The sequence below is a fragment of the Pseudarthrobacter sp. SORGH_AS 212 genome, assembly GCF_030818145.1.
In the GTDB taxonomy this organism is placed as follows: Bacteria; Actinomycetota; Actinomycetes; order Actinomycetales; family Micrococcaceae; genus Arthrobacter.
Genome location: NZ_JAUTAA010000001.1, coordinates 286,741 through 748,113, shown reverse-complemented (window position 1 = coordinate 748,113; position 461,373 = coordinate 286,741). Strand labels below are relative to the sequence as shown.

The 461,373-nt window shown below is 66.7% G+C and carries 384 protein-coding genes, 6 tRNA genes, 3 rRNA genes, 13 pseudogenes and 2 riboswitches (1 of these 408 only partly in view); of the genes and pseudogenes, 271 read left to right on the top strand and 135 right to left on the bottom strand.

Features of this window, described 5'->3' with window-relative positions; genetic code table 11:
* The 5 genes from QE394_RS03285 to QE394_RS03265 all read right to left on the bottom strand — a co-directional run.
* A protein-coding gene (locus QE394_RS03285) for a hypothetical protein (protein WP_349033695.1) crosses the window boundary here: on the bottom strand, positions 1 to 570 show its 5' portion. It extends 513 nt beyond the left edge of the window; 570 of the gene's 1,083 nt are visible here — the first part of the coding sequence; it begins with the start codon at positions 568 to 570; the stop codon falls past the left edge of the window.
* A 90-nt stretch (positions 571 to 660) separates the two neighbouring features.
* The gene (locus QE394_RS03280) at positions 661 to 1,671 is read right to left on the bottom strand and encodes a hypothetical protein (protein ID WP_349033694.1); all 1,011 of its coding nucleotides are present in this window, start codon (positions 1,669 to 1,671) and stop codon (positions 661 to 663) included.
* 183 nt (positions 1,672 to 1,854) lie between these two features.
* Positions 1,855 to 2,928 carry a Gfo/Idh/MocA family oxidoreductase gene (locus QE394_RS03275; RefSeq protein ID WP_261620771.1) on the bottom strand — a complete coding sequence of 358 codons (1,074 nt, stop codon included), beginning with the start codon at positions 2,926 to 2,928 and terminating at the stop codon, positions 1,855 to 1,857.
* Between the two features lie 98 nt (positions 2,929 to 3,026).
* Complete coding sequence (locus QE394_RS03270) at positions 3,027 to 3,734, bottom strand: ABC transporter ATP-binding protein (RefSeq protein WP_349033693.1); 708 nt, start codon at positions 3,732 to 3,734, stop codon at positions 3,027 to 3,029.
* 2 nt (positions 3,735 to 3,736) lie between these two features.
* On the bottom strand, positions 3,737 to 5,197 hold the full coding sequence (locus QE394_RS03265; protein WP_349033692.1) for an FtsX-like permease family protein: 1,461 nt from the start codon (positions 5,195 to 5,197) through the stop codon (positions 3,737 to 3,739).
* Positions 5,198 to 5,440: 243 nt separating this feature from the next.
* Between QE394_RS03265 and QE394_RS03260 the strand changes: the two genes are divergently transcribed.
* Entirely contained in the window at positions 5,441 to 6,931 is a 1,491-nt protein-coding gene (locus QE394_RS03260) for a polysaccharide lyase family 1 protein (RefSeq protein ID WP_261620768.1), read from the top strand.
* A gap of 79 nt (positions 6,932 to 7,010) precedes the next feature.
* Here the strand turns inward: QE394_RS03260 and QE394_RS03255 are convergent, their stop codons facing one another.
* From QE394_RS03255 to QE394_RS03240, 4 genes are all read right to left on the bottom strand, one after another.
* The gene (locus QE394_RS03255) at positions 7,011 to 8,108 is read right to left on the bottom strand and encodes a sugar-binding protein (protein WP_056082098.1); all 1,098 of its coding nucleotides are present in this window, start codon (positions 8,106 to 8,108) and stop codon (positions 7,011 to 7,013) included.
* Positions 8,109 to 8,159: 51 nt separating this feature from the next.
* Positions 8,160 to 9,443: a multiple monosaccharide ABC transporter permease gene (gene mmsB / locus QE394_RS03250; protein WP_261620767.1), complete on the bottom strand. Its 1,284-nt coding sequence runs from the start codon at positions 9,441 to 9,443 to the stop codon at positions 8,160 to 8,162.
* Positions 9,444 to 9,486: 43 nt separating this feature from the next.
* Entirely contained in the window at positions 9,487 to 11,049 is a 1,563-nt protein-coding gene (gene mmsA / locus QE394_RS03245) for a multiple monosaccharide ABC transporter ATP-binding protein (protein ID WP_261620766.1), read from the bottom strand.
* Positions 11,050 to 11,181: 132 nt separating this feature from the next.
* A complete protein-coding gene (locus QE394_RS03240) occupies positions 11,182 to 12,372 on the bottom strand; it encodes an ROK family transcriptional regulator (protein WP_056082089.1) in 1,191 nt (396 codons plus the stop codon).
* A gap of 169 nt (positions 12,373 to 12,541) precedes the next feature.
* Between QE394_RS03240 and QE394_RS03235 the strand changes: the two genes are divergently transcribed.
* Positions 12,542 to 13,372, top strand: coding sequence for a nitrilase-related carbon-nitrogen hydrolase (locus tag QE394_RS03235; RefSeq protein ID WP_056082085.1), 831 nt, complete (start codon positions 12,542 to 12,544; stop codon positions 13,370 to 13,372).
* Positions 13,373 to 13,396: 24 nt separating this feature from the next.
* On the opposite strand, the gene QE394_RS03230 is transcribed toward QE394_RS03235, so the two are convergent.
* Positions 13,397 to 15,064 (bottom strand): PucR family transcriptional regulator, encoded by a 1,668-nt coding sequence (locus QE394_RS03230; protein WP_349033691.1) that lies wholly within the window; start codon positions 15,062 to 15,064, stop codon positions 13,397 to 13,399.
* Between the two features lie 104 nt (positions 15,065 to 15,168).
* Here QE394_RS03230 and QE394_RS03225 point away from each other — a divergent pair, with 104 nt between their 5' ends.
* Both QE394_RS03225 and QE394_RS03220 read left to right on the top strand, forming a co-directional pair.
* Entirely contained in the window at positions 15,169 to 16,671 is a 1,503-nt protein-coding gene (locus QE394_RS03225; RefSeq protein WP_349033690.1) for an amino acid permease, read from the top strand.
* A 71-nt stretch (positions 16,672 to 16,742) separates the two neighbouring features.
* A complete protein-coding gene (locus tag QE394_RS03220) occupies positions 16,743 to 18,476 on the top strand; it encodes an NAD(P)/FAD-dependent oxidoreductase (protein WP_261620762.1) in 1,734 nt (577 codons plus the stop codon).
* On the opposite strand, the gene QE394_RS03215 is transcribed toward QE394_RS03220, so the two are convergent.
* Positions 18,473 to 18,991 (bottom strand): gamma carbonic anhydrase family protein, encoded by a 519-nt coding sequence (locus QE394_RS03215; RefSeq protein WP_056082076.1) that lies wholly within the window; start codon positions 18,989 to 18,991, stop codon positions 18,473 to 18,475. The two genes, QE394_RS03220 and QE394_RS03215, sit on opposite strands and share 4 nt — an antisense overlap.
* Positions 18,992 to 19,073: 82 nt before the next feature.
* Complete coding sequence (gene purU / locus QE394_RS03210) at positions 19,074 to 19,934, bottom strand: formyltetrahydrofolate deformylase (protein WP_056082074.1); 861 nt, start codon at positions 19,932 to 19,934, stop codon at positions 19,074 to 19,076.
* Positions 19,935 to 20,209: 275 nt separating this feature from the next.
* On the opposite strand from purU, the gene glyA reads away from it, so the two are divergent.
* The 11 genes from glyA (at position 20,210) to QE394_RS03155 (ending at position 30,816) form a co-directional block, all read left to right on the top strand.
* Entirely contained in the window at positions 20,210 to 21,508 is a 1,299-nt protein-coding gene (gene glyA / locus QE394_RS03205) for a serine hydroxymethyltransferase (protein ID WP_056082071.1), read from the top strand.
* 3 nt (positions 21,509 to 21,511) lie between these two features.
* Positions 21,512 to 22,414 (top strand): bifunctional methylenetetrahydrofolate dehydrogenase/methenyltetrahydrofolate cyclohydrolase, encoded by a 903-nt coding sequence (locus QE394_RS03200; protein WP_349033689.1) that lies wholly within the window; start codon positions 21,512 to 21,514, stop codon positions 22,412 to 22,414.
* Between the two features lie 129 nt (positions 22,415 to 22,543).
* Entirely contained in the window at positions 22,544 to 23,521 is a 978-nt protein-coding gene (locus tag QE394_RS03195) for an ABC transporter ATP-binding protein (RefSeq protein WP_056082066.1), read from the top strand.
* Complete coding sequence (locus QE394_RS03190) at positions 23,514 to 24,365, top strand: ABC transporter permease (RefSeq protein ID WP_056082063.1); 852 nt, start codon at positions 23,514 to 23,516, stop codon at positions 24,363 to 24,365. Before QE394_RS03195 ends, QE394_RS03190 begins: the two co-directional genes overlap by 8 nt.
* A gap of 8 nt (positions 24,366 to 24,373) precedes the next feature.
* On the top strand, positions 24,374 to 25,207 hold the full coding sequence (locus QE394_RS03185) for an ABC transporter permease (protein ID WP_056082385.1): 834 nt from the start codon (positions 24,374 to 24,376) through the stop codon (positions 25,205 to 25,207).
* Between the two features lie 126 nt (positions 25,208 to 25,333).
* Entirely contained in the window at positions 25,334 to 25,894 is a 561-nt protein-coding gene (locus QE394_RS03180) for a hypothetical protein (RefSeq protein WP_056082062.1), read from the top strand.
* Positions 25,895 to 25,904: 10 nt separating this feature from the next.
* Positions 25,905 to 26,738, top strand: coding sequence for an exodeoxyribonuclease III (locus tag QE394_RS03175; protein WP_056082380.1), 834 nt, complete (start codon positions 25,905 to 25,907; stop codon positions 26,736 to 26,738).
* A gap of 18 nt (positions 26,739 to 26,756) precedes the next feature.
* Entirely contained in the window at positions 26,757 to 27,800 is a 1,044-nt protein-coding gene (gene trpS, locus QE394_RS03170) for a tryptophan--tRNA ligase (RefSeq protein ID WP_349033688.1), read from the top strand.
* Positions 27,801 to 27,804: 4 nt separating this feature from the next.
* Positions 27,805 to 28,398 carry a 2'-5' RNA ligase family protein gene (locus QE394_RS03165; protein WP_261620757.1) on the top strand — a complete coding sequence of 198 codons (594 nt, stop codon included), beginning with the start codon at positions 27,805 to 27,807 and terminating at the stop codon, positions 28,396 to 28,398.
* A gap of 37 nt (positions 28,399 to 28,435) precedes the next feature.
* Positions 28,436 to 29,410 (top strand): YihY/virulence factor BrkB family protein, encoded by a 975-nt coding sequence (locus tag QE394_RS03160; RefSeq protein WP_349033687.1) that lies wholly within the window; start codon positions 28,436 to 28,438, stop codon positions 29,408 to 29,410.
* Between the two features lie 107 nt (positions 29,411 to 29,517).
* Complete coding sequence (locus tag QE394_RS03155; protein ID WP_349033686.1) at positions 29,518 to 30,816, top strand: extracellular solute-binding protein; 1,299 nt, start codon at positions 29,518 to 29,520, stop codon at positions 30,814 to 30,816.
* Positions 30,817 to 30,855: 39 nt separating this feature from the next.
* Here the strand turns inward: QE394_RS03155 and QE394_RS03150 are convergent, their stop codons facing one another.
* From QE394_RS03150 to sdhC, 5 genes are all read right to left on the bottom strand, one after another.
* Entirely contained in the window at positions 30,856 to 31,626 is a 771-nt protein-coding gene (locus QE394_RS03150) for an alpha/beta hydrolase (protein WP_056082052.1), read from the bottom strand.
* Between the two features lie 93 nt (positions 31,627 to 31,719).
* Entirely contained in the window at positions 31,720 to 32,502 is a 783-nt protein-coding gene (locus QE394_RS03145) for a succinate dehydrogenase iron-sulfur subunit (RefSeq protein WP_015936415.1), read from the bottom strand.
* Between the two features lies 1 nt (position 32,503).
* Positions 32,504 to 34,303: a succinate dehydrogenase flavoprotein subunit gene (sdhA, locus tag QE394_RS03140; RefSeq protein WP_349033685.1), complete on the bottom strand. Its 1,800-nt coding sequence runs from the start codon at positions 34,301 to 34,303 to the stop codon at positions 32,504 to 32,506.
* A 110-nt stretch (positions 34,304 to 34,413) separates the two neighbouring features.
* The gene (locus tag QE394_RS03135; RefSeq protein ID WP_056082046.1) at positions 34,414 to 34,875 is read right to left on the bottom strand and encodes a succinate dehydrogenase hydrophobic membrane anchor subunit; all 462 of its coding nucleotides are present in this window, start codon (positions 34,873 to 34,875) and stop codon (positions 34,414 to 34,416) included.
* Between the two features lie 3 nt (positions 34,876 to 34,878).
* Complete coding sequence (sdhC, locus tag QE394_RS03130; RefSeq protein WP_082178227.1) at positions 34,879 to 35,259, bottom strand: succinate dehydrogenase, cytochrome b556 subunit; 381 nt, start codon at positions 35,257 to 35,259, stop codon at positions 34,879 to 34,881.
* A 281-nt stretch (positions 35,260 to 35,540) separates the two neighbouring features.
* Here sdhC and QE394_RS03125 point away from each other — a divergent pair, with 281 nt between their 5' ends.
* From QE394_RS03125 to QE394_RS03010, 24 genes and pseudogenes are all read left to right on the top strand, one after another.
* Complete coding sequence (locus QE394_RS03125; protein WP_056082043.1) at positions 35,541 to 36,674, top strand: mannose-1-phosphate guanylyltransferase; 1,134 nt, start codon at positions 35,541 to 35,543, stop codon at positions 36,672 to 36,674.
* A 97-nt stretch (positions 36,675 to 36,771) separates the two neighbouring features.
* Positions 36,772 to 37,971 (top strand): amidohydrolase, encoded by a 1,200-nt coding sequence (locus tag QE394_RS03120; RefSeq protein WP_349033684.1) that lies wholly within the window; start codon positions 36,772 to 36,774, stop codon positions 37,969 to 37,971.
* A gap of 178 nt (positions 37,972 to 38,149) precedes the next feature.
* On the top strand, positions 38,150 to 38,584 hold the full coding sequence (locus QE394_RS03115; protein WP_056082373.1) for a MarR family transcriptional regulator: 435 nt from the start codon (positions 38,150 to 38,152) through the stop codon (positions 38,582 to 38,584).
* A gap of 76 nt (positions 38,585 to 38,660) precedes the next feature.
* Entirely contained in the window at positions 38,661 to 39,092 is a 432-nt protein-coding gene (locus QE394_RS03110) for an organic hydroperoxide resistance protein (RefSeq protein ID WP_056082037.1), read from the top strand.
* Positions 39,089 to 40,108, top strand: coding sequence for an NADP-dependent oxidoreductase (locus QE394_RS03105; RefSeq protein WP_349033683.1), 1,020 nt, complete (start codon positions 39,089 to 39,091; stop codon positions 40,106 to 40,108). Before QE394_RS03110 ends, QE394_RS03105 begins: the two co-directional genes overlap by 4 nt.
* A gap of 257 nt (positions 40,109 to 40,365) precedes the next feature.
* Positions 40,366 to 41,472 carry a BMP family ABC transporter substrate-binding protein gene (locus tag QE394_RS03100; RefSeq protein ID WP_349033682.1) on the top strand — a complete coding sequence of 369 codons (1,107 nt, stop codon included), beginning with the start codon at positions 40,366 to 40,368 and terminating at the stop codon, positions 41,470 to 41,472.
* 177 nt (positions 41,473 to 41,649) lie between these two features.
* Complete coding sequence (locus QE394_RS03095; RefSeq protein ID WP_261620620.1) at positions 41,650 to 43,224, top strand: ABC transporter ATP-binding protein; 1,575 nt, start codon at positions 41,650 to 41,652, stop codon at positions 43,222 to 43,224.
* A complete protein-coding gene (locus tag QE394_RS03090; RefSeq protein ID WP_261620619.1) occupies positions 43,217 to 44,605 on the top strand; it encodes an ABC transporter permease in 1,389 nt (462 codons plus the stop codon). The genes QE394_RS03095 and QE394_RS03090 overlap by 8 nt, the downstream gene beginning before the upstream one ends.
* The gene (locus QE394_RS03085; RefSeq protein ID WP_056082023.1) at positions 44,602 to 45,924 is read left to right on the top strand and encodes an ABC transporter permease; all 1,323 of its coding nucleotides are present in this window, start codon (positions 44,602 to 44,604) and stop codon (positions 45,922 to 45,924) included. Before QE394_RS03090 ends, QE394_RS03085 begins: the two co-directional genes overlap by 4 nt.
* 5 nt (positions 45,925 to 45,929) lie before the next feature.
* Positions 45,930 to 46,331, top strand: coding sequence for a cytidine deaminase (locus QE394_RS03080; protein WP_349033681.1), 402 nt, complete (start codon positions 45,930 to 45,932; stop codon positions 46,329 to 46,331).
* Positions 46,328 to 47,659, top strand: coding sequence for a thymidine phosphorylase (locus QE394_RS03075; RefSeq protein ID WP_056082020.1), 1,332 nt, complete (start codon positions 46,328 to 46,330; stop codon positions 47,657 to 47,659). The genes QE394_RS03080 and QE394_RS03075 overlap by 4 nt, the downstream gene beginning before the upstream one ends.
* A 6-nt stretch (positions 47,660 to 47,665) precedes the next feature.
* Entirely contained in the window at positions 47,666 to 48,295 is a 630-nt protein-coding gene (locus QE394_RS03070) for a DedA family protein (RefSeq protein ID WP_349033680.1), read from the top strand.
* A gap of 240 nt (positions 48,296 to 48,535) precedes the next feature.
* Complete coding sequence (locus tag QE394_RS03065) at positions 48,536 to 49,264, top strand: DedA family protein (RefSeq protein WP_261620615.1); 729 nt, start codon at positions 48,536 to 48,538, stop codon at positions 49,262 to 49,264.
* 39 nt (positions 49,265 to 49,303) lie between these two features.
* Entirely contained in the window at positions 49,304 to 50,446 is a 1,143-nt protein-coding gene (locus tag QE394_RS03060; RefSeq protein WP_261620614.1) for an adenosine deaminase, read from the top strand.
* 88 nt (positions 50,447 to 50,534) lie between these two features.
* Positions 50,535 to 51,140, top strand: a complete 606-nt coding sequence (locus QE394_RS03055) for a MazG nucleotide pyrophosphohydrolase domain-containing protein (RefSeq protein ID WP_261620624.1) — start codon at positions 50,535 to 50,537, stop codon at positions 51,138 to 51,140.
* 118 nt (positions 51,141 to 51,258) lie between these two features.
* Positions 51,259 to 52,539 carry a phosphopyruvate hydratase gene (gene eno, locus QE394_RS03050; protein ID WP_056082005.1) on the top strand — a complete coding sequence of 427 codons (1,281 nt, stop codon included), beginning with the start codon at positions 51,259 to 51,261 and terminating at the stop codon, positions 52,537 to 52,539.
* Between the two features lie 180 nt (positions 52,540 to 52,719).
* Positions 52,720 to 53,436, top strand: coding sequence for a septum formation initiator family protein (locus tag QE394_RS03045; protein ID WP_349033679.1), 717 nt, complete (start codon positions 52,720 to 52,722; stop codon positions 53,434 to 53,436).
* Between the two features lie 27 nt (positions 53,437 to 53,463).
* A pseudogene (locus QE394_RS03040) lies at positions 53,464 to 53,898 on the top strand (DUF501 domain-containing protein); the annotation flags it as partial.
* Between the two features lie 234 nt (positions 53,899 to 54,132).
* Positions 54,133 to 55,080, top strand: a complete 948-nt coding sequence (locus QE394_RS03035; protein WP_261620612.1) for a Ppx/GppA phosphatase family protein — start codon at positions 54,133 to 54,135, stop codon at positions 55,078 to 55,080.
* A gap of 4 nt (positions 55,081 to 55,084) precedes the next feature.
* Complete coding sequence (locus QE394_RS03030; protein ID WP_349033678.1) at positions 55,085 to 56,461, top strand: S8 family serine peptidase; 1,377 nt, start codon at positions 55,085 to 55,087, stop codon at positions 56,459 to 56,461.
* 60 nt (positions 56,462 to 56,521) lie between these two features.
* Positions 56,522 to 57,982, top strand: a complete 1,461-nt coding sequence (locus tag QE394_RS03025) for an FAD-dependent oxidoreductase (RefSeq protein WP_056082368.1) — start codon at positions 56,522 to 56,524, stop codon at positions 57,980 to 57,982.
* Between the two features lie 101 nt (positions 57,983 to 58,083).
* A complete protein-coding gene (locus QE394_RS03020) occupies positions 58,084 to 59,028 on the top strand; it encodes an N-acetyltransferase (protein WP_349033677.1) in 945 nt (314 codons plus the stop codon).
* Between the two features lie 20 nt (positions 59,029 to 59,048).
* A tRNA-Leu gene (locus QE394_RS03015) sits at positions 59,049 to 59,122 on the top strand.
* Positions 59,123 to 59,341: 219 nt separating this feature from the next.
* A complete protein-coding gene (locus QE394_RS03010; protein WP_056081990.1) occupies positions 59,342 to 60,697 on the top strand; it encodes an ABC transporter substrate-binding protein in 1,356 nt (451 codons plus the stop codon).
* A 66-nt stretch (positions 60,698 to 60,763) separates the two neighbouring features.
* Here QE394_RS03010 and QE394_RS03005 read toward each other — a convergent pair whose 3' ends face one another.
* The 4 genes from QE394_RS03005 to QE394_RS02990 are packed head-to-tail and all read right to left on the bottom strand — an operon-like array spanning position 60,764 to position 64,907.
* The gene (locus QE394_RS03005) at positions 60,764 to 61,537 is read right to left on the bottom strand and encodes an ABC transporter ATP-binding protein (protein ID WP_056081985.1); all 774 of its coding nucleotides are present in this window, start codon (positions 61,535 to 61,537) and stop codon (positions 60,764 to 60,766) included.
* Complete coding sequence (locus QE394_RS03000) at positions 61,534 to 62,631, bottom strand: ABC transporter ATP-binding protein (protein ID WP_056081982.1); 1,098 nt, start codon at positions 62,629 to 62,631, stop codon at positions 61,534 to 61,536. Before QE394_RS03000 ends, QE394_RS03005 begins: the two co-directional genes overlap by 4 nt.
* Before the next feature lie 2 nt (positions 62,632 to 62,633).
* A complete protein-coding gene (locus tag QE394_RS02995) occupies positions 62,634 to 63,602 on the bottom strand; it encodes a branched-chain amino acid ABC transporter permease (RefSeq protein WP_268158588.1) in 969 nt (322 codons plus the stop codon).
* A gap of 9 nt (positions 63,603 to 63,611) precedes the next feature.
* Complete coding sequence (locus QE394_RS02990; RefSeq protein WP_235501543.1) at positions 63,612 to 64,907, bottom strand: branched-chain amino acid ABC transporter permease; 1,296 nt, start codon at positions 64,905 to 64,907, stop codon at positions 63,612 to 63,614.
* Between the two features lie 448 nt (positions 64,908 to 65,355).
* On the opposite strand from QE394_RS02990, the gene QE394_RS02985 reads away from it, so the two are divergent.
* Entirely contained in the window at positions 65,356 to 66,270 is a 915-nt protein-coding gene (locus tag QE394_RS02985) for a Bax inhibitor-1/YccA family protein (protein WP_268158584.1), read from the top strand.
* 112 nt (positions 66,271 to 66,382) lie between these two features.
* Here the strand turns inward: QE394_RS02985 and galK are convergent, their stop codons facing one another.
* The gene (gene galK / locus QE394_RS02980) at positions 66,383 to 67,570 is read right to left on the bottom strand and encodes a galactokinase (protein ID WP_268158582.1); all 1,188 of its coding nucleotides are present in this window, start codon (positions 67,568 to 67,570) and stop codon (positions 66,383 to 66,385) included.
* Positions 67,567 to 68,715, bottom strand: coding sequence for a galactose-1-phosphate uridylyltransferase (gene galT, locus QE394_RS02975; protein WP_349033676.1), 1,149 nt, complete (start codon positions 68,713 to 68,715; stop codon positions 67,567 to 67,569). The genes galK and galT overlap by 4 nt, the downstream gene beginning before the upstream one ends.
* A 100-nt stretch (positions 68,716 to 68,815) precedes the next feature.
* Between galT and QE394_RS02970 the strand changes: the two genes are divergently transcribed.
* From QE394_RS02970 to QE394_RS02955, 4 genes are read left to right on the top strand one after another with little or no spacing between them, the layout of a single operon-like run.
* The gene (locus tag QE394_RS02970) at positions 68,816 to 69,775 is read left to right on the top strand and encodes an aldose 1-epimerase family protein (RefSeq protein ID WP_268158578.1); all 960 of its coding nucleotides are present in this window, start codon (positions 68,816 to 68,818) and stop codon (positions 69,773 to 69,775) included.
* Positions 69,776 to 69,784: 9 nt separating this feature from the next.
* The gene (locus QE394_RS02965; RefSeq protein WP_349033675.1) at positions 69,785 to 71,110 is read left to right on the top strand and encodes an AI-2E family transporter; all 1,326 of its coding nucleotides are present in this window, start codon (positions 69,785 to 69,787) and stop codon (positions 71,108 to 71,110) included.
* 3 nt (positions 71,111 to 71,113) lie between these two features.
* Entirely contained in the window at positions 71,114 to 72,352 is a 1,239-nt protein-coding gene (ilvA, locus tag QE394_RS02960) for a threonine ammonia-lyase (RefSeq protein WP_056081962.1), read from the top strand.
* Positions 72,353 to 72,372: 20 nt separating this feature from the next.
* Positions 72,373 to 72,996 carry a rhomboid family intramembrane serine protease gene (locus QE394_RS02955; RefSeq protein ID WP_349035364.1) on the top strand — a complete coding sequence of 208 codons (624 nt, stop codon included), beginning with the start codon at positions 72,373 to 72,375 and terminating at the stop codon, positions 72,994 to 72,996.
* Between the two features lie 76 nt (positions 72,997 to 73,072).
* On the opposite strand, the gene greA is transcribed toward QE394_RS02955, so the two are convergent.
* Both greA and QE394_RS02945 read right to left on the bottom strand, forming a co-directional pair.
* Complete coding sequence (greA, locus tag QE394_RS02950) at positions 73,073 to 73,567, bottom strand: transcription elongation factor GreA (protein WP_056081957.1); 495 nt, start codon at positions 73,565 to 73,567, stop codon at positions 73,073 to 73,075.
* A 142-nt stretch (positions 73,568 to 73,709) separates the two neighbouring features.
* Positions 73,710 to 74,186, bottom strand: a complete 477-nt coding sequence (locus tag QE394_RS02945; RefSeq protein ID WP_349033674.1) for a DUF4307 domain-containing protein — start codon at positions 74,184 to 74,186, stop codon at positions 73,710 to 73,712.
* A 126-nt stretch (positions 74,187 to 74,312) separates the two neighbouring features.
* Between QE394_RS02945 and mca the strand changes: the two genes are divergently transcribed.
* Both mca and QE394_RS02935 read left to right on the top strand, forming a co-directional pair.
* Entirely contained in the window at positions 74,313 to 75,218 is a 906-nt protein-coding gene (mca, locus tag QE394_RS02940) for a mycothiol conjugate amidase Mca (protein ID WP_261620607.1), read from the top strand.
* Between the two features lie 97 nt (positions 75,219 to 75,315).
* Complete coding sequence (locus QE394_RS02935) at positions 75,316 to 75,651, top strand: hypothetical protein (protein ID WP_349033673.1); 336 nt, start codon at positions 75,316 to 75,318, stop codon at positions 75,649 to 75,651.
* A 34-nt stretch (positions 75,652 to 75,685) separates the two neighbouring features.
* On the opposite strand, the gene QE394_RS02930 is transcribed toward QE394_RS02935, so the two are convergent.
* Positions 75,686 to 76,348 (bottom strand): hemolysin III family protein, encoded by a 663-nt coding sequence (locus QE394_RS02930; RefSeq protein ID WP_349035363.1) that lies wholly within the window; start codon positions 76,346 to 76,348, stop codon positions 75,686 to 75,688.
* 227 nt (positions 76,349 to 76,575) lie between these two features.
* On the opposite strand from QE394_RS02930, the gene QE394_RS02925 reads away from it, so the two are divergent.
* The gene (locus QE394_RS02925; RefSeq protein WP_156368420.1) at positions 76,576 to 77,337 is read left to right on the top strand and encodes an isoprenyl transferase; all 762 of its coding nucleotides are present in this window, start codon (positions 76,576 to 76,578) and stop codon (positions 77,335 to 77,337) included.
* A gap of 238 nt (positions 77,338 to 77,575) precedes the next feature.
* Positions 77,576 to 78,994 carry a PhoH family protein gene (locus QE394_RS02920; RefSeq protein ID WP_056081945.1) on the top strand — a complete coding sequence of 473 codons (1,419 nt, stop codon included), beginning with the start codon at positions 77,576 to 77,578 and terminating at the stop codon, positions 78,992 to 78,994.
* A 229-nt stretch (positions 78,995 to 79,223) separates the two neighbouring features.
* Here the strand turns inward: QE394_RS02920 and QE394_RS02915 are convergent, their stop codons facing one another.
* Both QE394_RS02915 and QE394_RS02910 read right to left on the bottom strand, forming a co-directional pair.
* The gene (locus QE394_RS02915) at positions 79,224 to 79,871 is read right to left on the bottom strand and encodes a GNAT family protein (RefSeq protein ID WP_349033672.1); all 648 of its coding nucleotides are present in this window, start codon (positions 79,869 to 79,871) and stop codon (positions 79,224 to 79,226) included.
* A 41-nt stretch (positions 79,872 to 79,912) separates the two neighbouring features.
* Positions 79,913 to 80,707, bottom strand: coding sequence for a hypothetical protein (locus QE394_RS02910; protein ID WP_200937844.1), 795 nt, complete (start codon positions 80,705 to 80,707; stop codon positions 79,913 to 79,915).
* Positions 80,708 to 80,766: 59 nt separating this feature from the next.
* Between QE394_RS02910 and QE394_RS02905 the strand changes: the two genes are divergently transcribed.
* Together QE394_RS02905 and QE394_RS02900 are read left to right on the top strand one after the other, a co-directional pair.
* Positions 80,767 to 81,327 carry an A24 family peptidase gene (locus QE394_RS02905; protein WP_349033671.1) on the top strand — a complete coding sequence of 187 codons (561 nt, stop codon included), beginning with the start codon at positions 80,767 to 80,769 and terminating at the stop codon, positions 81,325 to 81,327.
* A 47-nt stretch (positions 81,328 to 81,374) separates the two neighbouring features.
* A complete protein-coding gene (locus QE394_RS02900) occupies positions 81,375 to 81,845 on the top strand; it encodes an NUDIX domain-containing protein (RefSeq protein WP_261620604.1) in 471 nt (156 codons plus the stop codon).
* 130 nt (positions 81,846 to 81,975) lie between these two features.
* Here QE394_RS02900 and QE394_RS02895 read toward each other — a convergent pair whose 3' ends face one another.
* From QE394_RS02895 to QE394_RS02875, 5 genes are all read right to left on the bottom strand, one after another.
* The gene (locus QE394_RS02895) at positions 81,976 to 83,679 is read right to left on the bottom strand and encodes an MDR family MFS transporter (RefSeq protein ID WP_349033670.1); all 1,704 of its coding nucleotides are present in this window, start codon (positions 83,677 to 83,679) and stop codon (positions 81,976 to 81,978) included.
* Positions 83,676 to 84,347 (bottom strand): TetR/AcrR family transcriptional regulator, encoded by a 672-nt coding sequence (locus QE394_RS02890; protein WP_261620602.1) that lies wholly within the window; start codon positions 84,345 to 84,347, stop codon positions 83,676 to 83,678. Before QE394_RS02890 ends, QE394_RS02895 begins: the two co-directional genes overlap by 4 nt.
* Before the next feature lie 131 nt (positions 84,348 to 84,478).
* Positions 84,479 to 85,906, bottom strand: a complete 1,428-nt coding sequence (locus tag QE394_RS02885) for a class II fumarate hydratase (protein WP_015936466.1) — start codon at positions 85,904 to 85,906, stop codon at positions 84,479 to 84,481.
* 107 nt (positions 85,907 to 86,013) lie between these two features.
* Positions 86,014 to 86,628, bottom strand: a complete 615-nt coding sequence (locus tag QE394_RS02880) for a carbonic anhydrase (protein ID WP_015936467.1) — start codon at positions 86,626 to 86,628, stop codon at positions 86,014 to 86,016.
* 10 nt (positions 86,629 to 86,638) lie between these two features.
* The gene (locus QE394_RS02875) at positions 86,639 to 87,319 is read right to left on the bottom strand and encodes a DUF4245 domain-containing protein (protein ID WP_235501549.1); all 681 of its coding nucleotides are present in this window, start codon (positions 87,317 to 87,319) and stop codon (positions 86,639 to 86,641) included.
* Between the two features lie 226 nt (positions 87,320 to 87,545).
* Between QE394_RS02875 and glpX the strand changes: the two are divergent.
* Positions 87,546 to 88,569: pseudogene (gene glpX, locus QE394_RS02870) on the top strand (class II fructose-bisphosphatase).
* Positions 88,570 to 88,648: 79 nt separating this feature from the next.
* The gene (locus QE394_RS02865; protein WP_349033669.1) at positions 88,649 to 89,692 is read left to right on the top strand and encodes a peptidoglycan bridge formation glycyltransferase FemA/FemB family protein; all 1,044 of its coding nucleotides are present in this window, start codon (positions 88,649 to 88,651) and stop codon (positions 89,690 to 89,692) included.
* Here the strand turns inward: QE394_RS02865 and manA are convergent.
* The 4 genes and pseudogenes from manA to QE394_RS02845 form a co-directional block, all read right to left on the bottom strand.
* Positions 89,689 to 90,966 carry a mannose-6-phosphate isomerase, class I gene (gene manA / locus QE394_RS02860; protein WP_349033668.1) on the bottom strand — a complete coding sequence of 426 codons (1,278 nt, stop codon included), beginning with the start codon at positions 90,964 to 90,966 and terminating at the stop codon, positions 89,689 to 89,691. The genes QE394_RS02865 and manA overlap by 4 nt on opposite strands.
* 51 nt (positions 90,967 to 91,017) lie before the next feature.
* A pseudogene (locus tag QE394_RS02855) lies at positions 91,018 to 92,668 on the bottom strand (LCP family protein).
* A 10-nt stretch (positions 92,669 to 92,678) separates the two neighbouring features.
* The gene (gene purE, locus QE394_RS02850; protein ID WP_261620945.1) at positions 92,679 to 93,263 is read right to left on the bottom strand and encodes a 5-(carboxyamino)imidazole ribonucleotide mutase; all 585 of its coding nucleotides are present in this window, start codon (positions 93,261 to 93,263) and stop codon (positions 92,679 to 92,681) included.
* Positions 93,260 to 94,456: a 5-(carboxyamino)imidazole ribonucleotide synthase gene (locus QE394_RS02845; RefSeq protein ID WP_261620944.1), complete on the bottom strand. Its 1,197-nt coding sequence runs from the start codon at positions 94,454 to 94,456 to the stop codon at positions 93,260 to 93,262. The genes purE and QE394_RS02845 overlap by 4 nt, the downstream gene beginning before the upstream one ends.
* Before the next feature lie 175 nt (positions 94,457 to 94,631).
* Between QE394_RS02845 and QE394_RS02840 the strand changes: the two genes are divergently transcribed.
* Positions 94,632 to 95,189 (top strand): GtrA family protein, encoded by a 558-nt coding sequence (locus tag QE394_RS02840; RefSeq protein ID WP_056081900.1) that lies wholly within the window; start codon positions 94,632 to 94,634, stop codon positions 95,187 to 95,189.
* A 57-nt stretch (positions 95,190 to 95,246) separates the two neighbouring features.
* On the opposite strand, the gene QE394_RS02835 is transcribed toward QE394_RS02840, so the two are convergent.
* Entirely contained in the window at positions 95,247 to 95,975 is a 729-nt protein-coding gene (locus QE394_RS02835) for a TIGR03089 family protein (RefSeq protein ID WP_056081899.1), read from the bottom strand.
* A gap of 395 nt (positions 95,976 to 96,370) precedes the next feature.
* Between QE394_RS02835 and QE394_RS02830 the strand changes: the two genes are divergently transcribed.
* From QE394_RS02830 to QE394_RS02820, 3 genes are read left to right on the top strand one after another with little or no spacing between them, the layout of a single operon-like run.
* The gene (locus tag QE394_RS02830) at positions 96,371 to 96,904 is read left to right on the top strand and encodes a WhiB family transcriptional regulator (protein WP_082497433.1); all 534 of its coding nucleotides are present in this window, start codon (positions 96,371 to 96,373) and stop codon (positions 96,902 to 96,904) included.
* Positions 96,904 to 100,272, top strand: coding sequence for a glycosyltransferase (locus QE394_RS02825; protein ID WP_349035362.1), 3,369 nt, complete (start codon positions 96,904 to 96,906; stop codon positions 100,270 to 100,272). Before QE394_RS02830 ends, QE394_RS02825 begins: the two co-directional genes overlap by 1 nt.
* The gene (locus tag QE394_RS02820; RefSeq protein ID WP_349033667.1) at positions 100,265 to 101,941 is read left to right on the top strand and encodes a DUF5719 family protein; all 1,677 of its coding nucleotides are present in this window, start codon (positions 100,265 to 100,267) and stop codon (positions 101,939 to 101,941) included. The genes QE394_RS02825 and QE394_RS02820 overlap by 8 nt, the downstream gene beginning before the upstream one ends.
* 13 nt (positions 101,942 to 101,954) lie before the next feature.
* Here QE394_RS02820 and QE394_RS02815 read toward each other — a convergent pair whose 3' ends face one another.
* Positions 101,955 to 102,467 carry a metallopeptidase family protein gene (locus QE394_RS02815; protein ID WP_056081888.1) on the bottom strand — a complete coding sequence of 171 codons (513 nt, stop codon included), beginning with the start codon at positions 102,465 to 102,467 and terminating at the stop codon, positions 101,955 to 101,957.
* 119 nt (positions 102,468 to 102,586) lie between these two features.
* Here QE394_RS02815 and QE394_RS02810 point away from each other — a divergent pair, with 119 nt between their 5' ends.
* From QE394_RS02810 to QE394_RS02795, 4 genes and pseudogenes are all read left to right on the top strand, one after another.
* Positions 102,587 to 102,976 (top strand): DUF3499 domain-containing protein, encoded by a 390-nt coding sequence (locus tag QE394_RS02810; RefSeq protein WP_056081883.1) that lies wholly within the window; start codon positions 102,587 to 102,589, stop codon positions 102,974 to 102,976.
* An 80-nt stretch (positions 102,977 to 103,056) separates the two neighbouring features.
* A complete protein-coding gene (locus QE394_RS02805; protein ID WP_056081880.1) occupies positions 103,057 to 103,293 on the top strand; it encodes a hypothetical protein in 237 nt (78 codons plus the stop codon).
* A 130-nt stretch (positions 103,294 to 103,423) separates the two neighbouring features.
* A pseudogene (ahcY, locus tag QE394_RS02800) lies at positions 103,424 to 104,903 on the top strand (adenosylhomocysteinase).
* A 90-nt stretch (positions 104,904 to 104,993) separates the two neighbouring features.
* The gene (locus QE394_RS02795; protein WP_056081875.1) at positions 104,994 to 106,232 is read left to right on the top strand and encodes an Ig-like domain-containing protein; all 1,239 of its coding nucleotides are present in this window, start codon (positions 104,994 to 104,996) and stop codon (positions 106,230 to 106,232) included.
* Between the two features lie 2 nt (positions 106,233 to 106,234).
* Here the strand turns inward: QE394_RS02795 and QE394_RS02790 are convergent, their stop codons facing one another.
* On the bottom strand, positions 106,235 to 107,035 hold the full coding sequence (locus tag QE394_RS02790) for an RDD family protein (protein WP_349033666.1): 801 nt from the start codon (positions 107,033 to 107,035) through the stop codon (positions 106,235 to 106,237).
* A 72-nt stretch (positions 107,036 to 107,107) separates the two neighbouring features.
* Between QE394_RS02790 and QE394_RS02785 the strand changes: the two genes are divergently transcribed.
* Together QE394_RS02785 and QE394_RS02780 are read left to right on the top strand one after the other, a co-directional pair.
* Entirely contained in the window at positions 107,108 to 108,100 is a 993-nt protein-coding gene (locus tag QE394_RS02785; protein ID WP_268158530.1) for a stage II sporulation protein M, read from the top strand.
* 126 nt (positions 108,101 to 108,226) lie between these two features.
* A complete protein-coding gene (locus tag QE394_RS02780) occupies positions 108,227 to 109,489 on the top strand; it encodes a TIGR01906 family membrane protein (protein ID WP_349033665.1) in 1,263 nt (420 codons plus the stop codon).
* Here QE394_RS02780 and QE394_RS02775 read toward each other — a convergent pair.
* Positions 109,480 to 111,309, bottom strand: coding sequence for an AMP-dependent synthetase/ligase (locus QE394_RS02775; protein ID WP_349033664.1), 1,830 nt, complete (start codon positions 111,307 to 111,309; stop codon positions 109,480 to 109,482). The genes QE394_RS02780 and QE394_RS02775 overlap by 10 nt on opposite strands.
* 66 nt (positions 111,310 to 111,375) lie before the next feature.
* Positions 111,376 to 113,115, bottom strand: a complete 1,740-nt coding sequence (locus QE394_RS02770; protein ID WP_349033663.1) for a phospholipid carrier-dependent glycosyltransferase — start codon at positions 113,113 to 113,115, stop codon at positions 111,376 to 111,378.
* Positions 113,116 to 113,161: 46 nt separating this feature from the next.
* On the opposite strand from QE394_RS02770, the gene rsmI reads away from it, so the two are divergent.
* Both rsmI and QE394_RS02760 read left to right on the top strand, forming a co-directional pair.
* Positions 113,162 to 114,037: a 16S rRNA (cytidine(1402)-2'-O)-methyltransferase gene (gene rsmI, locus QE394_RS02765; RefSeq protein WP_056081857.1), complete on the top strand. Its 876-nt coding sequence runs from the start codon at positions 113,162 to 113,164 to the stop codon at positions 114,035 to 114,037.
* A 194-nt stretch (positions 114,038 to 114,231) separates the two neighbouring features.
* On the top strand, positions 114,232 to 115,731 hold the full coding sequence (locus QE394_RS02760) for an NAD-dependent succinate-semialdehyde dehydrogenase (protein WP_261620935.1): 1,500 nt from the start codon (positions 114,232 to 114,234) through the stop codon (positions 115,729 to 115,731).
* 43 nt (positions 115,732 to 115,774) lie between these two features.
* On the opposite strand, the gene QE394_RS02755 is transcribed toward QE394_RS02760, so the two are convergent.
* From QE394_RS02755 to QE394_RS02745, 3 genes are read right to left on the bottom strand one after another with little or no spacing between them, the layout of a single operon-like run.
* Entirely contained in the window at positions 115,775 to 118,330 is a 2,556-nt protein-coding gene (locus QE394_RS02755) for a DUF3488 and transglutaminase-like domain-containing protein (RefSeq protein WP_349033662.1), read from the bottom strand.
* The gene (locus tag QE394_RS02750) at positions 118,327 to 119,793 is read right to left on the bottom strand and encodes a DUF58 domain-containing protein (protein ID WP_349033661.1); all 1,467 of its coding nucleotides are present in this window, start codon (positions 119,791 to 119,793) and stop codon (positions 118,327 to 118,329) included. The genes QE394_RS02755 and QE394_RS02750 overlap by 4 nt, the downstream gene beginning before the upstream one ends.
* Positions 119,794 to 119,803: 10 nt before the next feature.
* Positions 119,804 to 120,955 carry an AAA family ATPase gene (locus tag QE394_RS02745; RefSeq protein ID WP_349033660.1) on the bottom strand — a complete coding sequence of 384 codons (1,152 nt, stop codon included), beginning with the start codon at positions 120,953 to 120,955 and terminating at the stop codon, positions 119,804 to 119,806.
* A 162-nt stretch (positions 120,956 to 121,117) separates the two neighbouring features.
* On the opposite strand from QE394_RS02745, the gene QE394_RS02740 reads away from it, so the two are divergent.
* The 5 genes from QE394_RS02740 to QE394_RS02720 all read left to right on the top strand — a co-directional run bounded on the left by QE394_RS02740 (position 121,118) and on the right by QE394_RS02720 (position 127,305).
* A complete protein-coding gene (locus tag QE394_RS02740; protein ID WP_349033659.1) occupies positions 121,118 to 122,023 on the top strand; it encodes a TatD family hydrolase in 906 nt (301 codons plus the stop codon).
* 257 nt (positions 122,024 to 122,280) lie between these two features.
* Complete coding sequence (locus tag QE394_RS02735; protein WP_349033658.1) at positions 122,281 to 123,474, top strand: transglycosylase family protein; 1,194 nt, start codon at positions 122,281 to 122,283, stop codon at positions 123,472 to 123,474.
* Positions 123,475 to 123,607: 133 nt separating this feature from the next.
* Positions 123,608 to 124,480: a 16S rRNA (adenine(1518)-N(6)/adenine(1519)-N(6))-dimethyltransferase RsmA gene (gene rsmA, locus QE394_RS02730; RefSeq protein WP_261620504.1), complete on the top strand. Its 873-nt coding sequence runs from the start codon at positions 123,608 to 123,610 to the stop codon at positions 124,478 to 124,480.
* Complete coding sequence (locus tag QE394_RS02725) at positions 124,477 to 125,439, top strand: 4-(cytidine 5'-diphospho)-2-C-methyl-D-erythritol kinase (protein WP_082497432.1); 963 nt, start codon at positions 124,477 to 124,479, stop codon at positions 125,437 to 125,439. Before rsmA ends, QE394_RS02725 begins: the two co-directional genes overlap by 4 nt.
* 39 nt (positions 125,440 to 125,478) lie before the next feature.
* Positions 125,479 to 127,305: an ABC-F family ATP-binding cassette domain-containing protein gene (locus tag QE394_RS02720; protein WP_056081831.1), complete on the top strand. Its 1,827-nt coding sequence runs from the start codon at positions 125,479 to 125,481 to the stop codon at positions 127,303 to 127,305.
* Between the two features lie 224 nt (positions 127,306 to 127,529).
* On the opposite strand, the gene QE394_RS02715 is transcribed toward QE394_RS02720, so the two are convergent.
* Positions 127,530 to 128,156, bottom strand: coding sequence for a TetR/AcrR family transcriptional regulator (locus QE394_RS02715; protein WP_056081829.1), 627 nt, complete (start codon positions 128,154 to 128,156; stop codon positions 127,530 to 127,532).
* A 144-nt stretch (positions 128,157 to 128,300) separates the two neighbouring features.
* Between QE394_RS02715 and QE394_RS02710 the strand changes: the two genes are divergently transcribed.
* From QE394_RS02710 to sufU, 10 genes are all read left to right on the top strand, one after another.
* Positions 128,301 to 128,372: transfer RNA gene (locus QE394_RS02710), tRNA-Gln, on the top strand.
* Positions 128,373 to 128,474: 102 nt separating this feature from the next.
* Positions 128,475 to 129,953: a bifunctional UDP-N-acetylglucosamine diphosphorylase/glucosamine-1-phosphate N-acetyltransferase GlmU gene (gene glmU / locus QE394_RS02705; RefSeq protein ID WP_056081826.1), complete on the top strand. Its 1,479-nt coding sequence runs from the start codon at positions 128,475 to 128,477 to the stop codon at positions 129,951 to 129,953.
* A gap of 2 nt (positions 129,954 to 129,955) precedes the next feature.
* Positions 129,956 to 130,936 (top strand): ribose-phosphate diphosphokinase, encoded by a 981-nt coding sequence (locus tag QE394_RS02700; protein WP_056081823.1) that lies wholly within the window; start codon positions 129,956 to 129,958, stop codon positions 130,934 to 130,936.
* Positions 130,937 to 131,187: 251 nt separating this feature from the next.
* The gene (locus QE394_RS02695) at positions 131,188 to 131,802 is read left to right on the top strand and encodes a 50S ribosomal protein L25/general stress protein Ctc (protein ID WP_056081820.1); all 615 of its coding nucleotides are present in this window, start codon (positions 131,188 to 131,190) and stop codon (positions 131,800 to 131,802) included.
* Between the two features lie 97 nt (positions 131,803 to 131,899).
* Positions 131,900 to 132,490: an aminoacyl-tRNA hydrolase gene (gene pth, locus QE394_RS02690; protein WP_261620501.1), complete on the top strand. Its 591-nt coding sequence runs from the start codon at positions 131,900 to 131,902 to the stop codon at positions 132,488 to 132,490.
* A 134-nt stretch (positions 132,491 to 132,624) separates the two neighbouring features.
* A complete protein-coding gene (locus QE394_RS02685) occupies positions 132,625 to 133,821 on the top strand; it encodes a hypothetical protein (RefSeq protein WP_349033657.1) in 1,197 nt (398 codons plus the stop codon).
* A complete protein-coding gene (locus QE394_RS02680; protein WP_349033656.1) occupies positions 133,712 to 135,364 on the top strand; it encodes a LuxR C-terminal-related transcriptional regulator in 1,653 nt (550 codons plus the stop codon). The genes QE394_RS02685 and QE394_RS02680 overlap by 110 nt, the downstream gene beginning before the upstream one ends.
* The gene (locus tag QE394_RS02675; protein ID WP_349035361.1) at positions 135,351 to 138,005 is read left to right on the top strand and encodes a LuxR family transcriptional regulator; all 2,655 of its coding nucleotides are present in this window, start codon (positions 135,351 to 135,353) and stop codon (positions 138,003 to 138,005) included. The genes QE394_RS02680 and QE394_RS02675 overlap by 14 nt, the downstream gene beginning before the upstream one ends.
* 536 nt (positions 138,006 to 138,541) lie before the next feature.
* Positions 138,542 to 139,867, top strand: a complete 1,326-nt coding sequence (locus QE394_RS02670) for a SufS family cysteine desulfurase (RefSeq protein WP_268158504.1) — start codon at positions 138,542 to 138,544, stop codon at positions 139,865 to 139,867.
* 22 nt (positions 139,868 to 139,889) lie between these two features.
* The gene (gene sufU / locus QE394_RS02665; RefSeq protein WP_261620497.1) at positions 139,890 to 140,339 is read left to right on the top strand and encodes a Fe-S cluster assembly sulfur transfer protein SufU; all 450 of its coding nucleotides are present in this window, start codon (positions 139,890 to 139,892) and stop codon (positions 140,337 to 140,339) included.
* A 95-nt stretch (positions 140,340 to 140,434) separates the two neighbouring features.
* Here sufU and QE394_RS02660 read toward each other — a convergent pair whose 3' ends face one another.
* From QE394_RS02660 to QE394_RS02650, 3 genes are read right to left on the bottom strand one after another with little or no spacing between them, the layout of a single operon-like run.
* The gene (locus tag QE394_RS02660) at positions 140,435 to 140,656 is read right to left on the bottom strand and encodes a hypothetical protein (RefSeq protein ID WP_349033655.1); all 222 of its coding nucleotides are present in this window, start codon (positions 140,654 to 140,656) and stop codon (positions 140,435 to 140,437) included.
* 3 nt (positions 140,657 to 140,659) lie between these two features.
* Positions 140,660 to 141,157 (bottom strand): DUF2505 domain-containing protein, encoded by a 498-nt coding sequence (locus QE394_RS02655; protein ID WP_261620496.1) that lies wholly within the window; start codon positions 141,155 to 141,157, stop codon positions 140,660 to 140,662.
* A 43-nt stretch (positions 141,158 to 141,200) separates the two neighbouring features.
* Positions 141,201 to 142,736: an SDR family oxidoreductase gene (locus QE394_RS02650; protein WP_349033654.1), complete on the bottom strand. Its 1,536-nt coding sequence runs from the start codon at positions 142,734 to 142,736 to the stop codon at positions 141,201 to 141,203.
* Between the two features lie 266 nt (positions 142,737 to 143,002).
* Between QE394_RS02650 and mfd the strand changes: the two genes are divergently transcribed.
* Together mfd and QE394_RS02640 are read left to right on the top strand one after the other, a co-directional pair.
* On the top strand, positions 143,003 to 146,677 hold the full coding sequence (mfd, locus tag QE394_RS02645) for a transcription-repair coupling factor (RefSeq protein ID WP_056081800.1): 3,675 nt from the start codon (positions 143,003 to 143,005) through the stop codon (positions 146,675 to 146,677).
* Between the two features lie 3 nt (positions 146,678 to 146,680).
* Entirely contained in the window at positions 146,681 to 147,499 is an 819-nt protein-coding gene (locus tag QE394_RS02640; protein WP_200937841.1) for a metal-dependent hydrolase, read from the top strand.
* A gap of 72 nt (positions 147,500 to 147,571) precedes the next feature.
* Here the strand turns inward: QE394_RS02640 and QE394_RS02635 are convergent, their stop codons facing one another.
* The 6 genes from QE394_RS02635 to nirB all read right to left on the bottom strand — a co-directional run bounded on the left by QE394_RS02635 (position 147,572) and on the right by nirB (position 154,727).
* Positions 147,572 to 147,832 carry a hypothetical protein gene (locus tag QE394_RS02635; protein WP_056081798.1) on the bottom strand — a complete coding sequence of 87 codons (261 nt, stop codon included), beginning with the start codon at positions 147,830 to 147,832 and terminating at the stop codon, positions 147,572 to 147,574.
* A gap of 50 nt (positions 147,833 to 147,882) precedes the next feature.
* Positions 147,883 to 148,599, bottom strand: coding sequence for a deoxyribose-phosphate aldolase (gene deoC / locus QE394_RS02630; RefSeq protein ID WP_056081796.1), 717 nt, complete (start codon positions 148,597 to 148,599; stop codon positions 147,883 to 147,885).
* Positions 148,600 to 148,712: 113 nt separating this feature from the next.
* Entirely contained in the window at positions 148,713 to 149,627 is a 915-nt protein-coding gene (locus tag QE394_RS02625) for an FAD-dependent oxidoreductase (protein WP_349033653.1), read from the bottom strand.
* 236 nt (positions 149,628 to 149,863) lie between these two features.
* Positions 149,864 to 151,027, bottom strand: a complete 1,164-nt coding sequence (locus QE394_RS02620) for a uroporphyrinogen-III synthase (protein ID WP_056081793.1) — start codon at positions 151,025 to 151,027, stop codon at positions 149,864 to 149,866.
* 14 nt (positions 151,028 to 151,041) lie between these two features.
* Positions 151,042 to 152,067, bottom strand: coding sequence for a uroporphyrinogen-III C-methyltransferase (cobA, locus tag QE394_RS02615; RefSeq protein WP_056081791.1), 1,026 nt, complete (start codon positions 152,065 to 152,067; stop codon positions 151,042 to 151,044).
* Between the two features lie 2 nt (positions 152,068 to 152,069).
* Positions 152,070 to 154,727 (bottom strand): nitrite reductase large subunit NirB, encoded by a 2,658-nt coding sequence (nirB, locus tag QE394_RS02610; protein ID WP_349033652.1) that lies wholly within the window; start codon positions 154,725 to 154,727, stop codon positions 152,070 to 152,072.
* A 278-nt stretch (positions 154,728 to 155,005) separates the two neighbouring features.
* Between nirB and nirD the strand changes: the two genes are divergently transcribed.
* Positions 155,006 to 155,380 (top strand): nitrite reductase small subunit NirD, encoded by a 375-nt coding sequence (nirD, locus tag QE394_RS02605; protein WP_349033651.1) that lies wholly within the window; start codon positions 155,006 to 155,008, stop codon positions 155,378 to 155,380.
* Positions 155,381 to 155,438: 58 nt separating this feature from the next.
* Here nirD and QE394_RS02600 read toward each other — a convergent pair whose 3' ends face one another.
* A complete protein-coding gene (locus QE394_RS02600) occupies positions 155,439 to 157,190 on the bottom strand; it encodes a phospho-sugar mutase (protein ID WP_261620489.1) in 1,752 nt (583 codons plus the stop codon).
* A gap of 67 nt (positions 157,191 to 157,257) precedes the next feature.
* Entirely contained in the window at positions 157,258 to 158,076 is an 819-nt protein-coding gene (locus tag QE394_RS02595) for a purine-nucleoside phosphorylase (RefSeq protein WP_056081779.1), read from the bottom strand.
* 106 nt (positions 158,077 to 158,182) lie between these two features.
* Between QE394_RS02595 and QE394_RS02590 the strand changes: the two genes are divergently transcribed.
* Positions 158,183 to 159,598 (top strand): NAD(P)H-quinone dehydrogenase, encoded by a 1,416-nt coding sequence (locus tag QE394_RS02590; RefSeq protein ID WP_056081776.1) that lies wholly within the window; start codon positions 158,183 to 158,185, stop codon positions 159,596 to 159,598.
* Position 159,599: 1 nt separating this feature from the next.
* On the opposite strand, the gene QE394_RS02585 is transcribed toward QE394_RS02590, so the two are convergent.
* From QE394_RS02585 to QE394_RS02575, 3 genes are read right to left on the bottom strand one after another with little or no spacing between them, the layout of a single operon-like run.
* Entirely contained in the window at positions 159,600 to 161,159 is a 1,560-nt protein-coding gene (locus tag QE394_RS02585) for an FAD-dependent oxidoreductase (protein WP_056081773.1), read from the bottom strand.
* The gene (locus QE394_RS02580) at positions 161,156 to 163,372 is read right to left on the bottom strand and encodes a molybdopterin oxidoreductase family protein (RefSeq protein ID WP_056081770.1); all 2,217 of its coding nucleotides are present in this window, start codon (positions 163,370 to 163,372) and stop codon (positions 161,156 to 161,158) included. The genes QE394_RS02585 and QE394_RS02580 overlap by 4 nt, the downstream gene beginning before the upstream one ends.
* A 2-nt stretch (positions 163,373 to 163,374) precedes the next feature.
* Positions 163,375 to 164,850, bottom strand: coding sequence for an MFS transporter (locus tag QE394_RS02575; protein WP_056081767.1), 1,476 nt, complete (start codon positions 164,848 to 164,850; stop codon positions 163,375 to 163,377).
* 276 nt (positions 164,851 to 165,126) lie between these two features.
* Between QE394_RS02575 and QE394_RS02570 the strand changes: the two genes are divergently transcribed.
* Positions 165,127 to 166,539 carry an MFS transporter gene (locus tag QE394_RS02570; protein WP_056081763.1) on the top strand — a complete coding sequence of 471 codons (1,413 nt, stop codon included), beginning with the start codon at positions 165,127 to 165,129 and terminating at the stop codon, positions 166,537 to 166,539.
* Positions 166,540 to 167,048: 509 nt separating this feature from the next.
* Complete coding sequence (locus QE394_RS02565) at positions 167,049 to 168,425, top strand: HNH endonuclease (protein ID WP_349033650.1); 1,377 nt, start codon at positions 167,049 to 167,051, stop codon at positions 168,423 to 168,425.
* Between the two features lie 177 nt (positions 168,426 to 168,602).
* Here the strand turns inward: QE394_RS02565 and QE394_RS02560 are convergent, their stop codons facing one another.
* The 6 genes and pseudogenes from QE394_RS02560 to QE394_RS02535 all read right to left on the bottom strand — a co-directional run bounded on the left by QE394_RS02560 (position 168,603) and on the right by QE394_RS02535 (position 175,742).
* The gene (locus QE394_RS02560; RefSeq protein ID WP_056080063.1) at positions 168,603 to 169,334 is read right to left on the bottom strand and encodes a glutamine amidotransferase; all 732 of its coding nucleotides are present in this window, start codon (positions 169,332 to 169,334) and stop codon (positions 168,603 to 168,605) included.
* Between the two features lie 149 nt (positions 169,335 to 169,483).
* Positions 169,484 to 169,924, bottom strand: a complete 441-nt coding sequence (locus QE394_RS02555) for a nuclear transport factor 2 family protein (protein ID WP_261621135.1) — start codon at positions 169,922 to 169,924, stop codon at positions 169,484 to 169,486.
* Positions 169,925 to 169,940: 16 nt separating this feature from the next.
* Positions 169,941 to 171,738: pseudogene (locus QE394_RS02550) on the bottom strand (biotin carboxylase N-terminal domain-containing protein).
* 141 nt (positions 171,739 to 171,879) lie between these two features.
* Positions 171,880 to 172,530, bottom strand: a complete 651-nt coding sequence (locus tag QE394_RS02545) for a nucleoside triphosphate pyrophosphatase (protein ID WP_349033649.1) — start codon at positions 172,528 to 172,530, stop codon at positions 171,880 to 171,882.
* Positions 172,531 to 172,539: 9 nt separating this feature from the next.
* The gene (locus QE394_RS02540) at positions 172,540 to 175,062 is read right to left on the bottom strand and encodes an MMPL family transporter (protein ID WP_268158474.1); all 2,523 of its coding nucleotides are present in this window, start codon (positions 175,060 to 175,062) and stop codon (positions 172,540 to 172,542) included.
* A gap of 17 nt (positions 175,063 to 175,079) precedes the next feature.
* A complete protein-coding gene (locus QE394_RS02535; protein WP_056080078.1) occupies positions 175,080 to 175,742 on the bottom strand; it encodes a TetR/AcrR family transcriptional regulator in 663 nt (220 codons plus the stop codon).
* A gap of 163 nt (positions 175,743 to 175,905) precedes the next feature.
* Here QE394_RS02535 and QE394_RS02530 point away from each other — a divergent pair, with 163 nt between their 5' ends.
* Entirely contained in the window at positions 175,906 to 176,475 is a 570-nt protein-coding gene (locus tag QE394_RS02530) for a hypothetical protein (RefSeq protein ID WP_349033648.1), read from the top strand.
* 134 nt (positions 176,476 to 176,609) lie between these two features.
* Here the strand turns inward: QE394_RS02530 and QE394_RS02525 are convergent, their stop codons facing one another.
* The 4 genes from QE394_RS02525 to QE394_RS02510 all read right to left on the bottom strand — a co-directional run bounded on the left by QE394_RS02525 (position 176,610) and on the right by QE394_RS02510 (position 181,853).
* The gene (locus QE394_RS02525) at positions 176,610 to 178,049 is read right to left on the bottom strand and encodes a dicarboxylate/amino acid:cation symporter (RefSeq protein WP_349033647.1); all 1,440 of its coding nucleotides are present in this window, start codon (positions 178,047 to 178,049) and stop codon (positions 176,610 to 176,612) included.
* Between the two features lie 254 nt (positions 178,050 to 178,303).
* Positions 178,304 to 179,986, bottom strand: a complete 1,683-nt coding sequence (locus QE394_RS02520; RefSeq protein ID WP_349033646.1) for a DUF885 domain-containing protein — start codon at positions 179,984 to 179,986, stop codon at positions 178,304 to 178,306.
* Between the two features lie 50 nt (positions 179,987 to 180,036).
* Entirely contained in the window at positions 180,037 to 180,273 is a 237-nt protein-coding gene (locus QE394_RS02515) for an acyl-CoA carboxylase subunit epsilon (RefSeq protein WP_261621142.1), read from the bottom strand.
* Positions 180,270 to 181,853 carry an acyl-CoA carboxylase subunit beta gene (locus tag QE394_RS02510; RefSeq protein WP_056080090.1) on the bottom strand — a complete coding sequence of 528 codons (1,584 nt, stop codon included), beginning with the start codon at positions 181,851 to 181,853 and terminating at the stop codon, positions 180,270 to 180,272. Before QE394_RS02510 ends, QE394_RS02515 begins: the two co-directional genes overlap by 4 nt.
* 225 nt (positions 181,854 to 182,078) lie before the next feature.
* Here QE394_RS02510 and QE394_RS02505 point away from each other — a divergent pair, with 225 nt between their 5' ends.
* From QE394_RS02505 to QE394_RS02405, 21 genes and pseudogenes are all read left to right on the top strand, one after another.
* Positions 182,079 to 182,966, top strand: coding sequence for an NAD(P)-dependent oxidoreductase (locus QE394_RS02505; RefSeq protein ID WP_056080092.1), 888 nt, complete (start codon positions 182,079 to 182,081; stop codon positions 182,964 to 182,966).
* A gap of 56 nt (positions 182,967 to 183,022) precedes the next feature.
* Complete coding sequence (locus tag QE394_RS02500; protein WP_349033645.1) at positions 183,023 to 183,964, top strand: biotin--[acetyl-CoA-carboxylase] ligase; 942 nt, start codon at positions 183,023 to 183,025, stop codon at positions 183,962 to 183,964.
* Positions 183,957 to 184,553, top strand: a complete 597-nt coding sequence (locus QE394_RS02495; protein WP_349033644.1) for a PH domain-containing protein — start codon at positions 183,957 to 183,959, stop codon at positions 184,551 to 184,553. Before QE394_RS02500 ends, QE394_RS02495 begins: the two co-directional genes overlap by 8 nt.
* Positions 184,543 to 185,668, top strand: a pseudogene (locus tag QE394_RS02490) (adenylate/guanylate cyclase domain-containing protein). The gene QE394_RS02495 and the pseudogene QE394_RS02490 overlap by 11 nt, the downstream one beginning before the upstream one ends.
* A 222-nt stretch (positions 185,669 to 185,890) precedes the next feature.
* Positions 185,891 to 191,971 (top strand): Ig-like domain-containing protein, encoded by a 6,081-nt coding sequence (locus tag QE394_RS02485; RefSeq protein WP_349033643.1) that lies wholly within the window; start codon positions 185,891 to 185,893, stop codon positions 191,969 to 191,971.
* Between the two features lie 163 nt (positions 191,972 to 192,134).
* Positions 192,135 to 198,257, top strand: coding sequence for an Ig-like domain-containing protein (locus QE394_RS02480; RefSeq protein WP_349033642.1), 6,123 nt, complete (start codon positions 192,135 to 192,137; stop codon positions 198,255 to 198,257).
* Positions 198,258 to 198,352: 95 nt separating this feature from the next.
* Entirely contained in the window at positions 198,353 to 199,324 is a 972-nt protein-coding gene (locus QE394_RS02475; protein WP_015936545.1) for a MoxR family ATPase, read from the top strand.
* Positions 199,325 to 199,374: 50 nt separating this feature from the next.
* Positions 199,375 to 200,706 (top strand): DUF58 domain-containing protein, encoded by a 1,332-nt coding sequence (locus QE394_RS02470; protein ID WP_056083642.1) that lies wholly within the window; start codon positions 199,375 to 199,377, stop codon positions 200,704 to 200,706.
* Complete coding sequence (locus QE394_RS02465) at positions 200,703 to 203,249, top strand: transglutaminase-like domain-containing protein (protein ID WP_349033641.1); 2,547 nt, start codon at positions 200,703 to 200,705, stop codon at positions 203,247 to 203,249. The genes QE394_RS02470 and QE394_RS02465 overlap by 4 nt, the downstream gene beginning before the upstream one ends.
* A 30-nt stretch (positions 203,250 to 203,279) precedes the next feature.
* A pseudogene (locus QE394_RS02460) lies at positions 203,280 to 203,360 on the top strand (zinc-ribbon domain-containing protein); the annotation flags it as partial.
* A 288-nt stretch (positions 203,361 to 203,648) separates the two neighbouring features.
* Entirely contained in the window at positions 203,649 to 204,962 is a 1,314-nt protein-coding gene (locus QE394_RS02455) for an RDD family protein (RefSeq protein WP_261620930.1), read from the top strand.
* Positions 204,959 to 205,930, top strand: coding sequence for a protein phosphatase 2C domain-containing protein (locus tag QE394_RS02450; RefSeq protein ID WP_349033640.1), 972 nt, complete (start codon positions 204,959 to 204,961; stop codon positions 205,928 to 205,930). The genes QE394_RS02455 and QE394_RS02450 overlap by 4 nt, the downstream gene beginning before the upstream one ends.
* Positions 205,927 to 207,882 (top strand): FHA domain-containing protein, encoded by a 1,956-nt coding sequence (locus tag QE394_RS02445; protein ID WP_349033639.1) that lies wholly within the window; start codon positions 205,927 to 205,929, stop codon positions 207,880 to 207,882. The genes QE394_RS02450 and QE394_RS02445 overlap by 4 nt, the downstream gene beginning before the upstream one ends.
* A complete protein-coding gene (locus QE394_RS02440) occupies positions 207,879 to 209,693 on the top strand; it encodes a protein kinase (protein ID WP_349033638.1) in 1,815 nt (604 codons plus the stop codon). The genes QE394_RS02445 and QE394_RS02440 overlap by 4 nt, the downstream gene beginning before the upstream one ends.
* A gap of 85 nt (positions 209,694 to 209,778) precedes the next feature.
* Positions 209,779 to 210,483, top strand: coding sequence for a hypothetical protein (locus QE394_RS02435; protein WP_015936552.1), 705 nt, complete (start codon positions 209,779 to 209,781; stop codon positions 210,481 to 210,483).
* Positions 210,480 to 214,925 (top strand): FtsK/SpoIIIE domain-containing protein, encoded by a 4,446-nt coding sequence (locus QE394_RS02430; protein ID WP_349033637.1) that lies wholly within the window; start codon positions 210,480 to 210,482, stop codon positions 214,923 to 214,925. Before QE394_RS02435 ends, QE394_RS02430 begins: the two co-directional genes overlap by 4 nt.
* 118 nt (positions 214,926 to 215,043) lie before the next feature.
* Complete coding sequence (locus QE394_RS02425; RefSeq protein WP_349033636.1) at positions 215,044 to 215,700, top strand: hypothetical protein; 657 nt, start codon at positions 215,044 to 215,046, stop codon at positions 215,698 to 215,700.
* Positions 215,701 to 215,738: 38 nt separating this feature from the next.
* Positions 215,739 to 218,051 (top strand): NAD-dependent DNA ligase LigA, encoded by a 2,313-nt coding sequence (gene ligA / locus QE394_RS02420; protein WP_349033635.1) that lies wholly within the window; start codon positions 215,739 to 215,741, stop codon positions 218,049 to 218,051.
* A complete protein-coding gene (locus QE394_RS02415; protein WP_056083611.1) occupies positions 218,048 to 218,857 on the top strand; it encodes an inositol monophosphatase family protein in 810 nt (269 codons plus the stop codon). The genes ligA and QE394_RS02415 overlap by 4 nt, the downstream gene beginning before the upstream one ends.
* A gap of 98 nt (positions 218,858 to 218,955) precedes the next feature.
* Positions 218,956 to 219,459 (top strand): GNAT family N-acetyltransferase, encoded by a 504-nt coding sequence (locus tag QE394_RS02410; RefSeq protein WP_056083608.1) that lies wholly within the window; start codon positions 218,956 to 218,958, stop codon positions 219,457 to 219,459.
* 49 nt (positions 219,460 to 219,508) lie between these two features.
* On the top strand, positions 219,509 to 219,889 hold the full coding sequence (locus QE394_RS02405) for a RidA family protein (protein WP_349033634.1): 381 nt from the start codon (positions 219,509 to 219,511) through the stop codon (positions 219,887 to 219,889).
* A 44-nt stretch (positions 219,890 to 219,933) separates the two neighbouring features.
* Here the strand turns inward: QE394_RS02405 and QE394_RS02400 are convergent, their stop codons facing one another.
* Both QE394_RS02400 and QE394_RS02395 read right to left on the bottom strand, forming a co-directional pair.
* Positions 219,934 to 220,596 carry a response regulator gene (locus QE394_RS02400; RefSeq protein ID WP_056083601.1) on the bottom strand — a complete coding sequence of 221 codons (663 nt, stop codon included), beginning with the start codon at positions 220,594 to 220,596 and terminating at the stop codon, positions 219,934 to 219,936.
* Positions 220,572 to 222,317 carry an ATP-binding protein gene (locus QE394_RS02395; protein ID WP_349033633.1) on the bottom strand — a complete coding sequence of 582 codons (1,746 nt, stop codon included), beginning with the start codon at positions 222,315 to 222,317 and terminating at the stop codon, positions 220,572 to 220,574. Before QE394_RS02395 ends, QE394_RS02400 begins: the two co-directional genes overlap by 25 nt.
* Before the next feature lie 218 nt (positions 222,318 to 222,535).
* Here QE394_RS02395 and QE394_RS02390 point away from each other — a divergent pair, with 218 nt between their 5' ends.
* The 5 genes from QE394_RS02390 (at position 222,536) to QE394_RS02370 (ending at position 228,313) form a co-directional block, all read left to right on the top strand.
* Positions 222,536 to 223,999 carry a CitMHS family transporter gene (locus tag QE394_RS02390; protein WP_056083598.1) on the top strand — a complete coding sequence of 488 codons (1,464 nt, stop codon included), beginning with the start codon at positions 222,536 to 222,538 and terminating at the stop codon, positions 223,997 to 223,999.
* Between the two features lie 148 nt (positions 224,000 to 224,147).
* Positions 224,148 to 224,444, top strand: coding sequence for an Asp-tRNA(Asn)/Glu-tRNA(Gln) amidotransferase subunit GatC (gene gatC / locus QE394_RS02385; protein ID WP_056083596.1), 297 nt, complete (start codon positions 224,148 to 224,150; stop codon positions 224,442 to 224,444).
* A gap of 3 nt (positions 224,445 to 224,447) precedes the next feature.
* Positions 224,448 to 226,022 (top strand): Asp-tRNA(Asn)/Glu-tRNA(Gln) amidotransferase subunit GatA, encoded by a 1,575-nt coding sequence (gatA, locus tag QE394_RS02380; protein WP_349033632.1) that lies wholly within the window; start codon positions 224,448 to 224,450, stop codon positions 226,020 to 226,022.
* The gene (gene gatB, locus QE394_RS02375; protein ID WP_056083590.1) at positions 226,022 to 227,533 is read left to right on the top strand and encodes an Asp-tRNA(Asn)/Glu-tRNA(Gln) amidotransferase subunit GatB; all 1,512 of its coding nucleotides are present in this window, start codon (positions 226,022 to 226,024) and stop codon (positions 227,531 to 227,533) included. Before gatA ends, gatB begins: the two co-directional genes overlap by 1 nt.
* A gap of 192 nt (positions 227,534 to 227,725) precedes the next feature.
* Complete coding sequence (locus QE394_RS02370) at positions 227,726 to 228,313, top strand: DUF5666 domain-containing protein (protein ID WP_349033631.1); 588 nt, start codon at positions 227,726 to 227,728, stop codon at positions 228,311 to 228,313.
* A gap of 18 nt (positions 228,314 to 228,331) precedes the next feature.
* Here the strand turns inward: QE394_RS02370 and QE394_RS02365 are convergent, their stop codons facing one another.
* The gene (locus tag QE394_RS02365; RefSeq protein WP_349033630.1) at positions 228,332 to 229,243 is read right to left on the bottom strand and encodes a LysR family transcriptional regulator; all 912 of its coding nucleotides are present in this window, start codon (positions 229,241 to 229,243) and stop codon (positions 228,332 to 228,334) included.
* Positions 229,244 to 229,375: 132 nt separating this feature from the next.
* Here QE394_RS02365 and tdh point away from each other — a divergent pair, with 132 nt between their 5' ends.
* The 6 genes from tdh to QE394_RS02335 all read left to right on the top strand — a co-directional run bounded on the left by tdh (position 229,376) and on the right by QE394_RS02335 (position 235,743).
* A complete protein-coding gene (gene tdh / locus QE394_RS02360; RefSeq protein ID WP_349033629.1) occupies positions 229,376 to 230,422 on the top strand; it encodes an L-threonine 3-dehydrogenase in 1,047 nt (348 codons plus the stop codon).
* A gap of 8 nt (positions 230,423 to 230,430) precedes the next feature.
* The gene (locus QE394_RS02355; RefSeq protein WP_349033628.1) at positions 230,431 to 231,627 is read left to right on the top strand and encodes a glycine C-acetyltransferase; all 1,197 of its coding nucleotides are present in this window, start codon (positions 230,431 to 230,433) and stop codon (positions 231,625 to 231,627) included.
* A gap of 54 nt (positions 231,628 to 231,681) precedes the next feature.
* Positions 231,682 to 232,791 (top strand): FAD-dependent oxidoreductase, encoded by a 1,110-nt coding sequence (locus QE394_RS02350; protein ID WP_056083580.1) that lies wholly within the window; start codon positions 231,682 to 231,684, stop codon positions 232,789 to 232,791.
* Positions 232,792 to 232,802: 11 nt separating this feature from the next.
* Complete coding sequence (locus QE394_RS02345) at positions 232,803 to 234,014, top strand: amidohydrolase family protein (protein ID WP_349033627.1); 1,212 nt, start codon at positions 232,803 to 232,805, stop codon at positions 234,012 to 234,014.
* 104 nt (positions 234,015 to 234,118) lie between these two features.
* A complete protein-coding gene (locus QE394_RS02340; RefSeq protein ID WP_056083574.1) occupies positions 234,119 to 234,910 on the top strand; it encodes a DeoR/GlpR family DNA-binding transcription regulator in 792 nt (263 codons plus the stop codon).
* 50 nt (positions 234,911 to 234,960) lie between these two features.
* Positions 234,961 to 235,743, top strand: a complete 783-nt coding sequence (locus QE394_RS02335; RefSeq protein WP_349033626.1) for a CPBP family intramembrane glutamic endopeptidase — start codon at positions 234,961 to 234,963, stop codon at positions 235,741 to 235,743.
* Between the two features lie 143 nt (positions 235,744 to 235,886).
* Here QE394_RS02335 and QE394_RS02330 read toward each other — a convergent pair whose 3' ends face one another.
* Positions 235,887 to 236,519: a VOC family protein gene (locus QE394_RS02330; protein WP_139187678.1), complete on the bottom strand. Its 633-nt coding sequence runs from the start codon at positions 236,517 to 236,519 to the stop codon at positions 235,887 to 235,889.
* 168 nt (positions 236,520 to 236,687) lie between these two features.
* Positions 236,688 to 236,803: riboswitch (SAM riboswitch) on the top strand.
* 43 nt (positions 236,804 to 236,846) lie between these two features.
* On the opposite strand from QE394_RS02330, the gene QE394_RS02325 reads away from it, so the two are divergent.
* Positions 236,847 to 238,169: a bifunctional o-acetylhomoserine/o-acetylserine sulfhydrylase gene (locus QE394_RS02325; RefSeq protein ID WP_349033625.1), complete on the top strand. Its 1,323-nt coding sequence runs from the start codon at positions 236,847 to 236,849 to the stop codon at positions 238,167 to 238,169.
* Between the two features lie 147 nt (positions 238,170 to 238,316).
* Positions 238,317 to 238,431: riboswitch (SAM riboswitch) on the top strand.
* A 12-nt stretch (positions 238,432 to 238,443) separates the two neighbouring features.
* Entirely contained in the window at positions 238,444 to 239,559 is a 1,116-nt protein-coding gene (locus tag QE394_RS02320; protein WP_056083563.1) for a homoserine O-acetyltransferase, read from the top strand.
* Positions 239,560 to 239,701: 142 nt separating this feature from the next.
* On the opposite strand, the gene QE394_RS02315 is transcribed toward QE394_RS02320, so the two are convergent.
* Positions 239,702 to 240,289 carry a hypothetical protein gene (locus tag QE394_RS02315; RefSeq protein WP_056083556.1) on the bottom strand — a complete coding sequence of 196 codons (588 nt, stop codon included), beginning with the start codon at positions 240,287 to 240,289 and terminating at the stop codon, positions 239,702 to 239,704.
* Positions 240,290 to 240,420: 131 nt separating this feature from the next.
* Positions 240,421 to 241,290 (bottom strand): SGNH/GDSL hydrolase family protein, encoded by an 870-nt coding sequence (locus QE394_RS02310; RefSeq protein ID WP_056083553.1) that lies wholly within the window; start codon positions 241,288 to 241,290, stop codon positions 240,421 to 240,423.
* Positions 241,291 to 241,368: 78 nt separating this feature from the next.
* Here QE394_RS02310 and QE394_RS02305 point away from each other — a divergent pair, with 78 nt between their 5' ends.
* Positions 241,369 to 242,019 carry a phospholipase gene (locus tag QE394_RS02305; protein WP_056083550.1) on the top strand — a complete coding sequence of 217 codons (651 nt, stop codon included), beginning with the start codon at positions 241,369 to 241,371 and terminating at the stop codon, positions 242,017 to 242,019.
* 105 nt (positions 242,020 to 242,124) lie between these two features.
* Here the strand turns inward: QE394_RS02305 and QE394_RS02300 are convergent, their stop codons facing one another.
* Complete coding sequence (locus tag QE394_RS02300; RefSeq protein ID WP_045730958.1) at positions 242,125 to 242,355, bottom strand: RNA-binding S4 domain-containing protein; 231 nt, start codon at positions 242,353 to 242,355, stop codon at positions 242,125 to 242,127.
* 32 nt (positions 242,356 to 242,387) lie between these two features.
* Here QE394_RS02300 and QE394_RS02295 point away from each other — a divergent pair, with 32 nt between their 5' ends.
* From QE394_RS02295 to QE394_RS02285, 3 genes are all read left to right on the top strand, one after another.
* On the top strand, positions 242,388 to 243,389 hold the full coding sequence (locus QE394_RS02295; RefSeq protein ID WP_056083547.1) for a DMT family transporter: 1,002 nt from the start codon (positions 242,388 to 242,390) through the stop codon (positions 243,387 to 243,389).
* A gap of 129 nt (positions 243,390 to 243,518) precedes the next feature.
* The gene (locus QE394_RS02290; RefSeq protein WP_056083544.1) at positions 243,519 to 244,904 is read left to right on the top strand and encodes a glycine--tRNA ligase; all 1,386 of its coding nucleotides are present in this window, start codon (positions 243,519 to 243,521) and stop codon (positions 244,902 to 244,904) included.
* Positions 244,905 to 244,906: 2 nt separating this feature from the next.
* Complete coding sequence (locus QE394_RS02285; protein WP_349033624.1) at positions 244,907 to 245,959, top strand: GNAT family N-acetyltransferase; 1,053 nt, start codon at positions 244,907 to 244,909, stop codon at positions 245,957 to 245,959.
* Positions 245,960 to 246,033: 74 nt separating this feature from the next.
* On the opposite strand, the gene QE394_RS02280 is transcribed toward QE394_RS02285, so the two are convergent.
* Together QE394_RS02280 and QE394_RS02275 are read right to left on the bottom strand one after the other, a co-directional pair.
* A complete protein-coding gene (locus tag QE394_RS02280) occupies positions 246,034 to 246,855 on the bottom strand; it encodes a lysophospholipid acyltransferase family protein (RefSeq protein WP_349033623.1) in 822 nt (273 codons plus the stop codon).
* Positions 246,856 to 246,930: 75 nt separating this feature from the next.
* Complete coding sequence (locus QE394_RS02275) at positions 246,931 to 247,674, bottom strand: alpha/beta fold hydrolase (RefSeq protein WP_056083691.1); 744 nt, start codon at positions 247,672 to 247,674, stop codon at positions 246,931 to 246,933.
* Between the two features lie 98 nt (positions 247,675 to 247,772).
* On the opposite strand from QE394_RS02275, the gene QE394_RS02270 reads away from it, so the two are divergent.
* Entirely contained in the window at positions 247,773 to 249,335 is a 1,563-nt protein-coding gene (locus QE394_RS02270) for a YibE/F family protein (protein ID WP_349033622.1), read from the top strand.
* 6 nt (positions 249,336 to 249,341) lie between these two features.
* Here the strand turns inward: QE394_RS02270 and QE394_RS02265 are convergent, their stop codons facing one another.
* Positions 249,342 to 250,559, bottom strand: coding sequence for a globin domain-containing protein (locus QE394_RS02265; protein ID WP_349033621.1), 1,218 nt, complete (start codon positions 250,557 to 250,559; stop codon positions 249,342 to 249,344).
* A gap of 133 nt (positions 250,560 to 250,692) precedes the next feature.
* On the opposite strand from QE394_RS02265, the gene dusB reads away from it, so the two are divergent.
* The 5 genes from dusB (at position 250,693) to QE394_RS02240 (ending at position 255,536) form a co-directional block, all read left to right on the top strand.
* On the top strand, positions 250,693 to 251,871 hold the full coding sequence (dusB, locus tag QE394_RS02260) for a tRNA dihydrouridine synthase DusB (RefSeq protein ID WP_056083529.1): 1,179 nt from the start codon (positions 250,693 to 250,695) through the stop codon (positions 251,869 to 251,871).
* 7 nt (positions 251,872 to 251,878) lie between these two features.
* Positions 251,879 to 253,174 (top strand): deoxyguanosinetriphosphate triphosphohydrolase, encoded by a 1,296-nt coding sequence (locus QE394_RS02255; RefSeq protein WP_235501570.1) that lies wholly within the window; start codon positions 251,879 to 251,881, stop codon positions 253,172 to 253,174.
* A 52-nt stretch (positions 253,175 to 253,226) separates the two neighbouring features.
* Positions 253,227 to 255,161 (top strand): DNA primase, encoded by a 1,935-nt coding sequence (gene dnaG, locus QE394_RS02250; protein WP_261619602.1) that lies wholly within the window; start codon positions 253,227 to 253,229, stop codon positions 255,159 to 255,161.
* A 93-nt stretch (positions 255,162 to 255,254) separates the two neighbouring features.
* Positions 255,255 to 255,327 (top strand) — tRNA-Asn (locus tag QE394_RS02245).
* Positions 255,328 to 255,463: 136 nt separating this feature from the next.
* Positions 255,464 to 255,536, top strand: a tRNA-Asn gene (locus QE394_RS02240).
* 53 nt (positions 255,537 to 255,589) lie between these two features.
* Here QE394_RS02240 and QE394_RS02235 read toward each other — a convergent pair.
* The 3 genes from QE394_RS02235 to QE394_RS02225 all read right to left on the bottom strand — a co-directional run bounded on the left by QE394_RS02235 (position 255,590) and on the right by QE394_RS02225 (position 257,499).
* Positions 255,590 to 255,997 carry a hypothetical protein gene (locus QE394_RS02235; protein ID WP_056083688.1) on the bottom strand — a complete coding sequence of 136 codons (408 nt, stop codon included), beginning with the start codon at positions 255,995 to 255,997 and terminating at the stop codon, positions 255,590 to 255,592.
* Between the two features lie 89 nt (positions 255,998 to 256,086).
* Positions 256,087 to 256,266, bottom strand: a complete 180-nt coding sequence (locus QE394_RS02230) for a hypothetical protein (RefSeq protein WP_056083519.1) — start codon at positions 256,264 to 256,266, stop codon at positions 256,087 to 256,089.
* A 12-nt stretch (positions 256,267 to 256,278) separates the two neighbouring features.
* Positions 256,279 to 257,499, bottom strand: coding sequence for a multidrug effflux MFS transporter (locus tag QE394_RS02225; RefSeq protein WP_056083515.1), 1,221 nt, complete (start codon positions 257,497 to 257,499; stop codon positions 256,279 to 256,281).
* A 178-nt stretch (positions 257,500 to 257,677) separates the two neighbouring features.
* Here QE394_RS02225 and QE394_RS02220 point away from each other — a divergent pair, with 178 nt between their 5' ends.
* From QE394_RS02220 to QE394_RS02195, 6 genes are all read left to right on the top strand, one after another.
* Positions 257,678 to 258,532: a phage holin family protein gene (locus tag QE394_RS02220; RefSeq protein WP_056083512.1), complete on the top strand. Its 855-nt coding sequence runs from the start codon at positions 257,678 to 257,680 to the stop codon at positions 258,530 to 258,532.
* Positions 258,533 to 258,673: 141 nt separating this feature from the next.
* Positions 258,674 to 259,297: a CDP-alcohol phosphatidyltransferase family protein gene (locus QE394_RS02215; RefSeq protein WP_349033620.1), complete on the top strand. Its 624-nt coding sequence runs from the start codon at positions 258,674 to 258,676 to the stop codon at positions 259,295 to 259,297.
* The gene (locus QE394_RS02210; RefSeq protein WP_056083506.1) at positions 259,297 to 260,205 is read left to right on the top strand and encodes a DMT family transporter; all 909 of its coding nucleotides are present in this window, start codon (positions 259,297 to 259,299) and stop codon (positions 260,203 to 260,205) included. Before QE394_RS02215 ends, QE394_RS02210 begins: the two co-directional genes overlap by 1 nt.
* Before the next feature lie 112 nt (positions 260,206 to 260,317).
* Entirely contained in the window at positions 260,318 to 261,511 is a 1,194-nt protein-coding gene (locus tag QE394_RS02205) for a glycosyltransferase (protein WP_056083504.1), read from the top strand.
* 72 nt (positions 261,512 to 261,583) lie between these two features.
* Positions 261,584 to 261,657 (top strand) — tRNA-Ile (locus QE394_RS02200).
* A 239-nt stretch (positions 261,658 to 261,896) separates the two neighbouring features.
* The gene (locus tag QE394_RS02195) at positions 261,897 to 263,087 is read left to right on the top strand and encodes an acyl-CoA dehydrogenase family protein (protein WP_056083501.1); all 1,191 of its coding nucleotides are present in this window, start codon (positions 261,897 to 261,899) and stop codon (positions 263,085 to 263,087) included.
* On the opposite strand, the gene QE394_RS02190 is transcribed toward QE394_RS02195, so the two are convergent.
* Positions 263,084 to 263,665, bottom strand: a complete 582-nt coding sequence (locus QE394_RS02190; protein WP_349033619.1) for a peptidoglycan DD-metalloendopeptidase family protein — start codon at positions 263,663 to 263,665, stop codon at positions 263,084 to 263,086. The two genes, QE394_RS02195 and QE394_RS02190, sit on opposite strands and share 4 nt — an antisense overlap.
* Before the next feature lie 446 nt (positions 263,666 to 264,111).
* On the opposite strand from QE394_RS02190, the gene rpsB reads away from it, so the two are divergent.
* The 6 genes from rpsB to QE394_RS02160 all read left to right on the top strand — a co-directional run bounded on the left by rpsB (position 264,112) and on the right by QE394_RS02160 (position 269,157).
* Positions 264,112 to 265,002, top strand: coding sequence for a 30S ribosomal protein S2 (gene rpsB / locus QE394_RS02185; RefSeq protein ID WP_261619607.1), 891 nt, complete (start codon positions 264,112 to 264,114; stop codon positions 265,000 to 265,002).
* Between the two features lie 128 nt (positions 265,003 to 265,130).
* A complete protein-coding gene (gene tsf / locus QE394_RS02180; RefSeq protein ID WP_056083491.1) occupies positions 265,131 to 265,967 on the top strand; it encodes a translation elongation factor Ts in 837 nt (278 codons plus the stop codon).
* Between the two features lie 163 nt (positions 265,968 to 266,130).
* Positions 266,131 to 266,868: a UMP kinase gene (gene pyrH / locus QE394_RS02175; RefSeq protein ID WP_056083488.1), complete on the top strand. Its 738-nt coding sequence runs from the start codon at positions 266,131 to 266,133 to the stop codon at positions 266,866 to 266,868.
* Between the two features lie 124 nt (positions 266,869 to 266,992).
* Positions 266,993 to 267,550 carry a ribosome recycling factor gene (gene frr / locus QE394_RS02170; RefSeq protein ID WP_015936600.1) on the top strand — a complete coding sequence of 186 codons (558 nt, stop codon included), beginning with the start codon at positions 266,993 to 266,995 and terminating at the stop codon, positions 267,548 to 267,550.
* Complete coding sequence (locus QE394_RS02165) at positions 267,550 to 268,476, top strand: phosphatidate cytidylyltransferase (protein WP_268158373.1); 927 nt, start codon at positions 267,550 to 267,552, stop codon at positions 268,474 to 268,476. The genes frr and QE394_RS02165 overlap by 1 nt, the downstream gene beginning before the upstream one ends.
* Before the next feature lie 96 nt (positions 268,477 to 268,572).
* A complete protein-coding gene (locus QE394_RS02160) occupies positions 268,573 to 269,157 on the top strand; it encodes a DivIVA domain-containing protein (RefSeq protein WP_349033618.1) in 585 nt (194 codons plus the stop codon).
* 34 nt (positions 269,158 to 269,191) lie between these two features.
* On the opposite strand, the gene QE394_RS02155 is transcribed toward QE394_RS02160, so the two are convergent.
* The 5 genes from QE394_RS02155 to QE394_RS02135 are packed head-to-tail and all read right to left on the bottom strand — an operon-like array spanning position 269,192 to position 273,703.
* Positions 269,192 to 269,890: a hypothetical protein gene (locus QE394_RS02155; protein WP_261619608.1), complete on the bottom strand. Its 699-nt coding sequence runs from the start codon at positions 269,888 to 269,890 to the stop codon at positions 269,192 to 269,194.
* A 19-nt stretch (positions 269,891 to 269,909) separates the two neighbouring features.
* Entirely contained in the window at positions 269,910 to 271,376 is a 1,467-nt protein-coding gene (locus tag QE394_RS02150) for a cation acetate symporter (RefSeq protein WP_268158371.1), read from the bottom strand.
* A 33-nt stretch (positions 271,377 to 271,409) separates the two neighbouring features.
* Positions 271,410 to 271,760 carry a hypothetical protein gene (locus QE394_RS02145; protein ID WP_349033617.1) on the bottom strand — a complete coding sequence of 117 codons (351 nt, stop codon included), beginning with the start codon at positions 271,758 to 271,760 and terminating at the stop codon, positions 271,410 to 271,412.
* Complete coding sequence (locus QE394_RS02140) at positions 271,757 to 272,473, bottom strand: LytTR family DNA-binding domain-containing protein (protein WP_056083474.1); 717 nt, start codon at positions 272,471 to 272,473, stop codon at positions 271,757 to 271,759. Before QE394_RS02140 ends, QE394_RS02145 begins: the two co-directional genes overlap by 4 nt.
* Before the next feature lie 48 nt (positions 272,474 to 272,521).
* Positions 272,522 to 273,703 carry a histidine kinase gene (locus QE394_RS02135; protein WP_261619609.1) on the bottom strand — a complete coding sequence of 394 codons (1,182 nt, stop codon included), beginning with the start codon at positions 273,701 to 273,703 and terminating at the stop codon, positions 272,522 to 272,524.
* A gap of 181 nt (positions 273,704 to 273,884) precedes the next feature.
* Between QE394_RS02135 and QE394_RS02130 the strand changes: the two genes are divergently transcribed.
* Positions 273,885 to 274,265: a DUF485 domain-containing protein gene (locus QE394_RS02130; protein ID WP_045730980.1), complete on the top strand. Its 381-nt coding sequence runs from the start codon at positions 273,885 to 273,887 to the stop codon at positions 274,263 to 274,265.
* Complete coding sequence (locus QE394_RS02125) at positions 274,262 to 275,878, top strand: sodium/solute symporter (protein ID WP_056083468.1); 1,617 nt, start codon at positions 274,262 to 274,264, stop codon at positions 275,876 to 275,878. Before QE394_RS02130 ends, QE394_RS02125 begins: the two co-directional genes overlap by 4 nt.
* A gap of 80 nt (positions 275,879 to 275,958) precedes the next feature.
* Here QE394_RS02125 and QE394_RS02120 read toward each other — a convergent pair whose 3' ends face one another.
* Both QE394_RS02120 and QE394_RS02115 read right to left on the bottom strand, forming a co-directional pair.
* On the bottom strand, positions 275,959 to 276,633 hold the full coding sequence (locus QE394_RS02120) for a hypothetical protein (RefSeq protein ID WP_268158367.1): 675 nt from the start codon (positions 276,631 to 276,633) through the stop codon (positions 275,959 to 275,961).
* A 139-nt stretch (positions 276,634 to 276,772) separates the two neighbouring features.
* The gene (locus tag QE394_RS02115) at positions 276,773 to 277,246 is read right to left on the bottom strand and encodes an Lrp/AsnC family transcriptional regulator (protein WP_268158365.1); all 474 of its coding nucleotides are present in this window, start codon (positions 277,244 to 277,246) and stop codon (positions 276,773 to 276,775) included.
* 192 nt (positions 277,247 to 277,438) lie between these two features.
* Here QE394_RS02115 and pdhA point away from each other — a divergent pair, with 192 nt between their 5' ends.
* From pdhA to QE394_RS02100, 3 genes are read left to right on the top strand one after another with little or no spacing between them, the layout of a single operon-like run.
* Complete coding sequence (gene pdhA / locus QE394_RS02110; protein WP_261619611.1) at positions 277,439 to 278,626, top strand: pyruvate dehydrogenase (acetyl-transferring) E1 component subunit alpha; 1,188 nt, start codon at positions 277,439 to 277,441, stop codon at positions 278,624 to 278,626.
* A complete protein-coding gene (locus QE394_RS02105) occupies positions 278,626 to 279,636 on the top strand; it encodes an alpha-ketoacid dehydrogenase subunit beta (protein ID WP_056083458.1) in 1,011 nt (336 codons plus the stop codon). The genes pdhA and QE394_RS02105 overlap by 1 nt, the downstream gene beginning before the upstream one ends.
* An 8-nt stretch (positions 279,637 to 279,644) precedes the next feature.
* On the top strand, positions 279,645 to 281,081 hold the full coding sequence (locus QE394_RS02100; protein WP_082497468.1) for a dihydrolipoamide acetyltransferase family protein: 1,437 nt from the start codon (positions 279,645 to 279,647) through the stop codon (positions 281,079 to 281,081).
* Between the two features lie 21 nt (positions 281,082 to 281,102).
* Here QE394_RS02100 and QE394_RS02095 read toward each other — a convergent pair whose 3' ends face one another.
* A complete protein-coding gene (locus QE394_RS02095) occupies positions 281,103 to 281,765 on the bottom strand; it encodes a TetR/AcrR family transcriptional regulator (RefSeq protein WP_056083452.1) in 663 nt (220 codons plus the stop codon).
* A 183-nt stretch (positions 281,766 to 281,948) separates the two neighbouring features.
* On the opposite strand from QE394_RS02095, the gene QE394_RS02090 reads away from it, so the two are divergent.
* The 7 genes from QE394_RS02090 to QE394_RS02060 are packed head-to-tail and all read left to right on the top strand — an operon-like array spanning position 281,949 to position 289,930.
* Positions 281,949 to 283,556 (top strand): carboxyl transferase domain-containing protein, encoded by a 1,608-nt coding sequence (locus tag QE394_RS02090; protein ID WP_056083449.1) that lies wholly within the window; start codon positions 281,949 to 281,951, stop codon positions 283,554 to 283,556.
* 8 nt (positions 283,557 to 283,564) lie between these two features.
* On the top strand, positions 283,565 to 285,751 hold the full coding sequence (locus QE394_RS02085; RefSeq protein ID WP_349033616.1) for a biotin carboxylase N-terminal domain-containing protein: 2,187 nt from the start codon (positions 283,565 to 283,567) through the stop codon (positions 285,749 to 285,751).
* A gap of 1 nt (position 285,752) precedes the next feature.
* Positions 285,753 to 286,928: an acyl-CoA dehydrogenase family protein gene (locus tag QE394_RS02080; protein WP_056083441.1), complete on the top strand. Its 1,176-nt coding sequence runs from the start codon at positions 285,753 to 285,755 to the stop codon at positions 286,926 to 286,928.
* A 48-nt stretch (positions 286,929 to 286,976) separates the two neighbouring features.
* The gene (locus QE394_RS02075; RefSeq protein ID WP_349035360.1) at positions 286,977 to 287,744 is read left to right on the top strand and encodes a CoA transferase subunit A; all 768 of its coding nucleotides are present in this window, start codon (positions 286,977 to 286,979) and stop codon (positions 287,742 to 287,744) included.
* Complete coding sequence (locus tag QE394_RS02070) at positions 287,741 to 288,553, top strand: CoA transferase subunit B (protein WP_056083436.1); 813 nt, start codon at positions 287,741 to 287,743, stop codon at positions 288,551 to 288,553. The genes QE394_RS02075 and QE394_RS02070 overlap by 4 nt, the downstream gene beginning before the upstream one ends.
* A complete protein-coding gene (locus QE394_RS02065; RefSeq protein ID WP_349033615.1) occupies positions 288,550 to 289,056 on the top strand; it encodes a MaoC family dehydratase in 507 nt (168 codons plus the stop codon). The genes QE394_RS02070 and QE394_RS02065 overlap by 4 nt, the downstream gene beginning before the upstream one ends.
* Before the next feature lie 34 nt (positions 289,057 to 289,090).
* Entirely contained in the window at positions 289,091 to 289,930 is an 840-nt protein-coding gene (locus QE394_RS02060; protein ID WP_056083430.1) for a CoA ester lyase, read from the top strand.
* A 41-nt stretch (positions 289,931 to 289,971) separates the two neighbouring features.
* Here the strand turns inward: QE394_RS02060 and QE394_RS02055 are convergent, their stop codons facing one another.
* Complete coding sequence (locus QE394_RS02055; protein WP_056083679.1) at positions 289,972 to 291,435, bottom strand: lipase maturation factor family protein; 1,464 nt, start codon at positions 291,433 to 291,435, stop codon at positions 289,972 to 289,974.
* Between the two features lie 86 nt (positions 291,436 to 291,521).
* Here QE394_RS02055 and dxr point away from each other — a divergent pair, with 86 nt between their 5' ends.
* From dxr to QE394_RS02000, 11 genes are all read left to right on the top strand, one after another.
* The gene (dxr, locus tag QE394_RS02050; RefSeq protein ID WP_056083427.1) at positions 291,522 to 292,706 is read left to right on the top strand and encodes a 1-deoxy-D-xylulose-5-phosphate reductoisomerase; all 1,185 of its coding nucleotides are present in this window, start codon (positions 291,522 to 291,524) and stop codon (positions 292,704 to 292,706) included.
* Positions 292,707 to 292,724: 18 nt separating this feature from the next.
* Positions 292,725 to 294,056 carry a site-2 protease family protein gene (locus tag QE394_RS02045; protein WP_349033614.1) on the top strand — a complete coding sequence of 444 codons (1,332 nt, stop codon included), beginning with the start codon at positions 292,725 to 292,727 and terminating at the stop codon, positions 294,054 to 294,056.
* A 130-nt stretch (positions 294,057 to 294,186) separates the two neighbouring features.
* Positions 294,187 to 294,930 carry a MarR family transcriptional regulator gene (locus QE394_RS02040; protein WP_349033613.1) on the top strand — a complete coding sequence of 248 codons (744 nt, stop codon included), beginning with the start codon at positions 294,187 to 294,189 and terminating at the stop codon, positions 294,928 to 294,930.
* Positions 294,927 to 295,433, top strand: coding sequence for a hypothetical protein (locus QE394_RS02035; RefSeq protein ID WP_349033612.1), 507 nt, complete (start codon positions 294,927 to 294,929; stop codon positions 295,431 to 295,433). Before QE394_RS02040 ends, QE394_RS02035 begins: the two co-directional genes overlap by 4 nt.
* Positions 295,434 to 295,458: 25 nt before the next feature.
* A complete protein-coding gene (locus tag QE394_RS02030) occupies positions 295,459 to 295,752 on the top strand; it encodes a YciI family protein (RefSeq protein WP_015936628.1) in 294 nt (97 codons plus the stop codon).
* Between the two features lie 30 nt (positions 295,753 to 295,782).
* Positions 295,783 to 296,949, top strand: a complete 1,167-nt coding sequence (gene ispG / locus QE394_RS02025; protein WP_015936629.1) for a flavodoxin-dependent (E)-4-hydroxy-3-methylbut-2-enyl-diphosphate synthase — start codon at positions 295,783 to 295,785, stop codon at positions 296,947 to 296,949.
* A complete protein-coding gene (locus tag QE394_RS02020; protein WP_056083415.1) occupies positions 296,912 to 297,802 on the top strand; it encodes a DUF4081 domain-containing GNAT family N-acetyltransferase in 891 nt (296 codons plus the stop codon). Before ispG ends, QE394_RS02020 begins: the two co-directional genes overlap by 38 nt.
* 38 nt (positions 297,803 to 297,840) lie before the next feature.
* A complete protein-coding gene (locus QE394_RS02015) occupies positions 297,841 to 298,599 on the top strand; it encodes a hypothetical protein (RefSeq protein ID WP_349033611.1) in 759 nt (252 codons plus the stop codon).
* A 331-nt stretch (positions 298,600 to 298,930) separates the two neighbouring features.
* Positions 298,931 to 300,742, top strand: a complete 1,812-nt coding sequence (locus QE394_RS02010; protein ID WP_349033610.1) for a proline--tRNA ligase — start codon at positions 298,931 to 298,933, stop codon at positions 300,740 to 300,742.
* Positions 300,743 to 300,750: 8 nt separating this feature from the next.
* Positions 300,751 to 301,545 (top strand): TSUP family transporter, encoded by a 795-nt coding sequence (locus QE394_RS02005; protein ID WP_056083406.1) that lies wholly within the window; start codon positions 300,751 to 300,753, stop codon positions 301,543 to 301,545.
* A 78-nt stretch (positions 301,546 to 301,623) separates the two neighbouring features.
* Positions 301,624 to 303,015: a pyridoxal-dependent decarboxylase gene (locus tag QE394_RS02000; protein WP_349033609.1), complete on the top strand. Its 1,392-nt coding sequence runs from the start codon at positions 301,624 to 301,626 to the stop codon at positions 303,013 to 303,015.
* Between the two features lie 35 nt (positions 303,016 to 303,050).
* On the opposite strand, the gene QE394_RS01995 is transcribed toward QE394_RS02000, so the two are convergent.
* The gene (locus tag QE394_RS01995; protein ID WP_349033608.1) at positions 303,051 to 304,103 is read right to left on the bottom strand and encodes an aminoglycoside phosphotransferase family protein; all 1,053 of its coding nucleotides are present in this window, start codon (positions 304,101 to 304,103) and stop codon (positions 303,051 to 303,053) included.
* Positions 304,104 to 304,132: 29 nt separating this feature from the next.
* A complete protein-coding gene (locus tag QE394_RS01990; RefSeq protein ID WP_349033607.1) occupies positions 304,133 to 305,341 on the bottom strand; it encodes a DUF4439 domain-containing protein in 1,209 nt (402 codons plus the stop codon).
* A gap of 107 nt (positions 305,342 to 305,448) precedes the next feature.
* On the opposite strand from QE394_RS01990, the gene rimP reads away from it, so the two are divergent.
* The 5 genes and pseudogenes from rimP to rbfA all read left to right on the top strand — a co-directional run bounded on the left by rimP (position 305,449) and on the right by rbfA (position 311,387).
* The gene (gene rimP, locus QE394_RS01985) at positions 305,449 to 306,066 is read left to right on the top strand and encodes a ribosome maturation factor RimP (RefSeq protein WP_261619626.1); all 618 of its coding nucleotides are present in this window, start codon (positions 305,449 to 305,451) and stop codon (positions 306,064 to 306,066) included.
* Positions 306,066 to 307,047 (top strand): annotated as a pseudogene (gene nusA / locus QE394_RS01980) (transcription termination factor NusA). The gene rimP and the pseudogene nusA overlap by 1 nt, the downstream one beginning before the upstream one ends.
* 174 nt (positions 307,048 to 307,221) lie before the next feature.
* Positions 307,222 to 307,584 (top strand): YlxR family protein, encoded by a 363-nt coding sequence (locus QE394_RS01975; protein WP_261619628.1) that lies wholly within the window; start codon positions 307,222 to 307,224, stop codon positions 307,582 to 307,584.
* A 152-nt stretch (positions 307,585 to 307,736) separates the two neighbouring features.
* Positions 307,737 to 310,610, top strand: a complete 2,874-nt coding sequence (gene infB, locus QE394_RS01970) for a translation initiation factor IF-2 (protein WP_056083385.1) — start codon at positions 307,737 to 307,739, stop codon at positions 310,608 to 310,610.
* A gap of 249 nt (positions 310,611 to 310,859) precedes the next feature.
* Complete coding sequence (gene rbfA, locus QE394_RS01965; RefSeq protein ID WP_349033606.1) at positions 310,860 to 311,387, top strand: 30S ribosome-binding factor RbfA; 528 nt, start codon at positions 310,860 to 310,862, stop codon at positions 311,385 to 311,387.
* 72 nt (positions 311,388 to 311,459) lie between these two features.
* Here the strand turns inward: rbfA and QE394_RS01960 are convergent, their stop codons facing one another.
* A complete protein-coding gene (locus QE394_RS01960; protein ID WP_056083379.1) occupies positions 311,460 to 312,620 on the bottom strand; it encodes a ScyD/ScyE family protein in 1,161 nt (386 codons plus the stop codon).
* Positions 312,621 to 312,801: 181 nt separating this feature from the next.
* On the opposite strand from QE394_RS01960, the gene QE394_RS01955 reads away from it, so the two are divergent.
* Together QE394_RS01955 and trxA are read left to right on the top strand one after the other, a co-directional pair.
* Entirely contained in the window at positions 312,802 to 313,287 is a 486-nt protein-coding gene (locus QE394_RS01955; protein WP_056083375.1) for a nucleoside deaminase, read from the top strand.
* A 1-nt stretch (position 313,288) separates the two neighbouring features.
* Positions 313,289 to 313,726 carry a thioredoxin gene (gene trxA, locus QE394_RS01950; RefSeq protein WP_261619631.1) on the top strand — a complete coding sequence of 146 codons (438 nt, stop codon included), beginning with the start codon at positions 313,289 to 313,291 and terminating at the stop codon, positions 313,724 to 313,726.
* On the opposite strand, the gene QE394_RS01945 is transcribed toward trxA, so the two are convergent.
* A complete protein-coding gene (locus QE394_RS01945; protein ID WP_261619632.1) occupies positions 313,723 to 314,898 on the bottom strand; it encodes a pyridoxal phosphate-dependent aminotransferase in 1,176 nt (391 codons plus the stop codon). The two genes, trxA and QE394_RS01945, sit on opposite strands and share 4 nt — an antisense overlap.
* A 78-nt stretch (positions 314,899 to 314,976) precedes the next feature.
* On the opposite strand from QE394_RS01945, the gene truB reads away from it, so the two are divergent.
* The 10 genes from truB to QE394_RS01895 all read left to right on the top strand — a co-directional run bounded on the left by truB (position 314,977) and on the right by QE394_RS01895 (position 325,163).
* Complete coding sequence (gene truB / locus QE394_RS01940) at positions 314,977 to 315,912, top strand: tRNA pseudouridine(55) synthase TruB (protein WP_349033605.1); 936 nt, start codon at positions 314,977 to 314,979, stop codon at positions 315,910 to 315,912.
* Positions 315,913 to 316,266, top strand: coding sequence for a hypothetical protein (locus QE394_RS01935; protein ID WP_261619633.1), 354 nt, complete (start codon positions 315,913 to 315,915; stop codon positions 316,264 to 316,266).
* Between the two features lie 52 nt (positions 316,267 to 316,318).
* Positions 316,319 to 316,774, top strand: coding sequence for a hypothetical protein (locus QE394_RS01930; protein ID WP_349035359.1), 456 nt, complete (start codon positions 316,319 to 316,321; stop codon positions 316,772 to 316,774).
* 77 nt (positions 316,775 to 316,851) lie between these two features.
* Entirely contained in the window at positions 316,852 to 317,835 is a 984-nt protein-coding gene (locus QE394_RS01925) for a bifunctional riboflavin kinase/FAD synthetase (RefSeq protein WP_349033604.1), read from the top strand.
* 31 nt (positions 317,836 to 317,866) lie between these two features.
* Complete coding sequence (kynA, locus tag QE394_RS01920; RefSeq protein ID WP_349033603.1) at positions 317,867 to 318,721, top strand: tryptophan 2,3-dioxygenase; 855 nt, start codon at positions 317,867 to 317,869, stop codon at positions 318,719 to 318,721.
* A complete protein-coding gene (locus tag QE394_RS01915) occupies positions 318,718 to 319,986 on the top strand; it encodes an aminotransferase class V-fold PLP-dependent enzyme (protein ID WP_261619636.1) in 1,269 nt (422 codons plus the stop codon). The genes kynA and QE394_RS01915 overlap by 4 nt, the downstream gene beginning before the upstream one ends.
* A gap of 218 nt (positions 319,987 to 320,204) precedes the next feature.
* Entirely contained in the window at positions 320,205 to 320,474 is a 270-nt protein-coding gene (rpsO, locus tag QE394_RS01910; RefSeq protein WP_056083357.1) for a 30S ribosomal protein S15, read from the top strand.
* Positions 320,475 to 320,721: 247 nt separating this feature from the next.
* Entirely contained in the window at positions 320,722 to 322,980 is a 2,259-nt protein-coding gene (locus QE394_RS01905; RefSeq protein WP_349033602.1) for a polyribonucleotide nucleotidyltransferase, read from the top strand.
* Positions 322,981 to 323,093: 113 nt separating this feature from the next.
* Positions 323,094 to 324,437, top strand: coding sequence for a pitrilysin family protein (locus tag QE394_RS01900; protein WP_349033601.1), 1,344 nt, complete (start codon positions 323,094 to 323,096; stop codon positions 324,435 to 324,437).
* Positions 324,438 to 324,590: 153 nt separating this feature from the next.
* Positions 324,591 to 325,163 carry a DUF1579 family protein gene (locus tag QE394_RS01895; protein WP_315967724.1) on the top strand — a complete coding sequence of 191 codons (573 nt, stop codon included), beginning with the start codon at positions 324,591 to 324,593 and terminating at the stop codon, positions 325,161 to 325,163.
* 48 nt (positions 325,164 to 325,211) lie between these two features.
* Here QE394_RS01895 and QE394_RS01890 read toward each other — a convergent pair whose 3' ends face one another.
* Both QE394_RS01890 and moaA read right to left on the bottom strand, forming a co-directional pair.
* Positions 325,212 to 325,478 carry a MoaD/ThiS family protein gene (locus QE394_RS01890; protein WP_056083345.1) on the bottom strand — a complete coding sequence of 89 codons (267 nt, stop codon included), beginning with the start codon at positions 325,476 to 325,478 and terminating at the stop codon, positions 325,212 to 325,214.
* Positions 325,479 to 325,483: 5 nt separating this feature from the next.
* Positions 325,484 to 326,626 carry a GTP 3',8-cyclase MoaA gene (gene moaA / locus QE394_RS01885; RefSeq protein ID WP_200937893.1) on the bottom strand — a complete coding sequence of 381 codons (1,143 nt, stop codon included), beginning with the start codon at positions 326,624 to 326,626 and terminating at the stop codon, positions 325,484 to 325,486.
* A gap of 117 nt (positions 326,627 to 326,743) precedes the next feature.
* On the opposite strand from moaA, the gene QE394_RS01880 reads away from it, so the two are divergent.
* The 7 genes from QE394_RS01880 (at position 326,744) to QE394_RS01850 (ending at position 332,488) form a co-directional block, all read left to right on the top strand.
* Positions 326,744 to 328,360: a molybdopterin-dependent oxidoreductase gene (locus tag QE394_RS01880; protein WP_349033600.1), complete on the top strand. Its 1,617-nt coding sequence runs from the start codon at positions 326,744 to 326,746 to the stop codon at positions 328,358 to 328,360.
* Positions 328,361 to 328,383: 23 nt separating this feature from the next.
* Positions 328,384 to 329,631: a gephyrin-like molybdotransferase Glp gene (gene glp / locus QE394_RS01875; protein WP_349033599.1), complete on the top strand. Its 1,248-nt coding sequence runs from the start codon at positions 328,384 to 328,386 to the stop codon at positions 329,629 to 329,631.
* A complete protein-coding gene (gene moaC, locus QE394_RS01870; RefSeq protein WP_261619639.1) occupies positions 329,619 to 330,113 on the top strand; it encodes a cyclic pyranopterin monophosphate synthase MoaC in 495 nt (164 codons plus the stop codon). Before glp ends, moaC begins: the two co-directional genes overlap by 13 nt.
* Before the next feature lie 107 nt (positions 330,114 to 330,220).
* Positions 330,221 to 330,679, top strand: coding sequence for a MogA/MoaB family molybdenum cofactor biosynthesis protein (locus QE394_RS01865; protein WP_349035358.1), 459 nt, complete (start codon positions 330,221 to 330,223; stop codon positions 330,677 to 330,679).
* Positions 330,669 to 331,139: a molybdenum cofactor biosynthesis protein MoaE gene (locus QE394_RS01860; RefSeq protein WP_056083330.1), complete on the top strand. Its 471-nt coding sequence runs from the start codon at positions 330,669 to 330,671 to the stop codon at positions 331,137 to 331,139. The genes QE394_RS01865 and QE394_RS01860 overlap by 11 nt, the downstream gene beginning before the upstream one ends.
* 95 nt (positions 331,140 to 331,234) lie before the next feature.
* On the top strand, positions 331,235 to 332,005 hold the full coding sequence (gene dapB / locus QE394_RS01855) for a 4-hydroxy-tetrahydrodipicolinate reductase (RefSeq protein ID WP_056083327.1): 771 nt from the start codon (positions 331,235 to 331,237) through the stop codon (positions 332,003 to 332,005).
* Positions 332,006 to 332,008: 3 nt separating this feature from the next.
* On the top strand, positions 332,009 to 332,488 hold the full coding sequence (locus QE394_RS01850) for a hypothetical protein (protein WP_056083324.1): 480 nt from the start codon (positions 332,009 to 332,011) through the stop codon (positions 332,486 to 332,488).
* Between the two features lie 3 nt (positions 332,489 to 332,491).
* Here the strand turns inward: QE394_RS01850 and QE394_RS01845 are convergent, their stop codons facing one another.
* The gene (locus tag QE394_RS01845) at positions 332,492 to 333,727 is read right to left on the bottom strand and encodes a heparan-alpha-glucosaminide N-acetyltransferase domain-containing protein (protein ID WP_056083320.1); all 1,236 of its coding nucleotides are present in this window, start codon (positions 333,725 to 333,727) and stop codon (positions 332,492 to 332,494) included.
* A gap of 122 nt (positions 333,728 to 333,849) precedes the next feature.
* Here QE394_RS01845 and QE394_RS01840 point away from each other — a divergent pair, with 122 nt between their 5' ends.
* The 7 genes from QE394_RS01840 to QE394_RS01810 all read left to right on the top strand — a co-directional run bounded on the left by QE394_RS01840 (position 333,850) and on the right by QE394_RS01810 (position 341,778).
* The gene (locus QE394_RS01840) at positions 333,850 to 334,227 is read left to right on the top strand and encodes a hypothetical protein (protein WP_235501568.1); all 378 of its coding nucleotides are present in this window, start codon (positions 333,850 to 333,852) and stop codon (positions 334,225 to 334,227) included.
* Positions 334,228 to 334,306: 79 nt separating this feature from the next.
* Complete coding sequence (gene dapA / locus QE394_RS01835) at positions 334,307 to 335,215, top strand: 4-hydroxy-tetrahydrodipicolinate synthase (protein ID WP_056083317.1); 909 nt, start codon at positions 334,307 to 334,309, stop codon at positions 335,213 to 335,215.
* Between the two features lie 41 nt (positions 335,216 to 335,256).
* Positions 335,257 to 336,948, top strand: a complete 1,692-nt coding sequence (locus QE394_RS01830) for a ribonuclease J (RefSeq protein ID WP_056083314.1) — start codon at positions 335,257 to 335,259, stop codon at positions 336,946 to 336,948.
* Between the two features lie 155 nt (positions 336,949 to 337,103).
* Complete coding sequence (locus QE394_RS01825; RefSeq protein WP_268158292.1) at positions 337,104 to 339,995, top strand: DNA translocase FtsK; 2,892 nt, start codon at positions 337,104 to 337,106, stop codon at positions 339,993 to 339,995.
* A gap of 23 nt (positions 339,996 to 340,018) precedes the next feature.
* Complete coding sequence (gene pgsA / locus QE394_RS01820) at positions 340,019 to 340,663, top strand: CDP-diacylglycerol--glycerol-3-phosphate 3-phosphatidyltransferase (RefSeq protein ID WP_056083311.1); 645 nt, start codon at positions 340,019 to 340,021, stop codon at positions 340,661 to 340,663.
* Entirely contained in the window at positions 340,660 to 341,220 is a 561-nt protein-coding gene (locus QE394_RS01815) for a CinA family protein (RefSeq protein ID WP_056083306.1), read from the top strand. Before pgsA ends, QE394_RS01815 begins: the two co-directional genes overlap by 4 nt.
* Before the next feature lie 105 nt (positions 341,221 to 341,325).
* Positions 341,326 to 341,778 carry a helix-turn-helix transcriptional regulator gene (locus QE394_RS01810; RefSeq protein WP_043793869.1) on the top strand — a complete coding sequence of 151 codons (453 nt, stop codon included), beginning with the start codon at positions 341,326 to 341,328 and terminating at the stop codon, positions 341,776 to 341,778.
* An 89-nt stretch (positions 341,779 to 341,867) separates the two neighbouring features.
* Here QE394_RS01810 and QE394_RS01805 read toward each other — a convergent pair whose 3' ends face one another.
* The gene (locus tag QE394_RS01805; protein ID WP_056083304.1) at positions 341,868 to 342,392 is read right to left on the bottom strand and encodes a MarR family transcriptional regulator; all 525 of its coding nucleotides are present in this window, start codon (positions 342,390 to 342,392) and stop codon (positions 341,868 to 341,870) included.
* 40 nt (positions 342,393 to 342,432) lie between these two features.
* Here QE394_RS01805 and QE394_RS01800 point away from each other — a divergent pair, with 40 nt between their 5' ends.
* From QE394_RS01800 to dapF, 6 genes are all read left to right on the top strand, one after another.
* Positions 342,433 to 342,657: a DUF3046 domain-containing protein gene (locus tag QE394_RS01800; protein WP_349033598.1), complete on the top strand. Its 225-nt coding sequence runs from the start codon at positions 342,433 to 342,435 to the stop codon at positions 342,655 to 342,657.
* 197 nt (positions 342,658 to 342,854) lie between these two features.
* Entirely contained in the window at positions 342,855 to 343,913 is a 1,059-nt protein-coding gene (recA, locus tag QE394_RS01795) for a recombinase RecA (protein ID WP_056083303.1), read from the top strand.
* 156 nt (positions 343,914 to 344,069) lie between these two features.
* Positions 344,070 to 344,552, top strand: a complete 483-nt coding sequence (locus QE394_RS01790; RefSeq protein WP_349035357.1) for a regulatory protein RecX — start codon at positions 344,070 to 344,072, stop codon at positions 344,550 to 344,552.
* A gap of 104 nt (positions 344,553 to 344,656) precedes the next feature.
* Positions 344,657 to 346,210 carry a tRNA (N6-isopentenyl adenosine(37)-C2)-methylthiotransferase MiaB gene (gene miaB / locus QE394_RS01785; protein WP_349033597.1) on the top strand — a complete coding sequence of 518 codons (1,554 nt, stop codon included), beginning with the start codon at positions 344,657 to 344,659 and terminating at the stop codon, positions 346,208 to 346,210.
* Positions 346,211 to 346,213: 3 nt separating this feature from the next.
* Positions 346,214 to 347,113, top strand: coding sequence for a tRNA (adenosine(37)-N6)-dimethylallyltransferase MiaA (gene miaA, locus QE394_RS01780; protein WP_349033596.1), 900 nt, complete (start codon positions 346,214 to 346,216; stop codon positions 347,111 to 347,113).
* A 53-nt stretch (positions 347,114 to 347,166) separates the two neighbouring features.
* Complete coding sequence (gene dapF, locus QE394_RS01775; protein ID WP_349033595.1) at positions 347,167 to 348,111, top strand: diaminopimelate epimerase; 945 nt, start codon at positions 347,167 to 347,169, stop codon at positions 348,109 to 348,111.
* On the opposite strand, the gene QE394_RS01770 is transcribed toward dapF, so the two are convergent.
* Positions 348,083 to 348,706, bottom strand: coding sequence for a methyltransferase (locus QE394_RS01770; protein WP_349033594.1), 624 nt, complete (start codon positions 348,704 to 348,706; stop codon positions 348,083 to 348,085). The two genes, dapF and QE394_RS01770, sit on opposite strands and share 29 nt — an antisense overlap.
* Before the next feature lie 451 nt (positions 348,707 to 349,157).
* Between QE394_RS01770 and hflX the strand changes: the two genes are divergently transcribed.
* The gene (hflX, locus tag QE394_RS01765; RefSeq protein ID WP_056083287.1) at positions 349,158 to 350,729 is read left to right on the top strand and encodes a GTPase HflX; all 1,572 of its coding nucleotides are present in this window, start codon (positions 349,158 to 349,160) and stop codon (positions 350,727 to 350,729) included.
* Complete coding sequence (locus QE394_RS01760) at positions 350,722 to 352,779, top strand: ATP-dependent DNA helicase (protein ID WP_349033593.1); 2,058 nt, start codon at positions 350,722 to 350,724, stop codon at positions 352,777 to 352,779. Before hflX ends, QE394_RS01760 begins: the two co-directional genes overlap by 8 nt.
* A 96-nt stretch (positions 352,780 to 352,875) precedes the next feature.
* On the opposite strand, the gene lexA is transcribed toward QE394_RS01760, so the two are convergent.
* Positions 352,876 to 353,622, bottom strand: coding sequence for a transcriptional repressor LexA (lexA, locus tag QE394_RS01755; RefSeq protein WP_349033592.1), 747 nt, complete (start codon positions 353,620 to 353,622; stop codon positions 352,876 to 352,878).
* Positions 353,623 to 353,949: 327 nt separating this feature from the next.
* On the opposite strand from lexA, the gene QE394_RS01750 reads away from it, so the two are divergent.
* The 8 genes from QE394_RS01750 to QE394_RS01715 all read left to right on the top strand — a co-directional run bounded on the left by QE394_RS01750 (position 353,950) and on the right by QE394_RS01715 (position 360,332).
* Complete coding sequence (locus QE394_RS01750) at positions 353,950 to 354,399, top strand: LysM peptidoglycan-binding domain-containing protein (protein WP_349033591.1); 450 nt, start codon at positions 353,950 to 353,952, stop codon at positions 354,397 to 354,399.
* 136 nt (positions 354,400 to 354,535) lie between these two features.
* Positions 354,536 to 355,654, top strand: a complete 1,119-nt coding sequence (locus tag QE394_RS01745) for a histidinol-phosphate transaminase (RefSeq protein WP_349033590.1) — start codon at positions 354,536 to 354,538, stop codon at positions 355,652 to 355,654.
* A gap of 60 nt (positions 355,655 to 355,714) precedes the next feature.
* Positions 355,715 to 356,341, top strand: coding sequence for an imidazoleglycerol-phosphate dehydratase HisB (gene hisB / locus QE394_RS01740; protein WP_015936684.1), 627 nt, complete (start codon positions 355,715 to 355,717; stop codon positions 356,339 to 356,341).
* Positions 356,338 to 357,087, top strand: a complete 750-nt coding sequence (gene hisH / locus QE394_RS01735; RefSeq protein ID WP_056083274.1) for an imidazole glycerol phosphate synthase subunit HisH — start codon at positions 356,338 to 356,340, stop codon at positions 357,085 to 357,087. Before hisB ends, hisH begins: the two co-directional genes overlap by 4 nt.
* Positions 357,088 to 357,246, top strand: a complete 159-nt coding sequence (locus QE394_RS01730; RefSeq protein WP_200937892.1) for a hypothetical protein — start codon at positions 357,088 to 357,090, stop codon at positions 357,244 to 357,246.
* Between the two features lie 90 nt (positions 357,247 to 357,336).
* Complete coding sequence (priA, locus tag QE394_RS01725; RefSeq protein ID WP_045730334.1) at positions 357,337 to 358,083, top strand: bifunctional 1-(5-phosphoribosyl)-5-((5-phosphoribosylamino)methylideneamino)imidazole-4-carboxamide isomerase/phosphoribosylanthranilate isomerase PriA; 747 nt, start codon at positions 357,337 to 357,339, stop codon at positions 358,081 to 358,083.
* 19 nt (positions 358,084 to 358,102) lie between these two features.
* Positions 358,103 to 358,984: an SseB family protein gene (locus QE394_RS01720; RefSeq protein WP_349033589.1), complete on the top strand. Its 882-nt coding sequence runs from the start codon at positions 358,103 to 358,105 to the stop codon at positions 358,982 to 358,984.
* Positions 358,985 to 359,039: 55 nt separating this feature from the next.
* Complete coding sequence (locus QE394_RS01715) at positions 359,040 to 360,332, top strand: MFS transporter (RefSeq protein ID WP_056083268.1); 1,293 nt, start codon at positions 359,040 to 359,042, stop codon at positions 360,330 to 360,332.
* 164 nt (positions 360,333 to 360,496) lie between these two features.
* Here the strand turns inward: QE394_RS01715 and QE394_RS01710 are convergent, their stop codons facing one another.
* Positions 360,497 to 360,895: a DUF1844 domain-containing protein gene (locus QE394_RS01710; protein WP_261620795.1), complete on the bottom strand. Its 399-nt coding sequence runs from the start codon at positions 360,893 to 360,895 to the stop codon at positions 360,497 to 360,499.
* A gap of 275 nt (positions 360,896 to 361,170) precedes the next feature.
* Here QE394_RS01710 and infC point away from each other — a divergent pair, with 275 nt between their 5' ends.
* The 4 genes from infC (at position 361,171) to QE394_RS01690 (ending at position 364,152) form a co-directional block, all read left to right on the top strand.
* The gene (gene infC / locus QE394_RS01705; protein WP_349033588.1) at positions 361,171 to 362,298 is read left to right on the top strand and encodes a translation initiation factor IF-3; all 1,128 of its coding nucleotides are present in this window, start codon (positions 361,171 to 361,173) and stop codon (positions 362,296 to 362,298) included.
* 116 nt (positions 362,299 to 362,414) lie between these two features.
* Positions 362,415 to 362,609, top strand: a complete 195-nt coding sequence (rpmI, locus tag QE394_RS01700) for a 50S ribosomal protein L35 (RefSeq protein WP_009358635.1) — start codon at positions 362,415 to 362,417, stop codon at positions 362,607 to 362,609.
* Between the two features lie 119 nt (positions 362,610 to 362,728).
* Positions 362,729 to 363,205 carry a 50S ribosomal protein L20 gene (gene rplT, locus QE394_RS01695; RefSeq protein WP_056083259.1) on the top strand — a complete coding sequence of 159 codons (477 nt, stop codon included), beginning with the start codon at positions 362,729 to 362,731 and terminating at the stop codon, positions 363,203 to 363,205.
* Positions 363,206 to 363,258: 53 nt separating this feature from the next.
* Positions 363,259 to 364,152: an RNA methyltransferase gene (locus QE394_RS01690; protein ID WP_349033587.1), complete on the top strand. Its 894-nt coding sequence runs from the start codon at positions 363,259 to 363,261 to the stop codon at positions 364,150 to 364,152.
* A gap of 102 nt (positions 364,153 to 364,254) precedes the next feature.
* Here the strand turns inward: QE394_RS01690 and QE394_RS01685 are convergent, their stop codons facing one another.
* Positions 364,255 to 364,530: a GlsB/YeaQ/YmgE family stress response membrane protein gene (locus QE394_RS01685; RefSeq protein ID WP_015936694.1), complete on the bottom strand. Its 276-nt coding sequence runs from the start codon at positions 364,528 to 364,530 to the stop codon at positions 364,255 to 364,257.
* A 193-nt stretch (positions 364,531 to 364,723) separates the two neighbouring features.
* On the opposite strand from QE394_RS01685, the pseudogene QE394_RS01680 reads away from it, so the two are divergent.
* Positions 364,724 to 365,654: pseudogene (locus tag QE394_RS01680) on the top strand (cation diffusion facilitator family transporter).
* A gap of 42 nt (positions 365,655 to 365,696) precedes the next feature.
* Here QE394_RS01680 and QE394_RS01675 read toward each other — a convergent pair.
* A complete protein-coding gene (locus QE394_RS01675; RefSeq protein ID WP_349033586.1) occupies positions 365,697 to 366,905 on the bottom strand; it encodes an MFS transporter in 1,209 nt (402 codons plus the stop codon).
* Between the two features lie 168 nt (positions 366,906 to 367,073).
* On the opposite strand from QE394_RS01675, the gene QE394_RS01670 reads away from it, so the two are divergent.
* Entirely contained in the window at positions 367,074 to 367,517 is a 444-nt protein-coding gene (locus QE394_RS01670) for a (deoxy)nucleoside triphosphate pyrophosphohydrolase (RefSeq protein ID WP_349033585.1), read from the top strand.
* A 1-nt stretch (position 367,518) separates the two neighbouring features.
* Here QE394_RS01670 and QE394_RS01665 read toward each other — a convergent pair whose 3' ends face one another.
* From QE394_RS01665 to QE394_RS01655, 3 genes are read right to left on the bottom strand one after another with little or no spacing between them, the layout of a single operon-like run.
* Positions 367,519 to 368,625: an Rv2578c family radical SAM protein gene (locus QE394_RS01665; RefSeq protein WP_349033584.1), complete on the bottom strand. Its 1,107-nt coding sequence runs from the start codon at positions 368,623 to 368,625 to the stop codon at positions 367,519 to 367,521.
* Positions 368,626 to 368,674: 49 nt separating this feature from the next.
* A complete protein-coding gene (locus QE394_RS01660; RefSeq protein WP_349033583.1) occupies positions 368,675 to 369,313 on the bottom strand; it encodes an SIMPL domain-containing protein in 639 nt (212 codons plus the stop codon).
* A 23-nt stretch (positions 369,314 to 369,336) separates the two neighbouring features.
* Positions 369,337 to 369,756, bottom strand: coding sequence for a hypothetical protein (locus QE394_RS01655; RefSeq protein ID WP_349035356.1), 420 nt, complete (start codon positions 369,754 to 369,756; stop codon positions 369,337 to 369,339).
* Between the two features lie 308 nt (positions 369,757 to 370,064).
* Between QE394_RS01655 and pheS the strand changes: the two genes are divergently transcribed.
* The 3 genes and pseudogenes from pheS to QE394_RS01640 all read left to right on the top strand — a co-directional run bounded on the left by pheS (position 370,065) and on the right by QE394_RS01640 (position 374,396).
* On the top strand, positions 370,065 to 371,126 hold the full coding sequence (gene pheS / locus QE394_RS01650) for a phenylalanine--tRNA ligase subunit alpha (protein WP_261620790.1): 1,062 nt from the start codon (positions 370,065 to 370,067) through the stop codon (positions 371,124 to 371,126).
* Between the two features lie 2 nt (positions 371,127 to 371,128).
* A pseudogene (gene pheT, locus QE394_RS01645) lies at positions 371,129 to 373,673 on the top strand (phenylalanine--tRNA ligase subunit beta).
* A 39-nt stretch (positions 373,674 to 373,712) separates the two neighbouring features.
* The gene (locus QE394_RS01640) at positions 373,713 to 374,396 is read left to right on the top strand and encodes a 4'-phosphopantetheinyl transferase superfamily protein (protein ID WP_261620788.1); all 684 of its coding nucleotides are present in this window, start codon (positions 373,713 to 373,715) and stop codon (positions 374,394 to 374,396) included.
* A gap of 19 nt (positions 374,397 to 374,415) precedes the next feature.
* Here QE394_RS01640 and QE394_RS01635 read toward each other — a convergent pair whose 3' ends face one another.
* The 3 genes and pseudogenes from QE394_RS01635 to QE394_RS01625 all read right to left on the bottom strand — a co-directional run bounded on the left by QE394_RS01635 (position 374,416) and on the right by QE394_RS01625 (position 380,916).
* Positions 374,416 to 375,774 (bottom strand): M1 family metallopeptidase, encoded by a 1,359-nt coding sequence (locus QE394_RS01635; protein ID WP_349033582.1) that lies wholly within the window; start codon positions 375,772 to 375,774, stop codon positions 374,416 to 374,418.
* Positions 375,775 to 375,789: 15 nt separating this feature from the next.
* Positions 375,790 to 379,744: pseudogene (locus QE394_RS01630) on the bottom strand (Pls/PosA family non-ribosomal peptide synthetase).
* Between the two features lie 206 nt (positions 379,745 to 379,950).
* The gene (locus QE394_RS01625; RefSeq protein WP_056083229.1) at positions 379,951 to 380,916 is read right to left on the bottom strand and encodes a quinone oxidoreductase; all 966 of its coding nucleotides are present in this window, start codon (positions 380,914 to 380,916) and stop codon (positions 379,951 to 379,953) included.
* 142 nt (positions 380,917 to 381,058) lie between these two features.
* Between QE394_RS01625 and argC the strand changes: the two genes are divergently transcribed.
* The 10 genes from argC to QE394_RS01575 all read left to right on the top strand — a co-directional run bounded on the left by argC (position 381,059) and on the right by QE394_RS01575 (position 391,204).
* Positions 381,059 to 382,102, top strand: coding sequence for an N-acetyl-gamma-glutamyl-phosphate reductase (gene argC / locus QE394_RS01620; RefSeq protein ID WP_349033581.1), 1,044 nt, complete (start codon positions 381,059 to 381,061; stop codon positions 382,100 to 382,102).
* On the top strand, positions 382,099 to 383,265 hold the full coding sequence (argJ, locus tag QE394_RS01615) for a bifunctional glutamate N-acetyltransferase/amino-acid acetyltransferase ArgJ (RefSeq protein WP_091719379.1): 1,167 nt from the start codon (positions 382,099 to 382,101) through the stop codon (positions 383,263 to 383,265). The genes argC and argJ overlap by 4 nt, the downstream gene beginning before the upstream one ends.
* 48 nt (positions 383,266 to 383,313) lie before the next feature.
* Entirely contained in the window at positions 383,314 to 384,273 is a 960-nt protein-coding gene (gene argB / locus QE394_RS01610) for an acetylglutamate kinase (RefSeq protein ID WP_349033580.1), read from the top strand.
* Positions 384,270 to 385,523: an acetylornithine transaminase gene (locus tag QE394_RS01605; RefSeq protein ID WP_349033579.1), complete on the top strand. Its 1,254-nt coding sequence runs from the start codon at positions 384,270 to 384,272 to the stop codon at positions 385,521 to 385,523. The genes argB and QE394_RS01605 overlap by 4 nt, the downstream gene beginning before the upstream one ends.
* A complete protein-coding gene (gene argF, locus QE394_RS01600) occupies positions 385,520 to 386,524 on the top strand; it encodes an ornithine carbamoyltransferase (protein ID WP_261620782.1) in 1,005 nt (334 codons plus the stop codon). The genes QE394_RS01605 and argF overlap by 4 nt, the downstream gene beginning before the upstream one ends.
* Positions 386,524 to 387,054 (top strand): arginine repressor, encoded by a 531-nt coding sequence (locus tag QE394_RS01595; RefSeq protein WP_015936711.1) that lies wholly within the window; start codon positions 386,524 to 386,526, stop codon positions 387,052 to 387,054. The genes argF and QE394_RS01595 overlap by 1 nt, the downstream gene beginning before the upstream one ends.
* 45 nt (positions 387,055 to 387,099) lie before the next feature.
* On the top strand, positions 387,100 to 388,305 hold the full coding sequence (locus tag QE394_RS01590) for an argininosuccinate synthase (RefSeq protein ID WP_056083213.1): 1,206 nt from the start codon (positions 387,100 to 387,102) through the stop codon (positions 388,303 to 388,305).
* Between the two features lie 5 nt (positions 388,306 to 388,310).
* On the top strand, positions 388,311 to 389,738 hold the full coding sequence (argH, locus tag QE394_RS01585; RefSeq protein ID WP_261620781.1) for an argininosuccinate lyase: 1,428 nt from the start codon (positions 388,311 to 388,313) through the stop codon (positions 389,736 to 389,738).
* A gap of 145 nt (positions 389,739 to 389,883) precedes the next feature.
* Complete coding sequence (locus QE394_RS01580; protein WP_349033578.1) at positions 389,884 to 390,432, top strand: pyridoxamine 5'-phosphate oxidase family protein; 549 nt, start codon at positions 389,884 to 389,886, stop codon at positions 390,430 to 390,432.
* Positions 390,433 to 390,442: 10 nt separating this feature from the next.
* Entirely contained in the window at positions 390,443 to 391,204 is a 762-nt protein-coding gene (locus QE394_RS01575) for a maleylpyruvate isomerase family mycothiol-dependent enzyme (RefSeq protein ID WP_349033577.1), read from the top strand.
* A gap of 31 nt (positions 391,205 to 391,235) precedes the next feature.
* On the opposite strand, the gene QE394_RS01570 is transcribed toward QE394_RS01575, so the two are convergent.
* Both QE394_RS01570 and QE394_RS01565 read right to left on the bottom strand, forming a co-directional pair.
* Complete coding sequence (locus tag QE394_RS01570; protein ID WP_261620778.1) at positions 391,236 to 391,730, bottom strand: methylated-DNA--[protein]-cysteine S-methyltransferase; 495 nt, start codon at positions 391,728 to 391,730, stop codon at positions 391,236 to 391,238.
* Positions 391,727 to 393,232 carry an AlkA N-terminal domain-containing protein gene (locus QE394_RS01565; protein WP_349033576.1) on the bottom strand — a complete coding sequence of 502 codons (1,506 nt, stop codon included), beginning with the start codon at positions 393,230 to 393,232 and terminating at the stop codon, positions 391,727 to 391,729. The genes QE394_RS01570 and QE394_RS01565 overlap by 4 nt, the downstream gene beginning before the upstream one ends.
* A 115-nt stretch (positions 393,233 to 393,347) precedes the next feature.
* Between QE394_RS01565 and QE394_RS01560 the strand changes: the two genes are divergently transcribed.
* The 6 genes from QE394_RS01560 to rrf all read left to right on the top strand — a co-directional run bounded on the left by QE394_RS01560 (position 393,348) and on the right by rrf (position 403,613).
* Complete coding sequence (locus QE394_RS01560; protein ID WP_056083199.1) at positions 393,348 to 394,040, top strand: DNA-3-methyladenine glycosylase; 693 nt, start codon at positions 393,348 to 393,350, stop codon at positions 394,038 to 394,040.
* Positions 394,041 to 394,092: 52 nt separating this feature from the next.
* Positions 394,093 to 396,321 (top strand): AAA family ATPase, encoded by a 2,229-nt coding sequence (locus tag QE394_RS01555; protein ID WP_349033575.1) that lies wholly within the window; start codon positions 394,093 to 394,095, stop codon positions 396,319 to 396,321.
* Between the two features lie 33 nt (positions 396,322 to 396,354).
* The gene (tyrS, locus tag QE394_RS01550) at positions 396,355 to 397,668 is read left to right on the top strand and encodes a tyrosine--tRNA ligase (RefSeq protein WP_056083193.1); all 1,314 of its coding nucleotides are present in this window, start codon (positions 396,355 to 396,357) and stop codon (positions 397,666 to 397,668) included.
* Between the two features lie 512 nt (positions 397,669 to 398,180).
* Positions 398,181 to 399,702: ribosomal RNA gene (locus QE394_RS01545) — 16S ribosomal RNA — on the top strand.
* 502 nt (positions 399,703 to 400,204) lie between these two features.
* Positions 400,205 to 403,333: ribosomal RNA gene (locus tag QE394_RS01540) — 23S ribosomal RNA — on the top strand.
* 163 nt (positions 403,334 to 403,496) lie between these two features.
* A 5S ribosomal RNA gene (rrf, locus tag QE394_RS01535) occupies positions 403,497 to 403,613 on the top strand.
* The 16S, 23S and 5S rRNA genes sit together here, the layout of an rRNA operon.
* Positions 403,614 to 403,923: 310 nt before the next feature.
* Here the strand turns inward: rrf and QE394_RS01530 are convergent.
* Entirely contained in the window at positions 403,924 to 404,661 is a 738-nt protein-coding gene (locus QE394_RS01530; protein WP_349033574.1) for a hypothetical protein, read from the bottom strand.
* A gap of 102 nt (positions 404,662 to 404,763) precedes the next feature.
* Positions 404,764 to 404,982 (bottom strand): hypothetical protein, encoded by a 219-nt coding sequence (locus QE394_RS01525; protein WP_349033573.1) that lies wholly within the window; start codon positions 404,980 to 404,982, stop codon positions 404,764 to 404,766.
* Positions 404,983 to 405,077: 95 nt separating this feature from the next.
* On the opposite strand from QE394_RS01525, the gene QE394_RS01520 reads away from it, so the two are divergent.
* Positions 405,078 to 405,344, top strand: a complete 267-nt coding sequence (locus QE394_RS01520; RefSeq protein WP_056077703.1) for a hypothetical protein — start codon at positions 405,078 to 405,080, stop codon at positions 405,342 to 405,344.
* A 480-nt stretch (positions 405,345 to 405,824) separates the two neighbouring features.
* On the opposite strand, the gene QE394_RS01515 is transcribed toward QE394_RS01520, so the two are convergent.
* Positions 405,825 to 406,520, bottom strand: a complete 696-nt coding sequence (locus QE394_RS01515) for a hypothetical protein (protein WP_349033572.1) — start codon at positions 406,518 to 406,520, stop codon at positions 405,825 to 405,827.
* Positions 406,521 to 406,601: 81 nt separating this feature from the next.
* Here QE394_RS01515 and QE394_RS01510 point away from each other — a divergent pair, with 81 nt between their 5' ends.
* From QE394_RS01510 to xerD, 9 genes are all read left to right on the top strand, one after another.
* Entirely contained in the window at positions 406,602 to 407,540 is a 939-nt protein-coding gene (locus QE394_RS01510; RefSeq protein WP_349033571.1) for a hypothetical protein, read from the top strand.
* 5 nt (positions 407,541 to 407,545) lie between these two features.
* Positions 407,546 to 408,535, top strand: a complete 990-nt coding sequence (locus QE394_RS01505; RefSeq protein WP_056077697.1) for an HAD-IIA family hydrolase — start codon at positions 407,546 to 407,548, stop codon at positions 408,533 to 408,535.
* Positions 408,536 to 408,544: 9 nt separating this feature from the next.
* Positions 408,545 to 408,841, top strand: coding sequence for a hypothetical protein (locus tag QE394_RS01500; protein ID WP_349033570.1), 297 nt, complete (start codon positions 408,545 to 408,547; stop codon positions 408,839 to 408,841).
* On the top strand, positions 408,841 to 409,656 hold the full coding sequence (locus QE394_RS01495) for a TlyA family RNA methyltransferase (protein WP_056077691.1): 816 nt from the start codon (positions 408,841 to 408,843) through the stop codon (positions 409,654 to 409,656). The genes QE394_RS01500 and QE394_RS01495 overlap by 1 nt, the downstream gene beginning before the upstream one ends.
* Before the next feature lie 13 nt (positions 409,657 to 409,669).
* Positions 409,670 to 410,695 (top strand): NAD kinase, encoded by a 1,026-nt coding sequence (locus QE394_RS01490; protein ID WP_056077688.1) that lies wholly within the window; start codon positions 409,670 to 409,672, stop codon positions 410,693 to 410,695.
* A 4-nt stretch (positions 410,696 to 410,699) separates the two neighbouring features.
* On the top strand, positions 410,700 to 412,439 hold the full coding sequence (recN, locus tag QE394_RS01485; protein WP_349033569.1) for a DNA repair protein RecN: 1,740 nt from the start codon (positions 410,700 to 410,702) through the stop codon (positions 412,437 to 412,439).
* 125 nt (positions 412,440 to 412,564) lie between these two features.
* Positions 412,565 to 414,328: a CTP synthase gene (locus tag QE394_RS01480; RefSeq protein WP_056077681.1), complete on the top strand. Its 1,764-nt coding sequence runs from the start codon at positions 412,565 to 412,567 to the stop codon at positions 414,326 to 414,328.
* 25 nt (positions 414,329 to 414,353) lie between these two features.
* Positions 414,354 to 415,016, top strand: a complete 663-nt coding sequence (locus tag QE394_RS01475; protein WP_349033568.1) for an NUDIX hydrolase — start codon at positions 414,354 to 414,356, stop codon at positions 415,014 to 415,016.
* Positions 415,016 to 416,116, top strand: coding sequence for a site-specific tyrosine recombinase XerD (xerD, locus tag QE394_RS01470; protein ID WP_261620806.1), 1,101 nt, complete (start codon positions 415,016 to 415,018; stop codon positions 416,114 to 416,116). The genes QE394_RS01475 and xerD overlap by 1 nt, the downstream gene beginning before the upstream one ends.
* A 69-nt stretch (positions 416,117 to 416,185) precedes the next feature.
* Here the strand turns inward: xerD and QE394_RS01465 are convergent, their stop codons facing one another.
* Positions 416,186 to 416,881, bottom strand: coding sequence for a hypothetical protein (locus QE394_RS01465; protein WP_349033567.1), 696 nt, complete (start codon positions 416,879 to 416,881; stop codon positions 416,186 to 416,188).
* Between the two features lie 91 nt (positions 416,882 to 416,972).
* Between QE394_RS01465 and QE394_RS01460 the strand changes: the two genes are divergently transcribed.
* Positions 416,973 to 417,455 carry an 8-oxo-dGTP diphosphatase gene (locus QE394_RS01460; protein ID WP_261620808.1) on the top strand — a complete coding sequence of 161 codons (483 nt, stop codon included), beginning with the start codon at positions 416,973 to 416,975 and terminating at the stop codon, positions 417,453 to 417,455.
* Between the two features lie 93 nt (positions 417,456 to 417,548).
* Here QE394_RS01460 and QE394_RS01455 read toward each other — a convergent pair whose 3' ends face one another.
* The 4 genes from QE394_RS01455 to QE394_RS01440 are packed head-to-tail and all read right to left on the bottom strand — an operon-like array spanning position 417,549 to position 421,801.
* Positions 417,549 to 418,688 carry a bifunctional 2-methylcitrate synthase/citrate synthase gene (locus QE394_RS01455; RefSeq protein ID WP_349033566.1) on the bottom strand — a complete coding sequence of 380 codons (1,140 nt, stop codon included), beginning with the start codon at positions 418,686 to 418,688 and terminating at the stop codon, positions 417,549 to 417,551.
* A 35-nt stretch (positions 418,689 to 418,723) separates the two neighbouring features.
* Positions 418,724 to 419,629: a methylisocitrate lyase gene (gene prpB, locus QE394_RS01450; protein WP_056077663.1), complete on the bottom strand. Its 906-nt coding sequence runs from the start codon at positions 419,627 to 419,629 to the stop codon at positions 418,724 to 418,726.
* Complete coding sequence (locus QE394_RS01445) at positions 419,629 to 421,149, bottom strand: MmgE/PrpD family protein (protein WP_056077660.1); 1,521 nt, start codon at positions 421,147 to 421,149, stop codon at positions 419,629 to 419,631. The genes prpB and QE394_RS01445 overlap by 1 nt, the downstream gene beginning before the upstream one ends.
* Positions 421,142 to 421,801, bottom strand: coding sequence for a GntR family transcriptional regulator (locus QE394_RS01440; protein ID WP_349033565.1), 660 nt, complete (start codon positions 421,799 to 421,801; stop codon positions 421,142 to 421,144). The genes QE394_RS01445 and QE394_RS01440 overlap by 8 nt, the downstream gene beginning before the upstream one ends.
* Positions 421,802 to 421,975: 174 nt before the next feature.
* Here QE394_RS01440 and QE394_RS01435 point away from each other — a divergent pair, with 174 nt between their 5' ends.
* Positions 421,976 to 423,886: an AMP-binding protein gene (locus QE394_RS01435; protein WP_349033564.1), complete on the top strand. Its 1,911-nt coding sequence runs from the start codon at positions 421,976 to 421,978 to the stop codon at positions 423,884 to 423,886.
* An 11-nt stretch (positions 423,887 to 423,897) separates the two neighbouring features.
* Here QE394_RS01435 and QE394_RS01430 read toward each other — a convergent pair whose 3' ends face one another.
* Together QE394_RS01430 and QE394_RS01425 are read right to left on the bottom strand one after the other, a co-directional pair.
* Entirely contained in the window at positions 423,898 to 424,611 is a 714-nt protein-coding gene (locus QE394_RS01430) for a response regulator (RefSeq protein ID WP_349033563.1), read from the bottom strand.
* Between the two features lie 3 nt (positions 424,612 to 424,614).
* Positions 424,615 to 426,311: pseudogene (locus QE394_RS01425) on the bottom strand (ATP-binding protein).
* Positions 426,312 to 426,492: 181 nt separating this feature from the next.
* Here QE394_RS01425 and QE394_RS01420 point away from each other — a divergent pair.
* The 10 genes from QE394_RS01420 (at position 426,493) to QE394_RS01375 (ending at position 436,097) form a co-directional block, all read left to right on the top strand.
* Positions 426,493 to 427,836, top strand: a complete 1,344-nt coding sequence (locus QE394_RS01420; protein WP_349033562.1) for a cation:dicarboxylase symporter family transporter — start codon at positions 426,493 to 426,495, stop codon at positions 427,834 to 427,836.
* Between the two features lie 220 nt (positions 427,837 to 428,056).
* Positions 428,057 to 428,956 carry an AAA family ATPase gene (locus QE394_RS01415; protein ID WP_056077645.1) on the top strand — a complete coding sequence of 300 codons (900 nt, stop codon included), beginning with the start codon at positions 428,057 to 428,059 and terminating at the stop codon, positions 428,954 to 428,956.
* Between the two features lie 7 nt (positions 428,957 to 428,963).
* The gene (locus tag QE394_RS01410; protein WP_349033561.1) at positions 428,964 to 429,776 is read left to right on the top strand and encodes a ScpA family protein; all 813 of its coding nucleotides are present in this window, start codon (positions 428,964 to 428,966) and stop codon (positions 429,774 to 429,776) included.
* On the top strand, positions 429,773 to 430,438 hold the full coding sequence (locus QE394_RS01405) for an SMC-Scp complex subunit ScpB (protein ID WP_349033560.1): 666 nt from the start codon (positions 429,773 to 429,775) through the stop codon (positions 430,436 to 430,438). The genes QE394_RS01410 and QE394_RS01405 overlap by 4 nt, the downstream gene beginning before the upstream one ends.
* A 113-nt stretch (positions 430,439 to 430,551) precedes the next feature.
* Positions 430,552 to 431,763, top strand: coding sequence for a pseudouridine synthase (locus QE394_RS01400; protein WP_056077635.1), 1,212 nt, complete (start codon positions 430,552 to 430,554; stop codon positions 431,761 to 431,763).
* Positions 431,764 to 431,766: 3 nt separating this feature from the next.
* The gene (locus QE394_RS01395; RefSeq protein WP_349033559.1) at positions 431,767 to 432,876 is read left to right on the top strand and encodes a prephenate dehydrogenase; all 1,110 of its coding nucleotides are present in this window, start codon (positions 431,767 to 431,769) and stop codon (positions 432,874 to 432,876) included.
* On the top strand, positions 432,876 to 433,589 hold the full coding sequence (gene cmk / locus QE394_RS01390) for a (d)CMP kinase (protein WP_056077629.1): 714 nt from the start codon (positions 432,876 to 432,878) through the stop codon (positions 433,587 to 433,589). The genes QE394_RS01395 and cmk overlap by 1 nt, the downstream gene beginning before the upstream one ends.
* Positions 433,590 to 433,620: 31 nt before the next feature.
* Positions 433,621 to 434,301 carry a lysophospholipid acyltransferase family protein gene (locus QE394_RS01385; RefSeq protein WP_268160750.1) on the top strand — a complete coding sequence of 227 codons (681 nt, stop codon included), beginning with the start codon at positions 433,621 to 433,623 and terminating at the stop codon, positions 434,299 to 434,301.
* A 10-nt stretch (positions 434,302 to 434,311) separates the two neighbouring features.
* Positions 434,312 to 435,862 (top strand): ribosome biogenesis GTPase Der, encoded by a 1,551-nt coding sequence (gene der / locus QE394_RS01380; RefSeq protein WP_349033558.1) that lies wholly within the window; start codon positions 434,312 to 434,314, stop codon positions 435,860 to 435,862.
* Between the two features lie 158 nt (positions 435,863 to 436,020).
* Positions 436,021 to 436,097: transfer RNA gene (locus QE394_RS01375), tRNA-Pro, on the top strand.
* 75 nt (positions 436,098 to 436,172) lie between these two features.
* Here the strand turns inward: QE394_RS01375 and QE394_RS01370 are convergent.
* Together QE394_RS01370 and QE394_RS01365 are read right to left on the bottom strand one after the other, a co-directional pair.
* Entirely contained in the window at positions 436,173 to 436,484 is a 312-nt protein-coding gene (locus tag QE394_RS01370) for a hypothetical protein (RefSeq protein ID WP_056077622.1), read from the bottom strand.
* A gap of 564 nt (positions 436,485 to 437,048) precedes the next feature.
* Positions 437,049 to 437,918: a DNA-formamidopyrimidine glycosylase family protein gene (locus tag QE394_RS01365; RefSeq protein WP_261620820.1), complete on the bottom strand. Its 870-nt coding sequence runs from the start codon at positions 437,916 to 437,918 to the stop codon at positions 437,049 to 437,051.
* 163 nt (positions 437,919 to 438,081) lie between these two features.
* On the opposite strand from QE394_RS01365, the gene gcvH reads away from it, so the two are divergent.
* From gcvH to QE394_RS01340, 5 genes are all read left to right on the top strand, one after another.
* Positions 438,082 to 438,468, top strand: a complete 387-nt coding sequence (gene gcvH / locus QE394_RS01360) for a glycine cleavage system protein GcvH (protein ID WP_015936750.1) — start codon at positions 438,082 to 438,084, stop codon at positions 438,466 to 438,468.
* Positions 438,469 to 438,625: 157 nt separating this feature from the next.
* Positions 438,626 to 439,102: an FHA domain-containing protein gene (locus QE394_RS01355; RefSeq protein WP_015936751.1), complete on the top strand. Its 477-nt coding sequence runs from the start codon at positions 438,626 to 438,628 to the stop codon at positions 439,100 to 439,102.
* A gap of 23 nt (positions 439,103 to 439,125) precedes the next feature.
* Positions 439,126 to 439,842: a MerR family transcriptional regulator gene (locus tag QE394_RS01350; protein ID WP_015936752.1), complete on the top strand. Its 717-nt coding sequence runs from the start codon at positions 439,126 to 439,128 to the stop codon at positions 439,840 to 439,842.
* Positions 439,842 to 440,345, top strand: coding sequence for a bifunctional nuclease family protein (locus tag QE394_RS01345; protein ID WP_261620821.1), 504 nt, complete (start codon positions 439,842 to 439,844; stop codon positions 440,343 to 440,345). The genes QE394_RS01350 and QE394_RS01345 overlap by 1 nt, the downstream gene beginning before the upstream one ends.
* A 229-nt stretch (positions 440,346 to 440,574) precedes the next feature.
* Entirely contained in the window at positions 440,575 to 441,168 is a 594-nt protein-coding gene (locus QE394_RS01340) for a MerR family transcriptional regulator (RefSeq protein ID WP_045732426.1), read from the top strand.
* Between the two features lie 73 nt (positions 441,169 to 441,241).
* Here the strand turns inward: QE394_RS01340 and QE394_RS01335 are convergent, their stop codons facing one another.
* A complete protein-coding gene (locus QE394_RS01335; RefSeq protein ID WP_349033557.1) occupies positions 441,242 to 442,060 on the bottom strand; it encodes a ParA family protein in 819 nt (272 codons plus the stop codon).
* A 301-nt stretch (positions 442,061 to 442,361) separates the two neighbouring features.
* Here QE394_RS01335 and QE394_RS01330 point away from each other — a divergent pair.
* A pseudogene (locus tag QE394_RS01330) lies at positions 442,362 to 445,761 on the top strand (pyruvate carboxylase).
* Positions 445,762 to 445,846: 85 nt separating this feature from the next.
* Here QE394_RS01330 and QE394_RS01325 read toward each other — a convergent pair.
* Complete coding sequence (locus tag QE394_RS01325) at positions 445,847 to 447,655, bottom strand: AMP-dependent synthetase/ligase (protein WP_349033556.1); 1,809 nt, start codon at positions 447,653 to 447,655, stop codon at positions 445,847 to 445,849.
* Positions 447,656 to 447,837: 182 nt separating this feature from the next.
* Between QE394_RS01325 and QE394_RS01320 the strand changes: the two genes are divergently transcribed.
* Positions 447,838 to 448,929, top strand: coding sequence for an ROK family glucokinase (locus QE394_RS01320; protein WP_056077603.1), 1,092 nt, complete (start codon positions 447,838 to 447,840; stop codon positions 448,927 to 448,929).
* Between the two features lie 4 nt (positions 448,930 to 448,933).
* Here the strand turns inward: QE394_RS01320 and QE394_RS01315 are convergent, their stop codons facing one another.
* The 3 genes from QE394_RS01315 to QE394_RS01305 are packed head-to-tail and all read right to left on the bottom strand — an operon-like array spanning position 448,934 to position 451,060.
* Positions 448,934 to 449,476, bottom strand: coding sequence for a hypothetical protein (locus QE394_RS01315; protein WP_056077600.1), 543 nt, complete (start codon positions 449,474 to 449,476; stop codon positions 448,934 to 448,936).
* The gene (locus tag QE394_RS01310; RefSeq protein WP_056077597.1) at positions 449,463 to 450,275 is read right to left on the bottom strand and encodes an alpha/beta fold hydrolase; all 813 of its coding nucleotides are present in this window, start codon (positions 450,273 to 450,275) and stop codon (positions 449,463 to 449,465) included. The genes QE394_RS01315 and QE394_RS01310 overlap by 14 nt, the downstream gene beginning before the upstream one ends.
* Positions 450,272 to 451,060, bottom strand: coding sequence for an alpha/beta fold hydrolase (locus tag QE394_RS01305; RefSeq protein ID WP_056077594.1), 789 nt, complete (start codon positions 451,058 to 451,060; stop codon positions 450,272 to 450,274). Before QE394_RS01305 ends, QE394_RS01310 begins: the two co-directional genes overlap by 4 nt.
* 112 nt (positions 451,061 to 451,172) lie before the next feature.
* Here QE394_RS01305 and QE394_RS01300 point away from each other — a divergent pair, with 112 nt between their 5' ends.
* Positions 451,173 to 451,928 carry a lysophospholipid acyltransferase family protein gene (locus QE394_RS01300; protein ID WP_349033555.1) on the top strand — a complete coding sequence of 252 codons (756 nt, stop codon included), beginning with the start codon at positions 451,173 to 451,175 and terminating at the stop codon, positions 451,926 to 451,928.
* A gap of 109 nt (positions 451,929 to 452,037) precedes the next feature.
* On the top strand, positions 452,038 to 453,432 hold the full coding sequence (locus QE394_RS01295) for a 3-deoxy-7-phosphoheptulonate synthase class II (RefSeq protein ID WP_056077589.1): 1,395 nt from the start codon (positions 452,038 to 452,040) through the stop codon (positions 453,430 to 453,432).
* A gap of 87 nt (positions 453,433 to 453,519) precedes the next feature.
* Here QE394_RS01295 and QE394_RS01290 read toward each other — a convergent pair whose 3' ends face one another.
* Entirely contained in the window at positions 453,520 to 455,643 is a 2,124-nt protein-coding gene (locus QE394_RS01290) for a PASTA domain-containing protein (RefSeq protein WP_349033554.1), read from the bottom strand.
* A 101-nt stretch (positions 455,644 to 455,744) separates the two neighbouring features.
* Positions 455,745 to 457,121 carry a LysM peptidoglycan-binding domain-containing protein gene (locus tag QE394_RS01285; protein ID WP_349033553.1) on the bottom strand — a complete coding sequence of 459 codons (1,377 nt, stop codon included), beginning with the start codon at positions 457,119 to 457,121 and terminating at the stop codon, positions 455,745 to 455,747.
* Between the two features lie 241 nt (positions 457,122 to 457,362).
* On the opposite strand from QE394_RS01285, the gene QE394_RS01280 reads away from it, so the two are divergent.
* Positions 457,363 to 457,716, top strand: coding sequence for an Rv2175c family DNA-binding protein (locus QE394_RS01280; RefSeq protein WP_056077580.1), 354 nt, complete (start codon positions 457,363 to 457,365; stop codon positions 457,714 to 457,716).
* 9 nt (positions 457,717 to 457,725) lie between these two features.
* On the opposite strand, the gene QE394_RS01275 is transcribed toward QE394_RS01280, so the two are convergent.
* Positions 457,726 to 458,820 (bottom strand): polyprenyl synthetase family protein, encoded by a 1,095-nt coding sequence (locus tag QE394_RS01275; protein WP_349033552.1) that lies wholly within the window; start codon positions 458,818 to 458,820, stop codon positions 457,726 to 457,728.
* Positions 458,817 to 459,347 (bottom strand): hypothetical protein, encoded by a 531-nt coding sequence (locus tag QE394_RS01270; protein WP_056077572.1) that lies wholly within the window; start codon positions 459,345 to 459,347, stop codon positions 458,817 to 458,819. The genes QE394_RS01275 and QE394_RS01270 overlap by 4 nt, the downstream gene beginning before the upstream one ends.
* A 140-nt stretch (positions 459,348 to 459,487) precedes the next feature.
* Here QE394_RS01270 and dinB point away from each other — a divergent pair, with 140 nt between their 5' ends.
* Positions 459,488 to 460,648, top strand: coding sequence for a DNA polymerase IV (gene dinB / locus QE394_RS01265; protein ID WP_349033551.1), 1,161 nt, complete (start codon positions 459,488 to 459,490; stop codon positions 460,646 to 460,648).
* 271 nt (positions 460,649 to 460,919) lie between these two features.
* Positions 460,920 to 461,294 (top strand): DUF3040 domain-containing protein, encoded by a 375-nt coding sequence (locus QE394_RS01260; RefSeq protein ID WP_056077566.1) that lies wholly within the window; start codon positions 460,920 to 460,922, stop codon positions 461,292 to 461,294.
* Positions 461,295 to 461,373 lie beyond the last annotated feature (79 nt).

Below are 461,373 nucleotides of genomic sequence, written 5' to 3'. Positions count from 1 at the left end.
ATCTACGACAACGTCAGCGTTGGTGCCGTCGGTTCCGGCGTCGCCGAGACCGAGGTCAATGGCTGCGTCGACAACGGCGGTGAGGCCGTCGTTGGAGCCGGTGACCCCGCCAAGGTCCACGACTGCATCTGCGGCGAGAGCTACATCGGCCGCGTTGGCCGCGGGGGCCGGTTCCGCCATGGCTGAACCGGTACCCAGGCCGACGTTCACATCTGCCTGGACATCCACGTCGGCCGTCGCTGCCTCGGGAGCAGTGCTGCCGCCCCCGAGGCCCAGGCCAACTACGGCGGCCGCAGCAAGCCCGCTGCCGGCTCCGGCGGTGCTGTCTCCGGCGTTCAGCGCGACGTCCACTACGGCGGCGACGCCCGTTGAGTCTGACGGCGTTGGGCCACCCAGCAGGCCCAACGACGCCGTATCAGCGGACGCCGCCGCCGAGATCAGGGCGGATGCGGAAAGATCCGGTCCGGTGGTGTTGGTGGTGTCCGCCGCGTTCGCTGCTGTGCAGCCGAATGCCAGCAGTCCACCGGCAAAGAGGGTGCCAAGCAGCCCCCTGCGAAGGTTGGAACTCATGATGGTTTCTCCTGAAGAAGTTGATGAAGGGCGCTGATGCAGCTGCCCCATATGGCCGCGCGCTGCCGCAAAGTGGCAGCCGGGACTCAACTAGTCAGGCGAAGAACCGGGGTCGAAGGACACCGGTGCGGGGGTATGTTCACTGTCTTCCCGGGCCAGGACGGCGCGGGAGAGGAAATGATCAAAGTCGTAGGCGCTCAGCCAGGCGGCGGAACCAAAGGCGACGGAAGCAGACCCGCCACAGCCAGTGCCGGTGCCCGGAACAGCAGGGGACTGAGCCGGCTGGTGCATGGGAGCGTCAGTGGCTGGCTGGCCGGCGTCGCCGCCACCCGAGGGGTGCACAGCAGGCTCGATGCCGGAGGTTTCAGCAAGGAATGCCGCACCGTAGCCCGGGAAAACGGTCAGGGCCGGCGCCGCAACGTTCACTTCGGCTGCGGGGGCCGGTTCAGCCGGGCCGAACGACTCGGCCGGCACCGCATCGGCGGCATTCTGCATGGGCTCAACGACATTGATGCCGGCCGCGGGGACCGGTTTGGAGGCCGGCAGTTCTTCCAGCGGCAAGGTTTCGGAGAAATCGGGAAGCGGAAGCGGGGCTGAGCCGGTCACAAGATCGGACACCGGGACCAACACCGGTTCAAGCGCGGGGATGGCCTCGGCAGCCGGTGGAACTACAGCCTCAACAAGGGCCGCAGTGGTCCCGTCCGCGACGTCAACGATGGGCGTTGCAACGGCAGAAACCGTGCCCGTGGGAACCACTCGGTTCACCACGGGCACAGAGGAGATCAGGTTGTTTGCCACAGCCGAACTCTGGTTGACCACCGGCTGCAGCAGTCCTGCCGGCCGGGCGGGCACAGGAGCGGGGGCTGGCGTCGGAGCGGTAGTCGACGTCTGCGAATCCGTTGGAACAGTTCCGGCAACCTTGCCTGTCACCGCGGAAACGGACGACGTTACGGAGCTGGTGACACCGCCCAGGAGGGAAGAAGCCTCAGAAAGGGTATCGGCCGACGCAGCCGTGGATGACATCGTCAACCAGCCGATGGCCGCGGCCCCGGCAAGCAACACGGGACGCATGGCACGCCACGGCGAATGTGCATTAGCCATGAGTACCACCCCCAGTACCGCTAGAAAACGACGATGCCAAAATCCTAAGACTGCTTATCGTCGAAAGTCTAGGGTCAATAAAAAGAATGTGACAGAAAATTGATGGCGCCTGCTAAAAGGGCCCAGAATTTCCATTCAGTTTTGTCACGTCGTTGATGCTCTGATTTTACGAGCGTCGAGGCTTCAACGGTGCCCGTCATTCGGGTAGCTGACGCCCAGCTGGGCCCGTACCCCGTCAAAGAGGCGCATCGTATTCAGCGAATCTTCCAGCGGCATTACCGGACTTTCCGCAATGCCCTGCTGGATGCAGCGGGTCACTTCGCGTAGTTCGTAGGTGTAGCCCTTGCCCACGACGTCGAACGTTTCGGTCCGCCGCTCGTCCCACCCCGTGGCCACGATCAGTTGGCGGGGGTTGTTGATCGACCCGGCACTCTGGAGGAAGCCGAGGCTTCCGGCAACGGTCGCGGTGCGCGGTCCATGTGCCAAAAGCGATGAGGTCAGTTGGACCTGGGCGCCGTGGTGGTAGCCGAGCGTCAGTGCGTTCTGGGTATCGACGCCGTCGTCGTTGACATGTCCTGTGGCGCTCACGGTTTGGGGGAACCCGAGCGTTCCCAGCGCCCAGAGCAGGGGGTAGACGGTGAGATCGAGCAGCGCCCCGCCGCCATCTTGCCGTGCCCACAGCCGGGCGGTAGGGGAGTATGGTGCGGGGAAACCCAAATCGGCGGTGACCCAGTGGATTTCTCCCAGCTCACCGGACGCAGCAATGTCAAAGGCGCGCTGCATGCCGGGGAGGAAGCGGCTCCAGACGGCCTCCATCAGGAAGAGGTTGCGGCTGCGGGCAGCTTCAATCAGTTCAGCCGCTTCCCGGGCGTTGATGGTGAAGGCTTTTTCGCACAGGACGTGCTTGCCCGCCTGAAGTGCGGCCAAGACGATCTGGTGGTGCTGCGCATGGGGTGTGGCAACGTAGACGACGTCCACCGCATCATCGGCGAGCAACCGCTGGTAGCCGTGTACGCCGTCGTGGTCCCCGTACGCTTTGCCGACGCCATAGGCGGCAGCGAAAGAGTCCGCCGTCGCCTGCCCCCGGGAGCTGACGGCGTACAGTTCGGCATCTGCCAGCAGGGCCAGGTCCTGCGCCACGGATTTGGCGATTCCACCGGTGGCGATGATTCCCCAGCGGAGGGGCGCGCCGGTGGCCGAACGCGGGTCCGTGTCGGCCTGGCTGGACAACCATGGTGTGGCGATGGGGGCACTCATTCAGTCATCCTGCCACAGGACTGAAGGAGCGTTGGGGATTGGTCCCCGTGGGTGCAGGGGGTGATGGGGAGGGCACGACGCCGGCCCTCCCCATTCTGCTAGGCCGTCACCGGGAGCGGGGTCCGGTGGTGCGCCTGGTCCTCCGTCAGCTTTCCCTGCTGCAGCCGGAACCTGCGGTCGGTCTTATTGGCCAGCGCACGGTCGTGGGTAACCACCAGGATGGTGGTGTTGTGGCCGCGGCTGAGGGCGCTGAGGAGCGAGATGATGTGGTCCCCGGTCTGCTCGTCCAGGTTGCCCGTGGGTTCATCGGCCAGGATCAGCTTCGGCTCGTTGGCCAGGGCGCGGGCGATGGCGACGCGCTGCTGCTCGCCGCCGGAAAGCCGGTTGGTGCGCCTGTCGTGTTTGTCCTGGACCAGCTGGACCTGCTCCAACAGATCCTTGGCGCGCTGCCGGCGGGCCGTCTTGCGCATTCCCGCGAACTCCATGGGCAGCATCACGTTGTCCACTGCAGAGAGGTTGGGGATCAGGTTGAACTGCTGGAAGACGAAGCCGATGTCCCGCCGGCGGTATTCGGTCAGTTTGGCATCCGGCATCCCCGCCAGGCTCACGCCGTTGACCACGACGTCTCCGCTGGTGGGCTTGTCCAGCGCACCAAGGAGGGAAAGCAGTGTGCTTTTCCCGCTTCCGCTCTTTCCGACGATCGAGGCAAGGGTGCCCTGTTCGAGGACGAAGCTGACGTCATTGACCGGCTTGATGGTGCGGTCGCCCGAGTTGAAGGTGCGGACCAGGTTCTTGACTTCAATCATGGCTATTCTCCTCGCAGGACTTCGATGGGACGGATGCGTGCCGTGAGCAGCGCGGGAACCAGCGCGCCAATGATCGCGACGCCGAACACCGCCGCAATGCCGGCGGCGATGACGCCGGGGGAGGCGCTGGCAGTGACGGAGGTGAGCAACTGGGAGGCGCCGCCGAACGGATTCCCGCCCGGGAAACCAGCGCCGCCGCCCGGAAAGCCTGCTCCGCCCCCGGGAACTCCGCCGGGCATGCCACGCCCGGCGGTGGTTGCCGTCGTCGTTCCCGTGCTGTTGGTGCTGATCAGCGCGGAGGCGATGCCGCTGCTGGCAAAAGCCGCGATGATGGCGCCCGCTGTGCTGCCCAGCGCCGCCAGGACCAGGGCCTCGAGGACGAACTGCAGGCCGATGGTGCGGTTGGGCGCACCGATGGCCTTCAGGACGCCGATTTCCCGGCGGCGCTCGCGGACCAGCATGACCATAATCAACAGGATGATCAGCCCGGCGGTGCCGAGTGCAGCGACGAAGGCGATGAACGAGATGTTCTTGACGCTGCCGAGGGAGCTGACGGCTGTCTCCAGGTTTTGTCCCTGCGTGACGTCCGCCTTGTCCGTGCCGAGCGCGTCCTGCAGGGCGGTCTTGGCGGATGCGACATTGTCCAGCGAATTCACCGTGACGATCATGCTGGACAGTTCATCAGGGAGCCCGGCAAGCGCCTGGGCGGCAGGAAGCGTGAGGTAAACGGCGTTGTTGCCGAAAGTGGTTCCGGCATCGAAGAGGCCGGAAACGGTGTACGTCTGGTCGTTGATGGTGAACGTGGAGCCGACGGTGAGGTTGTTCTTTTCCGCCAGGGTGGTGCCCAGGAGGGCATTCGTGGACTCGGCGGTGTAGTCTCCCAGCCCTGCGCCTTCGGTGATGGTGAGCGCCTTGCCCGTGGTGTCCACCTCGGCGCCGATGCCCGTAGCCGTTATGGGCAGCGACCGCATGGGCTGGGTGGTTGTGGATCCGGTGGACCCCGTGGTTCCATTTGACTGCTGGTTGCGGTTGCCCAGCGTTCCCGCGTCCACTGCAGCGGTGAGGCTGGTGGTCAGCGTTGCTGCGGCCTGCCCGCCGGGTCCCCCCTGCCCGCCGGGGCCCTGGCCTCCGGTTCCGGTCTGTGCCGCGGCCTCGGTGGCGTTGCGGAGGCGCAACGACGAGGTCCCGACGACGGCGCTGACGTTGGGCACGGCCGCGGCGGTGGCTGCCAGCCCGGTGGTGAGGGGCTCGCCGCCACCTTCGAAGCCTTGGCCGCCGGCGGGGTTGACGGTCAGGACGGTGCCCACAGAGGCATTGAGCTCCTGGACTTTTGCTCCCACGGCCTGGTTGGCCACCAGCATGGCCAGGGCCAGTCCGATGGCGACAGCCAGGACCGCAACGACGGCCGCGGTCCTGACTTTGTTTCTGAAGGCGTTGCCTACGCTCCGGGCAAGGACGCTCACGTTTCTCCTATGGTTCAGGTGCCGGCCCGGGAGGCCGGCGTCGGATCCACCCTCGCCGGGCATGCTGTGCAGGAATCCGGCTGAACCTGTGTTTGCCCTGTGAAGACCCCTTGACAGTCTTGTCATGACGCGCGTAAGAATTAAGCTATTGCTCAGAAACCGCTTTCTCAGCAATGACTTCCCACCCCTCTATCCGCACCTCTCAAGGCATGTGGTTTCTGTGGCATGCCGGAAAACAGGCCGATGACGTCCAATCCCAGCAGTAAGAAACTCCTTCCTAAACGACTGCGCAGAAGATCTGCCCTGATCGCCGGGGCATCCGCCATCGCGCTCGCCGCCGGCCTGGCAGGGACCGCCCCCGCGGTGGCCGGGCCCGCACCCACCGGTGGAGGCGTCATCAAACCCGACGATGCGGCACCGACTGGTTGGGCCGCCGTCGGACGTGCCACGGACGGCGGGGCCGGCGCACCTGCTGAAAGTCGGTACGAGGTAAATAGCCTCGCGGAACTGAAGGCCGCGCTGGCCAACAACGGCCAACCCACCGCTCCCAAGATCGTCTATGTGAACGGCATTATCGACGGCAACCAAACCCCGGACGGGCGGATCCTTGCTGAGCAGGACTACGCACCGGGCTATGACATCAACCAGTACATCTCCTGCTTTGGACCTGGCGGCAAGGTCTGGAGCGACCAGACTTTCGAGTACTGCAAGAAGCAGCGCCAGCTTCGCCAGACCGGCAGCAACAACATGAAGCGGCAGATCGAAGTCAGCTTGCCCAGCAACACCACACTGGTTGGCCTCGGCGAGGACTCAGGATTCGTTGGTGCCAACATCGTGATCCTGAGTGCCACAAATGTGGTGATGCGGAACCTCAGCGTGGAAGCGCCGGTGGACTTCTTCAGCACCTGGTCACCGGATGACGGTAACGGCGCCTGGAACGCGCGGTTCGACGCCGTATCCTCGGTGACATCGGATCACCTGTGGATTGACCATGTCAGCCTCTCCGACGGCCGGTTCCCGGACAGCGAAGCTCCGAAAGGCCCTAACGGCAAACCGGCTAACCGGCACGACGGCCTCCTAGACCTGAAGGACGGCACCGACTTCGTGACCATTTCCAACAGCAGGCTCTCCAACCATGACAAGACCATGCTCCTGGGGTCCGGTGACGAGCACGTTGACAAGGACGGCGGCAAGCTGCGCGTCAGCTACATCGGCAACTACTTCGAGAACCTCCAGCAGCGTGCACCCCGTGTCCGGTTTGGCCAGGTCCATGTGGTCAATAACTACTTCGCCGGCAGCACCGACGATCCGCACTACCCGTTGGTGAGCGAGGCCCAGGGCGGCAGCAGCTATTTCCTCGGCGCCGGCTACGAGTCGCGGATCTTCTCCGAACGCAACGCCTTCGAATTCACGGGTCCCGGCGCTGACCCGTCGATCATGGTCAGCAGCTACAACGGCCACCGGTTCAGCGACACCGGCTCCTGGTACAACGGGCAGCCCACGGACCTCAACGCCATCGCCAAAGCCTCGTTTGAGCAGAACCGCGCGGAAGCACTGGCCGAGGCAGAAGCCGGCGGCGTCCCGGCTCCGGACTGGACGGGCTGGGACTTCACCACCGACGTGGGCTGGGACCCCGCCGATGTCTACAGTTACAAAGCCTTCAGCACCCCGCAGGCAGTGAAGAACCACGCGCTGAACTTCACAGGCCCCGGAGTACTCAAGGTTAAGCCGTAGAACAGGCCGCCCCAACAGCAGGCGGGAACGGAAACAGCCCGGCCCCCACAAGGGAGCCGGGCTGTTCCGGAATGAAGTGCTACTTGGTGATCGGGCCCAGTACCGGATCGTCGGCGTAGGCGGTCTTCACGTTGGCGGCGGTCACGATGACCGGCTCCAGCAGGTAGGCCGGAACGGTCTTCACGCCGTTGTTGTAGGAGTCCTTGTCGTTGATTTCCAGGTCCTTGCCGGCCTGGAGGTCCTTCACCATGGTGATGGCGTGCTCAACGAGCTTGCGGGTGTCCTTGTTGATGGTTGAGTACTGCTCTCCGGCCATGATGGACTTGACCGACTCGACCTCGGAGTCCTGGCCGGTCACCACGGGGAGCGGCTTGCCGGCTGCCTTGACGGAGGTCAGGACTGCGCGGGCCAGGGTGTCGTTCGGGGAGAGGACGCCGTCCAGGGAAGCACTGGTGTAGCTGCCGGTCAGCAGCGTGTCAGCGCGGCGCTGGGCGTTCTCGGCCTTCCAGCCCTGGGTGACAGCCTGTTCGAAGTTCGTCTGGCCGGACAGCACCTTGAGCGTGCCGTCGTCGATCTTCGGCTTCAGGACGCTCATGGCGCCGTCGAAGAAGACCTTGGCGTTGGCATCATCAGGGGAGCCGGCGAACAGTTCGACGTTGTACGGGCCATTGGGCTTCTTGGCCTTGAGTCCGTCCAGCAGGGCCTGGCCCTGCAGTTCGCCAACCTTGAAGTTGTCGTAGGCCACGTAGTAGTCCACGTTCTCGGTGTTCAGCAGCAGCCGGTCATAGGCAATGATGGTGGCGCCGGCGTCCTTGGCCTGCTTGAGCTGGGTGCCCAGCTGGGAGCCGTCGATGGCGCCCACGATGATGACTTTGGCACCCTTGGTGACCATCGCGCTGATCTGGTTCTGCTGCTCCGACACGCCGCCGTTGGCGAACTGGACGTCAGCCTTGAAGCCCGCTCCGTTGAGGCCGTCATTGAACAGCTTCTCGGCCAGGACCCAGTTCTCACTGGTCTTCTGGGGAAGCGCGACGCCGATGGAGGAGTTCTGTTCGAATCCGCCGGCGCCGCCACTCGCTCCGCCCGATGGGGTTTCCGAGCGGCCGCAGCCCGTCAGCGCCAGTGCTGCGATGGCAGCTACCGCTGCGGCCTTTCCTGCTTTACCAAACATTCGCATAGTTGGTTTTCTCTTTCTTTGTGATGGATTACCGCTATTCGGTTGCAAAGCTCAGGCTTCCCTGGCAATCGCTTCCTTGGTGGAGGTGGTTTCGTCGGGCTGGGTGGGGCTGCTGGGGCCACCGCCGGACCGGCCCATGTTCCTGGTCAGCAGGCCGATGATGGACGTCTTGCCCTGGCTCTTGTTGTAGACGTCGAAGGCGACGGCGATCAGCAGCACCAGGCCCTTGATGATCTGGGTAAGGTCGGCGCCGACGCCGAGCAGCTGGAGGCCGTTGTTCAGTACCGCCATGACCAGGCCACCGATGATGGACCCGACCACGGTGCCCACGCCGCCGGTCACCGCGGCGCCGCCGATAAAGACTGCAGCGATGGCGTCCAGTTCCCAGCCCACGCCGTCGAACGGGCCTGATGCCGTGGACCGGCCAACGAAAATCATGCCGGCCAGGCCGGCCAGGATGGACATGTTCATCATCACCAGGAAGTTGACCTTCTTGGACTGCACACCGGAGAGCTCGGCCGCGTGCCGGTTCCCGCCCACTGCGTATACGTGCCGGCCCAGGATGGTACGGGAGGAGATGAAGCCGTAGAGCAGTACCAGGACAGCCAGGATGAGGCCGGGGATGGGGAACGACGTTCCGGGCCGGCCGGTGGCGAACAGGTATGTGGCGTACAGGATGGCACCGCAGACCAGGACCAGCTTCAGGGCCGTGACCCACATTTCCGGGACCTCGGCACCCAGGGCCTTGGCGCGGGACCTGGAGCGCAGTTCTCCCCAGACCACGAACGCCGCGGCGGCGATGCCGAGGAGCAGGGTGAGGTTGTTGAACCCGGTGTTAGGGCCTACTTCCGGCAGGTAGCCGGAGCCCAGGTACTGGAAGTCATTGGGGACGGGGATGGTGTTGGACTTGCCGACGAACTGGTTGAAGCCGCGGAACAGGAGCATGCCGGCCAACGTGACGATGAAGGCGGGGATCCCCACATAGGCCGTCCACCATCCTTGCCAGGCACCGATGGCGGCGCCGAGTACGAGGCCGAGCAGCACGCCCGCCCACCAGGGGATGCCCCAGTCGCGGATGGCCAGGGCAACGGTGACACCCACGAACGCCGCAACCGAACCGACGGAAAGGTCGATGTGGCCGGCGATGATCACCAGGACCATGCCGATGGCAAGGATCAGGATGTAGGAGTTGCCGTTGAAGAGGTTGATGACGTTGCCGGGCGTCAGGGTCCGGCCTTCGGTGAAGATCTGGAAGAAGACGATCAAGGCCACCAGGGCAAAGATCATGCCGAATTGGCGGGTGTTGCCGCCAAACAGCTTTTTGAGGGCGTTCATGGTCAGTCCTTGGGTCCGGAAGTTTCTGGGGTGATCCAGGGGATCAGGCGGCTTTGCGGTTGGGGTTGGAGGTCATCAGTTTCATCAGGTTTTCCTGGCTGGCCTCGTCTTTGTCCAGGACACCGGTGACGGTGCCTTCGAAGATGGTGTAGATGCGGTCGGACAGGCCCAGGAGCTCCGGGAGTTCGGAGGAAATGACAATCACTCCCTTGCCCTGGTTCGCCAGTTGCTGGATGATGCCGTAGATCTCGTACTTGGCACCGACGTCGATGCCGCGGGTGGGTTCATCCAGGATCAGCAGGTCGGGGTCCGTGAACATCCATTTGGCCAGGACCACCTTCTGCTGGTTGCCGCCGGAGAGCTTGGCCACGCCTTCTTCCACCGACGGAGTCTTGGTGCGCAGGGACTTGCGGTACTGCTCGGCAACGGTGAATTCCTGGTTCGCATCCACCACGGAGTGGCGGCTGATTTTGCGAAGGTTGGCGGCCACCGTTGTGGTCTTGATGTCATCCAGCAGGTTCAGGCCCAGGGATTTGCGGTCCTCCGTCACATAACCCAGGCCGGCATCGATGGCCTGGCGCACGGACTTGAGCGTGACTTCCTTGCCCTCCTTATAGACGTGCCCGTCGATGAACCGCCCGTACGACCGGCCGAAGACGGACCTGGCCAGTTCGGTGCGGCCCGCGCCCATCAGCCCGGCGAAACCGACGATCTCGCCCCGGCGGACAAAGAAGCTGGAGTTCTTGCACACCAGCCTGTCCTGGACCTGAGGGTGGCCCACGGTCCAGTCCTTCACCTCGAAGAAGACCTCACCGATCTTGGGGGTGTGGTCCGGGAACCTGGACTCCAGGGTGCGGCCCACCATGCCTTTGATGATCCGGTCCTCGTCCACGCCGTCCGCTTTCACGTTCAGCGTCTCGATGGACTTGCCGTCGCGGATGATGGTGATCGAATCGGCGATCTGCTCAATCTCGTTGAGCTTGTGGGAAATGATGATGGAGGTGATGCCTTTGGCCTTCAGGCCCTTCATCAGGTCCAGCAGGTGCTGGGAATCGGACTCGTTCAGGGCCGCCGTCGGTTCGTCCAGGATGAGGATCTTCACGGACTTGTTCAGCGCCTTGGCGATTTCGACGAGCTGCTGCTTGCCGACGCCGATTTCCTTGATGGGCGTGTCCGGATCCTCGCGCAGGCCTACGCGGGCCAGCAGGTCCAGGGACCGGAGCCGGGCTTCGGCCCAGTTGATAACGCCGCGCTTGGTGGGTTCGTTGCCCAGGAAGATGTTTTCCATGATGGACAGCTCGGGAATCAGCGCCAGTTCCTGGTGGATGATCACGATGCCGGCGTGCTCGCTGGCCCGGATGTCCCGGAACTGCTGCACCTGGCCCTGGTAGACGATGTCGCCGTCGTAGCTGCCGTAGGGGTAGACGCCCGAAAGGACTTTCATCAGGGTGGACTTGCCGGCCCCATTTTCGCCGCAGATGGCGTGGATTTCCCCTGCCTTTACCCGCAGGTTCACGTTGGCCAAGGCTTTAACGCCGGGGAATTCTTTGGTGATGGACCGCATCTCAAGGATGATCGGCTCCGCTTGCGTGGTCTGGGACGTCATGTGGCCCTAACCCTCCAATGCAATGACTTCTTTGTCCGGCCGGCAAAGCGCAGGGCCGTCTGATCCAAAAGTAAACTGGATCACAGCTATTGTCGTCAAGTCTTGAACGCAATTACCGGATAACGAAACGGTCTACATTTTCCGGATGCCCGCGTGCTGGAAGACCAGTGCTGCTGCACCGAGGGCCTCTGCCCGGTCGCCCAGGGATGACATGGTGAGGGTGGTGGTTTCGCCAATGACGGGCACGGCGTGCCGGACGAGGCCCCGCCTGATGGGGTCCAGCAGCAGGTCTCCAAGGCCTGCCAGGGGCCCTCCCACCACAATGACTTCCGGGTTGATCAGGTTGGCCACATTGCCCAGGGCGCGGCCCACGGACAGTCCGGCGTCATCCACCACGCGAAGGGTGGCGGGGTCGCGGTTAAGCGCCTTACGAACGATGTCCGCAGGGTTCAGCGGGCGGTCCTCACCCCGGCTTAGGAGTTCGATCATGGTGGTGGTGGACGCAATGGTTTCCAGGCAGCCCCGGTTGCCGCAGCGGCATACCAGGCCCTGTTCGTGGATGGTGGCGTGGCCGATTTCGCCGGTGATGCCGACGTTCCCGTAATAGGGTGCGCCATTGAGGATAAGCCCGGCGCCAATGCCTGATCCGATCTTCAGGAACATGAGGTTGCTGACGCCGGTGTGCTGGCCCCAGGTGACCTCGGACCATGCCCCCAGATTGGCGTCGTTATCAATGAAGACGGGGATTTTCAGTGTGTCTTCCAAGTGCTGGAGGATGTTGATCCCCACCCATTCCGGCAGGATGGCGCCCTGCGCCACTGTGCCGGTGCGGCGGTCGATGGGGCCGGGGATCCCGACGCCGGCGCCCACCACCGAGGAGCGTTCCGTTCCGCTTTCCTCGAGGAGTTTGGCGAGGAGGGCAACCGCCGCCCGGATGCCTTCCTCGGCCTGGTGGCCCAGCGGCAGCATGACCGATTCCTCGGCAATGACGTGGTAGCTCAGGGATGCCAGCACCACCCGCAGGTGCCGCCGGCCGAAGTCAATGCCTACGGCCACCGCGCCGTTGCTGTTGAGCCGGACGTTAAGGGCCCGGCGTCCGGAGCTGGTAATGGGTTCGGTGGATGCCAGCCCCGAATCCAGCATGATTTTGACGATGTTGGACACGGTGGCAGTGGAGAGTCCGGTCTGCCTGGCGAGTTCGGCCTGGGTGGACGGTCCGCCCATGAGGCTTTCGATGATCCGCTGCTGGTTCAGTTGGCGCAGCGCGGATTGCGAGCCGGGGTTCTTGGGCTTGCTCTTCGTTGAGCGCGGGGTGGCGGACATGCTAAGAACATTGCCCTATCTGCACTCTTGTAGTCAAGAAGTTAACGCATGAGTCATCTGGTGCCTGGGCCGGAGTCGGTGGGTCAATTAGCCCGTCAAACCACAGCGGCGGTGCAGATGGTCCCGCAGGACGGCCCAGTGCGGTGGCTACGCTGGGATCAGGGTTTCCATGGTGGGCCCGTCCGGAGTAGAGAAGGTGGAAACAGTGCTGCTGGCACTCCTGCAGGCAAATGCCGATGTTCTTGATATTGACGCGAACTGCGCGGTGATTGACAGTGCGGCGCGGGACGCGGCGGCTGCGGGCGCGGCAGTCCTGGTGACCCCTGAGCTCTTTCCGGTGGGCTACGCCCCCCGCCGGGTCCGGGCTGCCCTGGATCCCGCAGAACTGCCTGGCCTCCACCGGCGGCTCGCCGGCATCGCCCGCAGCCACGGCATCGGGCTCGTTTACAGCTTGCCGCGGATCACGCAGCAGGGGGAATGGCAGATCAGTGCAACCCTGCTGGACACGGACGGCAGCACGCTGCTTGGCTACGGCAAGGTCCATCTCTTTGGCGCGGACGAACGTGCCGCTTTTGCTCCTGCCGCGGAACGGCCCGGCGTCGTAAATTTCCAGGGGATCCCCACCTCCATGGTGATCTGCTACGACGTGGAGTTCCCCGAAGCCGTGCGCGCGGCCGCCGCCGGTGGCGCTGAACTCCTCCTGGTGCCAACCGCCCTGGCGCATGGGTTCGACGACGTTCCGCAGATTTTGGTCAGGGCCCGTGCGCTGGAAAGCCAGCTGGCCATCGCCTACGCGAACCATTCCGGAGTGGAAGACGGCTGCCGTTTCCTCGGCGGGAGCGTCATCGCCGGCCCGGACGGAAAACTGCTGGCCGCGGCGGGGGAGGCGCCGGTGCTGCTGTACGCCGAACTGGACGCGGACGCTCCCCGCCGTGAGCGGGCCGGGGTGCCCTACCTGGCAGAGCGCCGCCCCGATGTGTACCGCAGCTGGGGCTCCTGACCGGTCACCGGCCTGCCGCGGCAGTCAGGTGCCAGGCGGGCTTACGGAGTCCACGAACTGAAGTGCAATCCATAGCTCGGCCCGGACAGAGGCCTGGCTGAAATCCGTGTCCAGCAGCGCGGCCAGGGCGTTGACCTGGCGCCGGACACTGTTACGGTGCAGGCCCAGGTCCTTGGCGGTTGCGTCCCAGTTGCCGTTCGCTCCCAGCCAGGCGCGCAGCAGCCCCAGCTGGCTGTCCCTGCGTTCCGGATCCAACGCCATGACCGGTGCCAGCAGCCGGCGGGCAAGCATGCTGCCGGCTCCGCCGCCGAGCAGCCCGGCCACCGTCCATGCCTGCTCCTCTTCCCGTACCGTCCGCCCGGTGGCATTGACGCGGGGGCGCAGGGCACTTGCGTTACGGTACGCGGAGGGGAGGCCGGGGAGCTCGGCTGTTCCGCCAACCACCAGGCCCCAGCCCAGGCGCTCCACCTCGGCTACCAGCTGGTCATCCACCTTCAACCGGGTGATGGCGGCGAAGCCAAAATCGGTAAGTTCCACCAGCTTCGTGTCGAAAAGCCTCCGCCACTGGAGCAGCTCCCGGACCGGCCCGTCCGCCACCGCGCCCTCGAGCCGGACACCCTGGACCACCCTGAGGGGGCCCGTCCGGGTACCTGAGACGCTTTGGGCCAGCAGGTCCCGGACGCTGTTCAGCTGCCGGGTGCTGCCGCCGGCGAGGCTCTCCGGGTGCAGCAACACCGCCGTGGCCAGCTGGCTGGGCGCCAGCGAACCGCTGGTCCGCTGCCGGACAAGAAGCTCCAGCAGCCCCACCACGGAGGAAACCACGCTGTTTTGAGCAGGCGTAAGCGGTGTGGCGGTGCCCAGGACCAGCCCGCCGAGGGTAGCGTCTTTGCTGCTGCGCAGGGGGTGGCCCACGGCCAGCACCTGGCCATTCCCGGGCAGCGCCTCGGTTTCCACCCGCGGTCCGCTGCCGGCAAGAAGCTTCCTGACCAGGGGCTGCACAGTGGAAAGTTCGACGACGGCTCCTGCCTTGGCGCGGACCTTTCCGTCCGGCCCGAAAAGGGCTGCCCATACGGGGACCTTTTGCGTGAGGGCCGCCAGCAGTTCGTGCTCCGGGCGGGCCGAGAGGACGGCCCTCATGAGGTGGCGGTTCGTTTCGGCCAGCTGGCGGAACGCCTGGGCGTTGCCCGATTCCAGCAGCTTGGAAAATTCCAGTCCAAGCGCAGCAAAGGGGATGCTGGCCGGGACTTCCACCAGCGTCAGGCCGCGGCGCCGACACGCGGCTGCCACCTCGCCGGGTACGGCATCGTAGTACGGCTCCAATCCGAATCCGAGGGCGGCCACACCCGCAGCCACCAACCGGGCAACGTAGTCATCAGCCAACGCCGGATCCACCGTTCCTGGCCCGCGCGTGCGGGCGGCGTCCCCGCGCCCCTGGCCGCCGTGCCCGCTTCCCGTCCCCGCCTGAAGGAAGGGCAACCCCGCTGTGAGGACGAACTCGCCGTCCAGGAGATACGGGGTAGGATCCCCGAGCTCACTGGGCTCCACCCAGCGGAGGGGTGCACCGCCGTTGCCGGCATCGTGGAGCACCGTGACGCCGGCGGGCAGATTTCCGAGGAATCGGCCCAGTGTTACCGCGTCCTGCTCTGGAACGGCGTCGGGCGTCCCGCCGGAAATTGGTGCAATATGTCTCATGGGCTTTCACTATAGGTCACTTTGCACCCCATTGAGATGCCGCTCACACCCCTACGCTGGGGTGGGGAATCCAACCATCCACCGACCATGAACGGACGTCAACGATGACTGTGCCCACACTTCCAGGCCAGGCGACCGACCGCACTGACGGCCGCCCCTCGCTCGGCGCGCAGCTGCTCCGCCGCAAGCCCCTCGCACTTATGGCGGCTGAAGCGGACGCCGGCACCGGCGGACCCCGGCTGGTGCGGAGCTTCGGCGTGCTGCAACTGACCATGATCTCCGTCGGCGCCACCCTCGGCACCGGCATCCTGGTGATCCTGGGCGAGTCCGTTCCCCTGGCCGGCCCGGCAATCTGGATCTCGTTTGCGATTGCGGGCCTCGCCGCGTTGCTGTCCGCCGTCTCCTATGCGGAAATGGCAGGGCTGGTGCCGGTTGCAGGCTCCAGCTACTCGTACACCTACGCCACCATGGGCGAAGGCATGGCGTGGATCTGCGGATGGTGCCTGGTACTCGAATATGCGGTCTCGGTGGCCGCCGTCGCTGTGGGCGCCGGACAGTACGTCAACGAGGCCCTGGCAGTCTTCGGGTCCGTCCTTCCGGACGCGCTCTCACAGCCCCCGGGCGACGGCGGCATGGTTAACGTTCCGGCTGTGGTGATCGTTCTCCTCGCCACGGTCCTGCTGGTCCGCGGCGCAAAGGAAAGCGCCTGGATCAACACCGCCATCGTGGCGGTCAAAGTTGGCATCCTGCTGTTCTTCTGCGCCGTGGCCTTCACCGCCTTCAACGCCGGCAACTTCGATCCCCTCCTGCCCATGGGTGCCGCGGGCGTCTCCGCGGCAGCTTCCCGGGTGTTCTTCTCCTACATAGGCTTTGACGCCGCTTCCACCGCCGGCGAGGAAGCGCGCAATCCCAAGCGCGACCTGCCCCGGGCCATCGTGCTCTCCATGCTCATCGTCACCTCGATCTATGTCCTGGTTGCCGTCGCAGCTATCGGCGCCCGGCCGTGGGGATGGTTCGACGGCACGGAGGCTGCGCTGGTGAAAATCCTCGAAGAAACTACCGGGCAGCCGTGGATCGCCCTGGTCTTCGCCGTCGGAGCCGTGCTGGCCATCGCCAGCATCGTCCTGACGGTTCTCTACGGACAGACCCGGATCCTGCTCTCGATGTCACGCGACGGCCTGGTGCCACAGGTCTTCAGCCGCGTCTCCCGCCGGACTGGGACCCCCGCTGCCGGGACCCTGATTGTCGGCACCGCCGTCGCGCTCACTGCCGGCCTGGTGCCCCTTGGCGCCCTGGCCGACGCCACCAGCATCGGCACACTGTTCGCCTTCGCCCTTGTAAATGTGGCGGTCATCTACCTCCGCCGTGCCCGGCCCGAGCTCGAACGTACCTTCCGGGTGCCGTTCTTCCCCGTGACCCCGATCCTTGGCGCCATCATGTGCATCTACCTGATGGCCAACCTCGGCGCCGACACCTGGATCACCTTTGGGGTCTGGATGCTCGTGGGGGTGGCTGCCTACTTCGGCTATGGCCGCCGGAACTCCAAAGTGGCGGCCCTCCGCGGCGGCGAACACCTGGACGTGCCAGCGGCCAGCCACCAGTCCTGAGCCACGGCTCCCCGGCGACAATCCCGGACTCATTCAAACCAGCACGCAGCAACCCTGAAGGCAGATATCCAATGACCACCGCTACCGAGCTTCCCGCCTCCGATCCGTCAAGCACATCAACGCTGACGGAGAACACTCCCCGGCATCCGGAGGAGCAAGCGGCACCCATCACCATGCTCAACCCGGACTTCCCGTTCAGCTACGACCATTACCTGGCCCACCCCGGCGGGCTGGGCTCGGTTCCGGATGAACTGCTGGGCACCGAAGTCGCCGTCATCGGGGCCGGGCTTTCCGGCCTGGTTACCGCCTACGAGCTGATGAAGCTGGGGCTGCGGCCGGTGGTCTACGAAGCGGACCAAATCGGCGGCAGGCTGCGCACCGCGGCCTTCCCCGCCGCGCCGGGCGTCGTGGCGGATTTGGGTGGCATGCGCTTCCCCGTCTCCGGCAAGGCCTTCTACCACTACGTGGACCTGCTGGGGCTGGAAACCCAGGACTTCCCCAATCCGCTGGCCGACGCAACGTCCAGCACGGTGATCGAACTCGCCGGCAAGAAGCACTACGCGGAAAAGCCTGGCGACCTGCCGCCGTTTTTCCGCGAGGTCGCAGACGCCTGGAAGGCAGCCGTCAACGACGGTGCGAAGTTCGGTGAGATGCAGGATGCCATCCGCCGGCGTGACACTGCCAGGATCAAGGAACTCTGGAACGCACTGCTCCCGCTGATGGACGAACAGACGTTCTACGGCTTTATCGCGGCCAGTGACTCCTTCAAGGCGGCAGGCTTCGCGCACCGGGAGGCTTTCGGGCAGGTGGGGTTCGGCACTGGCGGCTGGGACACCGACTTTCCCAACTCCATCCTGGAAATCCTGCGAGTGGTCTACACGGACGCGGACGACCAGCACCGCTTCATCCGCGGGGGAGCGCAACGTCTGCCCGAGGCACTGTGGCAGCACGCGCCGTCGGACCTGGTGCACTGGCCCGCCGGCACGTCCCTGGCGTCGCTGCACTCCGGCTCGCCCCGCGGCGCCGTGGGAAAGATCAGCCGGGACCCGGACGGGAACCTGCGGGTCCGCGAACGGTGGGGCCGGGAGGCCAGCTACCCGGCAGTGGTGACCACGTGCCAGTCGTGGCTGCTGTCCACCCGGATCCACACCGAGGAGGCGCTGTTCCCGGCGGAGCTGTGGACGGCCATCGAACGCTCCCATTACATGCAGTCCTCCAAGACCTTCGTCATGGTGGACCGGCCGTTCTGGAAGGACATCGATCCGGAAACCGGGAACGAGGTCCTGTCCATGACGCTGACGGACCGGCTGAACCGTGCCACGTACCTGCTGGACAACGGCCCGGACCAGCCTGCCGTCATCCTGCTGTCGTACACCTGGAACGACGACGCGCTGAAGTGGCTTGCCCTCGACGCGGATGAGCGGGTGGAGCTGATGCTGCATTCGCTGGAACAGATCTACCCCGGTGTGGACATCGCGGGCCACATCGTGGGCCAGCCCATCACCGTCTCCTGGGAGGCCGACCCCAACTTCATGGGCGCCTTCAAGGCAAACCTGCCGGGCCAGTACCGGTACCAGCAGCGGCTCTTCACGCACTTCAAGCAGGACTCATTGCCCGAGTCCCAGCGCGGCATCTTCCTGGCGGGCGACGACGTCTCCTTCACCGCGGGCTGGGCCGAAGGTGCCGTGACCACCGGCCTGAACGCGGTATGGGGTGTCATCAACCACCTGGGTGGCGGTTCTGCAAACGGCAACCCGGGCCCGGGCGACCTGCTGGACGAGCTCGGCCCGATTAGCCTCGACTAACTGTGCAATTCGCGGTGCTTCGCCGCGAGCTCCACGTACCGTGACGCGTTGGCGCGGACGCCGTCGAACTCTTCCTCCGTTAGTTCCCGGCGCACCTTGCCGGGCACCCCGGCCACCAGCGAACGGGGCGGAACCACTGTTCCTTCCAGCACCACGGCGCCGGCAGCCACCAGCGAACCGGCGCCGATCACGGCGCCGTTCAGGACGGTGGCGCCCATCCCGATGAGGCAGTCGTCCTCCACGGTGCAGCCGTGGACGACGGCGGCGTGCCCCACGCTGACCCGTTCGCCCACCGAGCAGGGGAAGCCGGGGTCGGCGTGCAGCACGACGTTGTCCTGCAGGTTGCTGCCGGCACCGACGGTTATGGCGGCAGTATCCGCGCGGACCGAGACGCCGTAGAACGCGCTGGAGTCCGCGCCCAGGGTTGCGTTGCCGATGATGGACGCCGACGGGGCAATGAACGCTGATTCGTGAACGGCGGGGGAGTGACCGCCGAAAGGGTATAGGGGAGCCATGGGTTCACCCTAAGCCACCACTGCACCCAACTGGGTAGCAGCAGATGTCGTTTTGAGGCCCCAAAACGACATCTGCTGCGACTTAGTTGAAGACCACTGTCCGGTTGCCGTCCAGCAGGACCCGGTGCTCGGCGTGCCACTGCACGGCCTGGACCAGGGTGCGGCCCTCGACGTCACGGCCCATCTGCACGAACTGCTCGGGAGTCCGGGCGTGGTCCACCCGGATGACTTCCTGTTCGATGATGGGGCCCTCATCCAGGGCGGCGGTGACGTAATGGGCGGTGGCGCCGATCAGTTTCACGCCGCGGGCGTGGGCCTGGTGGTAGGGCTTGGCACCCTTGAAGGACGGCAGGAACGAGTGGTGGATGTTGATGGCCTTGCCGGTGAGGTCGGTGCAGAGCTCATCAGAGAGGATCTGCATGTAGCGGGCCAGGACGGTCAGCTCGATGTCGTGCTCCGCAATCAGGGCGCGCAGCTTGTCCTCGGCCTGTTCCTTCGTGTCCTTCGTCACCGGTATGTAGTGGAACGGGATGCCGTAGAACTCGGCAAGCCCGGCCAGGTCCCGGTGGTTGGAGACGATGGCGGGAATCTCGATGGGCAGGGTGCCGGAGCGCTGCTGGAACAGCAGGTCGTTGAGGCAGTGGGCTGACGTGCTGGCCATCACCAGGGTTCGGACCTTGTCGCCAACGGTATTAAGGCTCCATTGCATGGAGAAGGCTGCTGCCACCGGTTCCAGGGCTGCCCGCAGTTCGGAAGCAGGAGCCGCGGTGGTGACCTCCACCCGCATGAAGAAGTTGCCGGTGGCCGGGCTGCCATACTGCTGCGAATCCATGATGTTGCTTCCCGCCACCAGCAGGGCGCCGGCCACCGCGTGGACGATTCCGGGGCGGTCCGGGCAGGACAGGGTCAGTACGTAGGCTTGGTTCAGCTGGTCTTCATTCACGCGTAATAGCCTACCCGCGCGGCAGGTGCCGGTTTTGATACGCTGGAAGCGTCGCAACTGGCGTTGGGTGGCTAACCACCAGGGAGCGGCAATCACGAAGACCACGGATCGTACGCCTGGGCCGAGGGTCATGTTTTGCCGGATTTGGGCTGCCCTGCGCCAGCGCAGCAGCACCATGCCGGGCGCTTTCACGCCCTGTCATCAAGGCGGTGCGGGAGTGCGCCAGCCGGTAGCCTGACCTTAGCAGTGCCCGTTTCCCTAGCCAGGAGTTTTTCGTGACTACTACAGCCACCTCAACCACAGCAGTCAGCAACCAGCCGCTGGCCGAGCTCGACCCCGAAATCGCGGCAGTCCTGGACCAGGAGCTTGGCCGCCAGCGCGGCACCCTGGAAATGATTGCCTCCGAGAACTTTGCCCCCCGCGCCGTCATGGAGGCCCAGGGCTCCGTCCTGACCAACAAGTACGCCGAGGGCTACCCGGGCCGCCGCTACTACGGCGGCTGTGAATACGTGGACGTCGCAGAACAGCTGGCCATCGACCGGGTTAAGGCCCTGTTCGGCGCCGAGTACGCCAACGTCCAGCCCCACTCCGGTGCGCAGGCCAACGCCGCCGCGCTGTCCGCCATGATCACCCCGGGTGACAAGATCCTCGGCCTCTCCCTGGCCCACGGCGGCCACCTCACGCACGGCATGAAGCTGAACTTCTCCGGCAAGCTCTACAACGTGGCTGCCTACCAGGTAGAGGAAGACAACTTCCGCGTCGACATGGACAAGCTCCGCGAGCAGGCCATCGCCGAGAAGCCGCAGGTCATCATCGCCGGCTGGTCCGCCTACCCGCGCCACCTCGACTTCGCAGCCTTCCGCTCCATCGCCGATGAAGTGGGCGCACTGCTCTGGACGGACATGGCACACTTTGCCGGCCTGGTGGCAGCAGGCCTGCACCCCAGTCCGGTGCCGCACTCCGACGTCGTCACCTCCACCGTGCACAAGACGCTCGCCGGTCCGCGCTCGGGTGTAATCCTGGCCAAGGAACAGTGGGCAAAGAAGCTGAACTCCAACGTTTTCCCGGGCCAGCAGGGCGGCCCGCTCATGCACGTCATCGCAGCGAAGGCCGTGGCCTTCAAGATTGCCGGTACCCAGGAATTCAAGGAGCGCCAGGAGCGCGTCCTTGAAGGCGCCAAGATCATCGCCGACCGCCTGAACCAGTCCGACGTCGCCGAAGCCGGCGTCTCCGTCCTCACCGGCGGCACCGATGTGCACCTGGTCCTCGTGGACCTGCGCAACTCCCAGCTGGACGGCCAGCAGGCCGAGGACCTCCTGCACTCCGTGGGCATCACCGTCAACCGCAACGCGGTACCGTTCGATCCCCGCCCGCCGATGGTCACCTCCGGCCTCCGCATCGGTACGCCGGCACTGGCTACCCGCGGATTCGGTGCCGCGGAGTTCACCGAGGTCGCCGAGATCATCGCCACCGCCCTCAAGGCAGGCACCGGCACCGACGTTGAAGCCCTCCAGTCCCGCGTCGACAAGCTCGCCGCCGACTTCCCGCTCTACCCCCAGCACGAGCAGTGGTAACCAATGACTGAAACCACCACCGCACAGATCCTCGACGGCAAGGCTACCGCCGCTGCCATCAAGGCCGAGCTGACCGAACGCGTGGCCGCACTCAAGGCCAAGGGCGTCACCCCCGGCATCGCAACTGTGCTTGTAGGCGCCGACCCCGCCTCGCAGCTGTACGTCTCCATGAAGCACAAGCAGTCCGTGCAGATCGGGATGAACTCGATCCAGCGCGAGCTGCCGGCTGACGCCACCCAGGCCGATGTCGAGGCCCTCATTGATGAACTCAATGCGGACCCCGCCTGCCACGGGTACATTGTGCAGCTGCCGTTGCCCAAGCACCTGGACACCGACGCCATCCTGGAGCGGATCGACCCCGCCAAGGACGCCGACGGGCTCCACCCGACCAACCTTGGCCGCCTGGTGCTCAACGTCAACGGTGAGATCACCACCCCGCTGCCGTGCACGCCCCGCGGCGTCATCGAGCTCCTGGAACGCAACGGGTACAGCCTTGCCGGCAAGCACGTGGTGGTCGTCGGCCGCGGCGTCACGATTGGGCGGTCCATTGGCCTGCTGCTCACCAGGCGGGCTGTCAACGCCACGGTAACGCTGACGCACACCGGCACCAAGAACCTGTCGGAGCTGCTCAAACAGGCGGACGTCATTGTGGGCGCCGCCGGCGTCAAGCACATCGTCAAAGCCGCGGACGTTAAGCCGGGCGCTGCCCTGCTCGACGTCGGCGTTACCCGGGAGACGGATCCGGAGACCGGCAAGAGCCGCGTCCACGGAGACATCGAGCCCGCCGCCGCCGAGGTGGCCGGCTGGGTCTCGCCGAACCCCGGCGGCGTGGGTCCCATGACGGTGGCGCTGCTGATGACCAACGTGGTCGAAGCCGCGGAACGCTCGGTCGAAGCGGCCGGCTAGCCCCGGGAAACGCGCGCACGACGGCGGCGCGGAACCTTTCAAGCGAAAGGTACCGCGCCGCCGTCGGCCGTTAAAACCAAACTGCAAGTGCCCTTCCACATCACCGGCACCTCAACTAGTGTGCGGAGGGTGCACAACGAAGCCTTCCTGCCGTCCGGCACCCGGTCCGGCAGCCCGCCGTCGCGCCCCACCGTCATCGCAGCCGGCAACCTGACCAAGAAATACGGCGACCTCGCGGCCGTCAACGGTATCTCCTTCTCGGTGCCCGCGGGGGAGTCCTTCGGGCTCCTGGGCCCCAACGGCGCCGGAAAATCGACCGCTATGAAGATGATCGGCGGGGTCACCCGGCGCACCTCAGGCACCCTGGACATCATGGGCCTGGACCCGGACACGCACGGCCCGGAGGTGCGCGCGCACCTGGGCGTAGTCCCGCAGCAGGACAACCTGGACGAGGAACTGCGGGTCAGGGACAACCTGCTGGTCTACGGCCGCTACTTCGGCCTGCCCATGAGCTACCTGAAACCCAAAGCCGATGAGCTGCTGGAATTCGCACAGCTGACCGACAAAGCCAGATCCAAGGTGGACAGCCTGTCCGGCGGCATGAAGCGGCGCCTGACCATCGCCCGGTCCCTCATCAACGAACCCCGCATCCTGCTCCTGGACGAGCCCACCACGGGGCTTGATCCGCAGGCACGGCACATCCTGTGGGACCGGCTGTTCCGGCTCAAGGAACAGGGCGTCACGCTGATCCTCACCACCCACTACATGGACGAAGCAGAGCAGTTGTGCGACAGGCTCATCGTGGTGGACAAGGGCCGGATCATGGCTGAAGGGTCACCGGCGCGGCTGATCCGTGAGCATTCCACCCGGGAGGTGGTGGAACTGCGCTTCGGCTCCGAACGGAACACCACCATCGCGGCGGAGCTGGACGGCATCGGCGAACGCCTCGAGGTGCTGCCGGACCGGGTACTGATTTACGCGGACGACGGCGAGTCAGCCCTTGAGCAGGTTGCTTACCGCGGTCTGCGGCCGCTGACCTCGCTGGTCCGGCGGTCCTCGCTGGAAGACGTTTTCCTCCGCCTGACCGGACGGAGCCTCGTTGACTGACGCACGCGGTGTACGACCGCGTGCCCTGCAGGCCCACGGACCCGAAGCCGCCGCCGCCAGGGCGCGGCGCTGGGGAGCCTTCTACTACGCGGAGCAGGTGCTGCGCGTGATGAAGGGCTACAGCTGGTCCATCGTGATGTACAGCGTGGGCCAGCCCGTGGCCTACCTGTTCGCCATGGGGGTGGGACTGGCCACGCTGGTGGACGGGCAGGGCGGCGCAGCCTTCGGAGGAGTCAGCTACCTTGCGTTCATCGCCCCCGCGCTCCTGGTGTCAGCCGGTGTGATGACCGCAGCCAACGAATTCACCTTCCCGGTAATGGACGGATTCAAGTGGCGCCGCACCTACTATGGCCCGCACGCGTCGCCGCTGACCCCCGGGCAGATCGCGGCCGGCCACATCATGGCCGTCACGCTGCGCCTGCTGCTCCAGTCCGCCATCTACTTCCTCGCCGTGGCACTATTCGGCGCTTCGCCGTCAGGCTGGGGCTGGGCAGCCATCCTGGTGGCCACCCTGACAGGACTTTCATTCGGTTTGCCGCTGATGGCCTACTCCGCCTCCATCACCGAGGACAAAGGCCAGTTCGCCCTGGTGATGCGGTTCATCGTGATGCCGCTGTTCCTGTTCTCGGGAACCTTCTTTCCCCTGGACACCCTTCCGCTGGCCGTGCGCTGGATCGGTTGGATATCGCCCATCTGGCACGGTACCGAACTGGGACGGGTCCTCAGCTACGGCTACCAGGAACCGCCGCTGCTGACGCTCCTGCACCTCGCCGTCCTCGTTGGCCTGGCGGCGCTCGGCTGGACACTGACCCGCCGCCGCTTCGCCCTGAGGATGGGACAGTGAGCACCCGCATGGACCATGGAAGCCCGGCTGGCACGGCGGCTGCGGCAGCCCGGGACCGGACCTTCGGCCCGCTGTATTCCCGCAACGCCAGGGCAGTTATCGCCCGCGGGCTGATGGCCACCAGGAGCACCAACTGGCTGGTCATGCTGTCCGGGTTCTTCGAACCGGTGCTCTTCCTGGTCTCCATGGGGGTGGGGCTGGGAGCCATCGTCGGAGCGGTTGAAGGTCCCGACGGCACCGCCATCAGCTACGCGGCCTACATTGCCCCGGCACTGCTGGCAGTCTCCGCGATGAACGGGGCGGTGTACGACTCCACGTGGAACGTGTTCTTCAAAATGAACTTCGCCAAGCTGTACCAGGGCATGCTGTACACATCGCTGGGGCCGCTGGACGTTGCCCTCGGAGAGATTTTCCTGGCCCTCCTGCGCGGCATGCTCTACGCCACCGGCTTTACGGCCGTGATGGGAATGATGGGGCTGATCACCTCGCCCTGGGCCCTGCTGATGGTCCCGGCCTCGGTGCTCATCGCCTTTGGCTTCGCGAGCCTGGGCATGGGAATCACCAGCTTCCTGAAAACCTTCCAGCAGATGGACTGGATCAATTTCATCCTGCTGCCGATGTTCCTGTTCAGCGCGACGTTCTACCCGCTGAGCGTCTACCCGGAACCCATCCAGTGGTTCATCCAGGCCATGCCCTTGTGGCACGGCGTGGAACTGCTGCGCCAGATCAGTGTCGGTGCCTTCTCCGCGGCCACTGCGGTGCATATCGGCTACTACCTGGCTATGACCGCCGCGGGCATGCTCCTGACCACCCTCCGCCTGCGGGCCCTGTTCCTGAAGTAGCTCCCAACCAAGTAGCAGCAGATGTCGTTTAGAGGGGTCTAAGGGACATCTGCTGCTACCTGCCTGGGTGTTCGCCGGGGGTGGAAGGAGGCCTGAGCATGCCGCGCCGTTTGAGAGAATAGGTGCATGCAATCTCTGGGCAACCCCAATTCAGCTCCCCACGCCGCCAAGGGCGGTTTCTCGATGTTCCGCATCAGCGGCCCCGGACTGATGGTCCTGGTGACCGCGTTCATCGTTGCCGTGATCTTCGCGGCAAACCAGAACGACGTCGTGGGCTGGGTTGTGGCCGTCATCGCCTTCTTCTGGCTGGCGCTCGCCTGCTTCGTGGTCTTCAGCATCCAGAGGGCGGCCAAGAAGGCCGGGGCGAAGCTCAGTGAGGCCCAGAATGCCTTCACCACGGCAGCCGGCCGGGGTCCGATGCAGTCAGCGGCAGACCATGGCGGAACCACCGTGGTGTCCGAACGCAGCCAGGCCGATGAGGTCCGCGACCTGAAGCTGGATCACTCCTTCAAGATCGTCCAGGTGCAGATCCGCGTTCTGGAGGAGGAGCGCGCCAAGGGTGCAGCCGCCAACCAGGACACCATTAACCGGGCCCTTGAAACGATTGAAATCACGGCCACCAACGCCCGGGACATGATCAGGTCCTCCGGCAACGGCGAGCCCGTGGCCGGAACCATCATCGACTAGAGTGGAACGGGTGAGCTCGGCATTGAAGAAGGACCACCTCCGCATCGCATCCGTTAACGTGAACGGTTTGCGGGCTGCCTACAAGAACGGCATGGCCGCCTGGCTGGAGCCGCGCGACGTGGACATCCTCTGCCTCCAGGAAGTCCGTGCGCCCGACGCCATTGTCCGGCAGCTGCTGGGCGAAGGCTGGCACATCCTTCACGCCGAAGCCGAGGCCAAGGGCCGCGCCGGCGTTGCCATCGCCTCCCGCGAAGAGCCCATCGCCACGCGCAACGGGATCGGCGATGACTACTTTGCCACCGCCGGCCGGTGGGTCGAAGCCGACTTCCGCGTTACCGATGCCTCGGGGGAGCGCGTACAGCTCACCGTGGCCAGCGCCTACGTGCACTCCGGCGAGGTGGACACCCCCAAGCAGGACGACAAGTACCGTTTCCTGGACGCCATGAGCACCAGGCTTCCGGAACTGTCCAAGCACAGCGACCATGCCCTGGTGGTGGGTGACCTCAACGTGGCCCACACGCCCCTGGACATCCGGAACTGGAAGGGAAACCTCAAGAAGGCCGGATTCCTGCCGGAAGAACGCGCCTACTTTGACCGGTTCCTGGGCGAGGAAATCGGCTGGCACGACGTCCACCGGACCATGTCCGGGGAGATGGATGGGCCGTACACCTGGTGGTCCTGGCGGGGCAAAGCCTTTGACAACGACGCCGGCTGGCGCATCGACTACCACCTGGCGACGCCGGCGCTGGCAGCCTCGGCAACCTCCGCCGTCGTGGACCGCGCGGCCACGTACGACACCCGCTTCTCCGACCACGCCCCGCTGGTAGTGGACTACCAGCTCTAAGCCCCGAAAGTCTTACGCATGACACTCCAGCCCACCCCGGCCGCCAAGAAGCGCATCCTCTCAGGTGCCAAGCCCACCGCCGATTCCCTGCACCTGGGCAACTACATCGGAGCCGTCCGCAACTGGGTGGACATGCAGGCCGAGTACGACGCCGTGTTCTTCATTCCTGACCTGCATGCCATCACCGTGCACTTCGACCCCTCGGAGCTTGCCAAGCGCACGCGGATCGTGGCTGCCCAGTACATCGCGGCCGGGATCGACCCGGACAAGAGCATCTTTTTCGTCCAGTCCCACGTGCCTGAGCACGCTCAGCTGGCCTGGGCGCTGAACTGCATCACCGGTTTCGGCGAGGCCTCCCGGATGACACAGTTCAAGGACAAGACCCAGAAGTCCGGCGCGGACACCGCTACCCTGGGGCTTTTTGCCTACCCCACGCTGATGGCGGCGGACATCCTGCTGTACCAGACGGACCTGGTGCCCGTAGGCGAGGACCAGCGGCAGCACCTCGAGCTCACCCGCAACCTCGCCCAGCGGTTCAACACGAAGTTCGGCGACACCTTCACCGTCCCTGAGGCCACCATCCTCAAGGAAAGCGCGAAGATCTACGATCTTCAGAACCCCAGCGCCAAGATGTCCAAAACCGGCGAGTCGCCCAACGGAGCCATCCAGCTCCTGGAGGACCCGAAGATTGCCGCCAAGCGCATCAAGTCCGCCGTGACCGATGCCGGCACGGAGATCAGGTTCGACCCCGAGGAGAAGCCCGGCGTTTCCAACCTGCTCACCATCTACTCATCCCTGACGGGGAAGCCGGTGGCTGATCTTGAGGCCGAGTACGAGGGCAAGATGTACGGCCACCTCAAGGTGGACCTCGCTGAAGTGGTGGTGGACTTCGTCACCCCACTGCGTAACCGGACCAATGAACTGATGGCCGATCCTGCCGAGCTGGACCGGCTGCTGGCCCTTGGCGCAGAGCGGGCGCGGGAGATTGCCTCCGTGACGATGGCCCAGGTGTACGAGCGCATGGGCTTCCTGCCGTCCCACAGCCTCGCAGGAGTCCGCTAGCACCATGTCTTCCAGCGTCGGCGTCATCCTCGGGTTCCCGCCTGACATCGCAGCAGAGCTCCAGCAATGGCGTGCGTCCTTCGGCGATCCGCTGGCCGGTGTGGTGCCTGCGCACATCACGCTGGTGACCACCACGCCAACCCATGATTGGGAGGCAACCCTGGCCCACGTCCGGGACGTGGCCCGCCGGCAGAGCCCCTTCATGGTCACCATCTCCGGGACCGGGTCCTTCCGCCCCGTATCACCAGTGGTGTTCATCAAGGTCGAGGACGGTTTCGACCAGTGCGTCGAGCTGCACGAAAAGCTCCAGCAGGGTCCGTTGCAGCGTGACCTGCCCTTCGCTTTCCATCCGCACGTCACCATTGCCCACGATGTCAGCCCGGAAAGCCTCGATGAGGCGGAAACGGTGTTGAAAAGCTACAAGGCCACCTTCCCCGTGGTTAGCATGGGACTCTACGAGCATGATGCAGACGGCATCTGGCAGCTACGGGAAGAGCTGGACTTTGGGACCGAAACTGACAACGACGCCGGCACCCGATTCGCGGACGGTGCTGCGGAAGCGGCATCCCGAACCGGCGGGGCAGCCTCTTCCCACTGAGCGCGCCAAGTTGCAGCTGGCCGTCAGCCAGAAGCGGATGGACTGGAGCAAGGCGCGGCGGTCCGGCGGCGGGGGCCTCAAATCCCTCCTGGCCATGGTCCAATGGCTGCTTGCCCGGCTGAACGCCTTCCGTCCCATGCGCGCCTTCCGGCATTACAGCCTTCAGCACGGTCCGCTGATGAGCGCCGGCATCGGCTTCAACATGTTCTTCTCCATTACCGGCCTGCTGGCCACCGGTTTCTCCGTTGCGGGGCTGGTCCTTCGCGGACAGCCTGCACTGCTGGACAGCATCGTCAGCAGCGTGGCCTCAAGTGCCCCGGGCCTGTTGAAGGTGGACGGCGGAACGGGCCTGGTGGACCCCCAGGACCTCCTGAACCCGCAGGGCCTGGGACTCACTGCCATCATCGCCGCCATCGTCACCATCATCACCTCCCTGGGCTGGATCAACGGGCTCAGGGACGGGCTTCGGGGCGTCATGGAACTGCCGCCCCTGGTGGTCAACCCCGTGGTCCTCAAGCTGCGGGACGCGGGCACCCTGCTCCTCCTCGGGGTAGCCCTCGTCATCAGCGCCGGTGCCTCACTGATTTTCGGGACGGCAGCAGGCTGGGTATCTGATTTCCTGAACCTGGACGATGCTGTGGCCGGCCCACTGACGACACTCATTAAAATCGCCGTTCCGCTGGTCCTGAGCTGGGTGACAGCCCTCATCATGTTCCGGCTGGCAGGCGGGCTCAAGCTCTCCCGCCGCGCCCTTCTGGAAGGCACCATCCTGGCAGCCATCGGCACCACGGTGCTGCAGATCTTCAGCACCGAACTGTTGGGCGGTGCCGGCCGCAATCCCATCCTGGCGCCGTTTGCCATCATCATTGGGCTGCTCATCTGGTTCAACTTCGTCAGCCAGGTGTACCTCGTATCGGCAGGCTGGTCGGCGGTCCGCGAAGCCGATCTCGCAGCGGGGGACAAGCCGCGCAAATCGATCCTCGGCGCCCGCCACACCATTCCCCAAACCTGAGTAACCCGCGCCCGGCATCCCCGGAAACCAGCAGGGCCTGTTGGCGGCCAACCGCGTTGTGATACGTTTCACGAAACCGTTTTCTGACGAGGGAAGAAGCTGACCCGATGATGCGCCTCAGTACCCACGGCCTCCGCACATCCGTCGCAATGCTTAGTGCAGCATGCCTGCTAGGACTGACCGCGGCATGCTCCGCACCGTCGGGCGGAGCCGGAGACGGCCCGGTGGAGATCCGGTTCGTCTGGTGGGGAAATGCGGGACGTGCAGAGCTCACCAACAAAGCCATTGCAGAATTCGAAGCCGCCAACCCGGACATTAAGGTGAAGCCCGAGTTCGGCGACATCGGTGGCTATTTCGACAAACTCGCCACTCAGGTTGCCGCTAACGATGCACCGGACGTCATCACCATGGGCGGCGCCTACCCGGCGGAATACGCCAACCGTGGAGCGCTGCTGGATCTCTCCAAAGTCTCAGGTCAGCTCGACCTTGCCAAGCTGGACCAGGGGGCGCTGGACAACGGCCAGGTCCAGGGCAAGCAGTACGGCATCTCCACCGGTGCCAACGCCCTCGCCATCGTGGTGAACCCCGCTGTTTTTGCGGCGGCCGGCATTCCCCTCCCGGACGACACCACCTGGAGCTGGGAGGACTTCGCCGAAACTGCGGCGAGCGTGACGGCTAAGAGCCCCAAGGGCACCTACGGGACGGCAACGGTCCTCACCCACGACTCCCTGGACGCGTTCGCCCGGCAGCGGGGGGAGTCCCTCTATACCCAGGACGGCCAGCTTGGCCTCACCAAGGAGACAGTCCAGGACTACTTCGACTTCTCCCTCAAGCTCAGTGAGTCCGGCGCCGCACCCAACGCCTCCGAGACAGTGGAAAAGCTCAGCGTCAGCACCGAACAGACGCTCATGGGCATGGGCCAGGCCGGCATGATGCTCACGTGGAGCAACTCCCTGACAGCGCTCAGCAAAGCCTCCGGCGCCGAACTGAAACTCCTCAAGCTCCCCGGCGAGAAGCCCACACCCGGCATCTGGCTCCAGTCGTCGCAGTTCTACACCATTTCCGCCCGGAGCAAGCACACCGAAGCCGCGGCCAAACTGGTGAACTTCCTGGTGAACAACCAGTCCGCCGCGAAAATCATACAGAGCGACCGCGGTGTCCCGAGCAACCCCGAAATGCGCACGGCCATCCAGGACCTCCTGACGCCGCAAGGGAAAGTGGAGGCCGCCTACATCGGCGAGATCGGCAAGATGGACTTTGCGCCCACCTACATCGGACCCACGGGTTCTACTGCGGTCTCCGAGATCACGGCGCGGATCAACACCGAGGTGCTGTTCAAACGCCTGACGCCTGAGAAGGCGGCCGAGCAATGGATCAGCGAGAGCAAGGCCGCCATCGGCAAGTAGGCAGCGCACAGGTGGCCGGCCAAGCCAGCCTCGAGCCGGTCAGTGCGCGGCGTCGAGGTACTGGTCGGCCCATGCCGCGATGATCCTGGCAGCCCGGGCGGCCTGGCCCTTGCCGGTCAGGAGGTGGTCGCTGCCTTCCAGGGAGACAAAGTTCCGTGGGTGCCGGGCGGTCTGGAAGATCGTGCTGGCGTTCTCGATCCCTACGGTGTTGTCGGTGGGGGAGTGGAGCACCATCAGCGGCTTGTGCAGCTGCCGGATGCAGTCCGTGAGGTCGGCGTTTTCCAGGTCCTCCACGAAGTGCCTGCGGATCTCCACCCGCTTGCCGCCCAGGTCCACTTCCGCGCTGCCTTCGTTCAGGATCCGGTCCAGGGCGGCGTCGAAGACGTGGGCCACATGCTTGGGCGAGAAGGGGGCGCCGACTGTTGCGACGGCGTCGAGCTCCGGGATCTCACGGGCCGCGGCCAGGACTGCCGCGCCGCCGAAGGAGTGGCCCACCAGCAGCGAAATTTCCTTGCCCTCGCTGCGCATGAACTCCGCGGCCTTGACCGTGTCGGCAACCTTGTGGCTGAAGGAACCGGCAGACCACTCGCCGGCCGAGCCGCCCAGGCCCAGGTTGTCGAACCGCAGCATGCCCACGCCGCTGTCCGCAAGGGCCTTGCACATCCGGGACGCGGACGGGCTGTCCTTGCCCAGGGTGAATCCGTGCGAGAACACACCCCAGCCCTTGACGGGGACTTCCGGAATATCGATGATCCCGGACAGCATCTCCCCGGTGGAACCGGCGAATGTGACCTTTTCTGAGCGGGACACGGTGTCCCCTTCCTGTCGAACGGCGTGGGGTTTAACGTTCGACGGCGCCACTCACCACGTGGGGTGAGTGACGCCGTCGTCCGCTGGTGATCCTTAGATCTTGCGGGACAGGATCGCCTGCTTGACCTCGGCGATCGCCTGCGTCACCTGGATGCCGCGGGGGCATGCCTCGGAGCAGTTGAAGGTGGTGCGGCAGCGCCACACGCCTTCCTTGTCGTTGAGGATCTCAAGGCGCATGTCGCCGGCGTCATCACGGGAATCGAAGATGAAGCGGTGTGCGTTCACGATGGCCGCCGGGCCGAAGTACTGGCCGTCGGTCCAGAAGACCGGGCAGGAAGACGTGCACGCAGCGCAAAGGATGCACTTGGTGGTGTCGTCGAAGCGCTCACGGTCCTCAGCGGACTGGAGGCGTTCCTTGGTGGGCTCGTGGCCCTTGTTGATCAGGAACGGCATAACCTCGCGGTAGGACTGGAAGAACGGCTCCATGTCCACGATGAGGTCCTTCTCCACCGGCAGGCCCTTGATGGGTTCCACCGTGATGGGCTTGGACGTGTCCAGGTCCTTCAGGAGGGTCTTGCAGGCGAGGCGGTTGCGGCCGTTGATGCGCATGGCATCGGAGCCGCACACGCCGTGGGCGCAGGAACGGCGGAACGACAGGCTGCCGTCCATCTCCCATTTGACCTTGTGCAGGGCGTCCAGGACGCGGTCCGTACCGTACATGGTGAGGTGGTAGTCATCCCAGGTGGCCTCTTCCGAGACCTCCGGGTTGTACCGGCGGACCCGCATGTGGACATCGAACGTGGGGATTTCGCCGCCCCCGCCGACGCCGGCAGGCAGTTCAATCTTTGAGGCTGGCTCAGCGATTTCAGCGGTCATCTTAGTACTTCCTCACCATCGGCTCGTAGCGGGTAAAGACGACCGGCTTGGTGGCCAGCCGGATCCCGGCGATTGCTTCCGCCGATCCGTCAGCCGGAGCGTGGTCATCCTTGTACGCCATGGAGTGCTTCATGAATTTCTCGTCGTCACGGTCCGGGAAGTCCTCGCGGAAGTGTCCGCCGCGGGATTCCTCGCGGTGCAGGGCAGCAACAGTCATGACCTTGGCCAGTTCCAGGAGGAAGCCCAGTTCCACGGCTTCGAGGAGGTCAAGGTTGAAGCGCTTGCCCTTGTCCTGCACGTTGATGTGCTTGTAGCGCTCCTCAAAGGAGGCGATGTCGCGCAGGACCTGGTTCAGGGTGTCCGCGGTGCGGAACACCTGCATGTTGGCGTCCATGGTGTCCTGCAGCTCCTTTCGGATCTGCGCCACCTTCTCGTCGCCGGTGCCGTTGCGGGCGATGTCCAGCAGGTCCGTGGTGTAGTCCAGCGGGTTCTCCGGCAGCTCCACGAACTGGGCAGTCTTGGCGTATTCCGCAGCGGCGACGCCGGCACGCTTGCCGAACACGTTGATGTCCAGCAGGGAGTTGGTGCCGAGGCGGTTGGAGCCGTGGACGGACACACAGGCCACCTCACCCGCGGCGTACAGGCCGGGGATCACGGTGTCGTTGTCCTGGAGGACTTCGGTTTTGATGTTCGTGGGGATGCCGCCCATGGCGTAGTGCGCGGTGGGGAACACCGGCACCGGCTCCGTGTAGGGTTCCACGCCGAGGTAGGTGCGGGCGAACTCGGTAATGTCCGGGAGCTTGGCGTCGATGTGCGCCGGTTCCAGGTGGGTCAGGTCCAGGAGGACGTAGTCCTTGTTCGGGCCGCAGCCGCGGCCTTCACGGACTTCGTTGGCCATGGAACGGGCCACGATGTCGCGGGGTGCCAGGTCCTTGATGGTGGGGGCGTACCGCTCCATGAAGCGTTCCCCCTCCGAGTTGCGCAGGATGGCGCCCTCACCGCGGGCGGCCTCGGACAGGAGGATGCCCAGGCCCGCAAGGCCTGTCGGGTGGAACTGGAAGAACTCCATGTCCTCCAGGGGGATGCCGCGGCGGAACGCAATACCCATGCCGTCACCGGTCAGGGTGTGGGCGTTGGAGGTGGTCTTGAAGACCTTGCCGGCGCCACCGGAAGCGAATACCACGGACTTGGCCTGGAATACGTGCAGTTCGCCGGTGGCGAGGTCGTAGGAAACCACGCCGGCAACGCGCTTCTGCTTGTAGGCGGTGCCGTCTTCGCGGACCGCATCCTCTTCGACAGTCAGCAGATCCAGGACGTAGTACTCGTTGTAGAACTCAACGTTGTGCTTGACGCAGTTTTGGTACAGGGTCTGCAGGATCATGTGGCCGGTACGGTCCGCTGCGTAGCACGCACGGCGGACGGGTGCCTTGCCGTGGTCGCGGGTGTGGCCGCCGAAACGGCGCTGGTCGATCCGGCCTTCGGGCGTGCGGTTGAACGGCAGGCCCATCTTTTCCAGGTCGAGCACGGCGTCGATGGCTTCTTTGGCCATGACCTCGGCGGCGTCCTGGTCCACCAGGTAGTCACCGCCCTTGACGGTGTCGAACGTGTGCCACTCCCAGTTGTCTTCCTCGACATTGGCAAGGGCTGCACACATGCCACCCTGCGCCGCACCTGTGTGCGAGCGGGTGGGGTAGAGCTTGGTCAGTACTGCTGTGCGCGCGCGCTGACCGGATTCGATCGCGGCGCGCATGCCAGCGCCACCGGCACCGACGATGACGACGTCGTACTTATGGACCTGCATACCAGACGCTCTTTCTCTCAAAATTCGCAATAAAACAAACGGGGGCGTGCTGCTGTCCCCGCACAACAGGGCCCGCGGTTTATGCCCGCGGGCCCGGGATGATGCTGGTGCTAGGCAGGGCAGAAACCGCCGGGCAGCGGAACGCCGTCCACCACGGGGCACGGATCGAAGGTGAAGATCACCAGGGTGCCCAGGACGATGATGACGACGGTGGCCGAGTAGAGGACCGTCTTCAGCCAGCGGCGGGTTGAGTCCTTCTCGGCGTAGTCGTTGATGATGGTTCGCACGCCGTTGGTCCCGTGCAGCATGGCCAGCCACAGCATGGCCAGGTCCCAGAACTGCCAGAACGGATCTGCCCACTTGCCGGCCACGAAGCCGAAGTCGATGGCGTGGATGCCCTCGCCCACCAGGAGGTTGACGAACAGGTGCCCGAAGATAAGGACCACCAGCACCACGCCGGAGAGGCGCATGAACAGCCAGGCGATCATCTCGAAGTTGCCCCGGCTTCCGCCGTTGCGGCGGTACTGGGGTGCGATCCGCCCGCTGCGGGGGCTCTCGATGGTTGCAGTCATGGCTTAGTGACCTCCGAGGGCGAGGGACAGGTGGCGGATGGAGAAGGCGACCATGGTGACAACCCAGAGGCCCAGGACTACCCAAAGCATCTGGCGCTGGTACTTGGCGCCCTTCTTCCAGAAGTCCACTGCGATGATGCGCAGGCCGTTGAAGGCGTGGAACACGATCGCAGCGACAAGGCCCGTCTCACCCAGTGCCATCAGCGGATTCTTGTAGGCGCCGATGACGGCGGTGTACGCCTCCGGGGACACACGCACCAGGCTTGTGTCCAGGACGTGGACCAACAAGAAGAAAAAGATCACTACACCGGTAATCCGGTGTCCTACCCAGGACCACATGCCTTCACGGCCGCGGTACAAGGTGCCAGCTGGTTTTGTCGGCACTGATAAACCTCCCTGCAACACAGCGGCGCTGGCATGAGATCCACGCGGGGGGAACGCCTGCTGCGAGAGCACTCGTAGCTCAGGCCTAAATCTAGGCTTCGCTCACAGCTTATTCAATTTAGGAGCATCTTGCTGCCCAGCAGTGGCGCGGTTTTCCTGAATTTTTGAGACAAACGCCACAAAGCCTTGCTCGGAAAGCGGCTCTCCTGCTTCCGGGCAGGCCACCGGGCGCAGGTCCGTCTACGCGGGCGACCGCGCCCGTTCGGCTAAAGTAGGCCTTGATGAGTACAGACAAAGTGACAAGCCCGGTATCACCTTTGGACCGCTTTTACGCGGTGATTCCGGCCGGCGGAGTGGGGACCCGCCTCTGGCCCCTGTCACGAGCCGCAGCTCCCAAGTTCCTTCACGACCTCACCGGTTCGGGCAGCACCTTGCTGCGCGCCACCTATGACCGGCTCCACCCGCTCGCGGGGGACCGGATGCTGGTGGTCACCGGAAAGGCGCACCGCGATGCCGTGTGCAGGCAGCTTCCCGAGGTCCAGGACGCCGACCTGGTGCTTGAATCAGAGCCCAAGGACTCCGGTGCCGCGATCGGACTCGCCGCCGCCATCCTTCACGAACGCGATCCCGACACCATCATGGGATCCTTCGCGGCGGACCAGGTGATCAGCCCGGACCAGCTCTTCCAGGAAGCGGTCCGCGAGGCCATCTACACCGCAGCTGCCGGGAAAATCGTCACCATCGGCATCAAGCCCACGCACCCGTCCACAGGCTTCGGTTACATCCGTTCGGGCCAGGTGCTCCATGTTGAAGGAGCGCCCAGCGCCCAGGACGTGGTGGAGTTCGTGGAAAAACCGGACGAAACGGTGGCCCAGCAGTACGTCGATAGCGGCAACTATGTCTGGAATGCCGGCATGTTCGTGGCTCCCGTCGCTCTGCTGCTCAAGCACCTGGAAGCCAACCAGCCCGAACTGTTCCAGGGGCTGCAGGAGATCGCCCGCGCCTGGGATACCCCGGAGCGCGATGAGGTCACGGCGCGGGTATGGCCCACGCTGCCGAAGATCGCCATCGACTATGCCGTGGCTGAACCCGCCGCTGAAGCCGGGGACGTCGCCGTCGTGCCCGGGACCTTCCGGTGGGACGACGTCGGAGACTTTGCCTCCGTGGGCCGGCTCAACTCCGCCAAGGAAGTGGATGACGTGACGGTGCTGGGCGAGGGTGCCCGAGTCTTCACGGAGAACTCCAGCGGCGTGGTGGTCACCGACACCAAGCGCGTCATTGCCCTGATCGGCATTGAAGACGTGGTGATCGTGGATACGCCCGATGCCCTCCTGGTCACCACCATGGCCAACTCCCAGCGGGTCAAGGCCGCCGTCGACGCCCTCAAGGCCAGCGGCGACACCGACGTCCTCTAGGACGCCGCCGTCCCCATCCCGGGCACCAGCCGTGCCCGGGATGTAACGCGGCGACCGTGATGGACGCTATTGCGGCCACGATCGCTAGAGTGAAGCAGTGCGCAATTACACTACTGAAGCCGAACCCACCGCTTTGGTGGCTCCGTGGCTGGAGCCGCTCCTGCCGGAACTGATCGAATTCCGCCGGGACCTGCACGCGCATCCGGAGCTTTCGTTCAAGGAGTACCGCACCACTGACAAACTGGCCGAGCGGCTGGAGGCTGCAGGCCTGGCGCCGCGCCGCCTGGAGGGCACGGGGCTCACCGTGGACGTTGGTGAGGGCCCCATCGCCACGGCCCTCCGCGGGGACATCGACGCCTTGCCGATCATCGAAGAAACAGGCCTGCCGTTCGCGTCGAGGAACCACGGTGTCACGCACGCCTGCGGCCACGACGTCCACACCACCACCATGCTGGGGATCGCCCTGGTCCTGCACCGCATGCACCAGGAGTCGCCCCTGGGCGGCAGCATCCGCATCATCTTCCAGCCGGCCGAGGAAACGATGCCCGGCGGTGCCCACGCGTGCATCGAGCAGGGCGTGCTGGACGGTGTTCCCCGGATCCTGGCCCTGCACTGCGACCCCCGGATCGAAGTTGGCAAGATCGGAACCCGCATCGGAGCCATCACGTCGGCTTCGGACACCATCCGGATCGAATTGTCCGGCCGCGGCGGCCACACGTCCCGTCCGCACCTCACCGAAGACCTCGTCTTCGCACTGGCCCAGATCGCCGTGAATGTGCCCGCCGTGCTGTCCCGCCGGGTTGATGTCCGCAGTGGCGTCTCCGTGGTCTGGGGCCAGATCTCCGCCGGCTCCGCCCCCAACGCCATCCCCGGGGTGGGCTACATGGCCGGCACCATGCGCTGCCTGGACCGTGAAGCCTGGCACGCCGCCGGTGAACTGCTCGATGAGGTGGTCCACCAGGTGGCGGCGCCGTACGGTGTGGACGTCCGGCTTGAACACACCAGGGGAGTGCCGCCGGTGGTGAACTCCGAGCATGAGACCGCCCTCATAGAAGCGTCCGCCCGCGCTGAAATCGGCGAGAGCGCCGTGGTGCTCACCCCGCAGTCCATGGGCGGCGAAGACTTCGCCTGGTTCCTGGCCGAACTTCCCGGCGCCATGATGCGCCTGGGAACCAAGACGCCGGGCGGCGAGGAATACGACCTGCACCGAGGGGACTACATCCTGGACGAACGGGCGCTGGGTCTCGGGATCCAGGTGCTGACGGGTGCGGCCCTGCGCACCATCCGCGACCTGTAGGCTCCGTTCCCGGCTGAGCGGCAGGGGAAGCCCCGGCCGCACCGTTCGGCCTGCACACACACGAGAAGGCGACGCCGGCACTTACAAAGTGCCGGCGTCGCGCCTTTTTGAGCGGACCGGGGGAGCTGCAAGCACATGTAAGTTGTGCACAATTGAATTGTGGACTAACGTTGTGTTTGTGACTGATGCTCCCCGCCTTGACCGGCAAGTGTGTTTCGCCCTCTATTCGGCATCCCGTGCCGCCACGGCCGTGTACCGGCCCGTGCTGGAGGAACTGGGGCTGACCTACCCCCAATACCTCGTCATGCTGGTTCTGTGGGAAAACGAGCCGCGCGGGGTCAAGGACCTAGGCCACGAGCTCGGCCTCGACTCGGGGACGCTGTCCCCGCTGCTGAAGCGGCTCGAAGCCCTGGGCCTGGTGGAACGGCGCCGCTCCGGAGATGACGAGCGCCGCGTGGCCGTCCACCTGACGCCCGCCGGGAAGGACCTGAGCAGCAAGGCCGGAGCCATTCCCCAGCGCCTGGCCGACGCCGCCGGACTCACGGCCGGAGAGCTTGAGCAGTTACGCGGAACCCTCGCTAAACTCACCGCCGCCCTCCACGGCGCGGTCTGAAGCGCCCCCCGTCACGACGCTCCCGCGAGCCTCAAAAATTTACCCAGACACCAACCATGAAAGGGCGGTCATCCACGTGAAGACCCTTTACACAGCAGAAGCACTTGCCTCCGGCGAGGGCCGGGACGGCAGCGCCCGGTCCAATGACGGCAAGCTCGAAGTGGGCCTCGCCAGCCCGGTGGAACTCGGCGGAAGCGGCCAGGGCACCAACCCTGAGCAGCTCTTCGCTGCGGGCTACGCCGCATGCTTCCATTCGGCGCTCCGCCTGGTGGGCCGCAAGGAGCGCGCCGATCTGACCGACTCCGCCGTCGCCGCGAAGGTCCACCTGGGCCAGCTGGACGATGGGGCAGGATTCGGCCTGGCCGCCGAACTGGAAATCGCCCTTCCCGCGCTCGACCTCGCAACGGCCGAGGCCCTGGTGGCCAAGGCCCACCAGGTCTGCCCTTACTCGAACGCTACCCGCGGCAACATCACCGTCGAACTCAAAGTTTTGGAGTACGCAGCATGAGCACCACCACCGTTCCCGCAGCAACCCGTGAAATCCAGCTCGCGTCCCGCCCCGTGGGCCGGCCCGTCCCGGAGAACTTCCGGCTGGCCGAATCGCCGCTTCAGGAGCTGGCCGACGGCCAGATCCTGGTCCGGAACCTGTTCATCTCCGTGGATCCCTACATGCGCGGACGCATGAACGACGTCAAGTCCTACTCGGCGCCCTTCGCGCTGGACAAAGCGCTCGACGGCGGCGCCGTGGGTGAGGTCATCGCGTCCCGTTCCGGCGCCCACAAGGAAGGCGACGTCGTGGTGCATTCCCTCGGCTGGCGCGAATACGCCGTAGTGGAAGGCAGCACGGCCTCCCCGGCCCGGACCGACCTGGCGCCCGCATCGGCGTTCCTGGGCGCGTTGGGCATGACCGGCCTTACCGCTTACGCAGGCCTCCTCAAAGTGGCCGAATTCAAGGAAGGGGACGCCGTCTTCGTTTCCGGCGCCGCCGGCGCCGTCGGTTCGCTGGTGGGCCAGATTGCCAAGGCCATGGGCGCCTCCCGCGTCATCGGCTCCGCAGGCTCACCCGCCAAGGTGGCCAGGCTCCTCGAACTCGGTTTCGATGCCGCCTTTGACTACCACGACGGCCCTGTGCGCGAGCAGCTCCAAAGGGCCGCCGGTGAACAGGGCATCGACGTCTACTTCGACAACGTGGGCGGCGAACACCTCGAAGCCGCATTGTCGGTCCTGAACGTCGGCGGCCGGGTGGCCATGTGCGGAGCCATCGCGCAGTACAACTCCACCGAGCCCACCCCCGCGCCGCACAACCTCATGCAGGCCATCGGCAAGCAGCTCACCCTCCGTGGTTTCCTGGTGGGCGGCCAGCGGCAGCACTCTGCAGAGTTCGCCGAGAAGATGGCCGGCTGGCTCTCTGATGGGACAGTCCGCTACGACGAGACAGTGGTGGACGGGCTGGAAAACGCACCGCAGGCCTTCATGGACCTCCTGGATGGAGCCAACACGGGCAAGATGCTGGTCCGCCTGTAGGGCCGAAGCCCCAACCTCACCCAGCAGTAGGGGTGCCGCGGATCCGCGTCACCCCTACTGCTTGGTAACAACTTGTAAACAATCTCCGGGAACTGGTGCCAGCGTGCTAGGGGCACGTGGCGCAGGCCACTAAAGTGATGGCATCAGTGCGCTCCGGCGCATGCTGCGGGCATCAGTGACAACAGAATTTCAGTGCAGAAACGGACACTCATTGAATTCGTGCCGTAGCGCCACTCTCGCATCCTGGAGGAATCTTGATGACATCACTGCGTGCACGCCTGAAGCGCGGTTCAATGGCCGGCCTGGCTACCGTCAGCGCCTCGGCCCTTCTTTTGACAGCCTGCGGCGCGGCCCCGGAACCCGGAAGCACCTCGTCCGCCGGTGCCAGTGACTACACCGGCTGCATCGTCTCCGACTCCGGCGGGTTCGATGACCAGTCCTTTAACCAGTCCTCCTACGAGGGCCTGAAGAAGGCGGAGAAGGACCTGGGCATCAAGGTGAACCAGGTCGAATCCAAGACCAACAACGACTTCGAACCCAACCTCCGTGCCATGGTGACCGCCGGCTGCGACCTCACCGTGACCGTCGGCTTCCTGCTCGGCGATGCCACCAAGGCGCAGGCCGCGGCCAACCCGGACAGCCACTTCGCCATCATCGACTTCGGCTACGAGACGCCCATCAGCAACGTCAAGCCGATCATCTACGACACCGCGCAGGCGGCGTTCATGGCAGGCTACCTCGCCGCAGGCACCACCAAGACGGGGACCGTGGCCACCTTCGGCGGCATCAAGATCCCCACCGTCACCATCTTCATGGACGGCTACGCGGACGGCGTGAAGTACTACAACGAAAAGAAGGGCAAGGACGTCAAGCTCCTTGGCTGGAACAAGGACGCCCAGGACGGCAGTTTCACCGGCGACTTCGAAAAGCAGGACGTCGGAAAGCAGCTCACCCGGAACTTCCTGGACCAGGGCGCCGACATCGTCATGCCGGTGGCCGGGCCCGTGGGCAAGGGTGCAGGCGCTGCCCTGCAGGAAGCCAAGAATGCCGGCAAGGACGTCAAGCTGATCTGGGTTGACTCCGACGGCTTCCTCACTGCCCCGGACTACAAGGAGATCATGCTCTCCTCGGTCATGAAGCAGATGGGCGAGGCCGTGGAAACCGTGGTGAAGGAAGACAAGGACGGCAAGTTCAGCAACACCCCCTACGTTGGCACCCTCGCCAACGACGGCGTGCAGCTGGCACCGTTCCACGACTTCGATTCCCAGGTTCCCGCGGACCTGAAGTCTGAACTGGACCAGATCAAGAAGGACATCGTGGACGGCAAACTGAAGGTCGAATCCGCCGCGAGCCCCAAGGCCTGACCCTCGCACTTGGCGCCACTGCCGGCCCGTCCCTGACTGGCCGGCAGTGGCGCTTTTTGCTGGCATCCCTTTTTCGGGCCACCGCCCGGCTCTCCGACGGCTGCACCCACTAGGCTGGAGCTGCAGCCACATATCCCGTCCGGTCGATCACCGGACGCTTCGAGATTGGTCAGAGTTTTGAAACTTGAACTCAGAGGCATCACCAAACGCTTTGGGACCCTGCTCGCCAACGACCACATCGACGTGGTGGTTGAGTCCGGCCAGATCCACTGCCTGCTGGGCGAAAACGGGGCCGGTAAATCCACCCTGATGAACGTGCTCTACGGGCTGTACGAGCCGTCCGACGGCGAAATCCTCATCGACGGCAAACCCGTCTCCTTCCGCGGCCCCGGTGACGCCATGGCGGCCGGCATCGGCATGGTGCACCAGCACTTCATGCTTGTCCCGGTATTCACCGTCGCCGAGAACGTCGCCCTGGGCGCCGAACCCACCAAAGCGGCGGGCTTCCTCAACCTGGACGAAACCAGGCGCCGGATCCGGGAAATCTCGGACCAGTACGGCTTCGACGTCGATCCAGATGCCTTGGTGGAAGACCTCCCCGTCGGCGTCCAGCAGCGGGTTGAGATCATCAAGGCGCTGGTCCGCAACGCCAAGGTCCTCATCCTTGACGAGCCCACCGCCGTCCTCACCCCGCAGGAAACCGACGAGCTCCTGGACATCATGCGGCAGCTCAAGGCCGGCGGCACCTCCATCGTCTTCATTTCCCACAAATTGCGTGAGGTCAAGGAAGTCTCGGACACCATTACCGTTATCCGGCGCGGCAAAGTCGTCGGCTCCGCGGAGCCCACGGCTTCCACCACGGACCTGGCCTCGATGATGGTAGGCCGCGCCGTCAGCCTCACCCTCGAAAAGGCCCCCGCCAAGCCGCAGGAGAAGACCTTCGAGGTCCGGGACCTGACAGTTATCGCCCACAACGGCCAGCACGTGGTGGACGGACTCAGCTTCGACATCGCCCGGGGTGAAATCCTGGCCGTCGCCGGCGTCCAGGGCAACGGCCAGACCGAACTCACCGAAGCCATCCTGGGACTCCAGGACCGGGTGTCCGGCTCCATCACCCTCGACGGCAAGGAACTCCTGGGCCGGTCCGTCAAGGAGGTCCTGAAGGCCGGCGTCGGATTCGTCCCCGAAGACCGCAAGGTGGACGGCCTGGTGGGAACCTTCTCCGTCGCCGAAAACCTGGTCCTGGACCTTTACGACAAACCTCCCTACGCCAAGGGCATCAGCATGAGCCCGGCCAGGATCCTCGAAAACGCCAAAGCCCGCATCGACGAATTCGATGTCCGCACACCCTCCGCAGCCGCGGCCGCCGGGACACTGTCCGGCGGCAACCAGCAAAAGGTGGTGATGGCCCGGGAGCTTTCCCGCCCCCTGCGCCTGTTCATCGCTTCCCAGCCCACCCGCGGCGTGGACGTCGGCTCCATCGAATTCCTGCACCGGCGCATCGTCGCCGAACGCGACCAGGGCACCCCGGTGATGATCATCAGTACTGAACTCGATGAGGTCATGGAACTCGCTGACCGCATCGCCGTGCTGTACAAGGGCAAGCTGGTGGGCATCGTTCCCGCCGGCACCGGCCGCGACGTCCTCGGTCTGATGATGGCCGGAATCCACCCGAATGAACAGGCCCAACCCCAGCCGGCCGCCAGCCGCCCGGCCCCCACCTCCGACGCTGAGGGAGGCGACCATGTCTGAGCAGCATCCCCCCAAACGAACTGCCGGCGAAGGGCAGGGTGACACCCAGCCTGCCAAACCGCACCAGGCCAGCCTTGCCGCCGAGGAAACCGCCGCCGTCGTCTCCGTGGACACAGCCGGCGGCGCCATGGGGCCCTCGGCCGTCCCTGCCAGCGCCCAAAGCGGGCAGCTGCCCGGCGGCCCTGACACGCTGCTCCGCAAGATCTTCACCGGCAGCGGCATGGTGTCGGTCCTGGCGGTGTTCCTGGCCCTCGTCATCGGCGGCCTGCTCATTGCCAGCACCGACACGCGGGTGGCCTCCACAGCCGGCTACTTCTTCGCCCGCCCCGCCGACTTCCTGACCGCCGTCTGGAACGCCGCCACCCGCTCCTATATCGCCCTGTTCCAAGGGGCCGTGTTCAACCCCCGCGGCAACAGTGTGGCAGCCCAGTTCGCTCCGTTCATGGAGACCCTCACCATCGCCACGCCGCTGATCACCGCCGGCCTGGGAGTGGCGCTTGCCTTCCGGGCAGGGCTCTTCAACATCGGCGCCCAGGGCCAAATCATTGTGGCCGGCATCCTTGCAGCCTGGGTTGGCTTCGCACTGCACCTCCCGCTGGGCCTGCACCTGCTGCTGGTCCTGGTGGCGGGCATCGTCGGCGGCGCGCTCTGGGGCGGCCTCGTCGGCGTGCTGAAGGCCCGCACGGGCGCCCATGAGGTCATCCTCACAATTATGTTCAACTACATCGCCCTCTACTTCCTGCGGTACCTGCTGAACACTCCGGCCTTCCAGCGGCCGGGGGAGTCGAACCCCATCTCACCCATCCTCGATCCGTCCGCCGTGTACCCGCAGATTTTCGGCAGCCAGTACCGGCTCCACCTTGGCTTCGTCCTCGCCATCGGTGCCACCGTCCTGGTCTGGTGGCTCCTGAACCGGTCCACGGTCGGCTTCGAGTTCCGCGCCGTGGGTGCCAACCCCAAGGCTGCCCAGACGGCCGGCATCAACGTGTCCCGCTCCACCATCCTGGTGATGGCCATCGCCGGCGGGCTGGCCGGCATGTCCGGCGTGGCCCAGGTGGCCGGCACCGAAAAAGTCCTCACGGACGGCGTGGCAGCCACCTACGGCTTCGATGCCATCACCGTCGCCCTCCTGGGACGCTCGACGCCGTGGGGCACCTTCGCAGCCGGGCTGCTGTTCGGCGCCTTCCGCGCCGGAGCCGTCCAGATGCAGATCCAGACCGGCACGCCCATCGACATCGTCCTGGTTGTCCAGTCGCTCATCGTCCTCTTCATCGCTGCGCCGCCGCTGGTGCGCGCCGTCTTCGGGCTCAACCCGCGGCGGAAGAAGCCCGCCCGCGCCGCGAAGTCCACGAAGGCAGCCACTACCGGAGGTGCAGCATGAGCACAACAGTTTCATCCCGGCCGGGCAACCCGCAGCCGGACAACGCCGCGGCGGACAGCGGAGCGGCAGCCACCTCAGCCAAGCCTGTGAGCTGGAAGACCCCCGTCCTGCTGGCCGCCTTCGGGCTGATCGCCCTCGTGTTCTTTGGACTCCTCGGCCCCAACAAGACGGCCAGCTTCGGCATCTCCACCGGAAGCGACTTCTTCCAGTTGCCCGCCCTGGAGGTCAACGCCTTCGGCGGCGGCATCGTGCTGTCGGTGCTGCTCCTGGCCCTCGCCGCCTACGCCGTCTACCTCAAGACCAAGGGACGCCCCGCCCCCGGCTGGCTCACCGTCACCTTCATCGTCCTGTTCGTGGCCGCGTTCCTGATCTGGGTGGTGGGCGGCGCCCGCACCCCCAGCATCTCGCTGGCAGGCCTGATCGCCGGCTCGGTCACCCTGGCCGTCCCGCTGGTGTTCGGTTCGCTCTCCGGCGTCCTTTGCGAACGCGTAGGCGTGGTCAACATCGCCATCGAAGGCCAGTTGCTCGGTGGCGCCTTCACCGCCGCCATCGTTGCCACCATGACGCAGAACCCCTTCATCGGCCTGGCAGCCGCGGCTGTTGCCGGCGCCGTGGTGTCCATGGTGCTGGCCCTGTTCAGCATCAAGTACCTGGTCAACCAGATCATCGTCGGCGTGGTCCTGAACGTCCTCGTCTCCGGCGTCACCGGCTTCCTCTTCAGCACCGTGATGCAGGAGGACAAAGCCCGGTTCAACTCGCCGCCGGGGCTGGACATCATCGAGATCCCCATCCTGTCCGAGGTTCCCATCATCGGACCCATCCTGTTCCGCCAGTCGCTGGTGGGGTACCTGATGTACGTGGCCGTCCTGGTGGTCTGGGTGGGCCTGTTCAAGACGCGCTGGGGGCTGCGGGTCCGCGCAGTGGGCGAGCACCCCCAGGCCGCCGACACCCTGGGCATCAACGTCAACGCCACCCGGTTCTGGAACGTCACGCTGGGCGGTGCCGTAGCCGGAATCGGAGGATCGTTCTTCACCCTGGTGGCCATCGACAGCTTCACCAAGGAGATCTCCGGCGGCCGCGGGTTCATCGCCCTGGCTGCACTCATCTTCGGCAGGTGGAACCCCATCGGAGCGTTCTTCGCAGCCCTGCTGTTCGGCTTCGCCGACAACCTGCAGAGCATCGTCACCATCATTGGCACCCCGGTTCCCAGCCAGTTCATGGCCATGCTCCCGTACCTGGTGACTGTCCTGGCCGTTGCCGGCCTGGTGGGCAGGTCCCGGGGGCCGGCGGCCAGCGGCATACCGTACGTCAAGGGCTGACCGGCGTGGGGAACACTGTTGACTGGCCTGCGCTGGAGGCGGCCGCCGTCGACGCCATGCGCAAGGCCTACGCGCCCTATTCCAAATTCCCGGTGGGGGCTGCGGCCCTCACCGGGGACGGCCGGATCGTCAGTGGCTGCAACGTGGAGAACGCCAGCTACGGCCTGACGCTCTGCGCCGAGTGCGCCCTGGTGGGCAACCTCCAGATGACCGGAGGCGGCAGCCTCCGTGCCTTCTATTGCGTGGACGGTACCGGCAACGTGCTGATGCCGTGCGGGCGTTGCCGGCAATTGCTGTACGAATTCCGTGCTGCGGACATGGAGCTCATGACCACCCAAGGAATCAAGACCATGGACCAGGTCCTTCCTGACGCCTTCGGTCCCGAACACCTGGAGGAAACCCGATGACAGAGACCCGCGCAACGGACAAAATTGCCGAAGCCTTTGACGCCGTCGACATCATCCGCGTCAAGCGGGACAAAGGCACGCTGAGCCCGGAGCAGATCGACTGGACCATCGATGCCTACACCCGCGGCGTCATCGCGGATGAGCAGATGGCCGCGCTGAACATGGCCATCCTGCTCAACGGCATGGACCGCACCGAGATTGCGCGCTGGACGGCCGCGATGATTGCATCCGGCGAACGGATGGACTTCTCCAGCCTTCGCCGCCCCGACGGCGGCCTGAAATACACGTCGGACAAGCACTCCACCGGTGGCGTGGGAGACAAGATCACCCTGCCGCTGGCCCCGCTGGTGGCGGTGTTCGGCGTCGCTGTCCCGCAGCTGTCCGGCCGCGGCCTGGGGCATACCGGCGGCACCCTGGACAAGCTGGAATCGATCCCCGGCTGGCGGGCGTCCCTGAGTAACGACGAAATACTCGCCCAGCTCCAGGACGTGGGTGCCGTCATCTGCGCCGCCGGGGCAGGCCTGGCCCCGGCAGACAAGAAGCTGTACGCGCTGCGTGACGTGACCGGCACGGTGGAGGCCATCCCGCTGATTGCCTCGTCCATCATGAGCAAGAAAATCGCCGAGGGCACCGGTTCCCTCGTGCTCGATGTGAAGGTGGGCAGCGGCGCCTTCATGAAGGACGAGGCGAAGGCCCGCGAGCTGGCGGAAACAATGGTGGCCCTCGGCCAGGACGCCGGCGTGAACACGGTGGCACTGCTCACCAACATGGGCACCCCGCTCGGCCTGACCGCCGGGAACGCGATTGAAGTTGAGGAATCGGTGGAGGTGCTGGCGGGCGGCGGCCCGGCCGACGTCGTCGAACTGACGGTCAGGCTCGCCGAGGAAATGCTCGCCTGCGCAGGAGTGCGCGACGCCGATCCGGCCGCAGCGCTCAAGGACGGGCGCGCCATGGACGTCTGGAACAGCATGATCCGGGCCCAGGGCGGGGACCCCGCCGCGAAGCTGCCGGTGGCCCGGGAGTCGGAGGTGGTCTACGCTCCCGCCGATGGCGTCCTGGTGGAACTGGATGCCCTCTCCGTGGGCGTTGCGGCTTGGCGCCTGGGCGCCGGGCGTGCCCGCAAGGAGGATGCCGTTCAGGCCGGCGCAGGGGTGCGCATGCATGCCAAGCCGGGTGCGGTGGTCCGGGCCGGCGAACCGCTGATGACCCTGCTCACGGACACCCCTGAACGTTTCGACCGGGCAAAGGAGGCGCTGGAGCACGCAGTGGTGATCGCACCGGAGGGGTCGCGGCCGGCACAGCAGTTGATCATTGACCGAATAGCATAGAAAGCTATGCAGGCCATCAATGACTTCATCCTCGCGGCAGCCGGACAACCCTGGGTACTGTTCCTCGTCCTGGCCTGCTGCGTCATTGACGGCTTCTTCCCTCCCATCCCCAGCGAATCCGTCGTGGTGGGCCTCGCGGCCGTGGCCGCCACGGCGGACGTGCCCAACCCCTACATCCTGATGGCCGTTGCTGCGCTGGGCGCGTTCGCCGGGGATAACATCGCCTACCTGATCGGCCGGAAGGTCGGCACCACCCGATGGGCCTGGATGCGTGGCCAGCGCATGCAGGGAGCGTTCCGGTGGGCCGGCGCGGAACTGCGCAAGCGGCCTGCCTCGCTGATCCTCGTGGCGAGGTTTGTCCCCATTGGCCGCGTCGCCGTCAACCTGACGGCCGGGGCGACCCACTACCACCACCTGCGCTTTGTTGGCCTTACCTGCCTGTCCGCCGTCCTGTGGGCGGCCTACTCGGTGGGTATCGGGCTGTTTTTCGGGCAGTGGTTCGAGGAGAACCACCTCCTGGGCGCCGCCATCGCCATCGTCTGCGCCGTGGCGCTGGGCATCATCGTGGACCTGATGATCAACAAGCTCCGGGGCAAGCCCAACGTCGTGGACCGGATTCGCGAACCCGAAGCCTGATCCAGGCGGCGGAAACCCGTCCCGCGGCACCCCCGTCTCCACCCGGGGGAGGAGGCCCGGACGGCGCCAAGATCAGCCGCTGGGACGACGCCTGGGCAGGTACTGCCGGGATAGCGTTGCAGTGGTGTTCCCGGGGCGGGGGCGTAGCGAACGACGCCTCTGCCGTGGGACACTTAGGAACGATTTCCGCTTTGGCTGCGTCGCTATGGCAGCGGCATTTTTGTCTAGGAGCAAGACTGCGTGGAGTTTATTAATGAGGCCGTGCTCCATGCAGCGGGCCAGTGGTGGATCTACCCGGTCCTCTTGGTGTTCTTTTTCGTGGACGGCTTCGCGATGGTGGTCCCCAGTGAGACCCTCATCGTCGCCCTGGCGGCCTTCTCCCGGCACAGCGGCGAACCCAACATGTGGATCCTTGGTGCCACCGCGCTGATCGGCGCCATGGCCGGAGACAACATGGCTTTCATGCTCGGCCGCAAAATCGGCCTGGACCGGTGGAAGTGGATGCGCAGGCCCAGGGTCCGGAAGGTCTTCAGCTGGGCGCGCTACGAACTGGATAAGCGTGGCGCGGTACTGATCTTCACCGCACGCTACATTCCCTGGGGCCGGGTGGCAGTCAACTACGTGGCGGGCAGCACCGGGTTCGGCCACCGCCGCTTCTTCGTCCTTGACGCCGTCGCCTGCCTCACCTGGGTGGGTTACTCCATCGGCATCGGCCTGCTGGCCAGCTCGTTCCCCTGGCTGCACCACAACCCGCTGCTCAGCGCCGGCATCGCCGTGGTGTTCGCCATCGTCCTGGGTGTCCTCCTGGACCACATGCTGCGCTGGTGGCACAAGCACCTGGCCCGCAAGGACGCCACGGAAGTGGACGAGTGGCTGGACGGCGGCCCCTCCGGTGCCCGGGACAGCTCAACCGGCGGTCCGGCATTCCTCGCACCGGCAGCCAAGGACGGCGGACCCACTGCCGCCTAGCGGCTGGCATTGAACCGGCACCCACCCTAAGGTGGGAACGTGACTGAGCCTATTGTTGACGAAGCCCCTGCCATCGATTTCGACCTGAAGAGCCTGCCGAAGGTGTCGCTGCACGACCATCTGGACGGCGGACTCCGTCCGGCCACCATTATCGAACTGGCGGAGGCCGTGGGCCACCAGCTCCCGTCCACCGATCCCGTGGCCCTGGGCGAATGGTTCCGCGAGTCCGCGGACTCCGGGTCCCTGGTCCGCTACCTCGAAACCTTCGACCACACGGTGGCCGTGATGCAGACGCACGAAGGCCTGGTCCGGGTAGCGAAGGAGTTCGTCGAGGATTTGGCGGACGACGGCGTGGTGTACGGCGAGGTGCGCTGGGCGCCGGAGCAGCACCTGCAGAAGGGCCTCACCCTCGACGAGGCGGTCGAAGCGGTGCAGGAGGGCCTCGAAGCCGGCGTCGAGGCAGTCAGCGACAGCGGCCGCGAAATCCAGGTGGGGCAGCTCATCACAGCGATGCGCCATGCCGACCGCGGCCAGGAGATCGCCGAACTGGCCGTCCGCCACCGCAACAAGGGCGCGGTCGGTTTCGACATCGCCGGGGCCGAGGACGGTTTCCTGCCTTCCCGCTTCCGGGACGCCTTCACCTACCTGGCGCAGCAGAACTTCCCGGCCACCGTCCACGCCGGCGAAGCGGCGGGGCTGGACAGCATCCAGTCCGCCCTCGTGGACGGCCGCGCGCTCCGCCTGGGCCACGGCGTCCGGATTGCCGAGGACGTCACGGTGGAATTCGACGAAGACTCCGAATCCGAATCCGAGGACACAGTGGGCCTGGTTACGCTGGGCGATCTGTCCAGCTGGATCCGGGACCGCGGCATCGCCCTGGAAATCTGCCCTTCATCCAACCTCCAGACCGGAGCGATCGCCGCTTTCGGCGAGGGCATCGAAAGCCACCCCCTGGACATGCTGTACCAGCTGGGCTTCAACGTCACCATCAACACCGATAACCGCCTCATGAGCGGGGTCACCCTGACGGATGAGTTCGAGCTGCTCGTGGAGACGTTCGACTACGACCTTGACGACCTGCTGGAGCTCACCCTGAACGCGGCCGAAGCCGCCTTCCTGCCGCTTGAGGAAAAGGAAGCGTTGGTGGAGTACATCAACGACGCCTACGCCAACCTTGGCTGACCAGCATCCCGGACCCGACGGCTCCCCAGCCGGGGAGCTGGGGGAGCTGCTGGGGGTCATAGCCCAGCTGCGGGAGCACTGCCCGTGGATGGGCGCCCTGACCCACGCCTCGCTCGTGGAATACCTCCTCGAGGAGGCCTACGAGGTGGCCGAGACCATTGAAGAAGGGCATCCGGACAGTGAGCTGCTTGGCGAGCTGGGCGACGTCCTGCTCCAGGTGGTCCTCCACGCCCGGCTGGCGGAGGAACGGGGCGCATTCACGTTCGACGACGTCGCGCGCGGCCTGGGTGCCAAGATGATCCGCCGCAACCCGCATGTCTTCCGCCCGGACGGCACCCTGCAGGACAGCTTTCCCGCCACCGTGGACCAGATCGTGCAGAAGTGGGACGCGGTCAAGCGGGCCGAAAAGCCGGAGCGGAAGGACCCGTTCGAAGGCATTCCGCAGGCTCTGCCTGCCCTCGCCAGGGCACAGAAGTCGCTCGACCGGGCTGCGCGGGCCGGCGTAGCCGGCCCCACCGCAATCGAAGCCGGCCCCTTTGCGACGGAGGAGGAGCTCGGAAACCAGCTCCTCGCCGTCGTCCGTTCCGCCCACGCCGGCGGATTCGACGCCGAACGCGCCCTTCGCAGGGCCGTGCGGCAGTACCAGCAGCAGGCCAGCCGGAACCCGGAAGGGCCGTACCCTGCACCATCATGACGTCCGCCGGTGGTGAGGTTTCCGTAACCTCCACCACTCTCGACTACGCTGTTTCCTGACGAGGACGTCGAGTTTTTCTGCAACATCCCCCCGTTAATCGCCCATAAGGAGCAAATTCATGGCGCTTATCGATGCCATCCACGCCCGCGAGATCCTCGATTCCCGCGGCAACCCGACCGTCGAAGTTGAGGTCCTGCTTTCTGACGGCCAGATCGGCCGCGCAGCAGTTCCGTCCGGCGCATCCACCGGCGAGCACGAGGCAGTCGAACTTCGCGACGGCGACAAGGGCCGCTACCTCGGCAAGGGCGTCCAGAAGGCCGTTGACGCCGTGATCGACCAGATCGCTCCCGCCCTCACCGGTTTCGACGCAACCGACCAGCGCAGCATCGACCAGGCCATGCTGGACCTGGACGGCACCCCGAACAAGGGCAAGCTGGGCGCCAACGCCATCCTGGGTGTTTCCCTGGCCGTCGCCAACGCTGCCGCAGCTTCTGCTGACCTGCCGCTCTACAAGTACCTGGGCGGCCCCAACGCCCACGTCCTGCCCGTGCCGCTGATGAACATCCTCAACGGTGGTTCGCACGCCGATTCCGACGTCGACATCCAGGAATTCATGATCGCCCCCATCGGCGCCGAGACCTTCTCAGAGGGCCTGCGCTGGGGCGTTGAGGTCTACCACAACCTCAAGTCCGTGCTGAAGGAGCAGGGCCTGTCCACCGGCCTTGGCGACGAAGGCGGCTTCGCGCCCAACCTGCCGTCCAACCGCGCTGCGCTGGACCTGATCCAGGAAGCCATCAAGAACGCCGGCTACACCCCGGGCAAGGACATCGCCCTGGCCCTGGACGTTGCCTCTTCCGAGTTCTACAAGGACGGCGCCTACCAGTTCGAAGGCAAGGCTTTGTCCGCCAGCGAAATGAGCGCCTACTACGCAGAGCTCGTTGCGGACTACCCGCTGGTTTCCATCGAGGATCCGCTGGACGAGAACGACTGGGAAGGCTGGAAGACCCTCACCGATGCCATCGGCGACAAGGTCCAGCTGGTGGGTGACGACCTTTTCGTCACCAACCCCGCCATTCTGCAGCGCGGCATCGACACCCGGACGGCAAACTCCCTGCTGGTCAAGGTGAACCAGATCGGCTCGCTGACTGAGACCCTGGACGCCGTCAGCCTGGCCCAGCGCGCCGGCTACACCACCATCACCTCGCACCGCTCCGGCGAGACCGAGGACACCACCATCGCCGACATCTCGGTGGCCACCAACGCCGGCCAGATCAAGACCGGCGCCCCGGCCCGCTCCGAGCGGGTCGCCAAGTACAACCAGCTGCTGCGCATCGAAGAGGAACTCGATGACGCCGCACGCTACGCCGGCCGCAGCGCGTTCCCGCGTTTCAAGGGCTAGTAGCCGCGTAATCCAACGGGCGGTGGCTATGGTTGAAAGACCATAGCCACCGCTGCTGTTTCTGCAGCAGCCCGTCCGCCCGGTTGTTGCCCGGCGCATGTTGTTGATCAACCGCGCTGTGGCAACAAAGGATCATCACAGACAGTGGCGGCCGCAGGCAGGCCGCGTTTCAGGAGTGTCATGGCCGCCCGCCGTCCCAAAGTTCCCAAGGTCGCCCCCAACCGCCCAGCCAAGGACACGTCCGACGCCGGGCACGCACAGGGTGCCGACGTCATCAGGGCGCACTTCGGTTCCGGCAAGGACGGCGCCGGGCACGCTCCGGGCGGCGCCACGGGCTCTCCGCTATCAGGCAGGAACTCCGGCAGCCCGGCTGGAACCCACAGTGGAACCGGAAGTGGACCGGCGGCGGCCAAGACCCCCGCGGCGGGCACCGCACGGAACGGCGCAGCTGCCGGAAGGACCGGCCCAAAGGGCGGCACCCCGTCCTCGGAAGCGGACCAGCAGCCCGTCCCGGCCAAGGCATTCTCGGGACGGATGCTGGCCCTGGCCGTGGTCATGATTGCCATCACCATCATGCTGGCGCCCACGGTTAAGGTTTTCTTCGACAAGAAAGCCGAAATCGACGCCCTCAACGCGGACATCGCCGCACGCCAGGCCGCCGGGGACTCCCTCCGCCAGCAGGTGTCGCGGTGGCAGGACCCCAACTACGTGAAGCAGCAGGCCCGCGACCGCATTAACATGGTTATGCCGGGCGAAACCGGCTACTGGGTATTCGGCAGCGATTTGCCGGCCGACGAAACCGGCGGCCAGCCCGGTGCCGCCGCCGCCCAAGACCCCGCAGACCTGCCGTGGGTGGATTCCCTGTGGGAGTCCATCACGCGCGCGGCGACTGAATAAACGCAACAGGAAGGACGGCCCGCGACAGTGGAAAACAGCACGGCAGCCGCCCGGGAGAACTCCCGCCAACCATCCGCACGTGACCTGGACGTATTGAGCCGGCAGCTGGGACGACCCGTCCGCGATGTGGTGGAAATCCCTGCCCGCTGCGTCTGCGGCAATCCGCTGGTGGCGGCCACTGCCCCTCGGCTGAGCAACGGCACCCCGTTCCCCACCACGTTCTACCTGACGCACCCCGTCATCACGTCCGCGGTCTCGCGGCTTGAGGCGGCCGGCGTCATGAACGAGATGAACGGCGAACTGGCCAGCGACGACCAGCTTGCTGCCGCCTACCGTTCCGCCCATGAGGCCTACCTGGCCGCCCGCGATGCCATCGGGGAGCGGTCCGGGATCGGCGCCGTCCCCGAAATCGACGGCGTCTCCGCCGGCGGTATGCCCACCCGCGTCAAGTGCCTCCACGTCCTGGTGGGCCACTCCCTGGCCGCAGGACCCGGCGTCAACCCCCTCGGTGACGAGGCGCTGGTCCGCATCCAGGAATGGTGGACCGCGGACCGCTGCTACTGCGACGGCGCCTGGGACTCCACGGGGGAGGCTCCGTCGAAGGACCTCAGCCGGCATGGACCTCAGGGCCTGCCCGGCATCGTGGGCCGGCCGGCGCCGGTGCGGAAATCCCGCCACAGCCGCGGAGGCCCCGGAATGACCCGTGTGGCCGCCATCGACTGCGGCACCAACTCCATCCGCTTGCTCATCGCCGACATTGACCGGAGCACCGGCACCCCCCGCCTCACGGACGTCGTCCGGGAAATGCGCGTGGTCCGGCTCGGGGAAGGCGTGGACGCTACTGGAGAGTTCACCCAGGGCGCACTGGAACGCACCTTCGCGGCCACCGCTGACTATGCGGCGCTCATCCGCCGGCACGGCGCCGGGACAATCCGGTTCGTGGCGACGTCCGCCAGCCGGGACGCCCGGAACCGGGACGTCTTCGTGGACGGCATCCGCGACCTGCTGGGCGTGGCCCCCGAGGTCATCTCCGGAAACGAGGAGGCCGCGCTGTCCTTCGCCGGGGCCAGCAGCGTCCTGCCCATCCTGGACGGCCATGAGGTGCTGGTAGTTGACCTCGGCGGTGGAAGCACCGAGTTTGTGCTGGGTACCGCAGCCGGCGTCACCGCGGCCCGGTCCGTGGATATCGGCTGCGTCCGCCTGACCGAGCGGCACCTGCGGGACGATCCGCCAACCCCCGAACAAATAGCCGCCGCGGAAGCCGACGTGGACGAAGCCATTGCCCTCGCCGGCCGCGAGGTGCCGCTGGAACGCGCCACCGCCGTCGTCGGCGTTGCAGGCTCCATCACCACCATCACGGCGCACGCGCTCGGGCTGACCGAGTACTCGCCGGACGCCATCCACGGCGCCGAACTGCCCATCGACAAGGTGCGGGACGCGTCGTCGGACCTCCTGGGCATGGTCCGCGCGGACCGTGCAGCGCTGCCGTACATGCATCCCGGGCGGGTGGACGTCATCGGCGCCGGGGGACTGGTGTGGCGCCGCATCCTGGAACAGGTGAACGGGCTCTCAGGCGGCCGGGTCACCACCGCAACGGCGAGTGAACACGACATCCTCGACGGCATTGCCCTGAGCATCGGCTGATTCCATGGTTTCCTCACCTGTATCCGTACTCCGGAGGTCGGGGTCGGCGGTGCTGGCCCTTGTCCTGGTGGCCTGCTGCCTCTTCGCCGGCCTCGTGGCCGCTCCGGCCGCCCACGCCGACGACTGGCGCGACAAGCAATACTGGCTTGCCGAGTCCGGCGTCACCAAGGCCTGGGAGGTGTCCAAGGGAGCCGGCGTCAAGGTGGCCGTCATCGACAGCGGCGTGGACGCCCAGCACCCGGACCTCAAAGGCGCCGTGGTGGGAGGCTATGACGCCTCCGGCGCCGGCCAGCCCGACGGGCAGAAGAGCGTCGGCTCCAAGCCGGAACACGGCACCCTTGTAGCCACTATGCTGGCCGGACGCGGCCACCAGCCTGCCACCGCCAGCCCCAAACCGTCGCCCGGTGCTGGCACCCAGGGGCCGGACGGCATCGTGGGTGTGGCCCCGGAGGCTGAGATCCTCTCCGTCTCCACCTGGCTGGGGTCAACCAACCCCTCGGGCAAGAGCGACCAGGACCAGATCCCGGAGGCTGTCCGCTGGGCCGTGGACAACGGAGCCAAGGTCATCAACATTTCCCTCGGCAGCACCACCCCGCAGTGGCCGCAGAGCTGGGACGCCGCCTTCCTCTACGCCGAACAGAAAGACGTGGTCATCGTGGCGGCTGCCGGCAACCGCGTGGGCGGCAACATCCAGGTGGGCGCGCCCGCCACCATTCCCGGTGTCCTGACGGTTGCCGGGCTGGACCGCAAGAACACGGCCAGCGTGGACGCGTCATCCCAGGGCATCAGCATCGGCGTCGCAGCCCCCGCCGAGGACCTGTTGGGCGGGCTTCCGGGGGGCGGCTACGCGGAATGGGCAGGAACGTCCGGTTCCACGCCCATCGTCTCGGGCGTGGCAGCGCTGATCCGGTCCAAATGGCCGTCCATGAGCGCCGAGCAGGTCATCAACCGCATTGTCACCACAGCCAAGGACGCCGGCGTTCCGGGGAAAGACCCGCTGTACGGCTACGGGATCCTCAACGCCGAGGCCGCGCTCAAGGACGACGTGCCCCAGGCGTCCAGCAACCCGCTGGGTTCGGTGGCCGAATGGATCCGCGTCCACCGCCGCGGCAACCTGGCCACCCCTGCGCCGCTGCCCACCGCGGACGTGCCCAGCGCGGTGCCCACGCTTCCCGAAGCGTCGGTGCCCGCGGCCGAGGCGCCCTCGCAGCGGGACAGTGCGATCAGCGCCGCCGTCGTGATCGGTTTCGGGGTTCTATTCCTCGCGATCATCGCCGCGGCCGCCGTCCAGTTGACCAGGGCGGCCAAGAACCCCGCATTGGCGCGTGACGATACCGAAACGGGAGTCCTGGACAGGGTGGATTCCGAACGGAAGCCGTAGCGTTACGGGTGGCTGACGCAGTTAGTGAAGATTTTCACAAACTGGGCTATCCTTGAAGGCATGGCAACCACCCCACAGCTCCAGGACCGTCCCAGGGTGCTCGTCGTCGGCGGCGGGTACGTCGGCCTGTACGTAGCACTCAAACTGCAGAAGAAGATCGCGAATGCAGGTGGCATCGTCACCGTCGTTGATCCGCTGCCCTACATGACTTACCAGCCGTTCCTTCCCGAGGTGGCAGGCGGCAACATCGAGGCCCGCCATGCCGTGGTGTCCCACCGCAAGCACCTCAAGCAGTCCGAACTGATCCAGGGCCGCGTCACCGCGATCGACCACGCCAACCGCACGGCCGTGGTGGCTCCGTCCGACGGTGGTGAGACCTTCGAGGTTCCCTACTTCGACGTCGTCCTGGCTGCCGGCGCCATCACCCGCACGTTCCCCATTAAGGGCCTCGCGGACAAGGGCATCGGCCTGAAGACCATCGAGGAAGCCGTTGCACTGCGCAACAAGGTCCTCGAGCGCATTGAGCTCGGCTCCACCATGACCGATCCTGCGGCCCGGGCCAAGGCACTCACCTTCGTCGTTGTCGGCGGCGGTTTCGCAGGCATCGAATGCATCACCGAGATGGAGGACATGGCCCGCGCCGCTGTCCGCAACAACCCCCGGGTAAAGCAGGAGGAAGTCCGCTTCGTCCTGGTTGAGGCCATGGGCCGCATCATGCCCGAGGTCACGGCCCCGCAGGCAGAGTGGGTTGTGGAGCACCTCCGCAGCCGCGGCATCGAGGTCCTGCTCAACACCTCGCTGGACAGCGCTGAAGGCGCCCTGAAGCTCATCAACCTCCCGGACAAGAGCCCGGCGCAGGAATTCGAAGCCGATACCCTCGTGTGGACCGCCGGCGTCCAGGCCAACCCCATGGTCCGCTCCACCGACTTCCCGCTGGAACCCCGCGGGCGCGTCCGCGTCCTCCCGGACCTGCGCATCGGCGGCGACGAAGGCATCGTCGAGAATGCCTGGGCTGCCGGCGACATCTCGGCCGTTCCGGACCTCACCGGCAAGGGCCTGCCTGACGGCACCTGCGTCCCCAACGCCCAGCATGCACTCCGCCAGGCCAAGCGCCTCGCGAAGAACCTGTGGGCCTCCCGCTGGGACAAGCCGCTGAAGGACTACAAGCACAAGAACCTTGGTGCTGTGGCCGGCTTCGGCGAATGGAAGGGCGTCGCCAACATCAACCTGCTGGGCCGCATCGGCCTGAAGGGCCCGCTGGCCTGGCTGGCACACCGCGGTTACCACGGCATGGCCATGCCCACGTTCGAGCGCAAATTCCGCGTGGTCCTGAACTGGATCATCGCCTTCTTCGCCGGCCGCGACACCACGCAGCTGCTGGACCTGGACAACCCGCGTGGCGCCTTCGTTGCTGCCGCCACCCCGGCACCCAAGCCCGCTGCGGCTCCTGCTCCTGCGGCCCCGGCCGCCGGCTCCTCCGTGGTGGAACCGAAGGAACCGGTCGCGGCCCAGGCCAAGTAACCGGCTTCGTAGCACAAGCACGACGGCGGCTGTCCCTCAACGGGGGCAGCCGCCGTTTGCGTTTGTGCTGCGCGGCCGGACCCGCATCCTAGACTGGCCTCATGACAGCCGAAAAGAACCTCCAGTCCCTGTTGGCGGGGATGCGCCCCGTACAGCGCGACGGCGAGTACGTCTACGTCCTCTGGCCCCACGGCAGGCCCCTTGAGGGCCTTATTGAGGCGGCCGTCCGCGAGGCCGAAGGGCTGACTGTGGTCCTGCCCCGCGCGGAGGCGGACCGGCTGGGCCTTCCCTACGACTTCATGGCAGCGTGGATCACGCTGGAAATCCACTCGGCACTGGAAGCCGTAGGCCTCACCGCCGCAGTGGCAAGGGCCCTGACGGACGCCGGCATCAGCTGCAATGTCCTGGCCGGGTTCCATCACGACCATCTCCTGGTCCCAGCGGCAGACGCGCAGCGGGCCCTGCAGGTGCTGGCCGATCTTTCCGCCGAAAGCCGGGAGGCGCCGCGGCCCGGCCTGCGGCTGCGCACCGAAACCCCCGCGGACCGGGACGCCATCCTGGCGCTGACCGCCGAGGCATTTGCCGTCTCCCCGGCAACCGGACTTCCTGCAGTAGGGGAGCCCGTCGAAGTGAAGATCCTGCGGGCACTGTTCGACGCTGATGAATACCTTCCGGAACTCAGCGTGGTGGCTGTGCTGGGCGACGAAGTGGTGGGCCACGTCATCAGCACCCGGGGCTGGGTGGGCAGCCATGAACTGCTCGGACTGGGCCCGATCAGCGTGACGCCCAGGCTCCAGCGCCAGGGCATCGGGTCAGCCTTGATGACGGAGAGCATCGCCAGGGCCAACGTTGCGGGGGAGAGCGGCATCGCGCTCCTCGGCAGCACCGAGTACTACCCCAGGTTCGGATTCGTGCCGGCGGCGTCCCTCGGTGTGCTGCCGCCGGATGAGGCGTGGGGCGGGCACTTCCAGCTCCTGCCGCTGGCGCTGTGGCCGGGCGGCGTGCACGGGACGTTCCGGTACGCCGAACCGTTCGAGCGCTTCTGACGGGATACCATTGATCCGGCGCCCCAGTAGCCCAATTGGCAGAGGCATCGGACTTAAAATCCGCGTGTTGTGGGTTCGAGTCCCACCTGGGGTACGGGGCAGAGGATGCCTCCAAGCGGCACCGAATCGAAGGAAGCCGCCCGCACTGCGGGCGGCTTCCTTTGTTTAATTTCGCATATGCAACGACTGTTATAAGGATGTGACCTCAGTCACTTATCTTCGCCTGCGATTTGCATTAGCTTGAAGCTAAATCAGGAACACCTGATTTTTCGCGTCAAAGGCCGTTCGCACCTTTAGATCGAGGAGCTCGTAAATGACTTTATTCCCCCAGGCGGGAACCCGCGCTGCCAAGCTGACAGCGCTTGGCATCGGCGTCGCCTTCATGGTGACAGCGTGCGGCGGTTCGTCCACACCCACGACGTCCGAGTCCGCTTCCTCCGCATCAGCCGGAGGCATCGCGTGCCCCGCACCGGAAACCGGAGGGGGTGCCGCAGCCACGCAGAGCGCGGCGCCGGCAGCTGTTCCGCCGTCCACCGGCAGCACGGAGACTCCGCTCAAGATCGGCTCGCTGCTGCCCACCACCGGATCCCTGGCCTTCCTCGGCCCGCCCGAAATCGCCGGTGTGAACCTCGGCATCAAGGAAGTCAATGACGCCGGCGGCGTGCTGGGCAAGCCGGTGGAAGTGATTCACCGCGACTCCGGTGACACCAAGACGGACATCGCCACCCAGTCCACCTCCGCATTGCTCGGCCAGGGTGTCAGCGCCGTCATTGGCGCCGCATCGTCGGGCGTATCCAAGACGGTCATCAACCAGATCACCGGTGCAGGCGTTATCCAGTTCTCGCCGGCCAACACTTCCCCGGACTTCACCACCTGGGATGACAAGGGCCTGTACTGGCGCACCGCACCGTCCGATGTCCTCCAAGGCAAGGTCCTGGGCAACTACATGGCAACGTGTGGCGCCCAGACCGTCGGCATGGTGGTCCTGAACGATGCCTACGGCACCGGCCTGGCCAAGAACATCAAGGAATCCTTCGAGGCGGCCGGCGGCCAGGTTGTTGCCGAGGAACTCTTTAATGAAGGTGACAGCCAGTTCAGCAGCCAGGTGGACAAGGTACTTGCCGCCAAGCCGGACGCCATCGCGCTGATCACCTTCGACCAGGCCAAGAGCATCGTTCCGCTGATGACCGGCAAGGGAGTCAAGCCCACCCAGATGTTCCTGGTGGACGGCAACACCTCCGACTACAGCAAGGACTTCCAGGCCGGCACCCTGAAGGGCGCCCGGGGCACCATCCCCGGCACGTTCGCGCAGGACGCCTTCAAGAAGAAGCTCCTCGCCATTGATCCGGCACTGAAGGACTACAGCTACGCCGGTGAGTCCTACGACGCCGTCAACCTGATCTCCCTGGCCGCTGAAGCTGCCAAGAGCACCAAGGGGACGGACATCGCCGCGAAGCTGAAGGAAGTTTCGGAGGGCGGCGAGAAGTGCACGTCCTACGCCGCCTGCGTCACCCTGCTCCGCGAGGGCAAGGACATCGACTACGACGGCCAGTCCGGTCCGGTGACCTTCTCCGACGCCGGTGACCCCACCGAGGCGTACATCGGTATCTACGAGTACCAGGACGACAACAAGTACACGGCAGTCAAGGAAGAGTTCGGCAAGCTCTAACCTTTCGCAGGCACAAAGAAGCCCCCGTCCATCCGGACGGGGGCTTCTTTGTGCCTGTGCTTCGAACTACTCGACGGTGTCCGCCAGGGTGCCCAGGTACAGCTGGATCACCTTGGGGTCCTTCATCAGCTCCCGGCCGGTACCGGTGTACGCGTCCCGGCCCTGGTCCAGCACATAGCCGCGGTCGCAGATCTGCAGGCAGCGGCGGGCGTTCTGTTCCACCATGATCACGGAAACGCCGGCACGGTTGATTTCATGAACGCGGAGGAAGGTCTCATCCTGCTTGACGGGGGAGAGCCCGGCTGAGGGCTCGTCCAGCAGCAGGACTGCGGGATCCATCATCAGCGCGCGGCCCATGGCCACCATCTGGCGCTCGCCGCCGGAGAGGGAACCGGCCCGCTGGGAGCGGCGCTTGCCGAGTTCCGGAAAAAGCCCGGTGACAAAGTCGAACCGCTCGGCAAAGTCCTTGGGCCGCTGGAACATGCCCATCTGGAGGTTCTCTTCGATGGTGAGGGCCGCAAAGACATTGTTGGTCTGCGGAACGAAGCCGACGCCGCGGGTCACCAGCTTGTTGGCCTTCAGCCCGGTAATGTCCTGGCCGCGGACCACCACGGTGCCGGAGTGGACCTTCACCAGGCCAAACATGGCTTTGAGGAGGGTCGACTTGCCGGCGCCGTTGGGCCCGATGATGCCGATCAGCTCGCCCTTCCGGGCTTCAATGCTGCAGCCGTTCAGGATGTTGACGCCCGGAATGTATCCGGCCACGAGGTCGGTGACCTTGACGACTGCTTCGCCGTCGTCCACGGGCTGGGCGGCCGGTGCCGCGCTGGTGCTGCTCATTGGGTGTCCCTGTCTGTGTGGTCGTTCCCATCGGTTTCGGCGTCCCTGTGCGCGCGCCTGCCGCGTTGTCCGTCACCGGGGGACGGTTCCTCCGGGCTGGCGGTGCCGGCCTCGTCCCCGACAACGTCCAGGGAGATGATCCCGGCGTTTTCGGTTCCAACAATGGACTCGTCGTCGGCCACGAGTTCGGCAGCGAGCTCCTTGATGCCCTCGGCGTCACCGAGGTCCACGTCATGGTGGGCGCCGAGGTAGGCGTCGATGACGGCGGGATTTTTCATGACGTCGCCGGGCGGGCCTTCGGCGACAACCTTGCCCTCCGCCATGACCACCACCCAGTCCGCGATGTGCCGGACCATGTGCATGTCGTGTTCAACGAACAGGACGGTCATGCCGTCGGCCTTCAGGTTCTTGATGTGGTCCAGCAGGGACTGCGTCAGTGCCGGATTGACGCCGGCCATCGGTTCGTCGAGCATCACCAGCTTGGGCCGCACCATGAGGGACCGTGCCATCTCCAGGAGCTTGCGCTGTCCGCCGGAGAGCGACGCGGCGTAGTCGTCCTTCTTGGCGTCGAGTTTGAACTTCTCCAGCAGGACGTCCGCCTGGGCCGTGATCTCCTTTTCGCGGCCGCCCCAGATGCCCTTGAACAGGGCTTTGGCGAGGCTTTCGCCGGGCTGGTTGGACGCTCCCAGACGCATGTTTTCCATGACTGTCAGTTTGCCCATTACCTTGGTGAGCTGGAACGTGCGGACCATGCCCATGCGGGCCACTTTGTAGGGCGATACCCCCGCGAGGCTGTGGCCTTCAAACTGCCACTTCCCGGTGTTGGGGGTATCAAAGCCGGTCAACAGGTTGAAGAGGGTGGTCTTGCCGGCACCATTCGGGCCGATCAGGGCGGTGATCTTGTGCCGCGGGATCTCCAGGTAGTCCACATCCACGGCGTTGATGCCGCCGAAGCTGCGGGTGACGTTCTCCGCCACCACTATCGGATCCCGCTTCTTGCAGCCCGGCCCGGTTTCACCCGCTGCGATGGGGCGGCTGTCGGTCATGTAGTCCGGCGCCGCGGCACCGGACGTTTCAGGGATTTCATTGTGCATGCTCACGCGAACGCCAGCTCCTTCTTGTTTCCGAAGACGCCCTGCGGCCTGAAGATCATCAACAGCATCAGGGCCACGCCCACCAGGATGTAGCGCAGCTGCCCGGCCTGGACGGTGTTCAGCCACGTAACGGCACCGGACTCAATGAGGCCGTAGAGGATGCCCTGTGTCAGGGAGAGGACAACCCAGAAGATCATGGCCCCGATGACCGGGCCAAGGACCGTGCCCAGGCCGCCCAGCAGGAGGCAGGTGTAGAGGAAGAACGTCAGTTCCGTGCCGTAGTTGGCAGGCTGCACGGCACCGCGGGGCAGCGTGAAGATCATGCCCGCCAAGGCACCGAGGATGCCTCCGATGACGAGGGCCTGCATCTTGTAGGCGTAGACGTTCTTGCCCAGGGACCGGACGGCGTTCTCGTCCTCGCGGATGCCCTTCAGCACCCGGCCCCAGGGGCTGCGCATCAGCAGCCACACGAGGGTGCAGCAGATGGCCACCAGGGCCCAGCCCACCACGCGGATGAAGAAGTCGCGGTTGTTCATGCCGAAGTACGAGCCCTCAGGGAACGGGTTCATGGCGTAGAAGCTGCCTTCAAACGCCGCCAGGCCGTTGGCCGAGCCGGTGACCGCAGTGAGCTGGTTGGTGGTGACGATGTAGCGCACGATTTCCGCGGCGGCGATGGTCACGATGGCCAGGTAGTCGGCCCGGAGACGGAGGGTGGGGATACCGAGCAGCAGTGCAAAGACCGCGGAGGCGGCAATGGCGATGAGCAGTCCCACGAAGAACGGGACCCCGAAGGTCAGGGTGGAGATCGCGAACCCGTATGCGCCCACGGCCATGAAGCCGGCCTGGCCGAAGTTCAGCAGGCCCGAATAGCCGAAGTGGACGGCGAGCCCGAGGGCAGCCATGGCGTAGGCGGCCGTGGTGGGGCTGAAGATCTCGCCGGCGGCGCTGGAAAGAATGAAGCCAAAATCCATGTCTGTTTCCTAACCCACGCGCTCGCGGCGGCCCAGGATGCCCTGTGGCCGGAACAAGAGGACAACGATCATGATGAACAAAGCTCCCACGTATTTGAGGTCGGCGGCGAGGCCGAACACGGTGGTCAGCTCCACGAAAATGCCGACGATGATGGAACCGATCAGGGCGCCGAAGACGGTTCCCAGGCCGCCGAGGGTCACACCGGCGAAGATGAGCAGCAGGATGGCCGAGCCCATGTCGAAAGTGACGCCCGGCCGGTAGTAGGCCCAGAGGATGCCGCCAAGGGAAGCGAGCATGCCGCCGGTGATCCACACCAGCCGGATGACAGCGTCCACGTCAATGCCTGACGCGGCAGCCAGCGCGGGGTTGTCCGCCACTGCGCGGGTGGCCTTGCCAAGCCTGGTTTTCAGCAGCACGATGCCGATCAGGGCAATGACCACCGCGCTGATGCCCAGGGACCACAGGTTGTTCGGCGAAATGGAAACCGGGCCGATCTGAACCTCGGGGCTTTGGGCGTAAGGCAGCTGCTGGGTGGCGCCGCCGAAGTAGAACTGGATCACGTAGCGGACCGCGAGGGCCAGGCCGATGCTGACGATCATCATGGGGACCAGGCCCGTGCCGCGGCGGCGCAGTGGCCGCCAAAGCCCGCGGTCCTGGGCATAACCGAACAGGCCGCCGCCCACCAGCGACAGGATCAGGGATAGCCAGAAGGGAAGCCCGATGGCGTTGAAGCCGAAAACGAGGACCGCGCCAAGGGTCACCATCTCGCCGTGGGCGAAGTTGGTGAGGCCGGTGGTGCCGAAGATCAGGGACAGGCCAACCGATGCCAGGGCGAGGAGCAGGCCAAAGCTCAGGCCCGCCACCAGCCGGTTGAGGAGGTTCTGGCCGAAGTCCTGCTGCTGCACCACGATGCCTTTGCCGAAGGCGAAGATCACCGAGAGGTTGGAGGTCTGGCTGAACGTCACGTCGCGGGGATTATCCTGGCCGTCGGCCAGCTTGATGCCCTCGGGAAGCGTGGATTCATCAAGTTCCACCGTGTAGGTGCCTTGCTCCGGCACGCCGATGTTCCAGGCACCGTTGGCCGATGACTTGGCAGTGCCGGTGAAATCACCCTTCTTTGCCGTGATGGTCACATCCGCCAGGGGTGCGCGGGTGTCGTCACGGAGGAACCCGCTGATGTTGTTCTGGAAGGTCTGATTCGACGGGGATGGTGTCGGTGACGGGGAAGCGGCCTGACTCGCCGGTCCGGCCACCAGGAGGATTGCGAAGATGGAAGCGCCAATGGCTCCCAACAGTCTCAGCAAACCGAGGCGCCTTCCGGCCCGCTGGCCTTGGGGTGTACTTCTCAAATTGATAACCTCCACTTGGGGGCGGTCTAGGCCGCGCCATTGCAGCCGCTGCGAACGGTCGCAGGGCGGGGAAAAATGCCATGACGCCCGACACCCACGAGTGTGAGTTCCGTCACCCTGCTTGGCTTATGCTACAGCGCATCAGAACCGGTGAATGCCGTGGTCCAGGCCATATTGGTAGCGATCGGATAACAACTGCGGGGCCTGCGGCTGCGATGTGGCGCGGATCGTGGGAAACAACCTTTGTTGAGTAGCGGTGTCTCCAGGCACGCAGCCTGTCCACCCGCAGGTCACGGTTGTATTGCAAGGAGGGGCGGCGGGAACTTTAGGGGAGCCGGCTACGTGGGAATTGGTAGCGTAAACCTTAAGATCCATCACACACCCAGCATGGAGGAATCCCGCAATGGCACTTGGCGGAAACCCGATCTTCAACGGAAAGAGCTTCCGTGGAGCCACCCAGGCACCGCCTGCCCCGCAGGCCTACGGCGGCGCCCCTTACGGCCAGCAGGCTTACGGCCAGCAGGCTTACGGCCAGCAGCCGTACGCCCAGGCACCCTATGGCCAGCAGTCCTGGAACACCCAGCCGCAGGGCATGACGGACAACCAGCTCCAGGACATGTACAACCAGCCGTCGGCGGGCCCGGCGGATACCGGGCGGATGACCTTCGATGACGTGATCGTCAAGACGGCGGCATGCCTCGGCGTTGTCATCCTCGGCGCGGCAGTCACCCTGACCGTCGGTTTGGGGCTCGCGTCGATGCTCATGATCGTCGGCGCCCTCGGCGGCTTCGTCCTTGCCCTCGTCAACACGTTCAAGAAGCAGCCTTCCCCTGCGTTGATCCTTGCGTACGCCGGCCTTGAGGGACTTTTCCTTGGCGGCCTGACCCGCATCCTTGATACCCAGTACCCGGGCGTTGGCCTGCAGGCAGTGGTGGGCACGCTCTCCGTGTTTGCCGTCACCCTGCTGCTGTTCAAGAGCGGCAAGGTCCGTGCGACCCCCAAGGCCATGCGTTTCTTCATGATCGCCCTTGGCGGTTACGCCCTGTTCTCGGTGGTCAACCTGGTCATGATGCTGACCGGCGTCACTCAGGAGCCGTTCGGCCTGCGCAGCGGAGTGATTGGCGTTGTTATCGGCCTGCTTGCCATTGGCCTCGCCGCTTTCTCGCTGATCATGGACTTCACCAGCATTGAAGCCGGCGTCCGCAGCGGCGCCCCGCAGCGCTTCTCCTGGACCGCGGCCTTCGGCCTGACGGTCACGCTGGTCTGGCTCTACGTGGAGATCATCCGCCTGCTGGCCATCCTCCGCGGAGACGACTAGCACCGAAGGCGGCGGCCGCCGTCGTCCAGTCCTTTAAACAGAACAGGCCCACCTTGCGGTGGGCCTGTTCTGTTTAAAGGACTAACCGTTGGCCGGCCGGCCGGTCAGGTTGTCAGGCGACGCGCATGGCGCCCGCTGCAGGGGAGACAGTGAAGATGTCCGGTGCGGCATAGCCTGCCCCGGCGAAAGCGCGGACGACGGCGGCACGCACCTTTTCTTCGGAAGCGACGGGTGTCAGTGCGATCGCCGCACCCCCGAAACCGCCCCCGGTCATCCGCGCCCCGATGGCCCCGTTGGCGCGCGAGGTGTCCACGGCGAGGTCCAACTCCGGACAGGAGATTTCAAAGTCATCCCGCATGGATGCGTGGCTGGCATCCAGCAGGGTGCCGATAGCGGCGGGCCCCTCGGCGGCCAGGCGCTCGACCGTCTGCAGTACGCGGTCGTTCTCCGTGACTACGTGGCGCACGCGCCGGAACGTCACCTCGTCCAGCAGCCCGCTGGCTTCCTCAAGGTCACCGACCTGGACGTCGCGCAGCGCCTTGACCCCCATGACCTCGGCGCCGAGTTCGCAGGATGCGCGGCGCGAGGCGTACCCGCCGTCGGCGTGAGAGTGCGAGACCTTGGTGTCGATGACCAGCAGGACCAGCCCCGCAGGTTCCGTTTCGAACGGCACCAGGGTGGCGTTTTGGTCACGGCAATCCAGGAAGACCGCGTGGCCCTTGGCGCCCCGAAGGGACGCGGACTGGTCCATGATGCCGGTGGGAGCCCCCACGAAGTCGTTTTCGGCCCGCTGCGTGGCCAGGACCATGTCTTCCGCTGCCAGGCCTGCGCCGGTGAGCTCGTTGAGGGCGGTGACCACCGCGCACTCGATCGCGTGCGACGAGGACAGGCCTGCGCCGAGCGGAACATCCGAGTCCAGCAGCAGGTCGATTCCGGGAACGTCAATGCCGCGCTCGCGGAGGGCCCACATCACGCCGAGGGGATACTTGGTCCAGCCCTTGGCCGAGCCCGGCTCCAGGGCGTTGAGCGTGGTGGAAACCATGCCCTGGTCACCGTACGTTGACAGCAGCCGCACGGTGGAGTCCGGGCGGATGCCCACCGCTACCCGGGCAGTCCGGTCGATGGCGAACGGCAGCACGAAGCCCTCGTTGTAGTCAGTGTGCTCACCGATCAGGTTGACCCTGCCCGGTGCCTGCCAGATGCCTGCCGGGGAGGCGCCGAACTCCCGGGCAAAGCGGGCAGCCAGGTCCTGTGTACCTGGGGCGGCTGAATCGGCGGTGGGGTGGGGTGCGGCGCTCAAGCGGGAACTCCTTGGGACGGAGCGGCCTCGGCGGCCGCAGTGGCAGGTGCCGGAACCGTTGCGCGCAGCCGCTCGGCCACGCTTTCCGGTGTGGTGTCGTTGATGAAGGCGCCCATGGCTGCCTCGGATCCGGCAAGGTATTTCAGCTTATCCGCAGCGCGCCGGGGTGAGGTCAGCTGAAGGTGGAGGTATCCGGAGGCGCGGAGTTCGGGCTCCAGCGGAGCCTGGTGCCAGGCGGAGATGTACGGGGTGGGCGTGGGGTACAGGGCATCCACGCGCTTCAGCAGGTCCAGGTAGACCTGGGCAAGCTCGTCCTTCTCCTCCCCGCTCAGGGCCGCCAGGTCCGGAACGTGGCGGTGGGGGACCAGGTGGATTTCAAGCGGCCAGCGGGCGGCGAAGGGGACGTAGGCGCTGAAGTTCTCGCCTTCCATGACCATCCGGCTGCCGTCCTGCCGTTCTGCTTTGAGGAGGGAACCGGTCAGGGTTTCGCGGCCATCGTGCTTCCCGTAATGGCGCAGGGCGGCTGAACCCAGCACGCCCGCCCGGGGAGTGACATAGGGGTAGGCGTAGATCTGGCCGTGCGGGTGGTGGAGGGTGACGCCAATATCTGCGCCGCGGTTCTCGAAAGGAAACACCTGCTTGATGCCCGCCAGTGAGCTGAGCGCTTCCGTGCGCTGGGCCCAGGCCTCAATCACCGTCCGGGAGCGGGTTTCGCTGAGGGTGCTGAAGGAGCCCGTGTGCTCGGGCGTGAATGACACTACTTCGCAGCGGCCATAGGCCGGGCCCTTGGTTCCCCAGGCAGCGTTTTCCGGAACCGAACCGAGTGCGGGGCCGAGGGACGGGAAACGGTTCTCGAAGACCACAACGTCGTAGTCGGCCGCAGGAATCTCGGACGGGTTGTTAGGCGTGGTGGGGCAGATGGGGCACTGGTCCGCAGGCGGAAGGTGGGTACGGGTCTGGCGGTGCGCCGCCACTGCCACCCATTCGTCCGTAAGGGCATCGAAGCGGACCTCACCGGGCTCGCCCCGGGGTGGCAGGCCGCGCTGGTCGGTGGGCCCCGTGGCCCTCGCCGCATTGGTGCCCGGGTCATCAAAATAGATCAGCTCCCGGCCGTCGGAGAGTCTGGTGCTGGTGATCGCTGTCATGGGAAATATTTTCGCATGTTCAACCAAAAAAGAATAGTTAAGAACAAAAAGCAACATTGACCGTTCGGCGCGACTGGTGGCGCGCGGTACGGTAAGGCACATGACCCAGTCTTCGTCCCAGGACGCCACCACCAGTCCGCAGTTGCGCGCCTTTGCCTCAGGTCGCCAATACGAACTTCGCCGCGGCGACGCCGTTGCCGTCATCACCGAGCTCGCCGCCGGACTCCGCTCCTACAGCCGGGGCGGCGTGCTCCTGACCGAGACCTACGGCGATGACGTCATCCCGCCCGGGGGCGCAGGAATCACCCTGGCGCCCTGGGCCAACAGGGTGGAGGACGGCGCCTGGGTCCTGGACGGCAAGAAGCAGCAGCTGGACATCACTGAGGTATCCCGGAACAACGCCAGCCACGGCCTGCTCAGAAATGTCGGTTACACCCTGGTGGACGAATCGCCATACTCCGTTTCCCTGGAAGCCACGGTCTTTCCGCAGCACGGGTACCCGTTCCTGGTGCGGCACCTCGTGCGGTACGAGCTGACCGCAGACCTGGGACTCGCAGTCCGCCAGAGCCTGACCAACCATGCCGCAGCAGCTGCGCCGTTCGTCCTCGGCGCGCACCCCTACCTGCGGCTGGGAGACGCACCGGCCGAGGAACTGGTACTGACCGTCCAGGCCGACACCCAGCTCATCGCCGATGAGCGGTTGATACCCCGCAGTTCCGCACCCGTGGACGGCGACACCGACTTCCGCGCCGGCCGCACCATCGGCGGCCTCAGCGTCGACGTCGCACTCACCGGCCTCGGGTATGAGGATGGCAAGGCCCGCCACGTGCTGGCCGGTCCGGACGGACGCAGCGTCAGCCTCTGGCAGGACGAATCCTGCCAGTACGTCCACGTCTTCGTCAGCACGGTCTACCCCGGCCGCAGCCGGGCGCTCGCCGTAGAGCCGATGACCGGTCCGGCCAACGCCTTCAACTCCGGTGACGGCCTGCGCTGGCTCGAACCCGGGGAGTCCTTCGCCATGGAGTGGGGAATCGACTACCACGCCGCCACGGGCGGTTAGAGTTTCCTTATGACGCCCAATGAGGACGACGCCACCCAGTCCAGGCCATCTCCAGCCCCCGCCGCGGCGGCACCCCTCCGCGTCCTGACGGACCGTGAGCTGGACCGGGACATCCCGTACGGTGTGCGGATTGCCGCATCCTGGTCCTGGCGCCTGGGCCTCATCCTCCTGATGGCCGGCACGCTGATCTGGCTCCTGAGCCACATCACCTTCCTGATCATCCCGGTGATGGTGGCGGCGCTCCTCGCGGGGCTGCTGAGCCCGGTCACGGTCTGGTTGAAGCGGCGCGGACTGCCCGCCGGCCTTGCCGTCGCCGTCACGGTCCTAAGCTTTATCGCCGTGATCTCCGGTGCGCTGGCCCTCGTCGGCCGGCAGTTGGTCATCGGCTTCGGTGAATTGTGGCAGCAGGCGCTCGAAGGCGTGCGGCAGGTCCAGACGTGGCTCTCCGACGGGCCGCTGCACCTGACGGCGGCCCAGATCGACCAGTACGTCAAGGAAGCCAGCGACGCACTGCAGAACAACAGCAGCAGCATCCTCAGTGGCGCCCTCTCCTTTGGCAGTACCGCCGGACACTTCGCCGCCGGATTGCTCCTGGCCCTGTTTATCCTCATTTTCTTCCTGCTCGAGGGAGACCGGATCTGGGCGTTCCTGGTGCGGCTGCTTCCGCGGCGGGCGCGGGCCGCCACCTTCGGCGCCGGACGCAAGGGCTGGGCCTCCATGGTCAGCTATGCACGTATCCAGATGTTCGTTGCCGCTGTGGATGCGATCGGCATCGGCGTGGGCGCCGCGATCATCGGTGTCCCGCTGGCTCTTCCCCTGGGCGTGCTGGTGTTCCTGGGTTCATTCATCCCGGTGGTGGGTGCCCTGGTGACCGGTGTGATTGCCGTCCTGCTGGCGCTGGTTGCCAACGGCCCCGTGAATGCGCTGATCATGCTCGCCATCGTCCTTGCGGTCCAGCAGCTGGAAGGCCACATCCTGCAGCCGCTGGTCATGGGCAAGGCCGTTTCGCTCCACCCGGTAGCCGTTATCCTCAGCGTTGCCGCCGGTTCGTACCTTGCCGGCATCCCGGGTGCACTGTTTTCCGTACCCATCCTGGCCGTAGCAAACTCGGCCATTCGCTACATCGCAGCCAGAACATGGGAACATGAACAGGTGCCGGTGATTGCCGGGAGGCCCCTGACAGCTCCGGCTGGCGGGGACAACACCATTGAAGACGTTGAACCGCCCAAGGACTTTGGCGGCGAAGGCGGCACGTCTGCCGGCACCACAGCTGAACACCGCGGTGCCCACTCCGCATCCCATCGGGGCGCCGGGGACGAACCAAGAGGAGAGTAGTACGTGAACATCCTGCAAACCCTTCCCGTCACGCTGGACGATGTCCTTGAGGCGCAGAAGCTGCTTGACGGGATTATTGCGCGCACTCCAGTGGAATCGTCCCGTGCGCTGGGCGCGCAGGTGGGCGGCGAGGTCTACTTCAAATGCGAGAACCTCCAGCGCGCAGGGTCCTTCAAGGTCCGCGGCGCCTACGTCCGCATGGCCCGCCTGTCGCCCGAAGAGAAGAAACGCGGCGTCGTGGCGGCGTCCGCAGGTAACCACGCCCAGGGCGTTGCCGTGGCAGCGAAAAGCCTGGGGATCAAGGCCCGCATTTACATGCCCCTCGGTGTTGCGCTGCCGAAGCTCGCAGCCACCCGCAGCCACGGTGCCGAAGTGATCCTGCACGGCCACAACGTGGACGAGGCGCTGGCCGAGGCCCAGCGGTACAGCAACGAAACGGGGACAGTCTTCGTCCACCCCTTCGACAACGTTGATGTGGTGGCCGGCCAGGGCACTGTTGGCCTGGAGATCCTCGAGCAGATCCCCACCGTGGACACCGTCCTGATGGGCGTTGGCGGCGGCGGTCTCCTGGCCGGGGTCGCCGTCGCCATCAAAGCCCGGGCCAAGGAACTCGGCCGGGACATCCGCATCATCGGGGTGCAGGCGGAAAACGCCGCGGCCTACCCTCCCTCCCTGGCCGCCGACGCCCTGGTTCCGCTGAAGAAGGTGTCCACCATGGCTGACGGCATCGCCGTGGGCCGGCCAGGGCAGCTGCCGTTCAGCATCATCCGCGAACTCGTGGACGACGTTGTGACGGTCAGCGAGGATTCGCTGGCCCGTGCGCTGATCTTCCTGCTGGAACGCGCCAAAATGGTCGTGGAGCCCGCCGGTGCTGTCGGCGTAGCAGCCCTGATGGACGGCAAGATCGAAAACCCGGGGACCACCGCCGTCGTACTGTCCGGCGGCAATATCGACCCCATGCTGATGCTCAAGGTCATCCAGCGCGGCCTTTCCGCAGCCGGGCGATACATGACCGTCCGCATGATGCTGGATGACCGTCCCGGCTCGCTGGCAACCATCGCCAGGATCATCGCCGAAAACGATGCCAACGTCACCGGCCTGGACCACACCCGCGTGGGTGGCTCCATCAGCATGGGCGACGTCTCCATCACCGTGAACCTCGAGACCAAGGGCCACCAGCACGGTGAGCAAGTCCTCAGCGCGCTCCGTGCCGAAGGATTCCAGCCCATCGTGGTGCACTAGGAGTACGCGTGGCTGGCCTGATGCGGAGCGGGGACTTCCGGGAGCGGCAGACGACGGCGGCGCGCGCCAAGGGCGGGCTGCTCGTCCTGGGCGGGTTCGTGGCACTCCTCTTTGTCATTGAGCTGTTCAACACGCTGACGCTGGGGTCGCTGACGCGCACGTTCGGACTGCGGCCCCGGAGCGCGGACGGGCTCCTCGACATCTTCACGTTTCCGCTGCTGCATGCCAACCTGAACCACCTGCTGTCCAACAGCCTGCCGCTCATCATCTTTGGCTTCCTGGTGTTCCTCTCCGGTCTCCGGGTTTTCCTGACTGCCCTCGCGCTCAGCTGGCTGGGATCGGGAATCACCGTCTGGCTGATCGGCGACGGCGGAATCACCGTAGGCTCCTCAGGCCTTGTCTTCGGACTCTTTGCCTTCCTCTTGGTCCGCGGCTTCTTCAACCGCAGCTGGAAACAGATCCTCCTGGCCGTGGTCCTGTTCATGGGCTATGGCAGCATCCTGTTGGGCCTGCTGCCCATCGTGTCCGGCCTCGTTTCCTGGCAGGCCCACCTTGGCGGAGCCGCCGGGGGAGTGGTTGCCGCACTGATCCTCCGCCCGCGTTCGGGCGCCGACAGGCAGCGGGACCGCGCAATTCCCCTGTAGCTGCCGCCCGATCAGCTAAAACAGAAAAGCGCCTGCCGCCCCAAGGGCGGCAGGCGCTTTGGCAGCTCAGGAAAAACTAGGCTGCGTAAGGCTTTGCGGACAGGATTTCCACCTTGATGTCCTTGCCGTTGGGCGCAACGTAGCTCAGCGTCTCGCCTTCCTTGTGGCCAAGGATGGCAGAACCCAGGGGGGACTTCTCGCTGAAGACGTCCAGGTCCGAATCGCCGGCAATCTCACGGGATCCGAGCAGGAAGGTCTCTTCGTCCCCGGCAATCCGGGCCACCACGATCATGCCGGGCTCAACGATGCCGTCATCGGCGGGAGATTCACCCACGTGGGCGTCCCGAAGCAGCACGGTCAGCTGGCGGATGCGGGCCTCGATCTTGCCCTGCTCTTCCTTGGCCGCGTGGTAACCGCCGTTTTCCTTGAGGTCACCCTCCTGGCGGGCAGCGTCGATCTTCTGGACAATATCCGCCCGGCCGGGGCCGGAAAGGTGGTCCAGCTCTGCCTTCAGGCGGTCAAAAGCTTCCTGGGTGAGCCAGGCTGCAGCTGCGCTGTTGGTGGTAGACACGGACTTCTCCTCTAGTGGTCCTACATGCAAAAGACCCCGCCACGGTGGCCACTTGTGGAACAGCAACCAGCTCAGCGGGGTGAAGGTATTGATCCATTGTAGTCAAACCCCCGGATTTATCCCAACAAGCAAGCGGTCCACATCACACCTTCTGGCCGGATCCGTTCGTGGCCCAGCAGCTGTCCACAACGCCGGACACGGACAGCGACTCCGTGCGGACCGTGACCCGCTGGGAAACCGTCCTGCCGCCGTCGGCCGTTCCCTGTGTTCCCTCAGGAGCATCGGCGGGAATGTCCACCACCTTCCAGCCAACTACCGCGTACCTGGAATCGAGGGCCTTCACGGCGCACTTGACGGGAGTGCCGGGTTCCCGGGTCACCTGGAAGTCCACCTCGGCCACCGTGGCATCGGGTGTGCTGTAACCCACGTCCTTGAAGCTGACCGCCGACAGTGAATTCGACGTGGAGACCCATGCCAGGAAACTAATACCGACGGCGAGGGCCCCGCCCGCGATGGCGCGCTTGACGCCGGGCGTCAGGCTGCGCTTTTGGCCACCATATCGATTGGCTAGGCTAGTGTCTGCGGGCGCGGATGGGGCCGGCTGGTCCGGGGAAGTCACCAGACCAGTTTAGTGCCCATCCTGTGGTGGCCAATTGCACCGGCCATGACGGCGCTGTCCGTCCGCCCGCATACCGCCACAACCCTGCACCGCCACACACCACGAAGAATGAGGAGCCGTCCTTCCATGACAGCGTCCAGCACATCCCCGGCACCGCTTCGGCTGCTCGCAGTGCATGCCCACCCGGACGACGAGTCCAGCAAGGGCGCTGCCACGATGGCCATGTACGCTGCCGCCGGCGTAGAGGTCATGGTGGCCACCTGCACCGACGGATCGCGCGGCGACATCCAGAACCCTGCCGTGGAAGGCGAGCCGCACCCCAAGCGGGACATGGCGGGCGCGCGGCGCCTGGAGATGGACCGGGCGGCAAAGATCCTTGGCATCCGGCAGCGCTGGCTGGGGTTCGTGGACTCTGGCCTGCCCGAAGGCGATCCGCTTCCGCCCCTTCCGGCAGGCTCCTTCGCCACGCTGCCGCTGCACCATGCCGCGGCACCTCTGGTGCGGCTGGTCCGGTCCTTTAAGCCGCACGTCATCCTCTCCTATGATGAGAACGGCGGCTACCCCCACCCGGACCACATCATGGCGCACAAAGTGGCAGTGGAAGCGTTCGATGCCGCCGGCGATGCCGGCAGGTACCCCGAAGCGGGGGAGCCCTGGGAGCCCGGAAAGCTGTACTACGACCGCGCGTTCAGCCCGGAACGCTTCCGTGCGTTACATTTCGCGCTCGAGGAAGCCGGGCTGCAGTCACCGTATGCGGAACGCCTCGCAGCGTGGCTGGAGTCCGATGCGGAGGGGCACACTCCGCCGCCCGCAGCACATGCCACCACCACGCAGGTGGATTGCGGAGACTTTTTCGAGGTGCGCGACGACGCCCTCCGCGCCCACCGCACGCAGGTGGACCCCCTGGGGTTCTTCTTCGCCGTGTCAGCAGACATGCAGCGGCGGACCTGGCCATGGGAGGACTACTCCCTGATCAAGTCGCGGGTCTCCTCCGAACTGCCCGAGACGGACCTGTTTGCCGGGCTAAGATAGAAACGGCAGCGATTTCTATGCCGCGTAGAAGTGAGCCTCCAGCGCTTCGGGCGTGACATATGTCCGGCTGCAACCCGATCCTTTGAAGGTATTACACGTGCAAAACTTGCTCCTCAGACTGGCCACAACCCCCACGCCGATGCCCACTCCAACCCTGCGCGACGGGATCACGGAGGACCAGGTGACGCCCGGCTTGCTGGGCTTCATCATGACTGCCTTTTTCGTTGTGGTCACGGCGCTGCTCATCGTGGACATGGTCCGGCGGATCCGGCGCGTCCGGTACCGGGCGCAGGTGGAGGAGGAGCGCATCGCTGCTGCTGCCGAAGCGGACATCGAGGCTGAGGAAGCCCGCGAAGAACCCACGGCTCCGCAGGCATCCCGGGACACCAATGGAAACGGCTCCACCCAGGGCAACTCCCTGCCACGGGATTAGGCGCTTCCCCACGGACCCTGGCGGGGCGTAACGGTCAGCCCAGTACGGCTATGGCGATGGCCGTGAAATGGGCGGCGAACGCAAAGACCGTGAAGGCGTGGAAAAGCTCGTGGAAGCCGAAGTGGTTGTAACTGAAGTTCGGCTTCTTCAGGGCGTAGAACACAGCCCCCGTGATGTAGAGCGCGCCGCCCACGCAGATGAGGACGGCTGCTGGAACGCTCGCCTGGAAAAACTGCGGCAAGTAGAACAGCGCGCCGCATCCCAGCGCAATGTAGATGGGCACGTACAGCCAGCGCGGCGCATCAGTCCACAGCAGCCGGAACAATACCCCCAGGATGGCGCCGGACCAGATGATCCAGAGCAGGAGGACGGCCTGCTGCCGTTCCAACAGGGTCCAAGCCAGGGGAGTGTAGCTGCCGGCGATGACCAGCATGATGTTGGTGTGGTCGAGCCGCTTCAGGACCCGCTTCACCACCGGTGACCAGTTGCCGCGGTGATACACGGCGCTGACGCCGAACAGCAGCACGCCAGTGGCGGCGTAGATGGCCGACGTGATTTTTCGGTCGGCGGTGGGGGCCAGGACCACCAGGACGATACCCGCGGCCAGGGCAAACGGGGCCGCTACGGTGTGGATCCAGCCGCGCCACTTCGGTTTGATCATCAGCAGCTCGGCCAGCCGGACGGCGGCATCGTCCATCGGAGTGTTTCCCGGCGGAGCGGGCTTTTCATCCTCCGGTTGCGGCGTGCGCGGGGCCTCGGAAGAGTCGCTGTTCATGAGTCCAGAATAACCTACGTTCCGGTAAGTTACTCATCGGTAACTGCGCTTGCAGCCCCGCGCGGGGCCCCTTCGGCCGGCATGCGCCGCCCGGGCGGTAGCCTAGGATGTGCAAGTACGAACAGCGAGGAAGTCAGGTGAGTGGACGCGTGGAGTTGCCCGGGTTCCTCTACGGCTATTACGAGCGGCGGCTGCTCAAGGACCTTTCCCGGGACCGCATCCCGCGGCACATCGGTGTGATGGTGGACGGGAACCGTCGCTGGGCCAAGCAGTTCAATGCACCCACAAGCCAGGGCCATCAGGCGGGCGCGGATAAGATCCATGAGTTCCTGGGCTGGTGCCAGGAGCTCGGCGTCAAAGTGGTGACGCTGTACATGCTGTCCACGGACAACATGAACAGGTCCAGTGAGGAACTGGACCTCCTCATGGGCATCATCGCCAACACCCTGGACCGGCTGGACGAGGACGAGAACATTTCCGTTCACGCCATGGGTGCGCCGGAGCTGCTTCCCGGCTACCTTGCCGAGCGCCTGAACAAACTGACGGCACGGACGCCCGTCCACGAAAAGATCCATGTCAACGTGGCCGTGGGATACGGCGGTCGCCGGGAGATCGTGGATGCAGTCCGTGAACTGCTGCATGACGCCGTGGCCAAGCGTGCCGACATCAACCAGCTTGCCGATGAACTCAGCGTGGATGACATCTCACGGTACCTCTATACCCGCGGCCAGCCTGACCCTGACCTGGTCATCCGCACCTCCGGCGAGCAGCGGCTCTCCGGGTTCCTCATGTGGCAGAGCGCCTACAGCGAGTTCTATTTCTGCGAGGCCCTCTGGCCGGCGTTCCGCAAGGTCGACTTCCTGCGGGCACTGCGGGATTACGCGGGCCGGCAACGGCGCTTCGGCTCCTGACACTCCCGGTTCACCCGGAGTTCACAACACCGCAACAGGAATCGCCGCGTAATGGTTGCGGAAATGCCGGGGGGTGGATTTACGTTATATCCATCAGCAGGCAAACCGCCGGCTGATCGGGGAGGCCAGTACATGGAGCGGAACTTCGCACCGGTTGTATGGGAGGCCGGACCCGGCCTCATGGCCGAGCCGCCTCACCAATAACAAGGCCGGGCTGGGGCCCGGGGCTGGAGTCGATGTGGCTACTTCTGAAAAACTGCATGAGGTCCTTTCAGGCCAGGCAGGAACAGCTACCTCTCGCACTGTGCGAGCCACTGAAAAAACCGGCGCAGCAACTGATGCTGCGGCCGGTTTTGCCGTCTCCGGAAGGGATTCCCTGATCCACACCTTCGTGATCGACACCTCCGTCCTCCTCTCGGACCCCCGGGCGCTGCTGCGGTTCGCAGAACACGAAGTCATCGTCCCCATCGTGGTCATCACTGAGCTCGAAGCAAAGCGCCACGACCCCGAACTGGGCTACTTCGCCCGCACGGCCCTGCGGCTCCTCGACGACCTGCGGGTCAAGCACGGCGGCCTGAACCAGCCCATCCCCATCGGGGACGACGGCGGGACCCTCACTGTGGAGCTCAACCATATCTCCGCCGAGGTGCTCCCGCTCGGGTTCCGCAGCGGCGACAACGACAGCCGCATCCTCGCCGTTGCGAAGAACCTCGCCAACGAAGGCAAGAACGTCACCGTGGTGTCCAAGGACCTGCCGATGCGCGTCAAGGCCTCAGCGATGGGGTTGACAGCGGATGAGTACCGCAACGAGCTGGTCAAGGACTCCGGCTGGACCGGGGTTGCCGAAGTCGAGGCCAACGAGGAGGAGATTTCCACCCTCTACGGCCACGAACCGGTGTTCATTCCCGCGGCCGCGGAACTGCCGGTCAACACCGGGCTGGTCCTGCTGTCCAACCGGGGTTCCGCCCTGGGCAGGGTGGGTGCCGACAAGCAGGTCCGCCTTGTCAAGGGTGACCGGGACGTGTTCGGGCTTCATGGCAGGTCCGCCGAGCAGCGGCTGGCCATCGACATGCTGATGGACCCTTCCGTCGGGATCGTCTCCATCGGCGGGCGCGCCGGCACCGGCAAGTCGGCCCTGGCCCTGTGTGCGGGCCTCGAAGCAGTCCTGGAACGCCGCGAGCACCGCAAGGTCATCGTATTCCGCCCCCTTTACGCCGTGGGCGGCCAGGAACTCGGCTACCTGCCCGGCTCCGAGTCCGAAAAGATGAACCCCTGGGCCCAGGCCGTCTTCGATACGCTGGGCGCGCTCGTCAGCCAGGAAGTGGTGGAGGAAGTCATGGACCGGGGAATGCTCGAGGTCATGCCCCTCACCCACATCCGTGGCCGTTCCCTGCACGACGCATTCGTCATCGTGGACGAGGCCCAGTCCCTCGAAAAGAACGTCCTGCTGACAGTCATGAGCCGCATCGGCCAGAACTCGAAGATCGTGCTCACCCACGACGTCGCCCAGCGGGATAACCTCCGCGTCGGCAGGCACGACGGAGTCGCCGCCGTCGTCGAAACCCTGAAAGGCCACCCGCTCTTCGGCCACATCACGCTCACCCGCTCGGAAAGGTCCCCGATCGCAGCCCTGGTAACGGAACTCCTAGAGGGGTAGCTGGGTGTCCGCGGGTGCCCCTTCCTCTGCGTGCTGGCTCGTTCCCCGCCTCTGACGCACGTTGCCGGAAGGCGCACCCGCGCACACGTCCGGTTCGAGTCCTTCGTGTAGGAGCGCACCGCGGACTAGAGCGGTGTGCAGGTCGCCCAGCGACCGAAGCAGCGCGTCGGGAGGTGTCTAAGCGACGGCGAAGGACTCGGGGCGGACGAGCCGAACCACTGGCCTGCACTCAGGTGACGTGCAGGAACTTTGCCGCTGCTTCGTGGCCTTCTACCTGGAGGGTCCAGTCGGGGCGCTTGAAGGTTTCGGGCGTGACCCGGACTTTCTGGACCGTCTCCACCTGCGTGCCCCACGCCTTCCGGGTGGTTCCGTTGGGCTCGTAGCCGAGGGCGCGGGAGACGCCGAGGGAAGCCGCGTTCCAGTCCGCGGCTTCGGATTCGGCCACGTCGGCGCCCAGCCAGTCGAAGGCCCAGAGCACGACGGCGGCACGCATCTCTGCGCCCAGGCCCCGGCCCTGCACGGACTGTTTGAGCCATGATCCGGTGGAGACGGTCTTCAACAGTGCGAAGTCCTTGGCGCCCACGTCCTGGCAGCCGATGAACTGCCCCTCATGCCAGATACCCAGGAGCAGAGTCCAGGACTCCGGGGTGCATTCGGCTCGGAGGCGCCACTGCCACTGGGCCATCCGCGGCCCCATTTCCGCCAGGGGAGCCTCTGCCCATGCCGTGCTGAAGGGGTTCCGGCCGGGTTCGTGGATGCCGCTGCGGGCGGCGTCGACGGCTGCCGGGATGTCCTGTTCAGTGACGGGCCGCAGCTCCAGCCGTGGAGTGGTCAGCTTCAGGTCGTACAGCGGCCAGACGGAGCTCATGCTAATCATCCGCGAAGCCTAGCCGATGGCGTGCACCGTTGCCCGTCACGTCAGGCGGGCACATCCCAGCTGATGTGGCGGCGGACGTCGGTGAGGTTCATCGACTCGGCGAGGAAAAGGTCGTCCAGCATGTATTCGTCAACGCCGAGGATCCGCAGCCAGTGTCCGTAGCCTGCGGTGTCGTGCTCCAGCGAACGGCTGGCCACACAGACGCCCGTGCCAAGGTCCACCCGTATCAGGGTGCGGCCGGCAAGGCACAGGGGAGCCGCCGGATCCCAGGGTTGGTATGCGGGGGTGGGAACCACCACGGCCTCCATGGCAGGCCTGCCCTCGTGGTCCAGGGTGCGCACGTCCTCCACCAGTACCGGATTGCTGCCCGGAAACTCCAGCGGCGCAGGGGCGCTGCCGGCAAGCTCCACCGGGTCCAGTGCAGCGGAGAACCGTCCGTTGCCGAACCCGGGCTCGCCGTACGCTGCCTCCGGACGCCGTTTCACCAGTCCGGCCGCGCCGTACACCGGTGAGACAAGGTGGGGCGGGAGGAGCCAGGACTTGCGGGTGGAGCTGACGTAGAGGCCGTCACGGGAATCGTTGATTCCCGTGGTGCTGTGGAGGACCAGTCCTTCGGGGCTCTCCAGCCGCAGCGCACCGGGCCGGCGCAGCCACGCCCGGACCAGGGAAGCCCCCGGAGCCGGTGCTGCGTCGAACGGCTCATCCCAGTACTCAAAGCGAAGTGACTGCCACTTCCACGGAGAGGACCGGCACAGGCTGCGGAACATGGCGGGGGGATCTGAAGGGGAGGCGCCGCCGGCGGGGTCCGGGCGCCGCCGGGAATCCCAGGCTGACATATCCACAGTTTACGCGGACCCGGTGGGGCGGGCAGGGGAATTCCAGTAGCATCCGAGGGGTGATCGGACGACTCGGCGACCTGTGGCTGGACACCCCCCTCGCGTTCTGGCTGGTGCTGGCGGCATGCCTCTATTTTGCGGTGATGGCAGTCCGCCTCACGGTGATCGACGTCCGCCACCACCTGCTGCCAAACCGGATCGTTTTCCCCTCCTATGGGGTGGCCGGGGTGCTCCTGCTCACTGCGGTGGCGACGGTCCTGGTGGCAGGGGCGGACGCTGCGGCCGTACCCGACGGCGGTGCCAGGCTTTTCGGCCTGCCCGGCGGCCGTATCCTCGCCGGGGGAGCGGTGCTGTGGCTGTTCTACTTCCTCCTCCGCTTGGTGTATCCGCCCGGCATGGGATTCGGTGACGTGAAGCTGGCCGGTGTGCTGGGCATGTACCTGGGCTACCTCGGCTGGGGGCACGTGTTCGCCGGAACGTTCGCGGCATTCCTCCTGGGCGGCGTGTGGAGCCTCGGACTGCTCGCCACCCGCCGCGGCAGCCTCAAATCCGCCATCCCGTTCGGCCCGTTCATGCTGGCCGGCACCGCCGCTGCGATGCTCCTGCTGCCTGCCGCCTGAAGCCACCGAAGGGTCTGGCCACGCCGTGCGGCGGCTAGGCTGAAGCCATGGCAGCGCCCGAATTCATCCTTAAACTCCGTGAAAAAATCGGTCACGATCCCCTGTGGATTCCTGCAGTGCGGGGAGTGGTGGTCAATGACGACGGGCACATCCTGCTGGGGCAGCGATCTGACAACGGCCGGTGGGCCCTGATTTCCGGCCTGCTGGATCCGGGGGAGCACCCGGGCCCCGGGTTGGTGCGGGAGATCTTTGAAGAGACCGCGGTGGTGGCAGAGACCGAGCGCATGGTTTCTGTTGGTGTCTCCGGCCCGGTCACCTTCCCCAACGGGGATGTGTGCGACTTCCTGGACATCGTGTTCCGGTGCCGCCATGTGTCCGGTGAGCCCCGGGTCAACGATGACGAATCCCTTGCCGTGGGCTGGTTCCCCCTCGACGGCCTGCCGGATATCCGGCCGAGGGACCGGGAGAGCATCGAACGGGCGCTGGCGCCCCATGACGCCGTCCACTACGAGCCCTGAGACCCGGGCCGCAACCCCCAGACAGGCCGCTGACAGGAACAGGGACGCCGCAACCCCCAAAGATTGCGGCGTCCCTGTTGTTCATCCGCGGCACCCGGACCAGGCGCGGCGGTGGTGCGTACGACGGCGGTCAGCGGCCCTGCGGGACCAGCTCGCCGTCGTCGTCCCGCGCCATGGCCGTGTCGCCAGCGTCCACGGCTTCCCCGGCGGGAGCATGCTGCCCTGCGGAAACGCCGGGCAGGCCGGCGGCCAGCCGCTCGGCTTCCTCGCCGCCGACGGCTTCGCCGCGGGCCACCATGCCGGCAGTATCGGACAGCGGGATCTGCTTGAGCGTGATGGCCAACAGCAGGGCAATGGCGATAAACGGCACCAGGTACCAGAACACCGGGGCCAGCGAATCAGCGTAGGCGTTGACGATCGCGTCACGCAGCTGCTCCGGGAGCTGGTTCATGGCCTGGGGGTCCAGGGTGCTGGTGGACTGCGATGCCTGCTCGGCCGATGCGCCCGCACCGGTGAAGGCACTGGTCAGCGACTCGGACAGGCGGGTGGTGAACAGGGATCCGAAGATCGCCACGCCCATGGCGGCGCCCACCTCGCGGAAGTAGTTGTTGGTGCTGGTGGCGGTACCGATCTGCTCAGCAGGGACGGAGTTCTGCACCACGAGGACCACCACCTGCATGATCAGGCCCAGGCCGGCGCCGAACACGAACAGCTGCACGCAGATCACCCAGATGGGTGTGCTCGCGGCCAGGGTGGTCATCCAGAGCATGGCGGCCATCGTGAGCGCAGCGCCCAGGATGGGGAACATCTTGTACTTGCCCGTCTTGGAAATCCGGATACCCGAGTAGATGGAGGTACCCATCAGGCCGGCCATCATGGGGAGCATGAGCAGCCCGGACTCGGCGGCGGACGTGCCGGAGGACATCTGCAGGAACGTGGGAACGAACGCGATGGCCGAGAACATGCCGAGGCCCAGGGTGAAGCCGATGGCGGTGGCGTTGATGAAGATCCGGTTGCGGAACAGGCTCAGCGGGATGATGGGGTCTCCCGCGCGGCGCTCCACGAAGACAAACGCGGCGGCGGACACCAGCAGGCCGGCGCCGAAGGCCCAGGTAAGGGGCGAATCCCAGCCCTCATCCTTCTTGCCGCCGAAGTCGGTGAAGAAGATCAGGCAGGTGGTGGCGACGGAGAGCAGCACAACGCCCAGGACATCGATCCGCTTCTCAGCCTTCTTGTTCGGCAGCGTCAGGGCGAACCAGGCGATGGCGAAGGCGGCCAGGCCAACGGGGATGTTGATGTAGAAGGCCCATTCCCAGGTGAGGTGGTCTACGAAGAAGCCGCCCAGCAGCGGGCCGGCCACGGCGGACAGGCCGAAGATGGCGCCCAGCGGGCCCATGTACTTGCCGCGGTCCTTGGCCGGCACGATGTCGGCGATGATGGCCTGGGAGAGGATCATGAGTCCGCCGCCGCCCAGCCCCTGGATGGCGCGGAAGATGACGAAGCCCCAGAAGTCCGTGGCCAGGGCGCAGCCAAGGGAGGCCAGGGTGAACAGGGCGATGGCCACCAGGAACAGGTTGCGCCGGCCCAGGATGTCACCGAATTTTCCGTAGATGGGCATCACGATGGTGGTGGCCAGCAGGTAGGCGGTGGTGATCCAGGCCTGGTGTTCCACACCGCCGAGCTTGCCGACGATGGTGGGCATCGCAGTGGAGACGATGGTCTGGTCAAGGCTGGACAGCAGCATCCCGGCGATCAGGGCCGAGAAAATGATCCAGATGCGTTTTTGGGTCAGCAGCAGGGGCCCTGCCGGCGGTGTGGCGGTTGCGGTACTCATGCGTTTCCTTCTGCTGCGGCGGGTGCCGTGCTGTCGAATGGTTGGGAGAAGAGGAGGCTCGCTGCCGAAATGTTTTCCAGCAGCAGCTCCGGGTAGCTGCGGGTATTGCCGTCGGAGAAGTAGGCCATGCTGCTTTTGCGGGCGATGGTGCCCAGCAGCACTACGGCCATCTGGACCACGGGGTGGTCCGGGGCCACCCCTTCACGCCGCGCGACGTCGCGGGCGAACTGCGCCTCGCGCTGCTCAGTTACCCCGATGATCCGCAGGATGAGCTGTGGTTCCTTCTTGACCACGGCGATCAGTTGACGGGTTTCCTCTTCGGAAGCCGACATGCCTTCGGCCAGCCGCAGGGACAGTTTCACCAGGTCCTGGAACAGCGTGGGGGAGATGTCGCCGGCGGGGGAGCCCGCGGCGCCGGCGACGAATTCTTCGATGACGTCCGCCGGAACATCGTCCTCAGCGTGGCCGATGATGGCGTCTTCCTTGGTGGGGAAGTAGTTGAAGAAGGTCCGGCGTGAAATGCCGGCCGCCTCGCAGACTTCCTCCACGGTGTAGCCATTGAGGCCCCTCGCCGAGGTCAGGGCCCTGGCGGCGGCGGTGATGGCGGTCCGGGTGGCGGCCCGTTTGCGTTCGCGCAGGCCCGGATCTGAATTTGCACTATCGGTCACAGAGTAAAGTTTTGCACTAAGCAGGCGATGGTGCAAGTTTTGCTGCGGTTGGGCGGGAGGGCCTTAAAGTACGACGGCGGCCGCCCGCCTTCGCTGGGAAGGTGGGCGGCCGCCGTCGGGCGTTAAGGTCTTTAGGCCTTGTGCGCCGGAGCCGTCATGGTGGTGACGTCCAATGCCTTGTCGAGGTCGGCCTCGGAGACCTTGCCTTCGCCTTCGCCGACGAAGCCGAGCTTCTCGGTGGCCTGGCGGATGGTCAGGCCCTCCTTGACCGCGATCTTGGCGATCTTGGCTGCGTTCTCGTAACCGATGTACTTGTTCAGCGGCGTGACGATCGAGGGGGAGGCCTCGGCCAGGAAGCGGGCACGCTCCACGTTGGCCGTGATGCCGTCAATCATCTTGTCCGCCATCACGCGGCTGGTGTTGGCCAGCAGGCGGATGGACTCGAGCAGGTTGGCGGCCATCACCGGGATGCCGACGTTGAGCTCGAAAGCGCCGTTGGTGCCGGACCAGGCGATGGCGGTGTCGTTGCCGATGACCTGGGCCGCCACCATGATGGATGCCTCGCAGATGACCGGGTTAACCTTGCCGGGCATGATGGAGGAGCCGGGCTGCAGGTCCGGGATGGCGATTTCGCCGAGGCCGGTGTTGGGGCCCGAACCCATCCAGCGGAGGTCGTTGTTGATCTTCATGAAGGAGATCGCGATGTTGCGCAGCTGGCTGGACGCCTCGATCAGGCCGTCGCGGTTGGCCTGTGCCTCAAAGTGGTCGCGGGCCTCTGTCAGAGGCAGGCCGGTGTCCGTGGCGAGCAGCTCGATAACCCGTTCCGGGAAGCCGGCGGGGGTGTTGATGCCGGTGCCCACAGCGGTGCCGCCCAGCGGAACTTCTGCGACGCGGGGGAGTGCGGCGTTGATGCGTTCGATGCCGTAGCGGACCTGTGCGGCGTAGCCGCCGAACTCCTGGCCCAGGGTCACCGGGGTGGCGTCCATCAGGTGCGTGCGGCCGGACTTGACGACGTCCTTGAACTCAACGGCCTTGCGCTCCAGCGACTCGGCCAGGTAGCCGAGGGCGGGGATGAGGTCGTTGATCAGCGCCGACGTGGCGGCCACGTGAACGGACGTGGGGAACACGTCATTCGAGGACTGCGAAGCGTTGACGTGGTCGTTGGGGTGGACCACCTTGTCGCTGCCGGCGGCCTTCAGCGCTCGCGTGGCCAGCTCTGCCAGGACCTCGTTGGTGTTCATGTTCGAGGAGGTGCCGGAACCGGTCTGGAAGACGTCGATGGGGAAGTCGCCGTCGTACTTGCCGGCTGCCACCTCATCGGCAGCGTCGGCAATCGCCTTGGCGAGCTCGCCGTCGAGCACGCCCAGTTCTGCGTTGGCCTGGGCAGCTGCCTTCTTGACCTGTGCCAGCGCCTCGATGTGGGTGCGCTCCAGGGTCTTGCCGGAGATGGGGAAATTCTCTACTGCCCGCTGCGTCTGCGCGCGGTACAGTGCGTTCACGGGGACGCGGACTTCGCCCATCGTGTCATGTTCAATGCGGAACTCTTCAGTGGAAGTCATGGGGCTAGCTTATGGCTCCCGGCCGCCCCATCGAAAACCGTGAAGCGGGCCCCGGAGCGGCCTGCCCGGCCGTCCCGGGACCCGCCTCACGGGTCCGCCACTGGTTGCTAGAGCTCGCCGATTCCGGAAACAAGGTCGGCGCGGCCCTCGGCCAGCCGGTACGAAAGGCCGATGACCGCAGTGCGGCCTTCCTCGATTGCGTCGGAAATCACACGCGAGCTGTCCACAAGGCGCTGGGACGTCTGCTTGACGTGCTCCACCACCATGTCGTTGACCTCCGGCTGGCCGTTGCGCAGCGAGGTCAGGACAGAGGGCGTGATGCGCTCCACGAGGTCGCGGATGAAGCCGGTGGGCATCTCGCCGGTCTCGACAGCCGACTTGGTGGCTGTGACCGCTCCGCAGCTGTCGTGGCCAAGGATCACGATCAGCGGCACCCCGAGCACACCGACGCTGTACTCGAGCGAGCCCAGCACGGCGTCGTCGATGACCTGGCCGGCGGTGCGCACCACGAAAACGTCGCCGAGGCCCACGTCGAAGATGATTTCCGCGGCGAGCCGGGAGTCGGAGCAGCCAAAGATGACAGCGAACGGGTGCTGGGTCTCCACCAGGGACGACCGGTGGTCGGCGTTTTGGTTCGGATGCGAGGACTCGCCGTTGACGAATCGTTCATTGCCTTCGCGCAGGCGGCGCCAGGCCAGTGCAGGAGTCAGATTAGTAGCCACGCTTACTACATTAAGGTGCGGCAGGCGCCGACGGTGAAACTGTGACGGCCGGGTTGCTGTCCATGGATTTCACGACGGCGTCGGCCAGGGTGCCGAACTCGTCCAGCTGCGCCGCGCCGGAGAGGATCACGGTGGTGCCGCGGTAATCCAGCACCATCGACTTCTCACCCTTGCCGGTGTCCCGGAGCTCCCATTCCTGGCCGCCCGCGTTGCGGGTCCCGGTCACCGGGGCGTTCCTTGTCTGCTGCAGGAGCCAGGTGGGGTTGGCCTTGTTCGTCTGCACCAGGGCGATGAAGGACTCCTTGGGGGTCAGGAAACCCACCTCCCACGTGGGAACGCCGCTGCCCGTCCCTGCCTCCCACCGCGCATAGTTGGGGCGGAACGCGTTGCCGGTATCCGGCGCCGCGGGTGTGAATCCCGCCACATCGGCAGCCCGCTGGGAGATGCCTGCGACGTCGATGTCCGGGCGGTATCCGTCACTCTTGGGCAGCGGGTTCATGAGGATGACGGGAAGGAACGCGGCGATGCTCACCGCCAGGGCGATGACCATGCCGATGACCGAAGCGTTCGCCCGCTTGGCCGCTGCTGCCGGAATGACAGGCTTTACGGGGGCGCCTGCGTCCCCGGCGCCGGCCCCGCCGCTGCCTCCGGTTCCTGCCGGGTCAGGGGTGGGGCTGGTCTTCTCCTGCATCTCATTCACCCCTCCATAGTCGCCCATGCCGGCATGGGACTTCCATTCGGCGGCTCCCGGAGGGAGTCCTGCACACTGTGTGCACATTGCGGGTGTGCGTCATCCGCCGTCCGGCACGGCCTCCCGCGACTATGATCGAAAGCAGAGGAATCACCGTCCAGCTGCTCCGGCGGGACGGGTTCAATGATCGCCACTCGAAGAAGAGGTTAACGTGTCACCAGCGTCCATGACCCAGAAGTACTCCACGATTTCACCGTCCCTTGCTGTGGGCAACGATGAGCCGGACCGCAACCTTGCCCTCGAGCTCGTCCGCGTCACCGAGGCAGCAGCCATCGCCGGCGGACACTGGGTGGGCTTCGGCGACAAGAACACGGCCGACGGTGCAGCCGTCGACGCCATGCGCTCCTTCCTGCAGACCGTCCACTTCAACGGCGTTGTGGTCATCGGCGAAGGCGAAAAAGACGAAGCCCCCATGCTGTTCAACGGTGAACGCGTCGGCGACGGCACCGGCCCCGAGTGCGACGTTGCTGTTGACCCGATCGACGGGACCCGGCTGACCGCCCTGGGCATCAACAACGCCCTGGCCGTCCTCGCCGTGGCGGAACGCGGTTCCATGTTCGACCCCTCCGCCGTCTTCTACATGGAAAAGCTCGTCACCGGGCCGGAGGCTGCTGACATGGTGGACCTGCGCCTGCCGGTCAAGCAGAACCTGCACCTGATCGCCAAGGCCAAGGGCGTGAAGGTCAACCAGCTCAACGTGATGATCCTGGACAGGGACCGCCACCGCCCCGCTGGTCGAGGAGATCCGCGAAGCCGGCGCCCGCACCAAGTTCATCATGGACGGCGACGTCGCCGGCGCCATCGCCGCAGCCCGTTCCGGCACCGGTGTTGACGCCCTGATGGGCATCGGCGGCACCCCTGAAGGCATCGTCGCTGCCTGCGCCATCAAGTCCCTCGGCGGCGTGATCCAGGGCCGCCTGTGGCCCACCAGCGACGAAGAGAAGCAGAAGGCGATCGACGCCGGCCACGACCTTGAGCGGGTCCTCTCCACCAACGACCTCGTCTCCAGCGACAACTGCTACTTTGCGGCAACCGGCATCACCGACGGCGACCTGCTGCGCGGCGTGCGTTACTCCAAGGACAAGGTCCTGACCCAGTCCATCGTGATGCGTTCCAAGTCCGGCACCATCCGCTTCGTGGACGGCGAGCACCAGGCCAGCAAGTGGGAAGGCTACGCCCGCAAGAGCTGACCGCAGTTCCCGGAAAGCCCCGGAGTGCCCAACGGCGCTCCGGGGCTTCGGCGTTCAAGGCTGGTATAGGGTTTAAGCCATGATTCCTGCCGTTGTGCCCTGTACTGACCGCGCCCTCTGGGACGAATCCGTCGACACGTTCAAGGGGCATCCGCAGCAGTTGTGGGGCTGGGGAGAGACCAAGGCCATGCATGGCTGGTCGGTGGACCGGGTGCTGCTGAAGGACGGCGAGACCACAGTCGGAGCCGCCCAGCTGCTGGTCCGCCCGCTGCCGCTGCCTTTCCGGGCACTGGTCTACATCCCCCGGGGCCCGATGTGCTCTGTTGAGGACACCCAGGCCGTCCTCAACAGCCTCGCTGACCACGCCGCCATCCGGCACCGCGGCGTGGCCCTGAGCATCGAACCCGACTGGGACAGGGACTCGGCTTACGCCGGGGCCGTGGCCGGGGCAGGCTTCCGGGAAACCACCAACACCGTGCTCATTCCCAGGACCCTGATCCTGGACCTCACCCGGACCGATGACGAGCTCATGGCCGAAATGTCCAAATCGACCCGGGCGAACATCCGGAAGGCGATGCGCAGCGAGGTCGAATTCCGCAAGATCAAGAACGAGTCCGAGCTCGAACAGGTCCTGGCCATCTACCACGAGACAGCCGAGCGCGCCGGGTTTGGCATCCACGAGGACCAGTACTACCGCGACATCTTCCGGAACCTCGGTGACGGCTCACCCGTCATTGGAGCGTTCGACGGCGAGCAGCTGCTGGCCTTCGTCTGGCTCGCCCGCAGCGGCGCCACAGCGTTCGAACTCTACGGCGGCGTCTCGGCCGAAGGACAGAAGCAGCGCGTGAACTACGGCGTCAAATGGGCCGCCCTGCAGTCAATGCGGGAGGACGGATGCTCCCGGTACGACTTCAACGGCCTGCTCAACGACGGCATCTCCGATTTCAAGAAGCAGTTCGCGAAGCACGAAAACATGCTGCTGGGAACGTGGGAAAAACCGCTCTCACCGTTCTACCCGGCCTACTCAAAAGCGATGCCGCTGGCCCGCCGCGGGCTCCAGACGGCCCGGCGGCTGGCAAAAGCCGCCGCCGGACGGGCACGGACGCTGCTGCGCCGGGGCTAAAGGCCGGTCGTCACAGCGAACGCCAGGGCCGCCTCGGCGCTGTCTGAGGCCAGGTGCACGTTCACCGGAGCCTCGGCAGCTGCGAGGAAGGCGCTGGCACCGCGGTCCAGGCGCAGGTCGCCCTTGGGTGAGTCCAGGTAGATTCCTCCGGCCACCACGATCACCACTGCTGCGCCGGACTGTGCCAGCGGCACCGGGCCGTCTCCGGGGGAGAGCTGAATCCGCTGGAGCTGGAACTCCGCGAAGGGCGGCCTGAAGAGTTCCTGGCCCAGCTCCGACCGTTCGGCGCCCAGCATGGGGACCGCCACCGGGCTGAAGTCGATGGTGCGCAGCAGTTCGGGAACATCAACGTACTTCGGCGTGAGGCCACCGCGCAGCACGTTGTCTGAGGACGCCATCACCTCCACCCCCAGGCCGTGCAGGTAGGCATGCACGTTGCCCGCGGGGAGGTATACGGCCTCGCCCGGCTGCAGCGAGAGGCGGTTCAGCAGCAGGGAAATCAGCACGCCCGGGTCGCCCGGGTACTTCTCGTTCAGGCTGATGACTGTGCCGAGTTCGGCCTCATAAGGAGCGAGGCTGCCGCCGATCAGTGCGGCAACCACCTGCGACGTGGCCGTGGCGACGGTCTCCCCGCCGGTGATGAGCCGTTCGAAGGCCCTGCGCAGGCCGGCGCCTTCATCACCACTGTGGGCTCCGTCGTCGAGATCCGAAAGCAGGGCCGCCACCAGGGCAGCGCCCTCACGCCCGGAATCCCCGGGGGACCCCGCTTCACGGGTAACCGCGTCCGCAACGTGCTGCAGGACCTCACGGGTGGCCGCTAAGGACCGGAAGCCGCAGAGGGCCTCGAACGGCGTCAGCGCCAGGATCATTTCCGGTTTGTGGTTGTCGTCGCGGTAATTCCGGTGCGGGGCGTCCGGGGCCACGCCCTCAGCGTTTTCACGGGCGAACCCGTCCTGTGCCTGCTGCAGGCTGGGGTGGACCTGGAGGGACAGCGGCTGGGCAGCGGCAAGGATCTTCGCCAGGAACGGCAGGCGCGGCCCGAAACGTGCCACGGACTCCGCCCCCAGGAAATGCTCCGGGTCCGAGGTGATCAGCGCATCCAGCGGCGTTGTGCTCCGGTCCTCCGGGACATGGGCGGTGGACGGCGAGTCAGGATGGGCGCCGATCCAGAGTTCAGCCTCGGGGGCACCGGACTCCGGCCGGCCAAGGAGGGCTGCGATGGCTGTGGTGGATCCCCACGCGTAGTCCCGGAGGACGTTGTCAATCTCGTACAAAACCGTTCCGTTTCTTGGGTAGGGCTGTCAGGACGTTTCCGGGCACGCACGCTAAAGCGGCGCGCACTGGCCGTTCGTTGCCACGAGCTGCCGGATGGCTTCCTCATTGCCTTCGCTCTTGAGCTGGTTCAGCATCTCCGCAGTGATCGGTTCGCCCTCGGGCGTGGTGGTCACCGGGGTGAAGTCCGCCGGCGCAGGGGTGGCCTGCTGCGCAGTGCTCCCGCCGGCCTGCAGCACTCCGGGGGAGCGGCTGCCGGATGCCTGGACGTGCCCGCCGCCCGCGGCTGGTACTGCCATGACGTCGTCGGCCGTTCCTGCCGACTGGGCACCGGATGCGGAGGCCAGCAACTGGTCCACCCTCTCGTGGATCTGGTCGAAGTCAGGCACGGTGGAGAACGACGCGTCAAAGTCCGGCGGGCCGAGGGTGAGGCGCTTGGCCTCCTTGCCCTTGGCTTTCATGGCGAGGTCCACGAAGCTGCCCAGCTGCGAGGAGGAGATGTTGGAGTCCACCACCTTGGTTCCGGCCTTGGCAATATCCTCGAACTTGGCGAGGAGGGTGGCCGGATCGAGCTGCTTGAGCATGGCCTGCTGCACGCACTGCTGGCGCTGGATCCGGGCGTAGTCGTCCACGTATTCGCGGGACCCGTCCGTACCACAGTGCCTGGTCGCCATTCAGGGTCTGCTCGCCGGCCGGGATCCAGCCGAGCGGCATGCCGTGCGTCTTGGTGGCTTCGTCGAAGTATCCGCTCATGGGAACCCAGCCGCCTGCCTTGATCCTGATCCCGCCCATGGCGTCAATGAGCGTGGAGAAGCCTTCCATGTCCACCAGGACGTATGCCTGGATGGGCATCCCCAGCGTTCCGGACACCGCTTCCATGGTGGCCTGGGCGCCGGGATCGGCCACTCCAGGGTAAAGGTCCGCGTACTGGTTGGTGACTTCGGTGTTGATGGCGTTGATCAGGCATTCGTCGCCGCAGTTGTAGCCGTCCGGGTAGACCGAACGCATGGGCGAGCCCTCACTGAATTGGGCGTTCTGGAAGTTGCGGGGAATGGAGATGATGGCCGTCTGCCCGGTCTTGGCATCGACGCTGAGCACCGACAGGCTGTCCGGCCGGCGGCCGGTGCGGTCATCACCGGCGTCGCCGCCCATCATGAGGAAGTTGTAGCGTCCGTCCACGGGCTCGATGGCCGGACCGGAGGAGAAGATGCTGCCAATGGCGTTGCGCCCCACGTTGAGCAGATAGGCCGCGTAGCCCAGGGATCCGCTGCTGATCACCAGTGCCAGGACAAGGGCGATGCCGACGCCCGGCCGCGCGCCGGGAACCAGCAGCACAGGCCGGATGAGGCGCAGGGTATTGATGAACAGGACAGCCCAGCCGACGGCGAGGGCCACCAGGACGAGGATGATCACCAGCGAGGCGAACTGGTTGGTGATGACGTTGATGAGCAGGGGCCGGTTGAAGAGCAGCAGCAGGAGTGCAAGGACGATTGCCGCCCAGGCGCAGAGCGTCACGCGCAGCGCCGTCCGCCCAAGTTTACGGTCGCCCGCCACGAGCTGTGCGCTGCCCGGAACGAACAGTGTCAGCAGGATCAGGACGAACGCGCGCTTGGTCCGCACCGGCGGCGACGCGCTCACCGGGTAGCGGACGGGGTCTGTCAGGGACGTGTCAGACCCGGACTGGGGGACCTTGCTGCTGGACATTTCGGCGGTCCTAACGGTTGCCCCGCAGTGTTCCGCTGCCCTCGGCAAAGACCTCGCTGACCTTCTGCCGGAGGTTGGCACCCTTGCGGGACGCCACGGCGTTGAGGTCCGCGGCGAACTCGAGCAGGTCCGCGCGGAGGGACGCGGCGAGTTCGTCGGTCCCGGAAGCCAGCATGCGCACGGCCAGCAGGCCTGCGTTGCGGGCTCCGGCAATGGATACCGTGGCTACGGGCACGCCGGCGGGCATCTGGACGATGGACAGCAGGGAGTCCATGCCGTCCAGCGTCTTCAGTGGAACAGGCACCCCGATGACCGGCAGGGGAGTGACGCTGGCCAACATACCGGGCAGGTGTGCCGCGCCGCCGGCGCCGGCGATGATGACGCGAAGCCCGCGCTCGTGGGCGGTCTGGCCGTACCGGATCATCTCCGTGGGCATCCGGTGCGCGGACACCACGTCGGCCTCGAACGGGATGCCGAACTCTGCCAGTGCTTCCGCCGCCGCTTCCATGACGGGCCAATCCGAATCGGAGCCCATAACCAGCCCCACCAGGGGGCTTGCCGCGGATCCGTTGGCCGGGGTGATGGGGGCGCTCATGCGTTCTCCTCGAATGTCATGGGCGGCTCTTCTGCCGGTGCCCGCCCGTCACGGATGATGCCGGCCACAATCCCGGCCCGGCGCCGCACTGACTCTACTTCCGTGGTGGAGGCGCCCACCAGATTGACGTGGCCGATCTTGCGTCCGGGCCGCACCGACTTGCCGTAGCAGTGCACCTTGGCCGCAGGTTCGCTGGCCAGGGCCTGCGGGAATGCCGCATACAGGTCCTGGTTGTCGCCGCCCAGAAAGTTCTTCATGACTGTTACCGGAGCCAGCGCGTCGGTAGCGCCCAGCGGAAGGTTCAGGACTGCACGCAGGTGCTGCTCAAACTGGCTGGTCACCGCGCCGTCCTGGGTCCAGTGCCCGGTGTTGTGCGGGCGCATCGCCAATTCATTGATCAGGAAGCCCGCCCCGGTCCCGGGAGTCTCAAAGAGTTCCACCGCCAGCACACCGGTCACACCAAGTTCTGCGGCGATCCGCAGCGCGGCGTCCTCGGCTGCTGCCGCAACCTCCACGGGGATGTCCTGGGCGGGGGCGATGACTTCGTCGCACACACCGTCCACCTGGATGGTGTGGACAACGGGCCAGGCGCGGGCCTCACCGTCCGGGGTCCGTGCCACCAGCGCTGAAAGCTCCCGGGTGAACTCCACCTTGGCCTCCGCCAGGAGCGGGCTCATTGCGGCGAACCAGTCGGCTGTTCCGGCCGCCTCGTCCGCCGACCCGACGATCCTGACGCCCTTGCCGTCGTAGCCGCCGCGCGGAGTCTTCAGGACCACGGGCCAGCCGGTGTCATCGCCGAAGCGCACCAGCGCATCAACGTCGTCAACGGAGGCCCACACCGGGTTGGGCAGTTCCAGCCGGTCAATGGCTGCCCGCATCACCAGTTTGTCCTGGGCGTGGATGAGGGCGTCGGGGCCTGGCTGGATGTTGACCCCGGCCTCCTGGAGTGCCCGGAGGTGGGCAGCCGGGACGTGCTCGTGGTCGAACGTCATGACGTCGAGGTCCTTGGCAAAGTCCAGGAGCGTCTGCAGGTCCTTGTAGTCCCCCACCGGGGATGTGGACACCGCGGAGACGGCAGAGACGTCCTCACCTTCCGCCAGGACTCGGAGTTCGAAGCCGAGGGCAGTCGCGGCTGGGGCCATCATTCGGGCAAGCTGGCCGCCGCCAACAACACCTATTACTGGAAAAGTCACATCTGCCAGCCTACCGAAAACCGCCCGATAACCCGGCTTCCGGCCGTGGCGGGAAGCGATATTCGAGGTAACGCGGCCCCTCCAGCGGGGATTATTGGGAGGCTGCTCCAAGGTTCGAGGCGCTAAAATGGATCTCTGGCCAAAAGGCCCACACGTTATACGGCCTTGGAGGGTCATGATTTCCGCACTTGCAGACCGCATCCGGGGCCTGGCGTCGCTGTTTTGGCGCGAGGTTGCCAAATTTGGGGCGGTGGGCGGTGTGGCCTTCGTCATTGACAACGGCCTGACGTATTACCTGATGCACGGTCCCATGACGGACAGCGAAGCGAAGGCGCGGTTCGTTGGCGCCACGGTGGCCACCGTCTTCTCGTGGATCGCCAACCGTTTCTGGACCTTCCGCCACCGCCGCCAGGACAATGTCCTGCGCGAGTTCGTCATGTTCGTCCTCATCAACGGCATAGGCATCGGCATCTCCACCGGATTCACGGCGCTGGCCAAGTACGGGCTCGGCGTCACTGATAAGAACCTGCTGTTCCTGGCCGGTGTGGTCGGCATCCTGGTGGCCACCGTGGTGCGTTTCTTCGCCTACCGCTTCCTCGTGTTCAACAAGGAACTGGACGAAGAGCCGGAGTTCTCGCATGACCACGAGCTCATTGAAGTGCACCACCACGGAGCGCCGGTGGCGGCAGACAACGAGCGCCAGCCGTCCGCGGACGGTCCGGCGAAGTCCTAGGGGGACGTTACCGCCCCCTTCCGGAATGGCAGGGGTACCGGGCGGTGCCTGACGGTGCTAGTTGCCGTGGATGCGTTCGGCGGACAGCAGCCTGTCGGTCAGCTGGACGTCCGGGTGGGTGATCACCACGGACCCGTCCTGCTTCCATGCCCCGAGGGCATTGGCAAGTGCCGCCTCCAGGCCATCCCCGGCCGGAATGTGCAGCCGAACGCCGTCGTCATGGCTGGCGGCGAATCCCTCCAGCAGGTCCTGCTGGAGGTGCTCACGGCCATCCGATCCTGAGATGGCCCGCGCCAGGGGATCGGGATCGGCATGCGCCAGGAAAACATCTCCATGCAGGCGCACTTCGGCCGCGTAGTCGAGGCAGCCGCCGGCGAGCTCACCCGGCCATCGCATCGCCAGGGCAGGAAGCGCGACGGCGATCACGGCGTCGTAGGTTCCGTCTGCCGGATCCTGCCCGGGCGTCCCGCCGTTCAGCCGGTCGGGGTCGGCAGTGACGAGGAAGTCGGCGCCCCCACCATCCAGGACGGTTTCGAGGCCCAGCTGCCACGAGGCAAGTGCCCACACCATTGTTTTCCAGTGCGCGGGAAGGGCCAGCCTGATCTTCATGCCGGGCCCGGCATCGAGCTCATCCTGCAGCAGGTTGCTGGTCTTCGCTACCCAGTTGTCCAGGACCCGGCCCGAAAGTTCCACCCGCTCGCCCTCCGGCCCGTACCACGTCAGCCGCGGTGCGGTGGAGTTGCCTGAACGGAGGCTGTTCATCAGCTGGATTGCCGGAGTAGTCATGCCTCCATCCTGCCACTGGCCGCCGTGCCGGTCATCCGGCCCGGGCGTGCCCGCAGCAGAGGCGATCGGCGCCGCATGAGATCTTTATCACATGAAGTAGTAAGCGGGCTTGCTATTTACCGCGAAGGGCGTTACTTTCGCGCGGCGACAGCGATTCCGGCCCGTTTTCCGTCCTTTTGGCCGGCGGGAGAGGGGGAAGCGGCTCCGGTGGGTAAAAATTCCCGGGCGTGGCGTGCACGTGGTTCGCCGAGGTCACTGATTATTATCCCGGCTGCGGCTTGACTCGCCTTAGTTACACACGTGTAATTAGATATCTAAAGGCAACTGCGTAAATACCGGCACACAACCGAGTGTCCACGTATCCAGGCAGTGGCTGCAACACCAGGAGGGTCGCCGTGGGGCAAGCAGAGCGTATCCAGGAAGATGCCGTCGTGGCCGGACAGGCTACGGCAAGGTACCGTGCCCGGGGGGTGCCCAGCGATTGGTACGTGGATCCCGCCGATCCCGCCGCCGCGGACCGCTACAACAGCAACACCGGCGCTGCTCTTGAAGACCAGGCCACCGCATTCCTGGCAGCCCACGAAGCCCTTCTCGATGGCGGCGCGGAACCCGAAGACGAACTTGACCCGCCCATGGAACTGGCTGCTCCGGGAACGGTGCAGCCGGTGTGGATCGGCCTGCCGCTCCAGCAGGACTTCGACGACGAAGGGGAACTGGGCTGGCAGACCGACGCCCTGTGCGCCCAAACCGATCCTGAAGCTTTCTTTCCGGAAAAGGGCGGTTCCACCCGTGATGCCAAGAAGGTCTGCGGTGCGTGCAATGTCCGCTCACAGTGCCTGGAGTACGCGTTGGCCAATGACGAACGGTTCGGCATCTGGGGAGGCCTTTCCGAGCGTGAGCGCCGACGACTGAGGAAGCGAGCGGTCTGATTCACCAGGATGTCCATGTCACTGCCGTTGTGGTTGCCCACAACGGCAGTGCCTATCTCCCCAGAACGCTTGCAGGCTTAGCGGACCAGACCCGGCCGGTCGACTACGCACTAGGCGTCGATACAGGGTCCGGCGACGACTCCCGGACCCTACTCGAAAACACATTGGGCCGAGCCCATGTCGTCTCCCATGATCACGGGAAGGGCGGCATGGGCGCCGCTGTGTCCGCAGCCCTTTCGGAACTGGCCCCGGGCGGGGCAGCCAGGCCTGACGGCAAGCCGGAGTGGATCTGGCTGCTCCACGACGACGCCGCCCCGGCCCCGGAGGCCCTGGCCGAATTGCTCGGCGCCGTGGAACGTGCGCCCTCGGTGACCGTTGCCGGCTGCAAGCAATTGGACTGGCACGAGGAACGGAAGCTCATCGACGTCGGGCTGTCCACCAGCAGGTGGGCGGAACGGCTGACGCTCATCGACGCCGACGAGCTCGACCAGGGACAGTACGACGGCCGCAGCGACACTTTTGCCGTCAACTCGGCGGGAATGCTTGTGCGGCGGGACGTGTGGGATCAGCTGGGCGGATTCGACCCCGGGCTTCCGGGCACCGGAGACGACGTCGACTTTTGCTGGCGCAACCGGCTGGCAGGGCACCGTGTTGTCGTAGTGCCGGCGGCCCGAATGTTCCATGTGGCGCACAGGCCGCATGGCCTGGGAAACCCGGCAGCAGCCAGGAAGGCCCAGGTGCACCTGCGGCTGAAACACTCGCCGCTGTGGATGGTTCCGGTGCATGCCGCAGGTGCCCTGCTCGGAAGCCTCTTCAGGCTGGTCCTGAGCGTCGTGGTGAAGGACCCGGCCCATGGAATCACGCAACTCGCTGCCACGTTCGCCGCCCTGGCACGGCCACGTGCCCTTGCCCGCGCCAGGAAGTCGGCCCGGCAGACCCGGCGCATCCGCCGGTCCGTGATCCGCAAGCTCCAGACCCCGCGACGGGAAGTCTGGAGCCACCGGCGTTCCCTCATGGAAGCCATTGGCGCGGATGACAACCCCGCGGACGAGCTTGAACAGGACCCCCTGGCGCACCAGCCCACCGGTGACTCCGCAGACGATTTCGCCGCGCTGGCGACCCGGAAACGCGGCTGGGTGGGCAACGGCGCCCTGGCCGCCTTCATCATCGCTTCCCTTGCCTCGCTGTTGGGCCTGGCGGGCCTTCTCCGTGCGGAGGCTGTGGCCGGCGGTGGCCTCATCCCCATCTCCACTGGCCTGGGGGACATCTGGCAGAACGCCTCCGGCTGGTGGATCAATCTTGGGGCGGGACTTCCCGGCCACGGAGACCCCTTCGATTACGTGCTGTGGGTCCTGGGGGTACTGGGCGGCGGCAACGCGAACGCGGCCATGGCCTGGCTTATCATCCTTGGCACGCCACTGTCCGGACTGACGGCGTGGTTCGCCGCAGGCGGGCTGACCACCCGGCGGAGACTTCGCCTGGCCGCCGCACTGTTCTGGTCGGCTGCGCCAGCGCTGCAGGTTGCCCTGAACCAAGGGCGGGCCGGAGCCCTGGTGGCGCACCTGATGGTTCCATTGGTTGTCCTGGCCCTGCTGCGGGCTACGGGTTCCGCTGTGGGCCACGGCCGGCACGCGTTACAGCAATCAGGCCCGCGCGCAGCCGAGAAACCGGCCGTCCGGCCAGGAATCAACGGAACGCCTTCCTGGACTGCCGCGGCCGCGGCGGGCCTCGCCCTGGCCGTCGCAGTTGCTGCCGCACCCTCCCTCCTGGTCCCGGCAGCCCTGGTCATCATTATCTGTGGCCTTCGGATGGGCCGGCGCGGCCGGACCGTGTGGTGGGCCCTCCTGCCGAGCGCTGCGTTGTTCATTCCGTTCGGCATTTCGGTGCTCGACAGGCCGCGTGCCCTGCTTGCCGACCCCGGCATGCCCCTGCCCTTCGAGGCTGCCCCGCTCTGGCAGCAGCTCCTGGGGCAGCCGCTGGCTTTCGACCCCGCAAAGGGGCTGGTGGGGCTGCCGCTCTTCGAAGACGGCGCGCTGCCGTGGGCCCTGGTGCTGGCGGTCCTCCTGGCAGCACCGGTACTGATCCTTGCCGTCTCGGCCCTTTTCGCCCCGGGACGCGGGTCCGGGACGGTGCGGACGCTGTGGGCAGCGGCCACTGTAGCGCTGGCCTGCGGATGGCTGGCCACCCAGGTGGCCACCGGTGCCACTGCGGACAGTCTCGTTACCCCGTTCACCGGACCGGCCGTTTCCGCCGCTGCGTTTGCCCTCCTGGGTGCCGGACTGCTCGGAGCGGAACGGCTCCTGAACGCAGCCGGCCGGGCAGCCGCAAAAGAACCGCGCCGTGCCACGGTGGCCAACGCGGCGGTAGCAGTGGGCATGGCGGTCCTTCTTGTTGGCCCGCTGGCCAGCATGGCCGCATGGTCTGCCCATAACCTGCTGCGGACCGCCCCAGCGACTGCGGCGCCCGCCGTTCCCGAAGAGTCCGGGACACCCGGGCTCGGTACCGCCAGGCTCATAGAGGCTGCCGGCACCCGCACCCTTCCAGCCACCGCAATCGACCGCGGAACCGGTGCTGAGCAGACACGGACACTGCTGATCGGTACCCGCGAGGACGGCACCTACGACGCTTCCCTGATGCGTGGTGCGGGAACCACCCTGGACAGTCTGTCCGCTATTGCCTCGGCCCGGAGCATCACTGGTGCTGCGGGAGCCGAGACCGTGCGCGGCGACGACGACGTCACAGCGTCCGTCCGCAGGGTAGTGGCCACACTGGTTGCCGGGCAGGGCGTTGACCCCCGCGAAGACCTTGAGAAGCTCGGCGCCGGATTCGTGGTCCTGCGCTCGGCAGATACCGCGGCTCAACTGACCGCAAGCCGGATGGACGCCGTCCCGGGGCTTGTGGCTGTGGGACAGACCGACGTCGGCTGGCTCTGGCGCATTACGTCCCGGAACCAGTCCGCCACACAGGCAGCGGAAGTTGCCCACCGCGTAAGGATTACGGACAGCAACGGCACCACGCTGGCTATGGTGCCATCGGGCCTGAACGACGTCGACGCATCCGTTGCCGGCGGCCCGGAAGGCCGCCTGGTTGTCCTGGCCGAACGCGCCGATCCTGGCTGGACCGCCTGGCTCGATGGCCGGAAGCTCACATCCACCACGTCAGGATGGGCGCAGGCGTTCACGCTGCCGGCGTCCGGCGGACAACTGACAGTACGCTACGAGAACCCCTGGTCCTGGTGGGTAGGAGCAGCCCAGTTCACCATCATCGGCCTGACGGTCATGCTCGCCATCCCCATGCCGGTCAACAGGCCCAGGACCGGTCTGTCACGCGACGAAGGCGCCCTGCGTAAGGAAAAGCAGAATGCATGAGCACCCCACCCGTCCCGCCGCAGCCGATGCCGCATCCGGGCAGGACCGGAACGGACTTCAAGGCCGGAAGGACTCCGGCGCGGCTGACGTCCCTGCCGGCGGGAAGCGGCGGACGACGGCCCTTGCCGGGGCCGCCACAGCCGTCCTTGTCCTGGCCTGCGCCGGAGGTGTCGTTGCCGCAGGCTCGCTGCTGCCCAACGCCGCCTCCAGCCGAAGCGTCCAGCCTGCTGCTGCCTCTGTTCCCGCCGGAACCAGCGTGGGTGTGTGCCCGGGCCCGGCGCGCCTGCTGGAGGGCACCGAAGCAGGTACCGATCCGCAGTTCAGCCCGGAGTCGGACACCGCCGCCACCAGCGTGACCGGCGCGGTATTGGGGACTGCGGGTGTAGTACCCGGAAGCCGGCTGTCGCGGCTGGACGGGGCTACCGCCGTCGAGATCGCCAAGGCTCCGGGCGCACCGGCATCCGAAGGTCCGCGGCAGGAACTGCTGGCCGGTACGGTGTCAGGCCGTGGGGTGGACTCGGTCACAGTCCTCAGCGCCGACGCCGTGGCAAACCAGAAGGCCTCCGCAGCGGGGGCCATGATCTTCAGGGCAACCGACGGTGACCTGCAGGGTTCGGCCGCGGCCAACTGCCTGCAGCCCTCCAACGACCAATGGCTTGCCGGAGCCAGTACCACCGTGGGCCGGACATCGGTGTTGGTCCTGAGCAATGCATCCGGCAGCCCGGCCACCGTCAGCCTCGAGCTGTTCGGCGGGAAGGGGCAGATCCAGGCGCCGGGAAGCCGCGGCCTGCTGGTGGCGCCGGGAACCACGCGTTCAGTGGTGCTGGCCGGGCTGGCGCCGGGCGAGGAACAGCTGAGTGTCCGTGTCCGCAGCACTGGCGGTCCCATTGCGGCGGCCATCCAGCAGAGTGTCCTGCGCGGCCTGATACCCGGGGGAGTGGACTTCATTACGCCGGGCACTGCGCCCGCTGTCCGCCAGGTGATGACCGGCGTTGACATCCAGGATGCTGCCGGCATCGCTGCGCTGACCTCTAAGCCAGGATACGCAGACGCCGCGCCCGCGCTGGAGATCACCGTCCCGGGGCCGTCCGACGCCGTGGTCGAGGTCAAGCTCTATGGACGGGACGGCCAAAAGGCACTTCCGTCCGGCGGCGTGATCACAGCCAAAGCCAATTCCATCACCGAAGTATCCCTGGCAGGGGTGCCGGCCGGAAACTACACGGTAGCGGCGTCGTCCGACGTTTCCTTTGTGGCGGCAACGCGGATCACCCGCGGGCTGCAGGCGAACCAGCCCTCGGACATCGCCTGGGCGGCATCCGGAATCCGACTGGGCAGCCAGCATGTGGTGGCCGTGCCCAAGGGCGGCACCCGTCAACTGGTATTTGGCGCCCTCGATGCCAGGGCCACCATCACCTACGCCCCGATCACCGCCGACGGCACGGTGAAGGCACCGGCCACCGCCGATATCGCCGGCGGAACGACGGCCTCCATCACCGTCCCCAATGAGGCAGACGGTGCCGGGGTTGTGGGCTACGTGGTGTCAGCATCCGGCGATGCCGCCTACGGTGCGGTCCTGGTGGGACAGGATGGCCGGAGCGACGTCTCGTCGCTGCCGTTCCAGCCTGCAGCCGCCGGGCAGGAAACGGTCCCTGTAGCCCTGGGCTACTGACCCGCCTGCGCGTTCAGTAGCGGCGCCGGTACACCGGGTCCAGGGTTTCGGGCGCCACGCCCAGCATCTCGGCAGTGTGCTCAACGACGACGTCGTGAACCATGTCCTGGAGTTCCTCCACGCCCGGGCAGGCCTGTTCCACTACGCGCCGGTAGACGGTGATCAGCGGCCCGTCATCCCCGGCTGCCGGCGTGTAGGCGCCCATGGGTGCGGGTGCGCCGGTGGCAGCCAGCAGTTCCAGCTCGGGTGGGATTTCATCAACGCCGAACCTGACGCCGTCCAGGGTCTTGCCCCATATATCGTGCAGCCGCTGGGCCGAGTCCAGCACCATGTCATCGAAGCGGTCGCCGCGCGTCCGGTAGCCGGGGTGGGTGGGCAGCATGACTTCCCCGCGCAGGCCCCGGCCGTGACGGTTCCGACGGCGCCGCATGAAGCTCCGGCCGGCGGCGGACGCCCCGGTGGTGGACTCGACATCCGGGTCAGCCAACCGGACCGTCAGGCCTGAATTCTGGTTCGATGACTGCATACATTGACTTTAAACCCGGACCGGGGATTCCGCGACAGATTCGCCCCGCAGCGAAGGCGCGTCCGGGCAGGGGCCCCAATGCGGCGTTTTGGCGTGGGTGCAGAGTAGTCTGGGATGTCGTGGGAGCTATCCGTCAGTGTTCAAGATCTGCCTGCCGCCAGTCGGCGGTGGCAACCCTGACCTATGTGTACGCGGACTCCACCGCTGTCTTGGGTCCGCTTGCCACATACGCAGAACCGCATTGCTATGACCTCTGTGAGCAACACGCCGACTCGCTGACCGTTCCCCGTGGCTGGGAGGTGTTGCGGCTGGCCATGCCCTCAACTCCGCAGCAGCCCGGCCCGGACGATCTCCTCGCGCTGGCCAACGCGGTGCGGGACGCGGCAGCAGTGCCCGCCCAGGCGCCGCAGCAACCCGCGCAGCGCAGCCAGCATTCCGCCTTGGAGGCGCCTGCCGGGGCCGAAGGGACCCGAAGGGGACACCTGCGCATTTTGCGCGAGCCGTCCTAAGCCCTTTCTGGCGGTACGCTGGAACCTGCACACCATTTCCGCTACCGGCGCGAGCGCGCCCGCCAGGGAGCCTGAACCATATGCCAAAAATCAGTTCCGAACTGTTGTCTGTCCTGCGTTGTCCCGTCACGGGCTCGCCCCTGGTGCAGGAGGGCGAGGAACTGGTGGCCACGGCCGCAGGGGCTGGCGGCGTGAAGCCCCGCTACGCCATCGAGGACGGCATTCCCCTCCTCCTGCCCCCGGAACTCCTGGCAGCCGCGACGGCCGCCGGGTCCGACCAGCACGACTCGGACCCCGCCGAAGGCGCCGTCCGCTAACCCCGCCCGGCCCCGGTGCATGACTCCCGGAGCCCCCCCTGCGGAACACCAAACAACTGCCATTTCCAGGCCCTCCGGAAACGCTGATGCGGCCTGTTCATGATTTCCCGGACACAGCAAAGGACCATCCATGACCTTCGATTACAAAGTTGCCGATATCTCCCTGGCAGAGGCCGGCAGGCACCAGATCCGCCTGGCGGAGCACGAGATGCCCGGCCTGATGTCCCTCCGCGAGGAATTCGGCGCCAGCCAGCCGCTGAAGGGCGCCCGGATCGCGGGCTCCCTGCACATGACGGTACAGACCGCTGTGCTGATCGAGACCCTCACCGCGCTCGGCGCCGACGTCCGGTGGGCGTCCTGCAACATTTTCTCCACCCAGGACGAGGCTGCCGCAGCCGTCGTCGTGGGCAAGGGAACGGTGGAGGACCCCCAGGGCGTCCCCGTCTTCGCCTGGAAGGGCGAAACGCTTGAGGAATACTGGTGGACCGCCGAACAGATCCTCACCTGGCCGGGTGCCGAGACCAACCCTGAGCTGGGCCCCAACATGATCCTCGACGACGGCGGCGACGCCACCATGCTGGTGCACAAGGGCGTGGAGTTCGAAGCAGTCGGCAACGTTCCGTCGGCAGACCCCACCGACTCCGAGGAATACGGCATCTTCCTCGACGTCCTGCGCCGTTCGCTGGCCGCCGATCCGCAGAAGTGGACCCGGACTGCCGCCACCATCAAGGGCGTCAGCGAGGAAACCACCACCGGCGTCCACCGCCTGTACCAGCTCGCCGAACAGGGCCAGCTGCTCTTCCCGGCCATCAACGTCAACGACTCCGTCACCAAGAGCAAGTTCGACAACAAGTACGGCATCCGCCACTCGCTTCCGGACGGCATCAACCGGGCAACGGACGTCCTCATGGGCGGCAAGGTCGCCGTCGTTTGCGGCTACGGCGACGTCGGAAAGGGCGCGGCAGAAGCCCTCCGCGGCCAGGGCTCGCGCGTGATCGTTACCGAAATCGACCCCATCTGCGCACTTCAGGCGGCCATGGACGGCTACCAGGTGGCCAAGCTTGAATCCGTGCTCGCCCAGGGCGACATCTTCATCACCACCACGGGCAACAAGGATGTCATCATGGCCGAGCACATGGTGGGCATGAAGAACAAAGCGATTGTTGGCAATATCGGCCACTTCGACAACGAGATCGATATCGCCGGACTGGCCAAGGTCCCCGGCGTCAACAAAGTCGAGATCAAGCCGCAGGTACACGAATGGGTCTTTGACCAGGGCACCGGCTCCGAGCGTTCCATCATCGTCCTGTCCGAGGGCGCGCCTGCTGAACCTGGGCAACGCCACCGGCCACCCCTCCTTCGTGATGAGCAACTCCTTCGCGAACCAGACCATCGCCCAGATTGAGCTGTGGACCAAGAAGGACCAGCCCGCCGACGAGCGCGAGTACGGGAACCAGGTCTACGTCTTGCCCAAGGTCCTGGACGAGAAGGTGGCCCGCCTGCACCTGGATGCCCTTGGCGTGGAACTGACCGAGCTGACCAAGGACCAGGCCGAGTACCTGGACATCGACGCCGCCGGCCCGTACAAGCCCGAGCACTACCGGTACTAGAAGCCGCCGCCAACAAGCCGTTACCAAGAAGTAAGGTGCCCGGGCGCCCTCCGCGCCCGGGCCGTTACTTCCAGCGCCTAGGATCTGATCATGGAGCCTGAAGTCCAGCCCCGCCGCCCCCGGTCCCTCAAGAAGATGCTCATCATCGCTGTGGTGTGCATCCTCGCGGCTGCCGGCGGTGTGTTCGCCGCCGTCGCCCCCGGCCTCGCCGGCGTGGATCTGGAATCCGAAGCCGGATCCGCTACCCGGACCTCTCCCGGCATCGCGTCACCGGTGGTGGCTGCGGTGAAGTCCGAGGCTTCCCCGGTCAACGGCGCCAAGCAGGTCAACCCCGCGGCTCCCGTGTCGTTGAAGGTCAGCAACGGCACCATCGAGCGCGTGACGCTGACCAGCACTGCCGGCGAAAAAGTGGATGGCAGCATCGACCCTGCCGGCACCGGATGGACCGCCACGGCGCCACTGAAGTTCAACACCGACTACAGCTATACGTTCGTGGTGAAGGACGGTGCGGGACGCGAAACGAGCACCACCCAGCAGTTCAGCACCGTCTCGAGTTCGCACGAGGCTGACGCCGCAGTGTACCCGCTGGACGGCATGAAGGTGGGCGTAGGCCAGCCGCTGCAGATCATCTTCAGCGAACCCGTGCTCAACCGGGACGCCGTGGAGAAGGCCATCAAGATCACCAGCAGCGCCGGGCAGGTGGGCGCCTTCCACTGGTACAGCGACAAGATGGTGCGGTACCGGGCGGAAAACTTCTGGGCCGCAAATTCCACGGTCACTATGGACATGCAGATGTTCGGCGTGGACCTGGGCAACGGCCAGATCGCCAATTTCGACAAAAAAGTGAAGGTCAATATCGGGGATAAGAAGGTGGCCGTGGCGGATGCCACTGCACACACCTTCACCCTCAGCGTCAACGACCAGCCGGTGAAGACGCTGCCCGTCAGCATGGGGGACAAACGGTTCCCGTCAGCCCGCGGCTTTGGCGTCCTCATGGAAAAGAACCGGTTCGACCACTTCCGCGCCTCCAGCATCGGGCTGAAACCCGGCGACCCGGCCTATTACGGTGACGTGGATGTGGAGTACACCATCAGGCTGACGCTCAGCGGGGCCTACATCCACCAGGCGCTTGAATCCGCCTTCCCGTACATCGGCAACACGAACGTCTCGCACGGCTGCATCGGGTTCGCCCCCGACGGCGCCGCCTGGGTCTTCGACAACATGGGCACCGGCGACGTGGTGAACATCATTAACACCGAGGGTGACTACGCCGCCCACGATGACGGGTACGGCGACTGGAACATCCCCTGGGCTGAGTACGACAACTGACGTCAGCTGCCGAAAGGCAGCCGCTGCAGCCGCTCGCCGACCTCCGTGTTGCGTTGGCGCTGCCTGACCAGTTTGGTGAGTTCCCGGTTCCGCCGCTCGGCCACGACGGCGGCAAGGTAGTCGTCCGGGCCGGTGCCGGGCGGCGGCCCGGGCGCCACGTGGGCCGCGAGTTCGGTGGCGATTGATGCGGCCATGCCTGCCCGGGAAAGCGGCGCCATCCTGCCGGCCTGCCGGATGAACTGGGACGCCCGGCGTGCGGTGGCATCCGGGATGCGGCCAATATCCGCCGTCCGGGCCCAGGCGTGGAGGCCTGGCGGGATGGAGACCGGAACCGGCCACTCGGCAGCGACCCGGGTGCGGACTGCGTAAGTTCCCGCCATCAGGTCGCCGAGCCGCCGTGACTTATCGTTGAAGAGTGCCACGGCAAGGGCCAGGCCGCCGAAGGTCAGGTAGACCTCCAGGAAGCCGGCCAGTCCACGGATGAGGGCGTGCCGGAAGCGGATGGCCCCGCCGTCGTCCCGCACCACCCGGAGGCCTGCGGCAAGCTTGCCCAGGGACAGGCCCCGGCTCAGTGTTTCCAGCCCCACCGGGACAACCACCAGGCAGAAGACCACGCTGCACAGGACCAGCGCGCGCATGGCGGCCTCGTCCAGGTCCCCGCCGGCGGTGGCGAGGCCGATCAGGATGACCACCAGCAGGACCATGTTGAAGAGGACGTCGAGGAACAGTCCCAGGGCGCGCGCTGCGAAGGAGGCGGGGCGCAGCTCCAGGACCACGGCCTCACCGGTGATGATCGAACCCACGTGCGTATCCGTTTCCTTGCGGCCGATGGTGCAGTCGGTCAAAGTCTAGTGCGGTGCCGCTAGGCTGGTGCCGTGGATATGGACGCCTTTTCCGCCGTCAACGCGGACAAGTGGTCGCGGCTGCACGAGCTTTCCCACAAGGGCAAGCTCAGCGGGCTGGAGGCCGATGAGTTGCTTGCCTTGTACCAGGCCACGTCCGCCCACCTGTCCCTCGTCCGTTCAGTTGCCCCGGAAAGCGGACTGTCCGCGTCCCTCTCAGCCACCCTGGCGCAGGCACGGACACGGTTCACCGGTGCACGGTCCAACCCCATGGCAGACCTGGAGCGGTTCTTCGTCCTCGCGCTGCCGGCAGCGTTCTACCGCCTGGCGTGGCTCACGCTTGCCTGTGGGGCTGCCTTCCTCGTCATTGGCGCCGCCTACGCGGTCTGGATCGGATCATCGCCCGAGGCCCTGCGCGCGGTGGCGTCGGAGGCTGCGGCCAAGCAGTACGTCGAAGAAGACTTCATTGACTACTACTCGGAGAACCCGGCTGCTTCCTTCGCCGGCGCGGTGTGGACCAACAACGCCTGGATCAGCGCCCAGGCTGTTGCCCTGGGCATCACCGGTGTATGGGTGCCCATCATCCTTTTCACCAATGCCCAAGGTGTAGGCGTGGCGGCTGGCATCTTTGCCGCCGCCGGCAAGTCGGACGTCTTTTTCAGCTACATCCTTCCGCACGGCCTCATGGAACTCACCGCCGTCTTCATTGCCTGCGCCGCTGGACTTCGGATCTTCTGGGCCATGGTGTCGCCGGGGCCAAGAACCAGGCTGCGGGCTGTGGCGGAGGAGGGCCGTTCGTTGGTCACCGTGGCGCTGGGCCTGGTCCTGGTGCTCTTCGTGTCCGGCCTCGTGGAAGGTTTCATCACGCCCAGCCCGCTTCCAGCCTGGGCGAAGATTGCCATCGGCGCCGCCGTGCTGGCCTGTTACTGGACATACACCCTGGTATGGGGCCGCCGCGCCTACCAGGCGGGGGAGCGGGGCGACCTGCGCCGCGAGGATGCAGGCTACACGGAAATCGCTGCCTGAATCGTTGTAATTGCTCCGGGGTGGTTCCTCGCCCGCGTCAAGGAGCGGGCGGTAGGCTCAACAACAGATGAAGCGCGCCAGCCTATCCCAGCGCGGCGCGGACACCCCAACGGAAGTGACGCTGTTGTGAAAGACGAGACACCGGCCCGCGCCCAAAGCGCCAAGCCGCAGCCCGAACCTTTCCTGGATACGTCAGGGGACTCGGACGAGCCCGCCTTCTCCTGGATGGCGGCTGACTCGGCCGACCGCGACACCGGCAAGGACACCACCCCCCGGGACCGGTCCCTCAATGACGGCACCGGAAAGGAATCCCCGGCACCGGCGCGCACCGCGGACGGCTCCGGAAAGGAGACCCCGATTCCGGTACGCACCGGGGATGGGACCGTCACGGAAGGCGCGGCTGTACCCCTGGACCAGCAGCCGGACAGCAGGTCTGGCCGCCGCGCCGCGGAACCCGCCGACGAACCAGCCGCCCAAAAATCTGCCACTGTGCAGGCCCCTGCAGCCGGGACGTCCGCTGCGGGATCCTCTGCTGCAGCACCATCCGCCACCGGCAAGCCTTCCGGGAAGGGCGACGGCGGGGTGTTCCGCGAACCGCTCCCCACGTCCGCGCTTTCGGTCCGCCCACCCGAGGAGGAAGTGGAGCGGCGCAATGCCGAGCGTGAGAGTGCGGCCAACGCCAAACCTGTAGCACCGAGGGTCATGCAGGTCCTTCTTGCCGTCTTCTTCCCGGTGGTCCTGCTGGTGCTCGCGGTCCGCGCAGTCACCAGCCCGCTGTTCCTGTGGATCGAATACAACCGCCCCGGCTTTCCCGGCGACGGTTACGGGTTCAGCACGGACGACAGGATGACCTACGGCTCCTACGCCGTCGACTACCTGAGTAACTGGGCAGGTCCGCGCTACCTCGGCGACCTGGTGCACCGCAGCGGCGACAAACTGTTCAAGGACGGCGAAGTCAGCCACATGGCCGACGTCAAGACCGTGATCCTTTCCACCTTCGGAGCGGGCATCCTGCTGCTGGTCCTGGGCGTCATTGCCGTCCTGTATTTGCGCAAGCGCAGCGCCGGGGGAGTCCGGCGGGGCCTCTTCGCCGGTTCCATTGTCACGCTGGTCCTCATTGTGGGACTCGGCACGCTGGCGTTCCTGGGCTGGCAGCAGTTCTTCACCGAGTTCCACCGGATCTTCTTTGCGGACGGATCCTGGACCTTCAGCCTTGATGACACCCTGATCCGGCTGTTCCCCGGCCAGTTCTGGATGGACGCCGGCATCGTGATCGGGGGCCTGGTGCTCCTCGTCTCGCTGGTGACCCTGATCCTCACCTGGCCCACGCGCCGCCGGCGCGGCGTGGCTCGGGCGGCGGAAGAGACCACGGAGCCCGCTCAGGCGTAAAGCTTGGCCACCTCGGCGTTGAAATCGCTGACGACGGCGGACCGCTTCAGTTTCAGCGACGCCGTCAGGTGGCCGGATTCCACCGTGAACTCCGTGTCCAGGAGCGTGAACCGGCGGATGGATTCGGCCTTTGAGACCGAAAGGTTGGCATGGTCCACCGCTTCCTGGACGGCCGCGAGGACCTCGGCGTCAGTGACGGCGGCCTGGCGCTCCAGCGGCTGCAGCCCGCGCTCCGACCTCCAGTCAGCCAGTCCATCCGGGTCAAGGGTGATCAGCGCTGACACGAATTTTTGGCCGTCACCCACCACCACGGCGTGGCCCACCAGCTGGTGCGCCCTGATGATGTCTTCGAGGGGCCCGGGGGCCACGTTCTTTCCGCCGGCCGTGACCAGGATGTCTTTCTTCCGGCCCGTGACTGTCAGGAAGCCGTCCGGGTCCAGTACCCCGAGGTCTCCGGTGCGGAAGAACCCATCCACGAACGCGTCGGCATTTGCCTGCGGGTTATTGTGGTAGCCCCTGAACACGCCGATGCCTTTGACCAGGATTTCGCCGTCCTGGGCCACCCGGATGGTGGTGCCCGGAATGGGAATGCCCACGGAGCCAACGCGAGTCCGGGTGGGGGTGTTGGCCGTACACGGCGCCGTGGTTTCGGTGAGGCCGTACCCCTCCAGCACCGGGATGCCTGCACCGCGGAAGAAGTGTGCGTCCTCCAGGGAAAGGTGGCTGGCTCCGGACACGGTGTAGCCCACCTGGCCGCCCAGTGCCTGGCGCAGCCGGGGATAGAGCAGCCGGTCGAATATGCCGTGCCGGACCCGCAGGACGAACCCGGGCCCGGACCCCTCCCCTCGGCTTTGCCGGTCCTGTTCGGTGGAGTAGGAGATCGCTGCTGCTGCGGCCGCCTGGAAGAGCCGGCCTTTCCCGGCCAGTACTGCCTTGTGTGCGGCGGTGGCCCGGACCTTTTCGAAGATCCGGGGGACCACCAGCAGGAAGGTGGGCCGGAACGTTCCCAGGTCCTCCAGCAGCTGCGCGGCGCCGGGGGTGTGTCCCAGGGTGGCCCCGGCGGAGAGGCAGACCACCTGCACGGCCCGGGCAAGGACGTGGGCCAGCGGCAGGAACATCAGGGTCCGGGACTGGTCCTGGACCAGGAGCTCCGGCAGGAACGCCACAATGTTCCGGGCCACCAGAGCAAAGTTGCCGTGGGTGATCTCGCACCCTTTGGGGCTGCCGGTGGTGCCCGATGTGTAAACCAGGGACGCGACGTCGTCGAGGCCCGCCGTGCTCCGCTGCCGTTCAAGTTCGGCGTCGCTGACTCCCGCGCCCGCAGCCGACAAGCTGGCGAGGTGCGGTGCTTCGCCGTCGTAATCCATCCGTATGACGTTGACCAGGCGGTCCCGGAGCGTGGCCGAGCCGGCCACCACGCCGCTGACAAGCTCCGCCGTAGCGTGGTCCTGGACAAAGACGCGGCGCGCTCCGGCATCGTGGAGGATCCAGTCCACCTGGCTTGCTGAGGATGTTTCGTAGATGGGGACTGTCACTCCGCCGGCGAACCAGATGGCGAAGTCCACCAGGGTCCACTCGTAGGAGGTGGCCGACATGACGGCTACAGTGTCGCCGGGTTCGAGCCCGCCGGCGATCAGCCCCTTGGCCAGTGCGCTGACGTCCTGCAGGAACTTCCCGGCCGGTACATCCACCCACCCGTTCGGCCCTTTGCGCCGGTACAAAGCATGCGCGGGATTGGCGGCGTTCCGTTCCAGCAACAGGTCCGTTACGTTGCTGGCGGCGTCCAGCCCGACCAACAGTTCAGTGCTTGCTTCTCTCACGACAGGTCTCCGTTCCGCAGCCAGGCCGCGGCAGCGGCGTCCATTGGGGTCTGATGCCATCCTGCCCTAGATCCATGACGGCATCCACATGCGGACCTTCCATGCGTCGTAGGGGATGACCTCCGCTGCCCACACGGGGTAGAAGAAAGCCGACAGCATGATGGCTGCCGCCACGAACAGGACCACCAGGTACAGCCCCGAGCGGCGCCGCCATGGCGGATCGGATGCCCTGCCGAGGACCAGGCCCAGGCAGTAGGCGAGGGCCAGCACCAGGAAGGGCTCGAAGGACACCGCGTAGAAATAGAACATGGTCCGGTCCGGGTACATGAACCACGGCAGGTATCCCGCGGCAACGCCGGCCAGTATGGCACCGGCGCGCCAGTCGCGCCGTCCCGCCCACCAGAAAAGCAGGACAACCAGGGAGATGGCCGCAGCCCACCAGATCAGGGGGTTGCCCACGGAGAGGATGGCCGACGTGCATTTGGCGACGTCGCAGCCGGGGGTGCCCTGCTGGGGGGATTCATAGAAGAACGACGTCGGCCGGCCCAGTACCAGCCAGCTCCAGGCGCTGGCCTCGTAAGGGTGCTCGGAACTCAGGCCCTGGTGGAAGGTGTAGGCCTCCTGGTGGTAGTGGGCGAGTGACCGCACGGCGTCTGGCAACCAGCCCCACGTTGCGGAGGGGTTGTTTTCTGCCCAGTTGCGGAAGTAGGCATTGTCGGACCGGAACCAGCCGATCCACGTCAGCGAATAAACGACGGCGGCCACCGGAACCGTGCTGAAGAAGGCGGGAAGGCCGTCCTTGATGATTCCGCCGCTGACCCAGCCCCGTATGCCCGCCACCCGCCGCGCATTCAGGTCCCAGAAGACGGTGAGCAGCCCGAACCCCGCCAGGAAGAACAGGCCGGACCACTTGGTGCCGACAGCCAGTCCAAGGCAGACACCGGCCGCGATGCGCCACCAGCGGACGCCAAGCCACGGGCCGGACAGCAGTTCTGCCACCGGCGGACGTCCGCCATTGCGTGCCGCAGCAGCGGCCAGCCGGGCAGCGAGCCTCCTCCGGCCATCGTCCCGGTCCATCAGGAGCGCCCCGAATGCCGCCAGGATCCAGAACATCAGGAAGATGTCCAGCAGCGACGTGCGTGACATGACGAGGTGGTGGCCGTCCACTGCCAGCAGCAGGCCGGCGGCTCCGGCCAGCGGAAGCGACCTGAAGAGCTTGAGGGCAATAAGGGAGACCAGCAGGACCGAGAGGGTTCCGGTCAGGGCCGCTGCGAAGCGCCAGCCGAAGGGATTGTCGGAGCCGAAGAGCGCCATACCCGCGGCGATCATCCACTTGCCTACCGGCGGATGGACAACGTATTCGGGGGCGTTCAGCAGGACATCCGGATTACCGGCGTTAAAGGAGTCGTTCGCCTTGTCCGGCCAGCTGCGCTCGTAGCCGCTGATGAGGTAGGAGTACGCGTCCTTGACGTAGTACGTCTCGTCGAAGACCAGCTTGTGCGGTGCATCCAGGCGGAAGAAGCGGAGGATTCCCGCCACCACCGCCGTGAAGACGGGCACCAGGACGAACCAGATCCGCAGCGAGGGCGGGTACTCCCGCCACGACCGGACGTTGCCCAGCAGCCGCGTCCGGAGTCCGTCAGCGCTGAAGGCCTCCGCCGGCCGGACCACCCACGGCCGGGACCTGCCGCGTACGGACCGGAGCGGACCTTGTTCACCAAGCCCAGGAAGGGTGCCTGCAGACGCCGCGGGAGCGGGTTGTCCGGCTCCCGGCCGCCGCGTCGAGGTCTGCGTCACGAGCCCCATGCTACCTTTTGCGGCTGGCAGTCCTTCCCAGCAGTAGGCTGGTGGCGTGGATTCTTCCCCCAACACCTCACCAGCCGCCGGCCCTGCGACCCCCGGGCGCATCGTCCTTGCTGCCACGCCCATCGGAAATGTCGGCGACGCCTCCGCGCGCCTGGTTGAGCTCCTGGGGACAGCGGACATTGTTGCCGCGGAGGACACCCGCCGCTTGCACCGCCTGGTCCAGAGCCTCGGCGTCACTGTGGCCGGAAGGATCATCAGCTACCACGAGCACAACGAAGCGACCCGGACCGCGGAACTCCTTGACCAGGTACGGACGGGCAGCACCCTGGTGATGGTGACCGATGCAGGCATGCCGTCGGTCTCCGATCCTGGTTTCCGGCTGGTGGAAGGTGCCGTTGCCGCCGGGCTGACGGTCACCGCCGTCCCCGGCCCGTCCGCTGTCCTGACCGCCCTGGCGCTGTCCGGCCTGCCGACTGACCGGTTCTGCTTTGAGGGTTTCCTGCCGCGGAAAGCCGGTGAACGTGCCGGCCGGCTGGCAGACCTCGCCGGTGAGCGCCGGACCATGGTGTTTTTCGAAGCGCCGCACCGGCTTGAGGTGATGCTCCGCGCGCTGCGGGAGCGTTTCGGGCCGGAGCGGCCCGTCGCTGTGTGCCGGGAGCTGACCAAGACATATGAGGAAGTGATCCGGGGGTCCCTCGACGAGCTGCTGCACTGGGCCGAAAACAACGAGGTCCGCGGCGAGATTGCCGTGGTCCTCGGTGGCGCGCCGGAGCAGGCCGCCGGAACGCCGGAGGACCACGTGGCGGCAGTGAACGAACTGGTGGCCCAGGGCATCAGGCTCAAGGAAGCCGTGGCCGCCGTCGCAGAGGACGTCAGGGTCAGTAAACGTGAGCTGTATTCGGCCGTCCTTGCCGCCCGCTGAGCCCAGCTCGAACCCGTCCGGCCCGTGGTGGAAAGTGCTGTGCAGCTGCACAGTAAACCCGTGATGGGGCAGTGCGCCGGAGCGTAGACCCCTCCTCCGTGCCCGCAGTAGTGTGACAGTTAATCGGCCTCCGACGCTCCGCCGCAACGGCAGGACACCACGGCCGCCACAACCCTACTGACGAGGGAGTCATCGTGACTGTTACTGCACAGGCCGCTGTTACCGCCGACCGTGAAAGCCGGCTTCTGGCCTCCGTTCCCACCGGTTTGCTGATCAATGGCGAGTGGCGTGATGCCGCTTCCGGCAAGACGTTCGACGTCGAGGATCCCGCCACCGGCAAGGTGCTGCTGAGCATTGCGGACGCCGGCGCCGAAGACGGTGCCGCGGCCTTGGACGCAGCGGTGGCTGCACAGGAGTCCTGGGCAAAAGTTCCGCCGCGCGAGCGTGGGGAGATCCTGCGCCGGGCTTTCGAGCTTGTGACTGAGCGTGCCGAGGACTTCGCGCTGCTGATGACCATGGAGATGGGCAAGCCCCTGGCCGAGGCCCGCGGCGAGGTCACCTACGGTGCAGAGTTCCTGCGCTGGTTCTCCGAGGAAGCTGTCCGCGCGTTCGGCCGCTACTCCGTTGCCCCGGACGGCAAGTCCCGCCTGCTGGTGACCAAGAAGCCCGTTGGCCCGTGCCTGCTGATCACGCCGTGGAACTTCCCGCTGGCCATGGCCACCCGCAAGATCGCACCGGCCGTCGCCGCCGGCTGCACCATGGTCCTGAAATCGGCCAACCTGACGCCGCTGACTTCGCAGCTGTTCGCCGCCGTGATGCAGGAAGCCGGACTGCCCGCCGGTGTCCTGAACGTCATTCCCACGTCCACGGCCGGCGCCACGACCGGTCCGCTGATCAAAGACTCCCGGCTGCGGAAGCTTTCCTTCACCGGGTCCACCGAAGTGGGCCGCCGATTGCTTGCCGATGCGTCTGAAACCGTGCTCCGGACCTCGATGGAACTCGGCGGCAACGCCCCTTTCGTCGTCTTCGAGGATGCTGACCTGGACGCGGCCGTCGCCGGTGCAATGCTGGCCAAGCTGCGCAACATGGGTGAGGCCTGCACCGCTGCCAACCGGTTCATCGTGCACGAGTCCGTCGCCACCGAATTTGCGGAGAAGTTCGCCGCGAAGATGAAGGAGATGACCACTGCCCGCGGCACCGAGCCCGAGTCCAAGGTGGGCCCGCTGATCGATGCCAAGAGCCGGGACAAGGTCCACGAACTGGTTTCCGACGCCGTTGCCTCCGGCGCGAAGGCTGTACTGGGCGGCGCGCCGGTGGACGGCCCGGGCTACTTTTACCAGCCGACCATCCTCTCGGGAGTCAGCGAAGGCACCCGGATCCTGTCGGAGGAGATCTTCGGCCCGGTGGCCCCCATCATCACGTTCTCCAGCGAGGACGACGCCGTACGCCTGGCCAACAACACCGAATATGGCCTGGTGGCGTACGTCTTCACCAAGGACCTCAACCGGGGTATCCGGATGGGTGAACGCCTCGAAACCGGCATGCTCGGCCTGAACGCCGGGGTCATTTCCAACGCCGCGGCGCCGTTCGGCGGCGTCAAGCAATCCGGCCTGGGACGTGAAGGTGGGCTCGAAGGCATCGAGGAGTACCTGTACACCCAGTACATCGGCATCGCCGACCCCTACGCGGGCTGATCTCTGCGCCGGCAGGAGGGCCGGCGAACGTGGCGGGATCGCCTTAGTCAGTTGCCTTCCTGCTCGTGGAAGCCGCCGTGCGCAGTCCGGCCCGGCCCGGCCCGGCCGGGCGGGCGCGCACGGCGGCTTCTGCGCTGGTCTCTGCGCGCCGCGTCCACGCCTGGCCAGCGAGCCTGAATGGAGCCGTGGCGAGCCTGCCCAGGCGGCCCATGACGGAGGGCGGCAGCCACCTGGCCCGCCACCGCTGCAGCAGTGTTGCGTTGGCCCGCAGCGAATCCTCGAGCGGCCCCAACTGTCCAGGCGCTGTGGCGGCGCCATGCGAATCCGCAACGCGCCCGGTGCCGGACGAACCGGCGTCGGGTTCCGCAGGACCGTCATCCTGCTCCGGCGGCCGGCCGTACCTGCGCCGTTCGAAGGCCGCCGTGACGGCGGCAACCGCACGGTGCGCCGCCTCATCCATGCCGTCCGGCTCGCCCAGCAGCGAAGTCCGCAGGCGCGACGCGTAGGCGCGCGGTGATTCACTGGAGCCGGCCGGGAGCCCGTAGTCCCGGCCAAGGTCCAGCATCTCGCTCCATGCCAGCGGAACTGCATCAGCGGCGTTTCTTGGCCGGAGGCGCCGCGAACGGATTCCGGTGCGCACCAGCCGCGGTGACGCCGCGAGCAGGAGCACGCCCAGCACGCCACCCGTTCCCAGCAGCCATGGCAGCACCTGCGCGCCGGCATCAGTGCTTCCGCCGCCAACGCCGGGGGCCGGTACCGGGGTGGCACTGGGAACCGGGGTCGGAGCCGGGGCGGGATCGGGGACGAGGTCATCATTGTTCTCAACAGAGCCCGGCGCGGCAGGGGACGCGGTTTCGCTGGCGTAGTCCGGCACCACGCCACGGGACGGCGTGGGCTCGAACGGCACCCAGCCCAGCCCCTGGAAGTACAGCTCCGGCCAGGCGTGCGCGTCCCGCGCGTCCACCTCGTACTCCGAAAGCTCGCCCTGGCCGGCCACAGTTACCGTGGCACCGGTCAGCCTCCCCGGCGCATACCCCACCGCGATCCGGCTGGGGATCCCCTCCAACCGCGCCATTACCGCCATTGCCGAGGCGTAGTGGATGCAGTATCCGCTCTTCTGCTCCAAAAAGTCGGACAGGACTGACAGGCCGTTGCCGTCATAGCCGCCCTGCACGGGCGACTGCAGGGAATACGTGAACTCCGATGAGCGCAGGTAGCGCTGGATGGCCATGGCTTTCTCATATGGCGTGGCGCCCGCACCGGCCACGCGCCCGGCGGTGGTCCGGACGATTTCCGGCACGTTCCCGGGGATCCGCGTGAAGTCGTCCGGAACGTCCCGCACTGGAGCGGAAGACTGCTCCAGCAACGCGGCCGTCAGGTTGGGCACCGACGATGTCACCACGTACTCCTGGCGCCGGGAGGCTGTGGCGTCGGAGCCTTTGATGCTCAGTGTCGCGGGGTCCCAGGTCCACCGGCCGTTGAGGCCGCGGACGGTTTCCGGGGCGTAGGGGGCCGGAAGGTACGGGCTGCTGAACGTGCCGGTGTCAATGGCCGTAACCTGCTGCTGTTCGTCGGCGAGGACCGCATAGCCGGGATCGATCGGTCCGCCCAGCGGCAGCCGCGATGCGGTGCGGTCGTCAGGGCCCCATGATTCGCCGTCGAAATGGTCCACCGTGACGGACCTCAAGTACAGGGGAGCGGTGGCGCTGGTGGCGTAGGTGATCCGGCCGCTGCCGTCCGGTGTCCTCAGGCTGTTTCCCAGGGTGATCATGGGATTCAGGCCGGTTCCGGTTCCCCACGGATTGAGCCGGGAGCCTTGCGGGAAGGTGCCCTGGTCGAAGCCGGGGACAGCCAGCGGTACCACCAGGGTGGCGGCCAGCGCCACGGCTCCGGTGAGAACGGCCCGGCGAAGCTGCCCCGGGTTCCGTGCAGCCCCGCCCTGGCTGCGGAAGTCGGGGGCAAACCATTGGCTGCAGGCCAGGATCATCAGGTAGCCGGCCACCGTTGCAACGAATCCCCAGAAGCCGACGCTTTGCGGCTTAATCATTGCCGGCACCACCAGGATGGCCAGCAGCCCCACGCCGGTGGCCGCCGGCATTCCGAGCGGGACGGCCAGGGCATCCACCAGGATCACTGCCAGTCCAAGGACGGCGCAGATCACCATGACGATGCCCACGTTGGGTGCAACGGGGGCCGTCTCTGACAGGACGGTTTCGCTGGCACGGCGGATCAGCTGGCTGACGTCGGAAAACGTTGCGGCGCTGGGAATCACGCCCAGAATGCTTGACGCGCGGAAGAAGGTCAGGGTGAGGATGGCCCCCAGCGAGAGGAAGCCGCCCGCGGTGACCAGCAGCGGTGCTGCGCGCAGTGCCCGAAGCCCGGCGAGGGTAAAGCCCACCGCGCCCACGGTGGTTGCCGCCGGCCAATACCAGGCCCAGCCGCGCAGGACCCCATTCAGGGACAGGGCAGCCCCGCAGACTGCCAGCACGATGGCTGCGGCCATGGCCCAGGGGTAGGCGCCCACGCGGGCGGGCCTTGCCCCGTCAGTCGGTGGGCCCTGGGTACCCGTTCCCGGGGTCCGGGCCGGCGCCATGGTCACCGGACCACCCCCGCCCCGCGGCTGGCGTCGCTGGAGGGCGCGGGCAACGGCACGTCCTGGTCGAACGATCCCCAGGCGGCAGCGGTGCCCACGGATGCCGGGACGGCCACGGCGCGCCATCCGCCCTGTCGCAGGGTCTCCAGCGCGGGCGAGAAGTCTTCGGGTTTCTCAGCCACGATGACGGCAAAGGCGTTGGTTCCGTAACTGGCTGCGGGTGCCAGGGCGGTTGCCTCCTCGGGCGAGATGCGGCCCAGGACCGCAATCAGTGGCCCGCGCATGCGGTGTGCGGCCAGCTTGTCCATGAGCCGGTCGTCGAATGCGGCCGGTCCCGCATCCTGGCCATTGCGGCTGCGGGGGCGCAGCAGCGCTGCAGCGGAACCCGGGCCGGAGGACGGCCGGAACCTGCCACTGGTCCGAGCGTGGTGCGGCCCCGTGAGCTGGATGGCAGCGAGGCTCTCTGCGATGGACTGGAGCCCTGACGCGCCGCCGTATTCCTCTGACTCCGGTTCCGGCGCCGAGGGCGAATGCAGGAAGGCGGGCTCGCCTCGGACGTCCAGGAAGCGCAGGCCGTAGTTCCGCTCGGCGAGGTGTGCGCTGATGGACATGGCCGCCACCACCGACCATTCGAACGTCCGGCTGGTCATCATGGTGTGCCCGTCCTGGCTGGCTTGGCCGGCCTGGCCGGCGGATGCGGTGGAACCGCTGGAGAATGCTCCGTACCGGTGGTCCAGGATAATCGTGGCCTCCGGCGTCGTGACGGATTCTTCCTGGCGGACCATCAGCGAGCCATGCCGGGCGGTGGCCGCCCAGTGGACCCTACGCATGGGGTCGCCGTGACGGTATTCGCGCGTCATGACGTCGTCGTCGCTGGGGTTGGCGCGGGTCCTGGTTGCCGTCACGCCGTCGTTCCCGCGCGCGCCGGCCAGGCCGGTAGCGGGGAGCACGACGGCGGCAGGCGTCACGGTGAGCGTGTCGCCGTCGTCGATGGACTGGCGGTGAAGCGACAGCCCGAAGGGGTCCGTGAACTCGGCGGTGACCGGCCCAATGCGGAATTGGCCGCGCTGCTCCGAACGCAGATGGTATTCATACCGGCTGGTACCGCCGGAGGCCGTACGCGAGGGAAACCGGAACGCGGGCGAAGAACCGAACCGCGGCGGCAGGCGTTCCTCCATGCTGGCCCGGCCGCTGCCTGCACCGGACCGCGCCACGGCAAGGCGCACGGTGGTGGGGGAGGACGTCTCCACCGGCGAAGGATGGAACTCCCGGTACACCCGGAAGCGGGGCTTCACTAACCGGATACCGGCCAGCGAAACCAAAGGGAGGACCAGCAGCAGGATGCTGAGGGTCAGGAGGTCCCTGCGTCCCATGATCTGGGCGGCGGCCAGGGTGAAGCCCCCGGCAGCAAGCATGCCCCACCCCCGCGCGGTGAAGAGGTGCTGGGGCAGTCTGTCCAGGAGGGCCATGGCGTACCGCTTAGCGGTTCCTGCCCGAACCTGCCACGGACGCGGCATTCCGGGCGGCCTGGCTCCGGGTTCCGGCGGCTGTGCCCGCACCCGCCGTGTTGCCGGCCCCTGCGGGTGCCTGCGGGACCGGGAGCCGCGACAGGATGCCCTGCAGCACGGTGTGTGCCGTTTCGCCGGCCCCGGCCGCCTTGCGGTCCAGGATGATCCGGTGCGCCAGGACAGCCTCGGCCACCTGGACCACGTCGTCGGGGAGGACGAAGTCGCGGGCGTCCAGGGCGGCGGTTGCCTTCGCCGCGCGAAGCAACTGCAGCATGGATCGCGGACTGGCCCCCAACCGCAGGAGTGGGCTTTCCCTGGTGGCCCTGCCGACGGACACGGTGTATTCCTTCACGGCCTGCGAGACGTACACCTGCTGGACGGTGGTGATCATGGCCGCTACCTCCACAGCGGTGACCACGGCCGAGACCTTGGCCAGCGGGGAGGCCGCCTGATGGGTTTCGAGCATCTCGATTTCGGCGTCCTTGTCCGGGTAGCCCATGGAGATCCTTGCCATGAACCTGTCCCGCTGGGCCTCGGGCAGCGGGTAAGTGCCTTCCATCTCGATGGGGTTCTGGGTGGCAACCACCATGAACGGTTCGTCGAGCCGGTAGGAAGTGCCGTCCACCGTCACCTGGTGCTCTTCCATGCATTCGAGGAGGGCGGACTGGGTTTTCGCTGACGCCCGGTTGATCTCGTCGCCGATGACGATATTGGCAAAAACCGCACCCGGACGGAACTCGAAGAGCCGGGATGACTGGTTGTAGATGGACACGCCGGTCACGTCGGAAGGGAGCAGGTCCGGCGTGAACTGGATACGGCTGACGGTGCAGTCAATGGTTTTAGCAAGCGTTTTGGCCAACAGGGTTTTGCCGACGCCTGGAACGTCTTCCAGCAGCAGGTGGCCCTGGGCGAGCAGGACGGTCAACGCAAGCTCCGCGGCGTCGGACTTCCCGTCGATCACCGTGTTGACAGTACTGAGGATCCGCTGGCTGGCGTCGTGGAACGAGTCCGCAGCCATGGCGGCGGCACGGTGCCCGTTCAGGTGGCTGACGGGATCGGAAACGCCCGCCAGGTTGCGGTTCGCAGCGCTCACATCGTTGGCAGTGCGTCGGTAGGATTCCATCGGCAACCTTTCAGCCCGGGTTTCACCTGGACGGGACAGCAAGCCTGCCTTCGCCCGTCGGTGGGCGTTCTCATGTGCTCCCACCAGACTACTAACACAACTGCCTGGCTTGGCATAGAGTTCCGGCGAAATCGTGGTGCCATCCGCCGTTAGGCTGGAGTGATGTGCAGTCCGCAGACCCCCGATGCCTACCGCGAACCCTCAACGGGCGGTTCCCAGAGTGCCGCGGCGTCCCCCAAACGCGAATATCCGCCAGCGCCCGAACCGCTGCCGGTACCCGTGATGGATAACCACACGCACCTGGATTTTCCTGATGGGAAAGGGCCGGTGGGAATAACCGCGGCCCTGGATGCCGCTGCCGCCGTCGGTGTCCAGGGGGCAGTCCAGGTGGGCTGCGACCTGGAATCGTCGCGGTTCACCCTTCAGGCGGTGCAGCAGGACGACCGGTTGCTGGGCGCTGTGGCGCTGCACCCCAATGATGCTCCGGAATATGCCGCCCGCGGCGAACTCGAAGACGCCCTCGCCGAGATAGAGCAGTTGGCAGCCCACCCGCGGATCCGTGCCATTGGCGAGACAGGCCTCGACTTCTTCCGCACGGAAGGCGAGGGGCTGGCCCACCAGCGGTACTCGTTCCGGCGGCACATTGACATCGCCAAACGGCTGGACCTCACCCTCCAGATCCATGACCGGGACGCACATGCCGACGTGGTGCAGGTTCTGGCGGAAGAGGGCGCTCCGGACCGGGTGGTATTCCATTGCTTTTCCGGCGATGAGGAGCTTGCCGCCACCTGCAACCGCGAGGGCTGGTATATGTCGTTCGCCGGAACACTGACCTTCCGGAACGCGGCCAACCTGCGGTCCGCGCTCGCGGTCGCAGACCCGGAACTTGTCCTGGTGGAAACGGATGCCCCGTTCCTGACCCCGCATCCGCACCGGGGCCGGCCCAACGCCAGCTATATGGTGCCTTACACCGTCCGGGCCATGGCCGAATTGACAGGCACGGACCTCGCGGAACTGTGCACCCGGATCAGCTCTAATACGGTGCGGGCATACGGATCCTGGGGCTGAGAAGGGTCACATTGAGGAACCTTTAAGGCATACGTGGTATGCAAATTTGTTGGTCCGTTTATAACGCTACGGTTACAGTGGAAAACTATTAGCCGGGGTCGGGGAAGGCCAACGGGTAATTTCGCTTCCTTTTCAGCATCACATGCCGGGACCCCGTTCCGACATGGCCGCTGTCCGGAAGCAGGCGGCGCAAAGGTGCCCGGACTGCTGTTCAAAGGCGGTGCCGGGCATTTTACTGCGCAAATCCCCGTGCCCGGATGGACCTAAAGTTACGGGCAATCGTGGTCAAGTTCTTCACATCGGATGGCAAGATCAGCTTTTTCAAGGTTGGAGCCCAGCTGCTGGTGCTGTGCACCCTGGTAGCGGGGCTCGTAGCCTTCGTCGGCAATAACAAAACCATCACGCTCAACGTTGATGGCAAGGTCTCTTCCGTCCAGACCTTCGGCGGCACCGTAGGCCAGGTCGTCAAGGGCGCCAACATCGAACTGAAGCCCGCAGACAGGGTTTCCCCAGCCATCGACGCCTCGGTCCACAACGGAACCGTCATCAACGTCAACCAGGCCAAGGAAGTCAAGGTCAGCCTCGACGGAGCAGAAAAAACGGTCAGTACCACCGCGCAGGACGTCGCAGGCCTGGTCACCGAACTCGGCGTGGCCAGCACCTCATCGCTGTCCGTCCCCAAGGACGCGCAGCTCGCACTTGCCGGCTCCTTCGTGTCCATCTCCACCCCCAAGTCCGTCAGCATCGTCGCCGATGGCAAGGTGAACACCACCACCACCACCGCGGCCACTGTAGGCGACGTGCTCCAGGGCGCCGGGCTGACCATCGGCGCCAACGACAGGACCTCCCAGCCCGCCAACGCGCACGTCGTCAACAACATGGTGATCAAAGTGTCCCGCGTTGATAACGGCCAGACGGCGAAAACCACCGAGGACGTCCCCTTCGAGACCGTGACCACCGAAGACGCCGAGATGCTCAAGGGCGAGAAGGAAGTCACCCAGGCAGGCGCTGCGGGCAAGCTGGAGAAGACCTTCAAGCTGGTCCTCGTGGACGGCCGTGAAGCCTCCCGCACCCTCGTCTCTGAAGCCGTAGCCGTCCAGCCTGTCGCTGAGAAGGTCACGGTCGGCACCAAGGCAAAGCCCGTCGCCCAGGCCGCTGCGGCCCCGGCCGCCGGCAGCAACACCGGCTCTGCTGCTCCGGCCATGATGAACGAAGCCATGTGGGACAAGATCGCCCAGTGCGAGTCCACCGGAAACTGGAGCATCAACAGCGGCAACGGCTACTACGGCGGCCTGCAGTTCGACATCCGGACGTGGATCGGCGCCGGTGGCGGGGCCTACGCCCCCAACGCCAGCCTGGCCACCAAGGCACAGCAGATCGACATCGCGAACCGCGTGTACGCGCAGCGCGGCCTGCAGCCGTGGGGCTGCGGCTGGGCAGCCAGCAGCTAGCTGATCCGCTGCCAGCCCGTACTGGCATGGTCCACGCGCCGAAGCCGGGCCCGGTATTTTCCGGGCCCGGCTTCGGCCGTTAACACGGCCTGCCCGGCGGAAACGGCCCGGCCGCGCGGGATAGGATACCTAGGTGACTGAACCCAACCCCGCCGCGCCCGCACCGCTTTTCGGTGCCTCCGACATTCGCCGGCTGGCAGGGGAGATCGGTGTCAGGCCCACGAAGACCCTCGGCCAGAACTTCGTCATTGACGGCAACACCATCCGCAGGATCGTGTCCGCAGCAGGAATCGGGGCCAATGAGACGGTCCTGGAAGTCGGCCCAGGCCTCGGCTCACTGACGCTGGGCCTGCTGGACGCCGCCGCGGCCGTCGTGGCAGTGGAGATCGATCCCGTCCTCGCCGCCAAGCTTCCGGCCACTGTGGCTGAATGGCGGCCGGCCGCCGTCGGGAATTTCCACCTCGTCGAGGCTGACGCCATGAAGGTCACGGACCTCCCCGTCGAACCAACATCGCTGGTAGCCAACCTGCCCTACAACGTGGCGGTCCCTGTGGTTCTGCACCTCCTGGAGCATTTCCCGAGCCTGCAGCATGGCCTGGTCATGGTCCAGGACGAGGTAGCCGACCGGCTGGCCGCCGGTCCGGGCTCGAAGACCTATGGCGTTCCGTCGGTCAAGGCGGCCTGGTACAGCCAGATGCGCAAAGCCGGAGTGATCGGCATGAACGTGTTCTGGCCCGCGCCCAAGATCCACAGCGGACTGGTCGCCTTCACCCGACGCGAGCCGCCTGCCACCAGCGCCACCCGCCAACAGGTCTTTGCCGTGATTGACGCAGCCTTCGCCCAACGGCGGAAGACCTTGCGTGCAGCGCTCAGCGGCTGGGCCGGGGGAGGGGCGGAAGCCGAACGCTGCCTGCTGGCGGCCGGCGTCGACCCCACCGCACGCGGTGAGGTCATCGACATCGCCGCATTCGCCAGGATCGCCGAAGCCAAGGAAGCGGGCGCGTGAACACGCCCGCCGTCCGGTTCGCCGCGCGGACGGTCCGGGTCAAGGCGCCCGGGAAGATCAACGTCTCGCTGGACGTCGGCCCGCTCCGGCCGGATGGCTACCATTCCGTGGCCAGCGTCTACCTGGCCGTCTCCCTCTATGAAGAAGTCGCCGCCACCAGCACGGAAACGCCCGGCATCACGGTGAGCCTGAGCCCGGGCAGCACCCTTGACCTTGACGCCGTCGACATCCCCCTCGACGCCAGCAACCTGGCCTACAGGGCCGCCGCCATCATGGCCGACGTTTCCGAGCACGCCACAGGGGTCCACCTGGAAATCACCAAGCGGGTGCCCGTGGCCGGCGGGATGGGCGGGGGATCGGCTGACGCCGCCGCTACGCTCCTGGCCTGCGATGCCTTGTGGAACAGCGGCCTCTCACGGGAGGAACTCGCGCACCTTGCTGCCGAACTCGGAGCCGACGTTCCGTTCTCCCTGCTCGGCGGAACGGCGGTAGGGCTCGGGGTTGGTGACCAGCTGTCACCGGCACTCGCCAAGGCAAAGACCCACTGGGTCCTGGTTACGGCCGATTTCGGGCTGTCCACCCCGGAAGTCTTCCGGACCTTGGACAGGCTGCGGGAAGCGGAGGGTGTGCACGCGGACGAGCCCACCGGCGTCGACCCGCACATCCTGGCCGCCCTGCGCGGCGGCGACGCAGACGCCCTCAGCCGCATCCTGGTCAACGACCTCCAGCGGGCCTCCATTGAACTGGCCCCGTCACTGCGCGATACGCTGGGCATCGGCGAATCGCACGGCGCCATCGCCGGCATCGTGTCCGGCTCCGGGCCCACCGTGGCCCTGCTCGCGGATGACTCCGTGGCAGCGGAAGCACTGGCGGAAGACCTGCAGCACCAAGGCCTGTCCGCCCTTGCCGTCCACGGTCCCGTTCCCGGTGCCCGCATCATCTCCGACACCCTTCTCTAGCAGCGCAATGCCCATCCGGGCAGCAGAAAGCAGTTCTTTTTGGCACACCTTCTTGGCGGCGAAAACCTCACGGTCTCCTTCGCGACCCGCACAGTCCTGGACGGCGTCACGCTCGGACTGGAGGAGGGCGACCGCATCGGCATGGTGGGCCGGAACGGCGACGGCAAGTCCACCCTGATGCGGCTGCTCGCCCTGCGCTCCACCCCGGATTCCGGCCGCGTTACCAAGCGCGGCGACGTCAACGTCGGCTACCTGGACCAGAGTGACGTGCTCGACGGCGACCTGACAGTGGGCGTCGCGATCGTCGGCGACCAGGCCGACTACGAGTGGGCGCGCAACCCGCAAATCCGTGAAGTCATGGGCGGCCTGGTGTCCGACGTTGACTGGCACGCCAACGTCCATGCGCTGTCCGGCGGGCAGAAGCGGCGGGTGGCCCTGGCCAAGCTGCTGATCGAGGACCACGACGTCATCATGCTCGACGAGCCCACCAACCACCTTGACGTCGAAGGTGTTGCCTGGCTGGCCCGCCACCTGAAATCGCGCTGGCGCGCCAACCAGGGCGCCTTCCTGGTGGTCACCCACGACCGCTGGTTCCTCGACGAAATCTGCACGAAGACGTGGGAGGTGCACGACGGCATCGTGGACCCCTTCGAGGGCGGCTACGCTGCATACGTGCTTGCCCGCGCCGAGCGGGACCGGATGGCCTCCGTGGTGGAAGGCAAGCGCCAGCAACTGGTCAAGAAGGAGCTGGCCTGGCTGCGCCGTGGAGCCCCTGCCCGTACCGCCAAGCCGAAGTTCCGGATCGAGGCGGCCAACGCGCTCATCGCCGATGTTCCCGCGCCGCGTGATTCCATGGCGTTGAGCAAGATGGCCACCGCGCGCCAGGGCAAGGATGTCCTGGACCTGGAACACGTCTCGCTGAACTTCCAGGGCGACGACGCCGGGAAGAAGCTCTTCGACAACATCACCCTCCGCCTGGCCCCGGGTGAGCGGCTGGGACTGGTGGGCGTCAACGGCGCCGGCAAGACCACGCTCCTGAAGCTCCTGAACGGCGAGATCGCCCCCGATGCCGGGAAGCTGAAGCGCGGCAAGACGGTGGTCACCGCGGTGCTCACCCAGGAAGTCAAGGAGCTCGACGACGTCGCTGACCTGCGCGTGATCGAGGTCATTGAGCGTGAGAAGCGTTCCTTCAACGTCGGTGGCAAGGAATTCACCGCCGGCCAGCTGGTGGAGCAGCTCGGGTTCACCAACCAGAAGCAGTGGACACCGGTCCGGGACCTCTCCGGTGGTGAGCGCCGCCGCCTGCAGCTGCTGCGGCTGCTGGTGGGCGAACCCAACGTGCTGATGCTCGACGAGCCCACCAACGACCTCGACACCGACACCCTCGCCGCCGTCGAGGACGTCCTGGACGGCTGGCCCGGAACCCTGGTGGTGGTCAGCCACGACCGCTACCTGCTCGAACGCGTCACCGACCACCAGATGGCGCTCCTTGGCGACGGCAAGCTCCGCGGCCTGCCCGGCGGCGTGGACCAGTACCTTGAACTCCGCGAGGCCGCGCTGGCCGGATCCACCGTGACCGGCGGCGGAAACCCCGTCACCAGCGCCGGCGCCGCGTCTTCGGCAACCGGGACAGGACCCTCCGAAGCCGAAAAGCGTGAGGCCCGCAAGGCCCTCAACCGGATCGAGCGGCAGATCAAGAAGCTCGACCAGCAGGAAAAGAAACTGCACGACGACATGGTGAAGAGCACCGAGAAGTCGGACTTCGACGCCCTTGCCAAACAGAACAGCGAACTGAAGAACCTGGCCGACGAAAAGGACACCCTGGAGCTCGAGTGGCTCGAGGCCTCAGAACTCCTCGGCGACTAGGTCACCTTGGGTGCCGGAGGCCGCCTTTCGCCGTCGCTTAGACCCGACGCATAGGGCACCTGCGGTCGCTGAGCGACCTCCGGCACCCGATGCGCCGCGATGCGCGACTTTCCGAAGGGCCGCCTCCGGCGTCGCCGACGTGGGCACGCTGCCCGGCAGCGCGCGTCAATGCGAAGGAGCAGCACGCAGGGGACAGGTGCCGCGCTCGCGAAGGTGACCAGCGCCTAGAGCTCTGACTGCAGCTCCGGGTCCTTCTTAAGGCCGGTGAGGCCGTTCCAGGCGAGGTTGACCAGGTGCGCCGCAACGGTGTTCTTGTCGGGTTGGCGGCTGTCCTGCCACCACTGGCCGGTCATGGCCACCATGCCCACCAGCATCTGCGCGTACATGGCACCGTCCTGGCCGCTGAAGCCGCGCCGGGAGAACTCGTCGGACAGGATGTGCTCCACCCTGGCGGTGACGTGGGACAGCAGGGTGGAGAAGGCTCCTTCGGGCTGGGACGGGGGAGCGTCGCGCATGAGGATCCGGAAGCCCTCAGTGCGGTCCTCGATGTACGTGAGCAGGGCGAGGGCGGCGCGTTCAACCAGGACGCGCGGCTTGGCTTCGTCGGCCAGTGCGGTGTTGATGGCGTCCAGGAGGATGTGGAACTCGAAGTCCACCACCTGGGTGTAGAGGCCTTCCTTGGAGCCGAAGTGCTCGTAGATCACCGGTTTCGAGACGCCGGCGCAGGCAGCGATTTCTTCGATGGTGGTGCCGTCCAGTCCGCGGACTGCGAACAGGCCACGCCCCACGTCGATCAGCTGGTTCCGCCGCTGAAGGCCGGTCATCCGTGTCCGCGGGGGGTTGTTGCTCACATTTCCATCATGCCCTACCCCGGCGGGCCCGTTTTCCCGCTTCCGGAAGGCGCCGGCTCCCGGCCGGCAGGGGCTGTGTCGCGCGCTGCCCCGAACCCGTGGCAAAATAGGGACTTGTGCCCGGGCCTTGTGCCGGAGGCATGGTCCGCCCTGGTGTAACGGCAGCACCCCGGCCTTTGGAGCCGTGGAGTATAGGTTCGAATCCTATGGGCGGAACTGCTGTGCGGGGAGTTCAGCAGGTAACTCCCGGTGCCGGGCCGGCAGAGGTTGGCCGGACACCATGAAGCGCCAGCGCAACAAAGCGAGGAGAATCCGTACGTGATCCCTGAAAACACCGGTCCGGCCGCAGTCATCGTATTGGCAGCAGGTGCCGGTACCCGGATGAAGTCACGTACCCCCAAGATCCTCCACGAAATCGGTGGACGCTCGATGGTGGGCCACGCACTCCTGGCCGCCCGCAGCATTGAACCCCGCCAGCTCGCCATCGTGGTCCGCCACGAACGCGACCTTGTGGCAGGGCACGTGGCAGAACTCGACCCGTCCGCGGCCATCGTGGACCAGGACGAGGTTCCCGGCACCGGCCGTGCCGTGGAGGTCGCGCTGCAGGCGCTGGACACCAAGGAAGAGCTCACCGGCACCGTGGTGGTGACCTACGGTGACGTCCCGCTGCTTTCGGGCGGCCTGCTGGCCGAACTCGTTGCCACCCACGAACGGGAAGCCAACGCGGTCACCGTGCTCACCGCAGTCCTGGAAGACGCCACAGGCTACGGCCGGATCCTCCGCGGAGAGGACGGCACCGTGACCGGCATCCGCGAACACAAAGACTCTACCGACGCCGAGCGCCTGATCCGCGAGGTCAACTCCGGGATCTACGCCTTCGACGCCGCCGTGCTGCGCGAAGCACTTGGCAAGGTCACCACTGACAACGCCCAGGGCGAGAAGTACCTCACCGACGTGCTGGGGCTGGCCCGCGAGGCAGGCGGCCGCGTTGCCGCCGTCGTCACCGCTGACCGCTGGCAGGTGGAGGGCGCCAACGACCGCGTCCAGCTGGCCGCCCTCGGTGCGGAGCTGAACCGGCGCACCGTGGAGGCCTGGATGCGCGCCGGCGTAACAGTGGTGGACCCTTCCACCACCTGGATCGATTCCTCCGTCACCCTGGACGAGGACGTCCGCCTGCTGCCCAACACGCAACTGCACGGCACCACCTCGGTGGCGCGGGACGCCGTGGTTGGGCCGGACACCACCCTCACCGACGTTGAGGTGGGCGAGGGCGCAACGGTGATCCGCACCCACGGTTCCGGTTCAGTGATCGGCCCGCGCGCCGCCGTCGGACCCTTCACCTACCTGCGCCCGGGCACCGTCCTTGGCGAAAAGGGCAAAATCGGCGCCTTCTACGAAACCAAGAACGTCACCATCGGACGCGGCTCCAAGCTGTCCCACCTGGGCTACGCCGGCGACGCTGAAATCGGCGAGGACACGAACATCGGCTGCGGCAACATCACCGCCAATTACGACGGCGAGAAGAAGCACCGCACCGTCATCGGCTCAGGCGTCAGGACAGGTTCGAATACGGTCTTCGTTGCGCCGGTCACCGTGGGGGACGGCGCCTATAGCGGCGCCGGCGCGGTGATCCGCAAGGACGTCCCGGCAGGTGCGCTTGCGCTGAGCATCGCCGCCCAGCGCAACACCGAAGGGTGGGTCCCGGCCAACCGTCCCGGCAGCCGATCCGCCGAATTGGCCCAGGCGGCCATCAACAACTCCTCAAGTACCCCGGCATCTACAGAAGAGGGCAAGTAACAATGAGCGAAATTACGGCGCACGGCGAGAAGAAGCTGGTGCTCGCCACCGGGCGGGCACATCCGGAGCTGGCCCGGGAGATCGCCAAGGAGCTCGGCACCGACCTCCTCCCGGTGGACGCCTATGACTTCGCCAACGGTGAGATCTACGTCCGCGCCGGTGAAAGCGTCCGCGGCACGGATGCCTTCGTGATCCAGGCCCACCCCGCCCCGCTGAACAACCACCTCATGGAACAGCTGATCATGATTGATTCGCTGAAGCGTGCCTCCGCCAAGCGGATCACCGTGGTGTCGCCGTTCTACCCGTATGCCCGGCAGGACAAGAAGGGCCGCGGCCGCGAACCCATCTCCGCCCGCCTGGTGGCCGATCTCTACAAGACCGCCGGTGCGGACCGCATCATGAGCGTGGACCTGCACACCTCCCAGATCCAGGGCTTCTTCGACGGCCCCGTTGACCACCTGATGGCCATCCCGCTGTTGGCCGATTACATCCGCACCCGCGTTGATGCCGAGAACATCACCGTGGTTTCCCCGGATACCGGCCGGGTCCGCGTTGCCGAACAGTGGGCCGAGCGCCTGGGTGGCGCACCCCTGGCCTTCGTTCACAAGAGCCGCGACCTGACCGTCCCCAACCAGGCCGTGTCCAAGACCGTGGTGGGCCAGATCGAGGGACGCACCTGCGTCCTGATCGACGACATGATCGATACGGGCGGAACCATCTCCGGCGCCGTCCAGGTGCTGAAGAACGCCGGTGCCAAGGACGTCATCATCGCGGCCACGCACGCCGTCTTCTCCGAACCGGCGGCACAGCGCCTGTCCGAGTCCGGTGCGCGTGAAGTGGTGGTCACCAATACCCTGCCGCTGAACCCGTCGCAGCGCTTCCCGCAGCTGACGGTGCTTTCCATCGCGCCGCTCATCGCCCGCGCCGTCCGTGAAGTGTTCGACGACGGTTCGGTCACCAGCCTGTTCGACGGCAACGCCTAGCACCCGCCTGAGTGCCAGTGCCGGTACCGTTTTCAGTAAACGGTGCCGGCACTGGTAGGCTGTAGCCCGAAACCTTGGCGAGGGAGTGCGGCCGTTTCGACGGCCCGCAGATCTCCGTGATCGACTGGGTCTGACCTGTCCTTCAGATGAAGAACAGCCTTCTTGGATTGGGCCGCCCCGGCCGCCCGGCGTTGAAGGTCATCCCAGACCTCCGCCCTCGCTGAACACCGTTTAGCCTTCAAGGAGATTCCATGTCTGAGCAGAAGCTCGCAGCAGAACTGCGCACCGAATTCGGCAAGGGCTACGCCCGCCGTGCACGGATGGCCAACCTGATCCCCGCCGTCATCTACGGCCACGGCGCAGAGCCCATCCACATCACCCTTCCCGCCAAGGCCACTACCCTGGCCGTCCGCACCGCCAACGCCCTGCTGTCCCTGGACATCAACGGCGAAGGCCACCTGGCCCTGGTCAAGGACATCCAGCGCGACCCCATCAAGCAGATCATCGAGCACATCGACCTCCTGACCGTCCGCCAGGGCGAGAAGGTCACGGTTGACGTCGCCGTTCACGTTGCAGGCGAGTCCGCGCCCGGCACCGTCCACAACCTCGAGCTGACCAGCGTGTCCCTCGAAGCCGAGGCAACCCACGTTCCCACCGCCGTCGAGGTCAGCATCGAAGGCCGCGCCGCCGGCGAGCACATCCACGCATCCGACCTCGTGCTGCCCAAGGGCGTCGTCCTGCTGACCGACGCCGAGGCACTGGTTGTGAACATCTCTGAGGAAGTCGAAATCGCCGAGGAAGAGGGCGAGCAGGCCGAGGCTTCCGCCGGCGAAGCTGCAGCCACCGAAGCAGCAGCCGCCGAGTAGCCAACTCGCACGCTGTGGCAATGGCCGGATCCCGCACGGGGTCCGGCCATTGCCATTCCCCACCATTGCACCGCCACACCCACCTTAGGATTAACCCATGACTGATACCTGGCTGATCGTAGGCCTTGGAAACCCGGGAGCCCAGTATCAAGGGAACAGGCACAACATCGGCCAGATGGTCCTGGACGAACTGGCGGGGCGGATAGGTGCCGGGTTCAAGAGCCACAAGGCACGCGCCCAAGTGGTCGAAGGGCGGCTGGGCATCGGCGGTCCGCGCGTGGTGCTGGCCAAACCCATGACGTACATGAACGTCTCCGGCGGACCTGTGTCCTCGCTAACAAACTTCTACGGAATCACACCCGACCACGTGGTGGCGGTCCACGATGAGATCGACATCCCCTTTAATACTGTGAAACTGAAGATCGGTGGCGGCGAGGGGGGTCACAACGGCCTGCGCGACATCTCCAAGGCTCTTGCCACCAAGGATTACGTTCGCGTCAGGGTGGGGGTAGGCCGTCCGCCCGGCCGTATGGACACTGCCGACTACGTGCTCCGTGATTTCGGTACTGCAGAGCTGAAGGAACTGCCGTTCCTGCTGGACGAGGCGGCCGACGCCGTCGAGCTGCTCCTGCGGGATGGCCTCACGGCGGCGCAGCAGAAGTTCCATCCGGCCAAGACCGCCGGATAGCTGGCCGCGCCGGGCGCCACAAAACTTAAAGTGGCTTTGACCTGTCTCGTTGTCCGCCGGGCAAGGTACTCTTCTTGCTATGCGGGGGAGCAATGGGGCTACATCCCGCTATAGCTGGATGTAGGGGAACGTTCATGTCAATCGAGCCACTTAGCTGGGGGCGTGGGTCAGCACCCCACGACACTGGTTTGCGTACTCCGGCCCAAGGTATTCCCGGGCCGCAATGGTCGGCGCCCGCCCGCAGCGGCAACCTTGAATCTGTCCGCTCAGCACTGACCGCAGATAACTCGCTGGGCGTCGTTATCACCGGCGGCCGGGGGGTCGGTAAATCATCCCTCGCACGTGCCGCCATCACGGACCTTGGTCCGGACGTCTGGTCGCTGCAGCTCCGCAGCGGACCCGCCGGCTCCACCACACCGTACGGGTGCCTGTCCTTCCTGCTTGCCCGCCTCCCGCAGGCCTACATGGGTTCGCCCACCGCCATCCTGCGTGGCATTACGTCCCTGATCCGCAGTGACGCTGCCGGCCGGCCCTGCGTGGTCACGCTGGACACCTCCGGCACCATCGATGACCTCAGCGCCGGCGTGCTCCTGAACGTGCTCCTGACCGGTACCGCCAAAATCATCGCCGTGGCACCCAAGATCAGCGACCTCCCCGCGGACTTCCATTGGCTCCTCACGGACCGGCGTCTCACCGAGGTCCGGCTCAGCAACCTCAATGAGCTCCAGACACGGCAGGTCCTCCTTTCACTGCTGGGCCACCGTGTGTCCGCCTCCCTGGTCACCACGTACCACCAGATGGTGGGAGGCAATCCGCTGCTGCTCAAGGCCCTGGTCACCGAGCAGCAATTGTCCGGCAACCTGGTGCTGTCCGACTCCGTTTGGACCCTGCGCGACAAAGTAGTCCTCGACGGCGCGGCCAGCCTCGACGACATCGTCCGTTCCCGGTGGTCGCGGGAAACCCAGGAAACCCGCGAAGTCATAGAAATGCTGTCCTGCGCCCGGAGCGTGGAGCTGTCCCGGCTGACCTCGATCTATGGCGCCGACGTCGTGGCGGACATGGAGGACGGCGGGCTCCTCGAAATCGACGATTCCGACCACCGCTGGGTATCACTGCGCGGAGAAATACATCGGCGACGTCGTGCGGACCTGGCTGAGCATCGCCCGGCGCCGCGAATTGCGTGCCGTGCTCCTGGGCGGTGTAGAGCCGGACCCGGCGGGCATGACCGTCGAGGAGCTGATGGCCTTTGCCGCCTGGACCCACGAGTGCGAGGCAGAACTGAGCCCCGCGCTGGCCCTTGCGGCAGCCGAAGCCGCCGTCCAGCTGTTTGACCCGCGGTTCGCGCTGACCTACGGCGAACTGCTTCGCCGCGGAGACCGGGAATGGGTTCCTGCCCAGCGGCAGCGGGCGGCCGCCTACCTTCAGCTGGACATGCCGGACCAGGCCCTGGCCGCCCTTGGGGACATTTCGCAGCCGGAGCTGGACGCCCTCGACGTCGAAGAGTATGCACAGGTGGTCGCGGCCAGGGCAAAGGTGATGATGGGCCTGCCCGAGCACGCGGACAATGTGCCGTCACTGCTCGACGAAGCCCGGGAGCGCCTGCTGGGAGGCATGGGGGCTGAGCGGCCATCCTGGCCCGAACCGGCAGCCGTCGCAGCCAACCGGGTGGCACTGAGCGCGTTCGAGTACCGGGCCTTCATGGGCGAATACGCCGAACTGATTCCCGATCTTGAAGCCGCCGCCGATCCCGCCCTTAACCCGGACACCGGCTACCGCATGCACGCCGCGATCCTGCTGATGACCGCGCTGGTGCTCACCGGCCGTGAGATGGACGCGCTGGGACTGATGCGCCAACTCGGCGGTCAGATCAGCGACGCCTCCCACGTGGTGGGGCTGCGGGAGCAGTACACCAAAGAGTCCTATACGGTTCTGCTGCTGGCGGGGCAGTGGCGGCGCTGCCTGGACTTCCTGGGCCCCCAGAGCACGGACGAACCGTACCGGCTGCCCTATGGGACAGCTTCCAGCGAGCTGGGCGCCGGGATAGCCTACGTCTTCTCGGGCCGTGGCGCCGCAGCCCTGGACCTGCTGATCTCCGCCGGCGCGCAGCTGGAACTCCAACCCGTCCAGACCGCGCTCCGTTACACCTATGCAGCCACCGCCCTGGCCTACGCGCAGACAGGAAACGCTCCCCAGGCCCGCAAGTACCTGGGCAAGCTGCAACGGGTCCGTGCAGCCTCCGGCTTCGCCGACGACAGCATCATCCGCTTCTGCGCACTGACGGCCGGCCGTTGGCTGAACGACGCCGACTCCGTGGCCCGGCTCAAGGAATCTGCCCGGCGGAACCTCGCCGCCGGCCTTTACACCCTTGCAGGCGTCGAACTGCTCGCGGCCACGGTCAACGGCAGCGATGCCGACTTCCGGTTGCTCGAAGACATTGCCGGCCGCCGTCAGGGTCCACTGGCCGAGGTCTCCCGGCTCATTGCCCTGGGCAGCCGTACCAAGGATGCCAAGACCCTCCTGGCCGGCGGCGAGCTGGCCGCCACCCTGGAGCTGGACGCTGTCGAGGCCCGGTGCATGGCCCTCGCGGTGGACTTCGCGCGCCAGGACGGGGACTCGATTTCAGCCCGGACGGCCCAGGCCCGCCTGGACATCCTGGCCACCACGGTTGCGAACCTCCCCATCGTGCCCAGCAGCGGCAGCCCATTGCTGACCAGCAGGGAACGGCAAATAGCGCGGCTTGCGGGCCGGGGTGCATCCAACCGCGACATTGCCCTGGAAATGGGCGTGTCAGTCCGGACTGTTGAGGGCCATCTGTACCAGGTGTTCACCAAGCTCGGCGTAACCTCCAGAGGTGATCTGACTGGACTCGTCTAACGGCCACAAGGCAGCAGCAAGCAGGGTCCTCACCGGACGCCGCGAGCCGCTGGACAGGATCTGCAACATCGTCCGGAATCGCATCAGCCAGGCGGTGTTTGTCATGGCCGGTCCCGGGATTGGAAAATCGTCCCTGGCCGAAGCCATTTCGGAACGCCTCGCAGGCGAGCTGAACATCCTGCGGATCCATGGCAGCTCCGCCCTCTCGGCGGTTCCGTTCGGTGTCCTGACGCCCTATACCGGCGACCTGACGGCCGAGGAATCCGTCTCCCCGGTGGCGGTGCTGCGGTCCATGTGGAGCTATTTCGAAAAGCTGCGGGCCGGGAACAGCGCGCCCGTGCTGATGGTGCTGGACGACGCCCACTACTTGGACGATGCGTCCGCCGGCGTGGTCGCCGAACTCATCTCGGCCGGCTGGGCCACGGTTGTGGCGGCGGCAAGACCGCGTCCGGGCTTGCCCCAGCCGCTGGACCAGCTCTGGTACGACGGGCTCGCCGAGCGCGTGGACCTGCGCCCGCTGAACAGGGAACAGATCGAAGAAGTACTCGCCCACCTGCTGGACGGAACTGTTCCCGCCGCCACCATCGAGGCTGTCTGGGCAGCTTCCGGCGGGAACCCCCGCCTCCTCGATGCGTTGCTGCACGATGCCGCCGAAGCGGGAATCCTCTCCAAACGCAACGGGATCTGGATCCTGCTTGGAGCGCTGCCCGCGGACGGACCGCGGCTGACAGCCGTGGTGGCCAAGGACCACCTGCGGCGCAACCCCGAGGAGCAGGAAGCACTGAAGCTCATCGCCCTGGCCGGCCCTGTGGGCCGCAAGGTCATCGAAGAAATTTGCGGGGCTCCGGTGGTCCGTTCGCTCCTTGACCAGCAGGTGGCCGTGGAAACGTCAGGCGTGCCTGCCGAGCTTTCCCTGTGGAACGGACTCTTTTCCGACGCCATCAGGAACACCATCTCGGTCTCCCGCAGCCTCCAGCTGCAGGAGAAGATCCGTGGCCGGCAGAACGGCACGGTGCTTAGCGGTGAGGGGCGGCTGCGGTCCGTGGAGTGGGCCATCGAATGCGGGGTCAAAGTCTCCGATGAGGACATGCTGGAGTCCGCCCGCGAAGCACTCCTGCGTTTCCGGAATGGCAGCGCCAGGTCCATCGCGGCCCGGATCCAGGACCCGGGCGCGCTGCCGCTCGCCCAGGCCATCCAGGCCCGGGCGCTTTACAACGAGGGCGCCTACGCTGACGCCGCGGCCCTCCTTGATGAGTGCTGGGCACCACTCGCTGATGATCCCCAGGGGCCGGCTGTCCTCCTGTTGCGGGTATCGGCCCATCAGGCAGCCGGGCAGTCCCTGGCAGCCGTGGCCGACGACGTGCTCAGCCAGGTTTCCCAGGCCGGGGATGCAGGTCCCGCCTTTCCAGTGCAGCTGCTGCGCCTGCTGCAGTTGGGGGCCGAAGCGGACTGGCAGGCACTGGCGGACGAGGTGGAGGGCATCAGGGTCCCGGGCCTCTCCGAGACCAAAGCGGAACCGATGGCCGCATTGGGGGAAGCATTGCTGGCGCACGCACTCGCCGCGGCAGGTCGCCCCGGCGACGGCCTTGACGCCGCACTCCGGGCCGCGTCCGAGCTGTCCCCGCTTGAGGACAGCCTGTACTTCTTTCCGGAAGTCGTCCTCGGCCGGCTGGTGAGCTGTTACCTGGCCATGGGCGAATGGGAGTCCGCGGAGCGGGAACTCAACAGCTACGCCGCCGCCCATGCTGCAGGAGTGGCCACGTTCAACGGCAGCCTGCAGGTGCTGCGCGGGTACTCACTGCTGCGCCAGGGGCGGATGGAGCGGGCCTACCAGGTGCTGCTCCCGGCCGTGGAGGCGCTGCGCCTTAATGACCCCCTGCAGCTGTTCGGCTTCGGTTCCGCACTGGGGTACTACGTTGCTGCCCGGCTGGGGGATGCCGCGCAGGCCAAGCGGCTGGAACAGGACTATGCAGACGCCATGACCGGTGGTCCCGCCGACCTCCTGGCCCGGGGCTACGCCATGGCCGCCGGAGAGTACCTTGCACACGACGGCAAGGGCCTGGCGTCGCTGCACACGCTGATGACCACTACCGAAGCCTCCGGCCGGGCCGGGCAGCTGCTCGAACTCCTCGCCATGTGCTGGGATCTGGGGGATCCCTCCGTCATTCCCATGGTGCAGGAAGCAGCAGGCGGCCTGCAGGGGCGCTGGGCCGAGGCGATGCTGACCCTTGCCACCGGATGGGAAGCCGCCGATGGCGACGCCCTGATGGTGACAGCCGCGTCGCTGGAGGAATCCGGCTTCGTCAACCTTGCCCGCGAGGCCTACGCCCGAGCCAGTGCCGTTCTTGACCAGGCGGGGGAACGCCGCCGGTCCCGCCAGGCTGTGGCGCAGCGCGAAAAGTGCGACCACGAGCTGGGGGAGCGGTTCCGCGAAGGCCGGTTCATCGCGGCGGCTCCCACCGTGCACCTCACGAGACGCGAGCAGGACATCGTGGAACTGGCCGTCCAGGGCCTCACGGACCGCGAGATAGCCCAGCGCCTTATGGTCTCCGTCCGCACGGTTGAAGGCCACCTGTACCGCACCTACGTGAAGCTGGGCGTCCGGAGCCGCGACGAACTGGAAACCGCCCTGCCCCGGTAGCTGCCGCCGTCGCACCACATGTCTTCCCTGAAGGCACCGCCCGCCCCGTCATTCACCATGGTGGGCGACGTAACTCCGCGCGCCCTCCTGCTGACTCCGCAGGCCCCCTGCCGGCTCCGCTGCCACCCGCGGTCCTGCCTTAACACCGCACACCGCAGGGCACCGGCGGCCCGGCGGGTATCGACACTCAGTGTCCCCGTAGTGGCACCTGCCGGAATTCGAGTACACCCTACTCGTGTGCGCACCGGCCCCGCGGGATTTACTTAAGGAGGCAAAGCACACGGCAGCAAAGAGCCGAACGGGATGCCGAAACACATCAAGGCCTCATTGAACTTCCGGCCCACGCGGCCGGACCGAGACGGGGCCGGCGACGTCAGAGTCTTCTGAGACCGAGACTCTCCCCCCAGCCGTCGCCGGCCCTCCGCTCCGCGGGCTGAAGCCCGGAGCGACTGTGGCGGCTGACCCCTCCGGGCGGCCGCCACAGCCGTGCTGTGGGACAATTGAGTGTCAACCGCTGGCATCTCAAGGAGCACGTCTTGGCCGTAGTATCAACGCCCGCCACCCTGGAGCGGTCCGTTCCGGTCATGGATAACGCCGAGGTGCTCCGCATCCGCAACGACTTCCCGGTCCTCAACCAGATGGTCAACGGCAAGCCTCTGGTTTACCTGGATTCCGGGGCAACTTCCCAGAACCCGCTCAGCGTGATCGAAGCCGAGCAGGAGTTCTACGAGCAACGCAACGCGGCAGTGCACCGGGGTGCCCACCACCTTGCGGTCGAAGCCACCGAGGCCTTCGAGGACGCGCGGCAGACCGTAGCGGACCTCATCGGGGCAGACTATTCCGAAACCGTATGGACCTCCAACGCCACAGAAGGCCTCAACCTCATTGCCTACGCGCTGTCCAACGCCGCGCTCTGGGCTGCCCAGGGCCGGGGGGACTCGGCACTGAAGGGCCTTGCGCTGAAACCGGGCGACGAAATAGTGGTCACCGAAATGGAGCACCACGCCAACCTCATCCCGTGGCAGGAACTGGCGTTCCGCACCGGGGCGACGCTCCGCTACCTGCCCATCGACGATGCCGGCCGGCTCAGCCTGGAGCAGGCTGCAGGGATCATCGGGAGCCGTACCAGGGTGCTGGCCTTCACGCACGCCTCCAACGTCCTCGGAACCATCAACCCGGTCCGTGAACTGGTGGCCCTGGCCCGCGCTTCCAGTGCGTTGGTGGTCCTGGACGCCTGCCAGTCCGCGCCGCACATGCCCCTGGACGTCAAAGAGCTGGACGTGGACTTCGCCGTTTTCTCCGGCCACAAGATGCTCGCACCCACAGGCATCGGCGTGCTGTACGGCAGGCAGGAGCTCCTGGATATCCTTCCACCGTTCCTCACCGGCGGCTCCATGATCACCACGGTCACCATGGAACGGGCCGAATACCTCCCCGCTCCGCAGCGTTTCGAGGCAGGAACGCAGCGCATTTCGCAGGCAGTCGCACTGGCCGCCGCCGCCAACTACCTCACGGAGACCGGCCTGGACCGGATCCACCGGTGGGAAATGGACCTTGGCCAGCGCATGGTGGCAGGCCTTGAGGCGCTCCCCGGGATCCGGGTACTGGGCCCGGCAGCGGGGGAGGAGCGCATCGGGCTGGCCGCCTTCGACGTCGAAGGCGTCCACGCGCACGACGTCGGACAGTTCCTGGACTCGATGGGCATCGCGGTCCGGGTAGGCCACCACTGCGCCCAGCCGCTGCACCGCCGGCTGGGGCTGACCGCCACCACCCGCGCCAGCGCCTACCTGTACAACACCACCGACGACGTTGACCAGTTCCTGGACGCCGTGGCCGGCGTGCGGGCCTATTTCCGCGCTTAGCCGCCAGAACCGAAGGTATGCAATGAGCCTTGACCAGCTGTACCAGCAGATTATCCTTGACCACTCCAAGGCCCGGCACGGCAGCGGCCTGGCCGAAACACCAGCGCCGAACGGTGCTTCCACCGGGCAGTCCCACCAGCTGAACCCGGTCTGCGGCGACGAGGTGACCCTGCGGCTCGCCGTTGCCGACGGCAAAGTGGCCCAGGTTTCCTGGGACGGCGCCGGCTGCTCCATCTCCATGGCCTCGGCCTCGGTCTTCAGCGACCTCGCCGAGGGCATGACCGTGGCGGAGCTGCACGAAGTGATCGACAGTTTCCGCGAGGTACTCAGGTCGCGGGGCAAGATCCCGGCCGATCCTGAACTGCTGGGGGATGCCGCCGCGTTTGAGGGCGTTGCGCGGTACGCGGCCCGCGTGAAATGCGCCATGATTTCCTGGGTAGCCGCGGAGGATGCCCTGAACCAGGCGTCCTGAACGGGCCGGGCGCAACGCCATGACTGCCCACAACTGCCAAGAGGTCCCCTTCCCGCTGGGAAGTGGACCTCCTGGGTTAAAACGGGAGCGGGTTATTATCCCAACAGCCCCAGTACGCCGATGACGGCAGTCGCCGCTCCCAGCACCATCGAGATGCTGACCAGCACCACGTGCACCGTCAGGAATTTAGTGGCCTTTCCGGCGGCATCGCGTGCGCGGGGGTCCTTTATGACCCGGCGCAGGAACTGCGGCCACACGGCGAGCGACCAAACACCGGCGATGATCAGGACCAGCGCGGCGAAGACAGGGAGCTGCATGAACTAGTGGCTTTCGAGCCAGGCCTGCGCCTGGGTGGCCTGCAGGTTCAGCGCCTTCGCCACCATGGGCTCGGCGGCGTCGGCGATCTTGCCGCCCAGGAACGGCACCGAGGACTTAACCTCGCCTTCCAGCTCCACCCGTGTTCCGCTGGCTTCGGCCACCAGGCGCTGGACAGCGGTCACGTCAACGGGCGCACCGGCAACCTTGAGGGAGATGTTGCTCTTGCGGGAGCCATCGGCGGCCGGAGCGTCCCAGGTCTCCACCTGGGTCACCTTCAGGTGCTCACCGACGAACTTCCGGGCGATCTCGGGAAGGCGGGTGGTGGGCAGCGTCCGCACCAACGTGGCGCTGAAGGCGCCGGCAATGTCACCGTCAATGGTGAACGATTCCAGGTTTCCGCCTACCAGCTGGCTGACGTGGCGCTGGAAATCCTCGTTCACCAGGACAGCGGCAACGCTGTCAACGGGGTGCGGAACGGTGGTGGTGGCGCTCAGGGCCATGGGTCCTCCTGGGACGTCGCGATCGGATGAGGCTCCAAACATCCTACGGGGTTGCAGCCGGCCGTTCCGCATTGGCCAGCTCCTGGGCAGCGGCCGTAATGTTCCGTGCCATCGCCGGGAAGATGAAGCTGTGGAAGGGGAGCACGGCCAGCCAGTACAGCCTGCCGCTGAGGCCTTTCGGGAAGAAAATGGCCCGTTGACGGTAACGGCTTCCGTCACCCTCGGGTTCCACGGAGAGCTCCAGCCAGGCCCGTCCCGGCGCCCGCATCTCGGCACGAAGGCGCAGCAGCTTGCCCCTGTCGATGCGTTCCACCCGCCACCAGTCCACAACCTCGCCCGCGTGCAGGGTGTGCGGGTGGCGGCGTCCGCGCAGCAGCCCGGCTCCGCCCGTCAGCTTGTCCAGCCAGCCGCGGACCTGCCATGCCAGGGGCAGGGAGTACCAGCCGTTGCGACCGCCGATTCCTTCGATGACCTGCCAGACGCGGCCCGGGTCCACGTTTCCATGGAATGTCCGTTCGTCGATGTAGACCTTGTGCCCGGCCCAGTCGGGGTCGCTGGGCAGGGGATCGGAGGACGCTCCGGCGTTGGCCCAGGTGGTTTCCACCTGGCCGTCCCGTTCCTTCCCGAGGGCCAGGGCTACGGCCGTCCGGTACGGGGTCAGTCCGCCGTCGGGTTGCGGAACGTAGGCGTCGATGTCGTGTTCGTCGGAAACGGCGTCGTGCTGCAGCGACTGCACCAGCGGTACGGCCATGGACAGCGGAATGGGCGTGGTCAGGGCCACCCACAGGCCCGCCAGTTTGGGGGCGGGAACGGGCAGCGCCAGTACCACCCGGTAGGGCAGCCCTGCTTCGGCCGCGTACTCTTTCATCATCCCGGCATAGGTCAGCACCTGGCGGCAGCCGATATCGAACGTGCGGTTGATGGGGCCGGTGAGGGAGGCCGCGGACACCAGGTAGTACAGGACGTCGCGCACGGCGATGGCTTCGATCCTGTTCCGGACCCAGCTGGGCGCGGGCATGAGCGGAAGGGTTTCGGAGAGATGCCGGATCATTTCAAAGGACGCTGAGCCTGATCCGATCACCACGCCGGCCTGGAACACAATGGCGTCCACCGCGCTGTCGAGGAATACCTGGCCCACCGCTTCCCGGGACCGCATATGCGTGGACAGTTCCACGCCCTTGGGGTGCAGCCCGCCCAGGTAGACAATCCTGCCGACGCCGGCGGCCACCGCGGCTTCGGCGGCGGTCCGGGCCATGGTCTGTTCCTTGGACTCAAACCCCGCCCCGGCCGCCATCGAATGGACCAGGTAGTAGAAGACGTCGACGCCGGCCAGCGCCCGGCGCAGCGCGTCGCCGTCGTCCAGGCTGCTTTGCACTACCTCCACCTGGTTCCGCCAGGGCACACCGGCGATCTTGTCCGGGGAGCGCACCAGCACCTTGACGGTGTGGCCGGCTTCGAGGAGCTTGGGCACCAGGCGGCCCCCGATGTAGCCGGTGGCCCCGGTGACCAGGACCGTTCGGGGCGCGGCTGTGCCCTCGTGCCCTGTTGCAGGCGAATCTGTGGTGCTGTCTCCGGTCATGCTGGCTCCTCGTCGTCCTCAGCGGTGTTCTGCCCTACCAGTTCGGAGCCGCCGCCGTTATGGACGGCCGCTCCCGGAAAAAGGTCCGGTCCTGCCAGCGTAGCCCTGCCGGAGTCCGGGCGCCTGCGTCAGCGCCTGCCCGGGAAAATCCGTCCAAACAGGAATGTCACCGGTGCGCGGTAGGCTGGGGTTACCCGGGATTCGCAGCGAATTTCGGGTTTTCGCGTTGCCTGCGATCTTCCGTGAATACCCCAGGAGCAGCTGTCATGAGCCTTCCCGTTACCGCCACGCACGGCCCCACGCTCGATGGGCTGCGCCGTGCATTGGCCCCGGACCAGTCTTTCGCCCGCGTCCGGGCTGAGGCCGGACGCGGGTTCGCCGTCAGGGGACAGGACTACCAGATCAGCGCGCCCGCGGGTTTGCGGCCCGTGCTGCTCGCGGAGATGGCGGATGGCCTGGCGGCCGCTGCGGCAGGGCAGGACGGCGCGGCCGATCCCGGCGTGGTGCTTGCGGTCACCGCCACCGGCCGTGAGGCCGAGGACCTGGCGGCGGCGTTGCGTGCCTACCTCCCCGCGGACTCGGTGGCCGAGTTCCCCAGCTGGGAAACCCTCCCGCATGAGCGACTCTCGCCCCGATCGGATACGGTGGGCCGCCGGCTCTCGGTCCTGCGCCGGCTGGCCCACCCGGAAAGTTCGACGGCGGAGCGGCTGCGCGTGGTGGTGGCTCCCGTCCGCGCGGTGGTCCAGCCCGTGGTGGCCGGGCTGGGAGACCTGGCCCCGGTCACGTTGAAGGTGGGCCAGGATGTTCCCTTCACCGACGTGGTGCGGAGCCTTGCCGACGCCGCGTACGCCCGCGTGGACATGGTGACCCACCGCGGTGAGTTCGCGGTCCGCGGCGGCATCATCGACGTCTTCCCGCCCACTGAGGACCACCCCATCCGCGTGGAGTTCTTCGGTGACGAGGTAGACCAGATGCGCTGGTTCGCCGTGGCGGACCAGCGCTCGCTGTCCGCCCCCGGCATCCACCACCCCACGGAACTGCATGCACCGCCCTGCAGGGAAATCCTCATCACCGCGTCAGTGATGTCCCGGGCCGCGAAGTTGAAGGCTGAACTGCCCGCCGCCGCGGACATGCTGGAAAAGATCGCCGGCGGCATCGCCGTCGAAGGCATGGAATCCCTGGCGCCGGTGCTGGTGGACGCCATGGTGCCCTTCGTGGACCAGCTGCCGGCGGAGTCCATCGCCGTAGTCATCGAACCCGAAAAGGTGCGCACCCGGGCCCACGACCTTTCAGCCACCAACGAGGAATTCCTTGAGGCAGCGTGGTCCACGGCGTCCGACGGCGGTGCCGCGCCTTTGGATCTCAGCTCGCAGGCATCCGCCGCGCTGCATTCGGCGAGCTTCCGTTCGCTCGCGGAGACCCGCGGGTCAGCGCTGGGGCACGGCGTTTCCTGGTGGTCCATCACGTCGCTGGCGCAGGACGCGGAACTCCTTCCCGAGATCGACGTCCTGAACCTGCACGCGCGTGAACCGCGCGGCTACCAGGGCGACGTGGCGGAGATGATGGCCTTCATCGGCTCGCATGTCCGCGACCAGTGGCGGATCGTGGTGGCCACGGAAGGCCCCGGCCCGGCCCAGCGCCTGGCGGAACTCTTCCACGAAAATGACATCCCCTGTGCCCGCGTGGACAGCCTTGACCACGAGCCCCAGGCGGGCATCATCGAGGTGACCACTGCCGCCGTCGGCCGCGGCTTCGTCCTGGACGGGCTGAAACTGGGCCTGCTCACCGAAGCCGACCTGCTGGGCCGCACCTCCGCAGGGTCCACCAAGGACATGCGGCGCATGCCCTCCAAGCGGCGCAACGCCGTTGACCCGTTGCAGCTCGTGGCGGGGGACCACGTGGTCCACGAACAGCACGGCATCGGCCGGTTCGTGGAGCTCCTGCAGCGCAAGGTGGCCGGCGGCAGCGACGGCGTCCGTGAATACCTGGTCCTTGAATATGCGCCGTCCAAGCGCGGTGCGCCGGGTGACCGGCTGTTCGTTCCCACGGACCAGCTGGACCAGGTGACCCGCTACGTGGGCGGCGACACTCCTGTCCTGAGCAAGATGGGCGGCGCGGACTGGGCCAGCACCAAGTCCAAGGCACGCAAGGCCGTCAAGGAGATCGCCGGTGAGCTGATCCGGCTGTACTCGGCCCGGATGGCCTCCCGCGGCCACGCCTTCGGCCCTGACACCCCCTGGCAGCGCGAGCTCGAGGAAGCCTTCCCGTACGTGGAGACGCCGGACCAGCTGACCACCATCAACGAGGTCAAAGCGGACATGGAGCGGGAGATCCCCATGGACCGCCTGGTGTCCGGCGACGTTGGCTACGGCAAGACCGAGATCGCCGTCCGTGCTGCGTTCAAGGCGGTGCAGGACGGCAAGCAGGTGGCCGTCCTGGTGCCCACCACGCTGCTGGCCCAGCAGCACTACGAGACGTTCACCGAGCGTTTCTCCGGCTTCCCCCTGCGGGTCAAACCGCTGTCCCGCTTCCAGTCCGCCAAGGAGTCCAAGGAGACCGCCGAGGGCGTGAAGAGCGGCGCGGTGGACGTGGTGATCGGCACGCACCGGCTGCTGTCCAAGGACTTTGAATTCAAGGACCTCGGCCTGGTGATCGTGGATGAGGAACAGCGGTTCGGTGTGGAGCACAAGGAAGCGCTGAAGAAAATGCGCACCAACGTCGACGTCCTGGCCATGAGCGCCACCCCCATTCCCCGTACCCTGGAGATGTCCCTGACCGGCATCCGGGAGACGTCCACCCTGGCCACTCCGCCGGAGGAGCGGCACCCTGTGCTGACCTACGTCGGCCCGTACACGGACAAGCAGACCTCTGCCGCCATCCGCCGCGAGCTGATGCGCGAAGGCCAGGTGTTCCTGGTCCACAACCGGGTGTCCACCATCGAGCGGACCGCGGCCAAGATCCGTGAACTGGTGCCCGAGGCCCGGGTGGAAGTGGCGCACGGCAAGATGTCCGAGAGCCGCCTGGAACAGATCATCGTGGACTTCTGGGAACGCCGGTTCGACGTCCTGGTGTGCACCACCATCATTGAAACCGGCCTGGACATCTCCAACGCCAACACCCTGATCGTGGACGGCGCGGACAAGTACGGGCTGTCCCAGCTGCACCAGCTCCGCGGCCGCGTGGGCCGTGGCCGTGAGCGCGCCTACGCGTACTTCCTGTACCCGTCGGAGAAACCGCTGGGCGAGGTGGCGCTGGAACGGCTCAAGGCCGTGGCGGCGCACAACGAACTGGGCGCCGGCATGCAGCTGGCCATGAAGGACCTGGAGATCCGTGGCGCCGGAAACCTGCTGGGCGGTGAGCAATCGGGCCACATCCAGGGGGTGGGCTTCGACCTGTACATCCGGCTGGTGGGCGAGGCCGTGGCAGACTTCCGCGGCGAGGCCGAGGAAAAGGCCGCCGAGATGAAGATCGAGCTGCCGGTCAACGCGCACCTGCCGCACGACTACGTGCCCGGTGAGCGGCTCCGGCTGGAGGCATACCGCAAGCTGGCCGCAGCCCTCACCAACGAGGCCATTGACGAGGTCATGGCCGAGTTGGTGGACCGTTACGGCGAGCTGCCGCTGCCCGCACAGAACCTGGTGGAGGTGGCGCGCTTCCGGGTGGGGGCCCGGGAAGCAGGGCTGTCCGACGTCGCGCTGCAGGGTAACTTCATCAAGTTCGCGCCGGCATCGCTGCCCGAGTCCAAGGTGATGCGGCTGACCCGGATGTACCCGGGGTCCCAGTCCAAGCCGGCACTTGACGCCATCCTCATCCCCAAGCCGAAGACAGCCCGGATCGGTGGCCGGGACCTCCAGGACGCCGAAATCCTGGAGTGGGCCAACGGAGTCATCCGCAACATCTTCTCCGACCAGCCGCTTTCTGTCGCCCCGTCAGCGGGCTAGGCCATGATGGGAGGTCACCACGCCGCGTCTGGAGCCGCGGCGTGGGTAGCTGTTGCGTCCACCGGCCCGTACACGCTGGGCTGGTACCCGCTGGACCCCACCGGGATCCTCATCGGCGGCATGGCCACGGCCGGCACCGCGCTGGTCTGCGACTGGGACCACCGGTCCAGCACCGTGGCCCACTCGCTGCCGCCGTTGTCCAATGCCATAGCCAGGGGCATCGAAACCGCCAGCGGGGGCCACCGCCAGGGCACCCACTCGGTCCTGGGCGCCGCCGGGTTTGTGCTCCTCGCGGGTGTGGCCGCCCAGGTGCAGATGGAAACCCCCTGGGGGTTGCTGTCCGTGGGGGCAGGACTGCTGTGCATGTTCCTGATCAACATCGCGGCCAAGGCCCTGAAACTGTTTCCGAAGAGCGGGTTCATCTCCAACTGGATCTTCGCCCTGGTGATGGCCGGGCTGGTCACTGTGTATGCGCCGCACCAGTGGACCTGGCTGCCCATGTCCATGCTCATCGGCGTGGTGGTCCACATCGTCGGAGACCTCATCACCACCGGGGGAGTGCCGCTGCTGTGGCCGCTGGTGATCCGGCCGCCGAAACTGCTGCGGAAGGTGCCGCTGCTGCGGAACGTCTGGCGGCCCAACGGGGCGCTGTCACTGCCCCTGCTGGGCCGGGCGGGGTCCAAGCGCGAGTGGCTGGTTCTGATCCCCGTCAGCGCCTACGCCATGGTGGGACTGACGGTGGCGGGGTGGGCGATTGCCCAGAACCATTGGCCGCGGGTGGTGGCAGCTGCCACCGCCTGGATCGCCCCCTGGTTTTCCTGAGGGCGTTCTCACCGGCCTGGAACAGCAAAAGACCCCCGGACGGCGTCCGGAGGTCTTTGTGCGTGGGCAGGCTTAGTGTTCGCCGGCGGAGTCCGAGCGGCCGAGGATGGTCTGCGGAATCCAGAAGGCCAGGGCGAACAGGCCCAGGCACACGGCCATGGGCCACGGGTTTCCAAGCGTCAAAAAGGACAGCGAGTACACGGCGCCGAGGAACAGGGCCATCATGATCACGAACACCACGATGGTGCCGGCAAGCTTGTTTTCGTTCTGGGGAGTGCGGACAGTGCCCGTGTTCGCTGTGCCCTCGTTGGACGCGTTGATCTTGCTGGACATTCGTTCCTCCTCGGCCCCGCGGGGCTTGATTGTGGCGCGCCCGGCGGCCGTCAGTACGCGGACGAACCCTGTTCACCCTTGACGATGGCAATTCCGGAGCTGGCGCCGATACGTGTTGCACCTGCAGCAATCATAGCCTGAGCGTCTGCCAGCGACCGCACTCCGCCCGAGGCCTTGACGCCCAGCTCGGGACCCACGGTCCTGCGCATGAGTGCCACATCCTCGGCCGTGGCGCCCCCTCCGTTGAAACCGGTGGAGGTCTTGACGAAATCGGCACCGGCCGTCACGGCTGCCTCGCAGGCGAGGACCTTCTGGTTGTCGGACAGAAGGGCGGTCTCGATGATCACCTTCAGGATGGCGCCGCTGGCGTGCACTGCCTCCGCCACGGAGGCGATGTCCTCGGCCAGGGCGCCCTTGTCCTCCGCGCGGGCGGCCGCAATATTGATGACCATATCCACTTCGTCGGCCCCGTCCAGCACCGCGCCGCGGGCTTCGAAGGTCTTCACGTCGGTGGGGGTGGCACCCAGCGGGAAGCCCACCACGGAGCAGGTCAGGACGCCGGAGCCCTTCAGCGCCTTCTTGACGGTCTTGACCCAGACCGGGTTGACGCAGACGGACTTGAAACCGTACTCGGCGGCTTCGGCGCAGACCTTGAGGACGTCAGCCTCGGAGGCTTCCGGCTTCAGCAGCGTGTGGTCGATGTAGGAAGCAATGTTCCCGGCCGCAGCGGCAGCGGGTTGAACGGAAGGGGTGGCTTCGTTGCTCATGATGGTCCTCTCGGGGCATGCCCGGGCGTCGTGGGCCCGGCGCGTCCTTGACTCGCGTTTCGGGAACCATCTTGTCACAGGTGCACACGGTGCAACCCGCCCTTAGCCGGGGGTCAGGCGGCTGCCTGGAAGGACGGTACCAGTGACGGCACTGCAGCTGCTGTTTCCCTTGATGCCTCTGGCGAGTGCGCGGCTGCCGAGGCCGCCGTGAGCAGCTGCGTGGCGCAGGCCCCCGCAGCGGAAGCCGCCGCCACCAGCAGCCCCAGCCGTACGCCGTCGAACGCTGCCGCGTCCCCGATGGCCCAGATGCCGGGAACCGAGGTCCGGAAGTCCTGGCTGATGACGATGCCTCCGGTGGCGGCCGTCCGCAGGCCCGCGCTGGCGGCCAGGCCATCGCAGGACACGCGGTCCTCGGCCAGGACCACCAGGTCGCCGGACATGCTGCTGCCGTCCTCGAAGACCACGGCGGAGGCGGCCAGGCCAAAGGTTGAGGTCCCGGGCACGACGGCGGCCGGCCGGGCAGTGGTGCGGACCGGGCGGACGCCCTTGGCACGCAGGACGGCCTCCGCCTGGCCTGCGGCCGCCCCGGTGCCCACCAGGATCCCGAGCGGACGGCGCCCCAGTTCCCGGGTGACTTCCTGCACTCGTTCCGCAATGCGTGTGGCGTCGTCGATGGTGGAGTAGCTCAGGCACTGTGCGGCGCCTTCGACGGGTGCGGCCACGGGTGCCGAACCGGTGGCGATGACCAGCTGGTCGTAGGCGAACTCCATGCCGTCAGCCGTGGCCACGGTGCGGTTATCGGCATCGATGTGGCTGGCCGGCTGTCCGAAGCGGACTGAGACCTGCGGCAGCAGGGCAAGCTCCAGCAGCTCCTCGGGGGCGTCGTCGCGGTTGCTCAGGACGGTGATGCTGCCGTCGAACCGGCCCTGGTCCAGCTGCCGGACCAGGGCGCGGGCAGCCGGACCTGCTCCGGCGATGACGATGCGGGTGGCGGCGGAGGTGGACGTGGTGGGTGCCGGAGCGGACATGTGCTGGCCCTTTCGCTGGCGGCCGGGAAACGGCCGGAAGTTCATGATGGAACCCAGCGTAGGCCTGCGCCTTTTCCGGCGTGTTTCCCGCCAGTTGCCGTTCAGGACCCCGGTGTTCGCCAGTATTTACCGGCCGGTAACAGAACCGGTGACGTGCATCTCATTGCGCCCGACTTGGACACATTCGGGCCGTTCGCCGCCGTTACCCGCACGCCGGCCCCCGCAGGCAGTGACTGCTAGACCCGGATCCGGTAGCCCCGCTTGACCACGGTTTCGATGAGCTTGCCGTCGGGCAGCGAGGACCGGAGCCGGCTGACGGTCATGTCCAGTGCGTGCACCGAGCCGCGAAGTTCCAACAGGTCGGACAACGCTTCGCGGGAGAGGACCGCCCCGCCGGCGCCGAGCAGGGCGCGGAGCAGCAGCAGGGGGGCGGGCGCCAGTTCCACGGCCTGGCCGTCGATGCGAAGGCTGCGGCCGCGGAGCTCGATGTTCCCGGACCGGGTGTCCAGCCGGCGCACATGGTTCAGCGCCAGGTGCTCGCAGACCAGCCGGATCAGCGCGCCCATCCGGAAACGCTCCGGGATCAGCGGCTTTACCCCGGCGTCCAGCAGCGGCTGGGCGGTGACAGGGCCCACCACGGCGGTGGTCACGTTGGTCTTCAGGCTCTCGATGAGCTGCTTGTAGACGCCCATTTCGTGGGCGGTGCTCCACATGGCATCGACGGCGGGTGCGCTGGTGAACGTGAGGACATCGAGGTTTCCGCTGCAGGCGGCCTCGATGAGGCGGGGGAGCCGGTCGGCACCGTCCGGCTTGACCCAGCGGTAAGGGGTGACGGTCAGGACGGTGGCACCTGACATGCGCAGCCGTTCCAGCTGGCGGACGTCCGTGTAGCCGTGCAGCTGGACTGCAACGGTCTTGCCGCGAACCCCCTCCGCCAGCAGCATGTCCACCAGCGTTGCCGTGGTTTCGTCGCTGCTGATTCCGACGTCGGCGAGGCCGGCCGCGCGGACCGCGCCACGGGCCTTGGGGCCGCGGACGAACATCCGGCAGGCGCCCAGGGTTTCAAGCAGCTGGTCGCCGATGCCGAACGTGTCCGCCGCTTCGCACCAGCGGCGCATGCCGTAGGCGGTGGTGGCGATGCACAGATCCGGTTTGGCCGCGATGATGGTGCGGGTGTCTTCGATCAGGCGGAGGTCCTCCTGCACCGGGGCGATCTTCAGGGCCGGGGCGTGGATCACCTCGGCGCCGCGGCGCTCAAGGGCGTCGATCAGGTCCTGGGAGCGCCGGTGCGAGGTCACACCGATGCGGAAGCCCTCCAACGGTGATTCGGCCGCCTGGGCCTCTGCGGCGTCGGCCGCCCCGGTGGCGTCTGCCGTTTCGGCCGGTGCAAGTGCATTCATGGGGGTCAATCCTTTCACGAACCGAGCAGCGAGGCCGCCAGCCGGTCCAGGTCGGCTGCGGCCTCAGCGTGCCCGCGGTTGGCTTCCGCCACCCGCACCACCTCGCCGATCACCAGGACTGCCGGGTTGCTGCAGCCTGCAGCAGCCGAGGCGATGGTGCCGAGGTCGGCGATGGTAGTCCGCTGGCCGGGACGGTAACCCCGTTCCACCACCGCCATGGGCATATCGGCTCGCATGCCTGCCCGGCGGAGTCCTGCAGCCAGGTGGTGCAGCGTTCCGATGCCCATCAGCACAACGATGGTGCCGCCCAGGCCGGCAAGGTGATGATGCTCCTTCTCGGTGAGCGGGGCGTGCCCGGACACCACCGTGAACATGTGGCTCACGTTGCGGTGCGTGACGGGAATACCCGCCGCGGCAGGCACGGAGATGGCGCTGGTGACACCGGATACCACCTGGACCTTCAGCCCGGCAGCCACGCAGGCGGCAACTTCCTCGCCGCCGCGGCCGAACACGTACGGATCTCCGCCTTTGAGGCGGACCACGTTGTTGCCGGCCAGGGCGCTGTCCACCATGAGCTTTTCGATGTCGGACTGGCCTACCTTGTGGTGCCCGGGCTTCTTTCCCACATCCACCAGCTCGGCGCTGGTCAGGGCGGGCAGGTCCTGGCAGGGCGCCAGCCGGTCGTAGAACACCACGTCCGCGTCCCGCAGCGCCTTGACGGCGGCAACGGTCAGGAGCTCGGTGGTGCCGGGTCCGCCGCCCACCAGGGTCACATGCCCGGCGGCGCCTGCCGCAGGTTCCGTGGCGACCGGGACGCCGGCAGCGCGGTACTGCTGGAGCAGGGGCTCCCAGCCCGGCTGTCCGTCGTCGACCGCGGCCACCAGAAACGGCTTCTGCGGGAGCAGGGCGGTGCCGTGCGGGCCGGCCAGGCGGCGGACGACGGCGCCCGCGGCTTCGTAGCGCCGTACGGCCTGCCGCGCGGCGGAGTCCGTTCCGGTCACCAGGACCTCGCGGTCCGTGAGGTCGATGCTGAGCTGCATGGTTATGACTCGTTTCCGACGGGTGCGGGCGTGCCGGGACGGACAGCGATGGAGGCTCCGAGGAGGACGGGCTGCTGGGCAGCTGCTGCCTTCTCTTCGGCCGTGGCGGGGCGCATCTGGCCACGCTCATCGGGGACGAAAGTGATCGAGTCGTCCTTCTGGTCCGGTGCGTTGACGAAGGAGCGGAACCGGCGCAGGCGCTCCGGGTCCTTCAGGGTGTCGGCCCACTCGTCGACGTAGGTGTCAACGTGTTTGGCCATGGCCGCCTCAAGATCCTCGGCGATGCCCAGGGTGTCCTTGACCACCACGTCCTCGACGTGCTTGATGCCGCCGTCGAGTTCCTCCTGCCAGCGCGCGGTGCGCTGCAGGCGGTCGGCGGTTCGGATGTAGTACATGAAGTAGCGGTCGATGTACTTGATCAGGGTTTCGTCGTCGAGGTCCTTGGCCAGCAGCTGGGCGTGCGCCGGGGTGGCACCGCCGTTGCCGCCGACGTAGAGGTTCCAGCCGTCCGCCGTGGCGATGACGCCCACGTCCTTGCCGCGGGCCTCAGCGCATTCGCGCGCGCAGCCGGAGACGCCCATCTTGAGCTTGTGCGGGCTGCGGAGTCCGCGGTACCGCAGCTCCAGCTGGATGGCCATGGCCACGGAGTCCTGGACGCCGAAACGGCACCAGGTGGAACCGACGCAGGATTTCACCGTCCGCAGGCTCTTGCCGTACGCCTGCCCGGATTCGAAGCCGGCGTCCACCAGTTCCTTCCAGATTTCCGGCAGCTCCTCCAGCCGGGCGCCGAACATGTCGATCCGCTGGCCGCCGGTGATTTTGGTGTACAGGTTGTACTTCTCCGCCACGGCGGCGATCACGCCCAGCTTCTTGGGGGTGATCTCACCGCCGGCGATGCGGGGCACCACCGAGTAGGTGCCGTCCTTCTGCATGTTGGCCAGGGCGCGGTCGTTGGTGTCCTGCAGGGTGCCGCGGCCGGCGTCGAGGACGTAGGCGCTGTTCTGGCTGGCGAGGATGTTGGCGATGGTGGGCTTGCAGATGTCGCAGCCTTCGCCGGTGCCGTACTTGGCCATGATCTCTTCGAAAGAGGTCAGTTCCAGGACACGGATGGCATCGAAGAGTTCCTGGCGGGACAGTTCGATGTGTTCGCAGAGGGCCTTGGAAACCTCGACGCCGGACTTGGTCAGCTCGGTTTCCAGCAGCTTCTTCAGCATCGGTACACAGGAACCGCACTGGGTGCCGGCCCGGGTGCAGCCCTTCAGCTCGCCGAGTTCCTGGACGGGCGCGTTGCCCTCGCAGGCGCCGCAGCCGTTGATGGTGTCCCGGATGGTCCCGGCCGTGACGTTGTTGCAGGAGCACAGGGTGGCGTCGTCCGGAAGTTCGGTTTCCGGGGCGTCACCGCCGCCGGCTGCACTGAGGAACGCGCCCGGCTCGGCGGGGAGTTCGCGGCCCAGGAGCGGGCGCAGGCTCATGTACGGTGAGGCGTCGCCCACGAAGATGCCGCCCAGCAGGGTCTTGGCGTCATCGGTGGTAACGATCTTCTGGTACACGCCGCGGGCGGGGTCGGCGTAGACGATTTCCAGGGCGTGCTCGGTCTTCGCGAAGGCGTCGCCGAAGCTGGCCACATCCACGCCGGACAGCTTGAGCTTGGTGGCGGTGTCGAAACCGGGGAAGGTGGCGTCGCCGCCATGCAGCCGGTCCGCCACGATCTCGGCCATCGTGTTGGCGGGGGCCACCAGGCCCAGGCACATGCCGCCGTAGTTGGCTACTTCGCCGATGGCCCAGATGCCCGGGATTTCGGTGGCACAGTAGTCGTTGATGACCACGCCGCCGCGGGGGCCCAGGCTGAAGACCTGTTCTTCTCCCTCGGCGGCGCGGAAGAGTTCATCACGGGGACGGACGCCGATGGCGACGATGACGATGTCGGCGTCGACGATCCGGCCGTCGGCCATGAGGACGCCGGTGACCTGGCCGTCCCCATCGGAGAGTACCTCGGAAGGATAGACGCCGCCGTGGACTTCAAAGCCCTTGGCTTTGATGAGCCGGCCCATGGCCTGGCCAGCGCCTTCGTCCAGCTGGGTGGCCATCAGCCACTGCGATCCGTCGATGACGATGGGGGTCGCGCCCAGCTGCTCGGTCCCGGCAGCGGATTCCAGGCCCAGGAGGCCGCCGCCGATGGTGACGGCGTTGACCTTGCGGCCCAGCTTTACGGTGAGTTCCGCGATGGACTTGTTGATGGCCCAGACATCTTCAAGGGTCCGGTAAACGTGGGTGAGCTCGTTGCCGGGAATGGGAAGCCGTGCGGCGTTGGAGCCGGTGGCCACCACCAGTTCGTCGTACTCGAAAACGCTGCCGGCGGCGGTTTCCACCGACTTGGCTTCTGCGTTAATACGCACCACGCGCTCGCCGGTCCTCAGGTCCAGGGAGCCGTGGTCCCACATTGACGCGGTACCCAGCGTCAGGTCGACCCCGCCGTCGGTAAGGGCCTTGGACAGTGCCACCCGGTCGTAGGGGAGGTGGGCTTCCTCGGTAAGGACCGTGACATGCCAGCCATCGAGGCCGCGGGCATGCATGGCGTCCGCAAAACGGTGGGCCGCGGGGCCGCCGCCGGCGACGACGATGCGGCGCGGAGTCTCGGTGCTTGAAGTCTGTTCGGTCACTGTGGGCCTTTCGCATGGGCCGCAGACGGTGCTCCGCGGCTTTCTCTGTCGAGCAGTCCAACCAGACTAGGGAGGGGCAGTTTCGCTTCAGTTTCCCAATTGTTTCGTCAACTTAACTTCTGCATCACGAACGCATTTCCGGCCGGGTTAGGTCTCTTTTACGCCCCGGACACATTTGGCGCATGCCGCTGAAACACCCGGCGCCTAGCGTGGAACACGGCCGCTCAGGCTGCCACCACGTGAGATCAGGACAAGCAGCGCAGGGAGAGGAGCCGGACATGACGGCAACACTGGAACTCGGGACACTCGACGCCGAAGCAGCGGACACCGCGGCAGGCTGGCACCGTGTCTGCCGCCTTGAGGACCTCGAACCGGCATGGGGAGAAGCAGCCCTGGTAGGCGGCCGGCAGGTGGCACTTTTCCGCACCTTGGCTGGCGGCGTTTTCGCAGTGGCACAGCAGGACCCGGCCACGGGTTCGCACGTGATGGCCCGCGGAATCCTCGGATCCAAGGGCTCCCGCCCCACTATTGCCTCACCGCTGCACAAAGAGGTCTACGACCTCGAAACCGGAGAGTGCTTCAGCACCCCCGGGTTGCGGATCGAGGCTTTTGGCACCCGGATCGTTGACGGCTTCGTCGAGGTGGAGCTGTAGACCGGGAGGACACGCGTATCACCCACAAGGGGTGCCCCAAGGGCGCCCCTTCAGGGCGTTAAAGCCCCAGCGCCTCGCTGACGTCGCGGAGGACCTCGTCCAGCGCTGCCCGTGCTGCCTGGCGGGCTTCGGGAAGTTCCGCGGCGGATCCCACCTGGTGGATCACCTCGAGGTAGCACTTGAGCTTGGGTTCAGTGCCGCTGGGCCGGATGATGACGCGGGTGAGGTTGCGCGTCACGTACAGCAGGCCGTCGGTGGGCGGCAGGTGGTCGGAGCCGACGGAGAGGTCGGTGGAGACCTCAACTGCCGACGAGCCAAAGGACTCCGGCGGGGAAACCCGGAGCCGGTTCATCATGGCATCCAGCAGGCCAAGGTCCGCCACCCTGATGCTCAGCTGGTCACTGGCGTGCAGGCCGTGCTGCAGGTAGAGCTCATCGAGCGTATCGAAGATGGTCTTGCCGTCGGCTTTGGCGGTGGCGGCCAGTTCGGCGATGAGGACTGCAGCGGAAATGCCGTCCTTGTCCTTGACCAGGTCCGGTGCCACACAATAGCCCAGGGCCTCCTCGTACCCGTAGACCAGGCCGGGCACGCGGGAAATCCACTTGAAGCCCGTCAGGGTTTCCTCGTGGGCGAATCCTGACGCCGCGGCGATGCGGGAGAGCAGCCGCGAGGACACAATCGAGTTGGCGAACACCCCCGGATTTTCCCCGTCAGGGGTTTCCGCGCCCGCGGCAGCATGCCGTGCGGCGACGTGCGCACCCAGGAGGGCGCCCACCTCATCGCCGCGGAGCATCCGCCACGTACCGGTGTCCGGGTCCTTGGCGGCCACGGCCGCACGGTCGGCATCCGGGTCGTTGGCCAGGACGATGTCCGCGTCGAGGCGATCGGCCGTTTCGAGGGCCAGGTCCAGCGCGCCGGGTTCCTCGGGGTTCGGGAAACTCACGGTGGGGAAGTCCGGGTCCGGTTCGGCCTGCTCCTTGACCAGGGTGACATCCCCGAAACCTGCGGCGTTCAGCACCGCGAGCGCGGTCTCCCCGCCAACGCCGTGCATAGGGGTCAGCACGATCCGCAGGTCCCTCGCCGGGAAGAGGTCCGGAAGGGCGAGTCCCGCCGTCTCGGACCGGTACCCGGCCGCGAGCGATCCATCCAGCACCGTCCAGCCGTCCGCGGCCAGCTTGATGGTGTTCAAGGCGCCCACGGCGCTGATCCGGTCAGCGATTTCGGCGTCGTACGGTGCCACGATCTGGGCACCGTTGCCGTTTTCCGCCACGGCGTGGCGTCCCAAGTACACCTTGTAGCCGTTGTCCTGGGGCGGGTTGTGGCTTGCCGTGACCATGACGCCGCCGTCGCATTCCAGGGCGCGGACGGCGTAGGCGAGCAGGGGAGTGGGCAGCGCCGCCGGCATCAGGAAGGTTTCGATCCCCGCCGCGGTGAAGATGGCCGCGGTTTCCGCTGCGAACACATCCGAGTTATGGCGGGCGTCATAGCCGACGACGGCGCGTGGCCGGGTTCCCGGGGATGCTTTCGCCACCGCGTCGGTGAGGAAGTCCGCCAGGCCGGCGGCCGCACGGCGCACCACCACGCGGTTCATCCGGTTGGGCCCGGGACCGAGGGCGGCCCGGAGCCCGGCGGTGCCGAACTGCAGCGTGCCGCGGAAGCTGTCCTGGAGTTCCTGCCGGGCCGCGGGGTCTCCTTCTACCGATGCCCGGATGAGTTCCAGGAGCGCAGCCGACGTTGCCGGATCCGGGTCTTGGGCTGCCCACTCGCGGGCATCGTTGAGCAGGCGAGCATCGGCATCGGAAGACGTCATGGGCCTAACGCTATCGTCATTGGCGCTGCCCGTGCGGCACCGCAGCCCCGGTGCCGCGCCCCATGGATCAGAGTTTGGCGATGATTCCGGCAAGCAGGGCCGAAATCCTCGGACCCGCCGCCTGGCCGGATTCCAGCACTTCCTGGTGGCTAAGCGGCTGGGGGCTGATCCCGGCGGCCAGGTTGGTGACGAGCGAAATGCCGAACACTTCCATGCCGGCGTGGCGCCCGGCGATGGCCTCCAGCGCGGTGGACATGCCGATCAGGTCGGCACCGATGCGCTTTGCGTACTGGACTTCCGCGGGAGTCTCGTAGTGCGGGCCGGGGAACTGCGCGTAGACACCTTCGTCGAGGCTGGAATCCACCTCGCGGGCCAGCCCGCGGATCCGTGCGGAGTAAAGATCTGTCAGGTCCACGAACGTGGCGCCTTCCAGCGGCGAAGCGGCGGTGAGGTTGATGTGATCCTTGATGAGCACGGGGGTGCCCGGTGCCCAGTCCTCGTTGAGGCCGCCGCAGCCGTTCGTGAGGACCAGGGTACTGCAGCCGGCGGCGGCCGCGGTGCGGATCCCGTGGACCACGGCCCGCACGCCCTTGCCTTCGTAGTAGTGCGTCCGGGCGCCGAGGACCAGTGCACGCTTGCCTTCGGTGGTCAGGATCGACCGGATGGTTCCCACGTGCCCTTCGACGGCGGGTGCATGGAACCCGGGCACCTCTTCGGCCGACAGGGTGGCAGTGGTTTCCCCGATCAGGTCAGCGGCCCCGCCCCAGCCGGAACCGAGCACCAGGGCGACGTCGTGGGAGTCCACCCCGGTTTCCTCGGCAATGTAGTCGGCAGCAGCGCGCGCGGCGGCGAAAGGGTCCGTGTTCAGGAAGTCAGTTGTACTCACTGGTACAAGGTATCCTGCCGGTCCCGCTCCGCCCACCCTCTGGTCCGCACCCCCGAGAGACCGGTTTCTTTGGTGGTCAGGCGAGGATGCGGGAGAATAATCGTTTGTGACTACGCACCCAGATTTCAGTTCACCCCGGATCGCGATCCTGGGAGGTGGTCCAGGCGGATACGAAGCCGCTATCGTGGCCGCCTCGCTGGGGGCGCAGGTCACCATCATCGAGCGCGCAGGCCTGGGCGGATCCGCGGTCCTGACCGACGTCGTCCCCTCCAAGACCCTCATCGCCACGGCCGACCTGATGACCCGCGTTGCCGAAGCGGGGGAGCTTGGCGTGAAGTTCGACGTCGACGGCGGCGACTTCGTCCCCGTGATGAGGGCCGACCTCAAGCACATCAACGACCGCCTGCTCAACCTGGCCCGCAGCCAGTCCAAGGACATCCACGACGCCCTGGCCAGCCAGAACGTCAGGATCCTCGCAGGCTCCGGCCGGCTCCTGGACAACCACACCATCGAGGTCCTGACCGCGGAAGGCACCGAAACCATCGAGGCGGACACCATCCTGCTGGCCGTCGGCGCCCATCCGCGCGAACTGGCCACAGCCCGTCCCGACGGCGAACGCATCCTCAACTGGACCCAGCTGTACAACCTTGATGAACTGCCCGAGGAACTGATCGTGGTGGGCTCCGGCGTCACCGGCGCCGAGTTCGCCTCCGCCTACAACGGACTGGGCTCCAAGGTGACGCTGGTATCCAGCCGCGACAGGGTGCTCCCGGGCTCGGACGTTGACGCCGCCGTGGTCCTGGAGGAGGTCTTCGAACGCCGCGGTGTCCGCGTGCTGTCCCGCTCACGCGCTGAATCAGTGGAGCGGACGGACGACGGCGTGGTGGTCACCCTCAGTGACGGCACCAAGGTCACCGGCAGCCACTGCCTCCTGTGCCTTGGTTCCATCCCCAACACCGACGGCATCGGCCTCGAGGAAGCCGGCGTCGCCGTCAGCGAAAGCGGCCACATCAAGGTGGACGGTGTCTCCCGCACCAGCGCCCCGAACATCTACGCCGCCGGCGACTGCACCGGCGTCCTGCCACTGGCGTCCGTGGCGGCCATGCAGGGCCGGATCGCCGTTGCCCACTTCATGGGCGACGTCGTGACTCCGCTGAAGCTGCACCAGGTGGCCTCCAACATCTTCACTTCGCCGGAAATCGCAAACGTGGGTGTTTCGGAAGCCGACATCGACTCCGGAAAGTACCAGGGCGACGTCGTGAAGCTCTCAATGCGCAGCAACGCCCGCGCCAAGATGCGCAGCGCCCGTGATGGTTTCGTGAAGATCTTCGCGCGCAAGGGATCCGGGACTGTCATCGGCGGCGTAGTGGTTGGCCCGAACGCTTCGGAGCTGATCTTCCCCATCGCCATCGCCGTGAAGCAAAAGCTCCACGTCGACGACGTTGCCAGCACCTTCACGGTGTACCCGTCGCTGACCGGCTCCATTTCCGAAGCCGCCCGGCGCCTGCACGTCCACATGTAGGTCAGGGCAAGGCTGGGGAGAAGTGCTGCTCGATCAGGCCCTTGATGTCCTCGTGGCAGCCGCCGCAGCCGGTCCCCGCGCGGGTTGCCTTGGACACCTCGGCCACCGTGGCGCAGCCTTCAGCTACGGCGCCCTGGATGACCGCTCCGCTGACCCCGGCGCAGCGGCACACGGTTCCGGCAGGATCCGCTGGGCCGCTGCCCGGCAGCTGGTCCGGGCCGTCCAGCCGCAGCAGCAGCGACCGGTCCGCCGGCAGTTCCGCATTCCGTTCGAAGAGCCCCACCAGCTCTGCCGCGGTGCGGGGCATGCCCACCGCCACGAGTCCTTCCAGCACGCCGCCGCGCGTGGTCATCTTCACGTAGCGGCCATGCTCGGGATCCGCCCACTGGGCGATCTGCAGGCGGGGCCGGCCGTTGACGGCACCGGCGGTGAGCGCTTCCTCGTCCCAGGGGTCGGCGCCGTTGTCCCCGGCAACGGCCATGTTCAGGCCCCGCGCCTTGAGCACGATGATGCCCTGCTGTTCGGCCGGCAGTTCCGGCAGGAGTTCTGCGTCCTCGATCAGGCCCGCTGCCAGGAGCGTCAGGTATTCGGCCAGCCACTCGGCCTGGCGCCAGCCCGGCCCCACCAGCCCTGACGGGCCAGAAGCGGTGCGGCAGGCAGCGCAGCCGGGGTCCGGGCAGCGCACCTCGGCGCAGTCGCCGATCGCGAAGATGTGCGGTTCGTGGTGGGCGCGCAGCCGGTGGTCCACCAGGATGCCCGTGGCCGTGGAGAGGCCGCACCCCTCCGCCAGCTCGGTGCGGGGACGCACGCCGCACGAGATGACCAGGAGGTCGCCGTCGATCGCAGAACCGTCATCGAGCAGCAAAGCCGAAAAACCGCCGTCGGGCGCGTTGTGTTCCACACCGGTGGAGCGCGCGTTGCCGGCCATCCGCACGCCGCACCGCCTCAGGCCTGCCGCCAGGACCGCGCCGCCGCCCTGGTCGATGGTGCGGCCCAGTGGGTGCGGTCCGTTGTGGACCACGGTCACGGTGGCGCCTTCCTCAGCTGCTGCGAGCGCCGTTTCCAGGCCCAGGACGCCGCCGCCGAGGACTACAACCCGCTTGCCGCCGTCCACGGCCTGCTGCAGGACGCCGGCGTCGCGGAGGTCCCGCAGCGCGGTGACGCCGGCGGGCAGGACCGGTGAGGCGGGGTCGGGATTGATTCCGGTGAGGTTGGGGATCACGGGCCGGGAACCGGTGGCGAACACCAGCCGGTCGTAGTGGACGGGCGTGCCGTCCGAGAGCAGGACCTGCTGGCGGGCGCGGTCCACGCGCCGGACGCGGGTGCCCAGCCGTACCTCCACACCGTCGGCAGCGAGGGCGCCGGCGTCCGAAAGAGCCAGGGCATCGGCAGTGGTGCGGCCAACCCCGAGGTCGGCCACCAGGACGCGGTTGTAGGCAGCTTCGGTCTCTTCACCCACCACGGTCAGTGCCACCTGGCCTGCGCGTACGGCGGGCAGCAGCTCATCAACCAGCCGGGCGGCCACCGGCCCGAATCCCACAATGACAATCTGCTCGCTCATGAGGCCTCCATCGTCTGAAGCACTTTGCTGGATACGGGCGCGGCCACCGGCCGGACCCACACCTTGTTGAATTTGAATTCGGGCATCCCGGAGATGGGGTCGGTGGCCGCCTCGGTGAGGCGGTTGGCGCTTTCCAGTTCGGGGAAGTGGAACGGCAGGAAGACCGTCTCGCTGCGGATGGCGGTGCTGAGTTCGGCCCGGCACACCACCTCGCCGCGTTCATTGGCCACGGATACGAATGATCCTTCGGTGACACCCATCGCGGCTGCCGCGGCCGGGTGGATCTGCATCCTCGCCTCAGGCTGCGCGGCCAGGAGCGCCGCGACCCGCCGCGTCTGGGCGCCGGACTGGTAGTGCTCCAGGAGGCGGCCGGTGATGAGGGTGAAGGGCTTGGCATCTGCAGCGTTCCCAGTTTCCGCAAGGGGGTTGCCAGAAGGCGTACGACGGCGGCGCGGCAGCACCGGGGTCATCACGGCTTTGCCGTCGGCGTGGGCGAAGCGCTCTTGGAAGAGCCGGGGGGTTCCGGTGCTGCCGGCGGGGTAGGGCCAGTAGGCGGCTTCCCCGCGGTCCAGCATGGCGTAGTCAATACCGGAGTAGTCTGCCAGGCCGCCGGCGGAGGCCAGCCGCAGTTCCTCGAAGACGGTTTCGGGGTCCTCGCTGTACGTGGACGGTGCCTCGAGCCGTTCGGCGAGCCTGGCCATGATCCACAGCTCGCTGCGTGCTCCTGCAGGCGGTGTGAGGGCCCGGCGGCGGCGGAGGACCCGGCCCTCGAGGTTGGTCAGCGTACCGTCCTCCTCCGCCCACTGGAGGACGGGGAGGACCAGGTCTGCCATGGCTGCCGTCTCGGACATGAAGAAGTCGCAGACCATCAGGAAGTCCAGGCTGCGGATACCCTCAATAACGGCGTTGGCGTCCGGCGAGGCGACCGCAATGTTGGAGGCGTGGACGAAGAGGCAACGGACGCCGTCGGCCTTTCCCAGCGACTTCAGCAGTTGCACCGCGGGAAGGCCCGGGCCGGGGATGAGCTCCTCGGGAACGCCCCAGACGCCGGCCACGTGGGCGCGGGCGGCGGGGTCGGTGATCTTGCGGTAACCGGGCAGCTGGTCGGCTTTCTGCCCGTGTTCCCGGCCGCCCTGGCCGTTGCCCTGGCCGGTCAGGGTGCCGTAGCCGCTGCGGGCCGAACCCGGCAGGCCGAGCAGGAGGCTGAGGTTGATGGCGGCGGTGGCGGTGTCGGTGCCGTCGACGTGCTGCTCCACGCCGCGGCCGGTGAGGATGTAGCTGCCGCCCTTGCCGGCCCCGGCGGCAAGCCTGCGGGCTGTTTCCCGGATGAGGTCCGCCGGCACACCAGTGAGGGATTGGACCCGTTCGGGCCAGAAGGAGGCGACGCTGCGGGCTACGGCGCTGTAGCCCGAGGTGCGCTCGCGGATATAGGCGGTGTCCGCCAGGTTTTCGTGGATGACCACGTGGGAGAGGCCCAGCAGCAGGGTGAGGTCCGTGCCCGGGATGGGCTGGAGGTGGAGGCCGCCACCGTCGGCCGTGAAATCTGCTGTGGCGGAACGGCGCGGATCCACCACGATCAGGCCGCCGGCGTCGCGGGCACCCTTGAGGTGCTGGACGAAGGGCGGCATGGTTTCCGCCACATTGGATCCCAGCATCAGGATGGTGCTGGCCGTGTCCAGCGCTTCGAGCGGGAAGGGCAGGCCGCGGTCCACGCCAAAGGCGCGCATTCCGGCGGCGGCCGCGGAGGACATGCAGAAACGGCCGTTGTAGTCGATCCGCGAGGTGCCCAGGGCCAGCCTGGCGAACTTGCCCAGCTGGTACGCCTTTTCGTTGGTGAGGCCGCCGCCGCCAAAGACGCCGACGGCGTCTGGACCGTAGCGGGCGCGGGCGTCCTTCACCGCTGCCGCGGCGAGGTCCAGGGCCCGGTCCCAGGAGATGGGCCGGTGGACGCCGTCCGGGCCCTTGAGCAGGGGCTCGGTGATGCGTCCGGGATGGTTGAGGAGGTTTGCGGAGGTCCAGCCCTTGCGGCACAGGCCGCCACGGTTGGTGGGGAAGTCGCGCCCCTGGACCTCGAGCGGTGCAGCAGGTGCCGTGGTGAGGGCCACGGGGACCGGCCCCGGCTGTGCAGCCGGGGCCGGTCCTGTGGAGGACGTGAGCGTCATGGCGCACTGCAGGGCGCAGTAGGGGCAGTGCGTGTCGGCGCTTGTGGTCATGGTTAGACGTGTCCCATCGCGTTTCGGTTGGCGTTGCGGATGTAGCAGGCCCAGCAGACCACCAGCATCAGGGCGTAGGCCCCTACGAAGCCATAGAAGGCCGGGGTGTAGGAGCCGCTGGCGGTGTTGGACGCGTTCAGTACCTGCGGGATGAGGAACCCGCCGTACGCACCGATTGCGGAGATCAGGCCGAGGGCCGAGGAAGCCAGCCGCTGGGTGGCCACGGAGCTGGCTCCGCTGCGTGCTGCCCGGCTGTTGGTGGCGAAGATGACCGGAATCATCCGGTAGGTTGCACCGTTGCCGAAACCGCTGGCGGTGAAGAGCATCAGGAACAGGACCAGGAAGAGCCAGAAGTTCTTCAGCGGCAGCGTCCAGATCATGGTCAGGGTGATTACGGCCATGGAAGCGAAGGCTGAAACGGTCATCCGGGCGCCGCCCATGCGGTCCGCCATGCGTCCGCCGTAAGGCCGGGCGAGCGAGCCCACCAGGGGGCCCAGGAAGGCGAGTGAGAGGGCTACGGTTCCCACGCCGATGGTGGAGAACTCGGGGAAGTAGTCCTTGATCAGCTTGGGGAACACACCGGCGAAGCCGATGAACGAGCCAAAGGTGCCGATGTACAGGAACGCCATGACCCACAGGTGCGGTTCCTTCAGCGCGGCAACGGATCCTGCCACGTCGCCCTTGGCGCTGGTGAGGTTGTTCATGTACTTGTAGGCACCGAATGCGGCCAGCAGGATGAACGGGACCCACATCAGGCCGGCCATGGGCAGGTTGACGGTGCCCGCAGCCAGAAGGGTGATCACAATGGGGACGGCGAGCTGCGCGACGGCGGCACCGAGGTTTCCGCCCGCGGCGTTCAGGCCCAGGGCCCAGCCCTTTTCGCGTGCCGGGTAGAAGAAGGTGATGTTGGCCATGGAGCTGGCGAAGTTACCGCCGCCGAAGCCGGCCAGGGCTGCCACCAGGAGCATCACACCGAACGGCGTTTCCGGGTTTGAAACGCACAGCGCGAGCCCGATGGAGGGGATCAGGAGCAGCAGGGCCGAGACTATGGTCCAGTTCCGGCCGCCGAAACGGGGAACCATGAAGGTGTAGGGAATGCGAAGGGTGGCGCCCACCAGGCTGGGCATTGAGATCAGCCAGAAGATCTCGGACGTGGTGAAGGTGAATCCTGCGGCCGGGAGCTGGACCACCACGATGGACCACAGCTGCCAGACGACGAAGCCGAGGAACTCGGCGAAGATGGACCAGTTCAGGTTGCGGCGGGCGATGGAGCGGCCGGCAGTTTCCCACTGTTCCTTGTTCTCGGCGTCCCAGTTGGCGATCCAACGGCCGGGGCGGAATTCAAGGGCTGGAGCGGTTGCGGTGCGGGTAGTGCCGGGCTGTGCGCTGGCGGATGCTGCGGCTGATTCCGGGGACGAGGCGTCATCAAGATCAACGGAATTGCCGGTGCCGGCATCTGCGGTGCGGTCAACAGTCACGGGTTACCTCCTTTGGGGGATGTTGTTCCTCAAAGGTAGGGACGGCGCGTTTCACGGACCGACGCCGGATGTTAACGGGCTGTGACATTTGCCTATCTGTGCCCGCCGGACGCCGTTAGGATGCGAAGGTGCCCAAAAAGTGAGACGCACAGCACAGGTCCAAATACTGGACCTTTCGTCCATTGACTGGACCAGCGGAACTAATATTGAACTCTAACTATTTCGCGCCGGGGCAACCCGTTGTATCCGGCCGGTTTCTCACGAAAGCGTTTACACATGTCTTCCACCGACACCTCCACGGTGCCCGGTTCACCCCAGCCGGTGAACTCCCGCGGCCGTGTGATCGTCGCCAGCCTGATCGGCACCACGGTCGAGTTCTATGATTTCTATGTCTACGCAACTGCGGCGGTCCTCGTCTTTCCGCAGCTGTTCTTCCCCGGCCAGAACGAGACCACCCAGCTCCTGAGCTCCTTCGCGGTTTTCGGCGTGGCTTTCGTCGCCCGCCCGCTGGGGTCCATCGTCTTCGGGCACTTCGGCGACAAGTTCGGCCGCAAGGGCACCCTGGTGGCCTCGCTGCTCACCATGGGAATCGCCACCTTCCTCATCGGCTGCCTGCCCACTGCGCTGGTACCGGGCTGGGAATTCTGGGCACCGGCACTGCTGGTAGTCATGCGCTTTGCACAGGGCCTGGCCCTTGGCGGCGAATGGAGCGGGGCGGCCCTGCTGGCCACCGAGAACGCACCGGCCAACAAGCGCGCCATCTACGGCACGTTCCCGCAGCTCGGCGCTCCCATCGGCTTCATCATCGCCAACGTCATTTTCCTGGTGGCCAGCTACACGCTCACACCCGCTGCCTTCCAGGCCTGGGGCTGGCGTGTTCCGTTCCTGCTCAGCGCAGTCATGGTGATCATCGGCCTCTACGTGCGGCTGAAGCTGATCGAAACCCCGGCATTCACCAAGGTGATCGAGTCCAACGAGGTTGCCAAGCTGCCCCTGGGCCGCGTCTTCAAGACCAGCTGGCGCCAGCTGATCCTGGGTACCTTCATCATGCTCGCCACCTACGTGCTCTTCTACCTGATGACCACGTTCACTCTCACCTACGGCACCCGGGCCTCCAGCCTCGACGCGGCCAGGGCGGCCGCCGAGAAGGCCGGCAAGCCGATGACCGAAGCCGCTGCAGCTGCGTTCGTCCCGGGCTTGGGCTACACCCGCAACGATTTCCTCTGGATGCTGATTGCCGGCGTCGTGTTCTTCGGCATCTTCACGCTGGTCTCCGGTCCGCTTGCTGAGAAGTACGGCCGCCGGAAAATGCTGATCGGCGTCACCGCCGGGATCTTCGCCTTCGGCCTGCTCTTCGTGCCACTGTTCAGCGGCGGGTTCGTGGGCACCATGGCGCTGCTGATCCTGGGCTTCTCACTCATGGGCCTGACCTTCGGGCCCATGGGCGCGCTCTTGCCGGAGCTGTTCCCCACGAACGTCCGCTACACGGGATCGGCCATCAGCTACAACTTCTCCAGCATCCTGGGCGCTGCAGTTGCGCCGTTCATCGCCGTGGCGCTGTGGGAACTGGCGGACGGCAGCCCGGTGCTCGTGGGTGTCTACCTGACGTCCATGGCCGTGCTGACCCTCATCGCCCTCTTCGTCAGCAAGGAAACCCGCGACCTCGACTACGAGAACAACGTAGCCTGACCCGCCAGCCTTGCAGGAATGCCCGGACAGTCCACTGGACTGTCCGGGCATTCTCTTCTAAGCAGGGTATTCTCCGCGGGCGATTCGCCGCTCCGAGGTTGCCTCGCCTTTGGACATGGAGGTACGACGGCGGTGCCTTCTTGGGCGCCGCCGTTCTGCTGTGGCGGAGGTACTTGGCCGTCGTCATCTGCCGCCCCTTTCCTTGCTGCACGTGCCTGCCTTGAGATCGTCGGGAGGTTTCCACATAGGGCTTTGGGGGCGTGGGGAATGTCAGTGGGTGCTGGAAGACTTTGGTCATGGAGACGGTTGGCGTGGCGGCAGTGGCGGCAGTGGCGGCGGGGAATGCGGCTGCCCATGTTCCTTCGCCCGCGGGGCCCCGCGCGGCTGCCGTGCAGGCCCCGATTGCCCGTGGTCCTTCTCTTGCCGGTCGCGCGGGTGTTAGTCCCCCGAGTGTTGCTGATGTGTTGAGGATGTTGGCGGTGGTGCCGGTTGCTGTTGATGGTGCGGGGATGATCGATCAGCTCCGGCAGCTTGAGGATGTGAAGGCTGTTGCGGCGGCGAGGCAGGCCGAGATCACTGTGGCTTTTGACTTGGCCCAGCGGCGGGTCCAGGCTGTTGCCGGTGTCCCGGCGGGGGAGCAGGGCGCCGGGGTCGGGGCGCAGGTGGCGCTGGCGCGGCGGGAATCCCCGGCCCGGGGCGGGCGGCTGCTGGGACTGGCGAAAACCCTGACCGGGATGCCCCACACCTTCGCCGCGTTCCGGTCCGGGCGGTTGAGTGAGTGGCGCACCACCCTGGTCGTGAGGGAAACCATCTGCCTCTCACCCGAGGACCGGGCGGGGGTGGATGAGGAACTCGCACCCGATAGCGGCGTCTTCGATGGTGCCGGGGACCGGACCATCATCTCCGCGGTCAAGGCCGCCGCGTACCGGCGGGACCCTGCGTCCGTGGCCCGGCGGGCCGCCACAGCCGTGGGGGCAAGGACGGTCAGCCTGCGCCCGGCGCCGGACACCATGGCCCGCCTGACCGCGCTGCTGCCCGTCGCCCAGGGCGTCGCCGCCTACGCGGCCCTCACCAAAGAAGCCGGCACCCTCCGTTCCTCCGGGGACGGACGGTCCAAGGGCCAGATCATGGCCGACACCCTCGTCGAGCGGGCCACCGGGACCCCGGGCGGGATCAGCGGGGTTCGGGTCCAGCTCGTCATGACCGACCGCACCCTCCTCCAGGCCGACACCGAACCCGCCCGACTGACCGGTTACGGCATCGTTCCCGCCCAATGGGCCCGCGAACTGATCACCGCAGACCAGCCCGGGTCCGGGATGGCTGTCTGGGTCCGGCGGCTCTACACCGCCCCCGGCAGCGGGGAGCTCGTCGGTTTGGACGCCAAGGCCAGGCTCTTCCCGGCAGGACTCAAACGCTTCCTCCAGGTCCGCGACGACACCTGCCGCACCCCGTACTGCGACGCACCCATCCGCCACCACGACCACATCACCCCCTGGCGCCACGGCGGCGGCACCACAGCCTCCAACGGCCAAGGACTTTGCGAAGCCTGCAACCACACCAAAGAAAGCCCCGGCTGGAGTTCAACAACCGTCCCAGTACCCTCAACGGCGCCGCTGCCGGACCGCACATGCTTCCCTGACGGACCACCCCGGGTCAGGCAGGTCACGCGCCACACCGTAAAACTCCGAACCCCCACCGGCCACACGTACCACTCCACCGCACCACCACTCCCCGGGACGCCCTTCACCCACGCCAGCAGCCCGGGCAAACGCGCAGGGCCAGCGCGAGCCCCCGCGCGAGCCCCCGCGCGGGCACCCGCCAACCAGCCACCCCCACAACCATCCGTCCAAGTCCTCGGCCGCGTCATCCAAACCGGCGTTCCCTGACACAGGAACACACTGACTGAATTTCCAGGGCGAGCCAGGGATGTCGTCACAAGAGCCCAGGTGGCAGCAGGAGTTTGAACAAGCCATATGAATGGGATGCGATTGCCGGTGGTCCGCCCCTGCCCGAATGGTCGCTCCGGGCAGCCCGGCAGCCCGGCTGCCCGGCTGCCCGGCAGCTCAGGCGGCGTAACTCGTCACGAAGTTTCGCAGGATCTTCATCGGCTCCGTCACGGTGAACTTCCGGGCGTCAGCCATCAGGTCCTCGGCGGACTCCGGAGGAAAGTAGCCGGCGTTGCGGTAGATGTCGATGCGCGTTACCAGGCCCTCCGCATCAAGTTCGGGATGGAACTGGGTGGCGTAGAGGTTTGACCGGACCCGGAACATCTGCACGGGGCAGGCCGCGGACCCTGCCAGCAGAACCGCATGGGCGGGCAGCGAACTGCAGGCTTCCTTGTGGCCGGCAAACGCGGTGAACGCCTGTGGCATTCCTTGGAGCAATGGGTCCTGGAGGCCGGCATCGGTAAGGCCGATCTCGACGGCCGCAAGGGGTTCGCCGAACGTTCGGTCGATCACGGCGCCTTGGTGCCTGCCCAGCGTCCCGACCCCGTAACACGCCCCCAGGAACGGGAAATCGCGGGCCACCAGCTGGTCCAGCAGGCCCGACAGTTCCTGTTCCACCCTGTGCTGGACCAGGCTCTTGTCTTCCGGCGGATCGCTGGAGGTGAATGGACTGCCGCCCACGATCACGCCAGAGTATTCGGAGAGGTCCAGCTCTGGCAGGGGAGCCGACTCAAGCCGGATCCGTCGCAGCTCCCGCTCCTCCAGGCCGCCGTACCTCAGGTACGCGGCGTATTCATCATCGGCGGCGGCGTCCTCGGCTCGGGAAGCCAGGAGCAGGAAAGGCAACACCTGCTAAGTGTGCCTGCACTTGCCCGCTATACGCCAGCAGCCCGAAGCGGATGGCTCCGGACTGCTGGGTAGTGTGGAACGGCTGAACTTGTAGTACTGCTTGGTCGGGCAGGACCGCTTAGCCAGGAGGCGGCGGGCGACAGGCTGGTTCAGCCGGCCGCTGCCTGGGCCAGCGACCTACGGGACTGGGGCCGCGCAGCCGGATCGGCATGGCGGTGCACCAGCTTCCAGTAGCCTTCCTCGCGGCGGAAAATGCTGGTTACCCGGAGAGCGAACTCTTCGGTGGCAGCAGCACCGTCCAGCCGGGCACGGAAGTGCTCGGTTTCCACCAGGTAGGCGGTGTCGCGCGCCGTGTACGACGTGATGGTGTCGAAGCCGAGCATCTCCCCGTCCTGGAATTGCCGGGCGGCCTGGTCCAGCCGGGCTTCAACCTGGGCCCAGCCCCGGGCGATGCCGCCGAAGGGGTTGGCCAGCGTCACGTCCTCGAGCCGGGAGTAGAGGTCCTTGACAGGACCCGTATTGCCCCGGGTGATCTCCGGAACCGCCTCGTGGTAGCGGGCCACTTCTTCCTGGAAACTGGGTGCCAGCATGGGTGCCTCCGGTCCGTCAGTCTTCGATCGTGGCGATCACGGCGCCCGCGGACACAGTCTCGCCTGCAACAGCCTTCAGGCCCGTGATGGTTCCGGAACGGTGCGCCGTGAGGGGCTGCTCCATCTTCATGGCCTCCAGCACCACTACCAGGTCACCCTCGGCGACAACGTCGCCTTCAGCCACAGCCACCTTCACGATGGTGCCCTGCATGGGGGAGGTGAGGGCGTTGCCGGTGGCGGCAGCGGGGCCGCCGGACCGTGCGCGCTTCTTCGACTTGCCGGACTTCGCTGCAGGAGCGGCGCCTGCGCCCAGGGAACCCAGGGATGCCGGGAGCACCACTTCGAGGCGTTTGCCGCCTACCTCGACAACTACGCGCTGGCGTTCTTCGGCGTCCTCGGTTTCGGCTGCGCCGTGGGGGTCCCAGGCTGGCAGGTCGTTGGTGAACTCTGTTTCGATCCACCGCGTGTGGACCTTGAAAGGGCCCTCCGCCGGAGCGAAATCGGGGTTGCTGACTACGGCGAGGTCGAACGGGATGACGGTGGGAATGCCTTCCACCACCATCTCCTCCAAGGCACGGCGCGAGCGTTGCAGGGCCTGGGTGCGGGTAGCCCCGGTGACCACCAGCTTGGACAGCATGGAGTCGAAGTTGCCGCTGATCACATCGCCCTGCTCCACGCCGGAATCAATCCGGATGCCAGGGCCAGTCGGGTTCTTCAGCGTGGCAATGGTGCCGGGGGCGGGCATAAAGTTCCGGCCCGGATCTTCACCGGTAATGCGGAACTCGATGGAGTGGCCACGGACCTCGGGGTCGCCGTAGCCCAGTTCCTCGCCGCGGGCCAGGCGGAACTGTTCGCGGACCAGGTCGATGCCGGTGACTTCCTCGGACACGCAGTGCTCCACCTGCAGGCGGGTATTGACCTCAAGGAAGGAAATGGTGCCGTCCTGGCCCACCAGGAATTCACAGGTACCGGCACCGAGGTAGCCGGCTTCCTTCAGGATGGCCTTGGAGGATTCGTACAGCCGCTGGTTCTGCTCGGGGGTGAGGAACGGGGCCGGTGCTTCTTCGACGAGCTTCTGGTTGCGGCGCTGCAGCGAGCAGTCGCGGGTGGAGACCACCACGACGTTGCCGTGGGCGTCAGCGAGGCACTGGGTTTCAACGTGCCGCGGAGCGTCCAGGAAGCGTTTCGATGAAGCATTCGCCGCGTCCGAAGGCCGCAGTGGCCTCACGGACGGCGGACTCGAACAGTTCGGGGATTTCTTCGCGGGTGCGGGCCACCTTGATGCCGCGTCCGCCGCCGCCGAAAGCAGCCTTGATGGCCACGGGCAGGCCGAACTTGTCCACGAACTCGAGGATTTCCTCGGCAGACTGTACGGGATCGGCGGTGCCGGGGACCTGGGGTGCACCCACCTTTTCGGCGATGTGCCGGGCCTGGACCTTGTCGCCCAAGGCGGAAATTGCTTCGGGGGACGGGCCGATCCAGGTGATGCCGGCGGCGATGACCTTGGCCGCAAACTCTGCATTTTCGGCCAGGAAGCCGTATCCGGGGTGGATGGCATCCGCACCCGACTGCCGGGCGGCGTCGATGATCTTGTCCATCACCAGGTACGACTCGGCGGCGGTGTTGCCGCCCAGGGCATAGGCTTCGTCAGCAAGCCGGACGTGCAGGGCGTCGCGGTCCGGGTCGGCGTAGATCGCTACGGAGGCGATGCCCTCGTCGCGGGCGGCGCGGATGATGCGCACCGCGATTTCACCGCGGTTTGCGATCAGCACCTTGGTGAGGCTCTGCTGCGTGGTACCGGCGGACTGCTCCATATTTGCTGACAAGGCGTCTCCTTCTTTCCTTCAGGGAGCCTAGCGCGGTTTTGGAGGTTCCGCCGATATTACTTGCGGAATCCGCGTGTAAACCAGCAATGCTTTGTAGGGAAGCTACAAGTCCGGGGCAATTGGCGCCTTTCAGCGCGGCGGCCAGAGATCGGTGATGCGCACGTTTGCGGCGGCCAGCAGTCCCCGGAGGGTGGATACGGACAGGCCGACGACGGCATGCGGGTCGCCGTCGACCTTCCGGATGAAGGCCCCGCCCAGGCCGTCAATGGTGAAAGACCCGGCGCAGTGCAGCGGCTCGCCGGTGGCGATGTACGCGTCGATTTCCTCCGCGTCCATGTCCAGGAAGGCGACCTCGGCTGAGGCAACGGCGCCAAGGGTGGCCCCCGATCCGGCACCGTCACGGCCGTCGTCGTCCGTGTCCGTATCCCGGCAGTCGACCAGCCAATGCCCTGTGTGCAGCACCCCTGAGCTGCCGCTCATCCGGAGCATCCGCTCCCGCGCGACGTCCGCCGTGTAGGGCTTGCCGTGTGCTTCGCCGTCGAACTCGAACACCGAGTCGCAGCCCAGCACCAGGGCGCCCTCGGAGTCCGGCAGCGCCGCCACGGCCTCGGCCTTGGCCCGGGCCAGCAGGAGGGCGGTGTCGTGCGGATCGGTCACGCCGTAGCGCGCCTGCACGGCGTCCTCGTCCACGTCGGAGACCAGCACGGTGTGCCGGATGCCGGCTTCGGCCAGGAGTTTGGTGCGGGCGGGGGACTGGGAGGCAAGTATCAGGCGGACCACGGAATCAGCCTAGTGGACCAGCTCAGCGGACGCCTTGGCGTTCTCCGGCCGGCTGAGCTTGGCGCCTTCCACGTCCACGTCCGGCAGGATGCGGTCCAGCCAGCGCGGGAGCCACCAGGACTTCTCGCCCAGCAGGTACATCACGGCGGGGACAATGGTCATCCGGACCACGAACGCATCCAGCAGCACACCGAACGCCATCGCGAAGCCCAGCGGCCGGACCATGGTGAGGTGGCTGAAGATGAAGCCCGCGAACACGCTGACCATGATGATGGCGGCGGCGGTCACCACGGCGGCGGCGTGCCGGAAGCCCACCCGCACGGCCTCCTTCGCGGTGGATCCGTGCATGTACGCCTCGCGCATGCCGGAGGCGATGAACACCTGGTAGTCCATGGCGAGGCCGAACAGCACGCCGATCAGGATGATCGGCAGGAAGCTCAGGACTGCGCCGGGGTTGGCGACGTCGAACACGTTGCCCAGCCAGCCCCACTGGTAGACGGCCACCACGGCGCCGAACGCGGCCGCCAGTGACAGGAGGAAGCCGCCGGTGGCCAGCAGCGGCACCACGATGGAGCGGAACACCAGCAGCAGCAGGATCAGGGAGAGCCCGACGACGATGGCCAGGTAGGGCGGCAGGGCGTCGCCGAGTTTGGTGGAGACGTCGATATTGCCGGCGGTCTGCCCGGTCAGGCCCATGGCTACGTCGTAGTCGGCCTTGATTTCGCCGTTCAGGCCGCGGAGTTCCGAGACGACCTTGACCGTGCTGGCGCTGGCAGGGCCTTCCTCTGGAATGACCTGGAAGACAGCGGTGCGGCGGTCCTCGCTGATGGCCACTGGAACAGCTGCCACTACGTTGTCCACTGACCGGAGCTTGTCCGCGATGTCGTACTGCAAGGTGCTGGCGGCTGCCTCGTCCAGGCCGGCGGGGAACTCGCCCACGGCAACGATGGGGCCGGTGACGCCTTCGCCGAAGCTGCGGGCAGTGATGTCGTAAGCCTGGTAGGCCTCGGAATCCACCGGTTCGGAGCCGCCGTCGGGCAGGGCGAGCTGCAGCTGGGTGGCTGGGAGGGCGAGTACGCCCAGCAGGATAACGCCGGCCACCATGGCAAGCACGGGGTGCCGGGTGACCAGGCCGCCCCAGCCATGGGTGCTTCGTTCACGGTCCTTGGCGTCGTCTTCCGCTTCGTGGCCGGGCTCTGCGTTGTGTGCGTTGGCCTTGGCCCATGCCCGCTTGGAGATGATGCGGCGGCCGATGAGGGACAGCATGGCCGGGGTGAGGGTGATGGCGACGAGGACCGCCACGGCCACCGTGCCGGCGGCTGCCAGGCCCATCACGGCCAGGAACGGCAGGCCGGGAACAACCAGGGCGGCGAGGGCGATGATGACCGTCAGGCCGGCGAACACCACAGCGTTGCCGGACGTTCCAGTGGCACGGGCCACGGATTCCTCGGTATCCATGCCTGCCAGGAGTTGGGTGCGGTGCCGGTTGACGATGAACAGTGAGTAGTCAATGCCGACGGCGAGGCCCAGCATGAGCGCCAGCATGGGGGAGATGGAGCTCATGTCGAAGAGGCCGGAGAGCGCGAAGGTGATGCCCACGCCCACACCGACGCCCATGACAGCCATCAGGAGCGGGAGGCCGGCCGCCACCAGGGTGCCGAGCATGATGATCAGCACCAGGGCTGCGACGGCGATGCCGATGATTTCCGCGATACCGAACAGCTCGGAGATGTCCTCGGTGATTTCCTTGCTGGCCAGGGCTGTGACGCCGGCGGAGGAGGTCCCGTGCGCGATGTCCTGGACCTGCTGGCGGACTTCGGGGCTCAGCCCGTTGATGGAGCCGTTGAACTGCACCTGGGCTACGGCAGCCTTGCCATCTTCGGAGACGAAGCGGATGGCCGAGGATGCTTCGGCCTGCCGCTTGCCCAGTTCCAGCTTGGCCTTGCTGGCCTCAAGTTCCTTCGCTCCGGCGTCGAATTTGGCCTGGCCTTCGGCCGCTGCGGCCTTCTGCTGGCCCAGTTGCGCCTCGATGGCCGCTGCGGGAGCACCGGCAGCCACCATTTGCTGTTCTGCAGCCTCCAGCTGTGCCTTTCCGGCATCCAGTTGCGCCTTGGAGGCATCCAGCGTGGCCTGCCCGGCAGCCAGCTGCTGCTCACCGTCGGTGATGGCCTGCCCGGCCTGGTCCACCTGGGCCTGGGTGGCGAACGGGTCCACGGTGCCGCGGACGTCCGGCAGCGTTTCGAGCTTCTTCAGGGCGTCAGTGACCGCCGCCCGGCTGGCGTCGGTGAAGCCGCCGTCGGGTGCCTCGAAAACGATCGTCGCAGTTCCGCCGGACGCGGATGGGAGGTCTTCCTTCAGCTTGTCCGCAATCCGTTGCGTTTCCGTTCCGGGGATTTGGAAGTTGTTGGACAGGGTGCCGTGGAAAGCCGCGGCGGAACCGCCGACGGCAACCAGCGCCACGAGCCACAACGAAAGGACCAGCCAGCGCCGGCGGTAGGAGAACTTGCCAAGGCGGTAGAGCAGCAGTGCCATGAGAGAAACCGATCTGGTCAGGAGGAGTGGGCGGCTGAGGGGGTGAAGCCGGAGCCCAACAGGGCCATGGCGTCAATAAGGAGTTGCCGGAGTTCGGCGAGGGATGCAGCGGACAGGTCGGGCCCGCGGCGGCTGAACCAGACCTCCATGGCGGCCTTGCCGCAGGAGATGACGGAGCCGGCCAGGGCATGGACGTACAGCTCGTCCGCCCCGTTCGGCGTGGCTGCCACCCGATCCCGTGCCACGGTGAAGACCTGGGCGCGGCAGTGGTCCCAGGCCTCGAGCTCGGTATGGGCCATCAGCTGGCTGTGCTGCGTCAGGGCGAACAGCTCGGCCAGGGGCTCCACCGTCCTGGGGTCCGCCAGGGCCATGAGGGCAGCCTGTGCCGCCTCCAGCAGCGGTTCCTCTGCTGGCCGCAGCTGCAGTTGCCGGATGACAATATCCAGGAAGCCGTGAGTCACGGAAGCCAGGGCTGCGTCGGTGCTGTTGAAGTAGTTGAAGAAGGTCCGCCGGGAGATTCCGGCCGCCTCTGCTATGTCCTCGGCCGTGAAACCGCCTGGCCCCTTTGACCGGAGCAGCGCCAGCGCGGCATCCGTAATGGCCTGCCGGGTGGCCGCCTTGTTCAGTTCGCGGCGTGAGGGAGCCGCGGGCGCGTCAGGCGGGGACGGTGGAGGATTCACGCTCTTACACTATGTGCAAGTTTGCACGGTGCGCAAGTTATATTCACAGGAGAATGAAAGGCTCCCAACAGCGTCTACAGAACCTGCGCACGGATGCTTGGTAGGACCCGGAAAGGGTGCAACCACAGCAGCCGTCTGGCGACGGCGGAGCAGGAGAAGAGAAATGTCACGCAGGAAGAAGATGGCGCTCGGCCTGTCGGCCGCGGCGCTTGCCGTTGGTGCCGGCATTGGAGTGGCGGGAGTGGCGTCAGCCACGACGACGCCGACCCCCGCACCGAGCGCCAGTTCCAGTGCCTCTGCCGATGCCGGCACCGGCACAGGCGCCGGCCATGACGGCATGGGCCGCCACGGCGGACGCGGAGGTGAACGCGGCGGCGTCCAGGCGTCAGCGCTGGCTCAGAAGCTCGGTGTGGACGAGGCAAAAGTCACGGACGCCTTAAAGGCTTTCCGCGAGGCCAACAAGCCCAGCGGACCGCCGGCAGAAGGCGAGAAGCCTGACATGGCCGTCCGCGAAGCTGCGCTGGCCAAGTCCCTGGCAGCAACGCTGGGAATTGACGAGGCCAAGGTAACGGCGGCGCTCGACGAACTCCGTACCGCGGCACAGGCAGACCAGGCGGCGGCGCTCAAGACCCGCCTGGACCAGGCCGTCACGGATGGAAAGCTGACCCAGGCCGAGGCGGACGCCGTGACCAAGGCGGTCCAGAACGGGGTGATCGGCGGCGGCGGACACTGACCACGCGCCCAAGGGCCCCGCAGGCCGGGACAGCATCCCAAGATAAAAGCCCGGGACAACAGGAAGTCCCCGGGAGAATTCCCGGGGACTTCCTGTGATTGCACCTGCGTGGCGCCTGGCGGCACCGACGTTGACTATGCCTTGGCGTCCTGCAGTTCGCGGGGCGCGGTGTCGGCAGCAGTACCGTCCGTAGCGGCACCGTTGTCGGCGGTGTCGTCGTCAACGAAAGGGGTGCCGTTGCGCGGCGCGTTGTACAGCGCTTCGTCCAGGATTCCCTGGCGCTTGGCCACGATGGTGGGGACCAGGGCCTGGCCTGCCACGTTGACGGCGGTACGGCCCATGTCCAGGATCGGGTCGATGGCAAGGAGGAGTCCGACGCCGGCGAGCGGCAGTCCCAGCGTGGACAGCGTCAGCGTCAGCATCACCACGGCGCCGGTGGTGCCGGCCGTCGCAGCGGATCCCAGGACGGAGACCAAGGCGATCAGCAGGTACTGGCTGAAGTCGAGCTGGATGCCGAAGAACTGGGCCACGAAGATGGCGGAGATGGCCGGGTAGATCGCGGCGCAGCCGTCCATCTTGGTGGTGGCGCCCAGCGGGACGGCGAAGGACGCGTACCCGCGGGGGACGCCCAGGCTGCGCTCGGTGACGCGCTGGGTGAGCGGCAGGGTCCCCACGGAGGAGCGGGAAACGAAGGCCAGCTGCACGGCCGGCCAGACGCCGGAGAAGTACTGCTTGACGGACAGTCCGTGGGTGCGGACCAGGATGGGGTACACAACGAACAGCACCAGGGCCAGGCCTGCGTAGATGGCCACAGTGAACTTGCCCAGGGAGCCGATGGTGTCCCAGCCGTAGACGGCGACGGCATTACCGATCAGGCCGACGGTGCCCAGCGGTGCGATGCGGATGATCCACCAAAGGACCTTCTGGATCACGGCGAGGGCGGAGGCGTTGAGGTTCAGGAAGGGCTCGGCTGCCTTGCCCACCTTGAGGGCGGCAACGCCGACGGCGATGGCGATCACCAGGATCTGCAGCACGTTGAAGCTGACGGAGGTGGTCACGGCGCCGGATTCGGCAACGGTGGAGCTCGCGCCCAGGCCGAGGAAGTTCTTCGGGAAGAGGCCGATCAGGAAGGACCACCAGTCGCCGGACTTACCTGCGTACTTGGCTTCTTCAGTGATTCCGGTGTTGGCGCCGGGCTGCAGCAGGACGCCCAGGCCGATGCCGATCAGCACCGCGATCAGGGACGTGATGGCGAACCACAGCAGGGTGTTCCAGGCCAGCCGGGCGGCGTTGGATACCTGACGGAGGTTGGAGATGGAGCTCACCACCGCCGTGAAGATGAGGGGTACGACGGCGGTCTGCAGCAGCGACACGTAGCTGGAGCCGATGGTCTGCAGTGTTGCGCCAAGGCCGTTGGGGTTGGTCTTGGTGCTGCCGGTGTACTTGGCCAGCAGGCCGAGGGCAAGGCCCACGATGAGTGCGGCGATGATTTGGAAGCCGAACGATCCAGCCCACTTGGGAAGCTGGAAGCCCGTCTTCCCTGCGGGGGAGGGGGTGCTTGTCTGAGTGCTCACCTGAATACGCTAGATCCGCACCACCTACCACGCCGAAACAACATTGAGAAATGTTACGCAAGCTCAGTCACCAGGAGAAACACAAAACGCTGGAAAGACAAGGTGGACGGCGGGTTTTGTTACTTATTCCCAGTGGCGGTGTGCTTAACATCTCGCAACTGGCGGCAGCGAGGGGCCTATCCGGCAGCGCGCGTCAGAGCGAGGTACGAGCAGCGCGCCGAGGATGGGCCCCTTGGGGCCGCGCACCCGTGAGGTTAAAGCAGCGCCCGCCGTAGGGTATCGAGCCCAACGGAGCCGACGTTCAGGGCCTTGGTGTGGAACTCCTTGAGGTCGAACCCTGGCCGTGCCTCAAGCTCGGCGCGGATCTGTTCCCAGAGCCGCTGTCCTACTTTGTAGGAGGGCGCCTGCCCGGGCCAGCCCAGGTAGCGGGTGAACTCGAAGTTGAGTTGTCCTTCGCTGATGGGCAGGTTGGCTTTGAGGAAGTCGTATCCCTTGTCCGGGGTCCAGGTGCCGGTGCCCCAGCGTGCGGGCACCTCCAGTTCCAGGTGGACGCCGATGTCGAAGACCACCCGGGCTGCGCGCATCCTCTGCATGTCCAGCATTCCCATGTGGTCGCCGGCGTCGTCGAGGTATCCGAGTTCCTGCATGAGCTTTTCCGCGTAAAGTGCCCAGCCTTCGCCGTGTCCGGAGGTCCAGCAGATGTTGCGCCGCCACTTGTTGAGCAGTTCGCGCCGGTAGGTTGCGGTGGCCACCTGGAGGTGGTGGCCTGGGACGCCTTCGTGGTAAACGGTGGTGGTTTCGGCCCAGGTGGTAAAAGTGTCCTCGCCGGCTGGCACGGACCACCACATGCGTCCGGGGCGGGTGAAGTCGTCGGAGGGGCCGGTGTAGTAGATGCCGCCTTCGTCGGTGGGGGCGATGAGGCATTCCAGTTTCTTCATGACGTCGGGAATGTCGAAATGGACCCCGGCCAGCTCCGCGACGGCTTTGTCGGAGAGTTCCTGCATCCAGGCCTTGAGTGCGTCGGTGCCTTTGATCTGCCGGGCAGGATCGTTGTTCAGGATTTCTTTGGCTTCGGCGATGGACGCGCCGGCCTTGATGGTGCCCGCCACCACCTCCTGTTCAGCGATCAGGCGGTCCAGTTCCTGAACCCCCCAGGCGTACGTTTCCTCCAGGTCCACGGCGGCACCCAGGAAGGACCGTGATGCCAGCGCATAACGGGCCTTACCCACCGCGTCCTTCTCCGGTGCGGCGGGCAGCAGGTCGGTGCGGAGAAAGTCGGCAAGCCGGGTGTAGGCGCGGCGGGCGGCGGCAGCCCCGGCGTCGAGCTTCTCCTGGAGGGCGCTGCCAAGTGGGCCGGTCTCGGTGGCGGCGCCGGCGGCGAGCTTGGCGAAGAATCCGTCCGCGGCGGCGTACTTAGTGGCCTGTTCGATGACGATGTTCACCTGCCGGGCTGCGGCCACCCGGCCGGCGTCGCGCGCAAGGCCCAGGGACTCGATGTAGCCATCGACGGCGGCGGGCACGTTCTGCGCCCGGCCGGCGATGTGCTCCCAGTCCTGTTCCGTGGCGGTGGGCATGAGGTCGAAGACCGCCCGGATGTCCTGCGCGGGCGAGGCAATGTTGTTCAGGTCCGCGTACTCCCACCCGGAGGCGTGGATCAGCAGCTGCAGTCCAAGCCGCTCGCGCATGGCGTCCAGCGTGACGGCGTCCACGTCGTCCTCAGGCTCCAGGTCTTCAAGGTCGGTCAGGGCCTTGCGGGCCACCTCCGCGAATTCGGCGATGCCTGCGGGGGAGAAATCCTGGTACTCGGTTTCCAGGCCCGGCAGTCCCAGGGTGGTCGCCAGCGACGGATTCAGGCGGACAAGGGTATCGGTATAGGCGTCCGCTACGGCGTCGATGCGGGTGTGCGGGCGTGCGGCGGGCGAAGTGTCGGTAGTCACCATCCGAGACTAGCCCGGCCGCGCCCACCGGGCGAGGAACGCGCCGGGGATCAGCCCTTGCTGCGCTTCCAGGCGCCTGGACCGGGCGCTGGTGCAAGGCCCAGCCGTTGCCGGCGCGCCCAGTGGCGTGCGGTTGGCGCGGCAGGCCTGGCCGCTTCCGGGCCGCCGAGGGAGAGCACGACGGCGGTGAGCGCAGCGAGTTCCTCGGCGTTCGGCTGTCCCTTGACCACAGAGAGCAGGGGAGCCGCGGCGGCTTCGGCCGGCTCCGGCGTTCCGGTGGCGCTCACAGCGGGATGTTCCCGTGCTTCTTGGCCGGGAGGCTCGCGCGCTTGTCGCGGAGGGCGCGCAGGCCCCGGACAATCTGCAGCCGGGTGTCGGACGGTGCGATGACGGCGTCAACGTAACCGAGTTCGGCTGCCTGGTAAGGGTTCAGGAGTTCTTCCTCGTACTGCCGGATGACCTCGGCGCGGCGGGCTTCGACGTCGCCGCCGTCCTCGGCGACAGCCGCGAGGTCCCGGCGGTAGAGGATGTTGACGGCGCCCTGCGCCCCCATCACGCCGATCTGCGCGGTGGGCCACGCCAGGTTGAGGTCCGCCCCGAGCTTCTTGGAGCCCATGACGATGTACGCGCCGCCGTACGCCTTGCGGGTGATGACCGTCAGCTTGGGCACCGTGGCCTCGGCATACGCGTACAGCAGCTTGGCGCCGCGGCGGATGATGCCCTGAAACTCCTGGTCCTTGCCCGGCAGGAAGCCCGGCACATCCACCAGCGTGATGATGGGGATGTTGAAGGCATCGCAGTTCCGGACGAAGCGGGCCGCTTTTTCGGAGGCGGCAATGTCCAGGGTTCCCGCGAACTGCAGCGGCTGGTTGGCCACTATTCCCACGGTGTGGCCTTCCACCCGGCCGTAGCCAATCATGACGTTCGGAGCGTACAGCGCCTGCATCTCCAGGAAGTGGCCGTCGTCGACGATCTGCTCAACGACTGCGCGCATGTCGTAGGGCTGGTTGGCCGAATCGGGGATCAGCGTGTCGAGGGCGAGGTCGTCGTCGTTGACCGCGTTTTCCTGCGCGTGCTCCAGCACGGGGGCCTCGGACAGGTTGTTGGAGGGCAGGAAGTCCAGGAGTTCGCGGACGAACTCGATCGCATCGCCTTCATCCGAGGCGAGGTACGTGGACGTGCCGGTGGTGGCGTTGTGCTGGCGGGCACCGCCGAGCGTTTCCATGTCCACGTCCTCGCCGGTGACGGTCTTGATGACGTCGGGGCCGGTAATGAACATATGGGACGTCTTGTCCACCATCACCACATAGTCGGTGAGGGCGGGGGAGTAGGCGGCGCCACCGGCGGACGGGCCCATGATGAGGGAGATCTGCGGCACCACGCCGGAAGCGTGCACGTTGTTGCGGAAGATATCGGCGAACATGGCCAGCGAGGCGACGCCTTCCTGGATGCGGGCGCCCCCGCCGTCGAGGATGCCGACCACCGGGCAGCCGTTGCGCAGGGCGAATTCCTGCACCTTGACGATTTTCTCGCCGTTGACCTGGCTCAGTGACCCGCCGTACACGCTGAAGTCCTGGCTGTAGACCGCCACCGGACGGCCGTCCACGGTGCCGTAGCCGGAGACCAGGCCGTCGCCGAGGGGCTTCTTCTTTTCCATGCCGAAGGCGGTGGAGCGGTGCACTGCGAGGGCGTCGAACTCGACGAATGAGTCCTCATCCAGCAACAGGGCGATGCGCTCGCGTGCGGTGTTTTTGCCGCGCGCATGCTGCTTTTCGACGGCCTCGGGGCCGGAGGGCTGTTCGGCACGTGCCTGGCGGTCGCGGAAATCGGCAATCTTTCCCGCTGTCGTTGTCAGATCGTGGCTCATCAAGTATCTCCGGCTCTGTTGCAGATTGGTTCAGTGTCGCTGAGTATGTTGACGGGCTGTGCTCTGGAGGCGCTTAAGTAGCTTCCACACAAAAAACGAACCCTGCTGGCAAGTCTAATGACGCTTTGAGTGCCCGCAGCTGTAGGGAACCTACAATTTTCTGCCGTGCCGTCACCCGGACCACTATGTTACTCGCCGGTAACTTATCTGCGTTACAGTGTTTCCATGACTTCGAGCAACGACGCTTTGACCGCTGCCGCCAGCCCTTACCGGGCGTCCGGTTCGCTCCGCGGAAAGACCATCCTGATGTCCGGTGGCAGCCGCGGCATCGGCCTTGCCATCGCCCTGCGGGCGGCGGCGGACGGCGCCAACATCGTGCTGATGGCCAAAACCGGCGAACCCCACCCCAAGCTCGCCGGCACGGTGTTCACCGCTGCCCAGGAACTGACCGAGGCCGGCGGGGGTGCGCTTCCCCTGGTGGGGGACGTCCGCAACGACCAGGACGTGGCCCGCGCCGTGGCCGAGGCCGTTGACCGCTTCGGCGGCATCGACGTCGTGGTGAACAACGCCTCCGCCATTGACCTGTCCACCACGGATGCCGTGGACATGAAAAAGTACGACCTGATGCAGGACATCAACGTCCGCGGGACCTTCCTGCTCTCCAAGCTCGCGCTGCCGGCGCTGCGCGCATCCGGCAATGCGCACATCCTCACGCTGTCCCCGCCCCTGAACCTGGATCCACACTGGGCCGGACGGCACCTGGCCTACACCATGGCCAAATACGGGATGAGCCTGACCACGCTGGGCCTGGCCGAGGAACTGAAAGACGACCGGATCAGCGTCAACTCGCTGTGGCCGTGCACGCTGATCGACACCGCGGCCATCAGGAACATGCCGCAGGGCGAGGCTATCGTCCAGGCCGCACGCGGACCACAGATCATGGCCGACGCCGCCCACGCCATCCTCACCGGCAGCAACCTGCCCGCCGGCGGGCAGGCCACGGGCAATTTCTACACTGACGAACAGGTGCTGGCGGCAGCAGGGGTTTCCGATTTCCGCCCCTACAGCCTGGGGGCCCCGGAGGACCGGCTGGTTCCCGACATTTTCCTGTAGCCGCCAGGGGCAGGCCGCCGGTGCGGCGGCATTCCCCGGCTCGGTAGGATTTAGCTATGGCTGAAGCGCATATCCCCGGTATCCCATTGGACAGGTCGGAGCTGGGCGATCAGCGCTTCTTGTCCGCCACCGGCATCTCCCGGCTGGACGTGGTGGACTCCACCGGCTCCACCAACGCCGACCTGCTCCGTGCAGTGACAGTGGAGCCCGCGTCCTGGCCGGACCTTTCCGTGCTGACGGCCGAATACCAGACCGCCGCACGGGGACGCCTGGAAAGGCGCTGGGAAGCACCGCCCCTGAGTTCGGTCTCCGTTTCCATTGTGCTGCGGCCCGTGAACGCCGAGGGGCGGCCGCTGCCCACGCAAAGCTACTCGTGGCTCTCACTCATCGCGGCCCTGGCGCTCCGCGAAACCCTCCTGGAGACGGCAGGCATCCCGGCCGAACTCAAATGGCCCAACGACGTCCTGGTCCGCGGCCGGAAGATTGCCGGCATCCTGGCCCAGATTGGCCCCATGGCGGACGGCACCGTCCCGCCGGTGGTGCTGGGCACCGGCCTGAACGTCACCCTCCACGAGGACGAACTGCCGGTCCCCACGGCCACCTCGGTGTTCCTCGAGGGGCCGCAGACCACCGACCGGACCCAGCTGCTGAAGAGCTATTTGTCCCACTTTGCGGTGCTCTACCGGAGTTTCTGCAACGCCGACGGCGACCCCACGGCAGGCATGGCAGGCGGCCCGTCCCTGCATAAGCGCGTCGAGGCCGTCATGGTAACGCTGGGCCGGCAGGTACGGGCGCAACTGCCGGGCGACCACGAGATTATTGGCCACGCATCCCGCCTGGACGAATACGGTTCACTGCTGGTGGTGGACAAGGATTCACGCGAGCATGTCGTCACCGCTGGGGACGTGGTTCACCTGCGGCCCTGGACCGCACCGGAAGAGCCCGGCGCTGCTGATGCCGGCACGCCGAAAGGCACCGGCCAAGGCGGTTATGCGTAAGGACCTCGTACCCGGCGAACAGGTCATCGTCACCACCCGCCCGCAACCCAGGAAGCTGGCCGGCCCTGCCGCCGCTTTCATCATCGCCCCCGCGGTGGCGGCATTCGCGTCCGCCTGGATCGTGCGGGGGGAAGCCGGGCGCCTGGTTCCGGCGCTGGAGGCACGCTGGACCCCCTGGCTGGTGACGGCCTGCGTGCTGGCTGCCGCGTGGGTGTGGCTGGGCTACTGCCTGCCGCGGCTGATGCGCTGGCACGCCACGCGCTATACCCTCACGAGCCGGCGGATGGTGGCCAGGTCCGGCATCTTCAAGCGGCGCGAACAACAGGTCAACCTCCTCTCCGTCCGCAACCTCACAGTCCACGCGGGCGTGCTTCAACGCCTCCTGCGCTCCGGGAATATATCCTTGGAAACCGGGTATGAGGGCGTGACGACATTCCGGGACGTGCCGGAGGCTGCCAGGTTCCGGGATTTTATCCTCGACGCCATCGGGGAACTGCCCGATGAGCGCCTCCCGCCCGGAGATGCAGGGGATTACCCTGCCGGGGCAGTGCCGACGGAAATGAGAGAAGGTGGACGGAATGAACGATGAGGACCAGCAGGAGCTCGTGGGTCCCGTCGCGCAGTCTCCTGCCGCCGACCCGCACCCTCCCACCGGAGCGATGTCCGCAGAGCGCCTGGCCATGAAAGCCCTTGAGGCGCGGCTGCTCGGCGGCGAACGCAAACTCCGCCGTCGCGAGGTGGCGGCGGGCGCAGGCCTGTCCCTGCTGTCCGCGCGCAAACTCTGGCGCGCGCTCGGGTTCCCGAACTTTGGTGACGAGGACGTTGCCTTCACCGAACGCGACCAGGCTGCACTGTCAACCGTGGTGGACCTCGTCCGCGGCGGAAAGCTGACCGAGGAAGCGGCCATTTCCGTCACCCGTGCCATTGGCCAGATGACGGACCGCATGGTGGTGTGGCAGATCGAAGCCCTGGTGGAGGACCTCGTCCACGAACAGGGCGTCACCGATGCTGTCGCCCGCAAGCGGCTGGTCAACGAGCTCCCGGCCCTGGTGGATGCCCTCGAGGAAGTGCTGGTCTATTCGTGGCGGCGCCAGCTCAATGCCGGCATCCAGCGGCTGGCCGTCAGGGCCGAAGCCGGACTGCAGGCCAGCGAAGAAGGCCGCGAAGGCGACGAGGACGATGCGCCGTTGCCCCTGGCGCGGGCCGTGGGCTTCGCGGACCTGGTGTCCTACACCAGCCTCTCTCGCCGGATGAACGAGAAAACACTGGCCCGCCTGGTGCAGCGGTTCGAGAACAAATGTGCCGAGATTATTTCCGTTGGCGGCGGCCGCCTGGTCAAGACCGTTGGCGACGAAGTCCTTTACATTGCCGAGACCCCCGCGGCCGGCGCCGAGATATCCCTGGCGCTGGCGCAGGCGTTCACGGAGGACGAGATCCTGCCGGAAGCCCGGGTAGCCATGGTCTGGGGCAGGATCCTGTCCCGGCTCGGCGACATCTACGGCCCCACCGTTAACCTTGCTGCCCGGCTCACCACCCTGGCGGATCCCGGAACGGTGCTGGTGGACTCCATGACCGCGTCTGCCCTCGAACATGACGAACGGTTCGTCATGTTGCCCCAACCGCCGGAAAACGTCCGCGGTTTCGGGCGAAATCAAGCCGGTCCGCCTGACCCGGGGCCTGGGCAAGGGCCTGATCGTCGACTGACCTTTCTTGCCCTGTCCCCGTCGGCAGGGAAAGGGTTTGTCCATTTGATAGCTAGACCGGCTATATTTGTTCTGCCCGGCTGCCGCATGCCGGTCATCGGCCGTTGCCGGACTTAACGGGGGGAACCGTTCCATGAAACTTCGCGGACGAGCGCGCGCAAAAGCTGCTGCTGCGCCACGGCGCCGGCCCTTCCTCCAGTCCCCCCTTTTCAGCACCTCCGCAATGGGGCTTGCCCTCGCCGCCCTGGTGGTTGGCGCCGTCGTCTATCCGGGGTTTAAGACCACTGAGGTGGAGTTGAATGACGGTGGTGTGTGGGTGGTGTCGAAGTCCAAGAATGCGGTGGGGCGGTTGAATTATCCGTCGCGTGTGTTGGATGGTGCGGTGACTCCTGCGTCGTCGACGTTTGATATTTTGCAGGATGCCGGTGAGGTGTTTGTTGATGATGAGTCTGGTTCGACGTTGAACCAGGTGTCGCCGGCGAATATGCGTTTGGGTGGGGATAAGCAGTTGCCGGGGGCTGCGGATGTGAGTTTTGGTTCGTCGGTGTTGTCGGTGACGGATGCGGCGTCGGGCAAGGTGTGGGCGGTGTCGCCGTCGACGGTGAATGGTTTTGATGAGGAAGCGTCGGAGCCGGTGTTGGTGGGGTCTGAGGGTACGGTGTCGGCGGTGGGTGCTGATGATCGTATTTATTCGGCGGATCCGAAGGCCGGGACGGTGACGGTGACCGGTGTTGATGCCAATGGTGTGGTGGTGTCTTCGGAGTCTGAGGCGTGGTCTGAGTTGAAGGGTGCGGGGGATCTGCAGATCACGGTGGTGGGGGACCGGCCGGTGGTGTTGGATGCTGCGGCGGGGAACCTGTTTTTGCCGGGTGGTAAGCGGTTGCAGTTGGCTGATGCGCGGGATGCGAAGTTGCAGCAGGGTGGTCCGGGCAGTGATTTTGTGGCGATTGCGACGCAGAAGGCGTTGTTGAAGCAGCCGTTGGATGGTGGGACGGCGAAGACGGTGTCTTTTGGTGGTGAGGGTGTTCCTGCGGCTCCGGTGCAGTTGGGTGGGTGTGTGCATGCTGCGTGGTCGGGGGCGAATAAGTATGTCCGTGATTGTGTCAATGATGCTGATGATAAGAACGTGGATGTGCCGAAGGCGAGTGCGTCGCCGTCGTATGTGTTTCGGGTGAACCGGGACCTGGTGGTCCTCAATGATGTGAATTCCGGGAATGTGTGGCTGGTGAACCAGAACATGCAGCTCGTCAACAACTGGGACGACGTTATTCCCCCCAAGGAAACCTCGGACGACGCCGACAAGGACTCTGCCGACGAAGTCCAGCAGACAGTCCTCCCGGACCGCACCAAACCCAACAGCCCACCGGTTGCCCAGCCGGACAGCTACGGCGTCCGCGCCGGCAAAACCACCATCCTCCCGGTCCTGGACAACGACACGGATCCCGACGGCGACATCCTGACAGTGCGCCAGCCCGACGACATCCGCCTGGGCACGTTGTCGACAATTTACGGCAGCACTGGCTTCCAGGTCGCTGTTCCCGCCGACAAGACAGGCAGCGAAACTTTCAAATACACGGTGGACGACGGCCGCGGGCTTTCCGCCACCGCCGAAGTTTCACTGCGCGTTGTCCCGCTGACGGAAAACAAAGCGCCGGCGCAGAAGCCGAACCGTGACACCACCATGGTGGTCCAGCAGGGCAAATCGGTCACCCGGAACATCCTTTCGGACTGGATCGACCCCGACGGCGACGACCTCTACGCCACCTCGGTTTCCAGCGCGGACCCCCTTGACCAGGTCCGCATCCGCCCCGACGGGCAGCTGTCCTTCCAGGACAGCGGCACCTCGCCGGGCCGCAAGGTCCTCACCGTGGGCATCTCCGATGGCCAGGCCACCACTGAAGGCCGGATCACCCTCGACGTCCGCCCCGCCGGGGCACTCCCGCCCATCGCCAACGCTGACCACGTAGTGGCAGTGGCCGGTGCTTCGACGGTGATCGCACCACTCAAGAACGACATCGACCCCCAAGGAGGCGCCCTCCGCCTCGCCCAGGTGACCGCGGACGAGCAGTCCAGGGCGGTCATCGGCGCCGACCAGCAGACCTTCAGCTTCACCTCCGACGTGCCGGGACCGCACTACGTGGAGTACCTGGTGACCAATGGGCCCGCCAGCGCAGTGCAGCTGGTCCGCGTCGACGTTGTTGCCGGCAACGACGCCGGAGCCCCCGTCGCCGTCCGCGACATTGCCCTGCTGCCCACCGGCGGCAGCGTCCTTGTCGATGTGCTCGGCAACGACTCCGACCCCTCCGGCGGCGTCCTGGTGGTCCAGTCGGTGACCGCCGACGGCTCGCTTCCGGTCAGTGTGTCAGTCCTGGACCACTCGGTGGTCCGGATCACGGACCTTCGCGCCGAAGGCCAGCTGACGCTGAAGTACACCATCTCCAACGGCCGGTCCTCCGCGACGGGCGAGATCGCCGTCGTGGTGGTCCCGGCACCGACAAAACTGCAGGCACCCCAGGCCAAGCCCGACGAAGCCACCGTCCGAGCCGGTGACGTAGTCTCCATCCCGGTGCTCGATAACGACACCGATCCCAACGGCGGCAAGCTGACCCTCGTGCCCGAGCTCGCCCAGGTTCCGGACGAAGCCGACGGACGGACCTTCGTGGCCGGGGACCAGCTTCGGTTCATCGCCGGGTCCGAGGCGAAAACCGTCTACGCCATCTACAAAGTCCGCAATGAGTCCGGCCAGGTGGACTCCCAACAGGTGACCATCCGTATCCTGGCCCGCGACGACGAACGGAACAGCCGCCCCGAACCGCGCAACCTCACCGGCCGCGTGGTCGCCGGCATGACCGTCAAGATTCCCGTGCCCCTGGACGGCATCGACGCCGACGGCGACTCGGTGCAGCTGATGGGAATCGACAAGGCAGCGGGCATGGGCACGGCGATCGTCCGCGACGGCTACCTCGAATACACGGCCGCAGGCGACGCCGCCGGGACGGACACCTTCACCTACCGCGTCCGCGACCGGATTGGCGCCGAGAACACCGGCACCGTCATTGTGGGCGTTGCACCGCCGGAAGCCATCAACCAGAACCCGATTGCCGTGGACGACGCCGTGGATGTCCGACCGGGCAGGAACGTCGCCGTTGACGCCCTGGCCAATGATTCGGACCCCGACGGTGATCCGATTTCCCTGCTGACCGACGGATTCGAGGCGCGGCCTGAGCTGAACGTCGAAGTGGCTGACGGCGCCAAGGTGCTGTTCACCGCACCGGCGGTGGAAGGCAACGAGAGCATCCGGTACCGCATCCAGGACGACAAGAAGGCACAGGCCAGCGCCGTGATCCGGGTGCGGGTCAGTGCGGACGCGGAACTGAAGCGTCCCATCGCCAAGGACGACAGGGTCACGCTGGCCGAAACTCTGGGTAAGACGGCCATCGACGTACCCGTCCTGAAGAACGACTCCGACCCCGACGGGGTGGCCTCCGAGCTGCAGATCAGCCTTCCGGACGGCAACCCCAATGCCCGCGTGGGCGGCTCCGGGAACGTGGTGGTCAACCTCACGCCAGAAGACCAGCTGATCCCGTATACGGTGACCGACACCGATGGCCTCACCGCAACAGCTGTGATCTGGGTGCCGGGCCAGGGAGCGCAGTACCCCACGCTGTCCAACACCGAAACGGTGGAGGTCATGGCCGGCAAGGAAATCACCCTGGACCTGGACGACTACGTCAGGGTGCGGGACGGCCGCCGGCCCAAGATCAGTGTTGCCGACTCCGTCAAGGTGCTGGGCGCCTCCCCGGACAACGTGATTGTCGGCGAGGGAGAAGGCCTCCGCTACGCGGCCCGGCCAGGCTACGCAGGGCCGGGCTCCATCACCTTCGAAGTCACCGACGGCTCCGGTCCCGACGATCCCGACGGGCTGAAATCGACCCTGGTCATCATGACCAACGTGATCCCGGACCCGGACGAAGCCAACACCCCGCCCACGTTCCGCGGCGCATCCCTGGACATTCCCAAGACGGAAACTGCCACCCTGGACCTTGGTCCCCTCGCGGCCGATGTCGACGAACGGGACCAGGGCAACCTCACGTTCTCCCTGGTTGGGTCACCGCCCCCCGGCTTCAGCGCGAAGCTAGACGGTACGGTACTGAGCGTCAGTGCGGAAAACTCCGTAGGGGTCGGCGTGACGGGTAATATCCAGGCCACCGTGACCGACGGACGCTCGCCCGCTGTGACAGCCACCATCCAGGTGCGGCACGTGGCATCCAACCGGCCCATGCCGGTAGCCAATGACGACGTGGTGGAGAAAGCCAACGCGGGCCGCGCCGAGACGGTCAACGTCCTGGCCAACGACGTCAACCCCTTCAGCGATACGCCGCTGAAAATCGTCGGCACCAGCGTCGAAACCGGTTCGGCCCAAGGCCAGCCCGCCATCAACGGCGACTCCATCACCATCACCCCGGCAGACGGATTCAAGGGCGTGATGGTGGTCCGCTACACCATCGCCGACAAGACCGGCGACCTTTCCCGCCAGGTGGACGGCCGGGTCCGCCTCACGGTGCGCAGTGAACCCGATGCGCCGTCCGCCCCCTCGGCGACGGACGTCCGCAGCCGCACCGCGGTGCTCAAGTGGGCGCCGCCGTCGGACAATGGAGCGCCCATCAGCGAGTACACGGTGGTATCCAACAACGGATTCCAGCAGAAGTGCCCCACCACCACCTGCACCCTCTCCGGCCTGACCAACAACGTGAAGTACGTCTTCACGGTCAAGGCAACCAACGAGGTGGGGGAGTCGCAGCCGTCACCGCAGTCGAACGAGATCCGGCCCGACGAGAAGCCCTCCCCGCCGGAAGCCCCCAGTGTCAAAGCCGGCGACAAGAACATGGTCATCAATTGGCCCGCTGCCCGGACGGAAGGCTCACCGGTCAAGCACTACAACCTGGAGATCTCGCCTCCGCCCGCCAACGGTGTTGCCGTCAAGAACGAGGTCGCAGGCCTCAACTACACCTGGACCGGTCTGACCAACGGCGTGAAGTACAAGGTGCGCGCCCAGGCCGTCAACGAGCTGGGGCCATCCGACTGGGGTACCTATTCCGCCGAAGACAATCCGGCCGGCGTTCCGGCAGCCCCCGCCGCACCCACCTCCGCCGTTGCATCGTCAGTGGGAACCCAGAACCAGCTGCGGGTGAACTGGGCTGAACCCAACACCAACGGGGACGCCATCAGCGCCTACTACGTCACGATGTCCGGCGGCGGCCGGCCCGACCAGACGCAGGCCATTCCAGGGACGGTACGCACCGCCAACTTCACGGCGGACAACTCCGAAGCTGCGTACACCTTCACGGTCCAGGCGGAGAATAAAGCGGGCAAGGGTGCAGTCAGCCCGCCGTCAGCTCCCCGCCGTGCCACCGGAAAGCTCGGCCAGGTTTCCGGCGTCAACGCCACTCCGGCCAACACCGGCGGTGCCGGCCGGTCGGTCACGGTCGACTTCCGGCGGCTGACGGCAGCTGAACGGAACGGCTCTGCCGAGAACGAGGTCAGTTACAGCTACAACGCCAGCAATGGTGCCAGCGGCCCCATCAGCCCGGGCCAGACCATCGGCGGCTTCGCCAACGGCGCCCAGGTGAGCATCACCGTCATTGCCAATTCCTCCGTGGCACCGAGCTCCAATGCCAGCGCCCCGGCGTCGGCGACGCCGTACGGGTCCCCGGGCACGCCGTCCGCATCGGGACAGGACGGCGGCGTCAACGACCAGTCCGTCACGCTTCGCTGGTCGTCGCCATCCACGGCAACGAACGACGTCGCGAGCACCAGGATCAGGATCAACGGCGGCGGCTGGGAGAACGTGGCAGCTTCAGGGAGCCGGACCATCAATACCGGCGGCTGGCAACAGACCCGCACCATCGAGGTCCAGACCCTGAACTCCGTGGGCACCGGAAGCGGTATCGCCAGTGCAAGGGCGACGTCCGGCAAGCAGGGATTGTGGGAAACCCGGATCAAGACTTCGGATCCCAACTTTGAGCGCAGCTGCACCTTCACCCGGGGCGGCTCGAACTACCGGCCCACCCCGTACTTCACCTGCGATGGCGTCAGCGGGAACAGCCCGCCCTGGTTCTACAAGTCCAGCCAGGACCGCATCATGGTGGCCTGCTACATCGACCAGGACGACAACTGGTCCGGTAACGGGATTGTCCGCTGGTGGCGGGTTGAGTCCGGCTCCGCACGCAACGTGGGCCGCTACGTCATCGCCGGACACACCACGCTTCCGGACCCCGCAGGGCTTGGAGCACCCCCATGCTGACCCGCCAAAACCATGAAACCGCAGGTCAGGCCGCGGGGCACCTCTACCCATCGCGGACCCTTGCACCGTTGGGTAGGCTTGCGCGGGGAACAGGGAGCCCGATACCGGGTTTTTGGGGATTTCGGCCGGGGGGCCGCCGCACAACTGAGGGAAGCAAATCGCTGTGACAAGTCTGCTGGGGAAACTTGGGCTCAAACGGCGCCACAAGAAGATCGTCACCGGTACAGCCTTCGCCGCTGCCGTGGCCGTCGTGGCGACCGGTGCCGTGCTCTATCCGGGGTTTAAGACCACTGAGGTGGAGTTGAATGACGGTGGTGTGTGGGTGGTGTCGAAGTCCAAGAATGCGGTGGGGCGGTTGAATTATCCGTCGCGTGTGTTGGATGGTGCGGTGACTCCTGCGTCGTCGACGTTTGATATTTTGCAGGATGCCGGTGAGGTGTTTGTTGATGATGAGTCTGGTTCGACGTTGAACCAGGTGTCGCCGGCGAATATGCGTTTGGGTGGGGATAAGCAGTTGCCGGGGGCTGCGGATGTGAGTTTTGGTTCGTCGGTGTTGTCGGTGACGGATGCGGCGTCGGGCAAGGTGTGGGCGGTGTCGCCGTCGACGGTGAATGGTTTTGATGAGGAAGCGTCGGAGCCGGTGTTGGTGGGGTCTGAGGGTACGGTGTCGGCGGTGGGTGCTGATGATCGTATTTATTCGGCGGATCCGAAGGCCGGGACGGTGACGGTGACCGGTGTTGATGCCAATGGTGTGGTGGTGTCTTCGGAGTCTGAGGCGTGGTCTGAGTTGAAGGGTGCGGGGGATCTGCAGATCACGGTGGTGGGGGACCGGCCGGTGGTGTTGGATGCTGCGGCGGGGAACCTGTTTTTGCCGGGTGGTAAGCGGTTGCAGTTGGCTGATGCGCGGGATGCGAAGTTGCAGCAGGGTGGTCCGGGCAGTGATTTTGTGGCGATTGCGACGCAGAAGGCGTTGTTGAAGCAGCCGTTGGATGGTGGGACGGCGAAGACGGTGTCTTTTGGTGGTGAGGGTGTTCCTGCGGCTCCGGTGCAGTTGGGTGGGTGTGTGCATGCTGCGTGGTCGGGGGCGAATAAGTATGTCCGTGATTGTGTCAATGATGCTGATGATAAGAACGTGGATGTGCCGAAGGCGAGTGCGTCGCCGTCGTATGTGTTTCGGGTGAACCGGGACCTGGTGGTCCTCAATGATGTGAATTCCGGGAATGTGTGGCTGGTGAACCAGAACATGCAGCTCGTCAACAACTGGGACGACGTTATTCCCCCCAAGAACGAATCCGACGAGCAGGACCAGGAATCCGCGGACATCAACACCATCAACGTGTTGCCGGACCGCACCAAGCCGAACCGTCCGCCGGAAACCAAGCCCGACGTCGTCGGCGTCCGTCCGGGCCGCACCACCATCCTGAGCGTCCTGGACAACGATTCCGACCCCGACGGCGACGTCCTCACCGCCGGGCTCCAGGGCAACCCGCCGAGGGCAGGGACGCTGGAGAACATTTACGGCGGCACCGCCTTCCAGATCTCCGTGCCGGCCGACGCCAGGCCGGGCACGGAAACGTTCAGCTACTCGGCGTCCGATGGGCGTGGCCTCTCCGCAGCCGGACAGGTCACCCTCAACGTGGTGGGTCCGGACGATAACAAGCCGCCGCAGTTCAAACGCGGCGAGAACACCACCATGCTGGTGGAACAGGGCAAGACCGTCAGCCAGAACATCCTTACGGACTGGGTGGATCCCGACGGCGACGACCTGGTGCTCCTTGACGCCAAGGCCGATAACGACCAGGACCAGGTGAAGGTCCGCCGCGACGGCCTGCTCACCTTCCAGGACTCCGGCGCCACCGCCGGGAAGAAGAACGTTGAGGTGACCATCTGGGACGGCCGCGACACCGTCACCGGCAAGGTGGTCATCAACGTCCAGCCACCCGGCGCCCTCGCGCCCGTGGTCAACGCTGACCATGTCACAGCCGTGGTGGGCCAGGACCTGGTGATCTCGCCGCTGAAGAATGACGTGGACCCCAACGGCGGCGCGCTCCGCCTGGCCCAGGTGGAAGCCAACGGCCCCGCGGATCTCGGCCCCGTGACCGACGGCGGAACCTTCACGTTCCGCAGCACCACCCCCGGCCCCGTCTACCTCACGTACATCGCCAGCAACGGCCCGCAGAGCAGCCAGGGCCTGATCCGCGTGGACGTCGAATCCGGTGACGACCCCGGCGACCCCGTCGCTGTCCACGACGTCGCCCTGATGCCCACCGGCGGCAGCGTCCTGCTGGACCCGCTGGCCAACGACTCCGACCCTTCCGGCGGTGTCCTGGTGCTGCAATCCGTCAAGCTTCCCGATAACGCCACCATCTCGGTCAGCGTGATCAACCACAGCGTCCTGCGCATCACGGACATCCTCGGAACCAAGGATCCGATCCTCTTCGAATACACCATGTCCAACGGCAAGAAGTCGGCCACCGGTTCGGTCTCTGTGGTCCCCGTCCCGGCCCCGGCAGTGGTGGAAGCACCCCAGCCCAAGCCGGACGAGGTCAACGTCCGCGTCAACGACGTCGTCACCATTCCCGTCCTGGACAATGACACGCACCCGCAGGGCCAGGAACTGACCGTAGACCCGGTCCTGCCGCAGGGCGTGGACCCGGTTGACGGCAAGAGTTTCGTCTCGGAGAACACCGTCCGGTTCATCGCCGGCAGCCAGCCAAAGACGGTCCGCGCCATCTACAACGCGGTGGACCCACAGGGCCAAAAGAGCGCCGCCGCCGTGACCATCCACATCCTCCCGCTGGAAGGCGCGGAGAATTCCCGCCCGCAGCCGCGCAACCTCACAGCCCGCGTGGTGGCAGCCGGCACCGTCCGCATTCCGGTGCCGCTGGACGGCATCGATCCTGACGGCGACTCGGTCCAGCTCACCGGCATCGACAGCACTCCCGCCATGGGTACGGCCACAGTGGGCAGCAACTTCATCGACTTCACGGCTGCCGGAGACGGCGCCGGGACCGATACCTTCCGGTACAAGGTGGTGGACCGGCAGGGTGCCGTCAATACCGGCACCGTCACCGTGGGCATTGCGCCGCGCGGTGAAATCAACCAGAAGCCCACTCCAGTGGATGACGAGGTGAGGGTCCGCCCCGGCCGCCAGATCGCCGTTGACGCCACCGGCAACGACACAGATCCCGACGGCGACCAGATCCGCATCCTTACCGACGGCATCGAGGCTGATCCCGTCCTCCAGGCCACCGTCAGCAAGACCAGCGGACGGGTCATCCTGACCGCTCCCAACGAGGCCGGAACCGTCAACGTCCGGTATACCGTGGCCGATGACCGGGACGCCCGGGCCCAGGCCACCATCCGCGTGGTGGTTGACCCCGAGGTTCCGCTCCAGGCACCCATCGCCCGTGACGACCGGGTCACGTCCGCCCAGACCATGGGCAAGACCGCCGTGGACGTTCCTGTCCTGAAGAACGACGAAGACCCCGACGGCGTTGGCGAGAACCTCAAGATCAGCACCGAGGCGACCACGGCCCGGCCCGGCACCGAAGGCAACATGATCGTTGACCTCACCGAGCAGCCGCAACTCATCCCGTACACCGTGGAGGACGTGGACGGGCAGAAGTCCACCGCCATCATCTGGGTGCCGGGCCTCGGCCAGCAGGTTCCCACGCTCGCCAAGGACGAGGTCCTGGAAGTGGTGGCCGGCCAGTCCGTCAACGTGGACCTGGACGAATGGGTCAAGGTCCGTGAGGGCCGCTCGCCGCGGCTGACGCAGGCAGACCGGATCAAGCTCATCGGAGCCGACGGCCGCGACCCCGTCACCGGTGACGGCACGGGGCTGAAGTACACCGCAGGCACTGATTATGTGGGTCCGGGTTCGCTGACCTTCGAAGTCACCGACGGGTCCGGACCGGACGATCCCGCCGGCCTGAAGTCGACGCTCAGCATCCGTACCAAGGTCCTTCCGGACCCCAACAAGAACAACCCGCCTGAACTCCTGGGCGCGAACGTCGAGGTGCCCATGGGCGACTCGGCGAGCATCGACCTGGGAAGGCTGACCTCGGACCCCGACGGGGACGACGTCGAGAAGATGAAATACGAACTCCTGGACGGTACGCCGGCCGGATTCAACGTGAGCGTCGACGGCAGGAATCTCAAAGTCTCCGCGGCGGACTCCAGCCGGGCCGGCACCGCCGGTGCCGTGCAGGTCAAGGCCAGGGACCCGCGGGGCCTTGAAGCCACGGCAACGTACCCGCTCTCCGTGACGGCCTCCAACCGGCCCAAACCGGTAGCAAACGACGACGTTGAACCCAACGCCGCCGCCGGCAAGCCCGTCACCATCAATGTCCTGGCCAATGACGCCAACCCGTTCCCCGAAACCGCTCTGAAGATCATTGCCGCCGCCACCGAGACCGGCAGCGGCAACGTGGAGGTCAGCGGTGATTCGGTGACGGTGACACCCGCTCCCGGCTTCACCGGGACCATGGTGGTCACCTACACGGTGGAGGACAAGACCCAGGACGCGTCGCGGCATGCCACGGCGCGGGTCCGGCTCACCGTCAAGGATGAACCGGCGGCCCCCACCACGCCGCAGGCCCAGAGCGTGGGGGACCGGACGGCACTGCTGACCTGGGCCGCTCCCGCGGACCGCGGCGCACCCATCACCAGGTACACCGTGTACGGCGAGGGCGGGTTCAAGCAAGACTGCCCGGCCAACACGTGCACGCTTAACGGACTGACCAACAACACGAAATACCACTTCCAGGTCACCGCCACCAACGAGTTCGGCGAATCGGACCGTTCACCGGCTTCGGCCGAGGTCCGGCCGGACGTCAAGCCGGACACCCCGCTGGCGCCATCGCTGAAGTTTGGCGACAAGGAACTGTCCATCAACTGGACTGCGCCGGCCAGCAAGGGTTCGCCGGTGAAGTCCTACGACCTGGAGATCTCGCCGCCGCCCGCGGGGCAGAACGCCCAGATCCAGAACCTGACCGCTGTCAGCTATGTCTGGAAGGGCCTGCAGAACGGCGTGTCCTACAAGGTGCGGGTCCTGGCCCGGAACGATGCCAAGGAACCGTCAGAGTGGAGCCCGTACTCCGCCGCTGAAGTGCCGGCAGGCGTGCCGGCCACCCCGGCAGCACCCACGGCTGCCCAGGCAGCATCCCTGGGTTCGCAGAGCCAGCTGAAGGTCAGCTGGGCCGCGCCGAACAACAACGGTGACGCCGTCTCTGCCTACACCCTCACCACCCTCCGGGGCGGTGCGGCGGTGGCCACCCAGCAGGTGGCCGGCACCACGCAAAACGTCACCGTTGACAACTCCGAAGCCAACTACACTTTCACGGTCTCCGCCACCAACAAAGCGGGAACCAGCGCCACCAGCGGACAGTCGGCGGCCATCCGAGCGGTGGGCAAGCCCGGCATCGTTGGGACTCCGACGGCGACGCTGGTGGACACCGGTGGAGCAGGCGGGAAGATCGACATCCGATTCACGCCCTTGTCTGACGCCCAGCGCAATGGCTCCACCGCGCAGGAGATCACGTACAGGTACAGCCTGACCTCTGGCGGGGGCAGCGGCAACATCGCTGCCGGCGGCGGAACCGTCGCCGCCGCAAATGGCACGCCTACCTCGGTGGTGGTCTGGGCCGTTTCCTCGCGCAGCTCCACCGCCGGTGACGCCAGCGCTCCGTCCAACCAGGTCAACCCCTATGGCCTGGCCTTTGCTCCGAACGTGAACGGCAGCAAGAGCAGCGGAGTGGGCGACAAGACTGTGTCCTGGACCTGGAACCAGCCGGACGGCAACGGCCGCGCTGTCACCGGATACCAGTACAGCGTCGACGGCGGGGGATGGCAGAACACCAACCAGCGCTCCTTCTCGAAGACGGTTGGGTACAGCGAGACAGTCACCCTCCGGGTGCGGGCCATCAGCGGCGGCCAGCCGGGCCGGGTCGGCAGCGATACGTCCCGCAGCGGCGCGGAGCCGCCACCCCCCGTGCCCACCTCGTGGAGCATCACGGCCACCCCGACCCGCAGCTGCACCGAGCCCCGCAAGGGAACGGACAGCTTCGTGGCCGGCAACCCGTCGCAGTGCAACGGGGCGGGCAAATGGCTGGACGCCGGCGCGCCGGCGGACACGGACAGGTACCAGGTCTGGTACAAGACGTCCAACAACCCGAGCGGCATCTGGTATCACCTCACCAGCGGCATGGCCGCCGGAAACTGGATCCGCTGCGATACGTCCAGCCGCGGCTGCAACCCGCCCGCCGGAATGCCCAACGGATAGCCAGCAGCAAAACCCATCAGGCGGGACCCGGACATCCGGGTCCCGCCACAGACTGAAACCCACCCGTGGAACTAAGAAGAAGGAAGAACCACCCCATGACGATGACCAGCGAGCAGGCCGCGTGGTTTGCCGATACGTTCGAAAAGCTCGTTGCCAATGTGGGGCAGGCGGTGCTGGGCAAGGAACACGTCATCCGACTGACCTTCACCGCGATGCTGGCCGAGGGCCATGTGCTGTTCGAGGACGCTCCCGGAACGGGTAAGACCTCCCTGGCCCGTGCGCTGGCGGCCACCGTGCAGGGCTCCAACAACCGCATCCAGTTCACCCCGGACCTCCTGCCCTCGGACGTTACCGGCGTGACCATCTACGACCAGAAGACGCAGAAGTTCGAGTTCCACAAGGGCCCGATCTTCAACAACATCGTCCTCGCCGACGAAATCAACCGTGCGTCGCCGAAGACCCAGTCCGCGCTTCTCGAGGTCATGGAAGAATCCAGGGTCACCGTGGACGGCGTCACCTACTCGGCGGGCCGCCCGTTCATGGTGATGGCTACGCAGAACCCGATCGAACAGGCCGGCACCTACCGCCTCCCGGAAGCACAGCTTGACCGCTTCCTGATCAAGACGTCCATCGGCTACCCGGACCACGCCTCCACGGTCCGGCTGCTGGGCGGCTCCAACCTCAAGGACCGCTCCAAGGAACTGTCCGCCGTCATCACCACGCAGGCCGTGGCGGACATGGCCGACCTTGCCGCCACCGGACACGTGGACACCGCAGTGCTTGAGTACATCTCCCGGCTGTGCGAAGAGACCCGGAGCGCCCCGGAAACCCGGCTGGGCGTCTCGGTCCGAGGCGCCCTCGCCATGGTCCGCGCCGCAAAGGTCTGGGCAGCTTCGCAGGGCCGCAACTTCGTCCTGCCGGACGACATCAAGGAACTCGCCCCGGTGGTGTGGACCCACCGCTTCGTGATGGACCCCGAAGCCGAGTTCTCCGGTGCAACGCCCGAGGCCGTGCTCGCGCGGATCCTCGCCGACGTGGCCGCCCCGCAGCAGCGCACCAACGCCTGACCCCCAGGCCCGGCAAGTCCTCCACTTCCAGCAACAACGAAGGCACACATATGTCCACCGGCACCCCGCTGACCCGGCTCACGGAGCGTCTCAAGCAACCCTTCCACCGGGACGGCAGGCCCACGCGCCTGCACCCGTCGGCGGTCTGGGCCGAGGCGAGCTCCACCGCAGGCCTCGCCCTGGAACCGGCCTGGCGCACCGTCCGGAAGGCGTGGCTCACCTATGTATGGCCGGTACTCTCCGTGGTCAGCGTCCTGGGATGGTCGGTCCTTGCGGCCAGCATCCTGCTCTGGTGGGCAGGGTCGGCCTACGGCTGGCAGGAAGCGAAGGCCGCCGCCGTGGCGGCCTTCGTCATGTTCCTCATCGCCGTGTGCTTCATCCTGGGCCGCTCCACCTACGGCGTGGTCCTGGACCTTGCCCGGACCCGCGTGGCGGTGGGGGACAGCGCAGTGGGAAGCATCGCCGTCACCAACACGTCCAGCCGGCCGCTGCTGCCCGCATCGGTCGAACTGCCCGTGGGCGGCGTCACCGCCGTCTTCCACCTGCCCCGCATGAAGCCCCAGCAGGTCCATGAAGACCTCTTCACCATCCCCACCGCCCGCCGCGCCGTCATCGTGGTGGGTCCCGTCCGTTCCGTCCGGGCAGACCCGCTGCACCTGCTGCGCCGCCAGGTCATGTGGACCGAGCCCGAGGACCTCTTCGTCCACCCGCGCACGGTGCCCCTGGCTGGTTCCGCCGCAGGGTTCATCCGCGACCTCGAAGGCATGCCCACCACCGAACTGTCCAGTGCCGACGTCTCCTTCCACGCCCTCCGCGACTACGTCCCCGGCGATGACCGGCGGCACATCCACTGGAAGACCACGGCGCGGACCAACAAGCTGATGGTCCGACAATTCGAGGAAACCCGCCGGGCACACCTTGCCATCGCGCTGTCCATCAACACCGAGGAATACGCCTCCGAAGACGAATTCGAGATGGCCATCTCGGCGGCCGCCTCGATCGGCCGCCAGGCCATCCGCGAGCAGCGCGAGCTGGACGTCCTGACGCAAAAGGGGCCGCTGCGCTGCGAAACGGGCCGCAACATGCTCGATGACATGACCCGGATCGTCGGCGCCCCGATGCGCCGCACCGCCGTCGACCTCGCCCGCACTTTGGCGGACACCGTCCCCAACGCCTCCGTGGTGTTCTTCGTGGTGGGCAGCAACGTGACAGCCACCCAGTTGCGCTCCTCCGCGGCCTCCGTCCCGCCGGGCGTCCGCAGCCTTGCCGTACGGATCGAGGCCGGGGCCGCATCCAGCAGGGCCAACATCGCAGACCTCACCGTGCTGACTGTTGGCGACCTCGCCGACCTCGGCATCGTCCTCCGAAAGGCGGCAGCATGACCTCCGCACCTGGCCTCCGCCCCAGAAGCGGATCTGCCCGGAAACCATTCAGCAGCCAAGGCAGCCCGTTCGGCAACGGGCAGCCGGCCTGGCATTTCGCCCTCGACGCCGGTGCCCTCACCGTCCTCCTGGGGCTGGGACTGCTCGGTTTCGGGCTGAGCTTCGGCGGCGACCCCTACTACCTGCTGTCCGGCTTCGGCGGCATCATCCTGGGCCTGGGCATCGGCGTGCTCAACGCGCACCTGCGCCTCGGACTGCTCGTCACCACGGCCATTGCCCTGGGCACCTACCTTGTGTTCGGCACCCTGCTGGCAGTTCCGGATGCCGCCATCGCCGGGTTCGTGCCCACGCTGGATTCGCTGCGGACGCTCCTGCTGGGTGTGGTGTTCGCCTGGAAGGACATGCTGACGGTGGGCGTGCCGGTAGGCTCCGCCAACGGCGTGCTGATCGTCCCGTTCCTGAGCTCGATGATCATGGCCATCGTGGCAGCCGTGCTGACCTGGCGCGTGCGGAGCCCCTACCTGCCGCTGATCCCGGTCCTGCTCCTCTTCGTCACGGGCATCGCGTTCAGCACCAATGCCGCCTTCCTCACGGTTGAACGCGGCATTGGCCTGACGGTGCTGGGCATCGCCTGGGCAACCTTCCGCCGCGACGCCCTCCGCAGGTCCTCCACCCGGCGGGTCTCCGTCAATAATCCGCAGGCTGATACCGCCACGGCCCGGAAAGCATCGCTGCGCCGCCTGGGCATGGCCGCCGGCGTGATCGCCGTCAGCGTGGGCGTCACCGCCCTGTCCGCGCCGCTGGTGACTGCCGGAAACGAACGCAAGGTCCTCCGCAACGTGGTGGTTCCGCCTTTCGATCCCAAGGACTACGTCACCCCGCTGGCCAGCTTCCGCACCTACGTCAAGGACAAGAAAGACGACACGCTGTTCGTCGTCAAGGGGCTTCCCCGTGACGGCAGGGTACGGCTGGGAGCCCTGGACGCCTTCAACGGGACCAACTACAACATGGACCCCAACGGCTCGGGCAACTTCAGCAAGGTGGGCGACGCCGAGTCCATCAACACCTTGGCGGACACCTCAAGCGTGGTCCCCACGAACGACTACGCCATCGACATCAGCATCGAGGACTACCAGGGATACTTCGTCCCCGGTGGCCGGAAGACCACCGGCATCAGCTTCGACCAGGGCGGCTCCCCGGCGGCATCCGGCCTGTACTTCAACTCCGGCACAGACACCGCCGTCACCACCAACGGGCTGAAGCGGGGCGACTCCTACAGCGTGCAGGTGTCAGATCCCGTGAAACTGGAGCACGGGCAGTTGACGCAGTACGACTTTGCGCAGGTTTCGCTTCCCGACCCGCTGGAAGTTCCGCCGGTGGTCGGTTCGCAGGCCAACGACCTGTCCGCCGACGCTCCGACGGCCATTGACCGGGTCCGCCAGATCGAGGCGCACTTCCAAAAGACCGGCGCGTTCAGCAACGGCCTGGTCAGCGAAGGGCAGCTCCCCAGCGTCTCCGGCCACGGCTCGGCACGCATCCGCAACCTGCTGACGGCCAAGCAGATGCTGGGTGACGACGAACAGTACGCCGTGGCGATGTCCCTGATGCTGCGCCACCTGGGCATCCCGTCCAGGGTGGTCATGGGCTTCTACCCCGACCCCACGAGCCCCGAGAATGGTGCCGGCGAGGTCAGGATCACCGGCAAGAACGTCCACGCCTGGGTGGAAGTCGCGTTTGAACGCGTTGGCTGGGTCAGCTTCGATCCCACCCCGCCCAAGGACAATGTTCCCATCCCGCCGGACCCGGAGAACAAGTCCAAGCCCAAGCCGCAGGTGCTGCAGCCCCCGCCCCCGCCGCAGGAGCCGGCGGACCTTCCGCCGGACTCCTCACCGGATGCGCTGGACGCGGACCAGAAGAAGGACAACCCCTGGCTGTTCTGGGGTGCGCTGCTCAGCGCCCTCGGTGTGGCGCTGATCCCGCTGGCCATCCTCGCGTTGCCGCTGCTGCTGGTTGCGTTGTTGAAATCACGACGCCGGAAGTCGCGTTTCAGCGCGGGTGACCCTGCCCAGCGCGTGGGCGGGGGATGGAGTGAAGTGGTCAGCCTGGCCACCGACATGGGTGCCGCCGTCGACTCGCGGGCCACGCGCCGGGAGAGCGCCGCGGTCCTGGCCGAGGCGTTCCCGGGAAGCCAGTCCGCCACCACGACTTTGGCGCGGCGCGCCGACGCCTCGATCTTCGGCGCCGGGCAACCCAGCGAGGATGAGGTGCGTGAGTACTGGACCATCGTGGACGGGTCGCTGAAGGAAATGACAGCCACGGTGGGTTTCTGGCGCCGCCAGCAGGCCCGGTTCTCACCGCGGTCGCTCCTGTCCGACGCACGCACCGCCCTGAACACGAAGGACAAGCGCCAGCAGCGGCGGACGCCGGTTCAAACTTCCGGCACTGCCGTTCGGGAAAGCCGCGGGCCGCCGTCGTCCGCCTGCCGGTCCGCCCGCGGACGGACCCGGCACGCCATCAGCCGGCACCAGCGCACCTGCCCCTGAAGAACCCCCAACGCAAGGACCCAAACCGCAGTGACCCCCAACGCCGAGCGATGCCCGCGCTGCCAGCAAAACATCCGCACGGGCGCCGCTTTCTGCACCTCATGCGGGGCGCCGCTGCCCAACCGGTCGGCACGGAGCCTCCGCAACCAGGAGCAGGCTCCCGGACCCGGTGCCGGCCCCAACCCCGGCTCCCAGACCGGCGCCGGCACCGCGCCGTACCAGGGGACGGACGTCCGGGCGGCGCCACTTGCCGCGCACCGGCCGCCGATTCCCGGTACTATCCCGGTAGTACAAATGCCCCAGGCACTTTCTGCCGCGGGCATCGCGAACGCGGCAGCGGTACAGGGGAGCAGCACGGGTCCGGCAGGGGCGGCCGCTGCGCCAGGGGGAGGAACAGGAATGGCAGGAAACCTTCAGCTTGTCCCGGCAACTGCGGGCAAGCGGCTCGGGGCTGCCGTAGTGGACTGGCTGTTCCCGCTGGCGGTCCTGGTGGTGACGTTCGCCATTGGCTTCGCAGGGATCACCCGCACCCGCAGCGGCGGCTTCATCATTTACGACACCGCGTCCCTGGTGCTGTTCGGCGGCATTGGACTGGGCATCACCCTGGTTTACGCAGCCGTGCTGGCAGGCCTGGAAGCGCGGACGGGCAAAACGCCCGGCAACCTCCTGATGGGGATCCGCAGCACCGACAATGACGGCTACGCGCCTGGCGCCGGCGGGGTGTTCGTGCGCGGCCTGCTGACCGGTGCCGGCGTCCTGCTGACACTCATTGGAGCCGTCCTGGTGGTGGTCTTCAAGTGGTTCGACGCCGCCTTCTTCATCCTGGGGCCGCTGCTCCTGGTGGCGGCCGTCTGGGCCGTTTTGGTAGTGGTTTCCAATACCTGGGACAAAGGCGGGCGCCTGCGCGGCTGGCATGACAATGCCGCCAAGACGCTCGTTTTCGACGTCAAGGCGGGCCGTGATCCGATCACCACGGGCGGCATCCAGGGCCCGTACAGCTTCGCGCCGCTGGACCTGCCGCCCGTCCAGCAGGTGCTCTCGCCCGTCGCGGGTGCCCGCGCGCCCCAGGTCATCGCCCCCCAAGCACCGGCTGCAGCACCTGCCGTCGCCCCAGCGCCGGTCCAGCCCCATCCGGCACCGGCAATCCAGCCCGACGGCCGGACCATCCCCGCACAGACCGTGTCCTACACCTCGCCCGCGTCCTTTGCACCGCCGGGCAGTCCGGCGCCGGACGCCGCTCCTGCACCATCGGCAGCATGGCAGGCCGGGCAGCAGGGCACGGGACAGCAGTTCGCCGGACAGCAGCCTCCGGGGCAGCCGCACGTGGACGACGACGTCGAACGCACCCAGGTGCGTCCTGGCACCGCCGGCCCGGCGCCTGTCGCCGTGCTGCGGATCAGGCTCGACGACGGCCGCGACTTCCAGCTTGACCGCAGCGTCCTGGTGGGCCGCAACCCCGTGGGCTCCGCAGGCGAACAGCATGCCCAGCTCCTCGCCGTCGACGACCCCGGACGGTCCATCTCGAAGACCCACCTGCACGTCCTGACAGACGGTGCGGGCATCTGGGTGACCGACCGGAACTCCACCAACGGCAGCGCCGTGACCACGCCCGACGGACTCCGCACGCCCCTTGCGGCAGGTGTCCCGACTTTCGTTTCCCCCGGTTCCAGCGTCCACTTTGGCGACCGGACCTTTTACCTAGGACAGGCATGAACCAACAGCCCGCCAGTGTTCCCTCCACCACGCAGCCGGGCCCGGGCCTGAGCCTCAACTGCGGCTACGGAACGGACCGGGGACTCCGCCGCGAGCTGAATGAGGATTCCTTCATCGCGTCGGATCCGGTCTTCGCCGTTGCCGACGGCATGGGCGGCCACGAGGCCGGCGAGATTGCCAGCGGCATCTGCGTCAGGACCCTGGCAGCGATTCCGCAGCTGTCCACGGGGGACCGGAGCGTCACGGCCGCGGTCCTGCAGCAGTACCTCCTGCGCGCCGACAACTCCATCAGGGAAGCCACGGGTGCCCGGGCGGGAACCACGCTGACCGGTGCGGTGGTGGTGGAACAGATGGGCATGCCGTACTGGCTGGTCATGAACATCGGCGACTCCCGTACCTACCGCCTCAGCCAGGGCCGGTTCGAGCAGATCAGCGTGGACCACTCGGAAGTCCAGGAACTCGTGGACGCCGGCGAAATCACGCCCCAGCAGGCCACGGTGCATCCCCGCCGCCATGTGGTCACCAGGGCCCTGGGAACAGGGGACGAAACCGAAGCGGACTACTGGCTGCTTCCGGTGGAGGAAGGGGACCGGGTGATGGTCTGCTCCGACGGCCTCACCTCCGAACTGACGGACGAGCACATCCACCGCATCCTCAGCACCGCCGGCCACCCCCAGGACGCCGTCGACGCCCTGATCCAGGCCGCGCTGCGCAGCGGCGGGCGGGACAACATCACGGTGATCGTGGTGGACGCCCGCAACGTCCTTAACGACGCCGGCGCTGCCACCACGGCTCCGCGGCGGGACCCGTCCGCTGAAGACGAGGTCACGCTGCCCCGCGGACAAGCCGTGCAGGCCACAACCCAGTCTCTTCCCCAACAGGAGGACGACGCAGCACAGCAAGACCCTGCAGGGCAGGAACACGCCGCAGGCCAGGATCCCGACGACGGTACGGAGGTCCCGCGATGACCGGCACCAGCTACATCCCCGGCACCTGGCTGGGCATCGTCCGCTCCCACACGGCGGTCATCCTCGGACCCGATACGCCGCCGGCCCTCGCCGATTCCGTGTGGAACCTCATTGCCGGGAAAACCGAAGTCTATGAAGTCCTGCAGGCCATCACCGGCAGCGCCGGCGGAAACCTGTCCCGCATTCCGCCGTTCGCCATCCTGGACTTCTCAGGACCGCTGCGGGTATTCCTTCGGGGCGGACTGGAACTCTCGGTCGAAACACCCGAAGGACCCGCAGAGCTGAACGGCCGCGACGTCACCACCTGGAGCGAACGCAGTTTCGCCGTTCCGGGCGCCTGCACCCTGATGATCCCGGGCGCAGGCGAAACCGGCCAGCCAGAGCTCCGGCTGGGGGAGGGCATGGTGCTGCTGCAGGCCATCCGACTGGGCGCTGATGCCGGGCAGGGCGCGCTGGAAGCTCCAAGTGCTGCTGCTGTTCCGGACGGTGGGGGCGTCCCCGCTGCCGATGCTGCCGGTACTGCAGCAGTCCCGGCGCCTGAGACCGCCGCGGACACTGCCGCCGATTCTGCCGTTGCGGACACTCCGGCGGCAGCTGTTGCCGTCGATTCGTCCGGGACCGCTGAAGTCCTCCCGGAAGTTTCCGTCGAGACCGTGTACGCCGTCCTTGACGAGGACGGCGAATGCGCCGAACACGGTGGCGCGCAGCATGCAGGTACGGGCGAAGCCGGCGCCGGTGACAATGATCCTGCCGCAAATGGATCGGCCGAAGACGGCGAGGCGGACAACGCCTCCGGTGAAACCGGCGGCCCGGAACCCGAAGCCACCGGGCTGGACATGGACGGCGCGGACCGTGATGCCGAAGCGGCAGTTCCCGGGGCAGCTGACCTGCCTGCGGCCATCGACCTGACCAGTTCCTATGACCACCTGTGGGAGCGGACGGTCATGCGGAACATCGAAGACGCTGCGGTCCGCGAGGAACCGGCCGAAGAGGACCACGGGTCCGCACCCGCCATCGAAGCCGAGGCCCCGCAGGCTGCCATCGAAGCCGACGCGGACGCTGCTGACCAGCGGGCCCCGGAGCCTCCGCTGCCGCACAACGGAGCCGAGGCACCGGCAGGCCAGGAGGCAGCAGGTCCTCCTCCAGCCGCGGCACCCAAGCCAGCCTCCGGCCTGCTCATCGAGTCAGTGCCCTGGCGGACAGGGGGAGCGGGGAACGCGCAAGTACCTGCCCCGGAGCCATTCACCCCGGCACCGGTTTCGAACGGGACGCCGCCGGCAGAACCACCGGCTTTCGGAGCGCCCACGCCGGCACCGCAGGTGGGAACAGCACAACCGAACAGCTACCCGGCGGCACCTGGGGCAGGGCCGTCGGCCACCGACTTCGACGATGACCATGACGGCCAGACAGTCATGAAAAGCAGCCTCCCCACCGCGCAGCCGGCATCTGCCACTTCAGGCGGCCCGGACACGGACGGCTCAGCTCCGGCCAGCGGTCCGCTGGTGTTGGCCCGGGTGTGCCCGCAGGGCCATGCCAACCCGCCCATCCGCTCGGCCTGCACCGAGTGCGGGGCGTCCCTGCCCCAGGACGCCGTGCAGGTGGGCCGCCCCCGCCTGGGCCGGATGCGCCTGTCCACCGGAGAACTGCTGGACCTTGACCAGTCCCTGGTGATCGGCCGGCAGCCATCAGTCTCCCGGGTCCAGGGCGGCGGCATGCCGCGCCTGGTCCAGGTGCCCAGCCCCGGCGGCGACATCTCGAGGTCCCACGTGGAGGTCCGGCTGGAAGGCTGGCACGTCATGCTGTGCGACCTCAAGGCAACCAACGGCACAGTCCTGGTGCGGCAGGGGCAGCCCCCGCGGCGCCTGGCCCAGAACGAGATGGCCATCCTGCTGGACGGTGACATCGCCGAGTTGGGCGACAACATCTCGCTGCGTTTTGAGGAGATTCCTTGAGTTCCAAACGGCCCGTAGCGCCGCCGCCCCGCATCCCGGGGTTCACTTACATCAGCCTGCTCGGTTCCGGCGGGTTCTCGGACGTCTACCTCTACGAGCAGGACAGGCCGCGCCGCAAAGTGGCCGTCAAGGTGCTGCTCTCGGACCTGAAGACCGAGGGCGCCCGCCGCCGCTTCGAGTCCGAAGCCAACCTGATGGCCCAGCTGTCCTCCCACCCCTACATCGTCACCATCTTCGAAGCGGAGGTGACGGATGACGGGCACTCGTACCTTGCCATGGAGTACTGCTCCCGGCCCAGCCTGGACGTGCGCTACCGCCGCCAGCGGTTCAGCGTGGACGAGGTGCTGGCCGTCGGCATCCAGGTGGCCTCCGCCGTCGAAACGGCCCACCGGGCAGGCATTGCCCACCGCGACATCAAGCCCGCCAACATCCTGGTGACGGACTACAACCGCCCGGCGCTGACCGACTTCGGCATTTCCGGCACCCTCGCCGGTGACAGCGACGACGACTCCGGCATGTCCATCCCGTGGTCCCCGCCCGATCAGTTCCGCGACGGAAGCGTGGACGGCATCATGGTGGACGTTTGGGCTCTCGGTGCCACGCTCTACACACTCCTGGCCGGCCGCTCGCCGTTCGTGATGCCTGGTGCGGACAACTCCCAGCGCGAACTGATCAACCGCATCAGCAACACCGCGCTGCCGCGCCTGGGCCGTGCGGACGTGCCCGAATCGCTGGAGCTTGCCCTGGCCACCGCCATGGCCAAGTCGCCCCAGTCACGGTATTCCTCCGCGCACGCGTTCGCCCTGGCCCTGCAGCGCATCCAGGCGGAACTGAACCTCTCCGTCACCCCCTTCGAGGTCCTCGAAGAACCGCAGCAGGAAGAGAACCACCCGGACGAGGGCACCGAGGAGACCCGGGTCCGGAGCATCGCGTCGATCGACCCGGAGCGGACCGGCAGCGCCCCCACCTTCCCGGCGCGCACGTGGCCGCAGGCTCCAGGCTCCGGGGCAGGAGGCGCCTCGACCACCGGCACCGGAAACACAACGGCGGGGCCGGGCAGCCAAACCGGCGCGCCGCCGTCGCGCTTTACCGCCCCCGTAGCCGGAACCTGGCCGCCCGCCACGGCGGAAGGACGCAACGCGGCAACGCAGGCCCGCGTTCCCGGGAGTATCTTCGGCAAGGAGGCAACGGACGGCGACGGCCCGCACGAATGGTCCCAGTCCACCGTCCTGCGCGGCAGCGGCGGCTCCCTGCCCAACTACGGGGCGACGGTCCACGGCGCCGAGGACGCACACACCAGCTCCGCCGACGCCACCGTCCACCGGCCCGCGGCAAGTGACCGGCCGGCCGAAGGGCCTGGGGAAGCGCCGGAGCAGGACCACGGCAAGCGCAACCTGTGGCTCGCCGTCGCCGGCGGCACCATCCTGGCCCTTGCTGCGGTGGTGGGCATCGTGGCGGCCAACTCCGGCGGCGGGACGCCCAAGGCGGTGGAAACCCAGCAGGTATCCAAGCCGCCCGCGGACGCCCTGGATAACGGAACCGTCCCCGACGTCGAAGGGCTGGCCGGGGCCGCCGGCAGTGACGGCAACGTGGCGTTCACCTGGAAGAACCCGCAGCCCAAGGACGGCGACAGCTACAAATGGCGCGTCTACACCATCGGCGGCGGCGGCGAGTTCCAGTCAGTGGCGCAGCCGCCGGTCCAGGTCAAGGCAAACCCCTCGGGGCAGACCTGCGTCCAGGTAATGATCGTCCGCACCGACGGCGCGTTCTCCCCGCTGGAACAGGGTTCCATCGCCTGCACCGGCTCATGACGGCAGGCACGCGTGCCTGCCAGTCCGTTGTGCCGGCAAGCACGCCGGCCGCATTAACACTTTCGCTCTTGAGGAGGCACAGAATATGGGGGATCTAGCAATAGATTTCTGTGGTGAATGGTACGAGCCCTCGGATGAGGACGTCTTCAATATCGGCCGCGAGGGCGATCTTGAAGTGGACGACAATCCGTACCTGCACCGGCAGTTCCTGCAGGTTGCCCGCTACGACGGCATCTGGTGGCTCAGCAACGTGGGCGGCATGCTGTCCGCCACGGTCGCTGACGCGTCCGGCGGGATGCAGGCCTGGCTGGCGCCGGGTGCCCGGATCCCGCTGGTCTTCAGCCACACCAACATCATTTTTACGGCCGGGCCCACCACCTACGAGTTCGCCGTCCACCTGAAGACCCCGTCCTTCCGGCAGGAAGCCAGGGACGGTGACAGCAGCGGCGACACCACCATCGGCCCGGTGGTGTTCACCGACTCCCAGAAAGCACTGATCGTGGCACTGGCGGAGCCCATGCTGCGGCGCGAGGGCACCGGCTTCAGCGCCATCCCGTCGTCGGCTGCCGCCGCGAAGACCCTTGGCTGGGCGTTGACCAGGTTCAACCGCAAACTCGACAACGTCTGCGACAAACTCGACCGCGTGGGCGTGGTGGGCCTGCGCGGCGGTGGCGGCAAGCTCGCCACCAACCGGCGCGCCCGCCTCGTGGAGCACGCCGTTACCTCCCACCTGGTGACCCCGGATGACCTGTACCTGCTGGAAAAGATGAGGGGCGTGGACGAAGGATGAGGATCCGGCTGACACTCCGCCGGGACCCGGCGGAAACCAAGGACCTGGCCGTCACCGTGGACGGCCTGGCCACCGTGGCGGACATTGCCACCGTCCTGTGGGCTGCGGACCCGGACCGAAAGGGACGCCCCGCACCGGACAACCTGTCCCTGCGCATCGACGAAGCCTTCGTTGGCGGCGGCATCAGCGGCAACGTCCTGGCACGCGAAGACAACCTCCTGGAGTCCGGCCTGCGGCCCGGCTCGGTGGTCTCGCTGGCCCAGGTCAGCGACCAGTTCCACGAGGCCGGCGCCGGACGCGGTCCCGCCGCCGCCACCCTGCGCGTGCTGTCCGGGCCCGACGTCGGCAAGGAATTTTCGCTGCCCACCGGCACCAGCTACATCGGCCGGGACCGGGACGTGGACATCCGGCTCACCGACCCCCTGACCTCCAAGCGGCATGCCCGCATCACGGTGGCCGAGGGCGTCGAAATCGTTGACACCAACTCCGCCAACGGCCTGCTCATGGATGGCCTGCCGGTGACCCGGGCCCGGCTCAACTCGTCCGACACCGTCACCCTGGGCGACACCACCGTCACGGTGGTGCCGCTGGGCCACAACCGGGCGGCAGCACCGACGTCGCCCCTGGTGGACTTCAACCGTTCGCCCCGGGTGGTTCCGCGGTTCGAGGAACCCAAGCGCGTGGTCCCGTCCGGGCCCAAGCGGCCGGAGGACCACCCGTTCCCCTACATCATGCTGATTGCGCCGCTGATGATGGGCGGGGTCATCTTCGCGGTCACCCGCAACCCGCTTTCGGTGATCTTCATGATGATGATGCCGCTGTTCATCATCGGCCACTACGTGGACCAGAAGATGCGCAACAGGAAGCAGCAGAAGGAGGGCCACAAGCACTTCCGCGCGTCGATGGCCGCCTTCCGGGAGGACATCACCGAGCTGCAGAAGGTGGAGCGTGCCGTCCGGCTGCAGGAAGCACCGTCCGTCAACGACACCGTGGACGCGATCTATAAGCTCGGCCCGCTGCTGTGGACGCACCGCCCCGAACACAAAACCTTCCTGGGGCTGCGGTTCGGGCTGGGCACCGCACCGTCCCGGGTCCGGCTCGAAGAACCGTCCAACAACGACACCGAGGTGCAGTACGCCCGCGAAATCCAGGACTGCCTGAAACAGTTCCGGGAGATCGAAGGCGTCCCCATCGTCTCGCAGCTGCGCACCTCCGGGTCCCTGGGCATCGCCGGCGCCCGCGGCCTGGTGGATGACGTGGCCCGCGGAATCGTCCTGCAGCTGGTAGGCCTCCACTCGCCCGCCGAAGTGGTCCTCACGGCCATCACCTCGGCACAGTCCCGGGAGCGCTGGGACTGGCTGCAGTGGCTGCCGCACGTCGGCTCCGGCCACAGCCCACTGTCCGGAGACCATCTCGCCGCAGGGTCCGCCGGCGGCTCATCGCTGCTGGCCCGGCTTGAAGACCTGCTCGACGCGCGGGAGGCCGCAGTAAAGCGGCAGGCACCTGAGCTGCGCCAGGAGATGGACCCCGCCAAGCACGAACTCGAAACACCCGTGCTGCCCACGGTGCTGCTGATCGTGGAGGACGACGCGCCGGTGGACCGCGGGCGCCTCACCCGGCTCGCCGAACGGGGACCGGACTCGGGCGTACACGTCATGTGGGTGGCCACCGACATCCAGGCACTCCCTGCTGCCTGCCGGGACTTCATGGTGGTGGACGGCGACCACGGCACCACCACCGGCCAGGTCCGCCTGGGCCGGCACACCTACCCGGTGAGCTGCGAAAGCGTCGACGCCGAGCTGGCCGGGCAGCTGGCCCGCATGCTCGCGCCGGTGGTCGACGTGGGCAAGCCCGTCAACGATGACTCCGACCTGCCGCGCGCCGTGTCCTACGCCACGCTGATCGGCAAGGACTTCCTGGACAACCCGCAGGCCGTGGCCGAGCGATGGTCGGAGAACAACTCCGTGCACTCCTCTGCAGTGGCCAACCGCAAGGACAACGGCACGCTCCGGGCGCTGGTGGGGTCCAAGGGCATCGAACCGCTGTACCTGGACCTGAAGAACGAAGGGCCGCACGCCCTGGTGGGCGGTACCACCGGTGCCGGCAAGTCAGAGTTCCTGCAGTCCTGGGTGATGGGCATGGCATCCGCCTACAGCCCGGACCGGGTCAGCTTCCTGTTCGTGGACTACAAGGGCGGTGCTGCGTTCGCCGACTGCATCAACCTGCCGCACACCGTCGGCCTGGTCACCGACCTGTCCCCGCACCTGGTGCGGCGGGCACTGACGTCGCTGCGCGCGGAACTCCACTACCGCGAGCAGCTGCTGAACCGGAAAAAAGCGAAGGACCTGCTGGCCCTGCAGCGCGAAGCCGATCCCGACGCGCCGCCGTACCTCATCATCATCGTGGACGAATTCGCGGCGCTCGCCAACGAAGTTCCCGAGTTCGTGGACGGCGTGGTGGATGTGGCCGCCCGCGGACGGTCGCTGGGCCTGCACCTCATCCTGGCCACCCAGCGCCCGGCCGGCGTCATCAAGGACAGCCTGCGCGCCAATACCAACCTGCGCGTGGCGCTGCGCATGGCAGACGAGGATGACGCCACGGATATCCTGGGCGTCCCGGACGCGGCGTATTTCGATCCGGGCATTCCGGGCCGCGGAGCCGCGAAGACCGGCCCGGGCAGGATCCAGGGTTTCCAGACCGGCTACGCCGGCGGCTGGACCACGGAGAAACCGCAGCGGCCGCAGATCGACATTGTGGAGATGGCCTTCGGCTCGGGCTCAAGCTGGGAGGCGCCCGCGCCGGAAAAGCCTGCAGCGGCCGAACCCGCAGGGCCCAACGACATTGCCCGGATGACAGCCAACATTGTGCGGGCGGCGGACGTCCTTGCCATCGACCCGCCCCGCAAGCCGTGGCTGGACGAGCTTGCCAAGACCTACGATTTCTCCAAGCTGCCTAACCCCCGTACGGACGAGCAACTGCTCCTTGGTGTGGCCGACGACCCCGTCCGGCAGGACCAGCCCACCGTGTTCTACGAACCGGACCGGGACGGCAACATGGCCATCTACGGCACGGGCGGCTCGGGCAAGTCCGCCGCGCTGCGCGGTATTGCCATCGCCGCGGCGGTGACGCCCCGCGGCGGCCCTGTGCACGTGTACGGCATTGACTGCGGCTCGTCAGGCCTGCGGATGCTCGAAGAGCTGCCGCACGTGGGTGAAGTAATCAACGGCGACGACGTCGAACGCGTGGGGCGGCTTTTGCGCCTGCTGCGGGACATCGCCGAACAGCGTTCCGCCCGCTTCGCCGAGGTCCGGGCGTCCACCATTGTCGAGTACCGCAGGCTGGCCAACCGGCCGGACGAAAAGCGGATCTTCGTCCTGGTGGACGGCATGTCCGCGTTCCGCGAAGCCTACGAACACAGCCGCCTGTCCGGGCTGTGGGACATCTTCCTCCAGCTGGCCACCGACGGCCGCACCCTCGGAATCCACCTGGTGGTCTCCGGCGACCGTCCCAACGCCGTCCCGGCATCGCTGCTTGCCTCCATCCAGCGGCGCCTGGTGCTGCGCATGTCCTCCGAGGACGATTACATCTCGATGGACGTTCCCCGGGACGTCCTCGGCGCCACGTCTCCGCCGGGGCGCGGGCTGCTGGACGGGCTGGAAGTCCAGCTTGCCGTGCTGGGCGGGAACTCCAACCTGGCGCTGCAGGCGCGCGAAGTCCACAAGCTCAGCGAAGCGATGCTCCGCCAGGGGCTGGACACTGCCCCCGGCATTGAGCGGCTCCCGGACCAGGTGGAGCTGGACGTCCTTCCCGCCGGCAGTCCGGAACTGCCGGTCATCGGCGTCGATGACGAAACACTCCAGCCCGCCGAGATCATGGCCTGCGGACCGCTGCTGGTGGGCGGCCCTCCGGGCGCCGGCCGGACCGTGGCGTTGGTCACCCTTGCCTACGCCCTCCGCCGCTCCAACCCGCAGGTGGAACTGATCTACATCGGTGCCCGCCGTTCCGCGGTTGCTTCACTGCCGCTGTGGAACCGCTCGGTGGTGGGTCCGGACGACCTCGCCGAAGTGGTGGAGGACCTCGTGGAGCATTCCTCCGGCAACCCGGGACGGCTGGCCATCTTCATCGAGGGCCTGACGGAGTTCACCGACACCATGGCCGAATCCGGCATGGCGCAGCTGGTCACGGCCTCCATCAAGGCTGATCAGTGGGTGGTCGGCGAGTCCGAGTCGTCCACCTGGTCCTCGGCCTGGCAGCTCGCCCAGCCGTTCAAGTCCGGCCGCCGGGGCCTGCTGCTCAACCCCGGTGACATCGAGGGTGACAGCCTGCTGAACACCTCGCTGGGACGGGTCAGCCCCGAGTTCATCCCCGGCCGCGGGTACATTGTGGGCCGCGGAAAGGCCCGGAAAATCCAGGTGGCTCTGCCGCCGGAAAACCGGGACTGAAGCCCATACCACGGGAGGGCCGCACAATCGATGGATTTGCGGCCCTTCGGCGCGTTATAGAAGACTGGAAAGGCACCAGATAGCCGCAGCGGGGGACTGCGGGCCCTGAAAGGTAACAATGCCCCCCTCTTCTCCGGCGCTCCGCGCTGTCCTCGCCACGGCGTCCGCAGCTGTCCTGGCCGCCTCGATAAGCCTCCCCGCCGGAGGCACAGCCCTGGCCGACCCGCCTGAACCCACAGGATCGGCGACCGCCACCACCGCACCCGGCTGCGGGGACGACTGCAGCCTGGAACCCACCAGCCCTGCCACCGAGCCCGTCAGGCCCACCAAGACGAAGCCGGCCGACAAGCCGGGCCCACCAACACCGTCCTCTCCCGCGCCGCAGCCGGTCCTGCCGACGTCGGCTGCCCCCACGTCCACAGGTCCCGCTGCGCCGCCGGCGACCAGCGGCCCCACCGCAACAGGTGGCCCGGGCACCGAAGGCACGAACCCGGAAAGACAGGCCTCCGCTCCGGCAACGTCCGCAGGCCCTCCCGAAGGCGTCACCAGCCCGGGCGGCGCCGCCCCCACGTCCGGTGCGCCGTCGTCGGACTCCGGCTGGGACACGCCGGTGACCACCTCCGCCAGGGCAACCCAGGCCGCTGCCGTGTCCCGTGCGGAGCTGTCCGGCCGCGGCGGCCCCGACCTTCCCGCGGTGGCCGCGGGCGTCCTGCTGGTGGGCACCGGCGGCGGGGCGTTCGCCTGGTGGATCAGGAACCGCCCGCGCACGCACTGACACGGCTGGCTGTCGTACCAGTAGGGCAAGATAGGTCTGTGAGCACAGGAGAAGGCACCGCAGAACAGACCGCCACCGGGACCGCCGCGCAGAACGGACGTGAAAGCACCCCGTCCGATGCCATCCGGGAGGAATACGAGAACCTGTTGGACCTCATCAGGAAGTACCGGTTCGCGTACTACCAGGACGACGCACCCCTGGTGTCCGACGCCGAGTTCGACACCCTGTTCCGCCGCCTGGAAGAGATCGAGGCGCTGCATCCGGAGCTGGTGGCCAATGACTCGCCCACCCAGGAAGTGGGCGGGGAAGCCTCCGCGGCCTTTGCCGCCGTCGAACACCTGCAGCGGATGTACAGCCTCGAGGACGTCTTCTCGATCGAGGAGCTTGAGGCCTGGCTCAACCGGGCCGAAGCCAGCATCGCCAAGCTGGGGGACGGCACCGCCAGGGCCGCCTGGCTGACCGAACTCAAGATCGACGGGCTCGCAGTCAACCTGCTCTACCGCGACGGGAAACTGGTCCGCGCTGCCACCCGCGGCGACGGCACCACGGGTGAGGACATCACCCACAACGTCCTTACCATCAAGGAAATCCCGCAGCAGCTGCGCGGCGAAGGCTACCCGGCCGAAGTGGAAGTCCGCGGCGAGGTGTTCATCCCCTCCAAGGCGTTTGCAGAATTCAACGAGGCACTGATCGAAGCGGGCAAGGCCCCGCTGGCCAACCCACGTAACGCCGCGGCAGGCTCGCTCCGGCAGAAGGACCCGGCGGAAACCGCCAAGCGGCCGCTGAAGATGTTCGTCCACGGCATCGGCGCCCGTGAAGGCCTCGAAGCCCGAAGCCAGTCCGAAACCTACGCCCTGCTCAAGGAATGGGGCCTGCCCGTCAGCCCCTACTTCGAAGTGCTGGAGGCCCGCGCCGACGTGCTGGGGTTTATCAGCAAGTACGGCGAGCAGCGCCACAAACTCCTCCACGAAATCGACGGCATCGTCATCAAGGTGGACGACTTCGCCACCCAGCGGGCCCTCGGCTACACCACCCGCGTGCCGCGCTGGGCTGTGGCCTACAAGTACCCGCCGGAGGAAGTGCACACGAAGCTGCTCAACATCCAGGTCAACGTGGGCCGCACCGGCAGGGTGACCCCCTTCGGCATGATGGAACCGGTCAAGGTGGCCGGCTCCACGGTGGAGATGGCTACCCTGCACAACCAGGACGTGGTCAAGGCCAAGGGCGTGAAGATCGGCGACATCGTGGTCCTTCGCAAGGCCGGCGACGTCATCCCCGAAATCGTGGGACCCGTCCTGGCCCTGCGCGACCAGCAGGATCCGCCCGTCCGCGATTTCGTGATGCCCACCGAATGCCCTGCCTGCGGCACGCCGCTGGCACCGGCCAAGGAAGGGGACGTGGACATCCGCTGCCCCAACGGGAAGTCCTGCCCGTCCCAGCTCCGCGAGCGGGTCTTCCACCTCGCCGGGCGGGGCGGGTTCGACATCGAGGCGCTGGGCTGGGAAGCCGCCATCGCGCTGACGCAGCCCGCCGAGCCGGACGTGCCGCCGCTGACATCGGAGGCCGCACTGTTCGACCTCACCCCGGAAGACCTCGCCGACGTGAAGATCCGGCGCGAGAAGCGGTCCAAGGGAGTTGCCACCGGCGAGTACGAGCTGGTGCCCTACTTCTACAGCAAGGGCACGGCAAAGTCCCCGTCGAAACCCACTGCCAGCACGGAGAAGCTGTTCAAGGAACTGGACAAGGCCAAGAGCCAACCGCTGTGGCGGGTGCTGGTGGCGTTGTCCATCCGGCACGTGGGTCCCCGCGCCTCGCGTGCACTCGCCCAGGCCTTCGGCACCATGGACGGGATCCGGGCAGCTTCCGAGGAGGAACTGGCCCACGTCGACGGGGTGGGGCCCACTATCGCTGCCGCATTGAAGGAATGGTTCACCGAGGACTGGCACCGCGAGATCGTGGACCGGTGGGCTGCCGCCGGCGTCCGGATGGAGGATGAGCGGGACGAGTCCACGCCGCGTACCCTGGAAGGGCTCACCGTGGTGGTGACCGGCTCGCTGCCCAACTTCAGCCGGGACGAAGCCAAGGAAGCCATCCTGGTCCGCGGCGGCAAGGCCTCCGGGTCCGTCTCAAAGAACACGAGTTACGTGGTGGCCGGCGAAAGCGCCGGCACCAAGCTGGACAAAGCGGAACAGCTGGGGATCCGCGTGCTGGACGAGGACGGCTTCCGGCTGCTGCTCGACGGCGGCCCGGCCGCGGTGGGGGACGCCGCGGAAACGGACGTCGAAGACACCTCGGAGGAGAGCGCCGCGTTGGAAGAAGAGAAGGCAGCAGCAGTGGAGGAGAAGGCATGACCGGGCCGGAGGAATTCCTGGACGTCGCGAAGGAGGCAGCCCGGGCCGGTGCCCGGGTCCTCTCGGGACGGAACGGCGAAGCGCTGGGCGTCAGCAACAAGGGGGCAGCCGGCGACTGGGTCACCGCCTTCGACCTGGCGGCGGAGAACGCCGTGCGGGAGGTCATCACGGCCGCCCGCCCGGGGGACAGCATCACCGGTGAAGAGCACGGGACCACGCGCCCCGCGAACCCCACCGGCTACCGCTGGTCCATCGACCCGCTGGACGGCACCACCAACTTCATCCGGAACATCGTCTACTACGCCACCTCCGTGGCAGTGGCTGATGCCGACGGCGCCTGGCTGGCCGGCGTTGTCAACGCCCCCGCCCTGGGCCGCGTCTACTACGCTGCCCGCGGCGCCGGCGCCTGGCTGGAGGAAGGCGGCCGGACCACCCGGCTGGACGGTCCGGTGCCGGGCCGGACGGGGCAGATCCTGGCCACGGGCTTCAGCTACGACCCCGCGGTCCGGTCCCAGCAGGCCGCCCAGTTCGCCGAACTGGCCGACGGCTTCGCCGACGTCCGCCGGCTCGGCTCGGCGGCGCTGGACCTGTGCATGGTGGCCGACGGGACGCACGACGCCTATGGCGAACGGGGCCTGAACGAGCACGACTTCTCGGCCGGCGCCCTCATCGCTGAGGAAGCCGGGTGCTGGGTGCGGCGTCCGCGGCTCACCAGTCCGCTGGACGGCGGCCCTTCAGACCAGGAACGGCTGGACGCCTGGACCTGTGCTGCCGGGCTGGAGCTTTCGGGCAGGTTCCCGCTCTGACGGGACGCCCGGTTCCGGTGCAACCGAAGAGTGATAGTTCAATCACGGAAAACGCTGTTTCCGTCCGCCGGCGCGCCCGGCAGCACTACCATTGACGGGTGCATCCGCAGATAACCATCCGCACCGCCGTCGAATCGGATTACGACGCCGTTGCCCGCATCACCCGCGATTCCTACCTGGCCGCCGGCTACTTCGAGGACGCCGCGCACCCCTACATGGTCAAGGTCCAGGACGTGGCGGACCGCGCCGGCCAGGCCACCATCTGGGTCGCCGAACGCGGGGGAGCGGTGGTGGGATCGGTAACCCTGGCGCTGGCCGGCGAGCCCTATGCGGACATCGCCCTGCAGGATGAGCTCGAATTCCGGATGCTGGTGGTAGACCCTGCCGTGCAGCGCAGCGGCGCCGGCCGGGCCATGGTGGAGGCCATCATCGAGCACGCCCGGTCCCTTCCCGGCATCAACGCCGTAGCCCTCACCACTGGCCAGACCTGGGAAAGCGCCCACGGCCTCTACCGCACCACAGGCTTCCGCCGGGTCCCCGAACGCGACTGGCTCGTGCCCGGAACCGACATAAAGCTGCTGGTTTACCGGCTGGACCTGTAGCCGCCCTACAGTGGTGCCGACCCGCATTCCATTGTTGAAAGGCCCCGCTATGCGCAAAACCTACGGCACCGGTTCCGTCTGGGAACAGTCCCTCGGCTACTCCCGCGCCGTCCAGGTGGACAACACCCTGTACATCTCGGCCACCGCGGCAAGCGGCGAAAACGGGATCGTGGGCGAAGACTTCTATACCCAGACGCAGTTCATCCTGCAGAAACTGGGCGATGTCCTCGCGGACGCCGGGTTCGGCTACGGGGACGTGGTCCAGTCCAAGCTCTACCTGACGGACATCATCCAGTGGGAGGACGCCGGCCGTGCCCACGGCGAGGTCTTCGGCGAAATCCGCCCCACCCTGTCCCTGGTGCACGTGCTGCCGTTCCTCGACCCCAAGATGCTGGTCGAAATCGAACTGGTGGCCCAGAAGAGCGCCTAAGCTGCCTTTGTTGCCGGACCGGCGGCAAGTGTTTCCCGGTCCAGCTAGGCCACTGGCAGGCCGTAGCGGTGCTCCGGCCTGCCGGTGGTCCCGTACCGGAGCTGGATGTCGACGGCGCCATCGTCCGCCAGCGATGACAGATACCGTTGCGCCGTGGCCCGTGAAACGCCCACCCGCGCCGCGACCTCCGCGGCGGAGTACTGCTGGCCCGGTTCCAGCGAATCCAGCACCGCAGCCTCGGTGGCGGAGCGTGGTTTGGCCGACGGCGTGACGTCCCCGGGAATGAGGGATCTCTTGGCCCGTTCCAGGGACTCCTGGTCCAGGGCCCCGGGCTGGGACAGGAGCCGCCGGTACCTGGCGTAGGACCGGAGCTGCTGTGACAACGCATCTGCCGTGAACGGCTTCAGCAGGTAACCCAGGGCGCCGCGGCGGAATGCCACCCGGACGGATGCGGTGTCTGACGCAGCGCTGAGCATCACGGTGTCCACGTCCAGCTGCTGCAGCAGGTCCAGCCCCGAAGCGTCGGGCAGGTAGACGTCCAGCAGCACCAGGTCCGGCCGGAGGCTGTGGATGGCCTGCAATGCCAGTGATGCCGTCCCCACAGGGGCCAGCGCCAGGAACCCGGCCACCGAGTCAACGTAGGCGGCGTGCAGTTTGGCGACGTGGAAGTCGTCGTCCACGATCAGCACCCGGAAATCGTCAGCCATTGTGGTCCTTTCCCCTCATCGGAAGTCTGGGCGGCAGTGCCCGCGGTGGTATGCGGCAGGGTCGCCATGAACACCGCGCCGGGCCCGCCGCTGCTGCCGCGGTCCAGCACTGTGACGTCCCCGCCCCGGCGGCGCGCCAGTTGCCGGGCGAGGGCCAGCCCGAAGCCCTGCCCGCCGCCGTTACGGTTGTTCCTGTTCAGCGCGCCCGTGGCGGTGGTGAACCCTTCAGCGAACACCGCCTCCGTGTCCGTTCCCGCGGCCAGCCCATCACCCGAGTCGGCGACCACGACGTGCAGCGTGCCGCCGTCGTCGCCCGGCTCGTCCAGCACCTCAAGCTCCACCCATTTGTCCGCTGCGGCACCGGCCACAGCCGCGTTAACCGCATTGTCGATCAGGTTGCCCAGCACGGTGGTGACGTCCTGCGCCTCGGTCACCTGGCCCCGGACCAGGGTTTCCGGACCGATCCGCAGGGACACCCCCCGCTCGTCGGCCTCCACGCCCTTGGCCCCCACGAAGGCCTGCAGGTAGGGGTCCTGGAGCAGCTCGGCCTGCTCCACGGGGAACTTCAGCGGCCCGGTGGCGGCCAGGGTGGCGAGGTAGTCGCGTGCCTGCCGGTGCTCTCCGATGCTCATGAACCCCGCCAGCGTGTGGAGCTGGTTGGCGAATTCGTGGCGCTGGGCGCGGAGCGCGGTGGACATGGTGCCCACGGCGTCCAGCTGCCGGGTAAGTTCCTGCAGTTCGGTACGGTCCCTGAGCATCACCACCCAGCCCAGGTCCTCGCGCCCGTGCAGTGCCTTGCGGGCATTGGCCACCAGCACCCGTCCGCCGGCCACCAGCTCCACAGCATCGGCGGCCGGCCGGTCCGGGCTGGTCAGGGCGGTCAGCTGGTCCGGCACCGGGGCGTCCTCCCAGCGTGTGCCGGCCAGGTCCGGCAGCCCGAGCATGCGTTGCGCCGCGGCGTTGAAGACGCTCACGCGGCCGTCGGCGGAGACGCCGATGACGCCGTCGTCCACGCCCTGGAGCACTGCCACCTGGTCGTGGACCAGCGTGCTGATCTCTTCCGGTTCCAGCCCCAGCGTCAGCCGCTGCAGCCGGCGGCGCAGCAGGAACGAGCCCAGGATGCCGGCCAGCAGGGCGCCGGCAGCGGTCAGCGCCACGGGGCCGATGTCCCGGGCCACGCTCTGGGCCACCGTCTCCATCGAGTAGCCGACGCTGACCTCGCCCACCACGGTGGAGTTGTCCGCGGCATAGACCGGGACCTTCGCTCCCGCCGATGCTCCCAGCGTTCCGGTGTTGCGGGTGGTGACTTCCTGCCCCGACAGTGCCTCGGACGGATCGGTGCTGACTTTTTCGCCGAGCCGCTGGGGGTCCGGGTGGGCCAGGCGGATGCCCTCTTCGTCGGTGATCACCACGAACAACGCCCCGGTCCGGGTGCGCGCCGCTTCGGCGGAAACCTGCAGGGGACCGGACGCCAGCTCAGACGCCGGGGGAGTCCCTTCTTCACCGCTGATGGCCAGCACGTCGGCACGCACCTCGGGGTCCGACGCGACTGTGCGTGCCAGCGTCAGGGCCTGGTTTTCCGCTTCGCTGCCCACCCGGTCATAGGTGAGCCAGGTATGGACGGCGGCGCTGAGCAGAACCACCAAAAGCACTACGCCCAGCTGCAACAGGAGCGTCTGGGTGGAGAACCGCAGCGGCGGGCGCGGCACGGAGCGCTGCATGATCCTCCTTGACTGGCATGGGCCGGACGGCTTCCTGGGTACGGCGTCATCTGCGCGGCGTCGTCAGTGCGGATACCGCGTGAGCACAATGAGCAAAATGCTCCCAATAAGCAGTATGCCAATCAATTGAGCCAAAGGCACGGCCGTGACGTCCGCCACCCTACAGTCTGTAGCACGCATCACAACGCTGTGGTGCCGTTCACAAGAAGGAGCCGGCTGTGCTGGTAATACTTGGATTCGCCATGATCGCGGTGTTCATGGTGCTGATCATGACGAAGAAGTTGACGCCAGTGCTGGCGCTGATCATCGTCCCCACCGTTTTTGGCCTTTTCGCAGGTGCCGGCCTGGGCATCGGAGACATGGTCCTGGACTCGATGAAGTCCATGACGTCCACCGCAGCCCTGCTGATGTTCGCCATCATCTACTTCGGCCTGATGATCGACGTCGGACTGTTCGACCCGCTGGTGAAGTTCATCCTCCGCAAACTGGGCAACGACCCCGCCAAGGTGGTCCTGGGCACCGCCCTGCTCGCTGCCGCTGTCTCCCTGGACGGTGACGGTTCCACCACCTTCATCCTCACCACCGCGGCCATGCTGCCGATCTACCTGCGCCTGAAGATGAGCCCCGTGGTCCTCACCTGCGTCGCCGGCCTCGCCAACGGCACCATGAACATCGTCCCCTGGGGCGGTCCCACGGCCCGCGCCGCCACCGCACTGAAGATCGACGTCAACGATGTCTTCGTGCCCATGATTCCGTCGCTGATCGGCGGCATCGTTGTGGTCCTCGTCTTCGCCTGGATCCTTGGCCTGCAGGAGCGCAACCGCCTCCGCAGCACCCAACCCGAAATCTGGGGCGTGCCCGATACCGCAGCAGAGTTCGACGGCGGTGCTCCCGCCGGCCCGGCCGCCGGTTCCGGCGCAGGCCGTGGGCACAACGGCAACACCCCCGGCGGAGCAGCCCCCGCAGGCGGTTCCGTGGCCGTGCTCGAACGCACCGAGACGCCCGTGGACGACCACGACGCCGCCATGGCGGACACCGCACTGGACCCCAACCGCAGCACGCTGCGCCCCAAGCTGTTCTGGTTCAACCTGGGCCTGACCGTGGCCGTCATGGCCATGCTGATCGCCGACCTCGTGCCGCTGCCCTACGTCTTCATGGTGGGCTCCGCCATTGCCCTGCTGGTCAACTTCCCGAAGGTCAAGGACCAGGGCGCCCAGCTCGTGGCACACTCCTCCTCGATCGTGGCCGTGGTCAGCATGGTCATGGCAGCGTCCGTCCTCACCGGCGTGCTAACCGGCACCGGCATGGTGGAAGCCATGTCCGCCTGGCTCGTCCAGATCATCCCGTCCAGCATGGGCCCGCTCATGGCAGTCATCACCGGCCTGCTCAGCATCCCCATGACGTTCTTCATGAGCAACGACGCCTTCTACTTCGGCGTCCTGCCGGTCCTGAGCGAGACAGCCGCGCACTACGGCATCGGCGCCGCCGAGATGGCCCGGGCCTCCATCACCGGCCAGCCGTTCCACATGCAGAGCCCGCTGGTCCCGGCCATCCTGCTGCTGGTGTCCCTCGCCAAGGTGGACCTCGGTGACCACCACAAGAAGGTCCTGTGGCGCGCCGCCGTGGTGTCCCTGGTCATGCTGGGAATCGGCATGCTGACCGGAGCCATCGGGATCGGTTAGTCTGTTGCTGCCTGCGGCTGGCCCTCCGGGGCCGGCCAACGGCAGCGAACGGTGCCCGTCTGACGCCCGCTGGGGGCCGTCAGACGGGCATCTGCGTTTCCCCACTAGAATGGATCGGAAACCAATCCGAACTTTGCAGGGGAGATCCATGGCTGCGATCAACCGTGACGATGTTGCGCACCTCGCGCGGCTCGCTCACATCGAGATGAGTGCCCAAGAGCTGGACAGGATGGCCGGAGAACTCGCCGTCATCGTTGATTCGGTCAAGTCCGTCAGTGAAGCCGCCGGAGACGACGTCCCGGCCACCTCGCACCCCATTCCACTGACCAACGTCTTCCGCGAGGACGTAGTGGGGCACACGTTCAGCGCCAAGCAGGCACTGTCCGGGGCTCCGGACTCGGACGACAACCGATTCAAGGTCCCGGCAATCCTGGATGAGGCATAAACCATGACTGAACAGAACACCACTGCCGCGGGCCTGATCCGCCTGTCCGCAGCAGCTCTCGCCGAGAAGCTCCGCGCCGGTGAGGTCACCGCCGTCGAAGCCACCCAGGCCCACCTGGACCGGATCGCCACAGTGGACGGCGGGGAACGCGGCGTCAACGCCTTCCTGCACGTCAACGCGGAGGAAGCGCTCGCCGTCGCCGCCGAAGTTGACGCCATCCGCGCCGCCGGCGGTGCGGAAGCCGAGGCGCTGCACTACCTGGCCGGCGTCCCCATTGCCGTCAAGGACCTGATCGTCACGGTCGGCCAGCCCACCACGGCCGGCTCGAAAATCCTTGAGGGCTGGCACAGCCCCTACGACGCCACCGTCGTGGAACGGCTGCGTGCCGCGAAGATGCCCATCCTGGGCAAGACCAACCTTGACGAGTTCGCCATGGGGTCCTCCACCGAGCACTCGGCCTACGGACCCACCCGCAACCCCTGGGACCTGGACCGGATCCCCGGCGGCTCCGGCGGCGGTTCCGCGGCCGCCGTCGCCGCCTTCGAAGCCCCGCTGGCCCTGGGCACCGACACCGGCGGGTCCATCCGCCAGCCCGGAGCCGTCACCGGAACCGTGGGCGTCAAGCCCACCTACGGCAGCGTCTCCCGCTACGGCGCCATCGCCATGGCCTCCTCGCTGGACCAGATCGGGCCGGTCACCCGGACCGTGCTGGACTCCGCACTCCTGCATCAGGTCATCGGCGGCCATGATCCCCGCGACTCCACCTCGCTGCCCGAGCCGCTGGCCGACCTCGTCGCCGCCGCCAAGACCGGCAACGTCGAAGGCCTGCGGATCGGCATCATCAAGGAGCTGCACGGCGAGGGCTACCAGGCCGGCGTCGAAAACCGCTTCAACGAATCCCTGGAGATGCTCAAGGAAGCCGGCGCGGAAATCGTCGAGGTCTCCTGCCCCAACTTCCAGTACGCGCTCGGTGCCTACTACCTGATCATGCCGTCCGAGGCCTCCTCCAACCTGGCCAAGTTCGACGGCGTCCGCTACGGCCTGCGCGTGCTCCCCGAAGAGGGGCCCATGACGATCGAACGCGTCATGGGTGCCACCCGCGCCGCAGGCTTCGGCGACGAAGTGAAGCGCCGCATCATACTGGGCACCTACGCCCTGTCTGCGGGCTACTACGACGCGTACTACGGCTCTGCGCAGAAAGTCCGCACCCTCGTGCAGCGCGACTTCGACGCCGCCTTCGCCAAGGCCGATGTCCTCATCTCGCCCACGGCACCCACCACCGCCTTCCGGCTCGGTGAAAAGCTGGACGATCCGCTGGCCATGTACCTCAACGACGTCGCCACCATCCCGGCCAACCTCGCCGGCGTCCCCGGCCTGTCCCTCCCGGGCGGCCTCGCGGACGAGGACGGGCTGCCCGTCGGTATCCAGTTGCTCGCCCCCGCACGGGAAGACGCCCGGCTTTACCGCGTGGGCGCCGTGCTGGAAGCTCTGCTAGAGGAAAAGTGGGGCGGACCGCTGCTCGCGCAGGCCCCCGAACTCGCCACGTCCGGCACCCTCGAAACCCAGGAGGCTAAATAATGAGCACCGACACCATCCTGAGCTTCGAAGAAGCCATGGAGAAGTACGATCCCGTCCTGGGGTTTGAGGTCCACGTTGAACTCAACACCAAGACCAAGATGTTCTCCTCCGCGCCCAATGTCTTCGGCGATGAGCCCAACACCAACGTCAACGAGGTGGACCTGGGCATGCCCGGCGTCCTGCCGGTGGTCAACAAGACGGCCATCGAATCGTCGATCAAGATCGGCCTGGCGCTGAACTGCAAGATCGCCGAGACCTGCCGCTTCGCCAGGAAGCAGTACTTCTACCCGGACACCCCCAAGAACTTCCAGACCTCGCAGTACGACGAGCCCATCGCCTACGACGGGTACCTTGACGTCGAACTCGAGGACGGCACCGTGTTCCGCGTGGAAATCGAACGCGCCCACATGGAAGAGGACGCCGGCAAGCTGACCCACATGGGCGGCGCCACCGGCAGGATCCAGGGCGCCGACTTCTCCCTGGTGGACTACAACCGTGCCGGTGTTCCGCTGGTGGAAATCGTCACCAAGCCGATCGAGGGCGCCGGATCCCGTGCGCCGGAACTGGCCAAGGCCTATGTGGCGGCCGTCCGCGAGATCGTCAAGAACCTCGGGGTCTCCGACGCCAAGATGGAACGCGGCAACGTCCGCTGCGACGCCAACGTCTCGCTCCGCCCGCACGGCCGCGAACGGTTCGGCATCCGCTCCGAAACCAAGAACGTGAACTCGCTGCGCGCCGTCGAACACGCCGTCCGCTACGAGATCCAGCGCCACGCAGCCGTCCTGGACTCGGGCGAACCGGTCATCCAGGAGACCCGCCACTGGCACGAGGACACGCGCACCACCACCTCCGGCCGTGCCAAGTCCGACGCTGACGACTACCGCTACTTCCCCGAGCCGGACCTGGTTCCCATGGTGGCCTCCCGCGAATGGGTGGAGGAGCTGCGCGCCACCCTGCCCGAGCCGCCGGCCGAGCGCCGCAAGCGACTGAAGGCCGACTGGGGCTACTCGGACCTCGAATTCCGCGACGTGGTGAACGCCGGGGTCCTGGACGAGATCGAGGAGACCATCGCCGCCGGTGCCAGCGCCTCTGTGGCCCGCAAATGGTGGATGGGTGAGATCGTGGGCCGCGCCAAGGCAGCCGACGTCGACCCCGGCCAGCTCGGCGTCCAGCCCGCCACCATCGTGGAGCTCGCGCAGATGGTGGAAGCCGGCAAGATCAACAACAAGATGGCAGCCCAGGTGCTGGACGGCGTCCTCGCCGGTGAAGGCACCCCGGCGGAGATCGTCGAGAAGCGCGGCCTCGCCGTCGTGTCCGACGACGGACCCCTCCTGGAAGCCATCGACGCTGCACTCGCCGCGCAGCCCGACGTCGCGGACAAGATCCGCGGCGGCAAGGTACAGGCCATCGGCGCGATCGTTGGCGGCGTCATGAAGGCCACCCGCGGCCAGGCCGACGCCGGCCGTGTCCGCGAGCTCATCCTGGAGAAACTGGGCGTCACCGCGCAGTAGCTCCCACCCCCCAACTGGGTCGCAGTTAATGTCGTTTTGAACCGTCAGAACGACATCTACTGCGACCCAGTTGGGCTTTAAGGACCCACTCGGGGCCGTTGGAAAATACCCGTACCCACTGTCGCGCCACGGTCCTACACTGGAGCCGTCGGGGCCTGCCGGTCGGCAGGCCGGCTGAAGGAAGTGGCGGACATGGGACCGAAGACCCTGAGGACTCGGAAGGCACTCCTGGCGGGGGCCGTTGGGGTGGCGCTCAGCGGGGCCGGCGCAGCGCTGGCCTGGTCCGCAGGGCCGCCCTCAGCCACGCCGTCTCCTTCCCCGTCCGCCTCACCGTCAACGCCGGGCCACGAAGGCCGCGGAGCCACACCGGACGCGTCCCAGCGCCCCCAGTTCCAGCACGGCGAGAGCGTCGTAAAAAAGGCGGACGGGACCTTCCAGACAGTGCTTGGGCAGCGCGGCACGGTGGAGGCCGTCAGCAGCACGTCGATCACCGTCAGGAGCGGGGACGGCTTCACCCAGGCCTACACGGTCAACGCGGACACCAGGGTCACCAGGAACGGCACCATCGCGGACATCGCCACCGGTGACGTGGTCCGGGTTGCGGGCGTCCGGGACGGGGACACCGCAACCGCCCAGCGGATCACCGGGGGCGGCGGAGACCACCCGGGTCCGGGCCGCGGCCACGGCCACGGGCACGGACACGGTGGGAATGGGAACGGAAATGGAAACGGCAAGGCGCACGGGCAGGGCCAGGCAAACCCATCAGGCTCCGGCGCCTGATCCGCGCCCCTGCAGCTGTCAGCTCTGCTTCACCAGCCCTGCCATGATGTCCTGCAGCGCCTCGCAGACCGTCATCACCGATCGGCGCTTCAGGTTTTCCGGGCGCGCCAGCAGATCTATCCGCCGCCGGGTGCTGATTCCCTCCAGCGGCCGCAGCACGATGTCCGGGTGCAGGACGGGGCCGGCGGTGTACCGGGGGAGCAGCCCGATCACGCCGCCGGCTGCCACCAGTGCGGCGACGGTGGAGTAGTCGTTGATGCGGTGCACGATGGTCGGTTCCCGGCTGGACACGGCCGCGACGGCGGACAGGACGTCGGCGGGGGAGTATCCGGCGTGGCTGGTCACCCAGGCCTCGCCTCCGACGTCGTCCGCTGTGACCGCTGCCTTCCCGGCGAGCGGATGCGCGGCGGGCAGGGCCACGTCCAGGGGTTCGTGCAGCAGCGGCACCACCGTCACCCGTTCCGTTGGCCAGCCCGGACTGTGGTCCATCCGGTGGGCCAGCACGAGGTCATACCGGGCGGTGAGCGCGGGAAAGTCCTGCTGCGCCACGTCCTCATCGGACAGCTCGAGCCGGGGTTGCCCCGGGCCCTCCAGGATCCGGGCCAAAGTGGCGAACACGGCCTGGCCGGCGCTGTGGAAGCCGCTGACGGTGACGCGGCCGCCGCTCGAGCCGTGGTAGCTGCCGATCGCCGCCCGGGCGTCCGCCATGGCGCTGACGACGGCGGCCCCGGCGTCCGCGAGCACCTGGCCTGCGTCCGTCAGCACCAGGTTCCGCCCCTCCTTGCGCGTGAGCGGAACATCCACGGACCGCTGCAGGAGGGCCAAGTGCTGGGAAACAGCGGAGGGGGTGACCATGAGGGTATCGGCCACTGCCTTGACGCTGCCGAGGGCTCCGAGTTCGCGCAGGATTTCAAGCTGGTGGATCTCCATTCGATCAGTTTACGCATTAGTTATTGCTACATCGTCGATTGAGAAGATTCCCATTGTGCTAAAGCTTTGCCGGCGCTGTAATGGGGAAAGGCAGGATCCTGCCGAGCACGTGAGGAAGAAGCGAGGAAGCCGATGAAGGCTCTGTACAAGGCGGGTCCGCAGGCCGGCTTCGAACTGGTTGACCGCCCGGAACCCGAAGCCGGCCCGGCCGACGTGAAGATCCGGGTGATGACCACAGGGATCTGCGGGACCGATCTCCACATCCAGTCCTGGGACGCCTGGGCACAGGGCATGATTGAGGCCCCGCTTATCGCCGGGCACGAGTTCTACGGTGAAGTGGTGGAGGTGGGCGCTGACGTCCGCGACGTCAGGGTGGGGGACAGGGTCTCCGGCGAGGGGCACATCGTCTGCGGCATCTGCCGGAACTGCCGGGCCGGCCGCCGCCAGATGTGCATCCACACCGTGAGCGTCGGCGTGCAGCGGGACGGCGCCTTCGCTGAGTACGTCGTCATACCCGAAACAAACGTCTGGGTCCACCACGATCCCTCGGTCACCCCGGAACTTGGCGCCATCTTCGACCCCTTCGGCAACGCCGTGCACACCGCGTTGAGCTTTCCGCTGGTGGGCGAGGACGTCCTCATCACCGGTGCCGGGCCCATCGGCCTGATGGCCATCGCCGTCGCCCGCCACGCCGGAGCCCGCAAGATTGCCATCACCGACGTCTCCGGGCCCCGCCTGGAACTTGCCGCCAAGCTGGGTGCGGACCTCACCATCGACGTCTCCGCCACCCGCGTCCGGGACGCCCAGCATCAACTGGGAATGCGCGAGGGGTTCGACATCGGCATGGAAATGTCCGGCCACCCTTCGGCCCTGCCCGAAATGATCGACAACATGAACCACGGCGGCCGGATCGCCATGCTGGGCCTGCCCAGCCAGGACATCACCATCGACTGGGGCAAGGTGGTCACCCACATGCTCACGCTCAAGGGTATCTACGGCCGGGAGATGTACGAGACCTGGTATGCCATGAGCGCCATGCTCTCCTCCAACCCCGCCCTGCACGCCGGCATCTCCGCCGTGGTCACGGACGCCCTCCCTGCCACAGACTGGGAGAAGGGCTTCGAGATCGCCCGCAGCGGCAGCGGCGGCAAAGTTGTCCTCGACTGGACCCGACTCTAAGGAACCCCATGTACACCTCCATCAAGGACCAGCTCCGCGACGAACTGGAAGACATCCGCACCGCCGGGCTTTTCAAGAATGAGCGCAGCATCAGCTCGCCCCAGTCCAGCCACATCACCGCAGGCAGGATCGGCGCCCCCGGCGCCGACGTCCTGAACTTCTGCGCCAACAACTACCTCGGCCTGGCGGACCACCCGGACATCATCGGCGCCGCCAAGCAGGCCATGGATGAACGCGGCTTCGGCATGGCAAGCGTGCGCTTCATCTGCGGCACCCAGGACCTGCACCTCGAGCTCGAATCCCGGGTCTCGCGGTTTCTGGGCACCGAGGACACCATCCTGTTCTCCAGCTGCTTCGACGCCAATGGCGGGGTGTTCGAATCGCTCTTCGGCCCCGAGGACGCCATCATCTCCGACGCCCTGAACCACGCATCCATCATCGACGGCATCCGCCTCTGCAAGGCGCGCCGCTACCGGTACGCCAACCAGGACATGGCCGAACTTGAGGCGCGGCTGCAGGAGGCCTCCGACGCCCGCCGCCGCATCATCGTCACCGACGGCGTGTTCTCCATGGACGGCTTCCTCGCCCCGCTGGAAGCCATCTGCGACCTCGCCGAAAAGTACGGTGCGCTGGTGATGGTGGACGATTCCCATGCCGTGGGCTTCATGGGCGGCGCCGGCGCCGGAACCCCTGAGCACGCCGGCGTCTCCCACCGGGTGGACATCTACACCGGTACGTTCGGCAAGGCGTTGGGCGGCGCGTCCGGCGGCTACGTTTCCGGCCGTTCCGAAATCGTGGCCATGCTCCGGCAGAAGGCCCGCCCCTACCTGTTCTCCAACTCCCTTGCACCGGCCATCGTCGCCGCCACCATCAAGGCACTGGACCTGGTGGAGAACTCGGCGGACCTCCGGAGCCGGCTCTTCGAGAACGCAGCGCTCTTCCGCCGCCGGATGACCGAGGAAGGCTTCGACCTCCTGCCGGGCGAGCACGCCATTGTCCCGGTCATGTTCGGCGACGCCGTCGTGGCCGCCAAGGTGGCCGACCGGATGCTGCAGCACGGCGTCTTCGTCACCGCCTTCAGCTTCCCGGTGGTGCCGCGCGGCGCCGCGCGGATCAGGGTCCAGCTCTCGGCCGCACATTCGGCGGACGACGTCGAAACGTGCGTCGGTGCGTTCGTCGCCAGCCGCGCGGAGACAGCCGCCTGAGGGCGCCTGCATCTTCCGGGCACCGGACGGCGAGATCTCTGCAAGGATGATGGCATGGCAGCTCATTACGATGTCCTGATCGTCGGCGGCGGCATTGCGGGCCTGTCCCTCGCTTCGGCGCTGGCCGGGAACTGTACCGTGGCCCTGGTGGAGGCGGAGCAGGAACTGGCGTACCACACGTCCTCCCGCTCCGCCCGCCAGCTCATCCCCAGCTATGGTCCGCCGGTGGTGCAGGAGCTGACCGCCCGGACCCTGGAGCTGATGGCCGCCCGCGATGCCGAACTCCCCGAGCCCGTCCTGACCCCGCGCAGCTTCATGCTCATCGGCACTGAGGAAGAGGTGACGGCGGAGGCCAGCGGCTCCATGCAGCCCATCTCCCACGCCGAAGCGCTGCAGCTGTGCCCGGCGCTGGTCCCCGGATCCTTTGCCGCGGCGGGGCTGGACAAAGGATCCTTTGGCAGCAATGCGCCGCTGCTGCTGGAGGATCACCGCAGGCGGGCCGTAGAGGCCGGCGCGGACATCATCACCGGAGCAAGGGTGCATTCCGCCCAGCACCTCGGCTCGGGCTGGCAGGTGGGTGCCGGTGCCGAGGGTTTCGAAGCCGGGGTGCTGGTGAACGCGGCGGGAGCCTGGGCCGATGAACTGGCCGTTATCAGCGGGGTGGAGAAGCTCGGACTCCAGCCGTACCGGCGCACTGCGGCGATTGCCGCCGTCGAACGCCCCCTCCCGGAGGGCAGCCCCATGGTGGCGGCAGCGGACAATTCCTTCTACTTCCGGCGCGAAGGTGACGGCGTCCTCATCTCCCCGTCCGAACACGTGCCCAGTGGGCCGGAAGACGCCCGGCCCCGGCCAGGGGACGTGGACCGGCTGGTGGACCTGCTGAACGCGGTAACCACCCTGGGTATTACGGGTGTCCGCAAGGCTTGGACAGGGCTCCGTACCGAGGCGGCCGACGGCGTTCCCGTAGCAGGATTCGACGCGGAGGCGCCTGGCTTCTACTGGCTGGCGGGGCAGGGCGGCTACGGCTTCCAGACGTCGGCCGCCATTGCCGAATTGGCCGCCGGCCAGATCCTGGGCAGCATGCAGGGCAGCCCGGCAGGCCCGAGTCCGGAATCCCGGACAGCGCAGGCGCTCGCGGCCACGCGCTGGTCCATCCGGCGCTGAAGAATAAAAGCATGAGCATCCTGATCACCAATATCGCCGAGTTGATGACCCAGGACCTGGAGCACCGGGTCCTGAAGGATGCGGCGGTGGTGATTGAGGGCGAACGCATCGCCTGGATCGGGCCGGCGGCCAACGCTCCCGCTGCTGACGACGCCGTCGACGCGGGGCGGCGCGCGCTGCTGCCCGGCTGGGTGGACTCCCACACGCACCTGTTGTTCGCGGGTGACCGGACAGCGGAATTCGAGGCGCGGATGGCCGGGGAATCGTACTCGGCCGGCGGGATCGCGGTGACAGTGGACGCTACCCGGGCCACCTCCGACTTCGATCTCACGCGGCTGGCCCTGGGCAGGGTGGCCGAGGCCGTTTCGCAGGGCACCACGTACCTGGAGACAAAGACCGGCTACGGCCTCGACGTGGAGCAGGAGGCGCGCAGCGCCCGGATTGCCTCCACCGCCGCGGACCAGGCCACGTACCTTGGTGCCCATCTGGTTCCCGCCGGCCAGGACGCTGACGCGTATACGGACCTGGTGTGCGGGCCGATGCTCTCGGCGGTCAGGCCGTATGTGCAGTGGGCGGACGTCTTCTGCGAGAAGGGCGCCTTCACCGAGGACCAGTCCCGCCGCGTCCTGCAGGCCTGCAGGGATGCCGGGCTGGGGCTGCGGGTGCACGGCAACCAGCTGGGCGAGGGTCCGGGCGTCCGGCTGGCAGTGGACATGGCAGCCGCCAGCGTGGACCACGTCAACTACCTCGCGGGCGCCGACATTGACGCCCTGGCCGGAACCTGGTTCGGCTGGGACCCGGCGTCCGGGTCGGGGGTGCGCGGGACTGTGGCCACCTGCCTGCCGGCGTGCGACCTGTCCACCCGCCAGCCGCTGGCCCCGGCCCGTGCCCTCCTGGATGCGGGCATCCAGGTGGCCCTCGCCTCCAACTGCAATCCGGGTACTTCCTACACCAGTTCGATGGCGTACTGCGTGGCCACGGCCGTACTGCAGATGCGGCTCAGCGTGCACGAGGCGGTCCGTGCGGCCACCTATGGCGGCGCGCTGGCGCTGCACAAGGAACGCGGCACCGATGCCGACGGCCAACGTGCCGTCGGTTCCATCGCCGTCGGACACCGGGCCGACCTGCACCTGCTGAACGCACCGTCCGCCACCCACCTCGCCTACCGCCCGGGCATGCCGTTGACGTACGCTGTGTGGCGGGCTGGTGTCCGGGAACGGTAAACAGCGGACCCGCCCTCCACATTTTGACGTTAGATGATTGTTTGAGGTCTGTTATGATCATGAAACGTCATCCGGAGTGGTGGCCGTTGTACTGAGAGGCCCGCATGACCCGCACTGACCGCCTGACCGCCATCCTCGACTTGCTTGCCAGGGCCGGCCAGGTGGAAGTGGACGAGATTGTTAACACCCTCGGGGTTTCGCCCGCCACAGCGCGCCGGGACCTGGACAGCCTGGCCAAGCGGCGGCTGCTGACCCGCACCCGCGGCGGTGCCACCACCGGGGCCCTCGCCTACGATTTGCCCGGCCGCTACAACCGGGACGACCATGCCGAGGCGAAGGAGCAGATCGCCCGGGCGGCGTCCGCCCTTATCCGGCCCGGTGCCGTCATCGGCCTGTGCGGCGGAACCACCAGCACGGCACTGGCCCAGATCCTGGCCACCCGTGAGGACCTGAACGCCCCCTCCAACCAGTCAACGCTGACGGTTGTTACCAATGCCATCAACATCGCCGGGCAACTGGCGGTGCGGCCCAACATCAAGGTGATGGTGACCGGGGGCATCCTCAACCCGCGGTCCTACGAGCTGGTAGGCCCGTATACGGACATCATCATGCAAAAGGTGGTCCTGGACATCGCTTTCATCGGCGTGAATGGCATCGACCCCGAGGTGGGTCCCACCAACACGGGGGAGGGTGAGGCATCGGTCAACGCACTCCTTGCCAGCCGGGCACGGGTGTCCTATGTCATTGCCGATTCCTCCAAGGTGGGGGTGCGTGCTTTCGCCACCATGGACGGTTATGACTTCACACGGCTGATCACGGACGCCGGCATCTCGCCGCGGGACAAGGCCGCCTTCGAGGCCAAGGGCACCGAGGTCATCGTCGCCCCCGTGCCCTGACACGGCGGGGCCATCAGCCCCGGCCCAGAAACTGCGGGCAAGATGGGTACATGCTGGTTCCCTCCCGCCGCCGCCTGGCGTTCGAAGTCTGGATTGTCCTGGGCCTGTCCCTGGGGCAGTCCGCCGTGTACTCGGTAGTGCAGCTCCTGGACAAGATGACCCGGGCGCCGCTGGCCGAGGGAACCTCGACGCTCAACCGGTCCCAGAGCACCCGCGAATACTTCGACCTGACCTATCAGCTCCTGGACATCATCTTCGCCCTCGTCCCGGTCCTGCTGGTGCTGTACTTCCTCACGGGCTCCCGGCAGGCGTCCTCCGGGGACCTCGGACCGCAGTCTGGGTCAGCTTTCACGAGACTGGGCTTCACTTTCGCCCGTCCGGGCAAGGACCTGCTGCAGGGGGTGGGGCTGGCCGCACTCATCGGCATCCCGTCGTTGGGCCTTTACGCTGCGGGCCGTGCCCTGGGGATCACCACCGCCATCATCCCCAGCGCCCTGGACGCCTACTGGTGGACCGTGCCGGTGCTGATCCTCTCCGCCATCCGGCACGGCATCGTGGAGGAAGTCATCGTGGTGGGCTACCTCCTGGACCGCTTCGGCAGGTTCGGGTGGAGCGTGCCGCTGTCGATTGCCGTCAGTTCGGTGCTGCGCGGCAGCTACCACCTGTACCAGGGCTTCGGTCCCTTCATCGGGAACGTGGTGATGGGCATTGTCTTTGCCTGGATCTACACCCGGACCAAACGCGTGACGCCGCTGGTCATCGCGCACGCGCTGCTGGACATCGTGGCGTTCGTGGGCTTCAGCCTCTTCGGAAAGGCCGTCGGCCTGGGATAGGCCAGGCAGGCCGGCAGGCCGGGAAATGGATTCGGCCGCCATGGGGTGGTGACGCCGTTGTCACCACCCCATGGCGGCCGAAGCTGGCGCGGGCAGGCGCCCGCGTCTGTGGTCCGGTGTGAAACCGGACCACAGGTGGAGGGTCAGAGGGTGACTGCTCCATTGGCGGTTTCGAAGGTGACGGACAGGATGCCGGGGGTGCCGTGCGGGGCCACCCATTCGACAGCCACGTCCTCCAGCGGCTTCTCCACCGGCTCGCCCAGCCATTCGGTGACCCGCGAAGCGGAACCGGCGATGGTCAGGCAGCTCATCTTGAGGCTGCTGTCATAGGCGTTGGAAGGGTGCAGTGAGGGGTCGCCCTCCCACTTGAGCATGTACGGAACCTGGGGATCGGCGATGAGCCCGAGGATGCCGATCTGCTTCCACACCAGTTCCCGGCCGTCCGGGAACTTGCGGTTGCCGTTGACGGCCGAGCGCCCGAGGCGCTCTTCGAACGGGGCGAGGTCGTCCACTTCGACGCACCAGCCCATCCAGCCGCCGCCCGCTGCTGAACGGGCCCGTACGGCCTGTCCGAAGGGGGCCTTGTCCGACGCGGGGTGGTCCAGGACCTCCACCACTTCGAGGTACTTGTGGCCCGCGAGCGGGATGATCATATTCCGGGTCCCGAACCGGGGATGTACCCCGCCTTTCACTGCCTCAACGCCGAGGGCAGATGCAATTCGTTCGGTCGTGGCCGCGAGGCCATCGTGTTCACAGGCGTAAGAGACGTGATCCATGCGCATGCCAACATCTTGGCACTTTGTGATCGGGCTCTCAGCTTAGGCTTGCCTTACTCGAAATTTTCATTTTCTTGGGTGTCAGTTTTCCGTCCTGCAGGCGGTCGCGGAGACCATGTTCGTCACAATCCTGTCCGCCGCCGCCAAGGTGTTCCTACACTGGGCGCAGGTCATGAGTGCCAGCGCCAAGCCCCGGCTCGCTGGCCGGCAACCCTCCATCCGCGGTGGGGTGCCCCGGGTGAGGACCTGGTTGTCCGGCAACGGCCGGGCGGCAAGCGCGGCCCGTGGTGCTCACAGCATGCCGGGCCCACGTCAAAGGAGCCTTGAATGTCCAACGGATGGTCCTTCGAAACCCGCCAGATCCATGCCGGCCAGGAGCCCGACGGCGCCACCGGCGCCCGGGCACTGCCTATCTACCAGACCACCTCGTTTGTGTTCCCCAGCGCCGAAAGCGCGGCCAACCGGTTCGCCCTGGCGGAACTGGCCCCCATCTACACCCGCATCGGCAACCCCACCCAGGAGGCCGTGGAGCAGCGGATCGCCAGCCTCGAAGGGGGACTCGGCGCCCTGCTGCTCAGCTCCGGCCAGGCCGCGGAGACCTTCGCCATCCTGAACGTCGCCGAGGCGGGCGACCACATCGTGGCCAGCCCCAGCCTGTACGGCGGAACCTACAACCTGTTCGCCCACACGCTGAAGAAGTTCGGTATCACCGTGACGTTCGTGGCGGACCCGGACAACCTGGACCAGTGGCGGGACGCCGTGCAGCCCAACACCAAGCTGTTCTTCGGCGAGGTGGTCTCCAACCCGCGCCAGGACGTCCTGGACATCGAAGGCATCTCCGCGGTGGCACACCAGGCCGGCGTGCCCCTCATTGTGGACAACACCCTCTCCACGCCCTACCTGATCCGTCCCCTGGAATGGGGGGCCGACATCGTGGTCCACTCGGCCACGAAGTACCTCGGCGGGCACGGAGCGGCAATCGCCGGCGTCATCGTCGACTCGGGCAAGTTCGACTTCAGCAAGGACCCGGAACGGTTCCCGGGCTTCAACACCCCGGATCCCACCTACAACGGCCTGGTCTACGGCCGGGACCTCGGGGAGAACGGGCTCCTCGGTGCAAACCTGTCCTACATCCTCAAGGCGCGCGTCCAGCTCCTGCGGGACCTCGGCTCGGCGGTCTCGCCGTTCAACGCCTTCCTGATCGCCCAGGGCCTGGAAACGCTGAGCCTGCGCGTGGAACGCCACGTGGCCAATGCCACCGAAGTCGCCCGCTGGCTGGAAGGGCGGGACGACGTCGAATCCGTCGCCTATGCAGGCCTGCCGTCCAGCCCGTGGTACGGGCGCGGCCGCAAGTACGGGCCGAAGGGGACGGGCGCCGTCGTCGCCTTCAACCTTGCCGGGGGAGCCGAAGCGGGGCAGCGGTTCGTCGACGCCCTGGAACTGCACTCCCACGTCGCCAACATCGGCGATGTCCGTTCCCTGGTGATCCACCCGGCCTCCACCACCCACAGCCAGCTGACCCCGGAACAGCAGGCAATAGCGGGCGTGACGCCCGGCCTGGTGCGGCTGTCCGTGGGCATCGAACACATCGATGACATCCTGGCAGACCTTGAAGCGGGCTTCCGGGCCGCGAAGGGCGCGCTCGCCTAGGCCGAAGACGTACGACGGCGGGAGGCCGGCCAGGCGGCCGGCCTCCCCTCCGCGGGGCTGCCGTCCGGGAAAAGCATCGCGGGCCGGCAAGTCACAACCAGTCACATGCTTGGCCATCAGCGGGGGGTGTTTCGTACACTCGAACCAGGTCATGAGTGCCAGTGACAGCCCCGGCTTGCTGGCCGGCAACCCTCCTTCCGCGGCGGGGTGCCCCGGGTGAAGACCTGGCCTGCCGGTAAACGACGGCGGGCAAGCGCGTAGAAGAGGTCTTGCCATGACGGTTACCGTCGCCCGTACAACCGCACCCGAACACGGAATTGTCCGCTATGCCTCCATTGGCGGGCTGCAGCTCGAAGGTGGCGGATACCTGCCGGACGTCACCCTGGCGTACGAAACGTGGGGGACGCTGAACGCGGATGGCAGCAACGCCATCCTGGTGGAGCACGCCCTGACCGGCAGCACGCACGTGACCCGCGGGGACACTGATGAGGAAGGCTGGTGGGAGCACCTGGCCGGGCCCGGCGCACCCGTCGATACGGACCGCTTCTTCGTGGTCTCCATCAACATCGTCGGCGGCTGTTACGGCTCCACCGGGCCGTCCTCGCCCGGCCCCGACGGAAAGCCCTGGGGCTCCAGGTTCCCCCTGGTGACGCTCCGGGACAGCACGGAAGCTGAAGCACGCCTGGCGGACCAGCTGGGCATCGGCAGCTGGTACGCGGTGCTGGGCGGTTCCATGGGAGGCGCCCGGGCCCTGGAATGGGCCGTCACGTTCCCCGAACGGGTAAAGCGCTGCGCCGTCATCGCAGTGGGAGCAGCCAGCACGGCCGAACAGATCGCGTTCGCCCAGGCCCAGACCCTGGCCATCCGCCAGGACCCGAACTTCAACGACGGCGACTACTACGGCGGTCCCTGCCCCGAGGACGGCCTGGCGCTCGCCCGCCGCATTGCCCACATAACGTACCGGTCCGCGGCCGAGCTGGAGCACCGCTTCGGCCGTGAAGCCCAGGCTTCGGAGTCGCCGCTGCAGGGCGGGGTCCTTGCCGGCAGGGGCCGGTACCAGGTGGAGAGCTACCTGGACCACCAGGGCAACAAGCTCGTCCGGCGCTTCGACGCGAACAGCTACATCGCCCTCACCGAGGCGCTCATGAGCCACGACGTCTGCCGTGGCCGGGGAAGCCTGGCCGATACCCTCGCCCGGACCAGCGCCCGGTTCTTCGTGGCGGCCGTGGAATCGGACCGGCTCTACTTCCCGTCCCAGTCGCACGAGCTGGCCCACGCCCTGCCCGGCGACGTTGGCGTCCACCTCATCCAGGCGCCCATCGGCCACGACGGCTTCCTGACCGAAATCGGCCAGCTGGGCGCCCAGCTCCGGTCGGACTTCCTGGCCTAGCAGCACGGCTTGCACATGAATCAGAGGCTTGTCCGCAGATCCGAACCCTCAAGGACCGGGTTGTGCGGACAGGCCCCTGATTGATGGGTCCGGGGGACTTGATGACGCCCGGGGGACGCTCAAAGGGCTTCTGCGGCCCAGGCTAGCCGTTCATGATTTCGCTGCGGCGGGCCATGTAGTCCTCCATGGACATTTCGCCGTCGCTGTACTTCTGGTCCAGTTCCGCGAGCTTCCGCGCCCGGAATCCCTGCGGAGCCGACGGCGGCGGGGGAGTGGCGGGCGCTGCCGGCTGTTCCGGCGCGGAGTACCCGGGCTGCTGCTGGCCGGGCTGTGGCTGGTTGTAGGGAGGCTGGTTGAACTGCTGCTCCCCGTACGGCGGCTGTCCAAAGGGCTGCCCGGCCTGGCCGGGAACCGGCGGCTGGCCGTACTGGTAGGGTCCGGGCTGCGGAACGTTCGGCGCCTGCTGCCCAATCTGACGGAACCCGCCCGAGTAGTAGTCCTGCTGGGTGTAGCCATCACGCGGCTGCCTGCTCTGCGGCCCGGCCGAACCGGGGAACTGGCCGCCCGGGTCCTGGCTGCCGGGATACTGGCCGGCGCCTGGGAACTGCTCGGGGTACCGACCGGAAAAGCTCTGGTCATGGTTCCGCTTGGCCACCGATTTCCGGTACATGCGCATGGCCATCGGGATCACGAATGACAGGATGATGATCCAGAAAAACAGGTTACTCACGGTGCTGCGCCTCTCGAGTGGGTCTTTCCAGCTTAACGGTCACGGACCGCATGCCGTTCCGGCGGCCACCAGCAAGCTGCCGCAGAGCAGAGCAGAGCAGAGCAGAGCAGAGCAGAGCAGAGCAGAACAGCTCAGCGCCGCGCTGCGTCGGCGGTTCCCAGCGGACCTTCCCCCGAACCCAGGGGAACGCCCGGCCCAAAGGCGGGGCCCGGCGTCGGACGCTTGGCAGTGACGCCGTCGCCGGACGACTGGTTGCGCAGGCGGCGCAGCACCCACGGCACGAAATATTCGCGCGCCCACACGAGGTCGCCGCTGCGTGCCTGGCGCCAGGTGCGAGGGGGCAGGTCCTTGGGCAGGAGAGGTTCCAGGCCATGATCCACGTTCAGGGACTCGAGCACCATGGCTGCAATGGTGTGGTGGCCCAGCGGAGAGAAGTGGAGGCGGTCCTGGTCCCACATCTGGGGGTCGCTGAGCTGCCGGAGGGACCACATGTCCGCAATCACGGCGTCGTGCCGCGCTGCGACGGTCCGCAGGTTCTCGTTGTAGATGGCCACCTTGCTGCGGATCCTGCCCAGCACCGAAGAGCCGGTGTCCGGCCCGTTGAACAGCACCACCGTGGCTCCGCCCATGGACAGGATCTGCACTACGGAGTCCAGCTTTTCGGCCAGGGCGTCGGGGTCTCCGCCGGGGCGGATCAGGTCGTTGCCGCCTGCGGACAGCGTCACCAGGTCGGGCTTGAGCTCCAGGGCGGGAGCGAGCTGCTGGTCGACGATCTGCTGGAGCAACCGGCCGCGGACGGCAAGGTTGGCGTAGGCGAAGTCGGGCAGTGTACGGCCCAGCTCTTCGGCCACGCGGTCCGCCCAGCCGCGGTAGCCGCCGGGGCTTGAGGGTTCGGGGTCGCCGATGCCCTCGGTGAAGGAGTCGCCCATGGCCACGTACCGGGTCCAGGGGTGGGATCCGGTGTCCGTGATGGGGCTTTGGAGGGGGCTTGCGTCAGTCACGGGTCCTATCCTGCCTTCCGCCTCGCTGCCTACGCGAACGTAGGTTGTTACTTTCGGGTAACTGTAAGAATGGAAACCATGACTGAAGCCGAAGTATTTCCTGCCCCCGTCGTCCTGTGGTCGCACCCTGAAGGCGAGCGGGACGGTAAACCCCTGCTGGTGCTCCTGCACGGGTACGGCGCCAACGAGCAGGACCTGCTCAGCCTCGCGGACCTCCTGCCCGGCGGGTTCGCCGTCGCCTCCGTCCGTGCCCCGATCGCCATGGGCCCGGGCTTTACCTGGTTCCCGTTGACGGCCTCGATCGACTATTCGCTGGAACGGGTCAAGAAGGCCTCGGCGTACGTCCTGGACTGGATCGACACCATCAAGGAAGGGCACCCCTCCGTCTCCCTGCTCGGCTTCTCCATGGGTATGGCCATGGCCACCACCCTCCTGCGGCAGCGGCCCGCGGACTTCGCAGCCGTCGTCGGACTTTCAGGATTCGTGGTGGACGCCGGTGACGACCCCACCTTCAAGGATGCCCAACTGGACGGCACCGTGCCCATGTTCTGGGGCAGGGACCAGCAGGATCCGGTGATCACGGAGGACAAGATCGACTTCACCATGGGCTGGGTACGCAAGCACGTCAAGCTCACCAAGGTGCTCTACACGGGAATGTGGCACGGCATCAACCAGCAGGAGATCGGCCACGTTGGCGAATTCCTCACCCACGAGGTCCTGAAGAAATAGGGCGAACGACGACGGGCGGCGGCCCGGGCGCCAAGCCCGGTTGCCGCAGGGGGCAGCAGGCAGGGCACAGCGGGGAAGGTGCAGCAGGCGGGGTGCCGGGGGTGGTCAGGCCTCCGGCGCGACCACCCGCACGGTCTGGCCGTTCACGGTGACGGTGTCGCCGTTGTGGAGCTGCCGGCCGCGGCGGTCGTCGATCTCGCCGTTGACCTTCACCAGCCCGTTCTTGATCAGCTCGGCCGCTTCCACGCCGTCCTCCACGAGGTTGGCAAGCTTCAGCAGCTGGCCCAGCCGGATCATGCTGTCGCGGATGGGGACGTCGTCAACGGGGATGCTCATAGAGCAATAATGCCTGACGTAAGGTGGATCCAATGACCTCCACCTCCCGCCTGCCCGTGCTTGCAGGCCTGCCGCTGGCGGTGGGCGCAGGCCTTGCCATTCCCGTCCAGGGCCGGATTAACGGCGCCCTGGGTGCCCGGCTGGACGACGGCATCAGCGCCGCGGTGGTGAGCTTCAGCACAGGACTGCTGGTCATGATCCTCATCTCGCTGCTGCTGCCGCGTGGCCGGGCCGGCCTTGCCCGGATCATTCCCGCCGTCCGCAGCAGGGCTTTCCCGCCCGCCTATGTCCTGGCCGGCGGAATCGGCGCACTGTTCGTGTTTGCCCAGACCTTCACTGTCGGCATCCTGGGCGTGGCGCTCTTTACGGTGGCCACCGTCACGGGCCAGACGGTCAGCGGCCTGCTGGTGGACCGGCTGGGCCTGGGCCCCGCGGGCAAGAAATCCGTCACCGGCATCCGCATTGTCGGCTGCATCCTCACCATCGCCGCTGTCGCCTGGGCCGTGTCCCCGCGATTCGCCACATCCGGCTCCGGTGCGGAATCCGACGGCGGGGCTGCCGCCCTGCTGTTGCCCCTCCTGCTGCCCGTTGCGGCGGGCTTCCTGATGAGTTTCCAGCAGGCGATGAACGGCACCGCAACCGTTCACTACGGCACCCCGATTGCCGCCACCCTGGTCAACTTCATCGCCGGCTGCCTGGTCCTTTGGACGGTGCTGGGCATCAAAGTGGTGGTGGCTGGCCCCGGAAACCCGCTGCCGGCGGAGTGGTGGTACTACCTGGGCGGTCCCATGGGCTGTGTGTTCATCGGCCTGGGTGCCCTCCTGGTCCGGACGCTCGGCGTCCTGGTCACCGGCCTGGGCATGATTGCGGGGCAGCTGATGGGTTCGCTGGCCCTGGACGTCTTCGTGCCGGCCCCGGGCAGCGTGGTGGCCCTTCCCACCGTCCTGGGCACCATCCTGACCCTGGCAGCCATCATCCTGGCAACACTGCCGTGGCCGCGGGGCGCGCTCCGTGGACGGCGGCCGGTAGGCTAGGAAACGCAGCTTTCACGCATCCCTTCATCCGCCCGCCAGGGCACCGGTCGTGTCCCACATCCGGTGCCGTGCGTGGCCTGAAAACCGCGGACCGCACCCAGCGGCCCTGTAGAAATTGGAGTTACCCCCATGGCAGCAAAATCCGTCCTCGACCAGGTCATTTCCCTCTCCAAGCGGAGGGGCTTCGTGTTCCAGGCCGGTGAAATCTACGGAGGTTCGCGTTCAGCCTGGGACTACGGGCCCCTCGGCGCCGAACTGAAGGAAAACATCAAGCGCCAGTGGTGGCAGTCCATGGTCCGCGGCCGCGAAGACGTGGTGGGCCTGGACTCCTCGGTCATCCTCCCCAAGCAGGTCTGGGAAGCGTCCGGCCACGTTGATGTCTTCTCCGACCCCCTGGTGGAGTGCCTGTCCTGCCACAAGCGGTACCGCGCGGACCACCTCGAAGAAGAGTACGAGGAAAAGAAGGGCCGCCCGGCGGAAAACGGCCTGAAGGACATCGCCTGCGCCAACTGCGGCACCCGCGGCGAATGGACCGAACCGCAGGAATTCTCCGGCCTGCTCAAGACCTACCTGGGCCCGGTTGCCAGCGAGGAGGGGCTGCACTACCTGCGCCCGGAAACCGCGCAGGGCATCTTCGTGAACTTCAACAACGTCCTCACCACCTCGCGGAAGAAGCCGCCGTTCGGCATCGGCCAGATCGGCAAGTCCTTCCGCAACGAGATCACGCCGGGCAACTTCATCTTCCGCACCCGCGAGTTCGAACAGATGGAAATGGAGTTCTTCGTCGAGCCCGGAACCGACGAAGAGTGGCACCAGTACTGGATGAAGGAGCGCATGGCCTGGTACACCGGCCTGGGCATCCGTGAGGAGAACCTGCGGTTCTTCGAGCACCCGCTGGAGAAGCTCAGCCACTACTCGAAGGGCACCACGGACATCGAGTACCGCTTCGGGTTCCAAGGCTCCGAATGGGGCGAGCTGGAAGGCGTGGCCAACCGCACGGACTTCGACCTCTCCACCCACGCCAAGGCCTCCGGCACGGACCTGAGCTACTTCAACCAGGCCACCAACGAGCGCTACACCCCGTACGTGATCGAACCTGCCGCCGGCCTGACCCGCTCCTTCATGGCGTTCCTGATCGACGCGTACACCGAGGATGAGGCACCCAACGCCAAGGGCGGCGTCGACGTCCGCACCGTGCTCAAGCTGGACCCGCGCCTGGCTCCGGTGAAGGCTGCCGTGCTGCCGCTGAGCCGCAACGAGGCCCTGTCTCCGAAGGCCAAGGACCTCGCTGCCCAGCTCCGCAAGAACTGGAACATCGACTTTGACGACGCCGGTGCCATTGGCCGCCGTTACCGCCGCCAGGATGAGATCGGCACCCCGTTCTGCATCACCGTGGACTTCGATACGCTCGAGGACCAGGCCGTGACCATCCGCGAACGCGACACCATGAGCCAGGAACGGGTCTCCCTGGACAAGGTGGAGGGCTACCTGGCCGCACGCCTGATCGGCGCCTAGCCATGGCCATCGAATACCGCGAATGGCGCGACGGTGACGACCTCGCCCTCCTGGAGATCTGGGGCGGCCCGGAAACCGCGCAGGCCCGGCAGTTCCGCAGCGCCCTTGCACCGTCCTCGAACGGGACCGGCGGATTGCCGTGGCGGCGCTGCATCGTTGCCGAAGACGTGATCGACGGCGTCGGCATCCCCGTGGCCGCCGGCGTCGTCTATGAAGCGGCGCTGCACCCGGAACGCCTGTGGAGCTACATCGAGGTGGCCCGGGACCACCGGCGTGCCGGCATCGGTGCCACGCTCCTGGCCATGCTGCGCCGCGAAGCCGCCAACGCGCCGTCGGGCGTGGCCAAGCTCCGTGCCAAAGTGGAGCCCGCCACCCCGGGTGCCGCCTTTGCCGGGGCCGCCGGCCTCGCGCCCATCCAGCGCTCACGCCTGGTGATTGTGCAGCCGGGCGCGCTGAAGCTGCCGGTCTTCCCGGACACGGACCATGGCGGCCGGCCGGTCAGCGGCGAGAACGCCGGATCCGACGTGGTGATGGACCTGGCCACCGGATCGGTTGAACTGACCGACGTGGTGGGCCGGTACTACACCGCCATCCATGACTGGGATTCGCCCGGAGTGCTGTCCGTTGGCCAGGTGCAGAAGCTGTTCCTGGACGAACTCACCGGAGCCCACGGCGCCATCGTCCTCCGGGCGCAGCCCGAATCGGCGTTCGGCCAGGGGGTGGCCCCCAGCAAGAAGGGCCGCATCCGGGCGTTCGCGGTCAGCTACGCCGCCCCGGCAACCCCGGACGCGGCGGACGCCGGTGAGGGGCCCGGGGGCCAGGATGCTGCCGCTCCGGGAGCACCCACGGACGTGTTCGTGGGCCATGACCCTGCCCTGGCAGCCGACGACGCTGCCGAGGCCGTCCGGGACATGCTGTCCCTCATTGCGTACCAGCACCCGGTCATGCTGGAACTCGACGATTCGATGGCAGCCCTGCGCGCCGCCGTCGAACCCCTGCTGGAAAGCGGAAAGGCCCGGCTGGCCGCGGCGGAGACCCTGGTGGTCTCCGACTAGGCAATCCCGGCCCGCAGCCGCACTAGGTCGCAGCAGATGTCGTTATGCGGCTCCATTCCGACATTTACTGCGACCTAGTTGGGGGGACCACGACGGCGGCCGCGGGCTTCGTCGTCTCTGTCCAGGATTTTCCGTTCGGCCTCGGTGGGGGCGCCCCCGCCCAGGCGCGCCGGCATCCACCAGGCCCGGGGCTCCGGCTGCAGCGGAAAGTCGGCGATGCACCGGTCGATCCCGTCCTGGAGCATGTCCCGCAGGGACGCCGTGGCCGCCCCGGCATCCACATCCGGCGCAAAGGTCACCGCGCTGCCCACATGGATCCGCACCGGTGCGCGCCAGGCCCGGCCCAGGGAGAATCCGTGGCCGCGGGTCAACAGGCGGTGCGCACCCCAGACGGACACGGGAATCACCGGCACTCCGGCTTCGGCCGCCATCCGGACCGCACCGGTCCTGCAGCCGCGCACTGTGAAGCTGCGGCTCACGCCAGCTTCCGGAAAGACGGCGAGGTACTCGCCGGCACGCAGCTTCGCGACGGCCTCGTCGTAGGCGCCGGCCCGGCCGGTGTACCCCACCACCACATGGCCGCTGGCGCTGACCGCCGGGCCCGCGAACCAATGGTCGGCCGCACCCTGGTGGATCAGGAACCGCAGCTGCGCCCGTGCATGCTTCCAAACCAGCAGTTCAGCGACGGCGAAGTCCAGGTATCCGAAGTGCGTGACGGCAAAAACCGCTCCGGTGCCGGGGACCACAGCGCGGGACACCCCGCTGCGCAGCCCCGCGGGAGGCAGGTGCCCGGTTCCGGTACTGATGACCCTTACCCGGAAAGCCCACCGGAGGAACAGCCCGGTGCGCACGATCAGCCGGTAGAAACGGTCATGGGGCGCCGGTCGCCAGGGCATGGCTGCCTCCTTCCGGGGGCACGCGACTGATGGCAGGGAGGCCCCGCCCTCCGGTCCCGTTGACGTTGCTGCGGCTCACAGGGTTACGTGCACTGACCCTTCGGGCAGCAGTTGGCCGAAGGCGCGGGCCGGGCGCACCGGGGCTCCGGTGCTTTCGGCAAAAGCCTGGATGACGAACCCGGTGGCCAGGATGTGCCAGATCCTGACCTTGCGAAGCATGAAGTGGCCAACGCCCTTGAGCGAGACGTACTGCATGCTGGCCGCATTTGCGCTGGCGCGGCGCGCGAACGCCAATGACTGCCGGGGGCTGGTCATGTGGTCAGTGGTCCCGTGCACGATCAGGACCTTGCGGCCCGCAACCCGCTCCGCCGGCGTTTCCGGGCTCAGCCATGGGGCCAGCGCCACTACTGCCTCCACCTGCGGGTGGTCCGCGGCGCATACGGCGGTCAAACCGCCCATGGAGTGCCCCACCAGGAAGACCGGAACCCCGGGGTGGCTTTCCTCGATCTGCTGCAGCGCCCACTTTGCATCCTGCAGCGGCGACATGTCGTTGCCGTTCCATCCGCGGACGCTGTTGCGGAGGGACCAGACGGCCAGCCCGTGCTTGCGGCCCGCGCGGTGCAGGTGCCGGGCAAAGGGAACCATCCTGGCGGGACTCAGGTGGCGGGCCTCCACGGGTTCCCGGCTGTGGGCCTTGCCGCCATGCAGCACCAAAGCCACGGCCCTCGTTGGTCCGGACGCTGCCAGGACGTTCAGTACAGGCCGGTGCAGGGGAACCACAGGCCGCTGCCCGGTCTGCACCCCGCCGTTATCCTTCATGTCACGGTTGCCCACGCCGGTACCTCCAAGTCCGAATGGTCCATTTATCAACCCTATGGTGCCCCACGTAGAGTTCAACGTATGAGGTTCAACTGCTGATGGGCGCAGGACACTCCCACGCTTCCACAGATCATTCGGAGCCGACGGCCCAGGCGATGGCTGCCCGCAGGAAGGCCAACCGTATCCTCGCCGCCATCCTGATCCCCATCACACTGCTCACCCTCGCCGGGATGGCCATGCTCTGGCCGTCCGGAAGCAAGGACGGGATCTCGCTGGCCAACCCCTACTCGACGGCTCCCGGAGTGACCTTCGATGCCGGGACCATCACGAATGTGGCAACGGAAAACTGCATGCAGGGCGTGGCCACCCAGGAGCAGGGGCAGGGCGGCCGGCCCCAGCAGGGATCGGGCCAGCAGCCCCAGGGGTCCAACTGCACTTTCGCATTCACCGAACCGGACAAGGGCGGCAGCCCCGTCAAGGTAGTCATCAACCCGGACGTTGCCACATCGCACGGCGTCAAGCCCGGCGACCGGATCCGCTACCTCAACCTCTCCAATGCCCAGGGCGCGGCTTCCACACAGGGCTCGCCGGCGTACATTTTCGTGGACTTCGTCCGGACCCTGCCCATTGTCCTGCTGGCCATCCTGTACGCCTTCGTGGTCATCGCCGTCGCCCGCTGGCGCGGACTCCGGGCCCTCATCGGCCTGGTGGGTGCCTACTTCGTGCTGGCCAGCTTCATGCTGCCCGGACTGGTGGAGGGCAAGCCGCCGCTGCTGCTGGCACTGGTGGGATCCACGGTGATCATGATCGGGGTGCTGTACTTCGCCCACGGTTTCTCGGCCCGGACCTCCACCGCATTGCTCGGCACGATGTTCGGGCTGGCGATCACGGCCCTCCTGGCCTGGTGGGCCACCAGCGCAGCGAACCTCGCCGGGGTGGGCAACCACGACGCCACCACCCTGATCAACACCTCTGCGAACATCTCCATTTCGGGGGTGATCCTGTGCGGACTGATTATCTCCGGGCTGGGCGTCCTTAACGATGTGACCATCACCCAGTCCTCAGCCGTCTGGGAACTCTACGAACTGGCGCCCAACAGCAGCGCACGCAAGCTGTTTACGTCGGCCATGCGGATCGGCCGCGACCACATCGCCTCCACCGTGTACACCATCGCGTTCGCCTACGCCGGAGCGGCCCTGCCCATCCTCATCATCGTCATGCTGTATGACCGGCCGCTGGGGGAGACCCTCACCAGCGCCGAACTCTCCGAGGAGGTCATCCGGACCCTCGTCGGGTCGATAGGCCTGGTGCTGGCCATCCCTGTGACCACCCTCATCGCCGTGCTGGTGGTCAAGGCCACCGGTATCCGGCAGGCTCCCGCCGTCGTAACCGCTGCCGGCGCCAACGCTGCGCCGGGCACTTCGCGGACCGCGCCGTCCGGATTCCGGCAGCGCGAAGCAAAGGAGTGGACGGACGACGGCGGCCGGTTGCCTTCAGAGGGCGTCGAGGACACGGGGGCGCTGGCCGCAGCGGCGCTCGAAGCACGGTCCCGCAGGGCTGCGGAACACCCGGCGAGCACCCCCGTATCAGGCGCCGACGCCGACGGCTCCGGTGATGCCACTCTTCCCACCCGCCGGGGCCGCAGGGCCGACCGCGGCTGACGGCTCCTACTGGTAGTCGGCCAGCCAGAGGTCCGGGCCGAACACTTCGTACTGGATGTCCCTGGCCGGAACGCCCAGGCCCACCAGGGCGCTGCGGACCGATTGCATGAAGGCCACCGGACCGCACAGGTAGTACTCGGCGTCGGCAGGCAGTTTCACGTCGCGGACGTTCATGAAACCCGTGTGCACGTTTGCATCGTCCCCGCCGCCGTCCCCGTTGAGGAACCACGCGTTAAGGGACGCATCCGGCAGGGCGGCGATGTCCGCCGTGACCTGGTTCCGCAGCGCAAAGGACCCGGGGGAGTCGTCGGCGTGCAGGAACGCCACCTTCCGCTGCGAGCCGGCCTTCACCAGATGGGACAGCATTCCGGCCATGGGGGTGATGCCGATGCCGGCGCTCGCCAGCACCACCGGCCGGTCCGTGTACTCCAGCACCACGTCGCCGAACGGGGCAGACAGGGTCACCTCGTCGCCCACGTTGACGTGATCGTGCAGGAGGGTGGACATCTCGCCGTCGGGTATCCCGGCGGCTGTGCCCTCCCCGCGGACGCGCTTGACCGCAAACCGCCGGTGCTGGCCGTCGTCGGCCTGGGTGAGGCTGTACTGGCGGGGCTGGAGGACGCCGTCTGGCATCTCCATCCGGATGGTGACGTACTGGCCCGGCAGTGAGGGCTTCACCTCGCGTTCGTCAGTGCGTTCCACGACGAAACTGACCACGTCGTCGGTCTCCTGGATCTTCTCGGCCACCCGCCAGGTGCGCCAGATGGTCTCCGGGCCCAGCCGGACCGCGTCGTACAGCCCTCGCTCCTTGTTGATCAGCATGTTGGCCATCAGCCAGTACACCTCGTCCCAGGCCGCCGCCACCTCGGGCGTGACGGCGTCGCCCAGGACATCCACGATGGCCCACATCAGGTTGTCATGCACCACCTGGTACTGGTCCGGAGCCAGCCCGAGCGAGACGTGCTTGTGCGAGATCCGGGACAGCAGATGGTCCGGCAGGTGCGTGGGGTCGTTCACCAGGAACCCGGCGAAAGCGGCCACGGAGCCGGCCAGTGCCTGCTGCTGCCGCCCGTCCGCCTGGTTCCCGCGGTTGAACAGGCCGTCCAGCAGCTCCGGATGCTCCTGGAACATGTGGGTGTAAAAGCGTGACGCGATCTCCCGGATGTTCTCCCCGACGACGGGCAGCGTCGCCTTGACCACCGGCAGTGAGGTGTCTGAGAGCATCGTTACTCCTCCTGGTCAGCCGGGCCCGGGCGGACCCGATCGGGGCCACGTTAACACCGCGGACAGTCCGGCAACAGGACCGATCGGCACTGGTGCGGGCACCCGATTTGGCCGGATTTGCAACAATGGAACAGTGACTGTTGCAGCAACCCCATCCACCGCCCGGCTGGAACTCCCGCCCCTGAAGCTGGGTCCCCTCACTGTGGACACGCCGGTAATCCTGGCCCCCATGGCGGGGATCACCAATTCCGCTTTCCGCCGTTTGTGCCGCGAATACGGCGGCGGCATGTACGTGGCGGAAATGGTCACGTCCCGCGCGCTGGTGGAGCGGACTCCCGAGTCCCTCCGGATCATTTCGCACGACGACGACGAGAAAGTCCGGTCCGTCCAGCTCTACGGGGTGGATCCCGGCACAGTGGGCGCGGCCGTCCGGATGCTGGTGGAAGAAAACCGCGCGGACCACATCGACCTGAACTTCGGCTGCCCCGTCCCGAAGGTCACCCGCCGCGGAGGCGGTTCCGCCCTGCCGTGGAAGATCGATCTCTTCACCGCGATCGTGCAGACCGCCGTGCGGGAAGCGTCCAAGGGCAACATCCCCCTGACCATCAAGATGCGCAAGGGCATCGACGATGACCACCTCACGTACCTCGACGCCGGCCGGATCGCCCGCGATTCCGGTGTTGCCGCCGTCGCGCTCCACGGCCGCACCGCGGCACAGTTCTACTCCGGCCAGGCGGACTGGTCGGCCATCGCCCGCCTCCGCGAGGCCCTGCCGGACATCCCGGTGCTGGGCAACGGCGACATCTGGTCCGCCGAAGACGCGGTGCGCATGGTCCGCGAAACCGGCGTGGACGGCGTGGTGGTGGGCCGCGGCTGCCAGGGCCGGCCGTGGCTCTTCGGCGACCTCCAGGCAGCGTTCGAAGGCAGCGAAGTCCGCCACCGCCCCAACCTGCGCCAGGTGGCCGAGGGCGTCTACCGGCACGCCGAACTGATGGTGGAAACCTTCGGTGACGAGGGCAAGGCGCTGCGGGAGATCCGCAAGCACATCGCCTGGTACTTCAAGGGCTATGTGGTGGGCGGGGAACTCCGCACCCGGCTGGCCCTGGTAACCAGCCTTGAAGTGCTCCGTGACACCCTCGCCGAGCTGGACCTGGACTCGCCCTACCCCGGCGGCGACGCAGAAGGCCCCCGTGGACGTGCCGGGTCACCCAAGCGGCCCGCGCTGCCCAAGGACTGGCTGGATTCCCGGGCGCTGAACGATGCACAGTCGCGGGACATCGCCGCGGCCGAACTGGACGTTTCCGGTGGCTGAGGTTCCCGTGGCTGAATCACCCGCCGGCGCCGTGGCCGGAGCGCCCTCCGGTTATGGCTCCCGGGACTCCGCCCGCTGGGTGGAGGAGCCGCCCAAGAGCACCTACCGTTCGGACTTTGAACGGGACCGCGCCCGGGTGCTGCACTCATCGGCCCTGCGCCGGCTGGGAGCGAAGACCCAGGTGGTGGCCCCGGACACGGACGACTTCGTCCGGACCCGCCTCACCCACAGTCTCGAGGTGGCCCAGGTGGGCCGCGAACTGGGCCGTGCGCTGGGCTGCGACCCGGACGTGGTGGACACCGCGTGCCTGAGCCACGATCTCGGCCACCCGCCGTTCGGCCACAACGGGGAGTCCGCCCTGAACGAGGTGGCGCATGGCATCGGAGGGTTCGAAGGCAACGCCCAGACCCTCCGGCTCCTCACCCGGCTCGAACCCAAGGTCCTCACCGCCGGGGGCCATCCCGCCGGGCTGAACCTCACCCGTGCCAGCCTGGACGCGGCGTCGAAATATCCCTGGTCCGCGCTCGACGCGCCGGTGATCCACGGCCGGCGCACCAGCAAGTTCGGTGCCTACGAGGATGACCTCCCCATCTTCAACTGGATCCGGGAGGGTGCGCCCGAGCGGCGTTCCTGCCTTGAGGCCCAGGTGATGGACCTGGCCGACGACATCTCCTACTCCGTGCACGACGTGGAGGACGCCATTGTTGCCGGCCACTTCCAGCTGCGGTGGATGGACAACCCGGACCACCGCGCCCGCGTGGTGGGCTACGCCAAGCAGTGGTACCTGCCGCACAACGACCCCGCCGCCATCGACGCCGCACTGGCCCGCCTGGAGGCAACCGACGTCTGGGTGCGGGAAGCGGACGGCAGCCGCAAGTCCATGGGCGCCCTGAAGAACATGACCAGCCAGCTCATCGGCCGGTTCTGCCAGAGCGCCCTCGAAACGACGCGCTCGGTCTACGGGCCGGGCCGGCTCACCCGCTACAGCGCCGAGCTCATGGTTCCGGACGAGACGGTCATGGAGATTGCCGTCATGAAGGGCATGGCCACCACGTTCGTCATGACCACCGAACACCGGCAGCCCATCTACGAACGCCAGCGCGAGGTCCTGCACGCCCTGGTCACCGCCCTGAGCGCCACCGGTGACCGGAACCTGGAGCCGATGTTCGCCGCCGACTGGCGCGATGCCGGGGATGACGGTGCCCGGCTGCGCGTGGTGATCGACCAGGTGGCGTCGCTGACCGACGGATCCGCCCTGGCCATGTACGAGCGCCTCGTGGGGAGCCTGCCCTCGCTGTGGTGAGCGGAATGACACGACGGGCCGGGCGGTCAGTCCACGGGACTAGGATTACTCTGTGGCTGGCCTGATCAAACGTGAAGATATCGACGAAGTACGCCAGCGCACGGACATCAAGGAAGTGGTGGACGGCTACGTCACCCTCAAGGGTGCCGGGCTGGGGACCTTCAAAGGCCTGTGCCCCTTCCACGACGAGCGCTCGCCGTCGTTCACGGTCCGCCCGCAGGTGGGCCGGTACCACTGCTTCGGCTGCGGCGAGGACGGCGACGTCATCGCCTTCGTGCAGAAGCAGGACCACAGTTCCTTCCACGAGGCAGTGGAAAAACTTGCCGCCCGCATCGGCTACGAGCTGCGTTACGAGGACGGCGGCACCGGGCCCAACCGTGAGGAAGTGGGGCGGCGCCAGCGGCTGCTGGACGCCCACAAGATCGCCGATGAATTCTTCCGGGCCCAGCTGCTGACCCCCGGCGCCGCCGAGGCACGGAACTTCCTTTTCGGCCGCGGGTTCGACCGCGCTGCCGCCGAGCACTTTGGCTGTGGTTACGCCCCGCAGGGCTGGGACGCACTCCTCAAACACCTGCGCGGCCGCGGCTTCACCGACGCGGAGCTGAAGCTCACGGGGATGTTTTCCGAGGGCAACCGGGGCATCTATGACCGCTTCCGGGGACGCCTCATTTGGCCCATCAAGGACATCGCCGGTGACACCATCGGTTTCGGCGCGCGCAAGCTCTACGAGGACGACCAAGGCCCCAAGTACCTCAACACCCCCGAGACCACGCTGTACAAGAAGTCCCAGGTCCTCTACGGCATCGACCTCGCCAAGAAAAGCATCGCCAAGGAGCGCCAGCTGGTGGTGGTGGAGGGCTACACCGACGTGATGGCCTGCCATCTTGCGGGAATTACGACGGCGGTAGCTACCTGCGGCACGGCGTTCGGCACCGAGCACATCAAGATCGCCCGGCGCCTGCTGTCCGACGACGGCACCGGGGGAGAGGTGGTCTTCTGCTTCGACGGCGACGCCGCCGGCCAGAAGGCGGCCCTGCGTGCCTTCGAGGAGGACCAGCGGTTCACTGCGCAGACCTACGTGGCCGTGGAACCCACCGGCGCCGATCCGTGCGACCTTCGGCAGACCCGCGGGGACGCAGCCGTCCAGGCCCTGATCAGCAGCCGCCGGCCGCTCTTCGAATTCGCCATCCGGGCGTCGCTGAAGCGCCACAACCTTGACACCGTGGAAGGCCGCGTCGCAGCGCTGCGCGAAGCCGCTCCGGTGGTGGCGCAGATCCGCGACGCCGGCATCAGGCCCGCCTACGCCCGCGAACTGGCGGGGTGGCTGGGCATGTCCGTCGAAGAGGCGAACAGGGCCGTGGCCGTCGCCATGAAACGTGCATCTGCGGGCCCTCAGGGAGGTGCCGGGACGGCTGCGGCGCAGCAGGGCGGCCAGGCTGCCGGAAGGCCCGCAGAAGCCGGCGGGCCCGGCGTTGCTGCCGGACGGGCGTCGGGCGCCGTCCCGTCCTATCACCGCCCGGACCCGCGGGACCCTGTGGCCTCCATGGAGCGCCAGGCGGTGGAGGTGGCGCTGCAGGAACCGGCGCTGCTCTCCGGGGCCGTCTGGGACCGCTTCGCCGCCGCCAGGTTTGCCACCCCGGCCTTCCAGGCGGTCCATGACGCCATGCGCGCCACCGGCCCGGGCATGGTGACCGATCCTGCGCGCTGGGTTGAGCATGTGATGCACGAGGTCCCGGAGCCGTTGCGGGCGCTGGTGTCCGAGCTGGCGGTGGTGCCGTTGCCGGCGAGCACGGAGGAGGGTGTCCAGAAGTACTGCCGGGACATCCTGTCCCGCCTGTTCGAGCTGCAGATCACCCGGGTCAAGGCGGACAAGATGGGCCAGCTCCAGCGGCTCGATCCCGCTGCAGATCCTGAGGCGTTCCAACGGCTCAACCGCGAGCTGATGATGCTGGAGATGGAACGCAGGTCCCTGCGCTCCGATGCCTGACCTGATGCCTGGCGTGGTGCCTGGCCTGATGCCGGTTCCGTCCGCCGATTTCGCTTCCAGCCGGGGTGTTTGCTAGGCTAATACCCGCTTCATTCCTCCTTAGCTCAATTGGCAGAGCATTCGACTGTTAATCGAAGGGTTGCTGGTTCAAGTCCAGCAGGAGGAGCTGCCAATCCCCGTTCCGGTCTTCCGGAACGGGGATTTTTTTGGCTCTTTTTCCCTTCCGGCAGGAGCTCGATGGCAGGGGATTCCGCCGATTTCACTTTTGCCGGAATCCTTTGCTAAGGTCGTACCTGCTTCATTCCTCCTTAGCTCAATTGGCAGAGCATTCGACTGTTAATCGAAGGGTTGCTGGTTCAAGTCCAGCAGGAGGAGCTTGCACTGAAAAGCCCCCGTCCTCCACTGGAGGACGGGGGCTTTTTGCCTCCTCACACGAAGTCCATTTCAACTTGCAGGAACCGCTCTGCCTCGGCTATCGCAGCCAGGAACGCTTCCTGCTCGGTGGGGGACTTGCGGGGCTGCCGGGGGCTCCATTCATGCGGGGCAGAGTGGATCCGCACGAAGCCTGCATCCGGGGGTGCATAGAAGATGCCGAACCGCTGCACGGGCCACTCGGGAGAGGTTTCGGGCGCCACCAGCAGCGCGGCTTTGAACGCGGGGTTGAACCATTGGGCGATGGGCCTGCGGCGGTCCTCGGTGAAGAGCCCGGCGGCGTACAGGGCGGCCGACTGCTCGCCCATCTGCACGCACGCCCGGTCCCACCACAGGGGCAGGATCCGGGCATCGCATCGCTGCCATGTGGCCGGTAGCTGGGGTCGATCCTGCCAACTGGGCACGGACACATTTTATCGCGCAGCCTATTGGCCCGGTACAGCCACGCGGCTACTGCCTCCGGCAATTGCTGCAGATGCCGTCCAGGCGGGATTCAGCGGCGGTTCCGCCCGCCCGGATTGACCCGGTACAGCAGCGCCGCGCCAGCCAGTGAGCCAAGGATGATTCCCATCGCCGCGTTGCCGGCGGCGCGGCCCGCGAAGTAACCCGCGACGGCGCCCAGCACCGCGCCGAGGAAGAGTCCCCGTCCATTCCTGTGCGGCCGGTGTTTCATGCCCTCATCATGTCAGGCGATGGCCGGGACCGTGCGTGGGCGGACCACCAGCCACAGGGCTGCCATGGCCAGCAGGATGCAGACTGCCTGGACCGCCCCCATGCTGGTGCTGGTGATGCCCAGCCACCCGACCACGGGTGAGATCAGCCCGGCCATCATGAAGGTGGCGGCGCCCAGCAGGGACGCGGCGGTGCCCGCCTGGGAGGCGTGGTTCGCCAACGCCAGGACCTGCACGCACGGGAACATGAACCCCGTTCCCAGGATGTAGAACCACAGCGGCACCATCACGCCCCACAGGCCGAAGCCCAGGAGGTCGAACACCACGATCAGGAGGGCCATCAGGAACATCCAGGCCGTTGCGGCGGCGAGGATCCACTGCGGCGGCACCCGCCTGATCAGCCTCGAACTGGTCTGCACGCCGGCCACGATGCCCAGCGAGTTGATACCGAAGAGCAGCCCGTACTCCTGGGCTGAGAAGCCGAACACGCCCTGGAACAGGAACGGCGAGGCCGAGAGGTAGGTGAAGAGTCCACCGAAGTTCAGGCCCGCCACCATCAGCAGGCCCACGAAGATCCGGTCGCTGAACAGGACCCGGTAGCGCTGCCGGGCCGTCATGCCGCTTTGTCCCCTCTTCTCCGGCGGCAGCGTTTCACGGACCAGGACCAGCGCTGCCACGATCACCAGGGTGCCGTAGGAGGCCAGGAACACGAAGATTCCGGGCCAGGGCATCACCAGCAGCAGTTGCGACCCGATCACCGGCGCCAGGATGGGTGCCAGGCCGTTGACCAGTGCCATCCTGGAAAACATCTTCACCATGGCGTAGCCGGAAAACAGGTCACGGACCATGGCCATCGCCACCACGCCGCCGCCCGCAGCGCCCACACCCATGAGCACGCGGAAGATCCCCAGGGTGGTGATATCCGTGGACAGCGCCGCACCGATCGACGCCGCGATATGCAGGGCGGTGGCCAGGATCAAGGGGTTCCTGCGGCCAAATTTGTCACTGAACGGACCCACCACCAGCTGGCCGAACGCAAAGCCCAGGGTGGTCCCTGCCAGGGTGAGCTGGACCTGCGCCTCCGTAACGCCAAGGCTGGCCTCCAGGGCGGGGAAAGCCGGCAGGTACAGGTCGATCGTGAAAGGCCCCAAGGCGGTCAGGGCACCGAGGAGGAAGATGTACAAAAGTCTGCGGCGGGGGCTGAGCAGGTCGCCCGGATTGGAAGCTGTGGTCACGGATGTCCATCCTAGGCCCGGCACCCCACGATTTGCAGCGTTGTAATCAGTGCCGCCCGGCAAGCCCCGAAGTCCGCCCTGAACCTGAATGGTAGTTTTGTGGCGGGGACTGTGCCTGTGCACATTTCCCGGGACAAACGATGCCGGATCGAGCACACAAACCAGTTAGGCGGAACCGATGAGCGGACGTCACAGCGGGCAGACCAGACCCGGATTGCGCATCACCGCGCTGCCCGGAACGGTCAAGCTCCTTGCAAGGTTGGCGCCCCGCCAGATCAACGACGAGATCGCGTTCGCCAAGGTCGAACTCAAGCGCAAAGGCGTGCAGGTCGGCGTCGCGGCCGCCTTCTTCGCTGTTGCCCTGGTTTTCCTGGCCTTCCTGGTGGTCGGACTGATTGTTGCGGCCATCATGGGCCTGGCCACCATCATGCCCGCCTGGCTGGCGGCACTGCTGGTCTCCGCCGCGTTCCTGCTGATCGCCCTGGTGGGAGGCCTCATCGGCATGGCCAGGTTCAAGAAGGCCATGCCCCTGCTGCCGGAAGAAACCATCCGCGGCATCAAGCACGATATCGGCGTGGCCAAGGAAGGCTCTGCCTTCAACCCGGCCGTGCTGGACCCGGCAAGCCCCGAGGCCAAGGCCGCGAAGGCTGCCAAGGAAGAGGCCGCGGCGAAGGCCAAGGCCGAGAAGGCTGCCAAGGCCGCCGAGCACGACAAGGAATTCCCGCACGCTTCGGAGCCGGAACTGTCCCGGCGCCTGAACCAGCGCCGCCAGCACCTCACCCAGGTCCGCGACAACCTGGGAACGGAACTGGACGTCAAGACCCAGGGCAGGTACCTGCTCGAGGTTGCCCAGGGAAAGGCCCGTCAGGGCCAGGCGCTGGCCGGGCGAGGGAAGGACGCGGCAGCCCACAAGCTCGCTGGCTTGTCCGAATCCTCCGGCGGGCTGCAGGACCGGTGGAAGCCGCTGGCCGCACTGGCTGCCGCGGGAACCCTCCTGGTGGTCCTGCTGCGGAAGCTGATCCGCACCTACTAGGACCAACCGGCCGGGCGGGAGCGCCTGGGCAAGCAGCTTCATCAACATTCCGGGCCACGAGTTGGCGGGCGGCACAGCTACCGCCGGCAGGCCACTGTCCGGCAGGACCACGCCGCAGGGCGGCAACAGGAAGGGGGACAGGTGAAGTTCATTGGTGCCGGTTCCCGTCCGGACCGCCCCCAGGTTGACCACGACATCGTGTTCACCATCCCCAACCTCCTCACCGTGGTGCGGTTCATGGGGGTTCCGCTCTTCATCTGGCTGGTGCTGGCGCAAAAGGAATACGGCGCCGGTGTGGTGGTCCTGGCGGTCATGGCGTGCACCGACTGGGTGGACGGCTACGTTGCCCGCCGGTTCGACCAGGCTTCCCGGCTGGGCCGGGTCCTGGACCCCATCGCGGACCGGCTGGCGCTCCTGGCCGTAGCCGTCACACTGGTGATTGCCGGCGTCGTGCATTGGCTCTACCTGGCGGCGCTGGTCGTCCCCGACGCAGTCCTGCTCGCTCTGACGCTCTCGCTCTTCCGCGGCCACCCCGACCTCCCCGTCAGCACGGTGGGGAAGGTGCGCACCGGGCTGCTGCTCCTCGGCACCCCCATGCTGGTTCTTTCCCGGCTGGACACCGGCTTCTCCCACGCACTCTTCGTGGCGGCATGGATTGTGCTGGGCCTGGGCCTGGTGGGGCACTGGATCGCCGCCTACAACTATGTCTGGGCCATGCTGCGCAAGGGCAGGACCCGGACAAAGCCCGACGGCGGGACCTCCTGATGATATGGATGGCCGTCCTCCTCGCCGTGCTGGGAGCGTTCTGCCTCGCCCTGGGAGCCCAGCGCCAGGGCAGTGCCGTGAAGGCCGATACCGGGGGACTCGCCCTGAGTTCGAACGGATTCCTGCGCCTGCTGCGGAATCCCCGCTGGGTGTTCGGCCTGCTGCTGCTGTGCGCCGGGATGGCCATGAATGCTGTGGCCCTGGTGTCGGCACCGCTGACCGTGATCCAGCCGATCGGCGCCATCGCACTGGTGATCACCACCATCGTGAACGCGCGGGACCAGGACCTCACCATCAACCGCGCCACGGTGGTGGCCATTACTGCCTGCGTGACGGGGTCGGCGCTGTTCGTCCTCCTGGCGGTCAACGTCACACAGGAAAACCATCACGTCAGCCCTGAGGACGAACTGACCATCGTGCTGCTCCTCGCCCTTGCGGTTGGCCTCTTCGGGACCCTGGCCGTGATGTTCAGGCACCGGATGAACGCCTTCATCTACATCCTTGGCGCCGGTGTCCTGTTCGGCTTCGTTGCGGTGCTGACCCGGATCATCGGCAAGCACCTGCTGGACCCCAACGGACTGTTCCTGCTGAACGTGCAGTGGTACTCCGTGGTGGCAATCATCGCCGCGGGCGGCCTGGGGTCCTGGTTCGTGCAGAGCGCGTACTCCTCGGGTCCGCCGGACCTGGTGATCGCCGGCCTGACGGTCATCGATCCCATGGTGGGAATCGCCATCGGCATCGTCATCCTGGGTGAACTGCGCCCCGACGTCCACGCCGTCATGGCCATTGCCATGGCAACCGCCGCGCTCCTTGCTATCGTTGGGGTTATCGCCCTTTCGCGGCACCATCCCGAGGTCACCAAGCGCAAGAAAGACGCACGGAAGTCCCCGGGCAGGCCGTCCCACTAGTCCCCATCGCCCACCAGCCATCCAGCCCATGAGGCCCAGCCGCGCCGACGCCGGCGGCCAGCCGTGCAGACAGTTAGCGCTGTCCGCACCGTGACCATCAGGAGCCCGCCACGTGACCACGCCAGCCGACCAGCCACTGACCATCCTGATCGCCGCGGACACCTACCCGCCCCACGTGAACGGCGCCGCGCAGTTCGGCTACCGCCTCGCCAAGGGCATGACCGGCAGGGGCCACAACGTCCATGTCCTGGCCTGCCGCGACGGCAAGGGCAAGAGCTACTCCGAGTTCCGCGACGAAGCGACCGTACACCGGCTCCGCTCGCACAGCGTGCCCACGCACGAGACGTTCCGCATCTGCCTCCCCTGGGAGATCAAGAAGGAAATCAGCCTGCTGTTCGACCGGGTCAAGCCGGACGTGGTGCATATCCAAAGCCACTACATGATTGGCGAGCACGTCCTCTACGAGGCAGTCAAGCGCGGCATTCGGATCGTCGCCACCAACCACTTCATGCCGGAGAACCTCAACCCCTTCCTGCCGTTCCCGCAGTGGTTCAAGGACATCGTGGGACGGATCTCCTGGAAGGACATGGGCAAGGTCATGGGCCAGGCGGACGTGGTCACCACGCCCACTCCGCTGGCGGCCAAGGCCATGCATGAGCACGCGTTCCTGCGCAAGGTGCTGCCGCTCTCCAACGGCATCGACTCCGCCGCCTACGAGCTGCAGCCCGGGGAAACCATTGAACCGCACGAACACCCCACGGTGCTGTTCGCGGGCCGGCTGGCTGAGGAGAAGCACGTGGACGTGCTGATTAAGGCCATCGGCAAGACCCCGCCGGAACTGAACGTGCACCTGGAAATTGTCGGCGGCGGCGAGGTACGGCCGGCGCTCGAAGAACTGGTGCAGCGCCTCGGCCTGGGGAGCCGCGTGAAGTTCCTGGGCCTCGCCAGCGACGACGACCTGCGGAAGGCCTACATCCAGGCGGACCTCTTCTGCATGCCGGGAACGGCCGAGCTGCAGTCGCTGGTGACGCTCGAGGCCATGTCCGCATCCACCCCGGTGGTCCTGGCCGACGCCATGGCACTGCCGCACCTGGTCCGGGACGGGCACAACGGCTACCTGTTCACCCCCAATGACAGCGATGACCTCGCCAAGAAGCTCACCCAGATCCTGGAGCTTCCCAAGGACCAGCAGGAAGCCATGGGCCAGGCCAGCCGCCAGATGGTGGAGCCGCACAGCATCCAGGGCACCCTGCAAACCTTCGAGGACCTGTACCGCGGCGCGCGGTACGAGGACATGGTGGTCTGACAGCACCCCGGCATTTGCTAGAGTGTTCCTGCCCTGCCGCCGCGCCCCGCGCGGAAGGCCCTGGGTATTTTTGGGGCTATAGCTCAGCTGGTTAGAGCGCGGGACTCATAATCCTAAGGTCCTCGGTTCAAGTCCGAGTAGCCCTACTGCGCCGTGAGGAACGGCGGGCAGAAACGCAGAAACCGCGGCCGACGATCAACGTTCGGCCGCGGTTTCTGCGTTAAACCCCTTTTCCCTGTGCCGGCCGGTAGGTGGTTGCCCGCGCTGAGGGACTCTGCTGTGATCATGCTTCCTTTCCCCACCGCCCGATCTGGGGTATGTTACTGACCAGTAACTTACAGCGCCCCTTCATTGGGCGCCGGCCACTGATCCCCGGAAGGCAACCATGTCCACTCCTGCTGCAGACCCCCATGACCTTCCCTACGCGGACGGCGACTTCTATGCCTTCGAACAGCTCCTGTCCGCCAAGGAGCAGGACCGCCTGGCCGAGGTCCGCGACTTCCTGGCCCGCGAGGTCCGCCCCATCGCCGCGGACTGCTGGAACAGGGGGGAGTTCCCCATGGACCTCATCCCCAAGCTCGCTGACGTAGATCTCGTCAGCCCTGTCCGGCGCCAAGGCCATTCCAACCTCTTCGCCGGTCTGGTCCACGCCGAACTGACCCGCGCCGACGCCTCCATCGCCACCTTCCTGGGGGTCCACGACGGACTCTTCACGGGGTCCATCGAAGCGCTGGCATCCCAGGAACAGCAGGAGGAGTGGCTGCCGGACATCTACGCGCTGAAGAAGATCGGCGCGTTCGGCCTCACTGAACCACTTGGGGGCAGCGATGTGGCAGGCGGTACCCGCACCACGGCCCGCCGGGACGGCGATGCCTGGATCCTCAACGGCGCCAAGCGCTGGATCGGCAACGCCACCTTCTCCGACTGGGTGGTCATTTACGCCCGCGACGTCGCTGACAACCAGGTCAAGGGCTTCCTCGTGGACACCACCCTGCCGGGTTTCAGTGCCACCAAGATCGAGAACAAGATCTCCCTCCGCACCGTGCAGAACGCCGACATTGTCCTCGAGGACGTGGTGGTGCCGGACTTCTTCAAGCTCGCCAATGCGAACAGCTTCCGCGACGTCAATAAGGTCCTGAAGGTAACGCGGCTGGCCGTCGCATGGCAGGCTGTGGGCCAGCAGCTGGCGGCCTTCGACGTCGCCAGGAGTTACGCCGTGGAGCGCAAGCAGTTCGGCCGTCCCCTGGCATCCTTCCAGCTCATCCAGAACCAGCTGGTGCAGATCCTTGGCAACGCCGTCAGCTCCATGGGGATGATGGTGCGGCTCGCCCAGCTCGAAGATGACGGACTGGCCAAGGACGAGCAGTCGGCCCTGGCCAAGGCCTTCACCACCGAACGGATGCGCGAGAGCGTGGCACTGGGGCGGGGCATCCTTGGCGGCAACGGCATCGTCACGGACTATGGCATGGCGAAGATCTTCGCCGACGCTGAGGCGATCTACTCCTACGAAGGCACGGCCGAGATCAACACCCTGGTCACCGGGCGCGCCATCACCGGAATCTCGGCCATCGTCTAGGGCGTTCCGTGCAGCGGCAGCAGGACTGAAGGCCTCAGGTCCAGGACGAACTGCAGGGGATTGACGTACTCCTCGCCCTGCCGGACGCCCCAGTGGATACAACCGGCGGCCGGGCAGTGGCCGGGGAGTGCGGTGCCGATGACCTGCCCCTGCGTCACGGTACTGCCAACCGCCAGGGTGCTGTCCACGGGCTCGAAGCTGCTCCGCAGGCCGGCACCGTGATCTATGGTGATCACCGGCCGGTCCACCACCACACCCACGAAGCTGACAGTTCCGGCCGCAGGCGACACCACTGCCGCCGCCGGACCCGCGGTTTCCAGGTCCACTCCGCGGTGGCCGCTGAGCCACGGTTTGGGCGGCGGGTCAAAGCCGCGCAGCACCGGCGGGCGGGGTGCCAGCGGCCAGTCCCACGACGGGCGGGCAACGGAGGCACCTACATCGTCCGCCGCCGTCGGAAGCGCCTGGAGCGTTGCCGGCGCAGGACCCGGCCCCCGCGGACTGTAGGACAACGGCTGCGGGATGGATGAGACCGACGCAGGAAGCAGCAGCAGCGCGGCAAGCAGGACCGGTGGTTTCATGGGCCCAGCATGCGCCCATCAAACCGGCGCGGTCACGGGCCGCCCGGGCCTATGTGGAAAAGCCCTGATGGTGCCCGCCGCACGTCCCGTGGGCGGTGGTGCCTGTAGTACTATTGACGGAGCAGTTTGCTGCGCCCTCAACGCGTCCCGCCCCGGCAGTCCACCTTTTTGGTGATGCTGCCTGTCCGGGCCGCGTCGGCACAACTCATTCAGGAGTGTGGGGGAGCAGCGGGCTGACTACGCGCATCCAGCCCTCCAAAGGCACGGCCCCGGCCGCACCATCGGAGGATCGCGCCTCCTGCGGTCCGTCCAACAGTACGGATGGGAAGCGCGGTGGATGCCAGGAGCACGGCCCAACCCGGGCCACGCTAATCAACCGTCAACAATTGGCAGGGTAAGAAGCCTCGCGGCTATCTCATGAATGACCTGCCGGAAGGAGCGTCGGCATGCCCGTCGTAACTATGCGCCAGCTGCTTGACAGCGGCGTCCACTTTGGACACCAGACCCGCCGTTGGAACCCGAAGATGAAGCGCTTCATCTTCACCGAGCGCAACGGCATCTACATCATTGACCTTCAGCAGTCGCTGTCCTACATCGACCGCGCCTACGAGTTCGTGAAGGCCACCGTTGCCCACGGCGGCACCGTACTCTTCGTCGGCACCAAGAAACAGGCCCAGGAAGCAATCGCCGAGCAGGCCACCCGCGTTGGCCAGCCCTACGTGAACCAGCGCTGGCTCGGCGGCATGCTGACCAACTTCCAGACGGTCGCCAAGCGTATCCAGCGTATGAAGGAACTCGAAGAGATCGACTTCGACGACGTCGCCGGTTCCGCTTACACCAAGAAGGAACTGCTGCTCCTCAAGCGCGAGCTCACCAAGCTCGAGTCCAACCTGGGCGGTATCCGCAACCTGACCAAGGCACCTTCCGTGCTCTGGATCGTGGACACCAAGAAGGAACACCTCGCCGTTGACGAGGCCAAGAAGCTGAACATCCCGGTTGTGGCCATCTTGGACACCAACTGCGATCCCGACGAAGTCGACTTCCCGATCCCGGGCAACGACGACGCCATCCGCTCCGTGAACCTCCTGACCCGCGTTGTTGCCGACGCCGTCGCTGAGGGCCTGATCGCCCGCAACAACCGCGGCTCGGGCACCACCGAAGCTCCCGAAGAGCCGCTGGCTGAGTGGGAGCGCGAGCTCCTCGAAGGCAGCAAGGCCGAGGAAGCCGCTGCTGCTGCTCCGGCAGAAAACGCTGACGCCCCGGCCGCTGCCGAAGCTCCGGCCGAGGCCGCTGACGCCCCGGCTGCTGCCGAGGCTCCCGCCGAAGACGCCAAGTAACACAGCTAAATCCGGATTCTCCGTGCTGTCCGCAGCCGGAGCTGCTGACAGGATGGCCGCCCGCACCGCGGGCAGCCATCCTGTCAGTCCGTACACCACAACAAATTTCGGTAGACAGAGGGGTTCACATGGCGAACTACACTGCCGCTGACATCAAGGCCCTGCGCGAGCGCACCGGCGCCGGCATGATGGACGTCAAGAAGGCTCTTGACGAAGCCAACGGTGACGCCGAAAAGGCCATCGAAATCATCCGCATCAAGGGCCTCAAGGGCGCCACCAAGCGCGAAGGCCGCTCCACCGCCGAAGGCCTCGTTGCCGCCAAGGTCAGCAACGGCGTCGGCGTCATGATCGAGGTCAACTGCGAGACCGACTTCGTTGCCAAGGCTGACAAGTTCATCCAGCTGGCCGACAAGGTCCTGGCCGTCGCCGTCGAGTCCGGTGCTGCCGACCTCGAAACCCTCCTCGCCACCGATGTGGACGGCAAGCCGCTGTCCGAGGTCGTCATCGAAGAAGGCGCTGTCCTGGGCGAAAAGGTCGTCGTCCGCCGCATTTCCCGCATCGAGGGTGCAACGGTTGATGCCTACCTGCACAAGACCTCGAAGGACCTCCCGGCCCAGGTCGGCGTCCTGTTCGCTGTCGACGGTGAAAGCGAAGCCGCTGCCACCGCCGCGCACGACGTCGCCGTCCACATCGCCGCCATGGCCCCGAACTACCTGACCCGCGAAGACGTTCCGTCCGACCTGGTCGAGTCCGAGCGCCGCATCGCCGAAGAGACCGCAAAGGCCGAGGGCAAGCCCGAGGCCGCCCTCACCAAGATCGTGGAAGGCCGCGTTACGGGCTTCTACAAGGGTGAGGTACTGGTTGACCAGGCCTTCGCCAAGGACGCCAAGAAGTCCGTGGCACAGATCCTCGAAGAGGCCGGTGTCAAGGGAACCGCGTTCGCGCGTTTCCGCGTCGGCGCCTAGTCGAACACGTAAGGGGGTGGCCACTTCGGTGGCCGCCCCTTTTGCATGCGCACGGTTTGTGCCCAGAGTTGTGCGCCGGGCGCCGGGCACCGGGCATCACTGGTTCCGGCCACCGGTTCCGGCAGGATAACCTTTTTTCGAACGTCACCAACGGGAAGGCACCATGGAAGCCGTCAATACTGTAATGCAGCAAGAGAAGAGCCGACGGCGGGTCCTCCTGAAGCTCTCCGGCGAGGTCTTCGGCGGCGGGAAGCTGGGTGTCGATCCCGAGACCGTCCGCAACGTCGCCAAGCAGATTGCCGCGGCCGTCCCGGACGTTGAAGTGGCCATCGTGGTGGGCGGCGGAAACTTCTTCCGCGGCGCCGAACTGTCCCAGAGCGGGATGGACCGCTCGCGGGCGGACTACATGGGCATGCTCGGCACGGTCATGAACTGCCTCGCCCTGCAGGATTTCCTGGAGCAGGCGGGCGTGGAGACGCGCGTGCAGAGCGCCATCACCATGGGACAGGTGGCTGAGGCCTACATCCCGCGCCGCGCCATCCGCCACATGGAGAAGGGCCGCGTCGTCATCTTCGGTGCCGGTGCCGGCCTGCCGTACTTCTCCACGGACACCGTGGCCGCCCAGCGCGCCCTTGAAGTCCACGCGGATGTTGTCCTCATGGCCAAGAGCGGCGTTGACGCCGTCTACACCGCGGACCCCAAGAAGGATCCCACCGCCGAACGGCTGGAGACCCTGAGCTACGACGACGCCCTGCGGCGCGACATCCGTGTCATGGACCAGACCGCCATGACCATGTGCAAGGACAATGACCTGTCCATGGTGGTCTTCGGCATGGAAGGCGAAGGCAACGTCACCCGCGCCATCCGTGGAGAGAAGCTGGGCACCCTGGTCTCCGCCTAGCTCCGGCTAGGATGTTTTCAGGACAGTTCCGCTGCCGCTCCCGGGCGGTGGCGGAAGCAGCGACAGAGAACCACGTGTGCATGGAACCGGCCCCCCGGACCGCACCAGAACCCCAGGAGAGACCGTGATCGAAGAAACCTTGCTCGAAGCCGAAGAGAAGATGGACAAGGCCGTAGAGGTTGCCAAGGAAGACTTCGCTTCCATCCGCACCGGCCGCGCCAACCCCGGCCTGTACAACAGGGTCCTGGTGGACTACTACGGCTCACCCACGCCCCTGCAGCAGCTCGCCTCGTTCGCCATCCCGGACGCCCGCACCATCCTGATCACACCGTTCGATAAGACCGCCCTGCGGGACATCGAACGTGCCCTGAGCGATTCCGAGGTGGGGGCCAACCCGTCCAACGACGGCAACGTCATCCGGATCACCATCCCGGAACTGACCAAGGAACGCCGCAAGGAATACGTCAAGATCGTGAAGACCAAGGGCGAGGACGCCAAGGTGTCCATCCGCAATATCCGCCGCAAGGCAAAGGAAGCCCTGGACCGCCTGGTCAAGGACGGCGAAGCCGGCGAAGACGAGGGCACCCGGGCCGAAAAGGAGCTGGACGGCCTGACCAAGGCCCACGTGGACGGCATCGATGAGCTGCTCAAGCGCAAGGAAGCAGAGCTGCTCGAAGTCTGATGGGCCAGGCAGATCAGGCCCCCGCACCACGGGCGCGCACACGGGGGAAGCAGCCCAGGAGCAACCCAACGCCCAAGGCCGGCCGGAACCTTCCGGCGGCCGTTGTGGTGGGCCTGGCCATGCTGCTCGCCGTGCTTGGCGGGCTGCTGTTCCTTCCGCTGGGTTTCGTGGCGGTCACCACCACGTTCGCCATCTTCGGTGTCTGGGAGATTTACCGTGCCCTGGAGGCCAACGGCACCAGGATGCCCATCGTTCCGGTAATGACCGGCACGGTGGCCATGCCGTTCGTGGCGTACCTCGGGGGCGTCGAAAGCCTGCTCTTCGCGATGCTCCTCAGTTCGGTGGCTGTGCTGCTCTGGAGATCCATCGACACCGCCGCAGGCTCGGCCAACAGCATTTTTGCCGGGGTTTTCACCCTGGGCTGGGTGCCGTTCTTCATCAGCTTCGCCGCGTTGCCGCTGCACGCCGCCGGGGGTGCGACGCCACTGGGCCTCTGGCCGGGAGGTGCCGTCCCGGAAGGCGCCTGGCAGATCGCCGTCATGCTGCTGCTGGTGGTGTCCAATGACACGTTCGGCTACCTGGTGGGGGCATCGCTGGGCAAGCACCCCATGGCACCAAAGATCAGCCCCAAGAAATCTTGGGAAGGCTTTGCCGGCTCAGTGGCCGGCGCCGTCCTGATCGGCGTCCTGGCCTGCCTCTTCATCCTGGACAAGCCCTGGTGGGTGGGTGTGGTCCTCGCCGTCGGCACCGTGGCGGCCTCCACAGCCGGTGACCTTGCGGAGTCCATGGTGAAGCGCGAACTTGGCGTCAAGGACATGAGCAGCATCCTGCCAGGGCATGGAGGGGTCATGGACCGGCTGGACTCCATAGTGTTTGCGTCCCCGCTGGTCTACGTCCTGTACGGGTTTGTCACCGGAAGCTGGTAGGCCCGCCTAAGCACAGTCCTGACAGGGCAGCATCATCTTGGCACCAATAGACTGGTGCCACAGCGCTACGGCTGAAGAGCATTGAAGGAACCAACAGTGGCATTGGATATTCATCGGCAGATCCCTGCGTCATTTGAGCGTGTGCGGCGCAGTGAATACGGGTACAACGCCAAGCAGGTGGACCAGTTCCTCCAGCGGGCACGGGTGTCGCTGGAGTCACCACACGACGCCGAGCAGCCCATCAACAGCTCTGACGTCCGGGCTGTCTCCTTCGATCCGGTCAAGGGTGGCTATTCCGCCGCCGTGGTGGATGCGGCCTTGGACCGGTTGGAAGACGCTTTCGCCCGCAGGGAGCGCGATGAACTGATTGCGGCCAGCGGCGAGGAAGCCTGGCTGCGCGAAATCGGCAAGCTCTCGGGGATCCTCCGCGGACGCCTCCACCGCCCGGACGGGGAACGTTTCCGCCGGCCCGCCAAGAACAAGGCCCGCAGCTACAACACCGACGATGTGGACCGGCTCTGCCATGAACTCGTGGCGTACCTGGAACATGACAAGCCGCTCAGCGTGGACAGCGTCCGCCGCGCCGTTTTCCGCCCGGAGACCGGACGCGACGGCTACGAAGAAGCCCAGGTGGACGCCTTCCTGGACCGCGTCATTGAACTGATGGCTGCCATCGACTAAGGCCGTGCTGGGGATGCCTTAGCTTCGCCTGTACTTATTCCGCCTCTACTTGATCCGCCCCTGGCGTAGAAGGGGAGAGCGGCGTGAACCGGCTCCAGACGTCCCGGTAGCTCCGGTAGCCGTTCAATGCCGAGACGGCCAGGAACGACAGCCCGCATGCACCGCCCACCAGGAGCGCCGCAACCGTTCCGGCACCCAGCAGGGTCAGAAGCAGCCCCGCCAGGATGGCAATCAGGGCGCCGTTCGCCGTCGACATGAAAATCATGCTGCTGCCGGCCACATGGCGGAAGTTGCCGCGGTTGCCGAAGAAGTAGTAGGTCTGGACGGAACCCGCCTCGTCATCGTGATGGGCCGCCATCAGGTATGGGGCGATGCCCGGATCCAGGTCCACGTAGGCTGCCCGCAACCGGTTCATGGCCGTGACGTACATCAGGTCCTCGTGGGCAATGTTCATGACCCGCAGCTGGGTCAGCAGCCCCATGGCCACGTCGATGAACAGCACCACCACGGCCAGCAGGACAAACGAATCCGAGAATCGGGTGGCCTGCCCCACCAGCGCTACGCTCACCAGGCCCGCCGAGGTGAAGGTCAGAAACATGCTGATCCTTGTCAGCACCTCACCCTGGGCCGTGCTCCGGGAAGCCAGCAGGCCCCAGTGCTCCGTGGCGAGCAGCTGCGCCCGCACGGAGGGCGGAACCGGCTCCGCTGCCGGGTTTTCGTCCCGGGTGGACATGGCGTAATTGTCCACCCAATCAGCGTCCGGTTGCCAGCGGCCTTTCCGGGGTGTGCAGCCGCGTCATGACGCGGACCAGCGTTTTTGGTACCCGGCCTGCCGTGGCCCGGGACACCAGCACCATGACGGCGAAGGCCGTGGGAACGGACCAGGCCGCGGGCTGGGCGAGCCACGCGGGTGTGCTCGCAGCCCCTGCCAGCGAGCCGGCGATCATGGCACCGCCGCACAGTACCCCGCCGGTCACCATGCCGGCGATGGCTCCGGTGTCGGTAAGTCCCCGCCACCAGATGCCCAGCAGGAGGACGGGGCAGACGGTGGAGGCGGTGAAGGCGAACACCAGTCCCACGCTGCCGGCCAACGCCAGGGAGCCCGTCATCAGGGCGAACCCCAGCGGCACGACGGCGGAGACCACCGCTGCGAGGCGGAAGCCCCCCACGCCGGCGCCCAGGACGTCCTGACTGATGACGCCGGCCAGGGACACCACCAGCCCGGACGTGGTGGACAGGAACGCGGCGAACGCGCCGGCCACCACCAGCGCCGAGAGCAGGTCCCCGGCGGGGCCGCCGATGAGTTCACGGGGCAGCAGCAGGACCATGGCGTCGGGCTGGCCCGAGCGGGCAAGGTCCGGCGCGAACATGCGGCCCACCAGGCCGTAGGCGGTGGGGAACAGGTAGAACACGGACAGCAGCCCCAGCACGATCAGCGTGGTCCGCCGCGCGGACTGTCCGTCCGGGTTGGTGTAGAACCTGACCAGGACGTGCGGCAGGCCAAGGGTCCCGAACAGCAGTGCCACGAGCAGCGAAACGTTGGTGTACCACCCCGCGGGGGCAAGGCCGGTGGGGTTTTCGGCCGGCGCGGCCAGGGCCGGCGTCCCGCTGCCGGCAAGCATGAAGACGATGAAGAGGATGGGTACCGCCAGGGCGGTCAGCTTCAGCCAGTACTGGAACGCCTGGACGAACGTGATGGACCGCATGCCGCCCGCCACCACTGTCAGACAGACAACAACCACAACGGCCACCGACCCCACCCAGGACGGCAGCCCGGTGGTGATCCGGATGGTCAGGGCTGCCCCGTGGAGCTGCGGAACGATGTACAGCCAGCCCACCAGCACCACCACCAGGCTGGTGACCTTGCGGACCGCCCGGGAGTCCAGCCTGGCTTCGGTGAAGTCCGGTATGGTGTACGCCCCGGAACGCCGAAGGGGCGCAGCGACGAAGAGCAGCAGCATCAGGTACCCGGCCGTATAACCCACAGGGAACCACAGGGCGTCCGTTCCTGAGAGCAGCAGCAGGCCGGCGACGCCCAGGAAGCTGGCGGCTGAAAGGTATTCGCCGCCGATCGCGGAGGCATTCCACCATGGCCGCACGGTCCGGGACGCCACGAAGAAATCGCCGGTGGTCCGGGAGATACGCAGGCCGTAGAACCCGATGACCGCGGTGGCCACGGACACCACGGCGAGGGCCGCGGCTGCAACACCCGGGTTCACGCCAGGCTCCGGTTCACCGTGTACCCGCGGCGATCATGGGTCACCGGCCAGGTCCCGGTAGCGGGCCTCGTTGCGGGCAGCCGTCCTGGTGTACAGCCAGGCGCTGAGGCCGATCACCGGGTAGATGCCCACGCCCAGCAGGATCCAGTCGAACGGGATACCGGCAATCGTCGTCCCGGCCAGGCCGGGGACGGCGGCCAGCAGGAGGGGAAAAGCGCCGAGGATGACCAGGAACCCGCCGGCCACCACCAGGGCCAGGCGCAGTTGCGACCTGATGAGGGACCGCACGAATACCTGGCCCACATCGGATTCCTGCGCCGCTTCCCGGGATTCCGTGACCGGATGCGCGGCCGTGGCGGGGGCCGTCACCCGTACCCTGGTCATGCGTTCGGCCTGATCCGGTTTGCCTGCAGCCGCTCCCGCACGGTGGGCAGGTGCCGGCGGCTGATGGGCAGCCCGGCGCCCGCCACGGTGACCCGCGGGCCGTCTGCCGCAAGCTTCATGGAGGAGATGTGCTTCAGGGCCACCAGGTATGAGCGGTGCGTCCTAATGAACCCGGCATCGGCCCACTGCTGTTCCAGATCCGCCAGCGGAACCCTGATCAGGTAGCTGGCGTCGGCGGTGTGGAGCCGCGCGTAGTCTCCCTGCGCCTGGACGTACGTGACGTCGTCGCGCCTGATCATCCTGGTGGTACCGCCCTGGTCCACGGTGATCATCTCCGGCGTGCCGCCGCCGTCGCGCAGTTCGCTGATCCGGCCCACGGAGCGTGCCAGCCGCTCGGCCCGGATGGGTTTGAGGAGGTAGTCGACGGCGGCCAGTTCAAAGGCCGCCAGGGCGTGGTCCTCGTCAGCGGTCACGAAGACCACCGCAGGCGGATGGCTGCCGGCGGCAATGGCTCGGGCGATTTCCAGCCCCGAGACGGCAGGCATGTGGATGTCGAGGAAGACCGCGTCCACCTGTGCGGACGCGAGGGCGCGGAGGGCTTCGCTGCCGGAGGTCGCCCGCAGGACCTTGCCGATCCGCTCGTCCCGGCCCAGCAGGAAGGCGAGTTCTTCCACGGCCGGCAGCTCATCATCAACGACGAGGACGTTAATCATGCTCCAAGGGTAGCTTTCCGCGGGCACGCAGCAGGCCAGCGCCGGGAATCAGGCATCATGGCCGGGCTGCGATTTGGGCACCTTCATGGTGATGAGGGTCCCTTCGCCCGGTGCGGTTTCGATGACCAGCCCGTGGACGTCGCCGTACACCTGCCGGAGGCGGGCATCGACGTTCCGCAGGCCCACGTGCTCGCCGTCGATATGTCCCGCGAGCATCGACTGCAGCTGCTCCGGGTCCATCCCCACGCCGTCGTCCTCGATGGTCACCTGCGCGTAGGCGCCGGCGTCGTCGGCCGTGATGGTGATGTGCCCTGGCCCCTCCTTCGCTTCGAGGCCGTGCCGGACGGCGTTCTCCACCAGCGGCTGCAGGCTGAGGAACGGGATGACGGTACTCAGGACCTCCGGCGCGACCCGGAGGCTGACCTGCACGCGCTCGCCGAAGCGGGCCCGCTCCAGCAGCAGGTACCGGTCGATACAGCGCAGTTCCTCGGCCAGGGTGGTGAAGTCGCCGTGCCGGCGGAAGGAATAGCGGGTGAAGTCGGCAAACTCCACCACCAGTTCGCGTGCCCGGGCAGGATCGGTGTTGATGAAGGACGCGATGGCGTTGAGCGAGTTGTAAATAAAATGCGGGCTGATCTGGGCGCGCAGTGCCCGCACTTCGGCTTCCATCAGCTGGGTCCGCGAGGCATCCAGCTCGGCCAACTCCACCTGCACTGCCACCCAGTCCGCCACCTCGCCGGCGGCCCGCACCAAGCCGGACCCTGCCAACGGAGCGAAGGCGGCGACGGCGCCCACCACGCGTGAGCCGGCCCGCACGGGTGCTATGACAGCCGCCAGGGCGCCGCCGGTCCCGTCCGGTCCCGGCGACAGTACGGCCGTCCGCCCGCCGGCCAGGACCTCAGCGGCCAGTTCCATCAGCCGCGGCTTCAGGTCCTCCGCCGCCCCGTCCCAGGCGAGCACACCCGAGGTATCCGTGATGGCCAGCGCGTCACAGCCAAGCAGCGTGCGCAGGTGGCGGCTTGCCTTCGAAGCGCCGGCGGGGTTGAGGCCGCGGCGCAGGTGCTGGCCCGCCTGCGAGGCCGCGTGCAGGGTGTGGTAGGTGGCGCGTTCGGCGTCCGTGCCCAGGTCGCGGAAGGATCGGAGCACCTTCAGTCCCACGCCGACGACGACGGCGATGGCCATGGCGATCACGGCCACGGCCGCGGCGGTCAGGAGGGGGGAGTCCGGCATGGGCCCAGCGTAGCTGCGGGTGCCGTTTGTCGCAGCATCCCGACCGTTGAGCGACCACAGCTGCGGTGGGGCTGGAAGTGGCTGCCGCGACGCAGCAGAGTGATTGCTGTCACACCAGCGGCGTTTCCTTATCCGGGCCTGCCGTCCAGTGTGTACCGGCATGTCTCAATGAGGAGGAACCATGGGTAACGATGCCCAAAGTCCGGACGCTGCGGCGTCCGTCGACTTTGAACAGGTCCAGTCGACCGAGCAGTTCCAGGAACTGCGCAAGCGCCACCGCAGCTTTGTTTTCCCCATGGCAGTGGCCTTCCTGCTGTGGTACTTCGCCTACGTCCTGCTCGCGGACTACGCGGTGGAATTCATGTCCACCAAAGTCTGGGGAAACATCAACATCGGCCTGATCCTGGGCCTGCTCCAGTTTGTCTCCACCTTCGCGATCACCGGATGGTATGTCAGTTATTCCAACAGGAAGCTGGACCCCATCGCCTCTGAGATCCGGAACGAGATCGAGGGCCACGAATTCGACAAGCACGGCAACCGGGTGGGTGGAGCCAACAAATGATTACTATCGCAACCGCAGTGGACGTGGCCGCGCTCAAGGACACCACCCTGCTGAACATGGGCATCTTCGGCCTGTTCGTGGCCGTCACCATGGTGATCGTGTTCCGCGCCAGCCGGAACAACAAGACTGCCGCCGACTACTACGCAGCCGGGCGCTCCTTTACGGGATCGCAGAACGGCACCGCCATCGCCGGTGACTACCTTTCCGCAGCCTCGTTCCTGGGCATTACCGGCGCCATCGCCATCAACGGGTATGACGGCTTCATGTACTCCATCGGGTTCCTGGTGGCCTGGCTGGTGGCGCTGCTCCTGGTGGCTGAACTGCTCCGCAACACCGGCAAGTTCACCATGGCCGATGTGCTGTCCTTCCGGCTCAGGCAGCGGCCCGTCCGCATTGCAGCCGCCATCTCCACCCTGGCGGTGTGCTTCTTCTACCTCCTGGCCCAGATGGCCGGTGCAGGCAGCCTGATCTCCCTGCTGCTGGGCATCAGTGACTGGGGCGGACAGGCCCTGGTCATCATCGTGGTCGGCGCCCTCATGATCATGTACGTCCTGATTGGCGGCATGAAGGGGACCACGTGGGTCCAGATCATCAAAGCCATCCTGCTGATCGCCGGTGCCGCCGTCATGACCATGTGGGTCCTGGCCATCTACGGGTTCAACCTTTCGGCCCTGCTGGGCGGTGCCGTGGAAACGGCCAACAACCCCGCGGTCCTCAACCCGGGCCTGCAGTACGGCAAGAGCGAAACCTCCAAGCTGGACTTCATGTCACTTGGCCTCGCCCTGGTGCTGGGAACGGCGGCCCTGCCGCACGTCCTGATGCGCTTCTACACGGTCCCCACCGCCAAGGAAGCCCGCAAGTCGGTGGTCTGGTCCATTTGGCTGATCGGCCTGTTCTACCTGTTCACCCTGGTCCTCGGCTACGGTGCTGCCGCGCTGGTGGGTGCCGACACCATCAAGTCCGCTCCCGGCGGCGTGAACGCGGCGGCTCCGCTGCTGGCCTTCCACCTCGGCGGCCCGCTGCTGCTGGGCTTCATCTCCGCCGTCGCCTTCGCCACCATCCTGGCAGTGGTGGCGGGCCTGACGATCACCGCCGCCGCCTCGTTCGCCCATGACATTTACGCCAACGTGATCGCCAAGGGCAAAGCGGACGCCGCAACGGAAGTCCGGGTGGCCCGCCGCACGGTGGTGGTGATCGGCATCCTCGCCATCCTGGGCGGCATCCTGGCCAACGGCCAGAACGTGGCGTTCCTCGTGGCACTGGCCTTCGCCGTGGCTGCCTCGGCCAACCTGCCCACCATCATCTACTCACTGTTCTGGCGGCGGTTCACCACCCAGGGCGCCGTGTGGAGCATGTACGGCGGACTCGGTGCAGCCATCATCCTGATCATCTTCTCGCCGGTAGTGTCCGGCGGGGCCACCTCGATGATCAAGGACGCGCACTTCGCCATCTTCCCGCTCAGCAACCCCGGCATCGTTTCCATCCCGCTGGCGTTCTTCCTGGGCTGGCTCGGTACGGTGCTCGACAAGAACCGGGAGGATCCGGCCAAGCAGGCCGAAATGGAGGTCCGGTCCCTCACCGGTGTTGGTGCCGAGAAGGCAGTAGACCACTAACGCCTTACCCGGCAACGGGCAATAAAAGGCCCCCTCCAACGTGGACAGTCCACGGGGGAGGGGGCCTTTGGGTTGTGTTGCTAGGCAGCGGGGCGCAGCTTGATGTTCGTCATCTTCAGCTCGTCCGTGCCCTCGAACCGGTAGGCCAGGTCAACCTTCTTGCCCTCGCAGGTGATGACTCCGCCCACGTCCGCCGACTTAACGCCGTTCTCGGTGGCAACCTGCATGCTGTTGTAGGCGGGCGTGCAGGTCCCGTCCATTTTCAGGCTGTCGACGCCGGAGATGAAGGCTTCCTTGGACAGCTGCTCCTTCAGTGCCGGGTCCAGGTAGTCGTCGTACGCTTTGGAGCTGTCGCCGGCAATGACGAGCTTGGTGAAACCGTCAGCCAGGTCTTTGGCGTGGTTGGTGGCACTGCCGGCCACGTTCACCAGGATGACGATGCCCACCACCACGAGCAGCAGCACTCCGCCGATGGCCGTCAGGATGATCCACAGCCTGGGCCGCTTCCTCGCCGGCGGCTCTCCGCCCGGGAGGCCGAACGGACCTGCGCCCCGGTACTGCTCCGGTTGCTGCTGGCTGTACGGGTTGGCCGTGTTTCCGGGGTTTGGGGTGACCGGATACGGGCTGCCCTGGTGCGGCTGGCCGTAAGGGGGATTCGGAGTGCCGGGGTATCCGGCGGGGGGCTGCTGCGGCGGCTGTGGCAGCTGCCCGGAGCCGGGGTGTCCGGGCTGGTACGGTTCCTGGGGATTGCTCAAAGTGGAGCCTTTCCGGATGTGGTGCCTGGCACCGCCTGGTGTGGGCCTGTTCGGGCTCCGCACGGATAACTGCCTCAAGCCTATAACCCGTGCTGCAGCCGTCGGACTTCGCCTCCGGCCGCTCCGGCCATATAACGGGTCAGCCGGGCTGCGGACCCCGCTCCAGCAGCGGCTGCACGCGGAACGGGATGAGCTCGCCCATGGCCAGCGCCGTGTCCGCCCGTTCCACGCCGTCGCACGCGAGGATCTTGCCGTTAATGCGGAAAAGGTCCTCGGCATCCTGGGCCACTACGCGCAGCAGGAGGTCTGCGGATCCGGTCAGGCCGTAGCCTTCGAGGATCTCCGGGATGGCCGCCAAATCCTGTGCCAGCCGGGTGAGCTTCTGCTGCTGGACGTGCACGGAAATGAAGGCCATCAGCGGGTAGCCCAGGGCGGCAGGGTTGATCCTGCGTTCGAAGGACAGGAAGACGTGCTTTTTCTCGAGCTGGGCCATCCGCGCCTGGACAGTGTTCCTGGACAGTCCCAGTTTCTGGGCGAGCGCCACCACGGTCCTCCTGGGATCCTGGGCCAGTGCCGAAAGCAGGCGGGTATCAGTGCCATCCAGAGCTTGCATAATGCGCAACGGTAGCACGGTGCAGACGGCAGCCACAGGGCATTCTGCTCAGTAAATGCCCCGGTGGTTGTACCCCCTGTGCATTGTGAGTAGGGTCACAGTATCCGGGCGAAGGGGCCCGGAAGGCCGCGGTTTGCGGGACCACAAGTCCCAGCTCCGCAGGTCACCGACGACAGAAGTTGCGGGGCTATCGTGTCTACAGACGAAACGGGCCAGGGCGGCGCACAAGCCCATGAGGGCGCCGGGGAATTCCAGGAGCCGGGGTTATCCGGCGTTCCGGTACAAAAGCTGGTCCAGCTGATCACTCCGGCGGGGGAGCGGGTGAGCCACCCCGAGTTCGATCTCTGGGTTCAGGACATCACGGACGAACAGCTCTGCTCGCTGTTCGAGGACATGACCGTCATCAGGCGCATCGACGTCGAGGCGACGGCCCTCCAGCGCCAGGGCGAACTTGCCCTGTGGCCCCCGCTGCTGGGGCAGGAAGCGGCACAGATAGGCTCCGGCAGGTCCCTGCGCGGCGACGACTTCGTCTTCTCCAGCTACCGTGAGAACGGTGTGGCGTACTGCCGCGGCGTGGACCTCACAGACCTCCTGCGGGTCTGGCGCGGCAACGCGTCCGGCGGCTGGGATCCGTACGCCATCAACATGGCAACGCCGCAGATCATCATCGGCGCCCAGACCCTGCACGCCACCGGCTACGCCATGGGCATCCAGAACGACGGCGCAGATTCCGTGGCCGTCACCTACTTCGGTGACGGGGCAACGAGCGAGGGCGACGTCAATGAAGCCATGGTCTTCGCTGCCAGCTTCCAGGCGCCAGTGGTGTTCTTTTGCACCAACAACCACTGGGCCATCTCGGAACCGGTCCGGCTCCAGTCGCACATCCAGCTCGCGGACCGTGCGGCCGGCTTCGGGATCCCCAGCCTGCGGGTGGACGGCAACGACGTGCTGGCCGTCATGGCAGCCACGCGCGTTGCCCTCGACCGGGCGCGGCGCGGCGGCGGCCCCACGTTCATCGAAGCCGTCACCTACCGGATGGGGCCGCATACCACCGCCGATGACCCCACCCGCTACCGTGACGCCAACGAACTCGAGGACTGGGCCGCGAAGGACCCGATCAGCCGGGTCGCGGCGCTGCTGGAACGCAAGGGGCTGCTGACCGGCGAACTGCAGGACCACGTCAGGAACAGTGCGGACACTGTGGCCCGCGAGATGCGGAAAGGCTGCACCACCATGCCGGACCCGCAGCCCATGGACGTCTTCAAGCACGTGTACAGCGCGCCGAACTCGTGGCTGGACCGCCAGCAGGACCACTACGCCCGTTACCTGGCCTCCTTCGGCGATCCCGCAGGTGCCGTTTCAGAAGAAGGTGCACGCTGATGACTTCCATGACCTTTGCCCGTGCCATCAACGCGGGGCTGCGCAAATCCCTCGACCATGACCCGAAGGTGGTCCTCCTCGGTGAGGACATCGGCGCCCTCGGCGGCGTGTTCCGGGTGACCGACGGGCTGCAGAAAGACTTCGGCAAACACCGTGTGGTGGACACGCCGCTGGCCGAATCCGCCATCGTGGGTGCCGCCGTCGGCCTTGCCTACCGCGGCTACCGCCCCGTGGTGGAAATCCAGTTCGACGGCTTCATCTACCCCGCGTTCGACCAGATCGTCAGCCAGGTGGCCAAGCTGCATTACCGCACCCGCGGCGCAGTCAAAATGCCCATCACCATCCGGGTGCCGTTCGGCGGCGGCATCGGGTCGCCTGAGCACCACTCCGAGTCGCCGGAGGCCTACTTCACGCACACCTCAGGACTGCGGGTGGTCACCGTGTCTAACCCCCAGGACGCATATACGGTCATCCAGCAGGCCATCGCCAGTGACGACCCCGTCCTCTACTTCGAGCCCAAGCGGCGGTATCACGACAAGGGCGAAGTGGATGAGGCCGCCGGGCTGGATGCCGCAGATCCCATGGGGCAGGCGAGGGTCCTGACCGACGGGACCGACGTCACCCTGGTGGCCTACGGCCCGCTGGTGAAGACCGCCCTGGACGCCGCCTCGGCCGCCGCCGACGAAGGCATTTCCATCCAGGTCATCGACCTGCGCTCGCTGGCGCCGGTGGACTACGACACCGTGGTTGCCTCGGTACGGAAGACCGGCCGCCTGGTCATCACGCACGAGGCCGGGCAGTCCGGCGGGCTGGGGGCCGAGGTGGCAGCCAGCATCACCGAAAGGTGCTTCTACCACCTGGAAGCCGCACCCGTCAGGGTTACCGGGTTCGATATCCCCTACCCCTATTCGAAACTCGAGATGCACCACCTGCCGGGCCTTGACCGGATCCTCGATGGCGTGGACCGTGCCTTGGGTCGGCCGAATTCACTGAGCGGGCTGGAAGGATGAGCGTCACCATGATCAAGGAATTCCGGCTTCCCGACCTCGGGGAAGGGCTCACCGAGTCAGAGATCCTCAGCTGGAAAGTAGCCGTGGGGGACACCGTCAGCCTGAACCAGGTCATTGCCGAGGTGGAGACGGCCAAAGCGGTGGTGGAGCTGCCGTCACCCTTCGCCGGCGTCATCAGGGAACTGCATGAGCAGCCCGGCACGGTTGTTGAGGTGGGCAAGCCCATCGTCTCCTTCGAGGTAGCGGACGACGCCGGGACGGCACCGGCCGGGCATGGCGCACTTTCCCGCGGCGTTACGCCAGCCGGCCAGCGGGCGGCGGGGGAGGAACCGGCGGCGCCGAAACGGGAACCCAACCTCGTGGGGTACGGCGCCGTCGTCGAAAGCTCCGGCCGCCCAGCGCGCCGGCCGCGGAACCTCCCGCAGGTGGCGGTGCCTGCAAACGAGGCGCCTGTCCGCATTACGCCAGCCGAAACCCGGGCTGCTGACGCCACGGCGCCGGTGGTTGAGCCTGTCGAAACCAAAGTCATCGAAGCCAGGGCCGGTGTGCCTTCAGGTGACCGGCCGCGCTCCACGCCTCCGGTCCGCAAGCTGGCAAGGGACCACGGTGTTGACCTGGCGCTGGTGCCCGGCACCGGCCCGGCAGGCCTGATCACCCGCGAGGATGTGCAGGAGTTCCTGCGGCAGGGCAGCGCCGCCCAGGCCGCAGCACCCGCCGGCCAGGCACATGCCGGGGGCGAGGGGGAACGGGAAACCCGGACGCCCATCAAGGGGGTCCGCAAGCACACAGCGGCGGCGATGGTGTCCAGCGCCTTCACCGCTCCGCATGTCACCGAGTTCCTCACCGTGGACGTCACCCCCACCATGGAGCTGCTGGCGAAACTGCGGGGCAGCCGGGCGTTCGCCGGCCTCAAGCTGACTCCGCTGACGCTCGCGGCCAAGGCCGTGCTGATCGCCCTGCGCCGCAATCCGTCGCTGAACTCACGCTGGGACGAAGTGAGCCAGGAGATCGTTACCTTCAACTATGTGAACCTGGGCATCGCGGCGGCCACTCCGCGGGGGCTGACGGTGCCGAACATTAAGGATGCCCACTCTCTGACCCTGGAGCAGTTGGCGGAGGCGCTGGCGTTGCTGGCAGACACCGCACGGTCGGGGAAAACGCCGCCGGCAGACCTGTCCGGCGGGACTGTGTCCATCACCAACATCGGCGTTTTCGGCATCGACGCCGGCACTCCCATCCTCAACCCGGGCGAAGCCGCCATCCTGGCGCTGGGTGCCGTGCGGTCCATGCCGTGGGAGTACCGCGGCGAGGTGGCCTTGCGCCAGGTGATGACCCTGAGCCTGTCCTTCGACCACCGCCTGGTGGACGGTGAACAGGGCTCCCGGTTCCTGGCCGACGTCGGAGCAATCCTGGCCGAACCGGGAATGGTCCTGACGATGGTCTGACCCCGGCCGGACACCCGGACGTCAGCGCACTTGCGGGCTGTCCACCGTCAGGGCGGCGAGCGCCATCTCCTCGAGCAGCGGCCGGGCCGCGGCCGCCATCCGGCGGCCGTGGCTCCGGACCGAGTGCGGGGTGGAGTTGATCAGCCCGAAGGTGGCGTGGGCGCGGGTCCGGAGTTCGGCGGCGTCCGTGCCGGGGTGGAGCCTGGACAGGACATCCACCCACACCTCCACGTAGCTGCGCTGCAGTGCCCGCACGGCTGACTGGTCCTGTTCGGAGAGGTTGCTGAGGTCGCGGTCCTGCACGCGGATCACCTCGGGTTTGCCGAGGGCGAAGTCCACCTGGAACTCCACGAGGCGGCGCAGTGCCAATTTGGGATCGGAGTTCTCTGCCACCACCTTCCGCCCGCCGTCCAGAAGCTCCCGGCTGACGGTAGCCAGCAGGTCCGCCAGGACGGCCTGCTTGCCGGGAAAGTGCCGGTAGACGGCGGGTCCGCTGACTCCTGCCGCCGCTCCGAGGTCTTCGAGGGAAACACTTTTGAACCCGTTGACGGCGAACAGGGATGCGGCCGCGGCGAGCAGGGCCTGGCGGCGGTCTTCCTTGGCTTTGCTGCGTTGGGTTGCGCCGGCGGGCCGGGCGGCGGGGGCATCCGCCCCGGTGCTCTTGCCTTCATCGGTTGTGGGCACATTTCCTCCTCAAACCCGCCGAGTCTAACAAGGCCCCCGCCTGTGTTGGACATCACAGTTAATAGAGACTAACCTGAATTTCAGTTATTGGGCACTAACCGAGTCTGTGGTTGAGCGGCCATGCCCACCGAATTTTGCTACCGGATCCGGCCATAGGATCCGCTGAGAGAACAGGAAGCGTCGATGGAGACCCTTGCCAGCAGGGTGGACCCCGCCAGCGGAGCTTTCGCCGCCAACAGGGATGCGCAGCTGCAACTGGTGGAGGACCTCCGGAAGCGGCTGGCGGACGCTGCCCTGGGAGGCCCGCAGAAGTCGCGTGAACGCCACGTGGCCAGGGGCAAACTCCTGCCGCGGGAGCGCATCGACCAGCTGCTGGATGACGGCAGCCCGTTCCTGGAGATCGCCCCGCTGGCAGCCAACGGGATGTACAACGACGACGCACCGGGTGCGGGCGTGATCGCCGGCATCGGACTGGTGCACGGCCGCCAGGTGCTGGTGATCTCCAACGACGCCACCGTCAAGGGCGGCACCTACTATCCCCTGACGGTCAAGAAGCACCTGCGCGCCCAGGAAATCGCCCTGGAAAACCACCTGCCGTGCATCTACCTGGTGGACTCGGGCGGAGCCTTCCTGCCCAAGCAGGACGAGGTCTTTCCGGACAAGGACCACTTCGGACGGATCTTCTACAACCAGGCACGCCTGTCCGCGGCAAAGATCCCGCAGCTCGCCGCCGTGATGGGCTCCTGTACCGCCGGGGGTGCCTACGTCCCGGCCATGAGCGACGAAACGGTGATCGTCCGGAACCAGGGCACCATCTTCCTGGGCGGGCCGCCCCTGGTGAAGGCCGCGATCGGAGAGATCGTCACCGCCGAGGAACTGGGCGGCGGTGACGTGCATTCCAGGATCTCCGGCGTGACGGACCACCTGGCCGACAATGACGAACACGCACTGCAGATCCTTCGCGACATCGTGGCCACCCTGCCGCCCGCCGCCGCGCCCGCCTGGCAGGTGGAACCCGCCGTCGAACCCGTGGTTGATGCCGGGGAGCTCTACGGGGCCGTACCTGTGGACGTCAACGCCCCGTACGATGTCCACGAAGTGATTGCACGGCTGGTGGACGCCAGCAGGTTCCACGAGTTCAAAAAGGACTACGGCACCACCTTGGTCACCGGTTTCGCCAGGATCCACGGGCACCCGGTGGGGATCGTGGCCAACAACGGTGTCCTTTTCAGCGAATCCTCGCTCAAGGGCGCACACTTCATCGAGCTGTGCGACCAGCGGGGGATTCCCCTCGTCTTCCTGCAGAACATTTCCGGCTTCATGGTGGGCCGGGACGCCGAGCAGGGCGGCATCGCCAAGAACGGCGCGAAAATGGTTACGGCGGTAGCCACCGCGCGCGTACCCAAGCTGACGGTGGTGATCGGCGGATCCTTCGGCGCCGGCAACTACTCCATGTGCGGCCGCGCATATTCCCCGCGGTTCCTCTGGATGTGGCCCGCGGCAAGGATTTCGGTGATGGGCGGAAACCAGGCCGCCAGCGTGCTGGCCACCGTCAAACGCGACCAGTACGAGGCCGCCGGGGAAGACTGGCCGGCGGAGGACGAAGAAGAGTTCAAAGCCCCCATCCGCCGGCAGTACGAGGACCAGGGCAGTCCCTACTACTCCACTGCCCGCCTCTGGGACGACGCCGTCATCGATCCCGCTGACACCCGGACCGTCCTGGGCCTCGCCCTGGACGTCGTCTCCCGCACGCCACTGCCGGAGACCTCCTTCGGCCTTTTCAGGATGTGAGCCGGACCATGACCACGCCTTCACTGACCTCCACGGCCACCAGTTCCACCGCAGGCAACCAGGCGTCCGGCCGGCCGCTCTTCGGCACCGTGCTGGTGGCGAACCGGGGAGAGATTGCCTGCCGGGTGATCCGAACCCTGCGTGCCCTGGGAATCCGCTCCGTGGCCGTCTACAGCGATGCCGACGCCGGCGCCCGGCACGTGCGCGAGGCTGACACGGCCGTGCGGATCGGCCCCGCCGCCGCCGCCGAAAGCTACCTCAACATTGGCAACATCATTGCCGCCTGCCGGCAGTCCGGCGCCGAAGCCGTGCACCCGGGCTACGGGTTCCTCAGCGAGAATGCCGACTTCGCCCGCGCGCTGGATGATGCTGGGATCGCGTTCATGGGTCCCGGGGTGGAGGCGCTCAACGTCATGGGCGACAAAATCCGCTCCAAGAACCACGTGGCCGGCTACGGCGTTCCGGTGGTGCCCGGCGTCGCCAAGCCCGGCATGACGGACACGGAACTGATCGAAGCAGCCCCCGCCGTCGGCTTCCCCCTGCTGATCAAGCCGTCCGCCGGCGGTGGCGGCAAGGGCATGCACGTGGTGGAGAAACCCGAAGACCTTCCGGCCGTCCTGGCCACCGCCCGGCGCGTGGCCGCCAGCGCCTTCGGCGACGACACCCTGTTCCTGGAACGCCTGGTCACCAGTCCGCGCCACATCGAAGTGCAGGTGCTGGCGGACACCCACGGCAACGTCATCCACCTGGGCGAGCGAGAATGCTCCCTGCAGCGCAGGCACCAGAAAGTGATCGAAGAGGCACCGTCGCCGCTGCTCGAGGGCCTGCCCCACGGGGCCGACGTGCGGGCACGCATCGGCGAAGCCGCCTGCAACGCCGCGCGCAGCGTCAACTACACCGGCGCAGGGACCGTGGAATTCCTCGTCTCCGATGACGCACCCGACGAGTTCTACTTCATGGAGATGAATACCCGGCTCCAGGTGGAGCACCCCGTCACCGAAATGGTCACCGGAACCGACCTTGTGGAATGGCAGGTACGCATCGCCGCCGGCGCGGAACTCACCGTCCGGCAGGCCGACGTCGAACTTTCCGGCCACGCGGTGGAGGCGCGCGTGTACGCCGAGGTGCCGGAGAAGAACTTCCTGCCGTCAACCGGAACCGTGTACCTGCTCGATGAGATGCCCGGGGACGCCGGCGGCCGGATCAGGGTGGATTCTTCCCTGGTGGAAGGGCTGGAGCTGTCCTCCAGCTACGATCCCATGCTGTCCAAGGTCATCGCCTGGGGAGCGGACCGGGCGGCCGCCCTGGACACCCTGGACCGGGCGCTCGCCGGCTACACGGCCCTGGGTGTTGAAACCAACGTCGAATACCTGCGGCTCCTGATCGGCGATCCCGAGGTCCGGGCCGGCCGGCTCGACACAGGACTGATCGCCCGGAAGCTGCCCGACCTTGCGTTCCGCCATGTGGGGGAGGCCGAGCTCGTGGCCGCTGCGCTCACCTCCCTGGCAGTCACTGCCGGGGCCGCCACTCAGGACGGCAACTCCAACGAAAGCCCGTGGCAGGCACGCAGCGGCTGGCGGCTGGGTGCACCGGCACCGCGCCGGGTGAGCCTGGGAAAGCCCGACGGCGGAGTGGCCACCGTAGGTGTCTACGGGGACCCCGCGTCCGGCCCGGTAGGGGTGACGGTCGACGGCGGCACGCGACACACAGCCGTGCTGCGCTTTTCCGGGCCCGGCCACGCGGAGCTGACGCTCGGCGACGCGGTCAACGACTACTCCGTGGCGGCGGTCCACTTTGGGCCGGCGGCCCCGGCACACATCTACCTCGGCACCGGGGGCTGGTCCTGCCGGCTGGAGGTCCTGACCCGGGAGGCGCGGCTGGAACGGGTCCGCGCAGCCATCCAGCGGGACGACGGCGACGCCGATCCCGCCGTGCGCTCGCCGATGCCAGGCACGGTGGTGTCCGTCCCGGTCAGGGACGGCGACGCCGTCGAGGCCGGCCAGGTCCTTGCGTCAGTCGAAGCCATGAAGATGGAGCACCAGCTGGTGGCGCCGCTGGCCGGGACCGTGCACCTGGCCGCCAAACCCGGAGACCTGGTCAAGGCGGACCAGGTCCTGGCCACCATTCATCCCGCACAGCAGCCACAGGACAACAGTACGAACGGTGAGACCACCAACGGCGAAGGAGCCCATTAACATGCCCGGTTTTGAACTCAGCGAGGAATACCAGGACCTCAGTGACACGGTCCGGGACTTCGCGGACAACGTGGTGGCGCCGGTGTCGGCCAAACACGACGAGGAACACAGCTTTCCCTACGAAGTGGTCAAGCAGATGGCGGAGATGGGACTGTTCGGCCTGCCCTTCCCGGAGGAGTACGGCGGAATGGGCGGAGACTACTTCGCCCTCGCCCTGGCCCTGGAACAGCTGGGCCGGGTGGACCAGTCCGTGGCCATCACCCTGGAAGCAGGCGTCTCCCTCGGCGCCATGCCCATCTACCGGTTCGGGACCGAAGAGCAGAAACAGCAATGGCTGCCCCAGCTGGCCTCGGGACAGGCGCTCGCCGGCTTCGGCCTGACCGAACCCGAGGCAGGTTCGGACGCCGGCGGCACCAAGACGCACGCCCATCGGGAGGCCGTCGGAGACAAGACCGAGTGGGTGATCAACGGCAACAAGGAATTCATCACCAACTCCGGTACGGACCTCACCAGGCTGGTCACCGTCACCGCGGTCACCGGGCAGCATGACCGCGGGGACGGCACTGTCCGGAAGGAAATCTCCACCATCCTGGTGCCCACCGACACGCCCGGCTTCAAGGCTGAAAAGGCATACAACAAGGTGGGCTGGAACGCATCGGACACCCACCCGCTGACGCTGAAGGACGTCCGGGTCCCGGAAGCGAACCTGCTGGGGGAGGAAGGCCGGGGCTACGCCAACTTCCTGTCCATCCTTGATGAAGGCCGCATTGCGATCGCTGCCCTCGCCACCGGAGCAGCCCAAGGCTGCGTTGACCTTTCCGTCCGGTACGCCAGGGAACGCAAGGCGTTCGGCCAGGAAATCGGCAAGTACCAGGCCATCTCGTTCAAGATCGCCCGCATGGAGGCGAGGGCCCACACGGCACGCCTTGCCTACTACGACGCGGCCGCCAGGATGCTCGCCGGCAAGCCGTTCAAGACCCAGGCGGCCATCGCTAAGATGGTCGCAGGCGAGGCGGCCATGGACAACGCGCGGGATGCCACCCAGGTATTCGGCGGCTATGGCTTCATCAACGAGTTCACCGTGGCACGCCACTACCGCGACTCCAAGATCCTTGAAGTGGGGGAGGGCACCACGGAGGTCCAGCTGATGCTGATCGCCCGCGAACTGGGCCTGTAGCGGCCAGCCGCCGCACCCCGGACTGTAGCTGGCCTGAAAGGATCGATGATGATTGACAAGGTTGTTGCAAGCGCCGACGAAGCTGTGGCGGACATTCCGGACGGCTCCTCGCTTGCCGTGGGCGGGTTCGGCCTCTGCGGCATACCGGTCACCCTCATTGATGCCCTGCACAGGGCCGGCACGTCAGGGTTGGAAACCGTCAGCAACAACTGCGGGGTGGACGACTGGGGGCTGGGAATCCTGCTCCGCGACGGCAGGATCCGTCGCACCATCAGCTCCTATGTGGGCGAGAACAAGGAGTTCGCCCGGCAGTACCTCGCCGGCGAACTGGAAGTGGTGCTGACCCCGCAGGGCACCCTGGCCGAGAAGCTCCGGGCCGGCGGCGCCGGCATCCCCGCCTTCTACACCAAGGCGGGGGTCGGCACCCAGGTGTCCGACGGCGGCCTGCCGCAGAAATACGACGCCGACGGCGGCATCGCGGTCGCCTCAGCCCCCAAGGAGGTCCGCCCGTTCGGCGGGGTGGACTACGTGCTGGAGGAAGCTCTCACCCCGGACTTCGGCCTCGTCCACGCCTGGAAAGGCGACCGGCACGGCAACCTGGTGTTCCACGCCACGGCCATGAACTTCAACCCGCTCTGCGCCATGGCCGGAAGGATCACCATCGCCGAGGTGGAGGAACTCGTGGATCCCGGTGAACTGGACCCCGAACACATCCACACCCCCGGTATCTTCGTGCAGCGGGTGGTGCTGGCCCCGGACGCGGAAAAGCGCATCGAAAAGCGGACCGTTGCCATCAGCCGGCAGGCAGGAGCATGAACGTGCAGGAAAACCGGGCACAGAGCACCGGCACGGACCCGAACAGCCCCGACGCGCCGCGGCCCGAAGCCGTCCGCCACGAGTACCGACGCTCGGCTTCCCAACCGCACGCGGGAGCCGCCGGTTCCACGGCACCGGCGGACAGCAAGGGATGGACGCGCAACGAGCTGGCAGCCCGGGTGGCCAAAGAGCTCCATAACGGCCAATACGTGAACCTCGGCATCGGCATGCCCACGCTGATCCCCAACTACATTCCGGACGGCGTGGAAGTGGTGCTCCACTCGGAGAACGGCATCCTGGGCGTCGGACCCTACCCGGCAGAGGACGCCATCGATCCGGACCTGATCAACGCCGGCAAGGAAACCGTCACGGTCAACAAGGGGGCGGCGTTCTTCGATTCGGCGGCGTCCTTCGGCATGATCCGGGGTGGCCATGTGGATGTCGCCGTCCTGGGTGCCATGGAGGTTGCGGCCAACGGTGACCTCGCCAACTGGATGATCCCGGGCAAGATGGTCAAGGGCATGGGTGGCGCGATGGACCTGGTGTTCGGGGCCAAACGGGTCATCGTGATGATGGAACACGTGGACCGGAACGGCAAACCCAAGATCGTCCAGCAGTGTTCGCTGCCGCTGACCGGCAAGGGCTGCGTGGACCGGATCATCACTGACCTGGCCGTCATCGACGTGGTCCGCGACAGCTCCGGTTCCCGCCTGGTCCTGCAGGAGCTGGCGCCGAACGTCTCTGTGGAGGATGTCATCGCCGCCACCGGCGCGGAACTCTTCGAGGAAGACCGGGAACTGACGGTATGACGGCGGAGAATCCCCGGGTTATCGAACAGCGCGGACTGTACTACGACGAACTTGAAGAGGGAGTGGTCTACGCCCACCGGCCCGGCCGGACCGTGACCGAAGCGGACAACGTCCTGTTCACCACCCTCACCATGAACACCCAGGCCCTCCACCTCGACGCCGCTTGGAGTGCCACCCAACCGTTCGGCCAGCGCCTGGTCAACTCAATGTTCACGCTGGCCACCCTGGTGGGCCAGTCCGTCACCCAGCTGACCCAGGGAACCATCATCGCGCAGCTGGGCCTGACCGATGTGTCCTTCCCGCATCCGCTGTACCACGGTGACACGCTCTATACGGAGACCGTCATCAGCGGCAAACGGCCCTCGGGCTCCCGGCCGGGGCAGGGAATCGTCACCATGGAACATACCGGACGGAACCAGGACGGCACAGTGGTGGCCCTGGCCACCCGCAGCTGCCTCATGTGGACCCGTGCCGCGCACGCTGAAGTGCAGCACGGAAAATAAGCCCGGCACGAAAAAATCATCGGAGAATGGCTGTATGACCTTTGCGATGGGCCCCGCCCTCCTCTTCTGCCCCGCCGACCGGCCCGAGCGGTACCGGAAAGCCGCCGCCCGCGCTGACGCCGTCATCCTTGACCTCGAGGACGCCGTGGCGCCGGCGGACAAGCAGCGCGCCCGCGGCGCCATCCTTGCCCAGGTGGGTTCCGCAGGCGAGGAACCCGAGCTCGATCCCAGCCGCACCATCGTCCGGATCAACCCCGCGGGCACCGAAGAGTTCGAAAAAGACCTGCACTGCCTGGCGCACACGCCCTACAGGACGGTGATGCTGGCCAAAGCCGAAGGCGCGGACCAGCTCAAAGCGCTGGCGGGCTACCAGGTGGTGGCCCTGTGCGAAACGGCACTGGGCGTCCTGAACGCTCCCGCCATTGCCGCCGCCCCCAACGTCGTTGCGCTGATGTGGGGTGCCGAGGACCTGCTCGCCACCCTGGGCGGCACCTCCAGCAGGACGGACGACGGCGGCTACCGGGCCGTCGCCCTCCACGCGCGGTCAACGGTCCTGGTGGCTGCCCGTGCCTTCGGGAAGCAGGCGGTTGATGCGGTTTACGTCAACATCCCGGACACTGACGGGCTGGCCGCCGAAGCGGCCGACGCCGTCGCGTCCGGATTCAGCTCCAAGGCCTGCATCCACCCCACGCAGGCCGCCGTGGTGCGGGAGGCCTACGCGCCGTCCGACGCCGATGTCGCCGCTGCCGCAGAGCTGCTGGACGCTGCCGCGGAGGCAGGCTCGGGCGTTTTCCGGCATAACGGGAAAATGATCGACGGGCCCATCCTCAAGCACGCCGAATCGATCCTCCGGCGGGCCGGCCAGAAAGCCTGACGGTCCGCGGCGTCCTGCAAACCGGCGGGCCGGTTGTACTGCTAGCCCTGCCGTCCCTGCCGGCGCCGCAGAGACAGGGGCGGGATCGGCTCGGAGAGGAACGTGCGCATCCACCGGTTCCCGGACGCCCGGAACTCCGCCCGGGTGGCGAACCGGTAGTGGTACCGGCGGACGCGCACCCAGCGCGGCGCCCCGCCGTCGAACGGGTCATGCCGGAGCAGCCGCAGGGTGGTCCGGTCCGCTTCCAGCAGCTTGCCGAGGAAGGCATGGAACCATTCCTCGTGCACGGTCCGCAGCGGCAGGAACCACATCAGCCAGTCCAGCCGCAGGTGGTACGGCGCCCACTGGCGGGGTATCCGGCGCAGGTCCCCGGGCTTGCCCTTGAATCCGTATTCACGCCAGTCGGAGGAGTCGTCCGGGTCGTCGTCAAGGGTTCCTGCCACCACGATCTCAATGCGTTCCCGGGTCACAGTTCCGAAGGCACCGTAGGCGTTGACCAGCTGCCAGCGGTTGAAACTGGCGTTCATCAACTGCCGGCGCGAGAACAGGTTGCGCAGCGGCTGGTAGCTCAGGGCCAGCAGCAGGGCGGTGGCCGCCAACGTGACAGCCAGCCACCACAGGGGCGTTTCACGGCCTGCCTCCCCGTGCCAGTCCAGCGGGATCACCGGCAGGACCGCGTGTGCGACGGGGTCACTGACGGCGGCGAACGCCAGCACAACGGCGATCCAGTTCAGCCAGGCGAAGTTCCCGGACGCCACCAGCCAGAGCTGGGTGGCGATGATGATGGCCGCTGCCGCACTGGCAACGGGCTGGGGCGCGAACAGGAGGAATGGCACCACCAGCTGGGCGAAGTGGTTGCCCACCACTTCCATCCGGTGGAGCGGTTTGGGCAGCAGGTGCGCCTGCCGGCTGAGCGGCCCCGGCATGGGCTGGGTTTCGTGGTGGTAGTAGAGGGCGGTGAGGTCCCGCCACTCGCGGCCGCCGCGGATCTTGATCATCCCGGCACCGAATTCGAGCCGGAACACCAGCCACGCCACCAGGATCATGATGGTGCGCGGCGGATCGGTCTGGTCAGACCCCAGGAAGGCCACCGTGAAGCCGGCCTCCAGCAGCAGCATCTCCCAGCCGAAGCCGTAGAAAGTCTGTCCCACGTTCACGATCGACATGTACAGCAGCCACAGGCCCAGGAAAGCGATCAGCGGCACCCATGGCGGTCCCAGCTGCGGAATGCCCGCTACGAGGAGGGACGAGACCACCAGCCCGGCTGCACAGACACCACGCAGGAGGCCGTCCGAATAGCGCCAACGGAACAGCGTGGGCCGGCTCAGCCGGCTGAAGCCGGAAAGGTAGTCGGGCACCGGAAGCAGTCCGCGCTCACCCAGCAGCGCCGGGAACTGGTTGAGCGAGGACAGGAAAGCCACGAAGAACAGCGCGGCCACTCCCCGCTGCAGCACCTGCCGGGCGAACTCGTAGTCCGCGGCATCGAACCAGGAAAGCCAGTCCACGAAATCCACGTTACGCCCGGCCGCGTCGGGGTCAAGGCATGCAGGCCGCGGCGTACCGGACCGCATTGGTGCGGGATACTTAACCCATGCAGCCACGCAGAATCGCCATCCTCGGATCCACCGGTTCCATCGGCACCCAGGCGATTGACGTCGTCGACGGCGCCCCGCATCTTTTCGAGGTCGTGGCACTGAGCGCCGGGGGCGGCAACCCCGCGCTCCTGGCCCGGCAGGCCGTCCACACCGGTGCGGCGGCCGTCGGCATCGCCGCCGGGGACGCCCGCGAGCTTGCCGTGCTGATCGACGAAGCAGCCGCCGCAGCGGGCCGTTCCGGCTACCGCCCGGAGATCATCGCCGGACCGGATGCCTCCACGCGCATCGCGGAGCTGGACACCGATGTGGTGCTTAACGGCATCACCGGGTCCATTGGCCTTGCACCCACCCTTGCCGCGCTGAAATCCGGCGCCACGCTGGCGCTGGCAAACAAGGAATCGCTGATCGTCGGCGGTTCGCTGGTGAAGGCTGCTGCGCGCGACGGGCAGATCGTTCCCGTGGACTCCGAGCACTCCGCCATCGCCCAATGCCTGCGCTCGGGCAGTGCAGCTGAAGTGGACAAGCTGGTCCTCACCGCCTCCGGCGGGCCCTTCCGCGGCCGGAGCCGGGAAGAACTGCACGGGGTCACGCCGCAGGAAGCCCTCGCCCACCCCACCTGGGACATGGGGCTGATGGTCACCACCAACTCCGCCACCCTGGTCAACAAGGGGCTGGAAGTCATCGAAGCCCACCTCCTGTTCGACATCCCGCTGGACCGGATCGACGTGGTGGTCCATCCCCAGTCCGTGGTGCACTCGATGGTGCAGTTCGTGGACGGCTCCACCATCGCGCAGGCCTCCCCGCCGGACATGCGGCTGCCCATCGCCCTGGGGTTGGGGTGGCCGGACCGGGTGCCCAACGCGGCCGCGCCGTGTGACTGGACCAAGGCAGCCACCTGGACGTTCGAGCCGCTCGACGCAGCAGCCTTTCCCGCCGTGGACCTTGCCAAGGACGCGGCGAAGCAGGGGAGCACCTTCCCCGCGGTCTTCAACGCCGCCAACGAGGAAGCGGTCACCGCCTTCCACGCCGGGCGGATCCGCTTCACGGACATCGTGGACACCGTGGATGCGGTCCTCAGCGAACACACAGGTTCCTCCCGGCTGACGGTGGAATCGGTGCTGGATGCTGAGGGCTGGGCACGTGCCCGCGCACACGAACGTTTAGCAGTCAGCAGTCTCTAGGGAAGCAGCAGCACCTCCATGACCCCCGTTCTTCTTTTCATCCTCGGCGTCGTCTTCGTAGCCATCGGCATCGCCGCGTCCATCGCGCTGCACGAAGTGGGACACCTGGTACCCGCCAAGCTCTTCAAGGTGCGCGTCACCAAGTACATGATCGGTTTCGGCCCCACCCTGTGGTCGCGGCGGAAGGGCGAAACCGAATACGGCGTGAAGGCCATCCCGCTGGGCGGCTACGTGTCCATGATCGGCATGTACCCGCCCAACAAGGAGGACGGCTCCGTCCGGCCCTCCAGCACCGGGATGTTCCAGACGCTGGCCACCGAGGCCAGGTCCATGGCGCACGAGGAAGTGGGGCCCGGGGACGAAAAACGCGTCTTCTACCGCCTTCCGGTATGGAAGAAAGTCATTGTCATGCTGGGCGGGCCCGCCATGAACATGATCCTCGGCGTCCTCCTCATGGCAATCCTCCTCATGGGCTTCGGCACGACCACGGCAACCACCACCATTTCGGATGTCTCAAAATGCCAGGTTGCCGCCGGCGAAACCGTGGACCCGGATTCGGCCGACTGCCAGCTGACCCCGGCAGCCGCGGCCGGCCTGCAGCCCAACGACACTGTCACGTCCTTCGACGGAAAAGAAGTCACCAGCTGGGACCAGCTGACCGAATGGATCCGGGCATCCGCGGGCCGGGAAGTGGCCATCACGGTTGAGCGCGGCGGCTCTTCGGTGTCCACCACTGTCACCCCCGTCCTCTCCGCCCGCCCCATCATCGGCGTCGACGGCCGGCAGGAAACCGATGCGTCGGGCACCCTGCGCTACCAGGACGTTGGCTTCCTCGGCATTGGTTCGCAGACCGAACTGGTGCCGCAGCCGGCGTCGTCCGTCCTGCCGATGGCGGGGGAGAACATCAGGCAGGTGGCAGGAGTGATCTTCAACCTTCCGGCCCGTGTGGTGGGCGTGGCGAAGGCCGCCTTCAGCGAGGAACCGCGCGATCCCAACGGACCCATCAGCGTGGTGGGCGTGGGGCGGGTGGCCGGCGAGGTGGCCGCCATGGAAGAGATTCCGCTGCAGTCCCGGGTGGCCACCCTGGTGGGGCTGCTGGCCGGACTGAACTTCGCCCTTGCCGTCTTCAACCTGGTTCCGTTGCTGCCGCTCGACGGCGGCCATGTGGCCGGCGCACTGTACGAGGGTGCACGGCGCCAGGTAGCAAAACTCTTCGGTAAGCCGGACCCCGGTGCCTTCGACATCGCCAAGCTGCTCCCGGTCACGTATGTGGTGGCCGCCCTGCTGATGGGCATGAGTGCGCTGCTGATCTACGCCGACATCGTCAAACCCGTGAACCTCTTCGGATGATGGGCCGGCCCGTCGATGGGAACCTGTAGCTTCAAATGGCTGACTATAGATAATCAGCCCAATACGGCTGAGATTAAATAATCAGCCATTTATGATTGATTTTTGGGTATCACCCGCATACGGTTGAGGTATGTACGTACTCACCATCGACCAGCGTGGCAGCACCTCCGACGTTGACCGCGTCCCCGATCTGATCGCGGAACTGCGCAGCCTCACCGGCGCCCATTTCGAACGCTCCGTCGGCGACGAACTCCAGGGAACCGTCGGCGACGCCCTGGACGTGGTGGACATTGCCTTGCACGCTCTGCGGAGCGGGCACTGGTACGTCGGTATTGGCATCGGTGACGTCCGCCTCGAACCTGGCGGGAGCCCGCGCGAAGGGACCGGAAGCGGCTTCGTGGCTGCCCGCACGGCAGTGGAAGCCGCCAAGGGTGCGGCCGGCCATGTTCCGTTGTCGGTGGTGGCGGGCACCATGGACAGTGTCAAAGGCGCACCCCGGAATTCCCGGGAAGAGCCCGCCGGCACAAACAACGGAGCCACTGCTGGAACGAACGCCGAAATGAACACTTCAGTGGATACCGCAGCACATGCAGCCACGAACGCCGCAGCGAATGCCCAGGCCGTCCTGCGCCTGATAGGACGCCTGGTGCAACAGCGGACGGAGGCGCAGTGGCGCGTGGTTGACCGGCTGCGGGCAGCGGGCGGAGGGGGCAGGCATGGCAGCCAGAAGCCTGTGGCCCGGGAACTGGGAATTACGGAGCAGTCGGTGAGCCGCGCCGTCCTTCGTTCCGGCTGGCAGGAAGAATGGGCTGCCAGGCCGGCAGCAGCAATGCTCCTGGATTACGCCCTTGCCCATACCAAAGGAGACCGGTGACCGCATTGTGGATCGCTGCTGCACTGCTGGCGGCAGGTTTTGGCGGCTGGCCCGTCACCGCCCTCGTCTTCCGGCTGGCCCGGACAATTGACGACAAGGCGGACGCGGCAGCCAAGGGACGTGACACTGAAGACGATCCCTCGGCCGACGTCACGGTGGACGTCCCGGGCCGGGCCCCGGACGACGACGCCGGCCAGGCTGTCAACGGTGAGCTGACGGCGGCGACTGGCCAGCCGGCGTCGGGCGTTCCCGCCGAACCCGTCCAGCGGATCCTCCGCGGCGGTGCCATCATCGGGGTCCTGGAGCGACTCGGCGTCTGCCTGGCCATCCTGGCCGGCCAGCCGGTTGCCATCGCGTACATCGTCGCCGTCAAGGGGCTGGGCCGGTTCGCCGAACTCAAGGAAACCCCGGTGGCCGCGGAGCGGTTCATCATCGGCACGCTGGCGTCCATGCTGTGGGCCGCGGGGATAGCGGCAGCCGTGAAGGTGATTTTCCTGGCCTAGGCCGGGGGAGCGATAGGGTAGCGCTATGACAGTTTTTGCCGTTGAGTACGTTTACGCCGCTGATTCCACCGAAGCCCGCAACGAGGCACGCCCCGCCCACCGCGAATGGACCGGCGGCTTGGCCGAGGACGGCGTGATCCTTGCCAGCGGACCCTATGGAGACGGCGCCGGCGCGCTGCTGATCTTCAAAGCGGACAACGAAGCATCCCTGAACTCGGTCCTCAAGCAGGATCCGTTCGCCGCCGCCGGCGTCATAGCCGGCATCCGCGTCACCGAATGGTCACCCGTGACCGGCATGCTCGCCGGCCTCGCAGCCTAAGCCATTTACCCTTCACCTCTAGGAGTCCACGTGACCTCGGTCAGCCTGGGAATGCCCGCAGCACCGCCGCCCGTCCTTGCCCCGCGCCGCAAGACGCGCCAGATCAAAGTCGGTTCGGTGGGAGTAGGCTCGGATTCCCCCATCAGCGTGCAGTCGATGACCACCACGCCCACCACCGACATCAACGCCACCCTGCAGCAGATTGCGGAACTTACCGCCTCGGGCTGCGACATCGTGCGCGTTGCATGCCCGTCAGCCGATGATGCCGAAGCATTGCCCATCATTGCCCGCAAGTCCCAGATTCCGGTCATCGCGGACATCCACTTCCAGCCCAAGTACGTCTTCGCTGCCATCGAAGCCGGCTGCGCGGCCGTTCGGGTCAACCCCGGCAACATCCGCAAGTTCGATGACCAGGTGAAGGAAATCGCCGCGGCCGCCCGGGACCACGGAACCTCCATCCGCATTGGCGTCAACGCCGGCTCGCTGGAACCGGGAATCCTCAAGAAGTACGGCAAGGCCACCCCCGAGGCCCTGGTTGAATCTGCAGTCTGGGAAGCCTCCCTGTTCGAAGAGCACGGCTTCCACGATTTCAAGATCTCGGTCAAGCACAACGACCCCGTGATTATGGTGGCCGCCTACGAGATGCTCGCCGAAAAGGGCGACTGGCCCCTCCACCTCGGCGTGACCGAGGCCGGTCCGGCATTCCAGGGAACCATCAAGTCCGCCACCGCCTTCGGCGCACTGCTCTCCCGGGGCATCGGCGATACCATCCGCGTCTCCCTCTCGGCCCCGCCCGTTGAGGAGATCAAGGTGGGAAACCAGATCCTGCAGTCACTGAACCTGCGGCCCCGCAAGCTCGAAATCGTGTCCTGCCCGTCCTGCGGACGCGCGCAGGTGGACGTCTACACGCTCGCCGAGCAGGTCACAGCCGGCCTGGAAGGCATGGAGATCCCGCTGCGCGTCGCCGTCATGGGCTGCGTGGTCAACGGACCGGGCGAGGCACGCGAAGCCGATCTCGGCGTCGCTTCCGGCAACGGCAAGGGACAGATCTTTGTGAAGGGTGAAGTCATCAAGACTGTGCCGGAGAGCCAGATTGTTGAGACACTGATCGAAGAGGCCATGCGTATCGCGGAAGAGATGGGGGAGGCCGATGGCGAAGATGCTGTCAAAGGTGGCCCCGTGGTTAGCGTCTCGTAAGGACGAGCCGGACCCGCCGGGGATATCCGTCCGCACCCTGGACGGGGGCGACACCGCAGCGCTCAGGCTTTTGGCTGAGCAGGACCGTGTGGCCAACGTGTTCATCCTCGCGCATTTACGCACTGCCGGTACTGCCGCTCCCACCAGCGGCGGTGCCGGCATCGTGGGTGTTTTCGATGACGGCATGCTGGTTGGTGCCTGCTGGGCGGGCGCCAACCTGGTCCCCGTCCAGCTCGACCCGGCCTTCGCGCCGCTGGTGGCCGAAGCCGCCAACCGTTCCGGCCGGCGCTATGCGTCGGCTTTCGGCCCCGCGGATGCGGTGCTGGCCCTTCATGGGGAACTTGCTGAACTGGGCCACCGCGCCCACGAGATCCGCCCGGACCAGCCCCTGATGGTGATCGACGGGCCGGCCGACGTTCCGCCCAACCCGGGCTTGGGACTGGGCGAACTCGCAGACTTCGAGCGCATCCTGCCCGCCTGCGCCGCCATGTTCGAAGAGGAAGTGGGCTACTCGCCGTTCCTGGGCGGCCGGGAGTTCTACAGCCGCCGGGTCGAAGGGCTGATCCGGCAGGGCTATTCGCTGGCCCACCTCAACGAAGCCAAGGAAGTGGTCTTCAAAGCCGAGCTCGGCGCGGTCACTGCCGATGTCACCCAGGTCCAGGGGGTCTGGATGAATCCGCTGTACCGCGGGAAGGGCCTGAGCTCCGGCTATATGTCCGCCGTCGTGGAACAGGCGCAGAAGATCGCACCGCTGACCAGCCTTTACGTCAACGGCTTCAACGTCAGGGCCAGATCCACTTATGAACGTGTCGGCTTCCGCCAGGTGGGCACGTTCGCTACAGTTCTCTTCTAGCGGCCCGAAGCAGGGCCGTATGTGGACTTGGGGGAAAATTGAAGACTTCTGTGCTGGGTACGTTTGCGGTTTCTGCGGTTCTCGTCATCGGTGTTTCAGCCTGCGGAGGCACCTCGGCACCCGAGGGCGACGCTGCCTCGGCGGGGAGCTCTGCCTCAGCCGGAGCATCGGCGGAAACAACCACTCCCTCGCCAACCCCTACGCCGGACAAGGCGTACACCAGCGAGGAGCTTGCCGGGGTTGTGGGCGAGGTGCGGGACTCGGCAGACCGGCGGCTGACACCGGTCCCCGGCGACCAGCTGACCGCCACGGTGCAGCAGTCCAAGGACCTGATGTCCTCCATCGAGGTAGAGCCGGCGGAATGCAAGGATCTTGCGGCCTCCAGCACGGTACCGTCCATGGACGGGGCGGCAATTGCCATGGGCCTCAGCACGGACGCCGCCTCCGGTATGGTCACCGCCCTGTCCCTCATGTCGGGACTGGACCAGGCCGCGCTGGCGAAAGTCTCCGACCCCTCGGAGCAGTTGGAGAAGTGCTCGAACATGGTCATGACCGCCTCGGGCGTCAAGGTGGCGGTTGCCATCACCCGCATCGATGGCGTCAGCGGGGTTGAGGGAACCACCGCGTTCCGCACCGAAACGACACTGCCTAACGGCCAGGTCCAGTCGGTTACCACTGCCCAGGCTGTCCACCACGGCGTGGTGCTGACCGCCGTCGCATCCGGCGGAACAGACGGTGCGGGTGCCCAGGAGCAGGCAGGGTCGCTCCTTGATTCCGCGGCAGCCCTCATCAAGTAGGCCGCCCGGCGGCGTACTGTCCGGCTTTTCTTCCGGGCAATAGCCCGCCACGGAAGAATTTACTTGTCAACGTGCCCGCCATCACATAGGTTCGATCTAGCTGCGCTGAGTGGAGTGGGCGGTCTCACCAGTCCTCACCTGTAATAAGGCGATAACGGCGTTGAGCCACGCCCGGATGCAATGACCAGCCCTATTGGGGGGCCAGGGGCTTTGCACAACCGGGCGTGGCTCTACTGTTTCCGGGCGAGGCGCGCTGTGCCGGTAGATTGGTATGCAGACGAATTTGTCCGGCCCTGCTGATCCAGCACTTTTCCAGAAACGGATACCACCCGTGGTCCTTAGAATGTCCCAGCTTTTCCTGCGCACCCTGCGTGAAGATCCCGTCGATGCAGAGGTGGCCAGCCACAAACTGCTGGTCCGCGCCGGCTACATCCGCCGCGCGGCTCCCGGGATCTACACCTGGCTGCCACTGGGCCTGAGCGTACTCCGCAAGGTGGAGCAGGTCATCCGTGAGGAAATGACCGCCATCGGTGCCCAGGAAGTCCACTTCCCGGCCCTGCTGCCGCGTGAACCCTACGAGGCGACCAACCGCTGGACCGAATACGGCGAGGGGCTGTTCCGGCTGCAGGACCGCAAGGGCGCCGACTACCTCCTGGCCCCCACGCACGAGGAAATGTTCACCCTCCTCGTGAAGGACCTGTATTCCTCCTACAAGGACCTGCCCCTCAGCCTGTACCAGATCCAGAACAAGTACCGCGACGAGGCACGTCCCCGGGCAGGCCTCCTCCGGGGCCGCGAGTTCATCATGAAGGATTCCTATTCCTTCGACGTGGACGACGCCGGCCTGGACGCCAGCTACGCGGCCCACCGGTCCGCCTACCTCAAGATCTTCGCTCGGCTCGGCCTTGATGTTGTCCCCGTGGCAGCCACCGCCGGCGCCATGGGCGGCTCCCGGAGCGAGGAGTTCCTGTTCCCCACGGAAATCGGCGAAGACACCTTTGTCCGGTCTACCGCGGGTTACGCAGCCAACGTCGAAGCCGTCACCACCGTGGTGCCCGAGGACATCGACTTCACGGGTGCGCCTGCGGCCGAGGTCCTGGACACCCCTGATACACCCACCATTGAGACCCTGGTCAACGCATCCAACCAGATCGCGCCCCGGGCCGAGGCCGACGGCGGCGCCTGGACTGCCGCTGACACGCTGAAGAACGTTGTCCTCGCCGTAACGCTGCCCACCGGTGAACGCCAACTGGTGGTCATCGGCCTTCCCGGCGACCGTGGCGTGGACCTGAAACGCGTCGAGGCCAACATCGGCGCGTTCCTGCCGATGGCCGGCGAGATCGGACTCGAGCAGGCCGGTGAGGAGGACCTTAAGAAGCAGCCCCTGATCGTCAAGGGTTACTTGGGCCCCGGACTGTCGCTGGACGCCCCGCTCCTCGGCTCCGAAGGGGCCACCAAGCTGCTGTACCTGGTGGATCCGCGGGTGGTCAGCGGCACCAGCTGGATCACCGGCGCCAACGAGGCCGGCAAGCACGTCTTCGGCCTCGTTGCCGGCCGCGACTTTACCTGGGACGGCGTCATCGAGTGCACCGAGGTCCGCGCCGGCGACCCCGCACCGGACGGTTCCGGCCCCCTGGAAACGGCACGGGGCATCGAAATGGGCCACATCTTCCAGCTCGGCCGCAAGTACGCCGCAGCCCTGGACCTCAAGGTGCTGGACCAGAACGGCAAGCAGGTCACGGTCACCATGGGTTCCTACGGCGTCGGCGTCACCCGTGCGGTGGCTGCGCTGGCCGAGGCCAACCATGATGCCAAGGGCCTCACCTGGCCGCGCGCCGTGGCACCTGCCGACGTCCACGTCGTCGCGGTGGGCAAGGGCGAGGACATTTTCGCCGCCGCTGAGCAGCTGTCCCTGGGCCTCGAAGCCGCCGGCCTTGACGTCATCTACGACGACCGCTTCAAGGTGTCCCCGGGCGTGAAGTTCGGTGACGCCGAACTGCTGGGCGTGCCCACCATCCTTGCTGTCGGCCGCGGGCTGGTGGACGGCGTCGTGGAGATCAAGGACCGCCGCACCGGAGAGGCCGAGAACGTCGCGGTGGACAAGGCTGTTGACTACGTGGTCAACGCCGTCCGCAACAGCTGATCCCGGGCGTGGACTTCGGTCTTGAGCATCTCCAGCTGACCACCCTCATCCTCATCGTCCTGGCCGGCTTCGGTGCCGGCTGGGTCGATGCGGTGGTGGGCGGGGGAGGGCTGATCCAGTTGCCCGCGCTGCTGCTGGTCCCGGGCATCACGCCGGTGCAGGCGCTGGCAACCAACAAACTGGGTTCGATTTTTGGGACAACCACCAGTGCCGTCACCTATTACCGCCGGGTGGGGCCGGACCTGAAGACGGCGCTGCCCATGGCGGTGATTGCCCTCGCCGGGAGCTTCGGCGGCGCGATCCTGGCGGCCAACCTGCCCGCCAGCGTCTTTAAGCCGATCATCGTCGCCGCGCTGGTCGCCGTCGCGCTTTTCACGGCACTCAAGCCCAACGTCGGGGACATTACGGCGCTGCGGCACGACGGCCACAAGCACTACGTCGTGGCCTGCCTGATCGGTGCGGTCATCGGTTTCTATGATGGCCTGATCGGTCCGGGCACCGGATCGTTCCTTGTCATCGCGCTGGTATCGGCCATGGGCTACGCGTTCCTGGAGGCCAGTGCCAAGGCCAAGATCGTGAACATGGCAACCAATGCCGGTGCCCTCATGTTCTTCCTGCCGCACGGCTCGATCCTGTGGGGACTCGGCCTGCTGCTGGGCATCGCCAACATGGCCGGCGGCTACCTTGGCGCACGGACCGCGGTCAAGCAGGGAAGCCGGTTCGTCAGGGTGGTATTCCTGGTGGTGGTGGCCGCCCTGATCGTTAAACTCGGGTTTGACGTGTGGCAGGAAAACTTCGCCTGACCGGCCCCGCCCCGGCATGGTCCGGACCCCGCGGCGGCACCCCTCGTCGCTGCCCGGGACAGCGCGTAGCATGCAGGTATGTCACACGGCGACGACGCCTACGGGCCGGCCCTGGAAGCGGCCGCCAGGCACGCCACGGCCTGGCTGGACAGCCTTCCCGGCCGGCATGTGGGCCCGGCCGTGCAGGCGCATGACCTCACGGACGTGTTCGGCGGAAGCCTCCCGGACCAGGGCCTCCCAGCGGAAGATGTGGTGGACTTCCTGGCCCGGGCTGCCGAACCCGGTCTCATGGCGATGCCCTCCAGCCGTTTCTTTGGCTGGGTCATCGGCGGAACCCTGCCCGCGGCGCTGGCCACGGACTGGCTGGTCAGCGCCTGGGACCAGAACGCCGGGCTGCGCTACGCCACCCCTGCCATGGCTGCCATCGAGGAAGCCGCCGGGACGTGGCTTGTGGACCTGCTGGGATTGCCGGCGGGCTCCGACGTCGGGTTCGTGACCGGCGCCACGATGGCCAACTTCACCGGCATGGCCGCGGGGCGGTGGCGGCTCCTTGCCGACGCCGGCTGGGACCTGGACCGCGACGGGCTGGCGGGCGCGCCGCGGATCCGCTGCATCGTGGGCCGTGAACGGCACGACACCGTGGACCTGGGACTGCGGTACCTGGGGCTGGGCCAACCGGCCGTGGTCGAGGCCGACAGCCAGGGACGGATGATTGCTGACGCCCTGGACGCAGCACTGGGAGCCGGCAGCGGGCCGGCGCTCGTCTGCCTGCAGGCCGGGAACCTCCATTCCGGTGCATTCGACCCCTTTACCGAGGCCATCAGGGTGGCCAGGAAACACAACGCCTGGGTGCACGTCGACGGTGCCTTCGGGCTGTGGGCGGCAGCATCGCCGGAACTGCGGCATCTGACGGATGGATTCGACGGCGCCGACTCGTGGGGGACTGATGCCCACAAGACGCTGAACGTCCCCTACGACTGCGGCATCGCCATAGTCCGTGACGCCCCGGCCCTGCGTGCGGCCATGGGGCTGCATGCGAGCTATCTAGTGCACGATGCCGAGGGGCCGGGCGATCCGTTCGAAAAGGTGCCCGAACTGTCCCGGCGGGCCCGGGGCGTCCCGGTGTGGGCGGCACTAAGGAGCCTGGGCAGGACCGGCGTTGCCGCACAGGTCAACGGGCTGGCCACCGCAGCCGCACGGATCGCTGCGGGGCTGCGGGGCATCGACGGGGTCGAAGTACTCAATGACGTGCAGTACACCCAGGTCAGCCTGTCATTCGGCGACGACGACACCACCCGGGCCGTGACCGCCCGCATCATCGCGGATGGCAGGGTGTGGATGTCCGGCTCCCGGTGGCGGGACCGGGACATCCTTCGCGTCTCTGTCAGTAACTGGCGGACCGGCGCTGACGACGTTGCAACAGCTGTGGACGCGGTCAGGTCCGCCCTCCAGGCCGTGCGGGCGCACTAACGGCTTGCCTGCAACCCGGTGAAGCAACCCGTCACTCAGCCGAGCGTTCCGGACCCACTGTCCTGCCCCGGTTCAGGCAGCAAACGGGCCGGCGGCAACCCCGGCAGCGTCCGTCCCGCCAGCGTGCTGGCCACCCAGAGGGACCGGGCAAGGTCGCCCCGGTGGTGGGGTTCGGCCGCATACCAGAGGGCATTCGCCACCTCCCGGACGACCGCCCACTGCCGGGCTGCCTCCGGGTCCAGTCCTGCCGCGGTACTGAATTCTTCACAGCGGCGCCGCAGCGCCGCCTCCGGACCGTCCGCCGGCAGGTCGTACAGCCGGTTCCACAGCAGCGGAGCGACGGCGAACTCGGCCTCGCCGATCAGCGGCTGCGGGTCGATCGCAACGTACCGTCCGGCCGGCTGTCGGCTTCCGGGCCGCCCGGTGTCGGGACGGGCCAGGATGTTCAGGAAGTGCAGGTCAGTGTGGACCAGCACTTCACGGGCGGAGCGGCGGCCCACAGCGCCGCGGGTCTGGCAGACCTCAAGGGCAGCCTCGAGCAGCCACCGCGGAAAGGGCCGGCCCAACCGGTCCCAGTCCGCGGGAAACTCATCGCTCCACTGCTCGGCGCGGGCCGCGATGTGTTCGAAGGCGCTCCAATCCGGCCGGGCGTCGGGCACCAGGCTGAGCTGCCGGACCAGGCCGCCCCACACTGCTGCCGCCTCGTCCAGCGGCACGACGTTGAGGGAGGCGCCCGCATCCAGCCGTTCCAGGAGCATGGAGCACGTTTGCCCATCCCGCTCCAGCAGGCCCACGGCACCGCGACCGGCCCACAGTGCCAGGGCCTGGGGCTCGCCGAGTGCTTCGTCATGGGGGTAGGCGACCTTGAGGGCGGCCGGCGTGCCGTCCTCTCTCAGCACGGGCACCACCACAGCGCCATGGCCGCTCCAGGGCAGGGCCCCTGGAAGGAGGGCGGACGCCAGGTTCCACTGTTCCATCCGGCCGGCAATCAGGCCCGGCAGCGAGGCAAGCCAGGCCCGCCCGGAACTGCTTCGCCGATACCTGGCGGCGAGTTCGGACGGGACGGGCACGCTCGTTGCTGGAGTCATCGGCATCAGCCTAGTGTCTGCAGGGCGGGCTAACCGCCGGCCGGTAGCGCGGGCAACATGGCGGTATCCAGGACGATGCCCGGCACCGGGCCCGGCTCAGCGCCCCAACGGGCGGTCCGGGCAACAGCGGATTCAAGCATCGAGAGAGCCCACGCCCGGTCCGTGCCCTCGGTCAAGGCAACCAGGTCGCCGTAAACGGGCAAAGCAGCTGCCTCGAGCGTGCCCAACCCCGTGGCCGGCGCGCTCAGAAATTCTGCGTCCAGGGCGTATCCCGGCGGCTGCGGCCGGGGCGCCTGGCACGCCAGCCGGAGGCGGTTTTCGGTTTCTTCCGCGACGGCCCGGTGCTGCCGGAGGAATTCCGACGCCGGCACGACATCTTCCGCAGCCAGGCGCGGCATGGCTGCCTGGTAGCCGTAGGCCGCCTTCTGCTCAGCCTGCAGCACGGCCGCAAGCGCGGCCCCGGCAGTTCCCGCTTCGACAGTTTCTCCGGCGGCACCCTCTGCGGAAAGACTGCCGCTTGCGGGCGACGCTCCTCCCGGTGTTGCGCCCAGGGGCGCGGCGGTGGTGCCAGGTGCCGCGAACGGGCAATCCGCCGTCAGCGGCGTGGGGGCGGAGCCGGCCTGCTGGCCTGAACCTGCGGCCGCGTCCGCCTGGTCCGCGGCAGCCCCCGTGACTGCGCCCGGCTCACCGGCGGCTGCGGCCAGTTGCCGGGCGGCCAGCAGCTGTGCGGTCCCCGCACCCGCGAGCAGGCGCGCCATCCCGCCGTCGGCCTCCTGCGCATCCTTGAGCCGGCGGGAACCGCTGGCGGCCAAGGCCCTGGCCAGATCCACGGCATTGGGAGCAGCAGCCGGCGCCGGGGACCCCGACGCCGTTGGGTGGGTTGTCGCGGACGGGCCGGGCGACGTGGAGGGGCGGGCCGATGGTGACGCCGGCGAACCCGCCGGCAGGAAGGCGCGGGCCTGGAGAGTCAGCAACGTCACAACCGCCTGCGCGGGACGCCCCGCAACGCCGTCACCTGCCCCCGGGGCGGCAAGGTCCAACCCTGCCGCCCGCAGTGCCAAGGCGTCTTCCAGGGCAGCCGCGCGGGCCTGATCGGTGAACGTCGGCGGGGCCGGAGCGGGCTGCTCGCCCGGAATGACGGCGAATCCAAGGCTGAGGACCAGCAGGGCTGCCAGCGAAAAGACGGCGTACCGCACGTAGCGCATCCGCGGTTTTCTTTCCTGGCTGTCGTCTTTCACAACAGACCATGGTGTCACGGCGGAAGGGGATCCGGGTGCACCACTGGACCGGTAAAATGGCTACGCTAGTACACACCACATCATCTATAAGGGAGGCGGCCGGCATCGTGAGCAATGCAGAAGCCCAGGCTTCATCAGACCACACCGCACCGGGGAAGGCTGATTCCGCGCAGGCCCACAACCCGGAAGCCGACCGGCTCCGGGCCCTCCTTGAACCGTCCGTCCTGGCCAACCGGCTGTACCTCGAGGACGTCACCATCAACGTTGCCGGCTCCCACCGGGTGCTCCACGTCGTGGTGGACCTGCCTCAGGAAGAAACCGGCGGCGTGAGCCTCGATGTCATCGCTGACATCTCTAAGGTGCTCTCGGATGTCCTCGATACAGATCCCGGCGCCGACACCCGCCCGTACGACCTCGAAGTCTCGTCACCCGGCGTCGGCCGCCCCCTGACGGAACCGCGCCACTGGCACCGCGCCAAAGGCCGGATTGCCAGCGTCAAGGTCATCCAGGGTGAGAACATCACCGGACGCATCCAGTCGGTGGATGACGGGGGAGTCACCCTGGTACCGGAAATCGCCGTCAAGAAGGGCATGAAACCCAAGCAGGGCGATCCCGTAAAACTTCCTTTCGACAGGATCCGCACCGGAAAAGTCGAGATCGAATTCAGCCACCTTTCGGAAGATGGCCTGGAACCAGAACACAATGGACCTTCCGAGGAGGCCTGATGGATATTGACATGAGCGCACTGAGACTTTTGGAGCGTGAGCGTGAAATTCCGCTGGACCTCCTGATTCCCACCATTGAGCAGGCGCTGCTGGTGGCCTATCACAAGTCGCCCGGCGCCTTCGAAAAAGCCCGTGCAGAGCTTGACCGCAAGAGCGGCCACGTGACCATCTGGGCTGTTGAAATTGACGACGACGGCGCCCCGATCGGCGAGTTCGAAGACACCCCCGCGGGCTTCGGCCGCATCGCTGCCAGTACCGCCCGCCAGATCATCCTGCAGCGCCTGCGCGACGTTGAGGATGACAACGTACTGGGCGAGTTCAAGGGCCGCGAAGGTGAGCTGGTATCCGGCACCATCCAGCAGGGCAACAACCCGCACATGATCCAGGTGAACCTCGGTTCGCTGGAAGCGCTCCTGCCGCCGCCCGAGCAGGTGCCGGGGGAGAAGTACATCCACGGCAACAGGCTCCGCGCCCTCGTCATCGACGTCCACCGCGGAACCAAGGGTCCGTCCGTCACGCTGTCCCGCTCCCACCCGGGCCTCGTCCCGCAAGCTGTTTGAACTGGAGGTCCCGGAAATCGCGGACCACTCAGTGGAGATTGTGGCACTGGCACGCGAAGCAGGGCACCGGACCAAGATCGCCGTGAAGGCCAACGCATCCGGCATCAACGCCAAGGGCGCCTGCATCGGTGAGATGGGTTCCCGCGTCCGCGCCGTCATGACGGAGCTCAACGACGAAAAGATCGACATCGTTGACTTCAGCGAGAACCCGGCGACGTTCATCGCCAGCGCCCTCTCGCCGTCGCGCGTGAATTCCGTCACCATCACCGACGAAGCAACCCGCTCGGCGCGGGTGGTGGTCCCCGACTACCAGCTGTCCCTGGCGATCGGCAAGGAAGGCCAGAACGCCCGCCTCGCCGCCAAGCTGACCGGTTGGCGTATCGACATCGTTTCCGACGCCGCAGCGCCGAAGGAAAACTGAAGCACTTTCAGCGCCCCGTCCCAGGTGGCCTGCCACACCGTGGCAGGCCACGGGTTCGGGCAGAACGGCCCGAAGGGGCTAGAATAGACAGGTCCGCGCCTAACGGCCGGCAGTAGTGCGCCTTCGCGTGCCCGTTCCGCAACAGCGGCACAGGACCTGCGTGGGCCAGCAGATATGAACGTCAGGACGATCACCGTGGCAGCAACACCTACCAGCGGAAATCGGCCGGAACGTACCTGCATCGGCTGCCGGAAGAAAGGTCCGCAGACTGAGTTAATCCGGCTCGTCGCCGGCGGCAGCGGTTCATCCGCTGTCCTGGTGGATGAACGACGCCGGATGGCTGGCCGGGGTGCATGGCTGCATCCCAGCGAATCGTGCCTTGCCCTGGCGCTCAAACGGCGGGCATTCGGACGTGCCCTTCGGGGCGTAACCGAAACCGCCGACGTCGAACGCCGGATCAAGCCAGGCCCGGCCTCCGCAGGCGCCCCGGTGGCTGCAGCACCAACCGTCCAACCTGAAAGCGGGTCAGAAGTCTGATGGAAACCCGATGAGTTCCCAGCGATGAGTGCGTAACGATGACAACTTTGTTGCGCTCTGCAATGGGCCCTTCCGCACCAACCGCGGCCAGGGTCCGCAGTAAGAAGTAGACGGTTCGTACCTGGCTCGGTGCGGACCGAGACAGGAGAAATGTGGCCAAGGTCCGCGTACATGAGCTCGCCAAAGAGCTCGGTATCACTTCCAAAGATGCAGTAACAAAACTGCAGGAACTGGGCGAATTCGTTCGCTCCGCCTCTTCCACCATTGAGGCCCCCGTCGTGCGGAAGCTGCGTAACGCCTTCCCCGACGCCGCCAACAAGGCTGCGGCACCTGCCGCTCCCAAGGCACCCGCCCCCGCGGCGGAATCACGCCCGGCAGCTCCGGCTCCCGGCCCCGCCGCGCCCAAGGCTCCGGCCCCCAAGGTCGAGGCACCGGCCCCCGCTGCTCCGGCAGCTCCGGCAGCTTCCGCTCCGGCGGCACCCCAGGCGTCGTCTGCGGCACCCGCGGCTCCGTCCACGGGCGCCAAGCCCGGTGCCCGTCCCGGCCCCAAGGCTGAGACTCCCGCCCCCGCACCCCGCCAGGGCGGCTCTTCACAGGGTTCCTCGGCACCCCGTCCCGGCGGCCCCCGTCCGGGCAACAACCCGTTCGCCACCTCGCAGGGCATGCCCCGCGGCCGTGGCGGCGACGGTGACCGTGCACCCCGTCCGGGCAACAACCCCTTCGCAACTTCCCAGGGCATGCCCCGTCCCGGCCGCAGCGACGGAGAACGCCCCGGCGGTCCCCGTCCCGCGGCAGGCGCCGGTGGCCCCCGTCCCGGTGGTCCGCGTCCCGCTCCCGGTGCAGGTGGGCCCCGTCCCGCAGCAGGTGCCGGTGGCCCCCGTCCCGGCGCACCGCGCCCCGGTGGTCCCCGTCCCACTCCGGGCATGATGCCCAACCGCACTGAGCGTCCCGCACCTGCCGGTGCAGGACGTCCGGGCGCCGGCGGACGCGGTCCGGGGCGCCCCGGCGCACCCGGCACCGGTGGTCCCGGTGGCGGCGGCGGTGCTCCCGCCGGCGGTGGCTTCGGCAAGGGCGGCCGCGGTCGCGGCGGTACCCAGGGTGCCTTCGGTAAGGGCGGCGCAGGCCGCGGCAAGCAGCGCAAGTCGAAGCGCGCAAAGCGCCAGGAACTTGAGCAGATGAGCGCACCGTCGCTGGGTGGCGTGAGCGTACCCCGCGGCGATGGCAACACTGTGATCCGCCTGCGCCGAGGCTCGTCCATCACGGACTTCGCCGACAAGATCGAGGCGAACCCCGCCGCACTGGTCACCGTGCTGTTCCACCTCGGTGAAATGGCCACTGCCACCCAGTCGCTGGACGAAGACACTTTCGCGCTCCTCGGCGAAGAACTGGGCTACAAGCTCCAGGTTGTCTCCCCCGAGGACGAAGAGCGCGAACTGCTCTCCACGTTCGATATCGACGTCGAGGCCGAGCTTGAGGCCGAAGGCGACGAAGAACTCGAACCGCGTGCTCCCGTGGTCACCGTCATGGGCCACGTTGACCACGGTAAGACCCGGCTCCTGGACGCCATCCGCAACTCGGATGTCGTGGCCGGCGAACACGGTGGCATCACCCAGCACATCGGTGCCTACCAGATCAGCCACGAACACGAAGGCGTCGAGCGCGACATCACCTTCATCGATACCCCGGGCCACGAAGCGTTCACCGCCATGCGTGCCCGTGGTGCGAAGGTCACCGACATCGCCATCCTCGTGGTGGCAGCCGATGACGGTGTCATGCCGCAGACCGTTGAAGCACTCAACCACGCCCAGGCGGCCAACGTGCCGATCGTCGTGGCAGTGAACAAGATCGACAAGGAAGGCGCCAACCCTGACAAGGTCAAGGGCCAGCTGACCGAGTACGGCCTGGTTCCCGAGGAATACGGTGGCGACACCATGTTCGTTGAGGTCTCTGCCCGCCAGAACCTCAACATCAACGAGCTGATCGACGCTGTGCTGCTGACCGCAGACGCCGCACTGGACCTCCGGGCCAACCCGGATAAGGCCGCCCGCGGTATCGCGATCGAAGCGAACCTGGACAAGGGCCGCGGTGCGGTTGCCACCGTCCTGGTGCAGTCCGGAACGCTGGCAGTCGGCGACACGATCGTGGCAGGCACGGCCCACGGCCGCGTCCGCGCCATGTTCGACGAAGACGGCGAAGCACTCGACGTGGCACTGCCGTCCCGCCCCGTCCAGGTCCTCGGCCTGTCCAACGTGCCGCGCGCCGGTGACACCTTCCTGGTGACCTCCGACGAGCGGACCGCCCGCCAGATCGCCGAAAAGCGTGAAGCAGCTGACCGCAACGCCCAGCTCGCCAAGCGCCGCAAGCGCATCAGCCTCGAAGACTTCGACCAGGCAGTGGCCGACGGCAAGATCGACACCCTCAACCTCATCCTCAAGGGTGACGTGTCCGGTGCCGTGGAAGCCCTCGAAGACGCCCTGCTCAAGATCGACGTCGGCGAAGGCGTGCAGCTGCGCGTCATCCACCGCGGTGTGGGTGCCATCACGCAGAACGACGTCAACCTGGCAACAGTGGACAGCGCCGTCATCATCGGCTTCAACGTCAAGCCCGCCGAGCGGGTTGCCGACCTGGCAGACCGCGAAGGCGTCGACATGCGCTTCTACTCCGTCATCTACGCAGCAATCGATGACATCGAAGCAGCGCTCAAGGGCATGCTCAAGCCGGAATACGAGGAATTCCAGCTTGGCACCGCCGAGGTCCGCGAAGTCTTCCGCTCTTCCAAGTTCGGAAACATCGCCGGCTCGATCGTCCGCTCCGGCATCATCCGCCGCAACACCAAGGCACGGATCAGCCGCGACGGCAAGATCATCGGCGACAACCTCACCATCGAGACGCTCAAGCGCTTCAAGGACGACGCCACCGAGGTCCGCACGGACTTCGAATGTGGTATCGGTCTTGGCTCGTACAACGACATCACCGAAGGTGACATCATCGAGACCTTCGAGATGCGCGAAAAGCCGCGCGTCTAAGTTGGTCGAGCTGTAACAGAAGGTCGGGGCCGTTGGATTTTTCCGGCGGCCCCGCCCCTTCGCCGGGCGGTTTTCGATCTTCGACCGCAAACCGCCCGGCTCCGACAGGCCCGATGCCACTCCCAGGCCGCCGGAAAAAATCCAACGCGGGTCCGTCGTAGACTCGCCTTAGGTGCGTGGCAATTAACCGAACCTTTTGTACGCAAGTCGCTAACGCGCCGTCGTACATCCAAATATTTAGGAGTGGTAATGGCTGATCCGGCACGTGCTGCCAAGTTGGCGCAGCGGATTAAGGTTGTTGTTGCTGAGGCTCTTGGCCGGAAGGTCAAGGATCCGCGGCTTGAAGGTATTACTGTCACCGATGCCCGGGTGACCAACGACCTGCAGCATGCCACTGTGTACTACACCGTTTTGGGTGACCAGGCCGTCCAGGCCGATGCTGCCAAGGGGCTTGAGAAGGCCAAGGGTGTTCTGCGGCAGGAAGTGGGCCGGAACATCACGGTCCGGCTGACCCCCACGCTTGAGTTCGTGGCTGACCAGATTCCCGTGGTTGCGTCCAACCTGGAGGAACTGCTGCGGGAAGCCAAGAAGCGCGACGCTGAGGTGGCCGCCCTGGCTGCCAACGCCAAGCACGCAGGCGAAGCTGATCCCTACAAGAGCGATGCTCCCGAGGATGTTGACATCGATGAAGACGACTTCAACGAAGAGGACCTTGACCTCGCCGGCGACGACGACATCGATGAAGACGCCAACAAGGACGCGGACAGCACCAAGTAAGGCATGACCAACGCAGCAGGCCCGGACCATTTGGTCCGGGCCTGCTGCGTTTTTGGAATCCCTGCTGCCTGCCTAGCGGATGCCGGCCTTGATGAGCTTGCCGGTTGCCGGCGGGGGACCGGCTGGGGGTTCAGGTCCCAGCATTGCCGGCAGCACGTCCGTGGTGGCGTACAGTGTCCGCCCCTGGATCTCCACGTCGGCCGGCTGGTTGACCGTGAGGAACTCCGAACGCTCGCCCTTCCAACCGCTGAACTTCAGGATCTTCCCGCCGAACAGCGAAGCCACATAGACGTCACCGTTGTCCGCGATGGCCAAACCAGTGGGGCTGAGAATTTCGTCCGCCCACACCTTCGTCCTGCCGTTCCATGGGTTGATCCGGAAGATCGCACCGCGGTCCCCGAGGGCCGGGCTTTCCGGTCCGCCGGGAAGCGACGTCACGTACAGCCAGCCGTCCTGGCCGATCTCCACATCGGTGGGCACCGGCTCGAATGCGTACTCGTATCCCGCGACGCAGGCTGGCACGCCGAGACCGCCTTCCGCCTCCGGACGGGCAGCAGTTTCAGGAATGACCACCGGCCGCGGCGGCAGGACGGCCAGGGTGGAAATCTCGCCGGACCGCAGGTTGATGCTGAGGATGGCGTTCATTCCGGCGTCAGCCACGTAGGCGGTATTGCCCTGAACGGCCAGCGCGTAGGGATGCGAATCGACGGTACCCGTATAGCGGGCAGGAGCCGGGGACTCCTTGGGCCACTGCTGCAGGCACGCGTCACTGACATCGTCACCGAAGCCGTACTCCTGGTCGCCGTCGGGGTTGTTCTCCCGCTCGTAGTCGGCGAAGTTGGCGATGGTCCTGACATCCCCGTTCGGGCTGATGGCTTTCAGGTAGCCTTCAAGGTTCTCCGGCTTGCCCAGGCCGGCACCGGTGCTTTCGAGGAAGAACGTTGTGGCCCCGCGGGTGTCCACTCCTGCTATGTCCCACCCGGGCTTGGGGCTGGCATAGACATCTTCGACGGTGCCGTCCCGGTTGACCCGGCTCAGCTTGCCGGCGAAGTCCTGGCTCACGTAGATGGATTTCGCTGTTCCGAGGGCCAGGTGCAACGGCGTGGCAAGGCCGGTGGCAACGTCTTCCGGCTTGGGGTCGTCATGGCCCTTGTCAGAGGCTGTCGACGGGCTGGCTGGGGCAAAAGCCACCACGGCCGCCACCAAACCAATAATGGTGATCTTCTTCTTCATTGTGGGTACTCCGGGTGCGTGCCCTTAGCGGGCCGGATAGGAAGCCTCCCAAGAGGCAAAAAAATGCGGACCCCCGGGGGCAAGGATATGCCTGCGGCGCCAGGATGTCATCGGTGCTTTCCCCCTGAAACCGACCCCATTTTGACCCCCCAACGGCCCGCCCCATGGCTAGGATCGAGCTATGACCACGGCACCTGACGAAAACAGCCCTTCCCGCTACCTTCAGCAGGCCGTGGGCCTGGCAACGGAAAACGTCGGCCGCGGCGGCGGCCCCTTCGGCGCGGTGGTGGTGACGGCCGACGGGCGGGTCTTCGAAGGCGTCAACCGGGTCACCCGCGACAACGACCCCACCGCCCACGCCGAGGTGGTGGCCATCCGTGCGGCAGCTGCCGGAACAGCGGACTTCAACCTGCAGGGCGCGGTCCTCTATGCGAGCTGCGAGCCTTGCCCGCTGTGCCTCGCGTCCGCCCTCTGGGCCCGGATCGACCGCGTCTACTTCGCCGCAGACCGCCACGGTGCGGCCGCGGCCGGCTTCGACGATGCCCTGTTCTACGAGTACTTCGACGGTACCCGCACGGATCTCATGCCTGTGACCCGTGGTGACCTCCCGGCGTCGGACGCCCCTTTCAAGGCGTGGGGCGCCAACAAGGAACGGACGGAGTACTGACGTGGAAACAACACTCATGGCCTGTACCGCGTGCGGCAAGACCAACCGGATTCCGGTGCAGGCTGCCGGCAGGCCCCGTTGCGGCAACTGCAAGGCCGGGCTGCCGTGGATCGTGGACGCAGGAGACGCTGACTTCGGCCGTGTCGCCGAGGAGTCACCGGTGCCGGTGCTCGTGGACTTCTGGGCCGCATGGTGCGGTCCGTGCCGCATGGTCAGCCCTGTCCTGGACAAGCTCGCACGGGAGCGGCCAGGCGCGATCAAGCTCGTGAAGGTGGATGTGGACAAGTCGCCGGCGCTGTCCCGCAGGTTCGACGTCCAGGCCATCCCCACGCTGATGGTCCTGGTGGACGGCAAGGTGGCCGCGCGCCAGGCCGGAGCCGCTCCTGCCGATGCGCTGCGGACCTGGCTGGACAAGGCCCTGACCGGCGCGGGCAGCTAACCGGCCTGCGTGCAGTCCGCCGCCCGTGCCGGAAGCCTGGACAGGCCCTCCAGCAGATCCTGCTGCCTGCCGCAGAGGGCTATCCGGACCCAGCCTTCGCCGATGGTGCCGAACGCGGTGCCGGGCGCCAGCGCAACACCGGAATCGGCCAGGAACCGGCGCACCCACTGCCGGACGTCGCCACCGCTGACGTGGGACATGTCCGCCCACAGGTAGAACGCACCCTGCGCCCGCAGGTACGGGATGTTCTTGCCGTCGAGGACTGCGGAGGCGGCGTCCCTGTTGTTCCGGTAGTGCCGGTGGGCGTGCTGCACATAGTCCTGCGGCCCGGTCAGCGCCGCCAGCGCCGCGTACTGGGAGGGAGCGGCGACGCAGGACACGATCGATTCCATGACGTTGTCCATCTGCTGCTGCAACCCGGGCGGGCACACAAGCGCGCCGATCCGAAGTCCTGTCAGGCCATACGTTTTGGACAGTGTCAGGGAGGTGAAGACGCGCGCCTCGCTTGGCGCGACGGCGTCGTACCGTGCGGGACTGACGTGCTGCACATCGTAGGTGAACGCCTCATAGCATTCGTCCGAAATGACCCAAAGGTCGTGACGGCGGGCAAGATCCATCAGTTCCCGGACCGAGTCCTCACTGAGGACGGCACCGAGCGGGTTGGAGGGGGAGTTCAGCACCAGCACCCTGGTCCTGGCCGTGATGAGGGCCTCGATGTCCGCCGTGCGGGGCTGGAAGCCGTGGTCCGGGTACAGCGGATAGCCCACCGGAACAGCGCTCAGGAGCCGGCTGGTCATCGCAAAGGTGGGGTAGCCGGGATTGGGTATCAGGATCTCATCGCCGGGGGACAGCAGCAGGCTCATGGCAAAGTGCAGGCCCTGCTGGGCCCCGGAAACCACATAGACCCTGTCGGCGCCGGCGTCGACGCCCTGTTCCTCGCGGAACCTCGCCGCGAACGCCTCCCTGAGGGCGGGAAGCCCGGCGTTCGGCGTGTAGTTCGTCTCGTCGCGGTCCAGGCAGGCCATTCCGGCGTCCAGGACATGGCGGGGGAGCGCGAACCCGGGCTCGCCGATGCTGAGCACCAGCGCTCCGGGGGTACGCCACGCGGCCTCGGTGATTTCCCGGATCTGGTTGACGGGCACGTCGCGGACATGGGCGGCAAGCTCAGGCATGCCAGCCATCCTAGCGCTGCCACCGGGCCGGGCAGGGCGTGCGCTGTGCCCCCAACCAGCGCCGATATACTGGTAGGCGTGCTTTCTGGACTGGTGATAGTGGACAAGCCGCAGGGATGGACCAGCCATGATGTGGTTGGCCGGATGCGGCGCATCGCGGGGACCCGGAAAGTGGGCCATGCCGGCACACTTGATCCCATGGCCACGGGGGTGCTGGTGGTCGGCATCAATAAGGCCACCCGCCTGCTCACCTACATCGTGGGAACGTCCAAGACCTACACTGCAACCATCCGCCTGGGCCAGTCCACGGTGACGGACGACGCCGAAGGGGACGTGGTTGCCTCGGCCGGCACGTCCGCGGTGGCAGAGCAGGCCATCCACGACGGCGTCGCAGCGCTCACCGGCGGCATCCAGCAGGTGCCCAGCAGCGTCAGCGCCATCAAGGTCAACGGCGAACGCGCCTACGCCCGGGTTCGCTCCGGTGAGGACGTGCAGCTCGCCGCCCGGCCCGTCACCATCCACAGGTTCGAAGTCCACGGCATCCGGCGCGACACCGGGGCCGACGTCATCGACATCGATGTCACCGTTGAGTGCTCCTCGGGAACCTACATCCGTGCCCTCGCCCGGGACCTGGGCAACGGCCTGGGGGTGGGGGGACACCTTACGGCCCTCCGGCGGACCCACGTTGGCCCGTACTCGCTGGACCAGGCCCGCACGCTGGAACAGCTCGCCGAAGAGCTGGACGTGCTGGAGATGTCGCAGGCCGCGCGGGCCCTCATGCCCAACCGCGAGCTGAGCGCCGAGGAAACCACGGAGATTTCCTATGGCCGCCGGATTGCCGCCGGGGCGGCCCCGGGAAGCCCTGGCGCCGCAACCGCCGACCACCCTGCAGCCGCCTTCGCTCCCGACGGGAGCCTGGTGGCCTTGCTGGCGGACAGCGGCAACTACGCCAAACCGGTCCTGGTGTTCGCTCCCGGTAACGGCAACTCCGCCGCGGCCGGTGGGGAGGCCTGAGTGGACGCGTATTTCTACATCATCCTGGCCGTTGGGCTCCTCTCCACCGTCATCTGCCTGGCTGCGGGCATCATGAGGAAGGCACCCAACGACGCCACCATCCTGTCCGTCGCGGCAGTGGAGGTGGCCCTGGTGGTCTACCTGGTGGGGTCGATCATCAGGGTCATCGCCGGCGAAACGATTGCCGGCGAGGCCTGGGAGTTCTGGGGCTACCTGGTGACTGCCATGCTGCTGCCCCCGGCCGCCGTCTATTGGTCCATCCTGGAACGGACCCGGTGGAGCAACTTTGTCCTTGCCGCCGTCGGCGTGACCGCCCTGGTGATGGCCGCCCGAATGAACCAGATCTGGTACTGAAGTGGAAGAAGCACACAACGTGAATGACCAGCACCCCCAGTCCGCCGACGCGATGGCGGCGGACCAAGGCAGCAGGAACAAGGCGCGCACCGGCGCCGGCGGCAACACCCGCAATACCGGCCCGGGCCGGCTGCTGATTGCGGTGTACGCCGTCTTTGCCATCTCGGCCACAGCGCGCGCCGGCTACCAGATCCTCACCAAGTTTTCCGACGCCCCTGTGGCCTACCTGCTGTCCGCCTTCGCAGCCCTGGTGTACGCCGTGGCCACGGTGTCGCTGGCCAAGGCGGGGAGCACCTGGTTCAAGGTCTCCGTGGCGGCAGTCCTGGTCGAGTTGGTGGGCGTTGTGGTGGTGGGTTCCCTCAGCATCTTCGACTCCGTGGCGTTCCCGCACGAAACGGTCTGGTCCCTGTTTGGCCGCGGCTACGGGTTCATCCCGCTGATACTCCCCATCCTTGGCCTGCTATGGCTCTACCGGCGCCGGCCCTCGCTGGGAAAAGCGGGCCGGTGAATGCGGGTAACCTTGAAGAATTCCGCGGCCGGATGGCCGCGGATCATTGATGCTGCAGGCAGTTTAAGGCGAGGGTGATGGTCTACATCTGGAACGATCCGTCCGAGGTCCCGGCGGACTTTGGCCCATCCGTTGTCACCTTTGGCAACTTTGACGGCGTTCACCGCGGGCACCAGCAGGTCCTGTCCCAACTCATTCGCTCCGCCAGGCTCACGCACTCCAAAGCCGTTGCCGTCACGTTCGATCCCCACCCGGCCGTCATTCACCGCCCGGAGAGCGCCCCCCGCCTGATCATGGGCCTGGAGGACAAGCTCGAGGCCCTCGGCGAGCTGGGCCTGGACGCCATCCTGGTGGTCAAGTATTCACTCGACCTTGCCAGCCTCACGGCGGAAGAATTCGTGGAGCAGTACCTGGTGGACTGCCTGCATGCCAGCCACGTGGTCATCGGCCACGATGCCCGGTTCGGCCGCGGCAACTCCGGGGACCTGGAGACCATGAAGGCCCTGGGCGGGAAGTTCGGCTTCGAGGTACAGGTCATCAGCGAGTTCGGCTCCGAGGGGTACCCGCTGCATGACGACGACGGCACGGACCGGCGCTGCTCGTCCACCTGGGTCCGCGAAGCACTGCAGGGAGGCGACGTGGCCACGGCGGCGGAGGTGCTCGGCAGGCCCCACCGGATGCGCGGCGAAGTGGTCCACGGCGCAGCCCGCGGCCGCGCCCTCGGGTTCCCCACAGCGAACCTGGCCAGTAACTCCTCCGGTCTGATTCCGGCAGACGGCATCTACGCCGGCTGGCTGGTGGACGAGGCCGGCAAACGCTGGCCGGCGGCCATTTCCGTTGGCTCGAACCCCACGTTCGACGGCGTCAGCCGGCAGGTCGAAGCCCACGTCATCGACCGGCCCCTGGAAGCCGTGGAGGACTTCGATCTGTACGGCCAGACAGTGATCGTGGAATTCGTGGCGCGCCTTCGCGGCATGGTGGCCTACCGTGGTCCCGAAGCCCTGGTGGACCAGATGAAACTGGACGTGGTGCAGGCGCACCAGCTGCTGGCACGGCACTAGGACCACCCAGGAAGCACGCGAAAGGCTGTACGTGTCCGTCGAGAAGAACACCCGCAAGCTGGACAAGGGAATCGTCCGCGACTTCAGCTCCCGGATGAGTTATGGCTCGTACCTGCAGCTGCCCACGCTGCTGAGTGCGCAACAGCCGGTCAGCGAGCCCGAACACCACGATGAGCTGCTGTTCATCATCCAGCACCAGACCACGGAGCTGTGGCTGAAGCTCGTGCTGCATGAACTGCGCAGCGCTGCGGCGTGGCTGCGGGCCGACGATCTCGGCTCGGCGCTGAAGGGCATCGCCCGCGTCAAGCACATCCAGAAGACCCTCACCGAGCAGTGGTCCGTCCTCGCCACGCTCACGCCCACCGAGTACTCACAGTTCCGTGGCTTCCTGGCAAACTCCTCGGGGTTCCAGTCGGCCCAGTACCGCGCGGTCGAGTTCGTGCTCGGCAACAAGAACCGCAAGATGCTCCCGGTCTTCGAGTCCGATCCCGGAGCGCACGCCATGCTGGAGGAACTGCTCGCGGCTCCCAGCATCTACGACGAATTCCTGGCCTACCTCTCCCGCCAGGGCTTCGACGTGCCGGCTGGAGTCCTGGCACGGGACGTCACCCGCGCCCACAAATTCACGCCCGAACTTGTTCCGCTGTTCAAGTACATCTACGAGCACGCGGCGGAGAACTGGGGCGCCTACGAGGCCTGCGAGGAACTCGTGGACCTCGAGGACAATTTCCAGCTCTGGCGCTTCCGCCACCTCCGCACCGTGCAGCGCACCATCGGGATGAAGACGGGCACCGGAGGCTCCAGCGGGGTGACCTTCCTGCAGAAAGCCCTGGAGCTGACGTTCTTTCCGGAACTATTCGCCGTCAGGACGGAGATCGGACAATGAGCATTCACCAGCAAGGCTCCGGGCATACCGCGGTCCCGGGGGACGAGGTACTCCGGCAGCGTGCCGGCGAACTCGACCGGGAAGACCCGCTGGCGCACTACCGGGAACTGTTCATCGGAACGGACACGCCGCTGTCCTACCTGGACGGCAATTCCCTGGGAAGGCCGCTCAAGCGCACGGCCGGGGAGATCGCGGCCTTCATCAGCGACGAATGGGGCGGCCGTCTCATCCGCGGCTGGGACGAGAAGTGGCTGGCACTGCCGCAGGCCATTGGCGACCAGTTGGGCCGTGCGGTCCTCGGCGCGGCACCGGGCCAGACCATCATCGCCGACTCCACCACTGTGGTCCTTTACAAACTGATCCGGGCCGCCCTGGCAGCGGTGGACGACCCGGACCGGAACGAGCTCGTCCTCGACACCGGAAACTTCCCCACGGACCGGTACCTTGTCGAGGGCATCGCCCTGGAAGAGGGCCTCACCCTGCGCTGGATCGAAACGGATCCCGCGGCGGGGGTGACCGTTGACCAGGTGCGCCAGGCCACCGGGCCGCGCACCGCCGTCGTACTCCTCAGCCAGATCGCCTACCGCTCAGGGCACCTCGCGGACCTCCCGGCGATCACCCAGGCAGTGCACGACGCCGGGGCGCTGGTGGTGTGGGATCTTTGCCATTCCGCCGGGTCGGTGGAGATCGGCCTGGACAGTGCCGGCGTGGACTTCGCCGCCGGCTGCACGTACAAGTACCTCAACGGGGGTCCGGGATCGCCGGCCTTCGCCTATGTCAACGAGCGCCACCTGCCATCACTGAACCAGCCCATTTGGGGGTGGATGGGCCGAAAGGACGCCTTCGAGATGGCTGCCGGGTATGAACCTGCGCCGGGCATCCGCGGCTTCCTGAGCGGAACGCCGGCTGTCTTCGGCATGCTGGCCATGCGGGGCACCCTCGACCTCATCGAGGAAGTATCCATGGCAGCCATCCGGGCCAAGTCGGAGAAGCTCACGGCGTTCGCCGTAGAGGTCTTCGAGGCCTTGCTGGCACCGCTTGGTGCCGAGCTGGCGTCGCCGCGTGATCCGGCGGAGCGCGGCAGCCACATCACGGTGGACCACGCCGAGTTCACCAAGGCCACGGTCGAGGCGCTGTGGGACGGGGATGTGATCCCGGACTTCCGGGCACCCCGCGGGCTCCGGGTGGGACTGTCCCCGCTCAGCACCAGTTTCGCGGAAGTCCTGCACGGCATGGCTGCCATCAGGGACAGGCTGGCGCCCTGACCCGGTTTCCGGCGCTGACCGGACGCCGGGCCGCCGCCGGCCCTGTTTCGACAACATTGGGCCGCGGCCGGTAAACTGGACGATGGATCCGGCTGCAGTCCGTGGCGGCTGGTTCCTGCTGTGTACGGCCGCACCCGGTTTGACCGGTTGGCCGCAGCGGCAGACCCGGCAGTGAATTACTGACCCGGGCCCTCACGGCACATTTCCAAGGAGTTATTGTGGCACTTGACGCCGCTGTAAAGCAGTCCATCATCAAGGAATACGCAACCGGCGAAGGCGACACCGGTTCGCCCGAGGTCCAGGTTGCAGTCCTGACCCAGCGGATCAAGGATCTGACTGAGCACATGAAGGAGCACAAGCACGATTACCACACCCAGCGCGGTCTGCTGGGCATGGTCGGTCGTCGCAAGCGCATGCTTGGCTACCTGAAGAAGACTGACATCAACCGCTACCGTGCGCTCATCGAGCGCCTCGGCCTGCGCCGCTAGTCGGACTTTCGGGCGGCCCTGTCCCCTTCGGGACCGGGCCGCCCCGCTCCACCTAAAAAACTAAACAGGAGGATCAACCGCATCACGCATTCGCGGTCCTCGGTAGTGATCCCCGGGAACGGCAGCATCGAATGGCTGCCCCGGCCCGTGGGTCTCGATCGACGACCGGGTGCAGGGCCAGTCGACATATGCTGGCCTGGGTTGATGTGGCTGGACTTCCGTAAAACAGAAACGGAGGTGACTCTCTATGGAGGGTCCCGAAATCCAGTTCTCAGAAGCCGTCATTGACAATGGCCGCTTCGGCAAGCGTGTAATCCGCTTCGAAACCGGCCGCCTCGCCAAGCAGGCAGCCGGCGCAGCCATGGTGTACATCGACGAAGACACCGCGCTGCTCTCCGCCACCACCGCAGGCAAGCACCCGCGCGAAGGCTTCGACTTCTTCCCCCTGACGGTGGACGTCGAAGAGCGCATGTACGCTGCCGGCCGCATCCCGGGCTCGTTCTTCCGCCGCGAAGGCCGCCCCTCCACCGAAGCCATCCTGGCCTGCCGCCTCATGGACCGTCCGCTGCGCCCCGCCTTCATCAAGGGCCTGCGCAACGAAGTCCAGATCGTGGTGACCGTCCTGGCCATCAACCCCGACGAGCTCTACGACGTGGTGGCCATCAACGCCTCCTCCATGTCCACGCAGCTTTCGGGCCTGCCGTTCTCCGGCCCCATCGGCGGCGTCCGCGTTGCCCTGGTCGCCGATGAGCACGGTTCACAGTGGGTTGCTTTCCCCAAGCACTCCCAGCTGGAAAACTCCGTCTTCAACATGGTCGTCGCCGGCCGCATCGCCGGTGACGACGTCGCCATCATGATGGTGGAAGCCGAAGCAACCGACAACTCCTGGAACCTCATCAAGGAACAGGGCGCCACCGCCCCCACCGAAGAGGTTGTCTCCGAAGGCCTCGAGGCTGCCAAGCCGTTCATCAAGGCACTCTGCGACGCGCAGGCGGACCTCGCCGGCCGCGCCGCGAAGCCCACCGTCGAGTTCCCGGTCTTCCTGGACTACCAGGACGACGTGTACTCCGCTGTTGAAGCAGCTGCTGCCGACAAGCTGGCCGCTGTCTTCCAGATCGCCGACAAGCAGGAGCGCGACGTTGCTTCTGATGCCTTGAAGGACGAAACCGTTGCCTCCCTGTCCGGCCAGTTCGAAGGCCGCGAAAAGGAACTGTCCGCAGCGTTCCGCTCGGTCACCAAGCAGGTTGTGCGCCAGCGCATCCTGAAGGACCAGATCCGCATCGACGGCCGCGGCCTGACGGACATCCGCCAGCTCACCGCCGAGGTTGAGGTCCTTCCCCGCGTACACGGTTCGGCCATCTTCGAACGCGGCGAAACCCAGATCATGGGCGTCACCACGCTGAACATGCTCAAGATGGAACAGCAGATCGATTCGCTGTCGCCCGTCACGCGCAAGCGCTACATGCACAACTACAACTTCCCGCCGTACTCCACCGGTGAAACCGGCCGCGTGGGTTCGCCCAAGCGCCGCGAAATCGGCCACGGTGCCCTGGCAGAACGCGCCCTTGTGCCCGTACTGCCGTCCCGCGAGGAATTCCCCTACGCCATCCGCCAGGTGTCTGAGGCCCTCAGCTCCAACGGTTCGACGTCGATGGGTTCCGTCTGCGCCTCCACCCTGTCCATGCTGAACGCCGGTGTGCCCCTGAAGGCAGCCGTCGCCGGTATCGCCATGGGCCTGGTGTCCGACCAGGTTGACGGCCAGACCCGCTATGCCGCGCTGACCGACATCCTCGGCGCCGAAGACGCCTTCGGCGACATGGACTTCAAGGTTGCAGGTACCTCCGAGTTCGTCACGGCCATCCAGCTGGACACCAAGCTCGACGGCATCCCCGCTTCGGTCCTGGCAGCGGCACTGAAGCAGGCCCGCGAAGCCCGCCTGCACATCCTCGAGGTCATCAACTCGGCCATCGACACCCCGGACGAGCTCTCCGAGTTCGCACCGCGCGTCATCGCCGTGAAGATCCCCGTGGACAAGATCGGCGAGGTCATCGGCCCCAAGGGCAAGATGATCAACCAGATCCAGGAAGACACCGGCGCCGACATCTCCATCGAGGACGACGGCACCGTCTACATTGGCGCCACCAACGGTCCGTCTGCTGACGCAGCACGCTCCGCCATCAACGCCATCGCGAACCCGCAGGTTCCGGAAATCGGCGAGCGTTACCTGGGTACGGTCGTCAAGACCACCACCTTCGGTGCCTTCGTGTCGCTGACCCCGGGCAAGGACGGCCTCCTGCACATCTCCGAGCTCCGCAAGCTGGCCAACGGCAAGCGCGTGGACAACGTTGATGACGTCGTTTCCGTGGGCCAGAAGGTCCAGGTGGAAATCACCAAGATCGACGACCGTGGAAAGCTCTCGCTCTCCCCGGTTGTGGCCGAGGAAGAAGGCACGGAAGGCACCGAACGCGCCCACGCCACGGAGCCTGCTGAAGGCGTCGAGATCTAACGGTTCCCTCACAGGAACACCAGTATGAAACGGCGGGGCCGGTGGGATGATCCACCGGCCCCGCCGCTGTTACGATGACAGCCAGATCCGGCTGCACCACCCGAAAGGCCTCAATGACTGTTGTACCCCTGCCCCTTGAGCAGAACCACCTCGGCGACACCCTGGTCCATGGCTCCGACGGCGGCTCCGAAGTCCGCCGGTCAGTGCTGCCCGGTGGCGTGCGGGTTCTGACCGAAGCGATGCCAGGCCAAAGGTCGGCCACCATCGGTTTCTGGGTAGGCGTGGGGTCCCGCGACGAGGCCCACGGACAACACGGCTCCACCCACTTCCTGGAGCACCTGCTCTTCAAGGGCACCAAACGGCGCACCGCGCTGGAGATCGCCTCGGCCTTCGACGAGGTGGGCGGCGAATCGAACGCCGCGACGGCAAAGGAAAGCACCTGCTACTTCGCCCGCGTCCTTGACACGGACCTGCCCATGGCCATTGATGTCATTGCCGACATGATCACCGGCGCGGTCCTCGACCCCGCCGAGATGGAGCAGGAACGGGACGTCATCCTTGAGGAAATCGCCATGGACAGCGACGACCCCACCGATGTTGCCCATGAGCACTTCGTTGCTTCGGTTCTTGGCAGCCACCCCCTGGGCCGCCCCATCGGCGGGACCCCGGACGCCATCCGCGCCGTTGCCCGCGACTCCGTCTGGGAGCACTACCGGCGCTACTACCGGCCCGACGAACTGGTCATCACCGCTGCCGGCGGGCTGGAGCACGACGTCGTCTGCGGCCTCGTGGTGGATGCCCTTGAGTCTGCAGGCTGGTCGCTTGAGACGGACGCGTCGCCGGTCGACCGCCGGTCCACCGAGCGGGCGCTGATCACCGGAACCGCCGGGCTCCAGGTGGTGAAACGCGCCGTTGAGCAGGCCAACATCATCATGGGCTGCCCCACGATTGTTGCCACGGACGGGCGCCGCTATGTCATGAGTGTCCTCAACGCCGTGCTCGGCGGAGGCATGTCCTCCCGGCTGTTCCAGGAGATCCGTGAAAAGCGCGGCCTGGTGTATTCGACCTACTCCTTCGCGTCGTCCTACGCTGACGCCGGCTACTTCGGCATGTATGCAGGCTGCACGCCCTCAAAGGTGCGGCAAGTCCTTGAACTGCTGGGCATCGAGCTGGACAAACTCGCCGAGCACGGCATCTCCGAAGACGAACTGCGCAAGGCCGTGGGCCAGCTGTGCGGCGGGATTGTGCTGGCCCTCGAGGACACCGGCTCCCGGATGTCACGCCTGGGCCGGGCCGAACTGGTGTCCGGCGAGTACCAGGACATCGACGAGACCCTGCGGCTGATTAAGTCCGTCACCGCCGAACAGGTGCAGGAACTGGCCGCCGAACTGGCCGCCGCGCCCCGCACCGTCACCGTGGTGGGCCCGTTCGACGAAACCGAGACCTTCGGACTCTGAGCATCGGGCGACCGAAACGCGGGTTCTGAAAGTGCGGGTCCTGACCGCTGGCCAGAACGGCCTGTGGTGGGCGCGCGGACCACTCGCGGGGCGCAGACTGCAGGACTACGATGAGGCCATCCGACATCGCCGTGCTGGTGAGGAGTGGATGGCGTGAACGTACTCCGGCTGGGCCATGATGGCGCCCCGGATCCGCCGCGACCGAACGTGCCTGCCGGTGTTCATCCGGCGCTGGCGGGCCTCCTCGGCGACTGGCGGGGGAGTACCGAGCTGGCTGCGGGGCCTTGGGGGCCGCAGCGGACGGTGGCTGCCGAGGTGGCATACCGCCGGGCAGCCGGGGGATTTGCGGTGGTCCAGAGCTACCGGCACGTGGAGCCTGACGGTTCGCACTTTGAGGGCCACGGCGTCTTCACCCTGGATCCCGACCACCATGATGTGTTCTGGTACTACGTCGACAGCACCGGCGGGCCTCCCGGCAGTCCGTCCCGCTGCACCTGGCATGACGGCGTGCTCCGGGTTGAGCGGCGCGCCGGCACGGGGTGGACACGGCACAGCATCTTCCTTACTGGCCCCGCAGACTCAGAGCCGCGGAGCGCGGTGCTCGTTCACGTTACCGAGCTGCGGACAGGCCTGGAACAACACGTGGTGGACGAAACCAACGCGCGTACAAACGGCAAGCGCCCCGCCTTCACGCCTTTCATGACCTCCACCTTCCGGCGCGCCTGACGCTGCACCGGCTCCGCGGGCGGCAGGCAACCTGGCGGTAGGGCGCGGCTACCCTCCGGCGAACGGCGGCAGGACGTCCACGACGTCATCGGCGCCCACAACAGTTGAACGGTCCCGCACCGCCACCTCGTTCAACAGGAAGCTGCTGCGCGAGAGGATGCGTGCCAGCGGCGGCGTCCCGGCCGGGGGCTCCTCCCGGGGCACGGCGAGGACGGCGTCCAGGAGGTCCGCCACGGTTGCCCCGGCAGGGAGGTCGAACTTTTCCTCCTCAAACCCGGCGGCGGCGCGTGCGGCAGCGAAGTAACGTACATGCATTCCGGTCAGCCCCCAATGGCGCTCATGCTGCGGTCCGGCTGGACGAAGTCCGGAGCGTCGAGTCCCACGTGGTCCATGCCGTGGGCTTTTGGCTTAATCCACATTGCGTCCTGCCAGCGGCGCGCCAGGGCGTCGTCGTCGGCGCCCGAGCGCAGAAGCCCCAGGAGGTCGTACTCTTCACGCGAGAAGAGGCAGCTCATGATCTTGCCCTCGGCCGTGATCCTCGTCCGGCGGCAATCCGAGCAGAACGGCTCGGTGACTGAGGCGATGATTCCCACCGTTCCCAGGACGGGGCCGTGCGCGGAAGGGGCGACGCCGGCATCCAACCCGGCCACACGGCGTCGTACTTCAAACCTCTCGGCGGGCGCACCGTCGCGTTCCCGCGGATCGGCGCTCAGGACGTACTCGGCGGAAAGGATTTCGCGGATCTCGGCGGCGGTGATCATGTTCCGGCGCGTCCAGCCGTGGTCGGCGTCGAGCGGCATCTGTTCGATGAAGCGCAACTCATACCCCCGGTCCAAAGCCCAACCCAGCAGGGCAGGGGACTCGGCATCGTTGATCCCGCGCATCAGGACGGCGTTCAGCTTGACCGGACCAAGCCCGGCCGCCCATGCGGCGTCCACGCCTGCCAGCACCTGGTCAAGGAAGGGCCGGCGGGTGAGTTTGGTAAACGTCTCTTCGTGCAGGGAATCGAGCGAGACATTGATCCGCGTCAGGCCCGCGGCCTTGAGCGGGGCGGCCTTCTTCGCCAGCCCCACGGCGTTGGTGGTCATCGAGATGGGCAGGTCCGGATGGTTGCTGCGCAGCGCGGAAATGATGTCCACCAGGTCGTGCCGCACCAGGGGTTCGCCGCCGGTGAGCCGCAGCTCGCGGACGCCGAGCAGCTCAACCCCGATCCGGACAATCCGGACGATCTCCTCGGCCGTCATGACAGCCTGCTTTGCCAGCCATTCCAGGCCTTCGGCAGGCATGCAGTAGGTGCAGCGGAGGTTGCATTTATCGGTCAGGGACAGCCTCATGTCGCTGGCCCGGCGCCCGTACCTGTCCACCAGGCCCGCAGGCGCGTCAGCCGGACGCGCAGCCGGGACGGCCGGCAGGGCCGGGTCCGCTTCTTCGCGGGGCTGGGGCATGCCTAGCTGGACACTCATGAATTCAGGCTACGCCACGATGGGCTCCACATCACACCCGTGACGGTTGCTGCCCCGGACCGGCAGGAATCCGCGCCGGGCAACCGCCGGAAAGGCCCCGCGACCTATGCTTGAAGGGTGAACAGCGCCCGGCAGCAGGCCACGCACGACGACGGTACCCGCCACGGCGGTTCGGCGGAACCCAGCGCGCGGGAACAGCGGGAACGGCGCCGCCCGGGCGGGTACGCTGCGGCCGCCGGCGTGGTGTCCGTGGTCGGCGGGGTGGTCCTCGGCGAGGTGCTGGCCGGCGTGTGGAGCCCGTCGGTGTCGCCGCTGACGGCGGTGGGCGGAGCCGTCATTGATGCCGTCCCGCCGGCAGTCAAGGACTGGGCGGTCTCACTCTTTGGCACGGCGGACAAGGCGGCCCTCCTGGCCAGTATGGCCCTCGTCATCGCCGTCCTCGCTGCCCTGGCAGGAGTAGTGGAACGGCGGCGGCGTTTCGCGGGGCTGGCTGTTATCGCCGTGTTTGGACTCGCGGGCGTGGCCGCTGTTGCCGGCCGGGCCCAGGCCACACCGGTGGCCCTGGCACTTCCCGTGGCTGCGGCCGCCGCCGCTGCCCTGATCCTCCGGCTGCTGATGGGCAGGCTGAAGGCCTGGGAAGCGGCCCCTGACGGCGGGCAGGCCACGGCCCGCCGCACGTTCCTCCGGAACCTCGCCGCAGGTGCCGCCCTCACGGCCGTTGGCGGAGTCGTGGCAGGAGCCTGGCGCGGGACCGTGCTGAAGGTCAACGATGCCCGGACCCGGGTGGTGATACCGCGGGCGGCGGTACCGGCGCCGCCCATCCCTGCAGGAGCGGAGGCAGGCGTTGAGGGCATGCAGCCGCTCGTCACCCCCGTCAACGACTTCTACCGGATCGATACGGCGCTGGTGGTACCCGCCGTCGACCCCGATACCTGGGTCCTCAAGGTCACAGGCATGGTGCAGCGCGAGGTGGAACTGACCCTCACCGAACTCCTTGCCAAGCCACTGACCGAACGCCACATCACCATCGCCTGCGTGTCCAACCCGGTAGGCGGGGACCTCATCGGCAACGCGCGCTGGCTCGGCTGGCCGGTCCGCGACCTCCTGGCGTTGGCCGGGCCGGCCCGGGGCGCGGACATGGTGCTGTCCCGGAGCGCCGACGGATGGACTGCCGGCACCCCGCTGGAAGTGCTTACGGACAGCCGGGACGCACTCCTGGCCGTGGGCATGAACGGCGGCCCGCTGCCGCTCGAACACGGATTCCCCGTCCGGCTGGTGGTGCCGGGCCTGTACGGCTACGTTTCCGCCACGAAATGGGTCACGGAGCTGAAAGTGACCACCTTCGCGGAGGACACCGCTTACTGGACCACGAGGGGCTGGTCCGACCATGGTCCCATCAAGCTTTCCTCCCGCATCGACGTCCCCCGCAGCGGCAGGCCCGTCAACGCCGGAACGGTCACCTTTGGCGGCATTGCCTGGGCCCAGCACACCGGCGTCAGCGCCGTTGAACTCAGGGTCAACCGGGGTTCCTGGCAGGCCGCTGAGCTGTCATCCGGGATCTCCACGGACACCTGGTACCAATGGAAGCTCAGCATGGACCTGACACCAGGGCAGTACGAGGTCCAGGTCCGGGCCACTGACCTTGCGGGCACCGTCCAGGACGAGGAATCCCGGCCAGTGGTCCCGGACGGCGCCACCGGATTCCACACGGTTAGAGTGGACGTGAAATCCTGACGGCCCACACTGAAGGCGCATCCATGACCAGCCTGCACCGCCACGCCCCTGCGGGCACGCCACACCAGGCCCGCTCCGTTGCCGACCATGTTGCCGCCGTTGCGGATCTGCTGGCCCCTTTGCGGTCAGAATCCCGCACCGAAACCGTTCCGCTGTCCCAGGCCCTCGGCAGGGCACTGGTGCACGGATTCCTGGCACCCGTCAGCCTGCCGCCCTTCGCCAATTCCCAGATGGACGGGTACGCCGTCAATTCCGCAGATATGTACGACGACGGCACGGAGTTCGCCGTCGCAGCGCCGGTCCCGGCGGGGATGCGTCCGCCCGCGCTGGCCCGGGGGAGCGCGGCGCCCATCATGACAGGCGCCATGCTCCCTGACGGTGCTGACGCCGTCGTACCCATTGAACGTGCGGTGCCGGACAGCTTTCCCGCTCCCGGAACGGACGCACGCGTCACGCTGCCGGCAACGGCGGCGGGGACCTACGTCCGCCCGGTGGGCAGCGACATTGCCGCGGGGGAGCGTGCCCTGGCCGGCGGAACCTGCCTTGGTCCGGCCCAGCTGGGGCTGCTTGCCGCGCTGGGTATCCCCGATGTGGAGGTCTACCGCGCCGTCCGGGTCCTGTTCGTCACCACCGGCGACGAGGTGGTGGAACCGGGGCAGGACCTGCCTGCCGGCAAGATCTACGACGCCAACGGCACCCTCTTGGCCGCCGCCATGGCGCAGGCAGGCCTGGACGTGCGGCGGGCCGGTATTTCCACCGACGATCCCGCGGAACTGCAGAAGCTGCTCCGGCGCCAGGGTGCGGATGCCGATGTCATCGTCACTACCGGCGGCGTCAGCAAAGGCGCCTACGAGGTTGTGCGGCAGGCCATGGAAGGCCAGCCGGTGGAATTCCTGCACGTGGCCATGCAGCCGGGAGGGCCGCAGGGGATCGGAATGTTCGACGGCGTCCCGTTCCTGGGATTCCCCGGGAACCCCGTCAGTTGCCTGGTGTCCTTCGAGATGTTCCTCCGGCCGGCCCTGGCAGCAGTCCTCGGGGCTCCGGCCCTCCGCCTTCCTGTCCGCGCCAGGCTCAGCCATCCGCTGACGTCGCCGCAGCACAAACACCAGGTCCGGCGCGGCAACCTGCAGCCGGACGGCACCGTCCGGCTGGAAGGCGGCGAGAGCTCCCACCTGGTGCGTGCGCTGGCCGGTTCCAACGCCCTGGTCCACGTACCCGCCGGCGTAACGGAACTCGCGGCCGGGGACGAGGTGGAAGTATGGATGCTGTGAATGCAGAACAGACCCCCGCCGCCCTGACGCACCTGCGCCGGGACGGCAGCGCACAGATGGTGGACGTGTCCGCCAAAGCCGAAACCACCCGTGAAGCCACAGCAACAGCCACGGTCCGCACCACCGCGGAGGTGATGGGCCTGCTCGGTTCCGGCGGCCTTCCCAAGGGAGACGCGCTGGCAGTTGCCCGGGTGGCGGGCATCATGGCCGCCAAGAAGACGCCCGAACTGATTCCGCTGTGCCACCCCCTGCCGCTGTCCAAGGTCACCGTTGACTTCGGGCTCGACGCGGAGTCCGTCGAGGTGGTGGCCACCGTCAAGACCCGCGGCGTGACCGGCGTGGAAATGGAAGCCCTCACCGCGGCGTCCGTGGCCGCCCTGAGCGTTTACGACATGATCAAGGCCGTGGACAAGCACGCCGTCCTGACCGATATCAAGGTGCTGGCCAAGAGCGGCGGCAAGAGCGGGGACTGGACACTTTGACTCACGAAGGCACCTCCGGCGAAGCCGGCGCAGCCCCGTCCCATGCAGCCCCGTCCCATGCAGCCGAGCCGCACCGGCACGGCGACGTCCAGGGCCGGAAGGCCGGCGTGGTGATCGCCTCCACGCGGGCAGCAGCAGGTATTTACGACGACGAGACCGGCCCGGTGATCACGGACTGGCTCACCGACCACGGCTTCGAGGTCTTCCCGGCGATGGTGGTCCCCGACGGCGAGCCCGTCGGCGCCGCGATCAGGGCCCTCCTGACCCAGCGTCCCGCCGTCGTGATCACCAGCGGCGGCACCGGGCTGAGCCCGGACGACCAGACTCCCGACGTCACCCGGCCCCTGCTGGACCGCGAAATCCCCGGCATCATGGAGGCGATCCGGCGTGCCGGCGCCGCCAAAACGCCGCTGGCTGCGCTCAGCCGCGGCTACGCGGGCGCGGCAGGGAAGTCCTTCATTGTTAATCTGCCCGGCTCACCGAAAGGCGTCATGGACGGACTCACCGTCCTGGATCCGCTGATCGGGCACCTCTGCGACCAGTTGGAAGGCAACCATGGGCACTGAAGCATTCGAGGTGGTATCCGCGGTCCTCAGCGCGGAGCCAATCTCCGTAGGCCAGGCCATCGCGGCCGTGGAAGGGGATACCGCAGGTGCGGTGGTCAGCTTCAGCGGCGTGGTGCGCAACCACGACGGCGGCAAGGCAGTTGACCGCCTCAGCTACAGCGCGCACCCCACGGCGCACCAGGTGATGGCCGACGTCGTGGCCCGGCTGGTTGCCGAACAAGACGCCGGCGGGGGTGCAGGGGAGGACGGCGGAAAGCCGGTCCGCATCTGGGCGGCCCACCGGATCGGCATGCTGCAGATCGGCGACCCCGCACTGGTATGCGCCGTGTCCGCAGCACACCGGGGGCAGGCCTTCGCCGTGTGCTCCGAACTGGTGGACCGGATCAAGGAGCAGGTGCCCATCTGGAAGGAACAGTTCTTCTCCGACGGCACTGTTGAATGGGTGGGCGCCGGCGGCTGACCGCCGGCCGTTTCGGGCGGTGCCGCGGCGTCCTGCGAGGTAACGCACACCGTCCGGTTCCGGCGCGCCCCGGGCCCGACGGTAGGGTTAACTGCATGACCGAACAACACTCCGAAGCCAAGCGCGTCGCCATCCTGGGCGCCAACGGACGCATGGGCGCCGAAGCCGTCAAAGCCGTTGAAGCCGCACCCGACATGGAACTCGTCGCGGCGCTGGGACGGGGCGACTCCCTGGACCAGGTCACCGCCGCCGGAGCGCAGTACCTTGTGGACCTGACAGTTCCCGAAAGCACCGAAGCCAATGTCCGCTTCGCCGTCGAAAACAACATCCACGCCGTTGTGGGGACCACCGGCTGGGATGCCGGCCGCCTGTCCGCGCTCGAGGCCCTGCTGGCAGAGCACCCGGAAACCGGCGTGCTGATCGCACCCAACTTTGCCGTGGGATCGGTGCTGGCTTCGGCCTTCGCCGCCAAGGCTTCCAAGTACTTTGACTCGGTGGAGATCATTGAACTGCACCACCCGGACAAGGTGGACGCCCCTTCCGGAACCGCTGTCCGCACCGCCCAGCTCATTGCCGCGGAACGCGAGGCCGCCCAGGTGCCGGCAAGCCCGGACGCCACCACCAGTGAACTGGCCGGCGCCCGCGGCTGCGACGTTGAGGGCGTCCGCGTCCACAGCGTGAGGCTCCGCGGGCTGGTGGCCCACCAGGAAGTCCTCCTCGGCAGCGCCGGTGAGCAGCTGACGCTTCGCCACGACTCGTTCGACCGCGGGTCCTTCATGCCCGGCGTCCTCCTCGGCGTCCGCAACGTGGCCGCCCACCCCGGGCTTACCGTGGGGCTGGATGGCTACCTGGACCTGGGTTTCTAGGCGATGGACGGCTTCCTGGCAGGGTTCCGCAAGAACCGCACCAAGATCTGGGTTGGGCTTGTCACGCTGCTCCTGGTGTTCTACCTGGTGGTTTCCCTCCAGCGCTCCATCCTGCTCCTGACGGACAGCAACCTCACGGCGCAGGCCATCGGGGCCGCTTACCTGGTCCTGCCGGTCGTCGGTGCATGGGCGTTGATCCGCGAGTTGATGTTCGGTGCCCGGACGGAGCAGATGGCCAAGGTCCTTGAAGCCGAAGGCGGCCTCCCCGTGGATGAACTGCCACGGACACCGGCCGGGCGGATCATCCGGGAAGCGGCCGACGCAGAGTTCGAAAAGTACAAGGCGGAAGCGGAGGCGGCACCCGACGACTGGCGGTCCTGGTTCCGGCTCAGCTGCGCCTACGACGCCGCCGGCGACAGGAAAAGGGCCCGTGCGTCCATGCGCGACGCCGTCAGGCTCTTCCGCGGCAAGGTTCCGGCCTAGCTCCTACCGCGGGAGTTTCAGCTGCCCGCGGCCCAGCTGGCTGGCCGCGTGGCCCACCCACTCCAGCGGACCCCGCCACTTCAGCAGTACGAAGACCATGCCCACCACCACCGCTGTGGCTGCCTGGGCAAAGTACATGCCGTCCTCGGTCCAGCCGGCAGGCAGCGGCTTGAGGTAGAAACCCGACACCACCCACACATGGACCGTGTACAGGGTAAGTGTCATGGCGCCGGCACCGCGCAGCGGAAGCAGGAGGTCCAGGTCCACCCACTCCGCCAACCGGCCCAGGAGCAGGCAGGCACCAATGACCGCCGCTGCCACGCCGGACGTGTGCAGCAGGTCGAGGGAGGAGCCGGAATGCGGGGCGGCGGACGCCAGCCACCACCATGACCCCTCCTGCCTGATTCCGGTCAGGTTCACCTGCAGGACGCTGTCCAGCGGGTACCCCGGCGCATTGAGGACCTTCTCCAGTGCGGCACGCCCGCCCCAGTCCTCCATGGCCGTCACGCCCAGCACCTTCGCGGCGATCGCAACAACAGTCCCGCCGGCCAGCAGCGCCACCGGAACCAGGGCCTTGCTGAGCACCAGCCGGCCGATGGCGAGCCCTACCAGCAGGTACGACATCCACTGGAACACCGGGTAGTAGCCGGTGAGGAACACGTCGGCGACCAGCCGCGCGGGCGTTCCCAGGTCCTCCCAGCCGGGATTGTGGCCAAGCTGCAGGGGCGGCTCCGCGGCCAGCAGCCAGGGACGCAGGAGGTACGCCAGGACCGGGGAACCGACGATCCATCCGGCTGCCCAGGCGCAGAGCTGCTTCACGCCCATGCCCAGGAACGGCAGGATGCACAGGAACAGGACTGCGTAGTGGACAAGGATGACGGCCAGGTTGACTTCGAGGCCGCCCAGGCTGAGCCCGACGGCGGCGATCACCAAGGCCCGGAGGGCGACTCCGCGGCGCGCGGCCGCGAGTTCACCAGCCGCGAGCTGCCTGTGCTTTCCGGTGGACAGGGCCAGTCCGACGCCGGCCAGCACGGCGAACAGGGCAGCGGCCCGCCCGGAGAAGGCCAGTCCGATCCAGGTGGGGGTAAGGCTGGCGTTGGATTCAAAGGTGGGGAGCAGGTGGGTGGCCATCATGCCCAGCAGGGCAATCCCGCGCGCAGCATCGATGCCGTAGAGGCGTCCCGGTGCCTGGCCGGCTGCCGTTTTCCGGGGCGCCCTGGCCGGGTTGCGGGAAGTCATGAACCGAATCGTCTCATACGCGCGGCGGGGCCCGCTGTCACGCCGGGGAGTCCACCCGGGAAGCCGCGCGGATGGAGCGGCAACCCTTGTATTCGAATATATGTTCGAATACGATGGAGCGCATGCAGACGCCAACGCCGGAGATTCCCGCCTACGGGCCGGGCCGCCACGAGTCCACTGGCCGTACCGCCGGCCGTGGGTCGGCAAACCCCGAGCCGGGTACGGGCCTCCTGAAAGCCATGAGCCCCGGGGTAGTCGACTTCCTCTTCCGTCAGCTCGTGGCCGGAAAGCCCGCGGAGGATGTCCAGTGGGAGCGGGAGGGCGTCAGCCTCGCGGCCCAGCCCGAAGGCGCCGAGCTTGCCCGCCGCCTGGCAGAAACGGACCTGGACGCCCTGACGCCGCTGGAACTGTTCCACTATGTCCGGGCCGCCCAGCGCCTTTCGGACTGGGCCGAGGAGCTCCGCCGGGCAGCAGTCGGCCGGTACTGCAGCACCCCATGACTCCGGGAACCCCCTATTTGACGTTCATCACGCCCCCGGCATTGTCCTAACCAGCGGGGGACAGGGTAACGTTTTTCCCATGGCTGACTCTTCCGCGCACATCCCTGCCCTCGGTACGCTCCTGACCGCTATGGTCACGCCGTTCACCAAGGACGGCGCCGTGGATTACGACCAGGCAGCGGCCCTGGCCAGCAAGCTCGTGGACGACGGCTGCGACGGCCTGGTAGTCACCGGCACCACCGGCGAGACGTCCACTTTGACGGACGAAGAGAACCTCGGCATGTTCCGCGCGGTCAAGGACGCCGTGGGCGGCCGCGCCGCCATCATCGCCGGCACCGGAACCAACGACACCGCGCACTCGGTCCACCTTTCCCAGCAGGCTGCAGCCCTCGGCGTCGACGGCCTCCTGCTGGTGACGCCGTACTACAACAAGCCCAGCCAGGCGGGAGTCCAGGCCCACTTCGAAACCGTCGCCTCGGCAGTGGACGTCCCCGTCATGCTCTACGACATTCCCGGCCGGTCCTCCATTGCCATCGAACCGGACACCATGATCCGGCTGGCGCAGCACCCCAACATTGTTGCGGTCAAGGACGCCAAGGCGGACATGGTTGCTGCCGCCCGGGTCATGGCCGAGACGGACCTCCTCTTCTACTCCGGCGACGACGGACTGACCCTGCCCTGGATGGCGCTGGGTGCCGTCGGCCTCGTGGGCGTCACCACCCATGTGGCCACCCGCCGGTTCCGTGAGCTCATTGACGCGGTCAACGCCAACGACCTCGGCACCGCCCGGAAGATCAACTTCGAACTCCTGCCCGTGGTGCGCGCCACCATGAGCAGGGTCCAGGGCGCCGTGGCCGCCAAGCAGATTCTTAAATGGCAGGGAGTCCTGCCCAACTCGATCGTCCGTTTGCCCCTCGTGGAGCCGGACGAAGCCGAGATCGAAACCATCCGCGGGGATTTGGCGGAAGCGGGGCTGGTCTACTCCTGAGGACGACGACCGGCACCCTTCCGCCTGGAAAGTAGTGCAATATGACCCAAACCGCCCTTACCGGCCTTGTCACACCTCCGCGCCTGCCGCAGGACACGCTCCGCATCGTCCCGCTTGGCGGGCTGGGGGAGATCGGCCGGAACATGACCGTGTTCGAAATCGGCGGCAAGCTGCTGATTGTCGACTGCGGCGTCCTCTTCCCGGAGGAAACACAGCCCGGCGTTGACCTGATCCTGCCTGATTTCTCGTACATCGAGGACCGGCTGGCAGACATCGTGGCCGTTGTCCTGACGCACGGCCACGAGGACCACATCGGGGCTGTCCCGTACCTGCTGCGGCTCCGGAACGACATTCCGCTGGTGGGTTCACAGCTGACCCTCGCGCTGATCGAAGCCAAGCTGCAGGAACACCGCATCCGGCCGTACACGCTGACGGTCGAAGAGGGACAGGTGGAGAAGTTCGGCCCGTTCGAGTGCGAATTCGTTGCCGTGAACCACTCCATCCCGGACGCCCTGGCCGTGTTCCTGCGCACCGCCGGCGGAACCGTGCTGCACACGGGCGACTTCAAGATGGACCAGCTGCCCCTGGACGGACGCATCACGGACCTGCGGCACTTCGCCAAGCTCGGCGAAGAGGGCGTGGACCTGTTCATGTCCGACTCCACCAACGCTGACGTCCCCGGCTTCACCACCGCTGAAAAAGAGATCGGCCCCACGCTGGAACGCCTGTTCGGCCAGGCCACCAAGCGAATCATCGTGGCGTCCTTCTCCTCCCACGTCCACCGCGTGCAGCAGGTCCTGGATGCCGCCGCCAAGCACAACCGCAAGGTGGCGTTCGTTGGCCGCTCCATGGTCCGCAACATGGCCATCGCCGAAAAGCTGGGCTACCTCGACGTGCCGGCCGGGCTCATCGTGGACATCAAGAACATCGACAACCTTCCGGATAACCGCGTGGTCCTGATGTCCACCGGTTCCCAGGGTGAACCGATGGCAGCGCTCTCGCGCATGGCCAACGGTGACCACCGCGTGGTGGTGGGTGACGGCGATACCGTCATCCTGGCCTCAAGCCTCATCCCCGGCAACGAGAACGCGGTGTTCCGGATCATCAACGGCCTGCTCAAGCTGGGCGCAGACGTGATCCACAAGGGCAACGCCAAGGTCCACGTCTCCGGCCACGCCGCTGCCGGTGAACTGCTGTACTGCTACAACATCCTCGAGCCGCTCAACGCGATGCCCGTGCACGGCGAGACCCGCCACCTGCTGGCCAACGGAAAGATCGCCATCGAGTCGGGCGTCCCCGAGGCAAGCGTGATCCTCGCGGATAACGGAACCGTCATCGACCTGCGCGATCACCGCGCCGATGTGGTGGGCCAGGTGGAGGTTGGCTTCGTCTACGTGGACGGCTCCAGCGTCGGCGAGATCACCGACGCCGACCTCAAGGACCGGCGCATCCTGGGTGATGAAGGCTTCATCTCGATCATCACCGTCATCCACCGTGCCACCGGCAAGGTGGTATCCGGGCCTGAGATCCACGCCCGCGGCGTAGCCGAGGATGATTCCGTCTTTGACGACATCATCCCCAAGATCAACGCTGCGCTTGAGGAAGCGGTCCTGAACAACAAGGACCACACCAGCCACCAGCTCCAGCAGGTGGTCCGCCGGGTAGTGGGCACCTGGGTCAACCGCAAGCTGCGCCGCAAGCCCATGATCATCCCCGTGGTGCTGGAGGCCTGACCCCCGCAGCGGTTCCAACCCCAGTGGGTGGGAGGCAAAGGGCCCGGTTCCGGTGGAACCGGGCCCTTTGCCTATCCCGTGCCCACCTATATTGCGGGGGGCCGGGCGGCCGGATATCCCCGGATTCAGGGCTTGGTTCCGGTAGCGTGAACAGCATGGCCACACGTACTACTTCCGCGCCCAAAGGTACCGGCAGGGGCGGCTCCGGCAGCAAAGCCGGCAGCTCCACAGGCCGCGGAACCGGCTCACCAGCAGGCAAGACCCCGCGCGGCGGCTCGTCCAGCACCGCGCGCACCCGCCAGCTCCCCGCCGTCGAACACCACCAGCCGTGGCTGGCGAGGGTGGTTGGCGGCGCCTGGCTGGGGCTGGGGCACATGGTGGGCGGCGGAGTCCGGCGGATCGGCCACGACGTCAGCGACATCCCCGCCGAGGAACGCCGCGACGGCGCCGCCCTGTTCAACCTCGCCCTGGGCGTCTTCATCGCCACGTTTGCCTGGTGGGGCCTGACCGGGTGGTTCCCGGACGCCGTCTACGCGGTGGTGAACGGCACCTTCGGGTGGATCTCCCTGCTGCTGCCCCTCATGCTCTTTGTCTGTGCCTTCCGGCTTTTCCGGGTGCCATCGGACGGCCGCGGCAACAACCGGGTAGGCATCGGGTTCCTGGTCATGACGTTCGCCGGCTCCGGCCTGGCGCATATCCTGGGCGGCCAGCCCACTGTCGCAGACGGCTTCGACGGCCTCCGCCAGGCGGGCGGCATGCTGGGTTTCCTCGTGGCGACGCCCCTGGCAGCCATCCACCCCGCCGTGCCGACGGTCCTCTACGGAGTCTTGGCGTTCATCTCCCTGCTCATCATCACCGCCACGCCGTTCACGGCCATCCCGCGCCGCCTGCGCGGAGCCTACGAACACCTCATGGGCATCGACCTGATGGAACAGGAGCAGGCCGGGGACACCCATGACCGCAGCTACCTGGACCGGCCCGCGCCTGCCGCGCCCAAGAAGAAGAAGCGGCGCCTCTTCGGCAAGGACGAAGATCCCGACGCCGGCCTTGAGGGCTATGTGGGCGACGAAGCCTTTGAGCACGCGGTCATCGACGACGACGAGCCACAGCCGCCGCGGCCCGCTCCCGGCGTCCGCCGGCCCACCCAGGCGGAGATCGCCGTCGAAAAGATCAAAGCGGCCCAGGGCCTGGGCACCGCTTCGCAGGCGGCGCCGCCGGAGAATGCCACTGAGGCTATTCCGCTGGTCATCCCCGGCGCCGCCGCGCCCGGGAAACCGGCCACGGCACCCACGGTGCCCGCAAACCCGGTGGCGCCCGCGCCGCCGCCCGTGCCCATCCCTCAGCGGACCGAGCAGCTCTCCCTCGCCGGGGACGTGACCTACACGCTCCCTGCCTCGGACTTCCTCACGCCGGGCTCCATCCCGAAGGAGCGCACCGAGGCCAACGACGCCGTCGTCGCCGCCTTGACGGACACCCTGACGCAGTTCAACGTCGATGCCACCGTGACGGGCTTCAGCCGCGGCCCCACTGTGACCCGGTACGAGATCGAACTCTCGCCGGGGACCAAGGTGGAGCGCGTTACGGCGCTGTCCAAGAACATCTCCTACGCAGTGGCCTCCAGCGACGTCCGCATCCTCAGCCCCATCCCGGGCAAGTCCGCCATCGGCATCGAGATCCCCAACACCGACCGTGAGACCGTGTCCCTGGGTGACGTGCTGCGCAGCCAGAACGCCCGCAGGACGGACCACCCGATGGTCATGGGCGTTGGCAAGGACGTCGAAGGCGGCTACGTGGTGGCCAACCTCGCCAAGATGCCCCACCTCCTGGTGGCCGGTGCCACCGGTGCCGGCAAGTCGTCGTTCGTGAACTCGATGATCACCTCCATCCTGATGCGCTCCACCCCCGATGAGGTGCGCATGGTGATGGTTGACCCCAAACGCGTGGAACTGACCGCCTACGAAGGCGTTCCGCACCTCATCACGCCCATCATCACCAACCCGAAGAAGGCCGCCGAGGCCCTCCAATGGGTGGTCCGCGAGATGGACGCCCGCTACGACGACCTGGCCAACTACGGCTTCAAGCACATCGACGACTTCAACAAGGCCGTCCGTGCAGGCAAGGTGCAGCCGCCGCCCGACTCCAAACGGGTGATCCGCCCCTACCCGTACCTGCTGGTGATCGTGGACGAACTCGCCGACCTCATGATGGTGGCTCCGCGCGACGTCGAAGACTCGATCGTCCGCATCACCCAGCTGGCCCGTGCGGCCGGCATCCACCTGGTGCTGGCCACCCAGCGGCCCTCCGTGGACGTGGTCACCGGCCTGATCAAAGCCAACGTGCCCTCGCGGATGGCCTTTGCCACGTCCTCCGTGACGGACTCCCGCGTTGTCCTGGACCAGCCCGGCGCCGAGAAGCTGATCGGCCAGGGCGACGCGCTCTTCCTGCCCATGGGCGCCTCAAAGGCCATGCGCGTCCAGGGCGCCTGGGTCACCGAGTCCGAAATCCACAAGGTGGTGGAACACGTCAAGGGACAGCTGCAGGCCGTCTACCGCGACGACGTCGCCCCCGAAGCGGAAAAGAAGCAGATCGACGACGACATCGGGGACGACCTCGAGGTGCTGCTGCAGGCCACCGAGCTGGTGGTCACCACCCAGTTCGGCTCCACCTCCATGCTGCAACGCAAGCTGCGGGTGGGCTTCGCCAAGGCCGGCCGCCTGATGGACCTCCTCGAGTCCAGGGGCGTGGTGGGACCGTCCGAAGGCTCAAAGGCCCGTGACGTCCTGGTCAAGCCGGACGACCTCGCGCCCGTCCTGGCAGCCATGAAGGGCCAGGAAGCACCCGCGGCGCCGGATGCCCAGACTGCCGCCCTGAGCGACAACGCCAACGCCAACATCGCCCAGGGCGGATACGCCGAGGACCTGGTGGCGGCCGACCTGGACCAGCGGAAGCAAAACGTCGAATATTACGACGGCTCCGATTCCGCGCCAGGCGGCTACGGGGACGACGACGAGGGGTCCGAGGACGCCTGGTCACTGACCGGTCGATAGCCCGGGGACTGTAGCCTAGAAACGTGACTAGCACTGATGCAACCGCCGCCGGCAAGGGCCGTGCCGGGGTCTGGAACCTACCCAACGTCCTGACCATGATCCGCATCGCGCTGGTGCCCTTCTTCGTCTGGTTCCTGATCGCCGACGCCCCCGGGCTGCACAGCGAATCGGGGATCTGGCGCTGGGCCGCGGTGGTGGCCTTCGCCGTGGCGATCTACACGGACAAGCTCGATGGCGACATCGCCAGGAGCCGGAACCTCGTCACGGACTTCGGCAAGATCGCCGATCCCATTGCGGACAAGCTGCTCATCGGCTCCGCCCTGGTGATGCTGTCCGTGCTGGGCGAACTGCCCTGGTGGATGACGCTGGTGATCCTGGTCCGTGAATGGGGAATTACCGGCCTGCGGTTCTTCGTCATCCGCTACGGCGTGATCCCGGCTTCCCGGGGCGGAAAGCTCAAGACCGTGGTCCAGACCGCCGCGATCTTCCTCTATCTCCTGCCGCTGGGGGCTGTGGCGCCCTGGCTCACGTGGGTGGCGTTCGCGGTGATGCTCGCCGCGGTGCTGATCACCGTTTGGACCGGGGTGGAGTACGTCGTCGAGGCACTGCGGCTCCGGGCCAGGGGCAAGCTGCAGGCACGCGCCAACCAGGGCCGGGAACAGCCGTGACAAACCTTCACCATTTGGCCGGCGAGGCAGTCCGGCAGGCGCTGGAGGCCGGGCGGACGGTGGCCACCGCAGAGTCGCTGACCGCGGGCATGGTTTCAGCCGTCCTGGCTGATACCCCGGGAGCGTCGGGCATGCTTCAGGGCGGTGTGGTGGCCTACCGGAATTCGGTCAAAGAAGCCGTGTTGAACGTCGCCGGTGATCTCCTCGCCCGGGTGGGATCCGTGGACGGCGGTGTGGCCGGCGCCATGGCCGCCGGAGCCAGGACTGCCCTGGGCGCCGACATCGGCGTCAGCACCACCGGCGTCGCCGGCCCCGAACCGCATGACGGCAAGCCCGTTGGCACTGTCTACATCGGCATTGCCACCGCCGGGGGAGCGGCGGCCTACGAGTACCACTTCGAGGGGACGCGTCCCGAAATCCGGGGCCAGGCCTGCGGAGCGGCCCTGGAACGGCTCCTCGAAGCACTTTCACCTGATCAGACCCGGCAGGCGCCGGGCTGGCAGCGCCCCTTGTTACCGGGAGTAAAGTTGCCGGGAACAAAAGCCGGTACCGATTAGTTATTACATTGTGTCGCTTCCGAAGAGCGGAGGCGCCTAGGATGAAATGACCACGACGGTTCGCTTGGCGGCGGACCTGACTTATGAGGGAGCAAGGCGATACAGATGGTAAAGCAGCCCGTATCCGTAAACGGCGTTGTCCGCTGGAAGGATGTGGGCCTCGCCGATCAGGCTAAGAGCGAACAAAAGGAGCGCAAGATGGTTGTACTTCGTCACGAAATTGGTGATGTCCTGCGCGATGTCCGCCAGCGTCAGGGGCGCACGCTCCGTGAAGTCTCGCACAGCGCCCGGGTCTCCCTTGGCTACCTCAGCGAAGTTGAGCGCGGACAGAAGGAAGCATCGTCCGAACTGCTGTCCTCGATTTGCTCGGCCCTGGATGTTCCGTTGTCCAGCATGCTCCGCGAGGTCAGCGACCGGGTGGCAGTCGCAGAAGGCGTTGCCGTACCGGACACCGTTCCGCAGGAATTCTCCCAGCGTTACGGCCGCGACCTTGAGCGCGACCTGAACACGGAACTCAACGACGAACTGTCTACCGGCCTCCTCTCCGGCGCCCGCTGAGGGTTGCCCGCCCGGTAACGGGTCCTGGAGCCCACGAAACCCCCGGCCACCGGCCGGGGGTTTCGTGGTTTCGGCCCTGAACCGGCTCCTTAGGCCCGAGGGTCTTCGGAATCGTTGTCCTGGGGAAACCCATCGCGTTCGTAGGTGGCATTGAGCTTCGCCATATAGCGGGCCAATTCCTGGAGGTCACCGAGTGGCCATTCCCCGAGCCGTTCCCGGAACACCTGCCGGCGGGCGTCCTGCACTTCGTGCATCTTCTCCTCGCCCTTCGGAGTCAGCCTGATGGCCTGCGCCCGGCCGTCCAGCGGATCGGCCTCCTTCGACACCAGGCCGAGGCCTTCCAGGAAGGCGATCTGGCGGCTGACCGACGGCTTGCCCACGCCGATGTTGATGGCAAGATCCGTGAGCCGGATGGTGCCCTCTTTCCGGATGACGGAAAGCAGTCCGTAGGCGGCCGGTTCCATATCCGGGTGGACCTCGCGGGACAACTGGTTGGAGATTGCCCGGGCCCGCCGCCAGAACAGGCTGATCTGGTGTTCCACGTTCTGCAGCGCGGAGTCCACGGTGTCCTCGGTCGGAGTGCTGCCCGGCAGGGCGTCGGGGGAGTTGCTCATGGCAACAATTCTAGGGTCCGGCGCATGAGAGAATCTTCCGATGCGATTGAGCGACTATTGGCGGCTGATGGACGCCGAGTTCGGTGCGGGCTATTCCCGCGTCCTGAGCAGCACCTTGGTCCTGTCCGGCGTTGGCGGCAGGACCGCAGACCAGGCCCTGGCCGCCGGCGTGGAGCCCCGCAGGGTGTGGCTCGCCCTGTGCGACGTCCAGGATGTGCCCGCGGAGCGACGGCTCGGCAGGGACATTAAACCGCGCCGCGACTAGCAGCCACACCCGGTTTTTCGGCTGACACGCCGGGAAGTTGTTCGAATACCTGTTCGGATATGACTATGATTTTTACAGCGGGTTATCCACATAGCCGTTGTCATCCGGCCGGAATGTCAGTGGGTCCCCTTAGCGTCAGAGATGACCAATAAACGGCCGCGAAGGCCACCATCGAGAAAGCATTAGAGGTGTCAACCATGGCGGCAGCCCCGGATCGTGCAAAAGCGCTGGAAGCAGCACTGGCCCAGATTGACAAGCAGTTCGGCAAGGGCTCTGTCATGCGCCTGGGCGACGAAGTCCGTGCCCCTATCGAAGTCATTCCCACGGGCTCCATCGCCCTGGACGTCGCCCTGGGAATTGGCGGCCTTCCCCGCGGCCGGGTCATCGAAATCTACGGGCCGGAATCGTCCGGTAAGACCACCGTCGCGCTGCACGCTGTAGCCAGCGCCCAGCGTGCCGGCGGCATCGCAGCCTTCATCGACGCTGAGCACGCCCTGGACCCGGACTACGCAGCCAAGCTGGGCGTGGACACGGACGCCCTCCTCGTATCGCAGCCGGACACCGGTGAGCAGGCGTTGGAGATCATGGACATGCTGGTCGGCTCAGGCTCGCTGGACATCGTGGTCATCGACTCCGTGGCAGCCCTGGTGCCCCGCGCCGAAATCGAAGGCGACATGGGAGACAGCCACGTCGGCCTGCAGGCCCGCCTGATGAGCCAGGCGCTGCGTAAAATCACCGGACGCCTGAGCCAGACCAAAACCACCGCCATCTTCATCAACCAGCTGCGTGAAAAGATCGGTGTCTTCTTCGGTTCTCCCGAAACCACCACCGGTGGTAAGGCCTTGAAGTTCTACGCGTCGGTCCGCATCGACGTCCGCCGGATCCAGACCCTCAAAGAGGGTGCCGATTCGGTGGGTAACCGGACCAAGGCGAAGATCGTCAAGAACAAGATGGCACCGCCCTTCAAGATTGCCGAGTTCGACATCATCTACGGCCAGGGCATCTCCCGCGAAGGCGGAATCATCGACATGGGCGTGGAGCACGGCATCATCAAGAAGTCCGGCTCCTGGTTCACCTATGACGGTGACCAGCTGGGCCAGGGCATGGAGAATTCCCGCCGGTTCCTGCGCGACAACCCCGAACTTGCGGCCGAACTGGAACGGCTCATCAAGGAAAAGCTGGGCGTCGGAGTCAAGCCCGCTGACGCGGAGTCCAAAGAGGATTCCCCGAAGCTGAAGGCCGTCGACGGGTTCTAGCAGTTGACTGGCTTCGAAAAACGCCGGGGTGGGTCCGCAGGGACCCGCCGCCGGCGGACCGGCAGCCCTTCGGCAGGCCCGGAGGAAACGGAACCCGCCGCCGATTCCGATTCCGGTTCGCCGGGATTCGGCGACCGCGAGCCCGACCCGGTTACCGTGGCGCAGACCATCGTCTACCGGCAGCTCACTGTGTCGGCCAAGAGCCGGCTCCAGCTGGCCCGGAAGCTCGCCGAACGGAATATTCCTGAAGACGTTGCTGAATCGGTGCTGAACAAATTCGAGGATGCCCGGCTGATCGATGATGCCGAGTTCGCCAACATGTGGGTCCGCAGCCGCTCGCAATCACGCAAGCTGGCGAAGGGTGCACTGCGCCGGGAACTGGCAGATAAGGGCATCGACGAGGAATCCGCTGCTGCGGCACTGGAGCAGCTCTCCGACCAGGATGAGGAGGAAGCTGCCCGGGCCCTCGTCGAACGCAAGCTACGTCCCGGCACGGACCTCGAGGACCGTGCAGAGCGGGACAAGGCCACCAGGCGGCTGGCGTCGATGCTGGCCCGCAAGGGATACCAGCCGTCCCAGGCCTTCCGCATCGTCGGCGAGGTCCTGGACTCCCGGTCCGGCCAGTGCGGCGAAGACTGACGGGCCGCGCCGCAACCAACTGCGTAGGCCCGGATAGTCGGCCCCTTCCTGGCCCGGGACTCCGAGAGCCAGCCCCAACCTTGCACAGCCGGTACCCTTAACAGGTGAGTTTGACCATTCCTTCCCCTTTTTCCGGCGCCCCCACCGAAGAACCGGTGTCAAGCCTGCCACATGAAGCCACACCACGTACCTACCAGGTGCGCACCTTCGGCTGCCAGATGAACGTCCACGACTCCGAGCGGATGGCCGGGATGCTTGAGGACGCCGGTTACGTCCCCGCGGACGGTGACCGGGCCGACGTCGTTGTCTTCAACACGTGCGCCGTGCGTGAGAACGCGGACAACAAACTTTATGGAAACCTTGGAATCCTGGCGCCCGTCAAGGCTGCGAACCCGGGTATGCAGATCGCAGTCGGCGGCTGCCTGGCCCAAAAGGACCGCGAAACCATCCTGAAGAAGGCCCCGTGGGTGGATGCCGTTTTTGGTACGCACAACGTCGGTGCACTCCCGGCGCTGCTGGAACGGGCCCGGCACAATGACGAAGCCCAGTTGGAAATCCTGGAATCGCTGGATGTGTTCCCCTCCACGCTTCCCACCAAGCGTGACTCCGTCTACGCCGGCTGGGTCTCCATCTCCGTCGGCTGCAACAACACCTGCACGTTCTGCATCGTGCCGGCGCTGCGCGGCAAGGAAAAGGACCGCAGGCCCGGCGACATCCTCGCCGAAATCCAGGCCCTCGTGGACGACGGCGCCATTGAGGTCACCCTCCTGGGGCAGAACGTGAACTCCTACGGAGTGGAATTCGGGGACCGCCAGGCGTTCTCCAAGCTCCTGCGCGCCTGTGGCGATATCGAGGGACTGGAGCGCGTCCGCTTCACCAGCCCGCACCCCGCAGCCTTCACGGACGACGTCATCGACGCCATGGCGGAGACTCCCAACGTCATGCCGCAGCTGCACATGCCGCTGCAGTCCGGCTCCGACAGCATCCTGAAGGCCATGAAGCGGTCATACCGGTCCACGAAGTTCCTGGGCATCCTGGACAAGGTCCGCGAGAAGATCCCGCACGCAGCCATCTCCACCGACATCATCGTCGGCTTCCCGGGCGAGACCGAGGAGGACTTCCAAGCCACGCTGGACGTTGTGGAGAAGTCGCGGTTCGCCACTGCCTTCACTTTCCAGTACTCCAAGCGCCCCGGCACCCCGGCCGCTGACCTTCCGGACCAGCTGCCCAAGGCCGTGGTCCAGGAACGCTTCGAGAGGCTGACGGCCCTCCAGGACAGGATCGCCGCGGAAGAAAACAAAAAGCAGCTGGGCCGCCGCGTGGAGGTCATGGTCACCGCGCAGTCCGGGCGGAAGGCAGAAGAAACCCACCGCCTGTCCGGACGTTCACGGGACCAGCGGCTGGTGCACTTCTCCGTCCCCGACGACGCCCCGGCACCCCGGCCCGGCGACCTCGTCACGGTCACCATCACGGACGCCGGCGCCTTCCACCTCATCGCGGATCCCGTACCCGGGGAGTACAGCCTGCGCCGCTCCCGCGCGGGTGATGCCTGGGACAGGTCCCAGGCCGAGTCCTGCGGTGTCCCCGCACCGGGTACCGGTGACGGGCGCAAGGGCGTTTCGCTCGGCATGCCATCGCTGCCCGTGCGCACTTCCTGATCCATGGGCACCCCGCCCGTCATCGCCGTCGTCGGTCCCACCGGGTCCGGGAAATCCGATCTTGCCGTCAGCCTGGCCCTTGAACTGGACGGCGAAATCATTAACGCCGATGCCATGCAGTTCTACCGCGGCATGGACATCGGAACCGCCAAGATCACCCCGGCCGAGCGCCGGGGCATACCGCACCACCTCCTGGACATCCTGGATGTCACCCAGGAAGCCAGCGTCTCGGACTTCCAGCGGCAGGCGCGGCAGCTGATCGGGGACATCCATGCCCGGGGGAAGCGGGCCATCCTGGTGGGCGGCTCCGGCCTTTACGTCCGCGCCGCCCTCGACGTCCTCGAATTTCCCGGGACGGACCCGGATCTGCGCCGCTCCCTCGAAGCTGAGCTGGCCGCGCACGGCACGGCGCACCTGCGGGCCCGCCTCCAGGACGTGGACCCGGCCTCGGCCGAACGGCTGAACGATGACCGGCGCATCATCCGCGCCCTGGAAGTCCATCAGCTCACCGGCCGGCCCTTCAGTTCCTTCATGCCCCGGCGGGAGTACTTCCAGCCTGCCGTCCAGATTGGCTTGTCCGTTGACCGCGCGGCACTGCATGAACGGTTGGCCGCCCGGGTGCATGCCATGGTGGACACCGGATTGCTGGCTGAAGTCCGCCGGCTTGATGGACTGGGCCTGCGCACCGGAAAGACCGCGTGCCGTGCCTTGGGCTACTTGCAGTTCCTGCAGGTCCTCGACGGCTCCGCCACCGAAGCTGAGGCTGTTGAAAGCACCATCATCGCCACCAGGCAGTTCGCCCGCCGCCAGCTGACCTGGTTCCGCGCCGACCCCCGGATTACGTGGATCGACTGGCAGGACCCGGATTTGCTGGCCAAGGCCGCAGGCCTTTGCCGCCGGTAGCCTGAACGCGTCCGGTTTCCGGTGCCATTGGGCCTGCCGGTAGGCTTGACGGCATGGACGCAACCCTGACAGAGACCACCGGAACCGCCTTTCAAACGCTGGCCGGGCTGCGCTTCTCCAAGGGGCACGGAACCGGTAACGACTTCGTCCTGGTAGCCGATCCGGAGGGTGCACACACCATTGAGGCCGGCCACGTGGCTGCCCTGTGCAACCGGCACCTTGGCATCGGCGGAGATGGCCTGATCCGGGCCGTGCCGTCACGGTTCCTTCCGGAGGGCCGCGAGATCCTCGCCTCCAACCCCGAGGCCGAGTGGTTCATGGACTACCGGAACGGCGACGGCTCGCTGTCCGAAATGTGCGGCAACGGCGTCCGTGTCTTTGTCCACTTCCTCCGTGCTGAAGGGCTGATCGATCTTCCGGTGGGCGGCGCCCTTGCCATTGGCACCCGCGGCGGCCTGAAGACTGTGGTGCGCACCGCCGACGGCTATGCCGTGGACATGGGACCGTGGGAGTTCATTTTTCCCGGTGAGGCCACAGCGAAAGCCATGGACTCACTGGTGACCGCCGAAGGCCTGGAGGTCCCGCGCCCGGCCCTGTCAGTCAGCATGGGCAACCCGCATACCGTGGTTGCCCTCGCCGAACTCGCGGAGCTTGAAGCAACCCGCCTCTACACCGCCCCGGCCGTGGAACCGGTCCCGGCCAACGGAACCAACGTCGAATTCGTAGTTCCGTCCGAGCCGCTGGTCCTCGATGGCATCGGATCCGTCACCATGCGGGTCCACGAACGCGGCGTGGGGGAGACGCAGTCCTGCGGCACGGGAGCCTGTGCCGCCGCCGTCGCAATCCGCCACTGGGCCGGGGCTGGAGCCCCGGACGCCTGGCGCGTGAACGTTCCAGGCGGAGTCGTCGGCGTTAAGTTCTTTGCAGGCGCCGGCGGCCACGAACATGTGGAGCTCAGCGGCCCTGCCGTCATTGTGGCGTCGGGGACGCTTTCCTGACTTTCAATACGCGGAACGATTTTGATGTCGACTCCCGCGTCACCGTGAAGGACCCGCCGAGTTCTGCCATCAGCCAGCGCTGAAGCGAGTCCGAGCCCAGGTTCTTCTGGACCACCAGGTAGGCAGTCCCTCCCGGGGCCAGCCGGGGCAGCCACAGCTTCAGCAGGGAGTGCAGCTCATCCTTGCCGATCCGGATGGGCGGGTTCGACCAGATGGTGTCGAACCGCACCCCGGGATCCACGGCCTCCGGCGTGCTGGCTGCAACATTAGACAGGCCCAGCGCTGCGGCGTTCCCGTTGGTCAGGGCAATGCAGCGCGCGTTCACGTCCACGGCGTAGACCTGCGCATGAGGTGCCTTCAGCGCCATGGTCAGGGCGATGGGTCCCCAGCCGCAGCCGATATCCAGGAGGTTGCCGGTAGCTGCGGGTGCGGGAACCTCGGCCAGCAGAACGGCGGTTCCCTTATCGATTCCGTCCGGGCTGAAGATGCCGTTCGAGGTCTGCAGCGTCCGCGTTTCTCCGGCGAGTTCCACCGTCAGCGGTTTCCGGGTGAAGGGGCCGGCGGGCGATGCGCTGAAATAGTGTGCGGACTCCATAACTGGCCAGAGTAGTTCCCCTCGCAGCGTAATGGGAAACCGCGCCACGGCGCCTCTGTTAGTCTTGAGGGCATGTTCTTGATCTTCGAGTAGCCGGCACGGGCGTTTGCCCGTCCCACTCCCTTGTCCGCGGTGTCCACTCCCGCCAGCGATTCTGCCCACAGCGACGCAGGCTTTCCGCCTTCCGCTTGTGCACCGGACCAAACTCCACCGTTTGCTCCGGACGCCGGACAACACTCGAAGCTTGATTCGTCTGTGCTTCCTGCCGTGATGCCGGTCCCAACCCCCTCCGCCGCCTTTCCTTCGCGGCGCCCACATTGCCGCGGCATCGTTGCCCGGCGGCCAGTACAGGAGACACTGCATGACCGCAGCCCCTCAGCCCAGCGCGAATACTTCACCACATTCCACCGAACGGCATTATTCTGGAAATGCCGAAACTTCAAAGGAGACCATGACCAGCCAGCCCAACACCGGATCCGATCCAGCAGCCCAGGATATGAGCCCTGCGGAAATCCAAGCTGTCATCGACCGGATCCTCGCCAAGGACGTACCGGCCAACTCCAGGACGTCCGGCGGTGCCGGCGACGCGAAGGCGGTCCTCGGCAAGGCCCAGGCCATCTCCCACCTGGACGATGAGCACTCTGAATACGACGGCGACCAGCAAGACCTCGAAGAGCGGCGCGCCCTGCGCCGCACGGCAGGGCTTTCCACCGAGCTCGAAGACGTCACCGAAGTCGAATACCGCCAGCTGCGGCTCGAGCGCGTAGTCCTTGCCGGACTTTGGTCCGAAGGCACCCTGGCCGACGCCGAGAACTCCCTGCGGGAACTCGCAGCCCTGGCCGAGACCGCCGGCTCCGAAGTGCTGGACGGCCTCGTGCAGCGCCGTGCCAAGCCGGACCCCGGCACGTTCCTGGGCTCGGGCAAGGCCCTGGAGCTCAAAGACATTGTCATGTCCACGGGAGCGGACACCGTGGTGGTCGACGCTGAGCTGGCCCCTTCCCAGCGACGTGGGCTGGAAGACATCGTCAAGGTCAAGGTCATCGACCGCACCGGGCTCATCCTGGACATCTTCGCGCAGCATGCGAAGAGCCGCGAAGGCAAGGCCCAGGTTGAGCTGGCGCAGCTCGAGTACCTGCTTCCGCGCCTGCGTGGCTGGGGCGACTCTATGTCCCGCCAGGCAGGCGGCCAGGTGGGCGGTGCCGCCGCCGGCATGGGCTCGCGTGGTCCCGGTGAGACGAAAATCGAACTGGACCGCCGCCGGATCCGCACCCGGATGGCCAAGCTGCGGCGCGAAATCGCCGCGATGAAGCCTGCCCGGGAAACGAAGCGCGCCAACCGCCGTCGTAATGAAGTGCCGTCCGTAGCGATTGCAGGCTACACGAACGCCGGAAAGTCGTCCCTGCTCAACCGGTTGACCGATGCCGGGGTGCTGGTGGAGAACGCCCTGTTCGCCACGCTGGACCCCACCATCCGCAAGGCCGAGACCTCCGACGGCCTGGGCTACACCCTGGCCGACACCGTGGGCTTCGTCCGGTCCCTCCCCACCCAGCTGGTGGAGGCCTTCCGCTCCACGCTGGAGGAAGTGGCCGACTCGGACCTCATCCTGCATGTGGTGGATGTGTCCCACCCGGATCCTGAAGGCCAGATCGCCGCTGTGCGGAAGGTCTTCGGCGAGGTTGACGCCCGCAAGATCCCGGAGATCATCGTCCTGAACAAAGCCGACGCCGCAGATCCCTTCGTGGTGGAACGGCTGAAGCAGCGCGAACCGCGCCATGTGGTGGTTTCGGCGCGCACCGGCGAAGGCATCGCGGAACTGCTGAAGACCATCAGCGACTCGATTCCGCGCCCCGGGGTCAAACTGGAGCTCCTCATCCCGTACAACCGCGGCGACCTGATCAGCAAGCTGCACGACTCGGACGCGGAGATCATCAGCATGGACCATGTCGAGGCCGGAACCCGGGCGGTGGTGAAGGTCCGTGAGGGCCTGGCCGCCGAACTGGAATCCTTTGCCGTCAATGCCTGAGGTTGTGGCAACGGAATCCAAGGAAACGGCCGGCGGGCAGCTCGTCATCGAGCTGCTCGACCGGGCCGTTTCCGCCATGGGCGGCCAAAGCCGCTCCGGGCAGCATGAGATGGCGCGGCAGGTGGCGCAGGCTATCGAGACCGGCAACCACCTGCTGGTGCAGGCCGGGACCGGTACCGGAAAGTCGCTGGCGTACCTGATCCCGCTGATCGCCCACGCACTTGAAAGCAACAAGCCGGCGCTGGTGTCCACGGCCACCCTTGCCCTGCAGACACAGATTGTGGGCAGGGACCTGCCCCGGCTCCTCAAAGCCATCACCCCGGCCCTCGACCGGCCAGTCAAGGTGGCGCTGGTCAAAGGCCGGTCCAATTACGTGTGCCGGCACAAGCTGGAAGGCGGGTTTCCCTCCGAGGAACCCTCCGAGGGGCAGCTCTTCTCCCTCGGAGAGGACACCAGCGTGTCGCACTTCGCCGCAGCCGCAGGCGGGCCGCAGTCCCAGCTCGGAAAGGAAGTGGTCCGGCTCCGGGAATGGGCGGAAAAGACGTCCACAGGAGACCGGGACGAGCTCCTGCCCGGCGTGACGGACCGTGCCTGGAAGCAGGTGTCCGTGACGTCCATGGAGTGCCTGGGCTCCCAGAAATGCCCCCTGGCCGAGGAGTGCTTCAGCGAGCTGGCCCGCCAGGACGCTGCCGAGGCCGACGTCGTGGTGACCAACCATGCCATGCTCGCGGTCAGCGCGTTCGAGGGACTCGCGGTGCTGCCGGAGTACGACGTTGTGGTGGTGGATGAGGCCCACGAGCTGCAGGACCGGGTCACCGGTGCAGTGTCCGGCCAGCTCTCCGTCGCCATGGTCCACGCCGCTGCCTCGGGTGCCCGCAAACACACAGCGATCACCGTGGACGCGCTCAACGCCGCCGCGGCGAACCTGGAGCTGGCCCTTGCCGGCGTCCCAAGTGGGTTGCTCCCCAACGGACTGAACGACGAACAGCTCGACTGCGTGGACCAGCTGCGCGAGGCCTGCAGGGCGGCGCTGTCCGACTCCAAGGGAGACAGCAGCAACACGGCCGACGGCGGCAGGCAGCTTGCGCGTTCACGGCTGATGCTCATTCTTGAACTGTCCGAACGGCTTTTGGCGGCAAGGGAAAACCGCGAGGTCGTGTGGATCTCGCGCGCCGGAACCTTCGATCCCGGCCAGGGCTATTCCCAACCTGACGACAACGCTCCTGCGCTGGTCAACATCGCGCCGTTGTCTGTGGCCGGGAGGCTGCGTGAGGGGCTCTTCGCCGGGCACACAGTGGTCCTGACGTCCGCAACCCTGGCCATCGGTTCTGCCTTCGAGCCCGCCGCCGGGGGATTGGGCCTGGTGGGCGAAGGGGCGCCGGCGTGGACCGGGATCGACGTCGGCTCGCCGTTCGACTATCCCAAGCAGGGCATCCTGTACGTGGCCGGGCACCTGCCCAAGCCGGGCCGTGGCGCGTCACCGGAATCGCTGGCAGAACTGGAGGCACTGATCAGCGCCTCGAACGGCGGGGCGCTGTGCCTGTTCTCCTCGCGGCGGGCAGCCGAGGAGGCGGCCGAAGCGCTCCGGCCCAAGCTGGGCATGACGGTCCTGTGCCAGGGCGACTCCACCATGACGGCCCTCGTCAAACAGTTCGCCGACGAACCGGACACGTGCCTGTTCGGCACCATGTCGCTCTGGCAGGGCGTTGACGTCCCAGGGGTCTCCTGCCGGCTGGTCGTCATCGACCGGATTCCCTTCCCCCGCCCGGACGACCCCCTCATGACGGCCCGCTCCCGGGCCGTGGCACAGGCAGGCGGCAACGGATTCATGTCCGTCTCGGCCACGCATGCCGCCATCCGGCTGGCCCAGGGCGCCGGCAGGCTGATCCGCTCCACCGGCGACAAAGGCGTGGTGGCGGTCCTCGATTCCCGCCTGGCCACGGAACGCTATGCCGGGTTCCTGCGCGGCGCCCTGCCGCCCTTCTGGGCGACGACGGACCGCACGACGGCGATCGCGGCCTTGGAGAGGCTGGCCGGGGAAACGCCCTAGGCAGCACCTGAAATGCATAAGGAAGGCGCCGTTCCGGGGAACGGCGCCTTCCTTATCGGCTGGACTGCTGCGGCCTGTTGCTGACGTGCGGTCCCGCTAGAGCGACCGGAGGACCGAAACCACTTTGCCCATGATGGTGGCATGGTCGCCAAGGATCGGTTCGTACTGCGTGTTCTGGGGCAGCAGCCACGTGTGACCGTCCCGCTGGCGGAATGTCTTGACCGTGGCTTCGTCGTCCAGGAGCGCTGCAACAATATCGCCGTTCGCGGCGTCGGCCTGGCGCCGGACCACCACCCAGTCGCCGTCACAGATGGCGGCGTCAACCATGGAATCACCGGCCACCCTGAGCATGAAGAGTTCGCCCTGGCCCACCAGTTGGCGGGGGAGCGGCATAACGTCTTCCACCACCTGGTCCGCAAGGATGGGGCCGCCGGCGGCAATGCGGCCGACGAGGGGCACCATGGCCGTGTCCAGCGCCGTGGGCAACTCCGTGACAGCCGCGATCCCCGGTGAGGCCGCCGCCTCTGGTGCCGCTGCGTGCCTGGCCGTCCTGCCGGTTGTACCGCCGTCGAGGGTCAGCGGCATCAGGACTTCCATGGCACGGGGCCGCTTCGGATCACGCCGGAGGTAGCCCAGCTTTTCCAGCTGGGAGAGCTGGTGGGTGACGCTGGAAAGGCTGGCCAGCCCTACGGTGTCCCCAATTTCGCGCATGGACGGCGGGTAACCGTTGACATTGACCGAACGCTGGATGGTCTCGAGGATTTTCTTCTGCCGCGGCGTCAAACCCTTGGCTGTCCTTTTCGGCTGCGAGGTCGCCCTGCCCCCGGTGGCTGCTGCTGCCATGTTCGCCGTTGCCTTTCGGTAGCCACCGGGCTTTCAACTGCACCGGACTGAGTGTTCACACCGTCAATGTCAGACCCTGCTGATCAACTTCAGGTGTGGATGTTCCTGCCTCAAACGTAGGTCAGCCACATTGCTTTTTCAAACATTTGTTCTAGCGAGTCTCGACATTATTCGTCCATAGGTGCTAAAACTGAACCAAGCAGTATTCGAATATGTGTTCTAACAAGGCGAGCAGCCGTTCGAACACGGAGCCGGTCAGGCAGCACCATCGGGCGGCACCAGCAGGCGACACCAACAGACGCAGCACGGTCCAGGAGGGCTAAGGTCATGTCAGCTACATCCGCTTTCAGGTCACACGGTTTCGATGTTCACGGCAACGGTGCCCGGGATCAGCAGGCGGCGCAGGAAGGCCGGGTGCCGGTCCAGCGGACGCCGGCCGGCGGACGCCGCGGCGAGGCGCCGCTGCCGCCCCTGCGCCTCACGCGGCGGGGCAAGGTGGTCCTGATCGGGATTCCACTGGTGCTGCTGGCGGCGCTCCTGCTGTCCCTGGCCGGATTCTTCAATTCCCCCGCCAAGGCATCCGACTCCGCGGCGGACCTCACCGTGACCCCCACCGTCACAGTGACCGTGCAGCCGGGTGAGTCGCTGTGGGGGATCGCAGCCGACCTCGCGCCGGAGCGGGACGCCAGGGACGTTGTGGCAGATATTGTGCAGCTCAACAACCTGTCCGCCGGGAAGATTCTCCCGGGACAGCAGCTGTACATTCCCACGCGCTAGGAAAGGTGCCGGCAAGATTTCCCGGATGAATGAAGGCCCGCAAACAGCAGGTGCGTCGCCCGGAGCGCGCACCCCGCCCGGACCGGCGCAAACCGTCACATTTTCGGGCGACCGCACCTCCCACTAAACTGTTCAGGTGAATGACCAGCTTGAACGCCTGAACCGGCTTCCCCTCCGCAGCAACCTCCGGGGCCTGACGCCCTACGGTGCCCCGCAGCTGGATGTCCCCATCCTCCTCAACGTCAATGAGAACACCCATGGTGTCCCGGCCGACGTCACTGCCGCCATCACGGCGGCTGTCGCGGAGGCTGCCGCCGGCCTTAACCGCTACCCGGACCGGGAGTTCACCGAGCTCCGCAAGGCCCTTGCCGAGTATCTGGGCCACGGCCTGGACGAGGCCAACGTGTGGGCAGCTAACGGCTCCAACGAGGTGCTCCAGCAGATCCTTCAGGCATTTGGCGGTCCGGGCCGCACGGCGCTGGGCTTCCCGCCCACGTACTCCATGTACCCGCTGCTGGCCAGCGGCACGGACACCGGATACATTAAGGGCCAGCGTGAGGACGGGTACGGCCTCAGCGCCGAATCGGCCGCCCGCCAGGTCCGGGAACTGAAGCCCAACATCGTCTTCCTGTGCTCGCCGAACAACCCCACCGGCACCGGCCTCGGGCTGGACGTGGTGGAAGCGGTCTACGAAGCCGGCGCCGAAAGCCATGCCATCGTGATCGTGGACGAGGCCTACCACGAGTTTGCCCACGACGGCACGCCCAGCGCCCTGACGCTGCTGCCCGGGCGGGAGCGGCTGATCGTTTCCCGCACCATGAGCAAGGCGTTCGCGCTGGCCGGCGCCCGGCTGGGATACATGGCAGCCGCCCCGGAAGTGACCGACGCGCTGCGCCTGGTCCGGCTCCCGTACCACCTGTCGGCCATCACCCAGGCAACCGCCCTCGCGGCCCTGCAGCACCGCGAAGCCCTCATGGCGGACGTCGAGGACATCAAAAGGCAGCGCGACCGCATCGTGTCCGAACTGACCCGCATGGGGCTCAAGCCGGCGGCGTCCGACTCCAACTACGTGTTCTTCGGCGGACTGGAGAACCCGCACCGGGTCTGGCAGGAACTGCTGGATGCGGGTGTGCTGATCCGCGACGTCGGCATCCCGGGGCACCTGCGGGTCACTGCCGGCACTGAGACGGAAACCACAGCCTTCCTCACCTCCCTGGAAAGCATCCTTGCCAGCCAGCCGGCCCTTCCCGCCTAGACTTGAAGAACCGGCGCTGGACGCCCTGACCACCCTTCCTGCCACAAAGGACACCTGACCATGACTTCCACCGGATCGAACGCGGCCGCAGCCCGGACCGCACGTATGGAGCGTGCCACCAGCGAGTCGTCCGTGCTCGTGGAAATCAATCTTGACGGTACCGGCGTCTCGGACATCGACACTTCCGTGCCGTTCTACGACCACATGCTCACGGCACTGTGCAAGCACTCGCTGATCGACATGACGGTCAAGGCCACCGGGGACACCCACATCGACGTCCACCACACCGTGGAGGACGTCGCCATCACCTTCGGCGAGGTGCTGCGGACGGCCCTGGGCAACAAGGCGGGCATCCGCCGGTTCGGGGAAGCGACCGTACCGCTGGACGAGGCCCTGGCCAACGCCGTGGTGGACGTCTCGGGACGCCCCTACCTCGTGCACGGCGGCGAGCCCGCCGGCCAGGAATACCACCTGATCGGCGGCCACTTCACCGGCTCCCTGACCCGCCACGTCTTTGAAGCCATCACCCTGCACGCCGGTATCTGCCTGCACATGAACGTCATTGCCGGACGGGACCCCCACCACATTGTGGAAGCCCAGTTCAAGGCGTTCGCCCGTGCCCTCCGTGCAGCCGTCGAACCCGATCCGCGGGTTGAGGGCATCCCGTCCACCAAGGGTGCCCTGTGAGCGGCCAGATCCTGAAGGACGGTGCCATCATCGACCCGTCCGCGTCACGCAAGCCCGCATCCCCGGAGGGGAAGCCCACCGTCACGGTGCTCGACTACGGTTCCGGCAACGTCCGGTCCGCCGTGCGCGCCCTCGAACGGGCCGGCGCGGAGGTCATCCTCAGCGCCAAGCCCGAAGATGTCCTGAACGCCGACGGCCTGGTGGTTCCCGGCGTCGGCGCCTTCGAGACGGTCATGCGCGAGCTCAAGGCCGTGGATGGCATCAGGCTCATCGGCCGCCGGGTGGCAGGCGGACGCCCCGTCCTGGGGATCTGCGTAGGCCTCCAGGTACTTTTCGAGGCCGGCGTCGAGCATGGCACCGAGGCTGAGGGCATCGGCGAATGGCCCGGAAAGGTCGAGCTGCTGCCGGCCGACGTCGTTCCGCACATGGGCTGGAACACCGTCAAGGTACCGGAGGGTTCAAAGCTCTTCGCCGGAGTGGAAGGCGAGCGGTTCTACTTCGTCCACTCCTACGGCGTGCAGGAATGGAACTTCGACGTCATCCAGCCGCTGATGGCCCCTCCGCTGGTGACGTGGTCCGAACACGGCGCGCCCTTTATTGCCGCCGTCGAGAACGGGCCGCTGTGCGCCACGCAGTTCCACCCGGAGAAGTCAGGCGATGCCGGTGCGCGGCTGCTGCGCAACTGGGTGGACGCGCTGCGCCGGCCTACAGAAACCAGCAGTGGCGACCCTGCCGGCGGCGCCTGAATGTGGTCCATCGTGCTGATGGGACTGGCCGGCCTGCTGGTGGGCGGTGCCCTGTCCTTCCGGCAGCAGCACAAGCCCCTGTGGACCCAGGTTTCGTTCTACGTCCTGGCAGCCATGTCCCTGCTCGCCGCCTACCTGCTGACCCTCCCGGGCAACTGACCGGCAACCTGGTAAACGGCTCCGGCCACTGACGCGCCCCGGCACTGTGCCGACAGCCCGGCACCCCACCCAACAACACCAAGGATGAAGATGACCACCGCAAACGATCTGCCGGTACTTGAACTGCTGCCCGCCGTCGACGTCGTCAACGGCCAGGCCGTGCGGCTGGTCCAGGGCGAGGCCGGCAGTGAAACCAGCTACGGAACACCGCTGGAGGCTGCGCTGAACTGGCAGCAGCAGGGCGCCGAGTGGGTGCACCTCGTGGACCTGGACGCCGCCTTCGGCCGCGGCTCCAACGCCGAACTCCTCCGCGAGGTGGTGGGGCAGCTGGACATCAAGGTGGAACTCTCCGGCGGACTGCGGGACGACGAAACCCTCGAAGCCGCCCTTGGCCTCGGCGTCGCCCGGGTTAACCTCGGCACCGCCGCGCTGGAGAACCCGGAGTGGACCCGCCGGGCCATCGAGCGCTTCGGTGACAAAATCGCCGTCGGACTCGACGTGCGCGGGACCACCCTGGCCGGACGTGGCTGGACCAAAGAAGGCGGGGACCTCTGGGACGTCCTGGCCCGCCTCGAGGATGCAGGCTGCTCGCGCTACGTGGTCACCGACGTGACCAAGGACGGCACCCTGCAGGGGCCCAACGTTGAACTGCTGCGCCAGATGGTGGAGAAGACCGGCAAACCCGTCATCGCGTCCGGCGGCATCTCCAGCCTCGATGACCTCAAGGTCCTGCGCTCCCTGGTCCCGCTGGGCGTCGAAGGTGCCATCGTGGGCAAGGCCCTCTATGCCGGCGCCTTCACCCTGCCCGAAGCCCTCGACGTGGCCGGCCGCCGCTAGGCTGCCGGAACCCGACGCGATGGCCAGCAAAGATTCAGGCGCCCCCGCTCCCCGCCACCTTCCCGGCCATATCGCCGCGGCGCTGGCAGGAGCCGGCGGCGCGACCGACTCCGCGGGCCAGCCCTGGGCGGGCCGCAGCCTCGCCGGCGACAACGCGAAGATCCACAATTTCGAGGACGACGACGGTACGGCCAACGCAGGCTACCGCGCCGCCGTCGCGGGCTTGCGTGGGGGAACCGGCGACGAAGCTGCCGTCGTGGCGTCCCTGGCGACGGCGCGGGTCTTCATCCCCATCGTGGCCCAGCTGGCGGAAGAAGCGGAGTCTGACCACGGCCTGCATGCCGACAAGCAGGCAGACATGGCGCTGGTAACGCTCAAAGCCGCCGACGGCAGGACCGCGCTGCCGGCCTTCACGTCAACGGAGGCCCTGAGCGCCTGGCACCCCGATGCCCGCCCGGTGGCTGTCTACGCGGCACGCGCTGCGCTGTCCGCCGTGGCGGAGGGTGCCGACCTCGTGGTCCTGGACCCGGGCGCAGATGTCACTTTCGTAGTTCGCCGGCCGGCCGTGTGGGCGCTGGCCCAGCAGCAGCCCTGGCTGCCCTCCTACGCCGACGAGGAACTGGCGGCCGAGATGGGTGCTGCCGCCGCTGCGTTCCCAACTGTCCGCCGGATCGAGCTCCTGCCGGGCAGGGGAGTGGCTGCCCGGGCAGCCGACGGGACCGTGTTGCCGGGTGGCGGCGCGGGACCGGAACTGCAAGTGGTGCTCTACCTTGAGGGCGGGTTGGACGCCTCAGGCCTGCAGCGCCTGGTGGCTGCGCTGCAGGCCGAGTGGTCCCGGAATGTATTGTTTGGGGAGCGGGTCGATTCGCTCGAGGTCAAGCTGCGGCGCGCCACAGGCTAGTTGTCAGGAGCGGGGCTGCCCCGGGTTCCTGAGGCATACGTAAGGAACCTTTTTCGTGAACTTCGCGCTGTACCGGGAGCTGCTGGCCGTCCGGCCTATTCGGAGGCTTTTGCTGGTGGGCATGGTTGCCCGCATTCCACATTCTGCGGCGGGCGTGCTGCTGACCCTGCACATCGTCCTCACCCTGGGCCAGGGATACGCCGCTGCCGGTGCTGCAGCCGCCGTGATGACGATCGGTATAGCTGTCGGGGCACCATGGCGCGGGCGCCGGGTGGACACCGTCGGCCTCCGGCGTGCACTGGTCCCGTCCGTCATCTCCGAAGCGGTCATCTGGTCCATCGTTCCGCACGTGTCCTACCAGTGGCTCCTGCCGCTGGTGTTCGTCGGCGGCCTGTTGACCCTGCCCATCTTCAGCGTGGTGCGCCAGTCCCTGGGTGTCCTGGCCGACGGCAAGCAGAGGCGCACCGCTTTTGCCCTGGATGCCATCAGCACCGAGATGGTGTTCATGATCGGGCCCGCGGCCGGCGCCGTGGTGGCAACGAGCGGGCACACGACGGCGGGTCTCACGGTCGTGGGCCTGTCCACGTCCCTGGCCGGGCTGTTCCTGATCTGGTTCAACCCGCCCACCCGCAGCCCGGAACAAACCGCTGAATGCGTTGAGGACGAGCAGCACGCAGCAGAAATCGCCGTGGTCTCGGCTGCACCCGCCCACCTGCAGGAAGCCGCGGCGGACCTGCTGCCAGCCGGGGCGGAGCGTGCTCCCGGTGTCAGGGGCAGGGTGGCGCACAGCTTCGCCTGGTTTACACCTGCGGTGGGGGCGGTCTTTGCCGTCGCCGCGGGTGCCGGCATGGTTCTCAGCGGCAGTGACGTGGGCATCGTGGCGGCCCTGGAGATCGGCGGGCATCAAGGCGAGATCGGAATCGTGTTCCTGTTCTGGTGCGCGGCATCCGTGGTGGGCGGCCTGGTCTACGGCGCCATGCACCGGCCTGTCCCGCCCATCCTGCTGCTGCTGGGCATGGCCGCGTTCACCATTCCCATGGGTTTCGCGTCCGGAACCTGGACACTCGCCCTGCTGTCCATCATGCCCGGGCTCCTGTGCGCCCCGGTGCTGTCCGCTGCTTCGGAGAAGGTGGCCGACCTTGTGTCCGAAGAGCGCCGCGGCGAAGCGATGGGTTGGTACGGTTCAGCGCTGACCGCGGGGGTGGCGCTGGGTTCACCGCTGGCGGGTGTCTTCATTGACGGAACGGGACCCTCCGGCGGCTTCGTGTCCGTGGGGGTTGCCGGTGTCATCCTCTGCCTCGCGGGACTGCTCCTGCAGCAGCGCCGGCGGCGCCAGGTCAAGGCCTGACCGGACAACCCGGCTGAAGCCCTGGGGCGTGCAGGCCGGGCCCCACCACCTCGAAGGCCCGCATACCTGCCCAACGTCCTGCGGCGCAGCTTCTTAAAGCGCGACGGCGGGACGACCCCTTGAAGGTCGCCCCGCCGTCGCGCGCTGCGCGGGGGAGTGCTGGGCTAGTTGACTGCGCCCGTGAACTTTTCGCCCGGACCCTTGCCTGGAGCATCCTGGATCAGCGACTCTTCACGGAACGCCAGCTGCAGGGAGCGGAGGCCGTCGCGCAAGGGACCTGCGTGCTGCGATCCGATTTCCGGGGCGGCGGCCGTTACCAACCCGGCCAGGGCGGTGATGAGTTTGCGGGCCTCGTCCAGGTCCTTCAGGTCGGCGGCGTTCTCTTCCGCGGCCAGGCCGAGCTTGACGGCGGCGGCGGACATCAAGTGGACGGCAGCGGTGGTGATGACCTCGATGGCCGGAACTTCAGAGATGTCCCGGACCTGCTGGGACACGTCGGCGGAGTTGCCGGCGCTGTCCTGGGCAGGCTCGAAAACGTATGAATTACTGTCTGGGGTGCTCATACTGGTAAGCTTGACACAGACCGACTGAATGTCGTTATTTCAGAGATCGCCCTCACAGGCCAGGTTCCCACCAGTGCTATTCGGCGCTGACGGGAATTTTCTCTGTAGAATGGCATGCAGTTTGCAAGCGGAGTTCTCTCCCACCCGCGTCAGCCGTTGTTCCGTCAGGATTCTGTGGAACGCAAGGTTGCCGGGTACACGGTTGGGCATTGGTTCGGCAGTTCGCCGACCCAATGCATGCAGGCCCGTCCCGGGCCCGGCAGTACCAACCTGACATGAGGCCTTCGATTGCTCCGGCAATTGGGGGCCTTCTCTATTTGCCGGGATACAACAACAAAAACAGGAGCTTTAACATTAGCGAGCCAAGAATCAATGAGCGTATCCGCGTCCCCGAGGTGCGGCTGGTCGGCCCTGCAGGTGAACAGGTAGGAATCGTCCGTATTGAGGATGCCCTGCGTCTGGCTGCCGAGTCCGACCTTGATCTCGTTGAAGTTGCACCTCAGGCGAAGCCTCCGGTGTGCAAGCTGATGGACTTCGGCAAGTACAAGTACGAAGCCGCGGTCAAGGCACGCGAAGCCCGGAAGAACCAGACGAACACCGTTCTGAAGGAAATCCGCTTCCGCCTGAAGATCGACACCCACGACTACGAGACCAAGCGCGGGCACGCACTGCGCTTCCTCGGTGCCGGGGACAAGGTCAAGGCCATGATCCAGTTCCGCGGCCGTGAGCAGCAGCGTCCGGAGATGGGCATCCGCCTGCTCCAGCGCTTCGCAGATGACGTCGCTGAAGTTGGCGTGGTTGAGTCCAGCCCCCGCATTGACGGCCGCAACATGGTCATGGTGGTTGGTCCGCTGAAGAACAAGGCAGAAGCGAAGGCGGAGGCCCGCCGCGCCACCCAGCGCGCCGAAGCCAAGGCCGAGAATGAAGCCAAGGCCGCGGGCCGGGTAGACACGTCCGGCAAGGACGATGCTCCCATGACCCAGTCACTGGCGGATCTGCTGCCCGAAGGCTTCACTCTTTCCACCGAGGCGGAAGCTCCGGTCGAGGCTGAGCAGGCACCTGCGGAAGCACCCGAAGAGGTTGTTGCCGAGGCTCCGGCCAAGGCTGCCGAAGCAGCTCCCAAGGAGGAAGCTCCCAAGCAGGAGGCTCCGAAGCGGGAAGCTCCCAAGCAGGAGGCTCCCAAGCAGGAAGCTCCCAAGCAGGAAGCCCCGAAGGCTGCAGCCCCGGCGCCCAAGCAGGAAGCCCCGAAGGCTGCAGCCCCGGCGCCCAAGCCGGTGGCGGCTCCCAAGCCTGCAGCTGTTCCGGCTCCGCCGAAGCCGGTGGCCAGGCCCGCTGCACCGAAGCCGGCCGCACGTCCTGCCCCGAAGGCAGCACCGAAGCCGTCGGGTAAGAAGACCACTTAGTCCACAGCTGCCGACGGCTCAGGCCATCGGCAGACAGCAACCAGCAGGCCGCCCCCGGGCGGCTGCGCGATAGAGCTGCAGGCATAGCCTGCGGATACGTAAGGAGATCGGTTCCCATGCCGAAGATGAAGACCCACAGCGGTGCTAAGAAGCGCTTCAAGTTGACCGGCAGTGGCAAGCTGCGCCGCCAGCAGGCCAACCGCCGCCACTACCTCGAGCACAAGTCCTCCAGGCTGACCCGCCGCCTCGCCGGCGACAAGATCGTCTTCAAGGGCGACGCCAAGGTCATCCGGAAGATGCTCGGCATCTAATTTCCAAGTTCTCTGGCTGACTGCCGTCCGGTAGTCGGTCAATTGCCAAAAAGCCTTCTCAGGCCACCGGAACATCCGGTGACAGATGCTTGGGATCAGATTTTCGAAGGAGTACGCACGTGGCACGTGTGAAGAGGGCGGTCAACGCCCACAAGAAGCGCCGGGTTATCCTTGAACGCGCAAAGGGCTACCGTGGACAGCGTTCACGCCTGTACCGCAAGGCCAAAGAGCAGCTGCTGCACTCGTTTGTGTACAGCTACGGCGACCGCAAGAAGAAGAAGGGCGACTTCCGCCGCCTGTGGATCCAGCGCATCAACGCGGCTTCCCGCGCCAACGGCCTGACCTACAACCGCCTGATCCAGGGCCTGAAGGCCGCTGAGGTCGAGGTTGACCGCCGCATGCTGGCTGAACTGGCCGTCTCCGACGCCAACGCCTTCGCTGCGCTGGTCAAGGTTGCCAAGGACTCGCTGCCTGCCGACACCTCCGCTCCCGCTGTCCAGGCCGAGGCTGCACCGGCCAAGAAGCCTGCTGCCAAGAAGGCCGCGGCCAAGAAGCCTGCCGCCAAGAAGGCCGCCGCTGACGAGGCTGCCGAGTAGTACCCCGAACGACGCGTTCAAGAACCGGCAGCGAGAGCTACTAAGGTTCTTATATGAACGAAACCGGGCGCCCGCAAGACTTTCCACTTTCCAATCCTCGAGCTGATCGGGTGAGGAAGGTGGCACAGCTTGCCGGGCGCCCGGCCCGTTTAAAACGCCGGGAGTTCCTGGCGGAGGGGCCGCAGGCCGTGCGCGAAGCCCTGGTGCTCCACCAAGAGAGGCTTGCCGCGGGGGAGCCCGGCATTGTCTATGAGGTTTACGCGAGCGAGTCCTGCCTGGACCGGCACCCCGACTTGGAAGCTCTCGCTGAGGGCACCACCGCCTACCTGGCCAATGATGAGGTTCTCGCCGCGATGGCGGACACGGTGACCCCGCAGGGCATTCTCGCGGTCTGCGGATTCCTCGACGTGACCCTCGACCAGGTGCTCGACGCCGGCCCGCAGCTCGTTGCAGTGCTCTGCCAGGTCCGCGACCCCGGCAACGCCGGCACCGTGCTCCGGGCCGCCGACGCGGCCGGCGCCGACGCCGTCATCCTGACTGCATCCAGCGTCGATATCTACAACCCCAAGGCCGTCCGCTCGACTGTGGGATCCCTCTTCCACCTGCCCGTGGTGCTGGGCGCAGAGATCGAGGAACTGGTGGCGCGGTGCAAGGAACGTGGTCTTGGGGTCCTTGCCGCGGACGGCCAGGGCCAGCTGAACCTCGACCAGCTGCAGGACCAGAGCGCTGCCCGGCGTCTTGGGGCTGCCTCGACGGGTTCGGAGTACCCACTTGAGAGTCCCACCGCCTGGCTGTTCGGAAACGAGGCGCAGGGGCTCTCCGCGGCAGAGCTTGAACTGGCTGACCACCGCGTGGCCGTGCCCGTCTACGGAGCCGCCGAAAGCCTGAACCTCGGAACGGCTGCCACCGTCTGCCTGTACGCGAGTGCCAGGTCCCAGCGCAACTGACGCCTGTTGCCTCGGAACAATTTCATAAAGCCTCCGGACAAAAGTAAAGGCCCCGGAAGATCCGGGGCCCTGGACAGCGGCAGATTCCGCTAACGGTGCCTTCTAGGGTGCGCGGGTTGCCTTGCCCCGGCCAGTGATTGCTCCGTAGATGCCGGCGACCACCAAGCCGCCAACAATAGCGAGAATCCAAGTGCCGAGGTCGAAGAAGCCAAGATCGCCCCGGTTGAACAGGAGGCTGCCAATCCAGCCGCCTACGATGGCGCCCACCACACCCAGAACCAGGCTGGTGACCCAACCGCCGCCGACCCTGCCGGGCATGACGGCTTTAACAATGGCCCCAACGATGAGGCCGAGAATAATCCAAGCAAGAAAACCCATGTTTCCTCCTCATATATTCACGGGCACGTGATGGTCCCGATGAGGCTCAAGCTAACATAACGGGCCCGTAAAGTCAGCAGGTGCGGGCCTTGTGCCTGCTGCATGCGGGGGAGCACCGTGGGTACGGTATGCATGGCCGGAAAACGAAGCCGGACCGGTGATGCGACTATCCCGAACCCTGGAGGGGACTACCGTGGCTGCACATGGCGGAAACAAGGCGATCATTGCGGCACTGGCCGCCAACCTGTCCATCGCGGCTTTGAAGTTCGTCGCCTACTTCCTGACCAGGTCATCATCAATGCTTGCCGAGGCGATCCACTCCGTCGCCGATTCCGGAAACCAGCTCCTCCTGCTGGTGGGCGGCAAGAAGTCGCAGCGTGCCGCCAGTCCCCAGCACCCCTTCGGGTACGGACGTGAGCGCTATATCTACGCCTTCATCGTCTCCATAGTGCTGTTCAGCGTCGGTGGACTCTTCGCCCTCTTTGAGGCCTGGGAAAAGTTCCGCGATCCGCACGCGATCGAAGGGGACTTCTGGTGGGTTCCGCTGGCCGTCCTGGTGGGTGCCATCCTTGCCGAGGGCTTTTTCCTTCCGGACGGCGATCCGCGAATCCAACCGCTCCCGCGGCTCGCAGTCCTGGGTGAGGTTCGTCCGCAGCGCCAAGCAGCCGGAGTTGCCGGTGATCCTCCTCGAGGATTTCGGCGCACTGCTGGGACTGGCGTTCGCACTGATCGGCGTCGGAATGACTATCCTGACCGGCAACGGACTGTGGGATGCCGCGGGAACGGCCATGATCGGCCTGCTGCTGGTCGCCATCGCTGTTGTGCTTGCGCTGGAAACCAAGTCACTGCTCGTGGGGGAGTCCGCCACGCGGCAGGACGTCGAAAGGATCACGGCTGCCATCGAGTCCGATGGCGGCCGGCTGATCCACCTTAAGACGCTGCACCTTGGACCGGAAGAACTTCTGGTGGCGGCCAAGATAGCCGTCAGCAGGTCCTCCACGGGGGAGCAGATCGCCACGGCGATCGACGCCACGGAGGAAAGGATCCGGACCGCTGTTCCCATAGCGCGCGTGATCTACCTGGAGCCTGACCTGCAGCGGACTTCCGCGCTGGAAGACCGCTAGCTCCGCGGGCTTACCGGCTGCTGCGCCTGCCGGAACCTGGGTTCAGGCCGTCACCGGCTTCCGGCGTTCCAACACACCACTGAGGACGGCGACGCCGAAGCCCAGGACCGCCAGGACAGCACCTACCAGCGCGGGCGCCACATAGCCCCACCCGAGGGCGATGACGAGGCCGCCGAGGAAGGCGCCCAGGGCATTGGCGACATTCAGCGCCGCGTGGTTCAGCGACGACGCCAGCGACGGGGCATCGGGGGAGGCATCCAGCAGCCGGGTCTGCAGTGCGGGGATCAGCATGGACCCGGAGGCGCCCACCACAAAAACCATGAGCAGTGCCGACCACGGCCAGTGCACCGCCACGGCGTAGACCACGAGGGCAACTGCGATGACGGGCAGAACCTTGTACAGGGTTCCCATCACCGACTTGTCGGCGAGCCTTCCGCCCACCAAGTTGCCTGCCACCATGCCCAGGCCGTACAGGGCCACCACCAGGGGAATCAGCGACGACGGGATCCCGGCCACCATGGTCATGGTGTGGGCGATGTAGGTGTAGGTAGCGAAGAAGCCCCCAAAACCCACCACGCCGATGAGGATGGCCAGCCACACCTGAAGCCGCTTCAAAGCGCCGAGCTCACGCCTGATGCTCGCATCAGGGTGGGCAGCCTGGAAGGGTACAAAGCGCCAGACCATTGCCAGGGTCAGCAGCCCGATGAAACCAACCAGGACGAAAAGCAGCCGCCAGCCGTAAGTCTGCCCGAGCCAGGTGGCGAACGGCACGCCCACCACGTTGGAGATGCTCAGTCCGGCCATCACCATCGAAATCGCCCAGCCCCGGCGGGTGGGCGGAACGAGGGACGCGGCGATGACCGCCGCAACACCGAAGAACGCGCCGTGCGGAAGGCCAGCGGCGAAGCGCGACACCAGCATGGTGCCGTAGTCGGGAGCCACGAACGATGCCAGGTTTGCCACCGTAAAGAACAGCAGCAGGCCCAGGGCGAGTTGTTTGCGAGGCAGCCGCGCACCAACAGCAGCCAGCAGCGGTGCTCCCACCACCACACCCAGGGCGTAGGCGGAAATCAGATGGCCGGCCTCCGGCGTGCTGATGCCCAGGCCCTGCTCCACCTCTTTCAGCAGGCCCATCATGGTGAACTCGGTAACACCGATGCCGACGCCGCCCATGGCCAGCGAAAGAATCGCCAGCGCCAGGTTGCGGGACGTCAGTGGGCCCGCCGTGGACGTTTTGGTGGCGCTGCTCATAAGCCTGCTTTCCGAAGTGGATTGCTGATGGAAGAAACACATGCCACGACGGTGGGGCTGCACGGCCCGGATGAACCACGGGCCCGGATTTGGTCAACTGCTTCCCGGAGACGGATATTCCCCGGGAAGCCCGGCCGGTGTTCCCATTGTCCCCCATAGACTGGAGCGGTGACTGAACTGATACAGGTGGTGGGCGGTGCGGTGGTGGACCGGCTGGCCCGGCCGTCCATGCTGCTGGTGGCCAGGCGCAATGCGCCCGAAAAATTGGCCGGCCTGTGGGAGTTCCCCGGTGGCAAGGTGGAGCCCGGGGAGGAACCCGAGGCCGCTCTCCGGCGGGAGTTGCTGGAGGAGCTCGGCGTCGTTGTCCGCCTGGGGGCGGAGCTTCCTGCTGACGGACCCGGCGGCTGGCCGCTAAGTGACCGTGCCGCCATGCGCGTCTGGTCTGCAGAGGTTACCGCCGGTGAGCCCCGTCCGCTGGAGGACCATGACCAGTTGCGCTGGCTTCCCCTCGACGACCCGGATGCCGTCCTGGCGTTGCCGTGGATACCGGCGGACTTCCCGATTGTCCGTGCATTGCTCGCTTCCCTGGCCGTTCCGGCCGACGGGCGCTGAACTAGAAGAGGGCCTGCTGAGCGCCCGCAGCACCACCGTGCGGGGCGGAAGCGCCTGCACCGTGCCCCTGCCGTGCTTCGGGAATGATGCCTGCGGGATATTCGGCTTCCTCGTCGCGGGGAACAAGGTCCCGGTGGCTGAACCCGGACGAGAAGGCAAAGCCGTGCCGTGCCTTGAAGTAGCGCACCTTGCCCGCCAGCCAGGTTCTGTACTCCTGGGACGCGTAGGAGCCTGACCCATAAAGGCGGCGGTAGCGGCCAGCCAGCTCCGGATGGTTCGCGGCGATCCACTTCATGAACCATTCCCGCGTGCCGGGTTTGAGGTACAGGGCGCCCGCGCTGACGCCGGTGGCTCCGACTGAGGCCAGCGAAGCGAAAAGGGCGTCCAGGGCTTCGTCGCTGTCCGAGAGCCACGGCAGGATGGGCATCGCCATGACGCCGCACGGAAGACCCGCCTCCCGGAGCCTGGAAACGAGCTTGAGCCGTGCCCGCGGACCCGGCGTTCCAGGTTCTATGGCCTCGGAAAGGGCCTCGTCCGTCATGGCCAGTGAAATGCCCAGGCCTACAGGGACCTGTGCTGCCGCGCTCTTCAGCAACGGAATGTCCCGCGCCAGCAGCGTTCCCTTGGTCAGGATTGACAGGGGAGTGCCGGAGTCGGCCAGGGCAGCAATGATGCCGGGCATCAGCCGGTACCTGCCCTCCGCACGCTGGTAGGGGTCGGTGTTGGTTCCCAGTGCCACCTGCGGCCGAGTCCAGGAGGGCCTGGCCAACTCCTTGCGCAGGACGTCCGCCGCGTTAACCTTGACCACCACCTGGCTGTCGAAGTCCACGCCTGCGTCAAAATCGAGGTAGGTGTGGCTCTTGCGGGCAAAGCAGTAAACGCAGGCGTGACTGCAGCCGCGGTACGGATTCACGGTCCACTCAAACGGCATCTTTGAACCGGCCGGCACCCTGTTCAGCACGGATTTTGCGGTGACCTCGTGGAAGGTGATGCCCGCGAACTCCGGCGTGGTGACGGAACGGACCAAGCCGGCAAGCGGAAGTAGTGCGGGGGTGGCAGCAGAACCGTCCCCGGGTGCCTGCAGCAGTGCCTGCGCGTCCCATCTCATGCCTTCATTCGAAAACATGTTCGAATGAAAGTCAAGGCGGCGCCGCCTGTTACTGCCCGGCTCTGAGCTCCCACACCACGGTGACAGCCGCTTCCACCCGGCTTTCCCCGGGCTCCACGGACACGCTTTCGGCCGCGGCCATGCGCTGGATTCCCGCCACGGGAACGGGGCCCTGCCCCGCGGCGAGCTCGGACACGGACAGGACACTGCCCAGCGTGGCAGAGGCAAGGGCGGCGTACTGTGCGGCAGCGGCCCTGGCGTCCTCCCATGCGGCCGCGCGGGCACGCTCTTTCACCGCGGACGGATCGGAGAGTGAGAAGGTCAGGCCGTTGAGCCGGACATCATTGCCACCGGCAGCAGTGGCGTCGGCGATCATCCGCGAAGCGGCCGCCACGTCCCGCAGTTGCACAGCAAGGGTGCTGGCAGCGACGTACCCCGCGACCCGCTGGCCTTCGCCCTCCCGCCACACGAGATCTGCCCTGACGTTCAGCCCGGCCGTCCGCAGGTCCGCTGCGGCAACGCGATGCCCACGGAAGGCTGCTGTGACGGCCGCCAGTGCGCTCCCTGCAGCAGAGTAGGCAGCCTCGACGGAGTCGCGGCGGCATTCCACGCCGATGGAAACAACTGCCACATCCGGGGCAGCGTCCGCCCAGCCTGACCCGGTGACGGTCACGCTGCCATCACGCATGGGTGCGGGGGTGTCTGCCGGCGTCACGACCAGGCCCGCTTTCCGTGTACCGGATAGCCGCCCGCCAGCAGGCCAGCCCGCCGCTCAAAGACGTTGCCCGTCCCCGGATTGCCGGTCCGCAGCATCGACCACCCCGCGGCCAGCAGGTATAGCGGGATGAAGGGAAGGCCCAGGCACCAGGCGTATTGGGAGCAGTGCTTCTCCTCGTGCCCCAGCAGCTCGGGCCGGTCCAGCATGGCTTCGGCCGGGCAGCGGCACAGCACCACGTTGCCCAGGGTGAAGGCCCCGGCAACCGGCAACGGCCACCCATAACCGGCGGCCAGGACCAGGCCGCGCGGACCGCGCTGCAGGCGGGTACGGGCAGCCCCGGCCACGGCCAGGCCCAACAGCGTGCTGCCGTTAGCCAGGTTGGCTGCCTGCCTGGCCCGCTGGCCGGCTGTCAGGGAGTGCCGGTGCAAGGGGTGGCCGCGCAGGAACCGGCGCCGCAAGTTTTGCAGGCGCAGGTACCGCACGCGTCCGGGGCGCTGCCGCAATGTCATGAGGACATGGTAGCCGGAGCGTTCTACTAGACTGGAGGGCAGTGGTTGCCGGTTTTCCGGCTGGCCCTGCCCTGGTCATTGAATGCACCGGATTGCAGAACTGAATCCGCGGGCATTCATCCATGACCTGCCAGTGACGGACGCGCCGCCGGGAAACCGTGCAGGCTGCCCTGTTCGCCGGCAGCCAACGAACTCGTAGCTAAGAACAGTAGATGACTGAAACTTTGCCGGGCGATGCCATCCCGAACCCCACGGATGAAGCCGCCATCAACGCCGCTGTAGACCAGGCCGTCACCGCCATCGCCGGTGCAGCCACCCTTGACGAGCTGAAGGCGGTGAGGCTTGCGCATACGGGGGAGAAGTCCCCGCTCAGCCTGGCCAACCGTGAAATCGGCAGGCTCCCCAAGGACCAGAAGGCGCTCGCCGGGAAGCTGATGGGCGCGTCCCGCGGCCGGGTCAACAAGGCGCTCGCCGACCGTACCGCGGTCCTGGAAGCCGAGAACGACGCCCGGATCCTCCTCGAAGAGACCGTGGACGTCACCGCCGCGCCCCGCCGTCGTCGTGCCGGCGCCCGGCACCCGCTGTCCACCCTGCAGGACCGCGTTTCGGACATTTTCGTGGGCATGGGCTGGGAAATCGCAGAAGGCCCGGAGGTGGAATCGGAATGGTTCAACTTCGACGCCCTGAACTTCAAGCCGGACCACCCGGCGCGGGAAATGCAGGACACGTTCTTCGTGGAGCCGCCCGAGGCACACCTCCTCATGCGCACGCACACGTCCCCGGTCCAGGTCCGTTCCATGCTGGAACGCGATCTGCCCATCTACGTCCTGTGCCCGGGCAAGGTGTTCCGCACCGATGAACTCGACGCCACGCACACGCCGGTGTTCCACCAGTTCGAGGGCCTGGCCATCGACAAGGGACTGTCCATGGCAGACCTGCTCGGCACCCTGGAGCACTTCACCCGCCAGATGTTCGGCGACGAAGCGAAGGTCAGGCTGCGGCCCAACTACTTCCCGTTCACCGAGCCGTCCGCGGAGCTGGACATCTTCCACCCGGGCGCCAAGGGCGGTCCGCGCTGGATCGAATGGGGCGGCTGCGGCATGGTCAACCCCAACGTCCTCCGTGCTGCCGGCATCGACCCGGATATCTATTCAGGTTTCGCCTTCGGCATGGGCATTGAGCGTGCCCTCATGTTCCGCAACGAGGTCAGCGACATGCGCGACATGATCGAAGGCGATGTACGTTTCAGCGAGCACTTCGGGATGGAGATCTAACAGTGCGTATCCCACTTTCCTGGCTGCGTGAATTCGCAGAGGTACCGGCCGGCGCCACGGCCGAAGACGTCATGGAAGAACTGGTCAAGGTCGGCTTCGAAGAAGAGGACGTCCACCGTCCCACCGATGCCCTGCAGGGGCCGGTGGTGGTGGGCCAGGTCCTGAGCCTGGTCAAGGAACCGCAGACCAACGGCAAGACCATTAACTGGTGCCAGGTCCGCGTGGTTCCCGAAGGCGCGGAGCAGACCCTGACCGGAGAGGGCATCGACCCTTCCGGAGTCCAGGGCATCATCTGCGGCGCCCACAACTTCGTGGAAGGCGACAAGGTAGTGGTCACGCTCCCGGGCGCCGTCCTCCCGGGTGACTTCCGCATCTCTGCCCGCAAGACCTACGGACACCTTTCCGCCGGCATGATCGCCTCCGTCCGTGAGCTGGGCATCGGCGAGGACCACGACGGCATCCTGGTCCTCTCCCGCATCGGCCTTGATCCGGAAATCGGCACCGACGCGATGGAACTGCTGGGCCTCTACGACCAGGCAGCCGAAATCAACGTCACCCCGGACCGCGGCTACGCCTTCTCCATCCGCGGCGCGGCCCGCGAGTACGCGCACGCCACGGGAACCACTTTCACGGACCCCGCCAGCAAGGTACAGGCGCCTGAGGTGCTGTCCGGCGGCTATGGCGTCAAGCTCAACGACGACGCCCCCATCTATGGCAAGCCCGGCTGCGACCGCTTCGTGGCGCGCACCGTCCGTGGCGTGGACCCCAGCCGCCCCACCCCGCCCTGGATGGCGTCCCGCCTGCGCCTCGCCGGCATCCGCTCCATTTCCCTTCCCGTGGACATCTCCAACTACGTCATGCTCGAACTGGGCCAGCCCACGCACTGCTACGACCTGGACAAGCTGTCCGGGGACATCGTGGTGCGCCGCGCAACCGCGGGCGAGAAGATCACCACGCTCGATGACAAGGAACGCACCCTCGACCCGGAGGACCTGCTCATCACCGACAACTCCGGGGCCATCGGCATCGCCGGCGTCATGGGCGGCGCGGCAACCGAGGTGGGCGATACGACGTCGAACATCCTGGTTGAGGCCGCCCACTTCGATGAGGTGTCCATCAGCCGTTCCCGGCGCCGGCACAAGCTGCCGTCCGAAGCGTCCAAGCGCTTCGAGCGCGGCGTCGACTGGCACGTGGCCGGTATCGCCGCCCAGCGCGTCGTGGACCTCCTGGTGGAACTGGCTGGCGGCACTGCCGACGAAGCCGGAACCGACGTCGGAACCGCACCGGAAACGGTCACCATCGAGCTTCCCGCAGGGTTCGCGGCCGCCCGGATCGGCATCGACTTCTCGGAAGAGCAGATCGTTACCGCCCTGGAGGACCTCGGCGCTGCGGTGGAAAAGCACGACGGCGGCTGGACGGTCACTGCGCCGAGCTGGCGGCACGACCTTGAGACCAAGGAAGACCTGTCCGAGGAAATCGCGCGGCTGGTGGGCTACGACAAGATTCCCGCCACGCTGCCGGTAGCTCCTCCGGGGCGTGGCCTGACGCGCCTGCAGCAGCAGCGCCGGCGGCTCATCCAGGCGCTGGCGGACGCCGGTCTCACCGAGGTGCTGTCCTACCCGTTCGTATCCAAGGCCGCCAACGACACGTTCGGCGTTGCGGAACAGGGTGCCGCCCGGCCCGCGCTCAAGCTGGCCAACCCCATCAGCGAGGAGCAGGGCTTCCTGCGCACCTCCGTCCTGCCGGGCCTGATCGAGGTGGCCAAGCGGAACCACTCCCGCGGCTTCCGCGACCTCGCCATCTTCGAATCCGGGCAGGTGTTCCTGCCCGGCGACACCGCGGGAACCGAATCGATTCCGCCGCTGGGCGCCAAGCCTGCCGACGAGGTGCTGGATGCGCTGTACGACGGCGTCCCGGACCAGCCGTTCCACGTCGCCGCCGTCCTGACCGGGCATGATTCCCCGGCCGCCGCAGCGCACGCCCCCCGGGCTGTGGGACTGGGCGGACGCCCTGGACATTGCCCGCCTCGCCGGGGACGTCCTGGGGGTGGACCTCGTGGCCAGCCAAGGCAGCCACCAGGCATTCCACCCGGGCCGCGCCGCACGCTTGTCGCTGCGGACGGGCGAGACCGTGGGTTACGCCGGCGAGCTTCACCCCAAGCTGCTGGCAGCCGCTGACATGCCGGCCCGCTCGGTGGCGCTGGAAATCAACGCCGACGCCTTGTTCGAGGCAGCCCCGGACGTGATTGTGGCCCGCCACATTTCCACGTTCCCGCTGGCCACCCAGGACGTGGCGCTGGTGGTACCCGCCGATGTGCCCGCGGACGACGTCCTCGCCGTACTCCGCGAAGGCGCCGGCGAACTGCTGGAGGACGTCGCCCTGTTCGACGTGTACGCCGGAAAGGGCATCGAAGACGGCAAGAAGTCACTGGCGTTCGGCCTGCGCTTCCGCGCCGCGGACCGTACACTGACGGCTGACGAAGCGTCCGCCGCCCGCGAGGGCGCCGTGGCACTGGCCGCCGAGCGCTTTGGGGCAGTCCAGCGCTAGCCGCTGGTCCGGCTGGCGATTCAAAAAGGGCGGGACGGCATGACTCCACAACTTGTGGTTCACGCCGTCCCGCCCTTTTCGCTTGCCGGCGACGCCGCCGGGCTGGTGCAGGACTCGGAACGGCTCCTGGACTGCGCCGAGCTGCGCCGGGCCCGCGCCATGGAGCCCGCGGCCGGCCACCGGTTCCTCGCCTCCCGACTGGCCCAGCGCCGGTTCGCCGCCGACCTGCTGGGCCTGGCCGTGACCAGCTTGGACGCCTGCTACAGCTGCCCGCAGTGCGGCTCAGGCGCGGACCTCAGCCACGGCAGGCCCGGCTACTCCTACCGGGGCACCCGGCTGCCGCTGGCACTGAGCCTCTCCCGGGCCGCCGGCTGGACCCTCCTTGCCGCCGTTCAGGACGCTGGGCCGGACGTGCGCCTCGGCGTGGACATCGAGGACCCGGCCCGTACCGACTTCAGCGGATTTGCCGGGCTGGCACTGACCACCGCTGAACACCGGGACATCCGGACCGTGCCGCCGGAAGGCCGGCCGGCCGCCCAGGCGAAACTGTGGGCCCGGAAAGAGGCGTGGCTGAAAATGACCGGCGACGGGCTCCGTACAGCGCCCTCGTCCCTGGACGTGCGCGAACTGCCGGGCCTGAGGGACCTTGCCCCCGCGGAAACCGGGCTGCCCGCGCAGTTGGCGGCCGCCGTCGCGCTTTCCCTGACGCCCGGACGCCCTTAGGCAGCACCGGAACGGGGCGTCAGCCTGCCGGCAGCGGCGGCAGGAGTTCCTCATACAGCCACGGGTGCAGCAGCGCCTCGGTGTCGATGGCGGTGGCACGGTCCACGGCCATGATGAAGTCATGCGTGCTGACCGAGCCGTGCCGGTGGGTGGCGGTCCACTCCTGCAGCAGCGCAAAGAAGGCGAGATCACCTACTGCCACGCGGACGGCGTGCACGGCCAGGGCGCCCCGCTTGTAAACCCGGTCATCGAACATATGCTGCGGCCCCGGATCGCCCACCAGAAGGTCCTGCGCATCGGCCTTCAGCCCGCGCCACGCGGCGCCCGCCCGGGCGGCGACTGACATCACGCCGGCTTCCTCGGACCAGATCCATTCGGCATAGCAGGCGAAGCCCTCGTGGAGCCAGATGTCCTGCCAGCTGGCGGCTGTCACGGAGTTTCCGAACCACTGATGCGAGAGCTCGTGGGCGATCAGCCGCTGCGACTCCCAGTCCGCGGTCAAATGGTTGGGGCCGAGGATGGACAGCCCCTGGGCTTCAAGCGGGATCTCCAGCTCGTCCTCGGTGACCACCACCGTGTGCCCGGCGAACGGGTAGGGCCCAAAGCAGCTGCTGAACGTCCGCATCATTGCCGGCTGCAGGGCCAGTCCGGCGCGTGCCTGGTCGGCGAGCGCGGGGGAGACGGCGACGGACTGCGGCACCTGTGGTCCGGAGCGCCCGGCATCCAGTTCCAGCAGGCCGTACCGGCCGATCTGTACGGTGGCAAGGTACGCGGGCATGGGCTCAGCCTGCTCGTACACCCAGGTTTCCCGGCTGGACCGGGTGGTGCGCGACTGCAGCACTCCGTTGCATACGGCGCGGTAGTTCGCGTCGGTGGTCACAGTGAACCTGTAGCTGGCCTTGTCGCGGGGATGGTCGTTGCACGGAAACCAGGATGGCGCGCCGTTGGGCTGCCCGGCCACCAGCACGCCGTCGGTCAGTTCTTCCCAGCCCACTTCGCCCCACATGCCGCGCCGGGGCGAGGGGCTGCCCCCGTACCGGACATCGAGGGTGAAGGGCTCGTCCGCCTGGAGGGGAGCCGGGGTTGAGGCCACCAGCTGCCCGGCGCGCTGGCTGAACCGCACTGCCCTGCCATTGAGCTGGACCTTGGAGGCGCGGAGCCCCACCAGGTCAAGGACAATGGCCGACGTCGGCACGCAGGCGACGCCGTGCAGCACCGCCCTGCCGCCCAGGCGGTTGCTGGCCACGCGGTAGTCCAGGTCCAGTTCGTAGCGTTCCACCCGGTAGGCGTTGGTGCCGGCGCCCGGCATGTAGGGATCGGGAGCCGCACCGCTGGACGCGGCTACGTTGCCGCGGGCGGCTGATGCTGGAGAACTCATGGCGACCTTCGGTTGCTAGGCAGACGGTGTTGCGGGGCCGTTCCACGGGCTGACCGGGTTGCCCATCCAGTACGTGGCGGCCGGGACGGTCTCGCCGCGCATCACCAGGGACGCGGGACCCACCGTTCCACCGGCACCCACGCGGGCCTGGGGCAGGATGACCCCGTGCGGGCCCATGGTGGCCCCGTCTTCGAGGGTAACAGCGTCAATGCTCATCACCCTGTCGTGGAACAGGTGCGTCTGCACCACGCAGCCCCGGTTGACGGTGGCGTTCCGGCCGAGGGTCACCAGGTCCGCCTCGGGCAGCCAGTAGCTTTCGCACCACGTGCCCGTCCCGATCTTCGCCCCGAGGGCACGCAGCCACCAGACCAGTGCCGGGGTGCCGGACGCGGCGCGGGCGAACCATGGTGCACTGACCAGTTCGATGAAGCTGTCCACCACTTCGTTGCGCCAGATGAACGAGCTCCAGAGGGGGTGCTCGCCGGCCCGGATCCGTCCCACCAGGATCCATTTGGCGGCAACGGCGGAGAACGCGGCCACGAAACCGGCCAGCAGCATGACGACGCCGCTGAGCAGGGCTGCCACCCCATAGTTGAAGGTGGCGGCCAACCAGTCGAAGACCAGCATGGCGCCGCCGGCAATACCCACGGTGAGCATGACGGGCAGGAACCTGCACAGCTCCCACAGCGTCCTGGCGACCCTGAGCTTCAGCGGGGGCTGGAAGGTGCGGGTGTCGTCGGAGGCGATCGCTGTGCGGCGGAGGCGGACCGGCGGACTGCCCAGCCAGGACGTGCCGGATTTGGCCTTGGCCGGCGTTGCGGAGAGGACCGCGACCAGCGAGTTCTTGGGGACGTTCCGGCCCGCTGCGGTCATGCCGGAGTTGCCCAGGAAGGACCGTTTGCCGATCTTGGCCGGGGCCACGCGCAGCCACCCGCCATCCAGCTCGTAGGAGGCCACCATGGTGTCGTCCGCCAGGAAGGCACCTTCGCCCACGGTGGTCATCTTGGGGATCAGCAGCACCGTGGAGGCCTCCACGTTCTTGCCGATTTTTGCTCCCAGCAGGCGCAGCCACACCGGCGTGAAGAGGCTGGCATAGATGGGGAACAGCAGGTCCCTGGCAAGGTCGAGGACGCGTTCGGTGGCCCAGATTTGCCAGCCCACCCTGCTGCGGACCCGGTGGTAGCCCTCGGTGATGCCAACGCTGAGGAGCCGGGTTGCGGCAAGGATGAGGAGGGCGTTGGCCGCGAACCAGGTGAGCGCAGCCGGCGCGAGCGCGAGCAGGAGCCGCGGCAGCGCGCCGCTGAGGGAGGTGCCCCCCTGGATGAACAGGTAGGCCACCCAGGCGGCCGCCGCCGCGGACACGAAGGGCAGCAGGGACAGTACTGCCGAGGCAAGCGCGAATCCGCCGAACCAGGCTTTGGCTGCCACGGGGCCCAGGACCGGCGCTGCAGGAGCGGAATGCTTGGCTTTGCCCTGCCGGCGGGCGGGCGAGCCGGCCACCAGCTGCCCGGCCTTGACCTTCCCGGAGACCGCTGAGCCCGCGTCCACTTGCGCCCCTGCGCCGATGGACGTTCCGGGCATCAGCGTGCTGCGGGCGCCCACCGAGGCGCCGGCCCCGATCCGGATCGCGCCGATGTGGACGTGGTCGCCGTCGATCCACCACCCGGACAAATCCACCTCCGGCTCCACGTTGGCGCCCCGGCCCAGCGTGAGCAGCCCTGTCACCGGCGGCAGCGAGTGCAGCTGGACGTCCCGGCCAATCTTCGCGCCGAGAGCCCGGGCGTAGTAGGGCACCCACGCTGCGCTTCCCAGGCTGATGGCGCCGGCCAGGTCCTGGATCTGCTCTGCCAGCCAGAGCCGGAGGTGGACACGGCCGGAACGCGGATACGTGCCGGGCCTGACACCTCGGAGCAGGATCCGCGCGGCGGCCACCGCCAGCAGCATCCGTCCCGCCGGGCTGACGAACACCAGCCACGAGGCCGCCACCCACCACCATGACACGGTGGGAGCTGCGGCGAACCCGGCATTGCCTGCCAGCAGGTTGTTGGCTGCCATGAGGTAGGTCAGCCAGCGCATGCCCACCAGGATGTGCAGTGGAACGCCCATCAGTGTCTGGAACACCTGGGATTTGCGGGCGGTGGGCCGCACGGTGCGGTCCTTTGCCGGGCCAAAGGACCCATCGGGGCGTGACTGCCGTGCCAGCTCCACCAGCGCCCCCACCCGGGGTGTGGCGTAGATGTCGGCGACGGTGATGGTGGGGTAGCGGACCCGGAGGGCGGAGACCAGCTGCGCCGCGGACAGGGATCCGCCGCCGTACGCGAAGAAGTCCGCGTCGAGGGATGTCACCGGACTGCCCAGGATGCTGCTCCATTGCTCCACGATCCAGGTGGCGTCCCCGGGGAGGTGCAGGGGAGCAGCGTCCGCCTCCGCAGCACCGGCACCGGCGAGCGGCCAGGGCAGCGCATGCCTGTCCACCTTCCCGCTGGTCTTGGTGGGCAGCGAATCCACCACCGTCAGGAGGGGCACCAGCGCAGCCGGCAGGCTTCCTGCCAGGCGCCCGCGTGCCTCAGCCAGGTCCAGGTCTTCACCGGCAACAGGTGCCAGGTAGCCCACCAGGATCTGGTTGCCCGCCGCCGTCGTCTGCACCGCGGCGGCCGCACCGGCAACCCCGGGCAGCGACTGCATGGCGGAGTCGATTTCGCCCAGCTCGATCCGGCGGCCGCCCAGTTTGACCTGCTCGTCGGCCCGGCCCTGGAATATGAGGCCCGCCTGCTCGAAGCGGACAAGGTCGCCGGAGCGGTAGGCGCGGTCCCAGCCCAGGCTGGGCATGGGAGCGTACTTTTTCGGCGTCCTTGGCGGGGTCAAGGTACCGGGCCAGCCCGACGCCGCCGATGATCAGCTCACCCGTCCCGCCTTCGGCCACCGGAATGCCGCGGGCGTCGACGACGGCGAGGTCCCAGCCGTCCAGGGGCAGGCCAATCCGCACGGGGCCGGAACCTGCCAGGGGGGCTGCGCAGGCCACTACTGTCGCTTCGGTGGGGCCATAGGTATTCCACACCTCGCGGCCTTCCACGGCAAGGCGCTCCGCCAGTTCGGGCGGGCAGGCCTCCCCGCCGAAGATGAGCAGGCGGACGTTTTCCAGGGATTCAGCGGGCCAGAGTGCCGCGAGGGTGGGCACGGTGGAAACGGCGGTGATGCCGTGGTTGATCAGCCAGGGGCCAAGGTCCATGCCTGTCCGGACCAGGGCGCGTGGTGCGGGAACCAGGCAGGCGCCGTGCCGCCAGGCAAGCCACATCTCTTCGCAGGAGGCGTCGAAGGCCACGGAGAGCCCCGCCAATACCCGGTCCTGGGGTCCCAGGGGATCGCCGTGCAGGAAGATCCTTGCCTCCGCGTCCACGAACGCGGCGGCCGAACGGTGCCGGACCGCAACGCCCTTGGGTGTTCCGGTGGAGCCGGAAGTGAAGATGATCCAGGCGTCGTCATCCGGGACGGGCGGGCGTGCGCCCGCAAAGGGCCCTGGGCGGCGGCCTCCTGCCATGCCGGGCCTGATCACCTGCCCGCCTTCCAGGACGGCGGCGACTTTGGCCTCGTTGAAGACCAGGCGGGCCCGTTCGTCGGGATCGTCGGCGTCAACCGGGACGTAGGCGGCGCCCACCAGCAGGACGGCCAGGATGGACACATACAGCTCGTTGGTGCCTGAAGGAATCCGCACGCCGATCCGGTCGCCGGCACCGAGGCCCGCCTGGTGGAGGCGGCGCCCGGCGGATCGTACTTCGTCCATGAGCTGGGCGTAACTAAGGGACACACGGCCGTCGTCGAGCGCCGATGCGTCGGGGAAACAGGCAGCAGTGTCCTGGAGGATATCAATCAGCGTCCGGACGGGTGGGGCGGCCGGTGACCCCGGGAACTGCGGCGCGTGCGTGCCCTGAGACTGGGCCGAACCCGGGGTTGAAGCCCCTTCCGGCCCCAATTCGGGGGATCCACCGGCCTGTGAACCGCCGGATGTAGGGGGCGCGCCCGGCGTGGCGCCGGAATGGATATCCCCAAGGGGGACCTGCTGCTGAGTCACCCGGGCATTTTGCCCCGGCAAGGTGAACAACAGGTGTCCGGCGCGCCGGGTTCCGCCAGCCGGGGGGACCCGCAGTTCACCGCACGTTCAGCCGGGGTGGCCCGGCCTCAGGGAACCAGCACCACCTTGCCGGTGGTGCGGCGGCCTTCGAGGTCCCGGTGTGCCTGCTCTGCCTGGGACAGCGGGTAGCGCCCGCCGACGCGGACCTTGAGGGTGCCGTCGGCCGCGGCTGCGAAAATTTCGCCCGAGCGCCACCGCCGCTCGGCGGCATCCTGGAGGTAGTGCCCCATGGTGGGCCGGGTCAGGAACAGCGAGCCGCCGGCATTGAGGCGCTGCGGATCCACCGGCGGGACGGGGCCGGACGCAGCGCCGAAGAGCACCAGGGTTCCGCGGATCCGAAGGGCCTCCAGTGAGCCGTCGAACGTGTCCTTGCCAACGCCGTCGTAGACCACTTCCGCGCCGGTGCCGCCGGTAATCCCGCGGACCCGCGCCGCAAAGCCCTCGTACCGCAGCACGTGGTCAGCGCCTGCTTCACGGGCCAGCTGTTCCTTTTCGTCGGTGGACACGGTGGTGATGACCTGGGCGCCGCGGGCCTTCAGCAGTTGGATGAGGAGCAGCCCCACGCCGCCGGCGCCGGCATGCAGCAGGACGGTGTGGCCGGGTTCCACCTTGAAGGTGGAGTTCATCAGGTAATGGGCCGTCATGCCCTGCAGGGGGAGGGCTGCTGCGGTGAAGTCATCCAGCCCGGCGGGCACCGGGAGCGCGGCGTCTTCATCCACCAGCGCATACTCCGCGTAACAGTTGACGCCCTCGGCCGTGGCAACGCGGTCCCCGGCGGTAAACGAGGTCACCCCGTCACCCACGGCCTCCACTGTGCCGGCGGCTTCGGAACCCGGGATGAAGGGGTACTGGACCTTGTAGACACCGCCCCGCTTGTAGGTATCTATGAAGTTGACCCCGGCCGCTCCGACCTTGACCAGCAACTGTCCTGGGCCCGGGACCGGCCGGTCAATCTCCGTGTACTCGAGGACTTCCGGTCCGCCTGCCTGGCGTGCGACGATTGCGTGCGTCATTGCTTCCCTTTCCCGGGCCGGCGTCTCCGGCTGCTCCAACCATCCTAAGGATTCCCTTGGATCCCGGGCCTTCGAATGTTCCACAACCATCGCATGCATAAGTATCGGCGCCTATGCATAACTATTGCTGTATAGTCGGATCATGACTATTTCTGTTGCAGTTTCGGGCGCCAGCGGCTACGCGGGCGGGGAAGTGCTCCGCATCCTTGCCGGGCACCCGGACGTCACGATCGGTGCCATCACCGCCCACAGCAACGCCGGCTCGCGGCTCGGCGAGCTGCAGCCGCACCTGCACGGGCTGGCCAGCCGCATCCTCGAGGACACCACCGTGGAGAACCTCTCCGGCCACGACGTCGTCTTCCTTGCCCTGCCTCACGGCGCATCCGCCGAAATTGCCGCGCAGCTGCCCGAGGGCACCGTGGTGATCGACGCCGGCGCAGACCACCGTCTCGAAGACCCGGCAGCGTGGGAGAAGTTCTACGGCTCGGCCCACGCCGGCACCTGGCCCTACGGCCTCCCGGAGCTGCCGGGCCAGCGCGAGGCACTCAAAGGCGCCACCCGCATCGCCGTGCCGGGCTGCTACCCGACGTCCGCGCTGCTCGCCCTGACCCCGGGGTTCGCCGCAAACCTCCTGGAGCCCGACGACGTCGTCATCGTTTCCGCGTCCGGTACCTCCGGCGCGGGCAAGGCCGCCAAGGTTAATCTGATCGGCGCCGAAGTCATGGGCTCCATGAGCCCCTACGGCGTGGGCGGCGGCCACCGGCACACACCGGAGATCGAGCAGGGCCTGTCCAACGCGGCGGGCGAGCAAGTCACTGTTTCCTTCACGCCCACCCTGGCTCCGATGAGCCGCGGCATCCTGACCACTGCCACCGCCAAGGTGAAGCCGCAGGCGCTGAACAGCGCCACCGCAGAGCGGCTGCGGCAGGCCTGGGCTGATGCCTACGACGACGAACCATTCATCCACCTGCTGCCTGAAGGCCAGTGGCCCGGCACGAAGTCGGTCCAGGGCTCCAACCACGCCGCCATGCAGGTGGCCTTTGACCCCCACACCGGCCGGGTCATTGTCACCTGCGTGATCGACAACCTCACCAAAGGCACTGCCGGCGGTGCCGTGCAGTCCATGAACATCGCACTCGGCCTGCCGGAAACCGCCGGCCTCAACCTGCAGGGAGTAGCCCCGTGACCATTACCGCACCCCAGGGATTCCGGGCCGCCGGCGTCACCGCCGGGCTGAAGGCCTCCGGAAACCCGGACCTCGCCCTGGTGGTCAACGACGGACCGTCCAAGGCGGCAGCCGCAGTCTTCACCAGCAACCGCGTGGCAGCGGCCCCCGTGCACTGGTCCCGCCAGGTCGTATCCGACGGCCGCGTGGACGCCGTCATCCTGAACTCCGGTGGCGCCAACGCCTGCACCGGACCCACCGGGTTCCAGAACACCCACAGCACCGCCGAGAAAGTGGCCGACGTGCTGGGCATCTCGGCCACCGACGTCTTCGTCTGCTCCACCGGCCTGATTGGCGAGCAGCTTCCCATGGACAAGATCCTTCCCGGTGTCGAGGCCGCGGCTGCTGCCCTCAGTGCCGACGGCGGCCCGGACGCCGGCACGGCCATCATGACCACGGACAGCGTCCCCAAGTCCGCGCTGTTCATCGGCACCGACGCGGACGGCCAGGAATTCACCATCGGCGGGATCGCCAAGGGGGCCGGCATGCTGGCTCCGGGGCTGGCCACGATGCTGGTGGTCCTCACCACGGATGCCGCCGTCGAACCCGAAATGCTCGACGTCGTCCTCCGCGACGCCACCCGCGTCACCTTTGACCGCGCCGACTCCGACGGCTGCATGTCCACGAACGACACCGTGGTCCTGCTCGCCTCGGGCGCCTCCGGTGCGGTGCCGGCAGCGGAGGCGTTTGGTGCCGGCCTGACGCAGGTCTGCGCCGAGCTCGCCCGCAAGCTGATCGGCGACGCCGAAGGCGCCAGCCACGACATCGCCATCCGGACGTTCAACGCCGCCAGCGAAGCGGACGCTGAAACCGTCAGCCGCTCCGTGGCCCGGTCCAACCTGTTCAAGGCTGCCATTTTCGGTAAGGATCCGAACTGGGGCCGCGTGCTGTCCGCCGTTGGCACCACAGACGCCGTCTTCGAAGCAGACAAGCTCAACGTGGCCATGAACGGCATCCAGATCTGCCGCAACGGCAGCATCGGTGACGACCGGGGCCTCGTGGACCTGGAACCGCGTGAAGTCCTGGTGGAAATCGATCTGCAGGCCGGCGATGCCGAGGCAACCATCTGGACCAACGACCTCACCCACGACTACGTGCACGAAAACAGCGCCTACTCAAGCTAGGCGCTGAACGTTGCCAGCACGTTTGCCTACTTTTGCGGAAGAGACAGCATGAACACCCAGACGCGTGAGAACACCAGCATGTCCGACGCCCAGGACAAGGCTGCGACCCTGATCGAAGCCCTTCCCTGGATCCAGCGGTTCGCCGGCACCACCATGGTGATCAAGTACGGCGGCAACGCAATGGTCAACGACGACCTCCGCCGGGCCTTCGCCGAGGACATCGTCTTCCTGCACCATGTAGGCATTCATCCCGTGGTGGTCCATGGCGGCGGCCCACAGATCAATGCCATGCTGGGCCGGCTGGGCATCGAATCCGAATTCAAGGGCGGCCTCCGCGTCACCACCCCGGAAGCGATGGATGTGGTCCGCATGGTCCTCACCGGCCAGGTGGGCAGGGAACTTGTGGGCCTCATCAACTCCCACGGCCCCTACGCAGTGGGCATGTCCGGCGAAGACGGCGGCCTGCTGCGCGCCGTCCGCACCGGGACCGTGGTGGACGGCGAAGATGTGGACCTCGGGCTGGTAGGCGAGGTGGTCGGCGTCGACCCCGCAGGCATCGTGGACATCCTCGACGCCGGACGCATCCCGGTCATCTCCACCGTTGCTCCCGAAATCGTCGACGGCGGCGACGGCGTTCCCGGCGCTGCGCGCTTCCAGCCCACCGGCCAGGTCCTGAACGTCAACGCGGACACCGCAGCCGCGGCTGTGGCGTCCGCCCTCGGCGCTTCGAAGCTGGTGATCCTGACCGACGTCGAAGGCCTCTACGCCAACTGGCCGGACAAGTCCTCGCTGATCTCCTCGCTCACGGCGACGGAACTGCGGGACATGCTGCCCAGCCTCGAGTCGGGCATGATCCCCAAGATGGCCGCCTGCCTCAAGGCCATCGACGAGGGCGTGGAGCGGGCACACATCGTGGACGGGCGACTGCCCCACTCCATGCTTCTGGAAACTTTCACCACCGCGGGCATCGGCACCCAGGTAGTCCCGGACGAGGAGACAAACGCATGAATACCGTTGAGAAGCCCTCAGTAACTGAGCTGGTCGAAACCCAGGGCCACGCCGGCTCGGAATGGCTGTCCCGCTACTCCACCTCGCTCATGGGCGTGTTCGGCGCCCCGCAACGCGTCCTGGTCCGTGGTTCCGGCTGCCTCGTGTGGGACGCCGACGGCAAGGAATACCTGGACCTGCTCGGCGGTATCGCCGTCAACGCCCTCGGCCATGCCCACCCGTTCGTCACCTCCGTGATTTCCAGCCAGCTGGCCACCCTGGGCCACGTGTCCAACTTCTTCACCAGCCCCACGCAGGTTGCGCTGGCCGAAAAGCTGCTGGACCTGGCCGCAGCACCTGCCGGGTCCAAGGTGTTCTTCAGCAACTCCGGCACCGAAGCCAACGAGGCAGCCTTCAAGCTGGCCCGCCGCAACACCGGCAGCGGCGGCACCAAGCGCACCAAAATCATCGCCCTCGAGGGGGCCTTCCACGGCCGGACCATGGGCGCCCTCGCCCTGACGGCCAAGGAGGCCTACCGGGCACCCTTCGAGCCGCTGCCCGGCGGCGTGGTGCACATCCCCTTCGGGGACATCGCCGCCCTCGAAGCCGCCGTGGACGGGACCGTCGCCGCAGTGTTCCTGGAACCCATCCAGGGCGAGGCCGGTGTGCGGCCCCTGCCACCCGGCTACCTGAAGGCCGCGCGTGAAGCCACCACCAAGGCCGGGGCGCTGCTGATCCTCGACGAGGTCCAGACCGGCATCGGCCGCACGGGCAAGTGGTTCGCCAGCTCCGACGCCGGCATCGTCCCCGATGCCATCACCCTGGCCAAGGGACTGGGCGGTGGATTCCCCATCGGCGCCCTGCTCACGTTCGGTGAGCAGACGTCGTCGCTGTTGTCCGCCGGCCAGCATGGCACCACCTTCGGCGGCAATCCGGTAGCGACGGCTGCGGCCCTCGCCACGCTGCACGCCCTGGAAAGCCAGCACGTGCTGGCGAACGTTGCCGCGGTGGGGGAGCACCTGCGTTCGGCGCTGGCAGCCATTCACGGCGTCACGGAGGTCCGGGGAGAAGGCCTGCTGATTGGCTTCGACCTCGACGCCGACGTCGCACCTGCGGTCGTGCAGGCAGGACTTGACGCCGGATTCATCGTCAACAGCCCCGGCCCGCGCACCATCCGCCTGGCGCCGCCGCTGATCCTCAGCACGGCCCAGGCCGACACCTTCCTCGCCGCCTTCCCGGCAATCCTCCAAGCAGCTAAGGACGCCCAGTGACCGTTGCAACCACCCGGCACTTCCTCAAGGACACCGACCTCAGCCCCGCCGAACAGGCGGAAGTGCTGGACCTCGCTGTCCGCATGAAGGCCGCGCCGTACAGTGTCCAGCCGTTCGCCGCCGAGGGCAGCGGACGCAAGACCGTTGCTGTCATCTTCGACAAGACCTCCACCCGCACCCGGGTTTCCTTCGCCACCGGCATCGCCGACATGGGCGGCAACGCTCTGATCATCAACCCGGGCGAGGCACAGATCGGCCACAAGGAATCCGTGGAGGACACCGCCAAAGTCCTTGAGCGCATGGTCTCCACCATCGTCTGGCGCACCGGGGCCCACTCCGGCCTGGTGGCGATGGCCGAAAACTCCAAGGTTCCGGTCATCAACGCCCTGTGCGATGACTACCACCCCTGCCAGCTCCTGGCAGACCTGCTGGCCGTCAAGGAACACAAGGGCGACCTGAAGGGCCTGACCATGAGCTACCTGGGGGACGCCGCCAACAACATGGCCAACTCCTACCTGCTGGCCGGCGTCACCGCAGGCATGCACGTCCGGATCGCCGGCCCCGAAGGGTACCTGCCGGCCGCGGAGATCGTGGCCGCCGCAGAAGAACGCGCGGCAGAAACGGGAGGCTCGGTGCTCATCACCACCGATGCAAAGGAAGCCCTGCAGGGTGCTGACGTCGTGGCCACCGACACCTGGGTCTCGATGGGCCAGGAAGCCGAGAAGGAAGCCAGGCTCCAGCTGTTCCGCGACTACTCCGTGGACGGGGACGCCATGGCACTCGCCGCGCAAGACGCCGTCGTACTCCACTGCCTCCCCGCCTACCGCGGCTACGAAATCTCCGCCGGCGTCATTGACGGCCCGCAGTCGATCGTCTGGGACGAGGCCGAGAACCGGCTCCACGCCCAGAAGGCGCTCATGGCGTGGCTGATGCACCGGTCCGGCCTGGCCTTCGTTGACGGGCTGGCTCCCGTTGAAGGTACCGGCGAGAGCACGTTCTAGTGTCCACCAACCCGTCGGCACCGGGCTCCAGCCCGGCCACCAAGACTGCCCGGCTGGCGCGCATCACTGCCATCCTCACGGGCCAGTCGGTGCGGTCGCAGGCCGAGCTTGCGGCCCTGCTGGCGGACGACGGCGTGCAGGTCACCCAGGCAACCCTGTCCCGGGACCTCGTGGAACTCGGCGCCGTCCGCGTCCGCGGCAAGGAAGGCGCCCTGGTCTACGCCGTACCGGCCGAGGGCGGGGAACGGTCGGCGCGCAGCGGCGTGAGCCAGGAAATCCTGGACGCCAGGCTCGCCCGCCTGTGCAGCGAACTGCTGGTCACGGCCGAAGCGTCCGCCAACCTGGTGGTCCTGCGGACCCCGCCCGGGGCCGCGAACTTCCTTGCCCTGGCCATCGACCACTCGGTGATGCCGTCCATCCTGGGCACCATCGCCGGCGACGATACCGTCCTGCTGGTCTCCCGCGACCCGCTGGGCGGCCCGGACCTCGCAGCCCGCTTCCTGCAGCTGGCCGAGGACGCCGGGCAATAAGCTTGAAGACAATCAACCAACCAACCCCAACAAGGAGCATCTGAAGTGACTGAACGCATTGTGCTTGCCTACTCCGGCGGCCTGGACACGTCCGTAGCCATCGGCTGGATCGGTGAAGCCACCGGTGCAGAGGTCATCGCCGTGGCCGTCGACGTCGGACAGGGCGGCGAGTCCCTCGAGACAATCCGCCAGCGTGCCCTCGGCTGCGGCGCCGTGGAAGCCTACGTCGCCGACGCCCGTGACGAATTCGCCAACGAATACGCCATGCCCACGCTGAAGGCCAACGCCCTCTACCAGGGCCACTACCCGCTGGTCTCCGCCATCTCCCGCCCCGTCATCGTCAAGCACCTGGTCAAGGCTGCGCGCGAATTCGGCGCCACCACCGTGGCCCACGGCTGCACCGGCAAGGGCAACGACCAGGTCCGCTTCGAAGTGGGCATCCAGACCCTCGGACCGGACCTGAAATGCATCGCCCCCGTCCGCGACCTCGCGCTGACCCGCGACAAGGCCATTGCCTTCGCCGAGGAAAAGGGCCTGCCGATCGAGACCACGAAGAAGAACCCGTACTCGATCGACCAGAACGTCTGGGGACGCGCCGTCGAAACCGGCTACCTCGAGGACATCTGGAACGCCCCCACCAAGGACATCTACGACTACACCGCCACCCCGGAATTCCCGCCGGCACCGGATGAGGTCACCATCTCCTTCCAGGCCGGTGTCCCGGTAGCGATCGACGGCGTCAAGGTCACCCCGCTGCAGGCCATCCAGGAACTGAACCGCCGTGCAGGTGCCCAGGGCGTTGGCCGGATCGACGTCGTGGAAGACCGGCTCGTCGGCATCAAGTCCCGCGAGATCTACGAGGCCCCCGGTGCCATGGCCCTGATCACCGCGCACAAGCACCTCGAAGACATCACCGTTGAGCGCGAGCAGGCACGCTTCAAGGCAACCGTTGGCCAGCGCTGGGCCGAGCTGGTGTACGACGGACAGTGGTTCTCCCCTCTCAAGCGCTCCCTCGACGCGTTTATCGAAGACACCCAGAAGTACGTCTCCGGCGACATCCGCATGGTGCTCCACGGCGGCCAGGCCATCGTCAACGGCCGCCGCTCAGACACCTCGCTCTACGACTTCGACCTCGCCACCTACGACACCGGCGACACCTTCGACCAGTCCATGGCGCGCGGCTTCATCGAACTGTTTGGCATGTCCTCCAAGGTCGCCTCGGGCCGCGACCTGCGGGTCGCAGGCGAGTAGCTTCCGTGGCTGAGCCAAAAGCAGAAGCAACCAACACCGGTGCACTGTGGGGCGGCCGGTTCGCCGGCGGCCCCGCGGATGCACTGGCCGCGCTGAGCAAGTCCACGCACTTTGACTGGCGGCTGGCCCGCTACGACATCGCCGGGTCCAAGGCGCACGCCCGCGTGCTGCACAAGGCCGGGCTGCTGGATGCTGCCGAGCTCGACGGCATGCTCGCCGCGCTCACGCAGCTGGACGAGGACGTTGCCTCGGGCGCCTACCTGCCCGCGGAATCCGACGAGGACGTCCACGGCTCGCTGGAACGCGGACTGATCGAACGCGCCGGCGCCCAACTGGGCGGCAAGCTCCGCGCCGGCCGGTCACGCAACGACCAGGTGGCAACCCTGGGCCGGATGTTCCTGCGCGACCACGCACGCATCATTGCCCGGGGCGTCCTGGCCACCATCGATGCGTTGGTGGAACAGGCAAAGGCCCACCAGGGCGTGGCCATGCCCGGCCGGACCCACCTGCAGCACGCCCAGCCGGTCCTGCTCAGCCACCACCTGCTGGCCCACGCCTGGCCGCTGCTGCGCGATGTCCAGCGGCTCCAGGACTGGGACAAGCGTGCCGGTGTCTCGCCGTACGGGTCCGGCGCACTGGCCGGATCTTCCCTCGGGCTCGATCCGGAGGCCGTGGCAGCGGACCTCGGCTTCTTCTCGGCCGCGCACAACTCGATTGACGGCACCGCCGCCCGCGATGTCTTCGCCGAGTTTGCCTGGGTCTGCTCCATGATCGGCGTGGACCTGTCCCGGATCTCCGAGGAAGTCATCTTCTGGGCCACCAAGGAGTTCTCCTTCGTCACGCTGCATGATTCCTACTCCACGGGGTCCTCGATCATGCCGCAGAAGAAGAACCCGGACGTGGCCGAGCTGGCGCGTGGCAAGGCAGGGCGCCTGATCGGCAACCTGACCGGCCTGCTGGCAACGCTCAAGGGCCTGCCGCTCGCGTACAACCGCGACCTGCAGGAGGACAAGGAACCGGTGTTCGACGCCGCAGACACCCTGGAGCTGCTACTCCCGGCAGTGTCCGGCATGATCGCCACCCTTAAGTTCAACCGGGAGCGGATGGAGTCACTGGCCCCGCAGGGCTTCGCGCTGGCCACGGATATCGCCGAATGGCTGGTCCGCCAGGGCGTGCCCTTCCGCGAGGCGCACGAACTGTCCGGCGCAGCGGTCAAGCAGGCAGAATCCCGCGGCGTTGAGCTGTGGGACCTGACCGACGAAGAGTACGCGGCCATCTCGGAGCACCTCACCCCTGAGGTCCGCACCGTCCTGTCCACCGAGGGGTCGCTCAACAGCCGCAACTCGCAGGGTGGAACGGCACCGGCCGCCGTCGAACGCCAGTTGGCCGCCCTCGAACGCGAGCTTGCCGGCGTGCGAGAGTACGCCGGATAAGGCTTCAACGCCCGCTCACCTCTGGCGGCTTTCACGCCGACGCCCGCTCACTTTCTTCGCGGAAGTGAGCGGGCGTTGCCGTTTAAGGGCCAACAAATGAGCAGGCGTTGGACTTTCAGCGGGACCGCCCCGTTAGCATGGCGCCATGAGCGAAACCTTCCGCACGTTCCTCCGCGCCCTCCCGGACTTCCCGGCCAGCCTTCCGGAGTTCGACCCCGCCACAGCGCCGCAGGACCCCGCCGAACTCTTCAGGCAGTGGCTGGACGAGGCCCTGGCAGCGGGCGAACCGCAGCCACACGCCTTCAGCCTCGCGACGGTCGGCGACGATTCCGGCGGCAGGCAGCAGCCGTCGTCGCGCATGCTGATCCTGAAGAACATCGACGACGACGGCTGGCACTTCGCCACGTCCCGCACGTCCCGCAAAGGCAGGGAATTGGCCGCTGCGCCGCAGGCGGCGATGAACTTCTACTGGGCGTCCCAGGGCCGGCAGGTCCGGGTGGCCGGTCCGGTGGCCGAACTGTCGGCTGAGGCGTCCGCCCGTGACTGGGCGGACCGCCCGCGCAGCGACGGCAACAGCAACCCGGGCTGGCAGCTGTACGCCGTCCAGCCGACGGAGTACGAGTTCTGGCAGGCCAGCAACGACCGCCAGCATGTGCGGCACAGGCTGGGCCGGAACGGCACACCCGCGGACTAGGATGAGCCCCATGACAGCTCCCGCACCGGATACCCTGCTTCCCGCGCTCCACAAGGCCGCCGGCGACCTCACCACCGACGTCGCCAAACTCACGGACGGGGACGTGAAGGCTCCGTCCGCGCTTCCCGGGTGGAGCCGCGGCCACGTCCTGGCGCACCTCACCGGAATCTCCAACGCGATGGCCCGGCAGCTGGAGTACGCAGCCCGCGGAGAGACGGTGGAACTGTACGACGGCGGCATGGACGGCCGGAACCGGGCCATCGACATGGCGGCCGGCCACGACGCCGCCATCCACCAGGCTGACCTGTCCACCGCCATTGACCGGGCGCTGCGGGCATTCGATGCCCTCCCGGGGGTCAAGGATTCGTCCGCCAACCGCAACGGATGGTGGGCTCCCATTGCCTACCGCGGGGGAGTGGTACTCGACGGCGGGCTTGCCCTGTGGCGCGAACTCACCATCCACAACGCGGACCTGCTCACCGGCAGGGGACCCGAAACCTGGGGCAGGGACTTCTGCGGCCACCTCTTCAAATTCCTCGAACCGAGGGTGCAGCCCGGAGTCAAACTACTCCTGCAACCCCTCGGACTGCCGCCGGTCTCCCTGGGCAGCGGCAACCGGTCCACCGTGGTCAACGGCATGCTCACCGACCTCGCCGCCTGGCTGGCCGGCCGGGAACCCACCCTCGGCAGCCTCCGCGCGTCGGCCAACGCTGACGGCACGGACCTTCCGGAGCTGCTGCCCTGGCCAGCCGCCACCCCGGCCACCAAGTAGAAGCCGGGACACCAGGTGGCGTCCGCCGGGGTCAGGCGGCTTCGCGCGCGAGCAGGCTTTCCTTGACCTGCAGGCCCCAGCGGAACCCGCCCAGGCTGCCATCCGTGCGGATCACCCGGTGGCACGGAACGAACAGGGCCGCGGCGTTGAAGGCACAGGCACTGGCCGCCGCCCGGACGGCTTTGGCGTTGCCCGCCAGCGCCGCGTACTCGGTGTACGTCACCGGGAAACCGGGTTTGACCTCCCGCAGGACATCCCAGGCATGGGAGCGGAAAGGCCCGGAACGCTGCAGGACGGGGACGGCCATGGCCGGTGCGGGGTCGCCGCTGTAGAAGGCATCGACGGCGGCCGAAATCGCACCGAGGCCGGTCACCTCTTCGAACGATGCGGGGAGCAGGGCGGGGTGGATCTGCCCGGTCAGGCCGGCGGGCCCGGAGGTCCATCCGGATGCCAGCACCACGCCGTCGCTGGCGAGGATGGTGAACGGGCCGTCCGGGGTGGACATTTCCAGCAGTTGGGCTTTCATGGCATCACTTTCACGGGTGCGGGGGTGCCGCGTCGGTCGATGGGCTGTCGGGGTTTGGCCGCGGCGCGCCAGAGGTGCATCGTCGCGTAGGAGCGCCACGGGCTGACCTCGCGGAAGTCCGGCGCGGCGGCATCTCCACCGGCATCTCCGCCGGGGGCAAGGGCCCGTATTCCGTTGCGGACGGCTGCATCGTTGGCCAGGAAGATGTCGGGAGCGCCCAGGACGCGCATGGCCACATAGCCCACCGTCCAGGGCCCGACGCCGGGCAGCGGCAGCAGTGCCGCGGTGAGGCTTGCGAGGTCGTCGCCGTAGCCGAACTGGAGCTGGCCGTCAGCCATGGCTGAGGCAGCGTGCAGGAGGGATTCGGTCCGCCGGCGGGGGCCGCGCAGCAGGTGTCCCGCTGCCGCGGTTTCCGCAGGCGAGGGAAACAGCCGGTCCAGTCCTTCTGCGGGAGAACTGCTGGGGCTGCCTGCGGCGGACAGTTGGGTCAGCGCCGTGCGGGCCCCGGCCACCGTGATCTGCTGGCCCACCATTGCGCGGACCAGCAGTTCCTGCGGATCGAGGGCGCCGGGCATCCGGATTCCCGGTGTTTCGGCTACCGCCGCCGCGAGCCTCCGGTCCACGCCGAGGGTGCTGTCGATCGCCTCCGGGTCGGCGTCCAGGTCGAACAGCCGCCGGACCCGGCTCAGCAGTGCGGGGAGGTCGCGCAGGTCCACCGCACCGACGGTGAGTGTCAGCGGCCGCCCCCGGGCGCCGTCGTCGTACGCCACAGTAAACCGGGCATCGCCGTGGGGAAGGCGCAGCGTCCGGGCGTAGGAGGTAGGTGTTCCCACCTCGATGCCGGGAATGGCGCGCACGGCCAGGAAGGAGAAGATGCCCGGATCAAAGGGCCGCCGGTACGGAAGGCTGAGGCTCAGGGCCGTGGTTCCGCCGGCAGGAGTGCCTGGCCGTGCGGTGGCCCGGAGGGCGGATGGCGTCATGGCGAAGACCTCCGCCACCGTTTCGTTGAACTGCCGCACGCTGCTGAAGCCCGCGGCAAACGCAATGTCGGCCAGCTTCATGCCCGTCGAGACCAAAAGCGTCCGGGCGGTCTGTGCGCGTCCCGCCCGGGCCAGGGACAGGGGACCGGCGCCCAGTTCGTGGGTCAGGATCCTGTTCAGCTGCCGCGAGGAGTACCCCAAGCGGGCGGCGAGGCCCTCCACGCCGTCGCGGTTGATCACGCCGTCGTTGATCAGGCGCATGGCCCGGCCGGCGACGTCCTGGCGGATATTCCACGCCGGCGTGCCGGGCACAGCCTCCGGGAGGCAGCGCTTGCAGGCCCGGTAGCCGGCGTCGTGCGCCGCAGCGGACGTTTCGTAGAACGTCACGTTCGAGGCTTTGGGTGTCCGCGCCGGGCAGGACGGGCGGCAGTAGATGCCGGTGGACCGGACAGCGGTGAAGAACTGCCCGTCGAAGCGGGTGTCGCGCGCATCGATGGCGCGGTAGCGCTGCCAAAAGTCCATTCCTCCATCCTGCCAGCCGCAGGCGGCCTTCACTAGCGGAAATCGGACACGTCCCTGCAGCCCGGCCCGCCGCGGTGTTCCGGTAGGTTTCGCGGGATTTGGGTAGGGTCTGGCCATGAATGAATATCCGTCCACGGCGGGGCGGCCGCTGCGGGAAATCCTCACCGGAGACGCGCGGGAGCTGGCCCCGCTCCTGCTGGGGGCCGTCCTCACCCACGAATCCCGCGAGGGGCCGGTATCCGTCCGGCTCACCGAGGTGGAGGCCTACCTGGGGCCCGAGGACTCGCTGCACCCGGATCCGGGGTCGCACACCTTCCGCGGCCAAACGCCCCGGAACGCCCCCATGTTCGGGCCGGCCGGGCACCTGTACGTCTACTTCACCTACGGCATGCACCATTGCACCAATATCGTCTGCGGGCCCGAAGGCGTTGCCTCCGCCCTGTTGCTGCGGGCCGGCGAAATCGTGGAGGGCGTTGGCCTTGCGCAGCTCCGGCGGCCCACGTCGAAGACGCCCGCAGACCTCGCCCGGGGCCCGGCCCGGCTCGCCAAGGCGCTGGGACTGACGACGGCGGACAGCGGCCGGGATGCCCTGGCCGCGCCGTTCCGGCTCGTGCTTCCGTCCGGGCCGGCGACGGAGCTCAGTTCCGGTCCCCGTGTGGGCGTATCCGGCGCCGGCGGTTCCGACGAGTATGCCTGGCGTTTCTGGCTAACGGGCGACCCCACGGTCTCCGCATACAAGGCGGCCCAGCCGCGGTCCAGGGCGCGAAAGCCTCCCGTGTCCGGGAGCGCCGGGTTTCACAAGCGTTAACGGAAATGGTTGTAGAATGGACGGTCTGTCTTGCGCGATAGGGGAACGTTAAATGCTCGACGCCGATTTGGCCCACGAACGTGAGTATGTAGCCGGCCTGTATGCCCGGCTGGAAGAGCTCCGTGAGGAGAAGCGCCGGCAGCTGTCACAGGTGCGCCGGTCCGGTGCCGTGGGCACCATGCAGAACGTCTCCGAGCGCGACGCGTTCGCGGCACTGTACGAAGACCGCCTGGCGCAGCTGGACGCCGTCGACGACCGCCTGGTCTTCGGCCGCCTGGACCTGGACTCCGGCGAAGAACAGTACATCGGCCGGATCGGCCTCACCACCGAGGACCTGCAGCGGCTCATGGTGGACTGGCGTGCCCCCGAAGCCGGGCATTTCTACCAGGCCACAGCCTTCGACCGGCAGGGTGTCCGCCGGCGCCGCCACCTGATCCTGCAGGGCCGCGAGGTCAAAGCCATTGAAGACGACGTGCTGGATGCGTCGATGCTCTCGGACGACGAATCCCTGCAGGGCGAGGGCGCCCTGCTGGCCGCGCTGAACTCCAAGCGGACCGGCCGGATGTCGGACATCGTGAGCACCATCCAGTCTGAACAGGACCGGATCATCCGTTCGTCCATTTCGGGCGCCCTGGTGGTGCAGGGCGGCCCCGGTACGGGCAAGACCGCCGTGGCGCTGCACCGTGCCGCGTACCTGCTGTACACCCACCGGGACCGGCTCAAGAGTGCAGGCGTGCTGCTGGTGGGCCCGTCGTCGTCGTTCATGAAGTACATCGAACGCGTGCTGCCCTCGCTGGGCGAGACCGGCGTCGTGATGGCCAGCGTGGGCCGCCTGATGCCCGGAATCCATGCGGTGCCCGAAGCCGACCCGGACGTCGCCGCCATTAAGGGCCGCCTGGACATGGCGAAGATCGTGGCCAACGCCGTCTCCAACCGCCAGCGGACTCCTGCAGCCAACCGCATCCTTGAAGTGGACGGCCGCAAACTGACCCTGACGCCGCGGCAGGTCCGCCGCGCACGCGAGCGGGCGCGTTCCACCGGGAAGCCGCACAACGAGGCCCGCGTGACGTTCGTGAAGATCCTGCTGCGCGAACTCACGGAACAGCTCACCGACATGATCGAGGCGGACAACATCGGCAACAGTGCCGACCGCTCGTACCTGGCCGAAGACGTCCGCACCGCCCGGGATGTTCGGATCGCCCTGAACCTGTGCTGGATGCCCATGACGCCGGAGAAGCTGATCTCCGAGCTGTTCAGCAAGCCCGCCATCCTTGAGTTCTGCACCCCGCTCCTTACCCCGGCGGAGCGGGAACTGCTGCGGCGGCCGGCGGACGCCCCGTGGACCGAAGCGGATGTGCCGCTGCTGGACGAGGCAGCCGAGCTGCTCGGCGAGCTCGACCCCGCCGCCGGGCGGGGCCTTGCCCAGCAGGAACACGACCGTGCCCGGGACGTCGCCAACGCCAAGCAGACCCTCGAAAACATGCAGATGGCAGGCGTGGACCCGCTGATGTCGGCTGAGGAACTGGCCGAGCAAAACCGTGAACAGGAAACCCGGCAGACGGCCGCGGAGCGTGCCACCAGCGACCGCACCTGGGCGTTCGGACACATCGTGGTTGACGAAGCGCAGGAACTGTCGCCCATGCAGTGGCGGCTCCTCGTCCGGCGGTGCCCGCTGAAGTCCTTCACCATAGTGGGGGACATTGCCCAGACCAGTTCCGTGGCCGGCGCCAACTCCTGGCAGGGCGCCCTGGCCCCGATGTTCGGTGAACGGTGGCAGCTCGAGGAGCTGACCGTCAACTACCGCACCCCGTCCCAGATCGCCGAGGCCGCGGTCCGGATGGCAAACGCTGCCGGCCTGGTGGTGTCCGCTCCCAAGGCCGTCCGCGAGGGCCGCTGGTCGCCCATCGTTGACGAAGTGGAAGCGGGAGCGGTGGTCAGCCGCCTCGTCGAGGTCCTTCCGGAGGAGCTGGAAGCGCTCGACGGCGGCCTGCTCGCCGTGATTGCCGACGGTGAGCTGCTGCCTGCCGCGACGTCCGCGTTGCGTTCGGCCTACGGGCGCCGCATCGGCACCGGTGCAGGCAGTTACGAGCAGGACATTGTGGTCATAAGCCCCCGCGAAGCGAAAGGCCTGGAGTTCGACGGGGTGGTGGTTCTGGAACCGTCCACCATGCTGAACCACGAGCACGGCAAGGTGGGGGACCTGTATGTGGCCATGACCCGCGCCACGCAGCGCCTGCGGCTGATCGCGGCGCAGCCCGTCCCGGCCGGCATCGTCCGCTGATCCGGGCGCTGCGATACTGCTAACTTAGAAGGCGTGCCAGACATCAACAGCCTCGAAACGCAACAGAACGACCCCACCTTCGCCAACATTTGGCAGGAGCTGAAGTGGCGTGGCCTGGTCCACGTCTCCACCGACGAAGCCGAACTTGAGAAGCTCCTCGCCGGCGGACCGGTCACGTACTATTGCGGCTTCGACCCCACCGCGCCCAGCCTGCACCTGGGCAACCTGGTCCAGCTGCTGGTCATGCGGCGGCTGCAGCTCGCCGGGCACAAGCCGCTTGGCCTCGTGGGAGGCTCCACGGGCATGATCGGCGATCCCCGTCCGACGGCGGAGCGGACGCTGAACACCAAGGACACCGTGGCGGAATGGGTCGGGTACCTCCAGGCCCAGGTCCGGCGTTTCCTCAGCTTCGAGGGCGACAACGCCGCCCGGATGGTGAACAACCTGGACTGGACTGCGCCGCTGAGCGCCATCGACTTCCTGCGCGAAGTGGGCAAGCACTTCCGCGTAGGCACCATGCTGCGCAAGGACGCCGTTGCGTCCCGCCTCAGCTCGGACGAGGGAATCAGCTACACGGAGTTCAGCTACCAGATCCTCCAGGGCATGGACTACTTGCAGCTCTACCGTGACTACGCCTGCATGCTGCAGACCGGCGGTTCGGACCAGTGGGGCAACCTGACGAGCGGCACCGAGCTTATCCGCAAGGTTGAGGGCAAGAGCGTCCACGCCATGGGAACGCCGCTGATCACCAATTCGGACGGAACCAAATTCGGCAAGAGTGAAGGGAACGCCATCTGGCTTGATGCCGGCATGTGCAGCCCCTACGCCTTCTACCAGTTCTGGCTCAACACGGCAGATGCCGACGTTGTGGACCGGCTCAAGGTGTTCACCTTCCTCACCCGTTCGGAGATCGAGGACATTGCCACGGCCGTCGCCGAGCGTCCCTTCGCCCGTGAGGGCCAGCGGAAGCTCGCCTTCGAAGTGACCTCGCTGGTTCACGGCGTTGATGCCACTGAGAAGGTCATTGCCGCATCAGCTGCCCTTTTTGGTAACGGTGACCTTGCCGCCTTGGACAAGCAGACCCTCCAGGCGGCCACTTCCGAGCTCCCCACCGCCACGGTGCAGGTGGACGCGCTGGGAATTGTGGACCTGTTGGTGGCGTCCGGCCTTTCGGAAAGCAAATCGGCAGCCCGGCGCACTGTGGGTGAAGGAGGCGCCTACGTCAACAACGAAAAGGTGCTGGACCCGGAAACGGTCATTGCTGAATCAGAACTCCTCCACGGGCAGTACCTGCTGCTCCGCCGGGGCAAGAAGAACCTGGCAACGGTGGAAGTGCTGGTCCCGTAGCGGGGGAGGGAAACCTACCACCTGCACGCCTCTCTGTGGCCGATTTGCGCGGCCACGGAGGGGCGTGTATTGTTTTCTGAGTCGCCGCCGCTGAGTGGTGACAAACCCCCAACCGATATTGAGAAGCAATTCTTGGCCATGCGGTGCATGGAATGAAGAAATGCTTCACTTTTGGCTGGGCGGATCCAGTTCCGCAGGGTGAATTCCGGGAAAACAACCGGATTTGCAAAAGCGAAACTGAATGAAATAAGATTGAAACATCGCAGCGAAGAAATACGGAATAGATATTCATTGCTAAATGAATTGTTTCGGGAATATTCGAATGTGTCTGTTGTTTGAGAACTCAATAGTGTGCCAAGTTTGTTGATACCAATTTATTGTATTGAATTGGTTGAATTTGCTGTGCCGCCACCCCGTGGTTGGCATGGTGTTTTTGGCTGGTTTCAAATTTTGTGCATCCATTTTGTCCCGTTATTTCCGGGGTTGGTGGGTGTGTCTGTTTTTGTTTTACTTCAACGGAGAGTTTGATCCTGGCTCAGGATGAACGCTGGCGGCGTGCTTAACACATGCAAGTCGAACGATGAACCTCACTTGTGGGGGGATTAGTGGCGAACGGGTGAGTAACACGTGAGTAACCTGCCCTTGACTCTGGGATAAGCCTGGGAAACTGGGTCTAATACCGGATATGACTGATCATCGCATGGTGGTTGGTGGAAAGCTTTTGCGGTTTTGGATGGACTCGCGGCCTATCAGCTTGTTGGTGGGGTAATGGCCTACCAAGGCGACGACGGGTAGCCGGCCTGAGAGGGTGACCGGCCACACTGGGACTGAGACACGGCCCAGACTCCTACGGGAGGCAGCAGTGGGGAATATTGCACAATGGGCGGAAGCCTGATGCAGCGACGCCGCGTGAGGGATGACGGCCTTCGGGTTGTAAACCTCTTTCAGTAGGGAAGAAGCGTAAGTGACGGTACCTGCAGAAGAAGCGCCGGCTAACTACGTGCCAGCAGCCGCGGTAATACGTAGGGCGCAAGCGTTATCCGGAATTATTGGGCGTAAAGAGCTCGTAGGCGGTTTGTCGCGTCTGCCGTGAAAGTCCGGGGCTCAACTCCGGATCTGCGGTGGGTACGGGCAGACTAGAGTGATGTAGGGGAGACTGGAATTCCTGGTGTAGCGGTGAAATGCGCAGATATCAGGAGGAACACCGATGGCGAAGGCAGGTCTCTGGGCATTAACTGACGCTGAGGAGCGAAAGCATGGGGAGCGAACAGGATTAGATACCCTGGTAGTCCATGCCGTAAACGTTGGGCACTAGGTGTGGGGGACATTCCACGTTTTCCGCGCCGTAGCTAACGCATTAAGTGCCCCGCCTGGGGAGTACGGCCGCAAGGCTAAAACTCAAAGGAATTGACGGGGGCCCGCACAAGCGGCGGAGCATGCGGATTAATTCGATGCAACGCGAAGAACCTTACCAAGGCTTGACATGAACCGGAAACGCCTGGAAACAGGTGCCCCACTTGTGGTCGGTTTACAGGTGGTGCATGGTTGTCGTCAGCTCGTGTCGTGAGATGTTGGGTTAAGTCCCGCAACGAGCGCAACCCTCGTTCTATGTTGCCAGCACGTGATGGTGGGGACTCATAGGAGACTGCCGGGGTCAACTCGGAGGAAGGTGGGGACGACGTCAAATCATCATGCCCCTTATGTCTTGGGCTTCACGCATGCTACAATGGCCGGTACAAAGGGTTGCGATACTGTGAGGTGGAGCTAATCCCAAAAAGCCGGTCTCAGTTCGGATTGGGGTCTGCAACTCGACCCCATGAAGTCGGAGTCGCTAGTAATCGCAGATCAGCAACGCTGCGGTGAATACGTTCCCGGGCCTTGTACACACCGCCCGTCAAGTCACGAAAGTTGGTAACACCCGAAGCCGGTGGCCTAACCCCTTGTGGGGGGGAGCCGTCGAAGGTGGGACTGGCGATTGGGACTAAGTCGTAACAAGGTAGCCGTACCGGAAGGTGCGGCTGGATCACCTCCTTTCTAAGGAGCACCTACAGCTTTCTGTCCTGGATGTATGTCCGGTGGTGGGGGTTGTCAGGAGAATGCCCGTTGCACGGACGAATGTTTCGTGGCGGGTGCTCAAGGGTGGAATATCAACAAATAGGTGCCTGGTGGCACGGACCGTTTGCTAGTACGGACTGATCTCTTCGGAGTTGGTCCTGGAACGTTCGGTGGTCTGGTCTGCTGGGTAGTGTTTGGCACACTGTTGGGTCCTGAGGCAACAGGACCGGGGAGGGCCCTTGGGGTTCTTGTCGGTACTTTGTTTCTGGTTTCCCTGCTGCACCGATCATGCATGGTGATCCCTTTTGGGGGGTTGTGTGTGGGGTGTGTGGTGTGGGGTTGTTGTTTGAGAACTACATAGTGGACGCGAGCATCTTGTATAAGAAGCAATTTCCAAGAATATGAACCTGGATCTGGTTCGTGCGCCTTTGGGTGTGCGGGTCGGTTTCTGTGGTTCTCTCGAAAATGTTTTGATCTTTGTGGTCAAGTTTTTAAGAGCACACGGTGGATGCCTTGGCATTAGGAGCCGAAGAAGGACGTAGGAATCTGCGATAAGCCTGGGGGAGTCGATAACCGGACTGTGATCCCAGGGTGTCCGAATGGGGAAACCCCGCCAGGAGCGCGAGTTACCTGGTGACCCGCATCTGAACACATAGGGTGCGTGGAGGGAACGCGGGGAAGTGAAACATCTCAGTACCCGCAGGAAGAGAAAACAATAGTGATTCCGTTAGTAGTGGCGAGCGAACGCGGATCAGGCTAAACCGTTCCATGTGTGATAGCCGGCGGGCGTTGCATGGTCGGGGTTGTGGGACATTACGTGTCAGTTCTGCCGGGCTGACGGGGTGTGGGTGTGCGTATAGGTGAACGGTCTTGAAAGGCCGGCCAGAGAGGGTGTTAGTCCCGTAACTGTAATGCGTTGCACCGCCTTGTTGATGTATCCCAAGTAGTACGGGGCCCGAGAAATCCCGTGCGAATCTGTCAGGACCACCTGATAAGCCTAAATACTCCCTAATGACCGATAGCGGACCAGTACCGTGAGGGAAAGGTGAAAAGTACCCCGGGAGGGGAGTGAAACAGTACCTGAAACCGTGTGCTTACAATCCGTCGGAGCAACCTTGTAGTTGTGACGGCGTGCCTTTTGAAGAATGAGCCTGCGAGTTAGTGTTACGTCGCGAGGTTAACCCGTGTGGGGCAGCCGTAGCGAAAGCGAGTCTGAATAGGGCGTTTGAGTGGCGTGATCTAGACCCGAAGCGAAGTGATCTACCCATGGCCAGGTTGAAGCGACGGTAAGACGTCGTGGAGGACCGAACCCACTTCAGTTGAAAATGGAGGGGATGAGCTGTGGGTAGGGGTGAAAGGCCAATCAAACTTCGTGATAGCTGGTTCTCCCCGAAATGCATTTAGGTGCAGCGTTGCGTGTTTCTTATCGGAGGTAGAGCTACTGGATGGCTAATGGGCCCTACAAGGTTACTGACGTCAGCCAAACTCCGAATGCCGGTAAGTGAGAGCGTAGCAGTGAGACTGTGGGGGATAAGCTTCATAGTCGAGAGGGAAACAGCCCAGACCACCAACTAAGGCCCCTAAGCGTGTGCTAAGTGGGAAAGGATGTGGAGTTGCGAAGACAACCAGGAGGTTGGCTTAGAAGCAGCCATCCTTAAAAGAGTGCGTAATAGCTCACTGGTCAAGTGATTCCGCGCCGACAATGTAGCGGGGCTCAAGTACACCGCCGAAGTTGTGGCATTCAAATATTAGCTAAGCCCTTGTGGTTCAGGCGTTTGGATGGGTAGGGGAGCGTCGTGTGGGCAGTGAAGTCGCGGTGGAAACCAGCGGTGGAGCCTACACGAGTGAGAATGCAGGCATGAGTAGCGAAAGACGGGTGAGAAACCCGTCCGCCGAATGATCAAGGGTTCCAGGGTCAAGCTAATCTGCCCTGGGTAAGTCGGGACCTAAGGCGAGGCCGACAGGCGTAGTCGATGGACAACGGGTTGATATTCCCGTACCGGCGAAAAACCGCCCATGTTGAACAGGGGATACTAACTGCCCGAGACCTGCCCGATCACCCTTGTGGTGTGAGGGTTTTGGTGGAGCGCAGGACCTGATCCTGGGAGGCAAGCGTATTAACAGGTGTGACGCAGGAAGGTAGCCGAGCCGGGCGATGGTTGTCCCGGTCTAAGGATGTAGGGCGAGTGGTAGGCAAATCCGCCACTCATGATGCCTGAGATCTGATGGGACCCCCGTTTGGGGGGATTTGGTGATCCTATGCTGCCGAGAAAAGCATCGACGCGAGGTTTTAGCCGCCCGTACCCCAAACCGACACAGGTGATCAGGTAGAGAATACTAAGGCGATCGAGAGAATTATGGTTAAGGAACTCGGCAAAATGCCCCCGTAACTTCGGGAGAAGGGGGGCCCCAACCTTGATGGACACTTGCTGTCCGGAGGGGATCGGGGCCGCAGAGACCAGGGGGAAGCGACTGTTTACTAAAAACACAGGTCCGTGCGAAGTCGCAAGACGATGTATACGGACTGACTCCTGCCCGGTGCTGGAAGGTTAAGAGGACCGGTTAGCCTGTAAGGGCGAAGCTGAGAATTTAAGCCCCAGTAAACGGCGGTGGTAACTATAACCATCCTAAGGTAGCGAAATTCCTTGTCGGGTAAGTTCCGACCTGCACGAATGGAGTAACGACTTCCCCGCTGTCTCAACCATAAACTCGGCGAAATTGCAGTACGAGTAAAGATGCTCGTTACGCGCAGCAGGACGGAAAGACCCCGAGACCTTTACTATAGTTTGGTATTGGTGTTCGGAGTGGCTTGTGTAGGATAGGTGGGAGACGTTGAAGCCCGGACGCCAGTTCGGGTGGAGTCATCGTTGAAATACCACTCTGGTCACTTTGGACATCTAACTTCGGCCCGTAATCCGGGTCAGGGACAGTGCCTGATGGGTAGTTTAACTGGGGCGGTTGCCTCCTAAAAAGTAACGGAGGCGCCCAAAGGTTCCCTCAGCCTGGTTGGCAATCAGGTGTCGAGTGTAAGTGCACAAGGGAGCTTGACTGTGAGAGAGACATCTCGAGCAGGGACGAAAGTCGGGACTAGTGATCCGGCGGTACATTGTGGAATGGCCGTCGCTCAACGGATAAAAGGTACCTCGGGGATAACAGGCTGATCTTGCCCAAGAGTCCATATCGACGGCATGGTTTGGCACCTCGATGTCGGCTCGTCGCATCCTGGGGCTGGAGTAGGTCCCAAGGGTTGGGCTGTTCGCCCATTAAAGCGGTACGCGAGCTGGGTTTAGAACGTCGTGAGACAGTTCGGTCCCTATCCGCTGCGCGCGCAGGAAATTTGAGAAGGGCTGTCCTTAGTACGAGAGGACCGGGACGGACGAACCTCTGGTGTGTCAGTTGTACTGCCAAGTGCACCGCTGATTAGCTACGTTCGGATGGGATAACCGCTGAAAGCATCTAAGCGGGAAGCTCGCTTCGAGATGAGATTTCCATACACTTTATTGTGTGAGAGGCCCCCAGCCAGACCACTGGGTTGATAGGCCGGATGTGGAAGCGAGGACTAACGACTCGTGAAGCTGACCGGTACTAATAGGCCAACAACTTACACCACACAGAAAAATACATAACTCTGCTTGCGTCCACTATGTGGTTCCCAACCAACAACCCAACACGTTGCCGGCCGGAACCAAAACAACTGAATACAACACCACATGTTGTAACCACCAGATTTCCCACACCACCCCCTAAAAGGGGTTGGTGACGGGTAGAAGGGTTACGGCGGTCATAGCGTGGGGGAAACGCCCGGTCCCATTCCGAACCCGGAAGCTAAGACCCACAGCGCCGATGGTACTGCACCCGGGAGGGTGTGGGAGAGTAGGACACCGCCGGACAAACATTGAGTAGGGCCCTGACACAACTGTCAGGGCCCTACCACTTTAACCACCACCACAAACCCCACAGCCCCGGATCCCCGCTCACTCATGGCGGGTCCCACCCGGACGCCCGCTCACTTGTGGCGGCACCCACCCACACCCCCACTCAAACCACGGAACGACCACCCCCGATGCCCCATCACAACGGGCACCCAACACCCGCTCTCAGGACCCCTAACCGATAGCGCAACAAATGCCCAGGCAACCGCCACAAATGAGCACGCGTCCCAAGGACAGCCGCCACAAGTGAGCGCGCGTCGACTGGTGGTCAGGCGGCGCGGCGGGTTGAGGCTGGAAGGTGCCTGCCGGCGTCGTACGTATCAAAGGACGAGGCGCCGATGACGAAGATGCCGCGCTGCGGAATCCAGAAGTCGCCCAGCCGGGTCTGCCTGGTCAACGGACGCATGGTGCCCAGGTCTTCGCCGCCCACCGTCGCGGAGCTGCCCGATATGAACCACATCTGCCGAGGCTTGGCCCGGAAGCCCTGACCGTTCGGGACGTCGCCGGCGAGGCCCAGACGGCCGGCTCCGAGCATCGGGCCAGCGGCGACGCTCATGGACTTCAGGAACCCTGTGCTCTCCAGAAGGGGAGCTGGCAGCGCGCTCATCACCAGTGTCATGGCGCGGGTAATGGGTGTGGACGCCAGGTCCACATGCCACGCCAGCTCCAGTTCGCGGCCGATGGTCACACTGACGCTGGAGTCGCCTGTCCAAGCCACGGTCACCGGACATTGGACGGCGGACTCGAGGGCCGAACCGAAATAGCGGGCGCAGGATTGCTCGGGCGGTGCATCGGCGTAGATGCTCCAGGCACCGGACGGGCGGCGCAGCCACACCGAGGTGTACCCAGGTCCAACACTGTTCACAGGAAACCGGCGCATAGCCAGGACGTGGCCCGAGCTGAAGGGCAGCCCCATCACGCCGTAGCCGGAGAACCGTTCATCGTTGCCGGGTCCAAGCTCGGCGTTCTGCTCGGCATCAGAGGCCTGCTCGCGGATACTTTTCATGCGGTGCCTCCGTAACGCGTGCCTCCACCGGCAGTGGTGCGGCCAGTCTACGCCCGGAATTTTCGCAGAGGCACAGTGCGCATGCCGGACCGGAGTTACCGCTTAGGACCCGCCGGCGAAGCTTAGGCCGCGATCGGCGAGGGCGGCATCGAGCAGGCGGATGGCTTTGGGACCTACCCCATGCATGGCCAGCAGATCCCTGGCGGAGTGGTCCGCGGCCTGGGCCAGCGTTGTGATGCCCGCCTGCAGGAGTGCGCTGTTCGCCGGCCGGTTCAGTGGTGGCAGGTCGCCGATCTGCGCTGGTATGTCTCGGGTGCTCATGCCGCCCAGCGTACCGTCACGGCCGGTGCCGTTGGACGTACTGCGTTGCGTGGTGCGTCAGACTGGAGGCTGTTCGCACAACGAAAGAAGCTCCCTTGATTACTCTCCAGCAGGACGCAGAAGGCTTCGTCCGGATGAACCGCCACTACCCGGCCAGCATCCGGATCGCCATCGCCTTCAACGACGGCACCTCACGCGAATTCTCCGGCAAGACGCTCAACGCAGCGTACGATGCCGCAATGGCCGAGTTCCGCGCCAAGAACGGCCTCGACGCGCGCGGTTTCGACAGGAAGCCGGCGGCCCGGACAAACTCCGGAAATAAGGTCGACTTCGTCCGGGTGCATCCCGGCATGGGGGAGTAGCCACTCCTGTCCGTAGCAACGCGGCAATAGCGGCTTGACGAAAACCATAGAGGCACCCCCCCGGCTCTAACCAGGGAACGACCACCTCCGATGCCCATCACATCGGGCTCCCAACACCCGCTCCTAAAAACCCCACCTGGCAGCGCAACAAAAGCCCCTGGCAACCGCCACAAGTGAGCGCGCGTCGTAAGGATAGCCGCCACAAGTGAGCGCGCGTCGTAAGGATAGCCGCCACAAGTGAGCGCGCGTCAGGAGAGGGGAACGCGGCGGTGCGGAGCGAGCTGCCGGCGAAAGTGCCACCACGGACGTGCAGCGGTGTGAAGATTCACACGATGCAGCCATCATGGCCAACTCTGGACCGTCGATTATGCGGGCTCCCCTAGAATTGATGGAGACGTACGGACCTGGAAGCGCTTGGTTTCGGGTTGCGTAAGTAAGAAGCACGTATACGAGCGGCTGCAGTTTGCGCCAGTGGTCGGCTCACAACAGGAGGAATCCATCATGGCCGAACACGGCGGAGGAAACCGCGGCAACGACCGCGGAGCGTTCCGGGGAAACAACAACTCGGGCGGTGACCCGCGTGGGTTCCGGGGCCGCGGCAACCGCGACAACAACGAACGCTCCTCTGGTAACGGTGAGCGGAAGCCTTTCGGTGACCGTGAGAACCGTCCTTATGGTGATCGGGATCGTAAGCCGTTTGGCGACCGTCCGCGCCGTGAGGGTGACCAGGATCGCCGTGGTTTCAGCGGTGGTGGTGAGCGGAAGCCGTATGGTGACCGTGAGAACCGTCCTTATGGTGATCGGGATCGTAAGCCGTTTGGCGACCGTCCGCGCCGTGAGGGTGACCAGGATCGCCGTGGTTTCAGCGGTGGTGGTGAGCGGAAGCCGTATGGTGACCGTGAGAACCGTCCTTATGGTGATCGGGATCGTAAGCCGTTTGGCGACCGTCCGCGCCGTGAGGGTGACCAGGATCGCCGCAGCTTTGGCGGCGGCGAGAACCGCAAGCCCTTCGGCGACCGGCAGGGCAGAGACTCCCGCAGTTTCGACCGCGGTTCTGACCGTGGCCCCGCCCGCGGCGGAGCCGATCGTGGAGCAGGCCGTGGCGACTCGTTCCGTGGCGACTCCAGCCGCGGCTTCGGCCGGGACCGCCAGGAAGAGCGCCCCGTCCGCACCCACAACGCTGCCGATATCCGCAGCTCCAACCGGCCCGACCGCGAACGCTCACCCGAGATCGATGAGGACGTCACGGGCAAGGAGTTGGACCGCGCCACGCAGCACCAGATCAAGACCCTTGAGCCCAAGAGCGCCGAGTGGGTTGCCCGCCACCTGGTGATGGCCGGACGCCTGATTGACGACGAGCCGGAACTGGCCTTCCAGCACGCCCTAGCGGCGAGCCGCCGAGGCGGCCGCCTCGGTGCAGTCCGCGAAGCCGTCGGGCTGACGGCCTACGCCGCGGGACACTACGGGGAAGCCCTGCGCGAGTTCCGCACGTATCGGCGGATCAGCGGCTCCAACGTCCACCTGCCTGTCATGGCTGACTGCGAGCGTGGACTCGGCCGCCCGGACCGGGCACTGGATGTTGCCCGTTCCGAGGAAGCGCAGGACCTGGACGCTCCCGGCAAGGTGGAACTTGCCATCGTGGCCGCCGGCGCGAGGACCGACCTGGACCAGCTCGATGCCGCCGTCGCTGAGCTGGAGATTCCGCAGCTGGACATCAACCGTGCCTTCTCCTACAGCCCCCGGCTGTTCCGCGCCTACGCCGGCGCGCTCTCAGCCGTGGGACGCGCCGCCGAAGCAGACAAGTGGAACAAGCAGGCCGTCGTCGCAGAGAACGCACTGGGACAGGGCGTTGACGAAGAGCCTGACATCATCGACCTCGGCTGGGATGAAGAGGAAGAGGCCCGCGAAGAGGCCGAACGCCGGCGACTTCGCGAACACGCCGTCAAAGCCTCCGAAACAGATTCGGCAGCCGCAGAAGGTGCCAACGCGCAGGACGCTGTGGACCAGAACGTGGACGACCAGGATGCGGATTACTTCGCCTCTGACGACGCAGAGTCGGACGAGGATTCGGTGGAACCGGATGAACTGGACACCGACAAGGAAGACAGCACCAACGAAGCCAGCAGCAACGAAGAAGCCGGCAGTGAAGAGCCCGGCGACAACGCTGCAGCCAACCAGGACCGCCGGGAAGACTGAACCGAATGACTGCCATTTCCCTGATTTCCCGCTTTGACGCCCTCCTGTCCGACCTGGACGGGGTGGTGTACGCCGGCCCGCATGCCATTCCGGGTGCCGTGGAGTCGCTGCAGCAGCTGGCCGGGGTGGGCGTGGGTCTTGGATACGTCACGAACAACGCTTCGCGTTCCCCGGCCGAGGTGGCAGCCCACCTGAGGGAACTGGGGGCGCCGGCAGAGGATGAGCAGGTAGTCAGTTCCTCACAGGCGGCCGCCGACCTGCTGGCTTCGCGCCTGGCGCCGGGCTCGAAGGTCCTCATCACGGGAAGTCCGGCGCTGGCCCGCGAAATCGAGCTCGTGGGCCTCACCCCTGTCTTCGGCCAGGACGAGGAACCCGTGGCCGTGGTCCAGGGCTTCAACCCTGGTATCGGCTGGAAGGACCTGGCCGAAGCTGCTTACGTGGTGTCCGCCGGGGCCCTGTGGGTGGCGACGAACACCGACATGTCCATCCCGCAGGCACGTGGGATTGCACCCGGGAACGGAACGCTGGTGGCGGCGGTGACCGCTGCCACCGGCCGGACGCCGCTCGTGGCAGGCAAGCCGGAGGCACCGCTGTTCCATTCCGCTGCCAAGCGGCTGGGCGCCGAACGCCCGCTGGTAGTGGGCGACCGGCTGGACACCGACATCCTCGGCGGCAACAATGCCGGGTTTGCCACCGTTGCCGTGCTGACCGGCGTCGACACGCTGGAATCGATCCTGGCCGCCCGCGCCGCCGAGCGCCCGGATTACATCATCAGCGCCCTGTCCGACCTGTACCGCCCGTACCCCGAGGTGACGCACGACGACGGCACGTACGCCTGCGGCGACGCCACGGCACGCGTCGCCAACGGTGCAGTGGGCGTCATTGGCAGCAAGGACAGCCTTGATGCGTGGCGGGCCGCCTGTGCCGCGTGGTGGGCCGCGACACCGGACGCCCCCGCCGCTCAGGCGCCCAAGCTGGCCTGGCTCGGTCACTAGACTGAACGAATGACTGAGCTGACCGGACCTGAAGAATCATCAGCCCAGCCGTCGCGGGAATGGCCCGGGCTGGACGCCGCGGCGATCCCTGACGCCGTGGTGGCCCAAGCCCTGACAGTCTTGGAAACCCTGCCGGCCACTCCCGTTGAAGAGCACGAAGAGGCCTACGCCAGGCTTCATGATGAGTTGCTGGATGCCCTGAACGCCAAGCCCCAGGACCTTGAACCCCGGGACCTTGCAACCCGGACTCCCGGGCCCCAGATGCCGGGAACCCGGGTGTCCGGCCCGGCGGACGGCGGAGCCTGATGCCGGTACGCCTCGACCAGGCCCTGGTGGCCCGGGGCCTCGCCAGGTCCCGGACGCATGCCGCAACCCTCATCGCCGAAGGCAAGGTCAGCTCCGACGGCAAAGTCCTCGCCAAAGCGTCACTGCAGGTTGACGAGGACCGGGATCTCGCCGTCGAACATGACGATCAGGACACCTACGCCAGCCGCGCCGGCCACAAACTGGCCGGCGCCCTCGACGCCTTCCCGGGCATTACGGCCGAGGGAAAGCGGTGCCTGGACGCCGGCGCGTCCACCGGCGGCTTCACCGACGTCCTGCTCCGGCGCGGCGCGGCACACGTGGTGGCTGTCGACGTCGGGCATGGCCAACTGGTGCCCCACCTCCGCAGCGATCCGCGCGTCTCCGTCCACGAGGGCATGAATGTCAGGTACATGGTTCCGGGTGACATCGGCGGCCAGGCCGCCCTGACCGTCGCAGACCTCTCCTTCATCTCCCTCACCCTGGTGGTGCAGGCCCTGGCCGGTTGCACGGAACCGGGCGGCGACCTGGTGCTCATGGTCAAGCCCCAGTTCGAAATCGGCAAGGACCGCCTGGGCCGGACCGGCGTGGTCACCTCGGAACGGGAACGGCGGCTCGCGGTGCACAAGGTGGCCACGGCAGCGCTCGACGCCGGACTGGACCTGCACGGGCTGGCGGTGAGTCCGCTGCCTGGCCAGGACGGAAACGTCGAATACTTCCTGTGGATAAGACGCAGGATCACCCAAGACTTGCCTAAGATCGAAGAGCGGGAGGCGGCAGCTGCTGCTTTGCTCGGACAAATCTGGCCGAACCACTAGAGAGCGGAACCTGATGAGCAGGCGTGTACTGGTCCTTGCCCATACCGGCCGCGAGGAATCGCTGAAGGCCGCCTGGGAGGCCTGTGCGCTCCTGCATGCCTCGGGCATTGTCCCCGTCATGCAGGAGTCCGAACTGGATGACATGGAGCGGTTCTTCGGGCACCTGGCCCAGCCCGTCGAAGTCCTCCACGACCATGTGCGGCTGCCGGAAGTGGAACTGGTGATGGTCCTCGGCGGCGACGGCACCATCCTGCGCGCGGCCGAGCTGGTCCGCGAGGTGAACGTTCCGCTGCTGGGTGTCAATCTCGGCCATGTGGGCTTCCTTGCCGAGAGTGAGCGTGCCGACCTGGCCCAAACGGTGGAATGGATCGCAAGCCGCGACTACACCGTGGAAGAGCGGATGACCATCGATGTCCAGGTATGGGTCCGGGGCCAGAAAATCTGGCACACCTGGGCACTGAACGAGGCCGCCATCGAGAAGGCCAACCGGGAGCGGATGCTTGAGGTGGTCACGGAAGTGGACGAACGCCCGCTGACCTCGTTCGGCTCGGACGGGATCGTGATGGCCACTCCCACGGGGTCCACCGCCTATGCGTTCTCTGCCGGCGGCCCGGTGGTCTGGCCGGAGGTGGAAGCACTGGTCATCGTCCCCATCAGCGCCCATGCCCTGTTCGCCAAACCCCTGGTGGTTTCGCCCCGGTCAAAGCTTGCGGTGGAGGTCCTGGGCCGCACGGAGGCCCAGGGTGTCCTGTGGTGTGACGGCCGCCGGTCCGTGGACCTTCCACCGGGCGCCCGGGTGGAAGTCACCAAATCCGCAACCCCTGTGCGATTGGCCCGCACGCACCAGACGCCCTTCTCGGCCCGGCTGGTCCGTAAGTTCGAGCTGCCCATCCACGGCTGGCGGGGGCCCGTGCCCAAGGCCAGCGCGGTCCATACGGGGCCGATTCCCGTAGTCCGCACGCCCCGGCCCAAGCAGCCGCTGCAGGTGCCGCAGGCGGACCGGCCGGACACTGAACCTGATCCGTCGACTGCGGAGTGAATGCATGCTTGAAGAACTGAGAATCCGCGATCTTGGCGTCATTACCGACGCAACCCTGCCGCTGGGCCCCGGCCTCAGCGTGGTGACCGGTGAAACCGGTGCCGGCAAGACGATGGTGGTCACCGCCGTCGGCCTGCTGCTCGGGGCACGCTCGGACGCCGGTGCCGTCCGAAGCGGCGCAAAAAGTGCCACCGCGGAAGCGGTCCTGAAGCTCGACGCCGGCCACCCCGCCGTGGTCCGCGCGCTTGAGGCGGGCGCCGAAACTGAAGAGTTCGACGGCGGCGCGGAACTGATCCTGGCGCGCCGCCTCGGTGCCGATGGACGCAGCCGCGCTTTCCTGGGCGGCCGCGCGGCCCCCGTCGGCGTCCTGGCCGAAATCGGCGAAACGCTGGTGGTGGTCCACGGACAGACCGACCAGATCCGGCTTAAGGGCGCAGCAGCCCAACGTGGTGCGCTGGACAAGTTTGCCGGTGAAACGCTGGGCGGGCCGCTCAACGCCTACCAGGAGCTTTACAGCCACTGGAAGGCCAGCCAGGCGGAGCTGGACAGCCTGCGCAGCGCCGCCCGGGACAGGCTCCGCGAAGCCGAGTCCCTGCAGACCGCCCTGGCGGAGATCGATGAGGTGGATCCGCAGCCGGGGGAGGACGGGCAGCTGAAGGCGGAGGCCGTGAAACTGGCCAACGTCGAGGAGTTGCGGATCGCCGCCAGCACCGCGCACCAGGCCCTGATCGCGGAGGACTTCGGCGAAGCGGGCGATGCCACCACCCTGGTGGATGCGGCCAAGCGCACGCTCGAGCAGGTGGCTGAGCACGACGCTGAGCTCGGATCGGCCGCGGCCCGGCTGGCGGAAGTGGGCTTCCTGCTCAACGACATCGCTACGGACCTGGCCAGCTACCAGGCGGGACTCGACACGGAAGGCCCTGAGCGGCTTGCCGAGATCGAGGACCGGCGCGGTGCCCTGGCCAAGCTGGTGCGCAAGTACGCGCCCACCATCGACGAAGTGCTGGAGTGGGCGGAGAAGGCCAGGGCCCGCCACGACGAACTGCAGGACGATTCCTCGCGGATTGAGTCCCTGGACGCCGAGGTGGCACGTGCGGAGGCGGACCTGACCAAGCAGGCGGCCACCATCAGCAAGATCCGTGCCAAGGCTGCCAAGGACCTGTCAGCGCGGGTCAGCGCCGAACTCAAGGCACTGGCCATGGCCGATGCCACACTGGTGATCAACCTTGAGCCGACGGGGCAGCTGGGACCGCACGGGGCCGACGACATCGCGTTCCTGCTCCAGCCGCATTCCGGTGCCCCCGCCCGGCCCCTGGGCAAGGGCGCATCGGGCGGTGAGCTTTCGCGCGTGATGCTGGCCATCGAGGTGGTGCTCGCCGCGGTGGACCCCGTTCCCACGTTTGTCTTCGACGAGGTGGACGCCGGTGTGGGCGGACGCGCCGCCGTTGAGATCGGCCGCCGCCTCGCCATGCTCGCCCGCCACGTCCAGGTGCTGGTGGTAACCCACCTGCCGCAGGTGGCGGCGTTCGCAGACCAGCACATCACCGTGACCAAGACCTCAGTCCGCGGGGCCGACGGCGGCACCGCCACCGGGTTCACGTCCAGTGATGTGCGCCTCCTCGACGGGACCGAACGGGTCCGGGAACTGGCCCGGATGCTGGCCGGCCAGGAGGACTCCGAATCCGCCCAGGCACACGCCCAGGAGCTGCTTGACGACGCCAAACTCCTGCCGCAGCGCGGCTGAGGGGACTTTCGCGCCTGCTGGCTTTGTGGCCGGGCCAGGGCCTTGGGCCCTTGCCCGGAAGGTCGCGGGACTGCACACTGGAGCATTTGGGGAACAGTCCGGACGATCCGTGGAAGGCTCAATTGATGATAGGCTCGAATTCCGTGGTGCAGCGATCAAATTCCCGTGTAAATTCCCGGTTCCCGGGCTCATCCAAGACGACCAAGCACATCTTCGTGACCGGTGGTGTGGCGTCCTCGCTGGGTAAGGGGCTGACGGCATCGAGCCTCGGCCACCTGCTGCGGGCGCGCGGCCTGTCTGTGACAATGCAGAAGCTCGATCCCTATCTGAATGTGGATCCGGGCACGATGAACCCCTTCCAGCACGGCGAGGTCTTCGTCACCGACGACGGCGCCGAGACGGACCTGGACATCGGGCACTACGAGCGGTTCCTCGACGAGAACCTCGAGGGTTCGGCGAACGTCACCACCGGACAGGTGTACTCAACGGTCATCGCCAAGGAGCGCCGCGGCGAGTACCTCGGCGACACCGTCCAGGTCATTCCGCACATCACTGACGAAATCAAGCGGCGGATGCGCCTGCCTGCCGAGGGCAAGAACGCTCCGGACGTCATCATCACCGAAATCGGCGGCACCGTTGGCGATATCGAATCCCAGCCGTTCCTCGAATCGGCCCGCCAGGTCCGCCAGGACGTGGGCCGCGGCAATGTCTTCTTCGTCCACGTGTCCCTGGTCCCGTACATCGGACCGTCCCAGGAACTGAAGACCAAGCCCACGCAGCACTCCGTGGCGGCACTGCGTTCCATCGGTATCCAGCCCGAAGCCATCGTGATCCGGTCGGACCGCGAAATTCCCGAAGCCATGCGCGCCAAGATCGGCCGGATGTGCGACGTTGACCTCGAAGCCGTCATCGGCTGCCCGGATGCCCCCAGCATCTACGACATCCCCAAGACCCTGCACACCCAAGGCCTGGACTCCTACATCGTCCGTGCCCTGGACCTGCCGTTCAAGGATGTGGACTGGACCAGCTGGGACCGTCTGCTCGAAGCCGTGCACAACCCGCGGCACCACGTCGAGATCGCCCTCGTGGGCAAGTACATCGACCTGCCGGACGCCTACCTGTCGGTCACCGAAGCCCTGCGCGCCGGCGGCTTTGCCAACGAAACCAAGGTCAAGATCCGTTGGGTCCCCTCGGACGAATGCGAAACCCGTGAGGGCGCGGTCAAGGCACTCGACGGCGTCGACGCCATCTGCGTCCCGGGCGGCTTCGGGATCCGCGGCCTCGAAGGCAAGCTGGGCGCCCTGAAGTTCGCCCGCGAGACCAAGCTCCCGGTGCTCGGCCTGTGCCTCGGCCTGCAGTGCATGGTCATCGAGTACGCCCGCAACGTCGTCGGCCTGGAAGGTGCATCCTCCAGCGAGTTTGAGCCGGACTCCAAGTACCCGGTCATCGCCACCATGGAAGAGCAGCTGGAGTTCGTCGAGGGCGGCGGTGACCTGGGCGGCACCATGCGCCTGGGCCTGTATGAGGCCAAGCTCGATGAAGGCTCGGTCATTGCCGGAACCTACGGCAAGACCACCGTCAGCGAACGCCACCGCCACCGCTACGAGGTCAACAACAAATACCGCGACCAGATCGCCGCCGAGGGACTGGTCTTCTCCGGTACGTCCCCGGACGGCAAGCTCGTGGAGTTCGTCGAACTTCCGGCCGAGGTCCACCCGTACTACGTGGCCACCCAGGCGCACCCGGAACTGAGTTCGCGCCCCACCCGCCCGCATCCGCTGTTCGCCGGACTGGTCAGGGCGGCCCTGGACCACCAGGGCGGCAACGCCGACACGGCCGCAGCCGTGACTGCCGGTGCTCCGGAGTCCGGTACGGTAGCGGCTAAGTAGAGCCAACAGAACAAAGGACGGCGTGATGCCCGGTACACCTGAAACCACCCCTGCAGCCAGGCAGGTTTCGGATGCACCGAGCCCACGCCGTCTTTTGTCGTCTGAGAAGGTTTACGAGGGCCGGATCTGGGACGTCGTCAGCGACACCTTCCAGCTCCAGGACACCGGTGACGCCCTCACCCGCGACTACATCGACCACCCCGGTGCCGTCGCTGTCCTGCCCATGAACGCACAGGGCGAAATCCTGCTGCTGAAGCAGTACCGGCACCCCGTGGGAATGGACCTGTGGGAAGTCCCGGCAGGCCTGCTGGACGTTGAAGGCGAAGACTTTGTGGTGGGCGCCGCCCGTGAGCTCGCCGAGGAAGCGGACCTCGCCGCTGCTACCTGGAACGTCCTGGCAGACGTATTCAACTCACCCGGATCTTCCAGCGAAGCCATCCGCATCTACCTGGCCCGGGACCTCACCGAAGTACCGCATGCCGATCGGCACGAGCGGACGGACGAGGAAGCCGAGATCGAATTCCATTGGATCAGCTTGGACGAGGCCGTGGCGTCCGTCCTGGCCGGCCGGCTGCACAACCCGTCGGCCGTCGTCGGGATCCTCGCAGCAGCGGCCGCCCGGGCCGACGGGTATGCCGGGATCCGCCCCGCCGACGCACCCTGGCCCGCCCACCCCAGCCAGCGCTGATGGGGCCGGGTCCGTCCGCCGGGATGGCACCGCCGGCGGAAACCACGGTGACCACAGCGCCGGAGTCCAAAGCACCAGGACCCGAAGCACCTCAGTTCCAAACAGCACCAGCCGTCGAAGCGGCTCGTGCAGCGGAACCTGGGAAAGCTGCCGCCGCACCCACGAGGATCGACCGTGGGGTCACGGACTACCTGCAGCACATGGGCGTTGAACGTGGCCTGGCTGCCAACACCCTCGCTGCCTACCGCAGGGACCTTGCCCGCTACTCCCGATACCTGGCCGGCGCCGGGTGCCAGCAGCCCACGGACATCACCCGGCAGCACGTGACGGGTTTCGTGCGCGCCCTCTCTGACGGGTCCGACGGCGGTTCGGCGCTCGGAGTGCGGTCCGCCGCCAGGACCGTGGTGGCTGTCCGGGGCCTGCATAAGTTCTGGGCCCTGGAAGGGCATACGGCGTCGGACCCGGCCAGCGAAGTCCACCCGCCCATGGCCGGCAAGCGGCTGCCCAAGGCCATCACCGTGGACGAGGTCACCAGGATCCTGGAGGCGGCAGGAACCGACACGGCCACGGGCCTGCGGGACCGGGCACTGCTGGAATTCCTCTACTCCACGGGTGCAAGGATCAGCGAAGCCGTGGGGCTGGACGTTGACGATATTTCACTGGCAGCCGGAAACAAGGAACAGGGACCGGCCATCGTCCGCCTTTTCGGAAAGGGCTCCAAGGAGCGGCTGGTGCCCCTGGGATCGTACGGCGCCAGGGCATTGGAAGCGTACCTCGTGCGCGGCCGGCCGCTGCTGGCCGCCAAGGGCAAGGGGACGCCGGCGCTGTTCCTCAACGCCCGCGGCGGCAGGATCAGCCGCCAGAGCGCCTGGACCATCCTGAAGGTGGCAGCCGAAAAGGCCAACATCACCCGCGACGTTTCCCCGCACACGCTCAGGCACTCCTTCGCCACCCACCTCCTCGAAGGCGGCGCGGACGTGCGGGTGGTCCAGGAGCTCCTTGGCCACGCCTCGGTGACCACCACCCAGGTGTACACGCTGGTGACGGCCGATACGCTCCGCGAGGTTTACGCAGCCGCGCATCCCAGGGCCCTGGGCTGATGGACCCGCCGCACTGACTGACCCGGTGCGGAGCGGGCCCGAGCCCGGCGGAAACTGTCCGGGACCGATTCATTCCATCACGTTGAGCGTGAGCTCCACGGCGCCCAGGAACAGGGCCAGGATGGAGGTGCCCAGGCCGGCTACCAGGAGCAGGCCCGGGTGGGCGAGGCCCACCACCACCCGCCTGGCACGGGGGGATCCCCGCAGGAACTTCTTGGGAAGCCGCATGCCTTCGGGCGCCTGGCGCCAGCCCCGGAGGCGGCGTAGGAACCAGGCGCACCGGATGATCAGGGCCATCCACAGGATGGTGACCACCAGCGGGACAGCAGCTACCAGGAGGTTGAGGCCCAGGGACGTGACGGCGCGCTCCGAGTCCCCGGCCAGCGCCTGCACGGTGGTGGAAATCGATGCGCTGGCCACCACCGAGACGCCCCACACCAGGAACGCGGCCGTCAGTGCCAGGAACCGGACAAAGAAGTGCGAGAGCACGGACTCCTTGGCCGGACGGAGGTAACGGCGCGGGGTTGCGTTCAGTACCGCCACCGTGCAGCCCAGGGTGGGAAGGGCCGCCATCCCCACGAAGACGTACCAGGTCCAGCCTGCAAGGTCCACGAGTTCGTCGGCAACGATCAGCAGCGCCCACGAACCGGTCCACAGCCATCCGACGTGCAGCGGATTCCGGACCAGCCAATCGGGCAACCGGACACCGCCGCCGTGCAGGGCGGGGGCCTTGCGGGCGGGATGTTCCTCTCCGGCCATGCTCATGGGCCTCACTGTAGCAACGCGCCGGCCGCCATGCGGCGGCAGTCCACGTGCCGCGGGCTGGCCGCCCGGAGAGCCCCGCTAGGCTGGGAAAATGACCGCAGCCGATGTGACCCTCTGCTTCCTGCTCCGCGACGGTGCCGACGGCCCGCATGTGCTCCTGGGCCTGAAACAGACCGGCTTCGGCAGGGGCAAGATCGTGGGCATCGGCGGGCACGTCGAGGCGGGGGAGACCAGCGTCCAGGCCGTTATCCGGGAAGTCCGGGAGGAAACGGGGGTGGTGCTGCAGCAGCGGGACCTCGCGGATGCGGGAGCCGTGCACTTCGTGTTTCCCGCCAGGCCGGAGTGGGACATGAAGACCACCCTTTTCACGGCACGCACCTGGACCGGTGACCCGCAGCCCAGCGACGAGATCCTGCCCGAGTGGTTCCGGGTGGATACCCTGCCGGTGGACCGGATGTGGCAGGACGCTGACCACTGGCTGCCCGTGGTGCTGGAAGGCGGTACGGTCAATGTCGTGGTCACCATGGACGCCGACAACGAATCCGTCGCGTCCTCCCGCAGTGTACTTCCCTAAGCTGCAGGCCCTACCAAACCTTCCGAAGGCTTAACGGCCGACGGCGGTGCGGCACCCGGGTGCCGCACCGCCGTCGTACATCCTGCCGAAGGGCTAGGGCAGGTGCCGCTCCTCGGCGCCGTTGTACTCACTCAGCGGACGGATCAGCGAGTTGGAGTCCAGCTGCTCCATGATGTGTGCTGTCCAGCCGGTGATGCGGCTGGCCACGAAGAGGGGCGTGAAGGTGGCGGTATCGAAGCCCATCAGGTGGTAGGTGGGCCCGGCCGGATAGTCGAGGTTCGGCTTGATGGACTTGGCCTCATCCATTGCCGTTTCCAGGCCGTTGTACAGTCCCAGCAGTTCGGGGCGGCCGTAGTGGGCAATCATCTTGTCCAGGGCGGCCTTCATGGTGGGCACCCGGGAGTCGCCGTGTTTGTAGACGCGGTGGCCAAAGCCCATGACTTTCTTCTTTTTCGCCAGGGCATCCTCCATCCAGGCCTTCGCCCGGGCTGCCGCCTCTTCGAGGGACTCCTCCTGCCGAATGCCGATCTCGTCGAAGGTGTGCATCACGGCCTCGTTGGCCCCGCCGTGCAGCGGTCCCTTCAGGGCTCCAATGGCTCCTGTGACCGCGGAGTGCAGATCGGACAGCGTAGAGGTGATGACGCGTGCAGTGAAGGTTGAGGCGTTGAAGGAGTGCTCGGCGTAGAGAATCATCGAGACGTTGAAGGCCTCCACTACCTCGGGCACCTGTTCCTCGCCGAAGGTCATCCACAGGAAATTCGCCGAATAGCCCAGTTCCTCACGCGGTTCCACGAGGTCCAGGCCGTGGCGGCGGCGCTGGTCGTACGCCACTACAGCCGGCATGGCGGCGAACAGGTCCACGGCTTTGGCCATGTTGGCCTCGCGCGACGAGTCCTCGGCCAGCCGGTGGCGGGCGCCCATCACGGAGGTCGCTGTCCTGCAGACATCCATCGGGTGGGACGTGGCCGGCAAAGCGTCGATGACCTGCTTGACCACCGGGTCAAGCGCGCGCCCGGCGCGCTCCCTTGCCGTGAACTCCGCCAGCTGTCCTTCGTCAGGCAGTTCACCGTTCCACAGCAGGTAGGCGACTTCCTCGAAGCTGCACCTGGCGGCCAGTTCCTGGACGGGGTAGCCGCGGTACAGCAGGGAGTTCGTGTCCGGGTTGACCTTGGAGACCGCGGTGTAGTCCACCACGACGCCGGCAAGGCCCTTTTTGATATCAGCAGCTGCCATGTTGAACTCCTTCGTTCTTGCGGGGATCCCGGGTCCTACCGGACGCCGGGAATCTGGAAGTTGAAAACGCCGGTATCGAAGCGGTTGTACGCCTCGTAGTCCACGAGGTCATAGAGACGCGCACGGGTGAGCATGTTCTCCACCTGTGCTTCCTGTGATCCTGTTGCCTTGATCGTTTCCAGCGTACGCTCTGCAGCTCCCATGGCAATGCGCAGCAGGGTGACCGGGTAGATCACCATGTTCACGCCCACCGACTGCAGCTGTTCCACCGTAAACAGGTCGCTCTTGCCGAACTCGGTCATGTTGGCGAGGATCGGCACATCCACCGCGTCCCGGATGGCCTGGAACTCGGACAGGTCCTTCATGGCCTCCGGGAAAATGGCGTCGGCACCGGCCTCCACCAGTGCGCGGGCGCGGTCCTGGGCAGCTTCGAGCCCTTCCACAGCACGGATGTCGGTACGGGCCATGATGAGGAAGTTGGGGTCGCGCCGGGCGTCGGCGGCGGCCCGGATGCGTTTCGCGGCGGTGTCCAGGTCCACCACGTTCTTGCCGTCCAGGTGGCCGCACCTTTTGGGGTTGAACTGGTCTTCGATGTGGCAGCCGGCCAGGCCGGCGTTTTCGAGTTCCTGGATGCTGCGGGCGACGTTCATGGGTTCGCCGAAGCCGGTGTCAGCATCCACGATGGCGGGCAGGTCGGTCATGCGGGCAATCTGCCCCGCGCGGGTGGCCACTTCAGTGAGGGTGGTAAGCCCGATGTCGGGCAGGCCAAGGTCGTTGGCGAGGACGGCGCCGGAGATGTAGACGCCCGCGAAGCCCTTCTCCTCAATCAGCCGTGCCGACAGGGGGTTGAACGCTCCCGGGAACTGCTGGATGGTGCCGGAGGCGAGCATCCCACGCAGTGCGGCCCGCTTCTGTTCCGGGGTGGTCTTCGAATACAGCATCAGAACAGTCCCTTCGGTGCCGCGCCGAGGTCGATGACGCCGGGGGCGGCAGTGATGTTCAGCTGGTCCAGTTCGCCCGGGGCGAGTTCCGGGAGGCGTTCGACGGCGGCGAGGAACCTTTCGATCTCGGCCTGCTCCACGAGCCCGGCCGCGAGGGTGCGGAACTTGTTGACGTACTGCTCGCGGGCGAACGGCCGTGCACCCAGCGGGTGGGCGTCGGCTACGGCAATCTGGTCGGTGATGACGGTGCCGTCCGTGAGCGTGATCTCCACGGACCCGCCGAAGGCTTTCTCGCTGATGTCCAGGGAGTGGTAGCGGCGGGTCCACTCCGGGTCTTCCTCAGTGGTGACCTTCTGCCACAGTTCCACGGTGTCCGGCCGGGCAGCGCGTTCCGGGGCGTAGGAGTCCACATGGTGCCAGGAACCGTCCTGGAGCGCCACCGTGAAGATGTAGGGGATGGAGTGGTCAAGGGTTTCCCGACTGGCGGTGGGGCTGTACTTCTGGGGGTCGTTGGCGCCGGAGCCGATCACGTAGTGCGTGTGGTGGCTGGTCCTGATCAGGACCGACGCCACGTTGGCGGGATCGGTGACCTCGGGGTGTTCGCGGTGCAGCTTGCGGGCCAGGTCGATCCAGGCCTGCGCCTGGTACTCAGCCGAGTGCTCCTTGGTGTAGGTATCCAGGATGGCGCGCTTGGCCTCACCCGGAGTGGGGAGGGGAACTTCGTAGGAGGCGTCCGGCCCGTCCAGCATCCACGCGATCACGCCGTCTTCGCCTTCGTAGATCGGCACCGGGGAGGTCTGTCCGCGCATGGCACGGTCTGCCGCCTCGACTGCCATTTTCCCGGCGAATGCGGGTGCATGGGCTTTCCACGTGGAAATCTCGCCCTTGCGGGATTGGCGGGTGGCGGTGGTGGTGTGCAGTGCCTGGCCTACTGACTGGAAGATGGTTTCGACGTCGAGGCCCAGCAGGGTGCCGATGCCGGCCGCTGCCGAGGGGCCGAGGTGGGCCACATGGTCGATCTTGTGCTTGTGCAGGCAAATTGCCTTCACCAGGTTCACCTGGATCTCGTAGCCGGTGGCGATGCCGCGGATCAGGTCGGCTCCGCTGGAACCCGTGTGCTGCGCGACGGCCAGGATGGGCGGTATGTTGTCACCGGGGTGGGAGTAGTCCGCGGCCAGGAACGTGTCGTGGTAGTCGAGTTCGCGGACGGCCACGCCATTGGCCCAGGCAGCCCACTCGGGGGAGACGCGCTCGCCGATGCCAAACACCTTGGCACCCTTGCCGCCGGTGCTTGGCGCATGGGTGAGGGCTTGCGCGCGGGCGGCGACGATCGGCGCCCGGTTCAGCGATGCGATGGCCACGGAAGCGTTATCGATGATGCGGTTGATGACCATTTCGGTCACTTCCGGCACCACCTCCACGGGATCGGCGGCCACGGCGGCGATCTTGTGGGCCAGTTGCTCTTCCCGGGCCAGGTTCTCTTCGCTCCTGTAGACGCGGACGTGGTGTTGCTTAACCATGGTTCTCCCTGTGATGAGGTGTGTGCGTATTTTTGACGTGCGTCAGGCTGCGGTGGAGATGGAGTGTGGTGGCTGCTTCAGCCAGGCGGGGGTTGTGGGAAGCAATAGCTTCCGCGATGGCAGCATGTTCAGCTGCCGCAGCGGTGAGCCGCTCCGCGTCGTCGGCAGCAAGCCGGCGGACCCGGACCAGATGCACCCTAAGAGCCCGCATGGCCTGGATGAGGTAGGCATTGGCCACCGCATTATCGATGGCGGCGTCGAGGCGCCCGGCCAGGCCGTAATACGCGTGCCGCCCCGGGTCGCTGCCGTCAATGAGTCCCGGCGCCTCAAGGAGTTCCTTCTGCAGTTGGAGGAAGACGGCAGCATCTCCACGCTCTGCCGCCAACGCGGCAGCCTTGCATTCCAGCGTTTCGCGGAGTTCGAACAGTTCGTCGATGTCGTCGAGCGAAACGTCGGTGACGACGACGCCGCGGCCGCCTGCCGTCGTCGTCAGCCCTTCCGCGGTAAGCCGGCCCAGCGCTTCCCGCAGCGGTGTGCGCGAGACGCCGAGGCGTTCGGACTGCTCGACTTCGCCCAGGACCGTGCCGGGAAGCAGCCGCCATTCCGTGATGTCGTCCCGGAGGGCGGCGTAGGCCCTGTCGCTGGCGCGCATCGGTAACTCCTTCGGTGACTGAACTCCTTCAGTGTATACAGAACTGCCAAATTTTCCAGCAATCTTCGAGATTAGGGGTACAACGAGGTAATTTCTGTATACATAACCCTTGTCTGAAGACTGTCCCTTGGCTAGCATTGCCGCTACACAATGTCGTGGACGGGATGCACTTTCATGGTTGACAGCTATCGGGAAACATACGAAAAGAGCCTTGCCGACCCAGCCGCATTCTGGCTAGGTGCCGCGGCAAGGGTGGGCTGGTCCACACCGCCCCGGATTGCACTGGACGCAAGCCGGGCACCGCTGTACGGCTGGTTCCCGGACGGCATCCTGAACACCTCGTACAACGCCCTGGACCGCCATGTGGAGGCCGGCCGGGGGAGCCAGGACGCCCTGATCTACGATTCGGCAATGCTCGGCACCCAACGCCGCTTCACCTATGCGGAGCTGACCGGGCTCGTGGCGGACTTTGCCGGCGTCCTGCGGGACCAGGGCGTCGGCAAGGGCGACCGGGTGGTGATCTACATGCCAATGATTCCGGAGGCCGTCATTGCCATGCTTGCCTCCGCCCGGCTCGGCGCCGTCCACTCTGTGGTCTTTGGCGGATTCGCGCCCAAGGAACTCGCGGCCCGGATCCGTGACGCCCAACCGGTGCTGGTGGTAACGGCTTCCGGCGGACTGGAACCGACGCGCAGGATCGAGTACCTGCCCGCCGTGGCTGAGGCTCTCGCCCTGGCCGGCGTGCCCGGCCTTCCCGTGATCACCAAAGCCAGGGAGGGCTTCGCCGCGTCAGCCGCTGACTACGGATGGCTGGACTGGGACGCTGAGGCAGCCGGTGCCTGGCCGGCTGCGCCGGTTGACGTGGCAGCCACCGATCCCCTCTACATCCTGTACACCTCGGGTACTACCGGGACGCCCAAGGGCGTGGTGCGCGATAACGGCGGGCACGCCGTCGCGCTGGACTGGACGCTCCGGAACATCTACGGCGCCGGCCCGGGCGACATCATGTGGACCGCGTCGGACGTTGGCTGGGTGGTGGGGCACTCCTACATTGTCTACGGACCGCTGCTGGCAGGGGCCACCAGCGTGCTGTACGAGGGAAAGCCTGTGGGAACCCCTGATGCCGGAGCCTTCTGGCGGGTGATCCGCGACCATCGGGTCAACGTCCTCTTCACCGCCCCTACGGCGTTGCGTGCCATCAGGAAGGCAGACCCGGAGGCAGCACTGCTGCGGGACTACGACATTTCCAGCCTGCGGACCCTGTTCACGGCGGGGGAGCGGCTGGACACCGATACCTTTCATTGGGCTTCCCGGTCCCTGGGGGTTCCGGTGGTGGACCACTGGTGGCAAACGGAAACAGGATGGGCCATCTGCGCCAACCCCCGCGGGCTGGAGGAACTGCCCATCAAAGCCGGTTCTCCCAGCGTCCCCATGCCCGGGTTCCGGCTGGCCATCGTTGATGGACTGGGCGGGGAAGTGGAGCCGGACGTTGAAGGGAACATCGTGCTGGGGCTGCCGCTGCCGCCCGGGACGCTTACCACCCTTTGGGGAAATGACGAACGCTTTGTCTCGTCGTACCTGCAGGCCTTCGAGGGGTGTTACGCCACTGGAGACTCCGGCTTCCGTGACGGTGACGGGTACGTCTTCGTCATGGGGCGGACGGATGACATCATCAACGTTGCCGGCCACCGCCTCTCCACCGGAGCGATGGAGCAGGTGATCGGCCAGCACCCCGCCGTGGCTGAATGCGCCGTCATCGGCCTTGCTGATCCGCTCAAGGGCCAGCGCCCCAGCGGGTATGTGGTCCTCAAATCCGGCGTCGACGTGCAGGACGACGTCTTGGCCGCCGAACTGGTGGCCATGGTCCGGCGCGACATCGGTGCTGTTGCGGACTTCAAGCACGTCACGGTGGTGGACGCGCTGCCCAAGACGCGGTCAGGGAAGATCCTCCGCAAGACGATGCGGCAGATTGCCGACGGCGTGGAATATACCGTGCCGTCCACCATCGAGGACGTTGGGGTGATCGAGCACCTCATCGGAACACTGCGGCCGGAAACCCCTGGCCCAGGACCACTGCAGTCCTGACCTGGACCTTCTTAGCGTCCGCTCCAGCGGTACTCGTTCTCCGGACGCCCAGGCGTCCCGTACCTGGCCGTCCGCTGTACCGTTCCGGCATCCGCCAGGTACTCAAGATAGCGGCGCGCCGTGACGCGGGACATCCCCAGTGCATCCATGACCTCGGTGGCGGAGACGGCGTTCTGCTGCGCCTTGAGGAACTCCTTGACGGAGTCCAGCGTGGAGGTGGACAGCCCCTTGGGGAGGGGAAGTTCGGACGGCGCCCGCAGGCTTGCGAAGGCCTGGTCCACTTCGCTCTGGGAGGCTCCGGACTTTCCCGCCACCCCCGTACCGTCCGCCAGTTGCTGCCGGAACTGGCGGTAACTCTCAAGTTTGTCCGAGAACGTGGCGAAGGTGAACGGCTTGATGAGGTACTGCACCACGCCAATGGCTACGGCGCTGCGCACGACGGCGAGCTCCCGGACGGCGGTGATGGCGATGATGTCAGCGAGCAGGCCGGCGGCCCGCATGCGCCGTGCAATGTCCAGCCCGTGCAGGTCCGGGAGGTTCATGTCCAGCAGGACGAGTTCCACGGGATTGCCGGAGGCAGCGAAATCGCCCAGCAGCCGCAGCGCCGATTGACCGTCGGGCGCGGTGCCTGCCAGCTCAAAACCCGGCAGCCGTCCAACGTAGGCCGCGTGGGCGGCCGAGGCGATGGCTTCGTCCTCAACGACGAGGACGCGAATATTAGTCACGCTTTATGCTCCCTTTCCGGCATGGTCTGTCCCGGCAGCAGTTCCGGTGTCCCCGTTCCGGGAGCCGGGCGAATTCTCCGGCGCCGCCGCCTCCGGCGCCGCCACCGCCGGCAGGAACACCTCGAATTTGGCACCCCGGCGCCCGTTGATGACCAGTGAGCCGCCCAGGCGCTGCACAGCCTGGCGGACCAAAGCCAAGCCTATGCCGCGGCCGCCGGGGCCGGCGGGCTTGGTGCTGAAGCCGTGACGGAACATGTTCTCTGCAGACTCCGGGTCGATGCCGGCTCCTGAGTCGTGGACAGCGATGTCCAGCCCCTCCTCGTCCGACTCTACCGTCAGCTCCACCCGGCGCGGCGGGGGAGCGTCGGCGGCGGCGTCGATGGCGTTGTCCAACAGGTTGCCGAGGACCGTGACCAGGTCCTGAACTGCGATTCCCGCTGACGTGCCCGAACCGAGCGCGGTGACTTCAAGGTGCACTCCGCGTTCGTGCGCTTCAGCCGCCTTCCCCATCACCAACGCCCCAAGGACGGGTTCGTCCACCGAGCTGACCATGTCATCGGTCAGTTGCTGGCTCAACTCCAGGTCCTTCGTGGCGAAATCCAGTGCTTCCTGGGTCCGTCCCAGCTCCAGCAGCGACACCATCGTGTGCAGCCTGTTGGCATGCTCATGGGTTTGTGCCCGCAGGGCGTCGGACAGGGTGCGCATGGTTTCCAGCTCATTGCCCAGCGCCTCGATCTCCGTCCGGTCGCGGAGGGTGGCCACCGTACCGTAAACGGGTGTTCTGCCCCGGGGTCCAAAGGGCTCCGGCCCCTTGGCCGGGCCCTGGTTCACCACCAGGACGCGTGATCCGGTCAGGACAATCTCGTCCTTGGCCGGGCGCCCGGACTCGAAAAGACCCCGGAGTCCCTCGTCGAGTGGAAGGTCTGACAGCTTCGGCGGCCGGGTGGGGTCGCTACTGCCGGTCTGGTCAAGGCCGAGCAGCTCTGCGGCCTGGTCGTTGTACATCACCACCCGCCCCCGGGTGTCGATCAGGATCAGGCCCTCGCGGACAGAATGCAGTACGGATTCGTAGTAGGCGAACAGTTGGGAGAGCTGCTCTGGACCCCAGCCGCGGGTGACCCGCCGGAGGTACCTGCCCAGAAGCCACGAGGCCAGCGAGCCACCCAACAGCAACGCGAGTCCGATGGCGGCAAGGGCCGGAAGGCGCGCCGCGAAGGCGACGTCGACGGTGCCCACCGTCACCCCGGCGGCTACAAGGGCACGGACCGTGCCGGCGTCGTCCTTCACGGGAACGATGGTGCGCACGGACGGTCCCAGCGTGCCGGAGGTCACCTCGGTGAACGTCTCGCCCCGCAGTGCCGCATCGATGGATCCGATGTAGGGCTTGCCCAGCTCCTCGTTCCTCGGGTGGGTCCAGCGGGTCCGGTCCGGGGCCATGATGGTAATGAAATCGACGTGGGCTTCCTCCATGACGTCGAGGGCATAGGGCTGCAGGACCGACGACGGGTCCCGGCGGCCTGCAGCACCAGCGGGTTGGACGCGATCGAGGTGGCGATGCCGGTCATCCGCAGGCCCGCTTCGCTGTACGTCCGGTCCCGGGCGTCGACGTAGGCCGCCGTTCCCACCACGGCAATGAAGGACACCACAATCAACAGGTTCGCCACGAAGAGCCGGCGGGCGATACTCCAGCGGTGGATCATCAGTACCTTTCCCTCCGTCTCCGGGCGCCTGGCTGGGCTACCCAGCACCTGCGCCGCGACCAATATGAACGCAACGGTGAGCTGGATCACTGTGTGGCCAATGATGGATATCACACCGCAGGACGTGTGAGCCCAGTGACTGTGCCGCAGCGTCTATCAGATTATCCAAAGGAGACACATCATGGCTTCTCAACGGGGAGAGTCCCTGGACACCGCGGCGCCGCGGCGCAAAGGCCTCGACAAGTCGCATTACCTCTACATCGCCGTTATTGCCGCCGTCATCCTGGGCGCCCTGGTGGGCCTGCTGTTCCCGGAAGTCGGCAAATCCCTCAAGCCCCTCGGCGACGGGTTCATCAAGCTGATCAAGATGATGATCGCCCCGGTGATCTTCTGCACCATCGTCCTGGGCATCGGCTCCATCGCCAAAGCCGCAACGGTGGGCAAGGTGGGCGGCCTGGCGCTGGGCTACTTCATAGTGATGTCCACCTTCGCCCTGGCCATCGGCCTCGTGGTGGGCAACCTGATCCACCCCGGCGAGGGGCTCAAGCTCACGCCGTACGATCCCAACAAGAAGGCCGCCACTGACAGCACCGTGGACTTCCTGCTCGGCATCATTCCCAGCGACATCCCCGTGCTGCCCACCCTGCTCGCAGCCATCCTGGTCGGCTTCGCACTGCAAAAGATGGGCCCCTCGGGAGCTCCCATCCTCAAGGCCATCGGACACGGACAGGCGCTCGTCTTCCGGATCCTGATCATGATCATGTGGCTGGCTCCCGTCGGCGCCTTTGGTGCCATCGCAGCAGTGGTTGGCGCCACCGGCTTCCAGGCCATCGTCAGCATGTTCACCCTGATGCTCGCGTTCTACATCACCTGCGCACTGTTCATCGTCGTCATCCTCGGCGGCATCCTCCAGGTGGTCTCCGGCGTCAACATCTTCAAGCTGATGAAATACCTGGGCCGCGAATACCTGCTGATCTTCTCCACGTCTTCGTCCGAAGCAGCGCTTCCCCGCCTGATCGCCAAAATGGAGCACCTCGGTGTCTCCAAGCCGGTTGTCGGCGTCACCGTCCCCACCGGCTACTCGTTCAACCTCGACGGCACGGCCATCTACCTGACCATGGCCTCGCTGTTCGTGGCCAACGCCATGGGAACCCCCCTGGACCTGGGCGCCCAGATCTCCCTGTTGATCTTCATGATCATCGCGTCCAAGGGTGCAGCCGGCGTCACCGGCGCCGGCCTGGCAACGCTCGCAGCAGGCCTGCAGGCCCACAAGCCTGAACTCCTGGGCGGCGTCGGCATGATCGTCGGCATCGACCGCTTCATGTCCGAAGCCCGCGCCCTGACCAACTTCACCGGCAACGCCGTCGCCACCGTCCTGATTGGTACCTGGGTCAAGGAAATCGATGGCGGACAGGTCAGCCGGGTCCTCTCCGGCGAGCTGCCCTTCGACGAGCAGACCATGATCGCCGGGCACGGCGAACTTGCGCCGAAGGAAGAAGGCGCCAAGGCTGCCGCCAGCGCCTAACCCGCCATACGGTCAAAGGGCCCCCGGAGCACGCTCCGGGGGCCCTTTCGCGTATCGGAAGCCTCAACCTTCGACCTCAACTAGAGGGTCAAGGCTCAACATTCGAAGAAAGTCAAGTTACCCGGAATGCCGTGTCGGCGGCTGTAGCCTTGGAGGGAAGGAACGGCGCTGGGGATCCAGCGGCAAGCAAGTCACCGTCATCGAAAGTGTGGACAGATACGTGAGCAGCGAACAGGGTGCGGCAACTCTGGAAGGCACGGAATTCGACCTCGACAACGCGGTGATGGGCCCCACGGGTCGCCCATTGCGTGAGTTCCCCGAACCCGCACCGCTGCCCTCCCACGGGCCCGCGCGCGTGATCGCCATGGTCAACCAAAAAGGCGGAGTCGGTAAGACCACGTCCACGATCAACCTGGCGGCGGCCCTCGCCGAATACGGGCGGCGCGTCCTGCTGGTGGACTTCGACCCCCAGGGTGCGCTGTCGGCTGGCCTGGGCGTCAACCCCCACGAACTGGACCTCACGGTCTACAACGTCCTGATGGACCGCAAGGTGGACATCCGCGACGCCATCCACCACACCGGCGTGGAGAACGTCGATCTGCTGCCTGCCAACATCGACCTCTCCGCCGCCGAAGTGCAGCTGGTCAACGAGGTAGCCCGCGAACAGGTCCTGGACCGTGCGCTGAAGAAGGTCGAAGACGATTACGACGTCGTCCTCATCGACTGCCAGCCGTCCCTTGGCCTGCTGACCGTCAACGCCCTCACCGCCGCCCACGGCGTCATCATCCCGCTGATCTGCGAATTCTTCGCCCTGCGTGCGGTGGCGCTTCTGGTCGAAACCATCGACAAAGTCCAGGACCGGCTCAACCCCCGCCTTCAGGTTGATGGCGTGCTTGCCACCATGTATGACGCACGAACCCTGCACAGCCGGGAAGTCATCACCCGCCTGGTGGAAGCTTTTGGGGACAAGGTTTTCGAAACGGTCATCAAGCGGTCCATCAAGTTCGCCGACGCCACGGTGGCCGCTGAACCGATCACCAGCTACGCCGGCACCCACGTGGGAGCGGACGCCTACCGCCGCCTTGCCAAGGAGCTCATTTCGCGCGGCGGAGCACCCTAGCCGCGCCGTGGCCGAATCCAAGCCCGGCTTCGAGGTGCGGCTGGCCAACTTCACCGGCCCGTTCGACCTCCTTCTCGGACTGATTGCCAAGCACCAGCTGGACATCACCGAAGTTGCCATTGCAACAGTCACCGATGAGTTCATCAAGTACATCCGCAAGCTGCAGGACCTTGGCGAGGACTGGGCGTTGGATGAGGCCAGTGAGTTCCTGGTCATCGCAGCCACACTGCTGGACCTGAAGGCGGCCAGGCTGTTGCCCGCCGGCGAGGTGGAGAGCGGTGAAGACATCGCCCTGCTGGAGGCCAGGGACCTTTTGTTTGCCCGCCTGCTGCAGTACAAGGCGTTCAAGCAGGTGGCGGGACTTTTGGGCGGTACCCTCCACCAGGAGGGCCGCCGCTTTCCCCGCCAGGTGGCCCTCGAGGAGCATTTCGCCGCGATGCTTCCGGAACTCGTGTGGAAGCACACCCCGGAGCAGTTCGCCGCCCTCGCCGCCGCGGCCCTCCGGCCCAAGGTGCCGAAGCCAACCGAGGTTGGGCTGGGGCACCTGCATGGCGGCACTGTCAGCGTTAAGGAACAGGCGGAGATCCTGGGCATCCGCCTGCAGCAGGAATCACCACTGACATTCAGGGCATTGACCGCAGACGCCGACTCGACGCTGGTGGTGGTGGCACGGTTCCTGGCCCTCCTGGAGCTGTACCGGGACAGGGCCGTGGCCTTCGACCAGCTGTCACCGCTCGCGGACCTGGCCATCCACTGGACGGCAGGGGAGCGCGAATGGTCGGCGGAAAACCTGAGCGAAGAATATGAGGAACAACCGTGAACACCGCTGACAGCCCGGAGGGCCGTGACGGTGCCGGATCAGGCCTCCGCGACCTGCCCGGTGGCGCCAAGGCCGCGCTTGAAGCCGTGCTTATGGTGATTGACCAGCCGGCCACCGAAGATGAACTGGCGGCCGGATTGGAACTGACGCTGGGTGAAGTTCGGGAGTTACTGGCGGATCTTCAGGCCGATTACAACGGGTATACTGTTAACGCCCCGGATGAGGAGGAGGCCAGTCCAGCTGGCTTTGGCTCCAGCCCCCGGGGTTTTGAATTGCGGAACATCGCCGGTGGCTGGCGGATCTACTCCCGTCCGGACTTCGCCGACATCGTCGGGAAGTATGTGCTCGAGGGGCAGACTGCCAGGCTCACGCAGGCGGCATTGGAAACCCTGGCGGTCATCGCTTACCGCCAGCCCGTTTCCCGGGCTCGGGTGTCTGCAATTCGCGGGGTCAATGTTGACTCTGTCGTACGGACACTTGCCCAGCGCGGGCTGATCGAGGACGCGGGAACGGATCCCGAGTCCGGGGCCATCCTTTACCGGACCACCTCCTACTTCCTTGAACGGATGGGAATCAGTTCCGTGGCCGGGCTTCCGCAGCTTTCCCCGCACCTCCCGGGGCTGGAAGGCATCGCGGAGTTCTACGACGCCGACAGAATGTAGGTCCGGAAAATCCGGCATGCATATGAATATCCACCAGGGCAGATAAATTCTGCCCGGCTGGCTAGGGTTGTCCGTGGACAGCTTTGCCGGCCAAAAACAGCAGAGGACGGGTCATGACACAGGCGGGACGCCAGGGTTCACCACGTAACAGCTCGGGACGCGGCGGCGCGGACCGGAACAAGCCGCAGGGCAACACTCCCCGCAGGGGGACAGCCGGCGGAGGATTTAGCGGAGGTTCCAGCGGCGGCGGCCAGCGGGGCCAGGGCTTCGGAAGTGACCGGCCGCACCGCGCACCCAAACCGCGCGAAGAACGGTTCGTCGACCCGGACTTGGCCGGTTCCCAGCAAGCCGGCGCATCGGAGCGGACCAACAAGCCGTCGTCGCGCAAGCCTGCCGCCCGCAAGCCGGGCGCGAAGAAGGCGCCGGGAACCCCGGGTGCCCTGAAACCCAAGCCCCGCACGGGTGCTCCCGGCGCGGCGGCCTCCCGCGCCTTCGGCAGCGAACGCTTCGGGCAGAACCTCGGGCCGGTCCGGAAGCCGGGCCGCAAGAAGCGCCCCCGCACCGACGTTCCCCAGTCGGAGCTGCACGACGCCGACGGCGTGCGCCTGCAAAAGGTGATGGCCTCCGCTGGAGTCGCGTCCCGGCGCGTCTGCGAAGAGATGATCGCCGAGGGCCGGGTTGAGGTGGACGGCCAGGTAGTGACCGAGCTGGGTGTCCGCATCGATCCCACCACTGCGGTCATCCACGTGGACGGGCTGCGCATCCAGCTGGACGAAAACCTCGTCTACATGGTGTTCAACAAGCCCAAGGGTGTCGTGTCCACCATGGAAGATCCCGATGGCCGGCCGTGCATCAGCGACTTCCTCAAAAACAACAAGAACACCGGCGAGCGGTTGTTCCATGTGGGCCGCCTTGACGTCGCCACCGAGGGGCTGCTGCTCCTGACGAACGACGGCGAGCTGGCCAACCGCCTCACCCACCCTTCCTACGAAGTCCCCAAGACCTACCTGGTCCAGGTGCGCGGCCCCTTCCCGCAGGGAATCGGCGCGCAGCTGAAGGCCGGTGTGGAACTCGAAGACGGGCCGGCAGCCGTGGACTCCTTCCGCCTGGTGGACTCCACTCCCGGGCACGTGCTGATCGAAGTGGTACTGCACTCGGGCAAGAACCGCATCGTCCGCCGCATGTTCGATGCCGTTGGCTTCCCCGTGCAGCGGCTGGTCCGCGTCAAGGTGGGGCCCATCGGTTTGGGCGACCAGCGCCAGGGCAGCATCCGCAACCTCGGCAAGCAGGAAGTCGGCCACCTGCTGGCGTCCGTAGGACTCTGAGGCATGTCCGCGTTCAAGAGCCACGGCCGCGGGCACCTGGACGGGCCAGTCGTCGTGATCGGCACCGGATTGCTGGGGACGAGTATCGGCCTGGGCTTGCGGGGCCGCGGCGTGCCCGTCTTCCTGTCCGACCCTTCGCCCACCAACCAGGCGGTGGCTGTTGATATCGGCGCTGGCCGGCCCCTCGCGGAGCTGGCCGGTGCCGCACCGCAGCTGGTAGTGGTGGCCGCGCCGCCGGACGTCACGGCCGACGTGGTCACCGCCGCGCTGTCCGATTACCCGGACGCCGTGGTGGTGGACATCGCCAGCGTCAAGGCAGGCATCCTGTCGGGCCTTCGGAGCAGCGGCACGGACCTGTCCCGCTATGTGGGAACGCATCCAATGGCCGGACGCGAAAAGTCCGGACCGGTTGCGGCCCGCGGTGAGCTGTTCACGTCCATGCCGTGGGTGGTGTGCCCCTCGGAGGAAACCTCCGCAGCTGCCCTGCAGATTGCCCGTTCGCTCGCGACGGACCTGGGCGCCGTCGTCTCGCAGTTCAGCCCTGACGAGCACGATGAAGCCGTAGCGCTCGTTTCGCACCTGCCCCAGGTGATGTCCTCCCTGCTGGCCAGCCGGCTGCAGGGGACACCGCTGCATGCGTTGTCCCTCGCAGGGAACGGGCTGCGGGACGTCACCAGGATCGCCGCCAGCGACCCCACCCTGTGGGTGCAGATTTTGGGCGGTAACGCCGGCAAGGTAGTGGACATCCTCTACGGTGTCCGGGAAGACCTGAACCGCCTGATCGGAACGCTGGAAAACCCCGCCGCGCCGGGGGCGAGACTGGACCTTGCCCAGCTGATGAGCGAGGGCAATGCCGGCCAGGCCCGGATCCCCGGCAAGCACGGCGGCCCGCCGCAGGCGTATTCCTGGCTTACCGTGCTGGTGGACGACCGGCCCGGCCAGATTGCGCGGCTGCTCACCGAGATCGGCGAGATCGGCGTGAACCTGGAAGACCTGCGGCTTGACCATTCCTCCGGACAGAACGTCGGTATGGTGGAAATATCCGTGCTGCCCAATAAGCATGACCACCTGATCGAAGCCCTCAACGACCGCGGATGGCGGGTACTTCAGTAATGACACAAGAACTCCTCGAGTCCGTGCGCGCCCTGCGCATTGGCCGGCCGCTCGTTGTTGCCATCGACGGCCCTTCCGGTTCCGGCAAATCCAGCGTCAGCAAGGAAGTGGCCCGGAGGCTGCGGATTGCCTACCTGGATACCGGGGCCATGTACCGTGCACTCACCTGGCACTGCGTCACCACCGGCATAGACCTGGAGGACGCCGCAGCCGTGGAACAGGCCTCGCGGGACCTGGTGCTGGAAGTCAGCACCAGCCCCAACGAGGAATACGTCAGGGTGGACGGCAAGGACGTCACTGACGCCATCCGCGAGCCCGCCATTTCCTCAGCCGTCAGCGCCGTGGCCACCACATTGGGTGCGCGGACCGAACTGATCCGCCGCCAGCGCGACCTGATCGAAAAGCACCACCGCCGCATGGTGGTGGAGGGCCGGGACATCACCACCGTCGTCGCCCCCGGTGCTGAGGTGCGCATGCTGCTGACCGCCAGCGAGGAAGCACGGCTGCGCCGGCGCGGACTCCAGCTCGGCGGGACGCAGAACGCCGAGGAACTGGCAGCCCAGGTCACACACCGCGACGCCAAGGACTCAGCGGTGGTGAACTTCACCCAGGCTGCGTCCGGCGTGGTGACGCTGGACTCTTCGGACCTGGACTTTGAGCAGACAGTGGATGCCGCACTGGTGATTGTCACCAAGGTCCTTAACCGTGACTGAGGGCACCACCGGGGCACCCGCGGGCTGGACTATGGCCTGGAGCCGGCCTGTCGGCTGGATTCTTGACCATCTCGTCTACCGCACCACCGTGACCGGCAGGGACAACGTCCCCACCGGCGGGCCGGTGATCTTTGCCGGCAACCACATCAGCTACCTGGACGGTCCGGTCATGTTCGGGGCAGCGCCGCGGCCCATGCACATCCTGGTGAAGCAGGAGATGTTCAAGGGATTCCTCGGCCGGGTCCTTTCCGCCTCGGGGCAGTTACCGGTGGACCGCCGCGGCGACCGCGCCGCGCTGCAACGGTGCAAAGACGTGCTCGACGCCGGGCGTTGCGTAGGGATCCTGCCCGAAGGTACCCGGGGGAGCGGGGACGCCGCAGGGATCAGCGGCGGCGTTGCCTGGCTTGCCCTCAATTCCGGGGCGCCAGTGGTGCCGGTCGCCATTCTTGGCACGCGTGTTGGCGGGGAACACCTCGACTCCGTGCCCCGGCCGGGCCGCCGGTTCCATGTGGCCTTCGGCCCCGCCCTGACCCTGACCCGCAGGGCAGGGGAAACAGGCCGTGCTTCAATGGACAGGGCGGCGCAGGAAATCCGCGCAGCGCTGGCCGGGCACGTCCGCGACGCCATTCAGCTCAGTGGGCAGCCGTTGCCGTTCGCTGATGCTCCCCAAGACTTAACAGCAGTAGCCGGGACGCCGGCAGATGACCACTAAGGACAGTGCAATGAGCGACACCACGCAGACATCCGGGCATTCCGGCTCGGCCGAGTACGAGTACACGCCTTCCGGCACCGACCAGGTGGCCGAGCGGCTTGCGGCGATCGGCGACGACGAAGCCGAGCTCCGCGCTGCCTCCCTCCGGGCAGGCCTGGAGGATTACGAGCTGGATGAGGAAGATGCCGCCCTGCTGAGCGGCGAGTACGGCGACGAGGACCTGGACGGTCCCGTCAAGCTGGATCCCGTGCTGGCCATCATCGGCCGGCCAAATGTGGGCAAGTCCACGCTGGTGAACCGCATCCTCGGCCGCCGGGAAGCGGTGGTGGAGGATACCCCCGGTGTCACCCGAGACCGCGTCATGTACTCGTCAAGCTGGAACGGCCGCAACTTCACCCTGGTGGACACCGGCGGGTGGGAGCACGACGCCCGTGGCATCCACGCCCGCGTTGCCGAGCAGGCCGAGATGGCCGTGGAACTCGCCGACGCCGTCCTCTTCGTGGTCGATTCCGCCGTCGGCGCCACCGCCACGGATGAAGGCGTCATGAAGATGCTCCGCCGCAGCAAGAAGCCGGTCATCATGGTGGCCAACAAGGTGGACGACTTCGCCCAGGAAGCCGACAGCGCCGCACTGTGGGGCCTTGGTTTCGGCGAGCCGTACCCGGTCTCCGCCCTGCACGGCCGCGGCGTGGCTGACCTCCTTGACCACGTCATGGATGTCCTGCCCGAGTTTTCCACTGTTGAAGGCGTGGAGCGTGCCGGCGGTCCCCGCCGCATCGCGCTGATTGGCCGCCCCAACGTTGGCAAGTCCTCGCTGTTGAACAAGCTTGCGGGAACCGAACGCGTGGTGGTGGACAACACCGCCGGCACTACGCGGGACCCCGTGGACGAGTTCATTGAACTTGGCGACCGCACCTGGCGCTTTGTGGACACTGCAGGTATCCGCCGCCGCCAGCACATGGCGCAGGGCGCTGACTACTACGCCTCGCTGCGGACGCAGGCTGCCCTTGAGAAGGCGGAGGTCGCCGTCGTGCTCCTCGCAGTAGATGAGGTCCTCAGCGAGCAGGACGTCCGTATCCTTCAGCTCGCCATCGAGTCGGGCCGCGCCCTGGTGCTGGCCTTCAACAAGTGGGACCTGCTCGACGACGAACGCCGCCGCTACCTGGAACGCGAAATCGAACAAGACCTGGCCCACGTTGAATGGGCCCCGCGCGTGAATATCTCGGCCAAGACCGGCTGGCACAAGGACCGGCTGGTCCCGGCCCTGGACCTTGCCCTGGAGAACTGGGACAGGCGTATCCCCACCGGCCGCCTGAACGCCTTCCTCGGTGAACTGGTGGCTGCGCACCCGCACCCCGTCAGGGGCGGCAAGCAGCCGCGCATCCTCTTTGGTACCCAGGCGTCCAGCCGGCCGCCGAAGTTCGTGCTCTTCACCACCGGGTTCCTCGATCCCGGGTACCGCCGGTTCATCACGCGCCGGCTCCGGGAGACCTTCGGCTTTGAGGGCACGCCCATCGAAGTCAGCATGCGCGTCCGCGAAAAGCGCGGCAAGAAGCGCTAGGGCCGGTGTTGACTCCGACACGTCCGGGCCTGATTCTCGGAAAGTGTCATTCGCACCCCTTTCGATCGTGTAAGCTCTTCTAGGTGGTTCGGCCGGACTGCTGATGGAAATCTTCGGAGGAATCCGGGATAACCTGCAGCGGAGAACGGCGGAACCAGCGGGCTGTAGCGCAGCTTGGTAGCGCACTTGACTGGGGGTCAAGGGGTCGCAGGTTCAAATCCTGTCAGCCCGACCACGAAGGGCCGCTTTCCGGAATATTCCGGAAAGCGGCCCTTTTGCTGTCAGCCGCCAGGCGGCGTAGGAGGCGTGGTCACCTCACGAGGATCACGATCACGAAAATGTGTCCGTACCGGTCCTCGAACCAAGCGCGGTGGTATTTGCCGTGGCAGTCTCCGCGATGGTCGTGCTCCACATAGACAACCCGGCCGTAGCCCCTGTCACGGTCATCCCGGTGGCGGTCGCTCCGGTCACGGTTGTCATTGCGGTCATCGTATTTGGTTGCGCCATAGCCCCTGTCGTGACTGTTGTTGTCGGCAAATGCAGCGCCGGCCGTCACAGACGATCCGAGGGTGAGTCCCGTAGCGAGGACAGCGGAGCCCAGCAGGCGGGTAACTTTGTTCATTGCAGTTTCCTTCGGCTATCGAAAAATCGATACCCCGCAGGAGCAGGCAGAATAGGCTGGCACGGGCCGTCACTTAGTGGCCGTCCACGTCGTTGTCGACTCGCCTGTCTGCGGTTGTCACTCAAGTCCGGCGGGTGCAAGAGAGCACACCGTGCTTGAGGGTGCGAGCGGCCATCAGGAAGTGAACCTTTGGTTCCCCCGGTTCAGAGGCTGAGGGGCGCTGTAGTGATGACTGAACACACGGAAAAGGCCCAGATGGGCACTTTGCTTGGGAAGTGAGCGCCTGTGTCTGGACCCTCATGTAGCCAGTTTCCGTCCGCCCTTGCTGTGCGCGCTTTGGGGGACGTGACATCAACGATACTTAGGTGTTACCGGGGTTGGAAGAGACGTGCTTCCATTACCTGCCATTCCCTGCAAATAGGGGGAAATGGGGAATTTGGGGCGCCACCCCTCAAACCGGTGCGGCCACCTTCCGCATAACCGCAGCCAGAAAACCACTGCCCGTCACGGGTGGCGGCCCCGCCGTCCGTTGGACGGAACGTCCATGCTTCCCTTTTGGGCCGGCTATTTCAGGAACTTGGATGTGCGGCGGTCAGCAAGGATCTTGCCCTTGGTCTGGCAGGTGGGGCAGTACTGGAGCGCCGTGTCGGCGAACGACACCTCCCGCACGGTGTCCCCGCAAACCGGGCAAGGCAACCCCGTGCGGGCGTGGACGCGCATATGGCTGCGCTTGACGTCCTTCAAATCCTTCGGGGGCTTGCCCTGGGCTTCAGCCAGTGCTTCGCCCAGAATGCCGTGGATGGCCTCGTACAGTACCTGGACTGTTTCGCGGTCCAGCGATTTGGCGGTGGCAAACGGGGAAATGCGGGCCGCATGCAGGATTTCATCGCTGTAGGCGTTGCCGATGCCGGCGATGACGCTTTGGCTGCGCAGGAGGCCCTTGATCTGCTGGGAACTGGCCCCCAGGATCTCGGCCAGCATGCCGGCGTCGAACGCTTCCGTGAACGGATCCGGACCCAGCGCGGCGATGCCGGGCACGTCCTGCGGATCCCGCACCACGTACACCGCGAGGCTTTTCTTGGTGCCGGCCTCCGTGAGGTCGAATCCGCGCGGGCCGTCCGGTCCGGAGAAAGCACAGCGGACGGCAATCAGCCCTTTGCCCATTTTCAGCTGGCTCTCTGCGGGGGAGTCCGTGAAGCGGAGCCAGCCGGCGCGGGCCAGGTGGAACACCAGGGACATGCCATCGGTGTCGATGCTGATGAACTTGCCAAAGCGGCGGACTCCGGCCACGGTGCGGCCCTCAATCGCGTTGAAGGGAGGATCCGCCGTCTTGAGCACCGCGAAGGAGACCACCTGCAGTTTGGTCAGGACGGCGCCACGCAGCTGTCCGTCCAGGAAAGTGGCCAGACCGGCCACCTCGGGAAGCTCCGGCATGGTTACCTGCCCTCTCCGTACAGTCCGGCACAACGAAGCGCGCTCATGCGTCCCATCTTCGCAGACACCCCCGTGAACGCCCCGGCAGATATGCCTATACTTTCAGCGGCGGCTCGTTTCCGCGCCTCCTGACCTTGGTGTCCAGCCCTACGAAAGGCCCCCAATGAGCAACATTCCCGAAGACCTGTCCTACACCGCCGAGCACGAGTGGGTCACTGCCCCCAACGCTGACGGCGTGGTCCGCGTGGGCATCACCGATTTTGCCCAGGACGCCCTTGGGGATGTTGTGTACGCGCAGATGCCCGAAGTGGGGACAAAGGTTACGGCCAACGAAGTGGTGGGCGAAGTCGAATCCACCAAGAGCGTCAGCGACATCTACGCGCCGGTTTCGGGCGAAATTGTGGCCCGCAACGAGTCGCTGGACTCCGATTCCGCCCTCATCAACACGGATCCGTACGGCGACGGCTGGCTGATCGAGGTCAAACTCGCCGAAGCAGACGCTGTTGACTCGTTGCTCAGTGCATCCGAGTACGAACAACAGGTAGGCTAAAGCTAACCGGTAAATCCGGTCCGGCCCGCCTCGAAGGCTCGGACGTCTTCGCACGTCAACGGCCGGATGCGGAGCCGGAACCGGACCTGCCGGGACGGTCCGGCGGGCAAACGTTGGCTGCAGCCCTGACGGGCGGCAGCGGGAAGAGGAGGAATCCATGGCTGGCCACACACAGAACCCTGCCGATGGGGAATACGGCACGGGTGCGGCTAAGGCGTCGGAGACCACCTCGATCCATCTCACCCCCATCCGGGATGAGCCCACCATCGCACCCAAACTCTCCCTTGAGGAGCGCAACTCCGTCGAGGCATTGCCGGCGGGTTCGGCGCTGCTCGTAGCGCACAGCGGGCCGAACGCCGGGGCCCGCTTCCTGCTCGATTCTGACGTCACGACGGCGGGCCGCCACCCTGACGCTGACATCTTCCTGGACGACGTCACAGTGTCCCGCCGCCACGTCGAGTTCCGGCGCACGGCACGCAGCTTTGAAGTGGTGGACCGGAACAGCCTGAACGGCACGTACGTCAACCACGACCGCGTGGACGCTGTGGAGCTCAAGTCGGGCAGCGAAGTCCAGATTGGCAAGTTCCGCCTTACCTTCTACCTGAGCCCTGCCACAGCTGCAGGCCGCGGCTGATCCGGGGACCGCTGCCTGTGGCAATGGCACAACCCGAACGCCGGGGACCCCAGGTCCTGAACATTGGCGAGGTACTCGCCCAGCTCAGTGCCGACTTCCCGGGCATGACAGCGTCGAAGATCCGGTTCCTTGAGGAAAAGGGACTCATTAATCCCCGGCGCACTCCGGCCGGTTACCGGCAGTACTCCGACGGCGACGTCGAACGCCTCCGGTTCGTCCTTGCCCTGCAGCGGGACCAGTACCTCCCCCTGAAGGTCATCAAGGACTACCTTGATGCGATTGACAGGGGAGAGCGGCCCGAGAACCTGCCACCCGGCGTCGTGGTTTCACCGCGGATAGTTTCCGACGAACTCGCTGCCGAACTCCAGAACCATGGCCGCAAGCTCACCGAAGAGCAGCTGCGGACCGAATCCGGTGCCAGCGTCCCGCTTCTGAAGTCCCTCCTCGACTTCGGCCTCATCAGCCACACCAACGGCCGGTTCGACGAACACGCCCTCCAGGTTGCGCGCGCCTGCGTGCAGCTCGAGGGCCATGGCCTTGAGCCACGCCACCTCCGTCCCTTCCAGGCGGCGGCAGAACGTGAGTTCGGCCTTGTGGAACGTGCGGTGGCACCATTGGCGTCCCGCAAGGACTCCGCATCCCAGGCGCGTGCAGCTGAGGCAGCCCGTGAAATCAGCGACCTTTGCCTCACCCTGCACCGTGCCTTGGTGCAGGACCACATCTCACGCATGGACATCTGATGATTGAAGTCGAGATTGTTGGCGTTCGGATCGAACTGCCATCCAACCAGCCCCTGGTGCTGCTCCGCGAGATGCATGGGGAGCGCCATGTCCCCATTTGGATCGGAACGCCGGAGGCCAGCGCCATCGCCTTGGCCCAACAGGGCGTGGTTCCGCCGCGGCCCATGACGCACGACCTCCTGGTTGACGTCGTGGAGACGTTGGGCCACTCGGTGGTAAGCGTGAACATTGTTGCCGTGGAGGACAACATTTTCTACGGGCAGCTGCAGTTCGAGAACGGCACCACGGTCAGTTCGCGGGCTTCCGACGCCCTCGCAATTGCACTGCGCGCGAAGTGCCGCATCTGGTGCGCGGACTCGGTGATGGACGAAGCCGGAGTCCGCATCACCGAGCACGACGAAGGCGAGGACACGGAGCCGAACCCCACGGTGGACGAGGAGCGCGAGCTGCGCAGGTTCCGCGAATTCCTCGATGACGTGGAGCCGGAAGATTTCGACGGCTAGGTCACGTTAAGGTTAAAGTTGAGGCTGAAAGTTTCGACACGCCCCTTGAAAGCGCCAACATCTTTGACCTTGCGACCTGCCGGGCCTAACGTCGAAGTATCAAGTTCCCATTGCTTACGGCAGCCGCGCAAGTCACACTGGAAAGTGCGCCCCGCGAGAATTACATGCATGGTCTTCATGCCCACGCTGCTGCAGATGTTCCCGGGAGCGTACGACAAGGAGGATCCAGGTGAGTCCTAAAGGTGAAGCAGGCGGGCTGAAGCAGCCCACGGCCGGTGCCGCCGTGCCCGTAAGCGGTGCCCAGGGCCTCCTCTTTACCGAAGACCTCCCTGTCCTCGACGAGGACGCCGGCTACCGCGGTCCCACCGCGTGCAAGGCGGCCGGGATCACCTACCGGCAGCTCGATTACTGGGCCCGGACCGGCCTCGTGGAGCCGGCCGTACGCGGCGCGGCAGGGTCCGGCTCGCAGCGCCTCTACGGCTTCCGCGACATCCTTGTCCTCAAGGTGGTCAAGCGTCTCCTTGATACCGGGGTCTCGCTCCAGCAGATCCGCACCGCTGTAGAGCACCTGCGCGAACGCGGCGTGGAGGATCTCGCCCAGATCACCCTGATGAGCGACGGCGCCAGTGTTTATGAATGCACCTCGGCCGACGAAGTTATCGACCTCGTCCAGGGCGGCCAGGGCGTCTTCGGCATTGCAGTGGGCCGTGTATGGCGCGAGGTGGAGGGCAGCCTGGCATCACTGCCGAGCGAACACGCCGCCGAACAGACGTTCCCTGACGACGAGCTCAGCAAGCGGCGGGCTGCACGCAAGATCAGCTGACCCGCAACCCTTAACGAACAGGGGCCGCACTCCTCCCGGAGGAGTGCGGCCCCTGTTCGTTAAGGGTTCGTCTCTAGCGTGCGCGGCTTCGGAGGCCGCTGCCCGCAGCCATCAGGTTGGCCAGCAGCTCATCGAACAGGGCGGCAGCGGACTTGGCGGAGTCGCCGGGCCAGTGGTGCACCGGATGCGCAGCACCCTGGATCTGCTGCCAGTTGGCCTGCTCCGGGATCCGCGGACTCAGCAGCAGCTCGCCAAACATCGACTCCATCTCGGCCAGCCGGTAGGTGTGCTCGGAGGAGCCGGTCCGCACCCGGTTGGCGACGATTCCGGCCGGTGACAGGTTGGGCGCGAACTCCTGCTTGAAGAGCTGAATGGCACGCATGGTGCGCTCCGTTCCGGCCACCGAGAAGAGCCCGGGTTCGGCCACGAGTGCCACCTTGTCGCTGGCGGACCACGCCATCCGGGTGAGGCCATTCAGCGACGGCGGGCAGTCGATCAGCACCAGCTGGTAGTTGCCTGCGCCGGCCAGGACCGCGGTGAGCCGGCGAAGGTCACGGCGGCCAAGGTCCGGACGGTCGTAAATCCCCGTATAGGCGGAGCCGACGGCGACATCCAGGACCGCGGGGCTGGAACCGTTTGAGTGGGCGCGGGAGCTCCAATTGCTCCGCACCACGTTCTCGGCGAGTCTGGCACGTCGGGGGCTCTTGAGCATCCGTCCGATATCAAGCTGCTCGCCGGGCTGCACGCCCAGGGCAGTGGTTGCGTCCGCGTGGGGATCGAGGTCCACCACAAGGGTCCGGATTCCCGCGGCCAGCGCCGCAGACGCCAATCCTGTGGTGACGGAAGTCTTGCCGACTCCACCCTTAAGGCTGCTGATGCTGACTACTTGCACTTGAGAGACCAAAACCTAACGCCGGATGCCGTGTTGGGGGTAGTGTTTGCTCCGGCGGAACCGAAGCCGGACGGTCCTGCCGCCCTACTCATCATATGTGGATGCCGCGCTGAATCCTGCTTTATGGGTGCCCGGCATGGCACTGGCGGTGCAAGCGGGGCTGATCAGGACGGCCCGGCCCAAACCGATCAGGACATGACGGGGAAATCTGTGATGGCTGACACAAAGATTTGTGTTTGTCCTTGTGGGTCCTAGACACTGTGACCACTCACCGATCCACCCGCAATGATGCAGGAGAAGTATGTTTTCCAAAGTTCTGGTGGCCAACCGCGGCGAAATCGCGATCAGGGCCTTCCGCGCCGGCTACGAGCTGGGCGCCAAGACCGTTGCCGTCTTTCCCAATGAGGACCGAAACTCGATCCACCGGCAGAAAGCGGACGAGGCGTACCTGATTGGCGAGGAAGGGCATCCCGTCCGGGCATACCTGGACGTCGCCGAGGTGGTGCGGGTTGCCAAAGAGGCCGGCGCCGACGCCATCTACCCCGGGTACGGGCTTCCTCTCGGAAAACCCGGACCTCGCACGCGCGGCCAAGGAAGCCGGCATCACGTTCGTGGGTCCGCCGGCCGAAGTCCTGGAACTCGCCGGAAACAAGGTGGCAGCACTGAAGGCGGCCCGCGCGGCCGGCGTACCGGTGCTGAAGTCCAGCGAGCCGTCCAAGGACCTGGATGAACTGCTTGCCGCCGCTGATGAGATTGGCTTCCCCATCTTCGCGAAGGCAGTGGCCGGCGGCGGAGGCCGTGGCATGCGGCGGGTGGACACCCGGGAAGACCTTCCCGAGGCCCTGAAATCAGCGATGCGCGAGGCGGACGCGGCCTTCGGCGACCCCACCATGTTCCTGGAACAGGCCGTCCTGCGCCCCCGGCACATCGAGGTGCAGATTCTCGCTGACGCCGAGGGCAACGTGATGCACCTCTTCGAACGGGACTGTTCCATCCAGCGGCGGCACCAGAAGGTCATCGAAATCGCGCCCGCCCCTAACCTGGACGAAAACATCCGCCAGGCCCTGTACCGTGATGCGGTCAAGTTTGCGCAGGCCCTGAACTACGTCAATGCGGGCACGGTTGAATTCCTGGTCGACACCGAAGGCGAGCGGGCAGGCCAGCACGTCTTCATCGAAATGAACCCGCGCATCCAGGTGGAGCACACGGTCACCGAGGAAGTCACGGACGTGGACCTGGTCCAGGCCCAGATGCGGATCGCCTCCGGCGAAACCCTCGCTGACCTTGGGCTCTCACAGGAGACCGTCCACCTCAAGGGTGCTGCCCTGCAGAGCCGCATCACCACCGAGGACCCGGCCAACGGCTTCCGGCCCGATGTTGGAAAGATCACGGGCTACCGCTCCGCAGGCGGCGCAGGCGTACGGCTCGACGGCGGAACCGTCTACTCCGGCGCCGAGATCAGCCCGCACTTCGACTCCTTGCTGGTGAAGCTCACCTGCCGGGGCCGGGACTATCCCGCCGCCGTGGCCCGCGCCCGCCGCGCCCTCGCAGAGTTCCGGATCCGCGGCGTGTCCACCAATATCCCCTTCCTGCAGGCCGTGCTGGACGACCCCGATTTCATCGCAGGCGACGTCGCCACCAACTTCATCGACCAGCGCCCGCAACTGCTCAAGGCGCGGGTGTCCGCAGACCGCGGCACCAAGCTGCTGACCTGGCTGGCCGATGTTACCGTCAACAAGCCGAACGGTGAACTGACCGTCCACTCGAACCCGGCCGACAAGCTTCCGTCCGTCAAGGGCCAGGAGGCAGCGCCGGGTTCCCGCCAGAAACTGCGTGAACTGGGACCGGAAGGTTTCGCCAAGGCCTTGCGGGGGCAGACCGCCGTGGCCGTCACCGACACCACCTTCCGCGACGCCCACCAGTCGCTGCTCGCCACCCGGGTCCGCACCCGCGACCTTGTGGCTGCCGGACCGGCAGTCAGCGCCCTGACGCCGGAGCTGCTGTCCGTTGAAGCCTGGGGCGGGGCCACCTACGACGTCGCCCTCCGATTCCTCGGCGAAGACCCCTGGGACCGGCTCGCAGCACTGCGGGAAGCCCTGCCGAACATCTGCATCCAGATGCTGCTCCGCGGCCGCAACACCGTGGGCTACACCCCTTACCCTGAGGAAGTCACCGAGGCCTTCGTCAATGAGGCTGCGGCCACCGGCATCGACATCTTCCGGATCTTCGACGCCCTGAACGACGTCAGCCAGATGGCCCCCGCCATCCGGGCCGTCCGCGCCACCGGTACCGCTGTCGCGGAAGTGGCACTCTGCTACACCGGCGATCTGCTGGATCCGGCGGAAAAGCTGTACACGCTGGACTACTACCTGGCACTGGCTCAAAAAATCGTTGATGCCGGCGCCCACATCCTGGCTATCAAGGACATGGCCGGCCTGCTTCGCCCGGCTGCGGCCGCCAAACTTGTGGCCGCACTCCGCGAACGCTTCGACCTGCCCGTACACCTGCACACCCACGACACCGCGGGCGGCCAGCTGGCAACCCTGCTGGCTGCCGTGGACGCCGGTGTGGACGCCGTGGACGTGGCTTCAGCCTCCCTGGCCGGCACTACCAGCCAGGTGTCGGCCTCGGCCCTGGTGGCGGCGCTGGCCCACACGCCGCGTGACACCGGTCTGAGCCTTGACGCCGTCAGTTCCCTGGAACCGTACTGGGAGGCCGTCCGCAGGGTGTACGCACCGTTCGAGTCGGGCCTGCCCGGTCCCACCGGCCGGGTCTACAAGCACGAGATCCCCGGCGGCCAGCTTTCCAACCTCCGCCAGCAGGCCATGGCACTGGGCCTGGGGGAGCGGTTCGAAGCCATCGAGGACATGTACACGGCCGCTGACCGGATCCTGGGCCACTTGGTAAAGGTGACGCCCTCATCCAAGGTGGTGGGTGATCTCGCCCTGCACCTGGTGGGCCTCAACGCCGATCCCGCGGACTTCAACGAGAACCCGCAGAACTACGACATCCCCGACTCCGTCATCGGATTCCTTTCCGGCGAACTCGGGGACCCTCCCGGAGGGTGGCCGGAGCCCTTCCGCACCAAGGCCCTCCAGGGACGCAGCATTAAGGTCCGCGACGTCGAGCTCAGCGCCGAGGACAGCGCCGCGCTCAAGTCCGACTCCAAGACCCGCCAGCACACCCTGAACCGGCTGCTGTTCGCCGGCCCCACCAAGGACTACCTGAAGAGTGTCGAGACCTTCGGCAACATCTCTGTCCTGGACACGCGCGACTACCTGTACGGGCTGCAGCAGGGCACCGAGCACGAGATCACGCTGGAGCGCGGCGTCCGGCTGATTGCTTCACTCGAAGCAGTCTCGGAACCGGACGAGAAGGGCATGCGCACCGTGATGTGCACCCTCAACGGCCAGTCCCGGCCCGTGGTGGTGCGGGACCGGTCAGTGGTCAGCAACGTCAAGGCTGCCGAGAAGGCGGATCCGGCGCAGCAGGGCCACGTCGCCGCGCCGTTCGCCGGGGCCGTCACTGTCACCGTGAAGGCGGGAGACACGGTGAACGCCGGCGATACCGTGGCCACTATCGAGGCGATGAAGATGGAAGCTTCCATTACGACGCCGGTGGGCGGCAAGGTGTCCAGGCTGGCCATCTCCGCGGTGGAGCAGGTTCAGGGCGGAGACCTGCTCCTGGTTGTGGAGCAGTAGCCCGGTCCAGCACGTAAGGCAATGAAAAGGTCCTCCCGGCAGCAGCCGGGAGGACCTTTTCGTCATGAGTGCAGCAGTGCTTGGGTCAGGAGCGGGGTGCCGAGTACATCTCCTCGATAATGGTCTCGAAATCCTTCATCACCTGTGCCCGCTTTACCTTCATGGACGGCGTCAAATGTCCGGACGCCTCGGTGAAGTCGGCCGGAACGATCCGGAACGACTTGATGGCCTCGGCCTGGGACACAGACCCGTTGGCGGCGGTGATCAGGTCCTGCACCGCTGCCTTGACCACAGGGTTCTCTGCTGCCTCCTCCAGCGAGGTGCCGGCTGGAAGCCCGTGCCGCTGGAGCCAGCCCGGCAGCGCCTCCTGGTCAAGGGTGACCAGGGCGCCGATGAACGGGCGGTTGTCACCCACTACGAGGACCTGCGAGACCAGGGCGTCGGCCCGGATCTGGTCTTCCAGCAGGGCGGGGATCACGTTCTTGCCGCCGGCCGTTACGATGATCTCCTTCTTGCGGCCGGTGATCCAAACAAAGCCGTCCTCGTCGAGCCGGCCGATGTCTCCGGTACGGAACCAGCCGTCGTCGAACGTGTCCGCGGTGAGGTCGTCGCGCTTGTAGTAGCCGCGCATCACGCAGACGCCCTGGGTGAGGATTTCACCGTCTTCGGCGATCTTTACGGCGTTACCGGGCAGCGGCTTGCCCACGGACCCTATCTTGATCCGGGACGGGGTGTTGACCGAGATGGGGGCAGTGGTTTCGGTCAGGCCGTACCCCTCGAGTACCTGCATGCCGATGCCCTGGAAGAAGTGGCCCAGGCGTTCGCCGAGCGGGCCGCCGCCGGACACGGCGTGGGCCACATGGCCGCCCATCGCTGCGCGCAGCTTGCCGTACACCAGCTTGTCGAACAGCGCATGGCGGAGCTTGAGGCCCAGCCCGACGCGGCCTTCCTGGCGTGCTTTCGAGTACGCGATGGCGGTATCGGCGGCCCGGTGGAAGATGGCGCCCTTGCCGCCGTCCTCCGCCTTGGTCATGGCCGAGTTGTAGACCTTTTCGAAAACCCGTGGCACGGCCAGGATGAAGGTGGGCTCGTAGCTCTGCAGGTCCGCGAGCAGGTTTTTGATGTCCGGCGTGTGCGCCACAGTGGTCCCGGCAGCCATGGCAAGGACGGAGATGAACCGTGCGAAGACATGTGCCAGTGGAAGGAACATGATGGTCTTGGCGTCCTCGTGGACGATTTCGCCGATGATGGCCAGGGCGTTGTCCGAGAGCTCCACGAAGTTCCCGTGCGTCAGCTCGCAACCCTTGGGCCGCCCGGTGGTGCCGGATGTGTAGATGATGGTGGCCGTATCGGCGAGGACGGCAGTGCTCCGCCGTGACTCGAGCTCGTCATCGCTGACGCCACGCCCGGCCTCGCGGAGGGCATCCAGGCCGTCGCCTTCCAGCTGCCAGACGTGCATCAAGTCGGTGAGGCCTTCGGCGTTGACGGCCTGCAGGATGATGTTTTCGTGGTGTGCGGATTCGCCGAATGCGGCGACGGCCCCGGAATCACCAAGGTTCCAGGCCACCTGGGAAGGGGACGAGGTCTCATAGATTGGAACCGAGATGGCGCCCGCAAACCAAATGGCGAAGTCCACCAGGGACCATTCGTAGCGGGTCCGGGACATGATTCCCACGCGGTCGCCGGCACCCACGCCACTGGCCATCAGACCCTTAGCCAAGGCGTTAACGTCAGCCAGGAAATCGGTGGCGGAGACGTTCTGCCAGGAGCCGGATGCGTCAAGGCGGGAAAACAGTGCCGGGTTGCTGGCCTTTTTGGCCTGCCGCAGCAGCAGGTCGGTGATGTTGGTCTCCGGTGGAACAACAACAAGGGGCGGAACACTGAATTGGCGCACTATAGCTCCTTTGATATCCGTCGTCCCGCAGGGGGCATGTAACAAGCCTAGTATGCCGCCGCAGGACAGTGCTGTATCTAAAGTTACTGGCCAGTAACTTAGCCGTCAATGCGGCAGCGGCGGGTCCGGAGCCAGCGTGCCCCGGCTCCGGAGGCCCGGCCGCGAGCCTAGAATTGGGGACTATGTACGCACCGCCCTCCGGCGACCAGGCCGGCCACCTCCGTCGATCCGCGCCGTGGAAGCGGCGGTCCGCCCCGTACCGTGCCACATCAGGGCAGGGAAAAGGTTCCCGGGGGCGGGCGCGCCTGGGCCGCAGGGGATTGGCGATCGGCATCGACATCGGCGGCACCAAGGTGGCTGCAGGTGTGGTGGACGAGGAAGGCCGGATCCTCAGCGAAGCCCGCCGCACCACGCCCGGCACTGATCCCCGGGCTGTGGAACGGGTCATCGTGGAACTGGTCGAAGAGCTCGGCAGCGGGCGGCGGATCCGGTCGGTGGGCATCGGGGCTGCGGGCTGGATGGACCTCGACGGCGGCACTGTCCTTTTCAGTCCCCACCTCGCCTGGCGGAACGAGCCCCTGCGCGCCAACCTCCAGCAGCTCCTGCGGCGCCCGGTGCTGCTGGCCAACGACGCCGACGCCGCCGCGTGGGCCGAGTGGCGGTTCGGCGCCGGGCAAGGGGAAAGCCGCCTGGTATGCATCACCCTTGGCACCGGAATCGGTGGGGCCATGGTGATGGACGGCCGGGTGGAACGCGGCCGCTTCGGCGTGGCCGGTGAGTTCGGCCACCAGGTCATCATGCCCGGCGGTCACCGCTGCGAATGCGGCAACCGCGGCTGCTGGGAACAATATGCCTCCGGCAACGCCCTCGGCCGGGAAGCGAGGATCCTTGCCAGCAGCAACTCGCCCATGGCCCAGGACCTTCTGGCTGCGGTCGGTGGCCGCGCAGAGACCATTACCGGAGCCATCGTCACCGAACTCGCCCTCGCCGGGGATACGGCATCGCGCGAACTGATCGAAGAGGTGGGGGAGTGGCTCGGCCTGGGGCTTGCCAACCTGGCGGCCGCCCTCGACCCGGGACTGTTCGTCATCGGCGGAGGCCTGTGTTCAGCAGGCGATCTCCTCGTGGAGCCCGCCAGGAAGGCATTTGCCAGGAACCTGACGGGCCGTGGCTTCCGGCCGGCCGCCGGTATCCAGTTGGCCCACCTTGGACCCAACGCCGGCCTGATCGGTGCCGCCGACCTCTCCCGCGTGAGCGGCAGGGTCCGCAGCTGACTGCTCAGACCCGGGCGCCGTCGTCGTCCTCGTCCTTCTCCTGCGGAAGCTTCATGATGAGGTACACCGTGCCGGCAACAAATGCAGCAACGATGCCCCAAATGGCCAGCACGGGCGCCGATCGCCAGAACATCGTGGACAGCAGCAGCGCGATGGGCCCGCCGACTGCGGCCAGCCAGGCCAGCATTGTCATGGGGTCTGTCCCGGAAAGGCTGGGCGGCTCACCGGGCACGAAGTCGCCTCCGTCATCCTCAACGCCGTAGTCGCGCGGGCCGGCCGGCGGCGCCTCCGACATGTCGTCATCGCGCGGCTCTCCGCGTTGGCTGTCCAGGCGCTCGGCGGCCGAACGTTCCATGGGTGCGGCACCGGACAGATTGAGGGGATCAAAGTCACGGAAGGACGCCGGCCCGGGCGGCTTGGCAACAGAACCCGGCACGTTGCGCTCCGGCGGAGGAGTGTCCGCCTCCAGCCGTGCCACCAGGTCGAGCCAGACGGCGTCGTCCTGGTTGGCGCCCTGGTCCGCGGATCCGGAATCAGGCCTGTTCATCGCCGGCCTCCCCGGAGCCCGCGGGAGCCGCCACGCCGGGTGCCAGCGCAGCAAGCGTTGCCCGGATGAAGTCCACCGAACCCTGGAATATCTGTTCGGCATCGTTGTCCATGGTGGCCACGTGGTAGCTGTTCTCCAGCCGGACCAGGTCCAGGGGTGCATGGGTCAAGCCGCGGCGCAGGACGGAAATGCTGGAGTCCGACACCACATGGTCCACGGCGGACCGATAGACCTGCACCGGTGCCGTGATGCGGGGGAGCAGCCGGGCGGTGTCCTTGAACATTTTGTTCAGTTCGTGTGCTGCGGCGACGGGAGTGCGGGGATATGCGCCTTCATCGATACCCGCCTTCAGGATGTCGTTGGCGATGGCAGGGGTGCTCTTCATGACCAGCTTCAGGATGCCTGCCAACGGAGCGCGCGGGTCATCAATCACCAGCCCGGGGTTGACCAGGACCACGCCGGCCACCGGCCGCGTGGCAGCGACCCGCAGCGCAAGTGCCCCGCCCATACTCAGCCCGGCAGCGAAAACATGGTCGCATTCGGCGTCGAGTTCAAGGAACGCATCATCCAAGGCGCCGTGCCATTGTTGCCACCGCGTGCGCGACAGTTCCTGCCAGCTCGTGCCATGGCCCGGCAGGAGCGGCATCCGCACCGCGAAGCCGGCCCCGGCAAGCGCCTGCGCCCAGCCGCGCAGGCTGTGCGGGCTGCCTGTGAACCCATGCGACAGCACTACGCCTGCCCGTGGCCCCGAGCCGCTGGTGGCACTGCTAAAGGGACTGTGGTCCGGGCCGGCAGTCATGGGGTCTCCGAAGGGCTGGATTGGCGGGCATGGTCGCGGAAGAACCCGCTTGATCGGGTGAAGATTTCCGGCGCGTCAACGTCCAGCGTAGCCACGTGGCCACTGCCCGCAAGTTCAATCACCTCTGTCACCCTGTCGCGCAGCCGTGCCCTCAGCAGTTCCAGGGAGGTGGGCGGTACCACCTCATCGGTCACGGATTTGAAGACCTGCACCGGTGCCGTGACCGCAGGCAGTTCCCGAAGTGTTGCGTTGAACAGCTTCTTGAGTTCGTGCACTGCCGCCAGGGGTGTCCGCGAGTAGTCGCCGTCTTCCGTGGCGGGCGCCGTCGAATGTTCCTCCGGAACGGGAATGGTGGTGCGCTGGAAGAACTTCAGCAGCCCGATCACCCGGACGCGCCGGTCATAGAAACTCAGGCCGGGGTTGACGATGCTCACGCCGGCCGTCTTATGCCGGGCGGCGGTGAGCAGGGCCACCGCACCGCCCATGGACAGGCCCGCCACAAAACAGGTGGATGTCTTGGCGGAAAGATCGAGGTAGGCTGCCTCGAAACTGCCGAACCAATCGCGCCACCCCGTCTGGGCGAGTTGCCGCCAGTCCGTTCCGTGGCCGGGCAGCAGGGGGACGGTTACCGCATAGCCTTGGGCGGCGAGATGCTCCGCCCACGGCAGCACGCTGAGCGGGCTGCCCGTGAAGCCGTGGCAAATGGCGATGCCGATGTCCGCATTGGGGCCATGGCCGGGATAACTGAACGCGGCGGGGCGGGGCGGTGTGCTGCTTTCAGTCATGCCTACATCGTGTCACTGTTCCGGATAAATCTCACTAGAGTAGGGTTGCATCTGAACTGCTGAAACAGGCCCGGAGCGGAGCCTGGGGCCGACCTTCCGAGAGGTTCACCGCGTGTTTTATTGGGTCATGAAGAGGATTTTCCTCGGTCCTGTTCTGAAGCTTCTTTTCCGCCCCTGGGTCAAGGGCCTGGACAACATTCCGGCCGAGGGCGCCGCGATCATCGCCTCAAACCACCTCTCGTTTTCCGACTCGATCTTCATGCCACTGATGGTCCGCCGCCCGGTGGTCTTCCTGGCCAAGTCGGAATACTTCACCGGCACCGGAATCAAGGGCCGCCTGACCGCGCTCTTTTTCCGGCTCACCAACCAGTTGCCCATGGACAGGTCCGGCGGCGCAGCTTCTGCGGCCTCCCTCAGTGCCGGCATGGACGTGCTGACCAACGGCGGCCTGCTGGGGATCTATCCGGAAGGGACCAGGAGCCCCGATGCCAAGCTGTACCGGGGCAAGGTGGGTGTTGCCAGGCTGGCCCTCGAGGCCGGGGTCCCCGTTATCCCCGTGGCGATGATCGGCACGGACAAGGTGCAGCCCATCGGAAAACGGCTCCCCAACATCCGGCGGATTGGGATGATTTTCGGTGAACCGCTCGACTTCAGCAGTTACCAGGACCAGGCCGGGGACCGTGGCACCCAGCGGACGGTGGCGGACCGCATCATGCTGGAACTGCAGCGGCTGTCGGGGCAGGAATACGTGGACGAATACGCTGCCGTGGTGAAGCTGCGCCTCGCCGGCGAGCCTGCCGCCTCAGCGGAGCCACTGGAGTCGCCGCCGGCTGGCGGAGACTCCGGCGGGGAGCCGGCGGCACACTGATCGGGTGCCCGGAGGATGCGTGTCCCGGCGCCGCCCATCCGTTGTGACGCAGGGGCCGGGAACCGTGACGGCACGGTGTCCAGCCGACCTGCGCGGACGCTAGTCTTAGATGGTGACTCAGCTATCTGCAAACCCCGCCTTTCCGCTGTCCGGCAACTCCCAAAGCGGCGCCGCCACCTATCCCGGACTTGACGACTGGCGCGGGCTGCCCATCTCGCAGCAGCCCAGCTGGCAGGACAGGGACGTGTTCGATGCCTCCGTGAAGGAGCTTTCGGTGCTTCCGCCGCTGGTGTTCGCCGGCGAAGTGGACGTACTCCGGGAGCGCTTGGCCGCCGCAGCGCAAGGCAAGGCGTTCCTCCTACAGGGCGGCGACTGCGCGGAGACCTTCGAGGCAGCCACGGCAGACAAGATCAGCGCCCGGGTGAAGACCATCCTCCAGATGGCGGTGGTGCTGACCTACGGCGCGGCCATGCCAGTGATCAAGATGGGCCGGATGGCAGGACAGTTCGCCAAGCCCCGCTCCTCCAACGACGAGACCCGGGACGGCGTGACCCTGCCGGCCTACCGGGGCGACATCGTCAACGGATATGAATTCACCCCCGAGTCCCGCGGCCACGACGCGTCCCGGATGCTGCGGGCCTACCACACGTCCGCGTCCACCCTGAACCTCATCCGGGCCTTCACGCAGGGCGGTTTCGCCGATCTCCGGTCCGTCCACCAGTGGAACAAGGGCTTCACCGAGAACCCGGCGCACGCCCGCTACGAATCCCTGGCGCGCGACATCGACCGCGCCATTAAGTTCATGGACTCCTGCGGCGCGGACTTCGAGGCACTCAAGCGGGTGGAGTTCTTCGCCAGCCACGAAGCGCTGCTGCTCGACTACGAACGCGCACTGACCCGGATCGACTCGCGGACGGGCTTCCCCTACGACACATCGGCCCACTTCCTGTGGATCGGGGAGCGGACCCGCGAACTCGACCACGCCCACGTCGACTTCCTGTCGCGGGTGCGCAACCCCATCGGCGTGAAACTCGGCCCGTCCACCACCGGCGACGACGCCCTGCGGCTCATCGACAAGCTGGACCCGGAACGCGAACCGGGCCGCCTGACCTTCATCACCCGCATGGGAGCCGGCAACATCCGTGAAAAGCTGCCCGCCGTCGTCGAAAAGGTCACGGCGTCCGGCGCTCAGGTCCTGTGGGTCACCGACCCCATGCACGGCAACACGGTCACCTCACCGAACGGGTACAAGACCCGCAACTTCGACGATGTCATCGACGAGGTGCGCGGCTTCTTCGAGGTGCACCACGCCCTGGGCACGGTACCGGGCGGCCTGCACGCCGAGATGACCGGTGACGACGTTGCGGAGTGCCTGGGCGGCGCGGACCCGATCGACCAGGACGCGTTCCTGGACCGCTACGAGTCTGTCTGCGATCCCCGCCTGAACCACATGCAGTCACTCGAAATGGCCTTCCTGGTGGCCGGGGCACTCGCCAAAAACTGACTGGAAACCCCGTGGGCCGCGCGTTTTCCGCGCTGTGACGGCGCTGCAGGAGGGGCACCGCGAGGCGCCCCTCCTGCACTACCCGGCCTACACCACTGTCAGGGTGATGACGGACCCTTCAGGAACTTCGGTGTCCACTGGATCCTGGTCCCTGACGGTGCCGAAGAATCCGCCCAGGACCTTGTTAAGACGGACCTCGAATCCAAGCTTCCGCAAAGCTTGTTCGGCCTCCCCGGCCTGCTTGCCGATATAACTTGGGACCTCGACCATCCGGGGACCCTTCGAAATGGTCAAGGTGACCGTTCCGCCGCGGGTCAACGTCCCGTTGGCAGGACTTTGGCTGACCACGGCGCCTTCGGGGACCTTCCTGTCGAAGACCTCGTCCTTGGCGACCTCCGCCTTCAGGCCTGCTGCCTCGATGGCGTCAACGGCCTGGTTCTCCGCCTTTCCCACCACTGAGGGGACGGCAATGGGCTCGGGGCCCTTGGAGACAACCATTGCCACCGCAGTGCCCCGCCGGGCAGGAGTACCGGCTGCAGGATCCTGGGAGAGCACGGTTCCCGCCGAGGTCCCTTCATCAAACTGTTCGGTTACTTTGCCCAGCGCCATTCCGGCGGCGTTGAGGGCGTTTTTGGCCTCGTCGAGGGAGCCGGACTTCAGTTCCGGCAGGGGATAAAGCTGGGGGCCCTTCGATACGAGCAGTGAAACCGGCTGGAACTTGCGGATCTCCGCTCCCGCCTGCGGGTCGCTGCCTACCACCCGGCCTGAAGGAACGGCATCGTCGAAGACGTCGCTGGTGGTCGAACGGAATCCTTCATCGCTCAGCAGTTGCTGAGCCTCCGCTACGGTCCTGTTGGCCACCGCCGGTATGGCTGCCGCTGCACCCGGCCCCATCCCGAAGAACCAGCCGGCTCCGGTGGCAAGCAGCGCAGCAATGACCAGGACGATGATCCAGAGAATGCCCCTCCGCCGTGGGCTGCCTTCACGCAGGCTTCGGGCCGGTGTTGCTGCAGCCCGTGCGCGGGCCCTTTCATCGTCCTTTTCCGCCTTGCGCTGGGCCCGCTTGCTCAACGCCGGGGGAACCGGGGCCCAAGCCGGACTCTCGTCTTCGCCGGGCGGGGTGAGGGTGTGGCCGGTGCGGGGTGCCGGCGTCGGGTTGCGGGCGGCCGTGACGTGGCCTGCCGGCTGGAAGGGAGGCGGCAGGGGACGGCCGGCGGGCATGACGGACGTCTGATTGCTGATGTGCGGGATGAACTCTGTATGGCTGGGCCCGGCGGAGGGATCCGTTGCGCCGGGCAGCCCCGTGAACCCGGGCATGCCGTGAGGGGAGGCTCCCAGCGCTGCCGGTGGCTGCAGGTCGAGTTCGGAGTCTGTCAGGTTGGTGCGGATATGGCGGAGTTCCTGCAGCAGTGCGCTTCCATCAACCGGACGGTTCTCGGGATCGTTTGCGGTGCACCACTGTACGAGTTCATCCACTTCAGCTGCCAGGCCCGGAACGAGCGCGGACGGCGGACCCACCGTGCTGTTAACGTGCTGGTAGGCCACCTGAATGGGAACGTCTCCGCCGAAGGGCTGCTTGCCGGTCAGCATTTCGTAAAGCATGATGCCAACGGAGTAAACGTCACTGCGGGCATCGGCGGGCCGGCCCAAAACCAACTCGGGGGAGAGGTAGGCAACCGTTCCGATCAGCGCCCCGCTGCTGGTGGACGTCGTCACGGCCCGGGCAAGGCCGAAGTCTCCCACCTTGATCCGGCCGTCGTCGGCGATGAGGACATTCTCGGGTTTGACGTCCCGGTGGATAAAACCGGCTGCGTGCGCTGCCGCAAGGCCTTCCACCACCGGATCGATCAGGGCCAGCGCCAGCCGTGGCGGCAGGGCGCCCTTGTCAGTGATGACGTCCCGCAGGGTGTGTCCCTTGATGTACTCCATCACCAGATACGTCGTGTGGCCGTCGTTGCCCTGATCGAGGACACCCACCACGTGGGGATGGGACAGCTTCGCGGCGGCCTTGGCTTCACGGCCCAGCCTGCCCAGGAAACTTTCGTCGGCGGAGAAGTGGGGATGCAGCACTTTCAGGGCCACATCACGTTCCAGCCGTTGGTCCTCGGCAAGGTACACAGTGGACATGCCGCCCCGCGCCAGCTTGGACCTGATGGCGTAGCGGTTATCCACCAGCGTTCCTACAAGGGGGTCAGACACGTTTTCCTGCACCCTCCGATCCTAGTTGCAATGGAACGGGTCCGGGCCGTCAACCGGCCCGAACCCGTTCCATCAGCTGCTGCCGGCCCGGTCACACCGGGCCGGCCAAGGCTTTAGCCAAAGTTCTTCTGGTGTGCCTTGATGGCCGCCACATAGGCCTTCGTGTCGTCGTACATCCCGTACTTGCTTACCGAATACTGGCCCTGGTAGTAGCCTGCGATCGCCGTATCCCGGTCCTTGCTGGTAGCCAGCAGCTGGCGGATGATCGCAACTCCTGCCGTGGCGTTGTCGTAGGGATCGAGCAGGTTCAGTTTGCGGCCCACCAGGTCCGAGGCCCACTGGCCGGAGCTGGGGATAACCTGCATGGTTCCGATGGCATTGGCGGGGGAGACCGCGCGCTGGTTGAAGCCGGACTCCTGGTAGGCGAACGCCAGGGCCAGTGACGGCTCAACACCCATGCGGCGGGCGGTGTCTGCCACGATGTTCTGCATCTCTGCCCGGGACGGGACCGGGGAAGCATTCAGCAGTGCCTTGTTCTCATTCGCGGAGCTCACCACTGCCGGCGGGTAGGTGAACCCAAGGAAGGAACTCGGTACCAGCGGGGCTGCGGGCGCTGCCGGCTGCGCAGCAGCAGGCTGCGAGCCTGAGCCGGGGACGTTCAGTTTGTTGCCCGGGTAAATGATGGAGCCGAGGTTCAGCCCGTTCGCGGAAAGCAGTTCGGGCAGCTTCACCCCATGGCGCGATGCGATGGCTGAGAGGGTGTCGCCCGCCTTGACGGTGTAGGAGCCCGCCGCCGGAGCCTGCGGGGCTGAAGTGTTGGCGAGTGAGGCCGCCGGTGCCGCTGCCGCCGCGGGGGCAGCAGGTGCCTGCGAACCGGCGCTCACCTTGATCTTTTGGCCGGGGTAGATGATGGACCTCATGTTGAGGTTGTTCCAGCTGAAGACATCCCCAAGGCTCACGTTGTGCCGGGCGGCGATGGCGCCCAACGTGTCACCTGGCTTGACGGTGTAAGTGGCACCGGCGGCCGAAGCGGGCGCAGCGGCCGGCGCGGCGGGGGCCGGGGCTGCTGCGGCAGGACTGCCGGACAGCTTGATCTTTTGCCCCGGGTAAATGATGGTGCTCGCCTGCAGATTGTTCAGCCTGAGCACTTCCCCGGTGTTCAGGTTGAATTTTCCGGCGATGGCGCTGATGGTGTCTCCGCGGGCGACTGTATATTCGGCAGGCGCAGAATTCTGTGCCGGTTTAAAGGCCGCCGGAATCGTGGTGGAAACGGACGAGGCCGGAATGACCGTTGCCGTGGCCTTGGCTGCCGCCTGCGCGTTCATCGCCGCGGTCAGGGTCGCGGGGAGTGATTTGGCCGGCTGCTGGGCCGTGGCCGGCTGTGCGAGGGCCAGGGACGACAGGACAACCGCCGGCAGTGCCGCCGTCGTCGCAGCAATCATCGGCAAGCTCGGCCTGGGGGGCTGCTTCGGCGAGCGGGACATCGTCATGTAAGGGATCCTCTTCTCAACTGCGGGTGCGGACGGGGGTGCCGCATTAGTGCTTGATACTACTGTTACTCGAGTGATCTTTGTTACGAGTGTGAACAGTGAGAATCTCTCATGAATTCGCGGTTAGCACAAGAATTCGCGCTTTTGCCGTAAGGAAGAATTTCGGAGTGTCCGCAGGGCAGGAGCACTGGGCGCATGAATCGACTAGGCGCCGGACCGCGCACCGTGGCAACCTTGATTCGTGAGTAACGTAGAAAACCTCGTGGGCGAATGGTTGCCCCTCCCCGATGTCGCCCAATTGCTGAATGTTTCCATTACCAGGGTCCATGGCCTTATTGATGAGCGTGCCCTCGTGGCTGCGCGTGTGGGCGAACGGAATATCCGCTCAGTACCGGCAGAATTCCTCCAGGACGGCCAGGTGGTGGACAGCCTTAAAGGCACCATTGTGGTGCTGGCCGACGCCGGCTATTCCGACGAAGACCTGATCACGTGGCTTTTCACTCCGGACGAGTCGCTGCGCGGCCGGCCGATTGACGCCCTGCGTGAGGGGCGGAAGACCGAGATCCGGCGCAGGGCGCAGACGCTGGCCTGGTAACTGCTGTCCTCAGGAGGCCCGGCTGACGGTAGCCTCGGCCAGCCTCCTGAGTGCGGTCTTGGGCAGCTCATCCAGCTGCAGCGCCTCGAGGGCCCCGTAGGCCGCGTTGCCGTATTCACCAATCAGCACTTCGGTGGCCTGCAGCGCTCCTGAGTCTTCGATGATCCGGCGGATCTCCTGGACGTCCCCGTCGTCCAGTTCCGGACTTCCCAGCCTGGAATCGATGAAGGCGGACTCGGCCGGAGAAGCCTGGTCCAGGGCCAGCGCCACGAGTACCGTGCGCTTGCCCTCGCGCAAGTCATCTCCGGCCGGTTTCCCGGTGGTGAGGGGGTCCCCGAAAACGCCCAGGACGTCGTCGCGAAGCTGGAATGCCTCGCCCAAGGGAAGGGCGAACGCTGAATAGCCGCGCAGAAGATCGTTGGTGGCGCCGGCCAGGGCGCCGCCCAGGGCCAGGGGGTGCTCCGTGGAGTACTTGGCGCTTTTGAACCTGATGATCGACTGCGCACGGCTGACGGCGCCCGCGCGGTCGCGGACCGGACCGGCCACCTCTTCCAGGATGTCCAGGTACTGCCCCGCCATGACTTCCGCCCGCATGAGGTTAAAGATCAACCGTGCCCGGCTGCCCGAAGCCGCCCGTTCGCCGATATCCGTGAATGCCTCTTCACTGAAGGACAGGCACAGGTCGCCGGCGAGAATTGCTGCTGCCTGCCCGAACCGCCCGCTGTCCAGGGCCCAACCCTGGGCTTCGTGGAGTTGGCTGAACCTGCGGTGGACGCTGGGTCCGCCCCTGCGGGTATCCGAGCGGTCGATGATGTCGTCATGGATCAGGGCGGCGGCCTGGAAGAGTTCGAGGGCTGCACCTGCCGCCACCACCTCAGCGGCGCCGGCGTTTCCCCCCGCCCCGCGCCAGCCCCAGTAGCACATCAGGGCGCGCAGGCGCTTACCGCCGGTGACGAGGTTCGAAATTGACCCCATGATGGGGTCGATGTCCGGGGAGATGCCGGACATGATCCCCTGGCGGGAGGTGAGGAAACCAGTCAATTCCCCGGCCACCGAAGCCACAAAGTCGGCCTGTTCGTTCCTTAGCTGCTCGGCGCCCGTCACTTGGCGGACTCAGCAGCCACGTTGGCGCCGATAGTGAAAGTCGCCACTCCGGACGCCTCAACCACCGAGAGGTTAACAGTCTCGCTGTCACCGCGGACAAAGTCCTTGGAGGCCACGGCCCCGACGGCGTCACCGGGCACCGCTTTGAAGCCTTGCGCTTCCAGCGCCTTCGTGTAGAAGTCGACGACGGCGGACGTGGGCCCGGCGACTGTCGCCACCAGGGCGGCGGTTGCGGGCGCGGACGACTTGTCAAAGCTGCTGGATACAACGGTCGCGTTCGGCATCAGGGGGAGGAGTTGCTGCGGGAAGCCGTCAACGAGGGCCCCCACCGTAGCTGAGGTGCTGGGCGAGGCGCTGGGGCTGGCCGACGCAGTAGTAGTCGCATGTGCAGTTGCAGGCACAGTGGCGGGGGAGGATGGTGACGGCTGTGCCGGTGACGGGGCCGGGCTGCAGGCTGCCAGGGCCAGTGCCGCACCTGCGGCAAGAACGGCCAGGCCAGCCGGTTTGAAGTTTCCAATGACCGTCACAGGGACTTTCCTCCTGGTGTTGATGCCGGATTCAGCCTCCAGTTTAGTCAGTACCTACGGATAGGATTGCAGCCGTGGGGCCCGACGCTAGAAACCAGCCAGCCGCAGCACGCCTTCCGGGCGGCAGGCGGAAGTGCATCATGCACGTGGACATGGACGCCTTCTTCGTCTCGGTCGAACTGCGGACACGCCCCGAACTTCGCGGCAAGCCAGTGATCGTCGGCTTTCCGGGGGAGCGCTCAGTGGTCCTGTCCGGCTCCTATGAGGCGCGCGCCTTTGGCGTTAGGTCAGCCATGCCCATGGCCGTCGCCGCCCGGATGTGCCCGCAGGCTGTCATCATCGAACCGCGGCACAAGCTGTACTACGAGGTCTCGGCCCAGCTGATGGCCATCTTCGAATCCGTGACTGAACTGGTGGAGCCGCTCAGCGTTGATGAAGCCTTCCTGGACGTCACCGGAGCGATCCGCAGGCTGGGCCCCCCGAGGGAAATCGGTGAACTCATTCGGCGCCGGGTCGCTTCCGAGCTCGGCATCACGGCATCTGTGGGCATCGCCGAATCGAAGTTCGTGGCGAAAATCGCCTCCACTCGCTGCAAACCGGACGGCCTGCTGCTCATCGGCCCCGATCAAACCGTGCCGTATCTGCACAGCCTGCCGGTGGGAGCGCTGTGGGGTGTGGGGGCAAAGACAGCTGAAGTCCTGGCACGGATGGGAATCCGGACGGTGGCGGATGTGGCTGCCACTCCCGTCTCCACTCTCCGCCGGATGCTCGGCGCCGGGGGTGAGCATGTGCACCGACTTTCCTGGGGCATCGACCCCAGGCCGGTTACGCCCGTGCGGCTGGAAAAGAGCATCGGAGCTGAAGAGACTTTTGCGGTTGACACCTCCGATGACGCCCTCCTCCACCGCGAGCTCCTTCGGTTGTCGCACCGCACGGCCGGACGCCTGCGAAGCTCCGGCATGGTGGCAAGGACCGTGGCCCTGAAACTGCGCTTTGCGGACTTTTCCACCATTACCCGCAGCCGCACGCTGCAGGCTCCCGTTGACAGTGCACAGCTGATCTATGCTGTGGCGGTCCAGTTGCTGGAGTCAGTCGGGCACCGTGCCATGTCCGTCCGGCTGGTGGGGGTGCGGGCCGAGCAGCTGGAGGACACGGCAACAACCTCGGTGCAGCTCACCATCGACCGGCGGGATGAGAACTGGCGCGCCGCAGAGCAGGTCCTGGACGAGGTCACTCGAAAATTCGGCTCCAAGTCGGTCCTTCCGGCCCGTCTGATGGAACCGGGAAACGGTGTGGGCTAAAACGGACCAAAAAGCGGCCGTTCCCGTGTTTCGGAAGAAATCGCCGTCTTTCAGAACGGACCGCAACAAACTATCCTTAGAGATACATAGTTTTTGAGTGATTGGACTACTGCCGGACCGTTTTGGACATACTTCCGCTCCGGCGGCTGTGCGCCCGGTTCAACTTCCTGCCCAGGCGGGAAGACGGGAACCGAACAGGCGCACCAGCCGTTAAGGGTGCAGGAGTAATTTCTGGGACCAGCCCGGACGTTGGCCTACGAAGGAGGTCGTGATGCCGCTGTCGGAGCACGAACAGAAGCTGCTTGAGCAGTTGGAGAAGCAGCTTCACGAGGACGACCCGAAGTTTGCGAACTCCATGGGGTCGGACCCCGGGCGTTCGTGGTCAACCAGGCATGTGGTGATCGGCGTCCTCGGTGCCTTGGCAGGCGTGTTCCTGCTGCTGGTTGGCGTCACGCTGCAGAGCATCTTCGTCGGTGTCCTCGGATTTATCGTCATGGGTGGTGGCGTGTACTTTGCGACGATGCGCAGTTCCGCGGCAGCAAAGGATGGCGCCAAGGGCAGTACCGGCAAGCCGGGCAAACCGCGGAGTTCCTTCATGAGCAACCTTGAGGAGCGTTGGGACGAACGCCGGCGCGGTGAGCCCTAGGGCTTGCCGGTAACCGGGCCTCACCCGGAGCCTCCACTTCGCTCCCCGGCAGGGGAGCGAACAACAGAAAGACCCGCTG

What these genes read in the sequence shown, in the direction of transcription:
- QE394_RS03280 (WP_349033694.1), bottom strand. Translation starts at nt 1,671, where the DNA reads ATGGCTAATGCACATTCGCCGTGGCGTGCCATGCGTCCCGTGTTGCTT.
- QE394_RS03275 (WP_261620771.1), bottom strand. Translation starts at nt 2,928, where the DNA reads ATGAGTGCCCCCATCGCCACACCATGGTTGTCCAGCCAGGCCGACACG.
- QE394_RS03270 (WP_349033693.1), bottom strand. Translation starts at nt 3,734, where the DNA reads ATGATTGAAGTCAAGAACCTGGTCCGCACCTTCAACTCGGGCGACCGC.
- QE394_RS03260 (WP_261620768.1), top strand. Translation starts at nt 5,441, where the DNA reads ATGACGTCCAATCCCAGCAGTAAGAAACTCCTTCCTAAACGACTGCGC.
- QE394_RS03255 (WP_056082098.1), bottom strand. Translation starts at nt 8,108, where the DNA reads ATGCGAATGTTTGGTAAAGCAGGAAAGGCCGCAGCGGTAGCTGCCATC.
- mmsB (WP_261620767.1), bottom strand. Translation starts at nt 9,443, where the DNA reads ATGAACGCCCTCAAAAAGCTGTTTGGCGGCAACACCCGCCAATTCGGC.
- mmsA (WP_261620766.1), bottom strand. Translation starts at nt 11,049, where the DNA reads ATGACGTCCCAGACCACGCAAGCGGAGCCGATCATCCTTGAGATGCGG.
- QE394_RS03240 (WP_056082089.1), bottom strand. Translation starts at nt 12,372, where the DNA reads ATGTCCGCCACCCCGCGCTCAACGAAGAGCAAGCCCAAGAACCCCGGC.
- QE394_RS03235 (WP_056082085.1), top strand. Translation starts at nt 12,542, where the DNA reads ATGGTGGGCCCGTCCGGAGTAGAGAAGGTGGAAACAGTGCTGCTGGCA.
- QE394_RS03230 (WP_349033691.1), bottom strand. Translation starts at nt 15,064, where the DNA reads ATGAGACATATTGCACCAATTTCCGGCGGGACGCCCGACGCCGTTCCA.
- QE394_RS03225 (WP_349033690.1), top strand. Translation starts at nt 15,169, where the DNA reads ATGACTGTGCCCACACTTCCAGGCCAGGCGACCGACCGCACTGACGGC.
- QE394_RS03220 (WP_261620762.1), top strand. Translation starts at nt 16,743, where the DNA reads ATGACCACCGCTACCGAGCTTCCCGCCTCCGATCCGTCAAGCACATCA.
- QE394_RS03215 (WP_056082076.1), bottom strand. Translation starts at nt 18,991, where the DNA reads ATGGCTCCCCTATACCCTTTCGGCGGTCACTCCCCCGCCGTTCACGAA.
- QE394_RS03200 (WP_349033689.1), top strand. Translation starts at nt 21,512, where the DNA reads ATGACTGAAACCACCACCGCACAGATCCTCGACGGCAAGGCTACCGCC.
- QE394_RS03185 (WP_056082385.1), top strand. Translation starts at nt 24,374, where the DNA reads ATGGACCATGGAAGCCCGGCTGGCACGGCGGCTGCGGCAGCCCGGGAC.
- QE394_RS03180 (WP_056082062.1), top strand. Translation starts at nt 25,334, where the DNA reads ATGCAATCTCTGGGCAACCCCAATTCAGCTCCCCACGCCGCCAAGGGC.
- trpS (WP_349033688.1), top strand. Translation starts at nt 26,757, where the DNA reads ATGACACTCCAGCCCACCCCGGCCGCCAAGAAGCGCATCCTCTCAGGT.
- QE394_RS03165 (WP_261620757.1), top strand. Translation starts at nt 27,805, where the DNA reads ATGTCTTCCAGCGTCGGCGTCATCCTCGGGTTCCCGCCTGACATCGCA.
- QE394_RS03160 (WP_349033687.1), top strand. Translation starts at nt 28,436, where the DNA reads ATGGACTGGAGCAAGGCGCGGCGGTCCGGCGGCGGGGGCCTCAAATCC.
- QE394_RS03155 (WP_349033686.1), top strand. Translation starts at nt 29,518, where the DNA reads ATGATGCGCCTCAGTACCCACGGCCTCCGCACATCCGTCGCAATGCTT.
- QE394_RS03145 (WP_015936415.1), bottom strand. Translation starts at nt 32,502, where the DNA reads ATGACCGCTGAAATCGCTGAGCCAGCCTCAAAGATTGAACTGCCTGCC.
- sdhA (WP_349033685.1), bottom strand. Translation starts at nt 34,303, where the DNA reads ATGCAGGTCCATAAGTACGACGTCGTCATCGTCGGTGCCGGTGGCGCT.
- QE394_RS03135 (WP_056082046.1), bottom strand. Translation starts at nt 34,875, where the DNA reads ATGACTGCAACCATCGAGAGCCCCCGCAGCGGGCGGATCGCACCCCAG.
- QE394_RS03125 (WP_056082043.1), top strand. Translation starts at nt 35,541, where the DNA reads ATGAGTACAGACAAAGTGACAAGCCCGGTATCACCTTTGGACCGCTTT.
- QE394_RS03105 (WP_349033683.1), top strand. Translation starts at nt 39,089, where the DNA reads ATGAGCACCACCACCGTTCCCGCAGCAACCCGTGAAATCCAGCTCGCG.
- QE394_RS03100 (WP_349033682.1), top strand. Translation starts at nt 40,366, where the DNA reads ATGACATCACTGCGTGCACGCCTGAAGCGCGGTTCAATGGCCGGCCTG.
- QE394_RS03090 (WP_261620619.1), top strand. Translation starts at nt 43,217, where the DNA reads ATGTCTGAGCAGCATCCCCCCAAACGAACTGCCGGCGAAGGGCAGGGT.
- QE394_RS03085 (WP_056082023.1), top strand. Translation starts at nt 44,602, where the DNA reads ATGAGCACAACAGTTTCATCCCGGCCGGGCAACCCGCAGCCGGACAAC.
- QE394_RS03075 (WP_056082020.1), top strand. Translation starts at nt 46,328, where the DNA reads ATGACAGAGACCCGCGCAACGGACAAAATTGCCGAAGCCTTTGACGCC.
- QE394_RS03070 (WP_349033680.1), top strand. Translation starts at nt 47,666, where the DNA reads ATGCAGGCCATCAATGACTTCATCCTCGCGGCAGCCGGACAACCCTGG.
- QE394_RS03055 (WP_261620624.1), top strand. Translation starts at nt 50,535, where the DNA reads ATGGGCGCCCTGACCCACGCCTCGCTCGTGGAATACCTCCTCGAGGAG.
- eno (WP_056082005.1), top strand. Translation starts at nt 51,259, where the DNA reads ATGGCGCTTATCGATGCCATCCACGCCCGCGAGATCCTCGATTCCCGC.
- QE394_RS03045 (WP_349033679.1), top strand. Translation starts at nt 52,720, where the DNA reads ATGGCCGCCCGCCGTCCCAAAGTTCCCAAGGTCGCCCCCAACCGCCCA.
- QE394_RS03035 (WP_261620612.1), top strand. Translation starts at nt 54,133, where the DNA reads ATGACCCGTGTGGCCGCCATCGACTGCGGCACCAACTCCATCCGCTTG.
- QE394_RS03030 (WP_349033678.1), top strand. Translation starts at nt 55,085, where the DNA reads ATGGTTTCCTCACCTGTATCCGTACTCCGGAGGTCGGGGTCGGCGGTG.
- QE394_RS03025 (WP_056082368.1), top strand. Translation starts at nt 56,522, where the DNA reads ATGGCAACCACCCCACAGCTCCAGGACCGTCCCAGGGTGCTCGTCGTC.
- QE394_RS03020 (WP_349033677.1), top strand. Translation starts at nt 58,084, where the DNA reads ATGACAGCCGAAAAGAACCTCCAGTCCCTGTTGGCGGGGATGCGCCCC.
- QE394_RS03010 (WP_056081990.1), top strand. Translation starts at nt 59,342, where the DNA reads ATGACTTTATTCCCCCAGGCGGGAACCCGCGCTGCCAAGCTGACAGCG.
- QE394_RS03005 (WP_056081985.1), bottom strand. Translation starts at nt 61,537, where the DNA reads ATGAGCAGCACCAGCGCGGCACCGGCCGCCCAGCCCGTGGACGACGGC.
- QE394_RS03000 (WP_056081982.1), bottom strand. Translation starts at nt 62,631, where the DNA reads ATGCACAATGAAATCCCTGAAACGTCCGGTGCCGCGGCGCCGGACTAC.
- QE394_RS02995 (WP_268158588.1), bottom strand. Translation starts at nt 63,602, where the DNA reads ATGGATTTTGGCTTCATTCTTTCCAGCGCCGCCGGCGAGATCTTCAGC.
- QE394_RS02985 (WP_268158584.1), top strand. Translation starts at nt 65,356, where the DNA reads ATGGCACTTGGCGGAAACCCGATCTTCAACGGAAAGAGCTTCCGTGGA.
- galT (WP_349033676.1), bottom strand. Translation starts at nt 68,715, where the DNA reads ATGACAGCGATCACCAGCACCAGACTCTCCGACGGCCGGGAGCTGATC.
- QE394_RS02970 (WP_268158578.1), top strand. Translation starts at nt 68,816, where the DNA reads ATGACCCAGTCTTCGTCCCAGGACGCCACCACCAGTCCGCAGTTGCGC.
- QE394_RS02965 (WP_349033675.1), top strand. Translation starts at nt 69,785, where the DNA reads ATGACGCCCAATGAGGACGACGCCACCCAGTCCAGGCCATCTCCAGCC.
- QE394_RS02955 (WP_349035364.1), top strand. Translation starts at nt 72,373, where the DNA reads ATGCGGAGCGGGGACTTCCGGGAGCGGCAGACGACGGCGGCGCGCGCC.
- mca (WP_261620607.1), top strand. Translation starts at nt 74,313, where the DNA reads ATGACAGCGTCCAGCACATCCCCGGCACCGCTTCGGCTGCTCGCAGTG.
- QE394_RS02930 (WP_349035363.1), bottom strand. Translation starts at nt 76,348, where the DNA reads ATGGACGATGCCGCCGTCCGGCTGGCCGAGCTGCTGATGATCAAACCG.
- QE394_RS02915 (WP_349033672.1), bottom strand. Translation starts at nt 79,871, where the DNA reads ATGATTAGCATGAGCTCCGTCTGGCCGCTGTACGACCTGAAGCTGACC.
- QE394_RS02910 (WP_200937844.1), bottom strand. Translation starts at nt 80,707, where the DNA reads ATGTCAGCCTGGGATTCCCGGCGGCGCCCGGACCCCGCCGGCGGCGCC.
- QE394_RS02900 (WP_261620604.1), top strand. Translation starts at nt 81,375, where the DNA reads ATGGCAGCGCCCGAATTCATCCTTAAACTCCGTGAAAAAATCGGTCAC.
- QE394_RS02895 (WP_349033670.1), bottom strand. Translation starts at nt 83,679, where the DNA reads ATGAGTACCGCAACCGCCACACCGCCGGCAGGGCCCCTGCTGCTGACC.
- QE394_RS02885 (WP_015936466.1), bottom strand. Translation starts at nt 85,906, where the DNA reads ATGACTTCCACTGAAGAGTTCCGCATTGAACATGACACGATGGGCGAA.
- QE394_RS02875 (WP_235501549.1), bottom strand. Translation starts at nt 87,319, where the DNA reads ATGCAGGAGAAGACCAGCCCCACCCCTGACCCGGCAGGAACCGGAGGC.
- QE394_RS02865 (WP_349033669.1), top strand. Translation starts at nt 88,649, where the DNA reads ATGATTCCTGCCGTTGTGCCCTGTACTGACCGCGCCCTCTGGGACGAA.
- purE (WP_261620945.1), bottom strand. Translation starts at nt 93,263, where the DNA reads ATGAGCGCCCCCATCACCCCGGCCAACGGATCCGCGGCAAGCCCCCTG.
- QE394_RS02840 (WP_056081900.1), top strand. Translation starts at nt 94,632, where the DNA reads ATGATTTCCGCACTTGCAGACCGCATCCGGGGCCTGGCGTCGCTGTTT.
- QE394_RS02835 (WP_056081899.1), bottom strand. Translation starts at nt 95,975, where the DNA reads ATGACTACTCCGGCAATCCAGCTGATGAACAGCCTCCGTTCAGGCAAC.
- QE394_RS02820 (WP_349033667.1), top strand. Translation starts at nt 100,265, where the DNA reads ATGCATGAGCACCCCACCCGTCCCGCCGCAGCCGATGCCGCATCCGGG.
- QE394_RS02815 (WP_056081888.1), bottom strand. Translation starts at nt 102,467, where the DNA reads ATGCAGTCATCGAACCAGAATTCAGGCCTGACGGTCCGGTTGGCTGAC.
- QE394_RS02805 (WP_056081880.1), top strand. Translation starts at nt 103,057, where the DNA reads ATGCCAAAAATCAGTTCCGAACTGTTGTCTGTCCTGCGTTGTCCCGTC.
- QE394_RS02795 (WP_056081875.1), top strand. Translation starts at nt 104,994, where the DNA reads ATGGAGCCTGAAGTCCAGCCCCGCCGCCCCCGGTCCCTCAAGAAGATG.
- QE394_RS02770 (WP_349033663.1), bottom strand. Translation starts at nt 113,115, where the DNA reads ATGGGGCTCGTGACGCAGACCTCGACGCGGCGGCCGGGAGCCGGACAA.
- QE394_RS02750 (WP_349033661.1), bottom strand. Translation starts at nt 119,793, where the DNA reads ATGGCCCTCCTGGACAGACTGCCCCAGCACCTCTTCACCGCGCGGGGG.
- QE394_RS02745 (WP_349033660.1), bottom strand. Translation starts at nt 120,955, where the DNA reads ATGGAATCCTACCGACGCACTGCCAACGATGTGAGCGCTGCGAACCGC.
- QE394_RS02740 (WP_349033659.1), top strand. Translation starts at nt 121,118, where the DNA reads ATGTGCAGTCCGCAGACCCCCGATGCCTACCGCGAACCCTCAACGGGC.
- QE394_RS02735 (WP_349033658.1), top strand. Translation starts at nt 122,281, where the DNA reads ATGGACCTAAAGTTACGGGCAATCGTGGTCAAGTTCTTCACATCGGAT.
- QE394_RS02700 (WP_056081823.1), top strand. Translation starts at nt 129,956, where the DNA reads ATGAGCGAAATTACGGCGCACGGCGAGAAGAAGCTGGTGCTCGCCACC.
- QE394_RS02695 (WP_056081820.1), top strand. Translation starts at nt 131,188, where the DNA reads ATGTCTGAGCAGAAGCTCGCAGCAGAACTGCGCACCGAATTCGGCAAG.
- pth (WP_261620501.1), top strand. Translation starts at nt 131,900, where the DNA reads ATGACTGATACCTGGCTGATCGTAGGCCTTGGAAACCCGGGAGCCCAG.
- QE394_RS02685 (WP_349033657.1), top strand. Translation starts at nt 132,625, where the DNA reads ATGTCAATCGAGCCACTTAGCTGGGGGCGTGGGTCAGCACCCCACGAC.
- QE394_RS02680 (WP_349033656.1), top strand. Translation starts at nt 133,712, where the DNA reads ATGACCGTCGAGGAGCTGATGGCCTTTGCCGCCTGGACCCACGAGTGC.
- sufU (WP_261620497.1), top strand. Translation starts at nt 139,890, where the DNA reads ATGAGCCTTGACCAGCTGTACCAGCAGATTATCCTTGACCACTCCAAG.
- QE394_RS02660 (WP_349033655.1), bottom strand. Translation starts at nt 140,656, where the DNA reads ATGCAGCTCCCTGTCTTCGCCGCGCTGGTCCTGATCATCGCCGGTGTT.
- QE394_RS02655 (WP_261620496.1), bottom strand. Translation starts at nt 141,157, where the DNA reads ATGGCCCTGAGCGCCACCACCACCGTTCCGCACCCCGTTGACAGCGTT.
- QE394_RS02650 (WP_349033654.1), bottom strand. Translation starts at nt 142,736, where the DNA reads ATGACCGGAGACAGCACCACAGATTCGCCTGCAACAGGGCACGAGGGC.
- mfd (WP_056081800.1), top strand. Translation starts at nt 143,003, where the DNA reads ATGAGCCTTCCCGTTACCGCCACGCACGGCCCCACGCTCGATGGGCTG.
- QE394_RS02640 (WP_200937841.1), top strand. Translation starts at nt 146,681, where the DNA reads ATGATGGGAGGTCACCACGCCGCGTCTGGAGCCGCGGCGTGGGTAGCT.
- QE394_RS02635 (WP_056081798.1), bottom strand. Translation starts at nt 147,832, where the DNA reads ATGTCCAGCAAGATCAACGCGTCCAACGAGGGCACAGCGAACACGGGC.
- deoC (WP_056081796.1), bottom strand. Translation starts at nt 148,599, where the DNA reads ATGAGCAACGAAGCCACCCCTTCCGTTCAACCCGCTGCCGCTGCGGCC.
- QE394_RS02625 (WP_349033653.1), bottom strand. Translation starts at nt 149,627, where the DNA reads ATGTCCGCTCCGGCACCCACCACGTCCACCTCCGCCGCCACCCGCATC.
- QE394_RS02620 (WP_056081793.1), bottom strand. Translation starts at nt 151,027, where the DNA reads ATGAATGCACTTGCACCGGCCGAAACGGCAGACGCCACCGGGGCGGCC.
- cobA (WP_056081791.1), bottom strand. Translation starts at nt 152,067, where the DNA reads ATGCAGCTCAGCATCGACCTCACGGACCGCGAGGTCCTGGTGACCGGA.
- nirD (WP_349033651.1), top strand. Translation starts at nt 155,006, where the DNA reads ATGACGGCAACACTGGAACTCGGGACACTCGACGCCGAAGCAGCGGAC.
- QE394_RS02600 (WP_261620489.1), bottom strand. Translation starts at nt 157,190, where the DNA reads ATGACGTCTTCCGATGCCGATGCTCGCCTGCTCAACGATGCCCGCGAG.
- QE394_RS02585 (WP_056081773.1), bottom strand. Translation starts at nt 161,159, where the DNA reads ATGAGCGAGCAGATTGTCATTGTGGGATTCGGGCCGGTGGCCGCCCGG.
- QE394_RS02580 (WP_056081770.1), bottom strand. Translation starts at nt 163,372, where the DNA reads ATGACCACAAGCGCCGACACGCACTGCCCCTACTGCGCCCTGCAGTGC.
- QE394_RS02570 (WP_056081763.1), top strand. Translation starts at nt 165,127, where the DNA reads ATGTCTTCCACCGACACCTCCACGGTGCCCGGTTCACCCCAGCCGGTG.
- QE394_RS02565 (WP_349033650.1), top strand. Translation starts at nt 167,049, where the DNA reads ATGATCGATCAGCTCCGGCAGCTTGAGGATGTGAAGGCTGTTGCGGCG.
- QE394_RS02555 (WP_261621135.1), bottom strand. Translation starts at nt 169,924, where the DNA reads ATGCTGGCACCCAGTTTCCAGGAAGAAGTGGCCCGCTACCACGAGGCG.
- QE394_RS02540 (WP_268158474.1), bottom strand. Translation starts at nt 175,062, where the DNA reads ATGGCACTGCTGCTCTACCGCCTTGGCAAGTTCTCCTACCGCCGGCGC.
- QE394_RS02530 (WP_349033648.1), top strand. Translation starts at nt 175,906, where the DNA reads ATGTCACGCAGGAAGAAGATGGCGCTCGGCCTGTCGGCCGCGGCGCTT.
- QE394_RS02510 (WP_056080090.1), bottom strand. Translation starts at nt 181,853, where the DNA reads ATGAGCCACGATCTGACAACGACAGCGGGAAAGATTGCCGATTTCCGC.
- QE394_RS02505 (WP_056080092.1), top strand. Translation starts at nt 182,079, where the DNA reads ATGACTTCGAGCAACGACGCTTTGACCGCTGCCGCCAGCCCTTACCGG.
- QE394_RS02500 (WP_349033645.1), top strand. Translation starts at nt 183,023, where the DNA reads ATGGCTGAAGCGCATATCCCCGGTATCCCATTGGACAGGTCGGAGCTG.
- QE394_RS02495 (WP_349033644.1), top strand. Translation starts at nt 183,957, where the DNA reads ATGCGTAAGGACCTCGTACCCGGCGAACAGGTCATCGTCACCACCCGC.
- QE394_RS02485 (WP_349033643.1), top strand. Translation starts at nt 185,891, where the DNA reads ATGGGGCTTGCCCTCGCCGCCCTGGTGGTTGGCGCCGTCGTCTATCCG.
- QE394_RS02475 (WP_015936545.1), top strand. Translation starts at nt 198,353, where the DNA reads ATGACGATGACCAGCGAGCAGGCCGCGTGGTTTGCCGATACGTTCGAA.
- QE394_RS02470 (WP_056083642.1), top strand. Translation starts at nt 199,375, where the DNA reads ATGTCCACCGGCACCCCGCTGACCCGGCTCACGGAGCGTCTCAAGCAA.
- QE394_RS02465 (WP_349033641.1), top strand. Translation starts at nt 200,703, where the DNA reads ATGACCTCCGCACCTGGCCTCCGCCCCAGAAGCGGATCTGCCCGGAAA.
- QE394_RS02455 (WP_261620930.1), top strand. Translation starts at nt 203,649, where the DNA reads ATGGCAGGAAACCTTCAGCTTGTCCCGGCAACTGCGGGCAAGCGGCTC.
- QE394_RS02450 (WP_349033640.1), top strand. Translation starts at nt 204,959, where the DNA reads ATGAACCAACAGCCCGCCAGTGTTCCCTCCACCACGCAGCCGGGCCCG.
- QE394_RS02445 (WP_349033639.1), top strand. Translation starts at nt 205,927, where the DNA reads ATGACCGGCACCAGCTACATCCCCGGCACCTGGCTGGGCATCGTCCGC.
- QE394_RS02435 (WP_015936552.1), top strand. Translation starts at nt 209,779, where the DNA reads ATGGGGGATCTAGCAATAGATTTCTGTGGTGAATGGTACGAGCCCTCG.
- QE394_RS02430 (WP_349033637.1), top strand. Translation starts at nt 210,480, where the DNA reads ATGAGGATCCGGCTGACACTCCGCCGGGACCCGGCGGAAACCAAGGAC.
- QE394_RS02425 (WP_349033636.1), top strand. Translation starts at nt 215,044, where the DNA reads ATGCCCCCCTCTTCTCCGGCGCTCCGCGCTGTCCTCGCCACGGCGTCC.
- QE394_RS02415 (WP_056083611.1), top strand. Translation starts at nt 218,048, where the DNA reads ATGACCGGGCCGGAGGAATTCCTGGACGTCGCGAAGGAGGCAGCCCGG.
- QE394_RS02405 (WP_349033634.1), top strand. Translation starts at nt 219,509, where the DNA reads ATGCGCAAAACCTACGGCACCGGTTCCGTCTGGGAACAGTCCCTCGGC.
- QE394_RS02400 (WP_056083601.1), bottom strand. Translation starts at nt 220,596, where the DNA reads ATGGCTGACGATTTCCGGGTGCTGATCGTGGACGACGACTTCCACGTC.
- QE394_RS02395 (WP_349033633.1), bottom strand. Translation starts at nt 222,317, where the DNA reads ATGCAGCGCTCCGTGCCGCGCCCGCCGCTGCGGTTCTCCACCCAGACG.
- gatC (WP_056083596.1), top strand. Translation starts at nt 224,148, where the DNA reads ATGGCTGCGATCAACCGTGACGATGTTGCGCACCTCGCGCGGCTCGCT.
- gatA (WP_349033632.1), top strand. Translation starts at nt 224,448, where the DNA reads ATGACTGAACAGAACACCACTGCCGCGGGCCTGATCCGCCTGTCCGCA.
- gatB (WP_056083590.1), top strand. Translation starts at nt 226,022, where the DNA reads ATGAGCACCGACACCATCCTGAGCTTCGAAGAAGCCATGGAGAAGTAC.
- QE394_RS02370 (WP_349033631.1), top strand. Translation starts at nt 227,726, where the DNA reads ATGGGACCGAAGACCCTGAGGACTCGGAAGGCACTCCTGGCGGGGGCC.
- QE394_RS02365 (WP_349033630.1), bottom strand. Translation starts at nt 229,243, where the DNA reads ATGGAGATCCACCAGCTTGAAATCCTGCGCGAACTCGGAGCCCTCGGC.
- tdh (WP_349033629.1), top strand. Translation starts at nt 229,376, where the DNA reads ATGAAGGCTCTGTACAAGGCGGGTCCGCAGGCCGGCTTCGAACTGGTT.
- QE394_RS02355 (WP_349033628.1), top strand. Translation starts at nt 230,431, where the DNA reads ATGTACACCTCCATCAAGGACCAGCTCCGCGACGAACTGGAAGACATC.
- QE394_RS02350 (WP_056083580.1), top strand. Translation starts at nt 231,682, where the DNA reads ATGGCAGCTCATTACGATGTCCTGATCGTCGGCGGCGGCATTGCGGGC.
- QE394_RS02345 (WP_349033627.1), top strand. Translation starts at nt 232,803, where the DNA reads ATGAGCATCCTGATCACCAATATCGCCGAGTTGATGACCCAGGACCTG.
- QE394_RS02340 (WP_056083574.1), top strand. Translation starts at nt 234,119, where the DNA reads ATGACCCGCACTGACCGCCTGACCGCCATCCTCGACTTGCTTGCCAGG.
- QE394_RS02335 (WP_349033626.1), top strand. Translation starts at nt 234,961, where the DNA reads ATGCTGGTTCCCTCCCGCCGCCGCCTGGCGTTCGAAGTCTGGATTGTC.
- QE394_RS02330 (WP_139187678.1), bottom strand. Translation starts at nt 236,519, where the DNA reads ATGGATCACGTCTCTTACGCCTGTGAACACGATGGCCTCGCGGCCACG.
- QE394_RS02325 (WP_349033625.1), top strand. Translation starts at nt 236,847, where the DNA reads ATGTCCAACGGATGGTCCTTCGAAACCCGCCAGATCCATGCCGGCCAG.
- QE394_RS02320 (WP_056083563.1), top strand. Translation starts at nt 238,444, where the DNA reads ATGACGGTTACCGTCGCCCGTACAACCGCACCCGAACACGGAATTGTC.
- QE394_RS02305 (WP_056083550.1), top strand. Translation starts at nt 241,369, where the DNA reads ATGACTGAAGCCGAAGTATTTCCTGCCCCCGTCGTCCTGTGGTCGCAC.
- QE394_RS02300 (WP_045730958.1), bottom strand. Translation starts at nt 242,355, where the DNA reads ATGAGCATCCCCGTTGACGACGTCCCCATCCGCGACAGCATGATCCGG.
- QE394_RS02295 (WP_056083547.1), top strand. Translation starts at nt 242,388, where the DNA reads ATGACCTCCACCTCCCGCCTGCCCGTGCTTGCAGGCCTGCCGCTGGCG.
- QE394_RS02290 (WP_056083544.1), top strand. Translation starts at nt 243,519, where the DNA reads ATGGCAGCAAAATCCGTCCTCGACCAGGTCATTTCCCTCTCCAAGCGG.
- QE394_RS02285 (WP_349033624.1), top strand. Translation starts at nt 244,907, where the DNA reads ATGGCCATCGAATACCGCGAATGGCGCGACGGTGACGACCTCGCCCTC.
- QE394_RS02280 (WP_349033623.1), bottom strand. Translation starts at nt 246,855, where the DNA reads ATGCCCTGGCGACCGGCGCCCCATGACCGTTTCTACCGGCTGATCGTG.
- QE394_RS02275 (WP_056083691.1), bottom strand. Translation starts at nt 247,674, where the DNA reads ATGAAGGATAACGGCGGGGTGCAGACCGGGCAGCGGCCTGTGGTTCCC.
- QE394_RS02270 (WP_349033622.1), top strand. Translation starts at nt 247,773, where the DNA reads ATGGGCGCAGGACACTCCCACGCTTCCACAGATCATTCGGAGCCGACG.
- QE394_RS02265 (WP_349033621.1), bottom strand. Translation starts at nt 250,559, where the DNA reads ATGCTCTCAGACACCTCACTGCCGGTGGTCAAGGCGACGCTGCCCGTC.
- QE394_RS02230 (WP_056083519.1), bottom strand. Translation starts at nt 256,266, where the DNA reads ATGAAACACCGGCCGCACAGGAATGGACGGGGACTCTTCCTCGGCGCG.
- QE394_RS02220 (WP_056083512.1), top strand. Translation starts at nt 257,678, where the DNA reads ATGAGCGGACGTCACAGCGGGCAGACCAGACCCGGATTGCGCATCACC.
- QE394_RS02210 (WP_056083506.1), top strand. Translation starts at nt 259,297, where the DNA reads ATGATATGGATGGCCGTCCTCCTCGCCGTGCTGGGAGCGTTCTGCCTC.
- QE394_RS02195 (WP_056083501.1), top strand. Translation starts at nt 261,897, where the DNA reads ATGTCCACTCCTGCTGCAGACCCCCATGACCTTCCCTACGCGGACGGC.
- QE394_RS02190 (WP_349033619.1), bottom strand. Translation starts at nt 263,665, where the DNA reads ATGAAACCACCGGTCCTGCTTGCCGCGCTGCTGCTGCTTCCTGCGTCG.
- rpsB (WP_261619607.1), top strand. Translation starts at nt 264,112, where the DNA reads ATGCCCGTCGTAACTATGCGCCAGCTGCTTGACAGCGGCGTCCACTTT.
- tsf (WP_056083491.1), top strand. Translation starts at nt 265,131, where the DNA reads ATGGCGAACTACACTGCCGCTGACATCAAGGCCCTGCGCGAGCGCACC.
- pyrH (WP_056083488.1), top strand. Translation starts at nt 266,131, where the DNA reads ATGGAAGCCGTCAATACTGTAATGCAGCAAGAGAAGAGCCGACGGCGG.
- QE394_RS02165 (WP_268158373.1), top strand. Translation starts at nt 267,550, where the DNA reads ATGGGCCAGGCAGATCAGGCCCCCGCACCACGGGCGCGCACACGGGGG.
- QE394_RS02155 (WP_261619608.1), bottom strand. Translation starts at nt 269,890, where the DNA reads ATGTCCACCCGGGACGAAAACCCGGCAGCGGAGCCGGTTCCGCCCTCC.
- QE394_RS02145 (WP_349033617.1), bottom strand. Translation starts at nt 271,760, where the DNA reads ATGACCAGGGTACGGGTGACGGCCCCCGCCACGGCCGCGCATCCGGTC.
- QE394_RS02140 (WP_056083474.1), bottom strand. Translation starts at nt 272,473, where the DNA reads ATGATTAACGTCCTCGTCGTTGATGATGAGCTGCCGGCCGTGGAAGAA.
- QE394_RS02135 (WP_261619609.1), bottom strand. Translation starts at nt 273,703, where the DNA reads ATGCCGGACTCCCCCCTCCTGACCGCCGCGGCCGTGGCCGTGATCGCC.
- QE394_RS02130 (WP_045730980.1), top strand. Translation starts at nt 273,885, where the DNA reads ATGGGTAACGATGCCCAAAGTCCGGACGCTGCGGCGTCCGTCGACTTT.
- QE394_RS02125 (WP_056083468.1), top strand. Translation starts at nt 274,262, where the DNA reads ATGATTACTATCGCAACCGCAGTGGACGTGGCCGCGCTCAAGGACACC.
- QE394_RS02115 (WP_268158365.1), bottom strand. Translation starts at nt 277,246, where the DNA reads ATGCAAGCTCTGGATGGCACTGATACCCGCCTGCTTTCGGCACTGGCC.
- QE394_RS02105 (WP_056083458.1), top strand. Translation starts at nt 278,626, where the DNA reads ATGACTTCCATGACCTTTGCCCGTGCCATCAACGCGGGGCTGCGCAAA.
- QE394_RS02100 (WP_082497468.1), top strand. Translation starts at nt 279,645, where the DNA reads ATGATCAAGGAATTCCGGCTTCCCGACCTCGGGGAAGGGCTCACCGAG.
- QE394_RS02090 (WP_056083449.1), top strand. Translation starts at nt 281,949, where the DNA reads ATGGAGACCCTTGCCAGCAGGGTGGACCCCGCCAGCGGAGCTTTCGCC.
- QE394_RS02085 (WP_349033616.1), top strand. Translation starts at nt 283,565, where the DNA reads ATGACCACGCCTTCACTGACCTCCACGGCCACCAGTTCCACCGCAGGC.
- QE394_RS02080 (WP_056083441.1), top strand. Translation starts at nt 285,753, where the DNA reads ATGCCCGGTTTTGAACTCAGCGAGGAATACCAGGACCTCAGTGACACG.
- QE394_RS02075 (WP_349035360.1), top strand. Translation starts at nt 286,977, where the DNA reads ATGATTGACAAGGTTGTTGCAAGCGCCGACGAAGCTGTGGCGGACATT.
- QE394_RS02070 (WP_056083436.1), top strand. Translation starts at nt 287,741, where the DNA reads ATGAACGTGCAGGAAAACCGGGCACAGAGCACCGGCACGGACCCGAAC.
- QE394_RS02065 (WP_349033615.1), top strand. Translation starts at nt 288,550, where the DNA reads ATGACGGCGGAGAATCCCCGGGTTATCGAACAGCGCGGACTGTACTAC.
- QE394_RS02060 (WP_056083430.1), top strand. Translation starts at nt 289,091, where the DNA reads ATGACCTTTGCGATGGGCCCCGCCCTCCTCTTCTGCCCCGCCGACCGG.
- dxr (WP_056083427.1), top strand. Translation starts at nt 291,522, where the DNA reads ATGCAGCCACGCAGAATCGCCATCCTCGGATCCACCGGTTCCATCGGC.
- QE394_RS02045 (WP_349033614.1), top strand. Translation starts at nt 292,725, where the DNA reads ATGACCCCCGTTCTTCTTTTCATCCTCGGCGTCGTCTTCGTAGCCATC.
- QE394_RS02040 (WP_349033613.1), top strand. Translation starts at nt 294,187, where the DNA reads ATGTACGTACTCACCATCGACCAGCGTGGCAGCACCTCCGACGTTGAC.
- QE394_RS02030 (WP_015936628.1), top strand. Translation starts at nt 295,459, where the DNA reads ATGACAGTTTTTGCCGTTGAGTACGTTTACGCCGCTGATTCCACCGAA.
- QE394_RS02020 (WP_056083415.1), top strand. Translation starts at nt 296,912, where the DNA reads ATGCTGTCAAAGGTGGCCCCGTGGTTAGCGTCTCGTAAGGACGAGCCG.
- QE394_RS02000 (WP_349033609.1), top strand. Translation starts at nt 301,624, where the DNA reads ATGTCACACGGCGACGACGCCTACGGGCCGGCCCTGGAAGCGGCCGCC.
- QE394_RS01995 (WP_349033608.1), bottom strand. Translation starts at nt 304,103, where the DNA reads ATGACTCCAGCAACGAGCGTGCCCGTCCCGTCCGAACTCGCCGCCAGG.
- QE394_RS01975 (WP_261619628.1), top strand. Translation starts at nt 307,222, where the DNA reads ATGAACGTCAGGACGATCACCGTGGCAGCAACACCTACCAGCGGAAAT.
- rbfA (WP_349033606.1), top strand. Translation starts at nt 310,860, where the DNA reads ATGGCTGATCCGGCACGTGCTGCCAAGTTGGCGCAGCGGATTAAGGTT.
- QE394_RS01960 (WP_056083379.1), bottom strand. Translation starts at nt 312,620, where the DNA reads ATGAAGAAGAAGATCACCATTATTGGTTTGGTGGCGGCCGTGGTGGCT.
- QE394_RS01955 (WP_056083375.1), top strand. Translation starts at nt 312,802, where the DNA reads ATGACCACGGCACCTGACGAAAACAGCCCTTCCCGCTACCTTCAGCAG.
- QE394_RS01945 (WP_261619632.1), bottom strand. Translation starts at nt 314,898, where the DNA reads ATGCCTGAGCTTGCCGCCCATGTCCGCGACGTGCCCGTCAACCAGATC.
- QE394_RS01930 (WP_349035359.1), top strand. Translation starts at nt 316,319, where the DNA reads ATGGCGGCGGACCAAGGCAGCAGGAACAAGGCGCGCACCGGCGCCGGC.
- QE394_RS01925 (WP_349033604.1), top strand. Translation starts at nt 316,852, where the DNA reads ATGGTCTACATCTGGAACGATCCGTCCGAGGTCCCGGCGGACTTTGGC.
- QE394_RS01915 (WP_261619636.1), top strand. Translation starts at nt 318,718, where the DNA reads ATGAGCATTCACCAGCAAGGCTCCGGGCATACCGCGGTCCCGGGGGAC.
- QE394_RS01905 (WP_349033602.1), top strand. Translation starts at nt 320,722, where the DNA reads ATGGAGGGTCCCGAAATCCAGTTCTCAGAAGCCGTCATTGACAATGGC.
- QE394_RS01900 (WP_349033601.1), top strand. Translation starts at nt 323,094, where the DNA reads ATGACTGTTGTACCCCTGCCCCTTGAGCAGAACCACCTCGGCGACACC.
- QE394_RS01890 (WP_056083345.1), bottom strand. Translation starts at nt 325,478, where the DNA reads ATGCATGTACGTTACTTCGCTGCCGCACGCGCCGCCGCCGGGTTTGAG.
- moaA (WP_200937893.1), bottom strand. Translation starts at nt 326,626, where the DNA reads ATGAGTGTCCAGCTAGGCATGCCCCAGCCCCGCGAAGAAGCGGACCCG.
- glp (WP_349033599.1), top strand. Translation starts at nt 328,384, where the DNA reads ATGACCAGCCTGCACCGCCACGCCCCTGCGGGCACGCCACACCAGGCC.
- moaC (WP_261619639.1), top strand. Translation starts at nt 329,619, where the DNA reads ATGGATGCTGTGAATGCAGAACAGACCCCCGCCGCCCTGACGCACCTG.
- QE394_RS01860 (WP_056083330.1), top strand. Translation starts at nt 330,669, where the DNA reads ATGGGCACTGAAGCATTCGAGGTGGTATCCGCGGTCCTCAGCGCGGAG.
- dapB (WP_056083327.1), top strand. Translation starts at nt 331,235, where the DNA reads ATGACCGAACAACACTCCGAAGCCAAGCGCGTCGCCATCCTGGGCGCC.
- QE394_RS01850 (WP_056083324.1), top strand. Translation starts at nt 332,009, where the DNA reads ATGGACGGCTTCCTGGCAGGGTTCCGCAAGAACCGCACCAAGATCTGG.
- QE394_RS01845 (WP_056083320.1), bottom strand. Translation starts at nt 333,727, where the DNA reads ATGACTTCCCGCAACCCGGCCAGGGCGCCCCGGAAAACGGCAGCCGGC.
- QE394_RS01840 (WP_235501568.1), top strand. Translation starts at nt 333,850, where the DNA reads ATGCAGACGCCAACGCCGGAGATTCCCGCCTACGGGCCGGGCCGCCAC.
- dapA (WP_056083317.1), top strand. Translation starts at nt 334,307, where the DNA reads ATGGCTGACTCTTCCGCGCACATCCCTGCCCTCGGTACGCTCCTGACC.
- QE394_RS01830 (WP_056083314.1), top strand. Translation starts at nt 335,257, where the DNA reads ATGACCCAAACCGCCCTTACCGGCCTTGTCACACCTCCGCGCCTGCCG.
- QE394_RS01825 (WP_268158292.1), top strand. Translation starts at nt 337,104, where the DNA reads ATGGCCACACGTACTACTTCCGCGCCCAAAGGTACCGGCAGGGGCGGC.
- QE394_RS01810 (WP_043793869.1), top strand. Translation starts at nt 341,326, where the DNA reads ATGGTAAAGCAGCCCGTATCCGTAAACGGCGTTGTCCGCTGGAAGGAT.
- QE394_RS01805 (WP_056083304.1), bottom strand. Translation starts at nt 342,392, where the DNA reads ATGAGCAACTCCCCCGACGCCCTGCCGGGCAGCACTCCGACCGAGGAC.
- QE394_RS01800 (WP_349033598.1), top strand. Translation starts at nt 342,433, where the DNA reads ATGCGATTGAGCGACTATTGGCGGCTGATGGACGCCGAGTTCGGTGCG.
- recA (WP_056083303.1), top strand. Translation starts at nt 342,855, where the DNA reads ATGGCGGCAGCCCCGGATCGTGCAAAAGCGCTGGAAGCAGCACTGGCC.
- miaA (WP_349033596.1), top strand. Translation starts at nt 346,214, where the DNA reads ATGGGCACCCCGCCCGTCATCGCCGTCGTCGGTCCCACCGGGTCCGGG.
- dapF (WP_349033595.1), top strand. Translation starts at nt 347,167, where the DNA reads ATGGACGCAACCCTGACAGAGACCACCGGAACCGCCTTTCAAACGCTG.
- QE394_RS01770 (WP_349033594.1), bottom strand. Translation starts at nt 348,706, where the DNA reads ATGGAGTCCGCACACTATTTCAGCGCATCGCCCGCCGGCCCCTTCACC.
- hflX (WP_056083287.1), top strand. Translation starts at nt 349,158, where the DNA reads ATGACCAGCCAGCCCAACACCGGATCCGATCCAGCAGCCCAGGATATG.
- QE394_RS01760 (WP_349033593.1), top strand. Translation starts at nt 350,722, where the DNA reads ATGCCTGAGGTTGTGGCAACGGAATCCAAGGAAACGGCCGGCGGGCAG.
- lexA (WP_349033592.1), bottom strand. Translation starts at nt 353,622, where the DNA reads ATGGCAGCAGCAGCCACCGGGGGCAGGGCGACCTCGCAGCCGAAAAGG.
- QE394_RS01750 (WP_349033591.1), top strand. Translation starts at nt 353,950, where the DNA reads ATGTCAGCTACATCCGCTTTCAGGTCACACGGTTTCGATGTTCACGGC.
- hisB (WP_015936684.1), top strand. Translation starts at nt 355,715, where the DNA reads ATGACTTCCACCGGATCGAACGCGGCCGCAGCCCGGACCGCACGTATG.
- QE394_RS01730 (WP_200937892.1), top strand. Translation starts at nt 357,088, where the DNA reads ATGTGGTCCATCGTGCTGATGGGACTGGCCGGCCTGCTGGTGGGCGGT.
- priA (WP_045730334.1), top strand. Translation starts at nt 357,337, where the DNA reads ATGACCACCGCAAACGATCTGCCGGTACTTGAACTGCTGCCCGCCGTC.
- QE394_RS01720 (WP_349033589.1), top strand. Translation starts at nt 358,103, where the DNA reads ATGGCCAGCAAAGATTCAGGCGCCCCCGCTCCCCGCCACCTTCCCGGC.
- QE394_RS01710 (WP_261620795.1), bottom strand. Translation starts at nt 360,895, where the DNA reads ATGAGCACCCCAGACAGTAATTCATACGTTTTCGAGCCTGCCCAGGAC.
- infC (WP_349033588.1), top strand. Translation starts at nt 361,171, where the DNA reads ATGAGGCCTTCGATTGCTCCGGCAATTGGGGGCCTTCTCTATTTGCCG.
- rpmI (WP_009358635.1), top strand. Translation starts at nt 362,415, where the DNA reads ATGCCGAAGATGAAGACCCACAGCGGTGCTAAGAAGCGCTTCAAGTTG.
- QE394_RS01690 (WP_349033587.1), top strand. Translation starts at nt 363,259, where the DNA reads ATGAACGAAACCGGGCGCCCGCAAGACTTTCCACTTTCCAATCCTCGA.
- QE394_RS01685 (WP_015936694.1), bottom strand. Translation starts at nt 364,530, where the DNA reads ATGGGTTTTCTTGCTTGGATTATTCTCGGCCTCATCGTTGGGGCCATT.
- QE394_RS01675 (WP_349033586.1), bottom strand. Translation starts at nt 366,905, where the DNA reads ATGAGCAGCGCCACCAAAACGTCCACGGCGGGCCCACTGACGTCCCGC.
- QE394_RS01665 (WP_349033584.1), bottom strand. Translation starts at nt 368,625, where the DNA reads ATGAGATGGGACGCGCAGGCACTGCTGCAGGCACCCGGGGACGGTTCT.
- QE394_RS01660 (WP_349033583.1), bottom strand. Translation starts at nt 369,313, where the DNA reads ATGCGTGATGGCAGCGTGACCGTCACCGGGTCAGGCTGGGCGGACGCT.
- pheS (WP_261620790.1), top strand. Translation starts at nt 370,065, where the DNA reads ATGACTGAAACTTTGCCGGGCGATGCCATCCCGAACCCCACGGATGAA.
- QE394_RS01640 (WP_261620788.1), top strand. Translation starts at nt 373,713, where the DNA reads ATGACTCCACAACTTGTGGTTCACGCCGTCCCGCCCTTTTCGCTTGCC.
- QE394_RS01635 (WP_349033582.1), bottom strand. Translation starts at nt 375,774, where the DNA reads ATGAGTTCTCCAGCATCAGCCGCCCGCGGCAACGTAGCCGCGTCCAGC.
- QE394_RS01625 (WP_056083229.1), bottom strand. Translation starts at nt 380,916, where the DNA reads ATGACGCACGCAATCGTCGCACGCCAGGCAGGCGGACCGGAAGTCCTC.
- argC (WP_349033581.1), top strand. Translation starts at nt 381,059, where the DNA reads ATGACTATTTCTGTTGCAGTTTCGGGCGCCAGCGGCTACGCGGGCGGG.
- argB (WP_349033580.1), top strand. Translation starts at nt 383,314, where the DNA reads ATGAACACCCAGACGCGTGAGAACACCAGCATGTCCGACGCCCAGGAC.
- QE394_RS01605 (WP_349033579.1), top strand. Translation starts at nt 384,270, where the DNA reads ATGAATACCGTTGAGAAGCCCTCAGTAACTGAGCTGGTCGAAACCCAG.
- QE394_RS01580 (WP_349033578.1), top strand. Translation starts at nt 389,884, where the DNA reads ATGAGCGAAACCTTCCGCACGTTCCTCCGCGCCCTCCCGGACTTCCCG.
- QE394_RS01575 (WP_349033577.1), top strand. Translation starts at nt 390,443, where the DNA reads ATGACAGCTCCCGCACCGGATACCCTGCTTCCCGCGCTCCACAAGGCC.
- QE394_RS01570 (WP_261620778.1), bottom strand. Translation starts at nt 391,730, where the DNA reads ATGAAAGCCCAACTGCTGGAAATGTCCACCCCGGACGGCCCGTTCACC.
- QE394_RS01565 (WP_349033576.1), bottom strand. Translation starts at nt 393,232, where the DNA reads ATGGACTTTTGGCAGCGCTACCGCGCCATCGATGCGCGCGACACCCGC.
- QE394_RS01560 (WP_056083199.1), top strand. Translation starts at nt 393,348, where the DNA reads ATGAATGAATATCCGTCCACGGCGGGGCGGCCGCTGCGGGAAATCCTC.
- QE394_RS01555 (WP_349033575.1), top strand. Translation starts at nt 394,093, where the DNA reads ATGCTCGACGCCGATTTGGCCCACGAACGTGAGTATGTAGCCGGCCTG.
- QE394_RS01530 (WP_349033574.1), bottom strand. Translation starts at nt 404,661, where the DNA reads ATGAAAAGTATCCGCGAGCAGGCCTCTGATGCCGAGCAGAACGCCGAG.
- QE394_RS01525 (WP_349033573.1), bottom strand. Translation starts at nt 404,982, where the DNA reads ATGAGCACCCGAGACATACCAGCGCAGATCGGCGACCTGCCACCACTG.
- QE394_RS01505 (WP_056077697.1), top strand. Translation starts at nt 407,546, where the DNA reads ATGACTGCCATTTCCCTGATTTCCCGCTTTGACGCCCTCCTGTCCGAC.
- QE394_RS01500 (WP_349033570.1), top strand. Translation starts at nt 408,545, where the DNA reads ATGACTGAGCTGACCGGACCTGAAGAATCATCAGCCCAGCCGTCGCGG.
- QE394_RS01495 (WP_056077691.1), top strand. Translation starts at nt 408,841, where the DNA reads ATGCCGGTACGCCTCGACCAGGCCCTGGTGGCCCGGGGCCTCGCCAGG.
- QE394_RS01490 (WP_056077688.1), top strand. Translation starts at nt 409,670, where the DNA reads ATGAGCAGGCGTGTACTGGTCCTTGCCCATACCGGCCGCGAGGAATCG.
- recN (WP_349033569.1), top strand. Translation starts at nt 410,700, where the DNA reads ATGCTTGAAGAACTGAGAATCCGCGATCTTGGCGTCATTACCGACGCA.
- QE394_RS01480 (WP_056077681.1), top strand. Translation starts at nt 412,565, where the DNA reads ATGATAGGCTCGAATTCCGTGGTGCAGCGATCAAATTCCCGTGTAAAT.
- QE394_RS01475 (WP_349033568.1), top strand. Translation starts at nt 414,354, where the DNA reads ATGCCCGGTACACCTGAAACCACCCCTGCAGCCAGGCAGGTTTCGGAT.
- xerD (WP_261620806.1), top strand. Translation starts at nt 415,016, where the DNA reads ATGGGGCCGGGTCCGTCCGCCGGGATGGCACCGCCGGCGGAAACCACG.
- QE394_RS01465 (WP_349033567.1), bottom strand. Translation starts at nt 416,881, where the DNA reads ATGAGCATGGCCGGAGAGGAACATCCCGCCCGCAAGGCCCCCGCCCTG.
- QE394_RS01460 (WP_261620808.1), top strand. Translation starts at nt 416,973, where the DNA reads ATGACCGCAGCCGATGTGACCCTCTGCTTCCTGCTCCGCGACGGTGCC.
- QE394_RS01455 (WP_349033566.1), bottom strand. Translation starts at nt 418,688, where the DNA reads ATGGCAGCTGCTGATATCAAAAAGGGCCTTGCCGGCGTCGTGGTGGAC.
- prpB (WP_056077663.1), bottom strand. Translation starts at nt 419,629, where the DNA reads ATGCTGTATTCGAAGACCACCCCGGAACAGAAGCGGGCCGCACTGCGT.
- QE394_RS01445 (WP_056077660.1), bottom strand. Translation starts at nt 421,149, where the DNA reads ATGGTTAAGCAACACCACGTCCGCGTCTACAGGAGCGAAGAGAACCTG.
- QE394_RS01440 (WP_349033565.1), bottom strand. Translation starts at nt 421,801, where the DNA reads ATGCGCGCCAGCGACAGGGCCTACGCCGCCCTCCGGGACGACATCACG.
- QE394_RS01435 (WP_349033564.1), top strand. Translation starts at nt 421,976, where the DNA reads ATGGTTGACAGCTATCGGGAAACATACGAAAAGAGCCTTGCCGACCCA.
- QE394_RS01420 (WP_349033562.1), top strand. Translation starts at nt 426,493, where the DNA reads ATGGCTTCTCAACGGGGAGAGTCCCTGGACACCGCGGCGCCGCGGCGC.
- QE394_RS01400 (WP_056077635.1), top strand. Translation starts at nt 430,552, where the DNA reads ATGACACAGGCGGGACGCCAGGGTTCACCACGTAACAGCTCGGGACGC.
- QE394_RS01395 (WP_349033559.1), top strand. Translation starts at nt 431,767, where the DNA reads ATGTCCGCGTTCAAGAGCCACGGCCGCGGGCACCTGGACGGGCCAGTC.
- cmk (WP_056077629.1), top strand. Translation starts at nt 432,876, where the DNA reads ATGACACAAGAACTCCTCGAGTCCGTGCGCGCCCTGCGCATTGGCCGG.
- QE394_RS01385 (WP_268160750.1), top strand. Translation starts at nt 433,621, where the DNA reads ATGGCCTGGAGCCGGCCTGTCGGCTGGATTCTTGACCATCTCGTCTAC.
- der (WP_349033558.1), top strand. Translation starts at nt 434,312, where the DNA reads ATGAGCGACACCACGCAGACATCCGGGCATTCCGGCTCGGCCGAGTAC.
- QE394_RS01370 (WP_056077622.1), bottom strand. Translation starts at nt 436,484, where the DNA reads ATGAACAAAGTTACCCGCCTGCTGGGCTCCGCTGTCCTCGCTACGGGA.
- QE394_RS01365 (WP_261620820.1), bottom strand. Translation starts at nt 437,918, where the DNA reads ATGCCGGAGCTTCCCGAGGTGGCCGGTCTGGCCACTTTCCTGGACGGA.
- gcvH (WP_015936750.1), top strand. Translation starts at nt 438,082, where the DNA reads ATGAGCAACATTCCCGAAGACCTGTCCTACACCGCCGAGCACGAGTGG.
- QE394_RS01355 (WP_015936751.1), top strand. Translation starts at nt 438,626, where the DNA reads ATGGCTGGCCACACACAGAACCCTGCCGATGGGGAATACGGCACGGGT.
- QE394_RS01350 (WP_015936752.1), top strand. Translation starts at nt 439,126, where the DNA reads ATGGCACAACCCGAACGCCGGGGACCCCAGGTCCTGAACATTGGCGAG.
- QE394_RS01345 (WP_261620821.1), top strand. Translation starts at nt 439,842, where the DNA reads ATGATTGAAGTCGAGATTGTTGGCGTTCGGATCGAACTGCCATCCAAC.
- QE394_RS01320 (WP_056077603.1), top strand. Translation starts at nt 447,838, where the DNA reads ATGTACGCACCGCCCTCCGGCGACCAGGCCGGCCACCTCCGTCGATCC.
- QE394_RS01315 (WP_056077600.1), bottom strand. Translation starts at nt 449,476, where the DNA reads ATGAACAGGCCTGATTCCGGATCCGCGGACCAGGGCGCCAACCAGGAC.
- QE394_RS01310 (WP_056077597.1), bottom strand. Translation starts at nt 450,275, where the DNA reads ATGACTGCCGGCCCGGACCACAGTCCCTTTAGCAGTGCCACCAGCGGC.
- QE394_RS01305 (WP_056077594.1), bottom strand. Translation starts at nt 451,060, where the DNA reads ATGACTGAAAGCAGCACACCGCCCCGCCCCGCCGCGTTCAGTTATCCC.
- QE394_RS01295 (WP_056077589.1), top strand. Translation starts at nt 452,038, where the DNA reads ATGGTGACTCAGCTATCTGCAAACCCCGCCTTTCCGCTGTCCGGCAAC.
- QE394_RS01285 (WP_349033553.1), bottom strand. Translation starts at nt 457,121, where the DNA reads ATGACGATGTCCCGCTCGCCGAAGCAGCCCCCCAGGCCGAGCTTGCCG.
- dinB (WP_349033551.1), top strand. Translation starts at nt 459,488, where the DNA reads ATGCACGTGGACATGGACGCCTTCTTCGTCTCGGTCGAACTGCGGACA.
- QE394_RS01260 (WP_056077566.1), top strand. Translation starts at nt 460,920, where the DNA reads ATGCCGCTGTCGGAGCACGAACAGAAGCTGCTTGAGCAGTTGGAGAAG.